This window comes from Pseudomonas sp. JUb52 (assembly GCF_004341115.1).
In the GTDB taxonomy this organism is placed as follows: domain Bacteria; phylum Pseudomonadota; class Gammaproteobacteria; order Pseudomonadales; family Pseudomonadaceae; genus Chryseomonas; species Chryseomonas oryzihabitans.
Genome location: NZ_SLYS01000001.1, coordinates 1 through 451,101, shown reverse-complemented (window position 1 = coordinate 451,101; position 451,101 = coordinate 1). Strand labels below are relative to the sequence as shown.

Sequence of the window (451,101 nt, the reverse complement as noted above, 5' to 3'; positions counted from 1 at the left end):
CCGCGCTCAAGCGCGCCGCGCCGGATGTGGTGGTCAACATCGGCATGACCCTGCCCGGCGAGATCGAGACCGGCGTGCTCGATGGCCATCTGCACCTGGGCGTGCTGCCGCTGATCAATGCCCTGGCCGGGCTGGACTACCTGCCGCTTTATGAAGAGCGCGCCTTGCTCTATTGCAGCCGCAGCCATCCGCTGTTCGCGGTGGCCGACGCGGCGCTGGACGAAGACCTCCTGGCCGCCCAGGACGCTGTCGGCCCCAACCATCTGCTCAACCAGGACGGCCATGAGCGCCATGCCGCGCTGAATTGCACGGCGCGGGCCTCGGATCGCGAAGGCGTGGCCTTTCTCATCCTCACCGGCTGCTACATCGGCTACCTGCCCGACCACGTCGCCCAGCCCTGGGTGGTGCAGGGCCAGCTACGCGCTCTGAATCCCGAGCGCTTCCATTTCGACACCACCCTGGCCGCCGTCACCCGCAAGGGTCGACGACCGAATCTGGTGCTGGAACGCTTTCTCGAAGCCCTGGCCGAAACGGTCTAGTTGGCGCTGCGGGTCGGGCGGACGACGATCTCGTTGACGTCCACGTCGTCCGGCTGCTCGATGGCGTAGCGCACCGCGCGACCAATGGCATCGGGTTGCAGGGCGATCGCGCGGTAGCTGTCCATCATCGCCTGGGCGGCCGGATCGGTGATGGTGGACGCCAGCTCGCTTTCCACCACGCCCGGATGGATGCAGGTGACCCGCAGATCGTCGCGCTCCTGGCGCAGTCCCTCGGAGATCGCCCGCACCGCGTGCTTGGTGGCGCAATAGACCGCCGCCGTGGGTACCACCGACAGGGCGCCGATGGAGCCCAGGTTGATGATGTGCCCGGCGCCGCGGGCGGTGAATTCCGGCAGCACCGCGGCGATGCCGTTGAGCACGCCCTTGATGTTGACGTCGACCATCTGCATCCACTCTTCGGTCTTGAGCGAAGCCAGGGGCGACAGCGGCATGATGCCGGCGTTGTTGACGATGACGTCCACCCGGCCCCAGCGTTCGCGCGCGGCCTGGGCGAAGGCGGCCACGTCGGCGCTGTCGGTGACGTCCAGCCGACGACAGGCGGCCTCGCCGCCCGTGGCGTTGATCTCGGCCGCCAAGGCCTCCAGCCGTTCGCTGCGGCGCGCGCCGAGCAGGAGCTTGCAGCCGGCCGCGCCCAGTTCGCGCGCGATGCCCGCGCCTATGCCACTGGAGGCGCCGGTGACGAGTACGACCTTGTCGATAGCCATGAGATGTTCCTCTTGCGGGGTTGGGGATCACTGAGCGGTATAGCCGCCGTCCACCAGCACCTCGGCGCCGGTGATGAAGCTCGCCGCGGGCGAGACGAGAAAGGCGATGACCTCGGCCACCTCCTCCGGTTGGCCGATGCGGCCGAGCGGATGCGCCGGGCCGTAGCTGCGCAGCAGCGTCCGGCCGTCGTCGGCTATGCCATCCAGGATGTCGGTGTCGATTACCCCAGGCAGTACGGCATTGGCGCGAATGCCATGACATCCCTGCTCCACCGCGACCACGCGCATGAGCTGGGCGGCAGCTGCCTTGGACGCGGCATAGGCGGCCTGGGTGGCGAAGCCGACCCGAGCCGATACCGAGGACACCGCCACCATGGCGCCCCCGCCGGCCTCGCGCATCGGGGCCAGGGCCGCGCGGGCGGCGAGAAAGACCCCCCGGGCATTGCCCTGCTGGATCCGTTCGTAGTCGGCGAGTTCGGTGGTGTCCAGGGGCTGATTGAGGGTACGGCCGGCATTGGCGACCAGGATGTCGAGGCGACCGAACCGTGCCAGGGCCGCCGACACCGACTGTTCGGCGAAGGCCTCGTCGGCAACGTCACCGGTCAGGGCCAGGACGTCGTCGTCGGCCAGTTGCAGCACCGACTCGGACAGATCGCTGGCGACGACGCAGGCGCCGCGGCTGCGCAGCAGCTCGGCGGTGGCGAGGCCGATGCCGCGGCCCGCACCGGTGACCAGCGCGACCTTGCCGGAGAGATCGTAGGACGTTGCGAAAGGACTCATGATGAACTCCTGCGGGTGGCGATAAGACTTGCCACCACCTTAGCGAGAGGCCATTGTCGTGATAACTCCCACCGCTCTGACTGCCATGGTTAGCCATACTTACCAATGCCTACCGATCTGAATCTGCTCAAGGTCTTCACCGTGGTGGCCACCGCCGAGAATTTTCGCGTGGCGGCCGATCGCCTGGGCGTCAGTCGCTCTGCGGTCAGCCAGGCCATTCGCCGTCTGGAAGACGAACTGGGCAGCTCGCTGGTGCAGCGCACCACCCGCAGCGTGCGTCTCACCGAGGCTGGCGAACGCCTGCAGCGGCAGGTCGCCGGGCCCCTGGCCGGGCTGCTGGGCGCGCTGGAAGACACCAGTCACGCCGGCCCACCGCGCGGAGTGTTGCGGGTCGCGGTCACCTCCATCGCCGAGCGCTTTCTGGACGGACCGCTGCTGGCCAGCTTCGTCGATGCCTATCCGGAGGTGACTCTGGACATCACCGTCACCGACGAGGAATTCGATATCGTCGCGCGCGGTTTCGATGCCGGCGTGCGGTTGGGCGAGGTGATCGAGCAGGACATGATCGCCATCCCGGTGACCGGGGCGCAGCGCGAGGTGGCCGTGGCGACCCCGGTCTACTTCGCCCGCCATGGCCGGCCCCGGCACCCGCGCGACCTGGCGGATCACCGCTGCATCGGCTGGCGTCCGGCTCCGGAGGTGGCGCCCTGGCGCTGGGAATTCAGCGAGGACGGTCGCGCCTTCGACGTGGCCGTTTCGCCGCGGATCACCACCAACGACATGCTGCTGATGGTGCGCACCGCCCTGGCCGGCGGCGGCATCACCTTTGGCATGGAGGACACCTTCCGGCCCTATCTGGCGCGTGGCGAACTGGAGCGGGTGCTGGAAGACTATCTGCCGCCCTTTCCTGGCTTCTACCTCTACTATCCGAACCGCCACAACCTGGCGCCGAAGCTGAGGGCGCTGGTGGAGCATGTGCGGAGTTTTCGGGAGCAGAACGAGAGGTAGCGCGGGGTTTGGGCAGCCCTCACCCCGACCCTCTTCCGGAGGGAGAGGGGGCGCTCGCCTGACCCTGCGTAGCGTGGAAAACGGCGCAGCCTTTTCCACCTGGAGCGAAGGCCACCCTTGTTGGGCTTCGGCGGTGGAGTCACCTCAACCCAACCTAGGCGTCCTGCAGGTTGGGTTGAGCGCAGCGAAGCCCAACCTCAGCAACCAGTCATCAACTCCCCAGGATCCATTGATCGATGGCCTGGGCCAGACCATCTTCCTGGTTGCTGGCCGTCACCCGGTCGGCCGCTTCGCGCACCGCTGCCCCGGCCTGGCCCATGGCGATGGCGAGGCCCGCCTGGCGGAACATGGGGACGTCGTTGCTGCCATCGCCGATGGCCGCGGTGCGCGCCACGGGTACGCCCGCGGCCTGGGCCAGCTCGATCAGGGCGTCGCCCTTGTTGGCCTTGGGGTGGGTGATGTCCAGGTAATAGAGCTGAGAGCGCAGCACCGTGGCGCCCTCCCCCAACCGCTCACCCAACTCGCCCTCCAGGGCTTCGAGGCCGGCGTGATCACCGCCGGCGGCGACGATCTTGTCGACGCGATCCAGATAGGGTTCGAAGGAATCCACCACGGTCGGTCCATAGCCCAGTGCCCGGGTCTCGCGGGGGACATAGGGCCCCTCCCCGTCGCGCGTCAGCCAGAGGTCGTCGGCGAACAGCCAGACCTCGAACGCCTCGCGGTCCAGGCGCTCCAGCACCTGGCGCGTCACCTGCTCGGCCAGGCGATGGGCGCGAATCAGGGTGCCGTCCGCTTCCACCAGATTGCCGCCATTGAAACCGGCCACCGCCTGGTGAATGCCCAGTTGGCGCACCAGCGGCAGCAGCGCCCGCGGCGGGCGGCTGCTGACCAGGGTAATGGCCTTGCCGGCCGCCTGCAGGCGCTTGACCGCGGCAATCACCGCCTCGCTCAAGCTCTTGTCGTCACGCACCAGGGTGCCGTCGATATCCGACACCAGCAGGTCGATGGGGATCAGGTCAGCGGATGCCATGAGCGGCCGTCCTTCTGCAGGAGTTCATCGGCACCGGCGGGACCGGCACTGCCCGCGGCGTAGCTTTCCACCGCGCCGCCCTGTTGCCAGGCGTCGAGGAAGGGTTGCACGGCGCGCCAGCCGTTCTCGATGTTGTCGGCGCGCTGGAACAGCGTCTGGTCACCGATCAGGGAATCGTAGATCAGGGTTTCGTAGCCGGTGGAGGGCTGCATCTCGAAGAAGTCGCTGTAGGCGAAGCCCATGCGGATGTTCTCCAGTTCCACCAGGGGTCCCGGGCGCTTGGCGTGGAAGTCGAACCACATGCCTTCGTCGGGCTGGATCTGGATGATCAGGTAGTTGGGCCGCATGCGGTCGATCTTGGTGTCGCGGAATTGGGCATAGGGCGCATGCTTGAAGCAGATGGCGATCTCGGTATCGCGCGCGGTCAGCCGCTTGCCGGTGCGCAGGTAGAAAGGCACCCCGGCCCAGCGCCAGTTGTCGACGAACAGCTTGAGCGCCACATAGGTCTCGGTCCGGCTCTCGGGATCGACCCGCTCTTCCTCGCGATAGCCTTTGACGGGCTTGCTGTTCATCGTTCCGGCGGCGTACTGGCCACGCACCGAATTGGCCAGGGCCTCTTCGGTGGTCTGGGGGCGAATGGCGCCGACCACCTTGGCCTTCTCGTCACGCACCGAGGTGGCATTGAAGGACGCCGGCGGCTCCATGGCGACCATGGCCAGCAGCTGGAACAGATGGTTGGGCACCATGTCCCTCAGGGTGCCGGTCTTCTCGTAGAAATCGCCACGCGACTCCACGCCCACGGTCTCGGCCGCGGTGATCTGCACATGGTCGATGTAGTGGTTGTTCCAGAACGACTCGAACAGGGCGTTGGAGAACCGGCTGACCAGGATGTTCTGCACCGTCTCTTTGCCCAGGTAGTGGTCGATCCGATAGATCTGCTTTTCGTCCATGTTCGCCAGCAGGCGCTGGTTGAGCGCCTGGGCGCTGGCCAGGTCGGCGCCAAAGGGCTTTTCCACCACCAGCCGGCGGTAGGCGTCTTCGCGCTCTTCCAGCAGTCCGGCCTTGCCCAGGCGCTCGGCGACGTCGCCAAAGAAACGCGCGGCGGTGGCCAGGTAGAAGACGGCGTTGTCGGTGTCGGCCTGGGCGATGCGCTCGCCCACCGCCTGGTAGGTGGCGTCTTCGAGGAAGTCGCCCTGCAGATAGCGGATGCGCCCGCGCAATTGGCCCCAGAGATCAGCATCCAGCGCCTCGTCCCGGGACTTGCCCTTGGCTTCGGCCTGGTCGCGGATGAAGGTTTCCAGCCGGTCGGCGAAGCCTTCGTCGGTGTTGGGATTGTGGTCGACGCCGATGATCTGGGTGCGGTCGTCGAGCAGACCGTCACGCAGGAGGTTATACAGCGAGGGGATCAGCAGTCGCTTGACCAGGTCGCCATTGGCGCCGAACAGAAAGAGCGTGGCCGGCGGCGCGGTGGGCGCCTTGGTGCAGGAGCGGCGCTCCTGAGCGGCGGTGCTGGGGGTGACGGCAGGAGAATCGGTCATGACAGGGCCTTATCCGCGAGGGCGGCTGATGCCGTCCCCCGGGACGCGGCCCGTGGCCGCTCCACAGGGGAACGGCCGGGGTTTTATTGCGGGATTTCGACGTGGCCGCCAAAGCCGAAGCGCATGGCCGACAGCAGCTTGTCGGCGTAGGTCGCTTGCTGGCGGGAGCGGAAACGCGCATAGAGAGCGGCGGACAGGACGTTGACCGGTACCGCTTCCTCGATAGCCGCCTCGATGGTCCAGCGACCTTCGCCGCTGTCGGCCACGGAGCCGGAGAATTTCTCCAGGGCGACGTCACCGGCCAGCGCCTGGGCGGTCAGGTCCAGCAGCCAGGAGGACACCACGCTGCCCCGGCGCCAGACCTCGGCGATGTCGGCGAGATCCAGGTCGAAACGCTCGTCTTCTGGCAGCTTGTCGCTGTTCTTCATCTTGAGGATGTCGAAGCCCTCGGCATAGGCCTGCATCAGGCCGTACTCGATGCCGTTGTGCACCATCTTGACGAAGTGACCCGAACCGGCCGGACCGGTAAAGATGAAACCGCGCTCGGCACGCTCGTCCGGGGCGTTGCGGCCACGGGTACGCTCAATGCTGCCGTAGCCGGGGGCCAGGGCTTCGAAGATCGGCTCCAGACGCTCGACGGCTTCGGACTTGCCACCGATCATCATGCAGTAGCCGCGCTCCAGGCCCCAGACGCCACCGGAGGTGCCGACGTCGACATAGTCGATGCCCTTCTCGGCCAGGGTCTTGGCGCGACGGATGTCGTCCTTGTAGTAGGTGTTGCCACCATCGATGATGACGTCGCCGGGAGCCAGGCGGTCGGCCAGCTCGGCGATGGTCTGCTCGGTCGGCTCGCCGGCCGGCAGCATGACCCAGATGGCCCGCGGCTGTGCCAGGGCGGCGATGACACCGTCCAGGCTGTCGGCGGTGACGGCGCCTTCCTTGCCGAGGCCGGCCACGGTTTCGGCACTGCGGTCATAGACCGCGACTTCATGCCCATGCTTCATCAAACGCCGTGCGATGTTGCCGCCCATGCGGCCCAGTCCGATGATTCCCAATTGCATGCTGATGACTCCTTGAGGTCAGGCGACCGCCGCCTCGACCAGTTCGACGATTTGTTGCAGGCCGGCGTCGATGTCGCCGCCCTTGATATGCACGCGCAGATAGCGCCGTCCCCGTTCGGCCAGCACCTCGAGGTCGCCCTTGGCCTGGGCGGCCTCGACGACACCAAAGCTCAGGCTCCGCCCTGGAATATCCAGGTCGTTCTGGGCATCGGCGGTAATCTGGATGAACACACCCGAGTTCGGACCGCCCTTGTAGGCCTGTCCGGTGGAGTGCAGAAAGCGGGGGCCGAAGCCGCCGACGGTCGCTACGCGCTTGCTGTCGCGAATGCTATCACGCATGGCGCTCAAGGCCTCCTCGTGCACGGCATTGCGCTCGAGATAGGCCAGCACGGCGAGATAATCACCGGGCTGCAGGCGCGCCAGGTGCGCCTTGATCGCCGCGCGGGCAGTATCCTGCCCCTGCAGGTCGGCATCGCCGAACAGAGTCAGGGTCCCCTCCTCCAGCAGCGGCTCGTCGCCGGCCAGACGTCCTTCGCGCTCGTAGCCGTCAGTGAGGGCGCGGGTCTTGATCTTGCTGGCTTCCACGTCGGGCTGATCGAAGGGATTGATGCCGATGACGGCACCGGCCACCTCGGTCGCCACCTCCCAGCGGAAGAATTCCTGACCGATCAGTTCGGCACGGGCGAGACGGATGTCCACCACCGGATGTCCCGCTGCGGCCAGGGCCTGCAGGCGACGGTCGCGCTCGGCGTCTTCTTCGCCCGCCAGCACCAGGCTGACGAACACTCGATCCGCCCCATAGACGGCTGGCTCCCCAAGTGGCTCCAGGTCCACCGGGATGATGCCCTTGCCCTGCTTGCCGGTGCTCTCGGCGAGCAGCTGCTCCAGCCAGGCGCCCAGGCTGGCGACACCTGGCGAGGCGATCAGGGTGACCTTGTCCCGTCCAGCACGCACCGCCTCGCCCAGGACCACGCCCAGGCGGATGCCAGGATTGATGGCCGGCGGCGCACTGGGGCTGCAGGCCAGCACCATGGGCTGGGTCACCTGGAAGAAATCGGCCACCGAATGCCCGAGCAGCGCCAGGGGCACCATGCCGAATACCGACAGTACCGAATAGCGGCCACCGATATGGGGATCGCCCTGGAAGATAGCGCGGTAGCCCTCGGCAGTGGCGCTGGCTTCCAGCTTGGACCCTGGGTCGGTGATGGCGACGAAACGTCGCTGGGCCTCTTCCGCACCCAGCGCCTGCTCGACGGCCTTGTGGAAGTAGGCACGCAGGATTTCCGGCTCCAGGGTCGAGCCGGATTTACTCGATACCAGGAACAGCGTCCGGTGCAGGTCCAGTTGCTCTTCCAGGGCGACGATCTGCGCCGGATCGGTGGAGTCCAGCACCTTGAGCGTAAGACCGCCCGTCGCGGTGCCCAAGGTACTGGCCAGCACTTCCGGACCCAGGCTCGAACCGCCCATGCCCAGCAGCACCACCGTATCCAGGCCTTCCTGGCGGGCAGCGTCAGCCAGGGCTGCCAAGGCCTTGGGATCAGCCTGCCGCCCCTGGGCCGCGGCTAGCCAGCCGACCCACTGGTCTTCGTCGCGACCGGTCCAGAGCGAGGCATCGCCCTGCCAGAGGCGGCGCGACCAGCCCTCGGTACGCGCCTCGTCGAGACGCTTTTCCACTGCTTCACTCAAGGCATCCGGCAGGCGATAGTCTGCGGTATTCAGGCGCTCACCCAGGAAGTCGAGACGCTTCTGGCCAACAGCGCCCAACAGCGCATCGGCGGCGTCCTCGAACTGGCGGGCACCGTCCTTGACCAGCCGCTTGGCCACGCCATCCAGGTCCAGCCCGAAACGGACGGTCGCATCCACCACGCGCTGCGCGGCTTCGATATCGGTGCTCAGCATGGGGGCCGCCGTGCCATGGTCACGGAAGGCATCCATGGTCTTGGGCGGCATGGTATTGACGGTATCCGGGCCGATCAACTGGTCGACATAGAGGGTGTCGGGATAGGCCGGATCCTTGGAGCCGGTGGAAGCCCACAGCAGACGCTGCGGGCGCGCACCCTTGGCTTCCAGGACCTTCCAGCGCGGCGACTGGATCAGCCGCAGGTAATCCTGGTAGGCCAACTTCGCGTTGGCGATGGCGACCTTGCCACGCAACTCGCCCAGCTCGGCGTCCTCGCCCTTGCGCTCGTCGATCAGCTTGTCCAGCACGCCATCGACCCGGCTGATGAAGAAGCTGGCTACGCTGGCGAGGCGGGAAATGTCCTCGCCACGATGCAACCGCGCTTCCAGACCGGCGATATAGGCCTCCGCCACCGCCATGTAGGCGTTGCGATCGAACAGCAGGGTCACGTTGACGTTGATCCCCTCCTCGATCAGTTTGCGGATGGCCACGGCACCCTCGGGCGTACCCGGCACCTTGACCATGAGGTTGGGTCGGTTCACGGCTTGCCAGAGGCGACGCGCCTCTTCCAAGGTGGCACGGGTATCCAGCGCCAGATAGGGCGAGACCTCGAGGCTCACGTAGCCATCGCGGCCTTCGAGGCGATCGTAGACTGGTCGCAGGATATCGGCGGCCTGCTGGATGTCCTCGATCGCCAGATGCTCGTAGACATCCACCGGCTCGGCATCGGCCTTTTCCAGAAAGGCCGCCAGGCTGGCGTCGTAGTCGCTGCCGTGCCCCATCGCCTTCTCGAAGATCGACGGGTTGGAGGTGACGCCGGTCAGGCCGTCACGCTCGATCAGCTTCTGCAGTTCACCCTTGGCGAGGAACTCGCGGCTGACGAAGTCGAGCCAGACCGCCTGGCCCTGCTCCGTCAGCTGTTTGAGTGGATTGCTCATTGGGCGCTCCCTTGACGTTGCGCCTGCTCCTTGGCCAGCTTGACCACGTTTTCCACGGTGTAGCCATATTTGGCCTGCAGCTTGCCGATGGGCGCCGAGGCCCCGAAGGTGCTCATGGTCACCGAGGCGCCCTTGCGACCGATATAGCGCTCCCAACCGAGGGGACCGGCCTGCTCGATGGCGACCCGGCCCAGTACCTCGTCGGGCAGCACGGACTGCTTGTAGGCTTCGTCCTGCTCTTCGAACAGTTCCCAGCAGGGCATGGACACGACCCGCGCTTTCACCCCTTCGCCCTTGAGCTGCTCATAGGCCTGCATCGCCAGGCCCAGTTCGCTACCCGTGGCCATGAGGATGACCTCAGGCTTACCGCCCTCGGCCTCGGCCACCACGTAGGCACCCTGAGCCACGCCTTCGGCACTCGCGTACTTCGAACGATCCAGGGTGGGCAGCGGCTGGCGCGACAGCACCATGCAGGAGGGTCTGTTGGTCTGCTGCAGGGCGATCTTCCAAGCCTGCACGGCCTCGTTGGCATCGCCCGGACGCAGGGTCAGCAGACCCGGCGTGGCGCGCAGTTGCGCCAGGTGCTCGATGGGTTGGTGGGTCGGGCCGTCTTCGCCGACGCCGATGGAGTCGTGGGTGAAGACGAACACCACGGGCAGCTCCATGATGGACGCCAGCCGGATCGGCGGCTTCATGTAGTCGCTGAACACCAGGAAGGTGGCGGTGAAGCTGCGCAGGTAGCAGAGCGCCATGCCGTTGGCGATGGAGCCCATGGCATGCTCGCGGATGCCGAAATGCATGTTGCGCCCCGCAGGCTCCCGCGCGGAAAAGCTGCCGGCGCCGTCGAACTTGAGGTTGGTCTTGGTGGACGGCGCCAGGTCCGCGGCCCCCCCGACCAGCCAGGGGATCTGCTCGGCGAAGGCATTGAGCGCCTTGCCGCCGGACTCGCGGGAGGCCACGCCCTTGGCGTCGGCGTCGAAGCTGGGCAGCTTGGCGTCCCAGCCCTCGGGCATCTCGCCGGCGCGCATGCGCTGGAGCTCGTCGGCACGGCGCGGATCGTCCTGGCGCAGGCGGTCGAAGGCGCGATTCCAGTCTTCGTAGAGACCACTGGCCCGTTCCAGCAGGGCATCCCGCAGGTGATGACGGGCTTCGTCGGGCACCAGGAAGTCGGCATCTTCCGGCCAACCATAGGCTTTCTTCGCCAGCTTGATCTCGTCCGCGCCCAGCGGCTCGCCGTGGGCCGCTGCGGTATTCTGCTTGTTGGGTGCGCCATAGCCGATCAGGCTGTCGACCACGATCAGGGTCGGCTTGCCGGTGTTGCCCTTGAATCTATGCAGGGCGGCGGCCAGGGCTTCGGTGTCGTTGGCATCCTTGACGTGCAGGGTGTGCCAGCCATAGCCACGGAAGCGCTCGGCCACGTCTTCGCTGAAGGCCAGCTCGGTGTGGCCTTCGATGCTGATGGTGTTGTTGTCGTAGATCCAGCAGAGGTTGTCCAGACCCAGGTGGCCGGCCATGGACGCCGCCTCGCCAGTGACCCCTTCCATCATGTCGCCGTCGCCGCAGAGGACATAGACGTCATAGTCGAACAGGGTCACGCCTGGCTGATTAAAACGCGCCGCCAGCCACTTCTGCGCCAGCGCCATGCCGACACTGTTGCCGCAGCCCTGCCCCAGCGGACCTGTGGTGGTCTCGATGCCGGTGGTCATGCGGTACTCGGGGTGACCCGGGGTCTTGGAGTCCAGCTGGCGGAATTGCTTGATGTCGTCGAGGCTGACCGCTTCCTTGCCGGTGGCGGTGCCGTGCTCGTCGATCTCCTTGACCCCAGCCAGGTGCAGCAGCGAATAGAGCAGCATGGAGGCATGGCCCACCGACAGCACGAAACGGTCGCGGTTGGGCCAGTCCGGGTGCTCGGGGTGATAACGCAGGAAGCGGCTCCACAGCGTGTGGCCGACCGGGGCCAGGGCCATCGGCGTACCAGGGTGGCCCGAGTTGGCCTTCTGTACCGCATCCATGGACAGGGTCCGGATGGTATTGATGGTCAATAGGTCGGCGTTGGAGCTGGAAGGTGCGGTGGAACCCATGGCAAGCGTCCTCGTGCTGGCAGGCGCGCCACCCGCGGCAAAAACGGCAAGCACCGTCCATGAAACCGTTTTCAGCAAAGGCAGCGCCTAGGAGAAGAAAGCAAAGCGGCCGGACAGGGTCCGGAACGGCGGGGGCGAGCTTCCTCTGCGACCCCACGCCGCAGTCGCGATCCTTTCTCTAGAACAGCGCCTTAGACGGTTGGTTCCCTCTTGGTAGATAGCCGGCTATCGACTTGTGCGCTCAGCAACCGGCGAGCAGTTCCTGCTCCACGTCCAGCCCGGCATCGCGCATCTGCGCCAGCTTGTACCTGAGGGTGCGGGCACTGATGCCCAGGCGTTCGGCGGTCTCCTTGCGCCGACCGCGTTCCGCCTTGAGGGTATCGAGAATCACCTGGAATTCCCGATCGCGCAGATCGGCGTCCAGCGGGCGCGTAGCATCGGCCACGCCCGACGTCGGCACGGGCGCTGCAGCAGGCGTCTGGAAGACACCGGTCGCCAGCCAGTGCAATCCGAAATCCTCGGCCTGGAGCTGGTAGCCCGGTTGCAGGATCAGCGCCCGCTGCATGGCGTTGTCGAGTTCGCGCACATTGCCCGGCCAGGGATGCTCGGCCAGGGCCTGGCGCGCGGCGGCGCTCAGGACCGGTACCGGACGATTCATCCGCGCGGCCTGGACCGCCAGCAGCCGTTCGGCCAGGGGCACGATGTCGGCCGGTCGTTCGCGCAGTGGCAGCCAGGCCAGCGGAAAGACCGACAGGCGATAGAAGAGGTCTTCACGAAAGCGCCCGGCAGCCACCTCCTCCGCCAGCTTGCGGTTGCTGGTGGCCAGCACGCGGATGTCCAGCGCCAGCGGTTTGCGCGCCCCGACCCGCTCCACCTCGCGCTCCTGCAGGACCCGCAGCAGCTTGGCCTGCAGCCCCAGTGGCATCTCGGAGATCTCGTCCAGGAGCAGGGTACCGCCCTGGGCCAGTTCGAACTTGCCCGGCTGGGCGGCGATGGCGCCGGTGAAGGCGCCCTTCTCGTGACCGAAGAGGATGGCCTCCAGCAGGTGATCGGGGATAGCCGCGCAATTGACCGCCACGAAAGGGCCATCCGCCCGCGCCGATTGATCGTGGATGAAGCGCGCCAGCACCTCCTTGCCGGTGCCCGATTCGCCGGTGATGAGCACCGTGGCCTCGCTCCGGGCGACCCGGCTGGCCAGTTCCAACAGTTGCCGACTCTGGGGATCGGCCGCCACCGGCTGACGTGCACCGGGCGCACGACGTGCCTGGGGGCAGCAGCGCGCCAGGGTATCCAGCAGCAAGCGCGGCTCGAAGGGCTTGACCAGGTAGTCCGCCGCCCCGCCGCGCATGGCCTCGACGGCGCGTTCGATGCTGCCGAAGGCGGTCATCAGCAGCACTGGCAACGCCGGATCGCGCAGCCGGATACTGGCCAGCAATTGATGACCGTCGATGCCCGGCATGTTGACGTCGCTGATCACCAGGGCGAAGGGCTCCTCAGCCAGCGCCAGCAACGCCGCCTCGCCGCTGTCCACGGCGCGATAGCGGTAACCGCCGAGCGCCAGGGTATCGGCCAGGGCTTCGCGCAGGGCGCGGTCGTCTTCCACCAGCAGGATGGGCAGGGTCATGCCGAGGTCTCCTCGCGCGCCAGCAGCGGCAGGATGAAGGTCACCACCGTGCCACGCCCCGACCGCGAGCGCACGGTCAGTCGGCCGCCATGGGCCTTGGCCATCGCCAGGGCGACCGGCAGGCCGAGGCCGGTACCGGTGGTCTTGGTGCTGAGAAAGGGTTCGCCCAGGCGCTGCTGGACCGCCAGCGGAATGCCGGGACCGCTGTCGCTGATCGCCAGGCGCAACTCGCCGTCACGGCGATGGAGATGCACCTTGAGTCGCGCCGAGCCAGCGCTGCCCGCCATGGCCTGCAGGGCGTTGTGGATGAGGTTCAGGGCGGCGCCCACCAGCATGTCGCGGTTGCAGGCGAGCAGCCCGCCCTGGGCATCGAGTTGCCAACGCACGGGGCAGTCGCCGAGATGAGGGATCGCTGCCTCGCGCAAGGCAGTGAACAGCGCGCTGGGGGTCAATCGATCCGCCAGGGGCAATTCGCCGCGAGCGAATACCAGCATGTCGCGAACCTGATTTTCCAGTTCGTGCAGCCGCTCCTTGAGCCGGCTGGCGAAACGCTGTTGCTGCGCCAGGGCCAGGCCACCCTCCTCCAGATGGCTGGCATAGAGCAGCGCCGCGGTCAGCGGGGTACGGATCTGATGGGCCAGCGAGGCCATGGTCCGCCCCAGCGCCGACAGCCGCTCATGCCGTGCCAGTTCGCCCTGCAGATGGCGGGTTTCGGTGAGGTCGTTGAGCAGCACCAGTTGCCCCGGCTCGCCATCCAGGGAGCGGGTTGCGATGGATATCCGTCGACCATCGTGCAGGGATACTTCATGGCCATCGTCATGGCGCGGGGCAAAGGCTCGGGCGATCACCGTACGCCACAGCTCGCCTGCCAGGGGCTCGCCGAGCAGGGCGGTGGCGACTGGATTGGCGTCGCGCACACGACCGGCGCCGTCCAGCACCACGATGCCGGCGGGCAGGACGTCGAGGAGATTCTGCAGCCGGCTGGCCAGGCGCTCCTTTTCCGCCAGCTCCTGCAGACGTTGGGCAGACACCCACTCCAGTTCGCCCTGCAGCGAATTCATCCGGGCTTCGAGCAACTGGAAGGATTCGCTCAGCTGGCGCGACATCTGCCCCAGGGCTTCACGGGCCTGCGCGGAGGCGGAAGCCTCCACGGCAGCGTCGGCAGGGACAGCGGAAGAAAGAGCTTGCGCAGGCATCGGCTGGGGCTCGCGACGGACAATTGACATTGTCCAGGCTGGAGCAAGACCCATGCCGCCCTGGCGCCAAAAGCGCCGTAGCGTGGAAAACGGCGCAGCCTTTTCCACTTGCAGCACTACAAAATAAAAGGTGGATGAGGCTGCGCCGTCATCCACCCTACTCCGATACGCTCGGCACCGCTGAAGGTGCGCTAGATCTCTTCGTCGAACTCGTCGTCGCGACGGCCCATGCCGTACTTGCGCATCTTCTCGACCAGGGTGGTCCGGCGGATCCGCAGTCGCTCCGCGGCACGCGCCACGACGCCACCGGCATCGTCCAGCGCCTGCTGGATAAAGCTCTTTTCCAGGTTGGCCAGGTAGTCCTTGAGATCCAGGCCTTCGCTGGGCAACAGCGCCGAGGACGACACCTCGACCGTTCCGATCCCGGCCATGGCCTCGCGCTCCTGCAATTCCTCGCGCAGGGACTCCACCATGGGATCGGCTTCGTCTTCCACGTAGCGGAACTTGAGCGGCAACTCGGCCACGCCGATGACGCCATAGGGATGCATGATCGCCATGCGTTCCACCAGGTTGGCCAGCTCGCGGACGTTGCCCGGCCACTCGTGGCGGCACAGCGACATGATCGCCGCCGAGTTGAAGCGGATGGAGCCACGCTTCTCGTGTTCCATTCGCGCGATCAGTTCGTTGATCAGCAGGGGGATGTCTTCACCCCGTTCGCGCAGGGGCGCCATGTCGATGGGGAAGACGTTGAGGCGGTAGTAGAGGTCTTCGCGGAAGGTGCCTGCGGCGATCATCTGCTCCAGATTCTTGTGGGTCGCCGCGATGATGCGCACGTCCACGCTCTGGGTCTTGTTGCTGCCCACCCGCTCGTAGGTCCGTTCCTGCAGCACCCGCAGCAGCTTGACCTGCATGGGCAGCGGCATGTCGCCGATCTCGTCGAGGAACAGGGTGCCGGTGTTGGCCAGTTCGAAGCGGCCGGCGCGGCTGGTGATGGCGCCGGTAAAGGCACCCTTCTCGTGGCCGAACAGCTCGCTCTCCAGCAGCTCGGCCGGAATGGCGCCGCAGTTGACCGGCACGAAAGGCGCCTCGCGACGCTTGGAGTGGAAGTGCAGGTTGCGCGCCACCACCTCCTTGCCGGTGCCGGATTCGCCGAGGATGAGCACCGTAGCCTCGGTATCGGCCACCTGCTGCATCATCTTGCGCACGCCCTGGATGGCACGACTGGTACCCACCAGGCTGCGGAACAACTCGGGCTCGCGCTGACGTCCGCGATCCCGGGCCTGGTCATACATTTCGCGATAGACCTGGGCGCGGTGCAGGGAGTCCAGCAGCTTGTTGTAGGCCAGTGGGTATTCGAGGGAGACCAGCACTCGGCGGCGGACATCGTCCGGCCACTCCGGTTGCGCCGACTCGCCCAGCAGCAGCAACGGGACCATCTCGTCCCAGGCCACCACCTGCTTGAGCAGCTCGACGCTATTGCCGCGGCTGTCGACGCGACCGACCAGCACGCAGCTGACCTGTCGACTGCTGTCGAGCGCTTCGAGGGTAGCTTGCCAATCGGAACTGGTGCAGGCGAGGTGAGCTTCGCCGAGAAAATCGAGAATGACCGATACCGCCTTGCGTCGCTCGGCTTCATCGTCGATCAGAAGGATCTTGGTTTCACGCCACATGTCCCTGCCCCAATTCGGCTTGTCGGTTCGCTACGCGCAGGTGTCGCCTGCATCCAAGTGCCAACTGGTCGGCATCTTGCGCAAGTTAAGACAAATTGTGATGCGGGGTCAATTTTATGGCGGCGAAATATCCAAACTTTGAATTACCGTCCAACAGATGACAGTCAACCGAACAATTGATAGACCTTGGCGGCCTGATTCGACTTGTTGAGCTTGGTCAGCTCCTGGGCGGTGGCGTCCCGCTCTGCCTTGCAGCTCTGCAGCAGGGAGGCATAGAGCGCCAGCAGGCGCTCGAGGCTGGCACGCAGGGCTACGGCCTCGTCACCCGTGGCATACATCGCTTCGTCGACGAACAGCCGGCAATCCAGATCCAGTTCGGCGATCCGCGTCCAGTCTCCGGCCTTGAGCGCAGCGGCCATCTGCTCATAGACGAGCTCGACGCGTTCCACCGGGGTCTTTTGCATGGCGACGTTCATCGGTCGACTCCAGATCAGGGGGCAATGGCATCCCAGCCGGATTTGATCTCGCGGATCAGGCCGGATACTTCTTCAAGGATAACAGGATCATTGTTGCGGTTGGCTTCGCTGAGCCGGCGGATCATATAGTCATACAGACGATCCAGGTTGGTGGCGATCTCGCCACCCTGCTCGAAATCCAGGACGTCCTTCAGACCGGCGATGATGGATACCGCCTTGCCGATCAGCTCACCCTTCTCCGGCAGCCAACCGCGCTCCAGAGCACCTTGCGCCTTGGCCAGACGATCCAGGGCGCCTTGCATGAGCATCTGGATCAGCTGATGGGGACTGGCTTCGAACACCTGCGCCTGCAGGCCGACCTGCTGGTATTGGCGCATAGCTGTCATTGCGTTCATGTCACAACCTCTGTGTGTTTCCGATAGCTATTTATCGGTCGTCACAGCCAGAACTTGACGCTTAACCAAGCAATTTCTCTAGCTTCAGGAGCTCTTTGTCGCGAACGGCATGGCTGCCAGTGAAGAGGCCAACTGAGACGCGGTGCTGGACAGCTGTGAATACGTCGAATCCATGGCGTTGTACTGTTTGTAAAGGCGTTCTTGAAGAGAAGTCATCCGAGCATCCAGCGCCGTTTGCTGCTGAGCGACCTTCTTTCGTACATCGCTGAGTGAGGACGTCCTCTGCTCCAGAATTCCGCCGGCTTGAGTATAGACGTCAAGCTTGCCCTTCATTCGCGCCGCAAGACCATTGTCGCCGGTAAAGAAGCTAGCCACGTCGGAGAAATTTTCACTAACCTTCTTGCTTAGCTTGGTATCATCGATTGCTAACGTTCCATCTTTTTGGGTTGTGATACCAAGGTCAGCCAAAGCCTTGATTGAACCGGTGCCCTGCATATTCACCAATTCATTACGTATCGTACTGGTCAATGTTCGGGTGGTAGCGTCGCCCACCAATGCCCCAGTGATAGGGGCACTGCTCTCGCCAACAGATGTAACTGCTGTCTGCGTCTTGATGACACCCATCAGCTTGTTGTATGCATCGACGAACTTTTTAACGTTGCCCTTCACCCCAGCATCGTCCTGACTCACTCCTACGGTCAAGGGAGAGTCTTTGTCCGTCTTTGTCTTAAGGGTAAAGCTGACACCTTCGATAGCATCACTGACGGTGTTGGTCTTGCTGGAAACCTGCAAGCCGTCGACAGTCATGAGCGCACTCTGGGCTCGAGTCAACATTCGTGCGGCAGCTGGATCGCTTGGCGTCGGCGGGTCCGCCACACTGCTATCAGTAGGCTTGGCAGGAGGCGTGAATGCCAATTTGGAAAGACTTTGGCTGCCGCTGCCGTCATCGTTTGCAACTGACACGGCAATATCGTTGCCATCACCGGATTGATTACTGCTAAGAACCAGACGCGCGCCCTGGGTATCACTGACGATTGTAGCGCTTAGACCCTGAGATTTGCCTGCCGCGTTGATGGCATCGCGGACGCCTGAAAGGGTGTTATTGGTGGAGTCAATGGTGATGCTAGGGATAGAGGTATCCCCTACTTTGATATTCAAGGAGCCTTTGCTAAAGACCCCCGTGGCGTTTACGGCCGCGAGAGCGACCTTACTGCCAGCAGCTAGTTGCTTGACCTCGACCTGATAGCTGCCAAGACCAGCGCTTTGGCTAGCTGTTGCTGTCAGCACATCTGATTTAGAGACACTGACAGAGCGTGCTAAAAAACTGGAGGGGCTATTGAGTGTAGATAGCGCGCTCTGAAACTCACTGATGGCCCCCTTGAGCGAGCCCACCGCTGTAAGTTGAGCTACGGCGGTACTTTCAGTCTTTGTTAGCTGATTCTGTTTAGGCGCTTTTTCAGCCGACACCATCGTCTTAACAATGTTATCGATGTCAAGCCCTGAGCCGCCAATGCCTGTTATACCTGCCATATCACCAATCTCCCCGTCAACGTTTCGTCGTTGCTGATCCCCAGCTACAAGATCCGTGCCAGTCAAGCCTTCGCTTCGAACATCAAACTACGGAAGTCGTCGAGCTGCTTGGACAGCCTTAATACCTCTTCAGTCGGAATCTGTCTCACAAGCTTGCCTGATTCACCATCGATCACCTTGACAACTACCTCACCGGTAGAGTCGTCGACGCTAAAATCCAGATTGCGATGATCATTCTGTAGCTTCGACTTCAATCCAGAAACGGCAGTATCCACGTCATTCTGACTAGCAGCTGCCGACGACTGCTTGGTGTTATCTTGATCGCTCGCCGCTGATTTTTCCGGCGGCAAAACAGCAGCTATCGCGTTTCCGCCCAGCTTAGCGCCGGAGGCGGGCACCGCGGCAAAACCCGATGTCTTGACGATGTCCATGTTTTGTCCTCACAACGGATGAAAGGGAGAAGAGGCGTCCCTCTTCTCCCTGCCTTAGCTAACCGATTGCCTGGCCTTACTGAAGCAGGCTGAGCACCGACTGCGGCAGCTGTTTGGCCTGTGCCAGGATCGCAGTACCAGCCTGTTGCAGAACCTGGTTCTTCGACAGGTTCGCAGTTTCAGCGGCATAGTCAGTATCTTTGATACGGCTACGAGCAGAGGTGGCGTTCTCAGCGATGTTGGTCAGGTTATCGATGGTATTGGTGAATCGGTTTTGCACAGCACCCAGATCCGCTCTCTGAGAATCAATACCTGCCAACGCGTTATCGATAACAGAGAGGGCACGCTGAGCCCCATCCTGGGTAGAAATATCCACCGAGGCAACAGATTTTTGTGCTGACTTTGTGGCACCAAAAAGCTCAGCACTCTTTCCAGTCCCATCAACCATGGCATAGGAAGTAGGAGAATTTAGCTGTACATAACCGACTACGGTAGCCTTATCAGCCAAAGCAGCAGAAGTGGTGAGATTTCCGTCGGCATCTTGAACCTGAACACTCACATTCGCTGTATCGGCACCACCAAACTGTACACTTTCGCCAGTACTGGATTGGATAGTTAGATTGTTATCTTTATCCAAGTTGGCAGTCAAACCAAGCTTAGCAGCATTGGAATTGATTTGATCAGCAAGATCCTTGTTAGAGGTAACACCAACCATGTTCACTGCATCACCACTACCAACCTTAATAGTAAAGTTGGAGGTTTTGGTGGCATCAACACTTGCAGTAAAAATAGTTCTAGCGGTAGCAGTCATTCCAGGTATAGAACCATCAAACTTTGCAGCTATGCTCTTAGCACTGTCCGTGGCTGCAATTGTGATATCCTTTTTTTGACCACCACCAACTACACTTACATCTCCCGCGGTGAATACTGCAGTTGGATCTGTAGCTACCTTAGCAGTATTAGTAGAGCCTTGCTTACTACCCAGCTGATATGAACCAATATCGGAAGCCGCAGCACTACCCAAACGAATATCAATAGTTTCGTAAGAGTTAGAGCCCACTTGGAAGCTCGAAGTACCAAAAGACCCATCAATCAACTTACGGCCACCAAAGGTGGTAGTATCTGCAATCCGAGTCAACTCGGATTGTTGAGCCGATACTTCTTTTTGCAGAGCAGCACGGTCAGCATCGCTGTTCGATCCGTTGGCAGCCTGAACAGACAAATCGCGAATTCGCTGCAGAATGTTAGTCGATTGCTGAAGGGCGCCTTCAGCAGTCTGCGCCAAGGAAATGCCATCGTTAGCGTTACGAGTCGCCTGGTTCAGGCCGTTGATCTGGTTGGTCAGACGGTTGGAGATCTGCAGACCAGCGGCGTCGTCCTTGGCACTGTTGATACGGCTACCGGTGGACAGGCGCTGCATGGAAGTCGCCAGAGAGTTGGACGACGAGGTCAGGTTGCGCTGGGTGTTCAAGGAAGCAATGTTGGTATTGACGGTAAGGGCCATGGTGGCGTCCTCCAGTAGAACCGTGTGTGCCTGAGCATGCGAATGGGACCTGCTTGCTCAGGCGCCCCTGTATTTCGCATTCGATATCTTTATCGGCGCCCCCTGCAGGATCTTTAGAGCCATTCGCAATTTTTTTTGCGACGCTATGGCGCAAGGTGCTGCAGAAGTGCTAGGCAAGTTATCGGTAACCGTGAAAAAAACTTAAGCCAGAAAAAAACGCCGGAAGATCCGGCGTTTTTTTGGCTGTCTAGGCTTGTGGAGGTGCTCTATCCGAGATAGTTGAACAAGCTCAACTGGGATACCTTCACAAAGCTCTGCTGAGTCGCCTGTAGCACAGTGTTCTGTAGCGCATAGCGCGACAAGGCCTCGGCATAATCCAGATCCTGTAGATCTGACTGCACTGCCTTGTTGACCAGACTTACGTCGGCAATGAAGTCGCTGGTGGAATCTATGGTATTGAGTCGCGCCCCTACTTTGCCGCGGATACCGTCAACTTGAGTGTATGCCGTATCCAGATTACTCAATGCCACAGCGGCGCTGTCACGCATCCGATAGACGCCCTCGGTACTGCCATCACCACTTTCCAGCGCCTTCCGCAGATCGGACACTACGTTGAGGAGGCTGCGCTTCTCATTGGCAGTGTTGCGGGTGATCTTGAATTCGTCACCTTTCGCTGGAGCACCATCGACTTGGACCTTTACGCCCCCATAATTGATAAAGTGACTGGAGGTCGTATTGCTGTCCAAACTATCAGCGACCAAACCACCAGGTAGCTGTGCCTGCAGCGGCTTGGTGGGATCGTAGGCCGCCCATTCGGCAGCGGTAGGCGCTTTGGACAGGTCGTAGATGACGTACTTCTTGTCATCGAGGAAATGGATGCCGACGCCATCGGTAGCGACCGGCGGATTGCTGGCGGGAAAGGTGGCGTCGTAGGCTTTCTTGTCATCCACCAGGCCGAGCGAGATCCGCCCGGTACCGGTGTTGCCAGGCACCGGCGTGGTCGCGACGCGATTGGCGTTGAAGTTGTTCTCGAAGGCGTCCTTGCCGCTGTCGTTGATGGGCACGAAGGTGGAGCTGGCGATCTGCACGCTGCGCTGGCCTTCGTCGCCGTTGTAGCTGTAGGTGCCGTCGGCATTGCGCACATAGGGCTGGGTGTCGCCCATGGAGCCGGAGAACAGGTACTTGCCACTGGCATCCTTGCTGTTCATCAGATTCATCAGTTCGTCTTCGCGCTGACCGACCTCCTTGGCCAGGGATGCGCGATCGGTTGGATCCAGGGCACCGTTGCCGGCCTGGACGGCGATCTCGCGGATGCGCGTCAGCACGGTTTCCACCGAGGTCAGCATGGACTCCTCGGTGTTGAGGCTGTTCTTGGCGGCGGTCATGCCGGTGTTGTACTGACCGTTGAGCGCCTCTTCCTGGCTGATCTGCAACAGCTTGACCGAGGCCACCGGATCGTCCGCTGGCGTCAGGATCTTCTTGCCCGTGCTGATCTCTTCCTGAGTACGGGTGACGCTGCCGTAGTTGTTCTGCAGGCCACTGATGCCGTTGTTGAATGCCTGGACGGTAGAGATACGCATGGGCGGTTTCCTTATCTGAAGGCGCCGAGCAGGGTATCGAACAGCGACTGGGCGATCTTGATGACCTGCGCCGAGGCACCGTAGTACTGCTGGAACTGGACGAGCTTGGCGGCTTCCTCGTCGAGGTTGACGGCCGACAGGGAGTCACGATTGTCCTGGGACTGCTTGAGCACCGTTTCGCTGGCGGCGGAATCCACCCGTACCTGGGCGGTCAGGGTACCGACCCGCTCCACCAGGCCGCCGTAGGCGTTGTTGTAGGTGGTGCCGGTATTGCCATAGCCGCCCATGGTGGGCTTGGTCTGCAAGGCCACCAGGTTCAGCGCATTGCGGTTGTCCGAGACCGCGCCCGTGTTGGTCCCCAGGGTGAAGCTGTCACCGGATTGGGGAACGCCGCTTATATTGAAATCGTAGGTGTAGCTGTTGTTGGTGGTCGGGTCGGTATACGTGAGGCGAACAGCGTTGGTCTGGCCACTGGTAAGACCGGTCGTTGAAGGCGACACGTAGCTGAGCTTCGCACCGTTTGGCAGAGTGCCATCCAACTGGTTGGTAGTGCTGTTGAAGCTCAGCTTCAGCCCATTGGCTCCGAACAGCCGCCCGACGTCGGCGGTGTTGACCGGCGAAACCGTCGTGGTCAACGCCGGCTGGGTGATGGCTCCCGTACCGCGGTTGTTGGTCGTGGCCGCGGCCTTGGCGGTGCCGGCGAAGCCCAGCTGATCAGCTTGCGCCAGATCCACCTTGAGTTGGGACGCGCCGCGACGCGTCGGCTGCAGGCTGAAGACGTCGCCGGCCTGGGCCTTGGCCAGCTCGGCGGCACTGAATTGCACCTTGAACCCCTGGTCGTTGCCATTGGCATCCGTCAGCGTCAGGGTGACCGGATCGGTACCGCTCTTGTTGACCGTGAGCGCCGCGTTGTCACTCGCGCGACGCGCCGTGAAGCCGGTGCCGTTGTAATCGAGGCGGTAGTCGCTGGGCGAGAGTTTGCTGGTATCGGTGATGCTCAGGGTCGCGCTGGCCGAGCCGGTGTTGGACGCCCGTCCCATCACCCGCAGGCCGATGCTCTGGGTGTCGTTGATATCGCCGAACAGTGCCGAGCCGGCATTGCCGGACAGGTCCAGGCCCTGTCCCAGCTGCTTGTTGACGGTATCCGCCAGGGTCAGGGACAACTGGCCCAGGCTGTTGTAGGCGTGGTCCAGCGCCGTGTCGCGATAGGACAGCAGGCCGCCCATCTCGCCGCCGCTCAACTGGCTGGTGACATTCTGCTCGGTCGAGCCGGAGGTCAGGACGATCTGGAAACGCGAGGGATCGTCGGTGCCGGGCTTGGCCGTCATGCTGGACACGGTATTGCCCACCACCAGCGGCTGGCCGGTGCCGACGAACAGGTTCAGCGCGCCGTCGTCCTGTTCCACCACCTGCAGCCCGACCATGCCGGACAGCTGCTTGATCGCCTGTTCACGGGAGTCGATCAGATCGTTGGGCGCACCACCGGCGGCCTTGGAACGGGCGATGGCGTCGTTGAGACTGCCAACGCTCTTGGCCAGGGCGTTGACCTGATTGGTCAGGGCCGACAGCTGATCGTTGATCTGGCCGTTCTGCTTGTCGATCTGGTCGTACAGGGTGTTGAACGACTTGGCCATGCCCTGGGCCTGTGCCAGCACGGCCTCCCGAGCCGGGATCGACGAAGGATCCTGGGCAGCGGTCTGCAGGGTGGCGAAGAACTTCTGCATGGCCGGGGTGATACCCGTCGTGCTGTCGGACAGCAGGCCGTCGAGCTGGGAGATCTGGCTCTTGAAGGTCTGCAGCTCGCTGTTCTGGCTGTTGGCCGAGCGCACCTGGTTGGTGAGGAAGTCGCTGGCGAGACGGCGTACATCCACCGTCTGGGAGCCGGAACCGACATAACCCGAACCGTTGAACTGGGCGATGTTGGTCTGCTGGATGGTCTCCTGCCGCGAATAGCCGGGCGTGTTGACGTTGGCGATGTTGTGGCCAGTGGTGGTCAGGGCGTTCTGCGTAGTGCGCAGGCCCGACAGACCAATGGAAAGTAGATCAGCCATGGCTCACCTCAACCGCGGGACGGACTGGTGCCCAGGGAGGCGACCGTCTGATAGGTATTCATGTTGCGGGCGATCTGGATCACCTTGCGTGCGTACTGCGGATCGGTGGCGTAGCCGGCCTGCTGCAGCCCCTGCATGAAGCGCTCGGAGTTGCCGTTGGTGGACAGCGCCTTGTCGTAGCAGTCGTTGCTCTGCAGGAAGTTCACGTAGTCGTGGAAGCTGTCAGCGAAGGAATCGTAAGTGCGGAACTTGGCGGTCTCGGTCACGGCCTTGCCGTTGACGAATTCCTGGGTCACCGCCGGGGCGCTGCCGCCGTCCCAGCCGTGGGACTTGATGCCGAACAGGTTGTTGCTGTTGCTGCCATCGGCCTGCTTGACCATGTGCTTGCCCCAGCCGGTTTCCAGCGCCGCCTGGGCGACCAGGTACTTGGGGTCCACGCCCAGGCGCTTCGCCGCGGCTTCGGCCATGGGCATCATGGTGTCGACGAACTCCTGACGGGTGCGAAAACGGGTCTTGCCGGTGGCAGCGGCGCCGTCCGCGCCGGCGACGGCGTCGGTCGCGGCGGCCGGCTTGCTGCCGGGTTGCGTGGCCTGCTGGCGCCAGGCGCTCTGGGCGGCCACGACGTCCTGGAAGCTCTGCTTGAGGGTGGCGCCCTGCTCCGCCGCGTCGGAAATATTGGCGGCGGTACGCTCGGCCAGACGCCCGGGCAGGGCCAGCCGGCGCGAATTCAGCGCGCTGGAATCGTCACGCCCGGACGCCACCGCAGTGGCCGGCTTGAGGCCGTGGCTCGCCACATCGTTGAGCTTGGCGTTGCGGCCGGCCGCCAGCTGGCCTTCGGTGGGCGCAGCCTGGCCGACCTGGGCGAAGGGATTGGGACGGCTCGACGGCTGGGCAGTCTTGCTCAGCTGACGCTCGAGCACGTTGGCCAGGCCGATACCACCGCCATCCCGGGACAGGGAGACGGCCAGCTGCTGGTCGTACATGTCCTGGTACTGCTTGGTGGTCTCGCTGGAAAAGGGGCTGTCCTTGTCCGCCAGCGCCTGGTTGGCGCTGCGCATGGACTTGAGCATCTGGCTCAGGAACAGCGACTCGAATTCGCCGGCGACCTTCTTGACGTTTTCCGAGCTGTCGCGATCCTTACCCTTCATCTGGGCCAACCGATTCAGGTCGGTGAAGGCCCCCGAATCCTTGACGTTGCCGTAGTTGCCACCCAGACGAGATTCCATCGCCCGTTCTCCTTAGATAACGATCAGATCGGCCTGCAAGGCGCCGGCCTGTTTCAACGCTTCGAGAATGGCGACCAGGTCGCTGGGCGCAGCGCCCACCTGATTCACCGCTCTCACGATCTCGTCCAACGTGGTACCCGGACCGAACTTGAACATCGGCTTGGCCTCCTGCTTGGCCTTGACGGTCGACTGGGGGGTCACCACCGTCTGCCCACCCGACAAGGGATTGGGCTGGCTCACCTGGGGGTCCTCGCTGATGGTCACGGTCAGGCTGCCCTGGGTCACCGCCGCCGGCGAGACCTTGACGTTCTGGCCGATGACGATGGTCCCGGTGCGGGAGTTGACGATGACCTTGGCCACCGCCTGCCCCGGATCCACTTCCATGTTCTCCAGGATCGAGATGTAGTCGACGCGCTGGCTGGGATCCACCGGCGCCGTGACGCGAATCGATCCGGCATCAATAGCGGATGCAACACCCGCGCCAAGTGTCTCGTTGATCTTGTCGACGATGCGCTTGGCGGTGGTGAAGTCGCTGCGATTGAGGTCCAGCGTGATGCTGTTGCCCTGGTCGAAGCCGCTCGGCACCGGTCGCTCGACGGTGGCGCCATTGGGAATGCGCCCGGACGACGGAACGTTGACGGTAATCTTCGAGCCGTCGCGGCCTTCGGCGTCAAAACCACCCACCACCAGGTTGCCCTGGGCGATGGCGTAGATCTGGCCGTCGATCCCCTTGAGCGGCGAGAGCAGCAGGCTGCCGCCTCTCAGGCTCTTGGAGTTGCCGATGGAGGACACGGTGATGTCGATGGTCTGGCCGGGCTTGGCGAAGGCCGGCAGATCGGCATGGATGGATACCGCGGCGACATTCTTCAGCTGCGCGGTGGTACCCGGCGGCACCTTGATCCCGAACTGGGCCAGCATGTTGTTGAAGGTCTGCACGGTAAAGGGCGTCTGGGTGGTCTGGTCGCCGGTCCCAGGCAGACCCACCACCAGGCCGTAGCCGATCAGCTGGTTGGTCCGCACGCCCTGGATGCTGGCGATGTCCTTCAGCCGATCCGCCTGGGCCAGGGGCATCACCAGGGCCAGGGCGGCAGCGGCGATGAGGGTCTTGAACATGGCGCTCATCCTCAGAAGGGCATCAGCGGGCTGCCGAAGAACTGGCTCAGCCAGCCCGGCTGACTGGCATCGGCGAAGGCGCCGGTGCCCGAATAGGTGATCCGCGCATCGGCCACGCGGGTGGACGACACGGTGTTATCGGTGGCGATGTCATCGGCGCGGACCATGCCCTGGATGCGCATGAGTTCGTTGCCGGTATTTAGCGTCAGCCACTTCTCGCCGCGGACCACCAGGATGCCGTTGGGCAGTACCTCGGCGATGGTCACGGTCAGCGAGCCGGACAGGCTGTTGCCTTGGGCCGCCGTGGACTTGCCAGTGTTGGAGCGGTTGCCGGAGAAGCCGGCGTCCAGGCTCAGGTCGCCGTCGGCCAGGGGATTGGGGATCTTCGGCTTGGCACCGAACAGCGAGGTCAGCCCCAGGGTCGCCTTGCTGTTCTTGGCGACGTCGGAACTGGCGTTCTTGCTGGCCTGGGTCTTCTCCTGCAGGGTGACGGTGATGATGTCGCCCACGCGGAAGGCCTTGCGGTCGGTATAGAGATTCTGCTCGAACCCCGACTGGAAGATGGCGCCGTTGTTCTGCGCCGCCGGTACCGGCGTGCGCGGCAGCACCGGGGCGTAATAGGGATCGTCCGGCTTGGCGGCCGGGGCTACGCATCCTGCGAGTACGAGCGCTCCCAGGAGCGGGGCGACGGCGAACAGAGGTTTCATGGAGCGCTTCCTCACAGGGGATTAGAGCTGTTGACTGACGAAGCCGAGCATGTCGTCGGCCGCTTTGATGACCTTGGAATTCATCTCGTAGGCGCGCTGGGTGGTGATCATGTTCACCAGCTCCTCAACAGTGCTCACGTTGGAGTTTTCCAGGGTGCTCTGCAGGACGGTGCCCAGGCCGTTGAGGCCGGGGGTGCCGACCTGGGGCGCACCGCTGGAAGCGGTCTCGCTGAACAGGTTCTGGCCCACGGCCTGGAGACCGCCCGGGTTGACGAACTGGGCGATCTGCAGGTTGCCGATGACCTGGGGCGCGGCCTGGCCGGCGGTGGTGACCGACACGGTGCCGTCTTCGCCGACGGTAAAGGTCTTGGTATCGGCCGGCAGCACGATGGCGGGCTGCAGGGCGAAGCCGTTGGCGGTCACGAGCTGGCCATCGGCATTAAGGTGGAAGGTGCCGTCACGGGTGTAGTTGATGGTCCCGTCGGGCATGGTCACCTGGAAGAAACCGTCGCCGTTGATGGCCATGTCCAGCGGCTGGTCGGTGGTCTGCAGCGAACCCTCGGTGAAGTTCTTCTGGGTGCCGACGATGCGCACACCGGTACCCAGCTGTAGGCCGGAGGGCAGCTGGTTGTCCTGGGTGGACTGGGCACCCGGCTGGCGCCGGATCTGGTACAGCAGGTCCTGGAATTCGGCGCGGTCGCGCTTGAAGCCCGTGGTGGACACGTTGGCCAGGTTGTTGGAAATGGTGGTGAGGTTCATGTCCTGGGCGGACAGACCGGTCTTGGCGACCCACAGTGACGACATCATGATGGTATTCCTCGAAGTGCCGGTTTTACGTCGGCGCTAGCCTTGATCAGGAGAATTGCAAAACCTTTGCCAGCGCCGCGTCGTTGTCTTCGGCGCTGCGCATCATCTTCACCTGCAGCTCGAACTGGCGGGACAGCGACAGGATCGAGGTCATCTCTTCCGCCGCATTGACGTTGCTCGACTCGACGAAGCCGGACACCAGGGACACGTTGGCATCCATGGGCGGCGCCGCCTGGCCCTGCTTCATGTGCAGCAGGCCGTCGAGCCCCTTCTCCATCTGCTTGGTGTCGGGATTGACCAGCTTGATCCGATCGACCTGGGCCAGGGCGTTGGCCGCCTGGCCGGAGCCGCGTACGGTGATGCTGCCGTCCTGACCGATTTCCACCTTGGAAGCGGGCGGCACGGCGATGGGTCCGCCATTGCCGAGCACCGGCAAACCGCTGCCGGTCCGCAGCATGCCGAGGGGATCGATCTGCAGACTGGAGGTACGCACATAGGCCTCCTTGCCGGAGGGATCCTGGACCGCGACGAAGCCCGGGCCCTGGATGGCCACGTCCAGGTCACGCCCGGTTTCCTGCAGCGCGCCGGGGGTGAAGTCCGTCGCCGGCCGCTCGCTCATGGAGTAGACGCGCGACGGCATGGTCTCGCCGAACACCTGCATCGAGCGCGCCTGTTCGAGATCCTTGCGGAATCCCGAGGTCGAGACGTTGGCCAGGTTGTTGGCATGGGCGCGCTGGGCCATCTCGTTCTGGCTGGCGCCGGTCATGGCGACGTACAGCAGCTTGTCCATCTGATCCTCCGACGGCGGCAGATTGCCGCCAAGCTTGCGTTCGAAGGTTCTTTAGCAAGGCCCGTTCCAGAAAAAGAAAAACCAGCTGAATCAAAGGCTTGAAAATAAAAAAGCCTCCCGAGGGAGGCTTTTCCTGACGACTGAGTGGAAAGCCGTCAGAGAAACGACATCAACGCAGGTTGATGATGGTCTGGGTGATGGCGTTCTCGGTCTCGATGGTCTTGGCGTTCGCCTGGTAGTTGCGCTGCGCCACGATCATGTCGACCAGCTCGGTGGAGATGTCCACGTTGGAGGCTTCCAGCGCTCCGGACTGCAGGGCCCCCAGGGTGCCAGAGCGCGGCGTGCCCACCACTGGCTGACCCGACTCGGAAGATTCGGTCCAGGAGGTCTTGCCCATGGGCGTCAGCCCCTGGACGTTGGCGAAGTTCGCCAGCACGACCTGGCCCTGCACCTTGGACTGACCGTTGGTGTAGCGCGCGAAGATCTGGCCGGTATCGTCGATCTCCAGGCCGGACAGCTGGCCGGTGGTGTAGCCGTCCTGGTTGACGCTGGTCACGGCGAAGGCACTGCTGTACTGGGTCGAACCGCGCATGTCCAGGGTGATGCCGGCCGGGTTGGCCACGGCGCCGTTGGAGGCCCAAGTAGCCGGAGTGCCACCGTTGGAGATGGCCGGCACCCAGTTGTCCAGCTTGAGCACGCCCTCGAAAGCGTTGGTGCTGGCGTTGTTGACCTGCTTGAGATCGGTCGAGGCCACATTGGCACCGTCGAGCGCACCGCTGCTGGTGAACGGCAGGGTCACGGTGTAGGGCGTGGCGACCTTGGTGGTCGCATCTTCCTTCGTGGGGTCGCCCGGGTTGCGGCCGTCGATCAGCACGTTCATGGTCCAGGAGTTGTTCGCGCCCTTGACGAAATACTGCGACAGGACGTGGGCGTTGCCCTGGCTGTCGTAGATGTTCACCGAGGTCGAAGAGTTGTAGCTGGTCGGATCGGACGGGTTGAACGGGGTGGTGGTCGGCGTCGTCTGGGTCGAGTTCAGGTTGACCGTCTGCTTGATCGAGCTGGAAGCCTTGGGCGCCTGGCTGGCGGTCTCGATGCGCAGGTCGCTGCGCACGCCCGGCTGCAGCAGGCCCTGGTCGTTGGTGGTATAGCCCTGCAGCTTGTAGCCGTTGTTGTCGACGATATAGCCTTGCTTGTCGGTCCCGAAGTAACCGGCGCGGGTGTACTGGATAGCACCATTGTTGCTGGTAACGAAGAAGCCGTTGCCGTTGATGCCCATGTCCAGCGCGTTCTGCGTGGAGTCGATGGTGCCCTGGTTGAACAGCTGTCCGACGTTGCCCAAGAGCACGCCGCTACCCTGGGCATTCTTGCCGGTGCCCAGTACCGAGGCGGCATAGAGATCCTGGAACTCGGCCCGCGACTGCTTGAAGCCGACGGTGCTGGCGTTGGCGATGTTGTTGCCGGTGATGTTGAGGTCACTGGACGCGGCCTTGATGCCGCTCAAACCGATATTGAAAGACATGCTGGATTCCTCTCGTGTGCCGCGCCCTACTGGCCGACCGCCTGGACTTTGGAAATGCCGATGCTGCCGACGCCGGCAAGGTTGAGTGTCATTTCGCCGCCGTTCTGCCCCAGCGTCACGCTGTCGACGTTGGCCGGCAGACTGGTCTTCATGGCCGTGGTGGTGTCGTTCACGTTCGCCTGGGCCTCGAAGCGATAGGTGCCGGCATCCAGCTTCTTGCCGCTGGCATCGGTGCCATCCCAGGTGAAGTTCACCAGGCCGCTGGACTGCTGCCCCAGGTTCAGACGATTCACCTGGCTGCCCGCGTCGTTGTAGACGTTGACCCAGACGTTCGGACTGGACGCGGTCAGGTTGAGCGCGCCCTTGAAATCCGCGCTGGTGTCCACCTTGACCTTGTCGGTATCGACGATCACCTTGCGGCCGACCAGGGTGGACGCCTGCAGCGCCTGGGAAGACTGACTGCCGGAGAGGATCGAGCTGACACTGGTGTTGAGGTTAGTGATGCCCTCGACGGTACTGAACTGCGCCAGCTGCGCGATGAATTCGCCATTGCCCTGGGGCTCCAGCGGATTCTGGTTGTTCATCTGGGCGACCATCAGCTTGAGGAACTCGTCCTTGCCGAGCTTGCCGCCCTTCTGGCCATCGCTGGCGGTAGTCTCGGCGGTAGTGCCGGTCTTGTTGACGGAGTACTTGTCGAGCACCGATTGAGCGGTGGAATTGGTCGTGCTTATGGCCATGGCGCCGGTTCCTTACTGACCGAGGGTCAGTACCTTCTGCATCATCTGTTTGGCGGTATTCATCATTTCCGCATTGGTCTGGAAGGCGCGACTGGCCGAAATCATGTCGGCCATCTCCTCCACCACGTTCACGTTGGGGTAGTAGACGTAGCCGTCCTTGTCCGCCATGGGGTGATTGGGCTCATAGCGCTTCTGCACCTCGCTCTGGTCCTCGACGATGCCCTTGACCTCCACTCCAACCCCGGCCTGACCCTGGTCGTCGAACAGCGACGCGCCGCCCTGGGCGTCGTTGAGCTGGGCGGCGAACACCGGGTGCCGCGCCTTGTAGGTCTGGTCGACGCTGGAAGACACTGAATCGGCGTTGGCCATGTTGCTGGCCACGGTATTGAGGCGAACGTTCTGGGCGCTCATCCCGCTGCCGGCGATGTTGAACAGCGAACTCAGGGACATGGCTATTCTCCGCGCAGGGCCGACATCAGCCCCTTGAACTTGCTATTGAGCAGGGTGAAGCTGGCCTGGAAATTCATCGCGTTTTCGGCGTAGTTGGCCTGCTCGACCTGCGCATCCACGGTGTTCTGGTCCACCGATGGCTGAGTGGGGATGCGATATTTCAACGCCGAGTCGCCCATGCCCATGTCGAAGCCTTCAGCGGCGATATGGCGGCTGTTGGTGGTTTCCAGCTGATAGTGGCCGGAAGCCCCCGGCGCGCTCTTGGCCGCCTGCTCTGCCATCACGGCGCTGAAATCGAGATCCCGTGCCTTGTAGCCAGGGGTGTCGGCATTGGCGATGTTGTTGCCCAACACCTCGGCGCGCTGCGAACGAAAGTTCAGCGCCTGCTCGTGCAACCCGAGTGCCTTTTCGAAACTGATGCTCATGTCGAGAGACCTTTGACGTGGCTTGCAAGCGATTTAGCAAGCCCCGTGCCAGTCTCCAGCATCCATCTAAATCAAGGGTTTAGCGCAAGGTGGCAGTCAGAACGACGGCAAGCGGCAAGGTTTTTCCGCCGTCCTTGCCGGACCCCGAGGCGGGGGCGGCAAAACTTTGGCGCAAAAGAAAGGGCAGACCTGGGTCTGCCCTTGCGGTATCCATCGACCGGCCTACTTGGCCTTGTAGATGATGCCCGGATTGCACTGCACCATCTGATAGAGATCCGGCAGACCATTGAGGGCCTCGGAGGCGCCCAGGAACAGATAACCACCCGGCTTGAGAGTGCCGTGGATGCGCGTGAGGATGTCCTTCTTCACCTCGGCGGAAAAGTAGATCAGCACGTTACGGCAGAACACCATGTCGAATTTGCCGAGGCTGGCATAGCTGTCCAGCAGATTCAGCACGCGGAATTCGATGCGGCTGCGAATCGCCGGCTTGACCGCCCAGCGCCCCGGCTGCTGCACGTCGAAGTAGCGCTGCAGGCGCTCCTGGGACAGCCCTCGACCGATCGCCAGCGAATCGTACTCGCCGGACTTGGCCGCGGTGAGAATGGCGCCGGACAGGTCGGTCGCCACGATCTGCATGCCGCCACGCCCCTGCCCTGCCGCGCTGCGCTCGAATTCGTCCATGGTCATGGACAGCGAATAGGGTTCCTGACCCGAGGAGCAGGCCGCCGACCAGACCCGCAGGCGCTGGCCGAAAGTGTTCTTGGTCAACTCCGGCAGGAGGCGATTCTTGAGCACCTCGAAGGGATAGGTGTCGCGAAACCAGAGGGTTTCGTTGGTCGTCATCGCATCGATGACCTTTTCCCGCAACCCGCCACGGGGCTGCATCTGGATGCGCTGCACCAACTCCGACAACGTCTTGATCCCCTCGGTCTCCATCAGCTTGTTGAGCCGACTGGAGACGAGGTACTGCTTGTTGTCACCGAGCAGGATCCCGCTGGATTTCTCGAGGAAATCACGAAAAAGCACAAAATCCGCGTTGACTGCTGACACTGCCGCTCCGCCTTCTGGATACCGGGATAGAGACGCCTTCACCTAGTGACTGTCGACCGCGTTGATGCGCTCGGCTACCCGGGAGGCAAGATCATCGGGACGGAACTTGGCCAGGAAGTCGTCCGCACCGACCTTCTTGACCATCGCCTGATTGAAGACGCCGGACAAGGAGGTATGTAGCAGTATATGCACTTTCTGCATCCGCGAATCATGACGGATTTCCGCCGTCAGGGTGTAGCCATCCATTTCCGGCATCTCGATGTCGGAAATGATCATCAGCAATTCCTCTTCCGGACGCTTGCCTTCAGCGACCATGGCCTGGAGGTAATTCAACGCCTGGCGACCGTCGTTGAGGGAGATGACCTCTACCCCGACGGTTTCCAGGCAACGGCTCACCTGCTTGCGGGCCACCGAGGAGTCGTCGACGATCAGGACGCGCTTGGTGACGGCCTTGGCCTGTACCACTTCGCTGATGACGCCGGCCGATACGGTCTCGACGGACGGTGCGACTTCGGACAGGATCTTTTCCACGTCGATGATCTCGACGAGCTGGTTGTCGACCCGGGTGACGGCGGTCAGGTAGTGATCACGACCGGTGCCCTTGGGCGGCGGGTTGATGCCTTCCCAGTTCATGTTGACGATCCGTTCCACCGAGCGCACCAGGAAACCCTGCACCTTGGTGTTGTACTCGGTAATGATCACGAAGCAGTTGTTGATGTCCTCCAGCCCACGGCGACCGGTGGCCATGGCCAGGTCGATGATGGGAAAGGTGCCGCCGCGAATGCTGGCCACGCCCCGGACCACCGGACTCGACTTCGGCATCACGGTGAGTTTGGGGCATTGCAGCACCTCCTTCACCTTGAAGACGTTGATGCCATAGAGCTGCGAGCCGTCCAGGCGGAACAGCAGCAGTTCCAGACGGTTCTGGCCCACCAGTTGGGTACGTTGGTTGACCGCGTCCAATACACCAGCCATTTGGCGACTCCTCTCGTTGCCACGGACCGGTTGGAAAACTCGGCACAGGGCTTGCTTAGATGTGACTCATGAAGATCGAAGCGACGTGTTTCCGACCTATGAAGACCTCTTGCCGCTGGGCCGCGAATCTCTTGTTGATCCTGACATGCCTGGGCGGAAAGGCCTATGCAGAAGGCGACTACACCTCATCTGACGAACTTATCGGCGCTGTCGAAAGTTTTCTTGAGGAGCGCGTGCAGGAATATTTGCTGGAGACCAATTCCAACGCTCGCCATGAAACCCAGATCAACTCGCTGGATTCCCGCTTGCGCCTGGCTGCCTGCGACAAACCCCTGACGCTGTCGCAACAGGGCAACCCGGCGCCGGTGGGTCGGATCAACGTCAAGGTGCGCTGCGAGGGCGGCAGTCCCTGGACGGTATTCGTGCCCGCCCAGGTCAAGCTGTATCGGCCGGTGGTGGTCACGCTGCAGCCCCTTTTGCGCGGCACCGTGCTGGACAACCAGAACGTGGGGCTGGTGGAGCGCGATGTCGGCACCCTGACCCAGGGCTACCTGACCAGTCTGGAACAGGTGATAGGTACCCAGCTGAAGCGTCAGGTGGTCAGCGAGCAGGTCCTGGCGCCTTCCTTTATCGAGCAGGCCGAACTCATTCGCAAGGGCGAGCAGGTGGTCATCAATGCCCGCAGCGCCTCCTTCAGCATCCGCATGCAGGGCGAAGCCCTCAGCGCCGGCGCCAAGGACGAAGAAATCCGGGTCCGCAACCTCAGCTCCAACCGGGTCATCCACGGTCGGGTCGTCGATCAGGGCCAGGTGGAGGTAGCCCTTTAGCGCAGGAGCCAAAAGAGGTACCTTGAACGTCTGCTTCCTGAACCTCTGCGCGTCATCCTGTCGAAGGATGTGACGGGGCGCACAGGTCTACGGCTAAAGTTTCGGTCCACCACGCCGATAAGCCGGACATGCGAACGAGACGACACGAGGATCTCCACTCATGGCTCTAGATATCAATCGCCTGAATTCGTCCTCTACTGCGGGCATAGGCAATACCAAGGCTGCGTCCACCAAGGACGTGTCCACGGCTCAGACCAGCGACGTCAAGGCCACCAAGAGCACCGCCTCCGGCGAGTCGGTCAGCTTGAGCGCTGAAGCCAAGCAACTGAGCTCCCTGACGGCAGGGCTCAAGGATCTGCCGGTGGTCGACAGTGACAAGGTCAACCGCCTGAAACAGGCCATCGCCGATGGCTCCTACAAGGTCGACAGCCAGAAAGTGGCCGACAAACTGATGGCGTTCGAGTCCTGACGTCCGGTTCGGCATGGCCTTTCTGACGATCGCCACTAACGTTCGAAAGGAAACCGTGCCATGCCCAATGCCACCTTGCTCGAGATCACCCGTCACGACATCGACCTGAGCGAGCAGCTGCTGGCCCTGATCGAGCAGGAGTTCCAGGCCTTGAGCGAGCGTCAGCTCGATCGGCTGGAAGCCCTGTTGGGCACCAAGCAGATCCTGCTCAAGCAGCTCGACCAGCATGCCCAGCAGCGCACCGCCCTGCTCCAGGCCCACGGCCTGCGCGCGGATTTGCAGGGCCTGCAAGCCTTGGCCGCCCAGCAGTCCGATGGCGAAGAATTGCTGGCCCTCTCCAGTCAGCTCGCGCAGCTCATGGAGCAATGCAAGACCCGCAATGTCCGCAATGGCCAGATCATCCAGGCCAATCGTTTCGTGGTCGGCAAATTGCTGAATGTGCTGCAGGGTACCTCGGCGCCTACGCTGTACAACCGTCGCGGTGGCCAGACCGGCGGCGGCTATCAGCGTCCCCTGAGTTCGGCTTGAGCACGGACCTTCTCACGCCAACGCGTTTTTCGCTGTACAGATGGCGTTTAGCCAGTATTCTTGCTGACCGCTGTCTACAGGAGTTTCCAGGTGCAAGGCTCTTCCGCTAGCGACAATGCCGCTCAGCCACCCCAGGTCTATCGTTCCAAGGGCGAGATCCTGGCCTGTCTGCGGCCAGCGCAACAGCAGCACATTCCACTGCGGATCACCTTCAATCGCCAGGGGCAGCAATTCCAGAGCTTTGTCGTCGAGATCGACGAGGCCAAGGGGCTGATCGCGCTGGACGAATTCATTCCACGCGAGGCCGAACGCCTGCTCGAACAGGGCCAGTCGTTTCGGGTGGACAGCTTTCACGAAGGCATCAAGGTCACCTGGCAGATCGATCGGCCGGTCGAGTTCAGCGAACTGGATGGCAATCGCTGCTACTGGATCGGCCTGCCCACCGAACTCACCTATCATCAGCGGCGCAACGCCTACCGGGTCAAGTTGCTGCTGACACAGCCGGCGACGGCCGAGTTGAGTCAAGGCAACACCCAGATCCAGCTGCGGGGCCAACTGATCGACCTGTCGGCCACGGGCTGCAAGCTGCGCTTTCCCGGCAACGTCACCCATCTGCTGCAACCCGGGCAGCGGGTCCAGAGCTTTACCGCCGAGCTACCCATAGGCGCCATCAACACGCCGGTGACCATCCGTCACGTGGCGTGCCCGGACCGCCTGGAATACAGCGACGTAGGGGTCTGCTTTGACAACCTGAGCGGCGCGGCCCAACGCCAGATCGAGCGTTTCGTCTATCAGCTGCAGCGGGAAAACCGCCGGTTCGAGTGACCGACCGGGCGCCCGCGGCTGCTGGACGCCCTCCTTCACCGCTCAGGTCGCCTTGGGTTCAGGTGGAATCTGCGGGAACTCGATCTCTTCCTGCAGAGGTGCCCCTTCCTCGGCAGGTTCTTCCTCTACCACCGGCTCGGTGTGCATCTGCTCCTGCACGACCTGGCTGTCGACCCGCGGATCCAGGGCTGCTGCCAGCGGCGAGCTGGTCGACCCTTCGGGCATCTGCACGTGACTCAGCGGCGCCTCGTCGACCAGATGCTTGCCCGTGACCGCATCCGGACGGATGCGCCAGATCAGGATCCCGCCGCAGAGCACGACGAAGGCATAGAGCATATTGGGGCCGACCAGATTCATCAGGGCGCCCACCACCAGCGGACCGATACAGGCACCGATGCCAAAGGTCACCAGCAGCATGGCACTCAGGGATACCCGCCGCTCTCCTTCGATATGGTCATTGGACAGCGCCACCGCCAGGGGATAGAGCACGAATTGCAGCAGGCTGGCGATGAGGCCGAGGGGTAGCAGCACCACCGGCGGCACATGGGGCAGCACGGCCAGTGGCAGGGCGGCGAGGGTCAGGGCGATGGCGACCACCCGGATCAGCCAGCTGCGATCATGCCGATCCGAGAGCCAGCCGATCGGCCACTGGGCGATCAGGCCGGCGAAGATGCAGCAGGCCATGAACAGGCCGATGCGCTCGGTGGGCAGGCCCTGGGCGCTGGCATATAGCGGTGCCAGGCCATAGAAGGAGCCGATCACCAGCCCCGCGACCAGGGTCGTGGTCAGGGACTGCGGAATCCGCTGGATGAAGAAGGTGGGTTCCAGTGGCGCCGGTTTGAGCGGTGCCGGGTGGATCTTGCCGGTGACCGCCACCGGCACCAGGCACAGGGCATAGCAGATGGCGACCAGCATCAGCTTGTCGACGCCGAGATCGGGCGAGAGCACCAGCACTACCTGCCCCAGCGTCAGGCCGAGGTAGGAAGCGGTCATGTAGCCGGAAAAGACCTTGCCACGCTCGCCAGGGCCGGCCTGTTCGTTGAGCCAGCTCTCCAGCACCATGTACTGGCACATCATGCCCATGCCGATCAGCACCCTGAGCGCCAGCCACACCGGCAGCCAGGGCAGCAGGCCGATGCCCAGCACCGCGGCGCCGACCACCCCGGCGCAGGTCACATAGGCGCGGATATGGCCTACCTTGGCGATCAGCCGATGCCCCAACTTGCCGCCTATCACCAGTCCCGCGTAATAGGCGGCGGTCAGGGCGCCGACCCAGAGTCCCTGCACCTGATCGGCGGCCAGTCGCAGGCCGAGATAGGTACTCAGCAGACCGGTCCCGATCAACATCAACAGCGTCGCGAAATAGAGCCCGCGAAACGCCGACAGCACACGCACCATTGCCTACTCCATCGTCTCTTGCGCATCAGGCGAGCGCGACGGGATCAGCTTCGCCGTTGCGCCGCCAGCTGGGCATCCTCGCCCAGGCGTGGGTTGTAGTGGCCTGCACAGGCCTTCATCAGTACCTGCAGCACCGACAGATTACCTCTGACGCTACTGATCTTGGTGGGTACCTCGCCCTTCGGATAGCGCCGCACGGTGGGGAGTTCCACGCAGCGATAGCCCAATTTCGGTACCCGGTAGGACAGATAGGCCAGCAGCTCGTAGGTGGTGAACTCGTCGCGGAACGGTGCCACGCGCGGATCCAGCAGCATGGCCCGACTGTAGGCGCGGAAACCCTGGGTGGTGTCGGTCCAGTGGAAACCCGAGGCCAGGCTCAGCATGGGTGCATGGATGAAGCGAATGGCGAAGTCACGGGACTTGGGGGTGTTTTCCGCCACGCCGCCGGCCAGAAAGCGCGAGGCCTGGACGAAATCGTAACCCTGCTCGATGGCTTCGATGAACCGCGGGATGGCGTCTGGATCGTCCTTGTCGTTGCCGTCTATGGTCACGATGCCGGTGTAACCCTCGTCGAGCACGAAGGCATAGGCGCAGCGCAGCTGGGCGCTGAGCTTGCCCGGCGCGGTCTTGACCAGCAGCCCGCGGACGCCCAGCTCCTGCAGCCGTTGCGGCTCCAACGAGCCATCGGTGCTGCCGCCGTCGACGATGATGACATCGGCGATATCGGCGATCTTGACCGCCGCCATGCGCCGCAGAAGGTTGAGAATGCGCTCGCCTTCGTTGATGACCGGAATCACCACGCAGTGCGGGCGGCTACGGCCGTTCCAGAAGGTCGTCGAATAGCTGGGCACCTGCCAGAGGGCGCGCTCGGTGGCGGGAATTGCAGTAGTCATAGGTCCTCCAGGTTCAACCGACACGGGCCGTGATGAGGGCGACGCCGGCGATGATCAGGACGATGCCTGCCGCCGTGGTCCAGGGAAAGGCTTCGCGAAAGATCACCACCGACAGCAGCGCGACACTGGCGATGGCCCCGGCCGTCAGTACCGGATGCGCCACGTTCAGCGGCAGCTTGGCGAGGGCGGCGGCATACAGCAGAAAGGCCAGGCCATACATGAACAGCCCCAGCCAGAACGGCCAGTTGGCCAGCGCGCCCATGGGATCGCTCAGGCTGGGAAAGCGCCGCGGGGGCAGCATGGCCAGCTTCACCAGCACGCTGGCCGAGGCGTTGGACGCGATACCCAGGATCAGGATCAGCCACTTCATGCGGCAGCCTCCGGCAGGTCTCGATAGGCCTTGACCGCGACCCGGACGCCACGCTCCAGCGCGGCTAGGTTGGAGCCCTGCTTGGCCGGCAGCATCTCGATGCTGACGACCTGTTCCGGCAGCCGCCGGGTCAGGGCGAAGGCGATGCCCTCGTGGTTGGTACCGCCCTCCCCCAGGGTCACCAGGTCCGGCTCGCTGGCATGGACGTGGCCGATCAGCTCGGCATGCTCTTCGAGCACCCGCGCGGCATCTTCCTCGTTGATGGTCAGGGCGCCGGTATCGAGTTGCATGCGGATCGCCGGATGCTCGACCGCCCGCACCACGGCGGCGGTGGAGTCGCTGTCGATCATGAAGTTGGCGCCATAGCGCGGCGGATTCGGCTCCAGGCAGATCTGCACGTCATGGGTCGCGGCCACATCGCCCAGACGGCGGAAGAAATCCCGTGCCTGAGCCAGGGCTTGGTCGTCACTCAATCCCGAGCGATCGCGATTGCGCGGCGAGCCGAACACCAGGCGCGTCGCGCCCAGCCCCTCGGCGACCCGGCAGACGCCCTCCAGCTGCGCCAGCAGCGCGCGCTGAATGTCGTCGGCGCCGAAGACATTGAGTCCGGTGGTGCCGAACAGCAGGGCCTGCATGCCGGTGATCTCGATGCCGCGGGCCTGCCACTGCTGACGCACCGCCTGGATCTCCCGGGCGGTGGCCGTCTTGGGATCGGCGAAATACTTGCCGGGCGCGATGTCGATGGCATCCACCCGGTGTTGCTGCAGGATCTCGGCGACCATGGCGTCATCGGTCGGATCCCAGGCGATATTGGAGATGGCGATGCGCATCACTGAGCCTCCGCCTTGATGACCGGAGGTTCCGACTGCGCATAGGCGCGCACGGCCAGCAAGGTATCGCGGGCGCTGTACTGGTAGCCGTCACGACCGCCGAAGACCTCGGCATGCACGCTGCGGAAATCGTAGCGCGCCGGCGTACCCTCCAGGGTGTTGCCGAAGTCGCGTCCGAAGCCCTGGCGGGCGATGTCCGCCACACTGATGGGCTCGGCGGTCAGGTGCACCAGCTCCAGCCCGGCGGCCTGGGCGGCCTGGATGTCATAGCCGAGGTTGACCATCGGATAGAACTGGAAGACACCACGGCTTTCCACCGCGTGCAGGTTGTTGTCGTTGAGCAGGTCGTAGATCACGTTCTTGCGCAGGCCAGGACCGACCAGGCCCGGCAGGCGGACGATCAGGGCATTGGCGAAATGCTCACGGACGAACTGTTCTAGTCGATAGCGATTGGCACCGTAGGCATGCAGTCCCTCTTCGTCCACCGCGGTGGTCTCATCCACCCCGAGCGGCTGCTTGAAGACGTCCACGGTGCTGATCAGCACGAAGGAATCGCACTGGATCCGCGACAGATGACCGATCAGGCCATCGATCTTCTGGCGATCTGCCTCGGGATCCCGGTTGGCGATCCACTTCTGTGCGGGGGCGCCGGCGCAGATGACCTGGCCATAGGGCTGGTCGCCGATCTGGTCGATATTCGTGGAGCGAAACAGCGCGCCGAAGGCTTTCTGCTTGAGCAGCGTCGACCCCACGAAGCCGCTGTACCCTATCAATGCGTCGGTCTTCATGTTGCTCACCCCTTGGTCTTGAATCTCAGGCAATAGTCCGGTTGGCACTCCTCGACGGGATAACGCTCGTCCAGGTAGGCCTTGAGTCGTGGAAACTTGTCGTGCATGGAAATGTTGTTCAGGTTGAAAGACCAGAAGGTCGTCGAATACACCACCGCTGGCGGATCGGCGCGCTGCAGGTCGCTGAGCAGATCGGCCTCGTAGGGCGGCGTGGCATAGACCGGATAGATGTACTTGGTACAGGCCGGCAGATCGGTCACCCCGTTGATGACTCCGTTATTGGCCAGATCGAAGACGCATTGGGCGCCGCTTTCCAGCAGGCGTCGTGACGCCCACTGCACCCCGGGCGTCGCCAGGGCCGCGTCATCCGGCAAGGCGGTCAGCTCTGGTACCCAGGCGAGTCCCTCGGCCCACACCCGTTCCACCGGTGACTTGTAGAGGTTGAAGGCGGCGAGCAGTACCAGCAGCGCCGCCAGGGCCGGCACCAGCAGCCGCCGGCTGAAGGCCAGCAGTGCCCCGGCCAGCAGCACCGCGAAGAACGGCGAAGGATTAAGTCCAACCAGCCCCAGCAGCACGGCAGCGGCAATGGCTGCGGCGGCCGCGCGCGGGTGGGCCGAGATATCCCAGCCGCCATTGCGCGCGAGGCGCTGCCGCCGGGCGGCATAGAGCAGGCTCAGCAGGGGTACCCAGAAGCCCATCTGGATGTGCTGGAAGTCCGCGCGATTGACCCCGATCTTGAAGAAGATCGCGAGCAGCGCCGCCAGAGCGCCAATCAGTGGCAGATCTTCGCTCCAGCGCCACGGCCAGGGCAGACAGCGGATCAGGGCGAAACCCGCCAGGGCCGTCGGCACCGCCAGCAGCAGGCTCAGCGCCAGCGGACGGGCACTCAGGCCGTAGCCCCACTGGGACGAAGTCTCCAGGAGGAAGGTCAGGTTCTTGACGTAATCGGTCAGGGCGAAGAAATCGGTACCAAAACCAAGCCAGCCGACGGTCGCCACGAAGCTCAGCAGCGACAGGAAATGCCGTCGTTGCAGGAGCAGCGTGAGCAGCACCGCCGAGCCGATGGCCAGCACCCCGGCGATGCCGCGGTCATAGGACCAGAACAGATTGAAGCCGGCCGCCAGGCCCAGCAGCACCTCGCAGACCAGTCGCCGCGGCGTGGTTTCCACCTTGCGATGCAGGCAGAAGAGAAACAGCGACAGCAGCAGGAAGAGATCGCGATAGCCCACCACCTGCGTCGCCACGGCCCCTACGGCGACCAGCAGGATCAGGCGCGCGCGGCCCTTCGGCACCGGGCACAGCAACACGGCCGTTCCCCAGAGCAGCAGTGCCGCACCGGTGTTGCACAGCCCATAGAGGATCTGGGTCACCAGGAAGGTGTGCTGGGCGCCGAACCAGATCTCCGCCAGCCATACCGGGATGAAATCCAGCCCACCATGGATGGTGAAGGCATGGGCGCCCGGCTGACTGTGCAGCAGCGTCGGCAGCGTGGCGAAATATTCCCCCTGGTGGAAGGGGTCGAGGATGACGCCCTTGCCGAACAGAAAGAAATTGATGATGGAAAAGACCAGAACGCTGATGAAGCCGGCGACGCCGGACACCCCCCTGGGTGTCGCTTCAGTGGAAGGGTTCGGCATCGAGGCGCTCCAGGGCATCGAAAATGTTGTCGATCTTGCCGCCCAGCATCGAATAGCAGCCGGGCAACTGGGGATGTTGTTCGAAGAGGATGGGACGGCCGTCGTCGCCTTCGTTCTTCATCAGAATGGTCTTCACCTCGAACAGCGAATCCCGGTACTCCACCCGGGCCGCAGCCGACATATAGCGGGCCACGTCCCGCACCATCCAGTCCGCCCGCGAGGCGCGGTCATAGCCGTCGAGCAGCGCATAGGGGTCGGTGCCGTTGGCGTCTTCCCAGTTCAGGTGCGGGGTGTAGCGCACATGGGACAGCGTGTGCAGACCCCGCGCAGGGAACGGCATCATGGAAAAGAACGGACCATCCATGACCGTCACGCCGAGATTGCGCAGTTCCGGCGGCATCTCCACCAGCGCCATCTCGGTGATTTCATGACGCAACCGGGTGGCGGTGCCGGGGAAATCGCCACCGTATTGGTTGAGGCCGCTGTAGGTGCAATTGAAGAGATAACGGCAATGCATCTCCTCCTGCCCTCCGGCTTCATCCACCACGTCGACACCCAGGCCTCCGGTTTCACCGCGGATCGCCGTCACCCGGCTCTTGAAGCGCAACTCGACGCCGACGGCATCGAGTTCGCGGCTCACTTCAGCGGCGAGTACGGCGGAGTTGAAGGCATATTCCTCGGTGAGATAAACCGCCTCGATCAGTCGATCGTCGAACAATCGACTTAATTCCTCGGACGCCGGCTGCAGGGAAGCCTCGATTCCCTGACAGAAGCGTTCGAACTGTTTGGCCGTTACCTTGGAGTTGTTGCGGGCAATGGCATACAACTTGGTGAAGTCCCGCACCACCACATCGGGATAGTCGCGCAGGAAGCGCGGCAAGTTGACCCGACTGCGAAAAGCCGTGACGAAACTGCGCGGATAGTGATAACCGTTATGGACACGTGCCTGATTGTGATAAGAGGCACGCTTCAACAGCCCGTCCTCCCGCTCGATCAGAGTGACTTTCGCAAAGCCTCTCACGCGCATGAGATACAGGGCCGTCATGGCCCCGTAAAATCCGCCACCTATGACGATCGCATCTCTCATGATCGTCAGGCCATGCCGGATTGAGTGGCCGGCCTTGCGGCATTACCGCCCTGCACTACTTCGACATTGAGCTTGTCACGACGCGTCATGACCGCACTCGTGAACTCTTGGGCAACATGATAGAGCGGCCCTTCGTTGACTCTGTGGGTCAACTGCAGGACATATTCGCCGAGGACCAGCAGGACCAGCGAAATCAGAAAGAACATGCCGGACTGCTGTAATGAAATCGTCACCCAACCCGGCGCGACGTCATCCTTGAACAGGCCGATGGCGATGACGTAAATCGAATAGAGCAGATTGGACAGGGCGCCGACGATGGACAGGAAACTGACCATGCGCATGGGCTTGCGGGTGGAGGACACCAGCAGCCGGGCACCGCGATCGAAACTGCCGGACAGCCGCTTGGGCTTGGTGCTGCGCGGCGGCATGCTGTATTCGAGATTGATACGCGAGAAGCCCGCCGTCGCCGGCAGATGGCGGTAGGTCAGCGCCGGCGCGGGATGGCGCAGGATGTAGTTGATGACCTTCTTGCTGAGCATCCGGTACTGAGGCGCATCCTTGGCCAGATCGACGCCGTTGAACTGCTTGTAGAGGCTGTTGAAGCCTCTGGAGCAAAGACTGTACAGCAGGGTCTGCCGAACTTTCTGCTGATTGTTGGCGAACACCACGTCGATGCCACCGGCAGCCTGTTGCAACATGTCGGGCAAGAAAGCGATGTCATCGGTTTCCGGATCTATGACGACCGCGAAGTCCCCCAGCGCATTCTCCAGTCCCACCCAGGCAGCGGTATCGGAGTCCACTTCCTTGGTCAGGGCATATACCTGCAGATTGGGCAGGCCATTGATGCTGGTGAGTTGCTTCAATCGAGCTACGCTGTCATCAGAAGAGGCGTTGTCGACAATGATAAGTTCGTAGTCACTTACCAAGGGACCGATGACAGTTGCGGCGCGCTCCAGGACGCTCTGCAACTCGGTAGCCTGATTACGCACAACGAACACGACTGAAAGTAGGACGGGATAAAAGGCCATGACGCGAACCTCCAGAGGCGCTCCAGATTCATGCAATGCAGACGGTTAGCCAACGGAGAGTACAGATAAATTCGGCAGGTTTTCGTCTGCTGCTCTATGCTGTGATCACAGCCACAAATCGCTACTGGAAGAGCTTGGAAGTCGGACAAGGTCGCCGTTTTTGCCCTATCCTCCAAACTGCTGTATCGGTTCGGCAAGGGCACTTCAAGGCGTCGAATCGTGAGGAGAGGTACTGGAAAGGAATCTGGTGTCCCAGAGTGGGGTCGAACCACCAACCTTCCCCTTAGGAGGGGGATGCTCTATCCAATTGAGCTACTGGGACAGGAAAGGGCGCTCATGGTAACGAGCAGCGGAAGGTTTGTCATGTTCCGGTTCAAGTAGCGCTGCAGTGCGCAAGGACTGGCATAGGCAGGAAGTTCTTCGGCAGCTTTGTAATTTGTTCTGTACGTCGGTAAATTGACGTCAATAAAAACAGATACCTAGGGACAGGTGGTTACAGAGTCCAAGGTGCCGTGAGTGCTAGCGGAACGAGACGAGGGCTTACGCCTTCACTGATTTTTGACTCCAGATGAAGTACCTCAATGACCCAGGCCATTAGATCCTACTCAAGCCGTACCGCTGACAAATTCGTCGTGCGTCTGCCCGAGGGCATGCGAGAGCGCATCGCGGATGTGGCCCGCAACCATCATCGCAGCATGAACTCCGAAATCATCGCGCGACTCGAGCAGAGCTTGCAGCAAGAGGGCGCCCTTGGTGACGAACCCGGGCTTCGCCTGGACAGTCCGGAGATCACCGCCAGTGAGCGGGAGTTGCTGCAGCGCTTTCGGCAACTCTCGGGTCGCCAGCAGAACGCTCTGATCTCGCTGATCGCCCACGACATCGACGCCGCATCCTGACGGCGTCCGGGCTGCCCTGCGCCTGGGTAGCCCGTTGCACCCCGCCCTGCCCTACATCAGGAACAGGGTGGCGAGCCCCAAGAAGATGAAGAAACCGCCGCTGTCGGTGACCGCGGTGATCAGGACGCTCGACCCCATGGCCGGGTCGCGACCGAAGCGCTGCAGCGTCATGGGAATCAGCACACCCATGAACGCCGCCAGCAGCAGATTCAGGGTCATGGCACCCATCATCACCAGGCCCAGTGACCAGCTGCTGTAGAGATAGAAGGCCACCAGCCCTATCACCCCACCCCAGATGACACCATTGCACAGGGCGACACCCATTTCCTTGCGCAGCAGGCGCGCGGTGCTGGTCACGCTGATCTGCCCCAGCGCCATGGCGCGCACGATCATGGTGATGGCCTGGTTGCCCGAGTTGCCACCGATGCCGGCGACGATGGGCATGAGCGCGGCCAGGGCCACCAGCTTTTCGATCGAACCTTCGAACAGGCCGATGACCCGCGAGGCGATGAAGGCCGTGATCAGGTTGGTGGCCAGCCAGGTCCAGCGGTTGCCGACCGATTTCCACACCGACGCGAAGACGTCTTCGTCTTCGCGCAGACCGGCCATGCTGAGGACTTCGCTTTCGCTTTCCTCGCGGATCAGGTCGACCATCTCGTCGATGGTGAGACGGCCGATCAGCTTGCCGTTCTTGTCCACCACCGGCGCCGAAACCAGGTCGTAGCGCTCGAACGCCTGGGCCGCGTCGTAGGCGTCGCCGTCCGGATGGAAGGCCACCGCCTCCTTGGCCATGACCTCGACCACCAGCTTTTCCGGATCGTTGACCAGCAGTCGCTTGATCGGCAGCACCCCCTTGAGGATGCTGTCGTTGTCGACCACGAACAGCTTGTCGGTGTGATCGGGCAGTTCTTTCAGCCGGCGGAGATAACGCAGCACCACTTCCAGGGCGACGTCATCACGAATGGTCACCATCTCGAAGTCCATCAGCGCGCCAACCTGGTCCTCTTCGTAGGACAGCGCGGAGCGCACCCGCTCGCGCTGCTGGGCGTCGAGGGCTTCCATCAGCTCATGGACGACGTCGCGCGGCAGGTCCGGCGCCAGATCGGCGAGTTCGTCGGCGTCCAGTTGACCGGCTACCGCGAGGATTTCCTGATCGTCCATGTCGGCGATCAGCGTCTCGCGAACGGCGTCCGAGACTTCCAGCAGGATCTCGCCATCGCGCTCGGTCTTGACCAGCCCCCAGACGGTCAGGCGGTCTTCCTGCGGCAGGGCTTCAAGGATGAAGGCGACGTCGGCCGGATGCAGTTCGTCCAGCCGGGCACGCAGCTCTTCGAGGCCTTCTTCGGGAATATCGGCGGGAGCTACGGGGACGCGGTCGTGGTCTTCACGCGCCTCGACGGCGAGGTCGTAGCGCTCCAGCAACTCGACGACCTGGGCGAGACGCTCCTGCAGCGTCTCGTGGGGCTTTCTGATTTCTGCTTCGTTCACTACGGTCATAGCGCACTCCGGCCCGCCGGCGGAGCGCACCGACGAACCCTATCTCAACAACGGGACGAAAAAGGCGATTGAGTGTTGACTGGGTAAGTCCATAAGGGGGGATGACCACTGCCCCGGCGGGGCTGACGGCGGGGATGATACACCGGACCGGTTGCAGGTGCGAATGCAAAAGGTTTTCAAAACAGCTATTTACAAGGGCTCTGGGCCGGTGTCGAAGCCGCGATTTCAACGCTCGTCCAGCGGTCGTTACTCCGCTAAGCTTGAGCGCTACGTCAAGGAGGACGTCCCATGAAGAAGCTCGTCGTGCTCGGCCTGTTGCTGGGCTGCGCCTCTGTCCAGTCGGCCACGGTCTATCGTTGCGAAGATGCCGCCGGCCACCTCACCTTTTCCGCCAGCGGCTGTGCCTCGGACAGCGACAGCCGCCTGCAACGCGCGGACAATCCCCGCCCGGGCGGCGCCAGGCCCACGCTGATGGCGAAACCGAAAGCCACTCCGCGCAAGGAGGCCCCACGCGCACCGACGGTAGTGGCTACCAGGACGGATGGGTGCGGCGATCTGCTCAGCCCCAGCGAAAGGCGGCAGGCGATCATCCGGGGGCAAGTCAAGATCGGCATGAGCCGGGCGGACGTGGAGAACGCCCTGGGACCGCCGCAGCGGATTTCCCAGCTGGATGCGCTGACTCGCTATCACTACGAGGCGCGCCAGCGCAAGGAACGCTCGCGCCTGGTGACCTTCGATGACCAGGGTTGCGTGCGTCGACGTTGACGCCCGCAACCGGCTGACACCGTGTCAGAGCACGGCGCGGGGGTAGGAACCGAGGACCTTGAGCGCCACGGCACTGGTGGACAGGCGCTCCAGCACATCGCGGATCAGCGGATCGGCCTGGTGGCCGAGGAAATCGATGAAGAAGACATAGGTCCACTTGCCGCTGCGCGAGGGCCGCGTCTCGATCCGGCTGAGGTCGATGTTGTTGGTGTGGAACGGCAGCAACAGCTCGTGCAGGGCGCCCGGCTTGTTTTGCATGGAGACGATGATGGAGGTCTTGTCGTCGCCGCTGGGCGGCACTTCCTGGTTGCCGATGATGAGGAAGCGCGTGGAGTTGTCCGGGCGATCCTCGATCTTCTGCTGCACCGGGGTCAGGCCATAGAGCGAGGCCGCCATGTCGCCGGCGATGGCCGCGCTGTTCCACTCCCCCTTTACCCGCCGCGCCGCTTCGGCATTGCTGGCCACCGCCACCCGCTCGACGCTCGGGTAGTAGGAGTCCAGCCACTTGCGGCACTGGGCCAGTGACTGGGCGTGGGAATAGATGCGGGTGATGCTGTCGGCCTTGGTGTTCTCGCCGATCAGCAGGTGGTGGTGGATGCGCAGCTCCACTTCGCCGCAGATCGACAGGTTGTGCTCGAGGAAGCTGTCCAGGGTGTGGTTGACCGCCCCTTCGGTGGAGTTTTCCACCGGAACCACGCCGAAGTTGGAGGCGCCGGCGGCGACCTCACGGAAGACCTCGTCGATGGCCGCCATGGGCCGGGTCACCACGGCCTTGCCGAAGTGCTTGAGCGCCGCGGCCTGGGAAAAGGTGCCTTCCGGGCCGAGGTAGGCCACGTGCAGCGGCTCTTCCAGGGCCAGGCAGCAGGACATGATCTCGCGGAACAGCCGCGCCATGTCTTCGTCGCGGACCGGACCGCCATTGCGCTCCATGACCCGCTTGAGCACCTGGGCCTCGCGCTCGGGCCGGTAGAACACGGGCTTTTCGCCCTCCGCCAGCGTTCCCATCTTGACCCGTGCCACGTCCTGGGCGCAGCGGGCACGTTCGCTGATCAGCTCCTGGATGCGTTCGTCCAGACTGTCGATACGCAGGCGCAGGGCCTTGAGCTCGTGTTCCGACATGATCAGCCGTGCTCCTTCTCGAATTCGGCCAGATAGGTCACCAGCGCCTGGACGGCTTCCAGGGTCACGGCGTTATAGATGGAAGCGCGCATGCCGCCTACCGAACGGTGGCCCTGCAGATACAGCAGGCCGCGCGCTTCGGCGCCCTCGAGGAAGGCCTTGTCGAGGCGCTCGTCAGCCAGGCGGAAGGGCACGTTCATCCAGGAACGATCGTTCTTGGCGATGGGGTTGCTGTAGAAGTCGCTGGCGTCGATGAAGCCGTACAGGAGCTCCTTCTTCTGGCGATTCAGGCGCTCCATGGCGGACAGACCGCCCTGCTCCTTCAGCCACTTGAACACCAGGCCCGACAGGTACCAGGAGAAGGTGGCCGGGGTGTTGTACATGGAGCCGTTGTCGGCCTCGACCTTGTAGTCGAGCAGCGTCGGGCAGGCGGCGCGGGCGCGACCCAGCAGGTCCTCGCGGACGATCACCACCACCAGGCCGCTGGGCCCGATGTTCTTCTGGGCCCCGGCGTAGATCAGCCCGAAGCGCGAGACGTCCAGCGGACGCGAGAGGATGTCGGAAGAGGCATCCGCCACCAGGGGCACGTCACCCACGTCCGGAATCCAGTCGAATTCCAGGCCGCCGATGGTCTCGTTGGGGGTGTAGTGGACGTAGGCGGCGTCCTTGGACAGCTGCCATTCATGCTGCCCCGGAATGGCGAAGTAGTCGTAGCCCTTGGAACTGGCGGCGACGTTGACGGTGCCATAGTGCCGCGCCTGCTCGATGGCCTTGCGCGACCAGATGCCGGTATCGATGTAGTCGGCCTTGCCGCCCTCGGGCATCAGGTTCATCGCCAGCTGAGCGAATTGCAGACTGGCGCCGCCCTGCAGGAACAGGACCCTGTAGTTGCTGGGGATGGCCAGCAACTCGCGCAGGTCGGCCTCGGCCTGGTTGGAGATGGCGGTGAAGTCTTCACCGCGGTGGCTCATCTCCATCACCGACAGGCCACGGCCCTGCCAATCCAGCAGATCGGCCTGGGCCTGGCGCAGCACAGCTTCAGGCAGGGCCGCCGGGCCGGCGCAGAAGTTGTAGGCACGCTTGCTCATCACTCGTCATCCTCGTTGGGCAGGTCATCGCTCGGCACGTCGCTGGCACCGGGCAGCACATCGTCCTGGTCGGGTTCGTGGCTGTCGACCGGCAGTTCCTTGTCGAGCACCTCGTCGTCCAGCTCGGCTTCGTGGTCCAGCAGCTCTTCGTCCACCGAAGGCTCCTGCACCCGCTCCAGGCCCACCAGTTTCTCGCCCTTGCCGAGCTTGATCAGGGTGACGCCCTGGGTGTTGCGGCCGGTACGGGAGATACCCTCGACCGGCGTCCGCACCAGGGTGCCCTGGTCGGAGATCAGCATGATCTCCTCGCCGTCCAGCACCTGGATGGCACCGATCAGGGGACCGTTGCGCTCGTTGATGACCATGGCGATCACGCCCTGGCCACCGCGACCACGCTGCGGGTATTCGGCCATGGCGGTGCGCTTGCCAAAGCCATTGAGGCTGGCGGTGAGGATCTCGGCGCCCGGCTCGGGGATCAGCATGGAGATCAGGCGCTGGTTCTCGGCCAGACGCATGCCGCGTACACCGCGGGCGGTACGGCCCATGGTGCGCACATGACGCTCCTTGAAGCGGATGACCTTGCCACCGTCGGAGAACAGCATGACCTCGCGGGCACCATCGGTGATGGCGGCGGCGATCAGGCTGTCGCCCTCTTCCAGCTTCAGCGCGATCAGGCCGTTGCTGCGCGGACGGCTGAACTGCACCAGCGGAGTCTTCTTCACGGTGCCGTTGCGGGTGGCCATGAAGATGTAGGCGCCGGTGGGCTCGTCCTGGTCGGCGTCGAGGATTTCGCCCTCTTCGCCTTCGCTCTCGACGTCGTCTTCCACCAGCACGGCGTCTTCGATGTCCAGGTTGTCGTCCTGCTCGCCCAGGTCTTCTTCACCGATGGGCGCCTGCTGGCGCACGGCTTCCAGATCGACCGGCAGCATGGCGGTGATGCGCTCGCCTTCGGCCAGCGGCAGCAGGTTGACCAGCGGACGGCCACGGGCGGCGCGGGAGGCCTCGGGGATCTCGTAGGTGCGCTTCCAGTAGACCTTGCCCAGACTGGAGAACAGCAGCAGGGTGGTATGGCTGTTGGCGACCAGCAGGTGTTCGATGTAGTCCTCTTCCTTGACCGCCGAGGCCGAACGGCCGCGACCGCCCCGGCGCTGGGCCTGGTAGGCGTGCAGCGGCTGGGACTTGGCGTAGCCGCCATGGGAGATGGTGACGACGCGGTCTTCCTCGGTGATGAGGTCGGCGATGGTCAGGTCCACCTGGGAGGCGATGATCTCGGTGCGACGCTTGTCGCCGAACTCGGCCTTGACCTTTTCCAGCTCCTCGCGGATGACTTCCATCAGCCGCTCGGGGTTGGTCAGGATGCGGATCAGCTCGCCGATCTGCAGCAGGATCTCCTGGTACTCGGCGATGAGCTTCTCGTGCTCCAGGCCGGTCAGGCGGTGCAGGCGCAGGTCGAGAATCGCCTGGGCCTGTTCCGGCGAGAGGTGGTACTTGCCCTCGTGCAGACCGTACTGCTCGGGCAGTTCGTCCGGACGGCAGGAATCGGCGCCGGCGCGCTCGACCATCTCGCGTACCGCACTGGACTCCCAGGGCGTGGCGATCAGGCGTTCCTTGGCTTCGGCCGGGGTCGGCGAGCTCTTGATCAGCTCGATGACCGGATCGATGTTGGACAGGGCGACCGCCTGGCCTTCGAGGATGTGGCCACGCTCGCGCGCCTTGCGCAGTTCGTAGACGGTCCGCCGGGTGACGACTTCGCGACGGTGGCGAATGAAGGCTTCCAGCAGTTCCTTGAGGTTCAGGGTGCGCGGCTGGCCGTCGAGCAGGGCCACCACGTTGATGCCGAACACCGTCTGCAGCTGGGTCTGGGCATAGAGGTTGTTGAGTACCACCTCGGGGGTCTCGCCGCGACGCAGCTCGATGACCACGCGCATGCCGTCCTTGTCGGACTCGTCGCGCAACTCGGTGATGCCTTCGATCTTCTTCTCTTTCACCAGCTCGGCGATCTTCTCGATCAGCCGTGCCTTGTTGAGCTGGTAGGGCAGCTCGGTGATGACGATCTGCTGGCGATTGGCGCTCTTGTCGATGTCCTCGACCTCGGCGCGGGCCCGCACATAGATGCGGCCACGACCGGTGCGATAGGCCTCGATGATGCCGGCGCGACCGTTGATGATGCCCGCGGTCGGGAAGTCCGGACCAGGGATGTACTGCATCAGGTCGTCGACGGTCAGCTCGCTGTTCTCGATCAGCGCCAGGCAGCCGTCGATCACCTCGCCGAGGTTGTGCGGCGGGATGTTGGTGGCCATGCCGACCGCGATGCCGCTGGAGCCGTTGACCAGCAGGTTGGGGATGCGCGTGGGCATCACCGCCGGGATCTGCTCGGTGCCGTCGTAGTTGGGCACCCAGTCGACGGTTTCCTTGTCCAGGTCGGCCAGCAGCTCGTGGGCGAGCTTGGACATCCGCACTTCGGTGTAACGCATGGCCGCGGCGTTGTCGCCGTCCACCGAACCGAAGTTGCCCTGGCCATCCACCAGCATGTAGCGCAGCGAGAACGGCTGGGCCATCCGCACGATGGTGTCGTAGACGGCGGTGTCGCCGTGGGGGTGGTACTTACCGATGACGTCACCCACCACACGGGCGGATTTCTTGTACGGCTTGTTCCAGTCGTTGCCCAGCTCGCTCATGGCGTAGAGCACGCGCCGGTGCACCGGCTTGAGGCCGTCGCGCACATCCGGCAGGGCCCGGCCGACGATGACGCTCATCGCGTAGTCGAGATACGACTGCCGCAATTCGTCTTCGATATTGACCGGGAGGATTTCTTTGGCCAGTTCACCCATGAGAAGCCTGGTTCCTTCTGATCTGAAAAGCGCTAGGGCTCGCCCGCATGTCGGCCGAGCCTGATATAGGAGAGGCGAAAGCCCGTCTGGCGGCGCCTGCCACCGGCAGCGCGAAGGCGCTCCAGCCGGTTTTCAGCACTGCATCACCGCCTACCGAGGGCTTTCGGACAAAGCCTGTGCAAAGAGCGAAATTCTAACACATTCAGGGATGTATCCGCCCCTGGCGATCACCTCAGTGCAGGCGTCGGCGATTCATCAGCTCGGCCATCTTCTTGGCGTCCGGACGCTCCACCACACCGCGCTCGGTGACGATGGCATCGATGAGATCGGCCGGGGTGACGTCGAACACCGGATTGAAGGCCTCGACCTCGGCGGCGATGCGCTGGCCACCGGCTTCCAGCAACTCGTGACCGGCGCGTTCCTCGATGGGGATGTCGTCACCGGACGCCAGATTCATGTCGATGGTGGAGCTGGGCGCCACAACCATGAAGCGCACCCCGTGGTGCATGGCGATGACCGCCAGGTTGTAGGTGCCGATCTTGTTGGCCACGTCGCCGTTGGCGGTGATGCGATCGGCGCCGACGATCACCCAGGCGACGTTGCGCGTCTTCATCAGGTGAGCGGCGGCGGCATCGGCGTTGAGGCTGACCGGGATGCCCTCCCCGGCCAGTTCCCAGGCGGTCAGGCGCGAGCCCTGCAGCCAGGGGCGGGTCTCGTCGGCATGGACGCATTCCACCAGGCCATCCAGATGCGCGGCGCGCAAGACCCCCAGGGCGGTACCGAAGCCACCGGTGGCCAGGGCGCCGGTGTTGCAGTGCGTGAGGAAGGTCTGCTTGCTGGCGTCGTGCTTGCGGATCAGCTCGACGCCCAGCTGGGCCATGGTCAGATTGGCCTCGCGATCGCTCAGGTGGATGGCCACGGCCTCGGCCTCCAGCGCCGCCAGGGCGCCCTCCCCGGCCGCTCGCGTCAGGCGCTCGCGCATCCGGTTGAGCGCCCAGAACAGATTGACCGCGGTGGGCCGCGAGGCCGCCAGCAGTTCGAAGTCGGCGCTGACGGTGGCTTGCCAGTCCTCGCCCGCCGCGGCGCGCTGACGGGCACCCAGCACCACGCCGTAGGCGGCGCTGATGCCGATGGCCGGGGCACCGCGTACCAGCATGTCGCGGATGGCCTGGGCCACCTCGGCGGCGCTGTGACAGGCGACCCAGTGTTCGCGCAGCGGCAACAGGCGCTGGTCGAGCAGGTGCAGGGCACCGTCCCGCCATTCGATCGCCTTGATCTTTTCCGCCGCCAGCAGACGCTCTCGCATGATCTCTCCTCGACCTGAATCTGTAGCCCGCCAGTATACCGGCATCGGCGTGCGGATTTAGCGGTAGCGCCGCAAGGACCGCTATACTGCCGGCTCGCCCCTCTTGGAACCGCCGCAGATGCCCACCCCCGCGCCCCTGGACCTCTTGTTGCTCCCCAGCTGGATCGTGCCGGTGGAGCCTGCCGGGGTGGTCCTGCGCGATTACGCCCTGGGCGTACGCAACGGTTGCATCGCCCTGCTCGCGCCGCGCGCCGAGGCCCTGCGCCAGCCGGCCAAGGAAACCCTGGAGCTGCCGGGCAAGGCGCTGATCCCGGGGCTGATCAATGCCCACGGCCACGCCGCCATGACGCTGTTTCGCGGCATGGCCGACGACCTGCCGCTGCAGACCTGGCTGCAGGATCACATCTGGCCAGCCGAGGGCCGCTGGGTCGACGAGGACTTCGTCCGCGACGGCACCACCCTGGCCATCGCCGAGCAGATCCGCGGCGGCATCACCTGCTTCTCGGACATGTACTTCTATCCCCAGGTGGCCTGCGAGGCGATCCATCGCACCGGGGTGCGCGCCCAGGTTTGCCTGCCGATCCTCGACTTCCCCATTCCTGGCGCCCGCACCGCGGATGACATGATCCGGCGCGGCCTGGAATTGTTCGACGACATGAAGCTGCACGAGCGCATCAGCGTGGCCTTCGGGCCCCATGCGCCCTATACCGTGGCCGACGCCAAGCTCGAAGAGATCCTGGTACTGGCCGAGCAGCTGCAGGCACCGATCCAGATGCATGTGCACGAGACCGCCTTCGAGTTGGAGCAGGCGCTGGAGCAGACCGGCGAACGGCCGCTCAGCCGGCTGCGCCGCCTGGGTCTGCTCGGGCCGCGCTTCCAGGCCGTGCACATGACCCAGGTGGACGACGAGGACCTGGAAAACCTCGTCGAGACCAACAGCCATGTCATCCACAGCCCCGAGTCCAATCTCAAGCTGGCCAGCGGCTTCTGCCCGGTGGAGCGCCTCTGGCAGGCCGGCGTCAACGTCGCCATCGGCACCGACGGCGCGGCCAGCAACAACGATCTCGACCTGCTCGGCGAGACCCGTACCGCCGCCCTGCTGGCCAAGGCCGTCGCCGGCTCGGCCACCGCCCTGGATGCCCACCGCGCGCTGCGCATGGCGACCCTGAACGGCGCCCGCGCGCTGGGCCTGGAGCGCTGCCTGGGCTCGCTGGAAGTCGGCAAGGCGGCCGACCTGACCGCCGTCGACCTCAGCGGTCTCGCCCAGCAACCGCTCTACGATCCCGTTTCGCAACTCATCTACGCCACCGGCCGCGATCGCGTCAGCGACGTCTGGGTCGGCGGCGTGCCGCTGCTGCGCCAGAGCGAACTCGTGCGCCTGGACGAGGCCGAACTCATAGCCAATGCGCAGCAGTGGGCCACCCGTATCCAGCAGGGCGCCTGACGCGCCCCGCTTTCTTGCCTCTGGAGAACACCATGTCCAACGTCGATAACGCCGAGATCGCCAAATTCGAGGCCCTCGCCTACCGCTGGTGGGATCGCGAGAGTGAATTCAAGCCGCTGCACGACATCAACCCGCTGCGCGTCAACTGGATCGACCAGCACGCCGGCCTGGCTGGGAAGAAGGTGCTGGACGTGGGTTGCGGTGGCGGCATCCTCAGCGAGGCCATGGCCCAGCGTGGTGCCCAGGTGACCGGCATCGACATGGCCGAGGCCCCCCTGGCGGTGGCCCGCCTGCACCAGCTGGAATCCGGGGTGCCGGTGGAATACATCCAGGAGACCACCGAGGACCACGCGCGCAAGCACGCCGGCACCTACGACGTGGTGACCTGCCTGGAGATGCTGGAACACGTGCCGGACCCCTCGTCGGTGATCAAGGCCTGCCACGACCTGGTCAAGCCGGGCGGCCAGGTGTTCTTCTCCACCATCAACCGCAATCCCAAGGCCTACCTGTTCGCCATCGTCGGTGCCGAGTACGTGCTGCGCCTGCTGCCGCGTGGCACCCACGATTTCCGCAAGTTCATCCGCCCCTCGGAGCTGGGTGCCTGGGCCCGTGCCGCCGGCCTCAACCTGCGCGACGTCATCGGTCTCACCTACAACCCGCTGACCAAGAGATACAAGCTGGAAGGCGACGTGACGGTGAACTACATGGTGCGCACGCAGCGCGAGGACTAGGCCATGCGTCTGCAAGCGGTCCTCTTCGACATGGACGGCACCCTGCTGGACACGGCGCCGGATTTCATCGCCATCATCCAGGCCATGCGCCAGGACAGGGGCCTGGCACCTGCCGATGAAGCTCGCCTGCGCGGCGTCATCTCCGGTGGCGCCAAGGCGATGATCCTGGCCGGCTTCGAGATCGATCCCCTGGGTGCCGAACTCGAACCCCTGCGCCTGGAGTTTCTCGAGCGCTACCAGACGCAATGCGCGGTCCACACCCGGCTGTTCGACGGCATGGACGAGATCCTGCGCGATCTCGATGCCGCCCGGTTGCGCTGGGGCGTGGTGACCAACAAGCCGGTGCGCTTCGCCGAGCCGATCATGCAGCGTCTGGGCCTGGCCGAACGCTCGGCCTGCCTGGTCTGCCCCGATCATGTCGCGCACAGCAAGCCGGATCCGGAGATGGTGGTGCTGGCCTGCCGGCAACTGGACGTGGATCCCCAAGCCGCCCTGTTCATCGGTGATGACCTGCGCGACATCGAGTCCGGTCGGGCGGCCGGCAGCAAGACGGTGGCGGCGCGCTACGGCTATATCCATCCAGACGACCGCCCCGAGCACTGGGGCGCCGACGCCATCATCGATCACCCATTGGAATTGCGCGCGCTGCTCGATCGCGCGCTGTGCGGCTGCTAGAGGTTCAGATGTTCGACTACCAGGCTCCGGCCGAGCTGCTCAAGGACCGCACCATCCTCGTCACCGGTGCCAATCGCGGCATCGGCGCCGCCCTGGCCAAGGGCTGTGCCGCCCTGGGCGCCACCGTCATCCTTCAGGGTCGCGATGCCGCGGCGCTGGATCAGGTATGCCAGGGGATCCTGGCCAGCGGTGGCCTGGCCGAGCCCCTGGTGCTGGATCTCGAGCAGGCGGATGCGGCCGCCTACACCGCCGTGGCGGAGCGCCTGCAACAACGCCACGGGCGCCTGGATGGTCTGGTACACAACGCCGGCCTGCTGGGCCCGCGGGTACTGCTCGAAAAAACGCCCGCGGGCGCCCTGGCGCAGGTGCTGCAGGTCAATGTCCAGGCCGGCTTCGCCCTGACCCAGGCCCTGCTGCCGCTGCTCAGGGCGGCCGGTGAGGCCTCGCTGATCTTCACGTCCAGCAGTGTCGGTCGCAAGGGCCGCGCCGGCTGGGGCGCCTATTCGGTGTCCAAGTTCGCCACCGAGGGCCTGATGCAGGTCTGGGCGGAGGAACTGGCGGAAGCCGGCATCCGGGTCAACAGCGTCAACCCGGGCGGTACCCGCACCGCCATGCGTGCGGCGGCCTATCCCGAGGAGGATCCGGCCCGGGTGCCCGCGGCGGAGGCCATCCTGCCGGTCTATCTCTATCTGCTCGGCCCGGCCAGCCGGGGCACCACCGGCCAGGCGCTCAACGCCCAGTAGTTGAGTCGATCAGACGTGGAAGCGCTGCACCAGACGCGAGAGTTCGTCACCCAGCTCGGCCAGCTCCCGGCTGGCTGACGCCGTGGCCGCCATCGCCTGGCTGGACTGATCGGCGCCGTCGCGAATCCGGGTGACATTGACCGCCACCTCTTCGGCCACCCCGCGCTGCTGCACCGCCGCCGCGGCGATCTGCTGGTTCTTCTGCTGGATGCTGGCCACCGCCGTGGCGATGCCGGCAAAGGCGCGCCGGGTATCGCCGGCACTGCCCAGGGTGTCGACGAGCAGGGTCTCGCTCTGCTGCATCCGTGCGACCGCTTCCCCACTGCCCTTCTGCAGCACCACGATGAGCTGTTCGATCTCGACGCTCGACTGCTGGGTACGACGCGCCAGGGCACGGACCTCGTCGGCGACCACGGCGAACCCCCGCCCCTGCTCACCGGCGCGGGCCGCTTCGATGGCCGCGTTGAGCGCCAGCAGGTTGGTCTGCTCGGCCACCGCCTTGATCACGTCCAGCACACTGCTGATCGCCTGGCTGTCGTGGGACACGCCGTCGAGCCGCTCGGCCGCGGACCGGACATCCACCCCCAGGGTCTCGATGCCGGCCAGACTGCGGCCGATCACCGCCTGGCCATCGCTGACCTGGCGCTCGGCCTGATCGCCGGCACCGGCGGCGGCTTCGGCATCCGCGGCGACCCCCTGGGCCGTGGCGGCCAGTTCGGCCATGGCCGCGGCCACCTGATCGGTTTCCTCACGCTGCCGGGTCACCCCCAGCTGCGCCTCGCGGGCCTGTTCGGCCAGGGCGGCGGCGGACTGGCCGAGCCGGCCGATACCGGCCTGCAGCTGCAGGACCATGCCGCGCAGCGCCGCCACCATGCTGGCGCTGGAGCGCTGCAACTGGCCGATTTCATCGCCCCGATCCACCGTCAACTCGACATCCAGCTGGCCCTGGGCGATGCGCTCGGCGGCGGCGATCACCTTGCGCAGCGGCCGGACGATGGCCAGGGTGATGATCAGCGCGGCCAGGGCACCAACGATCAGCGCCAGCAGGGCCACGCCACCGATGGTCAGCAGGCGCTTGGTCATCATCGCCTGCAGTTCGGTTTCCTGTTGCCCGTAGAGGGCATCGACCCGCTGCACCGCGGTTTCGGCCAGGCTGGTCATCCGCGCGCCGGCGACCTGCTCCTGGGCCAGGGCGGCGGCATAGTCGCCAAGTCGGCGGATGAATTCCTTGATATTGGTGGAGACGTCCTGGATGACCGAGGAATAGGCCGGATCGCTCAGCTGCGGCTCGACCTTGGCCAGCAATTCCAGGGCGGCACTGGCCGAGGGCAGCGGCTGGTCGTCCACCGTGCTCTTGCCGGCGCGTGCCTGGGCTTCGTCGAGACTCTTGAGCATCAGGCGATAGAGTTCGCCGACCTGCTGCGACAGGGTCAGGAGTTCCGCGCCCTGCTTGCCACCGGAATCCTTGAGCGCATAGGCGCCGTCATCCAGCAGACCGGACTGGAGGATGTCCAGGCTGTTGGCCGCGCCCTCTACCAGAAAGGCGGCCCCTTCCATGGCCAGGCGGCGCGAGGTGTTGAGCCGTTCGAAGTCGGCGAAGGCGGTGCCATAGGCCTGGGTGGCCTCGCGGGCGGCGTCGAGGTCGATGGCGTTGGCACTGCCCACCTCGGCCTCCAGCTGTCCCAGCCGCTCGAGCACTGCCGGCAGCGCCTGCCGTAGATGCTCGGCCTGGGCGGCCTCGCCACTCAGGCGAAAGCCCTGCTCCAGGGCGCGGACCTGCATCACTTGTCGATTGATCGCCGCCATGTCGCGCAGGGAGCCGAATCTATGCTCGACATCCTTGAGTGCGAGCCCGCCCTGCAGGGCCACGACCAGGGTCAGCAGCAGCACCAGCCCGAAGCCTACCGCCAGCTTGGTCGCGGTTCGCCAATTGGCCAGGCGATAGCGTGCAATCCCTTTCATACCGCACCCCGACAAAATGAGTTCTACCGACGCTTTCGTCTGCAGAAGCCGATTCTTGAGGGGGTGCGGAGCAAACCACCGCTATCCGTCGCGCGCGGTTATGTCGGCGTCGCTTTGGATGGCGGCCGTTGGCCAGGGGGCCGAGCGATCAGCGACCGGCGCGGGACTCGCGAATGTAGAAGCGCGCCTTTTCGGCGTTCTTCACGCAACCGGTGTAGGCCTCGACCTGCTGCTGCGTCTTGGCGGTGGACAGCAAGGCCAGCGCCTTGGAATAGCTCACCGTGCCGGAAAAGCCTTCGGCCTTGGCCAGGTCGAGTTCCTGCCAGGCGGAACGGGTCTGGGTGGCGCAGCTGTCACGATTGACCACCTTGCCCGAACAGCCTGCGAGCACCACGGCAGCCAGGGTAGCGGCCAGGACGGGAACCAGTTTCGCTTTCATCTCTCTTTCTCCTTGCGACCTGCAACCGGCCGGAACGGCCGGATAACCGCAGCGTAGACCGCCAACCCCGGGCGCTGTTCAGCGCCGGTTGCGCAGAAACTCGACCACCGCGGCCTGGTCGCCGCTGAAGATCACCCGGGACGCCTTGCTCTCCCGCTGATAGGCGTACATGGGATCGTAGTATTCCGCCAGCAGGCCCTCGATCCAGCCGCGATGCGCCGCGACGTCGCCCGAGCGCTCCTGCTCGGCCAGGGCGTCTTCGAGAATGGCCGACAGGCGCTGGAAGCGTTCGCCGCCCAGGCGCTTGGCGATGCCGGAAAGACTCTTGCGCAGCTGTTCTGCGAACAGCGCGAAGCCCTGCTCGGGACCGTGCAGGGCCACGAATTCCGCCGCCAGGTCGATGACATAGTCGCGCAGGATGCGCTCGATGCGGTTTTCCCGGCTGTCTTCCAGCCAGACCAGTGGGTACTGCTGCATGCTCTGGTGCAATTCCAGTGGCAGGGAGCAGCGACCGACCAGGCGTGATTCGTCTTCCAGCACGAATTGCGCCTGCCCCCCATGACGACGGCGGAGCAGGTCGATGGCCAGGCTGTTCTCGAAATCGATCTGGCCCGGCTGGGGCGTGGCCCGCTTGCCGAAGCTGGAGCCGCGGTGATTGGCATGACCTTCGAGATCGACGGCGTTGTCGAGCTGGGCCACCACCTCGGTCTTGCCGGTGCCGGTCATGCCGCCCACCACCACGAAGCCGCACTCGGCGAGCGCCTGCTGCAGCGTCTCGATGAGAAAGGTGCGCATGGCCTTGTAGCCACCCACCACCCGCGGATAGGCGATGCCGGCTTCGCTGCGCAGCCATTCCTGGCTGATCTGGGAGCGCAAGCCACCGCGGAAGCAATAGAGGTAGCCCTCCGGATGAGCCTGGGCATAGTCGGCCCAGGCCTGGATGCGCGCCTCCTTCACCGCACCGGACACCAGTTGATGACCGAGTTGCAGCGCCGCCTGCTGGCCCTGCTGCTTGTAGCGGGTACCGACGCGCTGGCGCTCCAGGTCGTTCATCAGCGGCAGGTTGGTCGCCTGGGGAAAGGCGCCCTTGGCGAACTCCACCGGGGCGCGGACATCGATCAGGGGAACATCGCTCAGGAACAGCGCCCTTAGGTCGCGGGCATCCTCACGCTGACTCATCAGGCCACCTCGACCGCATGGGCGCGCCGGTCCACCAGCCGCCCTATGGGTTGCAGGGCCAGGCCCAGCTCCGCGGCCACGGCGAGAAATTCCGCTTCGCCTGCCGGCGCCACGGCCACCAGCAGGCCGCCACTGGTCTGGGGGTCGCACAGCAGCTGGCGGCGGCCTTCGTCCAGCGGGGCGATACGGCTGCCGTAGCTGTCGAAGTTGCGCTCGGTCCCGCCAGGCACGCAGCCCTGCTGCAGATAGAAATCCACGCCTTCGAGGCGGGGAATGGCGGCGAAGTCGAGTTCGGCGGTGAGGCCACTGCCGTCGGCCATCTCCACCAGGTGGCCGAGCAGCCCGAAGCCGGTGACGTCGGTCATCGCCGTCACCCCGGCCAGGCGGCCGAAGCGGCTGCCGGGACGATTGAGCTGGCACATGGTGTCGCGCGCCAGATGGCGATCCTCAGGGCGCAGCAGGGCGCGTTTCTCGGCGGTGGTGAGGATGCCGATGCCCAGCGGCTTGGTCAGGTAGAGGCGGCTGCCCAGGGTCGCGGTGTCGTTGCGCTTGAGGTGGCGCTTTTCCACGATCCCGGTCACGGCCAGGCCGAAGATCGGTTCGGGGGCGTCGATGGAATGACCGCCGGCCAGGGGAATGCCGGCGTCGTCGCAGACCCGCCGACCGCCGGCGATGACCTCGCGTGCCACTTCCGGCGGCAGCACGTTGACCGGCCAGCCGAGGATGGCGATGGCCAGCAGGGGATCGCCGCCCATGGCATAGATGTCGCTGATGGCATTGGTGGCGGCGATGCGGCCGAAATCGAACGGATCATCGACGATGGGCATGAAGAAATCGGTGGTGGAGACCACCCCGCGTTCGTCGTCCAGACCATAGACCGCCGCATCGTCACGCGAGGCATTGCCCACCCACAGCCGCGGATCCAGGTGCTGGGCGCCGCTGCCGGCGAGGATGGTCTCCAGGGTCTTGGGGGCGATCTTGCAACCACAACCGGCGCCGTGGCTGTATTGGGTGAGGCGAATGGGATCGGTCATCGTTACTCCGGTTCAGCGGTGGCGCTGGTTCGACAGCCAGCGCGAAGGGGCGTAATAGTAGCAAATGCCCGTCAACCGGCGGGCGCCGGCCGCGCCTAACAGATCGCCAGCCAAAGCAAAAGGGCTGTTTTCTGGCGGTAATCCACAGTTGCTGTGGATAACCTCGTGGAAAACCTCCAACCGACCCCGGACAAGCGAGCGGCGGTGCGGCGATGGACGAACTGGCGATTTTTTAGCCGGTCCGCCAACTATTTTTTCCCGTTCGAGGGTAGCGGACAGAAGCGGCGTGCGTTATGGCCAGGGTGCGCTAGCATTGGCGGTTTCTCCGGTCTTAGCAGTGCTCATGTCCTCTCCAGCCATTTCCCCCGTTACGCCCTGGCAGCGCGGCCTGCTGCTCGCCAGCCTCATGCTCATCGCCCTCAACCTGCGTCCGGCCCTCTCCAGCCTGGCACCGCTCCTGCGGCAGATCGAAGGCAGCACGGGCTTGTCCAGCAGCGCCATCGGTCTGCTCACCACCCTGCCGGTGCTCTGTCTGGGCCTGTTCGCACCTCTGGCCCCGCGTTTGGCGCGCCGCTGGGGTAGCGAACGCACCCTGGGCGCCATCCTGGCTCTGCTCGCTGGCGGTATCGTCCTGCGCAGCCTGCTGCCGCCGCTGGGGCTGTTTCTCGGCAGCCTGATCGCCGGCGCCTGCATCGGCATCCTTGGCGTGCTCTTGCCGGCCCTGGTCAAGCGCGACTTTCCCGCCCAGGCCGGCCAGCTGATGGGGCTCTACACCATGATGCTGTGCATCGGCGCCGCCGTGGCTGCGGGGGCGACCGCGCCCCTCGCCGAGGCCTTCGACGGTCGCTGGCAACCTGCTCTCGCCACCTGGGCCCTGGTCGCCGTGGTGGCCCTGGTGGTCTGGCTGCCGCAACTGCGCCAGCCGCCCACGGCGCCACCGCGCCGAGGTGCTGGCGGTTCGCTGTGGCGCAATCGGCTGGCCTGGCAGATCACTCTGTACATGGGTTTGCAGTCGTCACTGGCCTATATCGTCTTCGGCTGGCTGCCGACCCTGCTGATGGATCGCGGGCTGGGCATGGTGCAGGCTGGCCTGATGCTGTCGGGCTCGGTGATGACCCAGCTGGTCAGCGCCCTCACCGCCCCCTGGCTGGCGACGCGGGGGCAGGACCAGCGCCTGGCCATCGTGGTGGTGATGGGCCTGACCCTCGCCGGTTTGCTGGGCTGCCTCTATGCCCCCCTGGGCAGTCTGTGGCTCTGGGCCGTCGTGCTCGGCCTGGGCCAGGGCGGGACCTTCAGCCTGGCGCTCGCCCTGCTGGTGCTGCGCTCGCGGGATGCGGAAACCGCCGGACGACTGTCAGGCATGGCCCAGGGCGCGGGTTACAGCCTGGCCTCGCTCGGCCCGCTGCTGGTCGGCATCATCCACGACGCCACCCATGGCTGGGCACCCATGGGTGTGCTCTTCACCCTGATCGCCGTGCTGGCCACGCTGTTCGGGCTGGGCGCGGGGCGGACCCGCTACGTCAACGACGTCTAGCGGCGATAGAGCCCGGCGGCTCGGCTACCATCGGTCTGCAGCCGCGGCGCGCGGATCCCCGCCTCGCGCAGGGCACTCTGCCAGGCCTCGGCCTGGTCGCCGCCCAGGGTCACCGCCACATCGCCATTGAGCGCCAGGGCCGCCGCCAGCCGGGCAGTCCAGCGCTGCTCCGGTGCGCGCGCCAGGACGGGCAGGAGCAGCTGGCCGTCGCGCTGCAACTCCTTGAGCAGGGTGGCGGCGCTCGGCAACAGCTCGGGCAGTGGCTGGCCGGCCTGCAGCCGCTCGGCATGCAGATAGCCGCGGCGATTGCCGCGGGTGATGCCATAGAGCGTCAGTACCGTCTGCGACTCCGCCAGCTGCAGCACCAGCAGCCCCTGCTGATCGTCCGGCCCATAGAGCATGGCCTCGCCCAGCAGGCTGTTGGCGATGACGTTGCTGGCACCGCAATCGCGCCCCTCGCACCAATAGAGGAGGGTCGCGCCCTGCTGCTGCAGGCGCTGGCGCTCGCTGTCCAGCCGCGCCAGCGGCGGATGGCCGCTGGCCAGCTCGAAGGTCTGGGTCTGGAGCTGGCCCTCCACCTGCAGCGAATCCTCCAGGCGCAGGCGACCGCCGATGCGACTGACCGGCCCCAGCGGATAGAGGCGCTCGGCGCTGGCCGGTCCGCTTTCGCGCACCAATTGGGCATGGTCCATGGGTGCGATCTCCGGCAGCACCTCCGCCTGCGTCGTACCAAGGGACAGCAGCAGGCCGATCAGCAGGAGGCGTCGCAGGGAGCGGGAGCGCGGGCAGAACGGACGGCTAGGCATGCCGCATTATTCGTCGTGCCCGGTGCCGGCGGCAAAGAAGGCATTGAAACAATCTGCGACGGCCTGGGCGCCCGCCGCATCGTCCAGATGTAGATGGTGTCCGCCTGGCAATTCGTGAAGGCTGAAGTTCGGCTGTTCTCGCGCCAGGCGCATGGCCTCGGCATGGGGCGCCACCAGGCCACCCGCGGCCACCACCAGAGCTGTGGGGCAGCGCACCGCGCGCAGACAGGCCTCGGCCTGCTCCGGGGTGAACCTCATTCGACTGGGCAGCCTCAAGTGGGGATCAGAGCGCCAGGTGTAGCCACCGGGCACCGCCATCAAGCCACGCTCGGCAAGCAGCTCGGCGGCTTCCCGACTGACCGTCAGGGCGCCCTTCAGCCGCGCCGCCACGGCGTCTTCCACCGTGGCGTAGACCGGCTTGCGCCGGTTGGGCAGCTCCAGTTCCGCCAGCAGCGCCTTGCCGAGTTTCTCGGCGATCTCCTCTGCCGGCGTCGTATAGGGCAGCAGGCCATCGATCAGCGCCAGGCGCTCGATCTGCTCCGGCAGGGCCGCGGCAGCGATGACGCCGACGATGGCACCCATGGAGTGCCCGAGCAGGCCGAAGCGGGTCCAGCCCAGTTGCCGGGCGGCAGCGAGCACATCCAGCACATAGTCCTGAATCGCATACCCGACGCCCGCAGGACGATGGGCCGACAGACCATGACCCGGCAGGTCCAGGGCGACGATGCGCAGACCGTGCAGCCGTGGCGCGAGTTGGGCGAAGGTCATGGCATTGTCCAGCCAGCCGTGCAGCGCCAGCACCGGATAGCCGTCCTCCGGGCCGAAGACTCGGGCACTCAACTCGATATGAGGCAATTCCAGCCGCAATTCTTGCACCTGGGCGGTCATGATTTCCACTCCGCGGGTGCCCGTGCGCACTTCATGCCGGGGAGGCATCCCGCTGCAAGGGCACCACGGCTACCGTCAGCCGCGATACGCAGGTCAGGCGCCCCTCCTCATCGCTCAGGCGGATATCCCAGACATGGCTGCTGCGCCCCAGGTGCAGCGGGCGAGCCACCGCTGTCACCCGCCCGGAGCGCACGCCACGCAGATGGTTGGCATTGATTTCCTGACCCACGCAATAGAAGCGCGAACGATCCACGCAGAGCATGCTGGCGATCGAGCCCACGGTTTCCGCCAGGGCCACCGAGGCGCCGCCGTGCAGCAGCCCCATTGGCTGATGAGTACGCCGATCGACCACCATGCTGGCGGTCAGGCTGCCGTCGTCCCAGGCTTCGATCCGCATGTCCAGGTGTTCGGCCAGGGTGTTCTCGAGCGCATGCCCGAGGTCCTCAGGATCAGGAAGGGTCTGCCAGATGCTCATGTACTTTCCTTGCAAGGGCGTCAGCCGTGGAAGCGACTGACCAGATCGAAACCGCCGGCCAGAGGCAGCGGCGCCTCCAGACACAACAGGGACGCGGTGCCCATGGCCACCGGCGCCTGCCGATGACCGTGCAGCAACCAGCCGGCCAGTTCACCGACGAAGGGATTGTGGGTCACCAACAGCAGCTCCTCCACCTCCAGTCGCGCCAGTTCCGCCAGGGCGCGTTCCGGCTCGCCGTCGGGCGTGGCCCAGGAAACGCTGTGCAACTCGCCCGACCAGCCCAGCTGCTGTTGCACCAGGGCCGCCGTCTGCTGCGCACGCACGTAGGGACTGGCCAGGATGAGCTGCAGCCTTGCATCCTGCAGCTGCAGGGCGCTGCGCAACACCTCGGCGCGACCGGCCGCGGTCAGCTCGCGCAGCTCGTCACTAGGGGCCCGCGCCTCGGCTTCGCCATGCCGCAGCAGCCATAACTTCATGGCGCGGTGGCGGAACGGTCGTCGGCCTGCTCGGTGGGCGGCCAGTCGGCGAAGGGCCAGGGCTTCACTTCGCTGGCGAAGGTGCCGAAGCGGACGATCTGCGCCAGATAGCTGCCCAAGGCCGCGCCAAAGGCGGTCAGACCGGGATTGGCTTCGCCCTTGATCAGGCGCACCACCAGTTGCACCAGCACCACCACCGCCAGCACGTACTGCGCGCCCAGCCAGACGAACAGGAACAGCAGCATCCAGATCAGGCGCAGGCCTAGCAGCTCGCGGGAATGTTCAGGTTGGGACATGGGAATTCCTCTTTTCAGACAGTGTAGCGGCTCAATTAAAAGGGGCGTCCGCCACATCGACATCGGTCTTGGGCTCACCGCCCATCAGGGCCTCGATCACCTGCCCCAGGCTGCGGCCCTCGAACAGGATCGCATAGAGGCCATTGACCAGGGGCATGTAGACGCCCAGCTCGTCCGCCTTTTCCTTGAGCACGCGCAGGGTGTTGACGCCCTCCGCGGTCTCGCCGATCTGGGCCACCGCCTCGTCCAGGGTCAGTCCGCGGCCCAGGGCATGGCCGACCCGGTAGTTGCGGCTCTTCTCCGACGAGCAGGTCACGATCAGGTCCCCTACCCCGGCCAGGCCCAGGTAGGTGATGGGATTGGCGCCGCGCTGCACGGCGAAGCGGGTCATCTCGGCCAGGGCCCGGGTGATCAGCATGCTGCGGGTGTTCTCGCCCATCGCCAGGGCCGCGGCCATGCCGGCGATGATGGCGTAGACGTTCTTCAGGGCGCCGGCCAGTTCCACGCCGAGGCGGTCGGCACTGGCATAGACACGGAAGGTGCGACCATGCAGCGCCGCCTGGACCCGCCGGCACACGGCCTCGTCCTCGCTGGCCACCACGGTGGCGGTGAGCTGGTGCTCGGCGATCTCGCGGGCAAGATTGGGCCCGGAGATGATGCCGATGCGCGCCCGCGGCACGATCTCCGCGAGGATCTCGCTCATCAGCATGAAGGAATGCGCCTCGATGCCCTTGGTGGTACTGACGAGGAAACGCCCCTCCAGTTGCTGGGCGATGGGTGCCAGGGCCTGACGCAGCGCGCTCGATGGCAGCGCCACCAGGATCAGCTCGCAGCCCTGGATGGCGCCCTGCAGGTCACTGGTGGCCTCGACCGCGGCGTGCACCTTGATACCCTTCAGATAGCGCGGATTCTCGCGCTCGCGGCGGATGGTCTCGGCTTGTTGCGGATCGCGCATCCACAGACGTACCGGCAGCCCGTTCTCGGCGACCAGATTGGCCAGGGCGGTACCGAAACTGCCGCCGCCCAGGACGGCGATGGGGGATTGGACTGTCATCGAAACTCTCGGCTTCACCGCAATCACGCGGCCTCGGCGCTCAGTATACGGTAGCCGCGCGCAGGCCTCAGGACCCGTTCACGATCTGTCGCGCATCGGCCGAACGGTATTGAAAACGCCCGAGGAATACTTATCTAGGGTGGGCAAACACCCCTTTCGCGGTGCTGCCCGCCGCGCTGCCCCAGGGCGCGCGCGACCCCGAGCGGGCGCCCAGGATGGAGAATTGACTGCGAAAAGTGCACAATGGTCCGTTAACGAGCAGGGCGCTGGCCTGTGACTTTCCCGATGCCCCGGCAGTCTACTGCTACACGAAGCCATACCCAGAGCGACCTTCGGAGTCGCCAGAGCCTGGACCTAGGCCAGCTACAGGAGCTTGCATGACCAAACAACACGCCTTTACCTACGAAGACTTGCTGCGCTGCAGCCGTGGCGAGCTCTTCGGTCCGGGCAATGCCCAATTGCCCGCACCGAACATGCTGATGATCGATCGGATCACGCATATCAGTGAGGTAGGCGGGAAATACGGCAAGGGCGAACTGGTGGCGGAACTCGATATCCGTCCCGACCTCTGGTTCTTCGGTTGCCATTTCGAAGGTGACCCGGTGATGCCGGGCTGCCTGGGCCTGGATGCCATGTGGCAGCTGGTCGGTTTCTACCTTGGCTGGCAGGGCAATCCGGGTCGCGGTCGCGCCCTGGGTTCTGGCGAAGTGAAGTTCTTCGGCCAGGTACTGCCGACCGCCAAGAAGGTCACCTACAATATCCATATCAAACGCACTATCAACAGGTCGCTGATTCTGGCCATCGCCGATGGCACCGTTAGCGTGGACGGCCGCGAGATCTACTCCGCCGAAGGTCTGCGCGTCGGCCTGTTCACTTCCACCGATAGCTTCTAAGGGCTTTTCGCATGCGTCGCGTCGTCATTACCGGTCTGGGTATCGTTTCGTGCCTGGGCAATGATAAAGACACCGTTTCCGCCAACCTGCGCGCGGGTCGTGCCGGCATCCGGCACAATCCGGAATATGCCGAGATGGGTCTGCGCAGCCAGGTTTCCGGTTCCATCGACCTGAACCTCGAAGAACTGATCGACCGCAAGGTCAAGCGCTTCGTCGGCGATGCCGCCGCCTACGCCTATCTGGCGATGGAGCAGGCGATCAAGGACTCCGGTCTATCCGAAGAGCAGGTCTCCAACCCCCGCACCGGCCTGATCGCCGGTTCCGGTGGCGCCTCCACCTTCAACCAGATGGAAGCCCTGGACATCCTGCGCGAGAAGGGCGTCAAGCGCGTCGGTCCTTACCGCGTGACCCGGACCATGAGCAGCACGGTCTCCGCCTGCCTGGCCACCCCCTTCAAGATCAAGGGCCTGAACTACTCCGTGGCCTCGGCCTGCGCCACCAGTGCCCACTGCATCGGCCTGGCCATGGAGCAGATCCAGCTCGGCAAGCAGGACGTGGTCTTCGCCGGTGGCGGCGAGGAAGAGCACTGGACCCAGAGCATGCTGTTCGATGCAATGGGCGCGCTCTCCAGCGACTACAACGAGACGCCGGAAAAGGCTTCCCGTGCCTACGACAGCAAGCGTGATGGCTTCGTCATCGCCGGCGGCGGCGGCATGGTGGTGGTCGAGGAACTCGAACACGCCCTGGCCCGTGGCGCCAAGATCTACGCCGAGATCGTCGGCTACGGCGCGACCTCCGACGGCTACGACATGGTCGCCCCGAGTGGCGAAGGCGCCATCCGCTGTATGCAGCAGGCGCTGTCCACCGTCGACGGCGAGATCGACTACCTGAACACCCACGGCACCTCCACCCCGGTGGGCGACGTGGCCGAGATCAAGGGCGTACGCGCCGTGTTCGGCGACAAGGCACCGGCCATCAGCTCCACCAAGAGCCTGTCGGGTCACTCCCTGGGCGCTGCCGGTGTCCACGAGGCCATCTACTGCATGCTGATGATGGAAGGCAACTTCATCGCCGGCTCGGCCAACATCGACGAACTGGATCCGGAAGTCGCCGACCTGCCGATCCTGCGCGAGACCAAGGAAAACGCCAAGCTGGATCTCATCATGAGCAACAGCTTCGGTTTCGGCGGCACCAACGCCACCCTGGTACTCAAGCGCTGGCAGGGCTGATAGCCCTCGCTCGTGTGACCCGAACGGCGCCTCTGGCGCCGTTTTTCATTTCTGCTCCCCGCCCCGCTGAACCGGTCAGGAGCCCCGCGGTCGAAGGCGCCGGCACTTCGCCTGCGAACCTCCAGGAAGAATGGATTCAGCAGCGCGAATAGCTTAATCTCGCGCCGCTTCGCTGTGTCTGCGCAGCCGCCATAGACAGCGCTGTCCGGAAACCCCGGACAGAGACAAGAAACTGTTGTACCCATGGAGCCCCAATGCACAATCAAAACCAGAGCTACCGCGGACCCTTGATCGTCCTCACCATGCTGTTCTTCATGTGGGGTCTGATCACCTCGCTGAACGACATCCTGATCCCCCATCTCAAGGCGGTCTTCACCCTCAGCTATCTGCAGGCCTCGCTGATCCAGTTCTGCTTCTTCACCGCCTACTTCATCGTCTCCTTCCCGGCCGGTCGCCTGGTGGAAAGCCTGGGCTACAAGAAGGGCATCATCGTCGGCCTGCTCACCGCCGGCGTCGGTTGCGTGCTGTTCTACCCGGCCGCCGGAGCCCACTCCTACGGCTTCTTCCTGACCGCCCTGTTCGTGCTGGCCGCCGGTATCACCGTGCTGCAGGTGGCGGCGAATCCCTACGTCACCATCCTCGGCAAGCCGGAAACCGCGGCCTCGCGCCTCAACCTGACCCAGGCCTTCAACTCCCTGGGTACCACCGTCGGCCCGCTGGTGGGCGCGGTGACCATCCTGGCGCTGGTCGGTGAAGATTCCGCCGCCCACTCGGTGCAGCTGCCCTACCTGATCCTGGCCGGCATGCTGGTCGCCCTGGCGGTGATCATCGGCCTCTTCCGCCTGCCGCAGATCAAGGACACCGAACAGGACAACGCCACCGACGAGAACGCCCTGACCGCCAACAGCGTCTGGGCCTATCGCCACCTGCTGCTCGGCGTGGTCGGCATCTTCATGTACGTGGGTGCGGAAGTGTCCATCGGCAGCTACCTGGTGAGCCTGATGGAAAGCCCGGACGTGGCCGGCCTGAACGCCGCCACCGCCGCCAAGTACCTGTCCCTGTACTGGGGTGGCGCCATGGTCGGTCGCTTCATCGGCGGCGTGATCATGACCAAGGTGCGGCCGAACCTGGTGCTGACCTTCAATGCCATCGCCATTGGCGTGCTGCTGGCCGTGGCCGTGCTGCAGGGCGGCAAGGTCGCCATGTGGGCGCTGCTGGCCATCGGCTTCTTCAACTCCATCATGTTCCCGACCATCTTCTCCCTGGCACTCAAGGGCCTGGGCAAGTTCACCTCCAAGGGTTCGGGCCTGCTGTGCATGGGTATCGTCGGTGGCGCACTGGTGCCGGCCATCCAGGGCTACTTCGCCGACACCATCGGCCTGCTGCCCTCCTTCCTGATCCCGCTGGTCTGCTACCTCTACATCCTGTTCTACGGCGTGATGGGCTATCGCCCCACCCTGCGTCGCTGATCCACCCCGAAGCGCTGGCGTCCTGCCAGCGCTTCACCCCTCCTGCTGTTACCCGCCCCCCCTATCCCTGTTCCTCGACAACCCGGCTACGACCATCCTGCCTGGTGGGCCGTACGCACCTGTCCGACGCCCGGGGGTCAGTCCCTCAGCCCCAACCAGCCCTTCGGCGAAAGAGCGCTCGCAAGACCTGCCACGGTGCCCTGCCGCCTTTCGCCATAGCCTGCCTGGCTGGCACTCAACCGCATGGTGGAGCTGCCGCCCTGACAAACTGGCCGTCAACTGAGCCCCCGCCTATAAACCGCCCGGCACTCTCAGCCAGGCGCGCCACCGACGCCCTCCCCGCACCGAATCCTGCGCAAAAGAAAACGCCCGTATCTCTCGATACGGGCGTCTCGTCGTTGCGGCAGGGACCGCTCCAGGAGCGGCCTCGCATCAGGCTCAGGCAGGCTGGCGAGCTTCCTCGACTTCGACGGCGTTCGGGCCGCGAGCGAGTTCGGTCTTCAGGGTCTGCTCGTCCAGCTGGCCGCACCACTTGGCGACCACGATGGAGGCCACGCCGTTGCCGACCAGGTTGGTCAGGGCGCGGGCTTCGGACATGAAGCGGTCGATACCCAGGATCAGCGCCAGGCCAGCAACCGGTACGTGACCGACGGCGGACAGGGTGGCGGCCAGCACGATGAAGCCGCTACCGGTGACGCCCGCAGCGCCCTTGGAGGAGATCAGCAGCACCAGCAGCAGGGTGATCTGGTGGGTGATGTCCATCTGGGTGTTGGTGGCCTGGGCGATAAACACCGCGGCCATGGTCAGGTAGATGGAGGTGCCGTCGAGGTTGAAGGAGTAGCCGGTGGGGATCACCAGGCCAACCACCGACTTCTCGGCGCCCAGCTTCTGCATCTTGGTCAGCATGCGCGGCAGGGCGGACTCGGAGGACGAGGTACCCAGCACGATCAGCAGTTCTTCACGGATGTACTTGATGAACTTGAGGATACTGAAGCCGTGCATGCGCGCCACGGCACCCAGCACCACCAGCACGAACAGCAGGCAGGTGATGTAGAAGCAGGCCATCAGGTAGCCCAGCTGCACCAGGGTGCCGACGCCGTACTTGCCGATGGTGAACGCCATGGCACCGAAGGCGCCGATGGGGGCGAGCTTCATGATGACGTTGATGATGTTGAAGAAGACGTGGGAGATGCGGTCGATGAAGTTGAACACCAGTTGACCGGTCTCGCCCAGGCGATGCAGGGCATAGCCGAACAGCACGGCGAAGAACAGGACCTGCAGGATCTCACCGGTGGCGAAGGCGTTGACGACCGTCGACGGGATGATGTTCATCAGGAAGTCGATGGTGCTCTGCTTCTCGCCAGCCGCGGCGTAGGCAGCGATGCCCTTGGTGTCCAGGGTGCTGACGTCGACGTTCATGCCGGCGCCCGGCTGGACGACGTTGACCACGATCAGGCCGATCAGCAGCGCGATGGTGGAGAAGATCTCGAAGTACAGCAGCGCCATGCCGCCGGTCTTGCCCACGGCCTTCATGTTCTGCATGCCGGCGATGCCGGTCACCACGGTGCAGAAGATGATGGGCGCGATGACCATCTTGATCAGCTTGATGAAACCGTCACCCAGGGGCTTCATGGCAGCGCCGGTCTGGGGATAGAAGTGGCCGAGCAGCACACCCAGGACGATCGCCACGATCACCTGGAAGTAGAGACTCTTGTAGAGCGGCTGCTTGACGGGACGCTTGGGCGCAGGAGCTGTAGTAGTTGTTGTGTCGACGGTTGCTGTCATGGCTCTTTCCCTTGTGGCCACTGCCTGACGTCCTGTCTGAGTGGGCACCTGACTGAAAGTGGCTCTCTCATCCTGAGAGCTTTTTGTTGTGGATCTGGCGGCCGCGCGACGGTGACACCAGCATCTGGCTGGATATAAGCAATCGCCGTTCCACTTCTTGGTGCGCAATCAAAGGGCCAGCTTTCATGCACCTTTCAATCGAAAGTCTAGTGGCTGTTGCTGGGCGGAACCCCGCCACCCGACAACAGCGGGCGGAAATCCCCCCGCCTTCGAGGCGGTTTTCCGCCAGCCCGCGCCGGCAGTCGGCTATCCTGTGCGCGCCTTTCCCTGGGAGCCTGTCGTGATCCGTCGCTGCCCTTCAAGAGTATTCGGCTGAGATGTCTTCTTTGTTATCCGCCGACCTGCCGGGGTGCTGCAGCCCGCCCGAGCGGCTGCCACCGCCCGCTGCGGAAGCCGAAACGTTGGCCCTGTTGCACTGCCGCTTCGATCCCGCCCTGGTGAGTTTCGAGCGCGACGCCCTGCGCCTGGGCGCCCTGCCCCCGGACAACATCCGCCGCGCCGTGGCCAAGCGCCAGGCCGAATACCTGGCCGGGCGTCTCTGCGCCCGCGAGGCCCTGCGACAGTTGAGCGGCACCGCCGCCGTCCCCGGCCATCGCACTACGGACCGTGGCCCCGCCTGGCCTTCCGGCTGGGTCGGTGCCATCACCCACAGTCACGGCTGGGCAGCCGCGGTGGTGGGCAGCGCCCGTGACTACCTGGGCCTTGGCCTGGACGTGGAAACCCTGCTCGAACCGGCCAAGGCCCTGCGCCTGGCCGACCAGATCCTCACCCCGGCCGAAAGCGAGCGATTGCAGTTGCTGGACGAAAGACAGCAGGCCTTTGCCATTACCCTGGCGTTTTCCGCCAAGGAGAGCCTGTTCAAGGCGCTGCACCCCCAGGTCGGGCAGATGTTCTTCTTTCAGGACGCCGAGATCCTTGGCACCGATCCCGGCGGTACCTTCGATATTCGGCTGCTGATCGAGCTCTCGCCGCGCTGGTCCGCAGGGACCTCGCTACGCGGTCACTATCGCCTGGACGAGGAACGGCGGTTGCTCACGCTGATCGCGGTTCGTCGCTGAGGCCCCTTATATAGAGGAAGGATCATCCGGTGCGCGGACGCCGACCGGGGCAGAACGTCGCAGCGGCCATCGAACGTTTTCTTATGGTGGAGAAAGTGCTCATAGCGAACCGGTATATCCCTTGACGCTTTTGTCGCGCCGGCCCTGCTGCGTTGTACGTTATTTGACCACTTGGCTCTGATCCCAGCCTTCACGCGCACTGGCTGGGCACCACCCCCAGGATACCCCCCAGTCCCGAACAGCTTATCCACGTCTTATCCACAGCCGGAAACGTGACAAACGCGACATCTAGTGGCCCTCGCATCCCCGCACCACCATATATAGCAGTTCGTCGGCATGGCCTGGGACGGCGAAACACCCCTCTGTCAAGACTGTCTTCCCTAACGAGGAGGGCTTATCCTGTCGCCCGAATTATGAATTTCCAGGGTCCCTGACCCCGAACGCCGGCTCCTGCGGGAATCGGCGCTGGTACGGCTTTTCGTTGGAATCTTCATTGGTAATGGCGCGACAGGCAGTCGTCGCGCAGGCCCCAGGCCGACACTCTTCCGGATCGCCGGCGCGCCGACGATCCCCTCTTTCCGATCAAGGGAGTTCCGCATGCACACCGACCTGACCCGCGAGCAAGCCCAGCAGGGCCGCCCGGCGCAAGATGCCAGCCAGGACCTGGGCGCCACCGCCCCCGGTCAACTGCGCGTCATCAAGCGCAACGGTACCGTCGTTCCCTACACCGACGACAAGATCACCGTGGCCATCAGCAAGGCTTTCCTCGCCGTGGAAGGCGGTACCGCCGCGGCCTCCTCGCGCATCCACACCACCGTCAAGCAGCTCACCGACCAGGTCAGCAGCACCTTCAAGCGCCGCATGCCCTCCGGTGGCACCATCCACATCGAGGAAATCCAGGACCAGGTCGAACTGGCCCTGATGCGCGCTGGCGAGCAGAAGGTCGCCCGCAGCTACGTGATCTACCGTGAAGCCCGCAGCCAGGAGCGCAAGCAAGGCGCCGCCAGCGACATCGCCGAGCCGCACCCGAGCATCCGCGTGACCAAGGCCGACGGCACCACCCAGCCGCTGGACATGGGCCGCCTGAACACCATCATCAGCGAAGCCTGCGAAGGCCTCGAAGAGGTGAACGGCGAGCTGATCCAGAAGGAAACCCTGAAGAACCTGTACGACGGCGTGGCCGAGAAGGACGTCAACACCGCCCTGGTGATGACCGCCCGCACCCTGGTCGAGCGCGAGCCCAACTACTCCTACGTCACCGCCCGCCTGCTGCTGGACAGCCTGCGCGCCGAAGGCCTGAGTTTCCTCGGCGTGGCCGAGTCCGCCACCCACCACGAGATGGCCGACCTCTACGCCAAGGCCCTGCCCGCCTACGTCGCCAAGGGCGTGGAGCTGGAGCTGCTGGACCCGAAACTGGCCACCTTCGACCTGGCCAAGCTGGGCGCCGCCATCGATCACGAGCGCGACCAGCAATTCACCTACCTGGGTCTGCAGACCCTGTACGACCGCTACTTCCTGCACAGCCACGGCACCCGCTTCGAGCTGCCGCAGCTGTTCTTCATGCGCGTGGCCATGGGTCTGGCGCACATGGAGCAGGACAAGGAAGCCCGCGCCATCGAGTTCTACAACCTGCTGGCCAGCTTCGACTACATGGCGTCGACCCCGACCCTGTTCAACGCCGGCACCCTGCGTCCGCAGCTGTCCAGCTGCTACCTGACCACCGTGCCCGACGACCTGTCCGGCATCTATGGCGCCATCCACGATAACGCCATGCTGTCGAAGTTCGCCGGCGGCCTGGGCAACGACTGGACCCCGGTGCGCGCCCTGGGCTCCTACATCAAGGGCACCAACGGCAAGAGCCAGGGCGTCGTGCCCTTCCTCAAGGTGGTCAACGACACCGCCGTGGCGGTCAACCAGGGCGGCAAGCGCAAGGGCGCGGTCTGCGCCTACCTGGAAACCTGGCACCTGGACATCGAGGAATTCCTCGAGCTGCGCAAGAACACCGGTGACGACCGTCGTCGTACCCACGACATGAACACCGCCAACTGGATCCCCGACCTGTTCATGAAGCGTGTCTTCGAGGACGGCAACTGGACCCTGTTCTCCCCCGCCGACGTGCCCGATCTACACGACCTCTACGGCAAGGCCTTCGAAGAGCGCTACGAGTACTACGAAGCCCTGACCGAGTACGGCAAGCTCAAGCTGCACAAGACCATCAAGGCCAAGGACCTCTGGCGCAAGATGCTGTCCATGCTGTTCGAGACCGGCCACCCGTGGCTGACCTTCAAGGACCCGTGCAACCTGCGCAGCCCGCAGCAGCACGTGGGTGTGGTGCACAGCTCCAACCTCTGCACCGAGATCACCCTGAACACCAACAAGGACGAGATCGCCGTGTGCAACCTGGGTTCGGTGAACCTGGTGAACCACATCGTCGACGGCAAGCTGGACACCGCCAAGGTCGCCCGCACCGTCAAGACCGCCGTGCGCATGCTCGACAACGTCATCGACATCAACTACTACTCGGTGCCCCAGGCGGAGAACTCCAACCTCAAGCACCGTCCGGTCGGCATGGGCATCATGGGCTTCCAGGATGCGCTGTACCTGCAGCACATCGCCTACGGTTCGGATGCCGCCGTGCAGTTCGCCGACACCTCCATGGAAGTGATCAGCTACTACGCCATCCAGGCCTCCTGTGACCTGGCCGAAGAGCGTGGCAGCTACTCCAGCTTCCAGGGTTCGCTGTGGTCCCAGGGCATCCTGCCGATCGACTCCGAGAAGCGCCTGATCGAAGAGCGCGGCGCCAAGTACATCGAGGTCGACCTGTCCGAGACCCTGGACTGGGCCCCGCTGCGCGAGCGTGCCAAGAAAGGCATCCGCAACTCCAACATCATGGCCATCGCGCCGACCGCGACTATCGCCAACATCACCGGCGTGTCCCAGTCGATCGAGCCGACCTACCAGAACCTCTATGTGAAGTCGAACCTCTCGGGCGAATTCACCGTCATCAACCCCTACCTGGTACGCGACCTCAAGGCGCGCGGCCTGTGGGACTCGGTGATGGTCAACGACCTCAAGTACTACGACGGCTCCGTGCAGCAGATCGAGCGCATCCCGCAGGATCTGAAGGACCTGTACGCCACCGCCTTCGAAGTGGAGACCAAGTGGATCGTCGAGGCCGCCAGCCGTCGCCAGAAGTGGATCGACCAGGCACAGTCGCTGAACCTGTACATCGCCGGTGCCTCGGGCAAGAAGCTCGACGTGACCTACCGCATGGCCTGGTTCCGCGGTCTGAAGACTACCTACTACCTCCGTGCCCTGGCCGCCACCAGCACCGAAAAGTCCACCATCAACACCGGCAAGCTGAACGCCGTGAGCGCCGATCCCATCACCGGCGTCCAGGCCAGCGCGGCCCCCGCCCCGGCGCAGAAGGTCGAAGCGGCGCCCGCCGCGGCACCGGCTCCGGTGCCCAAGGCCTGCAGCCTCGACGATCCCGAGTGCGAAGCCTGCCAGTAACACCCCAAGCCCTCTCCCAGTAGAGGGCTGCTCTTTATCCCCTCTCCCTCCGGGAGAGGGCTAGGGTGAGGGCCACGCCGCCCCGCCCCCACCACACAGCCACCCAGGAGACACCCCATGCTGAACTGGGAAGAATTCGACAAAGACGACGACACCGCCACCGCCAAGCCCGCACAGGCCGCCGGCCAGCAGGCGCCCGCTCAGACCGAGCGCCTGGATTCCGAGGGCGACGCCCTGGTCCATGACGCCCGCGCCCTGTCCGCCGACGATTCCGACGCCGTGGCTCGCGCCAAGGCCGCGCTGAACGAGCTGGACATCCAGGAAGGCCTGGACGACCTGGAAGGCTCCTCCGCGCGCGTCCACGTCGGCGACAAGCAGATGATCAACGCCCGCGCCGACCTCAACCAGCTCGTGCCCTTCAAGTACGACTGGGCCTGGCAGAAGTATCTGGATGGTTGCGCCAACCACTGGATGCCCCAGGAAGTGAACATGAACGCCGACATCGCGACCTGGAAGAGCGCGGACGGCCTCACCGAGGACGAGCGTCGCATCGTCAAGCGCAACCTCGGCTTCTTCTCCACCGCCGACTCCCTGGTCGCCAACAACCTGGTGCTGGCCGTCTACCGCCTGATCACCAACCCCGAATGCCGCCAGTACATCCTGCGCCAGGCCTTCGAAGAGGCGATCCACACCCACGCCTACCAGTACTGCATCGAGTCGCTGGGCATGGATGAAGGCGAGATCTTCAACATGTACCACGAGATCCCGAGCGTCGCGAAAAAGGCGAGCTGGGGCCTGAAGTACACCCGCTCCATCTCCGACCCCGAGTTCAAGACCGGCACCCCGGAGACCGATCGCCAGTTCCTCAAGAACCTGATCGCCTACTACTGCGTGCTGGAAGGCATCTTCTTCTATTGCGGCTTCACCCAGATCCTCTCCATGGGCCGCCGCAACAAGATGACTGGCACCGCCGAGCAGTTCCAGTACATCCTGCGTGACGAGTCCATGCACCTGAACTTCGGCATCGACATGATCAACCAGATCAAGATCGAGAACCCGCAGCTGTGGGATGCCCAGATGAAGGACGAAGCCACCCAGATGATCCTCCAGGGCACCCAGCTGGAGATCGAATATGCCCGCGACACCATGCCCCGCGGCGTGCTGGGCATGAACGCGGCGATGATGGAGGACTACCTCAAGTTCATCGCCAACCGCCGCCTGACCCAGATCGGCCTCAAGGAAGAATACCCGGGCGCCACCAACCCCTTCCCTTGGATGAGCGAGATCATGGACCTCAAGAAGGAGAAGAACTTCTTTGAGACGCGGGTGATCGAGTATCAGACGGGTGGGGCGTTGAGCTGGGATTAAAGAAGAAGCCCCGCATTGCGGGGCATTTTTTTAAATGCAGGGATAGCAACTCTAAATGCCAACAAAACAGAACCCGTTTTCCTTATACGACTTTCTCGGCTATCTAATACCAGGAGCGCTACTGCTATATTTTTTTTGCTTAATCATCCCGGAGCCACTAGAAAGTCTTTTAAGCACTCAAATAAAAAGCATAGCAATAACCTACCAAGCTGCGTTAACACTGATCGCAGCCTACATGCTGGGGCAGCTACTAGGCGTAGCATCTTCATTTACACTTGAAAAAAGCTATATAAGAAAACACGGCTATCCTTCTCGAAAGCTTTTGGGCCACAAGCCAACAGGCGAAAGCCGCCCCACCAAAAAAATTGAGTTCTTCTGGGATACTCATATATCGATAGCTGAAAAATTTTCTAAACTAATAGTGCCCGATCAATCACTCAGCGCTAACACTCTAGAAAAACCAGTAATAGATATTATAGAGAACAAAATAAAAGATTATTTCGTAAAACATCATCGCGCCAAAGATACGGACGAAATTTTAAAAATAGAGTATTTTCACCATATATATCACTATTGCGTAGAAAACTCACCCAACCATCTATCAAAAATCCAAAACTATGTTGCACTATATGGGCTAATGAGAAACACCGCTTACGTTTGCGTGATATCTGCGTGGGGAATCGTGATTAATTCAGGCTATTTTTTTGCAATAGCATTATCTCAAAGTAAAACACCCTCTTTTTCCATAGAAAAATCCATTGCTTTTTTTGCATTAATAGCGATTTTTTCAATATTCTATCTTGGATTTTCAAAATTCTACAAAAGATATTCTACAGAAGTTATTATGGCTTTCTCAGTATGCTATGAATACGAAAATCGAGAGCGAAAAATATATAAACCTAAATAGAAATTTATATCTATTTTAATGCATAAAAAATTAACAGAACTCAAAGCACATATGAAAACCAGGCCATGCAATACGATCCGAATAATAGCTAAAAACCAAAAGAGAATATTTTGAAAAATATAGAGTTGATAGAGAAGGCCAAATGGCTATTGACACTAGCAGCTGCGTTCATGTCTCTATCCTTCATATCAAAATACCTATGGATAATAGGCCATCCTGAGTTAATGCTTGACTCGATATCGAATCCGACCAACATTTTTATCTGGCTAGCCTACGTCTTAATAACACTAATGATAATGTTGCTTTCATTTGTAATGCCGTCCTTGTGTTTCACGCTAGGCATGCAACTTTTCAGCAACAAGGAAGCAGATGAAAAAGATTTAGCAAAAACACTTGCAAAATGCAGCGCCCTTTGTTTTTCAATATTTCTACTGAGTATAATTTTATTATTTATTGATCTACACCCTCCTGTTTACGTCACATGTCTAGTAAGCATTTTTAGTGCCTTTATCTATCTATTCTATGAGCTACCAAAAAGAAACATAGACCTGACAAATTATTTACTGAAGGAACTAGCCGACACAAAAAAGATAAATAGAATATCTGCCATCTACAACTTCTCTGCCTTTGCCTTCTTAGCCAACCTCACAGCAATGTGTTGTCTGTTTTTCCCGATGCAATTAGTCCTTAAGGCCTGGAGAGGTGCAGAACACGGTGTAATAGCCGCGATTTCAATAATTGCCACACTTGCCGCCATGTACATCTATCTTCTGCCGGCCATTTTCTACTACTCCTTATTCGAAGGAGGCAGAATTGAGAAAATGAAAAAGTCCGCTGTAGTCATGATTACAGCACTTATTTTAAACTTTGCATTCATGCCTAGCTTACTCGATATATGGGCATATGCTGCAGCCAATTTAATAAAAATCAGAGACAATAGAGTTTTTCTATACGCAATAGACTCAAAAGACTACCCAACCACCATGTTCCCCGAAAACGACTGGAACACCAAAGTAAAAACCGAAGGGTTTTATACCGTATTGGGATTCCGACAGTTCAAATTTGGAAACATACTTCTACTATGCCCCTCTAAGTACTCAGACATAGAACTAAAGGAGATTTACAAATACTCAAAAAAATGCGTAAGCGTAGCTAGCGAAAAAGCAAAGCCAATCATTGAAGTAGAAAAAGAAAAAGAACTTCCTCCTTATCAGAAAACATAATTTTCGAGAAATGTATTTCCCTTTGTGGCCTAAAAGGGTCTGACGGCAGATGCACAGTGATACAGTATAAAATTGTACATAACCGCTGGACCGACCAACCCGCCACCGACACGGATGCTGTCTTCGATTTCATCCTCAAGTTCTCCGGCACCTTCCTGCGGCGTCATGCGTCGCTGTTGGCCAAGGGGCTGCCGCCAACCTTGGGCTTCGGGATGTTCCTGGCCTATTTCGCCCGTAACCACTTTTATCCCAGCTTCGATCTCTTCCAGTTTTCGTCGCTACTGCTCGCCGCTGCCTGCCTCGGCTTTCTGACCATTGGCGCCTTCGTCGCCGCACTATTCGTGCCTGGGGCCTGGGTCTATTACCGCTTCATCAATACGGCGGCGATCAAGGAAGACATCACCTACGCCCTGCCCTATCGCGGCGAGGGGCGCTTTCGCAAGATCATGCTGTTGATGACGCTGGTGTTCTTCGTGCCCTATCTGCTGGCGGGGTTCAGTAATGCGGCCATTCTCTTTGTCGATCCTGAACTGTTCGTCAGCGTTGCCTTGCTTGCGCCCATCCCCATCACGCTACTGGCGGGCATGGCCGTACAGGGATTGTTCGACTTGCGTCGCTTTAGCTTCCTGAAGTTCGTCTGGGAGGCTTACCTGTCGACGATGGTCGTCGGCCTGTTCATTGTCTGGATGCTGGCCCAGGCCTATCCGTTGGTGAGCGATTGGCAGCCGCTCTTCAAGTGGGGCGCTCTGGCCATCGCCCCCTTCATCATTGCCTTCGTCACGACCATGACTTCCATGCTGTTCATCGCTGGCTGGAAGGCGGCGATGATGTTTTCGCTGTTCTTCGCCCTCTTTCTGGCCGGCTATAGCGGTGTGCTCACCACCCTCCCCGAGACCATGGTCAAGACGCTTGGCTTGGGGAATTACCAGGCCAAGGCCATCGTGCTCGATACCTCCTATTGCGCCAAGGAACAGGCCAGGGTGCTCCCCACCACCGCGCAGTGCGTGCTGCAGGACGTGCAGGTGGTCTGGTCGTTGGGTGAGGCCTTCGTGCTGCGGCTGGCGGATGGCAGTACGGCGCGGTTGCCGACCATGGCGATTCGGGCTCTGGTGAAACCCATTAACGGGCGGCCGGCCTGACCCAGCCGAAGGTCAGGTTTGAATTACGGTTATCTGCCCGTCATCATGGCGCGCAATCCTCTGCCTCAAGCCCGCGCCTGCCGTGTCGATAAGACTGCGGTGCGGCTCCGCTTTGGCGGGTGCTCGTCCCAGGCAGGGAGCGCCCTTCTCGTATCCAGACAGGTCCGATTCGCCCATGGCACTCGATGCCCCCACCATGCTGACCCTCACCATCGCCCTGGCGGCTGCCGCGGCGGGCTATCTGGCCATCGAGTGGCGGTCGGTGCGCGAGTCGGCGCTGCTGTACTGGAGCCTGGGTTTTGCGCTTATCAGCGTGGGCTGCATCCTGGCGCTGTTGCGCAGCCAGGGGCTGCTGCTGGTGGGCATCTGGTTCGCCAATGGGCTGCTGATCTTCGTGCATGGCCTCTTTCTGCTCGGCGTGGCGCGCTTCACCGGGCGGCGCCTGAGTCTGGGCTGGTGGGCCATCGCCGCCCTCTGGCTGGGGTTGTTGTTGCTGCCCAGCGAGCCCTGGTGGTCCAAGGTGATGCTGGTGGTGCAGTCGCTGCTGATCGGCATCCTGGCGATACGGGCGAGCCTGCTGCTGCGGCGGCGCAATGCCGGCGAACGGCAGCTGCGCGCGGTGCTGCTGATCCATGGCCTCTTCTACCTGACCAAGATGATCCCGCCGCTCACCCCCGGCACCCTGATCGATCTGGCGGTCTATCGCGGCGCCATCATCCAGATCTCCCTGGTGGAAGGGGTGATGGCGGTGATGCTGATCGCCCTGTCGATGACCGGCACGGTGCGCTATCGCCGCGAGCAGCATATCGAGCGCCTGGCCGGCAGCGATCCCCTGACCGGCCTGCACAACCGCCGAGCACTGGAGGCCGAGGCGCCGCAACTGTTCGGCCAGGCGACACCGGCTCGACCCGGCGCCCTGCTGCTGATCGATCTGGACAACTTCAAGCTGGTGAACGACCTCCATGGCCATGCGGCGGGTGACGGCCTGCTGATCGCCCTGAGCGACCTGCTGCGCACCACCCTGCCCCGCCAGGCGCTGGCCGCACGGCTGGGGGGTGATGAATTCGTGGTGTTGCTGGGTGAAGCGGCTGATGCGGATGTCGTGCGTTTGGCAGACACCCTGCGCCAGCGCTTCAACCAGCTGGCGGCGCAGCGCCTGCGGACGCCCGAGCCCGTCACCCTGAGCATCGGCGCCGTGCTGTTCGATCAGCCGCCGGAAAGTCTGGCGGCCTTGCTGGAACGCGGGGACGGTGCCCTCTACGCCGCCAAGCGCGGCGGGCGGGATGGATTGCGGATGAGCCTGGGATAAGGCCGCGCTGATGGCTTAGGCTTGGGCGATCGCCTGACCGGAGCCGCCATGCCCATCGCCCTCGAATCCCCCGACCAACCCGAGGTGATCGCCCTGATCGCCGAACTGGATGCCTATCAGGACGGCCTCTATCCGCCCGAGAGTCGTCATGCCCTGGATCTGACGTCGCTCATGCAGCCGAACGTGCTGTTCCTGGTCGCCCGCGATGACAGCGGCACTGCCCTGGGCTGTGGGGCCATGGTGCTGCAGGACGACTATGGCGAGATCAAGCGGATGTATGTGAGCCCCAGGGATCGTGGGCAAGGGCTGGGTGGTCGCCTGCTGGCGGAGCTGGAGCGTGAAGCGGCAGGCCGTGGGTGTGAACTGGCACGACTCGAAACGGGGCCTTATCAGCCGGAGGCCTTGAGGCTCTATGAGTCTACGGGGTATCGGCGGCGTGGTCCTTTTGGAGCGTATCGGGAGGATCCGTTGAGTGTGTTCATGGAGAAGCGGCTAGGAGCGTAGGGTGGACAACGCGCAGCTTGTCCGCGCGGGAGTTTTGGGGTCATGCGTTGGCGGCGTCAGTGGAAAAGGCTGCGCCGTTTTCCACGCACGGGTTTTGTAGGGTGGACAACGCGAAGCTTGTCCACGCGGGAGCTTTGGAGCCTTGCGTTGGTGGCGTGAGTGGAAAAGGCTGCGCCGTTTTCCACGCTACGGGTGAGCTATCGTTTCTGTTTATGTTCAAGGAAGAGCTGCCATGTCTCGATTTCGTCGTGCCCGTGTTCCGGGGGCTTCCTATTTTTTCACCGTTGTCCTGGCGGATCGACGTAGCGATCTGCTGACGCGCCATGTCGACCTGCTCCGCCAGACAGTACGGGCGACGCAGTTGCGCCATCCCTTTCATATCGATGCCTGGGTCACCCTCCCCGATCATCTGCATTGCATCTGGACCCTGCCGGAGGGCGATGCGAATTTCGCCTTGCGCTGGAAGGTCATCAAGTTCGGTTTCTCGAAGCGCCTGCCGGTAGGTGAAGCGCGTACGGCGACGCAAAGGGCCCGGGGTGAGCGTGGGATATGGCAGCGGCGGTATTGGGAGCATCTGCTAAGAGACGAGCAGGATTACCAGCGTCATGTGGAGTACATCCACTTCAATCCGGTCAAGCATGGCCACGTTGGCGCAGTGAAGGACTGGCCCTATTCGAGCTTTCATCGGGCCGTGCGGGAGGGGCTGTATCCGCACGATTGGGGTGGGGACTTTGCGGTAGAGACAGGACGCTGGGGTGAGTAACGACGTAGGGTGGACAACGCGCAGCTTGTCCACGCGGGGTCAAGCCTTGGCTGCACTAGTGGAAAAGGCTACGCCGTTTTCCACGCTACGGTAGCCCTTAGCCCACTAGCGCCTGCCGCAGCGCCGTAGGGTGGACAACGCGAAGCTTGTCCACGCGGGGTCAAGCCTTGGCTGCATTAGTGGAAAAGGCTAGCGCCGTTTTCCACGCTACGGCAGCCCTTAGCCCACTAGCGCCTCCCGCAGCGCCGTAGGGTGGACAACGCGCAGCTTGTCCACCTGGGATCAAGCCTTGGCTGTATTAGTGGAAAAGGCTACGCCGTTTTCCACGCTACGGTAGCCCTTAGCCCACTAGCGCCTGACGCAGACGAACAGCGCATTGCCCGCCTCGCCGGCCCAGGGTTCGATGCGCTGGTAGTCGTGCTCCAGCACCTGGACCTCGAAGTGCGGCTCCAGCAGGGCCAGCAATTCGGGGAAGGCCACCGCCACCATGGGGTGTTCGTCCTGCCAAGTCTGCTGCTGGCCGGCGTGGCGGCGTTCGATGCGCAGGCGCAGCTGCTGGTGCTCGCCCTCGCCCGGGTAGTGCCAGGCGGAGGCGAAGCTGAAGTGACCATCGGCCCGCACGACGCTATGGCCGACGCTGGAGGCATTGTCGATGCGGCGCTTGTCGACGGCGTTGAAGCAGAACAGGCCGCCCGGGGTCAGGGCGGCCTGGACCCGCGCCAGGCACGCTTGGAGCCGTGCGAGGCTACCGCTGTAGTGCAGGGAGTAGAGAAAGCAGGTGATCAGATCGACCGGCTGCTCCAGCTCGAAGGCGCACATGTCCTGGCAGGAGAAGTCCGCCTCCGGGCAACGCAGTGCGGCCTGGGCCAGCATCGGCGGATTGAGGTCCAGCCCGCTGCTCTGGAAGCCGGCATCGAGAAAATGCCGCACATGGGGACCGGTGCCGCAGGCGAGATCCAGGTGGCGGCTGCCGCCGTTGCCGAACAGCCGCTGCAGGCGCAGCACCGCCTGGCTCTGGGCCTGGTAGTCGATGTCGGCGCAAAGCAGGTCGTAGTAGGCCGACAGGTCGGTGTAGAGGGCGGTGGCGGACATCGCGGGGGCTCGGGGCTGGAGACGCGGGCGCGCATCTTAGTCGGTTTTCGCGATGATGGACGCCTTATACTGCCGGTTTTCCCGAGAGTCCCCTGACGTGAGCAACAAGAGATACGCCTGCATCGGCCTGAGCAACCCCAAGTCGCCGTCCAACGTCGGGTCCATCATGAGGGCGGCGGGCTGCTACGGGGTGGCCTCGGTGTTCTATACCGGCACCCGCTACGACCGTGCCAAGGACTTCGTCACCGACACCAAGAAGGTCCACCAGGACATCCCGCTAATCAACATCGACGACCTGCGCCGCATCCTGCCGCTGGGTTGCGTGCCGGTGGCGGTGGAGCTGGTGGACGGCGCCCGGCCGCTGCCCGAGTACACCCATCCCGATCGCGCCCTCTACCTGTTCGGCGCCGAGGACGGCTCCCTGAGCCAGGAGCTGCGCGACTGGTGCGAGGACGTGGTGTACATCCCCACCCAGGGCTGCATGAATCTGGCGGCCACGGTCAACGTGGTGCTCTATGACCGCCTGGCGAAGGGTAATAACACCCGCTCCGGTCCGCTCTTCTAGGCCTTGCCTGAAAACTGCCTGCGCATCGGTGATGCTGCGTTAAAAATCAGCTCGGAATGCTCATTTACCCCTCGTAAACTCGCGCGCGAGCCCGGCCCGCTTCCTCGCTGATTTGATTCGCTGGCGCTCACCCTTCGGGCCAAGCTTCGGCTGTTACTCCCGTTGGTCGTTGCGCCTTGCCTCACCTTCGCTCGGCGACTTTTCAGACAAGTCCCAACGTCTTTAACCAAACCCCTGGGTCGGCCGGCGCAAGACCGGATCGAAGGGGTTGATGCGCGCGGCGATCACCCCGGCTTCGCGGCGGAGCAGTTCGATCACCGTGGGCAGGCGCTGGGGGTTGAGGCGTTCGCTCAGGGTGCCCACGCTCAGGGCCGCCACCGCCCGGCCGTTGCGGTCGAGGATGGGTACGGCAAGGCCGGCCATGCCGGCCAGCACCCCGGTGTTGCGCGCGGCGTAGCCCTGCTGGCGGACGTTGTCGATCTCGGCGCGCAGCAGCACCTCGTCGTAATGATGGGCGTCGCGCAGGCGCGGCAGGTTGTAGCGGATCACCTCTTCGCGCTCTTCCTCGGGCAGGAAGGCCAGGATCGCCAGGGCGCCCTGGCCGCCGCCCAGAGGCACGCGACCGCCGATGTCGCCGGTGAAGGTGCGGATCGGATAGGGCCCCTCGCTGCGGTCCAGGCACATGGCGTCGAAGCCGCTGCGCGCCAGCAGGAACAGCGAATCACCCAAGGAGGCCGACAGCCGCAGCAGACTCGGCCGCGCCAGGTCGCGCAGGTTGCCGACCTGGCCGGCGCGGGCCGCCAGGGCGAAGAAGTCCAGGCTCAGGCGGTATCTCTTGCTGCGGGCGCACTGCTCGACCATGCCCTCTTCCACCAGGCCGCGCAGCAGCCGGTGGGTGGTGGGTTGCGACAGGCCCACGCGTTCGGCCAGGCGGGTGACCTTTTCCCCTTCGGGATCGCCTTCGCCCAGGGCGCGCACCACGGCGAACACCCGGCTGATGGCGCCGACGCCTACCTCGCCTGCCGCTGCCTTTCTTTCACTGGAATCTTCCAACTGCCTTGCTCCAAAATATTTCACTCAATGAATAAATCCGAAAAAAGAGTTCATTCAGTGAAAAACATGCTTGTCCTGCATCCTAGGTCGCCCTTACCTTCAGGTCCATAGGGCGATACTCACAATCACCGGACGCCGCCATTCGAGCGAGCGCCAACGTCCCAGATCCAGGCTGTCTTTCGCCCTGCCAATACCTTGCCCACCGTCCCCGTGGGCGCGACCGGAGGAGCATTGCGGCCATGGCTTTCCTGACTCTCGACAATCTCAGCAAGCGCTACGGCGACAGCTACGCGGTGGCCGGTTCGACCCTGGCCATCGAGCGCGGCGAATTCGTCTCCCTGCTCGGCCCCTCCGGCTGTGGCAAGACCACCACCCTGCAGATGATTGCCGGCTTCGTCGAGGTCAGCAGCGGACGCATCCTGCTCGACGGCCAGGACATCACCCATGCCAAGCCGGCCAGTCGCGGCCTCGGGGTGGTCTTCCAGAGCTATGCGCTGTTTCCCCACATGACGGTGCGCGACAACGTCGCCTTCGGCCTGCGCATGCGCAAGGTGGCGGGCGCCGAGCTCGCCCGCCGCGTCGAGGAGGCCCTGGGCCTGGTGCACCTGGGCCAGCACGCCGAGCGCTATCCGCGCGAACTCTCCGGTGGCCAGCGCCAGCGGGTGGCCCTGGCGCGGGCGCTGGTGATAGCCCCGCCGGTGCTGCTGTTGGACGAGCCGCTGTCCAACCTGGATGCCCACCTGCGCGAAGAGATGCAGTTCGAGATCCGCCGCATCCAGCGCGAGGTGGGCATCACCACCCTGATGGTGACCCACGACCAGTCCGAGGCGCTGTCCATCAGCGACCGGGTGGTGGTGATGGAGGCCGGGCGCATCACCCAGGTGGATGCGCCCTATCGGCTCTACGAGCATCCGCGCAACAGATTCATCTCCGATTTCGTCGGCAAGGCCAACCTGCTGCCGGGCAGCCTGGATGCCCAGGGTCGGCCGCAGATCGCCGCCGGCGGCGCCCTGGCGATCTCGCTGCGGCCGGAAAAGATCGAGCTGCGCCCCGCCGGCGAGGGTCGCCTGCAAGGGCGGGTGCTGACCCGCTTCTTCCTTGGCAGCCAGTGGCTGTACCGCCTGGAGACGGCGCTGGGCGAGGTGTCGGTGCTGCGCAGCAACGACGGGCTGCCGCCGCTGGACGAGGGCCAGCGCGTCGGGCTGCACTGGGACGACGGTCTGCTGCGCCGCCTGGAAGCCGCGGAGGCCGCCGCATGAGCACCCTGCTGCGCGGCACCGGTCGCGCCTATCTGCTCAGCGCCCCGGCCCTGGTGCTGTTCGCCGGGCTGCTGCTGGCGCCCCTGGCCCTGACCCTGGCGCTGTCCTTCAACGTCTTCGACTACGAGACCGGGATCAAGGAAGGCAGCTATACCCTGGCGCACTACCTGAGCCTGCTGGGCGATCCCTATTTCTACGAGATCTTCCTGCGCACCTTCTGGATCAGTGCCTTGGTCACCCTGCTCTGCGTGCTGATCGGGGTGCCGGAGGCCATCGTCCTCAGTCGCATGGGCGCGCCCTGGCGCTCGATCTTCCTGATCCTGGTGCTGACGCCGCTCTTGATCTCGGTGGTGGTGCGCGCCTTCGGCTGGAGTCTGCTGCTGGGCCACGATGGCCTGGTCAACCAGGCCATCGTGGCCCTGGGCGGGCGCCCGCTGAAGCTGCTCTACACCCCCTTCGCGGTAGTCGTCGGCCTGGTCCACGTGATGCTGCCCTTCATGATCATCCCGGTGTGGACCTCGCTGCAGAAACTCGACCCCGCCGCCGAACAGGCCGCGCTGTCCCTGGGCGCCAGTCACCTGACGGTGCTGCGCCGCATCGTGCTGCCCCAGGTGATGCCCGGAGTGCTGTCGGGAACGCTGATCGTCTTCGGCCTGGCCGCCAGCTCCTTCGCCATCCCCGGCCTGCTCGGCGGACGCCGCTTGAAGATGGTCGCCACCCTGATCTACGACCAGTACCTGGCCGAACTCAACTGGCCGATGGGCGCCACCCTGGCGGTGGCCCTGCTGCTGCTCAACCTGCTGGTGATGCTGGGCTGGAATCGCCTGGTGGAACGCCGCTACAAACGTGCCCTGGGAGTCTGACCTCATGACCCGCAACGGCCCGCTCGGGCTCGCCTTCCATACCCTGGTGATGGTCTTCATGCTGGCGCCGCTGGTGGTGGTCTGCCTGGTGGCCTTCACCCAGGAGAACACCCTCAGCCTGCCCACCGCCGGCTTCTCGCTGCGCTGGTTCGCCGCCGTGTTCGAGCGGGCGGACTTCCTCACCGCCTTCTACAACAGCCTGCAGCTGGCGGCGCTGTCGGCCACCCTGGCGACGCTGATCGCGGTGCCGGCGGGGCTGGCCATCACCCGCTACCGCTTTCCCGGCCAGGGCTTTCTCAACGGCCTGTTCCTCTCGCCGATCATCATCCCGCACCTGGTGCTGGGCGTGGCCATGCTGCGGCTGTTCGCCCTGCTGGGGGTGAACGGCAGCTTCAGCTGGCTAGTGCTGGCCCATGTGGTGGTGATCACCCCCTATGTGCTGCGCCTGGTGATCGCCGCCGCCATCGGCATCGACCGCAGCGCCGAGCAGGCCGCCGAGAGCCTGGGCGCCAGTCGCGCCACGCTGTTCTGCCGCATCACCCTGCCGATGATCCTGCCCGGCGTCGCCGGCGGCTGGCTGCTGGCCTTCATCAACAGTTTCGACGAGGTGACCCTGTCGATCTTCGTCACCTCCCCGGCGACCCAGACCCTGCCGGTGCGGATGTACGTCTACGCCACCGAATCCATCGACCCGATGATGGCGGCGGTGTCGGCCCTGGTGATCGCCCTCACCGCGGCCACCATGATCCTGCTCGACCGCATCTATGGCCTGGATCGCGTGCTGGTGGGCAAACAATGAATAGCCGAGACCCCTCCATGGCACTGCTCAAGCGGGTGGCCGAACGCGACCGCCCGACCCTGGCCTTCACCCTCGACGGCCAGCCGGCCGAGGGCCTGCAGGGCGATACCCTGCTCACCGCCATCCTGACCCACAGCGATCACCTGCGCGGCAGCGACTTCGGCGGCGAACCCCGCGCCGGTTTCTGCCTGATGGGCGCCTGCCAGGACTGCTGGGTGCGCCTAGCCGATGGCCGCCGGGTGCGCGCCTGCGCCACCTTTCTCGAAGCGGGCCAGCAGGTCAGCCGCGATCCGGGGCGGCCGCTGTGAGCGCCGTCGTGGTGGTGGGTGCCGGACCGGCGGGCATTCGCGCGGCCCAGACCTTGGTCGCCCATGGCCTTAAACCGGTGCTGCTGGACGAAAGCGCCCGTGGCGGCGGCCAGATCTATCGCCAGCAACCGGGCAATTTCCAGCGTCCGATCAAGGCGCTGTACGGCTTCGAAGCGGGCAAGGCCCAGGCGCTGCACGGCGCGCTGGAAGACCTGAAAGCAGCGCTGGACTATCGCCCCGACACCCTGGTGTGGAATGCCGAAGCGCGCGCCCTGGATACCCTGAGCCAGGGCCGCTATGTCGATCGCCTGGCCTTCGACCAGGTGATCGTCGCCACCGGCGCCACCGACCGCATCCTGCCGGTGCCGGGCTGGACGCTGCCCGGCGTCTACAGCCTGGGGGCCTCCCAGGTCGCGCTCAAGTTCCAGGGCTGCGCCATCGGCAGTCGCCCGGTGCTGGCCGGTACCGGCCCCTTGCTCTATCTCGTCGCCTATCAATACGCCAAGGCCGGGGCCAAGCCGCTGGCGGTGCTGGACAGCGCCCCCTTCCGCGACCAGGCCGCGGCCACCCCGGCGCTGCTGGGCCAGCCGGCCACCTTCGCCAAGGGCCTCTACTACCGCAGCTGGCTGGCGCTGCACGGCGTACCCGTGCACCAGGGCGCCGAGCTCCTGGCCGTCGAAGGCGAGCGCCGAGTGGTTGCCGTGCGCTGGCGCGCCGCCGATGGCGAGGCGCACCGGCTGGAATGCGATGCCCTGGGCTTTGGCCAGACGCTGCGCAGCGAGACCCAGCTGGCCGACCTGCTGGGCTGCGACTTCGCCTGGAGCGCTCTCAATCGTGCCTGGTTGCCGGTACGGGATCCGGGTGGGCGCAGCAGTCAGACCGGGGTCTACCTGGCCGGTGATGGCGCCGGTATCCAGGGCGCCGATGCCGCCGAACTGGCGGGCGAACTGGCGGCCCTGAGTCTGCTGGACGATCGCGGCGTAGCGGTGGACAGGACGCGCATCCAGACCCTGCAAGCACGCCTGGCGCGCTTCGAGGTGTTTCGCCAGGGCCTGGAACGGGCCTTTCCCTTCCCCGCGGACTGGGCGGCCGAGGCGCCGGACGAAGTCATGGTCTGCCGTTGCGAGCAGGTCAGCGCCGGCGAGATCCGCGCCGCCGTGGCCCAGGGCCATTGGGAGATCAACAGAGTCAAGGCCACCTGCCGGGTCGGCATGGGTCGCTGCCAGGGGCGCATCTGTGGCGCCGCGGCGGCCGAGTTGATCGCCTGCGCCAGTGGTCGCCCGCTGGACCAGATCGGCCGGTTGCGCGCCCAGGCGCCGATCAAGCCGCTGCCCTTTGGCGTGGAGCTGGCGCCATGAGTCGGCTGGACGTGGATGTCCTGATCATCGGCGGCGGCATCGTCGGCAGCAGCGCGGCGCTGTTCCTGGCCCAGGGCGGCCAGCGCGTCGCCCTGCTGGAACGCAACTTCTGCGGCGCCCAGGCCAGTGGCGTCAACTACGGCGGGGTGCGCCGCCAGGGCCGCCCGCTGGTGCAGTTGCCGCTGTCCAGTCGCGCCCATCAGCTCTGGGGCGGTCTGCGGGACCTTCTGGGTACCGATGGCGAATACCTCAGATCCGGCCACTTGAAGCTGGCTCGCAGCGACACCGACTTCGCCTCCCTGCAGGCCTATGCCCAGGCCAGCCAGGGCTTCGACCTCGATCTGCAACTGCTCGACCGGGGCGAATTGCGCCGACGCTTTCCCTGGGTCGGCGACATCGCCGTGGGCGCCTCCTTCTGCCCGGAGGACGGCCACGCCAATCCGCGCCTGGTCTCCCCGGCCTTCGCCCAGGCGGCTGCCCGCGCCGGCGCCCGCATCCTCGAACGGACCGCCGTGACCGCGGTCGAGCACGATGGCCAGCGCTTCCAGCTCCGCACCGACAGCGGCCTGACCCTGAGCGCGCCCTGGCTGCTCAATTGCGCGGGTGCCTGGGCGGCGGAGCTGGCCGCCTGCTTCGGCGAGCCGGTGCCCCTCACCGCAGCCCATCCGGCCATGCTGGTGACCGAGCCGCTACCCCTGTTCATGACCGCCAGCACCGGCGTGGAAGGCGGCGGCATCTATGCCCGCCAGGTGGCGCGGGGCAATTGCGTGCTGGGTGGCGGGCGCGGCTTCGCCCTCGACGCCGACCGCGCCCGTCCCGGCCAGTTGGCCATCCTCGACATCCTGAGAAACGCCGCCGAACTCTATCCGGCTCTCGCCGGTGCCCAGGCCATCCGCACCTGGAGCGGCGTCGAGGGCTATCTGCCGGATCACCAGCCGGTGCTCGGCCCCAGCCTCACCACCCCCGGCCTGCTGCACGGCTTCGGCTTTGCCGGCGCGGGCTTCCAGATCGGGCCGGCGGCTGGCGAAGCCCTGGCCGAGTGCATCCTGCAGGGCGCCCCCCGGCACAGCCTGCAGGCCTTTTCCATCGCCCGTTTCCCTCACCAGCCCAGGAGTTCCCAATCATGCGCCTGACCCCTGCCCTGCTCGTGGCCCTCGCCGGCCTACCCCTGGCCGCCGTGGCCGAACCGACGCTCTACCTCGGCATGAATGGCGGCACCATGGAGCGCCTCTATGCCGACAGCGTGCTGCCCGCCTTCGAGAAGGCGCACAACGTCAAGGTGGTGATCGTGCCCGGCACCTCGGCGGACATCCTCGCCAAGGTCCAGGCCAGCCCGCAGAAGCCGCCGATCCACGTGATGTTTCTCGACGACGGCATCATGTACCGCGCCATCGGCATGAATCTGTGCAGCCCGCTCAAGCCCAGCGCGGCCCTGGCACAGATCCCCGACAAGGCCAAGATCAAGGACCAGGCGGCGGCCGTCAGCCTGGGGGTGACGGGTCTGGCCTACAACAGCCGGCTGTTCAAGGAAAAGGGCTGGGCCGCGCCGACTTCCTGGGCGGACCTCGCCGATCCCAAGTACAAGGGCAAGGTGGTGTTCCAGTCGCTGTCCTCGTCCACCTTCGGGCTGCACGGTTTCCTGATGTTCAACCGCCTCAAAGGCGGCACCGAGCAGGATGTCGACCCCGGCTTCAAGGCCTGGCCCACCACCGTCGGCCCCAATGTGCTGGAGTACATCCCCAGCTCGGCCAAGCTCTCGGAGATGGTGCAGACCGACGAGGCGGCGCTGTTTCCGCTGACGCCCACCCAGGTCACCGCGCTCAAGCTCAAGGGCATCCCGGTGGAATACGCGCCGCCCAAGGAAGGCGCCGTGGTGCTCAACGTCGCCGAATGCGTGACCGCCAACAACGACCAGCCGGAACTGGCCCAGCAGTTGGCGGAATACCTGCTGACCCCCGAGGCCCAGGCGCCGGCGCTGGAACTGGGCGACCAGATCCCGTCCAATCCCAACACCCCCACCACCGACAAGACCCGCGGCCAGGTGGAGGCCATGCAGAACTACCTGAAGACCGCCGTGACCATCGACTGGGACGAGGTCAACAAGGTGCGACCGCAATGGAACGCCCGCTGGAATCGGCAGGTGGAGCGCTAGTCGGCCGGATAGCGCAAATGCGCCGATAGGTGTCGACCCTGGACAACTCAGCTTCGGGGCGACCCTTCACCCTTGGCGGCTTCCATCACCAGGAGAGCCGCCATGGCCAACCCGCCCATCACCGTTCTGCGCGACACCCAACCCCTGCCCGTGGTCGATGCCTGCAAATGGGAGCGCATCGAGGGTGAGCCCCATACCGTCAACCTCAATGCCTACACCTCCGATGACGGCAGCAAGATCATGGGCACCTGGATCTGCACCCCCGGCAAGTGGCGCGTCGACTACGTGAAGTGGGAGTACTGCCACTTCCAGGAGGGCTACTGCATCATCACCCCCGATGGCCAGGACCCCATCCACCTGAAAGCCGGCGACATCTTCGTCGTCGAACCCGGCATGAAGGGCACCTGGGAAGTGGTCGAGACGGTGCGCAAGTATTTCGTTTTCGCCTGATCCGGCCAGGCCCCGGCGCCAAGGCCGGGGCTCAGGCTTCAGCGACCGTCGAAACCGCGGAAGAAGCGCTCGGCGTTGTCGCTCAGGGTTTCCAGGTCATAACCTCCCTCCTGCACGATCACCGTGGGCAGCCCCAGCGCCCTGATCCTTTCGCCCAGCAGGCCGAACCCCGCCTGACTCACCGCCACCTTGGACTGCGGATCGTTTTCGTAGATGTCGAAGCCGAGGGATAGCACCAGCACGTCCGGCGCCCACTCGCGCAGCGCCGTCTCGGCCTCGTCCAGCCGGGCGAAGAAGTCCGCTTCCGAGGCGCCATGGGGCATCGGCAGATTGAGGTTGCAGCCCTCGCCCCACCCCCTGCCGCGCTCGTCGGCGAAACCGGCCACCACCGGATAGAAGTTGGTCGGATCGCCATGGATCGACAGATAGAAGACGTCGTCCCGGTCATAGAAGATTTCCTGGATACCCTGGCCGTGGTGCATGTCGGTATCGAGGATGGCGACCCGGGCGAAGCGCGCGCGCAGCTCCTGGGCCGCGATGGCGGCGCCGTTCAGGTAGCAGAAACCACCCGCCGCCTCGGCGCGGGCATGATGCCCCGGTGGGCGACAGAGCGCATAGGCGGCTGGCGCGCCGTCCCGCACGCAGCGCGCCGCGGCGACCGCGCTCTGGGCGGAGCCATAGACGGCGGCCCAGGTCTGGGCGCCGATCGGGCAACTGCCGTCCGCCAGGTAGCGGGCGGTCTGGCCGAGGATGCCGCGCAAGGGATTGTTTTCGCGGACATAGATGTTCGACATCACCTCGTCGCCCCAGTCCTCGGGCACCTGGTGCCAGTCGCGATAGGCATTTTCCAGGTAGGTCACATAGGCCTCGCCGTGCACGGCATGCAGCGGCGCGCGGCCGTGATCCGCCGGCTGTTCGAGGGGATAGCCCAGCCGCTCCACCGCGGCCAGCAGGGCGTCGAGGCGGGCCGGCACCTCTTGGGGCGTACGCATCTGGCCACGGGACAGGTAGCTGCGCGGATGGTGCAGGCGCTGATCGGGATGGAAGAAGGTCTTCATGTCATCTCTCCTGGTGGCCGGCGCGGGCCAGCACGGCATTGAGCAGGACGTCGGCGCCGCGGCGGACGTCATCGAAGCTGGCCGACTCGGCCTCGTTGTGGCTCAGGCCGCCGGCACAGGGGATGAAGATCATCGCCGTGGGACAGTGCTTGGCCAGGTGGATGGCGTCGTGACCGGCGCCGCTGATGATGTCGCGATGGGGATAGCCCAGCGCCTGGACCGCATCGCGCACGGCGGCTACGCAGTCGGCGGCGAAGGGGGTAGCAGGACTCAGCCAGTGCCGCTGGACGTCCAGCGACAAGCCGCGCTCGTCGGCCACGGCGGCCAGGCATTCCCGCGCGGCGGCTTCCAGCGCCGCCAGGGTCTGGTCCTGGGGATGGCGCAGGTCCAGGGTGAAGTGCACCTCACCGGCGATGGTGTTGCGCGAGGAGCGCGCCACGTCCAGTTGCCCCACGGTAACCAGCCCGTCGACGAAGCGAGAGGCGAGATCCTCCAGCGCGGCCAGCATCCGGCCGACCCCGAACAGGGCATCCCGGCGTCGAGCCATGGGCGTGGTGCCGGCGTGGGCCGCGGTGCCCCGGACGCACACGTCGAGCCAGCAGATCGCCTGGCCCCCGGTCACCACCCCCACGGCCAGGCCTTCGTCTTCGAGGACCGGACCCTGCTCGATATGGGCCTCGAAATAGGCGTCAAAGGTCCGCCCCAGCGGCTGGTCGCCGGCATAGCCGATGCGCTCCAGGCTGGTGGCCACCGAGATGCCGTCCCGGTCGCAGGTCGCCAGGGCATCGGCCAGCGGCAATTGCCCGGTGAAGACCGCGGAACCCAGCATGGCCGGCGTGAAGCGGGCACCCTCCTCGTTGGTCCAGACGGCGATTTCCAGGGGTCGGTCGGTCTGGATGTCCGCATCGTTCAGACTGCGCATCACTTCGAGGCCAGCCAGCACCCCATAGACGCCATCGAAGCGCCCGCCCTTGGGCTGGGTGTCCAGATGACTGCCCATGACCACCGGCGCGGCCTGGGCATCACGGCCCGGACGACGGGCGAACAGGTTGCCGATGGGGTCCACCATCAAGGTGAGGCTGGCGGCCGCGCACCACTGACTGAACAGCGCCCGTCCCTGGCGATCCTCTTCGCTCAGGGCCAGCCGACTGCTGCCGCCGGCCTCGCCAGGGCCGATCTCGGCCATGGCGGCGAGGCTCTGCCAGAGGCGTTCGCCATCGATTCGATACATGTGGGGTTCCTCGTGATCAGGCGGGAGAGACATGGGCGGTCGCCTCCCGACGGCGGGCCAGGGCCGCCACGCACAGCAGCGACAGCCCGGCCAGCAGGGAGTAGAAGACCGCCAGCGGCCACCACTCGCCCGTGAAGCGGTGAGCCAGCAGGGTGCCGATCATGGGCGTGAGGCCACCGGCGATGGCGCCACAGATCTGGTAGGCCATGGAGATGGCGGTGTAGCGCACCCGGGTGGCGAAGACGCCACTGACGAAGCCGGCGATCACCGCATAGAAGGACGCCATGCAGGCCGCCGCCTGGGCGATTCCCAGCACGATCAGCGGCGCCGAGCCGGTCTTGACCAGCACGAACATCGGATAGGGCGAGGCCATGGCGAGAGCCGAGATCAGAAGCAGGAAACGGGCGCTGCCCAGTCGCTCGGCGAGCAGCGCGGCCAGTGGCTGGACCAGGAACTGGATGAGGGCGACGAACAGCAGGCAATCGAGGATCAGCGAACGCGACAGCTCCAGCACCTGGGTGGTGTAGCTGAGCATGAAGGTGTTGGTGAAATAGACGCCGGCGATGCCCAGGGTATTGGCACCGATGCACAGCAGCAGCGGACGCCAGGCGCTGCGCAGCACTTCGGCCGCCGGTGCCTTGACCGTTTCCTGGCGCTCCTTCATCTCGGCGAATTCGGGGGATTCGTCCACTCCCAGGCGGATGGCCAACCCGACCACCAGCAGCAGCGCGCTGGCCAGAAACGGCAGGCGCCAGCCCCAGCTGAGCAGGTCCTCTTCCGGCAGGCTGGTGACGCTCCGAAAGGCAATGATCGACAGGATCAGACCGGCCGGACTGCCCCACTGGGCGAAGGACGCGAAAAAGGTACGGCGACCAGCCGGTGCATGCTCGCCGGCCATCAGCACGGCCCCACCCCACTCGCCACCCACGGCGATGCCCTGCACCACCCGCAGCAGGATCAGCAGGATCGGCGCCCAGACACCGGCCTGGCTATAGGTGGGCAGCACGCCGATGAGCACGGTGACCACGCCCATCATCAGCAGGGTGACGATCAGGGATTTCTTGCGGCCGATGCGGTCGCCGACATGGCCGAAGACCAGGCCACCCAATGGCCGGGCGAAGAACCCCACGGCGAAGGTCCCGAAGGCAGCCAGGGTGCTCAGCAGCCGGTCTTCGGAGGGAAAGAACAACTGGCCGAAGACCAGCGCGGCGGCCGTGGCGAAGATGTAGTAGTCGTACCACTCGATGGTGGTGCCCACGAAGGCGGCGGCGGCGGCGCGCCTGGGTTGGCGACGCGGTGAGGTGGACGGCATGCAGGGGTGCTCCTATCGACTGCCGGAAAGAGAGGCGACGCGGCGGATTGAAAGGCCGGACGCACGGAGGGCGGTGGGCTGGCGCGATCAGGGAGACATGGACGCAGCACTCCTGGGATGTCGTTCTTGTTGGGCAGGAGAGAAGGAAGGATGAAGGGCGCTCTGAGGTGCCTTGACCTCGTTATCCCTTGGCGGGCTAAGATTAGTCAATTTTCTAATTCTTATACTTATCTATAAGCATGGCTAATAATCAGGATGAACCGCTCTCCCCCGCGTCCTTGCCGGACGGTCGCCGTTTTCTCAACGATCGGCTGGACTGGAATCTGCTGCGCACCTATCTGGTGATCGTCCAGGAAGGCAGCGTGAGTCGGGCCGCCGCGCGGCTGCATCTGACCCAGCCGGCGGTGAGCCAGGCGCTCAAGCGGCTGGAGGAACAACTCGATCGCGCGCTGATCATTCGCCGGGGGCCGCGCTTCGCCCTCACCGAGGCTGGCGAAGAGGTGGCCCGGATCGCCAGCGATCTCTATGGCAACGTCTCCCGGCTCGGCGCTGCGCTGGAGCGCTCCACGGAAACCGTGGTGGGCAAGGTGCGGATGCTCACCATCAGCCGCATCCAGTCGCGCTGCTACGATGAGTTCCTCGCCGACTTCCACCGCCGCTTTCCGCGGGTGGAACTGGAGATCGACGTGATGCGCAGCTCCGACATCATCAGCTCCCTGCTGCAGAAGACCGCGACCCTGGGCCTCGCCCTCTGCCGGATTCCTCAGCCCAAGTTGGAACAGCGCGTGCTGTTGCAGCAGCGCTACGCCTTCTTCTGCGGCCGCCGCCATCCCCTGTTCGGGCGCAGTGGCCTGTCACTGGCCGATCTGCAAGGCGAAAACTTCGTCAGCTTCACCAGCGACCAGATCGGTGGCAGCCTCTCGCCGCTCACCATCTTCCGCGATCAGCAGGGCTTCACCGGACGCATCGTGGCGTCCTCACCCAGCCTCGAAGAAATCCGCCGCCTGGTCGGCGCCGGCTATGGCATCGGCTGTCTGCCCCAGCATGTGGTGGCCGACGATGTGGCTGCGGGCGAACTCTGGCGCCTGCCCCCCAGCGAGGGCGTGGCCGATGTGGACGTGCACCTGCTCTGGCACCGCGAGCAGCGCATGACCCAGGCGGAAACGGCGCTGCTGGAAGGCTTCCAGCATCTGCTGGCGACCACCGAGGTGGCCGCGCGGCTCTAGGGGGTATTCACTCTGTCGGTGGGAGGCGTCTTGCTATGCTTGTCCGCCGGATATCCCCGCTAAGGAGCTCCCATGGATCCCTACCCTCGCCCTGGCACCTGGCGAGAGCGCCTGTACATCATCATCTTCCACACCTACACCCCGGCCGGAAAACTCTTCGATACCCTGCTCCTGGCGGTCATCATGGCCAGTCTGGCCGTGGTGATGCTGGACAGCATCCAGGCCATCCACCTGCGCTACGGCGGCTGGCTCTATGGGCTGGAATGGATCTTCACCGCCCTCTTCGCCCTCGAGTACCTGCTCCGAGTGCTCTGTGCGCCCCGACCGCGGGAGTACGTCACCAGCTTCTATGGGCTGATCGATCTCCTGGCCGTGCTGCCGGCCTTCATCGCCCTGCTGATTCCCGATGCCCAGTATTTCCTGGTCATCCGGGTGCTGCGGATGATGCGGGTGTTCCGGGTGCTCAAGCTGACGCCCTACCTGAGCCAGGCGGATTTCCTCATGGTGGCGCTGAGCAGCAGCCGGCAGAAGATCACCGTCTTCCTGCTGGCCATCTGCACCCTGGTGACCATGTTCGGCACCTTCATGTACGTCATCGAAGGACCGGCCAATGGCTTCACCAGCATCCCGCGCAGCATCTACTGGGCGGTGGTGACCCTGACCACCGTGGGCTTTGGCGACATGGTGCCCAAGACGGCCCTGGGCCAGACCCTGGCGGGCATGATCATGATCACCGGTTATTCGATCATCGCCGTGCCTACCGGGATCTTTACCGCCGAGCTGGCCAACGCCATGCGCAGCGCCACCCTGCAGCGCGACTGTCCGCACTGCCAGAAGCCCACCCACGAACCCGACTCCTCCTTTTGCAATCGCTGCGGCAGCCCGCTGTTTCCCCGGTCCGGGACGAATGGGCAGAACGAGTCGGCCAACTAGACCAGGCAGCGCCTCTCAGGGCGTGGCGTCGCTGGCATAGCAGGTCCAGGCCGGGCGCGTGGCCAGGCGTTCGAGATAGGCCTCGATGGCCGGCGCCGCGATGCGCTCCATCGGGGTGCTGCGCCAGCGGTGCAGCGACAGGCCCAGGGCGATGTCGGCCAGGCTGAAGTGGTCGCCGGCCACATAGGGGCCGTGCTGCGCCAGGTGCGCTTCCAGAATGGCGATACGTCCGTTCCAGGCGGCGATGCCTTGCGTCAGGCGTTGCGGATCGGGCTCCGCTGGCTGCTGCTTCACCAGGGCCAGATAGGCGTAGCTCCAGGCCGGATTGAGTTCGCAGGCCTGCCAGTCGAGCCACTGATCGACCCGCGCCCGGGCGCGCGGTGCGGTGGGATACAGCGCCTCGCCGCCATGGGCGTTGGCCAGATAGCGCAGGATGCTGTTGGATTCCCAGAGCACGAAATCGCCGTCCAGCAGGACCGGGATCTGGCCATTGGGATTCCACTGCAGGTATTCGGCGGACTGCGCCGAGCGAAAACCGGCGCCCCAGTCCTCGCGCTCGTAGCCCAGGCCCAGTTCGTCGAGGCACCAGAGCGCCTTGCGCACGTTGATGGAAGAGACGCGACCCAAGACTTTCAGCATGCTGAAGCGACCTCCAGGGGTTGGTGGCTGAGATAGGGCTCGATATTGCCGAGCGCGCGCTGCACATAGTCCTCCTTCTCGCCCACCGGTGCCACGTAATGCAGCGCCTCGGCCGCCGCTTCGCGGCCCAGCAGCCGGGCGATGGCCCAGGCCGCCAGGTAGCTGGAAGCCAGGCAGCCACCGGCGGTGGCCAGGTTGCCGCGGGCGAAGAAGGGCTGCGCCAGCACCTCGATGCCGGCTTCCTGCACCCAGGGCTTGGTGGTGAGATCGGTGCAGCCGGGTACGCCGTCGAGCAGGCCGAGGCGCGCCAAGAGCAGCGTACCGGAGCACTGGGCACCGATCAGCTGGCGCGCGGGATCGAGCACCGCCAGCTGTTCCAGCAGGGCGGCGTCTCGCGCCAGTTCCCGGGTACGGCTGCCACTGCCCACCAGCACGGCCGTGCAGTCGACCAGCTCGTCGAAGCCGGCCTGGCGCTCCAGGCGGACACCATTCATGGAAGTCACACAGGGCGTGGGCGCCATCAGGGAGACCCGCCAGTCCGGGTGTTTGATGCGATTGAGGATGCCCAGGGCGATCAGGGAGTCCAGTTCGTTGAAGCCGTCGAAGGTGAGGATGGCGAGGTGCATGGCAGGACTCCTGCGGCTGGGAAGCCCGGATTCTGCCTCCCGCCTGCACCGCCCACCAGATACAGCGCGGCGCCCAGGTGCCCATACAGCCTGGGCGCACGCTCCCGGCCGGCGCCTGCGGCAAGGGCGTGATGCAGCCGCCGAACGGAAGCGCCGCCCGGACATGGCGCTCCGCCTGACGCCCTACTCCAGCTTTTCCACCTTCACCGCGGTGGTGCCGTCATCGACCATGTCCACCCGCCTGGCGGCGGCGCGCGAGAGATCGATGATGCGGCCGCGGATATAGGGTCCGCGATCATTGATGCGCACCACCACGGCGCGATCGTTTTCCAGGTTGGTCACCTTGACCCGGGTGCCGAGCGGCAGGGTCTTGTGGGCGGCGACCAGTTCGTTGTTGTTGAAGGTTTCGCCACTGGCGGTTTCCTTGCCGTGGAACTTGCGCGAGTAGAAGGAGGCCTTGCCGCGCTGTTCGAAGCTGGCTTCCTTCTTGACCGGCGCCGCGACGGTCTTGGCGTCCTTTTCCTGGCAGGCGGTGCAGGCAAGTACCAGGAGCAACACGAGGGATCTGGGACGGATGAACACGTTTCACCTTCCTCTTTTTCTTGGTTTTCGGGAAAGCAACGCTCGGGGAGTGGACTCAGCTAGCTCTGAACCCGGACGCCCCCGGGAGGTTCGCCCGGGATGGCCAGCGGCCAGCCTATCTGTGACGAGCCGCTCAAGACCGTGCTAGGGCACCGGCAGCACGTACCTGAGGATGGCGACGAAATGCAGGGCGCTGCCGGCCATGACGAAGCCGTGCCAGATGCCATGCCAATGGCGAAAGCGATCGTCGAAGACGAAGAAGAGGATGCCGACGGTATAGAGCACCCCGCCGGCCACCAGCCAGGCGAAGCCCTCGCCGCCCAGGCGGTCCAGCAGCGGCCCTACCGCCACCAGTACGATCCAGCCCATGGTGGCGTAGATCACCAGCGACAGGATGCGCGCCTCCGAACGTGGCTTGAGTTCCTGCGCCATGCCGATCAGCGCCAGGCCCCAGACGATGCCGAACAGCGTCCAGCCCCAGGGACCGCGCAGGGTCACCAGGCAGAACGGCGTGTAGCTACCGGCGATGAGCAGGTAGATCGACAGGTGATCGAGCTTCTGGAGCAGGCGCTTCGCCCGGCCCTTCACGCTGTGGTAGAGGGTCGAGACGCTGTAGAGGATCACCAGCGCGACCCCGTAGATGGCCACGCTGACGATGCGCCAGGGATCGCCCTGGAAGCTGGCCAGCACCACCAGGGTGATGGCGCCGGCCAGGGCCAGCAGGGCACCGACCAGATGGGTCCAGGCATTGAGACGTTCGCCGTGATACATGCGTCCTCCAGTGTAGGTCGCAAGCGGGCTCAGGGTCTCGCCGAGCCCTCGCGACGGGCAGTGAGGCGCTCGTAGCGGTCGAGCAACGGCTGGATGGAAATTCCATGGACCGCGATGCTCAAGGCCACCACCGACAGGGTCAGGTCGACGATGGTCCCGGCCCAGTCGGCCGTGACGTGATGCGTGAGCGCGTAGCACAGATAATACAGGCTACCGATGCCACGGATGCCGAACCAGCCGATCAGCGCACCCTGGTGGCGATCGATGCGGGTGAAGGGCAGCATGGTGGCCACGCCCAGCGGGCGGATCACCATGAACAGCAAGGCGCCCAGGAGCAATGCTCGGCTGTCCCAGTGAGTGATGAGCACCACGCCGAGCAGGGTTACCAGCAGGACCTCGAAGGAACGCTCCACCAGGCTGCCGAAGGCGAGCATGTCGCCCATCATCACGCCGGCCGCCATCCGGGGTTCCTCGATATCGTCCGCGTTGGCGACGGTGGCCTGCTCGGGCGCTCCGGTGAGATGACCGATCACCGGCTGCGCCAGTTGCTCGGAGGGCGTCTCCGCATTGCCCGAGGTCTGCACCTCGGCCTGGCGCAGGCCCAGACCGGCGGCAAATACCGCGAGAAAACCGTAGCCGCCGATTTCGTCGGCCAGCACATAGGACAGGGCGATCAGCGCGAGGGCGAGAAAGTCATTGGGCGAGATGGTGCTGTCGCCATGCCGGGTGCGCAGGAAGATCATCAGCCTCCCGACTCCCTTGCCCATGCTGTAGCCCAGCAACAGGCCGGCCGGCACCGCCCAGACCACGCTTTTCAGGAACCACTCCAGGGTCCAGTTCCATTGCGGTTCGCCGTGCTGCAGAAGCAGCAGGCCAAGCAGCACGAAGGGAAAGGCGGTGCCGTCGTTGAGGCCCGCCTCGCCGGAGAGACCGAAGCGCACCCGGTCGAAATCCTGGGCGTGGTTGACCTGTACCAGGCCGGCCAGCACCGGGTCGGTGGGCGCGAGGATGGCACCGATCAGCAGGGCCACGCCCCAGGGCAGGCCGAGCAGGTAGTGGGCCACCAGGCAGACCCCGGCGATGCTGAGGATCATCACCGGTCCGGCCAGCAGATAGGCGCCGTGCCAGGAGGAACGATGAAAGGACAGCCGCAGCTTGAGACCGCTGACGAACAGCGAAAAAAGCACCGCCACCTCGGTCAGGTGGCCGATCCAGGTCGCCGATTGCTGGAAGTTGACCTCGGCCAGGCCCAGGCCGATGGGACTGATCAGCATGCCGAAGGCCAGGCAGACCACCGAGGTGGTGACCGGCAGCCAGCGCAGATAGGCGGAGGTCAGGGCCAGGATCATCAACAGCGATCCCAATACCCCGACCCAGACGAGAAAAGTCATGTGGGTAGCGTGATCCAGAACAGAAGAAGGAGCGCGGGTAGCGAACGCCACCCTTGTGATGGAGACTGCGCCAACGCAGCCGCGGTGCCCCCCATCTGCCGAATGGCGCGCGCAGCAGTGACCCCGAGCCCCTGGCCGGGGTCCCATGTCCTACAGTCCCTAAGGAAAATCTCTCCTCGCATGAGCGATCACCGCCTCCGCAAGCAACGCCGCCTCGAACGCCTGCAGCGCTTCCTCGACTGGGCCGGCCGCACCCATCCGGACTTCGTCGCCAGGCAACAGCACCAGGAACTCTGGTTCAAGCCCTATTCGGGCTATCCCCTGCCGCACCTGGGCCGTATCGCCAAGGCCTTCTGGCTGGGTCTCGACGAAGCCGCCGCGGTGGCTGCGGGCAGCGCGCCCGACCCCGACAGCCTGCTGGGCCAGGCGCTGCTCAATGCCGGCAAGACGTTCGGCTATCCGGTGGATGTCTTCGGCAGCGAAAAGCTCTTTACCGGCGGGGCGGCGAGCGAATTGCTCGAACCCCACTGGGCGCTGAATCTGGCCGATAGCGCTTCCGCCGAAGCCTTCGCCGCCGCGGTCGGCGAACGCCTGGGCGATGCCGTGCGCGAGCGTCTGGGCATCCTGGCGGCGCCCTTCGCCGAGATGGCCGACGAGGATCGCCAGCGGGTGCTGGAGCGGGTGCCCCAGGCGCTGATCCGCCTGGACGACTTCCTGCCACGGGCGGTGGAGGTGCTCAACGAGACGCGACACGAGCTGAGATTCAACGTGGTGCTGACCCACGAGGACATCCGCCTGGAAATCCCCCGGCGGCTGGCGGCCAATCAAGGCCGCCTGCTCGGCGACGCCGATGTCGCCGCGCTCAGGGCCGAGGCCGAGGGGGACCTCCGCGAGCGTTTCGCCGTGCTGGTGGGCGAGGCCGATGCCCTGGACTTCGACCTGCACCAGTTGGGCACGCCGCGCCTGCAGGAGCTGATGCGCCTGGAAGCCGACAAGCTGCGCCGCGCGCTGCGCCACGCCGTGACCCAGCAGCGCGAGAAGATGGCCTTCGCCGTGCTGCTGGAAAACAATCCGCGCTTCGGCCAGTACCACCAGAATTATCCGGCTCGCCGCCTGACCCGTACCTGGACCGCCCTGCTCGGCCCCACCAACAGCGGCAAGACCCACAGGTCCATCGAGGCCATGGCGGCGGTGACCCATGCCATCTACCTCTCGCCTCTGCGGCTGATGGCCCTGGAAAACCAGGAGCGCCTGGAGTCCCTCGGCGTGCCCTGCTCGCTGGTCACCGGCGAGGAGGAGATCATCCGCCCAGGCGCCACCCACTTCTGCTGCACCGTGGAGGAATTCGCCCGCTTCCGCCGCCAGCAATGGGAGGTGGTGGTGGTCGACGAGGTGCAGATGCTGGCCGATCCGCAGCGTGGCTGGGCGTGGGTCGATGCCCTGGTCAGCGCTCATACCAAACGCCTGCTGATGACCGGCCCGGCGCTGATCGAACCCTCGCTGCGCACCCTCTGCGAGTTGTGCGAGGACCGCCTGGAGATCAAGCCCACCGAGCGCCTGTCACCGGTCACGGTAGCGCGTCACGCCACCACCCTGGAACGCCTGGAACCGGGCTCGCTGCTGGTGGCCTTCAGCCGCCGGGTGGTGCTGGAGCTCAAGGGCCTGCTGGAAATGGCCGGCCGCCGGGTATCGGTGGTCTATGGCGCCCTCTCGCCGGAGGTACGGCGGGAGCAGGCGCGGCGCTTCCGCGAAGGCGAGACCGAGATCATGGTCGCCACCGATGCCGTGGGCATGGGCCTCAACCTGCCGGCCCATACCCTGTGCTTCTACACCGACGAGAAATTCGACGGGGTGGAGAATCGGCCGCTGCGGGTACAGGAGGTCAAGCAGATCGGCGGGCGCGCCGGACGTTTCGGTCATCATGCCGAGGGGGAGATCACCGCCCTTGAGCCCCATGTGCTGCGCAACATCAAGCGGCTGTTCCACAGCCCGGACGACCCGGTGGACCTGCACCAGTTCCAGGTACGACCGAGCCTGGAACACCTGCGCGCCCTCTCCGACTTCATGGAAGAGCCCAGCCTGCTGCGCACCTGGCTGACCTTCAATCGCAACATCAACTATGGCGACGCCTTCGTCTCCGTATTGCCCGACGAGCTGGCCGAGTGGATCAAGCTGATCGACCTGCCCGGCATCGATTTCCAGCTGCGCTGGATCTTCGCCTGCACGCCGATCCGCGGCGGCCTGGAAGGCCCGGCCAGTGGCCAGGCCCAGCGCTGGCTGCGCAGCGTCGCCCGTGGCGAGCCGGTGGATCTGCCGCGCATCCCCATGGGCACCGATCTCGCCGGACTGGAAAGCGCCCTGCACGTGGTGGAGACCTATCTGCACCTGGCGCGCAGCCTGCCCGAGCTGTTTCCGGCCCTGGAACGCGGCCAGGACCATCGCGACCTGCTCAACGACGCCATCACCCGGGAGTTGTCGCGCCGCCGCCGGCCACGTGCCCAGGAAAAGGGTCACGGCAAGGGCGGCCGGCGCCAGGGTCGCGGCGAGCGGCGCGGAGGCCGCTTCGGGCGCTAGGCGGCGCGGGACTCGCCGCCTGGCGCCGGCAGCCCTGTAGCCTGGATGACGGCACAGCATCATCCACCGGTCGAGGCAACCGGCCAGTGGAAAGCCCTGCGCGGTTTTCCACGCTACGGCAATGCGGCAGGGCGGTCCAACAAGGCATCAACCCCTGCAACTCCCGTAGAAGCGGCCGCGTCGGCGGACCGCCATGGCCGCGATAAAGACAGTTGCCCCTACAGATCGTAGTGTGGAAAACGGCGCAGCCTGTTCCACGGGGAGTGCGCCGCGAGGGACTCCCTCACCCCAGCCCTCTCCCAAGGCGAGAGGGCGCGCCTTGCGCGGAGGTTCGTCTTCGGTGGCTCAGACAGTTGCTTCTACAGGGACTTCGCCAGCGGCGCCCGCGCCTTGAAGCTCCAGGTGAAGAGGAATTCCGCCACCTGCTCGCCGCTTTCGTCGGTGCCGACACTGCGCAGCTCGACCTGCTGCGGCTCACCGGTCTCCCGGGCGAGCACCAGCGCCGCGGCGATGGCCTCGCCCTGGTCGCAGCGAAAGACGATGGTGCCCACGGCCTTCTTGGTGAAGCGGGCGCTCATGGCCACCACCAGCATGGCGTAGCGTTGGCCGGAACGGCGGATGTGCCGGTCGGCGAGGATGCCGGTGGAAAATTCCGCCGCCATGCCCTCCACCGCCCAGAACATGCTCTTGAAGGGATTCTGGTTCAGCCAGCCATGGGTGACCTGCATCTGGCAGCCGACATCGTCCAGGTGGCGCAGGCGCAGGCCGGCGATCTTGGCGATGGGCACCTTGGTCCAGACGAAGACATTGAACAGCAGTCGATTCATGGCGAGCGCATCCGGCAGCCTGGCCGGAGGGCCAGGTGCCCGCAGCTTAGCGCTTCGTCCCGGGCCGCTCCACGGCTGATGGACGCGGCCCGGTAGACAGTTCGCGACCCCTGGGTCGCGCGGCCGGGCACCTCGCCGCGGAGGGCCCCGCCCGCCTTACAGCGGATTGGCGTTGAGTTGCTCGGCGTAGCGCCGGGTCATGAACACCGCGAACAGCAGACCGGCCACCGCCAGGCTGCCGCCCACCAGGCCGACGTAGGGCATGCCGACATGGGTGCCCACCACGCTGCCCAGCAGGGCGCCACCGCCGATGCCGACGTTGTAGATGCCGGAAAACAGCGCCATGGCCACGTCGGTGGCGTCCTTGGCCAGGGCCAGCACCTTGGATTGCAGCGCCAGGCCGAAACTCATGATGGCGATGCCCCAGACCACGCTCAGGCCCTCCAGCGTGAAGCTCCTCCAGGCGAAGGGCAGCAGCAACAGCAGCGACAGGGCGATGCCGGCGATGGCCGCGATCAGGAAGCCGTTGGGGAATCTCAAGCTGTAGCGGCTGAACAGCAGCGAGCCGATGACGCCGGAGCCGCCGAACAGCAGCAGCAAGGCGGTGATCTGCATGCCGCCCATGCCCGCCACCTCCACGGCGAAAGGCTCGATGTAGCTGTAGCCGGTGAAGTGGGCGGTCACCACCAGGGTGGTGAGCAGGTAGATGCACAGCAGCGCCGGACGCTTGAACAGCACCGGCAGGCTGGCCAGGGAACCGGAATTCTCGCTGGGCAGCAGCGGCAGGTTGCGCGCCAGCCAGAGCACCGTGCCCACCGCCAGCGCCGCGATGGCGACGAAGGTGTAGCGCCAGCCCAGCAGCTCGCCCAGCACCCGACCCAGCGGGATGCCCAGCACCATCGCCAGGCAGGTGCCGGTGGCCAGCAGGCCGAGCGCCTGGGTCTGCTTGCCGGCCGGGGCGATGCGCACCGCCAGCGAGGCGGTGATCGACCAGAACACCGCATGGGCGAAGGCGATGCCGATGCGGCTGGCCACCAGCACCTCGAAGCTCCAGGCCACCCCGGAGAGACCGTGGCAGGCGATGAAGACGATGAAGACGAACACCAGCAGGCGACGCCGCTCGATGGAACGGGTGGCGAGCATCATCGGCAGCGACATCAGGGCGACCACCCAGGCATAGATGGTCAGCATCAACCCGACCTGCGAGGGACGCATGTCGAAACTGCGGCCGATGTCGCTGAGCAGCGCCACCGGGACGAATTCCGTGGTGTTGAAGATGAAGGCGGCCAGGGCCAGGGCGATGACACCGGACCAGCTGGATTTCCGGGCTTCGGCGGTAGCATCCATGGGGGGTCTTCTACTCCAGAGCGAAAGGGTGGACAGCGACTTCCGGGCAAGAAGCCGACGACGAAAAACCCACGAGCAAAGGCTTGGCGCGCCTGCGACGCCTGGTCGCGAGCGAGAAGTCTGCTGTAGGTAGGGATTGGAATTGGATGTGGTAAAAATTCTACGCTGCCGCTTCGGACCATCACAACCACCCGCAGTTGCGCCAGGCTGCCGCGATCAACAGGTCATGGCACCCAACTGCCTGATCGGCTGCGCTTTTTCGCCCCGGGATCGGCTGGGTAGCCGTCGGACGCTGCGACAAAACATCGCGAAACCTTTTGCCTGGGCGAGGCTCCGAGCGAAACGCGCCGGACGATTGACCTTACCCCAGGGTCAAGCTCTAGCCTCGGCGTCACCAGCCCAGTCAGGAGCCTATGACATGCGTATCGTCCTCACCTCCACCCTGCTCGCCCTCACCTTGCTGGCGGGCGGCGTCGCCCAGGCCGCCGAAGCCCAGCACCCGGCCCACCAGGACATGCAGAAGAGCATGGAGACCATGCACCAGGGCATGGAAGAAGGCCTCAAGGCCAAGGATCCCGACCTGGCCTTCGCCAAGGGCATGCTGGCCCACCACGAGGGCGCCGTCGACATGGCGCGTTACCAGCTCCAGCACGGCAAGGATCCGGAGATGCGCAAGCTGGCCGAAGACATCATCCAGGCCCAGCAGAAGGAAATCGATCAGCTCAACCGCTGGATCAAGGCCCACGGCAAGTGATGGCGCACCGTGTCCGGGACTGGCACAGTGAGACGCCAGTCCCGTCGCGGAGACCGCCATGCTGATCGACCATCTGGATCATCTGGTCCTGACCACCACGGACCTCGCCGCCTGCGAGGATTTCTACACTCGGGTGCTGGGTATGCGCCTGGAGACGTTTGGTGCCGGGCGCAAGGCACTGCGCTATGGCAACCAGAAGATCAATCTGCACGAGCGGGGGCACGAATTCGAACCCAAGGCGCACCTGCCGGTGCCGGGTGCCCTCGACCTCTGCTTCATCGCCCGTGAACCGCTGGACCAGGTGATCGCCCATCTGCAGCGCGAGGGCTGGCCGATCATCGAAGGCCCGGTGGCACGCACCGGCGCCACCGGACCGATTCGCTCAGTCTATGTCCGCGATCCCGACCTCAACCTGATCGAGATCGCCGAGTACCCGGCCTAGCGCGGCCGGCCGAACACCTGGGTCCAATAGAGGCTGTGGGTGCTGCGCGGATTCAGGGCATAGGCCGCGCCCATTTCGGTGAATTCCGGATTCATCAGATTGGCGCAGTGGCCCGGACTCGCCAGCCAGCCCTGCATGGCCTGGGTGACCGAACCTGCGCCCGCGGCGATGTTTTCGCCGATGCGGGTCCAGCCGTAGCCCTGCTTGGCCACCCGCTCGGCCACGGTGCCGCCGCCGGGCGCGGTGTGGGAGAAGTAGTCGCGACCGGCCATGTCCTGGCTGTGGGCCAGGGCGGCATTGGCCAGCGCCGGATTCCAGCGCAGCGGCGTGGTCGCGGCAAAACGGCGGGTGCCGCAGGTGCGCGCCTGCGCCCGGGCCCGATTGACCTCGGCCAGGACCGCCTTGCCCGCAGTCTGCCAGTCGCCCAGGCCGGCGCTCACCACCGGACGCGCCAGCACCAGCTGCCAGCGCGGTCCCTGCTGGCTCACCCCGACCTGCGCATAGTCGCTGCTGGCCAGCGGCCGGCAATATTGCTGGCGCAGCCCGGCCATGGCCGCCTGGGCGGTGGGCGCGCCCGCCAGCATGATCACCTGCACCGCCGAGGCCTGATAACCCGCGGCGCGCAGATCACTCTGCAGCCGATCGCGACCGGTCAGGCGCACCGCCGCCAGGCGACTATCGGCCGCGAGCGGCGCGGCGGCGCGGGTGCCGGGGCAGCCCTGGGGCGCGGCGCGATAGGCATTGATCAGGCTGACCAGGCGCGCCTCTTCGGGCGTCGCGGCGAGGGCGGCCTGGGTCAGCAGGGTCGTGGTCAGCAGCAGGGACAAGGCAGGGAAACGGGACATGCGCGAGCGGATCCGGAAAAGACGGAAGCGCTATGTACCCGGCCTGAATCCAGGGCGCAAGCCAGACCGGTGGCCAGCCGAGGAACGGATGGCAGTTTGCTTGCAAGGGTGATTGGAGTAGGCTCGCCGGCTCATTCAACAGGAGTCTCTCCCATGGCCAAAGCCTCTGCCCGCCACATCCTGGTTTCCAGCGAAGCCAAGTGCAACGAACTCAAAGCCGCCATCGAAGGGGGCGCCGACTTCGCCCAGGTGGCCAAGGACAACTCCAGCTGCCCCTCCAGCCGCCAGGGCGGCGACCTGGGCACCTTCCGCCCGGGCCAGATGGTCAAGGAATTCGACACCGTGGTGTTCAGCGCTCCGCTGCACCAGGTTCAGGGTCCGGTAAAGACCCAGTTCGGCTATCACCTGGTGGAAGTCACCAGCCGCGAAGATTGATCGCGCCGGCGCTCCCGCTCATTGCAGGAGCGCCCTCCGCCTTCCGCATTACCGACTATCCTGCAGCTTCCCCTGCCCTTGCGAGGATAGTGCCTTGTCCACTCCCCTTTCCTGCCACGGCCAGTGCCTGTGCGGCGCCGTTCAGCTGGATTGCCGCCTCGACACCCTTGCCGTTTCGGCCTGCCACTGCCGGACCTGTCGTCGCTGGGGCGGTGGCCCGCTGCTGGCAGTGGAATGCGCCCAGCCGCCGGTGATCGGTGGCGGCGATGCCCTGGCCGTCCATGCCTCCTCCGACTGGGCCGAGCGCGGCTTCTGTCGCCACTGCGGCACCCACCTGTTCTATCGCCTCAAGGCCGAACCGCATTACGCCATTCCGGTGGGCCTGCTCGAAGGCGAAGACTGGTTGCTGGACAGTGAGATCTTCATCGAGGAAAAGCCGGCCTGGTACTGCTTCGGCCACTCGCGGCGTCAGCTGACCGGCGCCGAGGCCCTCGCCGAGCACGGCGAACAGGACTAGTCGCCCGCAGTCGCCTTTCGGCGCCAGCCATGACCACCGGTCGCCTCGCTGCGGGCGACCTCGGGATCCTGCGCACGATCGACATCACGCCGAGGCTCATCCCAGAGCTCCAGGCTCTGCCGCACCCCTGATCTACCGGGTCCGGTCGCCTGCGGCCTGGGCGCACACCCCTATCAAGCCACCGCCAAAAGCGCCGATGTCCCTGTGAGCTCCCTTCCCAGCCTGCCCACAAGAGGAACAATCATGGGGTTTCTACAACGCTTAGGCGCCCGCACGAGCAGCAGCGGCGTGTTCAGCCTGACCTGCGCCGCACGTGAACTGAGCGACCGCCTTGGCGGCGTCGCCCTCAAGCCCACCTTCATCACCGGCTTCGTCTCGCCGCACCTGGACCTGGACGCCATCGCCCGGCAACTGGTGGCGCGCTTTCCCGAAGCCTCCATCAGCCTGTGTACCACCTCCGGCGAACTCTGCGGCAGCGAACAGCGGCTGTACTGCGCCGCTGATGGCGCCTGGGATCGGCTGGTGCTGCAATTCTTCGATGCCTCGGTGATCGCCTCGGCCGAGGTCGTGCACGTCCCGCTGGACAGCGAGGACATCCGCCGGGGCGGCCCGCGGCGCAGCATGAAGGAACGCCTGGCCCGCCTGACCGAATCGCTCAAGCGCCTGCAGGTACGCACGCCCATCGATCACCGCGATACCCTGGCCTTCGTGCTGTTCGACGGCCTGTCCGCCTCGGAATCCTTCTTCATGGAGGCGCTGTACGAATCCGGCCGCTTTCCCTGCCTGTTCGTCGGCGGCTCCGCCGGCGGCAAGGGCGACTTCCGCCAGACGCTGCTGCACGATGGCCGCAAGGCCTATGAAAACCATGCCCAGCTGGTCTTCCTGAAGATGGCCAGGAACACCCGTTTCGGGGTGTTCAAGAGCCAGAATTTCAGCGCCACGCCGCTCAGTCTCAGTGTCCTCACCGCCTCCCTGGAAGAGCGCTACATCAGCCAGGTGGTCGACAGCCGCGGCCAGATCAAGAGCATGGTGGCGGCCCTCTGCGAGGCCTTGAGCTGCCGCGCCGAGCAACTGGAACAGCGCCTGGCGGACTATTCCTTCGCCATCCGCGTGGGCGAGGAGCTGTTCGTCCGCTCCATCGCCCGCATCGACTACGAGCGCGAGCGCATCCACCTGTTCTGCGACGTGGCGCCCGGCGAAGAGCTGGTGATGGTCAAGCGCACCTCGCTGGTGGACACCACCCGCGAGGATTTCGCCCGCTTCCTGCAGGGCAAGAGCGGCACCCCGCTGGTGGGCGTGCTCAACGACTGCATCCTGCGCCGCGCCAACAACGGCGCCGAGCTACCGCGCATGGGCGAGGTGTTCGGCCAGACGCCAGTGGTGGGCTTTTCCACCTTTGGCGAGATCCTCGGCCTGAATCTCAACCAGACCCTCACCGCGGTGTTCTTTTTCCGCACCCCCGAAGGTGCGCCCTTCCGCGACGACTACGTCGACAACTTCGCCGCCCACTATGGCGAATTCAAGGCCTTCTTCCTGCGGCGGCAGATCAGGAAGCTGGCCGGCCTGAGCCAGGTGGTGGTCAACCAGATCAACGAATTCAAACGGCAGAACTTCACCGGCGTGGTGGATGCCCAGGGCCTCGACGACTCCATCCAGGCGGTGTTCGGCGGCCTCGCCGACCTCGGCCAGGTGCTGCGCCAGGCCCACCAGAGTCGCCAGGAGATCGGCGAGCAGTTGCGGCACTACTCCGGCGAATTGCACAGCAGCATGGACGACCTGACGGGCAACATCCTGCAGCAGGGCGAAGTCACCCGCCAGGCCGACAGCACCGTGCAGCACCTCACCGACCAGGCCGAGGAGGTGGTGCGCAGCGCCAACGAGCTGAGCCAGTCGAGTCTGCGCATCCAGTCCATCGTCCAGGTGATCCAGCAGATCGCCGGCCAGACCAACCTGCTGGCGCTCAACGCGGCCATCGAGGCGGCGCGCGCCGGCGAGAGCGGTCGCGGCTTCGCGGTGGTGGCTGACGAGGTGCGCAACCTGGCGGCCATCACCCACAAGAACGCCGCCGAGATCGGCGCCGACATCGACCAGCTGTCCCGCGCCATCAGCGAGGTCGGCGCCCATATCGCCGGCCAGGCCCAGGACGTGGGTTCGCTGCAGGAGCTGCTGGCCGCCCTGCGCGAGTCCGGTCGCCTCACCGCCCAGACCTCACATCGCACCAAGGACATCGCGGACACCCTGACCGGCCTCACCGCCGCCACGTCGTCCTGAGCCACGGGGGACTTACCGTTCGTCGGCACTGACCGGCAAGTCCCAGCTTCCTCCCCTGCCTCCGCCCCCCACCAAAGGCAAAGACCAGCGGCCACCGGATCTCCCGCCGAGTGACCGCAGGGTCACGGCCAGCGCCGTGGCTTGCGGCCCTGTTTTGCTCCCATCAGCGACCCATGGGTCAGCAATAGACGCCCCAAACCCGCTCCCAGCCGCGTCTACGACTTTTGTAGTGCTTATACGAAAGCACTACAAAACCTGGTTGACGACACTCCGATCTCCTGCAAATCTCTAGCTGCACCGGACGCGAACCCCCTATCCATGCGGGTCGCGCCTGGGCTCCGGGTGACCCTCGGGCCGTCTTGCGTAGTGATGCTCAAGAGGCACTACAAGAGAAGACGACTGAAATGCCGCGCTGCTCGAGGCAGCGTCGCCAGAGGTGACGTCCGGATCCATGCAGGTACGTACGGCGACATGACTCGACAGCTGGGCTGACCTTTCGCCTTCGCGACCGGCATCCGGGTGGCAACCGCCATCCCGCTGCCGGACGTTGGGAAAAGACTGGTACCCAAGCCAACCTCATCGAGAAGGATCGACTCATGTCCGCTTACGAGAACGACGTTCAGGCCATCGCCGCCCTCAAGAACAGCACCGGCAATCACTGGAGCGCCATCAATCCGGAATACGCCGCCCGGATGCGCCTGCAGAATCGCTTCAAGACCGGTCTCGACATCGCCCGCCACTGCGCGGCCATCATGCGCCGGGACATGGCCGCCTACGACGCCGACAGCAGCGCCTACACCCAGTCGCTGGGCTGCTGGCACGGCTTCATCGGGCAGCAGAAGCTGATCGCCATCAAGAAGCACCTGGGCAGTACCCAGGGCCGCTACCTCTACCTGTCCGGCTGGATGATCGCCGCGCTGCGCTCGGAATTCGGCCCGCTGCCGGATCAGTCCATGCACGAGAAGACCAGCGTGCCGGCGCTGATCGAAGAGCTCTACACCTTCCTGCGCCAGGCCGACGCCCGCGAACTGGGCATGCTGTTCCGCGAGCTGGACGCCGCCCGCGCCGCCGACGAGAACGCCAAGGCCGCCGCCATCCAGGCCAAGATCGACAACCATGAAACCCACGTGGTGCCGATCATCGCCGACATCGACGCCGGCTTCGGCAACGCCGAGGCCACCTACCTGCTGGCCAAGAAGATGATCGAAGCCGGGGCCTGCTGCATCCAGCTGGAAAACCAGGTCTCCGACGAGAAGCAGTGCGGCCACCAGGACGGCAAGGTCACGGTGCCCCACGAGGACTTCCTGGCCAAGATCAACGCCGTGCGCTACGCCTTCCTCGAACTGGGCGTGGACGAGGGCGTCATCGTCGCCCGCACCGACTCCCTGGGCGCTGGCCTGACCAAGCAGATCGCCGTGAGCAAGCAGCCGGGCGACCTGGGCGACCAGTACAACGGCTTCCTCGACTGCGACGAGGTGGATGCCAGCCAGCTGGGCAACGGCGACGTGCTGATCAGCCGTGGCGGCAAGCTACTGCGGCCCAAGCGCCTGGCCAGCGGCCTGTTCCAGTTCCGCGCCGGCAGCGGCGTGGACCGAGTGGTGCTGGACTGCATCACCTCGCTGCAGAACGGCGCCGACCTGCTGTGGATCGAGACCGAGAAGCCCCACGTCGGCCAGATCAAGGCCATGGTCGACCGCATCCGCGAGGTCGTGCCCAACGCCAAGCTGGTCTACAACAACAGCCCCTCCTTCAACTGGACGCTGAGCTTCCGCCAGCAGGTGTTCGACGCCCTGCAGGCCGAGGGCAAGGACGTGTCCGCCTACGACCGCGCCAAGCTGATGAGCGTGGACTACGACGACACCGAACTGGGTCGCCTGGCCGATGCGCGGATCCAGAGCTTCCAGCGCGACGCCGCGCGTGAAGCGGGCATCTTCCACCACCTGATCACCCTGCCCACCTACCACACCGCGGCCCTGTCCACCGACAACCTGGCCAAGGGCTACTTCGCCGAGGAAGGCATGCTGGCCTACGTCAAGGGCGTGCAGCGCCAGGAGATCCGCCAGGGCATCGCCTGCGTCAAGCACCAGAACATGGCCGGCTCGGACATGGGCGACGACCACAAGGAATATTTTGCCGGCGAGGCGGCGCTCAAGGCGGCCGGCAAGGACAACACCATGAACCAGTTCCATTGATCACGGCCACCGCGGAGGACACGCTCATGAACCTGAACGACAACCCCAACCTGGACGATCTCAAGCAGCTGTTCGGCCGGCTCAAGGACAAGAACCACAACCATATCCTCTGGGTCTGCGAGAGCGGCGCGGTGCATGTCGACCGCCTGCCCGGCGGCGAAACGCCCGAGCAGTTCGAGGAGCGCCATCCCAGCCTGCGCATCCGCTTCAAGACCTACAACAAGGGTGGCGGCTACGTCGGCAAGTCGGCCGCGGCGGACGACAACTTCATCAGGAGCGTCCACGCCGCCCTGCAGGAGCACTGGCGCCTGGCCGGTCGGCAGCAACGGCCGGCCTATGTGGATCGCTACTGCTAGCCATGAAAAAGGGCGCGACAGGTAGATGATCTCCCGCCGCGCCCTGCCCCATCTTCGAGGCGACTCGTCCGGTCCTGCATGGCCCTGCAGGCTCGGTCGAGTCGCCTCTTCTGTTTACAGCACGAACAGATCCACGAAGCGATGCACCGGGGTGGCTTCCAGTCCCGCCTGATCCTTGCACAGCGCGAAGATCTGGGCGCAGCGACCAGCCGGGAAGCGCGTGGCCAGGTTGCTCTGGAATTTGCGCTCCAAGAGCGGAATGCCCTCTTCGCGGCGACGGCGATGGCCGATGGGATATTCCACGGCGATCTTCTCGGTGCTGCTGCCGTCGGTGAAGAACACCTGCAGGGCGTTGGCGATGGATCTCTTGTCGGCTTCCAGGTACTCGCGGCTGTAGCGCTCGTCCTCGACGATCTCCATCTTCTCGCGCAACTGGTCGATGCGCGGATGGGCCTGGTGGAAGGCGTCCTCGTAGTGCTCGGCGACCAGGTCGCCGAACAGCAGCGGCACGGCGATCATGTACTGCAGGCAGTGGTCGCGGTCGGCCGCGTTGGCCATGGGGCCCTGCTTGGAGATGATGCGAATGGCCGATTCGTGGGTGGTCACCACGATCTTCTCGATCTCGTCCACCCGGTCGCGCACCTGGGGATGCAGGAGCACCGCGGCCTCGGCGGCGGTCTGGGCGTGGAATTCCGCCGGGAAGCTGATCTTGAACAGCACGTGTTCCATCACGTAGCTGCCGAAGCCCTGGGGAAAGCGGAACTGGCGCTGGTCGGCCGGCTTGGTGGCCAGGTCCTTGTTGGTATGGCTGAACAGCACGTCGTAGAAGCCCCACTGGGGTGCGCTGAGCACCCCGGGGATGCCCATCTCGCCGCGCAGGGCGATGTCGGCCAGGCGCACGCCGCGGCTGGAGGCGTCACCGGCGGCCCAGGACTTGCGGCTGCCGGCATTGGGCGCATGGCGATAGGTGCGCAGCGCCTGGCCATCGACGAAGGCATGGGAAAGCGCCGCCAGCAGCTGTTCGCGGTTGGCGCCCATCAGCTTGGCGCTGACCGCGGTGGAAGCCAGCTTGACCAGGAAGACGTGGTCCAGGCCGACTCGGTTGAAGGAGTTCTCCAGGGCGAAGACGCCCTGGATCTCGTGGGCCATGACCATGGCCTCCAGCACCTGGCGCATGGTCAGGGGCGCCTCGCCCTGGGCCACGCGGCGTTGGGAAAGGTGATCGGCCACCGCCAGGATGGCACCGAGGTTGTCGGAGGGGTGGCCCCATTCGGCGGCCAGCCAGGTGTCGTTGTAGTCCAGCCAGCGAATGATGCAGCCGATGTCCCAGGCCGCCTTGACCGGGTCCAGGCGATAGCTGGTGCCCGGAACCCGCGCGCCCTGGGGCACCACGGTACCCTCCACCTGGGGGCCGAGCAGCTTGGTGCACTCGGGGAACCGGAGGGACAGCAGGCCGCAGCCAAGGGTGTCCATCAGGCAGTTGCGGGCGGTGTCCAGGGCCTCGCGGGAGGTAACCTGGTAGGTCAGCACATAGTCGGCCAGGTCCTGGATGACCTGGTCGTAATCGGGTCTGTTGTTGAGATCGACGTTGGCGCTCATGAATGTTCCTTTTTATCGCGTCTATCGCGGCCATCGGCCGCTCCTACAGGTTTGGCCTGGGCGCTCCCGTAGGAGCGGCCCATGGCCGCGATCAAAAAATCAACGATTGGCAATGGGCGTGAAGGCCCGCTGCTCGACGCCGATGTAATCCGCACTGGGGCGGATGATGCGGTTGTCGGCGCGCTGCTCGAAGACGTGGGCGCACCAGCCAGCCGTGCGCGAGCAAACGAAGATCGGGGTGAACAGCGGCGTCGGGATGCCGAGGAAGTGATAGGCGGAGGCGTGGTAGAAGTCGGCGTTGGGAAACAGCCCCTTCTCCTCCTTCATGGTGCGGTCGATGGCTTCCGAGACCGGGAACAGCACCTGATCGCCCACCTCCGCCGCCAGTTGGCGGGCGTAGTCCTTGATCACCTCGTTGCGCGGATCGCTGTCGCGGTAGATGGCGTGACCGAAGCCCATCACCTTTTCCTTGCGTTCGAGCATCTGCTTGAGGCCGGTGACCGCCTCCTCGGGCGAGGCGAAGCGCTCGATCAGCGCCATGGCCGCCTCGTTGGCGCCACCGTGCAGCGGCCCGCGCAGGGAGCCGATGGCGCCGGTGACGCAGGAATAGAGATCCGACAGCGTCGAGGCGCAGACCCGGGCGGTAAAGGTGGAGGCGTTGAATTCGTGCTCGGCATAGAGGATCAGCGAGACGTTCATCACCCGGGCGTGCAGTTCGCTGGGCGCCTTGCCGTGCAGCAGGGTGAGGAAGTGGCTGGCGATGTCCGGGGCGTCACTCGTGCAGTCGATGCGGGTGCCGCTCTGGCTGAAGTGATGCCAGTAGAGCAGGATCGCCGGAAAGGCGCCGAGCAGACGATCGGCCACCTGCTGCTGGTCGGCGAAGCTGTGCTCCGGCTCCAGGGTACCCAGCAAGGAGGCGCCGGTGCGCATCACGTCCATGGGGTGGGCGCTGGCGGGGATGCGCTCCAGGCCTTCCTTGAGCGGCTGCGGCAGGTCGCGCAGCGCGGCCAGGCGCTGGCGATAGGCGTCCAGTTGCGCCTGGGTCGGCAGCTCGCCATAGAGCAACAGGTGGGCGACCTCCTCGAAGTCGGCCCCGGCGGCCAGTTCGCGGATGTCGTAGCCCCGGTAGGTGAGGCCGGCGCCGGTCTTGCCGACGGTGCATAGCGCGGTGCGGCCGGCGACCTGGCCACGCAGGCCGGCGCCGCCGAGGGTTTTGCTGTCTGCCATCGTCTCGCTCCTCTTGGAGTTGTTGTGCGAAAAAGCGGGCGTTCAAAGCGTCTTTACGATCTCGCGAGCTAGCGACAAACAAGGCGGAAGTGGCTGAAGAAGCGGATCGGACTCGCGCTCGAGTTTACGGGTGGTAAATGAGCATTCCGACCGGGCTGGCGACCCAGGCCACTTCCAACGCAGTTTGGCCGACGCGCAGCAGATCGTTAGGATTTCTGCTGCTGGAACAGGCGATCCAGCTGGTCTTCATACCGGTGATAGTCGATGCGGTCATAGAGCTCGGCGCGGGTCTGCATGGTGTCGACCACCGCCTGCTGGCTGCCGTCGCGGCGGATCGCCGTGTAGACGTTTTCGGCGGCGCGATTGGCGGCGCGGAAGGCCGACAGTGGATAGAGCACCAGGCCGACATCGGCCCCGGCCAGTTCCTCGGTGGTGAACAGCGGCGTGGCGCCGAATTCGGTGATGTTGGCCAGGATGGGCACCCCCACCGCCTGGGCGAACTGGCGGTACATGGGCAGCTCGGTCATGGCCTCGGGAAAGATCATGTCGGCGCCGGCCTCGACGCAGGCGCAGGCGCGGTCGATGGCGGCCTGCAGGCCTTCTACCGCCAGGGCATCGGTGCGCGCCATGATGACGAAGTCCGCATCGGTGCGGGCATCCACCGCGGCCTTGATGCGATCGACCATCTCCTGCTGGCTGACGATCTCCTTGCCCGGCCGATGGCCGCAGCGCTTGGCGCCGACCTGATCCTCGATGTGCATGGCCGCCGCGCCGGCCTTGATCAGGGCGCGGGTGGTGCGCGCCACGTTGAAGGCCGAGGCGCCGAAGCCGGTGTCGACGTCCACCAGCAGCGGCAGGTCGCAGACGTCGGTGATGCGGCGGACGTCGATCAGCACGTCTTCCAGACCGCTGATGCCCAGGTCCGGCAGCCCCAGGGAGCCAGCCGCGACCCCGCCGCCGGACAGGTAGATGGCCTGGAAGCCGGCGCGCTTGGCCAGCAGCGCATGATTGGCATTGAGGGTGCCGACCACCTGCAGCGGGCGTTCGGCGGCGACGGCGGCACGGAATTTCTGGCCGGGACTGACGGCAGGCATGGCGTTACCTCGACTGATCTTGGACTAGGGGATGGTGCTGCAGATTGCGCTTGGAGGCGGCGATGTGGCGACGCATCAGCAGTTCGGCCAGTTCGCCGTCGCCCTCGGCCAGGGCATCGAGGATGCGATGGTGCTCGGCGAAGGCCTGGCGCGGCCGATTGGGGGTGGCGGAGACCTTGAGTCGGTACATGCGCACCAGGTGATAGAGCTCGCCGCAGAGCAACCGCACCAGCATGCCGTTGCCGCTGGCCTGGATGATGCGGTAGTGGAAGTCGTGGTCGCCTTCCTGCAGGTAGTAGCCGGTACCGGCCTGGAACGCCGGGTCGCGCTCGTGGGTATCCAGCAGCTGGCGCAATTCGTCGATGCCCTGAGGCGTGAGGCGTTCGGCCGCCAGGCGGCAGGCCATGCCTTCGAGGGATTCGCGGATCTCGTAGAGTTCGACCAGTTCGGCCAGGCTCAGGGCGGCGACCCGGGCGCCGGCATGGGGCACCCGCACCACCAGCCGCTGGCCTTCCAGGCGGTGGATGGCTTCGCGCAGCGGCCCGCGGCTGATGCCATAGGTACGGGCCAGCTCGGGCTCGGAAATCTTGCTGCCCGGCGCCACGTCGCCGCGGACGATGGCCTCGCGGATCCGGCGGAACACCTGCTCGGAGAGGGTCCCGCTGTCGGTCTCGGGCGCTTCGGCCTGAAGGGGGCTATCGATCATTGTCGACACCTTTTGTGTTTATGGGCTGAATAACTACGCCTGAACGTCTTTCCCGTCAATATTTGTCGACAATTCGGCTGTGACAGCCTGTGTCTCGCCCCGCCGGGAGCGGTTCGCTACACTAGCGCGCCGCCCCTCCCAGCCGACCTCGCCATGCCCCTCTGCCACCTGCATCCCCTGCCCTACCACGCCGATCCCACGGCACGCTTCGCCCTGCTGCAGGGCGAGCCCGGCGCGGTGCTGCTGGATTCGGGGCGGCCGATGGCCCAGCGCGGTCGCTACGACCTCATGGCGGCCTGGCCACTCGAGGTGCTGCAACCCGCCTCCGGCGAGAGCGGGCGCGCCTTTTTCACGCGGACGCGCGCCGCCCTGGCCAGCCTGGGTCGCGCCGACCTGCCGGAAGGCGCGGACCTGCCCTTCGCCGGTGGTCTGCTGGGCTATCTCGGCTACGATTTCGGGCGACGCCTGGAGCGCCTGCCCCAGGGCGCCCGCGCCGACCTGGCGTTGCCCGATGCGCGCCTGGGCCTCTATGCCTGGGCACTGGTCAGCGATCACCAGGCGCGGAACAGTCAGCTGGTCTGCCATCCGGCGCTGGACGAAGGGGAACGGCAGCGGCTGATCGCCCTGTTCGAAGCCGAGGAAGCGCCCGAAACCGAAGCGTTCAGCCTGACCGCTCCCTTCACCGCCGACATCGACCGCGCTACTTATCGCCAGAGCATCGAGGCCATCCAGGCCTATATCGCCGCTGGCGATTGCTACCAAGTCAACTTCGCCCAGCGCTTCCGCGCGCCCTTCCAGGGTTCGCCCTGGCGCGCCTACCAGGCCCTGCGCGCGGCCTGCCCCACGCCCTTCTCCGGCTACCTGGCACTGGACGGAGGCGCCCTGCTCAGCCACTCACCGGAGCGCTTCCTTCGGGTGAGTCGCGGCCAGGTGGAGACCCGTCCGATCAAGGGCACCCGGCCGCGGCGCGCCGAGGCCGGTGCCGATGCCGCCGAAGCCCGCGCCCTGCTGGCCAGCCCCAAGGATCGCGCCGAGAATCTGATGATCGTCGACCTGTTGCGCAATGACCTGGGTCGCAGTTGCCGCATCGGCTCGGTGCGGGTGCCCGAGTTGTTCGCCCTGGAGAGCTACCCCAACGTCCACCACCTGGTCAGCGCCGTCACCGGCGAACTGGCAACGGGCCTGGACGCCCTGGACCTGCTGGCTGGCAGCTTTCCCGGTGGTTCCATCACCGGGGCACCGAAGATCCGCGCCATGCAGATCATCGACGAGCTGGAGGAGACCCGGCGTGGTCCCTACTGCGGCTCGCTGCTCTATCTGGACGTACGCGGCGAGAGCGACAGCTCCATCCTGATCCGCAGCCTGCTGGCCGAAGACGGCACGCTCAGCTGCTGGGGCGGCGGCGGCATCGTCATGGATTCCCACTGGGCCGACGAATACGCCGAATCCCTGGCCAAGGTGCGGGTGCTGCTGGAGACGCTGGAAGCCCACAGCTGATCCGGCTTTGCTACCATGGCCTCATCTCTTCCCCGGCTGGAGCCCGCCATGTCTCTCGATCTCGCCCGCATCAACGCCGACCTCGGCCGCGACCCCGAAAAGCTCGTCGCCTGGGCCCTGGGCCTGGGCAAGAGCGCCATCGTCACCACCAACTTCCGCCCCTTCGAGGCGGTGATCCTGCACCTGGTCAGCCAGGTCAAGCCGGACATCCCGGTGGTCTGGATGGACAGTGGCTACAACACCCCCGCCACCTACCGCTGCGCCGACGAGATCGTGCGCAAGCTCAAGCTCAACTTGGTGACCTACCTGCCCAAGCGCTCCCGCGCCCACCGCGAGGCCATCGACGGGCCGGTACCGGGGCTGGACGATCCGCGCCACGCCGCCTTCACCGAAGAGGTCAAGCTAGAGCCCTTCGCCCGCGCCCTGCGCGAGACCGCCCCCGAGGTCTGGTTCACCGCCCTGCGTGCCACCGATACCGCGGTACGCGCCCAGATGGACCCGGTCAGCGTCAATCCGGACGGCCTGATCAAGGTCGCGCCGCTGCTGCACTGGACCTCCAAGGATCTCTACCAGTACCTTACCGCCCACGACCTGCCCAACGAATTCGACTACTTCGACCCCACCAAGGGTGACGAAAACCGCGAGTGCGGTCTGCACCTCGCCCACTGAGTCGATGCCCTTCGCGCGCCCGCTCCCGGGCGCGCGCCCTGCTACTGCCGAAACAACGCCCATGACCGCTTCTCGCCCTACCCACTCCCGCAAGGGCGTCTTTGCCGTGGTGCTCGGCAACGCCGTGGAGTTCTTCGACTTCGGCGTCTACGCCACCTTCGCCGTGCTGATCGGCCAGGTGTTCTTTCCTTCGCAGAATGCTTTCGCCAGCCTCATGGCCAGCGTCATCACCTTTGGCGTCGGCTTCGTCGTCCGTCCGCTGGGCGCCATCCTCATCGGCGCCTGGGCCGATCGGGTCGGGCGCAAGCCGGCGATGCTGCTGACCATGGTGCTGATGGCCCTGGGCACCGGCGGCATCGCCGTGCTGCCGGGCTACGAGCAGATCGGCATTGCCGCCCCCATCCTGCTGGTGCTCACCCGGCTGCTGCAGGGCCTGGCCTGGGGTGGCGAAGCCGGCCCGGCCACCACCTACATCCTGGAAGCGGCGCCGTTGCACAAAAGGGGTACCTACGCCTGCTGGCAGGTGGTGGCCCAGGGCCTGGCGGCAATGGCGGCCGGCCTGATCGGCTATGGCCTGACCCTCTGGCTGACGCCGGAACAGCTGCTGGCCTGGGGCTGGCGCCTGCCCTTCCTGCTGGGTCTGGCGATCCTGCCCATCGGCCTCTACATCCGCCGCGGACTGGTGGATACCCACGTCGGTGAAACCCGGGGTACCGGTGCGGTGCTGGGCGAGGTAATGGCCACCCAGCGCCGCCCGCTGCTGCTGGGCCTGCTGATCCTCTCCGGCAGCACCATCACCCAGTATTTCCTCAACTACATGACCACCTTCGCCCTGGTGGAGCTCAAGCTACCCGCCGGGATCGCCATGCTCGCCACCCTGGTGATGGGCGCGGCCATGGCGGTCTGCTCGATCCTGGGCGGCGCGCTCAGCGATCGCTATGGCCGGCGCATCGTGCTGATCCTGCCGCGGCTGCTGTTGCTGGTGCTGCTCTATCCGGCGCTGGAGCTCATCACCCAGGCGCCCGGTCCGGGCACCTTCCTGCTGACCCTGGCCGTGCTCTCCGGCCTGCACGGCATGAGCGGCGCGGCACTGATCGTGCTCCTGGTGGAAAGCTTTCCGCAGCGGGTGCGGGCCACCGGCTTCTCGCTGGTCTATGCGCTGGGGGTGGCGGCCTTCGGCGGCACCGCCCAGATCGTGGTGACCTGGCTGATCGGCGCCACCGGGGATCGCATGGCGCCGGCCGCCTATCTGCTGGCGGCCAATCTGGTCTGTCTCGGCGCCGCCTGGTTCGCCGCCGAGACCTGCCCAGGGCGTCAGCCGGCGGAACGCTCCGCGGCATAACCCTCTTCCCGACGGCTCTTGCGCTCCAGGCGGGTGTAGACGATGCCGGTGAGCAAGAGGCCGAACACCAGCACCGCGGCCAGCAGATAGAGGCCCGAGGCCAGGGTGCCGGTCGCCGCCTTGAGTGCCCCGATGCCATAGGGGCCGAGATAGCCGCCGAGGTTGCCCACCGAATTGATCAGGGCGATGCCGGCGGCGGCACTGGCTCCGGCGAAGAAGCGCCCCGGCAGGGTCCAGAACAGCGCGGTGAGGGAAAACAGACAGAAGGCCACCACCGACAGCGCAGCCAGTTGCAGCACGGCGGTGCCGAACCAGGCACTGCCGGCCATGGCCAGGGCGCCCACGGCATAGAGCACGGCCAGGTGACCGTAGCGATCGCCCAGGCGATCCGAGCTGCGCGGCACGATGAGCAGGCCGAGGATGCCGAAGGCATAGGGAATGGCGGAAATGAAGCCCGTGGTGAGATCGCTGCCGCCGAACTGGTGGATCAGCGTCGGCAGCCACAGCCCCAGGCCATAGATGCTCAGGGTCACCGGCAGATAGTAGAGCGCCAGCAACAGCACCCGGCGATCCTTGAGCGCATGCAGGGGGTTGCCATGGCGGGTCTGGTCGAAGAGGTGCAGGTCCTTTTCCAGCTCCGTGGCCAGCCAGCGCTTTTCCTCGGCGTCCAGCCAGGCGACCTGTTGCGGACCATCCGGCAGCCGGGTCAAGGTCGGCCAGGCCAGCAGCACCGCCGGGGCACCGATGCAGAGGAACAGCCACTGCCAACCGTGCAGGCCGAGCGCGCCATCCAGTTGCAGCAGCATGCCCGACAGCGGCCCCGTCACCAGCATGGCGATGGGTTGGGAGAGGATGAACAGCCCCATGATCTTGCCGCGGTGGCGCACCGGGAACCACTGGGTGAGGTAGTAGAGCACCCCGGGAAAGAAGCCGGCCTCGGCCACCCCCAGCAGAAAGCGCATGACATAGAAGCTGGTGGGGCCCTGGACGAAGGCCATGCCCATGGTGATGGCCCCCCAGGTGATCAGGATGCGGGCGAACCAGCGGCGGGCACCGAAGCGTTCCAGCAGCAGGTTGCTGGGTACCTCGAAGAGGAAGTAACCGATAAAGAACAGGCCGGCACCGAGGCCGTAGGCGGCGTCGCCGATGCCGACGTCGGCGCCCATGTGCAGCTTGGCGAAGCCCACGGCAGAGCGGTCGATGTAGGCGACCAGATAGAGCAGGACGAGGAAGGGGATCAGCTTGCGCGTGATCCGGCGGATGAGCACGGATTCGGGGTGCATGGCGTTCTCCGACTTGTTGTTGTTGTGCGGGTCGAGCGCAAATCAGGCAAAAGTCTAACGTAGTATCATTGAATCGCCAAATAGCCAAAAAACGCTTCGTTTTGCCTCCATCAGCACATTTGATACGACTAAAAAATTGTTACGAAGTCAGAAAACAGATAACTTGCTATCCGCTGATCCCTATTCCAGAGCCGTCGAGCCCGTTGCCGCCTCGGTTATCGCGCTGATGGTGTTATAGTGATGGCACGACGACTTCGGATGCCTTTCGATGAATTACAAGACACCGCTGCCGCGCAAAAGCAGACATGCTCGCATCGTCCATGAGCTCGGTACCCAGATCGTGTCTGGGCACTTCCTGCCGGAACAGCGCCTGCCTCCTGAGGCACAGCTGTGCGAAGAATACGAGGTAAGCCGACCCGTCCTCCGGGAGGCCACCCGAGTGCTGGTAGCCAAGGGCTTGGTCAAATCCAAGCCCAAGGTCGGAACCGTGGTCAAACCACGCAATGAGTGGCATCTGCTCGATCCCGACGTGCTCCACTGGCTGCTGCAGAGCGATTCGCGGCACAGCTTCTACGAGACCCTGGTCAAGGTGCGTAACATCATCGAGCCGGAGGTGGCCGCCATGGCGGCTGCCAATGCCCAGCCCGAAGACGTGAAGGCCATCGAGGATGCCTACGAGCGGATGGAGCAGGCGGCGGACCTCGCCAACATGGCCGAGCCGGACATGGCCTTTCACCTGTCCATCGCCACTGCCACTCACAACGAACTGCTGACTCACCTCTACAGCATCATGTTACTGCCGGTGCGGGACTATCTGGAACGCTCCTCGGCGCTGTTCGCCGCCGGAGACAGCCTCAACCTGCTGGTCTCCCGCCACAAGGCGATCCTCACCGCGATCCAGCACCGTGACCCCCTCACCGCTCGACACGCCGCCATCGCCCAGCTGGCCGGTGTCGATGACATGGTCGCTGAAGCCTTCCGGCCGCAGCCCTTGTCTGAAAGGGAAATTTCGTATGATCATTGAGGGCAATAATTCCTTCGCGGTATGCCCTCATGTCCAGCAGCTACCATGCCTCTACCGTAGAACAACTCGGTCAGCGTCTCGCGGCCGGGCAATTCCCGCCGGGTAGTGCGCTCAAGGTAGAGGCGGATCTCTGCCAGGAACTGGGCGTCAGCCGCACCATCCTGCGCGAGGCGATCAAGACCCTGGCCGCCAAGGGCATGCTGGAAGTCGGCCCCAAGGTCGGTACCCGAGTCCTGCCGCTCAGCCGCTGGAATCTGTTCGATACCCAGGTGGTGGGCTGGCTGGCCACGGGCGGTCTGCCCGCTCATTTTGTTAAGGACCTGCTGGATCTGCGTCACGCCATCGAGCCGGCGGCGGTGCGCTGGGCCTGCGAAAGAGCCACGCCGGAGCAGGTCCAGGCGATCCAGGTCGCCTACCAGCACCTGGAAGCCTCTCTCAACGGTGGTGACTACAATACCGCCGACCAACGTTTTCACGAGTGCGTCCTGGCCGCCAGCCACAATCAATTCATCGAGCAGATGGTGCCCGCCCTGGGCGCCCTGCTGGCGGCCTCCTTCACCCTGTCGTCGGCCGATCCCGACGAATTGCGACGTACCCTCCCCCTGCACAAGACCCTCGCCGACGGCATCGCCTCGCGCGATGCGGCGCGCGCCGTCTGGGCCTGCATGATGCTGATCGACAGCGCGGCAGTGACCCTGGCGCGCTATACGGACTGACGTTTCGGTCGGCAACCTTGGCGTCTATCCAGGTTCCCATGCCTGGATTTCTCGTACTGCCACAACAAGAGAGGTGAACGATGGATTGGCAGCCGCTGCTTCCCCAGCGCTTCAAACTGGCCGAGGGCCCCTTCTGGGACCAGGAAACCCAGGCGCTCTACTGGGTGGACATCGCCGGCTTCAAGGCCTGCCGCCTGCGTGGCGAGCACTACCAGGAATGGCAGCTGGATCGTCCCTGCTCCGCCTTCGTACCTACCGTGCGCGGCGATGCCCTGGTGACCCTGCCGGACGGCGTCTTCCGCCTGGATCTCGAATCCCCGCACGACCGCCCCGCGCTGGAGCTGTTCTGCGTCGCCGATCCGGATCCGGGCAACCGCGGCAACGAAGCCCGCTGCGATGCCCAGGGGCGACTCTGGCTGGGTACCATGCAGAACAATCTCGATGCCCAGGGTGGCGATGTGGCCATCGACCGGCACTCGGGCGGACTGTTTCGCATCGATCCGGACGGCAGCGTCAGTCGTCACGCCAGCGATCTCGGCATCGCCAACACCCTGGTGTGGAGCGCAGCCGACAATCACGTCATCAGCGCCGACACCTTGAAAGACACCCTCTATCGCTATCCGCTGGATGCCGCCGGCAACCTGGGGACCCCCACCGTCTGGGCCGGCCCCCATGAGCGCGGTTCGCCGGACGGCTCGGCCATCGACAGCGAAGGCTGCGTGTGGAACGCACGCTGGGATGGCAACTGCCTGCTGCGCTTCTCGCCGGAAGGCGACCTGCTGGAGATCGTCGAACTGCCCGTCCAGCGCCCCACCAGCTGCGTCTTCGGCGGACCGGACCTGCGCACCCTGTACGTCACCAGCGCCGCCGCCGATGGCGTCCTCGACGGCGCCTTGCTCAAGGCCACCGCGCCGGTAGCCGGCATGCCCTGCCACAGGTTCGCTGGCTGATTCATCCTACCGGTCCTGGCGCCCCTCTGCGGCGCCTTTCCGTTCCAGGGCCTATGTAACAGCTTGGTGACAGAGGTGATGAAAAATCTCGTCACCTTTTCCTTGCGCCCGCACCCGTCCAATCATAATATCAATGAAGAGCGGCGTCGTCTGACCTCCACGACGGCAGCCCGCCGCCTTGCATTGCCTGGCCACACCAATAAAAACAAGGAGTTCCAGCTATGTTCCGTGTTCCGGGAGTTCGTTCTCTGCTGCGTGCCGCCCTCGCCGCCGGTGCCGTCAGCCTGTCTCTCTCCGCTTTCGCTGCCGATCCGGTCAAGATCGGTTTCCTGGTCAAGCAACCCGAGGAACCCTGGTTCCAGACCGAGTGGGCCTTCGCCGAGAAAGCCGCCAAGGACAAGGGCTTCACCCTGCTCAAGATCGCCGTGCCAGATGGCGAGAAGACCCTCGCCGCCATCGACAGCCTGGCCGCCAATGGCGCCAAGGGCTTCGTGATCTGCCCGCCCGACGTGTCCCTCGGCCCGGCCATCGTGGCCAAGGCCAAGCTCAACGACCTCAAGGTCATGGCCGTGGACGATCGCTTCGTCGACGCCAAGGGCAAGTTCATGGAAGACGTGCCCTACCTGGGCATGGCTGCCTTCGAAGTTGGCCAGCAGCAGGGCGCCGCCATGGCCGCCGAAGCCGAGAAGCGCGGCTGGAAGTGGGATGACACCTATGCGGTGATCAACACCTACAACGAGCTGGACACCGGCAAGAAGCGCACCGACGGCTCGGTGGAAGCCCTGAAGAAGGCCGGCCTGCCCGCCGACCACATCATCTTCGCACCGCAGAAGACCCTGGACGTGCCCGGCAGCATGGACTCCACCACCTCCGCACTGGTGAAGCTGCCCTCGGGCGCCAAGCACCTGATCATCGGCGGCATGAACGACAACACCGTGCTGGGCGGCGTCCGCGCCACCGAAAGCGCCGGCTTCAAGGCCGAGCAGGTGATCGGCATCGGCATCAACGGCACCGATGCCATCGGCGAACTGAAGAAACCCAACAGTGGCTTCTTCGGTTCCATGCTGCCCAGCCCCCACGAAGAGGGCTATCAGACCGCCAGCATGATGTACGAGTGGGTCACCACCGGTAAGGAGCCGCCCAAGTACACCGCGATGGACAAGGTCACCCTCATCACCCGCGCCAATTTCCAGCAGGAGCTGGAAAAGATCGGCCTCTGGAAGTGATGACCCCGGCGGCGCCCGAGCTGGCGCCGCCCCCTTTCATATTGGAGCCTTTATTACGATTTGGCGAGCTAGCGACAAACAGGGCGAAAAGGCTTTAGGAAGCGCAGTTTACGATTAGTAAATGAGCATTCCGAAAGGCTTTTCAACACAGTTTGGCCGACGCGCAGCAGATCGTAAAAAGGTTGTGACAGGAGTGCCTCATGGCAGCCTTGGAACAAACCACCGCCCAGAGCGCCGACAGTCTCGGTTTCGTCGGTATCGGCAAGACCTTTCCCGGCGTCAAGGCGCTCGCCGACATCTCCTTCAGCGTGCGTCCCGGCTCGGTGCATGCCCTCATGGGCGAGAACGGCGCCGGCAAGTCGACCCTGCTGAAGATCCTCAGCGGCTACCACGCCCCCACCACCGGCCACCTCAACATCGACGGCCAGGAACTGGTGTTCAAGAGCACCGCCGAAGCCATCCGCGCCGGCGTCGCCGTGATCCAGCAGGAACTGCAGCTGGTGCCGGAGATGACCGTCGCCGAAAACCTCTTTCTCGGGCACCTGCCGGCGCGCTACGGGATCGTCAATCGCGGCCACCTGCGCCGCCAGGCCCTGGACCTGCTCAAGGGCCTGGCCGAAGAGATCGACCCAAACACCAAGGTCGGGCGCCTGTCGCTCGGTCAGCGCCAACTGGTGGAGATCGCCAAGGCGCTCTCCCGTGGCGCCCGCGTCATCGCCTTCGACGAGCCGACCAGCTCGCTGTCCGCCCGCGAGACCGATCGGCTGATGACCATCATCGCCCGGCTGCGCGACGAAGGCCGGGTGGTGCTCTATGTCTCCCACCGCATGGAAGAGGTCTTCCGCATCTGCGACGCGGTGACGGTGTTCAAGGACGGCCGCCACGTGCGCACCATCGAGCGCCTGGCCGACATCACCCCCGACCAGTTGATCACCCTGATGGTCGGCCGCGATCTCGCCGACATCTACGACTACCGTCCGCGCGAGATCGGCGGCGGTTGCCTCAAGGTCGAGGGGCTGCTTGGCCAGGGCCTGCAGCAACCGGTGGGCTTCGAGGTCTGCCAGGGCGAGATCCTCGGCCTGTTCGGCCTGGTCGGTGCCGGTCGCACCGAGCTGTTGCGCCTGCTGGCGGGCCTGGAAAAGCACAAGGCCGGCAACCTGAGCCTCAAGGGCGCCCCGGTCAGCCTCAGGTCGCCGCGTGACGCCATCGCCGCCGGCATCCTGCTCTGCCCGGAAGATCGCAAGAAGGAAGGCATCGTGCCCCTGGCCAGCGTGGCCGAGAACATCAACATCAGCGCCCGCGCCCATCACGCCAGCCTCGGCTGCCTGATCCAGGGTCGCTGGGAAAAGGCCAACGCCGAAAAACAGATTCGCGCGCTGAACGTGAAGACGCCCCACGCCGGGCAGAAGATCAAGAATCTCTCCGGCGGCAACCAGCAGAAGGCCATCCTCGGTCGCTGGCTGTCGATGCCCATGCAGGTGCTCCTGCTCGACGAACCCACCCGCGGCATCGACGTGGGCGCCAAGTCGGAGATCTACGCCATCATCCATGACCTCGCCGCCCGCGGCATCGCCGTGGTGGTGGTCTCCAGCGACCTGATGGAAGTCATGGGCGTGGCCGATCGCATCCTGGTGATGAGCGAAGGCGCCATCACCGGCGAGGTGGCCCGCGCCGAGTTCAACGACGAGCGCCTGCTGCAGCTCGCCCTGCCCCGTACCCGGGCCTGATGAAAACAAGAAAAGAGGTCACGTCCATGTCCGCCCAACCCCACAGCCTGACCCCGCCGCGCCGCGGTTTCGACACCCGCCGCTTCCTCGACGACTGGGCCATGATGCTGGCCGCCGTCGTCATCTTCACCCTCTGCGCGCTGTTCGTGCAGAACTTCCTCTCGCCGCTGAACATGCGCGGTCTGGGCCTGGCGATCTCCACCGTGGGCATCGCCGCCTGCACCATGCTGTTCTGCCTGGCCTCCGGCCACTTCGACCTCTCGGTGGGTTCGGTCATCGCCTGTGCCGGGGTGGTCGCCGCGGTGGTGATGCGCGACTTCGACAGTGTCTTTCTCGGCGTCGCCGCCGCCCTGGCCATGGGCCTGGTGGTGGGCCTGATCAACGGACTGGTGATCGCCAAGCTCAAGATCAACGCCCTGATCACCACGCTGGCGACCATGCAGATCGTACGCGGCCTGGGCTACATCTTCTCCGACGGCAAGGCCGTGGGCGTTTCCCAGGAGCAGTTCTTCGTGTTCGGCAACGGCCAGCTGTTCGGCCTGCCAGTGCCCATCGTCATCACCCTGCTGTGCATCCTGTTCTTTGGCTGGCTGCTCAACTACACCACCTTCGGCCGCAACACCATGGCCATCGGCGGCAACGAGGAAGCCGCGCTGCTGGCCGGCGTCCACGTCGACCGCACCAAGATCATCATCTTCGCCATGCACGGGGTGATCGGCGCCCTGGCCGGCGTGGTACTGGCCTCGCGCATGACCTCCGGCCAGCCGATGATCGGCCAGGGCTTCGAACTCACGGTGATCTCCGCCTGCGTGCTGGGCGGCGTCTCGCTGGCCGGCGGCATCGGCATGATCCGCCACGTGATCGCCGGCGTGCTGATCCTGGCGATCATCGAGAACGCCATGAACCTGAAGAACATCGACACCTTCTACCAGTACGTCATCCGCGGAACCATCCTGCTGCTGGCCGTGGTCATCGACCGCTTCAAGCAGCGCTAAACCCAGACTCTGCCCTCCCCCACGGCGCCAGGCGCGCCGTGCCGGGGACCGCTTTGCCCGTGAAATGCCCGAGGACAAGACAATGACCACGCCCAAACGCCCGCTCCGCTCCGCCCAGTGGTTTGGCAGCAACGACAAGAACGGCTTCATGTACCGCAGCTGGATGAAGAACCAGGGCATCCCGGACCATGAATTCCAGGGCAAGCCCGTCATCGGCATCTGCAACACCTGGTCCGAGCTGACCCCCTGCAACGCCCACTTCCGCAAGATCGCCGAACACGTCAAGCGCGGCATCTACGAAGCCGGCGGCTTCCCGGTGGAATTCCCGGTGTTCTCCAACGGCGAATCCAACCTCAGACCCACCGCCATGCTGACCCGCAACCTGGCCAGCATGGACGTGGAAGAAGCCATTCGCGGCAACCCGGTGGACGCCGTGGTGCTGCTCACCGGCTGCGACAAGACCACGCCGGCGCTGCTGATGGGCGCCGCCAGCTGCGACGTGCCGGCCATCGTCGTCACCGGTGGCCCCATGCTCAATGGCAAGCACCACGGCCGCGACATCGGCGCCGGCACCATCGTCTGGCAGATGCACGAGGCCTACAAGGCGGGCGCCATCGACCTCAACGAATTCCTCTCCGCCGAAGCCGGCATGTCGCGTTCGGCTGGTACCTGCAACACCATGGGCACCGCCTCCACCATGGCCTGCATGGCCGAAGCCCTGGGCACCTCGCTGCCGCACAACGCCGCCATTCCGGCGGTGGATTCGCGGCGCTACGTGCTGGCGCACCTGTCCGGCATGCGCATCGTCGAGATGGTGGAGGAAGACCTGCGACTGTCGAAGATTCTCACCAAGGAAGCCTTCGAGAACGCCATCCGCGTCAACGCCGCCATCGGCGGTTCCACCAACGCGGTGATCCACCTCAAGGCCATCGCCGGCCGCATCGGCGTGGACCTGGAGCTGGACGACTGGACCCGGGTCGGTCGTGGCACCCCCACCATCGTCGATCTGCAGCCCTCCGGGCGCTTCCTGATGGAGGAGTTCTATTATTCCGGCGGCCTGCCGGCGGTGATCCGCCGCATGGGCGAGGCCAATCTGCTGCCCCATCCCGAGGCCCTGACCGCCAACGGCAAGAGCATCTGGGCCAACTGCGCCGAGGCGCCCATCTACGGTGACGACGAGGTCATCCGCGCCCTGGACAACCCCCTGCGCGCCGACGGTGGCATCTGCGTATTGCGCGGCAACCTGGCGCCCAAGGGCGCGGTGCTCAAGCCCTCGGCCGCCACTCCGGCGCTCATGCAGCATCGCGGTCGCGCGGTGGTGTTCGAGAACCTGGAAGATTACAAGGCGCGCATCGTCGACCCGGACCTGGACATCGACGAGACCTGCGTGATGGTGCTGAAGAACTGCGGGCCCAAGGGCTATCCGGGCATGGCCGAGGTCGGCAACATGGGCCTGCCGCCCAAGCTGCTGGCCAAGGGCATCACCGACATGGTGCGCATCTCCGACGCCCGCATGAGCGGCACCGCCTATGGCACCGTGGTGCTGCACGTCGCGCCCGAGGCCTCGGCCGGCGGCCCGCTGGCGGTGGTTCGCGAAGGCGACATGATCGAACTGGACTGCGCCTCCGGCCGCCTGCACCTCGATATCCCCGACGAAGAACTGGCCGCGCGCCTGGCCGACTGGCAACCGCCGGCGGATCAGCTGCTGGCCGGCGGTTATCGCCGCCTCTACGTCAACCACGTGCTGCAGGCCGACGAAGGCTGCGACTTCGACTTCCTGGTCGGCTGCCGCGGCGCCGAGGTACCCCGCCACTCGCATTGATCCGCTTCTACCGTTGGGCTTCGCGCTGCTCAACCTACGCAGCTCCGTAGGTTGGGTTGAGCGCAGCGAAGCCCAACAAGCCGCAACCCGCTGTTCCCTGTACAACAACAAACCGAAAAGGTGGTCGAGATGAAACGCACGTTAGCCCTCACCGGACTTGGACTGTCACTCATGATCAGCACCCTTACCGCCCAGGCGGCCGGCCTCAGCAGCCAGCAGTCGAGCTTTGGCAAGCTGCCCGATGGCACCCCCATCGAGAAGTTCGTCCTGACCAACAGCCACGGCATGCAGGCCACCGTCATCACCTACGGCGGCGTGCTCCAGGCGCTCAAGGTGCCCGATCGCAAGGGCCACAGCGAAGACGTGGTACTAGGCTTCGATGACGTCCAGGGCTATCTCGACAACCCCACGGTGTTCTTTGGCGCCACCATCGGCCGCTTCGGCAACCGCATCGCCGAGGGCCGCTTCAGTCTCGACGGCAAGAGCTACCAGATCCCGCAGAACGACAAGACCAACGCCCTGCACGGTGGGCCCCAGGGCTTCAACACCAAGGTGTGGAAGGCCGAGCCGGCCAAGGGCGACGGCTGGGTCGGCGTGACCCTGAGCTATGTATCCCCCGATGGCGAGATGGGCTTTCCCGGCACCCTGACTACCCAGGTGACCTACCAGCTGGACGAGCACAACCAGCTGACCCTCAAGTACCGCGCCACCACCGACAAGCCGACGGTGCTCAACCTGACCAACCACAGCTACTTCAACCTGGCGGGCGCCGGCAGTGGCACCGTGCTCAAGCAGGTGGCGATGCTCAATGCCGACAAATACACGCCGGTGACCGCCAAGCTGATCCCCACCGGCGAATTGCCGCCCGTGGCCGGCACGCCCATGGACTTCCGCAAGCCGACCGCCATCGGCAAGCACATCGCCGACGACAACCAGCAGCTGAAGTACGCCGAACCCAAGCAGGGTGGCTATGACTTCAACTGGGTGCTCAACACCGCTGGCGATCTGCAGAAGGCCGCCGCCGTGGTGACCGATCCGGGCTCCGGTCGCACCCTGACCCTCTACACCACCGAACCGGGCGTGCAGTTCTATACCGGCAACTTCCTGGAAGGCAATATCAAGGGCAAGGCCGGCAAGACCTACGGCCATTGGGGTGCCTTCACCCTGGAAACCCAGCACTATCCGGACGCCCCCAACCAGCCGAACTTCCCCACCACCCGCCTGGATCCCGGCCAGACCTACACCCAGACGACGATCTTCAAGTTCGCCGCCAAGTAAGGTTGTTTCCGGTAGAAGCAAGGCCGCTCCCAGGAGCGGCCTTTTCTTTGGGCATTGTGCGTGCTGCTTCCCTCACCCCAGCCCTCTCCCGGAGGGCGAGGAGGTTGTTCCGGCACGCGCGCTCAACTCTTCAGTAGCGTGGAAAACGGCGCAGCCTTTTCCACTGCCCTGCCACTCCCCTTCCCACCGCCCAATAAAAAACCCGACGTCTCGCGACGCCGGGTTCTCTACCACTCAGGGCCACGCGATCAGATCGCGGCCTTGGTGTTCTCGCCGTTCACCAGGCGCTGGATGCCCAGCGGGTTGGCGTTCTGCAGGGCTTCCGGGAGGAAGGCGTCCGGGTAGTTCTGGTAGCACACCGGGCGCAGGAAGCGGTCGATGGCCAGGGTGCCGACCGAGGTGCCACGGGCATCGGAGGTCGCCGGATAGGGACCGCCGTGGACCATGGCGTCGCAGACTTCCACGCCAGTGGGATAGCCATTGAGCAGCAGGCGCCCGGCTTTCTGCTCCAGCAGGCCGATGATGGCCTCGAAGCGTTGCAGGTCCGCCGGCTCGGCCAGCAGGGTGGCGGTCAGCTGGCCGTGCAGGCCTTGCAGCGCCTGGTGCAGCTGGGCTTCGTCGGCCACCTCGACCACCACGGTAGTGGGGCCGAAGACTTCTTCCTGCAGCAGCTCGTCGTTTTCCAGCAGCAGGCTCACGTCAGCCTTGAACAGCTGCGGACGTGCCTGATTGCCTTCCTGGTTGGCGCCGGCCAGGTGTTGCACGCCGGAATGGGCCAGCAGCGCCGCGACGCCCTTTTCGTAGCTTTTCAGAGTGCCCGGATTGAGCATGGTCTGGGGCGCCTGCTCGTTCATGGCAGCGGCCAGGCCCTCGAGGAAGGTGCTGAACTCGGGCGAACGCAGGCCGATGACCAGGCCCGGATTGGTGCAGAACTGACCGCAGCCCAGGACCACGGAGGCCGCGAGTTCACCGGTGATGGCGTCGCCACGGGCCTTGAGCGCCTCGGGCAGGACCACCACCGGGTTGATGCTGGACATCTCGGCGAACACCGGGATCGGCTGCGGACGAGCCGCGGCCATGTCGCACAGGGCGCGGCCGCCGCGCAGGGAGCCGGTGAAACCCACCGCCTGGATGGCCGGGTGCTTGACCAGCTGCTCGCCCACGCCACCGCCATAGATCATGTTAAACACGCCCTTGGGCATGCCGGTCTTCTCGGCGGCGCGAATGATGGCGTCGGCCACGTATTCGGCGGTGACCATGTGGCCGCTGTGGGCCTTGAACACCACCGGGCAACCGGCGGCCAGGGCTGCGGCGGTATCGCCACCGGCGGTGGAGAAGGCCAGCGGGAAGTTGCTGGCGCCGAACACGGCCACCGGACCCAGACCGATGCGGTACTGACGCAGGTCAGGACGCGGCAACGGCTTGCGCTCGGGCAGCGCGGTGTCGATGCGCGCACCGTGGAAGTCGCCGCGGCGCAGCACCTTGGCGAACAGGCGCATCTGGCCGCTGGTACGGCCCCGCTCACCCTGGATGCGACCCGCCGGCAGCGCGGTTTCCTGGCAGACCAGCTGGACGAAGTCATCGCCCAGGGCATCCAGTTCGTCGGCGATCGCGTCGAGGAAGGTGGCGCGCTGCTCGGCGCTCAACTTGCGGTACAGGGGCGCGGCCTGCTCGGCGGCGCGTGCGGCGGCATCGACCTCGGCCGTGGACGCCTGGAAGAATTCGTAGGGCAGCTTTTCGCCGGTCGTGGCGTCGATGCTGTAGACCCGCACCTCGCCCTCGCCGCTGCGAGCGCCACCGATGTAGTTCTTGCCTTGGATCTGCATTGTTCTCGACTCCTTATACCTAGGGGTTCAGGGAAGACCGCCCGCCTGGGGCGGCCTTCGAAAGGGTGGCACGCTTAATCTCGAAGCGGCCGGGCCAGCCTGTGCGATACCCACTCTAGCATTCGCATAGTCAGCAGTCATCATACAACTATCAGAGTTGGCGGACCTGCCCGGGCTGGAAGGCTGCCGTGCCGGCCTTGACGCCATTGCTCAGCGGCTCGCCGAATTCCGGCACCGCGATCTCGAATCTGTCGCCCGGCTCGACGCGCACGCCATCGGCGAAGGACAGGGTCGCCGTGCCGAAGAAATGCACATGAACATCCCCCGGACGCAGGAACTGCGCGTACTTGAAGTGGTGATACTCGAGGTTCTCCAGGCTGTGGCACATGTTGTCCTCGCCCGAGAGAAACTCCTTCTCCCACACCACCTGCTCACCGCGACGAATTCGGCTGGTACCGGCCAGATGGCGCGGCAGCTCACCGGTGCGCAGCGCCGGACCAAAGCTGCAATAGCGTAGTTTGGAATGGGCCAGGTAGAGATAGTTCTTGCGTTCCATCACGTGATCGGAGAATTCGTTGCCTACCGCATAACCCAGGCGATAGGGCTTGCCATCGTCGCCGATCACATAGAGCCCGGTCAGCTCGGGCTCTTCACCGGCGTCCTCGGCGAATTCCGGCAGCGGGATGTCGGCACCCGGACGCACCAGAATGCCGCCGTCGCCCTTGTAGAACCATTCCGGCTGGGCACCGGCGCTACCCGCTGCGGGCCGACCGCCCTCCACGCCCCATTTGAACATGCGCATGGAGTCGGTCAACTTGGCCTCCTCCTGGCTGTTCTGCTGGTGCATCTTGTCGCGGGTGGCGGCGCTGCCGAGGTGGGTCAGACCGGTCCCGGTGACCAGGCAGTGGGCCGGATCCTCGTGGTCCAGCGGCGGCAATAGGCGACCGGCGTCGAGCAGCTCGGCATAGGCCGGTCCGGACTCAAGGCCCAGGGTCTGCACCTGAGACTCCAGCGAAACGCCGGCGCGAATGGCCTGCAGCGCCAGGGTCCGGGTGCTGGTCGCGCCGCGGACCTGCTGGACTTCACCGCGCTCGACCACGCCGACGCGGCGCTGGCCCTGTTGGTCTTCGAACTGAATCAGGTGCATGGCCTTCTCCTTGTTGGTTATCGCCTGAAGGAGACTTTACTCGGCGCCATGGGGCCTGCCTAATGAGAGCTCCCTATCCCATGATAACCAACGGTTATTCCCATGCTGCCATCCCTGGGCTCCATCGCCTCTCGTCTGCGCCTGCGGCAACTGCGCCTGCTGATCGCCCTCGACGAGGAAGGCTCGCTGCACAAGGCCGCCGAACGCATCGCCATCTCTCAGCCCGGCGCCACCAAGGCCCTGCACGAGATCGAGAGCACCCTGGGCGCCACCCTCTTCCTGCGCACCCACCAGGGCCTGCAGCCCAATGACCTGGGCCGCTGCGTGATCCGCTATGCGCGGCTGATCGAGAGCGACCTTGCCCATCTGCGCGAAGAAATGCTCGGCATTCTCCAGGGCGAAGGCGGTCGCCTGGCGGTGGGGGTGATCATGGGCGCCGTGCCCCGGCTGATCGCCGCGGTGTCGCGCCTGGGTGCGGCGCAGCCCCAGCTGGGGATCGAGATCATCGAGGACACCAGCGTGCGCCTGCTCGACCTGCTCGACGCCGGTCGCATCGAACTGGCCATCTGCCGCAGCAGCGTCAGCCGCCGGCCGGATGCCTATGATTGTCTGGAAGTGCGCGAAGAGCGGCTGGAGATCGTCTGCCATCCCCGCCATCCGCTGGCGGAGTCCGAGACGCTGAGCCTGGCCGAGCTGGTCGACAGTCGCTGGATCGTCTATCCGGCCAACCTGCCCATGCGCCTGACCCTGGAGCGAGAATTTCGCGCGGCGGAGCTGGAGTTTCCCCGCTATCCGGTGGAAACCTCCTCGACCTTCACCCTGCTCGGCCTGCTGCAGGAAGACGCCAACCAGGTGGCCATGCTGCCCAGCGACATCGCCCAGTTCGGCGAAAGACACGGCCTGCTGCGCCGCCTGCCGGTGGTCCAGCGTACCCGCAACGAGCCCTATTCGATCCTGGCGCGCCAGGGCGCGGGGTTGTCGGCGGCCGCGCAGCTGCTGCTGGAGCAGTGGCGGTTGGCGGGGGTGGGTTAAAACATCGCGGCCATGGGCCGCTCCTACAGGGCGTGATGCTTTTGTAGGAGCGGCCGCATCGGCGGACCGCCATGGCCGCGATCAACCATTGGAGAAACCCGACCTCAATACGTCGGCAGCGTCACCCCGTGGAACAGGGTCTCCAGCTCCTGCCGCGAAGGCGTCTGCATGGCCTCGGTCAACACCTCGCGGGTCAGGTGCGGCGCGAAGCGGCCGATGAAGTCGCACATGAAGCCGCGCAGGAAGGTGCCGCGGCGCAGGCCGATCTTGGTCACGCTGGCTTCGAAGAGGTGGCTGGCGTCCAGGCAGACCAGATCGGCATCGGCTTTGTGATCCACCGCCATGTCGGCGACGATGCCTACGCCCAGGCCGAGGCGCACATAGGTCTTGATCACGTCGGCGTCCGCGGCGGTCAGCACCACGTTGGGCTCGAGACCCTGGCGGGCAAAGGCCTCGTCGAGCTTGGAGCGGCCGGTGAAGCCGAAGACGTAGGTCACCAGCGGCTGTTCCGCCAGGTGTTCCAGGGTGAGGTGTTCCACCTTGGCCAGGGGGTGGCCCTGGGGCACGATGACGCAGCGGTTCCAGCGATAGCACGGCATCATCACCAGGTCGTTGAAGCGCTCCAGACCCTCGGTGGCGATAGCGAAGTCGACGGTGCCGTCGGCGGCCATCTCGGCGATCTGGGTCGGCGAACCCTGGTGCATGTGCAGGGCCACGTCCGGATACTGCTTGATGAATTCGCTGATCACGTCCGGCAGCGCATAGCGCGCCTGGGTGTGGGTGGTGGCGATGGACAGGGTGCCCTTGCGCTCGTTGGAGAATTCCTGGGCGATCTGCTTGATGCTCTCGCACTTGCGCAGGATCTCGCCGGCGGTCTGGATGATGCGTTCGCCAGCGGGCGTCACCCGGGTCAGGTGCTTGCCGCTGCGGGCGAAGACCTCGACCCCCAGCTCGTCTTCGAGCAGGCGAATCTGCTTGCTGATGCCGGGCTGCGAGGTATAGAGGCTCTGGGCGGTGGCGGAAACGTTCAGATCGTGGTGGGCGACTTCCCAGATGTAGCGCAACTGTTGCAGTTTCATGCCGGCTCCTAGGCTTGTCTGAAAAGTGCCTGCGCTCGGTCATACTGCGTTAAAAAGCCGTTCGGAATGCTCATTTACCCTTCGTAAACTCCGCTTCCTCACGGATTCTTGCCTTGTCTGACCTTCGCTCGGCGATTTTTCAGACAAGCCTTCTGACCCATGCGCAAGCATATAACAGTAAAGCAGGCCTCAAGGTTTTTCTAGACCGAAATCGAATTAAGTCGTGGAGAGGCAAGCCCTGACGCTGGCGGATCATCCCTGACGCAGCGGCACCAGATACACCGGGATGCGCGCGGTCTGCAGCAGGCGGCTGGCGGTACGCCCCAGCGGCGCGACCTGGGCATCGCCCTGGCTGCGACTGCCGATCACCAGCAGATCCGCGGCGAAGTCCTGGGCCTGCTTGAGAATGGCGGCTGGCGGATCGCCCTGCACCACCCGCACGGCCCGGACCAGGCCCACGGTGGCGGGGGTTTCCAGCAGGTCCTCGCGCAGCGACTCGAACACCTGCTGCTCGATGGTCTCGAGGACCAGCTCCAGACCGCCATTGCGCAGGCGATCCAGGGATTCTCCATCAAGATGTTGCTGCAGCAGCGTGGAGGCCAGCAGGCCGAGTGGCTCCACCACATGGACGACATACAGCCGGGCCTGATGGATACGGGCGAGATTCAAGGCATGCTGAAAGACATAGGACGAACACAGGCCCAGGTCCGTGGCATAGAGCAGCGAGCGGATCACGATTCCTCCTGGCCAGATCAGGCGACCTGACCGGTGCAACGCGGGATAGCCTCTTCCAGCGTAGCAGGGGAAAGGCGTTTGCGCTGCGAAGCGCGCGTTAGAGGCCTTTCAGGGTATTTCCTCGGGCTCGCGCGCCGCCGCGGCCAGGATCGCCGCCACCAGTGCCGGCTCGCGCAGCGGCGCCTGCACCGGGCCGAAAAAATCGCCATCCCCGATCAGGAACAGCGCCGGCAGGTGGAAGACGCCATAGCGCTGCACCAGACCGCCACTGCGCTCGGCATCCACCCAGTACAGCCGCTCGACCGGCAGCGCCGCGGCGGGCAGCACCTGGCGCGCCAGGCGGCAGGAGGCGCAGCCGGCGCTGGTGAAGATCAGCAGGGAGCGCCCCGGCGCCGCCAGCAGGACGGCATCCGCCGTCCCATCGTCCAATTCCATCGATTCCTCGTCGCGATCATCGCCAAAGCGCGCCCTCGGGCGCGCCGATAGCGTCATGGCCATTGTGAGCGGGCGGGACACGCGTTAAGGTGCCCCACCCTCTCCACCGTATTTTGCCTGCACGGGCCCTGACCTGTCGCAGCGCCGTGACCGACGAGTAGCACCATGGCCGCACAGCCCCGCCTTAACGACCTCAATATCGAAGCCAACGAGCCGCTCATCACTCCCGAGCAGCTCAAGCAGGAGATCCCGCTGAGCGATCTCGCCGCCGACACCGTCGCCCAGGGCCGCCAGGTCATCCGCGACATCCTCGACGGCAAGGACCACCGCCTGTTCGTGGTGATCGGCCCCTGCTCCATCCATGACATCAAGGCCGCTCACGAGTATGCCGAGCGCCTCAAGGCCCTGGCCGCCCAGGTCAGCGACAGTCTCTATCTGGTCATGCGCGTCTACTTCGAGAAGCCCCGCACCACCGTGGGCTGGAAGGGCCTGATCAACGACCCCTACCTGGACGACTCCTTCAAGATCCAGGACGGCCTGCACATCGGTCGCCAGTTGCTGCTGGACCTGGCGGAAAAGGGCCTGCCCACCGCCACCGAGGCGCTTGACCCCATTTCCCCCCAGTACCTGCAGGACCTGATCAGCTGGTCGGCGATCGGCGCCCGCACCACCGAATCCCAGACCCACCGGGAAATGGCTTCGGGCCTCTCTTCCGCGGTCGGCTTCAAGAACGGTACCGACGGTAGCCTGACCGTGGCCATCAATGCCCTGCAGTCGGTGTCCAGCCCGCACCGCTTCCTGGGTATCGACCAGCGCGGCCAGGTGTCGGTGGTCATGACCAAGGGCAACGCCTATGGTCACGTGGTGCTGCGCGGCGGCAACGGCAAGCCCAACTACGATTCGGTCAGCGTCACCCTGTGCGAGCAAGCGCTGGTCAAGGCCAAGGTCAAGCCGAACATCATGGTCGACTGCAGCCACGCCAACTCCAACAAGGACGCCGCCCTGCAGCCGCTGGTGATGGACAACGTCGCCAACCAGATCGTCGAGGGCAACAATTCCATCGTCGGCCTGATGGTGGAAAGCCACCTGGGCTTCGGCAACCAGCCGATTCCGGCGGATCTGTCGCAGCTGGAATACGGTGTCTCGGTAACCGACGCCTGCATCGACTGGGCCATGACCGAGAAGAGCATTCTCGACATGCACCGCAAGCTCAAGGATGTGCTGCCGCGCCGCGCGCGCAGCTGATCCAGCAGCGGATACGAAAACGCCGGGCTCAGCCCGGCGTTTTTCTTGGTACGGCCATTCAGGCCAGCGGCGTCACCTGGCCACGACGTTCCAGGTAGTGCTCCACATAGGAGCAGGAGGGAATGACGCTGTAGCCGCGGCTCTCGGCGTATTTCAGCGCGTGCTCGGTCAGCCGCGCCGCCAGGCCGCGCCCACGCAGGGCATCGGGGACGAAGGTACGATAGAAATCCATGGTCTGCTTGCCCAGATCCATGTAGGCGAGATAGGCGCGCTGGCCGTCGACAGAAAGATGGAATTGATGATTGGCCTCATCGTGTTCCACGTGCAGGGACTCGTTCATGACTACTCCTTGGCGGTTTGGCTCCGCCTTATCCATTGTTATCGATGATACCCGAAGACGAGAACGCACCCTTCCTGTGCGGGACTGAGCCACAGCGCGTCAGACCCTTCCGGAACAAGCAGGTTCTGACCAGCCGTCGCACCGAGAAATCACACTATATCAGGGCCGCCCGTGCGGGAGCAGGCGCGGCTTAGCGCTTGACAACTTCCCGTCATCCTCTAACGTTTTGAAACGTTCGCGACTTTCAGCCATCCAAGCAGTTGCTGATACCGGTGCGCAGGGATTTCGGGACGAACCCGGGGAGCGGAGAAGAATTTTCCGCAAAAAATCTTTCTTCAACGGGTTCGCTCAGTTTACTTACGACCGGTAATGAGTAGTATGTAGCCGCAATTTTCCCCCTGGAAAATTGATCTTAAAACAGGATGTCTACCTCAAGGGGTTTACGATGAACAACGCTCTGAAATTCGCCGCCCTGGCTCTGGCCGCTGCTCTGGCCACTGGTTGCAGCACCGCTAACAAGGAAAGCGAAGCTCGCCTGACCGCTACCGAAGACGCCGCTGCCCGCGCTCAGGCTCGTGCTGACGAAGCCTACCGTCACGCTGACGAGGCCCTGGCCGCCGCTCAGAAAGCTCAGCAGACCGCTGACGAAGCCAACGAGCGCGCCCTGCGTATGCTGGAAAAAGCCAGCCGCAAGTAAGCGCCTCGGCTGGAAAGGCGGGTGGCAACAGTCGCCTTTCCCGGAGCAAACAAAAAGCCCGCCATCTCAGATGGCGGGCTTTTTGTTTGTCTGACCGGCCGAGCGTGCTCGGCCGGTTGCGATCACAGGCTCTTGGCGGGCGCCTTGGCCACCGTACCCGGCGTCATCCCGGCCGGCAGGTCGGCGATTTCCACCGGCAGGCCGTCCTGACCCTGGACCACGTCACGCACCGTGTTCCAGTTCACCGCGCTGTTGGCCTGCAGCAGGTCGTCACGCTTGATCAGCGCATTGACCACCGCGGCCTGGCGGTCGATGTCGGTCGGATCGCCCTTGAGGTTGACCGGCTGGTGCGCCTCCAGATAGAGCTTGCCCTGGCTCACGCCGAACTTGTAGGGCTCGTCGATGATGCGCACCGGGGTACCTATGGGCAGCATGCCGACCAGTTCGGTCACGTTGAAGTTGTACATGCGGAAGCAGCCATGGCTGACCTGCATGCCGATGCCGAACTTCTTGTCCGAGCCGTGGATGAGATAGCCCGGCAGGGTCAGACGGATCTTGTAGGGACCGAGGGGGTTGTCCGGACCAGGCGGGACGACCTTGGGCAGCGGATCGCCTTCGGCGGCGTGCTCGGCACGGATGGATTCCGGCGGATACCAGGCCGGGTCCTTGATCTTGTCCACCACCTTGGCCACCCCAACCGGTGAGCCCCAGCCATCACGGCCGATGCCCAGGGGATAGGTGAACACCGAGTGACCACCCTTGGGGTAGTAGTACATGCGGTATTCGGCGATGTTGATGACGATGCCCTCGCGCGGCCCGGGCGGCAGGATGAAGCGCGTCGGCAACACGATCTCGGTGCCGGCACCCGGCAGCCAGGCATCGACGCCCGGATTGGCGGCTACCATCTCGGTGTAGCCCAGATCGTACTTCTGGCCGAGGTCGGCAAAGGTGTCTTCGTAGGCGGCCTTGATGACCTGAACCTCGCCGACCACGTCTTCACCGGGTGGCGGCAGCGGCAACTCCAGTGCCTGCGCCGTACCCGCGCTCAACAGACCAAACAGCGAGAGGGAACCGACCAGGGTCGAAACGCGCGCGGGCATGGGATGAATCCTTGCAAGGAGCAAAAAGGTGACGGCGCGAATTGTACACGCCTCGATCCGCGTCCGGCAGAGCCTGGAATCTGCTCAAAGGCTCGCGAGCTAGCGCCAAACTAGGCGAAAAGGCCCGGGGAAGCGGAGTTTACGAGGGGTAAATGAGCATTCCGAAGGGGTTTTCAACACCGTTTGGCCGACGCGCAGCAGACTTTGGGCAGGCTCTCAAAAGACCTGTAGTGGATTCGGCAGCCCTCGTTTGGCGCCTTGCAGCCGCTGCATGCAGGCCGGACAGAGGGTCTTGAGGCCGAGCGCCCGGCGATTCAGCGGATGCAGGCGGGGCCGTGCCGGCAACAGCGTACCGCACAAGGTCCGGTCGGTCGGCGAGCCCAGCTCCAGCTGCCGGGCGACGATATGGACTCGACCCTCGCGGCAGGCGAACAGGTCGAGCTGGGCATCGGGCTGGATCAGCTGATAGCCATGCATGGACCGGGAAAGGCGGGACATCGGGATACTCCAGAGGCGGTTCCGCCGGGCGGTCGATTGGCCGGACCGGCGGGGCGCGCAACCTTAGCGGAAAGCCCCGCCGGGGAAAAGTCCGACGTTCAGTTGCGCAACAGCGGCTGCAACTGGGGCCAGGCGTTGTCCAGCAGGCGTTGCTGGGCATTGGCCTGGGGGTGGATGCCATCCGGCTGCATATAGGCCGGATCACCCCCTACTCCTTCGAGCAGGAAGGGCACCAGGGCCACCTGCTGGGCCTTGGCCACGTCCGTGTAGACCTGGGCGAAGCCATCGGTATAGCGCGGTCCGTAATTGGGCGGCAGACGCATGCCCAGCAGCAGGACGCGTGCCCCCCTGGCCTTGGCCTGCTCCACCAGGGCGGTGAGGTTGCGCTCGAACTGGGCCAGCGGCTGGCCGCGCAGGCCGTCGTTGCCACCCAGTTCGATGGCCACCACCTCGGGTCGATGATCAGCCAGCAACCGCGGCAGTCGCGCCAGGCCGCCGGCGGTGGTGTCGCCGCTGATGGAGGCATTCACCACCTGGTAGTCGAGCTGCTGCTCCTGCAGGCGCCGCTCCAGCAGGCGTACCCAGCCCTGCCCTTCGGCGAGGCCGTAGCCGGCGGTGATGCTGTCGCCCACCACCAGCAGGGTACGCGCCATGGCCAGGGGCGCGAGGGTCAGACAGAGCAACGCCAGCAGCCAGGCAATGCCTTGGCGCAAAGGCGCACTGGACTTCGTCCGGCTTTTTGACTCTAACTCGCCACAGCCGCCCGCGTGCGGGCCCTTCGAATACGGCATCGGATACCTCATGAGCGAAGTCATACTGCTGGCACGCGACCTTAGCAAGGTCGTCACGGGCGCGGAAGGCGCGCTGCCGATCCTCCAGGCGCTGGATCTGCAACTGCGGGCCGGCGACAGTTTGGCCATCGTCGGCAGCTCGGGTTCCGGCAAATCCACCCTGCTCGGCCTGCTGGCCGGTCTCGACCTGCCCAGCGGCGGCGAGGTCCATCTCGCCGGTCAGCGCCTGGATACCCTCGACGAAGACGCCCGCGCCCGCCTGCGCGCGGAACGGGTGGGCTTCGTGTTCCAGTCCTTTCAGCTGCTCGACAGCCTCACGGCGCTGGAAAACGTCATGCTGCCGCTGGAGCTGGACGGCGTGCGCCAGGCGCGCGAACAGGCGGTGGCCCTGCTGGAACGGGTCGGCCTGGGCGAGCGGCTGCGCCATTATCCCCGGCAGCTCTCCGGCGGCGAGCAGCAGCGGGTCGCCCTGGCCCGCGCCTTCGCGCCGCGGCCCAGCATCCTCTTCGCCGATGAACCCACCGGCAATCTCGACAGCCGTACCGGCGCCCATATCAGTGACCTGCTGTTCGAACTCAATCGCGAGCGGGGCACGACGCTGGTGCTGGTGACCCATGACGAGCGCCTGGCCGCCCGTTGCGCACGCCAACTGCGCCTGGAAGGCGGCCGGCAGGTCGCGGCATGAGGCGTACCGGTCTGCCCTTCACACGGCTGTTCGGCCTGGCCTGGCGCCAGAGCCTGAGAGAACTCCGCGCTGGCGAGATCCGCATGCTCTGCCTGGCGCTGGTGGTGGCCGTCGCCGCCAGCGTCGCCATCGGCTACTTCACCGCCCGCCTGGGCGCGGGCATGGAAAATCGCGCCAGTGAATTCCTCGCCGCCGACCTGGTGCTGCTGGGCAGCGAACCGCCCCGTCCGGAACAGGTGGACGCCGGCCTGCGGCTCGGCCTCGAACACAGCCGCTCGCTCAATTTCAGCACCATGGCGGCGGGTGCCGAGACCCTGCAGCTGGCCAGCGTCAAGGCGGTCCAGGCCAACTTTCCCCTGCGCGGCGAGGTGCGCAGCGCCGCGGCGCCGGACGCGCCCGACCAGCCGGGCGGCGCTCCGGCGCCCGGGGAGGCCTGGGTCGAGCCGCGCCTGCTGCTGGCCCTGGACGCCAAGGTCGGTGATCGCCTGGACATCGGGCGCAAGGCCCTCACCATCACCCGGATACTCACCTACGAACCCGATCGGGCAGGTGACTTCTACAGCCTGACGCCGCGGGTGCTGATCAATCTCGACGACGTGGCCGCCACCGGAGTCATCCAGCCCGGCAGCCGGGTACGCTATCGCGAACTCTGGCGCGGCGAACCTCAGGTCCTGGCCGCCTACCGTCAGGCGCTCACCCCGGCCCTGGCCGCCAACCAGCGCTTCGAGGGACCGGGCGACGGCAATCGCCAACTGGGCAACGCCCTGGAGCGCGCCCAGCGCTATCTGGGGTTGGCCAGCCTGGTGGCGGTGGTGCTGGCCGGCGTGGCCGTGGCGCTATCGGCCAATCGCTTCGCCGCGCGGCGCTTCGATGCCAGCGCCCTGCTGCGCTGCCTGGGCCTGACCCGTCGCGATGCCCTGGTGCTCTATGGCCTGCAACTGGGGCTGCTGGGGCTGGCGGCGAGCCTGCTCGGCGCCCTGCTCGGCTGGCTGGCGCAGCTGGTGCTGTTCGAGCTCCTGCACGGCCTCCTGCCGGAGCGCCTGCCGGCGGTCGGGATCGGCCCGGCGCTGGCCGGCATGGGCACCGGCCTGGTCGCCCTGGTCGGCTTCGCCCTGCCACCGCTGGCCGCCCTGGGACGAGTCCCGCCGCTGCGGGTGTTGCGCAGCGATCTGCAACCCGTGCCCCTGCGCACCTGGCTGGTCTACGGCTGCGCCCTGCTCGCCCTGGGACTGATCATGTGGCGCCTGTCGCTGGATCTGCGCCTGACCCTGGCGCTGCTGGTAGGCGGCCTGGTCGCCGGCTTGCTGTTCGGCAGTCTGCTGTACCTGGCCCTGCGCGGCCTGCGCCGGGGCATGCAGGGTGCGCCCCTGGCCTGGCGGCTGGGACTGGGCCAGCTGCTCCGGCATCCCCTGGCGGCGGTGGGCCAGACCCTGGCCTTCGGCCTGATCCTGCTGGCCATGAGCTTGGTGGTGCTGCTGCGGGGCGAGCTGCTGGAACGCTGGCAGGCACAACTGCCGGCCGAGGCGCCCAACCACTTCGCCCTCAATGTCCTACCGGACGAGCGCCAGGCCTTCGCCACGGCGGTGGCCGGTCTCTCGCCCCACGCCAGTCCGCTCTATCCCATCGTGCAGGGCCGCCTGGTCAGCGTGAAGGGGCATCCGGCGCAGGAAGGCCTGGAAGACGACTCCCGCGGTGGCCGTGCCACCCGGCGCGATCTCAACCTGACCTGGTCGGCTGGGTTGCCGGACGGCAACCGCCTGGAAGCCGGTCAATGGTGGGAAGCGCTGCCCGCCAGCGATCTGCCCGGCGTTTCCCTGGAAAGCGAGCTGGCGCGCAGCCTCGGCGTCGGCCTGGGCGACACCCTGGGCTTCGTCATCGGCGATCGCCAGGTCGAGGCGCGGGTCACCAGCCTGCGGCAGGTCAGTTGGGACAATTTCCAGCCCAACTTCTTCGTCATCTTCGCTCCAGGCGCCTTGGAAGGCGTGCCGGTCACCTACCTGGGCAGCTTCTACCTGCCGCCCGGCCACGACCGCGAATTGCTGGCCCTGGCCCGGCAATTCCCGGCGGTGACCCTGCTGCCCATCGACGCCCTGCTCGACCAGCTGCGCAGCATCCTGCGCCAGGTCAGCGTAGCGGTGGAGTTCGTGCTGCTGTTCGTGCTGGCCGCCGGCATCGCCGTGCTGCTGGCGGGCCTGCAGGCGACCCTCGACGAACGCATCCGCCAGGGCGCCCTGCTGCGTGCCCTGGGTGCCCGGCGCGAGTTGCTGCAACGGGCGCGGCGCACCGAATTCATCCTGCTCGGCGGCGCCAGTGGCTTGCTCGCGGCGCTCGGTTGCGAGATCGTCAGCGCCCTGCTCTACCGGCTCGCCTTCGACCTGGACTGGCAGCCCCATCCCTGGCTGCTGCTGTTGCCGGTGCTGGGCGCCCTGCTGGTCGGCGCGGCGGGCCTGTTGGGCACGCGGCGGGCACTCACCGCCAGTCCGTTACTGATCCTGAGAGAAAGCTGATCCATGAGTCGTTACCGTCCGCCGCGCACCGCCGGCACGCCCCTGATCACCGCTGCCGGCGAAGCCCGGCTGCGCGCCGAACTCCACGAACTGTGGAACGTGCGCCGGCCCCAGGTCACCCAGGCGGTGAGCGAGGCGGCCGCCCTGGGTGATCGCTCGGAAAACGCCGAATACATCTACGGCAAGAAGATGCTGCGCGAGATCGACAGCCGGGTGCGCTTCCTGCGCAAGCGGCTGGAGAATCTCAAGGTGATCCGCGACCGCCCGGCCGATCCGAGCAAGGTCTATTTCGGCGCCTGGGTCACCCTGGAAGACGACGAGGGCGCGGAAAAGCGTTACCGCATCGTCGGCCCTGACGAACTGGATCTCCGGCAGAACCTCATCAGCATCGACTCGCCCCTGGCGCGGGCCCTGGTCGGCAAGGCGCTGGACGCGGAGGTTCGCCTGCAGACGCCAGCCGGCGAGCAGCGCTGGTATATCGTCGAGATCGAATATCTCGATAATTGATCTTCCTGCAGATTACTTCCGCTCAAAGAATGCGATTCAAGTCACAAAATTCAGGCAAAATCCATGGCGCAACTTGGCGGAGGCCCGCCACCTTCTCACGCAAGGATTCGCGGCATGAGAGCGCCGACGCTTTACGCTTTGCCCAACCAGCGCGTCCTGCGCTGGCTCGTGACCACTCGCGAACCGCTCGGTGAAGACCTGCTGCGGCAGCTCATGGCCGGCCCGTTTTCCTCCCGCGGCGCCATGTTCGTCGGCGCCCTGAACAGTCTGTTGATCAGCTGGACCTGTGCCTTCCTGCATCCCACGCCGATATTCATCGGCTGGATGATTCTCGATACCCTGATCTGGCTCACCCGCCTGGTGTTGCTGCACTGCATCCATCTGATGGACAGCCTGGCGCCGCCGTGGCTCAGCGAAGTCTCACTCTTGCTCGGACTGCTCTGGACGGCCACCCTGGGCCTGGGTACGGCCGCCTGCGTACTCAGTGGCGATGTGGTGCTGCAGGTGCTGGGCTGTACCTCGGCGGTGGCCATGAACGGGGCCGTCACCATGCGCAACCAGGGCATACCGCGCTATGCCTTTCTGCAGATCCTGCTGACCGACGTCCCGATGAAACTGGCCACCCTGCTCCAGCCCGAACCCCTGCTGCGGCTGTTCCTGCTGCAGGCACCGCTCTATCTGACGGCCAACTGGATACTGCTGCACGCTCTCAACCGCACCCTGGTGCGCGCGCTGACGGCCGAAGCCGATAGCCGCTGGCATGCCACTCATGACAACCTGACCGGACTCTACAATCGCGCTGGCATTCTCGCGCTGCTCGAGGGCGCCCTGCATCGGCCTCGCTCATGGCCGGGGAGCGTAGCGGTCTTCTATATCGATCTGGACGACTTCAAGGGCGTGAACGACTCCCGGGGCCATGCCGCGGGCGATCGTCTGCTGCGAACCTGCGGCGAGGTGCTGACCCTGAGCGTGCGGCAGAGCGACTTCGCCGGCCGCCTTGGCGGTGACGAGTTCCTGCTGGTGATGCAGGACGCTACCGAAGAAGGGGCTCGGGAGCTGGCACAGCGTATTCTCGGACGTCTGATGCCCCAGGGCACGAGCGCGAGCATCGGCATCGCCCTGCAGCGGGCCACGGAGGACAGCCCGGCCCTGCTGGCGCGGGCGGACCAGGCGCTCTACACCTCCAAGCTGGCCGGCAAGGGCGGCTTCAGACTGGCTGATACCCGCGCTAGCGACGCCGGGTGATCACCCCTTGCCGCGCCACCCGGGTCAGTTCCCGCACCAGGGGTTCGAGAGCGGCCTGGCCCGGCGACTGCACCACGGCGAAGTCGAAGCTGTCGTTGCCGAAGGCGCGCAGCTGTTCGGCCTGATCGGCGAAGCGGATCTGCAGGGTGCGGCTGTGCGGCCAGCGTTTGGGCCAGCCTTCGAGATAACGCAGCAGTGTGGGCTGGTCGGGACCGCCGAGCAGGATGGCGGGATGACTGGCGAGCTTGCCCTGGGTCAGGGGAGTAAGGCGTAGCGGGAGCGGTAGCATGGACGAAATTCCGCCTCGTAGATCCAGCTGGGCGGTAGTACGAGGCCTGTTCCGTCCAGCGCTTTAGCGGTATTTGGGAGCGCCCCGCAAGTTGCTGTTTAAATCGGCGCAGGATCATCCTAGGGAGGGCTCGGCCGCCCTGTCAAGCGGGCTTCAACCGTCCCCGCGTCCGGTCTCCCTGGCACCTGTCGCCGCCACGGCCGGCGCTTCCAGGCGGGCCCTTTCGCGACTGAAGGCCACCCGGTACTTGTTGACGCTGGCCACGTAGTTGACCACCCCGATACCCACCTCCTCGGCGGCGATGCGCTCGACCTGGAAGAACCAGCGATCGCCGTCCAGTCCCTGCTTGCGCGCCTTGGCCCTGAGCGCCTGGACGCGCTCCGGCCCCAGGTTGTAGGCCGCCAGGGTAAAGGCGCGGCGCTCGCGCTCGGCGAGCCGCGGACTGGAGAAGAACTCGCGCCGCAGGCGCGCCAGATAGCGGGTGGCCGCCTTGACGTTGTCCTCGGCGGAATGCAGGTTGCGTACCCCGACACTGCGCGCCGCCCGCGGGGTGATCTGCAGCAGCCCCGCGGCGCGTCCCGCTCCCCGCGCATGGGGATCGAGACCGGATTCCTTGTAGGCCATGGCGGCCAGGGTCAGCCAGTCGAAGTCGTAGGCCTTGGCGTAGCGCTGCAGCAGCGGCCGCACCTGGGCCAGGCGCTTGCGGTCATGGGCCTGCAGTGGATCGCGCACCTGGTAGCGGCGCGCGTAGGCTTGGCGAAAGGCCTTGTCGTCGTCGCGCGCCTGGGGTTGCCGAGCGAAGGTGCGTATCCGCTCGGCGAGCTGGTGCGCCGGGGCGCGCAGATACCAGAGCTGCGCCTGGTCATGGGCCACCACGACTCGATCGGCCACCCGCAGGCGCGGTAGCACCCGCGCCCAGCGATGGGCGAGACCGGATTCGACGACGCTGAGCGGATAGATGCCGGCCTGGGTCAGCTCCAGAACGTCCTCCACCGCCAGGGTCGGATCGGCCCACTCGACCTGCACCGGCCGCAGTCTGCGCTTCTCCAGCTGGGCGTTGAGCCGGGCCAGGGCCGGACCGGCCGCGCTGCCCTGGGGCAGCACCACCCGGCGCCCGGCCAGTTGCTCCAGATGACGCGGCAGGCGCTGGCCGCGCCCACCCACCACCACCAGGCTGGCGGGCGCCGCCACCGACGCGGCGATCAGCGCCGAATGCGCTGGCGGCAGCAGGGTTTCGCCAGGCGCCACCAGATCGCCCTCGCCTCTTTGCAGCGCCGTCAGGAGGTCGTCCTTGGCCTTGGGCACGAAGACCAGGCGCAGCGGCCGCCCCCCGGGCTGGTGCTGCAAATAGCGAGCGAAGGCCTCCAGGCGCCGATACTCGATGCCGAGGGCCTGGCCGTTCCATTCGCCGGAGCTGTGCCGACTCTGGTTGACCAGGACGCGCAATTCGCCAGCACGCTCGATGGCGGTCAGGTCGCGCGCCGCGACATGGCGCGGCGCCTCGGGAGGCAGGGCGCCGAGCCGCGCCTGGGCGGAATCGGCGAGCAGGCAGCCAAGAAGGACAAGGGTGAATCGAAACGGCATCCAGGACTCCTGACCTGGCCGGGACAGCGCCGATAGCACCCGGACTACGGATAGAATGAAAGGACAAAATCTGTAGAAGGGCCGCACCATGCAATTGATCGACATCGGCGTCAACCTCACCCACCCCAGTCTGCTCAAGGAGGTGGACGCGGTGATCGAGCGAGCCCAGGCCGCCGGTGTGATGCAACTGGTGCTGACCGGTACCACCCTCGAAGACAGCGAGAACGCCCTCAATCTCTGCCTGCGCCTGGATGCGGGCGAGGCGCTGTTCAGCACCGCGGGCGTCCACCCTCACGAAGCCTCGACCTGGAATGCGGCCGCCGCCAGGACCCTGCGCGACCTGGCCAGCCAGCCCAAGGTGCGCGCCCTGGGCGAATGCGGCCTGGACTTCAATCGCGACTTCACCCCGCGACCGCAGCAGGAGCGTTGCTTCGAAGAGCAGCTGGCCCTGGCCGCCGAATTGCGCCGCCCGGTGTTTCTGCATGAACGCGACGCCAGCGAGCGGATGCTGGCGATCCTGCGCGACTATCGCGACCACCTGCCGGCGGCGGTGGTGCACTGCTTCACCGGCGAGCGCAAGGCGCTCTACGGCTACCTGGATCTCGACCTGCATCTGGGCATCACCGGCTGGATCTGCGACGAGCGCCGCGGCCTGCACCTGCACGAGCTGGTCGGGCAGATCCCGGTCGGCCGACTGATGCTGGAAACCGATGCCCCCTACCTGCTCCCGCGCACCCTCAGACCCAAGCCGCGCCATGGCCACAACGAGCCGGCCTTCCTGCCGGAGATCCTGCGCACCGTGGCGCGCCTGCGCGGTGAGACGCCCGAGCAGACCGCCCTGCACACCACCGCCACGGCCCGCGCCTTCTTCGGGTTGCCGGAGATGGCCGTGCCAGAGCGGCTCGAAGAATTCGACTAGGCACGGGGCGCCGCTGCGCTAAAGTCGCGAAGACGTGGGCCGTTAACCTCAGGGCTTGTTCCACGGCGTCAGACGTCTTCTCGCAGGACGTTGACGCCAGTCAAGATCCGGAGCGCGCCGGCCTGCCAGGCTGTGCGGCCCCGCCGACTGGATGCCCCCTATGTTTGCCTGGCTGCGCGATATTTCCCTCAAGTACAAGTTTTGGGCGGTCAATGCCGTCGCCTTCGTCACCAGCCTCCTGCTGGTGCTGTTCGCCATGCAGCTGGAGGTCTCCGGCCGCGCCGAGCAGCTCAAGGCGGTCAAGGCCGTCGTGGGTGAGGCAGCGGCTAAGCTGAACGCCCCGACGTTTGGCGACATCTTTATCGCCCGGGCACCGGAATACGCCCTCGCCGTGGGCGTGCTGATGCTGGTGCTGCTGGTGGCCTCGCAGCTCCTGATCCGCTTCATCCTCGGCAATTTGCAACGCCTCAAGGACACCATGCTGCGGGTGGAGCGCGACGGCGACCTCACCGCCCGGGTCGAGGTGCGGGGGCGCGACGAGGTCGGACAGATGACCCAGGCCTTCAACGCCATGCAGGACAGCTACACCCGCGTGGTCGGTACCGTGGCCGCCAGCGCCTCGCGCCTGGACGAAGGCGCCGGACGCCTGGCCAGCGGCATGCAGGGCGTGCGTGGCGGCATGCAGGATCAGCAGCACGAGACCGACCAGGCGGCTACCGCGATCAACGAGATGAGCGCTACCGTGCAGCAGATCGCCGAGCACGCCGCCGGCACCCGCGACCAGTCCCAGGAAGCCGACCGCCTGGCCGGCGCCGGCCAGCAGGCCGTGGAGCGCGTCAGCCATTCCATCGCCGACCTCTCCCAGGGCGTGCAGCAGACCGCGGTGATGATCCAGGAGCTGGCCGAGAACAGCGAGCGCATCACCAGCGTGGTCAACGTCATCCACGGCATCGCCGAGCAGACCAACCTGCTGGCGCTCAACGCCGCCATCGAGGCGGCACGTGCCGGCGAGGCCGGCCGTGGCTTCGCCGTGGTCGCCGACGAGGTGCGCAACCTGGCCAAGCGGGTGCAGGGCTCCACCGACGAGATCACCCGCATGGTGGACGGCCTCCAGGCCGGCACCCGCGATGCCGTGGAATTCATGCGCGAAAGCTCGCTCAAGGCCGACGACTGCGTGGTCCAGGCCGGCGCCGCCGGGCAGGCCCTGGCCGACATCACCGCCGCCGTGACCCTGATGCGCGACAGCAACACCCAGATCGCCGTTGCCGCGGAACAGCAAGCCCAGGTGGCGGAAGAGATGAGCAGGTCGGTTGTAGGCATCCGCGATGTCACGGAAAGGACCATGCTGCTGACGCAGGAGTCGGCCTGCACCAGCACCGAACTGGCCGAACTTGCAGGAACCCTGAATCAGGCGATTCGCCAGTTGCGCCTATAGCCTCCATAGCGAGAGCGCATTCGCGCGGTTGCCCGACAGGCGGCAAGATGCCCGCACGTTTTTGGAGAACCGCCATGCGCTCGGTCACCACCCTCACTTCCGCCGTGCTGTTGTTGCTAGGCCTGGGCTGCATCGCCCAGGCACTCGGCAACCCCCATCCGCAACCACTGATCCTGGCGGCCATCGTCTGCCTGGTGGCCTTCGCCCTGCAAGAGCCTGACGCCCTCCCCGTACCTCAATCGCTGCGCGCCTGACGGCCACGCAGCTCGCGTTTCAATAGCTTCAGCGCCCTGGTCAGAGCCGCAGGATCCTGCGGCCGACCGGCATAGCGCTGCGCCTGGAATTCCTGGGAAAAGGCCAAGATGGCTGCGCGCGCCGCCGGCAGCTCGGCCATGGCGCGTCCGGCGAAGCTGCCCGCCGCCTCGCCGCTTCGGCGCCTGACGCCTTGCCGCGCCAGCAGGCGCTCGAACTGGTCGAAGCGCGCCAGCAGGGGATCCCGCGTCCGCTGCCAGGGCTTTAGCACCAGCAACGCCATCACCCCGAGCACGCCCAGCACCACCAGCGCCAACAGCAGCCCCAGGCGCTGCAGCGAACCCTCGCCCAGCAGCCGCTTGAAGAGCTCGCCCTGGGTATCCTCCTGGTAGTTGAGCACCCAGCGTTGCCAGCCGTAGTTGATACGATCCCAGCCCAGGCGCAGGTCATTGAGCCAGGCCAGGTTGCGATAGCGATTGGCGGCGAAGGGATTGTCGGCGAGGAACTCATTGGCCGCGCCCTGGGCCGCCAGGGCCTCCTGCAGACCACGCTCGATCCGCTCGGGCGCCACCTGGGCGGTGGGATCGACGCTGATCCAGCCGCGCCCCGGCAGCCAGTATTCCACCCAGGCATGGGCATCGAATTGCTGCACCAGCAGATAGCCACCCGCGGCATTGAATTCACCGCCCTGGTAGCCCGCCACCACCCGCGCCGGGATGCCCGCCACCCGCAGTGCGAAGGTCATGGCGCCGGCATAGTGGGCGCAGAAGCCCCGGTGGTTATCGAAGAGGAAGGCGTCGATGGCGTCGACGCTCGCCGTGGGCGGTTGCAGGGTGTAGACGAAGGGCTGCTGGCGAAAATAGGCCAGGATCGCCTGGGCCAGGGCCTCGGGCGTCGGCTGGCGCGCTTTGAGCTAAGCCACCCAGGCACGGGTGCGCGGCTCGCCCCCGCTGGGCAGCTGCAGCGCACGACGCTGGCTGGAGGCGGACAGCCGCTCCGGCTCGCGGGTGGCCTGCGGCCAGCTGGATACCTGGTAGAGCAGCGCCTGGTCCACCGGGCGGCGGCGCTGCAGATGGAAATCGCTGGCCAGGCGCACGTCGCGCTGATCGCTGCGCGCCACGTCCAGGCCATAGAGCCAGGGCCGACCGCTCGGCTCCATGACCACCTGATAGTCCAGCCGGGGTCCGCCCGGCGTCCAGGCCGGTTCCGGACTCCAGGCCGTGTCGGGATCCACCGACCAGCGCGCGCCATCGAAGCGCTCGTAGGTGGTGGCCCGCCAGTAGAGGTCGCGCTGCGCCGGCCGGTCACCGGCGAAGCTGACCCGGAACACCCGCTCGGCGGATTGCGAGAGCTGGGCGATCTCCCCCGGCGCCATGCTGTCGCCCAGTCCGGTGCGCGCCTGGTCGCCCGGTTGCGGCAGCGACCACAGCGGACCGATCCGGGGAAACACCAGGAACAGCAGCAGCATCAGCGGCACCGCCTGCAGCAGCAGGGTACCGGCGACCTTCAGCGTCGCCAGCGGCCGACTCGCCAGGGCGCTTTGCTGCAGACCGATCAGCGCCGCCACCAGCGCGGTCACCGGCAGCAGGCTGTAGAGCGCGGCGAGCAGGCCGTCCTCGAACAGGTAGGCGATCACCACCGCGAAGAAACCCAGGTAGATCACCACCAAGGCATCGCGGCGACTGTGCATCTCGATCAGCTTGAGGGCGAAGGTCACCAGCAGCAGCACGGCGCCAGCGTCCAGGCCGATGAAGGAGCCGCGCGACAGCCAGATGCCGCCCATGGTCAGCAGCAGCAGGCCGCCCTTCTCGATCCGCGTCGGTGCCCGCACCCGCATGCGAAACAGCAGCACCCGCCAGCCGGCGCAAAAGGCCCAGAGCAGGCCGACCCAGGGCGGCAGATGGGTGAGGTGCGGCAGGATCACCAGGGCCTGGGCCACCAGCAGCCAGATCAGGGCGATGCGCGGGATGGGTTGCGGCACGGCGTTGCTCATGTCGGCCGCCCGAACAGGGCCAGGGCCTGCAGCGCCGCGTCGCGCTGGCTCTCGCCGCTGGCCGGCGCCAGCTCTACCCCGGGCAGGCGCAGGCCGAAACGCAGCTGACGCGCCGTGCAGTCCAGCACCGCCTGGCACAACCAGGACAGCCGCGTCTCGGTGTCGCCATCGAGCACGCTGAAATCCAGCCAGAGTTCGCTGCCGGCCAGGGCGGTGAAGTCCTTGACCAGCAGGCCCTGCCCCCGGGAAAAGGCCTTCCAGTCCAGCCGCCGGCGCGAGTCGCCGGGCTGATAGGAGCGCAATCCCTGGAAGTCGTCGGCGCCCTGCCCCGCCTGGCGCTGGCCTTCCTCGCTACCGGCATCCTGGCCACTGCGCAGCGGCGTCGTGGTCGCCAGTGGCTGCGGATAGACCAGGGCGCGCACGTCCAGGTCCAGCCAGCTCCAGGCGACGAACAGGCCGAGGGGGAAACGGCTCTCCACCCGCAGTCGCCCGGGGCTGAGCCAGCCGCGGCTCGGCGCCGGGTGGAAGACCTGCAGGGCGACGCTCTCTCCTGCCGGTACGTCGCTGAGCACCAGCGGCTCGTTGCGCCAGCCCAGGGCGATGCCCTGGTGCGCACGGCGCTCGCTCTCCAGGCGCAGGCGAAAGCCGGCGGCCTCTCCGGCGAACACCGGACTGGCGCCACCGCCGGCCAGCTGCAGACCGGCCAGGTTGCGGTAGGTGTGCAGCATGGCCACCAGCGCCAGGGAAAACAGCAGGAAGGTCAGGCCATAGGCCAGGCTGTTCTGGTAGTTGATGCCGGCCAGCAGCATCAGCAGCAGGGCGATGGCGAAGGCGCCGCCCTGGCGGGTGGGCAGGATGAAGATGCGCCGCTGATCGAGGGTGATGCGATTGGCCGGCGGAATCCGCCGCGCCAGCCAGCCATCTCGATAGCGCTGCCAGGCGCCGCCGGTCACAGCGCCGGGACTTCGCGCAGCAGCCATTGCACCAGGGCGCCACCCCCATGCCCGGCGGGATCGGCGATGTCGCGCAGGCGATGCCCGGCCACCGCCGGCAGCACCGTCTGGACGTCCTCGGGCAGCACATGGTCGCGCCCCGCCAGCAGTGCCCAGGCTCGCGCCGCGGCCAGCAGCGCCAGGCTACCACGAGGCGATAGGCCCAGGGCGAAGGACGTCTGGGTGCGGGTGGCCTCCACCAGGCGCAGCACATAGTCCACCACCGCCTCGCTGGCGTGGATGCGCGGCACCTCGGCCTGGATCAGCCGCAGTTGGGCGTGATCCAGCAGGGGCTCGAGGCGTGGCAGTTGCTCGCGGCCGGAACCGCCGAGCAGCAATGCCCGCTCGGCGGCGCGTCCGGGATAGCCGAGCGACAGGCGCATCAGGAAGCGGTCGAGCTGGGATTCCGGCAGGGCGAAGGTGCCGCCTTGGGAGATGGGATTCTGGGTGGCTATGACAAAGAAGGGATCGGGCAAGGGCCGGGTGGCGCCCTCGATGGTCACCTGCCCCTCCTCCATGGCCTCGAGCAGCGCGCTCTGGCTCTTGGGGGTGGCCCGGTTGATCTCGTCGGCCAGCAGCAACTCGGCGAACACCGGCCCGGGATGGAAGACGAACTGCCCGCTGTCGCGATCGAACACCGAGGTACCGAGGATATCGCCGGGCAGGAGGTCCGAGGTGAACTGGATGCGTTGGAAGGACAGCCCCAGCACCTTGGCCAGGGCATGGCTGAGGGTGGTCTTGCCCATGCCGGGCAGGTCCTCGATCAGCAGGTGACCCCGCGCCAGCAGGCAGGCCAGCGCCAGCCTGACCTGGGTTTCCTTGCCCAACAAAACGCCGTCTACCGCCTTGAGACAGGCGTTCAACCTATTGTGCATGCCCTGAGGTCTCTCGCCTTGCGCCGACGCGAGAGGGCGTCGGCCTGCAGGACGAGAATAGCAGCACCTTTTACCGGCGACCGTCGCCCTGGAGGTTTACCGCTTATTTCAGGGTGGCGAGGATCTCTTCCACGGCGCGGGCCGGATCGGCGGCGCGGGCGATGGGCCGCCCGATCACCAGGTAGTCGGAACCGGCGTCCAGGGCCTCGCGCGGGGTGAGGATACGGCGCTGGTCATCCAGGGCGCTGCCGGCCGGACGGATGCCGGGGGTGACCAGTTGCAGCGCCGGTTGCGCGGCCTTGAGCGCCGAGGCCTCCTGGGCCGAGCAGACCAGGCCGTCCAGGCCGGCGCGAGCCGCCAGACCGGCCAGGCGCAGGACCTGCTCCTGGGGATCCACGTCCAAGCCGATGTCGGCCAGGTCCTCACGCTCCATGCTGGTCAGCACGGTGACACCGATCAGCAGCGGCTTGGGCCCCTGGAAGGCCTCCAGCGTTTCGCGACAGGCGGTCATCATGCGCAGGCCACCCGAGCAGTGGACATTGACCATCCAGACGCCCATCTCCGCCGCGGCCTTGACCGCCATGGCGGTGGTGTTGGGGATGTCGTGGAATTTCAGATCGAGAAAGACTTCGAAGCCGCGCGTGCGCAGGGCCTCCACCACCCCGGCGGCGCTGGCGGTGAACAGCTCCTTGCCGACCTTGACCCGGCAGGTGGCGGGGTCGAGGCGGTCGGCCAGCGCCAGGGCGGCGGACGACGAAGGGAAATCCAGGGCGACGATGATGGGGGACTGGCAGGCGGACATGGGAGCTCTCGGCAAAACGGCAAAGGCCGGCATTTTCGCAGAAAAGCGCCGCGCCGGCACTTGGCCGCTGCCCGCACGGGTCCTCGCCCTTCAACTTGGCTTGAGCAGGCGTTCGCGCAGCCAGTTGCCCGCCGGACCCAGCGGCCGCCGCCGCGACCAGACCACGTCCACCGCCACTCGTTGCGGCCAGCCGGGTACGGCCAGCTCCACCAGCCGTCCCTGGCCGAAGGTCGTCACCAGCCACAGCGGTAGCTCCGCCCAGCCGAAACCCTGCACCGCCATGTCCAGCAGCAGCAGGTAGTCGGGCGCCGACCAGCAGCGGCCGCGGGTGTCCGGCAGGCGGCTGACCTGGGGAGAGGCCTCGGTCACGGTGCTCAGGCGCAGCAGCCGATAGGGCGCCAGGTCGGCGGGCGTGACCCGCTCCAGCGCCGCCAGCGGATGATCGGCGGCGACATAGAGGCCGAAGGTGACCAGGCCATCCAGGGTGGCCGCCTCGATGTCCGCCGGATAGGGCGGCTGACCGGCCAGCAGGCCCAGATCCGCGCGACCCTGGACCAGGCTGAGCACATCGGCGTCCTCGGCGATCAGGCATTCGAATTCGAGATCCGGATAGCGCTGGTCCAGTTCCGTCAGCAGCGCCTCGTAACGGGTGGGCTGATAGGTATCGGAGATCACCAGGGTCAGGCGCGGCTCCACCCCGGCTGCCAGCTGAGTGGCGCGATTGGCCAGGCGGTCATGGGCCGACAGCACGGCGCGGGCCTGGTCGAGCAGTTGCTCTCCGGCAGCCGTCAGCAGTGGATAGCGGCCCTGGCGATCGAACAGCAGTACCCCCAGTTCGTCCTCCAGCCGGGCGATGCTCTCGCTGACACTCGACTGCCGCTTGCCCAGTACCCGGGCCGCCGCACTGAAGGAGCCTGTCGCGGCCGCTTCGACGAACGCCTCGAGAGCTTCGGCATTGGGATACATATCGGCTCAGCCTATGGAGTCCATTTTGATCTCCCCAGCTTAACCGATGAGACTGAAGGCCTGTCCACTATGGAGTCGTCTCATGTCCAGCCCGCTCACCCAGCGTCCCGCCAGTGCCCGCATTCTGCATGCCCTGCTGTTCGAAGGGATCGCCGTGCTGCTCGCCACCCCGATCCTGGCCTGGCTGCTGGACCGCTCCCTGGGTCACATGGGTCTGCTCACCGCCGCCTTTTCCGCCATCGCCATGCTCTGGAATCTGGTGTTCAATCTGGGCTTCGATCGACTGCAACAGCGCCTGGGCTTCACCCGCGGCCTGGGTGTCCGCCTGCTGCATGCCCTGGGCTTCGAAGGCGGGCTGATCCTGGTGCTGGTACCGCTGGCCGCCTGGTGGCTGTCCATCAGCCTGTGGCAGGCCCTGCTGCTGGACCTGGGACTGATCCTGTTCTTCCTGCCCTATACGCTGGCCTTCAACTGGCTCTACGACCTGGGTTACGCTGCCTGGATCCGGCGCACGAATGCCGGCTGCCGGGCGCACTGATAGCCTCGCCCGTGGTCGAAGCTGTACAGCCACTTGAGGAGAAGACAGATGCCCTGGTATGCCTGGTTGATCCTGCTGGTCGCCATCGGCTCGGTGGTCGGCAGCCTGCTCATGCTCAAGGACACGGCGCGCAAGGTGCCCCTGACCGACGAACAGAAAACCAAGATCCGGCAGCGCAATGCCGAGATGGATGCCAAGGAGGCCCAGGACCGCTGATCGCGCCCCGAGCCTCCAAGCAGAGCCCTGCCACCCCCTGGGTGGCAGGGCTCTGTGGCATCAGGACTCCAGCGGTGCCTTGGTGTTGACGTACTCCGGCACCTCCGCCAGTGGCAGGCTGCGCACCTGCTCACGGGTCGGCCCCTGGCGCTTGGGTAGCGGTTCCAGGCGTTGCGGCTGACCGCTTTCCAGGGCGCGCTCGATGGCCGCCAGCACACGCACGTCGCGCCAGCCCTCCTCCCCGTCCATTTCCGCCTGCCGATCCTGCAGGATGCAATCGGAGAAATAGGCCGTCTCGCCGCCGAAGTGGTCCACCACCGGCGCCTTGAACTCCTTCGTCTCCCCGTCCACGGTCAGGCGATAGCCGATAGCGACGCCCTCACCGAAACCAAAGCACGGCGAGGCCTCGATCTCGCCCTTGCGGCCCACCAGCTGGAAACGCTCGGTATTGGGGCCGCTGAAGCTGACGGTAAAGGTCGCCAACCGCTCTTCGGGAAAGCGCAGGGTCACGGTCACGGCATCCCAGGTCGTGACGTCGCGCCCGGGTGTCTGCACCCCAACGGCACTGACCTCGATGGGTTCGTTAGCGAAGAGCGCCCGCACGGCATTGAGTGGATAAGGCCCCATGTCGGTGACGGGGCCGGCCCAGAAGCCACTCTGGGCTCGGTGGTTGGCCGTATCGACCGGCTGGGTGAAGGTCGAGGTGAACAGGCGCGGATCACCGATCTCGCCGTTGCGTACCCGCTCGATCATTTCCACCGTACCCGGCTCGCAGTGCAGCCGGTAGGCGATCATCAGCTTGGCGCCGGAGCGCGCGGCCGCAGCGTTGATCGCCTGGCATTCTTCCTCGCTGATCGCCATGGGCTTTTCCAGCAGCACATGGATACCGGCCTCCAGCGCCGGCACCGCGAATTCCAGATGGCGGAAATTGGGCGTGGCCAGATAGATGGCATCGATCTCGCCCGACGCGAGCAAGTTGGGGAATTCTTCGTAGCTGTAGCTCTTGAGCCCGTATTTGGCGGCCAGATCCCGCGCCTTGATCGGATCACCGGTGACCAGGGCGGTCATCTCGGAATTGCTGGTCTGGCCTACCCCGGGCATGAAGGCGCCCTGGGAAATCCAGCCACCCGCTACCACTGCATAACGAATCTTGCCTGTTGCGCTGGGCATGGAACGCTCCCGAATCCAGGCAGACGACGTGTCCGCCACCTGAACTGTCGGCAAGCGTTGCGGCCAGGAAGTTCCGGACAGCCGTTCAACGACGGCACACCGCCCTCGTCCGGCTAGCGGCGAAAGCGCAACTCGACTTCCGCGCCTTCGAAATCGTCGCTGCGATCCCGGCTGATCACGCGACCGCCCAGTTCGAAACGACCGGGGTCGTCTTCCTTGCGAAACAGCTGCGGCAGCAGACCGGCCTCGGCGACGCTGTTGTCGGTCTTGCCCGAGCCCAGGTGGCGCGTGCTCACCGACTGGGATGCAGCCGCTTCACTGGGCACGCTGAGGTCGAGCGGATGAGTGGCCGCCGGCGCCGGCTTGGGCACGGCGGGCTTCTTGAGCTGGCTGTTCCTGGCCAGGTCCTGTTTCTTCGGTGGCGGTGCAGGCAGTACGAAGGCCTTGGTCGGGAGCGGGTCCAGGCGGTAGGCGCGTAGATCGGCGGCGCTGCCCTCGGGCTCGGCGGCCACCGGCGGCTTCGGCGCTTCTGGCGCTGGTGCGGGAGGCGTCTTGGCCGTCGCGGGCGGTGACTCGTTATCGCAGCCCGCCAACAGCAGGGTCACGGCCAGCGCCGTCGTTGCCAGGTATCCACGCATGGGCTCACCACACTCAGGGTATCGCGCCCGGAACGGTTCACCAGGGGCGACAGGGGCAGTCTCTACAACCGACTCCGCTGCCCCACGGTGGGTTCCAGGCGTGCCGCTAGGCGGCCAGGGTTTCCTGGCAGAGCTGACGGGCGAGCAGGCCCAGGGTCATCAGCGCCCGCTGGGCATCGCGTCCCCAGGGCAGCCCGCAATTGAGGCGGATGCAGTGATTGAACTGGTCGGTGTTGCTGAAGATCATCCCGGGCGCGATGCTCACCCCCTGATCCAGGGCGCGCTGGTGCAGCAGACGGGTGTCCACCCGCACCGGCAGACTGACCCAGAGGATGAAGCCACCATTGGGCCGACTCATCTGGGTGCCCTCGGGGAAATGCTCCTGGATCGCCAGCTGGAAGGCGGTCATGTTGCGCCGGTATTCCTGGCGGATGGCGCGCAGGTGACGGTCGTAACCTCCATTCTCCAGATAGGCGGAGACGCCCATCTGGGTCACGCTGCAGGCGGAATGGGTGGTGAAGGTCTGCAGGCGGCAGATGTCTTCCTGATAGGGCCCGGCTACCACCCAGCCGATGCGGACGCCGGGCGAAATGGTCTTGGAAAAGCTCGAGCAGTAGATGACCCGTCCCTGCTTGTCGAGGGCCTTGAGCGCCTTGGAGCCGCTGTCGTAGGTCAGCTCGCCATAGATGTCGTCCTCGACGATGGCGATGTTGCGCTCGGCCGCCAGCCTGAGCAGCTGCTTCTGCCGCGCCTCCGGCATGCTGCCGCCCAGGGGATTGCTCAGGCGCGCGGCCACCACCAGGGCCTTGACCGGCCACTGGCTCGCGGCCAGTTGCAGCGCCTCCACGCTGAGCCCGGTATCCGGATCGCAGGGAATCTCGATCACCTTGAGGCCCAGCACCTCGGCCAGTTGCAGCAGCCCGTAGTAGGACGGCGACTCGGTGGCGATCAGGTCGCCCGGCTTGGTCAGCACCCGCAGCGACATCTGCAGGGCATCCACGCAGCCATGGGTGATCACCACCTCTTCCGGCCCTACCACCACCCCCGCATCGCGCAGGCGAATGGCGACCTGGCGGCGCAGGGGCTCGTAGCCCGGACTGTGCAGGTAGGAAAAGGCCGCGCGGGCCTGGAAACGGGTGACCTTGGACAGCTGCTGGTGCAGGGCCCGCAGCGGCAGGTAGTCGGGCTGGGGCACCGCCATGCCCAGGGGCACCACGCCTTCACGCCGCGATTCGGCCAACACCTGGTTGATGATGCCGGCACGGGTCACCAGACTCGGCCGCTCCACCGTGGCGATGTCCGGCGTCGGCGCGGTCAGTGCCGGGGTCTGGTGCACATAGAAGCCCGATTGCGGCCGGGCGCGGATCAGCCCCTGGTCTTCCAGGGTGGCATAGGCCTGCAGGACGCTGGCATGACTGACGCCCAGTTGCTGGCTCAGCTTGCGCACCGAAGGCACCCGCTCGCCGGGCTTGTAGACCCCCGTGCGGATGTCGTTCGCCAGTTGCTGGGCGATGCGCTGATAGAGCAACAGATTGGTCATGGCGTCTTCCTGGACGAAAGCGGAACAGTAGCAGGCTACCCTGAAGGTATACCGGTACAGCTAGGCCTGACCTTAACCCTTCCCTTCCCGGGGCGGCAATGTCCAAAAACGACAAGAAATCGACTCACCCCTCTTTGCCGCGAAGGCGCTGTGCCAGGGCTTGCCGCGCCCAAGAAAAAGCCCGCCGAAGGGCGGGCTTTTGCACGCGGAAGAGCGGGCCTCAGATGGCCTTTTCCAGCTCGGGGATCAATTCGAACAGATCACCCACCAGGCCGTAGTCGGCCACCTGGAAGATCGGTGCCTCCTCGTCCTTGTTGATGGCGACGATCACCTTGGAATCCTTCATGCCGGCCAGGTGCTGGATGGCACCGGAGATGCCTACGGCGATGTACAGCTGGGGCGCGACGATCTTGCCGGTCTGGCCCACCTGCATGTCGTTGGGCACGAAGCCGGCGTCGACCGCGGCGCGCGAGGCACCCACCGCTGCGCCCAGCTTGTCGGCCAGGGCGTAGAGGATCTTGAAGTTGTCACCGTTCTGCAGACCGCGACCACCGGAGACCACCACCTTGGCGGCGCCCAGCTCGGGACGGTCGGACTTGGCCAGCTCTTCGCCAACGAAGCTGGAGATGCCGGCGTCCTTGGCCAGGCTCACGGCTTCGATGGCGGCGGAACCGCCCTCGGCGGCGACCGGATCGAAACCGGTGGCGCGCACGGTGATCACCTTGATCGGTGCCGTGGAACGTACGGTGGCGATGGCGTTGCCGGCATAGATCGGCCGCTTGAAGGTGTCGGCGGATTCGACGGCGATGATCTCGGAGATCTGGTCGACGTCCAGCAGCGCAGCGACGCGCGGCAGGAAGTTCTTGCCATTGGTGCTGGCAGCGGCCAGCACGTGGCTGTAGTTGGCGGCCAGCTCGACCACCAGCGGCGCGACGTTTTCCGGCAGCTGGTGAGCGTAAGCGGCGTTGTCGGCCAGGAGCACCTTGCTGACACCGGCGATCTTGGCGGCGGCGTCGGCGACCGGCTGGGCATTCTGGCCGGCGACCAGCACATGGATGTCGCCACCGATGGCCTGGGCCGCGGCGACGGTGTTCAGGGTAGCGCCGAAGAGGTTGGCGTTGTCGTGGTCGGCAATGACGAGAATGGCCATCAGATCACCTTCGCTTCGTTCTTGAGTTTTTCGACCAGTTCGGCCACGGACTTGACCTTGATGCCCGCCTGACGACCGGCCGGGGCTTCCACCTTGACCACCTCGTAGGAGGCTTTCACCGCCACGCCCAGGGCGTCGGGGGTCAGGGTTTCCAGCGGCTTCTTCTTGGCCTTCATGATGTTGGGCAGCGAGGCGTAGCGCGGCTCGTTGAGACGCAGGTCGGTGGTCACCACCGCCGGCAGCTTGAGCGCCACGGTCTGCAGACCGCCATCGATCTCACGGGTCACGTTGAGGCCGTCACCGGCCTGCTCCACCTTGGAGGCGAAGGTGCCCTGGGCGAAGCCGGTCAGGGCCGCCAGCATCTGGCCGGTCTGGTTGTTGTCGCTGTCGATGGCCTGCTTGCCAAGGATCACCAGCTGGGGCTGTTCCTTGTCCACCACGGCCTTGAGCAGCTTGGCGGTGGTCAGCGACGACAGCTCGGCGGTACCGGTGTCGATCAGCACGGCGCGATCGGCGCCCAGTGCCAGGGCGGTACGCAGTTGTTCCTGCGCCTGGGCGGGACCCGCGGTCACGACCACGATCTCGCTGGCGATACCCTTTTCCTTCAGGCGCACCGCTTCTTCCACGGCGATCTCGCAGAAGGGGTTCATGGACATCTTGACGTTGGCCAGGTCGACACCGGTCTGGTCGGCCTTGACGCGGACCTTGACGTTGTAGTCCACCACGCGTTTGACAGCTACGAGAACCTTCATGAATCCCTCGATTTATTCTGGTGAATAAACAGGACGCCAAGGCGGCCTTGCGTTGAAAACGACCCCTGTCGATCCAACGCTTTACGCGACTGACAAACCTACTGCGCGTCCGCCATGCGGGCGCGTGCAGTGCTCGGAATCCTCGTGTAACGCTCGTACACTGCGGTTCCTGCGCGCCGCACACACCCACCTGGCAGCCGCTCGCAACGATTTGTCAGCCGCTCTTGTTGCAAATTCTTCTTATGTTGACCTCCACGGCAGCAGGGGTCAACGCGACAGTCCGTCAGGGGCCAGTAACTCCCGAGTCTAACAGGCTTGCAGAAAATTTAAACAAACGTTTGAATGGGTGCCAGGGAGCACGCCGGATATAATGAAGTCTTTTGTTGCACCCCTACATAAATAACCAGATCGTGAGCTTTGCCTGAGGAGAGTGAGCCGTGGAACGCGAATACATGGAATTCGACGTGGTGATCGTCGGGGCCGGCCCCGCGGGCCTGTCCGCGGCCTGTCGCCTCAAGCAGCAGGCGGCCGAAAAGGGCCAGGAGATCAGCGTCTGCGTGGTCGAGAAAGGCTCCGAGGTCGGTGCCCACATTCTCTCCGGCGCGGTCTTCGAACCGCGCGCCCTGGACGAGCTCTTTCCCAACTGGAAGGAACTGGGCGCGCCCCTGAACACTCCGGTCAAGCGTGACGACATCTACCTGCTCAAGGACGAGCGCCAGGCGACCAAGGTACCGAATTTCTTCGTGCCCAAGCCCATGCACAACGAAGGCAACTACATCATCTCCCTGGGCAATCTCTGCCGCTGGCTGGGCCAGCAGGCCGAAGCCCTGGGCGTGGAGATCTATCCGGGCTTCGCCGCCCAGGAGCCGCTGATCGATGAGCAGGGCGTGGTGCGCGGCATCATCACCGGCGACCTGGGCGTGGATCGCGAAGGCCAACCCAAGGAAGGGGTCTATACCCCCGGCATGGAGCTGCGCGGCAAGTACACCCTGTTCGCCGAAGGCTGCCGTGGCCACCTGGGCAAGCAGCTGGGCCAGAGATTCAAGCTCGGCGAAGGCGCTGATCCGCAGCACTATGGCATCGGCATCAAGGAGCTGTGGGAGATCGACCCGGCCAAGCACGAGCAGGGCCTGGTGATCCACACCTCCGGCTGGCCGCTGGACAAGGAGAACCCAGGTGGTTCCTTCCTCTATCACCTGGAGGACAACCAGGTGGTGGTCGGCCTGATCGTCGACCTGGCCTACAGCAATCCACACCTCTCGCCCTATGACGAATTCCAGCGCTACAAGCACCACCCGGTGGTGGCCCAGTACCTGGAAGGCGGCAAGCGCGTCTCCTACGGCGCCCGCGCCCTGGTCAAGGGCGGCCTGAATTCCCTGCCGAAGATGGTCTTTCCCGGTGGCGCCCTGATCGGCTGCGACCTGGGCACCCTCAACCCGGCCAAGATCAAGGGCAGCCACACCGCCATGAAGTCCGGCATGCTCGCCGCCGATGCCATCGTCGCCGCCCTGGCGGCCGGGCGCGAAGGTGACGAACTCCAGGGTTACGTCGATGGCTTCAAGGGCAGCTGGCTGCAGGAAGAACTCCATGCCAGCCGCAACTTCGGCCCGGCCATGCATAAGTTCGGTCCGCTGCTCGGCCCGGCCTTCGCCTTCGTCGAACACAATCTGCTGGGTGGCGCCCTGCCCTTCACCCTGCACGACCGACGCATGGACCACACCTGCCTGAAGAAGGCCGACGAAGCGCCGCGCATCAGCTATCCCAAGCCGGATGGCAAGCTGAGCTTCGACAAGCTGTCCTCGGTGTTCCTCTCCAACACCAACCACGAGGAAGACCAGCCGGTCCACCTGAAGCTCAAGGACCCGTCGATTCCCATCGCGCAGAACCTGCCGCTGTACGACGAGCCCGCCCAGCGCTACTGTCCGGCCGGGGTCTACGAGGTGGTCCGCGATGGCGGCGAGCCGCGCTTCCAGATCAATGCCCAGAACTGCGTCCACTGCAAGACCTGCGACATCAAGGACCCGGCGCAGAACATCACCTGGGTGGCGCCGGAAGGCAGCGGCGGTCCCAACTACCCCAACATGTAAGCGCAAAGAAAGGGCCCTGAGGGGCCCTTTCTCTATTCAGTGGGCGCGACGGGAAAGAAGGTACCGCGACTCCAGAGACCGAGCCAGGACCGGCTCTCATGGGTACCCGCCTCCACCCTGTCCATCAGCCGATAGAACACCGCCCGATTGAGTCGTGCCTCCAGGCCGCCACGCACGCGGACATAGGGTGCCGGCTGGTCATCCTGTTCCGCGAAGCGCAGCGGATGCTCGGCATCGACGGCGACCCTGTCGCCCACGTTGGTGAGCAGATCCAGAACCTGCTCCCGGCCATTGCCGCGCCATTCCACATCCACCGCCAGGAAGGGCGCGTCTTCCACCTGGATGCCTACGCATTCCACCGGTGTCACCAGCACATAGCGCTCGGGATCGCGGCGCAGGATGGTGGAAAAGAGTCGCACCATGGCCGGTCGGATGATGGGCGTACCCTGGTGATACCAGGTGCCATCCCGGGCGATGCGCATGTCGATGTCGCCGCAGAAGGGCGGATGCCAGAGTTCCACGGGCGGCAGCCGGCCCTCTTCCACGGCCGGCAGTTGCGCCAGCAGGTTGCGCGTCACATCGACCTGGCTCACGTCCCTCTCCTCTAACGACTGCCCAACCCCAGCAGGCGTTGAGCGTATTGGTTGAGCGCCGGTCCGAGCAGGTCTTCCGGACGCTCGTCATAGAACGTCAGGAAGCCGCCACGACTGCGGATCCGCGCCGTGTCCACCAGGCGGAAGGTGGCGACCTCCACCAGCATCATCTGCACGACGCTGCGGTCGCGCCCTACCCGGCCGATGTCGTCCTGATCCTCCCACTCTTCCCAGGTCCCGATGCGGTCGTCCGCACCGGCGAAGCGGGTGTAGAGCACATAGTGGGCACCGAGCTGGCGGGCCTTGGCCATGGCCTCGTCGAAGCCCTCCGGCTTGTCCGCCCGGCGCACCCGGGGAAAATACTCCACGAACCCTTTGAAGGCCTCTTCCGCCACCACGTTCGGTCGCGCATAGGGATGGCCGATGGGTACGAAGGCGCCCTGGGCTATGTAGATGTAGGAGTCGGCCTGCAGCCGAAAGTTGTTCAGTCGCTGGGTCTTGCTGTAGTCGAGCAGTCCCGCGTCACGCAGGTGGTACTCGACTCCGGACGCCATGTCGCTGACGTTCATGCAGCCACCCAGACAGGCCAGCAGCACGGAAATGAACAGAAAACGCGGTTTGACCATAGAAAGCAGACCCCTGTCCGGCGCCAAGTTGCCGTCGATACAGGGGCCTTAGCAGCTTTCGCGCCAGCTTGAGGCGCAGCGGGTGAATCAGCCGCCGATGATCTTCATGACCGTCACGCCCCCCGAGAAGGCCACGTCCTGCTTGTCGCCCAGGGCCTTGACCAGCAGGCGCTGCAACGCCGGCAGCGCCAGGTGACGCGGCTTGTCCAGCAGATCGCCGACATAGTGGCGGTTGCTCGACGACAGGCAGCCGTGCAGCCAGCCCGTGGACGACAGCCGCAGTCGCGAGCAGGTCCGGCAGAAAGGCACGCTTTCATTGGCGATGACGCCGAAATGCCCGCCCGACTCGACGCGATAGCGCAGTGCCGTGGAATCCACCGGCGCATCGGCCTGCACATAGGCATGGCGCGAACCGATGATCTCCAGCAATTCGGCCAGGGGCACCAGCTGGTTGTTGAAGGTCGCGGGATTCTTGGCCAGGTGCCCCATGCGCATCAGTTCGATGAATCTGAGTTCGAAGCCGCGCTCCAGGCAATAATCCAGCAACGGCAGCACCTGATCGAGATTCTGGCCGCGCAGGGGCACCATGTTGAGCTTGATCTTGAGGCCGGCCGCCCGGGCCGCTTCGAGTCCGGCCAGCACCGTGGCCAGATCGCCCCCCCGCGCCAGGCGCGGAAAGGCCTCGGCATCGAGGGTGTCGAGCGAGACATTGAGGCGGCGGATGCCGTGGTCGATGAGGAAATCCAGCTTGCGCGGCAGCAGCTGACCGTTGGTAGTCAGGCTGATGTCCTTGAGACCGAGCTGGGAGACGCGGGCGAGAAAGGGCTCCAACCGCGGCGTGACCAGGGGTTCGCCCCCGGTGATGCGCAGCCGTTCGATACCGGCGGCATCGATGAGGTATTCCACGCCCCGCGCCATGGTTTCGGCACTGAGTTCGTCCTGCGCAGCCACGAGCCGCTTGCCGTTGGGCACGCAGTACGTACAGGCATAGTTGCAGGCCGCCGTGAGGCTGATCCGCAAGTTGCGAAACGCCCTACCCTGGCGGTCGACGATCATCTTGGGGGTACTCCACTAGGACAAGAGAAAAGGGATGGCGCGGCATCCCTCGCCTCCATCGGACCCTAGGATCGGACAGGCGTTTCGACGTCTCGCTTGCGGCGGTTGCCCATGCGAACGCCGATTTCCATTAGGAACTGGAAGAAACCTTCCTGATCCTCCAGCACGTCGCGCCAGAACGGCGAATGGTAAAGGGCCACGGCCCCATGCACCAGCGCCCAGGCGGCGCAGTAGTGGAAATAGGGCGGCACGTCCTCGAGCTTGCCTTCGTCGATGCGGCCTTCGATCAGGCTGGTCAGCCGCTGGAAGTTGGAGGTGCGGATGCTGTGCAACTGCTCGACCAGTTCGGGTACCTGACGCGTCTTGACCACCTTCTCCTCGAGGCGATCGAACAGGCGGTAGCGCTGCGGATCGCTCATGCGGAACTCGAAATAGGCGCGGGAGAGCGCTTCACGGTCGCGGGCGACGTTGTCGGACTGGAACAGCTCGGCCAGGTCCCGTTCGTAATCCAGCATCAGCCGCAGATAGATCTCGGCCTTGGAATTGAAGTGCTTGTAGATGGTGCCTTTGCCGATACCGACCGCCTCGGCGATCATCTCGACGGTGACGCTGTCTTCTCCTTCGGAGAGAAACAGCTGCAGAGCGGTATCGAGGATTTCCTGTTCGCGGCGACGGAACTCGCGGACTTTGCGGGATTCTTTCTGCATGGCAGCCCACTTGTTGTTTTGAAAAGGGATAGGGCCTTCGAATCGCCAGTCACCCCTCGGCATACCGGCACTTCGTCACACCTTGGGCGAGCTGCACCGAAAGCATCGGTGAACCGCGCGGGCGCGCCCCTTATTATGCCCCATCACACCCAGATTGTACGGATCGAGTCAATGTCTTCCTGGAAGCACGAATTCCCTCAGGCCTACGCCATGAGATACCTCAACCACGCGGCCGTGGCCCCGTGGCCCAAGCGCGCCGCGCAGGCCGTCACCGAATTCGCCGCCGAAAACTGCCAGTACGGTGCGCGCAACTATCCGACCTGGCTGGTCATGGAACAGCGCCTGCGCGATCGCCTGACCCGCCTGCTCAATGCGCCGTCCAGCAGCGACATCGCTCTGGTGAAGAACACCTCCGAAGCACTCTCCTTCGTCGCCTTCGGCCTCGACTGGCAAAGCGGCGACCAGGTGGTGATCAGCGACGAGGAGTTCCCCTCCAACCGGGTGGTCTGGGAAGCCCTGGCCCGCTTCGGCGTCGAGGTGGTGGAAGTCAGCCTGGGTGACACCCCCGAGGCCAATCTGCTGGCCGCCTGTGGTCCGCGCACCCGCCTGATGGCGATCAGCGCCGTGCAGTACGCCAGCGGTCTGCGCCTGGACCTGCCCCAGCTGGGCCAGGGCTGCGACGCCAAGGGCGTGCTGCTGTGCGTCGATGCCATCCAGCAACTGGGCGCCCTGCCCTTCGATGCCCAGGCCTGCAACTGCGCCTTCGCCATGGCCGACGGCCACAAGTGGATGCTCGGTCCGGAAGGCCTGGGGGTCTTCTATTGCCGCGCCGATCTGCGCGAGCAGCTGAAGCTGCACGAATACGGCTGGCACATGCTGGACAACGCCGGCAACTACGGCCAGCGGGAATGGCAGCCGGCCAAGACGGCGATGCGCTTCGAGTGCGGCAGCCCGAACATGCTCGGTGCGGTGGCCCTGGAGGCGAGCTTGTCGCTGCTGGAAGATGCCGGCATGGAGCAGGTGGGCAAGGACCTGCTGGCGCGGATCGAGCTGCTCGACAGCCATATCCGCCGCCTGCCCGGCGCGGTCCTGCATTCACCGATCGCTGCCGAGCGCCGCTCGGGCATCCTCACCTTCTCGCTCGAGGGCTGGGACAATCGCCAGCTGTTCGAGCGTCTCAAGACCGCCGATGTGGTCTGCGCCCAGCGAGGTCCGGGTATCCGCCTGTCGCCCCATTTCTATACCAGCGAGCACGTGCTGGAGCAGACCCTGGATCTGGTCGGGGCGCTGGCGCGCTTCTAGGGGCCTGAAAGGCCCGAGATAGCCAGTGTCGGGGCAGCGCTATTCCAAAACTGTTTAAAAAACGTCCAATCCCGACTGGACCTTTCCCCGAGCTGACCAATACTCAAGTGACTGGCCGCGTCGACCCCCGCGGCGCGGGCCAGGGAGGCGGCTCTCCGTCTGGGCGAACCGCTGGTCCGGCCCGGGTATCCCAGGATACCCGGGCCATTTTTTGCCTACAGGGTGGCGCGGGGAAACAGCCGGTGGAAGTTGGCGGTGGTCTGCTCGGCGAGGGTTTCCAGCGTCACCCCGCGCACATCGGCCAGGCACTGGGCGACCTCGACCACGAATTGCGGCAGGTTGGCCTTGCCGCGGTGAGGCACCGGCGCCAGATAGGGCGAATCGGTTTCCACCAGCAGGCGATCGGCCGGCACCTGACGGGCGACATCGCGCAAATCGGCGGCATTGCGAAAGGTCAGGATGCCGGAAAAGGAGATGTAGAAGCCCAGGTCCAGCGCCGCCTTGGCCGTTGCCCAGTCCTCGGTGAAGCAGTGCAGCACCCCAGCGCCCGGCAGGTCGGCAGCCCCCAGCATGGCCAGGGTATCGGCGCGCGCCTCGCGGGTATGGATCACCAGCGGCAGCCCCGTGCGCCGAGCCGCTTCGAGGTGCAGGCCGAAGGAGCGCTGCTGGATCTCGGCGGTGTCGGGCTGGTAGTGATAGTCGAGGCCGGTCTCGCCGATGGCGGCGACGCGCGGATGGGCCAGCCGCGCCAGCAGCCAGTCGAGATCGATGGCGCTGCCCTGGGCGGCATCCAGCGGGTGGATGCCCACGGCGCAGTGGACGTCGGCATAGCGTTCGGCCAGGGCCTGCACCGTGGGGGCATTGCCGGCATCGACGCCGATGCAGAGGAACTGGCTGACACCCCGAGCGCGCGCGGCATCCAGCGCTGCATCCAGGGAGCCGTCATGAAGGGAAAGATCGAGTCGATCCAGGTGACAGTGGGAGTCGACGAAGTGCACGAGAAATAGCCTTGAATCAGCAGCGACGCCCCGCCCCGAGCGGGACGGCGCAGCATCACATGGTATGGGTGGGACGGTCCGACTTCAGCGAGCCGGCCAGATAGGTTTCGATCTTGTTGCGCGCGGTATTGTCGCCTTCGTTGAACTGCACGCCGACCCCGGCGGCTCTGTTGCCCTGGGCGCCCTTGGGCGTGATCCAGACCACCTTGCCGGCGACCGGGATCTTGTCCGGCTCGTCCATCAGGTTGAGCAGCATGAAGACCTCGTCGCCCAGCTTGTAGGTCTTGCCGGTCGGGATGAACAGGCCACCATTGCGGATGAAGGGCATGTAGGCGGCATAGAGCACCGACTTGTCCTTGATGGTGAGGGACAGGATGCCATTACGGGGGCCCAGGTTCTGCGGCAAACTCATGAGATTCTCTCGACACAGGCAATACGGACGCGCGGATCGCTAGCGTCCGGGCACCAGACCGGCCCAGCGGATCAACAGCGATTCCAGCAACAATACGCGGTTGAGGTTGGCTTTGCCCAGCACCTTCTGCCGCTCGGCATGCAGCCATTCCTGCAGGTCAAGGACCTCGTGCGGCGCGCTCTTCTCCGCCAGGTAACCCAGCACCTTGGCCATGTCCGGTGCGGCTTCGGCATCGGCGCCACCCCACTGCTGGCGCAGCACGCCATGGGTCCATTCGCAGAACCAGTCGAGCAGCAGCGGCAGGGGTACGGCATTCCAGCTCTCGGCCAACTGACTGGGCGCCGCCTGGCGCTTGAGCAGGCGCTTCACCCCGTCCACCACCAGCGCCCGACGGGCCAGCACGTCCTCACCGTGCAGGCGCAGGGCCGCCAGCGGCGAGCCTCCAGCCAGCACCAGCAACTGGGTACGGACCTCCGCCTCGAGGTCCGGTAGACGCTCGCCCAGCCAGGCGAGACTCTCGGCCCGCGAGGGCACCGGACAGGCCTGTTGCACGCAGCGGCTGCGCACGGTGGGCAGCAGGCGACTCGGCTGGTGGCTCACCAGCAGCAGCACGGTAGCACCCGAGGGCTCTTCCAGACTCTTGAGCAGGGCGTTGGCGGCATTGAGGTTCATCGCCTCGACCGGCTCCAGCAGAATGAGCTTGCGCCCGCCCAGCTGCGCGGTCTGGGAGACGAAGTCCACCAGGCCGCGGATCTGATCGACGCGGATGGGCTTTTCGGCCTCTTCCGGCTGGATCACGCAGTAATCGGGATGAGTCCCGGCCCTGAGCAGGGCGCATGCCTTGCACTCGCCACAAGCGGTATCGCCCTGGGGCGCCTGGCACAGCAGCAGCGCCGCCAGGCGCTCGGCCAGGTCGCGCTTGCCGATGCCGCGCGGGCCATGCAGCAGATAGGCATGGGCATGCTGTCGCCGGGACGAGATCCGCGCCCAGAGCGCCTGCTGCCAGGGATAGACGTCAGCCACCTGGCGTCGGCTCCAGGGTGGCGACCAGGGCGCGCAGCTCAGCCTGCACCTCGGCGAGACTGCGCGAGGCATCGATCAGGCGATAGCGGGCCGGCACGGCCCGGGCGCGATCCAGATAGGTCTGGCGCACCGCCTCGAAGAAGGCGCGCTGCTCCTGTTCGAAACGATCCAGGGCGCCGCGCCGGGCTGCCCGTGCCAGGCCGATCTCCACCGGCAGGTCGAACACCAGGGTCAGGTCGGGTTGCAGGTCGCCCAGCACGAAGGCTTCCAGGGTGGCGATGCGTTCCACGGGCACACCGCGGCCACCGCCCTGATAGGCATAGGTCGCATCGACGAAACGATCGCAGAGCACCAGGGCACCGCGCGCCAGGGCGGGCCGGACGACCTGGGCCAGATGCTGGGCGCGGGCGGCGAACATCAGCAGCAATTCGGTATCCACGGCCATGGGCTCGGCGGCCGGCGCCAGCAGGATCTCGCGGATGCGCTCGGCCAGCGGCGTGCCACCCGGCTCGCGGGTCAGTACCACCTCGCGCCCACTGGCGCCGAGGAGCTCGGCGAGATAGTCGCGGTTGGTGCTCTTGCCCGCGCCCTCGGGGCCTTCGAGGGTGATGAACAGGCCGTTTGCCGTCATGGGGTTTCCTTGCTGTCGGGCGTCTGCGGAGCGGGACTGGAGCGGTAGTCGGAGCGCCGCTTAAGCTGGAAGTCGCGGACCGCCTGGTTGTGCGCCTCCAGGTCCTTGGAAAAGACATGGCTGCCGTCGCCACGGGCGACGAAGTACAGGCTGTCGCCATCCTTGGGATGCAGCGCCGCATGGATGGCCTCGCGCCCGGGCATGGCGATCGGCGTTGGCGGTAGTCCCGCGTTGAGATAGGTGTTGTAGGGCGAGGGCTCGCGCAGATCGGCGCGGGTGATGCGGCCGTTGTAGCGCTCGCCCATGCCGTAGATCACGGTGGGATCGGTCTGCAGCAGCATGCCGGCCGCCAGTCGCCGGACGAAGACCCCGGCGATCTCGTCGCGCTCCTCGGGCACGCCGGTTTCCTTCTCCACCAGCGAGGCCATGATCAGCGCCTGGTAGGCATCCTGGTAGGGCACCGCGGGATCGCGTGCCTGCCATTCCTGATCGAGCACGGCCTGCAGGCGCTGGTTGGCCTGACGCAACAGATCGGATTCGCGCTGGCCCTTCACATAGCGATAGGTATCGGGGAAGAAGCGTCCCTCGGGGTGCTGGCCGTCCAACCCCAGGCGTTTCATCAGGTCGGTATCGTCCAGCTCGGCGGTGTCGTGCTCGAGCTTGGGCTGCCGCGCCAGGGCAGCGCGCACCTGGCGGAAATTCCAGCCTTCCACCAGGGTGAGGCCATACTGCACCACCTCGCCCTTGCGCCAGAGGCTGAACAGCTGCTCCACCGTCATGCCCGGAGCCAGGCGGTACTCGCCACTATGCAGGGTCTGCCCAGCCAGATTGAAGCGCCAGTACAGGCGCAGCCAGAAGGCGCCGTCGAGCAGCCCCTGCTCTTCCAGGCGCAGCAGGCTGCCGCCCGGGGTCGCGCCCTTGGGGATCTCGATCAGTTGCTCGCCGTCGACCTTCAGCGGCTGAACCAGCGCCTGGTGCTGGCGCCAACCGGCCAGGACCAGCAGCAGGCCGCCAGCGGCCAGCAGCGCCGTAAGCAGAGCTCTCGCCTTGCGCATCGGCTATTCCAGAATCTCGTTTATCGAACCTTGCAGTTTACGGGTCACCGGCCCCACGGACCAGTTCGCGGCTGCGTACCGGCGCACGGGCCAGATACCGTACTGGCTGTTGCAGAGGAAAACTTCGTCGGCAGCCAGCAGATCGTCCAGCGCCAGCGGCAGGACTTCGGTCTGGATGCCTTCGCGGGCAGCGATATCGAGCAGCAGACCGCGCAGCACGCCGGCCACGCCACAGCCGTCCAGCGCGGGGGTCAGCAGCCGCCCGGCGCGGACCAGGAACAGATTGCTGAACACGCCCTCGATCGGCCTGCCGTCCTGATCCAGCATCAGGCCCTCGGCATAGCGGCTGTCATTCCACTCCCCCCGCGCCAGGACCTGCTCGAGTCGATTCAGGTGCTTGAGTCCGGCCAGCAACGGCTGCCGGGCCAGGCGTGTGGTGCAGGGATAGAGGTCGATGCCTTCGGTGGCATGGGCTACGGGATAGGCCGGGGCGGGAGAGCCCAGCAACAGGCGCCGCACCTCGGGCTCGGCTGGCGGGGCATAACCGCGCAGGCCGTCACCACGGGTGAGCAGCAGCTTGGCGACACCCTCCCCCAGCAGCGCCGCATAGGCGCGGATCTCGGCGTCCAGCTGAGCGACATCGCAGGCAATACGCAGCCGCTGGCAACCCGTGGCCAGCCGTTGCAGATGACGATCCAGCAGACGTGGCTGGCCCCGGCGTACCGCGATGGTCTCGAACAGCCCATCGCCATAGGCCAGACCCCGGTCACGTTGCAGACCGGGATCCAGCGGTTGGCCATTGAGCCAGTCCTGGATCAAGCGTCGAAGCGCCGGAACACCAGACTGCCGTTGGTGCCACCGAAGCCGAACGAATTGGACAGGGCCACTTCGATGGGCCGCTGCCGCGCCTCGTGGGGCACGAAGTCCAGATCGCAGCCGTCGCTGGGATTGTCCAGGTTGATGGTGGGCGGCGCCACCTGATCGCGCAGGGCGAGCACCGTGAAGATGGCCTCCACCGCGCCGGCGGCACCCAGCAGGTGACCGGTCATGGACTTGGTCGAACTCACGCTCAGGCGCTTGGCCTGCTCGCCGAACACCTGCTTCAGGGCCGCCACCTCGGCCAGGTCACCGGCCGGGGTGGAGGTGCCGTGGGCATTGACGTAGTCGACCGCTTCCGGCGCGATGCCGGCGTCCTTGAGGGTCGCCTTCATGCAGCGCGCGGCACCCGCGCCGTCTTCCGGCGGTGCGGTCATGTGGAAGGCGTCCGCGCTCATGCCGAAACCGATCAGCTCGGCATAGATGCGGGCGCCCCGCGCCTTGGCGTGTTCGTACTCTTCCAGCACCAGGGCGCCGGCGCCATCGGACAGCACGAAGCCGTCACGGTCGCGATCCCAGGGACGGCTGGCACGGGTCGGATCGTCGTTGCGGGTCGACAGGGCACGCGCCGCGCCGAAGCCGCCCAGACCCAGACCCGAGGTCGCCATCTCCGAACCGCCGGCGACCATGGCATCCGCCTCGCCGTAGGCGATGTTGCGCGCCGCCATGCCGATGCAGTGCGTCGCCGTGGTACAGGCGGTGGCGATGGCATAGTTGGGACCCTGCAGACCCAAGTGGATCGACAGGAAGCCGGACACCATGTTGATGATGGAGCCCGGTACGAAAAAGGGGGAAATACGGCGTGGACCCTGGGCGAGCAGCGACTGGCAATTCGCCTCGATATTGGTCAGTCCACCGATGCCGGAACCCATGGCGACACCCACGCGCTCGCGATTGCCATCGTTGATCTCGAGACCGCTGTCACGCATGGCCTGGAAGCTGGCAGCGAGACCGTATTGGATGAACAGATCCAGCTTGCGGGCTTCCTTCGCGGACAGATATTGCTCCACGTCGAATCCCTTGACCGATCCGCCGATCCGCGTGCTGAAGGCAGAGACGTCCATATGCTCGATCGGCGCGATACCGCTGCGACCGGCCAGGATGCCTTCCCAGCTGCTCGCCACATCGGCGCCAAGCGGCGATACCATGCCCATACCCGTGATCACGACACGTCTACGCGACACACCCAACTCCTCTTGTCCTTCCGGGGCGGCCACCCCTCTTAAAAAAAGCCGATTCCATCGATCTTGACCTTGGACCTAAAGAAAAGCCGCACGCCCTACAGGACGTGCGGCTTCTTGTGTCCGAAACTGGCGACTACTTATTGCTGGTGAGCAACGATGTAGTCGATAGCTTCCTGGACGGTGGTGATCTTCTCAGCCTGCTCGTCCGGGATTTCGGTCTCGAATTCCTCTTCCAGAGCCATCACCAGTTCGACGGTGTCAAGGGAGTCGGCGCCCAGATCCTCGACGAAGGAAGCGCTGTTGGTAACTTCCTCTTCCTTCACGCCGAGCTGCTCAGCGACGATCTTCTTAACGCGTTCTTCGATGGTGCTCATACCGTGTTCTCACTCCTAAAGGAAAAATCCGCACAACGGATTGCGCGTAAGTGTATAGAAAGGGATTTCCGTATTTCAAGCTGACGCGACATCAAGACGTATGCGCGGCCATTGCTGGTCCGACAGTTTACCAGCTTAGCGCAATAGCCGCGCGGGGGTAACGCCGGTCAGCTCATGTACATTCCGCCGTTGACGGGGATCGTGGCGCCGGTCACATAGGCCGCGCCCTCGCCCGCCAGGAAGCCGACCACCTTGGCGATCTCGTCGGCCTGGCCGAGGCGACCGGCCGGGATCTGGGTCAGCAGCGCGGTGCGCTGGGCTTCCGGCAGTTCACGCGTCATGTCGGTGTCGATGAAACCCGGGGCCACGGCGTTGACGGTGATGTTGCGCGAACCCACCTCGCGGGCCAGTGCCCGGGTGAAGCCCTCGAGACCGGCCTTGGCGGCGGCATAGTTGGCCTGGCCGGCGTTGCCCATGGCACCCACCACCGAGCCGATGCTGACGATGCGGCCCCAGCGACCCTTGGTCATGCCCTTGAGCACGGCCTTGGACAGGCGGAACAGGCTGTTGAGGTTAGTATCGATCACGTCGAACCACTCATCGTCCTTCATCCGCAGCATCAGATTGTCGCGGGTGATGCCGGCGTTGTTGACCAGGATCGACGGGGCGCCGAACTGGGTCTGGACCTGCTCGAGGGCGGCCGCGACGGAGGCGTTGTCGGACACATTGAGCACCAGGCCGGTGCCTTCGATGCCGTTGGCCTTGAGCGACTCGGCGATGCGCTGGGCGCCCGCCTCGCTGGTCGCGGTGCCGATCACGGTGGCGCCCAGCCGACCCAGTTCCAGGGCGATGGCTTGACCGATACCACGGGTAGCGCCCGTGACCAGGGCGACCTTACCTTGCAGACTCATCTCGTTTTCCTCGATTCAAAAAGCCGCGCGAGCGGCGGCGAAGGCGTCGGGGGTGTCCAGGGCCAGCGTTTCCACGCCCTTGACGCATCTCTTGTTCAGACCGGCCAGCACCTTGCCGGGGCCGCACTCCACCAGGTGGGTGACGCCCTGGGCCGCCAGGTACTGCACGGATTCGACCCAGCGCACCGGGCTGTACAGCTGGGCCAGCAGATCCTGCTGCAGGCTGGACAGGTCGGTGTTGACGCCGGCATTGACGTTCTGCACCACCGGAATTTCCGGCTGACTCCAGCTGCAGCCGCGCACGTCCTCGGCGAAGCGCTCGGCCGCCGGGCGCATCAGTTCGCAGTGGGAGGGCACGCTGACCGGGAGGGCCACGGCGCGCTTGGCACCCAGGGCCTTGCAGGCCTCGATGGCACGCTCCACCGCCGCGGCGGCACCGGCGATCACCACCTGACCCGGGGCATTGAAGTTGACCGCGCTCACGACCTCGCCCTGGGCGGCTTCGGCACAGGCGGCCAGCACCTGGGCGTCTTCCAGACCCAGGATGGCGGCCATGCCACCCTGCCCGGCCGGCACCGCCTGCTGCATCAGCTCACCACGCCGCGCCACCAGGCGTACCGCCTCGGCGAATGGCAGGCTGCCCGCGGCGACCAGCGCCGAGTATTCGCCCAGGCTATGACCGGCGACATAGGCCGGCTTGGCGCCGCCTTCAGCCAGCCAAAGACGCCACAGCGCGATGGAGGCAGTCAGGATGGCGGGCTGGGTACGGTCGGTCTGGTTGAGCGACTCCTGCGGGCCCTGCTGGGTCAGCGCCCAGAGGTCGTAGCCGAGGACGGCGGAGGCTTCGGCGAAGGTTTCGCCGATCAGTGCGTGGTGCGTGGCCAGCTCACCCAGCATGCCCAAGGCCTGGGAGCCCTGACCGGGAAAGACGAAAGCGAGAGAGGCAGACATAGGCAGGTCTCTTGTAGGTCCATTGCTGGCGAAACCGCGGTTCCGCCACTGACAGACTGAGATGTCGGTGTCGACCGGTCGGTCACACCGCTTTCAGAGCCGCCAAGTTTAACCGGATCCGCCCGGGGAGATCAGTCTCGACGTCGCGCAGGGCGCGCTCGATGGCCTGAACGAGACCGACTTCGCCTGCCGCGCCATGGCTTTTCACCACCACCGCATTCAGGCCGAGAAAGCTCGCGCCGTTGCGCAGCTCCGGATCCCAGTGGCGGAAACGCCGGGCCAGCCAGGGCTGCAGCAACTGGCGCTCGAGCCAGGACGCCGTGCCGCTGCGCTCGACCAGCAGGCGCAGCAGCGCCTCGCCGGACTTGAGCACGGCATTACCGGTGAAGCCATCGCAGACCACCACGTCCGCGACGGCGGCATAGAGATCACTGCCCTCGACGAAGCCGATGAAGTCGAAGGCCTGACTCTGGGCGAGGCGCCGTGCGGCCTCCTGGATCACCGGCGTGCCCTTGCCCGGTTCGCGCCCGACATTGAGCAGCGCGACCCTTGGCCGCACCAGGCCACGCGCCTGGGCCGCACCCGCCCCTAGATAGGCGAATTGCACCAACTGTTCGGCAGAGGTGTCGAGATTGGCGCCGAGATCTAGCAGCAGCGTCTGGTGCCTACCCCGTCCGGGCAGCGCCGAGATCATGGCGGGTCTATCGATGTCCGGCAGCGTTCCGAGCAGCAACCGCGCCAGTGCCATCCAGGCGCCGGTATTGCCGGCACTCAGGCAGCCCTGGGCGCGCCCTTGCTGAACAGCCTCCAAGGCGGCATGCATGGAAGTGCGAGCGCGACTACGCACCACGGCAGCGGGGCGCTCATCGGGCCCGACGAGGGCATCGACGTATTCGAACTGCAGGCGGTTGGCGAGGGAGGCAGGCGGTGACCAGGCCGACAGGGCGTCGCGCTGACCACAGAGGAGAAGGTGTAAGGCAGGAAAACGCTCGAGAGCGTCGAATGAAGCAGGAACAATGCAGCGGGGACCGAAGTCCCCGCCCATTGCATCGATCGCGATGACGATTTCGATCGAGGATTACTCGTCGGAACCCTTGTCGATCACTTTGCGACCGCGGTAGAAACCGTCGGGCGACACGTGGTGGCGCAGGTGAACTTCACCGGTGCTCTTCTCCACGGACAGAGCGTTCGCTTCGAGGGCGTCGTGCGAACGACGCATGTCGCGAGCGGAACGGGATTTTTTGTTCTGCTGAACAGCCATGATTTAACTCCTAAACGTTTGGGTCACGCTTCAACTGCGCAAGTACACTGAACGGGTTGGGTCGCTTTTCCTCGTCCGCCGGCTCTTCGGGCGCCTCGAAACCTTCCGGATGCTGGCAATCCCCTTCCGGATGCACAGGAATGATCGGCAGAGCGAGCAACAGCTCTTCTTCGATCAGGCTATGCAGATCCAGCGGATCTTCGCCAACCTCCAGGGCATCGTAACCCTGTGGCAAGGCATCGGCCGACTGCCCCTCCCAGAGCACGGCGAAATCGAATTCGCTGTGGATGGGAAGCACTGCCGGCTCCAGACAACGCTGGCAGATCATCTCGACCGCGGTATCGAGGACACCGTGGATGACGAACTGCCGCTGTTGATCACGCCCGAAGTCGAGGACGACGGCTACCGCGCCTTCGGACTTCACGAGCTGCTCGCCGACACGCCGCATGTTCGCGAGAGGCAGCTCACCCTTGAGGGTTACGCCGCGATCCGCCAATTTGCGAGGATCGACCTGAGGTGGAATTGGCCCATTCAACATAAGCGCGCCATTATAGGGACGGCCTTACGGCTGTCAAAGGAAATTAACCCCGAAGCGACTCCGACCGACCTCTGGTCGATCTCGCCCGAGAACAAACTGATGCCTCTCATTCTACTCGCTTCCAGCTCGCCTTACCGCCGCCAATTGCTGGAAAGACTCCAGCTGCCCTTCGCTCATCAATCGCCGGACATCGACGAAACGCCGCGGCCCGGCGAAAGCCCAAGGGCGCTGGTGGAGCGCCTGGCCCGGGCCAAGGCCGCCGCCCTGGCCGACCAGCCGGCGCCGACCCTGATCATCGGCTCGGATCAGGCGACCGCCATCGACGGCGAGATCCTCGGCAAGCCCCTGACGCCTGAGCGAGCCCGGCAGCAGCTGGCCCGGGCCAGCGGTCGCACCCTGGTGTTCCATACCGGACTGGCCGTGCTGGACAGCCGCACCGGGGAGTGCCGCAGCGAGGTGGTGGATTTCCAGGTACGCTTTCGCCCGCTCGACGTCGCGACGATCGACCGCTACCTGTTGGCGGAACAGCCCTACGATTGCGCCGGCAGCTTCAAAGCCGAGGGCCTGGGCATCGCCTTGTTCGAGGCCATGCGGGGGGACGACCCGACTAGCCTGATCGGCCTTCCCCTCATTCGCCTCGCCGCACTGCTGCGGGAGGCTGGCCTGCAGGTCCCTTGAGACCTGCAGGCTGTCGCCCTAGCGCAGCGCCGGACCCTGCCAGCCCATGTAGAGCGCCAGGCGCTCGGCGACACTGGCGCCCAGGCGCTTGGCGAAACGGTCGAAGGGCGAATCTTCCTGGGTGTAGTCGACCAGGCGCTCTTCCTTGACCACATCGCGCGCCACATAGCTGGCGCTGCCGAGGCCATCGATCAGCCCCAGGGACAGCGCCTGCTCGCCGGACCAGACCAGCCCGGAGAACAGCTCCGGATGACCCTCGACCTTGAGCCGGTCGCCACGCCCCTTCTTGACGCTGTCGATGAACTGCTGATGGGTGGTATCCAGCACCTGCTGCCAGAAACGGGTCTCTTCGGGCTTCTGCGGCTGGAAGGGATCGAGGAAGGCCTTGTGTTCGCCCGAGGTGTAGACCCGGCGCTCCACACCCAGCTTTTCCATGGTGCCGACGAAGCCGAAGGAGGCCGCCGTCACGCCGATGGAGCCGACCAGGCTGGCCTTGTCGGCATAGATGGCGTCGGCCGCGCTGGCCACATAGTAGGCGCCGGATGCCCCCAGGTCGGCGATCACCGCATACAGCTTGATATCCGGATGCAGACCGCGCAGGCGCTTGATCTCGTCATAGATGTAGCCGGATTGCACCGGACTGCCGCCCGGACTGTTGATGCGCAGCACCACGCCGCGGGTATTGCTGTCGTCGAAGGCCTTGCGCAGGGCCGTGACCACATTGTCGGCACTGGCCTTCTCGTCGTCGGCGATCACGCCCTTGAGTTCGATGAGCGCGGTATGGGCGCCGGACTCGGTCACCCCACCCTTCTTGCCCAGCGACAGCAAGGGCGTGAACAGCACCAGCATGACGATCAGGTAGGCGAAGGTCAGCAGCTTGAAAAAGATGCCCCAGCGCCGCGCCCGCCGCTGCTCGCGCACGCTGGCGAGCATGGTTTTCTCGATCAGGGCCCAGGTCTTGTCGTCCGCCGGACGCGTACGTCCGCTGTCTTCCTTCCACTCGTCAGCCATGCCCAACCTCACTCCTGACCACAACATTGTCACCCAGCCATAGCGCCAGGTCCGCGAAAGCTTCGATCACCAGGCGCGGCCCGAAATCCCTCAGCACCTCGGCCGGCTGGGCGCCATAGGCCACTCCGACCGCGGCGACCCCGGCACGGCGGGCCATTTCCAGGTCGAACACCGCGTCCCCGATCAGCAGGGCGCGCTCCGGCGCCACGCCGCAATGGGCGAGGATCTCCTCGACCATCTGCGGATCGGGCTTGCCAGCGGCCTCGTCGGCGCAGCGGGTGATGTCGAAGAACTCGCTCAGGCCATGCTGCTGCAGCGAGCGGGCCAGGCCGCGCCGGCTCTTTCCCGTCGCCACGGCCAGCTGGTAGCCCTGGGCGCGAAAGCGCTGCAGCCCGCTCAGCACCTCGGGAAACAAAGGCGACGCCTGCTGTTCGCGACGGACGAATTCGGCGCTGTAGGCATCGCGAAAGCCCTCGATCTGCGCCGGAGTGACCAGGTGCGGATAGAGCGTCTGGATGGCCGCGACCAGCTCCAGGCCGATGATGCCCTTGATGGCCACATCGCTGCGCGGCGGCAAGCCCAGTTGCTCGGCCGCCACGTGCATCACCTCGACGATCCGGCCGATGGAATCCGCCAGGGTGCCGTCCCAGTCGAAGATCAGCAGCTGGTAATCAGGCATCCAGACGCTCCAGCGTCTGACTCCAGGTGCTGTCGACCGGCGCCTCCAGGCGCAACTCGCCGCCTTCGGGCAGCGGAATCACCAGACTCGCCGAGTGCAGGAACAGCCGCTTGCCGCCCAGCTCGCGAATCTCCTGGGAGAAGTCTTCGTCGCCGTACTTGGGATCGCCGGCGATGGCATGCCCGGCGTGGCGGGCATGGACGCGGATCTGGTGGGTACGCCCGGTCACCGGCCGCGCCTCGACCAGGGTGGCGAATTCGCCGTAGCGCCGCAGCACGCGGAATTCGGTGAGCGCCTCCTTGCCTTCGTCATTGACCTCGACCATGCGCTCGCCGGACCTGAGGGTGTTCTTGAGCAGGGGCGCGCTGATCTTCTTCTTGGCCGCCGGCCAGTGGCCGCGCACCAGGGCGTGATAGCGCTTGTCGACGCCGTCGCCGCGCAGAGCCTCGTGCAGGAAGCGCAGCATGCTGCGCTTCTTGGCGATCATCAGCAGGCCCGAGGTATCCCGGTCTAGACGATGGACCAGCTCGATGTCGCGGGCGTCGGGACGCAACTGGCGAAAGACCTCGATGACTCCACCGGACAGGCCACTGCCGCCGTGCACGGCTATGCCAGCCGGCTTGTTGATGACGATCAGGGCCTTGTCCTCGTGGACGATGGACTCTTCCAGACGCTCGAGCAGCCCCTTGGCCAGGGGTGCCGGCTCGTCGGGCTCGGACAGACGCAGGGGGGGTACGCGGATCTGGTCGCCGGCCTGCAGGCGGTAGTCGGGCTTGATGCGCCCCTTGTTCACCCGTACTTCGCCCTTGCGCAGGATGCGATAGATGAGGGTCTTGGGCGCACCCTTGAGCTGGGTACGCAGGAAGTTGTCGATGCGCTGGCCGGCATAGTCGGCGGGCACATCGAGCAGTTGAACGCCGGTGCTGGGAGAAGGAGGCTTAGTCATCGGCAGATGATAGCAATTTTCCCTTATTTGAAGCACTTAAAGCTTGCTGCTATAGTCCGGAGGCGGTCATCAGTCCTGTCTGGATGGCACCGCTCGCGAGGCCGTAGATTCCGCCCGCGAATATAGGCTGCAAATGCAATAGTCACTGGACGTCTGGCCGTCCAGCAGAACGCCGACTCTGCCCAAGGGGGTGAGTGGCGATCTGCGATCCGCCTGGTAACCAAGGCAGCGGCACCCAGGGTGCCAGCTGTAAAACGACAACCGCTCCGGACCTTGCGGGCGGCACCTGATTCCTGAAGATTGTGTGCAGGATGGAGATGCACAACCAGCGTATCGCGTAGCCTGACAGTACGCCTGCAGCCCGCTTCGCGCCCAGCTTCGGCCAAGGTGACGATCGCAGGTGGAAGCCTCAAGGCCAACGGCCGATGCTCCAACCGAGCGACACCTGACACGAATCCCGCGACGACCCGGCTGCCCGAGCCTTTCGGCTGTCACGCCCGCACCATGCCTGGTTGATTCCTCCTCCTGTGGAGCTGCAACGGCAGTCGCTCAAGCGCCTGCAGGAGACGTAGTCGCGGCGCGCCCCAGGGCCTGCTGCTGGACACGAAGGCCGGCTTTACCCGGCTTCGATACGACCCCGTGCACCCTTCTCTTGAATCCTGTTGCCACCCTGCGGGCCGAGAGCCCGGAACGTAGTGGTATTACATGAAGAGAATGCTCATCAACGCGACCCAGCCCGAGGAATTGCGGGTTGCCCTGGTCGACGGTCAACGGCTGTTCGACCTGGACATCGAGTCCGGAGCCCGCGAACAGAAAAAGGCCAACATCTACAAAGGCCGCATCACCCGCATCGAACCCAGCCTGGAAGCCGCCTTCGTCGACTTCGGCGCCGATCGCCACGGCTTCCTCCCACTGAAGGAAATCTCCCGGGAATACTTCAAGAAGAACCCGGAAGGCCGCGTCAACATCAAGGAAGTGCTCTCCGAAGGCCAGGAAGTAGTCGTCCAGGTCGAAAAGGAAGAGCGCGGCAACAAGGGCGCCGCCCTGACCACCTTCATCAGCCTCGCCGGTCGCTACCTGGTGCTGATGCCCAACAATCCCCGTGCCGGCGGCATCTCCCGTCGCATCGAGGGTGAAGAGCGCAACGAACTGCGCGAAGCCCTGAACGGTCTGAACGCTCCGGGCGACATGGGCCTGATCGTGCGCACCGCCGGCCTGGGCCGCAGCACCGAAGAACTACAGTGGGACCTCGACTACCTGCTGCAACTCTGGTCCGCCATCACCGAAGCCTCGGGCGAGCGCAAGGGCCCCTTCCTGATCTATCAGGAAAGCAACGTCATCATTCGCGCCATCCGCGACTACCTGCGCCAGGACATCGGCGAGGTCCTGGTCGACAGCGTCGAAGCCCAGGAAGAAGCCCTGAGCTTCATCCGCCAGGTGATGCCGCAGTACGCCAGCAAGATCAAGCTCTACCAGGACAGCGTCCCGCTGTTCAATCGCTTCCAGATCGAAAGCCAGATCGAGACCGCCTTCCAGCGCGAAGTGAAGCTGCCGTCCGGCGGCTCCATCGTCATCGATCCCACCGAAGCCCTGGTGTCCATCGACATCAACTCGGCGCGCGCCACCAAGGGTGGCGACATCGAAGAAACCGCCCTGCAGACCAACCTGGAAGCGGCCGAGGAAATCGCCCGCCAGCTGCGCCTGCGCGACATCGGCGGCCTGATCGTCATCGACTTCATCGACATGACCCCGGTCAAGAACCAGCGCGCCGTGGAAGATCGCGTCCGCGAAGCCCTGGAAGCCGACCGCGCCCGCGTGCAGATCGGTCGCATCTCCCGCTTCGGCCTGCTGGAAATGTCCCGCCAGCGCCTGCGCCCTTCCCTGCGCGAAACCAGCGGCATCGTCTGCCCCCGCTGCAACGGCCAGGGCATCATCCGCGACGTGGAATCCCTGTCGCTGGCCATCCTGCGCCTGATCGAGGAAGAAGCCCTCAAGGATCGCACCGCCGAGGTGCGCGCCCACGTACCCATACAGGTGGCGTCCTTCCTGCTCAACGAGAAGCGCAACAGCATCACCAAGATCGAGCTGCGTACCCGCGTGCGCATCATCATCCTACCGGACGATCACATCGAGACCCCGCACTTCGAAGTGCAGCGTCTGCGTGACGACAATCCCGAGCTGCTGAACAGTCAGTCCAGCTACGAGATGGCCAACACCGAAGCCGAAGAGGTGCAGCCGGTCAGCTCCACCCGTACCCTGGTGCGCCAGGAAGCGGCCGTGAAGGTGGCGCCCGAGCGGGCGCCAGCGCCCACCCCGGTCGCCGCCGAAGTGGTCGCACCGGCCGCCCCTGCCGCCAAGACCACTGCCGAGCCGAACCTGTTCAAGGGTCTGGTGAAGTCCCTGGTCAGCCTGTTCGCCGGCAAGACCGAAGAGCAGCCCATGGTCGACAAGACCGCTGCCGCACCGGAAGCGCCCAAGAGCAGCGACGAGCAGCGTCGCCAGGACGAGCGCCGCAACGGTCGTCAGCAGAATCGCCGCCGCGAAGGCCGTCGCGACGACGAGCGCAAGCCGCGCGAAGACCGCCAGCCGCGCGCCGATCGTGGCGAACGCAGCGAGCGCCCGGCCCGTGAAGAGCGCAAGCCGCGCGAGGAGCGTCAGGCCCGTGAAGACCGTCCGGCTCGCGAGGAGCGTCAGCCGCGCGAAGAGCGCGCCAATCGCGAAGAGCGCCAACCGCGCGAAGAACGCCAGCCCCGCGAGGAGCGTCAGCCGCGTGAGGAGCGCGCCAATCGCGAAGAGCGCCAGCCGCGTGAAGAGCGTCAGCCCCGCGAAGAGCGTCAGCCTCGTGAGGAGCGCCAGCCCCGCGAAGAGCGCGTGAGCGCCGAAGAGCGTCCGGTTCGCGAAGAGCGTCAGCCACGCGAAGAGCGCAAGCCGCGTGAAGAGCGTCAGCCGCGTGAAGAACGCAAGGCGCGCGAAGAGCGCCAGGAAGCGGCCAGCGCCGAAGAGCTGCATGAAGAAGAGGTGCTGGAAGGCAACGACGAGCTGGAAGAAGGCGAAGAGCGTCCGCGTCGCCGCTCCCGCGGTCAGCGTCGTCGCAGCAACCGTCGCGAGCGTCAGCGTGATGCCAACGGCAACTTCATCGAAGACGAAGAGCAGAGTACTGCAGCCACCGACGCCCCGGTCGCGCCGGCCGCGGTCGCCCTGGGTACCGCCGTCGTGGTCAGCGAAAGCGTGACCGCCATTGCTACCCAGGAAGAGGCTCGTGAAGTCCGCCAGCAGAAGCCGGAAGTCGCTGCCGAGACCACCCCTGCTGCCGCCGAAGCGACCCAAGAAACCGCAATGGAGCAGCCTGCAGCAGACGCTCCTGCCCAGCCGGAGATCCTCACCCCCCAGGTGAGCCAGCTGCAGGACGAGCGCGCACCGCACCAGGAAGTGGAAATCGCCGCGCCAGCCGCCGAGCAGGTCGCTCCGGTAACGGCGACCGCGCCGATTCCTGCGGCATCGGTCGAGGCCGAAGCAACTGAATCGGCCGCCGGTCGCGCTTCCAACGATCCGCGTGAGCGCCGTCGTCGCGAGCGCCTGGCTCGCGAAGCTGAAGCCGCACGAGCCAAGCAGGCCGAGCAGGACGCGCAAGCCCCTGCCTTGGGTGCCATTGCAGAAACCGAGGAAACCTTCGCCACCGCAGCGGTTGGTACCGTCGAGCCGCAACAGACGCCCGAGGCCCAGCCGGCCCCGATCGCTGAAGAGCTGCCTGCAGCCGAAGCCGAATCGGCACCGATCGTGGTGGAAGAGCCCGTCGAAATCGTGCCCAGCCCTGCGCAGGAAGAAGCGGCTACCGTCGCCCTGACCGGCGAAGCCGACACCCCTGTAGAGGCTCCCAAGGCCGATGCGGTGAAAGAGGGCGAAGCCACCCAGGCCGAGCTCGATCGCAAGCTCAAAGAGTCGCGGGAAAATCATCCCGGCTGATCTCAGCAAGCCATGAAAAGGGGCGCCTAGGCGCCCCTTTTTTATGCCCCCGCGTCGGGTGGGCATGGAGTACCGAGGGTAATGAGCCAGCCCCATGAACCCGAACCGGCGGATCGACGCAGGCTCGCTCTTTACGTACTAGAGCCCTGCCCGCGACGAAGCCCTGCTTAGTTGAGCGTCGTCGATGGAGCTACCTCAATCCAACCTACCGACCCTGGGGATCGACACGGGCTGGCGCTGAGCGTGGAAGGCCAACACTGGGCGAGACGGCCTGACTGTTGGGCTTCGATGATGGAGCTGCTCAACCCAACCTACGGATCCAGAGAATCGACGCAGGCTGGCGCTGAGCGTGGCGAAGGCCAACACTGGGCGAGACGGCCTGACTGCTGGGCTTCGACGATTGAGCCACCCCAGCCCAACCTACTTTGCCTGGGAAGTCGACGTAGGTTGGCGCTGAGCGTTAGCGAAGCCCAACGTTCGGCAGATGCCTGACTACCGGCCTTCAGCGCCCCCCCTTCAGCCCGACGGACCCTTTGCCGAAAAATCCCAGGCATAAAAAAACCCAGCCGCTTGGCTGGGTTTTTCGAGCGTATCCCGAAGGATTAACGCTTGGAGTACTGCGGACGCTTACGCGCTTTGCGCAGACCGACTTTCTTACGCTCGACTTCACGGGCGTCACGAGTGACGTAACCGGCTTTGCGCAGGGAGCTACGGTAGCCTTCGTCGTACTCGATCAGCGCACGGGTGATGCCGTGACGGATAGCACCGGCCTGACCGCTCACACCACCGCCAGCGACGGTAACGTAGACGTCGAACTTCTCCAGGGTCTCGGTCAGCTCGAGGGGCTGACGCACGACCATGCGCGCGGTCTCGCGACCGAAGAAGGTGTCCAGAGCGCGATCGTTGATGGAGATCTTGCCAGTGCCCGGACGGAGGAAGACACGAGCGGTGGCAGTCTTACGACGGCCGGTACCGTAATTTTGAGTTGCCGACATGTTGTACTATCCCGATTAAAACTTGAGTTCTTGGGGCTGCTGAGCGGTGTGCGGATGGTTCGCACCCTTGTACACCTTGAGCTTGCGATACATGTCGCGGCCCAGCGGGTTCTTCGGCAGCATACCCTTGACGGCGGTCTCGATGACGCGCTCGGGAGCACGGGCGATCAGCTTTTCGAAGTTGATCGACTTGATGCCACCCGGGAAACCGGAGTGATGGTAGTACATCTTGTCGGTAGTCTTGGCACCGGTCACACGAACCTGCTCGGCGTTGATGACGACGATGTAGTCGCCGGTGTCAACGTGAGGGGTGTATTCGGGCTTGTGCTTGCCACGCAGGCGAGTGGCGATTTCAGTAGCCAGACGACCCAGAGTCTGGCCAGCAGCGTCGACGACGTACCAGTCGCGCTTAACGGTTTCCGGTTTTGCGGTGAAAGTTTTCATTCTCTATGGCCTCAGAGGCCGCCCTGGTAAAAAGACGGCAAATTCTACACAACAGTGCAACCCCAGACAAGTCGGGGGCAGCCGGAAACAGACGCTCTTCGGGGGCTCGGGTCGGCGTCCGCTACGGCGATCTCGGCAGGCTTAGGCATCCCCCGCCAAGAAAGCTGCGGCATGATACCCGTTCAGGCCAGAAAAGCAACCGCAAGCTAGAAAGAAAATAGCGCCTGAGTCGCTGCCGAACCCTGGCGACGCGAGGCCAGGTGATCGGCTAGCCGCGTCGGTTCCGGCAGGCGGTGACGCCTTACGCAGGCCATGACCAGCGCGGGTGCGCTGGCCAGGCTGACCCGGTGTCCAGGCGAGACGATCAGCGGCTTGACCCGATCCTTGCTGCGCAACACTGTGCCGATCACCCCACCCTCGCGATCCAGCAAGTCGACCTGGCTGCCGCGCGTCTCGGCGAGTTCGCCGTGGTGACCGGTGAGAATCTTCTTGGCCACGCCGATCGTCGGCAGACCGGTGACCACCCCCAGATGGGCGGCGATGCCCAGCCGGCGTGGATGGGCGATGCCATGGCCGTCGCAGAACACCAGCTCGGGGGTCTCCGGCAATTCCGCCAGGGCCTGGAGCAACGCCGGCAGTTCGCGAAAGGACAGCAGGCCCGGCACATAGGGCATCACGGTGGGGATGCGGGCGACGGCATGGGCCAGTGGCTGCAGCGTCTCGGCATCCAGCAGAACGGCGACCGCGCGGGTGATCTCGCCACCCTCCTCGAAGCCCACGTCGACACCGGCGTAACGCCGCGGCGCGTCGAAGTCGTCGTGCAGCAGAACCTGCGTGGCCAGTTGCTTCTGCAGAATGCGCGCCTGGGCGGGCGAGCCGTCCCACTCGGCGAAGGGATCGGAATTCACACGTACCTCCCGAAATCCTGGGTCAAAGGATTGATCCTTCAACCCGGTCAGGGTTCACGGCTTGTGTGGACGGGCCAGGTATTCGTGAGACTGCATTTCCAGCAGGCGGCTGAGGGTGCGCTGGAATTCGAACTCCAGGCGGCCACCGGAATAGAGGTCCTTGAGCTCCACTTCGGCCGACAGGATCAGCTTGACCTGGCGATCGTAGAATTCGTCGACCAGATTGATGAAGCGCCGCGCCATATCGTCCTTGAGCGCATCCATCTGCTCGACGTTGCTGACCAGCACCGTCTGGAAGATCTTGCCCAGCTCGATGTAGTCGTTCTGGCTGCGCGGGCCGTCGCAGAGGGCGCGGAAATCGAACCAGGCGACGTCTTCGCAGGTGCGACGAGCGCGGATCTCGCGATTCTCGATCATCAGCGGCACGTCTTCGCAGAGGTCGTTGCACTCGACGGTGAGCGAACGGAAGCTCTTGGCCATCGCCGCCTCGACCTCGTCGCTCAACGGATAGTGAAACAGCTGCGCCTGCTCCAGGGCGCGCAGGCGATAGTCCACGCCGCTATCGACGTTGACGATCTCGGTGTGCTCCTTGAGCAGCGCGATGGCGGGCAGGAAGCGCGCGCGCTGCAGGCCGTCCTTGTAGAGGCCGTCGGGCACGATGTTCGAGGTGGCGACCAGACTGACGCCGTTCTTGAACAGCTCTTCGAGCAGGGTCGCCAGGATCATGGCGTCGGTGATGTCGGAGACGAAGAATTCGTCGAAGCAGATCACCCGCGCCTCGTCGGCGAAACGACGGGCGATGATGGTCAGGGGATTCTTCTCGCCCTTGAGGGTGCGCAGTTCTTCGTGGACCCGCTTCATGAAGCGGTGGAAGTGGGTGCGCATCTTCTGCTTGAACGGCAGGGCGTCATAGAAGGTATCGACCAGATAGGTCTTGCCGCGCCCTACCCCACCCCAGAAATACAGACCCTTGACCGGCGTGACCGTCTTGCGCCCGAGCAGCTTGCCGAACAGGCCACCCTTGGACGCGGGCTCGGCGAGCAATTCGTCATAGAGGCGCTGCAGATGGCGGACGGCTTCTTCCTGGGCAGCATCGTAGAAAAACTCCGGGCGCTTGAGGTCGGCCTGGTAACGCTCGAGGGGGGTCATGGCGGCTTCTGGTCGGGTGGGAAAAAAGGGTGGTCACTGTAATGGCGGTCCCTGGCGTTGACAACGCCGGGGACCGCGGGTGCCCTTAGAGCTTGTTCAATGGCTCGCGAGCTAGAGACAAACAAGGCGAAAATGGCTGAGGAAGCGGAGTTTACAAGTGGTAAATGAGCATTCCGAAGCCGTTTTCAACGCGGTTTGACCGACGCGCAGCAGCCTTTGTACAGGCTCTTAGGCCTCAGCCAATTGCGCCAGGGCAGTCCGGGTGCGCTCGATCAGCGCATCGCGCGCGGCGGGGGAATCGCTGGCGACGCCCTCGGCCACCACCTGATCTGCCAGCAGCAACTGGAAGCCGTTGCCCTCTCCCGCCACGACACTGGCCGGCGTGGTGACCAGCTGCTTGCTGGTGATGCCGGCGGTCTTGGCTTCGGCGAAGGGAATCGACAAGGCCAGTTCGGTGCCGTCGGCGTCGAGCAGGCGGAAGCGGAAGCTGCCGTCGCTCTCGCGGAAGCTGACGAAACGGGCGGTCTTGCTGGCCTTCTTCTTGGTACCACCCGTGGCGACCTGGGTCTTGAGCGAGCGCAGGCCCACGGCTTCGCGCAGCTCGCCGAGGAAGGGCGTGGCATAGCGGCGGGCCTTGGCGGCGCCGGCCAGCAGGATGTCTTCCAGATCATCGGGACGGGCGATCAGCGCCGCGTAGCGCTCGCGGGCCTCGCCCAGCTCGGCGTCGAGCAGCTCGAACAGCTGGCCCTTGGCGTCGCCCCAGGCCAGGCCGTCCTGCAGGGCCGCGCGGAAGACCGCGCTCCGCTCGGGGGTGGCGAAGGCCTGGTAGAGGGTGAAGAGGTGGGCGCTGTCGGGGTCCTTGGGCTCGCCGGGCAGGCGCGAGTCGGTGACGATGCGGGCGATGGCGTCCTTGAGCTGCTTGGCGCTGCCGAACAGCGGGATGGTGTTGTCGTAGCTCTTCGACATCTTGCGCCCGTCGAGACCGGGCAAGGTGGAGACGCTTTCCTCGATGACCGCCTCGGGCAGGGCGAAGTAGTCGCGCCCGTTGCCGAACAGGTGGTTGAAGCGCTGACCGATGTCGCGGGCCATTTCCACGTGCTGGATCTGGTCGCGCCCGACCGGCACGCGCCGGGCGTTGAACATCAGGATGTCCGCGGCCATCAGCACCGGATAGCTGTAGAGCCCCATGGTGACCCCGGCATCGGGATCCTCGCCCTGCTCCAGGTTGCGGTCGACCGCAGCCTTGTAGGCATGGGCGCGGTTGAGCAGGCCCTTGCCGGCGACGCAGGTGAGCAGCCAGGTCAGTTCGGGGATCTCGGGGATGTCGGACTGGCGATAGAAGGTGACCCGCTCCGGATCCAGGCCACTGGCCAGCCAGGTGGCGGCGATCTCCAGGCGCGAACGCTGGATGCGCGTCGGGTCGTCGCACTTGATCAGGGCATGGTAGTCGGCGAGGAAGTAGAAGGAGTCGGCATCGTCGGCCAGGCTGGCACGAATGGCGGGACGGATGGCCCCGGCGTAGTTGCCCAGGTGCGGGGTACCGGTGGTGGTGATGCCAGTGAGGATGCGAGTGGTCATGGAGGCGCTGGAAATCCGAGAGACTAACGAGGGTCAGGCCTGCAGGCGTGGCAGGACCAGATCTTTGAGTTCGACGAGTTTGCCATGGAAGAAATGGCTGCACTCGGCGACGCGGAGCAATTCGTGCGGCTGTTCGAGCGCGGCGGACCAGGCGTAGACCCGCTCGGGGGTCACCACCTCGTCGGCCTCGGGCTGGATCACGGTGAGGCGCGCACGCCGTGGCAGGCGACCGTCGACCGCGAAACGCTCCACCGGCGGCGCCAGCATGAACAGCCGTTCCACCGCCACCCCCTCGCCTTCCAGGCGCCCGCCGAGACAGGCGGCGACGCAGGAGCCGAAGGAGAAGCCGCAGAGGGTCAGTGGCAGGTCGGGATGGCGTTCGCGCAACCAGGCCACGGCGGCCGCGGCATCGTCGATCTCGCCTTCGCCGCCGGCATGCACGCCGGTGCTGGCGCCGACGCCGCGAAAGTTGAATCTGAGGGTGGCCTGGCCGGCGTCCCGGGCGATGCGCTGCAGGGTGGCGACCACCTTGTTCTGCATGGCGCCGCCATGGAGCGGATGGGGATGACAGAGCAGGACCGCACCGGTGGGGGCATCCGGGCTCTGGTACAGCGCCTCCAGAGTGCCCGCGGGGCCCTCCAGCAGCAGGGGTTGTTCACGGGCTGACACGCTTGACTCCGTGATCCCGGACGAACAGTGCTCATCCAAGGAGTTGATTTTGATAGGGTCGATCCTGCGCGATGCCTGAGTGCGGGGTATGATGACGCCCAGCGAATGGCAGAAGACGCAACCCAGTGTACAGGCTCGCCGGTCTGCCGTTACCGTAAAGCAAAGCCGCTCATAGAGGAAGTTTCGTGGAACAGTCGCTCACTACCTGGTTGTTGCCCCTGGTCGCGCTGCTGATCGGGGTCGGGATAGGTTTTCTGCTGGCACGCCTGGTGCCGGGTGCCGCGCCGAGCCGGGTGCAGCGCCAGCTGGATGATCTGCAGAAGAAGTTCGACGACTACCAGCACGAGGTCACCAGTCACTTCAGCACCACCGCCGGCCTGGTGCGCAAGCTCACCCAGACCTACCAGGACATGCAGTCGCACCTGTCCGAAGGCGCCGAGCGCCTGGCCCAGGACGAACTGACCCGTCAGCACCTGCTGGCCTCACTGCACAGCGCCGAGCAGCGTTACCCCTCCAGTCGCGAACGCATCGACGGTCCGACCGAAGCGCCGCGGGACTACGCGCCCAAGGGTGACGGCACCCCCGGCACCCTCGACGAAACCTACGGCGTGAAAAGCCGCGGTTGATCGCCAAGGCCGGGGACTCCCCGGCCTTCCGCTTTCCGGCTCCCGCCTTCCTCGCCCGAGGCGCGACGCCCGGCCCTTTTCCGGCCCGTCATGGCATAATCCGCGGTTGCAGTCTTTCGCAGGAGAACGCCATGCCCGCAGCGGCCAGTGGCCTGAGCCTCTACGGCATCAAGGCCTGGAATGCGATGGTAAATCAGGCGAAACCCAGCTAGCGCAACGGTTGCAGCCCGGAAACGGCCTATTTCGATAGGTCGTTTTACTGCTCGATACTTTCCTTTGCTGACGCATAGTTACGCGCCAGTTTTGGGGAAGGATTTGCCCCCTCCTCCGGCGTTCTGCCGACCCCAATCCCCTACCGTTTTCCCTGCAGCCAACTGACCTGGCTGCGCAGCCGATCGGCGTCCATCTTCTCGTCGATGGCCATCGCCCTGGCCTTGGCCAGCTCCCGGCGCAGGTGCTCGCTCTCCTTCTGGGTGACGTTCACCACCAGCAGCAGCTCGTGATACTTCACGTCGATCTCTTCCAGCGCTCTGGCAGGAGCGCCCTCGCCGCCGCCGGCCATCCACTTCTGGACGCTGAGCTGACTGAATCCCCGGACGATACGGACCTCGGTCCACAGCTGATCGCGCTCGGCCAGTACCGTGAGCAGGTTCTGGCGCAGGCGGCCCATGATCCCGCGCATGATCGCGATCTCCTCGACGTAGAGGTCGCGCTGGTTCCTGATCATCTCCAGGCAGTCCGGGTCGAAGTCGTCACCCCCGAAGCTTCCGAACTCGTCGACTTGTTCCATAGTATAGCCCGATACTGGTTTTCCATACAGTAGTCAGGCCGGACTAGGCCAGCAAGCTTGACAGCGACGAACGGCAGTCACTGGCAGCTGGCCACTGCAGCCACCAGTTCGCGCTCGTAGCCGATCCGTTGCCGGCGCTCAGCCAGCAGCGCCCTCACCTTCACCTCCAGGCTGTCTCCCTTGCGCAGCCCGTCTGCCGACCAGGCCGGTACCGCCGGCGCCTTCACCTGGCACGGTACGGGGACCGGCACCTCTACGCGCACCACGCGTGGCTCGGGCTCGGCAACGGGCCGACTGCTGCACCCCGATAAAACTATCGCCAGAAAAACACCATAGCTAACAGCTCTCATTGGAGGACTACCCATGCCTGAATTATGGAAAACGATTGTCAATTACGAGGGGCTTTATGAAGTATCAAACCGAGGAAGAGTTAGATCTTTTGATCGACTCTGCAGGGGTCCCAGGGGATCTATTCAGATCAGGAAAGGCCGTATTCTTTCGGCCGGAAAAGACGGTGCAGGATATTTAACGGTCTCCCTGAGCAAGTCAGGCTGCAGGACTCACAAGGTCCACAGGCTAGTTGCAGGGGCCTTCATAGAAAACCCCTCTGCCATGCCGGTGGTCAACCACAAAGACGGCATAAAAACGAACAATAACTGGCGTAACTTAGAATGGACTGACCATAAGGGCAACCACAGCCACGCCATAGAGACCGGTCTATCAATCAGCATAGCTGGAAGCTCTCACCATATGGCGAAGCTAGACGAAGAAGGGACAAGGTCGGTTATTTTGAGACTATGCAACGGAGAAAGTTGTGCCAGCATCGCCAGAAGTCTTTCGTTAGATGCCACATGCATATCTCAGATAAATCGCGGAAAGAGCTGGCGGCATGTAACTGTGGAAGGATGTCATGGCTATCCCTACCGGAAAAGGAAGGTCGCCTAGTCACTCAATCCCAGCTCCTTGTCGATGATGGCCGCGGCGGCCGCCGCCGGGTCGCCGCCGGTGCGCTCCTGCTGCAGGCGGTTGGCTGCCTGGTAGTCCTCGCCGGCGGCCTTGGCGGCCTGCTGCTGGTCGGCCAGGGCCTTGGCGGTACGCTCGCCCTCGGCACGCCGGAGATCTGCCAGCGCCAGGTTCTGCTGGCCGATTTGCCCCTCCATCGTGCTGGTGGTTGTCCGGCAAGAGCCCAGCACCTGGGCTGCAACCGAAATCGCATCCTGCTGCTTGTCGACAATGGGCCGGTAGTGGCCGGCGGTGAGCCAGTAGGCGGCGCCGGCACCTGCCAGCGCGCCCAGGGCGAGCAACACGACTGCGGCGACCGCGAGCACGGCCGTCCTGTACTGCTCGAACAGAGCGCTCACGCCAGCACCGCCAGGCCGCGCGCTGTCAGCGCCTGCCGCTCATCCAGGCCCTTGGTGCCGCCGTTGATCTTCTTGGTGATCGCCAGGGTGTTGCCGGCGTCGGCCAGGGCATTTAGGCCATTCACCGACCAGAAGTGCGCAGCGGACATGCAGGCGTTCCAGGGCAGCTCCAGCAGCTCCGGGTGCTGCGCCAGATCCAGCGCCAGGGCAGCGCCTGCGGCGACGTAGTTCGCCCGGCCGGTGACCTGCAGCAGCCCGCGGCCCCGATACTTCCAGCCGTCACCGGAGGACTCGGGCCCATTCCCGTTCCGGTTGGCATAGGTGTTGTTCGCGATCGCCTCCGGGCGCCGGGCCAGCTTGGCGGCCAGCTCGTTCGGCGTCCGGGGGCTCGCTGCCGGCGCAACGGCGTAGCGGCTGGGCCAGGTGTTGGCCAGGGCCTGGGCGCTGTAGTTCAGGTTCTCCACCAGCACAGTGAGCTGGGCCGACTCATGCCCGCACTGGGCGATGAAGGCGGCCATGCGCTTCGGGTTCTGATCAATGGCGTAGCGCTGCATGGCGGCGTTCAGCGGACCGACGAATGCCGCAGCCACCGACCGGCTGCGCGGCAGAATGGCAATGAGCTGCTGCTCGGTGATGGGCATGGGTTTTCTCCAGGCGAAAAAATACCCGCGCTCGGCGGGTTGGCTGTCCTCACGAATGTGAGGAATGAGTGAGGCATCAGGTGACAGGCTGAGCGTTTCCGCTAGCTCGTGAGGATTTCAGACGCAGTAGACTCCTGGCTCGTATCGGCCTGCGGCTGCTCCGGAGTGGCTTCGAGGACCTCGAGCGGCATCTCCGGCACGATGATCTCTGGCACTGGCATCTCCAGACGGACATCGATCCAGCTATTGACCGGCACGTCCATAGGCGCGCCAGCGCTCAGATGCAGCTCTCCATCGTCATCCAGAGTCCAGCGCTGCTTGAACAGCTTGACGATCACCACCCCCTGCTCGTCCTCCTGGCTCTGGGTGATGCCCAGGGTCCGGCCACCGTCAGGCGAGCATGGGTCCTGAATGCGCCAGCCCTCCTTGGCAAGGCCCAGGCTCCCGGTGATCCGGTACACGCCCACACCCAAGCGCTCGACAAGCACGCCTCTCGCCTCGAAGTTGCAGGCGCCATACTCTCCGGCGGCCTCGAAGCTGCTTTCTAACAGGTCGCGGCGCTCGCTCTTTTCCACTTGGACAATGCGCACAATAGGGGACGCTGCCGATAGCACGCCCGAGCTGGACCTGGTGGTGTTCCCTTCGTGGTAGAACTTATAACTAACAGTCCCCATCGACCAGCCGCCGATGCAGAAGTTATTTCCGTTTCCAGAGTCGAGTCCAACCATGACTCCGTATTGGCCTTCCCGAACAAAAGCCATACAAGCGCTGGCCGCAGTGTTGCCGCCGTTACTGACTGTTAGAGAACTGGATCTAACGGTATTAGACTCGTTAACGTTCGGAAATGGCGGAACAACGGTCGAAACGAGAGATAAGCCGCTACTCGAATTAGATCCGTTTGCCGAAAGGACTCCTAGATTTGCAATTGCGCCAGCTTTGTCCGCAGCCCCTGTTCCCCCCTTAGAAATAGGTACTGCGTCAAGCACATCTGTGGCGAGACCCAAGTTCGTGCGTGCCTGCCTGGCGCTGGTAGCGCCAGTGCCGCCGTTTGCGACAGGCACCGCATCAACTGCGTCCGTGGCGAGGCCAAGATTTGTCCGCGCCTGTCTTGCTGTGGTGGATCCGGTACCACCAGCTGCCACCGGCACGGCATCGCCGGAAGGCATCTGCCTTTGCCGCCCGGAAACCCGCACCAGCGGGAGCCGGCCGGCCATCAGAGCACCACGTAGTCGTAGTCGTCGGTCACCAGCTCGGTGGCGCTACGAGCGCGACCCAGGCGCTGATCGATCTTGCCGGACTGCGCGGTATCGGTGGCGTCGAGCGGCGTAGCCAGGACGCCGCCGGCGGTGCCCAAGTAGTAGTCGGCGCCCACAGTTAGGCCAGTCAGTTGGTCGTTGGTCGAGTCGAGCGGCCAGATGGTTGCCGGCTGGCCGCTGGAAACCTGGGCTTTAACGAAGCCAGTGGCCACCCGGCCATTGCTGTTATCGGCCAACCGCGCCGATAGCGTCCCGTTGTTCGCGTACTCGTTGACGAAAGCACCAGCGGACAGAGCCTCGGTGGCAGGCGCCAGGCGAGTGGCCGCGCCGATGCCGTCCGGCATGGTGGTCGGGTCCAGCTTGCCGCTGGAGTTCAGCGCCGGGATCTTGCCGGCATCGGCGGCGCCGGCCGACTGGGTGACCGGGGTGTACTGCTGGGTCTTGCCATTCTTGCGCTGCAGAAGTTTGTCGACCATGGATCACTCCTAATCGAGCCAGACTGGCTCTTCGATATTGAGAATTACCCGGGTAGCGCTGACGGCCGCCCCGAGTCGAACGTCGAAACCCGACGACGGCGGCGTTTGAGTCAGCGCCCCGTTGGTTCCGAGCCAGATCGGCCCGGGTGTCCATGACCAGGCGGCATCGTCGACGGCGCCGATCAGTTGGATGTTGGTTGCGGTACCAGTCGCGGCGGCGGTGAGCGCCAGGCCGAGCAGCAGGTCGATGTGGTCTTCGTCAGTGGACGAGAGCAGGAAGACCTGCCCATCAAGCTCGTACACGACACGCAGGGCGCTGAGCGTTTCCCCGGCCAGTCGCTGCACTGCGGCACCGCCAGCAGGACCCGGCGCGCCAGGTGGGCCGGGTGGTCCCTGGTCGCTGACTGCCACCACTAAGATTTCGGCTTCGGGCTCTACGACGATGCAATGCTCGTCCTCAACGACGATCAGGCCAGGAGAGTCGCAGCTCATGGGCAACCCTCCAGTCCGACCTCCACCTCGCCTTGGGCAAAGCGCGTCACTGTGCCATCGGCGAAGGTGAACTCCAGATCCCAGGTGGCACGAGTCCAGCCAAGGACGGCGGTCGCAGCGGCGGTCAGGTGGATCCGCAGCAGGCCCAGGCCATCAATGACCAGCCCGCCATTCGCAGTGCTCAGCTCCAGTACTGGCGCGGCACCAATCTCAGGGCGCACCAGCAGGCGTCCGGTGACGCCAGTGAGGTCCAGCGGTGGCAGATAGATCAGGCGGCCGGCCGAGGGCTTAGCACCGCTTGCGTCGATGACGTCGACCTCGAGCGTGTCCTGGTCGATGACCTTGACCATGTGCGGGCGAGCGTTGGCCGGGTCGCGGTTCAGATTCGGCAGCCCCACCACGCCGGCGAACCAGGCTGGCCAAGTACCAACGAGGCCATGGCCGGGCGCTGTGATGCGCACCGGCGCAGTAGCGGCGATGCTGGTGATGTCGCGGTAGATCCGGCCCGGCTGCATCAGCCGCAGGACCTTGTTGAGCGTCGTTCCCTGGATGATGCGCAGGGGAATGCAGGCCGGCGTCATGGCTGGCTACTCCAGAACTGAGTGGGGTTAGCTGAAGCTGATCTTGTGGGTGCCCTCTGGGAGAGGGTTGTCCAAGACCTTCACGAAGCACGAGACCGCGCCATTCAGCTGGTTGAGATTTCCGAAGCTGGAGATGTTGTACTGCTGGGAGCCGATCTTGAAGGAGGCGAACGGCAGGTCGGCCTTGGAGGCGTAGCTGCCTCGAATGGTGATGATCAGGTTCTGGAACTGGCTGTTCCAGATGAGCCCCATCAGCTCGCCATCGGCGCCCGGCGCTGCAGCGGCGCCCGGTATGGTGGACGCACCGCTCGGGCTGATGGCGCCCGCCGGATAGGCATAGTCGTTGGGATTGATGGTGAAGCCGTAGAACTCGCCGTTCTTGAACTCCGAGGTCAGGGCAATGCCGCCCTCCAAGGCGTTCACGCGGCCTTCCAGGTCGGCGACCCTGGCCAGCAGCTTCGTCACGTTCCCAGCGGCCGCAAACAGAGTGTCGAGCAGCCCGGCTGTAATCGAGCAGTAGATGATGCTCCCCGTCTTCCACTCGCGTGCGGTCGTACCCTCCTGGGCGCGGGCCAGGGTGGCAGTACCTTCGAACACCGAGGCGCTGACGATCTCCCAGGCCGTCGGCTTGCTGGCCGAGTCCGCGAGGGTGAGCCGATAGTCCCCATCCGGGATACTGAGCGCGCACGAGGTATCGCCGGCGGCCAGCGTCACCGCCTGGCTCCAATTGTTCACGAAGTTCATGGTGTGTCCTTAGATGTAGCAGACCGGCTTGTAGGAGCGGGTAGCAGCGAAGGTGACTGGGCACCAGCTGCCATAAAGCTTGCCGCCTTCGCGGAAGAAGCTGGCGTCGGAATCAATGGCAGGCAACTGCAACAAGCCAGAAGGTGTGGCCACATCGGGATGCCAGTGGGTCTCGCCCTGATCAGTCGACCCGTAGGCCAGAGCCGCGCCGAACATCTGGTAGGAGATCCGGTGGGGGATCATGCGCACCACCACCGACTGACCATCCTTCAACCAGCTGCTGGCGTTGTTGCTGATGCAATAGGGGATATCGCCCGGAACCGCTGCGACAGCGCTGGGCGATGCGGCGACGATGCCCCCCATGGTGATGGGCCGGTTCCCAGGGTCCAGCGTGGCGGAATCGTTGATCGTCTGCGCCTCGCCGGTGGAGTAGTTCGCCTGCCCCTTACTTGAGCTCTGGTATGTGCTGGTGCTGTCGCCAGTGAACTCGGTTGTCTCTTCCAGCTGCTGGGCAGTGGAGATGCTCCAGCCAACCACCTCTGTGCCATCCAACGACACCGCAGCCCGCAGGCTATCCGAAACCGAATATTTGAGCGTCCACTTGCCCACGAGCGGCGCGCCATTCGGGAAGCTGGTTGGCCCTTCGTGCTCCAGAGCGGGGATGTTCAGCACCCGCTGATAGAGCATCGATAGCTTCCAGATTCGGCGGGTACCGTCCGGATCGTAGTAGATACCGACTACCCACCCTGAGAAGCCGCGCGATTCAGTGCCCTGGCGGATCTGGTGATCGATCAGGTACTTGTCGGCAGGCCGCTTGCCGTTGATGAGCTGGTCGTTGTCCAGATACCAGTCACTCGCCTGGCCGGCCACCAGGGTTTCGCTGGCGGCGCCCAACGTCTGGGCTCGCGTATAGATCGTCGTCAGGGCAGCCTGGCACTCAGCCCCCTTCCCTTTCAGGCTCACTTCAAGCCAGCCGACCGAGCGATAGCGCCAGGGCTGATCGGCGCCGAAATCCATCGCCAGCTCGATCGCCGCCCGGTCGCCGGTCACCGTCGCGTGATGCAGGAACTTCGCGTAGCCAGCGTCGGCGCCAGGGGGTTGGGTGACCGCCGGCGTATCCTGGCCAAGGTTGGGCTGGGCGACCGGGTAGGTGTAGGACTCTGGCTTGCCAGAAAGCACGCCGAACCTGTCGAGCTTGATGCTCCAGTCTGCGCTCACGAAATTGAACGTGACTCGCCAGCAGGCGCCGTCCGGATCGATGTAGATCCAGCCGTACAGCTGGCCGCCATGGAGCTGGCCACCGCCAATGATCGCCCTGTCCCACCACTGCCAGCCACGCTGCGCATCGTCGGCAGCTTCTTCCTCGCTCCGCTCCACTGCCTTGGCCAGCGGGTGCTTGACCAGCATGGTCGAGCCAGTGAAGGGATAGCTGTCGACGTACTTGTGCGGGTGGTTGAGCGTCTTTCCGTTGGAGAGCTTGAGCTTTCCGCCCTCCACCAGGCCGTGATAGGGGCAGCCCCACACTGGCGCTGTCATGTCGGCACCTCGGTGGCCACCGTCCCGTTCGGATCGGCGTATTGGAACTGGACTGCAGCGCCATTGGCGTCCGTCATGTTCATGGTCTTGATGGCCGGCAGGATGAAGAGTCCATCGCTGCTGGTGAGGCCGCCGGCGTAATACTCGCGGTCTGGCACTGTCTTGCCGTCGACCGACTTGGTCTTCTCAGTCAGCGGGCTTGCGATACCTCCGCCGGTGTTGGTGGCCGGCCTCGCCTTGAACTCGCCGGTACCACTGGCCGCCGGCACACCGCCGCGGGCCTGCACCTCGGGAAGCGACTTGTTCGCCCGGGGCAGCGCCACCACAGCGTTGATGTCGTCCACCGTGGTGCCTCGCCGGGAGGCCTCCATGGCCACGCCGATCCCGCGGCGATCCGCCTCATTCGATGTCCCAATGGCGCGCCGTGCGGCTTCCAGCGCCTTGCCACTGGCGCGCCGGGCGTCTCCAAGTGCCATTTCAGAGCTCCAGGGTGTCGTTCGGGATGACCACCCGGTACTCCGCGGTGGTGGTGTAGGCCTGCTCATCTCGCAGGACCGCTGGAATCTCCGGCGCCGTGACCTTCATGCGGCGGGGAAACTTCTCCAGGGTGGAGTCCTGCACGTTGCTGTACATCCCCGAGAAGCCGTCACGATCAGGGTCATAGTCGCCACTGTCGAAATGGCCGCCGAGCTGGGTATCCAGTGCATAGTTCCGACTGCCGCTGCTCGGGCTGCTGGTGGTCTCCGGCGGAGCAGTGAGCGCATCCGCGTCGGTACCGCCGCCGCGCATTACCGCGATGGTGGTGGTGATCAGGGCGCTGCCTGACTCCAGGTCGTAAGCCTCTTCGAGCCGCCGGCATTTCCCCACGGCCTTCACGCCCTGATCAGCCAGGCTCAGCGTCTGGTCGAGATCCGCGCCCAGGCACATGCTGGCTGGGAAGTCCCAGCTGACAGTGCTGTCGCGGTGGCTGCTGAGGATGGTGGTCTGGGCCTGGTGCAGCAGGACCTCAATGGCCGCGCCGCGCCGGGCAGAGTTGCCAAGGTCGGTGAAGCCATCGGTACCGCCGGTGACTTCATCGCTCTCCCAGGCATCGGCCCGATCATCCTCGATCTGAACTGCCAGGCGATCGCGGGACACCTGTTCTCCGGCCTGCGCCACGCTGGTGGGTGCGTAGACCTTGAGGGTCAGGCTCTCGGTGACCTGCTGCGTCCAGCGGCGAGCCCCGGAGAAGGTGGCCGACAGCAGCAGCCCTTCGTAGACGTTGACCCAGGGGATTCCATCGCCGCACGGGTTCGGCATGCTCAGCGGGATGGTGTAGTAGCTGCCGGACACGAGAGTCTGGCCGCTGCCGCTCACCGCCGACTCGATCATGTCGACGTCAGGCGTCTCCGAAGACTCCTTGCGCCACTGGCAGAAGCCGCCCAGGCCGCTGGCGCCTTGGGTCTCGGGATGCACCCAGGTGTAGCCGTTGCTCTGCTGCCAGAGCCGGGCATAGCGATAGCCGCCCTCGATCTCGACGACATTGGTCAGCCGGTCGAGCTGCGCGAGCTCCACGCGGATGCTCTGGTAGACGGTGGTACCGGTGCCGAACTCGAATGCCGGGGCCTGGGCGAACCAGGTCGTGACCCGCAGCGCGCCGGCGGCCGAGGCATCCAGGCTCATAGGGATGGTGCCCAGACGCTCGCCCGCATAGTCCCAGCGGCTACGGCCCTCAGTGGGCTCGAACACGTCGTCCGACCAGTAGCCGCCGACCAAGGCATCGATGTCAGCGATGGCCATGGCCTCGACCCGCTTCTGGAGCTGGTCGCTGCAGTTCAGCGTCAGCAGGCGCTGGGTAGCATCGTAGGACGGATCAGAGACCTGACCGGTGTAGCGCCGGGACTGCGTGACCACGCCGCCCTGATCGCTCACATAGTCAAGCGTCACCGGGCGGCCGATCCAGTCGGTGGGCACAACCGGCCCGGGCGGCAGGAAGATGATCACGGTGGCCAAACCAGCAGCGCCCTCCTCCCGGTCCACCGATACCGAACCGGTCAGCTGCGCGGAGTAGTCCACGCCACCGATCATCAGCACCAGGCGCCAGGTGAAGGACAGCGCCGGCGCAACCGGTACCGGAGGATTGGGGCCTGGATCATCGCCCTGGCCTGCCCCTCCAGCGTTCAGCGGCTGGGCATTCAGCGGGTAGGCGTTGAGCATCACGCCTCCTCGGCGGTCAGGGTCCAGTCGAAGGTTGCGGCGCTGGCGTCCATCGCCTCCTCGCGGTCTACGTAGACGCTGAACATGGGCATCCACTGCACCTGATAGAGCGTGGCGCCATCGACCGGGGTTACGGTAGCCACCTGGCCGGCCAAGCTGGCCGGGGTCGTTACCCATTCGGTGTCGACAAGGGCCAGCGCCCAGGGCGCTACGTCGGGCCGCGGGGTGCTGGTCAGGGTGAAGCTGGTTCCAGTGCCCCGGATCGAGCGCGGCTGAGTGCAGCGCAGTTCCAGCGGCTGGTCGAAGTTCAGGCCATCCAGGCCTGGACCCATCCACCCGCTTCCGCTGACGGTGATGGCGGTCTTGGACCAGTGGCGCATGTTCACCAGAGCACCTTGGCTCAAGCGAACCCGGGCGCGGCCTTCGGCGCCGACCTTGTACTGCTGGCTTGGCGGCCCATCATGGGCAACCAGCGGGATTCCGCCGAGCATCACGCGCGCAACGGCCATAGCGACTCCAGTCAAGAAAAAGCCCGCGCGAGGCGGGCCGGGTTATCCACGTGTCCGGGGTCGTCCGAACTTCTTCCGGGCGATCTCCAGTTCGCTGCGCTGGTTGGCTGGCACCGAGACGGTCAGGCTGTCACCGCCGGGCAGTGCCAGATCCATGGTGCCGAGGAATGCCTGGTCGTTGCCCTGCAGCAGCGCCGCAGCCACAGGGGGAATTGCCGGCACCCGACCTACAGCGCCGCCGGTGGCGAAGCGCGGCAGGCGCCGGGCGTTCAGCTGTTCCAGCAGATCCGGGCCGTAGTGCCGCACCGCAGCCGCTCGCATGACGAACTCCCCATTGGAGAGTCGCGCCAGGATGCTGTCCGAGGTTCCGGTACCAGGGCCCGAGATCTGGCCGCCAGTGGCGAAGCCAGGAACTGCTGCTGCGTCTGCGGTGCCCGCCTGACCTACTGCGACTGTCAGCGGAATCACCGCTTGCTGCTTGAGCTGTTCGATGAGCGCCTGCACCTGGGAGGTGGCAGCAGCTGCCGCCTGCTGATCCAGCGAGGGCTGGACAGGGACCTGCAGGGTCTGGAGCGCACCAGGGAAGTTGACCTGGCCGCTGCCTTCCAAGCCGCCGGCCTTCATGGCGTCCGATGGCGCGATGGGATTGACCATCAGCGTCACGGTTGCCTCGGTGCCAATCTGCTTGGCCAGCGCCTTCATCTTCTCGACGAGGTCCGCAGCCGCCGCATCATCCAGAGTCGGCGTGACCTGCAGGTTCTCCAGCTCGGAGGCCTTGCTCTTCAGATCGGCCAGCTTGGTGCTGATCGCATCCAGCTTCTTGTCGGCGTCGGTCTTCTCCAAGTCGTTGGCCGCCAGCTCGATCGCCTGCAGCTGCTTGGCGAAGCCTTCCAGGCCATAGGTGCTTTGGCCGGCCTGCTGCATGTCCAGCAGCATCTGGCGAGCCTGCTCGGCCTGCTCCATTGCGGTCTTGAAATCGCCCTGGCGCAGCGCCGACTGGGCAGAGGCCTTGAGGTCCTGCGCGGCGCCATAACTGGGCTCTGCGGTGCCGTTGCGCAGCTGGGAAACAGTCGAGGTGAACCGCTTCTGGATCTCCTTCCTGTCGGCCAGGATGTCATCGATCTTGCTCTGCTGCGCCTGCTCCAGCTTCTCCTGCTCGCTAATTGCCGCCTTGGCGTCCGATACGATCTGGTCGCGGGTGGACTTCAGCTTGTTGCGGTGCTGGGTCAGTTGGCGCTGGTAGGCCTCCTGCGAGGCGCGGGCTTCGCTGTTGGTCTGACTGTTGATCTTGCCGGACTCGACGGCAGCAGCGCGCTGGTCGCTCAGCAGAGCGTCGAGCTCTTTCTGGATCGCATCCCGGCGCGCGCGCAGCCCCTCTCGAACGCCTTCACGACTGACACTGCCATTATCCGGCGTGGTGTCGATCATGGCGTTCAGGATCTGGATCTTGCGCTGCAGCGTTGCCACCTCATCGAGCTGGCCGCGGATCTGGCTAAATCCCTGGCCCAGGGTGTTTGCAGCATTCGGTAGGTTCTTGATCGCCTCGGTGATTGCGTTGACCGCCGATACCACCTTGTCCGACGCACCGGTTATCTCATCCAGCCTTTTGACGAGCTGCTGAGCTGCGGTGCCCATGTTCTGAGTTGCACCAGAGAAGGTATTGCCGAAGCCCTCCGCCTCTTGGCGAAGAGACGGCAACTGCTTAGTCAGGGCGTCCACGATGACGTCTGCGGTCAGCAGGCCCTGCGCGGCCAGATCACGAAGGGCAGCAACAGGCACCTTCATGCCTTCAGCCAGGGCGCGCATCAGGCGCGGAGACTGTTCGGCAACGCTGTTGAACTCGTCGCCGCGCAGCACCCCAGAACCCAGGGCCTGGGAGAATTGCAGAATGGCACCGGCAGATTCCTCGGCGCTGGCACCACTGATCTTCAGCGTCAAACCGACCGCCTCGATTACGCCCAGGGCTTCGGTCTGACTTCTGCCTGCCTCCTTGAGCGCCGGTGACATCCGGGCATAGAGCGCAACGTTCGTTTCAAGCGGCGTCTGAGTTTCCTCCGCGATCCGAAGCAGTTCGGCCTGCGCACGGCTGTACTCTGCAGAGCTGCTCGTGGCGTTCTTCAACTGGGCATCCATCTGCTTGATGGGGTCAGTCGCTTTGCCAATCTCCTTGGCTGTCTTGACGGCCAACGCCCCTGCGACGCCGATTGCCAGACCAAGGACGCCGGTCGCAGCCATCACGCCCCTCATAGCCAAGAGCGCCCCAGCGCCAGCAGCGCCTCCTGAGCCGCCGGAGTCCCCCTGCTGCTGGCCGCGCATCCTGGCCATGGCCGCCTGGGTTTTTTCCAGCTGTGCTCGGTAGGTCTGCTCCGCTACAGCGCGCTCAGTGGCGGAAAGCTTTCCTTCCCGGGTGAGGCGCTGGTAGTCCGCAGTCAGCCGTGCCATCTCCTGGCGGAGAGCCTGATACTTGTCGAGGCCCAGATTGTTCCGCGAGGTCGCCAGACCGCTCGCAAGGGCACCGTTCTGCACGCGCTGAGCGTACTCACGACGCAACCTTGCCTGTTCTGCAGCCAAGTTCTGGGTATCAACCCCAGCAGCCTTCAGCTCGCTACGCATGCCGGCCAGGCGAACGATGTGAGTGGCTTCTTGGCGATCCAGCCTCTGAAGGTCAGAAACGGCGTCCCGGTAGCTCTGCTGCAGAGCCTTGCTGGGTATCGCCGCCGCGGCCATCTGATTGCCGAGATCACGCACGCGGTCGCGAGCTTCCCTGGCTCCGCGCTGGGTCTCTTCCAGAGCAGTTTCCAGATCACGGAAGGCATTCACCTGCCGCAAGGGCTTTTCCACCTCGCGCACCAGGGCGCCGTATTCCTTTCGAAAGCCAGCAATATTCCGCTGGGCATCGGTCAGGTCGGCCTGCAGCCGGAGTTCAACGTCTGCCATGGTTCAGGCCTTCAGGGATCGCAAGAAGAGGCGCCAGGGGTATTCCAACACTCGGTGGTGGCCCAAGCGAATAAGGGTACAGATGGTCGCTTCGAGAGCGGCTAGCGCTTGCCCGGGGTGCTGGCCAGACGAGCCAGCATCCCGAAAAAATCGCGGTTCAGCTCCTTGCAGGCGTCCAGCACCTGGCGCAACTGGCTCGGGCGGAGCGCCTCGATATCGGCAGGTTCCAGCGAGGTCATCAGGCAGATATCGACTAGGCGCGCCTCCTCGAACAGGCTTCCGCCCAGCATGTCGCCATCCTTGTCAGGTAGGAGCATCTGCCGCACGCTAGATACCGTCAGCTCGCGCACGATCACCTCCCGCCCATCCAGATTCAAAACACGGGAGCTGGACAGTTCGGACATTTCTTTCTCCAGAGCATAAAAAACCCGCCGAAGCGGGTTTAGTTTAGAAGTTCTCGACTGTCCCATCTGAGTAAACCAATTGCCTTGGCTTAAATGAGACCCGATTACTAGATCCTACAGACTGAAGCCCTGCGAATCCGGGGATTGTAGAGCTAATAAATATAGCGCCATCCCACCAAGCGGATCCGTATGCGGGGACGCTGACTGAGGCACTAAAGGGAACCGTACCAACGGTATTCCCCGAAACATCCAGGAAGCTCAAGCGACCCTCAACAGCTTGAATATTTTTGGCTGATGCGTTGAAGGCTGCGAGCCTCAAATGTAGGCGCCCACTACCTTCACCAGCTTTTTCGTACCATGAGCTAGCCACCTCAAAGGTCAGAACATCCTTCGAGCTTGAATCTGCACGAGAGTAGGAGGCGGAATCCCCATTGCTCTTTGGCGACGTATAACTACTATTCTTGTTTGAAAGAAAACCGGACAGAAAACTAGAAGCAAATATACCGATAAGAATTAGCAAAAAAAGTGCAGGTATAGCTGCTATAGCCCACTTGACCATGAACTTAACCATGGACCAAAAGCTCATCCTGAAATCGATAACTACGACCTGTTGAACGCCCGCAGGTCTCGCGGAGTGACTATCAGGTTCATTCACAGGAGGACGCGGTACGGCCTCATCCGGTGCAGGAGCCTGGGCCCTTTCCATGCGCTCGATATGCGCGCGAGCTTTGTCTTGATAGACCCCGCACTGCGGGCACTTGGCCGGCGAGCCGAAGGCTTCGGGGCTGTCGGTATGCTTGCAGGAAAGGCATTCCATTCGGGCGATCTCCTCAAAAGGGAACACCCTACGTCGATATGGGCCACATCAAAACCCGGCGCGAGGCCGGGCCCTGATGAAGGGTCGATTTAGTCGTACGAATGCGACCGTCAGACCTCTTTGCGGATCCGGCAGTATTTCGACAGACCTGCGCCGACCTTCGAGGAGTCCAGCAGCACCTTGGCGGTGGTCTCGGCGCCCATGAAGTCCTCGGTGTTGATCCAGTCGAAGCTGGAAGCCGGGTTCAGGCGGACGCGGAAGTAGCGAGCCTCGATGCGCTTCTGGGTGCCGGCGGCGTTCTCGCCCTCGAACAGGAATTCGAAGGTCTTGCCGCTGTTGGTCAGCGCCTGGACGACGTCCACGGTGGCCGAGGTGTAGCTGACCTTTACGCTGTAGGGCGTGGTGCCGGCAGCCTTGATGGCCGCTTCCAGAGCGCCGCCCGGCACAGGCTCGATGCCGCTGCCGGTCATGACCCAGTCGTCGTCTTCCTTGAAGGTGGTCGAGCCGGTGCCGGCCGCCACGCTGGCGATGGTCAGCGGCATCTGCGCCAGGGCGATGGTGCCGTCGACGCCCGCCAGGTGGGTCTCGTCGGTGATGGTCGTCGAGGGCACGCTGGTGGTGTCACCCCAGACCAGGGCGCCCAGCACCCAGGTGTAGAGCTCACGGAAGTTGACCGACAGGCCCACGCTGGTGACGCGCGACACCGAGTCGTACTCGCCGCCCTGCGGGGTGGTGGTGTCGGCCAGGGTGATGTCGTTGGTTTCGACGGTGTGCTGGATGGTCGAGACCAGGCCGCACTTCTGGAACGGCAGGTTGGTGCCGGCCTCGCGAGCCTTCAGCCAGCCGCCGATGACGAACGTCTCTTTCTTCTGCGCCATGTTACTTCTCCTTCGAGACGTCGGCGGTGGGGTTTTCGATCACACCGGCGTCCTTGAGCCAGGCGCGCTGCGCAGCGGTCACCTTGAGGGTGTCGCCGGGCTGCAGCTCTTCGCCTGCATGGGTGTGCGGCTTGATCAGCTTGACTTCGTAGCGGCGCTCTTCGGCTTCGGCCTTGAGTTCCTGGAGTTTGGAGTCGGTCATGGGATGCGGCCCTCGATGACGGTGTGGAGGTAGATGGGGATCAGCACGGCGGCGGCGTTCATGCCATCGCCAGGCGGGTAATGCGTCGGTGCACCGAGGGTGATGCTGGTGATGTGCGGCCGGCCCCAAGGCAGCAGCACGCCAGGAATCGGCGTCAGCGCCTGCAGCAGGTCCAACTCCAGCTCATCCAGCACCGCCTCGTAATCCTCGACCTGGGTGGAGACGGCGCCGACGATGTCGTAGCCGCGCACCAGCTTGATCGCGCCTGGCCCTGGGGTAGGCTGCTGGTCACGGCCTGGCTGGACGACGATCAGGGGGAAAGCGCTGCCCTTTTCCTTCACCAGCTCGTTGAGCCAGCCAGAGCGGACATTGGCGCCCGCCTCGGTGCGGTAGTCGTTTGCAGGCGTGATGGTGCCCAGCCGAGCCAGCAGCGCGTGCCGGATCAGCGTCAGCTTGTTCGCCATGGATCAGGTCTCGGGAGTGGTGATGGCCATGATTTCGTAGCCGTCGTCGCGGACGATGTCGTCGACCCGGTAGCGGGTGCAGCCGATGACGAAGTAGGCCCCGCGGTTCGCGGCCGGAAGATCCTTGACCAGCCAGGTGATGGCGGCCTGGCCGGTCAGAAAGATCCCGTCCGGGCCGTTCTGCTGGAGGTTGCGGTCTACCCGGAGCAGAAGGCCGCGCACCGGCGGCGCTTCGGCTTCCAGGTAGTCGCCCCGGGAGTCGGCAAGACACCGATGCCCGATGGTCTCCATCTGCTCGATGAGCTTGCCGAACATCATCACGCCACCGCGGTGACGGAGGTGCCGTCCAGACGGACGCGGCCCACGGCCGAGGGGTTGGCCGCGACCTCGGTGACCACACCGATGCGGAACAGGCCGGAGGCAGAGACGTTGGTCGCCATGCGGCTGGTGCCGTTCATGTAGACCACGTCGCCGATGGCCCAGGCCTGGGCGCTGATCTTGTCCAGCTCGAAGACGCCGGTGGTCTTGAGCACCACGTCCTTGCCTTCAGCCTCAGTGGTGGCCGCAACGCCAACCAGGCCGCCGACCTTGTACAGATCGCCGGACACGGTGCCGCCGGTGGGGGCCGGCAGGGTGATGCAGTCGCCGGCTTGAATGAAGTTCTTCATGGAGCGTTCCTCTTGGATGCGAAGGGTTCAGCAGGGGCGCCCGCAGGCGCCCTCGCCTATCAGTTGCCGGGGTTCTTGTAGGCGCCGCGGTAGTCGATCCAGGCCGCGCCGAAGACCAGGCGAGCCTTGACCTCCAGGCCGTCCACCTCGAAGCCCTCGCGGGTCTCGGTGAACACGCCCTGCTCACCTTCCAGGTAGGCGTACTCGAAGGTATCGACCAGGCCGGGGGTAGCGATCAGGAACCACTGGTTGCCGGGGATGCGGGCATCGACGATCACGGTCAGCTGGGCGTTGCGCGGGTCGTTGATGTCGCTGTTCTTGGCCGGCACGTACAGCGAGCTGGTGTACTGGTAGGCCTCGAGCTCCTTGTCGGGGCCCACCACCAGGTACTTCGGCTCGACGTTGAGGAACTGGCCGGCCTTGGACTTCTGCTTACGCAGCGCGGCGCGGGCAGCGGCCAAGGTGGTGGCGTTGATCGCGCCGCCGCTGGCCGCCACGTTGCCGTGGGAGGCGTCGAAGAACGGCTTGCCGTCGGTGAAGTTGGCGTTGCCCAGGATGAGGCTCCACACGGCATCGCTCTCTGTCTGCGCAGCAGCGGCGCCAAGCGCGGTGGGGATCCGGGTGAACACGCCCAGGTCGTCGTTGACGATGGCTTCCCAGGTGATGGCGATGATCTTGCCGTACTTGACGACGCGCAGCGGGGCGCCCTCTTCGTCCAGGGTGCCGTACTTGTACTCGCCGTGCTCCTTCACCTTCTCCAGGGCGGCGATGTCGCCCAGGGCAGCGCGGGTCACTTCGCGGAAGTCCGGCACGGTGGTCTGGCGACCCAGGACGCGCCAGGTCTGCGGGGCCAGCTCATAGCCAGCGCGCAGGGTGCGGTTGACGGTGTTGCCCAGCAGCAGCGGGAAATCGCTGGTGGTGTGCATGCCGGCTGCGCGGACCGCCTGGCGATCGCAGCCCAGGGCGGCGCGGGCGACTTCCTGAGCGGTCATCCCGCGAGCGTTACCGCCGGACAGGGTCACGAACTCGCGAGCCATGTCCACCAGGCGCATGCCGCGGAATTCGCGGGCGGCTTCCGGCAACTGGGCGCTGGCATCGCAGCGATGGATCAGCGCGGCCTGCATGGCATCACGCTTGGCATTCAGCACGCCGGTGTCGGTGGTGCTGGTCACGGTGGCCTGGCTGTTGCGGCTCTGGCCTTGCTGGGCCTGCTGACGCTCGGCGACCTTGTCGATCAGGGCAGCGCTGGCATCAGCCACCGACACGCCGCGCTCGATCAGGCCTTCGACTTCGTCATCGCCCAGGCCAACCTTGCGCGCCATCTGGCGGATGGTCAGGCAGCGCTTGCGCTCGTTATCGATCGCTTGCTGCTGCTCGGCTTGGCGTTGCTGCTCGGCCGCGCGCTTCTCTTCTTCGGTCATCACAGGTTCCTCTTGGGTAGTGGCCACGGCGGCCGGTTGCTCGGCAGGCGCTTGGGCCTCCCGGACATTGAATTGGGTTTGGAAACGGGGCCCCTTGTACTCGGCGGGGTTCTCCGCGTTGCGGGTCTTGGCCCCATCGTCGAAGCCGATCGGCACCAGCGATAGCTCCAGGGGCTCCCAGTCCATGGCGCGGTAGGTCGGCAGCTTGTCGTCTTCCGCCTCGATCACCTCGTAGCGATGCACGGCGTAGCCGACGCTGATGTTGCGGAGGATCCCGCTCTTCACGTCGCGGAAGATGGGCTCCACCTCCTCGCGCTCGCTGAAGCGGACCAGGGCCCGGCCTTCGCCGCCCTCGATCCAGGCGCGCTCCACCACGCCCAGGACATCGTCCAGGTCATAGGTGCTGTGGGTGTTGAGCAGTGGCGCGCCGTTGTTCAGCCGCTCAAGGCGGACCGAATCGGGCGACAGGTCCAGCTCCTCCATGTAGCTGCCCACGTCCCAGGCCCAGCGGCGGCCTTTGGCGCCGGTGGTCCATACCAGCTCGACGGTGCGGGCCTCGGTATCAACGGTGCCGGGGCGCACCGCGGCCCGCAGCACCCGCAGCGGGGTCTCATGCGTCTTGGGAGTCAGTGCTTCCGGCATCGGATTTACTCTCGTCGGTTTTGTCGTCGGTGGAATCGGTGCCGGCATCCGCCGGGGTGGCGGCGCCGGCGGTGGCCACGCGGCGCGGATCGCAGTCGAGGATCAGGCCGTGCTTGTCCAGCAGGGCGTTGTTCTTGGCGATCTGCTCGGCGTGGGCGTCGGGATCGGTCACCCCAAGCTCCCGCAGTCCGTCCTGCCAGGTGGTCAGGCCGTTGCGGATGCGTTCCTTAAGGTTCTCGGTCTCTTCGCTCGGGTTCACCATGTCGCGGCGCGGCGGCACCCACTCGGCGCGGGCATCCTCGAGGACGCCGCCCGGCAGCAAGGCCTGGGCCTCCATGAACCAGCGCCACACGCCCTCGCATAGCTGCGGGATCAGCATCCGCCACTGCCACACGTCCACCCGGCGGGCGAAGTGCAGCCAGCCCATGCGGCCGCTGGAGAAGTTGACGCCCTTCAGGTCGCCAGCCAGCAGCTCATAGGGGACACCCAGGCCCACGGCGATCGCGTGCAGGCTCTGCCAGCTGTAGGGCTGGTATCCGTTGAAGGTGGGCGGAGTGCCGAAGCTGACGCTCTCACCCAGGCCCAGCTCCTGCACGATGCCGGGCTCGACGTGATCAATCAGCGGGGACTTGGTATTGCTGGTCGCCTGTTCGCCCTTGGTGACGAACGCCGCGAAGCAAGCCGAGATCTTGGCCTGCTCCATCACGGCGTCTTCCATCTCGTCCAGGCTGCGCATCCGCTGCATCACCGGCGCGAGCCAGGTAAAGCCGCGGGCTTGGCCGGGACGCTTGGGCAGGTACAGGTGGATGACGTCTTCCGCCGGCACCCGCTTTGAGGTCAGGGATCCCCAGGCAGCGTTGGCGCCGGGGTGCTCGTCGAAGAGCCAGTAGGCGACCCGGCGGCCAATGACGTCGAACTCGACGCCTTGAATGACCCGGTTCGCGCCAATCGGCCCATCCTTGCTCTCGTCGAGGAAGTCAGCCTCCAGCATCTGGATCTGCAGGGGGACCGGCAGGCCGTCAGAGCTGAAGCGGCGGCGGCGGCGCAGCAGCACCTCGCCGTCACCCGCGGCGGCTTCCAGCCCCTTGTGCTGCAGGCCGTAGAAGTTCTCCAGCCCATCGGCATCGCAGACAGTGGTCTCAGCCCAGACACGCCAGAGGTCGCCCAGCTTCTTGTTGGCCCGGTCAGAACGGGCCAGGGGCCGCGGTACGATGCCGGCGCCGACCACGTTGTCAGCGATGCCGGTGATGGCCCGCTCGGCGTAGGGGTTGTTCCGGCGCAGGTCGCGCGCACGGTTGCGCAGCTTGGCCAGGGCCGGAGCGTTCTCAGCGTTTGCATCAGTGCCGGTGCTGCGCCAGCCCTCATTGCGGCGCCCACCGGCGGCGCCCTCGAAGCGCCGGGTCAGCATCTCGCGCACGGTGTCGGCGCGGGCTTTCTTCAGGCGCTGCTCAGCGCGCTTCGCGGCCAGGCCGGGAAACCAGTCGTCGATCACACCCATGTCAGTGGCCTTTCCGGAAAGAGGCGTAGCGCCGGCGGTCGTTGGGTACCTGGTTGCCGCCCAGGTCGCGCTCCATGAGCGACAGGATGCGCATCATCTCGTCGAGCGATCGGTAGGTGACGCGCCGGCCGTTGAAGTCCACGGTCAGCGCGCCATTGGCGATCGCCTCCTGCAGCGCCTGGTGCTGTTCGCGGGTGAAGGCCATGGTCATCGGTTCCAGAAGTCAGATTTCTTGCGCGCCCGCTCGCGGGGCTGTTCGGTTGCAGCGGTGTCGCCGCCGGCTTCGGGGGCGGCCACCAGGGCGTTCAGGTCCAAGCCGAAGCGCTGCTGGCTGATACGCAGCGCGGCCAGGGAGTAAACGAAGCAGTCGCCCGCTTCGTTTCGGCGCCCCTTGTTGTCCCACCGGTACTGCTGCACGCCACCGACCAGCTTCAGCACCTTGCTCTCAGCGGTCATCTGCTTGACCTCCGCCTCATCGCAGATGAGGTCGTTTGCTGGCAGGTGAACCACTTGCGGCTGAGAGATGCCGGCCTGGCTCTTCGCCACGTCCAGCGGCAGCCGGAGGCGGCTGTAGATCAGCTCTTTAGCGTTGTCGGTACCGACGGTGGTCAGGTAGACGCCGTGCTTGTTGCGCTTGGTCGGGAAGCTCGCAATCGGCTTGCCGTAGATCGGCGCGCCGATGATGGGGATCATCCAGAGCACGCCGTTCTTCTTGCTGTCGTCGCAGACCTGATCCATGTAGTGGCCGCCGGCGTCCCAGCACCAGCGCTCGACCTTCATCACCAGGCCGTCGGCCCGGGTGAACTGCCGGTGCAGCTCCAGATCTCGCTTGCGGCGCAGCTCTTCGCCGCCCGGGTCGCCCATCAGCACGAAGCGATAGACCAGCCAGCACTCCTCGTTCGGGCCCCAGGCCCAGACGCGGCCCTCGTAACGGTCGTCCTGGGTATCGCCGCCGCCGGTGAGCGCCACGGCTTGCGCCGGTATCTCGCCTTGCCAGACCTCGCGGCGCCCCAGCAGCGTGTCCCATTCCAGCCGCTCGCCCTGGTCTTCCTCCCAGGTTTCGCCCAGGGTGGTGTTGACGAAGGTCTTCAGGTCACTGCGGCTGCCCTTGGCCTGCAGGAAGTCCTGGGCAATGCGGCCCCAGGACACGAAGAAGCTGTAGGCCGTCCAGATGTGAAAGCTCAGCGACTCCGGCGTCGGGATCGGCTGGCCCTCGGCGTCGAAGAAATCGAAGCCATCACGGGTCCAGATGTCGGTCTTCTCGCACACCCAGCGCGCCAGGCGTTGCGCCTCGAGCGCCTCCGGATAGCGGATGATGCAGCCGGTCACCTCGCAGACGTACCAAGCGTCGTCGGGCTTGTCCGGGTCCCATTTGATGCCGAAAGAGCAGTCCTTGCCGCCCCACTTCAGGTACTGCTCGGCGCCACAGTGCGGGCACGGCAGGTGAAAGCGAAACAGATGAGGCGATTTCTGGACGGCACCCTCGATTTGGCAGCCACCTCGGTCGATGGGGCCGCGCAGCTTCGGTGTGCTGCCTCGAATCGACTTCGGGAACGTCGAGCCCTCAATCCGCTTGTCACCCAGGACGAGCGGCGAGCCTTCTTTGTCGATGTCGTGGTCGAAGGCCGCCAATTCGTCGTAGATGACGGTGTCAGCGGAGATCGCCCGGTAGTTTTTGCCCGCAGCGCCTCCGCGGCACCACAGCTGCTTGCCGTGGCTGAATTTCTTGATGTCGAGCGTGTTGTCCCGGTGCTTCTTGCCATGCCAGGGCGCCAGCTCTCGGACGGCGCCGACGTCGCGGATCATCGTCTCGATCTCGGACTTCATGAAGAGATCCGCACTGCCATCGTCAGGCAGAAAGAACGCGATGTGCCGCCGCTTGTGCTCGATCTGGTAGGCCGAGGCCGCCAGCAGCATCTTCGAGTACCCGACCCGGGCCGACTTGATCACGTTGACAACCCGGATCTCGTCGTTCCCCATGGCGTTGAGGATGGCCGCCTGATAGGGCAGCGTCTCCCAGCGACCTTCCTGGTAGGACGACTCGCTGGAGAGGTAGAAGTGATCGTCCGCCCAGGCCACCGGCGTCTGCGGTGCATCGCGGCGCAGAGACAGCAGGCCTGCAGACATCGCCGCCTGGCAGGCCTCAATCTGCGCTGTCGATAAACTCGTCATGCCACTCCGGTAGGCGTTCCGCCGCCTGGGCGATGGTATTGCGCGCCTTGGTCAGCTCTCGGCCAATGGAGTCGAGCTGGCCCGGGGTGAGGTCGGGATGTCGACGGCGCAGCGTCATGACCACCGTGTCGAAGATCGAGCCGGAGGCCGGGATGAATTTGGCGAACGCAAAGGTGATGAAGTCGGCCGGGATCAGCCGCTTCTTGGTCACTTCGTTCTTGAGCTCCTGGGCCTCGGACTGGGCCGCAGTGAGTCGCAGACGCTCTTGCGTCAGCCGGTACTCGATGAGCGGGTCGATGTCGCCCTGCTCGGGGTCCATTTCCGGTTTGACCTGGCTGTTTCCCAGGCCCCGAAGGTGCCGGATGTAGGCCAGCCGGCAGGCTTCGATGTCATACCCGCCTTTTCCCTTAGATCCAGGCAGGACGCCGTCTGTAAGGAGATTGCGCACCTGCCGATCACTGAGATCGAGGTGCTTCGCCACTTCGATCTGAGTTGCCATGAGATGCCCAACCGGAACCGGAAACGGAAGTCCTGGAAAAAGTCCGTGAATAGAGTGAAAACGGGGCTCGAATCACCCCCAATGGGCACTCCCCCGGGAAGGACCCAAGACCCCCACCCTGCGCCATAGTGGTGCGCCTTTATCGGCGGCGGGTGCGCAGGGCCTGGGTCATGGCTTCCTCGAAGTGGAACGCAAGCCGCTCATTGGCCACGCGCTCACCGATGCCGAAGAAGTCCAGGCGCTTGCGATAGGTCGGCTTGTCGACGAAGGCCAGGAAGATGCTCAGGTCCTCGCGCTTGCGACCAGTGCGCCGGGCTATGCCGATGGGCTTGCCCGCCTTGGTCAGCACGAAGAACGACTGAGCGTTACGCTTGGCCAGGCTGCGCTTGCTGTCGGTGGCGTTGGCGTTGTAGCCCGTCTCACCGAAGCCTCGGATGCCCGATAGTGCCTTGGTCAGCTGGCCCCGCTTGATGTTGCCGTATTGATCGAGGTCAGCCCCTGCACCTGGCACCACATACTTGCCGGCGGGCAGGATGCCTCGCGCTCGCAGCATCGCTTCGCTGCGCTTGTCCGGGCGATCACCACCGTAGACCTCAGGTGCTAGCCACTTGGTGGCGGGCGATGACTTGTCCGCCTCGTCCTTGATCCACACCCTGGCCAGTAGCCTGTCCTTGCGAGCAGGGATCAGGCGCAGGCTGTTCAGCGTCCAGTTAGTGGGGCGGTCGAACACCGTGGGCATCTCTGCCTCGATGGCGGCCTTCACGTCCTGCGCGGTGCGAGTGAGCGCGAGCGCTGTAGCGAAGGGGATCTGCCGCTGCTCAAGGTCTGTCAGCTCAGATAGCTGGTCGGTCAGGCCCTCGGCGGTGATCTTGATCATGCTGGCTCACACCTTCAGGACCGTGGCGCCTTCCACTCGGCCATGCGCTCACCGGCGCGAGCCTTGATCAGCTCGCGGGTGGCAGCGTGGCCAGCGTCGTCCAAGTTCATCTTCTCGCCACCCATGGCGCCATCACCGCCGGCAATCCAAAGGGTGACCGGGACGCCGTTGGCCTTTGCTTCATCCAGCGCGCGGACTAGCGCCACACGAGCAGAGTTAGTGGGCGGGATGCCGGTCTCGCCGACGAAGCAGCGCAGGCCCTTGGCAGCAAAGTAGTTGTAGGCAGGACGGAACACCTGGGCCACCTGCTCCACGGGGAAGGCGTTCAGGTTGCCGCTGTTGTACTTGCCGCTCGATCCGCCATCGAGGTCACCGTAGCCGTGCACCTCGGGGATCCAGTTGTTTGCCGGGTCCTTAATGCCTGCAGCGAAGGAGCCACTGACGTTAGGCCAGTTGCGAGCCGAGGCCCACTGGTTGCCGCAGACGAACACCGGCTTATTGGTGACCTTACGGATGATGGGGAACATCACGTTCAGGTCAGCGACTACCTTTGCTTCCATTGCGCTGACCGACATCCCGTCGGCATAAGGCTCATTGCCCGCGCCGTAGCCGAGGATCATCGGCTCATCGAAGGTCTTGGCCATCGAGGCGATGTGCTCGCCCAGGTCAGCAGCACCCCAACCGTTCTCATCAGCGATCAGGACTTGCTCCTGACGTCTCCAGCGGTTGCCCTGCCCTGCGGCTTCATTGGCCGGCAGGAGGAAACCGGTCTGCTTGCGTGCACCGTCGACCAGCATTGTCTGGTTGCGGTACATGCGCCAGTAGTGGTGCGGGTCGAAGATGACCAGCGCCTCGCCGTTCGAGTCCTCGCGGATCCAGGCCAGCACCGTCTTCATCTTGGCGACAAAGGTCGGGTCGAGCTGGCCACCTTTCACCGGCAGGCCGGTCGAGTCGATCAGCGTGGCGCGCTGCAGCGCATAGGGGAAACGTAGCAGCCGGACGCCCAGGTCGCGCACGTAGAGGCGGACATCAGCGCGGCTCGGCCACTTGAAGTGGGTTCCAGCCTCACCTGGCAGCACCTGGTTCGCATTCGAGTGCGCCGCCAGGTTGATGCCGAGGTAAGGGATTTTCTTGAGCACCGCCACGCCGGGCACAGTGATGGGCTCCGGCTCAGCGACCGGAGGCGTGACCACTGGCGTCTCAGGTACTGGCTCAGGCGCGGGCACTGGTGCTGGCTTGGCATAGCGGTCCCGCACAATGGCGGCCTTGCCAATGACCTTGGACGGGTCACCGATGCTCTGGTCGATCACGGCCACTAGGTCGCCGTTGTCGCGGCGGCCGGTGCTGATCACGTTCACCGCCTGGCCGGTAGCCAGCTGGATCACCACCTGGCCCGCCAGGATCAGCGAGCTGTAGGGCAGAATCAGCGTCTTTTCGTAGGCGCCGCGGATCGTCGTGTCCAGCGGCAGGCTACCGACCGGCTTGTCCGGGATCGGCGTTGGAGTCGGGTTCTCTGCAGCAACCAGTTCCGCCAGCTGCTTTTGCGCAGTCGAAAGCGTGTCGCCCAATTCCTTCAGGGTGGCAGTCATGTTGCTCTCCGGTGAGGGTTGGCACCGGAATACACAGCTCGGGCCGAGGTGATGGTTCTTACGGGTAGCCGTGGAGGGGCTCGCGTTGTCCGCCCCATTGCTCAGGCAGCGTGCAGGCCGTTACCTGCAGGCGGTATAGCTTTTCGGGCAACTGCATCGCTCCGGCGTCATAGCCAGGGGCAGCAACCCAGATGGTCTGGAGCGCGTTTCGGCATTCCCACGTCCTGCCGAGATAGCCAAGGCCATTCCCGAACACGAACACCAGAGCGGCGGTCAACAGCAGCTTCGCGGTCTGTTTGAGCCGCCTCACTGCCTGGCTTCCTGGCGCCGCTCAGCAACCCGACGGTCGCGACCGACAATCAGTGATCCGACCCGGTGGAAGATGTAGCCGGCGATGAAGACCGAATGACCCACGACCAGGGCGCTGCCGTCGCTGTTGTTGACCATCTTCCAGGGCTCGGCGTACCAGAGCTGGATGTGGCCGAGCATCAGCAGGACAGTCGAGACCATCAGGAACGCGATCTCGGCATGGTCGTCTTGGCGGAACCTGCCACCCAGGGACAGGAATACGGCGCAGCGGCCGATGACCAGGGCATATGCCACAAGGGCGATTATCGAAACGATGAACATCAGGGGCCTCCGGGGCTGAAGCGCTCCACAGCAGACTTGACCTTGACCTCCAGCACCCCGAGCACCGGGTAAGCGAAGAAGCCCAGCAGCATGATGATGCCGGCCCGGTACTGGTTGGAGACATCGATGAACTCGCCGGCCACCTTGCCCACGAAGAACGCCACCACTAGCTTGCCGACGAAGGTTTTCCAGTCGAATCGCATTGCAGTGGCGCCGGGGTAGAACAGGCTGGCAAGCCCACCCAGCATCCCGAGGAAGCCGACCAGCGCCCAGTCCAGGAGCTTTTCCACTGGCATGGTCCTCTCGGAAATGAAAAAGCCCAGCACGGTGGCTGGGCTTGTGTGCCGCTGCATCTTCATCATTCGCAGGATCGGCAAGATAGGGAAATAATCGGCCAAGTGGCCAATCCTGTCAAGCAACTTCTCGTTCGAACAATTCCTGACCCTCAAGCAGGTGAATTGCAGCAGCAATCGCCAATTCCAGGGCCTCGTTTAGCATCTCGTGGATGTAGCCCCTCCAGCGCCGCATGGTGCGCTCGGAGGTGCCCTGGTTGTTGTCCCAGCGCGCCATGTCGTAGATGTTCTCGCGCAGCACGATGGTGGAACGCTTGCCCTCGACGCCGGCGCGTTGCGGCATGGCCCAGGCCAGGACGGCGTAGGCCTTGAAGTGGTCGTGGGCTGGGGTGGCGATGATCCGGGCAAGGCGCTTGATCGCCGGGGCACGGTCGGCGGGCTCGATGGTGTAGCGCGCGATAAGTGCGTCCCAGTGGCGCTCCTTCAGGTGCTTGCGCAGGAAGGCCCGGTATTCGCAGTCCAGCTCGAAGCGCTCCTGCCGCGACAGGCCGCCGAAGCCACCTCGCCCATCCTGGTCAGCGGCCACCCAGGCGGCGGATGCGGTCTTGCCCTCGCTGCCGGCGAGGAGGATGCGGACCAGGGTGGATACCTTGCTACTGCTGAAACTCTGCATGGTCAGTCTCCGGTGTAGTGCGAGCCGTGCGGGCCGCGGCGGTTGCTCGATTCGTAGGGCTGCTTCCGCTGCAGGGTGGCCAGCTGCTGTTCCAGGTGCAGAAGGCGGTGACTCAGGGTGAAAACCAGATCCTCGGCGGGCATCGCCTGGCCAGTGGTGTAGTCGACCCAGCCGGTACCGGCACAGGTGCTGCACTCCATCTCGTAGAAGACGCCCTTGGTGACGCCGCGCCCGTGACATGTCATGCAGCGCGAAATCGGCTTCACCTTCCGGGTGAGGTCAGGCCCGTGCTGCTTGCGCATTGGCCCTCCGGTCGATCTCCTTCTGGATGTCTTCCATCTCGCCCAAGGCGCGTGACATGTCACGTTGGGCCTTTTGCTCACCTGCCTTGTTGACGCTAGAGCGGTCCTTCCAGATGCGGCCGCCGAGGCGAGAGCCAGGGCGTCGGGCAGACTGGTAGCCACGGCAGGCGTGCGCGGTGCTGGCGGCGTTCGTGTAGAGGGACTGGAGCACCATCCGGCGCCGGCGCAGATCCTCGTCGCTGGTAGTGGCCAGGCGCTGGGCAGCCAGGGCGCTCATCTCGGCTATCACTGCATCGGCGTTGTCAGGCGCTGCCAGACGGGCTTCGTCGTGGTGGCTCAGGAAGACGACCAGCGAGTGGCCGAGGATCTGCCGGGCCAGGCCGGCCAGGTCTTGTGCTGGATGGTTCATGGACGGGCCTCGGTAGCAGGCAGGCGGAGATAGGCGGTCAGGTGCTCGCGTGCGTCGTGCACACCCCGGCAGACGATGGCCAAGTATCCCTGGTCGGTCAGGCGCTGGAGGGCGGCGAGCTGGCTCGGCGATACCGCGGCGTCGTGCGGCGGGGTGGCCTTGAACTCGATGCGCATGCCGAAGTAGCCGCCCCGGGCGATATCGACGTTGATGTCCGGCATCCCGGCGCGCACGCCCTGCCCTTTCAGCTTGCCGGCCGTAGCCTTGTGGCGGTGGCCACCGTTGGGGACGTGGTAGATCGACTTCGCTTCCTTCGGGAAGGCCAGGTCCAGCCAGGTGAAAAGCTGGGTCTGCTCGATGCCTTCCCAGTCGGTGGGCTTCTTGCGGGTGCGGGTCTCGCGCGGGGCGGCCCAAGGCTTGAGGGCGGCGGTCATTGGTATGCGCTCCCAGGCTGTCCAGGCTCGTTACTCCCCGTGCATGCCAGGTCATGGTCAGCCGCGTGAGGGCAGCGCTTGTTCCCGCATATCGGGCACAGGATCATCTTTATTGCCGATAGAGGTATGAAGCCGAACGGAGGGCCTTCGCGGCCAAGGCGATGCTCTTCGATGCAACGATGGCACTCGCACCAATTCATGCGGCCCCCTTGATCGTCATCAGGCCCTGGCTGATCCATATGGCCTGGGTCTCGCCCAGGGCCCGGATGACGTCGCGCTGATCCAGCTCTCCCTGCCGCCGGCCGTCGAGCAGGTCATGGCAGCAGCTGCAGGCGAAGACGGCCATGTTGTCCGGACTCTTCAGGCCCATGCCCTTCTGTCCGCAGGCGATGTGGGCCAGCACCGTGGTCTCGGGGTTGAAGTTGCAGACGCCCGGGATGCGCAGGGTGCATTCCTGGCCGCGGGCGCTGTCTCGGAGCTTCTTGGATTGGGCGCGGCTCACTTCGCCTCCTCCTGCTGGGCGCGCTGGCGCTTGGCCAGACCTTCCAGCTCCTGCTCGCGGAAGTGGATGTAGGCCTCGGTGTGCTGGACCTTGGGGTCCATGCCAGAGCCGCGGTTGAAGCCCTGGTCATAGGCCAGGCGGCGGGCGTCGTCGAGCTCCTCCTGGGTGAACATCATTGCGTCACCCCCGGCGCCGACGGCAGCCGCCAACCGATCTGGGTGACGTAGGGGTGATCACTGGACCGCTCGACAATGCCCTGGCGCTCTAGGCGCTCCAGCATCCGGCGCACCTGGTAGGTCTTCAGGCCCGGGCGACCATCTGCCAGCCAATTCCTGACGACGTAGGTCATCATTCGGCCCTGCTTGCGCAGTAGCTCCACAACTTCAGCCGGATCAATCTGGTATTGGGACTTCATGCTACGTCGGCCTCCGGCCAGATGATGCGAGCGCAGGTCAGGGCCTCGTCGCGGTTGATTTGGGCGCCGACCATTGCGAACGGGGCGCGATTGGGGAGCAGGACCATCCAGCAGGCCTTCACGAGCGGCGGCCCAGCGCGGCGCGCATCTTGGCCAGCTCGGTGTTGACGGTCTCCGGCTTGGCCGGGGTGGACACCTCAGCGGGAAGCGCCTTCGGGATCTCGCGCAGCGTCTGGCCGGCGGCGACCATGCGGCAGGCGATCGAGTAGTTGCGCTCGAACAGCTTCCGGCCGGCGTCTTCGTTCATGCGGAACAGGTTGCTCAGCCCGGACTCGGTGGCGGCGTGGTGCACGGCCGGATGGCTCCAGCGGGCGCCCTGCCCTACGGCTGGGTGCGAATTGCGGGCGGCCTCCTGGAAGGCCTTCTCGGTAGGGGGCAGGCCCAACTGCTCGGCGGTGGGCTGGCACCACTCCACGAATTTGCCGACGCTGGGTGCGAAGTCCTGGCCGCTGGCCCGGCAGGTCATCAGGCCGAAGCGGATCTGCTCCAGCGAGTGGATGCCTGCGGCCATCAGGCCCTTGATCCAGGAGCGCTTGGCGCGCTTCAGGGCTTCGTCGTCCGGCCAGGCCTGCTTCCAGGCAGGGAAGATGGACTTCAGCTCGTTGAACAGCGAATTCACAACCTGGGCGGTGCCCTCGTCGATGCTGGCCGGCTGCTGCTGGACTGCCGGGCGAGCCTGGCTGAAGTCCACATGCTTAACGATCTCGGTGGCGTTGCGCATCACAGATCCTCGTTCAGGTTGTTGGCCCAGCTGGTGTCGTCGTCATTCGGGCCGGCGCCCGGTCCCTGCTGGCGCTTCAGGCGGTTCACCAGCCACTCGGATTTCAGGCCACGCCAGCCCGCGGCCATGGCTTCGGCCAGCGCCTGGTCGGCGGTGATGCCGTGCGGCACCAGCTTGGCCAGCTCGATCAGGGTGGTTTTCCAGATCGTGGCGTTCAGCGGGGCCTTGATGCCGCGGCGGTGGGCCAGGTAGTCCTGGGCGACGTCGGCGGCGATGGCGATGCCGGCGGTGCTGGTCAGGGCCTGCATGTCGGCCAGGCTGAAACCCTTGGCGCGGCTCCGGGGTTGATCAGGGGCGGTCTCGGGATCGTTCGAGCCAGCCTCAACGGATGCGCTCGCCGCGCCCTCGCGGCCTTGCTCTTGGTTCTGTTCTTGGTTCAGTGACGTATTGGGTGCAACGGCTGCACCCCGTTCTGTCGTGGTTTGCACCCCGTGCTGTTGTGAACTGCACCCCGTTTCTTCACCGGGTGCAGCCACTGCACCCCGTTTCAGCTGGAGGTCGTAGACGTTGGTGATGCGGTCTTTCCGGCCGATGTAGGCAGCAGCGATCGCCTGGTTGCCACGAGTGATCAGGCCCATCTCTTCCAGCAGGTCCAGCTTGTACCGAACGGTCCGCTCGGACAGGCCGGTGTCTTCAGCCAGCTGCTCGGCAGAGGGGAAAGCACCACGACCGTCCTGGCCGGCGTAGTTGGCCAGGCACAGCAGCACGTGGCGGGCGGAGGCATCACCCAGGGTGGACTTGGGCATCTGCATGGCCCAGGACATGGCTTGGACGCTCATGCGGCACCTTGAAGCTTGTAGGCAGCCCACTTCCCGGCGATCCACTCGATGCCTTTGGGGGTGAACTTGGCGGCGTTGAAGTTGTGGCCATTGCCGGCTTGACCGGTCTTCACGTGGAAGCGGCCAGCGGCGATGTGCTCGGCGTAGGGGACCCACTCACCACCGAGGCGGTACCAGACCTGGGCGTCTACCAGGAACAGGCGGAATTCGTTCTCGTTGGCGCCGAGCAGCTTGCAGACCTGGCGGAAGCCCTTCAGGCCAGTGCCCTCGACGTAGCGGTCGACGAACTCAGCTTTTGGGGCTGCGATGGCTAGGGCCTGGTTGGCGGCCTGCTGCAGCTCGAACTGTTCTGCCCAGGCGCGCGCGGCGGCAGCGGGGTTGCTGAAGTCCGGGATGACGGCCATGGCCTGGGACTGCTCGAGCTGCTGCCAACGGTCAACAAGGGCGGCAGTGAACTCAGGCGAGAGCTGGGCGACGACAACGAAGCTGTCTCGCTTGCCAATGCGGTATTCGAGCACTACCAGAGGGCCGGGACCGAGATTCGATACTTCCTCAATCTGAGGGAGTCCGATCACGTTGCGCTGCACCAGGGTATCGATGGTGCGCTTGACGTTGTCATGGCGACGATTGACCAGATCCGCTATCTCGCGGCTGCTCATGGTCAGGGTGTTGCCGGTAAGGGTCAGGTCGTTCATACTCGGATCACTCCAGATGTTGTTACTGCTGTATCGAAGCCCGGCTGCCACCGGGCTTTTTCTCGCCTGCGATTCGCGTACTGGACGGAATCACAGCTACTACGGGTGACTGCTGGCGCAATGCCATCCCGTGGATAATGGGCTCCATGGTCAGGACGCCATGGCCTGGAGCTCGGGAATGCCCGGGCACAGGTCGCGAGCCTTGATGGCGCCGCCGGTAGCTACCTCAGCCCGGAGCGCAACCAAAGCAGTGCAGCCGTGCACTCCCCTGACCCAGCCACTGACCGTGCCCTGCTTAACGCCGAGGGCTTTCGCGGTCAGCTCCTGAGAGCCGAAGAACTTAACGAGCCGAACGAAGGGCAATTCCATGGACTGGTACCAAATTAAAGGTATGCCTGTATGATCGTTCAAAGGCATACCTTTTTGCAAGAACAAAGGCAGCCCTTTATCGTTCGCGCCATGGAACTCAAGGACCGCGTAAAGAAGGCCCGTAAGCACGCCTCTCTATCCCAAGTTGAACTGGCAGAGAAGGTTGGAATTTCCCAGGCATCAGTCTCGGAAATAGAGCGAGGGCTTAGCCGAACCAGCAGCCATCTGCTGCGGATCGCGCTCGTCTGCAAGGTGAACCCGGTGTGGCTCTCTGATGGCCGCGGCGAGATGGAAATGCCCATGCAGCAGGACCATGTTGAACAGGTCGAGCTGCAGGCGCCGCAATGGAGGAACGTACCGATCGTGGGAACCGCTCAACTCGGACCCGAGGGGTACTGGCTATCCCTCGGCCCAGGCGACGGCTATGTCTTCGTCCCAACCAATGACCCAGAGGCCTATGCCATTCGCCTGCGCGGTGACTCCATGGCGCCGGCCATTCGCAGCGGCTGGGTTGCCGTGTGCGGCCCAGGCAGCGAGCCGGCCGCCGGCGAGTACGTCCACATCAGGCTCAAGAGTGAGTACGACGATGGTGAGAGCATGGTGAAGGAGTTCCTGTACTGCACCGATGACGCCGTGCACGTCTCCTCAGTCAACTCGGCCTATGGCCGGAAGGCGCTCACCTGGGAGCAGATCGAGATCATCCACGCGGTGACCATGCTGGTACCGCCAAGCCAGGTCAGGGCCTACTGATCTACAGCGTGCCAAGGAGGCTGATATGGCAACGGAACACATCGGGCGCGACCCGTACATGGCTCTTCCGATCATCGACGGGCCGGTGAAGGGCCAGACCTATGCCTGGCCACACAGCTCGTTCCAGATGGGGTCGTCGCCAGGCACTTTGGGCACTGCGCCCGTGCTAACGACGTATCACTTGCACCTAGATCCAGAGATGGGGTGGGTGTGGTCTATCGAAGAGCCTGTGCAGTAGCCAGGAGCATAGCCCAGGCCCTACCTATGAAAGACCCTGACTTCAAGCTGCTCGTCGCATTCGGGATCACCGTAGTCCTGATGACGATTGCACTGGCAGGGATGTTCGCTCTGGTGATGAGCTACCTGGGCAAATGATGGGGCAGCGACGGGCTCATGGACGAGATATCCAGAAAGGAAGCAAAGGTGCTTGGGGCTGTTGCGATCGTAGTGACGATGGGGCTGGCAGGACTGCTTTGCCCGATGCTGCTTGCGGTTGGCGCGCGGTGAAGCTACAGAAAACTTGGCGCCGGTCGATATCTGTATATCTGCACGCTCAGTGACAGCGTTCGCAGCGAAAGGCGCGGCGTAAAAGGATTTTACCAGAAGGTATTGAACCAAAGCATCCCCGCCACTATCATCTGTATATACACAACAGGGAGGTGTTAATGAGTCAGCTCGTACTGTCTGATCGAATGCGCGAAAAGCTGTCGCGACCCGATCATGATGTGACGCTCAAGGAGCTGGAGGAGTGCTTCGAGAACCGCGAAAAGGGGTTCTGCGTCGACTCGCGTGAGGACCACGCAACAAACCCTCAAACGCTGTGGTTCGTCGCAATGACGAACAAGAACAGGCGCTTGAAAATCATGTGCGTCATCGAGAGGGATGGAAGGATTTTCATCAAGTCCGCCTACCCTGCGAATGACAATGTCACACGGATTTACGAACGTTACGCACCTGAAGCATAAGTGGAGGTTGCCGTGAGCAACATCGAAAGCTGGGAAAACGGTGAGTTGGGTTGCACTGAGGAGTACGTTGCTCCTGCGCCGGTAGGAACCAGCGCCGCAGTGGACGACGCCCTTGGCCTGCAGCTTATTTCCATCCGCCTGCAGAAGCAGTTGATCAGCAATCTGAAGGCGATCGCAGAGCACCATGGCATTGGCTATCAGCCGATGATCAGGGACCTGCTCAACCGGTTTGTTGACTCGGAGATGCAGCAGATCCTGGTACAGCGCTTAGCCGAGCTGAAAGAAGAAGAAGCGACGCGCGAGCAGAGCTTTGCACCGGTCAACGATTTCCTTGAGCGTCAGCGCGCCTAAAACCGCTGGCGGTTGTCTCTGAGCCCGGCCCAGCGCCGGGCTTTCTGTTTCTGGTCACCGGGAATTCCCGCCCACCCCACCAAGGCCCGCCACCCTGCGGGCTTTTTTGTGCCTAGTCCTTTTGTGCTACCCATCTCACCTTGCGGATGCCGCCTCGCTGCACTACTGTACATTTAAACAGTATCACAGTAAGGAGGTATCCCTCGTGTCCAAAGCGAAGTCTGTCAGCTCCAAAGTCCTCGTCACCAGCTATGAGCGCCTGGCGCAGCGAGTCAATGCGCAACTGCGGGAGCCGGCCGCGCAGCTGGCCCAGCGCTGCACCGTGAGGCGACTCGATGGTGATTTTGAGGAGGACTGGGAGAAGCTGATCGACGAAGCCCAGGAGACGGGTATGGTCAAGGTCCAGCAGGATGGAGATGACGTTACCTTCAGCTGGAGCCGCCCGGCCGACGACGAGTGATACCCCAGAGCCCGCCGTTGAGCGGGCTTTTCTACGCCTGTAAAAAAATAAAGGCTTGCCTGTTGACTCATAATAAAGGCAGGCCTATATTTCAATCACAGGCAGCGCAAGCCGCCCCGGGTAGCGATCAGGAGACCCAGGGCTTAAAGCCAACCTCTTGAGATGGGACGCCTCCCCCAAGGTGTGCAGCGTAAAGCACCGAAATGGAGAGCCACCGGCATACCAGCGTGGGTGGCTGTTGGGATCTCAGATCCCCCGAACAAGTAGTCGCCCAGCCGGCGGTGGCGCGTAACACCGGCATAGCAGTTTTCCTCGCTGGCCTTGGAGACAGGGCCAGCCGGGAAGACAACCGAGGTAGACGAGATGTCCAGACAGAACGATGTCGAGCACCTGAAGGACCTGATGCAGAAAGGCGAACTGACAGCCGATCAAGCGAACGTCCAAATGGTGAGAAATGAGCGCTTCAAGCTCGTGATAAATGGCCTGCCAGCTCAAGTGCGGAAAGCACTGAACGCCGCAGTGAAGGCCGGCGAGTTGGGCCGGATGGCAAAGGATGGCCACAAGCCTGAATGCTACTTCCATCCGACGTTTCGCTACCTGGCGGTTGCAGCCAGGGCGCAGCGCGAGAATGAAATCCGACGCCTTAGCGGAGCAGCGCTGGTGTGTATGAGCGAAGTCGAAGCCGCTCGTCAATGAGCATCACTGGCTGGCCTTCCCACGAGGGCCAGACCGGATGCCAACCGAACAGGAGGCCGATATGGCCAACGATCTGACAGAGGGCCAACGCAAGGTGCTGTTGGCCGTTGAGGCCTTCATGCACGAGAACCTCTACCCGCCTACCCGGGCGGAGCTGGCCGAGGTGCTAGGCATGTCTTCCCCGAATGGGCCGCAAGAGCACCTGGTGGCCTTGGAGAAGAAAGGCTACGTGAAGCTGATCCCTGGCACTGCCCGAGGCATTCGCCTGCAGAGGACGCAAGAATGACCAACGCCGCCTGGCTGCGCACCAGAATTGAAGAGAGCCCTGACCGGCTCATCGTTCACACCCAACTACTGCCGCTCGCCGAGACCATGGCACAGCAGTGCCGGCGCGAGCTGGCCCAGGCAGAAACCCCCGCTGTCGCGAACATCTACCACCGGATGCTCCGCGACCTCGAAGAACTCCTTAACCAACACCAGTACCACGCCGCCGCGGCGTAAGGATCCTCACCGTGATCGTAGTAGGGCAATGGCAAGGACGCCTGGGCATGGGCCTGGCTCCCCGAGAACTGGAATGCGTGATGGGCCTGGCCAGCGGCCTGACTCACAAGCAGATCGCCCGCGACATGGCGATCGCCCCCATGACCGTCACCAAGCGGGTGAGCAGTGCCATGTTCAAGCTGGGCGTGACGCGCGCCCCGCAGCTGGTGGCCGAGGCGATGAAGCGCCAGATCATCAGCCCGCTCTGCATGGTGCTGGCCGCCCTGGTGGTTGCCCATGCCGCCCTCGATGAAGACCCGATGCGCCGCGACCGCCGCGCACCGGAGCGCCGCACCGCTCAGGTCCGGATGATGCGCCGCGCCGAATCCCCGGAGATCTACGCATGACCACACCGAAGACCGCAGCCGAGCGGAAGGCAGACCAGCGAAAGCGCGAGGCCGAGCGCCTGGCCGCCCTGGGCCACCAGGTGATGACGTTCGAGATGTACCAGCGCACCGCCGAGGCGCTGGACAGGATCTGCGCCGCCGGCGGCTTCGAGCAGCGGGCCGAGGTGCTGACCCTGCTGATCCACCCTGCCGATCAGATCGCCCAGCGTGACATGTCACGTTTCAACGAATTGATCACTCCACCCCGCTCCACCTGATCTAGTCCCGATCTGGCGGGCCGCCCCGGCGGATACCCAGGAGCGCCAGCCGGCGGAGCGCACATCACCGGCAGCCTGGCATTGGTCACCAGCTTCTACCTCCGCCGAGGGCCAGGCCGTATTCCCCACGTCACGGGGACTTCATCGGAGGCGGCACTGCACGGCCGGCGCGCCGTGTTCTGCGCCGAGAACCGTCCTAGCTTTTCGTCTGTGCGAGGCCAGAGCGGTAGTGCCGCCTCCGATGCAGAAGACCGGACGTCGCGCCAGCTGGCAAGCGCCAACAGGAGCTGGCACTGCATCACCGCCGGCCACGGTTCAACCCTGAAGCCGGCACCCATTCCCCCGCGCCGCTCGGCGCCATCCCGAGACCATCATCATGAACACCCTACCTATCATCGGGCGTAGCCCGGCGGCAGTGATTTCGCGTGCCCGCATGCTGGGCTTCGAGTGCTGGCCGTACCGCGCCGAGCGCCGCGCCAACGGCACCTGGGTCCACTACTACCGCAAGGCCGACCAGAAGGTGCCCGCGCGCCGCACGGCGGACAACCTTCTGCGCACTGAAGGGGAGCTCACCGCATGATCCCCGACTTCGTGCACGACATCCGGGCGCGTGAGCCGCAGCGCGCCAGCCTGGGCCAGGCCGTCGAGCAGTACCTGGCCGCTGGCGGCAGCATCGCCACCCTTCCCTACCTGGCACCGCGGGAGCTGGCCCGGGCGCCCGAGTTCAACAGCAGCGCTCCCCGGGTGCGGGGTATCGCTGCTGAGTCCCGATCCAAGAAGCGCGCCCAGGCGGCGAGCAACGCATAGAGCCGTCCACTGGCCGGCCTGAGGAGCTTCACCATGACCGTCACCTATGGATCGGTCTGTAGCGGCATCGAGGCTGCTACGGTCGCCTGGCACCCGCTGGGCATGCGTGCCGCCTGGTACGCCGAGATCGAAGCCTTCCCCAGCGCAGTCCTGGCGCACCGTTATCCGGAGACTGCCAACCTGGGCGACATGACCCGGCTCGCCGCCCTGGTGCTGGCCGGCAAGATCGAGGCGCCGGACGTCTTGGTCGGCGGCACGCCCTGCCAGGCCTTCAGCGTGGCCGGCATGCGCGAAGGCCTGGCCGATCCGCGCGGCGCCCTCACCATCAAATACGTGGAGCTCGCAGATGCAATTGACCATGTTCGAGTCCAGCGCGGACAGCCAGAGAGCGTCGCCGTCTGGGAGAACGTCCCAGGAGTCCTCAGCGACAAGGGCAACGCGTTCGGCTGCTTCCTCGGGGCCTTGGTGGGCGAATCCGAAGAACTCCAGCCGCCAGGGAAAAGGTGGGCGGACGCTGGTTGTGTGTATGGACCCCGGCGAGCAGTCGCGTGGCGGATTCTGGATGCCCAATATTTCGGCCTGGCCCAACGACGCCGCCGTGTGTTCGTTGTGGCGAGTGCTCGAGGTGACTTCGATCCCGCATCGGTACTTTTTGAGCGCGAAGGCCTGCGCCGGGATCATCCGCCGCGCCGAAGCTCGACGCCGGATGTTGCCGGAACAGTTGATGCGAGCTCTGGAGGAGCGGACGAGAATGACGCCAGAAACCAGCGGCTTGTCGTAGCACCGCTCACGACGAACCCATACGGTGACCACGAATCCCGCGAGTCGCTACTGGTGGTTCAAGGTACACAGGATCCCGACGTAAGCCAGGGACTTGCCCATGCGCTAGGCCGGAACCAGGGGCAGGAGAACGCTGTGCTGGCGTTCAGCTGCAAGGATCACGGCGCTGACGCGGGCCATATCGCTCCCACGCTGCGCGCTATGGGGCACGGCGATAGCCATGCCAACGCTGGCGGCCAGGTGGCGGTCTGCGTGACAGGCGATATTGCCCACACCCTCAAGGCCGAAGGATTTGATGCCAGCGAAGACGGCACTGGCCGGGGCCAGCCGATGGTGCCCGGCGAAAGCGGCGTCCGCCGTCTCATCCCGCGCGAATGCGAGCGCCTTCAGGGCTTCCCCGATGACCACACGCTGATCCCCTGGCGCGGCCGGCCAGCTGCCGAATGCCCAGACGGCCCTCGCTACAAGGCGATCGGTAACAGCAAGGCCGTCCCGGTCGTGCACTGGATCGGTCGCCGGCTCCTCGCCGCCCTGCCCTAACCCCTCCCCTCACGCCATCTGGCGTACCGACAGAGTATTGACCCATGAACATGAAACAGAGCTGCAAGGCGCTGATCTGCGCCATTGAGGGCGAGCTGGACGGCCGCCACTGCACGGAAGAACAGGCTGCGGCGATCCTGGATCACGCGCTGCCGAGCTTGACCGAGGCCCTGGCGCTGGCCGAGGCGGAACGGGATCGCTACAAGGCGGCCTGGATGGAGTTCATGGACAGGACCGATTGGATGCAGGAGAAGGGGCAAGTGCCGGCGAAGTACCTGGCCCAGCACCGAGCTGACGTCCTCACGGCGATGCTCAATGAAGCCCGCGCCGCCCTCGCCACCCAGCCCGCCGCTGGTGAGCAGATCTATCAGCTGCGAAATCCAAAAATCGGCCCCGAATGGCATGAGGTAGATCAGGTCGCTTACGACGAATTCTCCAGCATGCCGGCATACGAGCGTCGCACGCTGTGGACCGCCCCGCCTGCCGCCGCGCATGGGGATGAGGCGGTGCGGAAGGATGCGACGGAGTCAGCCATTCAGCGTGCATGCGGCGTACTCCCAGAAGGCTGGAGCATGCAGATAGACCTGGAGCGGGATGCTGGCTGGGTAACTCTATTCAACCCCTGGGGCAGAGCTGTGGATTTTGGCTAGGCCTTCGGGAGCATCGGTGCCCATGTTGAGGCTGCCATCGACGCCGCCATGCGCGCCCAGGGCGACGGAGGTGAGGCATGAGCCGTGTCGTTTTCTACGCTGGCAACGTCGGCACCATCGGCCACGTCGACAGCGGGCGTGCCACGCTGGCTTGCGCCCTTGCGTGCCTGGGCCACGAGGTCGTGGAGATCGACCGGGACGAAGCCACACGCACCGCTGAGCTGGCGCAGCTGACGGCCCTGGCGGACCGGGAATTCGACGTGCCTGACTGTGGCGCCCCGCTGCATGGCCGGCTCCGCGATCCTCAACGCAAGGCCGACCGGAAAGCCCGCATGCGTGACCTGCAGCGCCGGGCGTTCGAGGGGCGGCCATGAAAGGCTCCATGTCCCGCTTCTCCTTCCAGCACTCCACATCCATCTGCGACATCTGCGGCAAGCCTCGTAACCGGGGCCAGGGTCCGGCGCGGCATGACCGCTGCTCGAAGATCCGCCAGCAGATGCACGCAAAACGTCACGCCAGCTGAGGTGAACTATGCCTGGAGGAGCCCCTCCCCGCCGCCGGCTTGAAGTCCGCGGCGAGCTTCTGACCCTGCGCGAGATAGCCGAACGCTACGGCATCCCCTATCGCGCCATCCATGACCGCTACTATGCCCAGTGCCTGGAAGGTGAAGACCTCATCAAGCCGCTGCGCAAGACGACCACGGAGATCATCGACGCCTGCAAAGCCACCGGCCTGTCCGCCCCCGCTATGCGCTACCGCAAAGCGACCGGTAAGGACCTCTACGCGCCAGCACGTCCACGGCTGAGCGAGGAGGAGCTGGCGCTGCTGGACCGGATATCCCGCGAGACCGGCATTGCGCGAAATGTCCTGAACACCCGCTACTACCGCGGATGGCGAGGCGAAAAGCTCCGCCAGCCGGCCCGGCGATGCATCTGCAAGAGCATCGATCGCGACCTGGAAGACTGGCTGCCAGCTTCCCGGAATCGCAAGTCCGCCTGATCCCCTTCCTACTCCTACCCCATTGAACCTGCGCCCTGGCGCGGGATGAGGACTGTCATGTCTGAACAAATCGAGATCCGCATGGGCGCCATGGCGCCAAGCCTGGTCGAGCAGCTAGTACCCCATGGTGTGAGCCAGGAGGCCGCCGAGCGATTCGAGCGCCTGAACAAGGCCATCACCGGGCTGCGCCTGGGCGACCTGCTGCCAGACGCTCAGGCGAAGAAGTGCCGCGACAAGCTGTTCAAGCAGATCGAGAAAGAGCTGCAGCGCGCGGGAGCGTAGCCATGGAAAAGATTGCAGACGCAAAGATCCGCCGCCAGCTGGTAGAGGGCGTCGGCGTAAATGACGCCGACTACCAGGTGAAGATTGTAGGGCAGAACAGTCGCACTGCTGATGGGCGGCGCATCCAAAAGTACTTGTGGGAGTGCCCGTTCTATAGCAGATGGAAGGGGATGCTAAGGCGCTGCTACAACTCCAGATACAAGGCCACGCGGCCAACTTACGCGGGCTGCTCTGTCGTTGACTCATGGCTCGTCTTCTCCAACTTCAAGAGCTGGATGGAGAAGCAAGATTGGCAGGGCAAGGAAATCGACAAGGACCTGCTGGTGCCTGGCAATAAGCTGTACGGCCCAGACACCTGTGTGTTCATCGATAGAGCCGTCAACGTCTTCCTCACCGAGCGCAAGGGCGACAGAAGCGCTGGCCTTGTAGGCGTCTATCAAGAGCGTCGGAGGAGAGGATTTAAGGCGAACTGCCAAGACGTCGACTCTGGCCGCCAGATCTACCTCGGGCGCTTCGCTACCGCCGAGGAAGCGCACGAGGCCTGGAGAAAATTCAAGCTGAGCCAGGCACTGATACTTGCCGCTAGACAATCCGACCCTAGGGTCGCCGCGGCCCTAATCGCCCGTTACCAGGCCCAAGAAGCTCAGGAGGCTGCATGAGCACAGACCGCGAACTGCTGGAGCTGGCGGCGAAGGCTGCCGGCTACGAGATCGAGTGGGTGCGTAACTCCGGATGCCATTACCGCTGCGAGGAAGAGATCGGGCGCGAGCAATGGTGCCCACTGGACGACGACGGTGACGCGCTGCGACTGGCTGCAGCGCTGCGACTGCAGATTCTGCCCGGCAAGCATCATAGGGACGGGTGCAGTGTGAATCCGACACACCACAATACGCCCGGCGTGACTTCATTCGTCGAGAGCAAAGACATGGCCGAGCAAATGCGCCGTGCCATCACCTGGGCGGCCGCCGAGATCGGCAGGGCCATGCCATGAGCTGGAGACCTGCTATCTACCGAGACTCGCCCAGAGAAAAGCTCCAGCATCGCCGGGACATGATGGGTGATAAGCGCAGGAACGGCCGGCTGCTGATCAAAGGACGCCGCTGGGCATTCATCTATCGCCGCCTGATTCGCCTGGCGATAAGCGGGAGGCGCCAGTGAGCCGAATCGAGCACGCAATCGGCTCACCTGATGAGCCGGACACCCAAGATTAACCGGAGGCGATATGCCCAAGATGACCCTGGAGAAGTGGGGCGAGACGAACTTCGACCCCCAGCCCGCCTTGAACACCCTGCGCAAATGGGCACGCGAGGGCAGGATCTTCCCAGCGCCGGTGAAGCACGGCCGGAGCTACTATGTCGATCCGGATGCCCAGTACATCAAGCCCGGATCGCTGCGGGCCCGAGTGACGGAGAAACGCCATGGCAGCAAGGCCGCGTAAGACCGGATCGAAAGACCTCCCGCCCAACCTCTACCGCAAGCTCGACGCCCGCAACGGGGTCACCTACTACAGCTATCGCGACCCGGTGTCCGGCCGGACCTTCGGCCTGGGCACCGACAAGCAAGCTGCCATCATGGAAGCCCACACCCAGAACCTCGACCTGATGGGCCGGGCCCTGCCCAGCCTGGCGGAGCGGATTGCGTCAGCGCCGCGGCGACCGTTCGCGTCGTGGATCGAGCAGTACCAGAAGGACTATGAGAAGAAGGGGCTGGCGCCATCGTCCGTGCGCAACGTGCGGATGAGGCTGGCCAACCTGGTGAAGCGCTTCGGGGATCATGACATCGGCGAGATCTCGACCTTCGCCGTAGCCTCCTACCTAAAGGAGATGGCTGAGGCCGGGAAGGCGCAGATGGCCAGGGCGATGCGCTCGCTGCTGCGGGACGTCTTCAATGAGGCCATCGCTGCGGGCTGGCGGAAGGACAACCCTGTCGATGTGACGAAGGCGGCCCGGGTGACGATTCAGCGCCAGCGGCTCACGCTGGAGACCTGGCGGCTGATCTATGAGGAGGCCAGGCAGCCCTGGCTGAAGCGAGCCATGGAGCTGGCGGTGCTGACGGGGCAGCGGCGGGATGACCTGGCGCGCATGCAGTTCCGGGACGTGGTGGACGGCGCGCTGCAGGTGGAGCAGTCGAAGACAGGGATGCGGCTCAGGCTGAGCACAGAGATCCGACTGGAATGCCTCGGCCTGGACCTGGGCGAGGTGATTCGCTCGTGCCGTGACCGGGTGCTGGCCAAGACCCTGATCCATCACTCGAAGCGGGTCAGCGCGGCCAAGCCTGGTGATCCGCTGATGCTCGACACCCTGTCGAAGGCCTTCGCGGAAGCGCGGGACCGGGCGGCGGCCAAGGCTGGCATCACGTTCGGCGACTCTCCGCCGACCTTCCACGAGCAGCGGTCGCTGGCGGCGCGCCTGCACGAAGCCGAGGGCCGGAGTGCCCAGGCATTACTCGGCCACAAGTCGTCGAAAACCACGGCGATCTACCGGGACAGCCGGGGCGCCGAGTGGGTCAGCGTGGCATAATAGTTTTGGAGAGATTTTGGAGAGGTTTTGGAGAAGTCCTCTATGCCGCGTGAAACCTATAGTCTGAGCCTCTACGGCATCAAGGCCTGTGACACCATGAAGAAGGCCCGCCTGTGGCTCGACGAGCACGGCCAGGCCTATCACTTCCATGACTACAAGCAGAGCGGCATCGACCGCGAGCGGCTGGCGGCCTGGTGCGCGGAGCATGGCTGGGACAAGGTGCTCAATCGCGCCGGTACCACCTTCCGCAAGCTCGACGAGGCCCAGAAGGCCGACCTCGACACCGCCAAGGCCATCGACCTGATGCTGGCGCAGCCTTCGATGATCAAGCGACCCGTGCTCGATCTGGGCGACCGTACCCTGCTGGGCTTCAAGCCCGAGCTCTATGCCGCGGCCCTGAACTGATCCCGCGGCCACCGCCCCTACTACCGAACATCTCGCACCGACCGGATCGGTGCCTCTGCAAAGGAACAGTCTCATGTCGAATGCCCTCTTCAGTATCGCCTTCGGTGTCGGCACCCAGAATCGCCAGGACGCCTGGCTGGAAGTCTTCTATGCGCAGCCACTGCTGAATCCCCCGGCGGCGCTGGTGGAGGCGGTCGCGCCGCTGCTGGACTACCAGGGTGGCAACCAGGCCATCGCCTTCGCCCCGGCCCAGGCCCGCGGTCTGGCCGAAGCCCTCAAGGGCATCGATGCCGTGCAGTCGGCCCTGCTGACCCGCCTGGCCGAAAGCACCAAGCCGCTGGTGGCCACCCTGCTGGCGGAAGACGCCGCCCCCGCCTCCACCCCCGAGGCCTATCTGAAGCTGCACCTGCTGTCCCACCGTCTGGTCAAGCCCCACGGCCTGAACCTCAGCGGCATCTTCGCCCTGCTGCCCAACGTGGCCTGGACCAACCAGGGCGCCGTCGACCTGGCCGAGCTGCCGGCCGAACAGCTTGAAGCCCGCCTGCGCGGCAAGCTGCTGGAAGTCTTCTCGGTGGACAAATTTCCCAAGATGACCGACTACGTGGTGCCGGCCGGCGTGCGCATCGCCGATACCGCCCGCGTGCGCCTGGGTGCCTATGTGGGTGAAGGCACCACGGTGATGCACGAAGGCTTCGTCAACTTCAACGCCGGTACCGCCGGCCCCGGCATGATCGAAGGCCGCGTTTCCGCGGGCGTCTTCGTCGGCAAGGGCTCGGACCTGGGCGGTGGCTGCTCCACCATGGGCACCCTGTCGGGCGGCGGCAACATCATCATCAGTGTGGGCGAAGGCTGCCTGATCGGCGCCAACGCCGGCATCGGCATCCCGCTGGGCGATCGCTGCACCGTGGAATCCGGTCTCTATGTGACCGCCGGCACCAAGGTGGCGGTGCTGGACGACCAGAATCAGCTGGTGCGCGTGGTCAAGGCCCGTGAGCTGGCCGGTCAGAGCGATCTGCTGCTGCGCCGCAATTCGGAAACCGGTGCGGTCGAGTGCAAGACCAACAAGACCGCCATCGAACTCAACGAAGCGCTGCACGCGCACAACTGAGTCCACAACCGGGCAGCCCGCCTCGCGCGGGCTACCCCGGAGCTGTCGCCATGTCGCTACCCTCCCCCTGGAGAGCCGAGTTTCCGGCTTTCACCGCCTTCGCCGCCGATGGCATCACCTACCTCGACAGCGCCGCCACGGCGCAGAAGCCCCAGGTGGTGCTGGATGCCCTGCTGGCCAGCTACAGCCTGGGTGCGGCCAATGTGCACCGGGCCCAGCACTGGGCTGCCGAGCGCGCCACCGCCGCCTACGAAGGCGCCCGGGGGCGGATCGCCGCCTGGTTGGGCGCCACCGCACCGCACGAGGTGGTGCTGACCCGCGGCGCGACCGAGGCGCTCAACCTGCTGGCCTACGGGCTGGAAAACGCCTTCGCGGCCGGGGACGAAATCCTCATCAGCGCCTTGGAGCATCACGCCAACCTCTTGCCCTGGCAACAGTTGGCCCGGCGTCGCGACCTTGCACTCAGGGTCATCCCCCTGACCCCTAGCGGTCATCTGGACCTGGCAGCCGCCGAGCGGTTGCTGGGGCCACGAACGCGCGTGGTCGCGGTCAGCCAACTGTCCAATGTGCTCGGCACCTGGCAGCCGCTGGCGGAACTCGCAGCCCTGGTCCGGGCACGCTCGCCGGCCTGGCTGGTGGTGGACGGCGCCCAGGGCGCGGTCCATGGACGGCATCGCCCGGCCGACTTCGATGCCGATTTCTATGTCTTTTCCGGCCACAAGCTCTATGCCCCCGAGGCCATCGGCGTGCTCTGGGGCAAGGCCGACTGCCTGGCGCAGCTCAAGCCCTGGCAGTTCGGCGGCGAGATGGTGCAACACACCACCTTCACCGACGCCCGCTTCCAAGCCGCGCCCATGGGCTTCGAGGCGGGGACGCCGTCCATAGGCGCGGCCATCGCCCTGGGCGCGGCGGTCGACTGGCTGCAGGGCCAGGACGAGACGCTGATCCGCGGTCACGAGCAGGCCCTGAGTCTGAAGCTGCTGGCCGGGCTGGCCGCCCGCGACGGTGTGCGAGTGCTGGGCGAACCCCAGATCGCCCTGGCCAGCTTCCAGGTCGCGGGCGTCGACGTCGGCGATCTTTCCCATCTGCTGGGGGAACAGGGCATCGCGGTGCGCGCCGGTCAGCACTGCGCCATGCCGCTGTTCCAGACCCTGCAGACCCCCGGCGCACTGCGGGTCTCCCTGGGCCTGTACAACGATGCCGAGGATCTGCAGCGCTTTTTCACTGCCCTGGACAAGGCCCTGGAGCTCTTGCGATGAATCTGCTTCCCGATGCGGCGGAAGCCCGCCGCGCCTTCGTCATCGCCAAGGGCTGGGAGGCGCGCTCGCGACTGCTGCTGCAGTGGGCCGAGCGCCTGCCGGCGGTGCTCGAGGAGCGTGACGAGGACCTGGTACAGGGCTGCGAGAGCCGGGTGCGCCTGACCCATGAAGCCCAGGGCGATCGTCACTTCTTTCGTGCCAGCAGCGAATCCCGGGTGCTCAAGGGACTGCTCGCCGTGGTGCTGGTGCGCGCCAATGGCCTGAGCCGCGAAGAATTGGGCCGCCTCGACATCCACGGCTGGCTGGGCGAACTCGGCCTGGAACGGCAGCTGTCGCAATCGCGCAGCAATGGCCTGAATGCCGTGCTCACGCGGATGCGCGAACTGGCGGCCTAGCCTTCGCGGGCCGCCGGATTGCGCCGCGCGCGGAAGAACTCGGTCAGCACCTGGCCACAGGCCTCGGCCAGCACCCCGCCCTCCACCAGCACCCGGTGGTTGAGGAAGTCCTGCTCGAAGAAGCGCCCGCGACTCTGGGCCATGCCGGCGCGCGGCTCGCTGGCGCCATAGACCAGGCGCTGGATGCGACTGTGGACGATGAGGCCGGCGCACATGCTGCAGGGTTCGAGCGTCACATAGAGGGTCGCACCCGGCAGCCGGTAGTTGGCCAGGCGCGCGGCGGCGTCGCGAATCGCCTGCATCTCGGCATGGGCGCTGGGATCGTGGGCACCGATGGGCCGATTGAAGCCGCGGCCGATGATCTCGCCGTCGAGCACCACCACGGCGCCGACCGGCACCTCGCCCTGGGCGGCGCCCTGCTCCGCCAGGGCCAGGGCCTCACGTATGAAGAGGTCATCCCGGCTGCGGTCGATGATGGGCAAGGGGCGGAAGCGGGCCATGACTGAACTCTGGACAAAGCGCCATGATACCGCCGTCAGCCCGGGAGGCCAGCCGCGGGATCCGCCGTCAAAGATGAACGCCTAAGCAAAAAATGATCGCGATAATAGTTATCAGGTACCGACAATGCGAAACTCACGCGATGGCTGTCAGCAGTGCGTGAACGGCATCACATTCACAGCCATTCGGTGCTGAAGCTTTAACAGGGCCGCCTCGATGCGGTCCTATTCGAGAGTTCATCTGAGACAGTCGCATGATTGCTGCACCCTCCGGTCAGTCCCTGCAAAGCTGCGAAAGCGAGCCGATCCGCATTCCAGGCGCTATCCAGGCACACGGCTACCTCGTCGCTTTCGATGAGGCGGAGGGGCTGATCAAGCATGTCAGTCGCAATCTGCCCGAGCTGCTCGGCAAGCCCCAGGTCGAGCTGCTGGATCGACCGCTGCAACAGGTGTTGCCCTTCGAGCTGTTCGAACAGGTGCGGCAGGCCCTGACCCTGGAGCATCTGGAAGAAGCCAATCCGTTGAGCTGGACGCGCCCGGCCCGCGACATGGACGTGATCCTGCATCGCAACCATGGCCTGGTGTTCCTGGAATTCGAGCCGGACGACCATGGCGGCGTCGAGCCCGCCGGGCTGGCCCGCGCCCTGGCCCGCCTGCAGCAGGCGCGTACCCTGCCCGAGCTGTGCGAGGGTGCGGTGCGCGAGGTGCGCGCCCTGACCGGCTTCGATCGGGTGGTGGTCTATCGCTTCGATGATGGCGGCGATGGCCAGGTGGTGGCCGAAGATCGCATCGAGGACATCGACAGCTACCTGGGCATGCACTTTCCGGCAAGCGACATCCCCGCCCAGGCCCGGGCGCTCTATCACGAGAACTGGATCCGCAACATTCCCGATGCCCAGTACGAGGCGATCCCGCTGATACCGGCCTTTCTGCATGGCACCGAGCGCGACCCCATCGATCTGACCCATGCCGTCCTGCGCAGCGTATCGCCCATCCACTGCCAGTATGTCCGCAACCAGGGCCTGCGCGCCTCCATGAGCGTGTCGCTGATCAGCGACGACAAGCTCTGGGGGCTGATCAGCTGTGGCCACCGCCACCCCCTGTATCTGCCCTATCGCACGCGGATGGCCTGCCGCTCCGTCGGGGTACTGGTGTCGCTGATGATCCGCGCCTTGGAGAATCGCCAGGTGCAGCGCGAGATCGACGCCCGCGAGGCCCAATTGGCGGCGCTGATCCAGGGCATGTGCAACAGCCGTGACGAGGTGCTCAGCGGACTCTGCGAGCGGCCCACCGACCTCCTGGAGCTGGTGGATGCCGCCGGGGTCGCGGTGCTTGTGGAGGACGAGCTCTGTACCCTGGGAGAATGCCCTGGCGCGGAGGACATTCGCGTCCTCGCCGCCTGGGTCACGGCCGAGATGGACGCTTCGGGCATCTATGCGACCCGCTGCCTGGCCGACGAATTACCCGACGCCCGCCGCTACAGTGCCAGAGCGAGCGGCGTGCTGGCTCTGGCACTGCCCAAGCCGGTGCGCAACCTAGTGCTCTGGTTCCGCCCCGAAATCGTCACCACCGTGGTCTGGAGCGGCAACCCGGCCAAGCTGGAAGTCACGGCGCCCGCGCCGGGCCCAGGGCTCAATTATCCGCATCCGCGGCGCTCCTTCGATGCCTGGAAGGAACTGGTGCGGCTGCGTTCCGAACGCTGGCGCCCCGCCGATCTGTTCGCCGCCAAGGACCTGCGCCGCTCGGCCATCGAGCTGGACCTGGCGCGCCAGGTCGAGCGCGAACGGCAGGCGGTGCGGCTGCGCGACGAGATCGTCGCGGCGGTCTCCCATGACCTGCGCAGCCCCATCACCATCATCCTGATGAAGGTCGGGATGCTGCAGCGCCAGCTGGAAAAACTGGCCCCGGACGATGACCGCCTGCCCGGTTCGCTGGAGGTGATAGAGACCGCGGCCAGTCGCATGAACGCCCTGATCAACGACCTGCTGGACCTGTCGAAGATCGAATCGGATCGCCTGGCGCTGGATCTGAAGCCGGCGCGCCTGGCCGACGTCTGCGCACAACCCATCCTGCTGTCGCGCCCGCTGGCGGAGATCAAGAACATCAGCCTGGAATACGCCGCCGATCCGGATCTCCAGGTGCTGGTGGAAGCCGAGCGCATCTTCCAGGTGCTGATGAATCTGCTGGGCAATGCCATCAAGTTCACCGCCCCAGGCGGTCTGGTACAACTCAGCATGCGACAGGTCGGCGACCTGGCGGAGATCAGCGTGACGGACAATGGTCGCGGCATGGACCAGGCGCAACAGGCGCGGGTGTTCGAGCGCTTCTGGCATGTCCAGGAAGACAACCCCACCGGTCATGGCCTGGGGCTGTACATCGCCAAGGGCATCGTCGAAGCCCACGGCGGCGAGCTGAGCGTCACCAGCGCCCTGGGTCAGGGCAGCACCTTCAGCTTCACCCTGCCTATCGCGCCCTAGCGCAACCGGACGAGAGAAAGGCAAGCCCCGGTGGCCGACAGCGACGTTGAAACCACCGGGGGAGCGCTGGGCTCGCTGTAATGGACGCCAGCGAAACGCCGCGAATTCCCGCCTTTCGTCGGGCTCGCAGGGTCATTTTCTTCAATACCGCCAAGGGTCATCCTCGCTAGGTTCAGGTCTTCCCAACCGTAGAGACCTCGCGATGACCCTGATCCTGTCCATGGCCGCCTTCGCCCTGGTGGCTTCCCTCTCCCCCGGCCCGGTCAATCTGGTGGGCTTCAACACCGGTCTCACCCATGGCTGGCGGCCGGCCCTGTGGCATGTCGCCGGGGCCACCCTGGGCTTCGTCGTCCTGCTGGTCGCCGTCGGCCTCGGCCTGCACGAGATGCTGGCTGCCTGGCCGGCGCTGCTCTGGATACTGCGCGTGGCGGGCGCCTTCTTCCTGCTGTACCTGGCCTGGAAACTGGCACGGGCCTCGGGTGACCTGGGCAGCGGCGCGCTGACGGCCTGCCCGGGCTTTCGCGATGGCGCCCTGCTCCAGTGGCTCAATCCCAAGGCCTGGCTCGCCGCCGCGGCCGGGGTGGCGCTGTTCGTCGGCGAGGATCGCGGCCGCCTGGCGCTGTTCGCCGGCCTCTACCTGGTGATCTGCTTCGCCTCCCTGGCCTGCTGGGCGGTAGCCGGCCAGTGGCTGCGTGGTCGTGCCCTGACGCCAGGTCGCCTGCGTCTGCTCAATCGCGGCCTCGCCGCGCTGCTGGTGCTCTGCGCCGCGACTCTGCTATGGGAGGGCTGACGCGGCGCGATACTGACCGGGGGTGGCCGCCACCAGGCGCTTGAAGGTGCGCTGCAGGTGGGCCTGGTCGGCGAAACCGGTGGCCAGGGCGACCTCGGCCAGCCCCTCGCCCTGGCGCAGCCGTTGCCGTGCCAGGCGAATGCGCCGGTCGATCAGGTAGGCATGGGGCGTCAGACCATAGTGCTGGCGAAAGCTGCGAATCAGCTGGGTGGGCGAGAGATCGGCCACCTGGCTCAACTGCGCCAGGCTGACCCCTTCGCCGCAATGGGCATCGAGAAATTCGGCGGCACGCCTCAGCCGGCGATCCTCGCGCAGCCGTGCGGGCGCGACCGGCGTACGCCCCAGTCGCGCCAGCACGGCTGCGAAGTACAGCAGCGTCTGGCTCTGGCGCTGCAGGGTAAGGCTGTCGGGATCCACCAGGCAGGCATGCAGGGCTTCCAGGCCGGCATAGAGCTGGCCGTCCCGGGACAGCTGTGCCGCCAGGGGCTGGAAGTCGTCGTGACCTGGGCGCTGCAGCTCGGCCAGCCAGCCGGCGTCGACGTGCAGCATGCGATAGCGCCAGGCGACCTCGCCCTGGGGATTGCAGGCATGGACGTCACCGGGATTCATCAGCACCAGGGTCCCCGCCCCTACCAGCTCGCGGGTCCGGCCATTGTGATAGCGACTGCGCCCACCCAGCACGGTGCCGATGGAAAAGGTCTCGTGGGAGTGCGGGGCATAGCAGAGCGCGCGGCCGTCCTGGATGGAGCGGGCTTCGAGAAAGGGCAGCGCGGGATCGCGCCAGAACTGGGGGACGGCGCCAATAGCGGTCATGCGGCAGGGATTCCGGGACGACGGATCGGATCAGTCTAGACGTCGTCCCGGGAGGGGGAAAGCCAGGCGGTCAACGCGTGGCGGCGTCTTCGGCTTCTTCCAGCAGGACATCGGCGGTGATCAGGTAGTCGGCGTCCGGGTGCAGCTCGGCGCCCAGCGCCAGTTGCTGCGCCGCGGCGGCCAGGGTCGGCGCGCCCTGGTAGGTGGCGTTGAGTTCGGCCAGCAGGAGGCCCATGTCCTTGTGCATCAGCGCCGCCGGGAATTGCGGGGCGAAATCGCCGTCGCGCAGGGCTGCCAGCTTGCGCTGGTGATGGGGCGAGAGCACCGCCAGATCGCCGAACACCTCGAACAGCACCTCGGCATCCAGGCCGGCGCGGGTGGCATAGGCCAGGGCTTCGGCCAGGGCGGCGAGTCCGGCGCCCATCAGGCCGTTGATGGCCAGCTTGATGGCCGCGCCCTGCCCGGTCGAACCGACGTGGTGCACGGTCTTGCCCAGGACTTCCAGGATCGGCCACGCACGTTCCACCGCTTCGGGCTCGCCGCCGGCCAGGATCACCAGCTGCGCCTTTTCCGCCTCGGGCGTACTGCCGGACACCGGCGCCTCGACCACGGCGATGCCGCGGGCCCGGCCGGCCGCTTCCAGACGCAGCGACAGCGCCGGCGAGTTGGTGCTGGTGTTGATCAGCAGGCGACCGGATTCCAGGCGAGCGAGGACACCGTCTGGCCCGAGCAAGACCTGTTCGAGGATGGCATCGTTGGGCAGGGAAACGATGATTACGTCGGCCTGGGGCAACAGGGTCGCCAGGGGCTCCATGGGCGTGCCGTGGCGCTCGCCGTCCTGCTGGTGCTCGGCATAGGCGCTGACCGCATAGCCGGCCTCGCGCAGGTTGGCGCCCATGCGCTGGGCCATGGCGCCAAAGCCGATGAAACCGATCGAGGGATGAGCGGACATGAGGGGAGCTCCCGGTAGAGGATGGTGGTATCTCGACTCTGCCTCCGGGCCGGGGTTCCGCCCTGCAAGGCCCTAGATCCCGCTGAACCAGTTGTAGCCCTGGTCCTCCCAGTAGCCACCGGGATAGTCGTTGGTCACGAACAGCGCCTGGATGTGCTTGGGATTCTTGAAGCCGAGCTTGGTGGGTACCCGCAGCCGCAGCGGATAGCCGTAGTCCGGCGGCAGGGCCACCTGGCCGAAGTCCAGCGCCAGCAGGGTCTGGGGATGCAGCGCCGAGGCCATGTCGATGCTGGAGTAGTAGCGGTCGGCGCACTTGAAGCCGACGTACTTGGCCGTGGTGTCGGCGCCGATGCGTTCTAGGAAGGTGCGCAGCGGCACCCCGCCCCACTGGCCGATGGCGCTCCAGCCTTCGATGCAGATGAAGCGGGTGATGTCGGCGCGCTGCGGCAGGCGGCGCAGGTCTTCCAGGGTCCAGGCCTGCTTGTTGGCGACCAGACCGGAAACCTCCAGGCGGTAGTCACTCAGGTCCACTTCCGGGACGTTGTATTCGGGATAGAAGGCGTTGAAGGGAAAGGGGTTGGTGATCTGGCTGGCGGCATAGGTCGGCGCCAGGCGCTCGCGGCCGAACAGCCAGGCCTGCACTCGGTCGTTGAAACGCGACATCGACCAGAGCACCTTGTCGACGCTGTCGCCGTCCTGCAGGTTGCAGCCGCTGAGCATCGCCAGGGCGCCCACGGTCAGGCCCTGCTTGAGCAGCAGGCGTCGTTGCAGATTTTCCACCTGCCGCTGTTGCGCCGGCTCCAGGCGCAGGCGTTCACGCCGACTCATCGTTAACCTCCTCGTGCGCCCGGCCGGTGATCATCGGCGGCAGGGTGCGGGGGACCAGGATGACCAGGGCCAGGTGCACGACGACGAAGGCGCCGATGCCGGCCATGGCGAAGAAATGCACGTAGCGGGCGGTGTCGAAGCCGCCGAGCAGCGCGGCCAATCCCTGCAGCTGCACGGGTTTCCAGATGGCCAGCCCGGAGAGCACCACCAGCACCCCGAGCGCCAGCACGCCCCAGTAGAGCAGGCGCTGCACGGCGTTGTAGGTGCCGAGCCGATGACCCAGGCGCAAGCGCACGGCGGCGGCGAAATCGCGGCCGATGGCGCGCGGCGACAGCGGCAGGAAATCGCGCCGGAAGTGGCCGCTGAACAGGCCATAGAGCAGATAGACCAGGCCGTTCACCACCAGCAGCCAGAACACCGCCAGGTGCCAGGCGATGGCACCGCCCAGCCAGCCGCCAAGGGTCGCCCAGGCGGGAAAGGTGAAGGGGAATAGCGGCGAGGCGTTGTAGATCGCCCAGCCGCTCATGAACATGCAGGGCATCGCCAGGGCGTTGAGCCAGTGGGTGAGGCGCACCGGCCAGCGGTGCACCAGGCGCCGTCGCGAGGTGGTCATGACATGTCCCTCTCTACCGCGAGATGGGGGCGGTCGCCATCTCAACGAGGCGACCGCGGGGGCTTGGAGCCTGTTCACGATCTCGCGAGCTAGAGACAAACAAGGCCTAAGGCGGCCCCGCGAAAATGGCTGAGGGAGCGGATCGGACCCGCGCTCGGGCTTACGAGCGGTAAATGAGCATTCCGACCGGGCTGGCGACCCAGGACATTTTCAACACAGTTTGGCCGACGCGCAGCAGACCGTGAATAGGTTCTTACATGGGCGGGGTGAAACCGTCCTTGCCTACGGCCACGCCCTTGGCGTGCTTGCCGTCTTCGGCCGGGAACAGCACCACCTTGGCGCCAGGCTTGAGCAGGCTGCGGTCGCCCTTCTCGACATAGGCGATGGGCACGTCCTCCGGTACCACCAGCTGCTTCTCGCCACCCTTGTACTGCACGGTCAAGGTGCGGCCGTTGGCCTTCTTGAGTTCGCCGACGGTGCCATTGGTCATGGTGCCGGTACTGCCATCGGCGTTTTCCCAGCCGTAGTGGCCTTCGCCGGTGCCGCGCAGGCTGGCCTCGAACACCGTCACCTCCAGCGCCTTGAGGGTGCCATCGGGCTGGGGAATGGCGGCGGAGCCGATGAAGCTGTTGGCTTCGATGCGATCCAGATTGGCCTTGGACACGGCGCGATAGCTGGTCTTGTCGTCCAGCATCAGGGTCTGGTGGGCACCATTGCGGGTGGTGAAGGCCAGGGTGTCGCCCTGGACGCTGTCCACGGTGCCGCGCATGGGCTTGACGGTGGGCATGGGCGCGGCCTGGGCCAGCAGGGCGCTGCTGGCGAGCAGCAGGGCGAGAGAACCGCGGAGCAGAGTCTGGGTACGCATGAAGCCTCCTGGGATAGGGAATCGCCCCGCCACAGTGCGACGCGTGGGGGGTCAGCAAGATGACCGGCGAATGACAAAAATGTCACCCAGCGGAGCGACCGGAGGCCCTACCATTAGCTCATGCATATTCTCCTCATCGAAGACGACCAGAAGACCGGCGAGTACCTGAAGAAGGGCCTCGGCGAATCCGGCTACGCGGTCGACTGGACCCAGCACGGCGCCGATGGCCTGCACCTGGCCCTGGACGGCCGTTACGACCTGATCATCCTCGACGTCATGCTGCCCGGCATCGACGGCTGGCAGATCATGGAGGTACTGCGCAAGAAGCTCGACGTGCCGGTGCTCTTTCTCACCGCCCGCGACGGCCTGCAGGATCGTATCCGCGGCCTGGAGCTGGGCGCCGACGACTACCTGGTCAAGCCCTTCTCCTTCGTCGAATTGCTGCTGCGCATCCGCACCCTGCTGCGGCGTGGCGTGGTGCGCGAGCCCGAGCATTTCCACCTGGCCGATCTGCAACTGGACCTCCTGCGGCGGCGGGTGACCCGTGGCGACGACCTCATCGTGCTGACCAACAAGGAGTTCGCCCTGCTGCACCTGCTGCTGCGCCGCGAAGGCGAGGTGCTGTCGCGCACCCTGATCGCCGCCGAGGTCTGGGACATGAATTTCGACAGCGACACCAACGTGGTGGACGTGGCCATCAAGCGGCTGCGCGCCAAGGTCGACAACCCCTATCCAGTCAAGCTGATCCATACCGTGCGCGGCATCGGCTACGTCTGCGAGGTGCGGCCTTGAGTGCGCGCTCACCCTCGCTGATCCTGCGCGCCACCCTGGGCTTCGCCCTGGTGGCGCTGCTCGCCGTGGGCGGTGCCGGCCTGTTCCTCTACCACAGCCTGGAACGGACGGTGCTGGAGCGCGCCGACTACGCCCTGCTCGGTCGCCTGGCGCATTTTCGCAGCCTGCTCAGCGCCGATCTGTCGCTGGAGACCCTGGGCCGCAGTCCGCAGCTGTTCGCCAACATGCTGGGCAACGAGCAGGATGTCTTTCTCATCGGCGCGCCGGGCGCCAAGCCGGTAATCGCCTCCAATCCGCTGCAGATCGCCCTGCCCGAGCTGGCCGTCATTCCCCAGACCCGGCGACCGACCCGCGCCGATCTGCGCGAAGGCCAGCTGGCCGACGGCACCCGCTGGCGCGCGGCGCGGGTCGCGGTGAACACCCCCGAAGGCCCGGTGGAACTGACCGCCGCCCATGTGCTGCGCAATGAGGACACCACCCTGGCCGATTTCCGGCTGGGCCTGATCGGCGCGGTGACCCTGGCCTTCCTGTGTACCGCCGGCCTCGGCTATCTGCTGCTGCGGCGCGGTCTGGCGCCGCTGCGGCGCATCGCCCGCCATGCCGGCGGCATCACCCCGACCCGCCTGGCCGCGCCCCTGGAGCTGGCCGATGCCCCGCGCGAGTTGCAGCCGCTGGTGGAAAACTACAACGCCATGCTGGCGCGCCTGGCCGACGGCTATGGCCGGCTGGTGCAATTTTCCGCCGACCTCGCCCACGAGATCCGCACCCCGATCAATGCCCTCATGGGCCATACCGAGGTCGCCCTGCGCCAGGTGCGCAGCGCCGAGGACTACCAGGCGCTGCTGGCGTCCAACCTGGAAGAGCTGGAGCGCATCTCGCGGCTGGTGGAAAGCATCCTCTTCCTCGCCCGCGCCGACGACGCCCAGGCGGTGCTGACGCCGCAGCCACTGCAGCTGGACGAAGAGCTGGCGCGCATCGCCGACTATTTCGAAGGACCGGCCGACGAACGCGGCCTGCGCCTGGTGGTGGTCGGTGGCGGCCAGGTGGTCGCCGATCCGCTGATGCTGCGCCGCGCCCTGAGCAACCTGGTGGCCAATGCCATTCGCTACGCCGAGCCGGATGGCGAGATCCGCCTGCAGGCGGACGGCGGCCGCATCCGCGTCAGCAATGCCGGACCCGCCCTGGCGCCGGCGCAGCTGCAACGGCTGTTCGACCGCTTCTATCGCGCCGATCCCTCGCGCCATCAACCCCATGATTCCAACGGCCTGGGCCTGGCCATCGTCGCGGCGATCATGCGCCTGCACGGGGGTCGTGCCGAGGTCGAGCAGGACGCGCGGGGCATCCATTTCAGCCTGGTCTTCCCGACCCCGGCGGCCTGAGCCGGGTCGCGGATAGCGACCTATCCCTCAAACCACGCAACCGCCCGTCACCAAAGGACTTTTTCCGCTTGCCCAGGCCGGCTATGGGCTGCATCGACCCGTCCACTACTGTACATTCATCTACCTTAGGCAATAAGCAAGGGTGGTAGGCGATGAGCGTGGATGTCGAACTGGTGCTGGCCGGCAAGATCGGTTTTGCGGCGCACCAGAACGCGGTGCCCGTGCTGCGCGAATTGCGCCTCACCCACAGCGGCCAGGACCCCCTGGTCGACGTCAGCCTGACGGTAACCGCAGAGCCGGCCTTCGTGGTCCCGCGCACCTGGCACCTGGAGCGCCTGGACCCCAAGGGCATCCTCCATCTCGATGATCGCGACCTCGAATTCGACGCCGCCCTGCTCGGCAGTCTGCAGGAAAGCCTGGTCGCCCAGCTGACCTTCACGGTACGCCAGGGCGAGACGATCCTGCAGACGCGGCGCTATCCGGTCGAGCTGCTGGCCCGCAACCAGTGGGGCGGCGTGGACAGCATGCCCGAGCTGGCCGCGGCCTTCGTCATGCCCAACGACCCGGCGGTGGATCGCCTGCTGGGCGCGGCCGCCGAGGTCTTGCGCCGCGCTGGCAAGTCCACGGCGCTGGACGGGTACGAGAGCGGCTCACGGCGACGCGTCTGGGAGCTGGGTTCGGCGCTCTGGTCGGCGCTGTGCGGTTTGCAGCTGACCTACGCGGTACCGCCGGCCAGTTTCGAGCGCCAGGGCCAGAAGATCCGCACGCCGGGCGCCATCCTCGACGGCGGCCTGGCCACCTGCCTGGATCTGGCCCTGCTCGCCTGCGCGGCGCTGGAACAGGCCGGTCTCAACCCGCTCTTGGTCATCACCCGCGGCCATGCCTTCGCCGGGGTCTGGCTGCAGCCCCAGGAGTTCGCCCAGCTGCTGACCGACGACGCCGAGCCGGTGCGCAAGCGGGTGGCGCTCAAGGACCTGCTGGTCTTCGAGACCACCCAGGCCACCGCCTCGCCGCCGCCCTCGTTCAGCCAGGCCATGCAACTGGCCGAGCGGCAGCTGGACGACGAGAGTTTCGTGCTGGCGCTGGATGTCCGCCGCGCCCGCCTGCAGCGGATCCGCCCGCTGGCGGTGCCCGGCCAGCCGGCCATCAATGCCGACGGCCTGCTGCTGCCAGGCGAAGCCCTGGAAGAAGCCCCGCCGCTGCCGGCCTTCGACGTGGACGTCGAGGCGGCGCCGACCACCCCGGTCGGCCGCCTGGCGCTGTGGCAGCGCAAGCTGCTCGATCTCACCACCCGCAATCGCCTGCTGCATGTGCCGGACAACGCCCGCAGCGTGCCCCTGCTCTGCCCCGAGCCGGCGGCGCTGGAGGATCGCCTGGCCGAGGGCCGGGCATTGCGCCTGGTGCCGCTGCCGGATCTGGCGGTGAGCGGGCGCGACGCCGTGCTGCACGAGGCCCGCGAGCACGAGAATCTCGACGACGAATACGCCCGCGGCGCCCTGGCCCGCGGCGAGGTGGTCGCCCCCCTGGATGCCACCAAGCTGGACGCGGCCCTGGTGGAACTCTATCGCCGCGCCCGCAGCGATCTCGACGAGGGCGGCGCCAACACCCTCTACCTGGCGCTGGGTTTCCTGCGCTGGAAAAAGGCCGCCGACGATCCCAAGCACTACCGCGCGCCGCTGATCCTGCTGCCGGTGCGCCTGGAACGGCAGAGCGCCGCCAGCGGCATCACCCTGCACCTGTTCGAGGACGAGCCGCGCTTCAACCTGACCCTGCTGGAGCTCTTGCGCCACGACTTCGACCTGGACATTCCCGGGCTCGACGGCCCGCTGCCCGGCGATGGCAACGGCATCGACGTGGACGGGATCTGGACCAAGGTCCGCCGTGCGGTGCGCGACCTGCCCGGCTTCGAGGTCAGCAACGAATTGCTGCTCGGCCAGTTCTCCTTCGCCAAGTACCTGATGTGGAAGGACCTCACCGAGCGCAGCGACCAGCTGATGGAAAGCCCGCTGGTGCGTCACCTGCTGGAACGCACCACGGAATCCGGCGCCTACCTGAGCGGCGGCAGCTTCCCCCGTGAGCGCGAGCTGGATCGCCAGGTCACCCCGGCCGAACTCTTCACCCCATTGCCGGCGGATTCCTCGCAGCTGGCGGCGGTGCTGGCCTCGGCCGGTGGCCAGGATTTCGTCCTCGACGGCCCGCCCGGCACCGGCAAGTCCCAGACCATCGCCAACATGATCGCCCACAACCTGGCGCTCGGTCGGCGGGTGCTGTTCGTCGCCGAGAAGCGCGCGGCGCTGGACGTGGTGTATCGCCGCCTGGAAGCCCAGGGGCTTGGCGAATTCTGCCTGGAGCTGCATTCGAGCAAGGCGTCCAAGGCCGAGGTGCTCAAGCAGCTGGAGCGCGCCTGGGATACCCGGGACGGCCTCGACGACGAGGAATGGCTGGCCGAGGCCGCCGAGGTGGAACGCCTGCGCGATCGCCTCAATGCGGTGGTGGAACGCCTGCACCGGCGCTGGCCCAACGGCCTGACCCTGCAGCAGAGCATCGGCCGCGTCCTGCTCGACGCCGCCCCTGATACCCCGCGTCTGGCCTGGCCCAACGCCGACGCCCATGACGCCGAGGCCCTGGCCGAGTTGCGCAGCGCCGTGCGCCGCCTGGCGCTGCATGCCGAGACCGGCCGCAGCCTGGCAGCGGATTTCACCCTCCTGCCTGCCCATCCCTGGTCCAACGCCTGGCAGGATGCCCTGGTCGGCGCCGCCGAACGGCTGCGCGACACCCAGCAAACCCTGCAGCAGGCGCGGCAACGCCTGCGCGATGTCCTTGGCCTGCCGCTGGCGGATCAGGTCGCGCCCCGGCGCCTGCTGGAATTCGCCGAGCTGCTGCAGAACGCCGCTGGCCAGGACCTCGCCTTCGCCTTCGGGCCTGGCGCCGCCGAGCGTCAGCGCCAGCTGGGGCGCGCCCTAGAGTTGCTGCGCGACTACCAGACGCTGGAGCGCGAGCTGTCGGTGCCTTATGCCGCCGAAGCCTGTCGCCGCGTCGCCCTGACCCAGCTGGAAACCGCCTGGGACGCCGCCGGGCAGCGCTTCTGGATCTTCGCCAGCCGTGCCCAGCGGCAGGTCACCCAGGATCTCGCCCGTCAGGGCGAAACCCAGGGTCAGCCCGACGTGGCCGCTGACCTGCCGCGCCTGCGTCGCCAGCGCACCCTGCTCACCGAACTGGACGAGCTGGCGCCCACCCTGGCCAGCATCGGTGGCTGGCAGGGCGTCACCAGCGACCTGGACGCCCTGCTCGCGCGCCGCGCCCTGGCGGAAAGGCTGAGTGCGGCGCTACCGACCCTGGCGGAAACCCCCGAGCAGCTGCTGGCCCTGCGCCAGGCCGCGGCGCGCCGGTTGCAGCATCCCGAGGACCAGCCGGCGGACACCACCCTGGCTCCGGCCAGCAGCGCTTTCGCCGCCGCCCTGGAGGCCGCCGAGGCCGCGCGCCAGAGTTTTGCCGAGCAGGCAGGACTGGCGACAGACACCCCCGCCGTCGAGTTAGTACGCACCGCCGCCGCGCTGCTGCGCCAACCCGGTCGCCTCAAGGCCTGGTGCGACTGGCAGCGGGTCCGCGAGGAAGCCGACACCCTCGGCCTGGCACCGCTGATCGCTCGCGCCACGGCCGCTTCGGTCGAGGACCTGGCGGCCCTGTTCGAAACCGCCTATGCCCGCTGGTTCGCCGCTACCGCGCTAGATGCCGAGCCGCTGCTGCGCGACTTCGTCCCGGCCGAGCACGAGAGCGATATCCAGGCCTATCGCCGGCTGGACGATCGCCTGCAGACCCTCGCCGTGCGCCATATCCGCGCCCTGCTCTGCCACGGCCTGCCACCGAAGAACGACGCCGCGCGCCAGGGCGGCGGCTTCGCCGTGCTCAAGCACGAACTGCAGAAGCAACGCCGACACAAGCCGCTGCGCCAGCTGGCCCTGGAAATGGGCGACGCCCTGGCGCGGCTGGCGCCCTGCATGCTGATGAGTCCGCTGTCCATCGCCCAGTACCTGCCGCCGGATGGCGGCCTGTTCGACCTGGTGATCTTCGACGAAGCCTCGCAGATCGCCCCCTGGGACGCGGTGGGCGCCATCGCTCGCGGCGTGCAGGTGGTGATCGCCGGCGATCCCCGGCAGATGCCGCCAACGCGCTTCTTCGACCGCGCCGCCGGCGAGGACGACACCGCCGAGGACCTGGAGAGCATCCTCGACGAATGCCTGGGCGCCGGCATCTACAGCCACAGCCTCAACTGGCACTACCGCAGTCGCCACGAGAGTCTGATCGCCTTTTCCAACCATCACTACTATGACGGCAAGCTCATCACCTTTCCCGCCCCGGAGATCCGTCCGAGCGCGGTGGAATGGCGGCGGGTGGACGGCGTCTACGCCAAGGGCAAGGGACGTCACAACGCCCTGGAGGCCCAGGCCATGGTCGCCGAGGCGGTCAAGCGCCTGCTCGATCCGGCCTTCGCCGGGCTCAGCCTGGGCATCATCACCCTCAACAGCGAACAACAGCGCCTGGTCACCGACCTGCTCGACCGCGCGCGCCAGCAGCACCCGGAGATCGAGGCGCACTTCGCCGAAGACCTGGCCGAGCCGGTGGTGGTGAAGAACCTGGAAACGGTCCAGGGCGACGAGCGCGACCTGATCATGCTCGGCATCGGCTTCGGTCCCACCGAGCCGGGCGCCAATACGATGTCGATGAACTTCGGCCCCTTGAACAAGGATGGTGGCTGGCGTCGCCTCAATGTCGCCGTGACCCGGGCGCGGCGGGAGATGCTGGTGTTCTCCTCCTTCGATCCGGGGCTGATCGACCTCAATCGCACCAATGCCCGTGCGGTACGGGATCTCAAGCTGTTCCTGGAATTCGCCCAGCGCGGTCCCCAGGCCCTGGCCGCAGCGGTCAAGGGCTCCCTAGGCGGCCACGATTCGCCTTTCGAGGAAGCCGTGGCCCAGGCGCTGCAGGCCAAGGGCTGGCAGGTGGTGCCGCAGATCGGCGTGTCGCGTTTCCGCATCGACCTGGGCATCGTCCATCCGGACCGTCCGGGCGACTACCTGGTGGGCATCGAATGCGACGGCGCCACCTACCACAGCGCCGCCACCGCCCGCGACCGCGACAAGACCCGCAGCGCCATCCTTCAGGGCCTCGGCTGGACGCTGCTGCGCGTCTGGTCCACCGAGTGGTGGATCGACCGGGTTGGGGCCACCGAGCGGCTGCACGGGGAGATCGAGCGGCTGCTGGAGGAATCGCGGGCGAAGGGTTGAGGTAGGGTCTGTTGGGCTTCGCTGCGCTCAACCCGACCTACAGAGGTTCAGGTCCGTAGGTTGGGTTGAGGCGGCCTTATCGCCGAAGCCCAACGATCCGGGCTCGATCCTGGCGCCGTTGGTGGTGGGGCGACCCTCACCTCAGCCTTCTCCCCAAGGGAGAGGGGGCGATTAGGTCCGGCGCGGCGCGGGGGGGGGGTGGCTTGTCCCCTGGTGTCGCGCTGCCAGGGCGTCCGTAGCGTGGAAAACCGCGCAGCGTTTTCCACTGATCAATTGCACGTGGACGTGGATAAGGCTGCGCCGTTATCCACTCTACGCGGCCACACGGCACCCGATCACACCGAACTGCCTCCTCTCCCCTTGGGAGAGGGCTGGGGTGAGGGCATTACCGGAAATGCCGATGGCCAATGGACCGTTGGGCTTCGCGACGCTCGACCCAACCTACAAGGCCTAACCTACCGAGCGCCGCCTATTACAGGATATTCAGCGGATACTCGGTGATCAGCCGGGTTTCGGCCACGGTGCCGCCGGTGCTCTGGCTGCCGGAATGCCAGGCCTGGCGCAGGCGGAAGCTGAGGTCCTTGGCCGGGCCGTTCTGCAGCACGTACTTGGCCTCCAGATCGGTCTCGTGTTCCTTGTCGCCGTCGCCATAGAGACCGGCGTAGGCCGAGTCCGCCGCCAGGTGGGTGCCGTCGATGCCGCTGCCGCGGGTATGGCGCACCATCAGGCTCAGGCCGGGCACACCGTAGCTTTCCATGTCGAGGTCGTAGCGGGCCTGCCAGCTGCGCTCGCCCGGGCCGTTGAAGTCGGAGAACTGCATCGAGTTGCCGAGCAGGATGGAGTCACCGAAGGACCCCGGCACCGGCGCGCCGAAGACCGCGTAGTCGAAGGGCTGGTCGCCATGGATACGCTGGTGGATCAGGGTGAAGGTGTGGGCGCCGGTCTGGAAGGCGGCAGCCAGCGAGCCGGCGGTGTTGGCAATGCTGCCGGCCTTGGCGCTGCCGGCGTCCAGGGTGCGATAGAGGTTGGCGTCGAAGGTCACACTCTGCTCGGCGGCCAGCGGTACGACATAGTTGAGGTTGCCGTAGTACTGGTCCCAGACATCCTCGAAGTGCCCGGCATAGAGCGAGGCGCTGAGGTGATCGCTGAACTTGTAGACGCCCCCGGCATAGCTGGCCGAAGCCGCCTCGACCCCCGCGTAGCCGGCGAAGATGCCACCGTCCGAACCAGTGGTGCGCGGCGCCGTGGCGGCGGTGAAGTGTCCGCCTTCCAGCATCAGGTGATCGACTTCCTGGCTCACCAGGCTCCAGCCCCGGGCGGTCTGGGGAAACAGCCAGTTGCCACCCGCTGCCAGCACCGGCGCCGTGGGTTGCTGGTCGCCATACTTGAGCACGGTGTTGGAGACGCGCAGCTTGACCGCCGCCCCGCCCTTGCTGAATTCGCTGCGCTGGCTGCCGTCGCCGTCCACCGGCATGTTCGGGGTGTTGGCGTGGCCGTCGCCGCCGTCCAGTTTGAGACCCAGATAGCCATAGGCATCCACGCCCACGCCCACGGTGCCCTGGGTGAAGCCCGAGGTGTAGTTGAGTAGAAAGGCCTGGGTCCAGCTGCGCGGATCGCGACTGTTGCGTGCCGCGGCGCCATGGCCGTCGCCCTCGTTCTGGCGCAGGTAGTAGTAGTTGCGCAGCAGCAGGGTCAGGTCACCGTCTTCGACGAAGCCCTTGGCATCGGACTGCTGGCTGGCCAGGGCGGCGCCGGTGAGCAGCAGGCCGGGCACGCCGAGCAGCCAGGCGCGCTGACGGGCAAAGGGGGAAAACAGCGATAGCGTCATGGGCGGTTCACTCAGGGTTGGAATCGTTAGGTCGCGAACGAGTTTGCCAGCTAGCGCCGGTGCATACCACTTCGCTGACCGTCGTCATCGTCCGGTAACCTCCCTGTGCTGCGCTGGCGGTTCGTCCCTTTCGCCAGAGCTCCGCCATGTCCAGCCAGCCCTTTGCGGTCGATCTCGCCCATCGCCCACGCCTCGCCGATCTGCGTCCCCTGCTGCCGGCGCAACCCGCCGGCCTGAGAAGCGCCGAGCCGCGCATCACCCCCGCCGCCAGCCTGGCGGATCGCCAGGGTTACCAAGCCGACTTCCTGGGCGACTTCCAGATCCCCTGGCCCCGGCCGAGCGCGGCCCTGGCCGGCGACGTCTATCCCCTGCCCGCCTCCGGCGATCGCCTGGACTACACCCACTTCTCGGTCAGCCTCTCGCGCAGCCGGCGAATGGCACTCTGGGTCGGGGTCAATATCGCCGGCGACCAGCACCTCGAGGTGCCCCGCAGTCGCGACGCCTGGGCCTACGATGGCCGGGTACCGCTGGAGGCTCAGCTGGGCGAGGCGCTCTATGCCGACAACCTGCTCGATCGCGGCCACCTGGTGCGCCGCCAGGATCCCAACTGGGGCCCCGAGGCCACCCAGGCCAACAAGGACACCTTCCATTTCACCAACTGCGCGCCACAGATGGCCGCCTTCAACCAGCGGACCTGGCTGGAGCTGGAGGACTACATTCTCGACAACACCCAGCGCTGGCAGGCACGGGTCAGCGTTTTCAGCGGCCCGGTCCTGCGTGCGGATGACCGCGCCTATCGCGACGCCCGGATCCCCGAAGCCTTCTGGAAGGTGGTGGCCTTTCTCGGTGACGACGGCAAGCCCTCCGCCAGCGCCTACCTCATCGACCAGCGCCGCGAACTGGACGAGCTATCCATCGCCTTCGGTCGCCTGCGTACCTACCAGTGCAGCGTCCTGCACATCGAGCAGCTGACCGGCATCGACTTCGGCCCGCTGCGCGACCACGACGGCTTTTCCAATGAAGAGCGGGCCACCGGCAGCCCCGTCGAGCGGGTCATTTCCGGTCCCGCCGACATCCTGCTCTAAGGCTTGTCTGTAAAGTCGTCGAGCGAAGGTCAGGCAAGGCAAAGATCCGTGAGGAAGCGGATCGGACTCGCGCTCGAGTTTACGAGTGGTAAATGAGCATTGCGACGGGGCCGCCCAGGCCGGGCTGGCGATCCAGTGGATTTTTAACGCCGCATGACCGAGCGCAGGCACTTTTCAGACAAAGCCTATCCCGGCTGTACGCAGCGGCGCGGCAAGCTATTACGCACCCCCAGTGCCGCCAGCAGGATCACCCCGACCAGATAGAGTTCGGCGGCGCCGGTCAGGCCCAGCCGTGGCACCAAGGCGCTGACCGCCAGGGCCGGCAGGCAGAACGCCAGGTAGCTGAGCACATAGAAGGCGGCCAGCAAGCCGGCGCGCTGGGCTGGTTGCGCCAGCGGCAGCAGGCTGCGGGTAGCGCCGAGAAAGCCGCTGCCGAAGCCGACGCCGGTCACCAGGGTGCCCAGGGCGAAGAGTCCCAGCTGACCGCTGGCCACCGCCAGCCAGAGCAGCGCCGGACCCGCCACCAGGGTGCTCGCCCCCAGGCGCAGCAGGCGCGTCGCCGGCCAGAGACGCAAGCCATGCAGACAGGCCGCACCGGTGAGCGTGAGACCCGCCACGACCACCCCGCCGACCAGGATCGACGTCGTACCGGTCGCCGCCTTGACCAGCCCCGGCATCAGCGACAGATAGAAGCCGCCCACGGCCCAGACCGCCAGCTCCAGCGGCAAGACCCGCCAGAGCATGGCGCGGGCCTGGGGCGGCACCGCCAGTTGGGGGCGCAAGGCGGCGAGCAGACCCGGCCGGCGCGGACCGCTATCGGGCAGGCGCAGCAGCGCCAGGCCCTGCAGTAGAAAAAGTGCCAGGAACAACCGATAGACCAGTTGCAGCGGCGCCGGCGCGAACTCCACCAGCAGGCCGCAACCCAGCGCGCCGATCGCCATGCCGAGCAGCGGCGTCAGACTGTTCAACCAGGGACCGCGCTCGGCATCCACGTCGAGCAGCGCCGCACCCAGGGCACTGGTGGCGATCCCGGTCGCCAGGCCCTGCAGAGCGCGGGCGAGCACCAGGTCCGCCAGGTCATGGGCCTGGTGGAACAGCAGCATGGCGCCCGCCTCCAGCAGCAGCGCCGCCAGGATCACCGGCCGCCGCCCCAGGTGATCGGACAGCCGCCCACCCACCAGCAAGGCCGCCAGCAGGGCGAAGGCATAGACGGCGAACACCCAGGTCAGCCAGAAGGTGGAAAAGCCCCAGGCCTGCTGGTAGGTGGCATAGAGAGGGGTCGGCGCACTGGACGCGGCCAGGAAGGTCAGCAGCACCGCGCCCAGCAGCGTCAGGCGTGCAGAGGAAGAGCCGTTCAGGGAAGACATGCCTGCACCTTAAAGCTAAATAATTGCTTTAAAGCCTGAACCCTTCCGGCAGCAAAAGCAATGCGTTTGCGTTAAGAGCCGGGTATCCTGTCACCATGACCACCAAGCAAGCCCGTCCCGGCGGCCGCAGTGCCCGCGTTCAGCAAGCCATCCACGAGGCCGTCCTGGCGCTCCTGCAGGAGCAGCCCCGGGAAGCTCTCACCGTCCCCCTGATCGCCGCGCGCGCCGGGGTCACGCCTTCGACCCTCTATCGTCGCTGGGGTAACCTGCCCAGCCTCCTGGCCGACGTCGACTTGCAGCGCCTGCGCCCGGACCAGCCGCCGGAGGACACCGGCAGCCTCAAAGGCGATCTCGAACGCTGGCTGGAACACTATGTTGATGACCTCGCCTCCACGCCCGGTCAGGCCATGCTCAGGGATGCCCTGGCGGCCACCGATCCGGGGTGCGCGGTGCGCTGCACCGAGCCGACCCGGGAACGCCTGGAACTGCTGCTCGAACGCGCCCACCGGCGTGGCGAACCGGCGCCGACCCTGGACGCCTTGCTCGACGGCCTGGTGGCCCCGCTGATCTATCGCACCCTGTTCGGTGGCGAGCGCCCCGACCTGGCGCTGTGCCTGCAGCTGCTCGCCCGGGTACTGCGGCCAGACCGCTAGCCAGGGCGTTGCCCATAAATGACGAGGCCCGGACTGTCACCAGTCCGGGCCTCGTACTTTGTCAGCGCTTGCGCTTAGGCAGCGACCACCTTGTTGGCCGGCTGGGTACGACGACCCAGGGCACCACCGATGGCACCGACGATGCCGCCGATCACCAGGCTGATCAGCAAAACCCAGCTGGCCTGGGAGACTTTGCGGGCAGCCACGTCAGCCGCTTCGCGAGCCTTCTGCTCGGCCTGGGCCTTGAGTTCCTGATACTTGGCATAGGCTTGCTGGTAGGTCTGCTGGGCCTTGTCGACGATGGCATTGGCCTCGGCGTCGCTCTTGCCGGTGCGGGCCTTGATCAGGTTGACCAGGGCCTGACGATCAGCGGCGTTCCAGGCCTGGTCGCCACGTTGCTTGAGGCGATCCAGCAGGGCGCTCAGCTGGTCATCGGTCTGCTGCGGATTGTTGGCGCTGTTCTGGGCGGTGTTCCTGGCGTCCTGCTCGGCGCCCTGAGCCTGCTGCTTCAGATTCTCCGGCTGCAGTTCGGTCTTGCCGGTCTGGCGCAGCGCGGTTTCCAGTTCGTTCTGCAGATCACCCAGGTCGAGCTGGATGCCCTGCTGGCGCAGTTGGTCCTGAACCTGGTTGGTCAGGGCCGGTGCCGCCTGGGACAGGCCGCTGCCGATCATCGACAGACCGCTGCCCGCCACGTTCAGACCGGTACGCACCACGCCGCTCACGGCGCTGGACACCAGATAGACGCTGACCAGGGTCACGCTGGCCCACACCAGGATGCCGTGCAGGGCGCCTTCGCGCTGGGCCAGGCGACCGGCGATCCAGGCGCCGACGAAGACCGAGACCACGGCGCTGACGCCGACCCAGATACCGGTGCCCTTGCCCAGGCCGTCCAGCGGATTGGCTTCCTGTTGCGGATCGATGGAAGCCGAGCCGATGGCGGTGCCGAGCAGGCTCAGCAGCAGCGAAACGGTCAGGGCAATGACCACGCCGGCGATGATCGAACTCCAGGAAATACGCTTCAGCAGGGGCGCGGTAGCGGTGGCCGTGGTGGCCGCATAGGCTGGGGTGTGACGGGCGTCATAGGACATGGCAGGTGCTCCGGGTGGTTATGGGAAGAACTTATTGTGGTAACGGATTGATACCGTCACGCTTTCGGAAGTTCCCAAACCAGCATTCCAGAGCCACCAAAGGTCATCAGACCTCAGATGTCGGCTAACCCACCAGGGTATCGGCCAGCAGCTTCACATTGAGCACCACGATCAGCCCGGCGATCGCCCAGGCCAGCACCTGCATGACCCGCCCGATCACGAAAGAGCCCATCAGCTGGCGATCCGAGACGAAGCGCACCAGGGGGATCACCGCGAAGGGCAGTTGCATGGACAGCACCACCTGGCTCAGCACCAGCAGCTTGGCCGTGCCGCTTTCCCCATAGAGACCGGTCACCACCACCACCGGGATCACGGCGATGCCGCGGGTGATCAGCCGCCGCGCCCAGTCGGGAATGCGCAGCGACAGGAAGCCTTCCATGACGATCTGGCCGGCCAGGGTCGCGGTGACCGTGGAGTTGATGCCCGAGGCCAGCAGCGCCACCGCGAACAGCAGCGAGGCGATACCCACGCCCAGCATCGGCGACAGCAGGTGGTAGGCGTCCTGGATCTCGGCCACATCGGTGCGCCCGGCGCTGTGGAACACCGCCGCGGCGGTGATCAGGATGGCGGCGTTGACGAACAGCGCCAGCATCAGGGCCAGGGTGCTGTCGGCCACCGCCCAGCGCAGGCCCATCCGGCGACCTTCCTCGGTGCGCGGATAGGCGCGGGTCTGCACGATGGACGAATGCAGATAGAGGTTATGGGGCATCACGGTGGCGCCGATGATGCCGATGGCCAGGTAGAGCGCGGCCGGATTGGTGACGATTTCCGCCTTGGGCAGGAAGCCGTCGGCGATCGCGGCGATGGACGGCTGGGCCAGCACCATCTGTACGCCGAAGCAGACGAAGATCAGCGTCAGCAGGGCGATGACGAAGGCTTCCAGCCAGCGAAAGCCGCGATTCATCAGCAGCAGGATGAGAAAGACGTCCAGTGCCGTGAGGATGGCGCCCCACATCAGCGGGATGCCGAACAGCAGATTCAGCGCGATGGCGGTGCCGATCACCTCGGCCAGGTCGCAAGCGATGATGGCGATCTCGCAGGCGATCCACAGCAGCAGGCTCACCGGCCGGGAATAGCGCGCGCGGCAGGCCTGGGCCAGGTCCAGCCCGGTGGCGATGCCCAGCCGTGCGGCAAGGGCCTGCAAGAGGATGGCCATGAGGTTGGAGAGCAAGATCACCGACAGCAGCAGGTAGCCGAATTGCGAGCCGCCGGCCAGGTCCGTGGCCCAGTTGCCCGGATCCATGTAGCCCACCGAGACCATGTAGCCGGGGCCGAGAAAGGCCAGCAGCCGCCGTAGCCAGCTGCCGCCCTCGGGCACTGGCACGCTGGCATTCATCCGCCCCAGGCTGGGCCGGGCGGACGGCGCAGACTCCTGCCAGGCAGGCTCGACGTAGCTGGCGGATTCTTTCATGGCGGACTCGTGCGGCAAGGTAGGACTACCCTTTGGAGAATTTAGCCTAGGCTAAAATTCACACATCCAGCAATAAAAAATCTCTATCTCATCCGTCGATAACGCCCATTGGCGAAGGAAACTTTGGTATTCGCCCGCAACTCGGTCAAAATGGCGCCCGATCGCGTCCTCTCGACGCGCCTCAGGTCTTTGCGGAGAAGGTCATTCAGGTGGGCAACATGACAAAGGACGACGAACTGCTGAATCGGTTGGTCGATCCATCCATTCACATGGAAGGTTTTCAACAGGTCCGCGAGGCGCATCGTCAGGAGCTGATCGAAGACTATGTCGAGCTCATTTCCGATCTCATCCGGGACGGCGGTGAAGCCCGTCAGGTGGACATCGCCGCGCGTATCGGCGTGGCCCAGCCGACCGTGGCCAAGATGCTCAAGCGCCTGGCCGCCGCCGGCCTGATCGTGCAACGCCCCTATCGCGGCGTCTTCCTCACCCCCGAAGGCGAAGCCCTGGCCGAAGCCAGTCGCGCCCGCCACCATGTGGTGGAGACCTTCCTGCTGACCCTGGGCGTGGACGCCGATACCGCACGGCGCGATGCCGAAGGCATGGAGCACCACGTCAGCGAGGCCACCCTGGCCGTCTTCCGGCGTTTCATCGCCAGCCGGCAGGCCTGACGCTTGCGGCTTTAGTCGAAAGTCGCTGCGCTCCCCTTAAGAAAATCCCGGCACCGTCGAAGTAGTGGAAGTCATACTTTCACTCCTCTCGGTGTCCTGCCATGTTCAATCGCCCTCTCAAGACCGAACTCGCCCAACTGCGCGCCGAAGTCGCCGAATTGCGTCAGCTGCACGCCGGCTTCGAAAGCCAGGCGCTAAGCCTTACCGTGGACGAGCGCGGCAACATCGAGCGGGTAAACGAGCGCTTCTGCCGCGAGATGGGCTATCGCGCCGAGAACGTGGTGGGGCGTCCGCTGGACGCCTTCATTCCGGAATACGTCAAACAACTGCCCTGCTATCGCGACCTCAAGAGTGCGCTCAGCCAGGGCCAGCAGACCAGCGGCATGTACCGTCTGCTGCGGGCCAACGGCCAGGAAGCCTGGCTGTATGCTACCTGGCAGCCGCTGCGCGACGCCGATGGCCGGATCCACAAGACCATCTGCTACGGCAATGACTGTACCGAACAGGTGGAGACCTCCACCGAGCACTCCGGCCTGATCAATGCCCTGCTGAGATCCACCGCGGTCATCGAATTCAACCTGGCCGGCGAGGTGCTCACCGCCAACGACCGCTTCCTGCAGGGCATGGGCTATTCGCTCAAGCAGATCCAGGGCAAGCACCACCGGCAGTTCTGCACCAGCGAAGAAGCCAATTCCGCCGACTACCAGGCGTTCTGGGCGCGGCTGAATCGCGGCGAATTCATCGCCAGCCGCTTCAAGCGCCTCGACAGCCATGGCCGTACCGTGTGGCTGGAAGCCTCCTACAACCCGGTACTCAACACCCGCGGCGAGCTGTACAAGGTGGTGAAGTTCGCCACCGTGATCACCGAGCAGGTGGAACAGGAACAGGCGGTGGCCGAGGCGGCCAAGGTCGCCTTCGACATCTCCCAGCAGACCGACGAAAGCGCCCGTCAGGGTGCCGAAGTGGTGCAGAACACCGTCTCGGTGATGCGCAAGATCGCCGAGGAGCTGCAGGTGGCTTCCAACGGCATCGAGGCCCTGGGCGAGCAGTCACTGGTGATCAGCACCATCGTCAAGACCATCAGCGGCATCGCCGAGCAGACCAACCTGCTGGCGCTCAACGCCGCCATCGAAGCGGCGCGGGCCGGCGAGCAGGGCCGCGGCTTCGCCGTGGTGGCCGACGAGGTCCGCCAGCTGGCCGGCCGCACCAGCAAGGCCACCGAGGAGATCGTCGGCGTGGTGCAGCAGAACCAGCAGCTGGCGCAGACTGCCGTGGCCAACATGGCGGCGAGCAAGCACCAGGCGGAACAGGGCCTGCAATTGGCCAACGCCGCTGGCACCCGCATCACCGAGATCCAGGACGGCGCCCAGCGCGTGGTGGGTGCGGTGGGTCAGTTCGCCCGTCGCCTGAACTAGCGCGTACGCTGGCGCCCGCCTCAGGCTGGCGCCGGACGCCATCGTCCGAGCAGCCCCACCGCGGCCAGGGTCACGCCCAGGCTGACCAACAGGCACAGCCCGAGCAGACCGCGATCACCCCAACTCTCCCGCGCCAGGGCATAACACCAGGGCGCGGCCGCCGAGAGCAGAAAGCTCGGCGCCAGCAGCTTGCCGGTCAGGCGCGCATAGAGCGCCCGGTCGAACAGCTCCAGCGGCAGGCTCGCTCTCAGTACCGCCACCAGGCCGTTGAGGGCGCCATAGAGAAAGACGAAGCCGGCGGTGAGGCCCAGATGGCCTTCGCTCGCCAGCGCCAGGGCGAAACTCAGCGGCAGGCCCAGGCCCAGCAACAGATTGAGCTGGCGCGCCGAGAGTCGCTGTCCGGAGGCCAGCTCCGCCAGCCGCGCACAGACCTGGCCGATCCCCCACAACGCCGCCACCCCTACCGGCACACCCCGCTCGGCCAGCAGCGCCGGCAGGTGCGCCGATAGCCCGGCTGAAAGAAAGCCGATCAATGCCATCCCGGTGGCGAACAGCACGCCAGCTAGACGTGGCGAGTGGCCTTCCGCCGTAGGAGGCAATTCGGCATTGGGCAGGCGTCCGCGTACATTGGGCAGCGGCAGGAGCAACAGCAGGCCGGCCAGGGCGATGCCGGCATAGACCACCAGCCCCAGGCGCCAGCCCAGCCCCTCCAGCAGCCAATGCCCCAGTGGCCAGAACACCGCCGACGCCAGCCCGCCCAGCAGGGTGATGCGCACCATCACCACCCGCGACCGCTCGCCGGCCAGTCGCGCCAGGGTGGCGAAGGCGGCGTCGTACAGCGACAGGCGCATGCCCACGCCCAGGGTCACCCAGGCCAGGTAGAACAACGGCGCCGATTGCGCCGCGGCCAGGCCCAGGCAACCCAGGGCATCGAGCACCAGGCCGAGTTGCAGGGTGCGGCAGCCGCCCAGGCGTTCGATCACCGCGCCGCTGAAGGGCGAGACCAGGCCCATGGTCAGCATCGCCAGGGAAAAGCCGCCATAGACCCAGCGCGCGTCCCAGCCCAGCCCCGCGGCCATCGCCGGGCCATAGACCCCGGGCAGGTAGAAGGCCAGGCCCCAGGCCAGCAACTGCATCAGCCCCAGCTGCCAGATGGCGCGATCGCTCGGCATCGGCGTCATCAGCGCGTACCCGGGGTCCGCTCGCCCTCACCCAGGCTGCGCTGCATCAGCACCGTGTCCAGCCAGCGCCCGTGCTTGAAACCCACCGCCTCGAAGGTGCCGACGGTGCGAAATCCCAGTCGCTGGTGCAGGGCGATGGAGCCCCGGTTGGCACTGTCGCCGATCACCGCCACCAGCTGGCGAAAGCCCGCCGCCGTGCAGGCCGCGACGATCTCTTCCAGCAGCCGGTGGCCGATACCCTGGCCGCCCAGGCCGTCGCGGACGTACACCGAGTCTTCCGCGGTATGGCGATAGGCCGGTCGCGGGCGATAGAGCACCGCATAGGCGTAGCCGACCACCTCGCCATCCAGCTCGGCCACCCGATAGGGCAGCCCGGCCTGGCGCACCGCGGCCAGGCGGCGTTCCAGCTCGGCCAGGTCCGGCGGTTCCAGCTCGAAGCTGGCGCAGCCATGCAGCACGTGCGGGGCATAGATGGCCTGGATGGCCGGCAGATCGGCGGGGGTGGCATCGCGCAACTGCAGAGCGGTGTTCACGGGAGAGGTCCATTCGCGGGGTCGATGAGGCGATCATGCCGGGACGGCCAGTCAAAGATAAAGCTATGCTCGGTTATCACCGGTATAAGGGAAACCTTGGCATGGCCGACCTAAACCTCACTCAGCTGCAGACCTTCGTCCAGGTCGTCGCCACCGGCAGCTTTTCCGCCGCGGCCGATCGCCTGGGGCTGAGCCAGCCGGCGGTCAGCCTGCAGATCCGCCAGCTGGAGCGCCGCCTGGGCCTGAAGCTGCTGGAGCGCCTGGGACGTGGCCTCAAGCCCACCGCGGCGGGCCGTCTGCTGCTGGATCACGCCGAACGGATCCAGACCGCGGTGGACCAGGCCCTGCAGGCGCTGGCCAGTCATGGCGAAACGGTCAGCGGACGCGTCGCCATCGGCACCGGCGCCACCGCCTGCATCCATCTCCTGCCGCCGCTGCTGGGCCAGTTGCGCCAGCGTTTTCCGCAGCTGGATGTGCGGGTCAGCACCGGCAACACCCTGGATGTCCTGCGGGCGGTGGAAGACAACCGCCTCGACCTGGGCCTGGTCACCCTGCCCGCCAGTGGCCGCAACCTGCAGGTCGAGCCCTTGCTGGAGGATGCCTTCGTCGCCCTGCTGCCCCCCGCCAGCCCCCTGCCAGCGCGCGCCCTGGCGCCAGCAGACCTGGCCGAGGCGCCGCTGCTGGCCTTCGAGACCGGCAGCAGCACCCGGCTGCTGATCGACGACTGGTTCCGCCGCGCCGGCCAGGCCAGCCGGCCGGTGATGGAGCTGGGCAGCATCGAGGCGCTCAAGGAACTGGTGGCTGCCGGCCTCGGCTACAGCCTGGTGCCCGGCATCGCCGTGGCCACCGAGCACCATCGCCACGGGCTAAGGGTCCAGCCGCTGGCACCGCCCCTGACCCGCACCCTGGCCCTGGTGCTGCGTCGCGACAAACCCCTGGGTCGCCCGCTGCAGCAGGTGCTGGAAGCGCTGCGGCAGTTGCGCCGCTAAGCAGCGGCTCGACCAGGCGCTCGCCACGCTCTATCATTCAATAATTCACCTATCCTTGTATTATTGAACCATGAATGAAGAATTTGCCGTTTCCGCCCTCGCCGCCCTCGCCCACGCCCAGCGCCTGAGCGTCTTTCGTGCCCTGGTGGTCGCAGGCACGACCGGGCTCACGCCCAGCCAGCTGGCCGATCAGCTCGAGGTAGCCCGCAGCAACCTCTCATTCCACCTCAAGGAGCTGGCCAATGCCGGTCTGGTGTCGGTGGAACAGCAGGGCCGCAATCTCATCTATCGCGCGGCCTATGACCGGATGAATGCCCTGCTCGGCTACCTGACCGAGCACTGTTGCGCTGGCGACGACTGCGCAGTCAGCGAATCGCCGCGCTGTTCCTGCTGACCTCCGTCCCTCCACCGCCAACCACAAGACCAGGCCCGCCATGCACAGCCCCCCCGCCTGCCCACCGGTAACACCCGCCATGAACACCTTCGAGCGTTACCTCAGCCTTTGGGTCGCGCTCTGCATCCTCGCCGGCATCGCCCTCGGCCAGCTGGCACCGGGCCTGTTCCGCGCCATTGGCCGGATCGAGGTGGCCCAGGTCAATCTGCCGGTCGGCCTGCTGATCTGGGTCATGATCGTACCGATGCTGCTCAAGGTGGATTTCAGCGCCCTCGGCCAGGTGCGCCAGCACTGGCGCGGGATCGGCGTCACCCTGTTCGTCAACTGGGCGGTCAAGCCCTTCTCCATGGCGCTGCTCGCCTGGCTGTTCATTCGGCAGCTCTTCGCGCCCTGGCTGCCGACCGACCAGCTGGACAGCTACATCGCCGGCCTCATCCTGCTGGCAGCGGCGCCCTGCACGGCCATGGTCTTCGTCTGGAGTCGACTCACCCAGGGCGATCCGCTGTTCACCCTGTCCCAGGTCGCGCTGAACGATACCCTCATGGTCTTCGCCTTCGCCCCCATCGTCGGCCTGTTGCTGGGCCTGTCGTCGATCACGGTGCCCTGGGCCACGCTGCTGCTCTCGGTGGTCCTCTACCTGGTACTGCCGGTGATCCTCGCCCAGCTCTGGCGTCGGGCGCTGCTGCGCCAGGGTCAGGCCGCCTTCGAGCGCACCCTGACCCGTCTGGGACCGCTCTCGATGGGCGCCCTGCTGGCGACCCTGGTGCTGCTGTTCGCCTTCCAGGGCGAGGCCATCCTGGCGCAGCCGCTGGTGATCATCCTGCTGGCCGTGCCCATCCTGATCCAGGTGCTGTTCAATTCGGCCCTGGCCTACTGGCTGAATCGCCTGGTGGGCGAGAGCCACAGCGTGGCCTGTCCCTCGGCGCTGATCGGCGCCAGCAATTTCTTCGAACTGGCGGTGGCCGCCGCCATCAGCCTGTTCGGCTTCCACTCGGGCGCCGCCCTGGCTACCGTGGTGGGTGTCCTGATCGAGGTACCGCTGATGCTGCTGGTCGTGCGCCTGGTGAACGGCTCGCGTGGCTGGTACGAACGAGGTGCCCCTTCCCACCGTCGAGACCGTCCATGAACAGCACCATCACGATCTACCACAACCCCGCCTGCGGCACCTCGCGCAACGTGCTGGGCCTGATTCGCAACAGCGGCGTCGAGCCGACGGTCATCCACTACCTGGAGACACCGCCCGAGCGGGCGCAGCTGGAGCGACTGATCGCCGACCTGGACATGCCGGTGCGCGAGCTGCTGCGCCAGAAGGGTACGCCCTATGCCGAACTGGGCCTGGACGATCCGCAGCTGGATGACGCGGCCCTGATCGCCGCCATGCTCCAGCACCCTATCCTGATCAATCGGCCCATCGTGGTGACCGCCCTGGGTACCCGGCTCTGCCGCCCCTCGGAACGGGTGCTGGAGATCCTGCCCGCGCCGCAGCGCGGACCCTTCGTCAAGGAAGACGGCGAGGTGGTGGCTCCTTCTGCGACGCCGCGCGGCTGATCGGGCCGCCATGCGCGACATCGCCCGCGATAAGGGCAGCGCCTGGCAGGTCTTCCTGATCTTCCTGCGCCTGGGCTGCACCAGCTTTGGCGGCCCCATCGCCCACCTCGGCTACTTCCGCCAGGCCTTCGTCACGCGGCGCCAGTGGCTGGATGAAGCCGCCTATGCCGAGCTGGTCGCGCTCTGCCAGCTGCTGCCTGGTCCGACCAGCAGCCAGGTCGGCATGGCCCTGGGGCGCGCCGGTGGGTGGGGTCTGCTGGCGGCCTGGCTCGGTTTCACCCTGCCCTCCGCCCTGCTGCTGATCCTGTTCGCCCTGGGCCTCGCCCACGTTCCGGGATTGGCCGACTCGGGCGTGGTGCATGGGCTCAAGGTCTTTGCCGTGGCGGTGGTGGCCCAGGCGGTCTGGAGCATGGGCCGCACGCTGTGCCCGGATACGCCGCGTCGCCTCCTGGCGCTGGTCGCGGCCGGCCTGGCGCTCTGGCTGCCCGGTTCGGCGGGCCAACTGCTGGGGCTGGGGCTGGCCGCCCTGATCGGACGTCTCGCCCTGACGCCCGCCGCCACGCCGCCGACTCCGAGCCTGCAAACGGGACTTTCCCGGCGTCTGGGAGTGGTCGCCCTGCTGCTGTTCCTGCTGCCGCTGCTGCTCCTACCTGTCTGGGGCAATCTGGCCGCGGGTGTCTACCGCGCCGGCGCCCTGGTGTTCGGCGGTGGCCATGTGGTGCTGCCGCTGCTGCAGGCGGTGGTGGTGCCCAGCGGCCTGGTCAGCGATGGCCAGGTCATGGCCGGCTACGGTCTCGCGCAGGCGGTGCCCGGCCCGCTGTTCACCTTCGCCGCCTACCTCGGGACCCTGGTGCCCGGGGCCCTGCCCGCCTGGCTCAACGGCCTGGTCTGGACCCTGCTGATCTTTCTGCCCGGCGCCCTGATCCTGCTCGCAGCCCTGCCCTTCTGGCAGACGCTGCGCCAGCACCCCGGCTGGCAACGCCCGCTGACCGGACTCAACGCCGGGGTGGTCGGCCTGTTGCTCGCGGCGCTCTACGATCCGGTGTGGACGGGTGCGATCCGCAACCTGACGGATGTCGTCCTGGCAGCCCTGGCCCTGATGCTCCTGCATACCCGCTGGTCACCGGTGCTGATCGCGCTGTTGGTCGCCTTAATCGTCTGCCTATTGAACTTTTAGCGCACTACCGTTTAGCGGCATCCCGCTAGTGGCCCGATGAAATTGCGGCGTGGTTCGCTGTAGATCCGTGGAAAGCTAGGCACTGTCGGCGTGACGTTCAGCTGTATGAAACGTCTTGCCCCACGCGAGAACGTGTCCAGCGAGCGCTCGGCCTGACATGCATTTAAGGATGACCGCCATGACCTACAAGAATCCCCTGGACACCGCCGCTCCCCTGTTCACCGCTGCCGCCACCAAGGCGCCGCTGACCGCCGCCCCCGCCAAGCCCGCTGGCACCTCCGACGGCGTCACCTATTACGCCTTCCAGAGCCAGCCCCGGCTCACCCTCGACATCAATACCGCGCCCGAATACGTCGGCTTCGCCAAGACCTTCGACGCCAAGGGCCCGCACTATGCGGCCGCCTCCAGCCTGAGCGAGCTGACCCTGACCGGTCATTGGGAAGGCCAGTTGACGCGCCTCGACGGCCATACCCGCGGCGCCACCGCCAGCGACAGCACCCTGGATTCGAGCATCGCCAAGCTCACCGTCAGCCTCACCGACACCGCTGACAACCAGTTCCACGAAGGCGACATCATCACCCTCGACAACTTCGACGGCCTGCAGACCTTCGACGGCTCCAGGTCCACCGCCGGCTTGTCGATCGACTTCCTCAATGGCTACGAGCATGGCCTGGATCATCTCTACTCCAGCCAGAGTGCCTTCCTGAAAAGCGTGACCACCGGCAGCGGCAACGACCTGATCCAGGTCAGCACCATCGCCGCGCCGGAACTCGACAGCGTGGCCGCCCTGAGCAACTGCCGGGTCAAGACCCTTACCGTCGACAGCGGCGCCGGCAACGACCAGATCGGCGCCCATATCCAGCAGGCCGACATCGTCATCAAGGCCGGTGCCGGCAACGATTTCGTCGACCTGCTGTTCACCGAAGGGGTGGCTGCCCACAACGCCACCGTACGCGGCAACTATGGCCACGGCGCCACCGTGACCCTGGGTGAAGGCCGTGACACCCTCAGCCTGCTCACCTCCAGCCTGGTCAACTTCGACGGTTCCAGCAGCGCCGCCGCCAACCGCTCCCTGGCGGCCAATCACGTGACCGTGACCGACTACAACGCCAAGGACGACCAGATCGTCTTCGGCTCCTCGCTGTTCGTGGATTCGGCGGTCACCACCGTGGCGGATGCCGCGCTCAAGGGCGCGACCAGCCTCTATGCCGCCCTGCAGCAGGTGGTCCAGACCACCACCGGCGACGTGCACGCCGCGGTCTTCCACTATGGCAAGGACACCTACGTCTTCCATGACGGCAGCGACCGCGGCCAGATCGACGCCTCGGACTCCCTGATCCAACTGGTGGGTACGCACGACCTCACCGACGTGGCCTCTACCGTCGCCGCTGGCGAGCGCGGCATCGGTAACTGGGGCTGATCCCCTACGCTGCCCTGCCCCTTCCACGGGCGGGGCAGCGAGCGCTGGTTCCCAGCCTTGACCTCTCAGGGGCACTAGCCGGACGCATCCGGGGTCTGTCTAACCACACCCACCCCGCGTGCAAGAGGAAACCGAGATGAAGATCCTGATGGTCCTGACCTCCCATGACCAGCTCGGCGACACCGGCAAGAAAACCGGCTTCTGGCTGGAAGAATTCGCTGCCCCCTACTACGTCTTCAAGGACGCCGGTGCCGAGATCACCCTGGCGTCCCCCGCCGGCGGCCAACCGCCGCTGGACCCCAAGAGCGACGCCCCCGACGCCCAGACCGAGTCCACCGAACGCTTCAAGAAAGATCCCGAGGCGCAGCAGGCCCTGGCCAGCACCGTCAAGCTCGCCGAGGTGCAGGCCGAGGACTACGATAGCCTCTTCTATCCCGGCGGCCACGGCCCGCTCTGGGACCTCGCCGAATCGCGCGACTCCATCGCCCTGCTCGAAGCCTTCGCCCAGGTCAACAAGCCCTTCGGCCTGGTCTGCCACGCCCCCGGCGTGCTGCGCCACGTCAAGGCCGCCGACGGCACCCCGCTGGTCAAGGGCCGCACCGTCACCGGCTTCACCAACAGCGAAGAAGCCGGCGTGCAACTCACCGACGTGGTGCCCTTCCTGGTGGAAGACGAACTCAAGAAGCTCGGCGCCCGCTACGAGAAGGGCCCGGACTGGGGCGAGTTCGTGGTCGAGGACGGCAACCTGGTCACCGGCCAAAATCCGGCCAGCTCGGAAGCTGCGGCGGATGCCCTGCTAACCAAGCTAGGCTGAGCGGCCTGGACCTGAAAAAGCCCGCCTAATGGCGGGCTTTTTCATGGCGGCCTGGCACCACCCGTCGCGCAGCGCCTGCGCTAAAAAGCTGCGCCTGGGCGATGTCTCGCGCTCGGCTAACCGGAAAAGCGGCCAGAGACCAAGAACCTCATCGCTGAACGACCACTGGAGGTCCCAGTCGAGCCCTTGGTCGTCGGCAATCGTTAAGGCTGTTCACCGGCATTCGCCTCGCCTATAACTATGACGATTGGCTATTCGAACAAGATCAAAGTGCCACTAGTCGCCAAGGTTGCAGAAATCCAAGCGCCAGCCGACACCCTCCCATGAGCGCAGCCTTCAACCCTGCTCCGCCCAGGCTGGAAAGGATATCCATGCAGTTGGTTACCTGGTCGTATTTTCAGAGCATTGCCCGATGAAGAGACTCCTGCTCGGCGTGCGCGCCCTGATGTCCGTGCCCAAGGACAATTTTGGCCTGATCAAGGCGCAATACCTCGCGCTGTCGCGCCAGCTGCCGATGATGTACTTCATCCTGCTGACCAACACCCTGATGCTGGCCGGCACCCACTATGCCGTGGCGCCACGCTGGCTGACAGTGTATTGCCCGTTGATCATGACCCTGTTCGGTGTGATTCGGGCGGCGGAATGGGTCCGCACGCGCAATCGGCCGCGCAGTCCGGCGCAGATGCTCTCGGCCCTGAAGCGCACCAACCGGCTCGCGCCCATCGTGGCCTCGGCCTTCACTGCCTGGTCGCTGGCGCTGTTTCCCTATGGCGACAGCTATACCCAGGCGCATGTGGGCTTCTACATGGCGATCACCGTGATCGGCTGCATCTTCTGCATGATGCACCTGCTGCCCGCGGCCCTGGCCACCACCGCCGTGGTCAACACCGCCTTCGTGGTGTTCTTCGCCTCCACCAGCATCGTCACCTTCGTGGCCACGGCGATCGATGTCCTGCTGGTGTCCATCGCCATGCTGGTCATCCTCAAGGCACAGTACGGCGACTTCACCCGCCTGGTGAACATGCAGGCGCAAACGGCGAAACTCAGCGAGGAAAATCTCAAGCTGGCCAACCAGGACAGCCTGACCGGCCTTGCCAATCGACGGCAATTCTTCTCCCGCCTCGATACGCTGCTGGCCGATGCGCGCGCCCAGGGTACTCGCCTGGCCGTGGGCCTGATCGACCTGGACGGCTTCAAGCCGGTCAACGATCTCTATGGCCATAGCGTGGGCGACCGATTGCTCTGTCAGGTCGGCCAGCGCCTGAGCAGGCTGCAGGGCGAGGACGTCCACCTGGCCCGCCTGGGCGGCGACGAATTCAGCCTGATCATCACCCGGGTCTTGAACGATGAGCAGCTGCGGGCATTTGGCGAAAGGGTCTGCGCCAGCCTGCGCGAGCCCTTCCTGCTGGTGGACCTGCCCATCCAGATCAGTGGCTCGCTGGGCCTCGCGACCTTTCCCGACCAGGCCTTTTCCGCCACGGACGTCTATGAGCATGCCGACTACGCCCTCTACCAGAGCAAGCGCCACGGCCCCGGCACGGCCTGCCTGTTCAGCACCGCCCATCGCCAGCAACTTAATCGCGAAGGCCTGACCGAACAGGCCCTGCGCCGGGCTGACCTGGAGCGCGAGTTCTACATGGTCTTCCAGCCCATCGTGGACATCCGCAGCAAGCAGACCGTGGCCTTCGAGGCCCTCGCCCGCTGGGAAAGCCCGGAGCTGGGCAACGTCCCGCCGGGCGATTTCATCTCCACCGCCGAGCGCGTCGGCATGGTCAATAGACTCACCCTGCCCCTGCTGAACAAGGCCCTGAACGCGGCCGCGCGCTGGCCTGCAGGCATCCGCCTGGCCTTCAACCTCTCCGCCCACGACTGTGCCTCCGAGGAAGCCGCCCAGCAGATCGTCGAACTGATCAAGCGCAGCCCGTTCGACCCAGCCTGCCTCGACCTGGAAATCACCGAAACCGCCGCCATCCAGGACCTGCCCCAGACCCAGCGCGCCATCAGCCGCTTTCGCGAACTGGGCTGCGGCATCTCCCTCGACGACTTCGGCACCGGCTATTCCAGCCTGAGCCAGATCCATGCGCTACCCCTGACCAAACTCAAGGTGGACCGCACCTTCGTCACCAACCTCCACCTCGACCCGGCCAGCGTGAAGATCGTCAGATCCCTGATCGCCTTGTGCCAGGACATGCAGCTGGAATGCATCGCGGAAGGGGTGGAGACCGCGGCAGAACTGGGTGCGTTGAAGAATCTTGGGTGTACTTGGGCCCAAGGCTATCTGTTCGCCAAGCCGATGCGGGCGAGTGATATTAGGGGTTGGTTGGAAGGGGAGCATTTGGCTGAGGTGTTGGCGGGTTGATTCGTAGGAGGTATCAGGTGCGACGCAAGTGCATGTCCAAGTAGCGACCTCTGGTTCAGCCACGTCCGTTCACAACCGTAATCCCGCAACACCTTGCTTCGCCTGGGTTTACGTAGTCACTCATGCCACTTCATTCAGAATCTTCAGGGAGTTTAGGTCAGGCCATTGAGCATGGGCTTGATCCTGCAATCCTGTAGCTCGCGAAAAGCCGACAGAGACATACTTGCTTGCGCGACACGCTTCGCCCGCCGGTCCTAGAAAATGAATACCGTGATGTGATCATTCCTTGGCTGCTGGCGGCCAGAAGCTGATGTCGACAAGCGACCGCTACCGACCCATAGCTGCCCTTCGCTGAGGACGGCTAACGTCCCAGAACTAACGTCTAAAGTAGAGAAAAGAAATCTGTCCCTTTTCCCCTTTTTGGGTCAGAAAATAGCTTCAGACGATGCACAGCAGCGGCGAAGACCTTGCTCTACGATGGAGCCTCAGCGCTACTAGGCCACAGCACATATCGGGGAAGCTGCTCAGAGGATCCTCAATGCCAAACGTTCGGCAGTTTTTTGTGGTGTTGGAGCGCCTGGAAGAGCGGTGGGATGTGCCGACAAAAGAGTTTCGCGACCTGCGGCAAAGCTTTATGCCGCTATACGATCGGGATTGGGCCATACCGCGGCTGCTGCTCGAGTCTTGCTGCGATTATTTCGTGAGAACGCTAGCCGTTACATCCTCGATGAAAGCGATTGCCGCTCGCAGCTTAGGGCTCCGCCGCAGGTCTTCGTGGTAGGCCAACCAAAGGGCCATCGGCTGGAACGCAGGGGTCACTTGGATTCGCCGAAAGTCACCATCTGCCTCAGCGGCAAAGCTGGGGAGAAGGGCGCAGCCAAGGCCAGCGCGCACGCTCTCCATCAAAGAGAAAGTGCTATTGGCTCGTAGAAGGATTCTGTCTGATGGGACGACACTATCAATGTAGCGCTGAGGGGTGGTGTGGCCCGATGCGTCGTCGTAACTAAGGAACCACTGGTCCTCCAGGCTTCGTGGGTCAGTGGCCGCTGCGTACCACGCGGAAGCGACATCAGCCAGTTTGCGCGTGACTAGTCCTGGAGCGGTAGGGCGGGAGAGTCGAACAGCGACATCCGCTTCACGCTTGGAAACATCAAGTTGCCGATTGTCTCCAAGAAGCTCTATGCGCAGATGAGGATACTGGCGAGCGAGCGCAGGCAATGCTGGAGCAAGCAGCTTTCCCGCCAGAAATGGGGTAGTGGTAAGTCGCACGGTTCCCGATACGGTTTCACCTGCGGCATCTAGGCGCCTGAGTAGAGCATCGGTCTCCTGCTCCATCCGCGTGGCGCTCTCTACAACAGACCGCCCAGGAGCTGTAAGGATGAGTCCCTTAGCACCTCTTTCGAAAATCCGGATACCCAACTCTCGTTCGACGCTATCCAGCTGTCTAGAGATGGTCGAGTGCTCTACACCAAGCGCTCTCGCTGCCGCCGATAGCGTACCTCCACGGCTTATCGCAAGGACAACCTTAAGGTGATCCCAGCGTGTGACGCAGGGGTTTACATCATCTGTGCATTTTTTCGCGGCCATTGCGAAATTCTAGCTATTTTTGAGTGGCTGAGCCACGGGTAAGGTATCTCCAACCTAAATAACGGAGAGACACGATGCCTTGGGCTATGTCTGATGACTCGCAGCACATTTTCTATGAAGTACATGGCCAGGGGCCTACGCTGGTCTTCGTGCCAGGCTACATGGGCATATCCGATATCTGGCATGAGCAGGTCGAACGCTTGAGCGCGGCGTTCCGCTGCGTAGTCCTGGATGCCCGAGGCTATGGCCGCTCGGACAAGCCTTTGGACCTGAACATGTACAGTGTCGAGCAGAGCGCCAAGGACGTTGCAGTCGTGATGGATGCCGCGGGTATTGATCAACCTGCTGTCCTAGTGGGCCACTCAATGGGTGGGAATATTATCTCCAGCTTGTATCTCCAGTATCCCGAGCGGGTCGCTGGCCTAGTGTACATCGGGACGCACCTATCGGGCGCTCAACTTGTGTCACTTGGTCTCGATGTAGAAGCCTTGATGAGTGCCGTGACGAAGCCGGCTGACCGGGTGGCCTTTTACATCTCATTCGGTCTGTCGCCCTCCATAGCAATGGAGGCCGCCAAGTGGCCAGTCCATTCAATGCTCGGCAACGCGCAAGCTCTAATTAATAGCACTGTGGGAGAAAGATACAGCGACGTTCGGGCTCCTGCCCTGATTATCCACGGGGAAAAGGATGTGCCTGCGCCAATGGCCGTATGCACCCCCACGTTGCTGGAAGCACTGCCCAGCGTCACCTTAGAGGTGTTGGCGAACGTGAATCACTTTCCAGCGGTTGAGGCTCCAGGGCCCGTTTCGCTGCTCATTGGAAACTTTGCGAGAGCAAATACGTGTGCAAAGTGAGGATCTACGCATTGAATGAAGGTTTGGCTACCAACCCATCACCGGCCCCAAGCCCGCTATTACTGCGCCCTAAGAAATCGCAATAAGACAACTTCAGAATTTCTAGGTAAATAAATCCGCATTTTTCATGGCAGTGCAGATTTAAGTACACGCCAGAGTGCCAAGGTATAATTTGCTGGAAAACTTTGTGTTGCGCGTGTAGCCCGAAAACACATGTGCCCGCATCGATGGTTAGCGTTTGTGAGCGAAGGGCAGCTATGGGTCGATTCCTGCCGGTCAAGACCTACCCCGTGCGCTGGTCACATCCGAGGCAAATGGCTGGTCAAGTCAGATGCAACTTTCCACGTAAGCGTCTAGACACTCCTGTGGCGCGTTCGACGGATAATCGCCCTTTCCTTTTGGTGCTGACCGGCCGCTAGCGATCGGTCATAAATAATTGCAAGGATTCACCCTCGTCAAAAAACCAAAAGCCCGCAATTACGCGGGCTTTTGGCTTTTTCTGCTAGACGTACCGGTCTATGCCGGCCGCAGCATCACTCCCACTCAATCGTCGCCGGCGGCTTGCTCGAGACGTCGTAGGTGACGCGGGAGATGCCGTCGATTTCGTTGATGATGCGGTTGGAGACCTTTTCCAGCAGCTCGTAGGGCAGATGGGCCCAGCGGGCGGTCATGAAGTCGATGGTTTCCACCGCGCGCAGGGCGACGACCCAGGCGTAGCGGCGGCCGTCGCCGACCACGCCGACGGACTTCACCGGCTGGAAGACGACGAAGGCCTGGCTGACCTTGTGGTACCAGTCGGCCTTGCGCAGTTCGGTGATGAAGATGTCGTCGGCGCGGCGCAGCAGGTCGGCGTATTCCTTCTTCACTTCGCCGAGGATGCGCACGCCCAGGCCCGGACCCGGGAAGGGGTGGCGGTAGACCATGTCGTAGGGCAGGCCCAGTTCCAGGCCGATCTTGCGCACCTCGTCCTTGAACAGTTCGCGCAGCGGCTCGACCAGCTTGAGGTTCATCTCCTCGGGCAGGCCGCCGACGTTGTGGTGGGACTTGATGACGTGGGCCTTGCCGGTCTTGGCGCCGGCCGACTCGATGACGTCGGGGTAGATGGTGCCCTGGGCCAGGAACTTGATGTTGTCGAGCTTGCTGGCCTCGGCGTCGAAGACGTCGATGAAGGTGCGGCCGATGATCTTGCGCTTCTTCTCCGGGTCGGCTTCGCCTTCCAGGTTGGTCAGGAAGCGCTGCTCGGAATTGGAGCGGATCACCTTGACGCCCATGTTCTCGGCGAACATGGCCATCACCTGGTCACCCTCGTGCAGGCGTAGCAGGCCGTTGTCGACGAAGACGCAGGTCAGCTGGTCGCCGATGGCCTTGTGCAGCAGGGCCGCGACCACCGAGGAGTCGACGCCGCCGGAGAGGCCCAGCAGCACGTTGGCGCTGCCGACCTGGGCGCGCACCTGGGCGATGGCGTCCTCGACGATGTTGGCCGGGGTCCAGAGGGCTTCGCAGCCGCAGATGTCCTTGAGGAAGCGCGAGAGGATGCGGCCGCCCTGCTTGGTGTGGGTCACCTCGGGGTGGAACTGCACGCCGTACCAGCCGCGCTCGTCGTCACCCATGGCAGCGATAGCGCAGCTGGGGGTGCTGGCAACGATGTGGAAGCCGTCCGGCAGCTTGCCGACCTTGTCGCCATGGCTCATCCAGACGTCCAGGCCGAGCACGCCGTCGTCGTCGATGTGGTCTTCGATGCCTTCGAGCAGGCGGCTCTTGCCGACCACGTCGACCTTGGCATAGCCGAATTCACGGATGTTGGAGCCTTCGACCTTGCCGCCGAGCTGCTCGGCCATGGTCTGCATGCCGTAGCAGATGCCGAACAGGGGCACGCCCAGGTCGAACACCGCCTTGGGTGCGCGGGGGCTGCCAGCCTCATGGACCGACTCGGGACCACCGGCGAGGATGATGCCGCGCGGAGCGAAGGCACGGATGTCGGCGTCGTCCATGTCGAAGGGGTGCAGCTCGCAATAGACGCCCAGTTCGCGCACGCGGCGGGCGATGAGCTGGGTGTACTGGGAGCCGAAGTCGAGGATGAGGATGCGGTGGGCGTGGATGTCTTGGGACATGGCCAGGTCTCGATAGCGCTAGGTTCAGACGATTCGGGGCTGTCTAGACAGCCCCGAATCGCAACGTAGAAACAGGTTGGAATCAGCCCACGCGGTAGTTGGGCGCTTCCTTGGTGATCTGCACGTCGTGGACGTGGGATTCGGCCATGCCGGCGCCGGTGATGCGCACAAACTGCGGCTTGGTGCGCATCTGCTCGACGGTGGCGCAACCGGTGTAGCCCATGGAGGCACGCAGGCCGCCCATCAGCTGGTGGATGATCGCCGCCAGCGGGCCCTTGTAGGGAACGCGGCCTTCGATGCCTTCGGGGACCAGCTTCTCGGCGCCGGAGGCGGAATCCTGGAAGTAGCGGTCGCTGGAGCCCTGGGTCTGGGACATGGCGCCCAGGGAGCCCATGCCGCGGTAGGACTTGTAGGAGCGGCCCTGGAACAGCTCGACCTCGCCCGGGGCCTCTTCGGTACCGGCGAACATGGAGCCCATCATCACGCAGTAGCCACCGGCGACGATGGCCTTGGACAGGTCACCGGAGAAGCGGATGCCGCCGTCGGCGATCAGCGGGACGCCGGTGCCTTCGAGGGCGGCGGCGACGTTGGCGATGGCGGAGATCTGCGGCACGCCGACACCGGCGACGATGCGGGTGGTGCAGATGGAGCCCGGGCCGATGCCGACCTTGACCGCGTCGGCGCCGGCGTCAGCCAGGGCCTTGGCGGCTTCGGCAGTGGCGATGTTGCCGCCGATGACCTGGACCTGCGGATAGGTCTGCTTGACCCAGCGCACGCGCTCGATCACGCCCTTGGAGTGACCGTGGGCGGTGTCGACGACGATGACGTCGACGCCGGCGGCGACCAGGGCGGCCACGCGCTCGGGGGTCTCGGCGCCGGTACCGACGGCTGCGCCGACGCGCAGGCTACCGGCGTCGTCCTTGCTGGCGTTGGGGTAGGCCTTGGCCTTTTCGATGTCCTTGACGGTCATCATGCCCTTGAGGGCGAAGGCTTCGTCGACGATCAGCACCTTCTCGATGCGGTGCTTGTGCAGCAGCTCGCGGACTTCCTGCTTGTCGGCGCCTTCGCGCACGGTGACCAGGCGATCCTTGGGGGTCATGACTTCGCGCACCGGCACGTCGAGACGGGTCTCGAAGCGCACGTCGCGGGAGGTGACGATACCTACCAGGTCACGACCGGACAGCACCGGGACGCCGGAGATGTTGTGCATACGAGTCAGGTCGAACAGGTCGCGCACGCTGGCGTCGGCGTCGATGGTGATGGGGTCCTTCACCACGCCGGCCTCGAAGCGCTTGACCTTGCGGACTTCCGCGGCCTGCTGCTCGACGGTCATGTTCTTGTGGATGATGCCGATGCCGCCTTCCTGGGCCATGGCGATGGCCAGACGGGACTCGGTCACGGTGTCCATGGCGGCGGACACCAGGGGAATGTTCAGCTCGATGCCACGGGTCAGGCGGGTCTTGAGACTGACGTCTTTCGGCAGGACATCCGAATAGCCGGGGATGAGGAGAACGTCGTCGAACGTCAGGGCTTCTTGGCTGATGCGCAGCATGGCGGGCGCTCCCGGGCGGGAAAATTTAGGAGCGCGACATTATACCTGCGCTTGGGGATGGGCGGCAACGGACCTGGACACCAACGGTAAGCGGATTCGATTTACGTGAGAATGACTATCAACATAGAATCGCCGCCACTTTCCCCGCCCCTCTCGAGATCGCCCTTGAACACGCCGCCCAGAGCCCTTCGCCGTTTCGCGCCTTTCGCCTTCAGCACCCTGGCCCTGGCGACCAGTTCGGGCCTGCTTGCCGCGGAAAACGCCAGCCTCGCGCCCATGGACATTTCCGCTCCGGCTACCGAGGCCGACCAGGGCTATCGCGCGACCCGGGCCTCGACCGCGAGCAAGAGCGATGTGCCGATCAAGGAAGAGGCGCAGTCGGTGCAGACCGTGACCCCGCAACTGATCCAGGACTACGAGGTGCGGACCCTGGACGACGCCTCGAAATTCGTCAGCGGCGTGACCCAAGGCAACACCCTGGCCGGGACCAAGGACGCCTTCGTCAAACGCGGCTTCGGCAGCAACAACGACGGCTCCATCTTTCGCGACGGGGTGCGCTCGAATCTGTCGCACAACTTCGACTCCACCGTCGAGCGCGTGGAAGTCCTGAAGGGCCCCGCCTCTCTGCTCTATGGCGCCCTGGAGCCCGGCGGCCTGATCAACGTGGTCAGCAAGCAGCCGCAGTACCAACCGCTTACCGCCCTGAGCGGCTCGGCCTACAGCGAGGGCGGCGGCAATCTCGGCGTCGACACCACCGGCCCCCTGGGTGACAGCGGCTTCGCCTATCGGCTGATCGCCGAGCGGCAGAGCGAGGACTACTGGCGCAACTACGGGGTGGATCAGCACACCCTGGTGGCGCCGTCGCTGTCCTGGACCGGCGAGCGCGCCAGCCTGACGCTGGCCTATTCCTACAACGACTACAGCGGCCCGGTGGATCGCGGCACCGTGTTCGTCAACGGCCACCCAGCCAGCGTCGACTACAACAAGCGACTGGACGAGAAGTGGGCCAAGGGCGACGGCATCACCGAAACCGCCAGTGCCCGTTTCGAGTATCAGCTCAGCGACGACTGGAAGACCCGGCTGATCTATGCCTGGAACAACGATCGCTACAGCCTGGACTTCGCCCAGCCGGTCTCCCTGGCCGCCAACGGTAACCTGCTGCGGACTGCCAATGGCGCCGACTACGACTATGAAACCCAGTACACCGGCTGGGACTTCATTGGCCGCCAGGAACTGTTCGGCCAGCGTCATGAGCTGCTGGTGGGCATCGACCACGAAGAGAACAGCCAGTACCGCGGCAAGACCTACCGCAACAACACGGCCTCGCGCCGCAACATCAATATCTTCGCGCCGGTATACGGCAACCTGGCGGCGCCCAGCCTGCTCAGCGCTGCCCAGAGCGATCAGGATAGCGACCTGGATTCGACGTCCCTCTACTTCAAGGACAACTGGCACCTGAACGATCGCTGGATCCTGGTGCTCGGCGGGCGTTATCAGCAATTCGACCAGTACGCCGCTCAGGGCCTGGGCAACACCCATGTGGTCAACCTGGACAAGCGCGATCATGCCGTGGTGCCGCTGGCCGGACTGGTGTTCAAGGCGACCGAGGACCTGTCGCTGTACGGCAACTACAGCCGCTCTTTCGTTCCCAACACCACGGTGGACGACCGCGGCACCACCTTCGACCCCGAAGAAGGCCGCAGCTTCGAGGTCGGCGCCAAGTACGACCTGACGCCGGGGCTGAACCTGAACGTCGCGCTCTACGACATCGAGAAGAAGAACGTCGTCACCACCAGTAGCGTGAATGGCGTAAGCATCGGCGAAGCCGCCGGCAAGGTCGGCTCGCGTGGCGTGGAAGTGGATCTCACCGGTCGCCTGGCCGAGCGCTGGGACATGATCGCCACCTATGCCTACAACAAGACCAAGGTGCTGGATGATCCCATCAATGAGGGTAATCGCCTGACCCAGGCACCCGAGCACATGGGAAGCCTGTACCTGACCCATCACCTGCTGGTGCCTTCGAACCTGGGCAACTGGCGTCTGGGCGGCGGCGCCCGCTACGTCGGCGAGCGGGCCGGCGATGCGGCCAACAGCTTCTACATGAGCAGCTACACCGTGGCCGACGCCTTCCTGCGCTGGGACCTGCCGGTGACCGGCTACCAGACCCGCCTGCAGCTCAACGTCGACAACCTGTTCGACAAGCAGTACTACCCGTCGAGCGCCAACAGCCCGCTGCAGGTCGCGGTGGGCGAGCCGCGGACGGCGCGGTTGAGTGCCACGGTGAGCTTCTAGGCCAGCGGCCTGCCCTCACCCCAGCCCTCTCCCAGCGGGAGAGGGGGCGGATCGCAACGTGCAACACAGTGGAAAACGCTTCGCGGTTTTCCACGCTACGCCTAAGGTTGCATCACCTGTAGGAGCGGCCCATGGCCGCGATCCGCTAGCAGCCTGCGCTCACCCCAAAGGGAGAGGGAACGGCCCGGCATCCTTAGCGGATGCCAGCCCTGCGCTGATGCTCTATCCTAGCCGCCCCGCTCGGGGCCTCGGCCCGCCTGGCGGGCCTCTTTCCGTCTTCAGCCAGTCCCCGTCATGCTCGATCGCCGCTCCCTTCTGCACTTCGCCGCTGGTACCGCGCTGCTCGCCGGACTGCCAGGTCGAGTCTATGCACGCGCAGCGGCGGCGGATGGCGAGTTCCCTCGGCAGGTGGAGCATGTGGTGGGCAGTACCCTCGTCCCGCGCCAACCCCAGCGGGTCGCCGTGATCTCCACCGGCCAGTTGGACGCCGCCCTGAGCCTGGGCGTGATCCCGGCGGGCACCACCCGGGTGGACAATCGCGAACTGGCGCCGGGCTATCTGCGCACCGCCCTCGCCAATCGCGCGCCGGAGCTGGAGGCCATGGTCGATCTGGGCAGTCGTCAGGCACCGGATCTGGAAGCCCTGGCGCGCCTGGCGCCGGATCTGATCGTGCTCAATCGCACCGTGCTCAAGGCCGGCGGGCTGGAGCTGTTCTCGCGCATTGCCCCCACGGTGGTGGCGCGCGGCACCGGTGGCAACTGGCGACCGGATTTCCTGTTGCTGGCCGATGCCCTGGGCCGCCGGCAGCAGGCCGAGCGACTGCTGGCGGACTTGGATCGTGACCTGGCCGGCCTGGCACAGCGCTTCGGCGCCCAGCCGCCCTCCGCCTCCCTGCTGTTTTCCAGCGGCGCGCGACTGCGCCTGATGGGCGCGGATTCCTTTGCCGGCGGCCTGCTGCAGGCGATGGGCTTGACCCGTCCGGCGGCGCAGCGCTTCAAGGGCACCTCGCGGGATGTCAGCGCCGAGTTGCTGGACCTGGCCGACGCCGATTGGCTTTTTTATGCCGAGCAGGGCACCGCCCTGGCCAGCCTGGCGCGACAGCCACTGTGGCCTCGACTCACTGCGGTGAGCCAGTCCCGGGCCATCCGCGTGGACACCGACGCCTTCTATCTCAACGCCGGCCCCCTCGCCGCGCGCCAGGTGATCAGCACGGTCGCCGGCGCCCTGGGGGTGACATGACCGCGCCGGCCCGCCCCGCGCCGCTGACGCAACGCGCATCCGCGGCCCGCGGTGGCCTGGTGCTGGTCCTGCTGCTGATCGTCCTGGCGCTGGCGGTGGTGGCGAGTCTGGGCATAGGGGCGCGGTCGCTGTCGGCGGCGCAGATCCTGCACCTGCTCGTCGCCCCCGATGCCTCCACCGACGCCGTGGTGCTCTGGGAGTTGCGCCTGCCGCGCACCCTGCTCGGACTGCTGGTGGGCGCGGCCCTGGGTCTGGCCGGGGCCCTGATGCAGGCGCTGACGCGCAATCCACTGGCCGATCCCGGGTTGCTGGGGATCAATGCCGGGGCGGCCTTCGCCGTGGTGGCCGGGTTGTCGCTGCTGGGGCTGGACGACGCCCCGACGCGCCTGGCCTGTGCCCTGCTGGGAGCGGCCCTGGCCGCCGGCCTGGTCTATCTGCTCGGTGGCAGTGCCCCGGCGCGCGGTCAGCCGATACGCTTGATCCTGGCCGGCATCGCCCTCAGCGCCAGCCTCAACGCCTGCACCGGCATCATCACCCTGTTCGACAGCGCGGTGTTCGACAGCTACCGCTTCTGGGCGGTGGGCGCCCTGAGCGGCCAGACGCCGGGCGGCGCCCTCGGCATCCTGCCGTTGCTGCTGATCGGTCTGGCCCTGGGCCTGCCACTGGGGAGCCGTCTCAATGCCCTGGCCCTGGGCGACGACCTCGGTCGTGCCCTCGGCGCCCGCCCCGGACAACTGCGGCTGCTCGCCTTCGTCGCCATCGTGCTGCTGTGCGGCGCCGCCACCGCAGTGGCCGGGCCCATCGGCTTTCTCGGCCTGGTGGTGCCCCACGCCCTGCGCCTGCTGGTAGGCACCGACTGGCGCTGGATCCTGGCGCTGGCGCCGCTGGCCGGTGCCAATCTGCTGTTGCTGGCCGACACCCTGGGCCGCCGCGTGGCCCTGCCGGGGGAACTGGAGGCGGGCATCGTCTGCGCCCTGCTCGGTACCCCGGTGCTGCTCGCGCTGATCATCCGTTCCGCCCGCCGGGTGCGCCCTTGAGTCGTCATCGCTTCGCTCCCCGCCGCTCGGCGCGCTTCAAGGCCTGCCTGTTGCTGCTCCTGCTGGCGGCCATCGGCATCTGCGCCCTGACCCTCAGCGGTGGCGCCTTCGCCCCGACGCCGCACCGGGTAGCGGCCACCCTGCTCGGTCGGGGCGACGCCCTGGCCAACCTGATCCTGCTGGATCTGCGCCTGCCGCGACTGCTGGCGGCCTTTGGCGTCGGCGCGGCCCTGGGCGCCAGTGGTGCCATCTTTCAGCGCCTGGCGCGCAATCCCCTGGCCAGTCCGGATCTGGTGGGTTTCACCGTCGGCTCGGCCAGTGGCGCCCTGATCACCCTGCTCTGGCTGCAACTCGGTGGCGCGGCGCTGATGCTGGGCGCTCTCAGCGGTGGGCTGCTGGCCGCGGTGCTGGTAGCGGGCCTCGCGGCCCTGGCCGGTATCCGTGGCGAGCGGATGATCCTGCTGGGCATCGCCGTCAGCGCCCTGCTCGCCTCGCTCAACGAATACCTGCTGACCCGCGCCGAGCTGGACGAAGCCCAGGAGGCCCGGCTCTGGCTGTTCGGCAGCCTCGACATGCTGACCTGGAGTCGCACCCTGACCCTGCTCGCCGGCTGCCTGCTGCTGCTGCCGCTGGCCGCTTGGCTGGCGCGGCGGCTGCGCCTGCTGGAGCTGGGCGACGACCTGGCCCGGGCCCTGGGCCTGGCCGTGCTGCCCAGCCAGAATCTGCTGCTGGCGGTCGCCGTGGCCCTGGCCGCCCTGGCCATCGCCACCGCCGGCCCCATCGGCTTCGTCGCCCTGGCAGCGCCCCAACTGGCCCGGCGCCTGACCCGCAGCGCCGATCTCGGCATCCTCGCCCCTGCCCTGCTCGGCGCCTGCCTCACCGCCCTGGCCGACCTGCTGGCCCAGCGACTACTGGCGCCCTTCCAGATCCCGGTCGGCCTGCTGACCGGCGCCCTGGGCGGCCTCTATCTGATCTTTTTGCTAAGCCGCGAATGGCGGCGGACCTCATGAGCCAAGACGCCCCTTCCAGTCGCCTCGCCGCCCACCGTCTGACTGTCGGCTACGGTGGCCAGCCGATCTGCGCCAACCTCGATGTGCGGCTGCCCGATGGCTGCTTCACCGTCATCATCGGCCCCAACGGCTGCGGCAAGTCGACCCTGCTGCGCAGCCTGGCGCGGCTGATCCGTCCCAGCGCCGGCGAGGTGCGCCTGGACGGCCGGCTGATCCAGGACCTGCCGACCCGCGAGGTGGCCCGGCGCATCGGCCTGCTGCCGCAGAGCGCCGTGGCGCCGGACGACATCCTGGTCAGCGACCTGGTGGCGCGCGGGCGCCATCCCCATCGCCAGGCCTTCGCCGGCTGGACGGAGGCCGACGAGCGCGCGGTGCAGCACGCCCTGGAAGCCACCAATACCCTGGAGCTGGCCGAGCGGACGGTGGACAGCCTGTCCGGCGGCCAGCGCCAGCGCGTCTGGATCGCCCTGGCGCTGGCCCAGGAGACCCCGCTGCTGCTGCTCGACGAACCCACCACCTTTCTCGACATCGCCCACCAGGTGGAGCTGATGGAGCTGCTTTGCCGGCTCAACCGCGAAGGCGGCCGCACCCTGGTGGCGGTGCTGCACGACCTCAACCAGGCCTGTCGCTACGCCGACCACATCATCGCCCTGCGCGCCGGCCGCATCCTCGCCGAGGGCCCGCCGGCGGAGATCGTCACCCCCGAGCTGATCGAGGCGCTGTACGGCCTCAAGTGCGCGGTGATCGAGAATCCCCTGGCGGGTACGCCGCTGGTGATTCCCTATTAGAAGCAGGCCCCGGAAAACGCTGCGCGGTTTTCCAGGCTACAGCTAGGGTGGACGACGGCGCAGCCTCGTCCACCGTTGCGCCCCATCTTGTCGGACGACCCCGCAGGTGCTCCACTGGCGATCCAGAACAACAACGGAGCCCGCCATGCATATCGTCATCCCGGACGACTACCAGCACGTCGTCGAAACCCTGGATTGCTATCCCCTGCTCCAGCGCGCCGGGCATCAGGTGACGCTCTATCACGACGCCGAACGCGATCCCAGGGTGCTGGTGGAGCGCTTCCGTGACGCCGATGCCCTGGTGCTGACCCGCGAGCGCACCCGTATCGACGCCGAGCTGCTGGCGCACCTGCCGCGGCTCAAGCTGATCAGCCAGACCGGCAAGGCCACCGCCCACCTCGGCGTGGCGGCCTGCACCCGCCAGGGCGTGGCGGTGTGCGAAGGCAGTGGCTCGCCGATCTCCACCGCCGAGTTGACCTGGACGCTGATCCTCATGGCCCGCCGCAAGCTCAAGCCGGCCATCGACGCCCTCTATGCCGGGCGCTGGCAGGTCAATCTGGGCGAACGGCTGGATGGGCAGATCCTCGGCATCTGGGGCTACGGCAAGATCGGCCAGCGCCTGGCGCGCTACGGCCAGGCCTTCGGCATGCCGGTGCTGGTCTGGGGCAGCGAGGCCTCGCGCGCCCGCGCCGAGGCCGACGGCCATCGCGCGGCGACCAGCCAGGAGGCCTTTTTCGCCGAGGCCGATGTCATCAGCCTGCATCTGAGATATAGCGAGCGCAGCCGCGGCTGCGTGCGCGCCGAGGACCTGGCGCGGATGAAGAAGAGCGCCCTGCTGGTCAACACCGCCCGCGCCGGCCTGATCGAGCCCGGCGCCCTGCTCACATCGCTGGAGCTGGGCCATCCCGGCCAGGCGGCGCTGGATGTCTTCGAGCAGGAACCGGTGGCGCCGGACGATCCCCTGCTCGCCCACCCCCAGGTGCTTTGCACCCCGCACCTGGGCGACGTGGAAAAGCACAGCTACGAACTCTATTTCGGCGAGGCCTTCGCCAACCTGGTGGGCTTCTTCGCCGGCGAACCGACCGGCCTGGCCAATCCGGAGGTGTTGGGACGGTAGGCTTTGGTGCGCGTGGATCGCATGGATCGCGTGGATAAGGCTGCGCCGTTATCCACCCTACGCAGCCTCTGTAGGGTGGAAAACCGCGCAGCGTTTTCCACCGCCTTGGCGTTGCCGCCCCTGTTGGGCTTCGACGATGAAGCTGTCTCAACCCAACCTACGGCAGCCGCTCCCTTACCGCGGCGGCGAAGGCGGCGGGGGCTTCCTGAGGCAGGTTGTGCCCGCACTGGGGCAGCACCTGGTAGCGGAAGGGTCCGCGGAAGTGCTGCGCCACCTTGGCTTCACCCTGCACCGCGGTGACTCCGTCGTCGGCACCGGCCAATACCGTGGTGGGCACGCTGATGGGTGGCTGCGCGGCGAGCCAGCGCTCGGTCTCGGCATAGGCCGGATCGTCCGGTGCCAGGCCGTAGCGATGGCGATAGGAGTGGATCACGGTGTCGACGAAGTCAGGATTGTCGAAGGCCGCGGCGGTAAGCGCGTAGGTGGCGTCGCTGAAGCGCCAGGTGGGTGACCACAGCGACCAGAGCAGTCGACAGAAGTCGCGGCGATGTTCCGCCAGCCCGGCGCGCCCCCGTTCGCCGTGGAAGTAGTACTGGTACCAATAGCGCAGCTCCGCCGCCGGCGCGGCCGGCTGGGTGGCAGCGGTGGCGATGTCCTGGATCGGATAGCCGTCGCCCAGCACCAGCCCGCTCACCCGCTCCGGCCAGAGCGCGGCGACGATGCCCGCCGCGCGACCACCCCAGTCGTAACCTGCCAGGGTAGCGCGCTCCAGGCCAAGGGCATCGAGCAGCGCCAGGACGTCATGGGCCAGGGCGGCCTGCTGGCCGGAGCGTGGGGTGTCGGCGCTCAGGTAGCGGGTCGCGCCGTAACCCCGCAGAAAGGGCACATGGACGCGACAGCCATCGGCGGCCAGTTCGTCGGCCACCTCGGCGTAGGCGTGGATGTCGTAGGGAAAGCCATGCAACAAGAGGACCGGCGTGCCGCCGTCCGGTCCCTGGACCTGGTAGGCCACGTCCAGGACGCCGGCCTGGATGGAGGTGAGCATGGAGGATTCTCCGCCAAGGGTATTGTAGAGCGGAGAGGTGGGTGGGCCTGGGAGTTCCCAAGTTGGCCACTTCGCGTGGAAAACGCTACGCGGTTTTCCACCCTACCAGGCCGCGATCAACGAAACGTCAAGGTCCCGGAAGAGCGGTCGCTACGGCGCACCGGCATCGCCGCGATGCCCTTTACTACCCCGCCAGATACCGCCCGATCAGCGTCACGCCCGACACCAGCACCAGCCAGGTCACCAGGCGGGTGAAGCGTTCGCGCGACAGGCGGCGTTGCAGGTGGCGGCCGATCCAGCCGCCGAGCAGCATGGCGGGCAGCAGGCAGACCGCGAGGAGCAGCAGGCTGCCGTCGCTGTAGGCGCCGGCGATCAGCAGCAGCACGATGCGGATGGAGGCGCTGCAGCCGATGAGAAAGCTCTGGGTGCCACGGATGGCGTTCTTGTCTTCCAGACGGCCGTTGAGATAAAGGGCATAGAGAAAACCGCCGCTGCCGAACAGGGCACCGCACAGGCCCCCTACCCCACCCGCCGGGATCGACCAGGCCGGCGCCAGTTGGCGAAAGCCCTTGGGGATGAGCAGGCTGTAGGTGGAATAGGCGACCACGAACAGCCCCAGCCAGAGCATCAGCAACCGGGCATCGGTGCGCATCAGCAGATAGGTGCCCAGGGCCGCGCCGAGCAGCAGCATCGGCAGCAGCCGCCTGAGTTCGCGCCCGGCGATGGCGCGGCGATCCGGCAGCCAGTTGTGGAAGGAGGCGAGGAAATCCAGCATCACCAGCAAGGGCACGATGCGCGATAGCGGCATCCAGCTGGTGAGCAAGGGACCGGCGACCAGGGCGCTGCCGAAACCGGCGACGCCAAAGATCAGATAGGCCAGGACCACGATGGCTTCGATGAACAGCCAGTCGAGTGGGCTGAAGGCGGGAATCAGGGCAGCGAGGGTTTCGAGCATGGGGCGCATCCTGCGACGGGAAGATGCATTCTGCGCCCCACAGGCAGCCGGTGGAAACCGCCAGCCGCCCGCATTCACGGGGACCGGCGGTCCAGAGCGGCTCAGGGAATCAGGCGCTGGGCCCGCAGCCGGGTGAAGAGGTCGAGAAAGCTCGCCCGGGTGTCGCGATAGCCGAAGAAGCCCAGGTCGCGGCTCTTGGTCATGTCGTTGAGACACTCGATCTCGCGGCCCAGGTCGGCGTCGCTGTGCCACCAGGAGGCCAGCTTGTCGACGTCGGCTTCCACCAGGTCGTGCTCCTCGGCGAGCTTGCGCCACTGCGCCGGCGCCACGTCCTTCAGCCGCGCTTCCAGCGGCATGGGCTGCTCGGGATAGGGCGCCGCTTCCAGCTCGAAGAAGGCGGCGATCTCGCCCCACAGCCAGCGCCAGCGGAAGACGTCGCCGTTGACCGTGTTGAAGGCCTGGTTGCGCGCGGCCGGGGACAGGGCGGCCCATTCCAGCTGCTCTGCGAGCAGGCCGGCATCGGTGACATCGGTGATGCCGTCCCACTGGGTACGGGAACCGGGGAAGACGAAGGGCTGGCCGGTGGCCTTGCACAGGGAGGCATAGACCGCCAGGGTCAGGCCCATGTTCATGGCGTTGGTGCCCTTGGCCTGGCCGATCATGCTGTGGGAGCGGTGCACGCTCCAGCCGAAGCCATGCCGCTCGGCGGCGGCGAAGAGGATGTCTTCCAGGGTGTAGTAGAAGTTGGCGCCGGCCTGGCGCGGTTCGCTTTCACGGAAGGGCGTCTCGGCCTTGCCGCTGCCGTATTCCTCGAAGGAACCCAGGTAGTGCTTGGTACCGGTGACCAGCGCCAGGTGCTCGAGCGGTGCGCCGTTCAGGGCCTGGCAGAGGTTGTCCATCATGGCGCCATTGGCCTCGACGTTTTCCTTCTCGGTGGCACGACGGGTCCAGGTGCAGAAGAACACATGGCTGATCGGCAGGCCGGCCAGCGCCTGGCGGGTGGACTCGGCGTCGAGCAGGTCGGCGGCGACCGGAATGACGCCTTCCTGCGCCACCGGCTTGCGCGCCAGACCGTAGACGGTCCAGCCCGAGGCGACCAGGGTGTTGGCCAGGTTGTAGCCGGAAATGCCGGTCACGCCGACGATGAGAGCGGTGCCCTTGCGCATGAAACCTCCAGATAGGGGGGTGAGAGACGGCCTGCGGCGGTCGCAGGCGCTGTAGATAAGGGAGTGCCCTGTCTCAGCGTTGATTCCAGCCTATTGGAGAATTAACGGCGTATCCTGGGTATAAATTCCTTTTTAACCGGAACCAGATTCCGCAATCGGAGCCAGCCTTGTATTCCTCCGAACGCCTCAAGGGCCTCGACGTCTTCGTCACCGTGGCCGACCTCGGCAGCTTCACGGCGGCTGGCGAGCGCCTCAATCTCACCGGTTCGGCCATCGGCAAGAGCGTGGCACGCCTGGAAAGCCGACTGGGCGTGCGACTGTTCCAGCGCACCACTCGCCGCCTGACCCTGACCGAGGCCGGCGCCAGTTTCTACCGCACCTGCACCGGGGTGCTGGCCGAGCTGGAGCAGGCCGAACTGGGCCTGACCGCCCAGGACGGCGAGCCCCATGGCCGGGTGCGCATCGACCTGCCCGCCTCCTATGGTCGCCTGCATGTGCTGCCGCTGATCCTGGAGCTGCTGCATCGCTATCCGCTGCTGCAACCGGATCTGTCGCTGTCGGATCGCTTCGTCGATCCGGTTCACGAGGGCATCGACATCCTGGTGCGCATCGGCGGCTCCGATGCCTGGCCGGCCAGCCTGGGGCATCGCTTCCTCGGCACCCAGCGCCAGGTCTTTTGCGCCGCCCCGGCCTATCTCGCCCAGCACGGCCGCCCCCGGAGCCCAGCCGACCTGGTCGATCACCAGTGCGTCGGCTTTCGCCAGGCCGATGGCCTGATCAGCCCTTGGCAGTTGCGCGGCGAACAGCCGGGCGACAGCGAACGCTGGATCTTCCAGCCACGGCTGGTGGTGGGTGATGGCGAAGGTGAGGTCCTGGCCGCCCTGGCCGGGCATGGCATCGCCCAGTTGCCGACCTGGCTGATCGCCACGCACCTGGCCAGCGGCGCCCTGGTGGACGTGCTGCCGGAACACGGCGTCGAGGGCTCGCCGATCAACCTGGTGTGGCCGCGCAGTCGCGAGAGCCTGCCGCGGGTCCGGCTGCTGCTGGAGCACCTGGCCAGTCGCCTGCTGCCCACGGTGGCGCCGAAGCTTTCGCGCTAGCCACGACCGCTCGACCAGTGGCCCCGGCTGCCGCGTCGGGGCGGGAACATCCGCTCCGGCATCCCGGTCGTAAACCCTCGTACGCCCGCTCGCCCATGAGTTCCATCGATGGGCGGCATGACGATTATCGAGACGATCGATTGGCGCCGTCGGCTCTGGCTCAGCAGGATCGATGGTTTGTCACCGGGCCCGGCCAACCTGGCCGCCCTGCTCCACCACTCAGTTCCACCACCTAGATGAGGTATCTCATGAGCCAAGCCCAAGGCTACGCTGCCCAGTCCGCCGACCAGCCCCTGGCGCCCTTCTCCTTCGAGCGGCGCGAACCCGGCGCCCACGACGTGCAGATTGACATCCTCTTCTGCGGCGTCTGCCATTCCGATCTGCACACTGCCCGCAACGAGTGGAACAACACCCTGTATCCGTCCGTGCCCGGTCACGAGATCGTCGGCAAGGTGACCGCGGTCGGTGCCCACGTGAAGAACTTCAAGGTCGGCGATACCGTCGGCGTCGGCTGCATGGTCGACAGCTGCCAGCACTGCGCCCCCTGTGACGCCGGCGAAGAGTCCTACTGCGAGAACGGCTTCACCGGCACCTACAACGGCAACCTCTACGGTGGCAGCGAGAACACCCAGGGCGGCTACTCCGACCACATCGTGGTCAACGAAAAGTTCGTGCTCAAGGTTAGCCACACCGAGAACCTGGCCGCCGTGGCGCCGCTGCTGTGCGCCGGCATCACCACCTATTCGCCGCTGGCCCACTGGAAGGTCGGTCCGGGCAAGAAGGTCGGCATCGTCGGCCTGGGTGGCCTCGGCCACATGGGTGTCAAGATCGCCCATGCCATGGGTGCCCACGTGGTGCTCTTCACCACCAGCGCCAACAAGAAGGAAGACGCCCTGCGCCTGGGCGCCGACGAGGTGGTGGTGTCGAAGAACGAAGACGAGATGGCCGCCCACGCGAACAGCTTCGACTTCATCCTCAACACCGTGGCCGCACCGCACAACCTGGACGCCTTCCTCACTCTGCTGAAGTGGGACGGCACCATGACCCTGGTCGGCGTACCCGCCGAGCCGCATCCGGCGCCCAGCGTGTTCAACCTGGTGATGAAGCGCCGCCAGCTGGCCGGTTCGCTCATCGGTGGCATCCGCGAGACCCAGGAGATGCTGGACTTCTGCGCCAAGCACGGCATCGTCTCGGACATCGAGCAGATCGCCATCCAGGACATCAACGAAGCCTATGAGCGCATGCTCAAGAGCGATGTGAAGTACCGCTTCGTGATCGACATGCAGAGCCTCAAGCAGGGCCAGACCGCGGCCTGATCTCGCGCTCCGCTCCGCCGACAACGCCCGCGCCCGTCGCGGGCGTTGTCATTTCCGGTAACGCATTTTTGGCGTGGCCCGCGGTCCTAGCGATAGCTAAGATCATGAGGCGAGCGCCATGCAATGGGACAAGGGACAACGTAGCGACAACGTGCAACAGGCCAGCGGTGGACGCGGCATGAAGATCGGCGGCGGCCTCGGCCTGGGTGGCGTCGCCCTGGTGGTGGTATTCGGCCTGCTCAGCGGCCAGAGCCCCACGCAGATCCTCGGCAACCTGATCAGCCTCAGCGGCCAGAGCGCGCCGAGCCAGCAGGAGACCACCGCGCCAGCCGACAATCGCCAGGTGGACTTCGTCCGCGTGGTACTGGGCGAGACCGAAAACACCTGGACGCGCATCTTCCAGGCCCATGGCGAGCAGTATCAGCCGCCCAAGCTGGTGCTATTCAACGGCCAGGTGCAGTCCGGTTGCGGCGGCGCCACCGCGGCCAGCGGCCCCTTCTACTGCCCGGCGGACAGCAAGGTCTACCTGGACCTCACCTTCTTCCAGGAACTGCAGCAGCGCTTCGGCGCCGATGGCGACTTCGCCCGCGCCTATGTGATCGCCCACGAGGTCGGCCACCATGTGCAGAACCTCACCGGCACCACCAGCAAGATGGAAGCGGCGCGTCGCCGTGGCATTCCCACCGAGGGTGCGACCGGGCTGTCGGTGCGCCTGGAACTGCAGGCCGACTGCTATGCCGGGGTCTGGGCCAACGACGCCCAGAAGCGGCTGAACTGGCTGGAGCCGGGTGACCTGGAGAAGGCGCTGAACGCCGCCAATGCCATTGGTGACGACCGCCTGCAACGCCAGTCCCAGGGTCGCGTGGTACCTGACTCCTTTACCCACGGCAGCTCCGCGCAACGGGTCAAGTGGTTCCGTACCGGCTTCGACAGTGGCAAGGTGGAGAGCTGCGACACCTTCGCCGCCAAGGCGCTCTGACCTCTACCGGGAGCTCCCCGATGCGTCGCCTGCTCGCGCTGTGCCTGGCCCTGGCCTGGGGCTCCGCCCTGGCGGCGCCCCATGAAGGGGTCGCCCGTATCGTCAGCGACCGGCTGCCGATCGGCCAGGCGCAGGCCGCGCTGCAGCTATCCACCGACTGGGACCAGCCCCATCCGGAGATCCGCCGCGCCCTGGTGATCGTGCACGGTCGCCTGCGCAATGCCGCGACCTATTTCCGCTCTGGCCAGACGGCCACGGCAGCGGCCGGCGCCGCGGCGGACACCCTGGTGATCGCCCCGCAATTCCTCGACGAAACGGACGTCCAGCGCCATCGGCTGCCGGACGACCTGCTGCGCTGGCAGGGCAATGCCTGGATGGGCGGCGAGCCAGCCCTGGGTCCGCAACCGCTGAGCAGCTTCGCGGTGTTCGACGCCCTGCTCGCGCGCCTGGCGGAGCGCCGGTTGCTGCCCAATCTGCAGGAGATCGTCATCGCAGGGCATTCCGGCGGTGGCCAGGTGGTGCAGCGCTACGCCGTGCTCGGCCAGGGCGAGCAGGCCCTCGCCGCCAAGGGCATCCGCCTGAGATACGTCGTGGCCAACCCCTCGTCCTATGCCTATTTCGATGCCCGCCGTCCGGATGCCCAAGGCCAGCCCGTGCCCTTCGCCGAGGCGGCCAGCTGCCCGGATTTCGACACCTGGAAATACGGCATGCAGGGCCTGCCGGCCTATGCCGCCGGACGCCCGGCCGCGAGTCTGGAACAGCACTATGCGAGGCTCGACCTCACCTATCTGCTGGGCGCCGAGGACGTTGACCCCCACCATCTGGCGCTGGACCAGGGCTGCGCCGCCGAGGCCCAGGGGCCCTATCGCCTGGCCCGTGGGCTGAACTACTACCGCTATCTCAAGGGCCGCCATCCGGGGCTGCGCCAGGCGCTGATCGAGGTGCCCGGCGTGGGCCACAACGGCGACGCCATCTTTACCTCGCCTGCAGGCCGCCAGGCGCTGTTCGGCGCCGGCGACCAGGCTTCAGCGCGCCAGGGCGGCGGGCGCGTCCAGTAACTCCTGCACCTGGGCGACGAAGGCCTCCAGGGTGAAGGGCTTGCCGAGCACCGCCATGCGCTCGCCGACCAGGGGGATGGGCGGCTCGTTGCCTGCCGCATAGCCGGTAATGAAGAGGATCGGCAGGTGCGGCCTGAGGGTACGGGCCGCGCCGGCCAGCAAGCGGCCGTTCAGCCCCGGCAGGCCGACATCGGTGACCAGCAGGTCGAAGCCCTCGCCTTCTCGCAGGGCCGCCAAGGCCGATTCGGCATCCGCGGCGTCGCGATAATCCCAGCCCAGATCGACGAACACCTGCACCAGCAAATCGCGGATGACCGCATCGTCTTCCACCAGCAGCACCCGGACGCCGGGCAGGACGCGGGCGGTCGCCGCGCTGGCGACGGGCTGGGGTGCCTGGGCAGCCTTGGCCGGATGACGCGGCAGCAGCAGACTCACCCGACAGCCCTGCCCCGGGGCGCTGGTCACGCTCACCTGGCCGCGCGACTGGCGGACGAAGCCATAGATCATGGACAGTCCCAACCCCGAGCCCTGGCCCACCGGCTTGGTGGTGAAGAAGGGTTCGAAGACCCGCTCCAGCACCTCCGGCGTCATGCCCACGCCGTCGTCGCCCACCTCGATCAGCAGGTAGTCGCCCGCCGGCAGGGCCGGATCGGCGTCGGACTGCGCCCAGTTGCGCGCATGGATGGTCAGGGTGCCGCCCGCCGGCATGGCATCGCGGCTGTTGATGGCCAGATTCAGCAGGGCGTTTTCCAGCTGGTGCGGATCGGCGTCGACCGGCCAGAGTCCGGCATCCAGTTCGAGCTGGCAGCGGATCTGCGGCCCCAGGCTGTGCAGCAGCAATTCCTGGAAATCGCCGATCAGCCGGGCGACGTCGACCGCCTGGGGATTGAGCGTCTGGCGGCGGGAAAAGGCCAGCAGCCGATGGGTGAGACTGGCGCCCCGGCCCACCGACTGGGTGGCGGTGTCGAGCAGACTGCCGACCCCGGCCAGGACCTCCGGCGCCAGGCGGCGGCGCAAGAGATCCAGGCTGGCCTGGATACCGGCCAGCAGATTGTTGAAATCGTGGGCGATGCCGCCGGTGAGCTGGCCCACGGCTTCCATCTTCTGCGCCTGGCGCAGCAGCTCCTCGGCCTGGGCGCGACTGTGCATTTCCTCGCGCAGCTGGCGATTGCTCTCCTCCAGTTCGGCGGTCCGCGCCCGGACCTGGACCTCCAGGGTGGCGCGCTCGCGGCGCAGGGCCTCTTCGGCCTCGCGGCGGTCATCGATGTCTTCGCTGGTGCCGTACCAGCGGATCACCGCGCCCGCGTCATCGCGCCGCGGATAGGCACGGGTGCGCAGCCAGCAATGGCTGCCATCCGCCACCCGTACCCGGTGTTCCTGGTCGTAGGCCCGACCGGCGCTGCGCGCGGCGTCCCAGGCCTGCCGGGTCGCCTGGCGGTCGTCCGGATGCAGCAACCTCCAGAAGGTGTCGCCTTGCAGCGCCGGCTGGCCGGTCAGCTGCCGCCAGCGCGGCGAAAAGACCATCCGCCCGCCGTCGGGATCGCAGGTCCAGGTGTACTGGGGATTGAGCTCCACCAGATGCCGATAGTGGTCTTCGCTTTCGCGCAGCTGCAGATCCGCCTGGTGGCGCTCGATGGCCAGGGCGGCGGTCTCGGTGACCAGGCGGAAGGCGTCGCGCTCGGCGGCCAGGGGCCGCCGCGGCTCCAGGTAATAATTGGCGAAGGTGCCCAGCAGCCGGCCATCCAGGGCCAGCAACGGCATCGACCAGCAGGCCCGCAGGCCATAGCGCAGCGCCAGGTCACGGGCGCCGGCCCACAGCGGATCGCAGGCGATGTCCTCGACATAGACGGCTTCGCGCCGGTAGGCGGCGGTGCCACAGGAACCCGCCAGCGGGCCGATCTCCAGCCGACCGAGATCGCGGCTGTAGGCTTCCGGCAGACTGGGCGCGATGCCGTCCTGCAGATAGCGGCCATCCTCGCTGAGCAACAGGATGCAGGCATGCAGGCGAACCTGGGCCAGGGCCTCCACCCGCTGCATCAGCGCGTGCAGCACGCTGGCCAGGGGCAGCCCGGTGGCAAGGCTTTCCAGCGTCTGCCGCTCGTACTGGCGCAGATCGCTAGAGGATGGCTGATCGCTCGAAGGCGTGTGGAGGCTCATACGGCTGGCCTGACATGGATCCGAAGCCGGCATCTTAGCCAGCGGCCAGGTAAACAACAGACTATTTACGCCTAACGGACAGATTTCCAGCGTCAGAGCGCCGCCAGGATCTCCGCGCAGGTCTCGAATCGCTGGTCACGGGCGGCGGGCCAGGGATCGCCCGGCTGATTGACCTGCAGCGTGCGGCAGCCCACGGCTCGCCCGCACTCCAGGTCGTAGCGGTGATCGCCGATCATCACCAGGCTGTCAGGCGCCACCTGCCAGAGCTCGGCCAGCCGCAGCAGGCCACCCGGATCGGGCTTGGGCGCCGCCTCGTCGCGCCCCAGCACGGCAGCGGGCGCGAAGCAGTCTTCCAGGCCGATGGCCGCCAGGGTCAGCAGCGCCAGATCGCGAGCGTTGCGGGTGAGGATGCCCAGCTGGCGACCGTCCTCGTGCAGGCGCCGGATGAGGGCGACCGCGCCCGGTGCCGGGCGGGCGGCGACGGCCAGTTCGCGCTCGTGCTCGAACAGCCAGGCGTGCTTGGCCTCGCGCTCGGTGGCCGGCAGCTCGGCCAGGTGGTGGAGGATGTCGGCCTGTTCGGGGATGCCCAGGTGCCGGCGAATGGCGGCGAAGTCGTGTACCGCCAGGGTCAGGGTGCCGTCCAGGTCGAACACCCAGTGGCTGAGGTGACGCAGTGTCATGCAGGGATCCTTTGGCGAGAGGTGACCTTCGGGCACTCCGGGGGAACCCCCGTCACCCGTGCTCCGTCTGGTGGAGACAACCTTCTGCAGGAGTCTACCCATGACGACGACCGTCCGGGCGCTACTTTTCGATGTCTTCGGCACCGTGGTGGACTGGCGCGGCAGCCTGGTCGAGGGCTTGCAAGGGCTGTCGGCCAAGCATGGCGTCCAGGGCGACTGGGAGCGGCTGGCCGATGCCTGGCGCGCCGAAGCCTACGAGGCCATCCTGCCGCAGATCGAGGCCCGCACCCTGCCCTGGCTGCCCCTCGACGAGGTCCATCGGCTGGCGCTGGACGAATTGCTGCCCCGTTACGGCCTGGTCGGCCTGACCACCGCCGAGGTGGCCTGGATCAATAGACTCTGGCATCAGCTGACGCCCTGGCCCGACGCCGTGCCGGGTCTCACGCGGCTGCGCCAGGGCTATCCGGTCTGCGCCCTGTCCAATGGCAACGTCAGCCTGCTGCTGGACATGGCCCGCCATGCCGGCCTGCCCTGGGACATGCTCTTCGGCGCCGATCTCTTCCAGCGCTACAAGCCGGCCGCGGAGGTCTACCTGGGTGCCTGCGCCCTGCTCGACCTGGAACCGGAACAGGTGATGCTCTGCGCCGCCCACAATGGCGACCTGCAGGCGGCCAGGGAGTTGGGCCTGGCCACCGCCTTCATCCAGCGCCCGCGGGAAAAGGGACCGGCGGGTGGCGAGGTATCCAGCGGCGGCTGGGATCTGGAAGCGAGCGACCTGCAGGATCTCGCCGACCAGCTCGGCCTGCCGGCGATGGAGGACGAGCGGGCCGAGCCCGGCGATTGAGCGCGGCCCGGGCCCTTCGGTATCCTGCCGGATACTTTTCGCCAGGGCACCGCCATGGGTTTTCTCGACAAGCTGCGCAAGAAACGTGAACGCCAGGCCCTGGCCGCCCTGCCCCGCCTGCACCAGCGCACGGCGCGCCTGCGCCGCGAGCTGCCCGAATACGAGATCGGCGCCGGCACCTATGGCGCGCCCAGGGTGTTCGATCTCAAGGAAGGCGCCACCCTGCGTCTGGGGCGCTACACCTCCATCGCGGAAGGGGTGCGCATCCTGCTCGGCGGCCTGCACCGGCTGGACTGGGTGACCACCTATCCCTTTCCCGCCTTCGTCGACGACCTGGCCCACATCACCGACTACGGTGGCACCCGTGGCGACGTGGTGATCGGCAGCGACTGCTGGATCTGCACCGATGCGCTGATCCTCTCCGGCGTCACCATCGGCCATGGCGCCGTAGTGGCCGCCGGCGCCGTGGTCACCCGCGACGTGCCGCCCTATGCGGTGGTGGGTGGCAATCCGGCGCGCTTCATCAAGGGGCGCTTTCCGGAGGCCACCTGCCAGGCGCTGCTCGATATCGCCTGGTGGGAATGGCCCGAGGCGGAGATCCTCGCCGCGGGCGAACACCTGTGCAACGCCGATATCGACGGCTTCATTGCCTACGCCCGGGCGCGCCATCCGGCGCCCTGAATACGGCGCCCGGAACTCGGGAGGTCTCCCAAGGCTCACCTTCATTAGTAAATCTTTTGAAGGTTTTCCATGGAAGCACTCGATCTGCTGCAATGGCCGGCCATGGCCATCACCCTGCTCGCTGCCTGGCTGGTGGCCTCCCAGCGCCAGGGCCGACGCAACCTCGGCTTCTGGGTGTTCCTGCTGAGCAATGCCCTGTGGATCGCCTGGGGCCTGCAGGCCGAGGCCTATGCGCTGATCGTGCTGCAGCTGGGCCTGGCGGCGATGAATCTGCGCGGGGTGCGCCGCAACGCCAGCGCGGTGCCGACCGCGGCGGTCGCGGAGGCTTCGAGCAGGGCATAATGACCGACCCTGCGTCACACGGCCCTGCCCCATGCAGTACAGCGTCACCCCCATCGGCCACGTCCGCTCCTGCTTCAAGGAGAAATTCGCCATTCCCCGGCAGCCCGCCCTGGCCCCGGCCGCCCGTGGGGTGCTGGAACTGCTGCCGCCCTTCGACCGCGCCGAAGCGGTCGCCGGCCTGGAAGGCGTCAGCCATGTCTGGCTGCTGTTTCTCTTCCACCAGGCGCTGGAGAGCCAGCCGCGCCTGCGGGTGCGGCCGCCGCGCCTGGGCGGCAATCGCTACCTGGGAGTGTTCGCCACCCGCGCCACCCACCGACCCAACGGCATCGGCCAGTCGGTGGTGCGCCTCGACGGTCTCGAACCGGGACGGCTGCTGCTCTCGGGCATCGACCTGCTCGACGGCACCCCGGTGCTGGACATCAAGCCCTATGTGCCCTACGCCGACAGCCCGCCGGGCGCCCACAACGCCATCGCCGAGGCGCCGCCGCCGGCCCTGGCGGTAGGCTGGGCGGACGCGGCGCGTGTCCAGGCCGAGGCCCATGGCCAGCGCCTGGGCGAGCCCCTGGCCGAGCTGATCGAGCAGTGCCTGGCCCAGGATCCGCGCCCGGCCTATCAGGCACCCACGCCCGAGCGACGCTATGGCGTGCGCCTCTGGGACGTGGAGGTGCACTGGCACTATCCGACCGCGGAGCAAATCCGGGTACTGGACGTGACCGCGGCGTCCTGACGCCGCCTCGTTTGCATTCCGGCGGCCGAGGCCCCAACAATGACATTGCCGGATCGCATGAGGCGGTCCGCACCCGGCTACGGCCGCCGTTCGGCCGTATCACCGATAGGGAAGCATCTATGGCTCCAAGCAGACAGGTCATCAACGCTCAGGTCAGCCCCAAGGGCAGCCTGGAGACCCTTTCCCAGCGCGAGGTCCAGCAGCTCAGCGCCGCCGGCTCGGGCAACCTCTACCAGCTCTTTCGCCAGTGCGCCCTGGCCATCCTCAACACCGGCGCCCACAGCGACAACGCCAAGACCATCCTCGAGGCCTACCAGGACTTCGAGATCCGTATCCACCAGCAGGACCGCGGCGTGCGCCTGGAATTGATCAACGCCCCGGCCGACGCCTTCGTCGACGGCGAGATGATCGCCAGCACCCGCGAGATGCTGTTCAGCGCCCTGCGCGACATCGTCTACACCGAGAGCGAACAGAGCAGCCTGCGCATCGATCTGGAGAGCTCCGAGGGCATCACCGACTACGTCTTCCACCTGCTGCGCAACGCCCGCACCCTGCGCGCGGGCGTCGAGCCGAAGATGGTGGTGTGCTGGGGGGGCCACTCCATCAGCACCGAGGAATACAAGTACACCAAGAAGGTCGGTCACGAACTGGGTCTGCGCAGCCTGGACATCTGCACCGGCTGCGGCCCGGGCGTGATGAAGGGTCCGATGAAGGGCGCCACCATCGCCCACGCCAAGCAGCGCCTGCAGGGCGGTCGCTACCTGGGCCTCACCGAGCCGGGGATCATCGCCGCCGAGGCGCCCAATCCCATCGTCAACGAACTGGTGATCCTGCCGGACATCGAGAAACGCCTGGAGGCCTTCGTCCGCGTCGGCCACGGCATCATCATCTTCCCGGGCGGCGCCGGTACGGCGGAGGAATTCCTCTACCTGCTGGGCATCCTCATGCACCCGGACAACAGGGACATCCCCTTCCCGGTGGTGCTCACCGGGCCGCAGAGCGCCGCGCCTTACCTGGAGCAATTGCACGCCTTCATCGGCGCCACCCTCGGCGAAGCCGCCCAGCGTCACTACCAGATCGTGGTCAACGATCCGGTCGAGGTGGCCCGGCAGATGGCCCAGGGCCTCAAGGCGGTCAAGCAATTCCGCCGCGAGCGTCACGACGCCTTCCACTTCAACTGGCTGCTGCGCATCGAGGAAGGCTTCCAACGCCCCTTCGACCCTACCCACGAGAACATGGCCGCCTTGCAGCTGACCCATGCCGTGCCGCCACACGAACTGGCCGCCAATCTGCGCCGCGCCTTCTCGGGCATCGTCGCCGGCAACGTCAAGGCCAAGGGCATCCAGCTGATCGAGGAGCGTGGGCCCTACGAGATCCATGGCGATCCCGACATCATGCGACCGCTGGATCGGCTGTTGCAGGCCTTCGTCGAGCAGCACCGCATGAAGCTGCCGGGCGGCGCGGCCTACGAGCCCTGCTATCGCGTGGTCAGCTGAATCCTTTCACGTCGGTCTTTTTGCCCGATTTCTTCCCGACATGACCGTTCGTCAGCACCCTGTTCGACGAACGGTCATCATGCTAGCCAGGTGATATCACAAAGTCGCTAGCTAGCTATCCAGAGCGCTTCGCTGACCGGTGTGAGCCTGTTGGCGAAGTCACTTTTCCGCTACGAAAAAACCTCGCGCGCTAACTGCATGGCCCCAGGCTAAAGCCCCTCTTCACCACGCCGATAGGGCAAGGCAAGCTAACTTCAGAGCGCTGGTTGCCGTGGTGAAATCTACCCGGGCGGAGATCCCGCCGGGCCGTCTTCCTCCAGCCGCGCCAGACTTCCTGCCGAGGCCACGGAATGAACAATTGGCTGGGACTCGACTTCCTCGTCGCTCCTCTTGCCCAGGAGCAAGTGCACCTGCACGGCCAGCATGATGGCTGGCTGGTGGCGCTCGCCTATCTCGTCGCCGTCAGTGCCTGCTACGTCACCCTGGTGTTCGCCGAGCGCATCGGCCAGACCCGTACCCTGGCCCGGCGGCGTGCCTGGAGTCTGATGGGCGCCCTGAGCTTCGGCTTCGGCGTCTGGGGCATGCACTTCATCGCCATGCTGGCCTTCACCGTACCCACCCGGGTGCACTACGACCTCTTCATCACCCTGGCCTCGCTGCTGATCGTGGTGCTGGCTGGACTCATGGCCATGCCCGCCCTCAGCCAGCCCGACCTCACCCTGGGTCAGCGGCTCAAGGCCGGCACGGTGTTGAGCATGGGCATCGTGCTCATGCACTACACCGGCATGGCCGCGGTGCACACCGAGGCCGTGGTGCTCTATCGCCCGCTGCCCTTCCTGCTGTCGATCGGCATCGCCGTGATCGCCAGCTTCGCCGCCCTGCAACTGATCCAGATCTTTCGCCGCCACTACACCGGCATCTATCGCTGGCTGCGCATCGCCACCGCCCTGGTAATGGGCCTGGCCATCGCCGCCATGCATTTCACCGGCATGTGGTCCATGGTGCTGATCGCCCCCGCCGAGACCGAAAGCACCCTGCAGGGCGCCAGCAATTCCTGGCAGCTCGGCGTCGGCATCGCCATCATCGCCCTGCTGCTGGTGGTGGGCGGCCTGGGCGCGGCCTGGGCGGATCGCCAGCTGCAGCGCAAGGAAAACGACCTGGAGCGGGTCAATTCCCTGGTCGGCCAGCTCGACGAAGCCCGCGCCTCGCTGCAGCAGGCCGCCCACTACGACCCCCTCACCGACCTGCACAATCGCCGCGCCTTCAACCAGGCCTTCGCCGAGATCCTCGAGCGCCACGCCCAGCAGGGGCGCAGCCTGGGGGTGATGTTTCTCGACATCGATCACTTCAAGCGTATCAACGACAGCCTCGGCCACGATGCCGGCGACCAATTGCTGGTGGCCATGGCCAAGATCATTCGCGAGGCGGTGCGCGAAGGCGACCTGGTGGCTCGCTTCGGTGGTGACGAATTCTGCATCCTGGCCAGCCTCGCCGGACCCGACGAGGCCCGGCACCTGGCCCAGCGCATCCTGGAAAGGCTGCGCAATCCGGTCACCATCGGCAACCGCACCCTGGTGATGACCACCAGCATCGGCATCAGTCTCTATCCGCGTGATGGCGGCTGCTGCGAAGAGCTGCTCAAGAGCGCGGATCTCGCGCTCTATCTGTCCAAGGGCAATGGCCGCAACACCTTCAGCTTCTTCGACGAGACGCTGCGCGAAAAGATCTCGCTGCAACTGGAGCTGGAAGCCGAATTACGCGAGGCCCTGACCGAGGAACGCGGTCTGCAGCTCTACTACCAGCCGATCCTCGACGTCGCCAGCGGCCAGCTGGACAAGGCCGAGGCCCTGATCCGCTGGGATCATCCCCGCCTCGGCATGCTGGCGCCCAATGTCTTTCTCGGTGTGGCCGAAGCCAATGGCTTCATCGAGGAGCTGGATGCCTGGGTACTCAAACGCGCCTGTCAGGACCTGGTGGAGCTGACCGCCGCCGGCCTTACGGACCTGCGCATCGCGGTCAACTGCTCGGCGCTCAGTCTGAGCAACGAAGCCCTGCCCGGGCAGATCGCCTGGCGGCTGGACGACCACCGGTTGTCGCCGCGGCGGCTGGAGCTGGAGGTGACCGAGAATGCCCTGGTCAAGAACGTGCAGCCCACCGCCGAATTGCTGCAGCGCATCCGCGACCTGGGCGTGACGGTGTCCATCGACGACTTCGGCACCGGCTATTCGTCGCTGGCCTATCTCAAGCGGCTGCCGATCGATACCGTGAAGATCGACCGCTCCTTCGTCACCGGGCTGGTCGAAGGCAATGCCGATCACCAGATCGTCCAGGCCATCATCGGCATGGCCCGGCCGCTCAAGCTCAAGGTCACTGCCGAGGGCGTCGAACATCTGGAGCAGCTCCGCCTGCTGTGCGCCCTGGGCTGCGACTTCATCCAGGGCTATCACATCAGCCGACCGGTCCCCCTGGCTCAGGTGCCCGAGGTGATCGCCCGCTATGCCAGCGGGGTCTGTCCACTGCAGGCCCAGGCGGAGGCGGATGCCGACGCCCTGGCGCTGGCCAAGGCGCTCGGCTAGCCGCGGCGATAGCGCAGCCAGACGCTGCCGTCGTCCTGGGTTTCGGCTGAATCCAGCTTGAGGTAAAGCGGCTGCTGCCAGGCCTGCTCGGCGATCTCGAAGGAGGCCGGATGGGCGCCGCGGCCGTCCACCAGGGGGATGATCAGCACGCTGATCTCGTCCACCAGGCCGGCAGCGACAAAGGAGCCGCTGACGTGGGGACCGCCCTCCACCACCAGTCGTTCGATGCCCAGCTCGGCGTTGAGCAATTCCAGCACGGCGCTCAGGTCCAGTTCGTCCTTGCCGCCGAAGACATAGGAGGCACCGATGTCTTGCAGATGCGTCAGGTAGTCGTCGCTGACCCCTTCGCTGAGCACCGCCACCACATGGGAATCCAGGGCTTCGTTCTTCTTCCAGGCGACCTTGCCCTGGGGATCGATGGCGATGGCGTACTTGCTGGCATCGCGCTTGGCGAAATGGTGGGTGCGCAGGATGGGCGCCTGGGCGACGCCGGTGGGATAGCCGTCGCCGTGGGCGATCTCTTCCATGGTCACCCGGCCACAGGCCCAGGCATCGAAGGCGAAGCGCTCGGCCAGGCGCTCGTAGGTGGCATCGGCCTGTTTCTTGACGGCGCGATCCCAGCCATCGGTAAGGGCGTGGCCGTCGACCGACGACATCATATGGCAGATCACATAGGGCTTCATGGGGACTCCCGGCAGTGGCGTGTCGCCATGACACGCCTTGCAGCAACCGACCGGTCCGGCGCCGGGGGAGTTCAGCCCGCCAGGCCGCGGAAACGAAAAACCCGCCGGAGGGCGGGTTTTCGGGGAGCCGGGTCGCGTTACTTCTCGACGAAGGCGCGCTCGATCAGGTAGTCGCCCGGATCGCCCATGCGCGGCGAGATGGTCAGGCCGAATTCGTTCAGCACGGCACTGGTCTCGTCCAGCATGCTCGGGCTGCCGCAGATCATGGCGCGGTCGTCCTGCGGATTGATCGGCGGCAGGCCGATGTCCGCGAACAGCTTGCCACTGCGCATCAGGTCGGTCTGACGACCCTGGTTGCGGAATTCCTCGCGGGTGACCAGGGGGTAGTAGATCAGCTTCTCGCGGACCAGGTCGCCGATGAATTCGTGCTCCGGCAGGGTCTTGGTGATGAAGTCGGCATAGGCCAGCTCGTTCACGTAGCGCACGCCGTGGACCAGGATCACCTTCTCGAAGCGCTCGTAGGTTTCCGGATCCTGGATGGTGCTCAGGAAGGGCGCCATGCCGGTGCCGGTACTCAGCAGATAGAGGTGCTTGGCGGGCTTGAGATCGCTGAGGATCAGGGTGCCGGTGGGCTTGCGGCTGACCATCAGGTTGTCGCCTTCCTTGAGGTGCTGCAGGCGCGAGGTCAGGGGGCCGTCCGGCACCTTGATGCTGAAGAACTCCAGGTGCTCTTCATAGTTGGGGCTGGCGATGCTGTAGGCACGCATCAGCGGACGACCGCCTTCCGTCTCCAGGCCGATCATCACGAACTGACCGTTCTCGAACCGCAGGCCCGCATTGCGGGTGGTCTTGAAGCTGAACAGGGTGTCGTTCCAGTGATGAACGCTCAGGACGCGCTCGGTGTACAGGTTGCTCATCGATGACTCCAGGAAAAATCGGTACAGCCCGGGGCTGGATAGAAATTGCGCGACAGTTTATAGAGGGGGAAAATATCCGTGAAATGAATAATTCGAATATAGGTTATCCAAAAGGCAGATATGAGATTCACGTTGCGTCAACTCGAGGTCTTCGTCGCCGTGGCGCGCCAGGAAAGCGTTTCCCGGGCAGCCGAGGCGCTCAGTCTGTCGCAGTCGGCCACTAGCACCGCCCTGGGCGAACTGGAACGGCAATTCGACTGCCGGGTATTCGACCGCGCGGGCAAGCGTTTGACGCTCAACGCCCTGGGCCGGCAATTGCTGCCCAAGGCGGTGGCCCTGCTCGACCGCAGCGCCGAGGTGGAAAATCTGCTGCGCGGCAAGACCGGCTTCGGCTCCCTGGAGGTCGGCGCGACCCTCACCATCGGCAACTACCTGGCCACCCTGCTGCTGGGTGACTTCATGCTGCGTCATCCCGACTGCCGGGTGCGCCTGCACGTGCACAACACCGCCAGCGTGGTGCAGCGCATCGCCAACCATGACATCGATCTGGGCCTCATCGAGGGCGACTGTCAGCATCCGGATCTGGAGGTGCAGCCCTGGATCGAGGATGAGCTGGTGGTGTTCTGTGCGCCCGGACACGCCCTGGCGGGCAGGCAGGCCGCCCAGGCCGAACTGGAAGCCCAGGCCTGGATCCTGCGCGAACAGGGTTCCGGCACCCGCCTGACCTTCGACCAGGCCATGCGCCATCACGCCCAGCCGCTGGACGTGCGGCTGGAGCTGGAACATACCGAGGCCATCCTGCGCGCGGTGGAGTCGGGGCTGGGCATCGGCTGCCTGTCACGCCTGGCGCTCAGAGACGCCTTCGCCCGCGGCACCCTGGTGCCCATCGCGACCCCGACCCTGGATCTGCGCCGGCAATTCTGTTTCATCTGGCACAAGCAGAAGTACCAGACCGGAGCCATGGTCGAATTCCTCGACCTCTGTCGCCAGCTGACCCTGGGCCTCGCCCGCAGCGATCAGATCGACACCGCGCGGCCCCGGCCCGGGCGCTAGCTGCTGGCCCTGCTCAGGTTACTGGCCCTGGTAGATGCGACGATTCTCCAGCTCCCGCTGCTCGTGGCGGCGGTGGGCGCGGAGCGCCAGCAGGGCCAGGATGCCGATCACCAGGCGATAGCCCTGGGAATAGAGATCCAGCTCGGCGGTAGCCGACTCGCCCAGCACGCCGCTGATCAGCCGCACCACGAACAGCGTCAGCTGTACGAAGGCCACCAGCAGCAGGCCGGCCGACAGCCATTCCGCCCGGCGAAAGGCCAGCACCGCGAACAGCGCCAGGGCAAATTGCATACCGCCGTACCAGACCCGCGCCTCGGCCACCGACGCCGAATCCATCAGTACCATGCCGCGGGCATTGGCCATCTCGTAGGGATAGAACCAATGCGCCAGGGCGAGTCCAAACCAGACCAGGGCCTGCAGACCCAACACCAGACGTGCGAAGCGAAGCTCGGACATTCCCCGTTTCTCCTTGGGGCCAGAGGTGGATGACAGCCGCTCCAGTGTAGCCAGCGCCGGGAGCAATCTGCACTGCCGATGCAGACCGCCGCAGGCGGGTTAGGGTTCGCCGAAAGCACTGGGGTAAGCTGCAGGCCTCCACCCTTCCGGCTCCTGCCCGAGCCCGCCGCCCGAGAGATCGCCATGCCCGCCGCCCTGCCCGCCCAGCCGCCGCTGGTGCTGTCCATCCAGTCCCATGTCGCCTACGGCCACGTCGGCAACGCCGCTGCCACCCTGCCGCTGCAACTGCTCGGCCTGCAGCCGGTGGTGGTCAACACGGTGCAATTCTCCAATCACACCGGCTACGGCGAATTCAAGGGCCAGGTCTTTCCGCCCGAGCACATCCACGACGTGCTCGACGGCCTGCGCGCCCGCGGCGTACTGGAGCGCTGCGTGGCGGTACTCTCCGGCTACCTGGGCGACGCTGCCATCGGCGAGGTGATCCTCGGCGTGGTGCAGGAGATCCGCCGTCAGCGCGGCGACCTGCAGTATCTCTGCGATCCGGTGATGGGCGACGTCGGCCGCGGCATCTTCGTACGCCCCGGCATCCCCGACTTCCTGCGCCGCCGGGCCATCGAACAGGCCAGCCTGATCACCCCCAACCAGTACGAGTTCGAACTGCTGCACGGCCAGCCGCTGGCCGACACCGCCGACGCCGTGAGCGCCGCCCGGCTGCTGCTCGGCCGCCCCGGCCAACCGGGTCCCAAGACCATCGTCATCACCAGCCTGCGCACCCCGGACCTGCCCACCGACGTCCTCAGCACCCTGGTGGTGGAAGCCGCGGACGCCTGGCTGGTGCAGACGCCCTACCTGGATCTGCAGCCGCTGCCCAACGGCATGGGCGACGTCTTTTCCGCGGTGCTGCTGGGGCAGTTGCTCAACGGCCAGTCCACGCCCGCCGCGGCGTCCCATGCGGTCAGCGCCCTCTATGCCCTGGTCGCCCGCACCGCCCCCGGCAGCCGCGACCTGCCGCTGATCGCCGCCCGCGAGCAGATCGTGCGGCCAGGCGAGTTGTTCGAAGCGCAGCGGCTTCCATAGTTTCGGTGGAGCACAGCGAGGTCGATCCGTTGGGCTTCGCCGATCAGGCCGCTCCCCATAGATTCCGATGTAACGGCAGAAACCAAAGACTTATCGCAGCCACGGGCCGCTCCTACAGTTGCGTAGGAGCGGCCCGTGGCTGCGATAAGAAGCGCAGACAGCTGCTCCTACGCAAAGGGACGACCGATCCCGGTCTTGCCGGAGCGATGGAGATGAGCGCCTGCCTGGGTAGCCCCCTCTCTCCTCGGGAGAGGGTTGGGGTGAGGGCAACCCTTCACGCCGAAACCATTGCCCGCGTGGAAAACGCTACGCGGTTTTCCACCCTACGCCCGCTCCTGCGTCCGCCCCCTCTCCCCCCCGGGAGAGGGCTGGGGTGAGGGAGGCCTGCGCACGCGTCCCTCACGACGACTGCAGATGCCGCTCACGCTGCTCCTGGCGCTCCTTGGCCTCGACGCTCAGGGTCGCGGTGGGTCTCAGCAGTAGCCGCGCGAGGCCGATGGGCTCGCCGGTCTCCTGGCACCAGCCGTAGTCGTCGCGGGCCAGGCGCTCCAGGGCGGCGTCGATCTTGTCCAGCAGCTTCTTTTCCCGTTCCAGCTGGCGCAGTTGCCACTGGCGTTCCTGCTCGGCATTGCCGACGTCGGCCGGATCGCCATGGGTATCCAGGCCGCGCAGGTCCTCCACCTGATCGTCGATCAGGCGCTGCAGGTCGCCACGCTGGGTCAGCAACAGACGGCGAAAGAATGCGCGCTGGACCTCACTCATGTAGTCCGCGGCAGGTTGTGCCAGCAATTCCTCAGACGTCATAGATCGGCCCTCTACCAGTAAATGTTATATTATAACACTCCTCAACAGCTCTAGCCTGCACCTGACCTCCGTAGAATCCATCACAAAAATTCCGTAGTGCCTCTGCCAAAACCGCTACACAAAGGCAAAAGCCTGTGCGAAAGTAGCGCCACAACCTGTATGACAACCTTACAAGCACAAGAGCAGGTCTTTATGTTCGCCAAGGTTCCCGCCAACGTCCTGAGCGACAATGTCGCTCAGCAGCTGCTGGACAAGATCGAAGCCGGCGTCTTCGCCCCCGGCAGCAAGATCCCCAGCGAAGCCCTGCTCTCCGAAGCCTTCGGCGTCAGCCGTACCGTGGTGCGCGAGGCCATCTCGCGCCTGAAGAACGAAGGCGTACTGCAGCCCCAGCAGGGTCGCGGAATCTTCGTCACCGCTCACGCCAGCATCCGCCCGCTGCGCATAGACGCCGACGAAGCCAGCCTGCCCGGCAGCGTCTTCCACCTGCTGGACCTGCGCCGCGCCATCGAGGCCGAGATCGCCTCCGAAGCCGCCATCAACCGCAGCGAGACCGATCTGGTCGCCATCGACGAGGCCCTGGCGGCCATCGACGAAGAGGTCGCCGACGGCCATGACGGCGTACGCGCCGACGTGGCCTTCCATCGCACCATCGCCCAGGCCACCGGCAATCCCTACTTCATCAGGACCCTGGAATTCGTCAGCCAGTACCTGGAGACGGCCACGCGCATCACCCGCACCAACGAGGCGCGGCGCGAGGACTTCTCCCGTCAGGTACACGAAGAACACCAGGCCATCGTCGCCGCCATTCGCCTCGGCGATCCCCTGGCCGCCGCCAACGCCGCCCGCCAGCACATCTACAACGCCGCCCGCCGCCTGCGGCAGGCCGGCTTCGCCTGACCTTTTTACGGAGAACAACAAGATGCAAGACAACGTCGGTGTCATCGGCCTCGGGGCCATGGGTCTGGGCGTCGCCCGTTCGCTGCTGCGGGCCGGCTTCGCCGTGCATGCCTGCGACGTGCGCGCCAGCGTGCTGGAAGCCTTCGCCAGCGAAGGCGGCGTGGCCTGTACCTCGCCTGCGGCCCTGGCCGACAGCTGCGACATCCTCATCACCGTGGTGGTCAACGCCGAGCAGACCGAAGCCGTGCTGTTCGGTGAAGGCGGCGCCGCCTCTGCCCTGCGTCCGGGCAGCCTGGTGATCGCCTGCGCCACCGTGGCCCCGGCCTACGCCGTCGAGCTGGGCGAGCGCCTGGCCGCGCGCGGCATCCTGCTGCTGGACGCCCCGCTGTCCGGGGGCGCCGCCAAGGCCGCCAGTGGCGAGATGACCATGATGACCTCCGGCACCGCAGAGGCCTATGCCAAGGGCGAGGCGGTCCTGGCCGCCATGGCCGGCAAGGTCTATCGCCTGGGCGATGCGCCCGGCCAGGGCTCCAAGGTCAAGATCATCAACCAGCTCCTGGCCGGGGTGCACATCGCCGCCTCCGCCGAGGCCATGGCCCTGGGCCTGCGCGAAGGCGTCGATCCGGAGGCCCTCTACGAGGTCATCACCCACAGCGCCGGCAACTCCTGGATGTTCGAGAATCGCGTGCCGCACATCCTCAAGGCCGACTACACCCCGCTGTCCGCCGTGGACATCTTCGTCAAGGACCTGGGCCTGGTGCTGGATACCGCGCGCACTTCGAAATTCCCGCTGCCGCTGTCGGCCACCGCGCACCAGATGTTCATGCAGGCCTCCACCGCCGGCTTCGGTCGGGAAGACGACTCGGCGGTGATCAAGATCTTCCCGGGCATCGAGCTGCCCAAGGCCGCGGAGTGAGACCGATGAGCGCGACCGAGACCCGCCCGCTGCTGGGCTGCATCGCCGACGACTTCACCGGCGCCACCGATCTCGCCAACATGCTGGTGCGCGGCGGCATGCGCACCGTGCAGGTGATCGGCGTGCCCGCGGCCGATGCCGAACTGGAGGCCGCCGACGCCGTGGTAGTGGCGCTGAAATCCCGCACCACCCCGGCCGCCGAGGCGGTGAGCGAATCCCTGGCCGCCCTCGCCTGGCTGCGCCAGCGCGGCTGCCGGCAATTCTTCTTCAAGTACTGCTCGACCTTCGACTCCACCGCGGAAGGCAACATCGGCCCGGTGGCCGAGGCCCTGCAGGAGGCGCTGGACTGCGACTTCACCCTGGCCTGCCCGGCCTTCCCGGAGACCGGCCGCACCCTGTTCCGCGGCCACCTGTTCGTCCAGGACCAGCTGCTCAGCGAATCCGGCATGCAGCACCACCCGCTGACGCCCATGGGCGACGCCAACCTGGTGCGGGTGCTGCAGGCGCAGAGCCGCGGCAAGGTAGGGCTGCTGCGCTACGACCAGGTCGCCAAGGGCCCCGAAGCCGTGCGCCAGGCCATCGCCGAACTCCGGACTTCGGGTCATCGCCTGGCCATCGCCGATGCCCTGTCCGATGCCGATCTGCACACCCTGGGCGCGGCCTGTGCCGAGCTGCCCCTGGTCACCGGCGGTTCGGGCATCGCCCAGGGCCTGCCGGAGAACTTCCGCCGCGCCGGCCTGCTGCAGGCGCACGATGCCGCCGCTCTGGAGCTGCCCGCCGGTGGCGAAGCCGTGCTGGCCGGCAGCGCCTCCCAGGCCACCAATGGCCAGGTCGCCGCCTGGCTGGAAGCCGGTCGCCCGGCCCTGCGCCTCGATCCACTGGCGCTGGCTAAAGGTGACGACAGTATCGACGCCGCCCTCGCCTGGGCGCGCGAGCAGGGCCAGGCCGTGCTGATCTATGCCACCAGCCCCGCCGACGAGGTCAAGGCCATCCAGCGCGAGCTGGGCGTGGCGCGCGCCGGTGAGCTGGTGGAACGCGCCCTCGGCCTGATCGCCCGCGGCCTGTTCGACAGCGGCGTACGCCGGCTGGTGGTGGCCGGTGGCGAAACCTCCGGCGCCGTGGTCCAGGCCCTGGGCGTACAGGCCCTGCGCATCGGCGCCCAGATCGATCCGGGCGTGCCGGCCACCCTCGGCCAGGTACAGGGCGAACCCCTGGCCCTGGCGCTCAAGTCCGGCAACTTCGGCGGTCGCGACTTCTTCGCCAAGGCGCTGCGCCAGCTCGCAGGAGAACAGCCATGAGCGCCGAAGCCCGGCTACGCGAAGAGATCTGCACCGTCGGCGCCAGTCTCTATGCCCGCGGCTACACCGTGGGGAGCGCCGGCAACATCAGCGCCCGCCTGGAAGACGGCTGGCTGATCACCCCTACCGATGCCTGCCTGGGTCGCCTGGATCCGGCGGCCATCGCCAAGGTCGGCCTGAACGGTGACTGGGTCTCCGGCGACAAGCCGTCCAAGACCCTGGCCCTGCATCGCCAGGTCTATGACCGCAATCCCGGCGTGGGCGGCGTGGTGCATACCCACTCCACCCATCTGGTGGCCCTGACCCTGGCCGGCGTCTGGCGTCCCGACGACATCCTGCCGCCCATCACCCCCTACCAGGTGATGAAGGTCGGTCATATCCCGCTGATCCCCTATGCCCGCCCCGGCGCCGCCAGCGTCGCCGAGCAGGTGGCGCAATTGGCCAACCAGGTCCGCGGTGTGATGCTCGAACGCCTCGGTCCGGTGGTCTGGGAAAGCAGCGTGAGCAAGGCCAGCTTCGCTCTGGAGGAGCTGGAAGAAACCGCGCGACTGTGGCTGCTCAGCGAGCCGCGCCCGGCGCCGCTGGATGCCGCCGCCCTGGCCGAACTGGCGGAGACCTTCGGCGCCGTCTGGTGACCTGAAGCCCGCGTTACCGCAATACCCCCACGATGGCCCCTGCCGGCCGTCGCGGGATCGGCTTGCCCTGGAAAAACAACAATAGCGAGGAAAGTGCCATGTCCCACGTCGTCAGCCCTACCCGCCCGGAGTCCCGTTCATGAGTCCGTTGCTGCTGGTCCTCATCGCCGCGGCGGGCATCGCCCTGCTGCTGTTCCTGGTTCTCAAGTACAAGTTCCAGCCCTTCGTGGCGCTGATGCTGGTGAGCATCCTGGTGGCCCTGGCCGCCGGGGTCGAGCCGTCCAAGCTGGTGGCGACCATCGAAGGCGGCATGGGCAAGATCCTCGGCCACATCGCCATCATCATCGCCCTGGGCGCCATGATCGGCCGCATCATCGAACTCTCCGGTGGCGCCGAGGCCCTGGCCAAGACGCTGATCGAGCGCTTCGGCAACAGACGCACACCGCTGGCGCTGACCCTGGCCGGCTTCCTGGTCGGCATCCCGGTGTTCTTCGAGGTCGGCGTGATCGTGCTGATGCCACTGGCCTACGGCATCGCCCGCACCGCGCGCAAGCCGCTGATCGTCTTCGCCCTGCCGATGTGCGCCACCATGCTCACCGTGCACGCCATGCTGCCGCCCCACCCGGGCGCCGTGGCCGCCGCCGGCCAGCTGGGCGCCGACCTGGGCCGGGTGCTGCTGTTCGGCCTGCCGATCACCGCCGTACTGGCCCTGATCGGCTGGTGGGTGGCCGGACGCATGACCCGCCGTCACTACCCCATGACCGACGACATCCGTAGCGACGTCTACGGTCCGCAGATCACCGACACCCACCTGCAGCAGTGGGGCCGCGGCCAGGACATGGCCCCCGGCCTGCCCAGCCTCGGCGCCGCCGCGGTCAGGGTCGACGAGACCCCGGCCGGCGTCGCCGCCGGTCTGCCGCCCGCCCCGGCCCCCGGCTTCGGCCTGGTGGTGACCCTGATCCTGCTGCCCATCGTGCTGATCCTGCTGGGGACCCTGGCCACCAGCTGGCTGCCCGCCGGCAACCTGCTGCGCGACATCCTCACCGTGGTCGGCGCACCCCTGGTGGCCCTGCTGATCGACACCCTGCTGTGCGCCTATGTGCTGGGCTTCCGCCGCGGCTGGTCGCGCGAGCAGGTCTCGGAGGTCATCGGCTCGGCGCTGCCCGGCGTCGCCATGGTCATCCTCATCGCCGGTGCCGGCGGCGTCTTCGGCAAGGTGCTGGTGGACACCGGCATCGGCGCGGTGGTCTCGGAGCTGCTGCGCGCCACCGGCCTGCCGGTGCTGGCGCTGGGCTTCGTGCTGACCCTGCTGCTGCGCGCGGTCCAGGGTTCCACCACCGTGGCCCTGGTCACCACCGCCGGCATCCTCGGCCCGCTGATCGCCACCCTGGACCTCTCGGCCAACCACATGGCCCTGCTGTGCCTGGCCATGGGCGCCGGCGGTCTGGCCGTGTCGCACATCAACGACGCCGGCTACTGGATCTTCACCAAGCTGGTCGGCCTGAGCGTCGCCGACGGCTTGCGTACCTGGACCGTCCTGACCACCCTGCTGGGGTGCCTGGGCTTCGCCATCACCCTGCTGCTCTGGCCCTTCGTCTGATCTGGGAGACAAGCCATGCCCCGCTTCGCCGCCAACCTCAGCATGCTCTATCCCGAGCATGCTTTCCTCGACCGCTTCGCCGCCGCCGCGGCGGATGGCTTCCAGGCCGTGGAATACCTCTTTCCCTATGAGCACAGTGCCGCCGAGATCAAGGCCCGCCTGGACGCCGCCGGCCTGACCCAGGTGCTGTTCAATGCCCCGCCCGGTGACTGGGCCGCCGGCGAGCGCGGCCTGGCCGCCCTGCCCGGTCGCGAGACCGAGTGCCGCGCCGGCATCGACCGCGCCTTGGAGTACGCCGCCGTGCTGGGCAATCGCCTGGTGCACGTCATGGCCGGCCTGCTGCCCACCGGGGTCGACCGGGCCCGCGCCCGCGACACCTACCTGGGCAACCTGGCCCATGCCGCCGAGCAGGCGGCCAAGGCCGGGGTGACGATCCTCATCGAGCCGATCAACCCGCGCGACATGCCCGGCTACTTCCTCAATCGCCAGGACGATGCCCAGGCCATCCGCCAGGCCATCGGCGCCAGCAACCTCAAGGTGCAATTCGACTGCTACCACTGCCAGATCGTCGAGGGCGACGTCAGCAAGACCTTCGAGCGCGACTTCGCCGGCATCGGCCACGTGCAGATCGCCGGGGTGCCCGACCGCCACGAACCGGACCTGGGCGAGCTCCATTACCCCTACCTGTTCGAGCGCTTCGACGCCCTGGGCTACGACGGCTGGATCGGCTGCGAGTACCGCCCCCGCGGCGATACCTCGGCGGGGCTGGAGTGGTTGCGCAAGCTCAGGGCGTAAGCCGACATCCCGCGCTACCCAACACCGCATCCTTCCAGCTTGTAGGGTGGACAACGGCGCAGCCTTGTCCACCGCCAGGCACCTAGGCCCAGTGGAAAACACTGCGCGGTTTTCCACGCTACGGGGCTATCGCGGACCGCCATGGCTGCGCTAAAAACACCCGCCCCTACACCTCCACCACCGCCAACGGCTGCCCCAGGCGCCTCCGGAATTCTTCCAAGAACGCCGGGGCGAAGGCCCGTGCCGGCCAGTGGTTGAAGATGAAACCCAGGTCGGAAAAGGCGCAGGGCTGGGGAAAGTCGAAGCCGTTGATGTCGTCTTCGTGATCGCATTCCGGGCAGGCGAAGTTGTCGCTTTCCGCCGGCATCCAGACTTCCAGGTGCTCGAACAGCGCCTCGCCGATCTCGCGGCGGCAGGCGGGGCAACGCGCCCGGCCCTCGAAGCCGTCCAGCGGGGTGAAGATGCAGCGCTCGGTGACGATCTCCAGACCGCCGCCGGCATAGTCGCGCGGATCGTCCATGCCCGGCGCCAGGCGCAGCACCTCGGTCAGTCGCGGACCCGGCGCATGGCCCCGCCGGCCGCGACTGGGCAGGCAGGCCGAGACCTCGCCCCGGACCACGCCACTGGCGGCGAGCCAGCCAAGGATCTCCACGGCGGTGCGCTCCACCCGCGGATGGCTGGAAATGCGGGGAGCGAGGATGGTCTGGCGCAGGGTCATGGAACGCGGGTCTCGAAGGAAGGGGCGCGCAGCTTAATGTGCTGCTCGCCCCACGCCCATAGCTGCTAAGGTGAGGCCGACGAAAGCCACAGAAAGCGCCCCATGTTCAAGGATCCCTTCGCCCGCCTCGGTCTCGACCGCGAGGTGCTCAGCGTCAGCCAGCTCAACAGTCGCGCCCGGGTACTGCTGGAGGACGTCTTCGCCCAGGTCTGGGTCGAGGGCGAGATCTCCAACCTGGCCAAGCCGGCGTCCGGCCATCTCTATTTCACCCTCAAGGACGGCCAGGCCCAGGTGCGTTGCGCGCTGTTTCGCCAGCACGCCAGCCGGGTGCGTCAGGCCCTGCGCGACGGCCTGGCGGTCAAGGTGCGCGGCAAGGTCTCGCTGTTCGAAGGCCGCGGCGACTACCAGCTGATCCTCGACAGCGTCGAACCGGCCGGCGACGGCGCCCTGCGCCTGGCCTTCGAGGCGCTCAAGGAGCGGCTGGCCGCCGAGGGCCTGTTCGCCGCCGAACGCAAGCGCCCGCTGCCCGCCCATCCGCAACGCATCGGCATCGTCTCCTCGCCCACCGGTGCGGTGATCCGCGACATCGTCAGCGTCTTCAAGCGACGCGCGCCCCAGGTGGAGCTGACCCTGATCCCCACCGCGGTGCAGGGCCGCGAGGCCACCGCCCAGATCGTCCGCGCCTTGCAACTGGCCGACCGCCAGGGCTTCGATGCGCTGATCCTGGCCCGCGGTGGCGGCTCCCTGGAAGACCTCTGGTGCTTCAACGAAGAACCCGTGGCCCGCGCCCTGGCCGCCTGCCAGACCCCGGTGGTGAGCGCCGTGGGCCACGAGACCGATGTCTCCATCGCCGACTTCGTCGCCGATGTCCGCGCCCCTACCCCTTCGGCGGCCGCGGAATTGCTCGCGCCCCACAGCGCCGACCTGCGCCAGCGCCTGGACGGCCTGCATCGCCAGCTGCTCCTGCGCATGCGCGAGCGCCTGGCCCGCGAGCGGCTGCGCCTGGAGGCCTGCAGCCGTCGCCTGCGTCACCCTGGCGAGCGACTGCGCCAGCAGGCCCAACGGCTGGACGATCTCGACCTGCGCCTGCGCCGCGCCTATGTCATCGCCCAGAATCGCCGCCGCGATCGCCTGGCCCACCTGGACACCCGCCTGGCCGGCCAGCATCCCGGGCGCCAGCTGGCCCTACTGCGCCAGCGCCTGGAGCAACTGGCCGAGCGCCTGCCCCGGGTCATGCAGCGACAGCTCAGGGAGCGCCAGCAACGCCTGGCCGGCACCGTGCAGACGCTGCAGATCGTCAGCCCCCTGGCCACCCTGGGTCGCGGCTACAGCATCCTGCTCGACGAGCGTGGCCATGCCGTGCGTTCCGCCGCCGAAGTCGCCAATGGGCAGAAGCTCACCGCCCGGCTCGCCGAAGGCGAACTGGCGGTGCGGGTACTGGACAATCACCAGGAACCCACCACTCTGTCTCTGTTGGACTAATCGGTCCAACCCGGACCGATGGTGGCATGCATCTTGAACCCTCGGTCAGGATTTCCCCTACCGAGGCCCCCCATGCATTCCCTTCTGCGCGCTTCCTTGCTCCCCCTCACCACCGCCCTACTGGCCGGCGCGGCCCAGGCCGCCACCCCGCCCGCCGCGCCGCTGCAACCCAAGGTCATGCTCGTGGCGATGTTCGCCCCCGAGGCCCAGACCTGGATCGATCGCCTCAAGCTCACCCACAAGGTCGCCGTCGACGGGCTCTCCGCCGACTATCCCGATGTGCTCTGCAATGAGGCACGGGTGTGCCTGATGACCACTGGAATGGGGCATGCCAACGCCGCTGCCTCGACCCTGGCGCTGACCCTGTCGCCCAGGTTCGACCTCAAGCACACCTACTTCCTGATCGCCGGCATCGCCGGGATCAGTCCCAAGGAAGGCACCCTGGGCACCACCGCCTGGGCGCGCTATCTGGTGGACTTCGGCATCCAGTGGGAACTCGATCCCCGCGACGTACCCAAGGACTGGCCCACCGGCTACCTGGGCATCAACACCCGGGGGCCGGGCGAGAAGCCGCCGCTGGACTACAAGACCGAGGTGTTCGAACTCAATGTGCGGCTGAGAGACAAGGCCTATGCCCTGTCGCGCCAGGCCGAGCTGACCGAGAGCGCGGAATCCAAGGCCTGGCGCCAACGCTACGACTACGCGCCGGCCAACCAGCCGCCGGTGGTGACCCGCTGCGACACCCTGGCCGGCGACACCTGGTATTCCGGCACCCGCCTCTCCGAACGGGCCGAGGAGTGGACCCGCCTGCTCACCAACGGCCAGGGCCGCTACTGCACCACCCAGCAGGAAGACAACGCCACCTACGAAGCCCTGCTGCGCGCCAGCCGCCTGGGCAAGGTGGACCTGCAGCGCCTGGCGGTGGTCCGTGCCGGCTCGGACTTCGACCGTCCGGCCAAGGGCGCCTCCGAGGTCGACAACCTGCTCGACTACGCCAAGCAGGGCGGCTTCGTCCCGGCGCTGGAAAATCTCTATCGCACCGGCAATCCGCTGGTGCAGGAGATCGTCGAACACTGGGACGTCTGGCAGCAGGGCGTGCCGGCGAGCTGAGACCTTGGGACCTACTGGCGGGACTGCTCCACGGTCCGCTCGGGCGACTGGGTAGCCGGATCGCTACCCGGCGCGCTCTTTTGCACCACCTCGCTGCGCTGGGGGGGTGGCGTTTCCGGCGACTTGTGCAACCGGCGAGCAGAGCGCCGAGGGTCAGCAGTGCCAGGCTGCTGGTGATGAGACGAGGCATGGTTTTCTCCTTGGGGTTTGAAGGAGGACCCCGGGATTTCCCCGGACGTTCCCGCGCAGGCCAAGGTCCGGCCGGCTGTCGGCCCTGGCGATCTTCCTGGTGGATGGCGCAGTCGTACCTGCAGGACCGGCCTCTCCGGTCACCCATCAGGAATCCGCCATGCCCAGACCTGCCCTTTCCCGCCTCGCCCTGGCCACCCTGCTGACTGCGCTGCCCCTGGCGCCGGTCGCCTTCGCCGCCGAATCCAGCGCCAAACTGGAAAAGGTCGCCAGCTTCGATCACCAGGTCACCGGCGTGACCGTCAGCGAGAGCGGCCGGATCTTCGTCAACTTCCCCCGCTGGACCGAAGACAGTGAGGTCTCGGTGGCCGAACTCAAGCCCGACGGCAGCCTGGTGCCCTATCCGGACCCGGCCTGGAACGGCTGGCGCAATGCCAAGCGCGACGAGCTGACCCCGGGCAACCACTGGGTCTGCGTGCAATCCGTGGTGGCCGACGGGCGTGGCAGTCTCTGGGTGATCGACCCGGGCGCTCCGGCCCAGGCCCTGGTGGTGCCCGGCGCACCCAAGCTGGTCAAGATCGACCTGGCCAGCAACCAGGTGAGCAAGGTCTATGCGCTGGACGAAAGCGTGGCGCCCCAGGGCAGCTACCTCAACGACGTGAGATTCAGCCCGGACGGTCGCCACGCCTATATCACCGATTCCGGTGCCCGCGGCGCCCTGGTGGTCCTGGATCTGGAAAGCGGCAAGGCGCGTCGCGCCCTGGATGGCGACCCGAGTACCCAGGCCGAGAAGGGCGTCAAGGTCAAGGCCGATGGCGAGCCGCTGGTGCGTCCGGATGGCCGCGGCGTGGAATTCTCCGCCGACGGCATCGCCCTCTCTCCGGCCGGCGACTACCTCTACTGGCAGGCGGTCAAGGGCAATACCCTCTACCGCATCGCCACCGCGGCGCTGCAGGGCGACGACCTCGCCAGCCTGCCGGCCAAGGTGGAAAAGATCGGCGAGAACGGTCCGGCCGATGGCCTGTTGATGGACCCGCAAGGGCGCCTCTATGTCAGCGCGGTCGAAGACCATGCGGTGAAGATACGCGAGAACGGCCAGCTCACCACCCTGGTGCAGGACAAGCAGCTGATCTGGCCGGACACCTTCGGCCGCGGCCCGGATGGCACCGTCTACGTCACGGATTCGCGCATCCCCGAGATGAGCTTCTTCGATCCCAAGCAGAAGCCGGCCCTGGAAACCGTGCTCTACAAGATCGTGCCCAACTGACTTGGAGCCTGTTCAAAGTCTCGCGAGCTAGAGACAAACAAGGCGTAGGCGGCCCCGCGAAAATACCTGAGGAAGCGGATCGGACCCGCGTTCGGGTTTACGAGTAGTAAATGAGTATTGCGACGGGGCCGCCCAGGCGGGGCTGGCCTTCCAGGGCATTTTTAACGCCGTTTGGCCGACGCGCAGCAGACTTTGAATAGGTTCCAACAGGGTCCGGGTGCCTTGCCCTTTGGCCCTCGCCTGCTCCAGCATGGGCGTTTTCGCCGTTGGAAAACCCCATGTCCCGCCTGCTGCCCCTGCTCTGCTGCCTGTTCCTCGCCCTGCCCGCCCATGCCGGTACCTATCTGCAACGCCTGCTGGACAAGCCCGTGCCGGGCGGCGTCGCCGTGGTGCCGATCCCCGGCGACGCGGCGCCACGGGTGCGCTACCAGGGCAAGCCGGTGCTGGTGGTCAAGGACGGCAACGGCTGGGTGGCCATCGTCGGCATCCCCCTGGGTACCGCCGCGGGTCGCCAGCCGCTGGAGGTCGCCGGCGCGGCGCCCCAGGCCTTCACGGTCGGTAGCCGCCACTATGCCGAGCAGCGCATCACCCTGAAGAACCAGCGCCAGGTCACGCCTAATCCCGAGGACCTCAAGCGCTTCGAGCGCGAACTGGCCGAGCAGCAGGCCGCCTACCGGCTGTTCTCGCCGAACCAGCCCAGCAACCTGCTCCTCGACAAGCCGGTGGACGGCCCGCTCTCCAGTCCCTTCGGCCTGCGCCGCTTCTTCAATGGCCAGGAACGCAATCCGCATTCCGGCCTGGACTTCGCGGTGCCCGCTGGCACCCCGGTCAAGGCCCCGGCCGCCGGCAAGGTGGTGCTGGTGGGCGACTATTTCTTCAACGGCAAGACGGTATTCGTCGACCACGGCCAGGGACTGATCAGCATGTTCTGCCACCTCTCGCGCGTCGACGTCCAGGTCGGCCAGGAGGTGCCCCGCGGCGGGGTGGTCGGTCGCGTCGGCAGCACCGGGCGCGCGACCGGCCCGCACCTGCACTGGAACGTCAGCCTCAACGACGTGCGCGTCGATCCGAGCATCTTCATCGGCGCCTTCAAGCCCTGACCGAGCGCAAACAATTGGTTGCAGTCGCGGGCATTGCCAGGCGCAGGGCACTGGCTTAAAAGGAACGCCCGCCTCCACCCCGATCCGGAATGACCGCCATGAACCCAAGACCCCGCTTCGGCAGCGCCCTCGGCAGCATCCTGCTGGTCGCCGCGGCCTGCTATCTGCTGGTGGGCTTTTCCCAGGGCTTCGTGCTGTCGGCCTGGTCCTGGCGTACCTGGCTGGTGTTCGCCGTCATGGCGACGCTCTATCCGGTCGGCCTGTTCGCCGGCTGGTGGAAGAAGCGCGAGCCGGTGGAGCGCTAGGCACTAGCCCCAGCCGTGGCGGGCATAGGCCCGCTCCAGCCGTTCCTCGCGCGAACTGAACAGATCGCCGTCCGCCAGACCGCTCGCGGTCAATAGCCGGTCTTCCAGCTCGGCCTGGCTTTCCAGGCGCCCGTCCGGGTGGATATGGGTGACCGCCAGACCCCGCCGCACCAGGCAAGGCGCCACCAGCAGGCCCCGGTGACAGGTTAGAGGATCGCGCTCGGCGCACAGCAGGGCGATGCGCCAGCGTGCCTGGCCCTGCTCCAGCCGCAGCAATCCCTGCTGGAAGGGCGCGCTGGCGGCTAGGCGGTCATAGCGCAGCTGTCCATCCTCATGATGCGCCGGATCCGGACTGCGCGCCCCCAGCTCCCGGCCCAGGAACACATAGGCGATCCCCACCGCGGCCAGACCGTCGCGCAGGGCCTCGCGGCGATACTGGGGCACATGGCGGCTGTAAGGCTGGGAACGCACGTCGGCCACCGCCGTCACCCCCTGCGCCTGCAGCAGCTCGACATAGCGCGCCAGCGGATGATTGGAATGGCCGAGGGTCAGGATCATGGCGTTTCAGCGTAAGGGATCGAGGCGATACAGCCCGCCGATGGGGCACTCCAGGCGGTTGCCCCGGGCATCGGTGGAGACGAGGAAGTCACCCGGGCGCAGGCCGGCGGCACGCGAGCGATAGCCGAGGCGATTGCCGGCGGCCAGGTTGCGGCAGGGCACGGCGAAGTCCACCAGGTAGGCGCGACCGAGACCGGTTCCCAGCGCCAGGTGCCGGGCGTCCAGGTAGTGCCAACCGGAGAGGTCGAAGCCCAGGATGGTGTCCATGGCCGCGCCCTGCCGATAGCCCAGTTCGGCCAGGCGATCGTCCAGGGTGGGCGGTCCGAAGGGACGCCCGGCGCAACCGGCGAGCAGCAACACGGCGACGAGGGCGAAAAAGGCAGGGAGAACGCGCATGGAAATTTTCCTGGAAGGGCTGAACCTTGGACCGACCACGGGCGCCGAATACGGCAAGCGGGGCGCAGCTTTGCTAACGTGGCGCCCGTAGTATCCCGTCAAGAGACCCCCTATGCCCACGGCCCTGACCCGACTGATCGACGACCTCGAGAAACACCCGCAACTGCTCACCCTGGTCGCCTGCCTCGGCCTGCTGCTGGCGGCCTGGGTACTCAACTGGATCGTCAAGCGCATCCTGGTGCGCGGTTTCTATCGCCTGCTGCGCAGCACCTCCTTCGGTCAGGACCAGGAGCTCAATCACCACCGGGTCATCGGCCGGCTGGCCAACATCGTGCCGGCCCTGGTGCTTGCGGGCGGCATCGAGCTGGTACCCGGTCGGCCCGATGCCCTGGTCACCGTGGTGCAGAACGTCTGCAGCGCCTTCATCGTGCTGACCATCGCCCTGGCCCTGGGCAGCGCCCTGAACATGGTCAACGTGCTCTATTCGCGGCGGCCCTCGGCGCGGCTCAAGCCGATCAAGGGCTATGTCCAGGTCAGCAAGATCGTCATCTACGCCATCGCGGTCATCCTGATGATCGCCACCCTGATCGACCGCTCGCCGCTGATCCTGCTCTCCGGCCTCGGCGCCATGGCCGCGGTGCTGCTGCTGATCTTCCAGGACACCCTGCTCTCCCTGGTAGCCAGCGTGCAGATCTCCAGCAACGACATCATCCGTGTCGGCGACTGGATCGAGATGCCCCAGCTCAACGCCGATGGCGACGTCATCGACATCGCCCTGCACACGGTCAAGGTGCAGAACTTCGACAAGACCATCACCACCATCCCCACCAAGAGATTCATCACCGACTCCTTCCGCAATTACCGCGGCATGCAGGAAGCCGGCGGCCGACGGATCAAGCGCGCACTCAACATCGACCAGAACAGCGTGCACTTCCTCAGCGACGCCGAGCGTGAGCACCTGCACCGCTTCAACCTGCTGGACGACTACCTCACCGCCAAGGAACAGGAACTGGCGGACTGGAATCGCAAGCTGGAAAAACGTGGCCAGGAGCCGGTCAACACCCGCCGGGTCACCAACCTGGGCACCTTTCGCGCCTATGTGGAGCGCTACCTGCGCGCCCATCCCGGGGTCCACCAGGGCATGACCCTGCTGGTGCGCCAGATGCCGCTCTCCAGCGAGGGTCTGCCGGTGGAGATCTACTGCTTCACCAACACCACGGTGTGGGCGCAATATGAGGGCATCCAGGGGGACATCTTCGACCACCTGCTGTCGATCCTCCCGGAATTCGGCCTCCATGTGTTCCAGCATCCGAGCGGACGCGATTTCCGCATGCGGCTGGAGCCGACCGAGGCCATGACCTCCCTCGGCGAACCGGGCACCCCGGCGCCCTGACCCGCCCGCCCCAGGCCTAAGGAAAGACCATGATCGTCGTCCACCACCTGAACAACTCCCGCTCCCAGCGGGTGCTCTGGCTGCTCGAAGAGCTCGGTATCGAGTATCGGGTGCAACGCTACGAGCGAGCGGAGGGCGGGCTGTTCGCCCCGCCGGAGTTGCGCAAGGTGCATCCGCTGGGCAAGTCGCCGGTGATCGTCGACGGCGACCTGACCCTGGCCGAGTCCGGCGCCATCGTCGACTACCTGGCGCGGCGCTATGGCCCCCAGTTGCTGCCCGCCCAGGACAGCCCCGAGTTCGTGCGCTACACCTACTGGCTGCACTATGCCGAAGGCTCGGCCATGACGCCGCTGCTGCTCAAGCTGGTGCTCGATCGCATCGCCACCTCGCCCATGCCCTTCTTCGCCCGACCCATCGCCAAGGGCATTGCCGCCAAGGCCACGGCGAGCTTCATCCAGCCCCAACTCGACCTGCATCTGGACTACCTGGAAAGCCAGCTGGGCGCCAGCGGCTGGTTCGTCGGTGATAGTTTCACCGCCGCCGACATCCAGCTCAGCTTCCCCCTGGAAGCCGCCGCCAGCCGCGCCGGCCTGGACAATGGCAAGCGCCCCAAGCTGGTGGACTTCCTCAAGCGCATCCATGCCCGCCCGGCTTATCAGCGGGCGCTGGAGCAGGGCGGGCCCTACGTCTACGCCTGAGGGCTGGGCTCGTTGGGCTTCACTGAACGCTCGACCCAACCTACGGTGCCTGCGCACCCTCTCCTCTCGGGGAGACGGCTGGCGTGAGGGAAAACTCCAGCCCCGTAGCGTGGAAAACCGCGCCAGCGTTTTCCACTGACGGCACGGCACCTTACCCGCGCGGACAAGGCTGCGCCGTTGTCCACCCTACGCAACGTCCGGCTGCCTCGACAGCCCTCCTCTCCCCTGGGAGAGGGCTGGGGGTGAGAGAAAACTCCAGCCCCGTAGCGTGGAAAACCGCGCCAGCGTTTTCCACTAATGGCACGGCACCTTACCCGCGTGGACAAGGCTGCGCCATTGTCCACCCTACGCAACGTCCTGCTGCCTCGACAGGCTCCCTCTCCCCCTGGGCGAGGGCTGGAGTGAGGGAAAGCCCCCAAGCCTCCGTAGCGTGGAAAACCGCGCCAGCGTTTTCCATTGACGGCACGGCACCTTACCCGCGCGGACAAGGCTGCGCCGTTGTCCACCCTACGCAACGTCCGGGTGGCTTCGAAAAACTCCCTGTCCACATGGGAGAAGGCTGAGGTGAGCAAGTCCTCGTAGCGTGGAAAACCGCGCCAGCGTTTTCCACTGACGGCACGGAACCTTACCCGCGCGGACAAGGCCGTGCCGTTGTCCACCCTACGCAACGTCCGGCTGCCTCGACAGGCGCCCTCTCCCCTGGGAGAGGGCTGGGGTGAGGGAAAGCCCCCAAGCCCCCGTAGCGTGGAAAACCGCGCCAGCGTTTTCCACTGACGGCATGGCACCTTACCCGCGTGGACAAGGCTGTGCCGTTGTCCACCCTACGCAACGTCCGGGTGGCTTCGAAATACTCCCTATCCACCTGGGAGAAGGCTGGGGTGAGCAAGTCCTCGTAGCGTGGAAAACCGCGCCAGCGTTTTCCACTGACGGCACGGCACCTTACCCGCGTGGACAAAGCTGTGCCGTTGTCCACCCTACGCAACGTCCGGCTGCCTCGACAGGCTTCCTCTCCCCCTGGGAGAGCACCGGGTGGGGGCACCATGACTACCGCCGCATCGGCATCCGGTCGATGGTGCCGAACAGCGCCTTGAGCGACCAGTCCTGCTGCTCACTCACCTTGACCCCGCCGTCCTTGCCCACCAGATAGAGCGTGGCCGGCTGGCCAGCGCGAGCGTCCAGTGCCTTGAGCAGTGCCCGGGTCCGCTCCGGTCCCAGCGGCTCGTCGTTGCGGCTGCCGGCGTCACCCACCACCGTATAGAGCACCATCTCCCGTTCGACGAAGGCTTCGCGATTGGCCGGCTGCGCCAGTTCTTCGCGTAGCTTCGCGACCTGGGGATCTTTCGCCGTCGGCGCCACCAGGATCAGCGGTCGCGTCTTCCAGCGCTCCGCTTCCAAGGGGTTGTCGGCGGCCTGCGCCGCCGATGCCAAGCCAGCGATCAGGGTGGTCGCCAGGCCTACCAGCGCGAGAGTCTTCATGGACGCCTTCCTTCCGTTCGGTTGCCAGGAATGGTCCAGCATTGACCCCAGCCCGGCGCCAGGGATCGCCGTGGCGATCTCGGGTTACACAAGAACCACCAACCTGCTTATTCAGAAATCACCACTATCCATCCTTATCCCGCAATAAATCCTCACCACAACGAACGAAGCGAACATTCCTGCCAATTTCAAAAAGAACATTGCGAGAGCTGCCCTGGGCGGACTAACGTAAGCGCCATGCACAACGCCCATACCCTCATCCTCCTCCGGCAGCACCGCTGCCTGCGACTGGTCAGTCCACGACTGCAGAGCTCGACCGCGCTCGCTTCGTAAGTCCCGACCACGCCCAAGGAAAGAATCGCCATGACCATGCTCAAAGATCCCTCGCAGAAGTACCGCCCCTTCACGCCCGTCGCCCTGCCCGACCGCACCTGGCCGGACAAGGTCATCGACAAGGCGCCGATCTGGCTGTCCACCGACCTGCGCGACGGCAACCAGTCGCTGATCGAGCCGATGGATGCCGAGAAGAAGATGGCCTTCTTCAAGTGCCTGGTCGCCGTGGGCCTGAAGGAGATCGAGGTGGGCTTCCCCTCCGCCTCCCAGACCGATTTCGACTTTGTCCGCGAGCTGATCGAGGGTGGCCACATCCCCGACGACGTCACCATCCAGGTGCTGACCCAGGCCCGTGACGACCTCATCGAGCGCACCTTCGAATCGCTCAAGGGCGCCAAGCGCGCCATCGTCCACTACTACAACGCCTGCGCGCCGAGCTTTCGCCGCATCGTCTTCGGCCAGGACAAGGCCGGCGTCAAGGCCATCGCCGTGGCCGCCGGCCAGACCATCGTGCGCCTGGCCGCCGAGCGTCCGGAGACCCAGTGGGGCTTCGAGTATTCCCCCGAGGTGTTCAGCTCCACCGAGACCGACTTCGCCGTCGAGGTGTGCAACGCGGTGATCGCGGTGTTCGCGCCGACCCCGGCCAACAAGCTGATCCTCAACCTGCCGGCCACCATCGAGTGCGCCACGCCCAACAACTACGCCGACCAGATCGAGTGGTTCGGTCGTCACATCGACCGCCGCGACAGCGTGCTGATCAGCGTCCACACCCATAACGACCGCGGCACCGGCGTGGCCGCCTCCGAACTGGCGGTGATGGCCGGCGCCGATCGCGTCGAAGGCTGCCTGTTCGGCAATGGCGAGCGCACCGGCAACGTCTGCCTGGTGACCCTGGCGCTCAACCTCTACACCCAGGGTGTCGATCCCGAGCTGGACTTCTCCGACATCGACGCCGTGCGCAAGACCGTCGAGGAATGCAACCAGCTGCCGGTGCACCCGCGCCATCCCTATGTCGGCGATCTGGTCCACACCGCCTTCTCCGGCTCCCACCAGGACGCCATCCGCAAGGGCTTCGCCCAGCAGAAGCCGGATGCGCTGTGGGAGGTCCCCTACCTGCCCATCGACCCGGCCGACATCGGTCGCGACTACGAGGCGGTCATCCGTGTCAACAGCCAGTCGGGCAAGGGCGGCATCGCCTTCCTGCTGGAACAGGAATACGGCATCAGCCTGCCGCGCCGCATGCAGATCGAATTCAGCCAGGTGGTGCAGCGCGAGACCGATCGCCTGGGCCTGGAGATGACCGCGGCCCAGATCCACGCCCTGCTCGAACAGGAATACCTGCAGGCCAAGAGCCCCTACGCCCTGGTCAGCCACAGGCTGCGCGAGGAGGACGGTACCTCCACCGTCGACATCAAGGTCGCCGTCGAGGGTCGCACCGAGACCTGGCACGGCACCGCCAAGGGTCCGCTGGAAGCCCTGGTCGCCAGCCTGCCCCAGGCGGTGGAGATCATGGACTACCACGAGCACTCCATCGGCGCTGGCGCCAACGCCAAGGCCGCCTCCTACATCGAGGTCCGCCTGGAGGGCCAGCGCCCGCTGCACGGCATCGGCATCGACGAGAACATCACCACCGCCAGCTTCCGCGCCCTGCTCAGCGCCCTGAATCGCGCGGTGACCCAGGCCCAGGCCAAGGCCGCCTGACACTGACATTCGTCAACTCCAAGGGAATACCCACCGGTATTCCCTTTTTTTATGGCGAACCAGCAGAGATACTCCTCGCTTCCTCGGGATCGTCTCGCCTGCCCGGCACCGGCCGGCCGAGCAGCTTGTCTGGATAGGCAATGACCTTCACTCTGTCGCGAAACACCTCACTGCTGCGTGACGCCACCGCGCTATCACTGCTGTTCCTGATCAGTTCGGTCCTGTGCATCCTCTTCACCCGCCAGGCGTCCTCCACCGTAGCCACCCTCTGGCTGCCCAATGGACTGGCTATTGCCTGGTTACTGCGCTCGGCACCGCGCCGCTGGCCGCTGCAGCTGCTGGCGATCTGGCTGGCAGGCACCCTGGCCGAGCTGCCCTTCAGTAGGGACCCGGCCATCGGCGCGCTCTATTCCCTACCCAATCTGGTCGAGATCCTGTTCGGCGCCTGGTTGCTGCACGACCGCATCCTCCATCCCGAACGCAATGTCGCGGCCATGGGACGACTGCTGTTGTACGGGGTGCTGGTGACCCCCCTGGCCGGTGCCGCCCTGGGCACGCTGATCGCCGCCCAGCAGGGCAACCCGGAATTGCTGCGGGTCGCCCTGCACTGGTACCTCGGCGACGCCCTCGGCCTGCTGGTGGTGATGCCCCTCGCCTTCCTCCGCCGCCCGCTGCAATGGCAGCAATTCAGCCGCCGGGGGGCCCGCGAATTCATCATCCTACTGCTGATCAGCCCCTTGCTGGTGCTCGGGCTGCTGGCTTTCGTGCCCTATCCCTTCGTCTACGTCTCCACCCTGCTGCTGCTGATGACCCTGAGGCTCACCGCCCTGGGTACCGCGGTGGTGGGCGGCATGAACATCCTGATCTTCACCTACCTGGTGGCCCATGGTTATCTGCTTGGCGTCCGCGGCTCCTCCCTGATGGAGGAGGCCCTGACCTACATTCCCGTGGCCCTGATGCAGATACCACCGCTGTTGCTGGCCGCCGCCGTGCAGCAGAGCCGCCATCACAACCAGCGCCTGGCGCGCAACGAGGCGCGCTTCCACCACGCCCTGAGCGCCGCGCCCTATGGCATGGCGCTGCTGTCGGTGGAGGGCCGCCTGAGCCAGGTGAACACGGCCCTGGAGACCATGCTCGGCTATCCGCGCCACAGCCTCGACGGCCGGTTGCTCAAGGAGTTGATCGCCGATGCCGAAGAACCCCTGACGATCGAAGAAGGCGAGCAGACCCGGCGTCTGCTGCACCGCGATGGCCAGGGATTGTGGATGCAACTGGCGCTGTCGCCCGACCATGACGACGGTGACCTGCTCACCGGCTATCTGCTGCAGGTCCGCGACATCGACGCCCAGCGCCGTGCCGAGGCGACCAACGCCCGGCTGCGCGAGCGGCTGCAACTGGCCATCCGTGCCAGCAACGTGGGCATCTGGGAGTGGGATACCCGCAGTCCGGGCTTCAATGCCGATGCGCGGCTGCGCGATCTCTATGGCATCGCCCCCGATAACCTCAGTCGGGACATGGACTTCTGGCTCACCTTCATCCACCCGGACGACAAGGCGCGTTCGCTGGAGGTGTTCGACAAGGTCGCCAGCGAGTCGATGTTCTACACCTTCAACTTCCGCATCAATCGCGGCGGCCCTGGCGGCGAGGTGCGGCATATCCGCTCCGAACTGATCTCGGTGGTCGAGGCGGACGGCCATGTGCGCCTGGTCGGTAGCAACAGCGACGTCACCGAGCACCATCAACTGACCACGGCGCTCTACGAGGAAAAGGAACGGCTGCAGGTCACCCTGGCCTCGATCGCCGACGCCGTGCTGACCACCGACATGGATGGGCGCATCCTCTTTCTCAATCCGGTCGCCGAACAGCTCACCGGCTGGTCGCTGGCGGACGCCCAGGGGCGCCCCCACGAAGAGGTGTTCCTCATTCACGACAGCCAGAGCGACGAGGTGCTGCCCAGTCCGGTGACCCGCTGCCTGCGCGAGCAGACCATCACCTCCCTGGACGAGGGCGCGGTATTGCTCAGCCGCCAGGGTGAAAGGCACGAGGTGCAGGATTCGGCCGCGCCGGTGCGCACGGTGGATGGCCGCATCATCGGCGCGGTGCTGGTGTTCCAGAATGTCACCCATGCCCGCAACCTGCAGCGCGAGCTGAGCTACAACGCCTCCCACGACGCCCTCACCGGCCTCTACAACCGCCTGAAGTTCGAGCAGGAGCTGGACGCCGCCTGGCAACAGGCGCAGACCGGCACCACCCAGCACGCGCTGTGCTTCATCGACCTGGACCGCTTCAAGGTGGTCAACGATTCCGCCGGCCATGCCGCCGGCGATCTGCTGCTGCGCGAACTGGGCACCCTGCTGCGCGACTCCCTGCGCGGCTCCGACGCCGTGGCGCGTATCGGGGGTGACGAATTCGCCCTGCTACTTCGCGACTGCGATCTGGTGCAGGCCGAGGCCGTCGCCGAAAAGCTCATCGCCAGCATTGGCGCCGTGCGCTTCAACTGGCAGAGCCGGATCTACGACGTCGGTGCCAGCGCCGGCATCGTCGCCATCACCGCCGAGACCCGCAGTCCGGCGGAATTGATGAGCCAGGCGGACGTGGCCTGCTACACCGCCAAGCACGCCGGGCGCAATCGCGCGGCGCTCTATCGCGCCGGTAGCGAGGACGTGGAGCGCCAGCACCGCGAGATCCTCATGGCCAGCGGCCTGCGCGAAGCCCTGGAGCAGCACCGCTTCGAATTGCACGCCCAGACCATCGTCCCCACCCGTGCCAAGGGCAGCGCCGCCCGGCATGTCGAGTTGCTGCTGCGCCTGCGCGATGTCCAGGGCCAGCTGATCTCGCCGGCCACCTTCATCCCGGCCGCCGAACGCTTCGGTCTGATGAGCAGCATCGACCGTTGGGTGGTGCGTCAGGTGCTGGTGGAGCTGGTGCCCTGGCTGCAGGAACGACCCGAGTTGCACGTGGGCATCAACCTCTCGGGCAACAGCCTGAGCGATCCCGACTTCCTGCCCGAATTGCTGGAGCTGATCGCCGCCTCGCCGCTGGATCCGCAGCGCCTGCTCTTCGAGCTGACCGAGACCGCGGTGATCAACAAGCTCTCGGTGGCCTCAGCGCTCATCAGCCAGGTCCGCGAACGCGGCTGCCGCATCGCCCTGGACGACTTCGGCGCCGGCCTCAGCTCCTTCGCCTACCTCAAGCACTTCCGCGTCGACTACGTGAAGATCGACGGCAGCTTCATCCGTACCCTCGACCAGGACCCGCTGGATCGCGCCATCGTCGAGTCCATCAACCAGGTCGCCCATCACCTCGGCGCCGAGACCATCGCCGAATTCGTCGAATCCCAGGCCACCTTCGAATTGCTCGGCACCATCGGCGTGGACTACGCCCAGGGCTATGCCCTCGGCAAACCCCTGCCCCTGCGGGAGTGGCCGGCGCCGGCGCGCCTCGAACCTTGAGCCGCGGCCATCGGTCGTAACCTGCATGACTTCCCAACCCGATGAGGATCCCATGCAAACTCGTACCCTTGGCCATTCAGACCTCCAGGTACCGCCGCTCTGCTTTGGTGGCAACGTCTTCGGCTGGACCCTGGACGAAGCCCAGTCCTTTCGCATGCTGGACGCCCTGCTCGAAGCGGGCCTGAATTTCATCGACACCGCCGACGTCTATTCGCGCTGGGCGCCCGGCAACCGCGGCGGCGAATCCGAGACCGTGCTGGGCAAGTGGTTCGCCCGCAGCGGCAAGCGCGACCAGGTGATCCTGGCCACCAAGCTGGGCATGGACATGGGCGAGGGTCGCAAGGGCCTCAGGGCCAGCTATGTGCAGCAGGCGGTGGAGGCCTCGCTCAAGCGCCTGCAGACCGATCGCATCGACCTCTACCAGGCGCACTGCGACGACGAGGACACCCCGCTGGAGGAAACCCTGGACGCCTTCGCCCGGCTGGTGGAACAGGGCAAGGTGCGGGTGATCGGCGCCTCCAATTACGGCGGCCAGCGCCTGCGCGAAGCGGCCCAGGTCGCCGAGCGCCTGGGCGTGCCGGCCTACCAGAGCCTGCAGCCCCACTACAACCTGCACGCGCGCCAGGACTACGAGTCCGAGCTGGAACCCGTGGTCAAGGAACTCGGCCTGGGCGTGATCAGCTATTTCTCCCTGGCCAGCGGTTTCCTGACGGGCAAGTACCGCACCAAAGACGATCTGCAGGGTTCGCGCGCGGAGATGGTCAAGCGTTACCTGGACGAGCGCGGCATGGCCATCCTGGCCGGCCTCGACGAGATCGCCGAAAAGCACGACGCCACCCCGGCCCAGGTCGCCCTGGCCTGGCTGATCGCCCGCCCCAGCATCACCGCGCCCATCGCCAGCGCCACCTCCCAGACCCAGCTCGACGACCTGGTGGCCGCCACCCGGCTGCAGCTACCGGCCGATGACATCACCCTGCTGGATCAGGTCAGCGCCTACCACTAAGGCATCGCGGCCATGGGCCACTCCTACGGAACAGTCCACCTCCGCAGGAGCGGCCCATGGCCGCGATCTCGCGTCGGCGAATGCACAAGCGGAAGAAGCTGCGCCGTCATCCTCGCTACGCATCGGCTACCTCCGTAGCCGCTGGTAATCTACCTGGCCGCCGAAACCAAACGCCCACTAGGACAATCCCCTCTCCCTTTTTGGAGAGGGTTGGGATGAGGGAGATACCAGGCAACTGATATCGAGAGTCGTAAAGGCTGCGCCGTTTTCCACGCTACGGTCTTCATCAGCTCCTACCGCACATAATCCAGCGGCAAGGCGGTGCTGTACTTGATCTGCTCCATGGCGAAACTGGAGCTGACGTCCAGCAACCCCGGTACCTGGATCAGTCGTTTGTAGACGCCGTCGTAGGCGGCGATGTCGGGCACCACGATGCGCATCAGATAATCGGTATCCCCGGCCATGCGATAGAGCTCGACCACCTCCGGAATGGCCGCCACCGCCTCATGGAAGCGCTGCAGCCAGTCCATGGCGTGCTGATTGGTGCGCACCGAAACGAAGACCGTCACCCCCACGTTGAGCTCGCGGGGATCGAGCAGCGCCACCCGGGCACGGATGACGCCCTGCTCCTCCAGCTTCTGGATACGCCGCCAACAGGCCGTGGTACCCAGCCCGATACGTTCGGCGATATCGGCCACCGGTCGGGTGCTGTCCTGCTGTAAGATCTCGAGAATGGCGCGGTCGAAGCGATCCATGAAATCAATTTCTCTACAAAGGATATTCGAGCGAATTTTATTCCGCCAGAAAGTCCGATTAGCGATAAAAAAGCAAATTTCTTCACGAGCGGGAGCGTTAGCCTAGCTCCATTCAAACGCTCGAGGCCGCCATGGACGCTCAACCCCTGTATTTCGATTACGCCGCCACCACCCCTGTCGACGATGTCGTCATCGAAGCCATGCTGGCCTGCCTGGGGCGCCAGGGCGTCTTCGGCAATCCTGCCTCTCGCGGCCATGCCTTCGGCAACGACGCCCAACGCGCCGTGGATACCGCGCGCCAGCAGGTGGCCGACCTGGTTGGCGCCCGGCCCGAGCAGCTGATCTGGACCTCCGGCGCCACCGAATCCAACAACCTCGCGCTGCTCGGCGTGGCCCGGCGTCGCGGGCGCGGCCATCTGATCACCAGTTGCCTGGAACACCGGGCGGTACTGGATACCGCCGCCCAGCTGGAAACCGAGGGCTTCACCGTCACCTACCTGGCGCCGGACGCGGCAGGCCTCATCACCCCCGACGCCGTCGCGCAGGCCTGGCGAGAGGATACCTGCCTGGTCTCGCTGATGCGGGTGAACAACGAGTTGGGCACTCTGACCGACATCGACGCCATCGGCCGACTGGTCCGTGCCCGGGACGCCCTCTTCCACGTGGACGCCGCCCAGGCCACCGGCAAGGTCGCCATCGACTTGGCCAGCCTGGACGTCGATCTGATGTCCTTTTCCGCGCACAAGACCTATGGGCCCAAGGGCATCGGCGCCCTCTATGTCGGTCCGCGCGCCGAGGGCGCCCTGCAGGCGCAGATCCACGGCGGCGGCCATGAGCGCGGGCTGCGCTCGGGGACCTTGGCCACCCACCAGATCGTCGGCATGGGGACTGCCTTCGCCCTCGCCGGACAGGCCATGGCGCGGGAGCACGAGCGTCTCGGCCAGTTGCGCGAGCGGTTCCTGGCCGGGGTCCAGGGCCTGAACGGCATGCAGCTCAATGGCTGCGCCCGGCAGCGCATTCCCCATACCCTGAATCTGACCTTCGCCACGCCGCTGGCCACCACGGCGCTGCAGCGGCAGCTGGCTTTCTCGACCACCTCGGCCTGCAGTTCGGCCAAGGCGGCGCCCTCCCATGTACTCCTAGGCCTCGGCCTCACCGCCGAACAGGCGGCGCGCAGCTACAGATTCAGCCTGGGTCGCTACACCACCGCGGCGGACGTGGACCAGGCCATTGCCCTGATCCACCAGCATGCCGCCCAGCCTGCGCCCTTTTGGGCCTGATCAGTCCAGGTGGAAGGCATCGGCATCGCGCTGCGCCGGAAAGCGCTCGCGATAGGCCGTGAGCGCTGCGGCCGACAGCGTCGTGTGGAAGATGCCGGCCTTGGCGCCGGCTTCGATCAGGGGCTCGCCCTGGAAGTCCAGCACCTGGCTGTCACCGGCATAGGGATGACCGTTGCCATCGCTGCCGATGCGATTCACTGCGGCGACATAGCAGAGATTCTCGATGGCCCGCGCCGGTAGCAGGCGATTCCAGTGACCGCGCCGCGGCGCCGGCCAATTGGCCACATAGAGCAGCAGATCGGTGTCGTCCCGGGCGCGACTCCAGACCGGGAATCTCAGGTCGTAGCAGATCAGCGGGCGGATCCGCCAACCCTTGAGCGTCACCCGCTGCCGCTCCGCGCCGGGCGCATAATGCTCGTGCTCGCCCGCCATGCGAAACAGATGGCGCTTGTCGTAGTGCTGCAACTCGCCATCCGGTGTCGCCCACAGCAGGCGATTGCGGTGCTGTCCAGCCGCGTCCCGCACGATCAGGCTGCCGGTGACCACTGCGCCGAGCCGCTGCGCCTGTTCTCTCATCCAGGCCGCCGTCGGACCCTCCGCAGGCTCGGCGAGCGTCGCCGAGTCCATGGAAAAGCCAGTGGTGAACATCTCCGGCAGGATGACCAGGTCGGTCTCGCCAACCGTCATCAGCAGACGCTCGAAATGGGCGCGGTTGGCGGCCGGGTCGTGCCAGACCAATTCGCTCTGTACCAGCGCCAGGCGCAGGTCCTGGGTGGGGGTCAGATCGCGCATAGCCGCTCCGCTGCCTGACGCAGGGTGGCCTCGCGCTTGGCGAAGCAGAAGCGCACCAGCCGTAGGTCCGCAGGTGGCGTCCGGTAGAACACCGACAGCGGGATGGCGGCGACGCCATGCTCGCGGGTCAGCCATTCGGCCATGGCCACGTCGTCCAGATCGGGGCGGATGGCGGAATAATCGACCACCTGAAAATAGGTGCCGGCGGCGCGCTGGAAGCTGAAGCGCGATTGGCCCAGCAGATCGCAGAAGAGATCGCGCTTGGTCTGGTAGAAGGCCGGCAGCTCGCTGAGGTGTTCGGGATGGGCGGCCATGAAGTCGGCCAGGGCTGCCTGGATCGGCGTCACTCCGCAGAAGCTCACGTACTGGTGCACCTTGCGCAATTCCGCCGACAGCGCCGGTGGCGCCACCACATAGCCGGTCTTCCAGCCGGTGACGTGATAGGTCTTGCCAAAGGAGCTGACCACGAAGGCGCGGGCATAGAGTTCGTCGTGGGCGATGACGCTGGCATGGCGCTCGCCGTCGTAGACCAGGTGCTCATAGACCTCGTCGCTGACCAGATAGAGATCGCGCCCGCGGATCAGCGCGGCCAGGCGGTCCAGCTCGGCGGCGCTGACCAGGGCGCCACTGGGGTTGTGCGGGGTATTGAGCACGATGGCACGGGTGCGCGGACTCAGGGCCGCCTCCAGCGCCGTCCAGTCGATGCCGAAGCCCGGCAGCGCCAGGGGCACGTGCACGCAGCGCCCGCCAGCCAGTTGCACCGAGGGCTCGTAGCTGTCGTAGCAGGGATCGAAGACGATCACCTCGTCACCCGGCCGCACCAGCGTCTGGAGCGCGCAGAACAGACCCTGGGTGGCGCCGGGCACGATGGTGACCTCGGCCTCGGCATCCACCGCTCGGCCATAGAAGGCGGCGACCTTGGCCGCCACCTGCTGGCGCAGCGCCGGCAGCCCGGTCATGGGCGCGTATTGGTTATGCCCGGCCGCGACATGGCGACCGACCGCCGCGAGCAGCTCGGCCGGGCCGTCGAAATCGGGAAAGCCCTGGGACAGATTCAGCGCGCCGGTCTGGGCGGCGAGCTGGGACATGCGGGTAAAGATGGTGACGGCGAGGTCGGGAAGCTTGCTCTGGATCATCGCGCGGGCACAGGTCTGGTTGAAAAGACCAGCAGCCTGCGATCTTTTCACCGCCAGGGCAAGGGAGGGGGTTTGGAAAAGGGAGCGGTTCGGTCCACGCGCCCAGCTAGACGCTCGATCCAAGCCGATCGCGGCCATGGGCCACTCCTACAAAAGCTCGAATCCTGCAGGAGCGGCCCATGGCCGCGATCAACAGAACCTCAGCGTTCCGCAAGAGTCGGCCCGCATGGCCTTTAAGGCTGATTACGTAGCGTGGAAAACGGCGCAGCCTTTTCCACTGGAGAGGATGCTGCAAAGGAATTCTTCCCAAAGAAAAGGGGGCTCTCCTGAGCCCCCTTCCCTGCGCAACGTCCTGCCGGTCTACCGGCGCTTGTCCTTGCGCTTCTTCTCGGCCTTCTTGTGGTGGCTCATCAACCGGCGCTTCTTGTTGACCTGGCGCTCGGTGAGGGTGTTCTTCTTGCCCTCGAAGGGGTTCTCGCCACCGCGGTATTCGATGCGGATCGGCGTACCCACCAGTTTGAGCACCCGGCGATAGGTCTTTTCCAGGTAGCGGGTATAGGACTTGGGCACCGCTTCCGTCTGGTTGCCGTGGATGACGATCAGCGGCGGATTGGCGCCGCCCAGGTGGGCATAGCGCAGCTTGATGCGGCGCCCGCTGACCATCGGCGGCTGGTGCTCCTGCACCGCGTCCTCGAGGATCTGGGTCAGGCGGCTGGTGGGCCAGCGGGTAGTGGCCGAGGCGAAGGACTGCTGCACCGACTTGTACAGATGGCCCACGCCGGTGCCATGCAGCGCCGAGATGAAGTGGATGTCGGCGAAGTCGACGAACAGCAGCCGGCGTTCCAGTTCGGTCTTGACGTAATCGCGCTCGCCGGACTCCATGCCGTCCCATTTGTTGAGGGCGATCACCAGGGCGCGACCGGTCTCCAGCACGAAGCCGAGCAGGTTGAGGTCGTGCTCGACCACGCCCTCGCGAGCGTCCATGACGAAGATCACCACGTTGGCGTCCTGGATCGCCTGCAGCGTCTTGACCACCGAGAACTTCTCGACCGCCTCGAAGACCTTGCCGCGACGCCGCACGCCGGCGGTGTCGATCAGGGTGTAGCGTTCTTCGTTGCGCTCGAAGGGGATGTAGATGCTGTCGCGCGTGGTGCCGGCCTGGTCATAGACGATCACCCGCTCTTCGCCGAGCATGCGGTTGACCAGAGTCGACTTGCCAACGTTGGGTCGACCGATCACGGCGATCTTGATGCCGGTGGTCTCGTCGATGCCCTGCACGCGCCGGAAGACGTCACCGCCCTCTTCCGCGGCCGCCCGCACCTGCTCCTCGGAGAGCTCTTCGACCTCGACCTCGTCCTTGGGGAAGATGCCCAGGGCGGCTTCCAGCAGGTTGTTCACGCCGCGCCCATGGGCCGCCGCGATGGGATAGGCATCGCCGATGGCCAGCGGGCTGAATTCCGCCCGGGCGATCTCGGGATCGACGGTGTCGACCTTGTTGGCCACCAGGAAGGTGCGCTTGTTCCTCTTGCGCAGGTGCTCGGCGATCATCTGATCGGCGACGGTCATGCCATCGCGAGAGTCCACTAGGAACAGCACCGCATCGGATTCTTCGATGGCCTGCAGCGACTGCTCGGCCATCTTCAGGTCGATGCCTTCCTCGTCACCGGAGATACCGCCGGTGTCGACCACGATATAGGTGCGCCCCTGCCACTTGGCTTCGCCGTACTTGCGATCGCGGGTCAGGCCGGCGAAGTCGGCGACGATGGCGTCCCGGGTCTTGGTCAGGCGGTTGAAAAGCGTGGATTTGCCGACGTTCGGCCGCCCCACCAGGGCAATTACGGGAACCATGCGGCTCTCCCAGAGCAGAAAACACGATGGCCGCTACCGAACTTCACGGTAGCGGCCATCGGTTGAGGATAAGAGTTTCTAGCGCAGACGATAGGCGACGAGTTTACCGCCATTGCCGTAAACGTAGAGCATGTCGCCGACGACCAGTGGCCGTACCCGGACGCCGTCACCGTCGACCTTGGTGCGACCGACGAAACGTCCATCGACCTGGCTCAGCAGGTGGATGTAGCCGGCGTAGTCGCCCACCACCACGTTGCTCGACCAGACCACCGGCCCGGTGAGCTGGCGACGGGCCAGATCGGCGTTGGTCCAGAGCGCGGAGGTCGAGGATTCCTCGACGGCTTCCACGGTGCCGTTGTCCAGGCTCAGGTAGACGTTGCCGAAGCCTTCGGCCACGCCGTCGTAGCTGGAGGCGTCACGCTGCCAGAGGATCTGGCCGTTGGCCGGATTGAGCGCGACCACGCGGCCGTTGTAGCTGACCACATAGAGGGTATCGCCCGACAGCGACAGGCCGCCGTCCACGTCCACGATGCGCTCCAGCTCGGAGCGACCCTTGGGCACGGCGACCTGCTGTTCCCACAGCGGCAGGCCACGCTGCACGTCCAGGGCGACCACCTTGCCGCTGGCGAAACCGGCCATCACCACCTGGTTGGTGACCAGGGGGGCACCGGTGCCCCTCAGACTCAGCACCGGCTGGGTGTCTTCGTAGATCCAGCGACGGGTACCACTGCCCAGCTCGAAGGCCTGCAGCTTGTCGTCCTGGGACTGCACCACCACCACGTCATTGTTGACGACCGGAGCGGACAGCACCTCGCTGGAGGCCTGGGCACGCCACTTCTCGTCGCCACTGCCGGCGTCGAGGGCGATCACCTGGCCACGCAGGGTACCGACCAGCACCAGACCGGAACCGACCCCGACGCCGCCGGAGACCGGCAGGTCCAGGTCCTTCTTCCACAGCACCTGACCGGTTTCGCGATTCATCGCCATGACCCGGCCATCGGCATCGGCGGCAAAGATCGTCTGGCCGTCCACGGCCGGTACCAGGCGGTTGTATTCCTTGCCCTGGCCGTCGCCCACCGAGCGACTCCAGACTTCATCCAGCCGGACCTCGGCCTTGATGTCCTTCAGCTCGGCCGGCGGCAGTTCCTTCTTGCCGGTGCTGCTGCACCCGACGACCGCAAGGGCGAGACCCAGTACCGCGATAGGCTTCCAGCGCAACATCAGGCGTCTCCTTTGGCGAGATCATCGAGTTTCATCTGCAGCACGCCTTCGGCTGCATCGTTGGGCAGCGCGGCGCGGGCTTTTTCGTAGGCGGCGCGGGCCTCGGTCGGCTTCTTCAGCGCCACCAGCAGGTCGCCACGCAATTCTTCGCGGTTGGCGACATAGGCCTTTGGCGCCTCGCCATCCAGCAGTTTGAGGCCCTCTTCGGCCTTGCCCTCGGCCGCCAGCACCCGGGCCAGACGCTGACGCGCCAGCTCGCCGAGTTCGGCATCGTGGGGCTTTTCCACCACGGCCTTGAGTTCGGCGGCGGCGTCATCCAGGCGATTGTTCTCCACCGCCACCTTGGCGACGAAGAGACTGCCGTACTGGGCGTAGGCGGTGCCGGAATAATCCTGCTTGAGCTTGCCGTAGGTATCGGTCACCCGTGCGGTGTCGACCTTGCCACCGGGCGCCAGCGCGGCTTCCACCAGTTGCTGATAGAGCACCGAGGCGCCTTGCGCCTGGTTGTTCTGATAGCGCTGCCAGCCCTGCCAGCCGAGTACCGCCACCAGGGCGATGACGCCACCGGCCACCAGCGGCTTGCCGTTACGCTGCCACCAGGCCTTGGCGACCACCAGATTGTCGTCGTCGATGGAACTCAAATCCGTTCTCCTCAATTCCCGCGACCGGAACCGGCCGGGGGCAAAATCTCGTCCAGACGAGCGGCCAGGGCCGCGAAATCGACCTTTTCCTGGGGCGCCTCGCCACGCAGCGGCTTGAGCGCCACCTGTTGTGCGGCCAGTTCGTCCTCACCCAGGATCATCGCCCAGAGCGCGCCGCTCTTGTCGGCCTTCTTGAACTGGCTCTTGAAGCTGCCGGCGCCGGCGTTGACCAGCAGACGCAGGTCGGGACGGGCATCTCGCAGCTGCTCGGCCAGCTTGAGACCGGCCAGTTCGGCCGCCTCGCCAAAGGCGCAGAGATAGAGATCGGCGGGGCGCTGCAGGTCACCGGGCAGGCACTCCAGGGTTTCCAGCAGCAGTACCAGGCGCTCGACGCCCATGGCGAAGCCGACACCCGGGGTGGGCTTGCCGCCGAACTGGGTGATCAGGCCATCGTAGCGGCCACCGGCGCAGACGGTGCCCTGGGCGCCCAGCTTGTCGGTGACCCACTCGAATACGGTCCGGCCGTAGTAGTCCAGGCCACGCACCAGCTTGGGATTGATCTGGTAGCGAATGCCGGCGGCGTCCAGGCGGGCCTTGAGGCCATCGAAGTGGGCGCGGGATTCGTCGTCCAGGTAGTCCGCCAGGGTCGGGGCGTCCTGCAGCAGCGCCTGGGTCTGGGCGTTCTTGCTGTCGAGGATGCGCAGCGGATTGGTGGTCAGGCGGCGCTGGCTGTCTTCATCGAGTTGCTCGAAGCGTTCCTGCAGATAGGCCACCAGGGCTTCGCGATAGCGCGCGCGATCGGCGCTGGAACCCAGGCTGTTGAGCTGCAGGGTGACGGCGTCGGTCAGGCCCAGGCGCTGCCAGAGGCGCGCGGTGAGCACGATCAGTTCGGCGTCGATGTCCGGACCGGGCAGGTTGAAGACCTCCACGCCGATCTGGTGGAACTGGCGATAGCGGCCCTTCTGCGGCTTCTCGTAGCGGAACATCGGGCCGGCGTACCAGAGCTTCTGCACCTGGCCACCGCCGGTCATGCCGTGTTCGAGCACGGCCCGCACGCAACCCGCGGTGCCTTCCGGCCTCAGGGTCAGGGACTCTTCGTTGCGGTCGAGGAAGGTGTACATCTCCTTGTCCACCACGTCGGTGCCCTCGCCGATGCCGCGGGCGAAGAGTTCGGTGAACTCCATGATGGGCAGACGGATCTCGTGGTAGCCATAGCCGTCGAGCAGCGTTGCGAAGGTACGTTCCAGGTAGCGCCAGGCCGGGGTCTGCTCCGGCAGGATATCGTTCATGCCACGGATGGCTTGCAGAGACTTGCTCACGAAAGGGCCTTATTCCTTGATCTTTCAGCTGCGCGCGATGAGCGCGGCATCCGCTTCGGCCTTTTCGGCCGCCTTGCGGCGGATGAGCCCTTCCAGCTCGTCCACCAGATTGTCGTTGTTCAGCTTGGAGGCCGGCTTGCCGTCGATGTACACCAGGTTGTTGGGCGTACCCCCGGTCAGGCCGACATGGGCCTCCTTGGCTTCACCGGGGCCGTTGACCACGCAACCGATCACCGCGACGTCCAGGGGCACCAGCAGGTCCTCCAGGCGCCCTTCCAGTTCGTTCATGGTCTTGACCACATCGAAGTTCTGCCGCGAGCAGCTCGGGCAGGCGATGAAGTTGATGCCGCGGGATCTCAGGCGCAGCGACTTGAGGATGTCGAAACCGACCTTGATCTCCTCGACCGGATCGGCCGCGAGCGAAATGCGGATGGTGTCGCCGATGCCTTCGGCCAAGAGCATGCCCAGACCCACGGCGGATTTCACCGTGCCCGAGCGCAGACCGCCGGCTTCGGTGATGCCCAGGTGCAGCGGCTGCTCGATGCGGGTGGCCAGCTGGCGATAGGCGGCCACGGCCATGAAGACGTCACTGGCCTTCACGCTGACCTTGAAGTCCGGATAGTCCAGCTTCTCCAGATGATCGACGTGGCGCATGGCCGATTCCACCAGGGCTTCCGGGGTGGGCTCGCCGTATTTCTTCTGCAGGTCCTTTTCCAGCGAACCGGCGTTGACGCCGATGCGGATCGGGATGCCGCGCTCGCGGGCCGCGTCGACCACCGCCTTGACCCGGTCTTCGCGACCGATGTTGCCGGGGTTGATGCGCAGGCAATCCACGCCCAGCTCGGCCACGCGCAGGGCGATCTTGTAGTCGAAGTGGATGTCGGCCACCAGCGGCAGGCTGACGCGCTGCTTGATGCGACCGAAGGCTTCGGCGGCGTCCATGTCGGGCACCGAGACCCGCACGATGTCGGCACCGGCGTCCTGCAGGCGCTGGATCTGCGCCACGGTGGCGTCGACGTCGCAGGTTTCGGTGTTGGTCATGCTCTGCACGGCAATGGGGGCATCGCCGCCGACCGGCACCGAGCCGACCCAGATCTTGCGGGACAACCGACGTTTGATGGGCGATTCGCTATGCATGCTGGTTTCCCATGGGGTCGCCGGACGTCATTGTCCGGCCTGACCGAGTTTGATGCGGGCGGTCTCGCCCTTGGTGTAAGGCGCGAGGTCGACGACCTGGCCGTTGTAGGTGATCTGGGCACCGCGGGCGAAGCCGAGACGGATGTTCACCGGCGCCTTGATCGAGGCGTATTCGAGGCTTTCGCCACCTTTCTTCACGCCACTGAAGAGGATCTTGCCGCTACCGTCGCTGACCTGCGTCCAGCAACTGGCGGTGAAGCGGATGTTCAGGCTGTCGCTGCCGGCGACGGGAGCCGCGGCAGGCGCGGCCGGGGTCGCGGCGGCGGGTGCCGTGGGCGCTGGCGCAGTCGAACCCGTTACCGGGACCGGGGCGGGCGCGGCGGTGGGGGCGGTCATGGCGGCAACGGCATTGGCATCCGGCGTCGGCGTACCCACCGGGGACGGCAGGGTGGCGGCCGGCTGCTGGGCCGTGACCGGGGGCTGTTCTTCCGGCTCGTCGATGGGATGGATCTCGGTCTTGCCGTCGGCACCCTCGACCTCGACATGCTCCATGCTCACGGCACTGGCGCTGGAGGCCTGGCGACTGCGCTCCTGCCACCAGAACAGGCCCATGGCGATGATCAGCACCACCAGGATGAAACTCACGAATCTCAGGACATTGCGCGACAGCCGTACCGGCTCGTCGAGGCGACCCAGGCTGTGCACGGTGCTGCCCTTGGCATCGGTGCCGGTGTAGCCGTCGAAGGTCCGCACCAGTTCGACCTGGTCCAGGCCGAGCAGCTTGCCATAGGCCTTGGTATAGCCGCGGGCAAAGGTGTGCCCGGGCATCTGCTGATAGTTGCCGGACTCGAGCTGCTCGATGATGCGCTCGCTGAGGTTGAGATTCTGGGCGACCTGGGCCTGGCTCCAGCCGAGTTCCAGACGCTTCTGACGCAAGATCTCACCGGGATTGCCCCGTCCGGCGTGTACCGCTTCGGATTGCACTGCGGTCATTTCTGCTCCGACTGAAGTTGACGATATTCAGGTGAGTTCGGGTAGAGGCGCTTCAGCTGCAGGGCATAGCTCGCGGCGGTGTTGCGATCGTTGAACACCTCGGCGAGGCGGATCCCGAGCAACAGGCTGCGGGCATCCTGGGGACTGAGCTGGCTGAAGGCCTGGTAATAGCTCCGGGACGGCACGTAGTCGCGCGTCTGGTAGGCCAGTTGAGCCAATTCGAACAGGGCCCTGGGCTGATTGCGATCCAGCCGCAGGGATTTTTCCAGATTTTCCTTGCCCAAGTCGACCTGATTGAGTCGCAGGGCGGTCAGGCCGAGATTCTCGAACACCCGCGCGCGCTCGGGATACAGGGTGTCTTCGGTCGCCTGAGTGAAACGTTCGTAGGCATCCTTGTAGCGCCCCTGCTCATACAGGAAGCTGCCATAGTTGTTGAGGATGCGGGCATCGCGGGGCCGCTCGCGCAGGGCCAGGCGATATTCCTGATCGGCCAGCTGGGTCTCGCCCTGGGCCTGGAACACCAGCCCGAGGGCGGCATGGGCGTCGGCGCTGGACGAATCCAGCTCCAGGGCCTTCTTCAGCGGTACCTTGGCCTGCTCGGTGTTGCCCTGCTGGACATAGCCGAGGCCGAGCTGGATGTAGGCATCACGGGCCTGCATCCGCCCCTGGCGGGTATCCATGGGGTTGCGGTCACCCTCGGTCACGCAGCCGGCGAGACCGCCGACCACCAGGGCGAGCGCGACAGCCGCAAAGCGCGTGATCGCCATGGTCGCGCCCTCAGCCCTGGAGCGGCGTTACGGTTTCGGCACCGTCGAGCTGGCGAACGGCGATATAGCGCTGGCTGCGGCGGGTGCGGTCCATGACCTGCCCCACCAGCTGGCCGCAGGCCGCATCGATGTCGTCACCGCGGGTGGTGCGCACCGTGACGTTGAAACCGGCCTGCTGGAGCAGCTCCTGAAAACGGCGGGTGGCGTTCTTGCTCGGCCGCTCGTACCCGGAGTGCGGGAAGGGATTGAAGGGAATCAGGTTGATCTTGCAGGGCACGTTGCGCAGCAGCTCGATCATCTGCAGGGCATGCTCGGGCAGGTCGTTGACGTCCTTGAGCAGGGTGTACTCAATGGTCAGGACGCGCTTCTCGCCCAGTTGGCCGATGTATCTCTGGCAGGCGTCGAGCAGCATGGCCAGGGGATACTTGCGGTTGATCGGTACCAGCTCGTTGCGCAGCTCATCGTTGGGCGCATGCAGCGACAGCGCCAGGGAGACGTCGACGTGCTTGGCCAGCTCTTCGATCATCGGCACTACGCCCGAGGTCGACAGCGTGACCTTGCGCTTGGAGATGCCGTAGCCGAGGTCGTCCATCATGATGCGCATGGCGGAGACGACGTTGTCGAAGTTCAGCAGGGGCTCGCCCATGCCCATCATCACCACGTTGGTGATGGCACGGTCGATCTTGGCCGGCACGCTGCCAAAGGACTTGTTGGCGATCCACACCTGGCCGATCACCTCGGCGGCGGTGAGGTTGCTGTTGAAGCCCTGCTTGCCGGTGGAGCAGAAGCTGCAGTCCAGCGCGCAACCGGCCTGGGACGACACGCACAGGGTGCCGCGGCCGTTCTGCGGGATGTAGACGGTCTCGACGCAGCTGCCGGAAGCGACGCGGATCACCCACTTGCGGGTGCCGTCGCGGGAGATGTCCTCGCTGACGATCTCGGGGCCACGGATTTCCGCGGCGGCCTTGAGCTTTTCCTTGAGCGCCTTGCCCAGGTTGCTCATGGCGTCGAAATCGTCGATGCCGAAGTGATGGATCCACTTCATGACCTGGCCGGCGCGAAAGCGCTTCTCCCCGATGGACTCGAAGAACGACTCGAGTTGCGGCTGGGTCAGGCCCAGCAGATTGACCTTATCGGTGGCTGTGGTCATGGGATCACCTCGACGAAATCTGTTTGAAACCCGCGCAGGGCGCGGGCGGTGCCAGGAAGGCGGGCTGGCCGCTTCCCTGGCCGGCGCTCATCCTTAGCGGATGCGCTCACAGACTTCGGTGGCTGCGAAGAAGTAGGAGATCTCGCGAGCGGCGGACGCTTCGGAGTCCGAACCGTGGACGGCGTTTTCGTCGATGGAGACGGCGAAGTCGGCACGGATGGTACCGGCGTCGGCCTTCTTGGGATCGGTGGCGCCCATCAGCTCACGGTTCTTGGCGATGGCGTTGTCGCCTTCCAGCACCTGAACCACGACCGGACCGGAGGTCATGAAGGAGACCAGATCCTTGAAGAAGGGACGCTCCTTGTGTTCGGCGTAGAAGCCACCGGCTTCGCGCTCGGACAGCTGGACCATCTTGGCAGCGACGACGCGCAGGCCAGCCTTCTCGAAGCGGGTGACGATCTCACCGACGACATTCTTGGATACGGCATCGGGCTTGATGATCGACAGGGTACGTTGAACAGACATGTGAACTCCGAATGTGGGAATAGAGCAAAAACGAAACCCGCGGATTATACGCGGGTCCCGGTGAAAAGCGTAGCGCGGTACGGGCGATGCGTCAGGCGGACTCTTCGATCCAGGCGGCCTGGATGGCCTCCAGCACCTTCTCGCCGCCCCGCTGGGGATCGTCGTCGAATTCCGGCAGCTCCACGACCCAGTTGCGCAGCTTGAGGAAATTCACGTAGCGCGGATCCACGTCGGGATGGGCATCGTTGAGTTCGATGGCGATATCCAGCACATCGGTCCATTTCAGTGCCATGACAGCTGTCCTCAGTGGCCTTCGGAAACCTGGTTGATGGTGTAGCGCGGAATCTCCACCACCAGGTCTTCGCTGCCAACTACCGCCTGGCAGGACAGGCGCGAACGCATCTCCAGGCCCCAGGCCTTGTCCAGCATGTCGTCTTCGAGTTCATCGGAGGGCTCGAGGGAGTCGAAGCCTTCCTGGATGACCACGTGGCAGGTGGTGCAGGCACAGGACATCTCGCAGGCGTGCTCGATGTCGATGCCGTTGCGCAGGGCCGCGGCGATGATGGTTTCGCCTTCGCTGGCTTCGAAGACCGCGCCCTCGGGGCAGTGCTCGGCGTGGGGCAGCAGTTTGATCTGCGGCATGATGGAACTACTCCTCGATATCGTTGAGACGGCGACCCGCCAGGGCCGCCTTGACCGAGGCGTTCATCCGCCGGGCGGCGAAGGCATCGGTTACGTGAGAAAGACGCTTGGTCTGCTCTTCGAGCGCCTGGACGTCGGTGGCGTCCAGCAACTCGGCCAGCCGGCCGATTTCCAGCGCGATCACCTGACGCTCCTCGGCGTCCAGCAGGCGCTCGCCATCGACGGCCAGCGCGGCGGTGACCGCCTCGATCAGCCGCCGGGCCTCGACCTGCTGCTCGCGCAGCGCGCGGGCCTGCATGTCGTCTCCGGCGTGGCGGAAGGAGTCCTGCAGCATGTTGGCGATCTCGCCATCGGTCAGGCCATAGGACGGCTTGACCTGGACGCTGGCTTCCACGCCGCTGGACAGCTCGCGGGCGCTGACGCCGAGCAGGCCGTCGGCATCGACCTGGAAGGTGACGCGGATCTTGGCGGCACCGGCGACCATGGGCGGAAAGCCACGCAGCTCGAAGCGCGCCAGGGAGCGGGCGTCCTTGACCAGTTCGCGCTCGCCCTGCAGTACATGCACCAGCATGGCGGTCTGGCCGTCGCGATAGGTGGTGAAGTCCTGGCCCCGCGCCACCGGGATGGTGGTGTTGCGCGGAATGATCTTCTCCATCAACCCGCCCATGGTCTCGAGACCCAGGGACAGCGGGATGACGTCCAGCAGCAGCAATTCTTCGCCAGCGCGGTTGCCGGCCAGGGAATCGGCCTGCAGGGCGGCGCCGATGGCGACCACGCGATCCGGATCGATGTCGGTGAGCGGGGTGCAGTCGAACAACTCGCCCACGGCTTCGCGGACATAGGGCACGCGGGTGGAACCGCCGACCATGACCACGGCGCGGATATCCGCCGGCTCCACTTCCGCATCGCGCAGGGCGCGGCGACAGGCCTTGAGGCTGCGCGCGACCAGCGGCGCGATGAGTTCCTGGAAGGTGCTGCGCTCCAGCACCCCCGACCAGTCGCCATGACTGACCTCGACGCGCTCGGCGGCCGACAGGGCTTCCTTGGCGGCGCAGGCGCTCTGCAGCAGACGCCGCTGGGTGCCCGGGTCCAGATCGCTGGACAGCCCGGCCTGCTGGACGATCCAGCCGGCGATGGCGTGATCGAAATCGTCACCGCCCAGGGCGCTGTCGCCACCGGTGGCCATGACTTCGAATACGCCGCGGGTCAGGCGCAGGATGGAGATGTCGAAGGTGCCGCCACCCAAGTCATAGATGGCGACCACGCCCTCCTCGCCCCGGTCCAGGCCATAGGCCACGGCCGCCGCGGTGGGCTCGTTGAGCAGGCGCAGGACATTCAGGCCGGCGAAGCGGGCCGCGTCCTTGGTCGCCTGGCGCTGGGCATCGTCGAAGTAGGCCGGCACGGTGATGACGGCGCCGACCAGCTCGCCACCCAAGGTGGCTTCGGCGCGCTCGCGCAGTACCCGCAGGATGTCGGCGGAGACCTCTACCGGACTCTTGCGCCCGGCAGCGGTATCGATGAAGGGCATTTCCGATTCGCCGGCGACGAAGCGATAGGGCAATTGCTCGCCCAGCTGCTTGACGTCGGCGATGCCACGCCCCATGAGGCGCTTGACGGAAAGAACGGTGTTGAAGGGATCCTGGGCGGCAGCGGCCTTGGCGCCCGCCCCCACTTCCACGCCGGCGGCGGCATAGCGTACGGCGGACGGCAGGATCACCTCGCCCTGCAGATCGGGCAGGGTCTCGGCCACGCCACTGCGGACGGCGGCCACGAGGGAATTGGTGGTGCCCAGATCGATGCCCACCGCCAGCTTGCGCTGGTGCGGCTTGGGCGCCATTCCGGGTTCGGCTATCTGCAATAGAGCCATTGGCTAGTCGGCTTATGGTTGTCGGTGCCGGAGCGACACCTGTGATTAATCGTCCAGGCGCTCTTCGAGCTGGCGGATCTCGCTGGCCAGCTTGTCGAGAAACTGCATGCGACGGACCAGGCGCTCGGCAGGCTCGCGCTGGGCGGGATCCTTCCAGATCGCGGCGAAGGCCTGCTCGATGTCGCGCTGGGCATCCTTGAGGCGCTGGCGGAAGGCGGGGATGCCCGCGCTGTCGCCGGCGTCCTGCAGGTCTTCCAACTCCTCGCGCCACTGCAGTTGCTGCATGAGGAAATCGGTGTCCTGGATGGTCGCCTCGAGCGGCATCTCGTGCCCTTCGAGCTCCAGCAGGTAGCGCGCGCGGCGCGACGGAGCACGCAGCACGTGATAGGCCTCGTTGAGCTCGGCCGAGCGCTCCAGCGCCTGGCGCCGCTCGCGCTCCGGCGCATCGGCGAACCGATCCGGATGGACCGTGCGGGCCAGATCGCGATAGCGCGAGGCCAGACCCGCCTGGTCGATCTCGAAGGCGGGCTTGATCTCGAACAGGGCGAAGTGACAGGGCTTACCCATGGCGGGCCTCAGATGTTGAAGCTTTCGCCGCAGCCACACTCGCCACGCACGTTGGGATTGTTGAACTTGAAGCCCTCGTTGAGGCCTTCGCGCACGAAATCCAGCTCGGTGCCGTCCAGGTAGACCAGGCTCTTGGGGTCGATGATGACCTTGACGCCATGGCTTTCGAACACCTGGTCCTCGGCCGCGAATTCATCGACGAACTCGAGTACGTAGGCCAGTCCCGAGCAGCCCGTGGTACGAACGCCCAGGCGGATGCCCTCACCCTTGCCGCGTCCATCGAGGGAGCGCTGCACGTGGCGGGCGGCGGACTCGGTCATGCTGATCGCCATGGTTCCTCCTTAGAGCAGGCCTTTCTTCTGCTTGTAGTCGCTGACCGCCGCCTTGATGGCGTCTTCGGCGAGTACCGAGCAGTGGATCTTCACCGGCGGCAGGGCCAGTTCTTCGGCGATCATGCTGTTCTTGATCGACGCCGCTTCCTCGATGCTCTTGCCCTTCATCCACTCGGTGGCCAGGGAGCTGGAGGCGATGGCGGAGCCACAGCCGTAGGTCTTGAACTTGGCATCTTCGATGATGCCCTGCTCGTTGACCTTGATCTGCAGGCGCATCACGTCGCCGCAAGCGGGAGCGCCGACCATGCCGGTGCCGACATCCGGATCGGCAGCGTCGAACTTGCCGACGTTGCGCGGATTTTCGTAGTGGTCGATGACCTTTTCACTGTATGCCATGGTTCAATCCTTACTCATCAGGGGGTGGGTCAGTGGGCTTGCCACTCGACCTGACTCAGGTCTACGCCTTCTTTGAACATGTCCCACAGCGGGGACAATTCACGCAACTTGTTGACGGCTTCGGTGACCTTGCTCGCGGCATAGTCGACGTCTTCTTCGGTGGTGAAGCGACCGAAGGTGAAGCGGATGGAGCTGTGCGCCAGCTCGTCGTTGCGACCCAGGGCGCGCAGGACGTAGGACGGCTCCAGGGAGGCCGAGGTACAGGCCGAGCCGGACGAGACCGCCAGGTCCTTGAGCGCCATGATCAGCGACTCGCCTTCGACGTAGTTGAAGCTCAGGTTCAGGTTGTGCGGCACGCGATGGATCAGGCTGCCGTTCAGGTAGACCTCTTCCAGGCCTTCGAACTGCCGATAGAAGCGATCGCTCAGGGCCTTGATGCGGGCATTTTCCTGGACCATCTCTTCCTTGGCGATGCGGAAGGCTTCGCCCATGCCGACGATCTGGTGGGTCGCCAGGGTACCCGAACGCATGCCACGCTCATGACCGCCACCATGGGTCTGGGCCTCGATACGTACGCGCGGCTTGCGGCGGACATAGAGGGCGCCAATGCCCTTGGGACCATAGGTCTTGTGTGCCGAGAAGGACATCATGTCGACCTTGAGCTTTTCCAGATCGATCTCGACCTTGCCGGTGGACTGGGCGGCATCGACGTGGAAGAGCACGCCACGGGAGCGGGTCAGCTCGCCGATGGCGGCGATGTCGTTGACGGTACCGATCTCGTTGTTGACGTGCATGATGGACACCAGGGTGGTGTCGTCACGCAGCGCCGCCTCGACCATCTCGGGGGTGATCAGGCCGTCTTCGCCCGGCTCGAGGTAGGTGACCTCGAAGCCTTCGCGCTCGAGCTGACGGGTGGTATCCAATACCGCCTTGTGCTCGATCTTGGAGGTGATCAGGTGCTTGCCCTTGTTCTGGTAGAAGTGCGCGGCGCCCTTGATGGCCAGGTTGTCGGACTCGGTGGCACCGGAGGTCCAGACGATTTCGCGCGGGTCGGCATTGACCAGTTCGGCCACCTGACGACGGGCGTTTTCCACGGCTTCCTCGGCCTTCCAGCCGAACAGGTGGGAGCGCGATGCGGGGTTGCCAAAGTTGCCGTCCACTAGCAGGCACTCGCTCATCTTCTGAGCGACGCGCGGATCGACGGGCGTGGTGGCGGAATAGTCTAGGTAGATCGGCAATTTCATCGGTTACTCCTAATCAGACGGGCGTCTCTGCTCAGTCGATGGTGGACGCTTCGATTTTTTCGACCGCTAAAGGCGATTGCTTGCTGGCACAGACCTTGGTGTCCTGACGCTTGGCAACCTGCTGGATCTCGTTGCGGGCGACCAGGTCGGCCAGGGTGATGCCACTGAGAAAGGTGTGGATCTGATCGCTCAGGTCGCACCAGAGGTGGTGGGTCAGGCAGGTATCACCCTGGTGACAACCCCCACTGCCCTGGCAGCGGGTGGCATCCACGGATTCGTTGACGGCATCGATCACCTGGGCGACATGGATACCACCCATGTCGCGCGCCAGCTGATAGCCGCCGCCGGGACCGCGCACGCTATTGACCAGCGAGCCGCGGCGCAGCCGGGCAAACAGCTGCTCCAGATAGGACAGCGAAATGCCCTGCCGCTCGGAAATGTCGGCCAGCGACACCGGGCCCCGCTGGGCATGCAGCGCCAGGTCGAGCATGGCGGTTACGGCATAGCGGCCTTTGGTGGTCAGTCTCATGACGAACTCGAGCGGGTTGCATCGGATGACCCCGATTATCGGATTCCCGACAAAAAAGGTCAACTTTAAAACCGACCAAATCACTCAGGCATTATCTATCGGGGGGATAGTCCGCGGATGGGATTCGCCACGGGCGGCCTTCTGGGTTTCGGTGAGGATGCCGCGCAGGATGTTCATTTCCAGCTTGCTGATGCCGGCGCGGCCATAGAGGCGGCGCAGGCGACTCATCAGGTGGCGCGGCTTGGCCGGGTCGAGAAAGCCGATCTCCACCAGGGTCTGCTCCAGATGCTCGTAATAGAGCTCCAGCTCCTCCACTGTCACCGGCTGGGTGTTGAGCATGGCGGTGGCCTCGACCTTGTTCATCTTGGTCGGCTGGTTCTGCGCGGCGAGCCAGGCCATGCGCACCTCGTACACCAGTACCTGGACCGCCGCGGCGAGGTTGAGCGAACCGAAGGCCGGATCCGAGGGGATGTGTACGTGGTAGTGGCAGCGCTGCAACTCCTCGTTGGTCAGGCCGGCATACTCGCGCCCGAATACCAGGGCCACCTCGCCGCCCTGCTCCACCTGGGCCAGAGAGGTGGTCGCGCATTCGCGCGGATCCAGCAGCGGCCAGGGAATGCGACGATCGCGAGCGCTGGTGCCCAGCACCAGGCTGCAGCCGGTCAGGGCCTCTTCCAGAGTGTCGACGACGATGGCGGCGTCGAGCACGTCGTTGGCCCCGGAGGCGCGGGCATTGGCCTCACCACTGGGAAAGTCCTCGGGATCGACCAGGTAGAGGCGCGACAGGCCCATGTTCTTCATTGCCCGGGCGGCACCGCCGATGTTGCCGGGATGGCTGGTATTGACCAGAACGACGCGGATGTTGTTCAGCACATGGCTATCCTCGAGCGGACGCGGGAAATCGGCGCCGTATACTACGCCCACACGCGCCCGCTTGCCACGAATACCCCTTCCAGTGCCGCGAAGTCTGCTATCATTGCCGGCTTTCCTTATACAACCCAGGTGATTTATCCATGCAGCCCATGCTGAACATCGCACTGCGCGCGGCCCGCAGCGCCGGTGAACTGATTTTCCGTTCGATTGAGCGCCTGGACGTGATCGCCGTCGACGAAAAAGGCGCCAACGACTTCGTCTCCGAAGTCGACCGGGCCGCCGAGCAGACCATTCTCGCCACTCTGCGCAAGGCCTACCCCACCCATGGTTTCTACGGTGAGGAATCCGGCTATCTGGCGGGCGAAGGCGAAGGCGCCGACTACGTCTGGATCGTCGACCCGCTGGACGGCACCACCAACTTCATCCGTGGCGTCCCGCACTTCTCGGTGAGCATCGCCTGCAAGTACAAGGGCCGCCTGGAGCATGCCGTGGTCCTGGATCCGGTGCGCCAGGAAGAATTCACCGCCAGCCGGGGTCGCGGTGCCGCCCTGAACGGTCGCCGCATCCGCGTCACCAACCGCCGCAGCCTGGAAGGCGCCCTGCTGGGTACCGGCTTCCCCTTCCGTGCCAATGACGTCGATCACCTGGACAACTACCTGGGCATGTTCCGCAGCCTGATCGGCCAGACCGCCGGCATCCGTCGCGCCGGTTCCGCCGCCCTGGACCTGGCCTATGTCGCCGCCGGTCGTTTCGACGCCTTCTGGGAAATGGGTCTGTCCGAATGGGACATGGCCGCAGGCGCCCTGCTGGTGCAGGAAGCCGGTGGCCTGATCGGTGACTTCAACGGTGGCCACGACTTCCTCGAGAAGGGCCACATCGTCGCCGGCAACCCCAAGTGCTTCCGCGGCCTGCTGACCCAGATCCAGCCGCACCTGCCGGCTTCGCTCAAGCGCTGAGTTCGCCTGGTCGACGAAAAAGCCCCTGCCGGCAGCGCCGACAGGGGCTTTTTCTTGCCTGCCGCAAAGAGACTTCGCGGCAGGCAGGGATCACTTGACCACTTTCAGACTCGGCCGCGCCGGTGCCGGCTTGGGCGCCTCGGGCTTGCTGCCGCCAGTGTCGGGACCCTGATCATCCGGCGGGCTGGGCTCGCTGTCGAAGACCATGCCCTGGCCGTTCTCCCGGGCGTAGATGGCCAGGATGGCGCCGATCGGGACATAGAGGTTGTAGGCCACGCCGCCGAAGCGGCCGTTGAAGCTCACGGCCTCGTTGTCCATGTGCAGATCACGCACGGCACTGGGCGAGGCGTTCAGCACGATCTGGCCGTCGTTGGCATAGCCCGGTGGCACGCGCACCTCGGCGTAGTCGGCATTGACCAGCAGATGGGGCGTGCAGTCGTTGTCCACGATCCACTCATAGAGCGCGCGGACCAGGTAGGGGCGACTGGAATTCATGGGGTTCTCCTCTAGCGCATCTCACGCTCGGTGACCGAAAGACTGGATCGGAAACTGTCGCGCGCGAACATGCGATCCATGTAGTCCTGCAACGGCTTGGCGGCCCGGGGCAAGTCGACGCCCAGGCGCGGCAGGCGCCACAGGAGGGGGAGCAGGCAACAGTCCACCAGGGAAAAGTCGTCGCTCAGGAAAAAGGGTTTTTCCGCAAAGATCGGTGCCACGCCAGTCAGGCTCTCGCGCAGCTCCTTGCGCGCGGCGGCAAGGTCGGCGCCCGGCGCCGCTTGCAGGATGGCATCCACCAGGCTGCACCAGTCACGGCCGATGCGATGCATCAGCAGGCGGGACTGGCCACGGGTGACCGGGTAGGCCGGCAACAGCGGCGGATGCGGATAGCGTTCCTCGAGGTACTCCATGAGCACCTCCGTGCCATAGAGCACCAAGTCGCGATCCATCAGCGTAGGCACGGTGCCATAGGGATTGTGCTCGGCCAGCTGCCGCGGACACTTGCCCCGGCGCACGGCGATCAGTTCGCACTCGACGTTCTTTTCCGCCAGGATCAGACGGATCCGGTGGCTGTAGTGATCCTCGGGATCATGGAAACAGGTCAGGCGGGTTATGGCGCCCATGGGTCCCTCCCCCGTTGGGGGCGAAGCTGCAAAGGCGGGATTATCTCGCACCTTGCCATCCGACACCTAGGCTTTGTCTGAAAACTGCCTGCGCATCGGTGGTGCTGCGTTAAAAATCAGCTCGGAATGCTCATTTACCCTTTGTAAACTCCGCTTCCTCGCTGATTTTTGCCTTGCCTCACCTTCGCTCGGCGACTTTTCAGACAAGCCTCCGTCTCATCGCTCACTGTCGGGCAATCGCCGCCAGAATTCGCGCTTGAGCCAGAAGGCCAGCACGGCGAACAGCAGCAGATAGCCCAGCACCCAGGGCGCGAGGCGCCAGGCCAGGCTGCGCTCGGGCGCGGCGGAATAACCGAGATAGACGACCAGATCGTCGACAGTGCGCGCGAATTGCTCGGGTGTCTGGGCGCCGCTGCCAGGCTCCAGACGCAGCACGCAGCGTCCCGCGCTGCAGTCGCGCACCTGGCGTCCGCGCAGGGCGGCCAGGACGTCGGGCATGCGCGTGCCGGGTGCCCTGAGGTTGTCGACCCCGAGCGGCCGCCCGGGCGCCACGTAGAATTCCTGCAGGAAGGCGCGCAGCCAGGCCTCGCCGCGCACCGCGGCGATCAGGGTGAGATCCGGCGGCACGCTGCCAAAGGCACGCCGGGCATCCTCGGGCTTGAGCAGCCCGAGCATGGGCGCGCTGGCGGTGCGTCCGGGCGCCCAGCTGGCGAGGTCGAGGTGGAGATCGGCGGCGACCCGGTCGAAGCGCTGATACTCCTGGCCATGACAGGCCAGGCAATAGCGGCCGAAGCTGATGGCACCGGCCCGGGGATCGCCTTCGGCGCCGATGACCAGACCACTGCACAACAGCAGCAGGCCCAGCAGCAGGACGCGGCTCATGTCAGGGACTCCGCTGGCGCACGCGGACGACCCAGCCTGCTGTACCAGGGCATGCCCAGCAGGCCGATGAAATAGACCCCTGCGGCCAGGCGCGCCAGCAGCAAGCGCTGGTCGGTCAGCGCGACCACGCCCAGCACGCCCAGGGCGACAAAGGCCAGACAGGCCAGGTACAGCCCCAGTCGCGCCGGCCAGGCCTTGAGGCGGACCGAGCGGGCCGGACTGCGATCCAGCCACGGCAGCACGAACAGCAGGGCGATGGCCAGGGCCGCCAGGCCGAGCCCGCCGGCCTTGCTCGGCACCGCGCGCAGCAGCGCATAGAAGGGTGCCAGGTACCAGGGTGGCGCGATGTGCGCGGGGGTCACCAGCGGATCGGCCGGCTGCTGGTTGGCCGGTTCCAGCACCAGTCCGCCCAGGTCCGGCGCCAGCAGCACCACGGCGAGAAACACCAGCAGGAAGACTGCTAGGCCACAGAGGTCCTTGAGCGTCAGATAGGGATGGAAAGGCACCCCGGCGGCACCGCTGACCTCGCGCTCGTCACCCGCGGGATTGTTCGAGCCGGTCTGGCGCAGGGCAACGACGTGCAGGCTCACCAGCGTGAGGATCAGCAGCGGCAAGCCCACCACATGCAGGGCCTGGAAGCGCCGCAGGGTGGCATCGGACAGCACTACCCCACCGCGCAGCAGGTCGGCCAGGGTCGGGCCCACCAGGGGCAGCGCCTCGACCGCGCTCAGGGACACCTGGGCGCCCCAGTAGGAGAGCTGGCCCCAGGGCAGCAGATAGCCGAAGAAGGCCTGGGCCAGCAGGAGCACATAGAGCAGCGCGCCAAAGCTCCAGACCAGCTCCCGCGGCGCGCGATAGGAGCCATAGAGCAGGCCGCGCAGCATGTGCAGATAGAGGCAGACGAACAGCGCCGAGGCGCCCACCGCATGCAGGTAGCGGATCAGCCAGCCGAAGGGCACCTCGCGCATGAACAGCTGGACCGAGGCGAAGGCGCCCTTCACTGTCGGCTCGTAGCCGAACAGCAGCCAGAGCCCCGTCAGCACCTGCAGCGCCAGGATGAAGACCAGCAGCGAACCGAACAGATAGAAGACGTTGAGGTTGCGGGGTACCCGGTATTCGCTGATATGGCGTCGCCAGAAGGCGACGATCGGCAGCCGTCGCTCCAGCCACCCGGGCTCGTTGTCGTTCATGTCGCCCCCTCCCCATCGCTGCCGATCACCAGCAGGTTGTCGCCCCGGAAATGATAGGGCGGCACGGCGAGATTCAAGGGCGCGGGCTGGTCGCGATAGACCCGGCCAGCCAGATCGAACCGGGAGCCATGGCAGGGGCAGAGATAGCCTTGGTTCGTCGTTGCGGTGTCCAGGGAGGGAATACAGCCCAGGTGGGTGCAGATGGCGGTGACCACGAAGATGTCCGGCCGCCGCGATCTAAGCCGTGGATCCACATAGGGTGGCTGGCTGGATTCCTGGGAATCCGGGTCGGCGAGCCCGGCCTGGTCCGCCAGCAGGCGGGCCTGGTCCGTCGCGCTGCGGCGCAGCACGCAGACCGGCTGGCCGCGCCACTGCACCGTGAGTTGCTCGCCTTCGCGCAGGGCCTTCAGATCCACCTCGACCGGCGCCGCCGCCACCTCCGCCGAACGACTGGGCCGCAGCGCGCAGACGAAGGGCACGCTACCCGCCACCAGTCCGAGGCCGCCGACGGCGGAGGTGGTGGCGATCAGCAGGCGGCGGCGCTGGGCATCGGGGGCGTCGTCGGTCACGTCAGGCTTCCCGGCTCCATCTCCAATGTCACGCCGAAGCGCTCGCGCACCGAAGCGCGGATGCGCTCGGCCAGATTCAGGACGTCGCGACTGCGGGCGCCGCCGAAGTTGACCAGCACCAGCGCCTGGGCGGCATGCACCCCCACGGCACCGTCGCGATGACCGCGCCAGCCAGCCTGGTCGATCAGCCAGCCAGCGGCCAGCTTGACGCTGCCGTCGGCCTGGGGATAGGTCGGCAGACCTGGATAGCGGGCCTGCAGCGCGGCGGCTTCGGCAGCGGTCACCACCGGATTCTTGAAGAAGCTGCCGGCATTGCCCAGCACCGCCGGGTCGGGCAGCTTGCTCTGGCGGATGCCGCAGATGGCCGCGCTGACGGCCTCGGGGGTCGGCTGCGTGACGCCCGCCTCGGTCAGGGCCTGGCGTACCGGACCATAGTCGAGCACCAGCTGCGGCTGGCGACTGAGATGGAAGCGCACCCGCAGCACGATCCAGCGGCCGGCCTCGGCCTTGAAGCGGCTTTCGCGATAGGCGAAGGCGCAGTCGTCCGCGGTCAGGTCGTGAAGTTCGCCACTGTGGCGATCGAGCGCCGTCACCCCGGCGCATCTGTCCTTGAGCTCGACGCCATAGGCGCCGATGTTCTGGATCGGTGAGGCACCGACGGTGCCGGGGATCAGGCTGAGATTTTCCAGGCCGTACCAGCCGTTGGCCAGGGTGGTCATGACGAAGGGATGCCAGGGTTCACCGGCTTCGGCCTCCACCAGCAGGGCATCGCCCTCCTCCGCCAGCAGGCGGATGCCGCGCGAGGTCAGCCGCACTACCAGGCCCTCGACCCGTTCGGGCAGGACCAGGTTGCTGCCACCGCCCAGCACCCGCAGGGGCACGCCCAGCTGCCGGGCCAGCGCCAGGGCCGCGCGGACCTCGGCGTCACTGGCGGCTTCCAGATAGTGATCGGCTTCTGCCACCAGACCGAAGGTATTGAGGCCCTGCAGCGGGACCCGCTGTTGCAGCTCAGCGACCATGACGGGCAGCCACCTCGGCGACCAGGCCATCGCAGGCGCTTTCCAGCAGATCGAGGACCCGCTCGAAGCCGGCTGCACCGCCGTAATAGGGATCGGGTACTTCGTCCACCGCCAGGCCCTGGCGCGCCAGGAAGAGTTCGGGTACGGCGCCCGCACCCGGACGCAATTGCTCCAGCCAGGCGAGGTTGTCCTGGTCCATGGCCAGGATCAGGTCGAAGCGCTGGAAATCGTCCTTGGCGACCTGGCGCGCACGCAGGTCGCCGATGTCATAGCCGCGACCCGCCGCGGCCTGGATGGCGCGGGCATCCGGTGCCTTGCCGACATGCCAGTCGCCGGTGCCGGCCGAGTCCAGCTCCACCGCCTCGGCCAGGCCGGCGGTGTGCAGCTTGGCCCTGAGGATGCCTTCGGCGGTGGGCGAGCGGCAGATGTTGCCCATGCAGACGAACAGGATGCGCAGGGTCATCTAGGCTCCCAGCAGGCGACGGACGCGTTCGAGGTCTTCCAGGGTATCCACGCCGGCCTGGGGCGCTTCCAGGGCATCGGCGACGTGGATGCGCACGCCGTGCCAGAGGGCGCGCAATTGCTCCAGGGCTTCGGTTTCCTCCAGGGCGCAGGGACCCCAGCTGACGAAGTCGGCGAGGAAGCCGGCGCGATAGGCGTAGATGCCGATGTGGCGACGATAGGGAAAGCCCTGGGGCAGCTGCGCGCGATCGCTGGCGAAGGCGGTGCGCGCCCAGGGCAGCGGCGCCCGGCTGAAGGTCAGCGCCAGGCCGTTCACGTCGGTGCTCACCTTGACCACATTGGGATTGAACAGGCTGTCGACGTCACTGATCGGCTCGGCCAGGGTGGCTACCCCGGCTTCGGGATGGGCAGCGAGATTGCCGGCCACCTGATCGATCACCGCCGGCGGAATCAGCGGCTCGTCACCCTGGACGTTGACCACCAGGGCGTCGTTGGCCAGGCCGAGCAATTCGGCCACCTCGGCCAGGCGATCGGTGCCCGAGGCATGGTCGGCGCGGGTCAGCAGGACCCGCGCGCCGAAGCCTTCGCAGGCACGCAGGATGTCGTCGTGGTCGGTCGCCACCACCACCTGCTCGGCGCCGCTGCGCCGGGCCTGCTCCCAGACGTGCTGGATCATCGGCTTGCCGGCGATGTCGAGCAGCGGCTTGTTGGGCAGCCGGGTGCTGGCCAGTCGCGCCGGAATGACGACGGTGAAGGCGGTGCTCATTTATCCAGACGCTCGTCCGTGGTGATGATGCGCGCCTCGCTTTCCAGCATCACCGGGATGCCGTCGCGAATCGGGAAGGCCAGGCCGGCGGCCTTGCTGATGAGCTCGGTCTTGTCGTCGCTCAAGATCAGCGGGCTCTTGGTCAGGGGGCAGGCGAGGATGTCCAGCAGCTTGAGATCCATGGGCAGAGATTCCGTCAGTGAGAGTGTTCGGGCAGGAGGCGGTCGAGACGCCCGTCCAGCCACGCGACGAAGGCGGCCGAGGGCTGGGCGTCCACCGCCAGGTACCACCAGTCGGCGGCGGCGAAGGACCGGCACTTGACCGCGTCCTTCTCGGTCATCACCAGCGGCAGCGCGGGGGTGAAGGTCAGGTCCGCGGCGCTGTAGGTGGCGTGATCGGCGAAGGCATGGGGCAACGGCTGCCAGTGTAGTCCTTCGAGGGTGGCGAAGAAACGCCCGGGGTTGCCGATGCCGGCCAGGGCGTGCAGGCGCTGCCCCGGCGGAAAGAAATCCAGCGGTCGCGCCTCGCCGCTGCGCAGATTGACCAGGGCACTGGGCTGCAGGGTCAGGCCGAAGCCGTCGGCCGGATCGACCGCGGCGCCGTTGTGGATCACGGCGTCCACCTCGGCCAGGCGCTCCAGGGGTTCGCGCAGGGGACCGGCGGGCAGGCAGCGGCCATTGCCGAAGCCGCGCGCCGCATCGACCATCACCAGCTCCAGGTCGCGGGCCAGGCGATAGTGCTGCAGGCCGTCGTCGCTGAGGATGACATCGAGCGATTCTTCGGCGAGCAGGCGTTCGACGGCGCGACCGCGATCGGGATCCGTCACCAGCGCCACTCCGGTGCGCTGCACGATCAGCAGCGGTTCGTCACCGGCGACGGCGGCGGTGTCGCTGGCCCGCACCCGCCAGGGCAGACTCGGCGGCTGGGCGCCATAGCCGCGGCTGACCACCCCAACCCTCAGCCCACGCGCGCGCAGATGGCCGATCAGCCAGAGGATCATGGGCGTCTTGCCGGTACCGCCCACGGTGAGATTGCCCACCACGATGACCGGCACCGGCGCGCGATGGATGCTGCCCTGCCCCGCCAGGAACCGCTGGCGCTTGCGCCGGGCGACCCGGCGATAGAGGGCTTCGAGCGGCGCCAGCAGGCCCAGGGCCGGATGCCCCTGGTACCAGGCGCGGACCAGGCGCTCGCCCAGGCTCACGGCCGTTTCGCCTGGGCCTCGAGGGTGGTGATGCGCAGCTGGCTGAAACCCAGCTTGCCGGCAGCGTCCATGGCCATGACCACCGCCTGGTGGGTGGCGCGGCCATCGGCGGTGATCACCAGCGGCAGGCTGTTGTCACCGCCGGATTCGCGTTGCAGCGCGGTGGTCAGGCCGGTCAGGTCGTTGCGCGCCAGGGTCTGGCCGTTGAGCGCCATCTGCCCTTCGGCGGTGATGCTGATCTCCAGGATCTTGCCCTGGTTGGCGGCCGCGGCGGCGCTGTCGGCCTCGGGCAGTTCGATCTTCAGCTGGCTGGGCTTGCTGAAGGTCGCGGTCACCACGAAGAACAGCAGCAGGACGAAGATGACGTCGATGAAGGACGCCAGGTTGATATAGACCTCTTCGCGAGCGGCGCCCCCGGCGCGGCGACGGAATTTCACGCCGGGGCTCCTTCGCGGACGTCCACCTCGCGATCGCCGTGAAGGATGTCCACCAGCTTGACCGCTTCCTGCTCCATGCCCACCACCAGCTCATCGACCCGACGCAGCAGATAGCGATGGAAGAACACCGCGGGAATCGCCACCAGCAGGCCGGTGGCGGTGGTGACCAGGGCCTTGGAGATGCCGCCGGCGAGGATGGGCGCATTGGCCATGCCGTCGTTCATGAAGGCGCTGAAGATGTCGATCATGCCGAACACCGTACCCAGCAGGCCCATCAGGGGCGCCAGGGCGGCGATGCTGCCGAGGGTGTTGAGGTAGCGCTCGAGGTCGTGCACCACGCGGCTGCCGGCTTCCTCGATGGCTTCTTTCATGATGTCGCGGCCATGGCGGGAATTGGCCAGGCCCGCGGCGAGGATGTCACCCAGCGGCGAACCGGCGCGCAACTCGCGCAGCCGCTCGGCGTTGAGCTGCTTGTCCTGGATCCAGCGCCAGACCTCGGCGAGCAGCGTCGGCGGTGCGACCCGGCTGCGCCTGAGGGTCCACAGCCGCTCGGCGATGATGGCCGTGGCCAGGATGGAACTGAGGATGATCGGCAGCATCATCCAGCCGCCCGCTTTGACCATTTCGAACACGAGACCGTTACCCCCGCCGCAAAATGCGGCCACTCTAGCACGAACGCCTGAGCGCCGGTTCAGGGGCTCGACCCTGAACCGGCGCTCAGGGTGTCGGCGGCGCTGTCCGCCACCAGTGACGCGCTTGGCGCTGACCACGCGGCGCCTCCCAGCGCCCCAGGGTCCAGCTCAGGGCGCCCAGCTCGGCGGTGTCGTAGGGCAGCACGCCACGTTCGTGATAGCGCTGCATCACCTGCGGATGCGGATGGCCATAGCGATTGTTCAGCCCACGGGAGATCAGCACACCGCGCGGCTGGACGGCGTCGATGAAGGGGGCGCTGGAGCCGCTGCGACTGCCATGATGGGGAGCGACCAGCCATTCCGCGGCCAGAAACACGCCACTGGCCACCAGCTCGGCTTCACGGCGGGCATCGATATCGCCGGTCAGCAGCAGGCGCTCGCCCCTGGCCTCGACGCTGAGTACACAGGAGGAGGCGTTGGAATCCGCGTCAGGATGCCACCAGGTGGTGAAGTCGACCTCGTTCCATTGCCAATGGGCGCCGTCTGCACAGTCTTGGGCATGCAATTCCGGTTTCAACCTACCTGCCTCACCGCTGAGCACCCGGCCTGCTGGCAAGCCCCGGGCCACGGCCGGCGCACCGCCAGCGTGATCGGCATCGGCATGGCTGAGCAACATGATATCCAGGGCGCCGATGCCAGCAGCCTTCAGGTTGGGCAGGACGACCCGGGCGCCGCTGTCGTAGCTGCCCTGGCGCGGACCGGCATCGTAAAGCAGCGCATGCTGCCGGGTACGTACCAGCACGGCCAGGCCCTGACCGACGTCCAGCAAGGTGATCCGCGCCAGCCCCTCCGCTGGTACAGGCGCCAGAGGAAACAGCCCGGGCAACATCAGCAGTGCGCCGAAGCCGCGCAGCGGCACGCCCGCCGGCAGCAGAGCCAGCAACGCCCCGAGTCCCGCCAGCCACAGCGCCCAGGCCGGCGCGAGTACAGGCTGCCAGGCCGCGGCAAGGTGCGCCAATCCGCCCAGCAGCCAGAGCAGTCCCTGCAGCAAGCCACCGGCCAGCAGCAGCGCGGGATCGCCCAGCGGCGACCACAGCAGGGACAGCAGGGTCCCCACCAACGCCAGCGGCACGACCGCCATGTCCATCAGCGGCACGGCGACGGCGTTGGCCACGGGACCGCTCATACTCAGTGGCAGGCCCAGCGCCAGCAGCAGCGGCGCCAGGCCCAGGGCCATGCACCACTGGGCCCGCCCCAGGGTGACCCACCAGGGCAGTTGCCCCAGGCGACCCGCGAAGCTCCACAGCAGCAACATTACGGCGCCAAAGGACAACCAGAAGCCAGGCAGCAGGCTGACCAGGGGATTGGCGGCCAGGACCAGCACCAGGGCCAGCAACACGGCGTCCGCCAGCCGGACCTGCTGGCGCCCCAGTTGCCAGAGCAGCCCCAGGGTGACCATGACGCAGGCGCGCTGCACCGGCACCTCGAAACCGGCCAGCAGTCCGTAACCCAGCGCGGTGGCCACGGTCAGCACGGCGGCGGATAGCCGCCAGGGGAGTCGACTCGGCCAGTAGCCGCGGCGCGCCAGGATGACCACCCCGGCATAGACGCCGAGGGCGATCAGGCCGATGTGCTGCCCGGAGATCACCATCAGATGCACGGTGCCGGTGTCCTGGAACAGCTGCCACTGGGCATCGGTGATGCCCGAGCCGTCGCCCACCACCAGGGCGGCGAGCAGCTCGCCCTGCCCGGCTGGATCCCGCGTCTGCAGGTATTGCCGGATGCCGTCGCGCCAGGTCGCCAGGCCACTGGCCGCGACCAGACGCTGGCCATCCTTGACGCTGCCGGTGGCGCCTATGCCCTGGGCGATCAGCCAGGCTTCGCGATCCTGGCCCAGGGGATTGGCCAGGCCCGCGGGGCCGCGCAGTTCCGCGGCCAGGCGCCAGCGTTCGCCGGCCAGGGGGCGAGGACCGCCGTGCCAGTTCAGCCGGATGTGCGCGGGCAGTTTGACGTCGCGGCGACTGGTCGCGCCACTGAGCACGAAGCCCACCGAGTCGGCATCCACCGCGGGTAGCCCGCTCACCTGACCCTCGATCCACAATACCCGCTGCTCCAGCGCCGGATCCAGGCGATCCGCCAGGGCCCAATGCGCAGCGAGCAGCGCCCAGGCCAGGCCGAGCCCGCAGGCGCCGAGCACGAAGAAACGGGTGCCCAGCAGCACGATGGCGACCGTGGCGAGAGCCGCCAGCAGGGGCAGTGACGGCAGCGCAGGAAAGGCGCGCAGGAGCAGCACACCCAAGGCGAAGGCAAGCAGAGCGGCACGCATCAGGACTCCATCCGTGGAGAACCAGCAGGGCTTCAGATGCGCGGATTAGAGCAGTTGGAACACAGAAGTGCCAGGGCCAGGGCGTAAGGTCCGCCTGGCCCGACAGCGGATCAGTCGTAGCGCAGGGCTTCGGCCGGTGAGGTGCGCGAGGCGCGCCAGGCGGGATAGAGGGTCGCCAGGAAACTCATGCTCAGGGCGGCCACGGCGATCAGCACCACGTCTTCCAGCTCCAGCCGCGACGGCAGGTTGCTGATGAAGTACATGTCGCCGCCGAACAGCTTGTGGCCGACCAGGCGCTCCAGGGCGGCGATCCAGTTGCTGACGTTGAGCGCCGCGATGACGCCCAGCACGCCGCCGATCAGGGTACCGACCAGACCGATCACCGTACCCTGCACCATGAACACCGCCATGATCTGCCCGGGCGTGGCGCCCAGGGTACGCAGGATGGCGATGTCGGCCTTCTTGTCGGCCACCACCATGATCAGGGTGGCGATGATGTTGAAGGCGGCCACCGCCACGATCAGCAGCAGCAGCAGGCCGATCATGGTCTTTTCCATCTGCATGGCCTGGAACAGGCTGCCCTGGGAGATCGTCCAGTCACGCGCCTGGTAGCCGTCGCCCAGGGCCTTGGCCACCTCGCGGGAGATGCGCGGCGCCTGGAAGAGATCGTCCAGCGCCAGGCGGATGCTTTCCACCTGCCCCGGCTGCCAGCCCTTGAGCGGCGCGGCATCGGCGACATTGATCAGCGCCAGGGAGGCATCCAGCTCGGCGCCCACCTTGAAGGTGCCGACCACGGTGAAGCGCCGCAGTCGCGGGGTGATGCTGCCGGTGGCACCGACCTCGGGGATGATCACCGTGACCTGGCTGCCCAGCTCCAGCTGGAAGCGCCGCGCGGCGATCTCGCCCAGGACGATGCCGAATTCGCCGGGCTTGAGGGCGTCGAGACTGCCCTGGGTCATGCGCTCGCCGACGATGGACACGCGCTTTTCCTGGGCCGGATCGATGCCGTCCACCAGCAGCGGCTGCATGCGCCCACGTACCGAGAGCATGCCCTGCAACTGGGTATAGGGCACCGCCGCCAGCACATGGGGCTGCTGCTCGGCCTTGGCCGCCAGCGGGCGCCAGTCGTCCAGCGGCTGGGCGGCGCTGATGAAGGCATGGGGCACCATGCCGAGGATGCGGCCGCGCATTTCCTCCTGGAAGCCGTTCATCACCGACAGCACCAGGATCATGGCCAGCACGCCCAGGGCCAGGCCGAACATGGAGACCAGCGAGAAGAAGGAGATGAACGACCTGCGCCGCTTGGCGCGGGTGTATCTCAGGCCGATGAACAGCGAAAGCGGTCTGAACATGACGACCTCAGACCTGTCGGGCCGGCGTGGCGTCGACCAGATGGCCTTCGTCCAGGCGCAGCATCCGGTCCATCTGGCCAGCCAGCGCCTGGTCGTGGGTCACCACCAGGAAGGCGGTACGCAGCGAGGTGGACAGCTCCAGCATCAGGTCCTGGATGCCGTGGGCGGTGTGCTGGTCGAGGTTGCCGGTGGGTTCGTCGAGCAGCACCAGCTTGGGCTGGTTGACCAGGGCGCGGGCGATGGCCACGCGCTGGCGCTCGCCACCGGAAAGCTCGGCCGGCTTGTGGCCCAGACGATGACCGAGGCCGACCCGTTCCAGCAGCTTGGCCGCGCGGTCGCGGGCCTCGCCGATGGAGGCCTTGCCGATCAGCAGGGGCATGCAGACGTTTTCCAGGGCGCTGAATTCGGGCAGCAGGTGATGGAACTGGTAGACGAAGCCCATGGCGCGATTGCGCAGGAGGCCGCGGGCCTTCTCGTTCAGCGCCGACAGCTCTTCGCCGTCGAGCCAGACACTGCCGCTGCTGGGGGTATCCAGGCCGCCGAGCAGGTTTAGCAGGGTGGTCTTGCCCGACCCCGAACTGCCGACGATGGACACGCGCTCGCCCGGCTGCAGGGTCAGCTGGACGTTGCTCAGCACCTCGACGGTCTGGGGGCCTTCCTCGTAGCGCTTGCCCAGGTCCTGGCAACGCAAAACGGCTCGATCATTCATAACGCAGGGCCTCGGCGGGTTGGGTACGGGCGGCGCTCCAGGAGGGATAGAGCGTGGCCAGGAAGCTCAGGGCGAAGGACGCGCCGCAGACCAGCAGTACGTCGTGCAGCTGCAGCTGCGCCGGCAGGTAGTCGATGAAGTACACCTCGGCGTTGAGAAACTGGTGCCCGGTGACCCGCTGCACCCAGGCCAGCGCGGCGCTGACGTTGAGCGCGGCGAGCACGCCCAGCAGGCAGCCGATGGCGGTGCCGATGACGCCGATGAAGGTCCCCTGGACCATGAACACCGCCATGATCTGGCGGGGCGTGGCGCCCAGGGTGCGCAGGATGGCGATGTCGGATTTCTTGTCGGTCACCACCATCACCAGGGTGGAGACGATGTTGAAGGCGGCCACGGCGACGATCAGCAGCAGCAGCAGGCCGATCATGGTCTTTTCCATGCCGATGGCCTGGTAGAGATTGCCGTGGGTGCGGGTCCAGTCACGAGCGTACCAGTCGTTGCCGGGCAGTTGGCGGGCGATGTTCCAGGACACGTCCGGCGCCTGGAACAGGTCGTGCAGCTTGAGGCGCACGCCCTGGACCGCCGTGGCCGGCCAGCGCTGCAGGCGCGCGGCGTCCTCGATGTCGATCAGGCCCACCGAGCCGTCCAGCTCGCCGGCGCCGACGCTGAAGATGCCCACCACGGTGAATCTCTTCATGCGTGGAAACATGCCGGCCGGCGTCACGGCCACTTCCGGGGCGATGTAAGTGAGCTTGTCGCCGACCTTGACGTCCAGTTTCTCGGCCGCCAGGGAGCCGATGATGATGCCGAATTCACCCGGCTTGAGGTCGTCGAGCCGGCCCTCACGCATGAAGCTGGGGATGATCGAGACCTTGGGCTCTTCGGCCGGATCGATGGCGTTGAGCAATACCGTCTGCACCGCCTTGTCGTGGGCCAGCATGCCCTGCAACTGGGTGAAGGGCGCCACCGCGGCCACCTGGCTGTTCTGCAGCGCCAACTCGCGCACGCTGCGCCAGTCGTTGACCGGCTGGTAGGACTCGACCGTCGCATGGGGAATCATGCCGAGGACGCGATCGCGCATCTCGCGGTCGAAGCCGTTCATGACCGACAGCACCACGATCATCACGACCACGCCGAGGGCCAGGCCGATCATGGAGGTGAGCGAGATGAAGGAGACGAAATGGTTGCGGCGCTTGGCGCGGACGTAACGCAGGCCAAGGTAGATCGGCAGGGGTCTGAACATAGGCTCGCTTGCACGGCGGAAAGACGTAGGCGCCCTGCGGGTTGGACGGCGACACCGTGCCGGCTCGCCGGCTACACTCGGGGCCATCACCCACGGAGCGGCCCGACATGACCACCCCAGACGCGCGTGAACGGCGGGAATACTATCGCATCACCGACCGTATCGCACTGCAAATCAGCCCTGCCGACGGGGTCCCCGGCGAGACCGCGCCGCTGTTCGCACTCCTGAGCGAACTGCATCAGCTGGAATTCGAATCCCGTCACCTGCTGCGCAATCTGGACGAGCGCGACCGCGCCGTCACTGCCTGCCTGCGCCTGGTGCACAAGCGCCTGGACCTGCTCGGCCAGGCCTTTACCTGGAATCTCCTGCACGACAGCGGTGCCACCCGCGACGTGGTGCTGTCCGAAGGGGGCCTGGCCTTCGTCGATGCCGAGCCCTATGCCCTGGGCACCCGACTCGATCTGCGCATGGCGCTGCCGCCCCAGGGCCTGGGCCTGCAGGTGCTGGCCGAGGTGACCGGTTGCCAGGCCGTCAAGGGCGGGTACGAGATCGGCACCAGCTTCATCGAGCTGGAAGACGCCCAACGCCAGCTGCTGGCGCGCCACGTCCTGCGTCAGCAGGCGCGGGTGCGCCGCGCCGACCGCGGAGACGAGGCGTGAAACGCCCCTGGCTGGCGGTCCTGTTGCTCGGCGCCACCCTGCCCGGCTGGGCCGAGACCCTGCAGACCCCGCTGGGCCAGCAGGGCGATGCCGGCACCCCGCTGCCCTTGCGCGGCGACAGTCGCAGCCAGGTCCTGGAGCGCTTCGGCCTGCCCGATCAGGAGCACCCACCGGTCGGTCGGCCAGCCATCCGCCGCTGGGACTACAGAGATTTCAGCGTCTATTTCGAAAATGATCGGGTGCTGGACGCGGTCCGTGAACCGCGACGCCCGGTCCCCTCACCCTAGCGCCAAGGAGCCCTCATGACCCTTATTTACGGACACCGCGGCGCCCGCGGCGAAGCCCCGGAAAACACCCTGGCCGGTTTCGAGCTGTGCCTGGAACTGGGCGTCAGGCGCTGCGAGCTGGACCTGCACCTCTCCCGGGACGGCGAGCTGGTGGTGATCCACGACCCGACCCTGAAACGCACCACCGGGCGTGGCGGCAAGGTCAGCGAAAAGGCCGTCGCCGATCTGGTTGCCCTGGATGCGCGCCAGGGGGGGCCGGTCTGGCCGCGCCCCTGCCCCATCCCGACCCTGCGCGAGCTGTTCGAGAAGTGCTCCTTCGAACACTGGCAGCTGGAGGTGAAGAGCGCCTCGCGGGTGCGGGCGGCGCAGACCGTCAGGGCCATCGCCCAGCTGGTCGAGGAATTCGGCCTGCAGGACAGGATCACCGTGACCAGCGCCTCGCGCGAGGTCCTGCGCGCCCTGCAGCGCGACACCCCACAGCTGGCGCGTGGGCTGGTGGCGGAATACGCCTGGCTGGATCCGCTCAAGGTGGCCGCTCACTACGACTGCCACCTGCTGGCGCTGAACTGGACGCTGTGCACCCCGGAGCGGCTGCTCAAGGCTCAGCGCCAGGGCCTGCATGTCTCGGTCTGGACGGTGAACGACGCCAGCCTGATGCGCCGCCTGGCCGATTTCGGCGCGGACAGCCTGATCACGGATTTTCCGAGTCTGGCGCGACGGACGTTGGGGTAGACGCTGGTCGAAGCCCGGGACGTATTGGGCTTCGCTGCGCTCAACCCAACCTACGAAAGCCAAATCTATCGGCCATCGCGGCCATGGGCCGCTCCTACAAGCACGAACGTTACCGTAGGAGCGGCCGCATCGGCGGACCGCCATGGCCGCGATATGAGCCGACGCAGATCCGTAGCGTGGAAAACGGCGCAGCCTTTTCCACTGAGCGTTTGCTGCAGCAAGCGCCCTCACCCCAACCCTCTCCCACAGGGAGAGGGAGTTAGCAGACGGCCATGGCCGCGATGTGAGCCGACTCAGAACAACCGGTTCAAGCCATCGAAGGCCGCGACCCGGTAGGCCTCGGCCATGGTCGGGTAATTGAAGGTGGTGTTGACGAAATAGCGGATGCTGTTCGCCTCGCCTTCCTGGTTCATGATCGCCTGGCCGATGTGCAGGATCTCCGACGCCTGGTCGCCGAAGCAGTGCACGCCCAGCACCTGCAGGGTCTCGCGGTGGAAGAGGATCTTCAGCATGCCCACCGGCTCGCCGGAAATCTGCGCCCGCGCCATGCTCTTGAAGAAGGCCTTGCCGACCTCGTAGGGCACCTTTTCCTGGGTCAGCTCGCGCTCGGTCTTGCCCAGCGAACTGATCTCGGGAATGGTGTAGATGCCGGTGGGAATGTCGTTGACCACCCGCCCGTTGTTGTCGTGCAGGATGTTGTCCGAGGCCGAACGCCCCTGGTCGTAGGCGGCACTGGCCAGGCTCGGCCAGCCGATGACGTCGCCCGCCGCGTAAATGTTGGCGACCGAGGTCCGGTAATTCTCGTCGACGGTGACCTGGCCCCGGCTATTGACCGAGATACCCACGTTCTGCAGGCCCAGCTGATCGGTGTTGCCGGTCCGGCCGTTGCACCACAGCAAGGCATCGGCACGCAGCTTCTTGCCGGACTTCAGGTGCAGGATGACGCCGTTCTCCTGGCCTTCGATGCGCTCGTATTCCTCGTTGTGACGAATGAGCACATTGTTGTTCTGCAGGTGATAGCTCAGGGCGTCGGAGATCTCGTCGTCGAGGAAGCTGAGCAGCTGGTCGCGATTGTCGATCAGATCCACCAGCACACCGAGGCCGCTGAAGATGGAGGCGTATTCGCTGCCGATCACCCCGGCGCCGTAGATGATCAGCCGGCGCGGAGTATGGGTCAGCGACAGGATGGTGTCGCTGTCGTAGATGCGCGGATGGCTGAAGTCCACGTCCACCGGGCGATAGGGCCGCGAGCCGGTGGCGATGACGACCTGCTTGGCCACCAGGCGCTCCAGGTCGCCGCGCAGGTTGACGATCTCGATGGTGTTCTCGTCGGCGAAGCTGGCGGTGCCGAAGAACAGGTCGACACGATTGCGCGCGTAGTAGCCGGTACGGGACGACACCTGCCGGGCGATCACCCGCTCGGCACTGCGCAGCACGTCGGGAAAGGAGAACCAGCGCGGCTCGCCGATGGAGCGGAACATCTCGTTGGTGTTGAACTGGATGATCTGCTTGACCGAATGGCGCAGCGCCTTGGAGGGAATGGTACCCAGGTGGGTGCAGTTGCCGCCGACCACCTGGCGATTGTCCACCACCGCCACGCGACGGCCATTCTTGGCGGCGTTCATCGCCGCGCCCTCGCCTGCCGGTCCCGAACCCAGTACCACCACGTCGTAGCTATAGACCGCCATGCTTTCTCCTCAGAAGGTTAGCCGTCCGCAGGCGACGGCTGGAGCCGGACCGCCTCGCGAGAGGCCGGATCCGGCGCGAGATCGCCCCATGGGGCTGCGACCTCTTGTCACGGGTCGCTATTGTGGCGCAAAACCCGGTCAAAACGAAAACGGGAGCCACGCGGGCTCCCGTTTTTTCTTGCAAGTCAGCCTTGCCTAGGACGCAAGACTCAGGCCGGGAAGGCCGGCGGATTGACACCCGCCATCTCTTCCAGCACCCGCACGACCTGGCAGCTGTAGCCGAACTCGTTGTCGTACCAGACATAGAGGACGACGCGGTTGTCGCTGACGATGGTGGCACCGGCATCGACCACACCCGCATGACGGGAGCCGACGAAGTCGCTGGACACCACTTCCGGCGAGTTCACGAAGTCGATCTGCTTGTGCAGCGGCGAATGCAGCGCCATCTCGCGCAGGTACTCGTTGATCTCGTCCTTGCTGGTGGCGTTTTCCAGGTTCAGGTTGAGGATCGCCATGGAGACGTTGGGCGTCGGCACGCGGATGGCGTTGCCGGTCAGCTTGCCAGCCAGCTCCGGCAGTGCCTTGGCCACGGCCTTGGCGGCCCCGGTCTCGGTGATGACCATGTTCAGCGCGGCGCTGCGGCCACGGCGATCGCCCTTGTGGAAGTTGTCGATCAGGTTCTGGTCGTTGGTGTACGAGTGCACGGTCTCGACGTGACCGTTGACGATGCCGTACTTGTCGTTGACCGCCTTCAGGATCGGCACGATGGCGTTGGTGGTGCAGGAGGCCGCGGTGACGATGGTGTCTTCGGCGGTGATGGTGTCATGGTTGATGCCATGCACGATGTTCTTCAGGCTGCCCTTGCCGGGTGCGGTCAGCACCACGCGGGAAACGCCCTTGCACTTGAGGTGCTGGCCCAGGCCTTCGGCATCGCGCCACTTGCCGGTGTTGTCGACCACGATGGCATCCTGGATGCCGTACTGGGTGTAGTCGACGGTGGTGGGATCGTTGGAGTAGATGACCTTGATCAGGGTGCCGTTGGCACACAGGGTGCTATTGGCTTCGTCGACGGTGATGGTGCCGTCGAAGGAACCGTGCACGGAATCGCGACGCAGCAGGCTGGCACGCTTGACCAGATCGTTGTCGGCGCCCTTGCGCACGACGATGGCGCGCAGACGCAGGCCGTCGCCGCTACCCTGGTGCTCGATGAGGATGCGCGCCAGCAGGCGGCCGATGCGACCGAAGCCGTAGAGTACGACGTCCTTGCCCTTGCGCTGCTCGACGCCCTGCTTGCCGACCACGGCGGACAGCTCGCTGCGCAGGAAGTCCTTGAGGTCGCGACCGGCGCCTTCGGCCTTGAACTTCAGGCTCAGGCGGGCGAGGTCGATGGAGGCGGCGCCCAGTTCCAGCTCGCTCAGGGCCTTCACCAGCGGGTAGGTGTCCTGCACGGACAGCTCGACGTTGTCGATCTGGCGAGCGAACCGGTGGGCCTTGAGAATGGAGATCACCGAACGGTTGACCAAACCGCGACCGTAAATGGAGGTCACAACATTGTTGTTACGGTACAGCTGACCAATCAGGGGAATCATGGCCTCGGCGAGCGCTTCGCGATCGATCCATTCTTCAAGGCACTGCTCAGGCTTCTGACTCACGACAAATCCTTCCCTATGTAGGAGCTGAAAAAAGGAACTACATTATGACCGCGCTGCCTGTCCCAGGCAATCTACGCGCGTCGCTGCACTGACAGCGCGAAAGCCCGGTCGTTACAATCCCAACCCTCCCGAAATCCACCGGAGTTCCGCCCGCGTGTCAGTTTTGCGTACCCCGTCAATTCCTGAAACCGCCGGCCGCCAGCAGTGGGGCAACCTGCCCGGCGCCGCGCTAGCCCTCGCCATCGCTGAAGCCGCCAAGGCCGCGACACGCCGCTTCACCCTGCTGATTACCCAGGACAGCCAGACCGCCGATCGCCTGGAGCAGGAACTGCGCTTCTTCGCCCCCGAATTGCCGGTGCTGAATTTTCCCGATTGGGAGACGTTGCCCTACGATGTCTTCTCGCCGCACCAGGACATCATCTCCCAGCGCGTCGCCACCCTTTATCGGCTGCCGGAGCTCTCCCACGGCATTTTGGTAGTCCCTCTGGCGACCGCCCTACACCGCCTGGCGCCCACCCGTTTCCTGCTCGGCAGCAGCCTGGTGCTGGACGTCGGCCAGCGGCTGGACGTGGAAGCCACCCGTGCGCGCCTGGAAGCGGCCGGCTACCGATATGTGGATACGGTGTACGAACACGGCGAGTTCGCCGTGCGCGGCGCCCTGATCGACCTCTTTCCCATGGGCAGCAACCTGCCCTACCGGATCGACCTGTTCGACGACGAGATCGAGACGCTGCGCACCTTCGATCCGGAGACGCAGAGATCCATCGACAAGGTCGACAGCATCCGCCTCTTGCCGGCGCGGGAATTCCCGCTGCATAAAGAGGCAGTGACCGGCTTTCGTGCGCGGTTTCGCGAAAGATTCGACGTGGACTATCGCCGCTGCCCCATCTATAAGGATCTGGCCAGCGGCATCACCCCGGCAGGCATCGAGTACTACCTGCCGCTGTTCTTCGACGAGACCTCGACCCTCTTCGACTATCTGCCGGCCAACACCCAGGTGTTTTCGCTACCCGGTATCGAACAGGCCGCCGAGCAATTCTGGACCGATGTCCGTAATCGCTATGAAGACCGCCGGGTCGATCCGGAACGACCCTTGCTACCGCCGGCCGATGTCTTCCTGCCGGTGGAAGACTGCTTCGCCCGGCTGAAGGCCTGGCCACGGGTGGTCATCGGTGCGGACGATCTGGAGTCCGGCGTGGGCCGCGAGCGCTTCGCCGCACGCGCCTTGCCGGACCTGGCCATCGACGCCAAGGCCAGCCAGCCGCTGGCGGCCCTGGAGCACTTCATCACCGATTTTCCTGGTCGCGTGCTGTTCACCGCGGAAAGCGCCGGTCGCCGCGAGGTGCTGCTGGAGCTGCTGGCCCGCCTGAACCTGCGCCCTGGCCAGGTCGAAGGCTGGGCAGCCTTCCAGGCCAGCGCCGAGCGCATCGCCATCGCCCTGGCGCCGCTGGACGAAGGCCTGGTGCTGGATGACGCCGGCGTCGCCCTGATTCCGGAAAATCCGCTGTTCGGCCAGCGCATCATGCAGCGCCGCCGTCGCGAGAAGGGCCGCGACGCCGGCGAGAACGTCATCAAGAACCTCACCGAGCTGCGCGAAGGCGCGCCGGTGGTGCACATCGATCATGGCGTGGGCCGCTACATGGGCCTGATCACCCTGGAGCTGGACGACCAGCCCCAGGAATTCCTGCTGCTCGAATACGCCGACGACGCCAAGCTCTATGTGCCGGTGGCCAACCTGCACCTGATCGCCCGCTATTCGGGCACCGACGATGCCCTGGCGCCGCTGCACAAGCTGGGTTCCGAGACCTGGCAGAAGGCCAAGCGCAAGGCCGCCGAACAGGTCCGCGACGTGGCTGCCGAGCTGCTCGACATCTATGCCCGCCGCGCCGCGCGCAAGGGCTATGCCTTCAAGGATCCGGCGGCGGACTACGCCACCTTCTCCGCCGGCTTCCCCTTCGAGGAGACGCCGGACCAGCAGGCCGCCATCGAGGCGGTGCACCGGGACATGCTGGCGGGCACGCCCATGGATCGCCTGGTCTGCGGCGACGTGGGCTTCGGCAAGACCGAGGTGGCCATGCGCGCGGCCTTCATCGCCGTGCACGGTGGACGCCAGGTGGCGGTGCTGGTCCCCACCACCCTGCTCGCCCAGCAGCACTACAACAGCTTCCGCGATCGCTTCGCCGACTGGCCGGTACGCGTCGAGGTGATGAGCCGCTTCAAGTCGGCCCAGGAAGTCGCCGCCGCCGCGCGCGAGCTGGCCGACGGCAAGATCGACATCATCATCGGCACCCACAAGCTGCTGCAGGGCGATGTGAAGTTCAAGGACCTGGGCCTGGCCATCATCGACGAGGAACACCGCTTCGGGGTGCGCCAGAAGGAACAGCTCAAGTCGCTGCGCAGCGAGGTGGACATCCTGACCCTCACCGCCACGCCGATTCCACGCACCCTGAACATGGCAGTGGCCGGCATGCGCGACCTGTCCATCATCGCCACGCCGCCCGCGCGGCGCCTCTCGGTGCGTACCTTCGTCATGGAGGAGCAGAACGCGGTGATCAAGGAAGCCCTGCTGCGCGAATTGCTGCGCGGCGGCCAGGTGTATTTCCTGCACAACGAGGTCAAGACCATCGAGAAGCGCGCCCGCGAACTGGCCGAACTGGTGCCCGAGGCCCGCGTCGGCATCGGCCACGGGCAGATGCGCGAACGCGATCTCGAACAGGTGATGAGCGACTTCTACCACAAGAGATTCAACGTTCTGGTGGCCTCGACCATCATCGAGACCGGCATCGACGTGCCCAGCGCTAATACCATCATCATCGAGCGCGCCGACAAGTTCGGCCTGGCCCAGCTGCACCAGCTGCGTGGCCGCGTCGGCCGCAGTCACCACCAGGCCTATGCCTATCTGCTCACGCCGCCGCGCAAGGGCATGACCCCGGACGCCGAAAAGCGCCTGGAAGCCATCGCCGGCGCCCAGGACCTGGGGGCCGGTTTCATCCTGGCGACCCACGACCTGGAGATCCGCGGCGCTGGCGAACTGCTCGGCGAAGGCCAGAGCGGCCAGATCCAGGCGGTTGGCTTCACCCTCTACATGGAAATGCTGGAGCGGGCGGTCAAGGCCATTCGCAAGGGCGAGCAACCTAACCTGGAGCAACCCCTGGGCGGCGGCCCGGACATCAACATGCGCGTGCCCGCGCTGATCCCGGAAGACTACCTGCCCGATGTCCATGCGCGGCTGATCCTCTACAAGCGCATCGCCTCGGCGGCGGACGAAGACGCCCTCAAGGAATTGCAGGTAGAGATGATCGATCGCTTCGGACTCCTGCCGGAACCGACCAAGAATCTGGTGCGCCTGACGCTGCTCAAGCTGCGTGCGGAAGGCCTGGGCATCGTCAAGGTGGATGCCGGGCCCCAGGGCGGACGGTTGGAATTCGCCGTCGATACCCAGGTGGATCCGCTGGTGCTGGTGAAGATGATCCAGGCGCAGCCGAAGAAATATCGGCTGGAGGGCGCGACCCTGTTCAAGTTCCAGGTACCGATGGAGCGGGCGGAAGAGCGCTTCAACGTCCTGGAAGCCCTGTTCGATCGCCTGACGCCCGCCGCCAGCTGATCGAAGAGCCGCGCCCGGGTAACCCCGGGAGCGGCTCGGGTGCTGTCAGCCCGCCAGCACCTCGGCCAGCACCTGGCGCACCTCGTCGATGCCGCTGGCCAGGACGGCTTCGATCTCGGCCATGGTGATTTCCCGCTGCACCTTGCCGGCCGCCGGATTCACCACCAGCGCCAGGCAGGCATAGGGCAGGCCCAGTTCGCGGGCCAGCGCCGCTTCCGGCATCCCGGTCATGCCTACGATGTCGCAGCCGTCGCGCTCCAGCCGAACGATCTCCCCCGCCGTCTCCAGGCGCGGTCCCTGGGTCGCGGCATAGACGCCATGGTCGCTGTGCGGCAGCTGCAGTTTGCGCAGTGCGCCGAGCAGACGCTGCCGCAGGGTCTCATCGTAGGGAAAGCTGAAGTCGATGTGGGTGACGTGCGCAAGGTCGGCCCCTTCGAAGAAGGTATGGCCGCGCCCCCAGGTGTAATCCACCAGTTGATGAGGCACGCACAGATGGCCACTGCCCATGGCGGCATGGATACCGCCCACGGCGTTCACTGCGACGACGGCCTCGGCACCGGCCTCCCTGAGCGCCCAGAGGTTGGCGCGGTAGTTGACCTGATGCGGCGGGATGCGATGGGGATGGCCGTGGCGCGCCAGGAACAGCACCTCGCGCCCGGCATAGTGGCCGCGCTGCACGGGCGCCGAAGGCGCACCCCAGGGGGTTTCGAAGGTCCGGGCCTGGTCCAGCTCGAGGCCGGCGAGCGCGGTGAGGCCGGTACCGCCGATGATGGCGTAGGTGGTCATGAGAATGTCCTTAGAGCCTGTTCAAAGGCTCGCGAGCTAGAGACGAACAAGGCGAAAATGCCTGAGGAAGCGGATCGGACTCGCGCTCGACCGGGCTCGCGTGCGAGTTTACGTGTGGTAAATGAGCATTGCGACGGGGCCGCCCAGGCGCGGCTGGCGATCCAGGGCGTTTTTAACGCGGTTTGGCCGACGCGCAGCAGGCTTTGAATAGACTCTTAGATGAGTTCAGCCTGGCGCAGCCGCCGCAGGGCGAGACTCCACTGCGGTTGCTGCCGGTAATCGAGATCGACGTGGCGGCGGGCCCTCATGCTGGCCAGGCGTGGCGCGGGCGAAATGCCCAGCCGTTGCACCCGGGTCAGGGCCAGCTCGGCCGCTGCGCGGTCGTTGCATACCAGTCCCATGTCGCAGCCGGCGCCGAGCGCGGCCTCGACGCGCTGGCCGGCATCGCCCGCGACGTGGGCGCCAGCCATCGACAGGTCGTCACTGAAGATCACGCCCTGATAATCCAGCTCGCCACGCAGGATGTCCTGCAGCCAGCGCCGGGAAAAGCCGGCTGGCTGGGGATCCACCGCGGGATAGATGACGTGAGCGGGCATCACGGCGCCCAACGCTGGCAACAGGGCCTGGAACGGACGCAGGTCGGTCCGCAGCAGAGTGTCCAGATCGCGCTCGTCGGTGGGAATGGCATAGTGGGAATCGGCTTCGGCCCAGCCATGCCCGGGGAAGTGCTTGCCGGTGGCGGCCATACCGGCGTCGCCCATGCCGGCGATGAAGGCGCCACCCAGTTCGATCACCTGCTCGGCATCGCCGAAGGAGCGTGCGCCTATGACCTGGCTGCGCCCATGATCGACGTCCAGCACCGGGGCGAAGCTGAAGTCCAGCCCTACCGCCAGGATCTCGGTCGCCATCAGCCAGCCGCAGAGTCGGGCCAATTCCGCGCTGTCCGCGCGACCGCCCAGCTGCCCCATGGCCGGCAGCCGCACCACGTCGCGGCGCAGGCGCTGAACGCGTCCCCCTTCCTGGTCCACGGCCAGCAGCAGTTCCGGCCGCAGCGCGCGGATGGCACGGCACAGCTCGCGAACCTGGCCCGGGGTTTCGATGTTGCGGGCGAACAGGATCAGTCCGCCCACCTCCGGCTGGCGCAGCAGCTGGCGATCCTCGGCGGTGAGCCAGGTGCCAGCGATATCGACCATCAGGGAGCCTTGCATGGATACCTCGTCCGAATGCTCCGGCGCACGGCGCCGTGAAAGGGACGCAAGCTTACCCCAGCCACCCTCGATGCCGCAGCCTAGTAGGTCTCGGCCGTCTCCACGGCGACCGGCCGCCGCGGCCGGTACTGGGCCTGGGCCAGCTCCGGTGCGTGCATCGCCGTGGGCGCCCGCATGCCGGTGGCGAGAAAGGGCACCATCAGCCGCAGCACCTGGTCGGTGTGGGTATCGACACCGAAATCGTTCTCGCCAATGGCCCGCAGCGCCTTGATGCCGGACATGCTGAACACGGCTGCGCCGAGCATGAAGTGGGCGCGCCAGAACAGTTCCAGGGGAGGAATCTCGGGAACGGCCCGGTTCACCAGCAGCAGGAAGCGGCGGAAGGCGCGGCCATAGGTCTGCTCCAGGTATTTGCGCAGGTGGCCCTGGCTCTGGCTGAACGCCAGGCCCAACAGCCGCATGAACACCGAGAGGTCGTTGCCATGCCGTGGCTTGATGGCCAGGGAGTGATCCACCAGCAGATTCAGCAGCGCCTCCAGGCTCACCTCCTCGCCATTCCTGGGCTGCCACTGATCCAGATCCCGCTCCAGGTTGAAGCAGAAGGGATCGAGAAAGCGCGAGAACACCGCCTGGATCAGGGCCTTCTTGGAACCGAAGTGATAATTGACCGCCGCCAGGTTGACTCCCGCTCTGGTGGTGATGAGTCGCAGCGAGGTCTCGGCAAAGCCGCGCTCGGCGAACAGTTGCTCGGCCGCATCCAGAATGCGCTCCACGGTATCCGACTGCGCCATGACCTTCCTCGATAGATGAGTTCCGTTTGAAACATATGTTTCAAACGCTATCGAAGTCAATCGCGGCTCCGCCACAAGCCTCCAGCCAATGGCCTGGAAGCCCAGTGATTCCGCCATCTGCGGGCTTTTGGTCCCGATTCCGGCCTGTCGTCCGAAGTCGAGGTCGGTGGCCTTGCCTACCACCTGGAGTTACTGTATATAATCACAGCATCATTAGACGACGCGACGTGCATCATGCTGAAACTGACACCGCGACAAGCCGAGATCCTGGCCTTCATCAAGCGTTGCCTCGAAGCCAATGGCTTTCCGCCTACCCGCGCGGAGATCGCGCAGGAGCTTGGTTTCAAATCGCCGAATGCGGCCGAGGAGCACCTCAAGGCCCTGGCCCGCAAGGGTGCCATCGAGATGACGCCGGGCGCCTCCCGGGGCATCCGCATCCCGGGTCTGGATACCTCGCGCAAGGCCGACGAGAGCCTGCCGGTCATCGGTCGGGTCGCCGCGGGCGCCCCCATCCTGGCCGAACAGAACGTCGAGGAAAACTGCGCCATCAACCCGGCCTTCTTCCAGCCGCGTGCCGACTACCTGCTCAAGGTCAAGGGCATGAGCATGAGAGACGTCGGCATCCTCGATGGCGACCTGCTGGCCGTCCATGTGACCCGTGAAGTGCACAACGGCCAGATCGTCGTGGCCCGGGTGGGCGACGAGGTCACCGTGAAGAGATTCAAGCGCTCGGGCAACCAGGTCACCCTGCTGGCGGAAAATCCCGAGTTCTCCCCTATCGAAGTCGATCTTTCCACCCAGGAATTCGCCATCGAAGGGTTAAGCGTTGGCGTCATCCGCCGCTAACGTCTAAGGCTGGCCCCCGGGCCAGCCGTTATCACGCCTTATGCCTTACGCCGAAGTCTTGATCGGGGGTATCTGTTCGCGCTCCGGAAAGCGCTCAAGACCAGGCTGAGCACAGTGACGTCATGTATCCGTGGTACATGATCTCGAGTGGATTTGATCGAGTCGCCTCCAGGAGGTCGCCATGCAATTTCCCCTGATGTTCGATGCGCCGCGCTCGTCGGTTCAAGAGCTGGATCTGGCACCGGAGTTCCTGCTGCAGGAGCTGACCGCCTTTCTGCCCAAGCCCGGCAAGCCGGCCCGGGAACTGCCCGCCGCTCCGCTGCCGGACACCTTCAGCGAGATGTCCCTGCACGGTAGCCAGGAACAGTGCCTGCAGTTGCTGGCGCCCATCCTGCGCCAGTTGAGCGACAAGGACGATGCCCGCTGGCTGACCCTGGTCACCCCGCCCTCGCTGCTTAGCAACGCCTGGTTGCGCAGCACCCACCTGAATCCGGAGCGCGTGCTCCTGCTGCAGACGCCGAGCGCTGCCAAGACGCTGCAACTGGCCTGCGAGGTGCTGCGCAAGGGGCAGAGCCATACGGTGATCAGCTGGCTGCACGACCTGAGCGATGCGGGCAAGCAGCAGCTGGCACGTGCCGCGGCCCAGGGCAACAGCCAGAGTCTGAACGTCAGATTCGCTTAGGAAGCAGGCGGCAGGACGGGGTGTGGCGGCGGCATTCCAGGGCGGAATGCCGGATCAGGCGGAAAATCAGTGCAGGACGCGCGGTTGATCGTCGCGCTGGAGGCTGTCGCCTTCGGCCAAGCGCCCGGCCATCTGCACACCCAGGTTGAACATGGCCTTGGCCACTTCTATCTGCTGTCCATGCAGGAAATCCTTGGCATCGCTGGAAAACTCCAGGGTAACGAGGGCTTCCTCGTCGTCCGCACGGCGCAACACGATGCGACCATCGGAGAGTTCAACGATTTCCAGGTAGGCAGTAGTCATTCAGTATCTCCACAGCTAAGCGGACAGTGTAACAGCGTGGGGTCTGAGAGGCTGACTTGCCCGAGCCTTTTTCGACGGTCTGCAAGGCCAGCATCCTGACAGCCTTGGATAGGTTGCTAGTGTAACGGGCCTACCACTCGGTCATGGCACCACGGAATCTGAGCGCGGTCTGCTTGAGGTTTTCACGCCAGGCTTCCACCTCTTCGAGACCCAACTCCGGCTCGGCCGGCTCCAGGCTGACCGCCTCGATCAGCGGCAGGGTCGGGTCCTGCTTGGGTCGCCGTGGTGCCTGGGGCGGTTGCAGCAGTCGCTGGTATTCGGCGATCAGTCGCGCCAGCCAGGTTTCGGGGTTACCAGCCAACTCGATCAACTCGCCCATTTCCGGACTGGGCGCTTCATTGAGCGCCTCGGGGGCGAGCAGAACCGCGAGAGAAGTGGCCTCCATGGTGGGATGGCGGTAAAAGCCCGCCACTTCCTGACAGAGTCCCAGCAAGGCGCCGTGCAGGTGAAACAGGCAGGCTTCCCGCTCGGCCATGATCCGGCCCTGGCTTTGCGCGGCGGGCGCAGCCTGAGCCAGGCGCCAGCTTTCCTGGGCCAGACCGGCGAAGTACAGCTTCTGGTTGGTGCGGGTATAACGCTCGTTGGCCATGCCCCTCTCCTTGAGCCGGCTCACGCCGGCCTCCTGTCTGCCGATAGCGCCAGAGGTCCTAGCGCTTTTCTTCCACCTGCCACTTCTTGCCATCGTAGAAGGCTTTCCAGCCGGTGGGCTTGCCCTCGACCTCGGTCTGCACGTACTGCTCCTTGGTCTTGCGGCTGAAGCGGATCACCGCCGGGCGGCCTTCGGAATCCTTCACCGGGGCACTGAGCAGATAATGGTACTTGGGATCGATCTCGTCGCGATGGGGCAGCAATTCGCTGACCAACGGCGCGCGAGTCTCGCGATTCTTCGGGAAGCCGCTGGCGGCCAGGAACAGGCCCGAAGCGCCATCGCGCAGCACATAGGTGTCGTCGACCTTCTCGCAACGCAGCTCGGGCATGGGCACGGCGTCCATCTTCGGCGGGGCCGGCTCGCCATTCTTGAGCAGCTTGCGGGTGTTCTTGCAGGCCGGATTGGTGCAGCCGAAGAACTTGCCGAAGCGCCCGGTCTTGAGCTGCATCTCGCTGCCGCACTTGTCGCATTCCAGCGACGGGCCCTCGTAGCCCTTGATGCGATAGCTGCCCTCTTCGATCTCGTAGCCCGGGCAGTCCGGGTTGTTGCCGCAGACGTGCAGCTTGCGGTGCTCGTCGATCAGATAGGCATCCATCGCGGTGCTGCAGATGGGGCAACGGTGCTTGCCGCGCAGGACCAGGGACTCGGATTCCCCCTCGTCGTCTTCGGCGATCTCGTCGCCCGGCACCAGGTTGATGGTGGCCTTGCAGCGTTCCTTGGGCGGCAGGGCATAGCCCGAGCAGCCGAGGAAGACCCCGGTGGACGCGGTGCGGATCATCATCGGCCGGCCGCAGACCTGGCAGGGAATGTCGGTCAGGGTGGGCTGGTTGGCCCTCATGCCCTTCTCGCCGGCCTCGGCGGTTTCCAGCTTCTGCTTGAAGTCGCCATAGAATTCGTCGAGCAGGTTCTTCCAGTCCCGCTCGCCCTGGGCAACGTTGTCCAGGTTGCCTTCCATGTTGGCGGTGAAGCTGAAGTCCATCAGGTTGGCAAAGCTTTCGTTGAGGCGATCGGTGACGATGTCGCCCATCTTCTCGGCATAGAAACGGCGGTTGTGCACCGTCACGTAGCCACGATCCTGGATGGTGGAAATGATGGCCGCGTAGGTGGAGGGTCGGCCGATGCCGCGCTTCTCCAGCTCCTTGACCAGGCTGGCTTCCGAGAAGCGGGCCGGCGGCTTGGTGAAGTGCTGGCTCGGGTCGAGCTTGACCAGGCCGAGGTCCTCGCCCTGCTTCATCTCGGGCAGGACGTCGTCGTCGCCCGGCTTGCTCTGTTGCGGCAGGACGCGGGTGTAGCCATCGAACTTGAGGATGCGACCGCGGGCACGCAGCTCGAAGTCACCCGCCGCGGCGGTCACCGTGGTGGACAGGTACTCGGCCGGCGGCATCTGGCAGGCCAGGAACTGGCGCCAGATCAGTTCGTACAGGCGCTCGGCATCACGCTCCATGGCCGACAGGCTGTTGGGCTTGACGTTGACATCGGACGGGCGGATGGCCTCGTGCGCTTCCTGGGCGCCTTCGCGGCTGCCGTAGACATTGGCCTTTTCCGGCAGGTACTGCTTGCCGAATTCGCTCTCGATGTAGCCGCGGGCCATGGCGATGGCATCGCCCGACAGGTTGGTCGAGTCGGTACGCATGTAGGTGATGTAGCCGGCCTCATAGAGACGCTGGGCCATCATCATGGTCTTCTTCACCCCGAAGCCCAGGCGATTGCTCGCCGCCTGCTGCAGGGTGGAGGTGATGAAGGGTGCCGAGGGCCGGCTGCTGGTCGGCTTGTCTTCGCGCTTGGCGATGCGATAGGCGGCCTTTTCCAGCTTGGTCAGGGCAGCCTTGGCCTGGGCTTCGTTCAGCGGCTTGAAGGCTTCGCCCTTCTCGCGCACCACTTCGAAACGCACCTGGGCCTTTTTCGGCGTGGCGAGGTCAGCGTGGATCTCCCAGTATTCCTCGGGGACGAAGGCGCGGATCTCGCGTTCGCGTTCCACCACCAGCTTGACCGCGACGGACTGCACCCGACCGGCGGACAGGCCACGGGCGATCTTCGACCATAGCAGCGGCGAGACCATGTAGCCGACCACGCGGTCGAGGAAGCGACGCGCCTGCTGGGCGTTGACGCGATTGATGTCCAGCTCGCCGGGCTGGGAGAAGGCTTCCTGGATGGCCTTCTTGGTGATCTCGTTGAAGACCACGCGCTTGTAGCGCGAGTCATCGCCACCGATGGCTTCCCGCAGGTGCCAGGCGATGGCCTCCCCTTCGCGGTCCAAGTCGGTTGCGAGATAGACGGTGTCGGCGTCCTTGGCCAGGCGGCGCAGCTCTTCGATCACCTTTTCCTTGCCGGGCAGGATCTCGTAGTGCGCCTTCCAGCCGTGCTCCGGATCGACGCCCATGCGGGCGAACAACTGGCGCCGGGCCTTTTCCTTGGGTGACAGCGCGGGCGCCTCGGCGGCGGTCTTGCGTGTCTTGGCGGCGGGCTCCTTGGCGGTGCCGGCGCCGCTGGTGGGAAGGTCGCGGATGTGGCCGATGCTCGACTTCACCACGTACTGGTTGCCCAGATACTTGTTGATGGTCTTGGCCTTGGCCGGGGATTCCACGATGACCAGCGATTTACCCATGGGAGAGTCAGATTCCTGCTTGAAAGCGATGAGCGAGCGAAAGGCGAGCGCCGGAACGGCGGATGGAGGACCAGAACGTCTTCAGTCTGGTGCGCCGGGGGCGGTCGGCCAACGCGGCACCGCTATATATAGTGGCGATATCGGCGAGGTCAAGGCTGCGGCGTGGCATCCAGACCCAAGGGATCGGCTTCGACGCTGATCAGCGCGAAGCGCGGCACCTGCTCGCCATCGACCTGGACGCTCTCGCGAAACATGCTCAGAGGCCGGGCCCAGAGTCCGTATTCGCCGTACAGCGCCTGATAGATGACCAGCTCTTCCTCGGTCTCCGAATGCCGGGCCACGCCCAGTACCCGATACTGCTGCCCCTTGTAGTGCCGGTAGAGTCCCGTCTGCAATGCCATGTTCCACCTCGAAAAAAGAAAACCGGGGCAGCCCTGGGGGCGCCCCGGTCGGATGACGCACGCTGCGGCGGATCAGCGCAGGCGTTCGAACACCGTGGTGATGCCCTGGCCGAGACCCACGCACATGGTGGCCAGGCCGAAGGTGCCGTCATTCTGTTTCATGACATTTAACAGCGTGCCTGAAATTCTGGCGCCAGAGCAACCGAAGGGGTGACCCAGGGCGATGGCACCGCCATGCAGGTTGACCTTTTCCTCCATCTTGTCGAGTACCTTGAGGTCCTTGAGCACTGGCAGGGCCTGGGCCGCGAAGGCTTCGTTGAGCTCGATGAAATCGATGTCGGCCATGGTCAGACCGGCGCGCTTGAGCGCCTTCTGCGAGGCCGGGACCGGACCGTAGCCCATGATCGCCGGATCGACGCCGGCCACGGCCATGGCGCGGATCCGGGCCAGCGGCTGCAGGCCGAGGTCCTGGGCGCGCTGGGCCGACATGACCAGCATGCAGGAGGCGCCGTCGGTGATCTGCGAGGAAGTGCCGGCGGTCACGGTACCGCCCTTGGGGTTGAAGGCCGGCTTCAGCGCCGCCAGCCCTTCGAGGGTGGTTTCCGGACGGATGGTCTCGTCATGGCTGAAGACCTTGAGGAAGCCGTTCTCGTCGTGACCTTCCAGGGGAATGATCTCGTCCTTGAACTTGCCTTTCTGGGTAGCCTTCCAGGCCAGCTGGTGGGAACGGTAGCCGAACTGGTCCTGAGCCTCGCGGGTGATGCCGTGCATCTTGCCCAGCATCTCGGCGGTCAGGCCCATCATGCCGGAGGCCTTGGCGGCATGCAGCGACAGCTGGGGATTCGGGTCGACGCCGTGCATCATGCCGACGTGGCCCATGTGCTCCACCCCGCCGACGACGAAGACGTCGCCGTTACCGGTCTGGATCGCCTGGGCGGCGGTGTGCAGGGCGCTCATGGAGGAGCCGCACAGGCGACTCACCGTCTGGGCGCCGCTGGTGTGCGGGATGCGGGTCAGCAGCGACGCCATGCGGGCGATGTTCCAGCCCTGCTCCAGGGTCTGGTTGACGCAGCCCCAGATCACGTCTTCCACCTCGGCCGGATTGACCTGGGGATTGCGGTCGAGGACCGCGTCGATCAGCCGCGCGGACAGGGTCTCGGCGCGGGTGTTGCGGTGCATGCCGCCCTTGGAACGCCCCATGGGCGTGCGGGCGAAGTCGACGATGACGACGTCTCTCGGATTCAGACTCATTTCTTTACTCCAGGCTCAACCGAAGAAGCGTTGGCCAGCGGCGGCCATTTCGCGGAGTTTGGGGGTCGGGTGGTACAGCGGCCCGAGGTCGGCGTACTTGTCGGCCATGGCGACGAATTCGGCCACGCCCAGGCTGTCGATGTAGCGCAGCGCGCCCCCACGGAAGGGTGGGAAGCCGATGCCGTAGATCAGGCCCATGTCGGCCTCGGCGGCGCTCTCGACGATGCCGTCTTCCAGGCAGCGCACGGCTTCCAGGCACAGCGGCACCATCATTCGCTCGACGATCTCCTCGTCGGTGAATTCACGCTGCTCGTAGGTGACCGGTGCCAGCACCTCGGCCACGGCCGGATCGGCGACCTTCTTCGGCTTACCCTTCTTGTCGGTCTCGTAGACATAGAAGCCCTTGCCGTTCTTCTGGCCCAAGCGCTGGGCTTCGTAGAGGGCGTCCACCGCGGTCTTGCGGCTTTCCTTCATGCGCTCGGGGAAGCCCTCGGCCATGACGTCGCGGGCGTGGTGTGCGGTATCCATGCCAACCACATCCATCAGGTAGGCCGGGCCCATGGGCCAGCCGAACTTCTCCATCAGCCGGTCGACGCGCTGGAAATCGGCGCCCTGGGCCAGCAGCGCGGCGAAGCCGCCGAAGTACGGGAAGAGGATGCGGTTGACCAGGAAGCCGGGGCAGTCATTGACCACGATGGGGTTCTTGCCCATCTGGCGGGCATAGGCCACGGTGGTGGCGATGGCCTTTTCGCTGGTCTTCTCGCCGCGGATCACCTCGACCAGGGGCATCATGTGCACCGGGTTGAAGAAGTGCATGCCGCAGAAGTTTTCCGGACGCTTGAGCGCCTGGGCCAGCAGGCTGATGGAGATGGTGGAGGTGTTGGAAGTGAGGATGGCGTCCTCGCGCACCTGACCTTCCACTTCCGCCAGCACGGCCTGCTTGACCCTGGGATTCTCGACCACGGCCTCGACCACCAGGTCGACGCTCTTGAAGTCGCCATAGGACAGCGTCGGACGGATGCGATTGAGCGCCTCGGCCATCTTCACCGGCTCCAGGCGGCCCTTCTCGACGCGCTTGTTGAGCAGCTTGCTGGCTTCGCTCAGACCCAGTTCCAGGGCTTCGTCGCGAATGTCCTTCATCAGGATCGGCGTGCCCTTGAGCGCGGACTGGTAAGCGATGCCGCCGCCCATGATGCCGGCGCCCAGCACGCTGGTCAGCTTGACCGGCGCGGCCTGCTTTTCCAGCACCTTGGCCTTGCGCTTGAGCGCCTGGTCATTGAGGAACAGGCCGACCAGGCTGGCGGAGACCGAGGTCTGGGCCATCTTGGCGAAACCGGCGCCTTCCACTTCCAGCGCCTTGTCGCGGCCGTAGTTGGCGGACTTCTGGATGGCCTTGATGGCCTCCAGCGGTGCCGGATAGTGCGGACCGGCCTGGCTGGCGACGAAGCCCTTGGCCGACTCGAAGGCCATCATGGCTTCGATGGCATTGAGCTGCAGCTTTTCCAGCTTGGGCTTGCGCTTGGCGCGGTAGTCCAGCTCGCCGGCGGCGGCGCGGCGGACCAGGTCCAGGGCGGCGTCGAACAGGTGCTCGGGGGCGACCACGGCATCGGCCACGCCAACCTTGAGGGCGGTGGCGGCGTCGTTTTCCTTGCCGGACGCGATCCACTCGATGGCGTTGTCGCTGCCGATCAGACGCGGCAGGCGGACGGTGCCACCCCAGCCCGGATAGATGCCCAGCTTGACTTCCGGCAGGCCGATGCGCGCCGCGGTGCTCAGCACCCGGTAGTCGGCGGCCAGGGTCATCTCGCAACCGCCACCCAGGGCGATGCCGCCCACGGCGGCCACGGTGGGCACCGGCAGGTCTTCGAAATCGTTGAAGATACGGTTGATCTCGGCGATACCGGCCTGCAGCTCTTCGATCGGCCGGCCGAACATCTCGACGAATTCGGTGATGTCGGCGCCGACGATGAAGACGTCCTTGCCGCTGGTGACGATGACGCCGCGCAGGCCGGCGTGGGCTTTCAGGGCATCCACGGCCTGGCGGAATTCGCGCAGGGTGATGGCGCTGAACTTGTTGACCGATTCGCCTTGGAGGTCGAAGCGAAGTTCGGCGATGCCGTCCTCCACGTCGCGCACCGAAAGGGCTTTGCCTTCGAAAATCATCAGCGGGTCTCCCTTGAGTCCTGGTCGCGAAGCGGGCGGCGGCTTGGGTGGAAGCCGAGAATCGCCAGCCTCGATATTGTTCTGTGGAGGGCACCGGCCGGGCCGGGGCGAAAATTCATACAACCGTTTGAACGGCTCGCACAACCTTCTGGCAAAAGCGGGCGCTTGTCAATTGGGACGCACGGGGAAAGCGCGACCGGGGGTTCGCGTGGCGGGCGCTTGAGCTTGGCGCGCTTCTGTGCAAGATAGCCGTGGAGCTATCCCCGACTCCTGGAGTCGAAACTACAAGTGGGCCGGGGCTTGGCTGAAAAGTCGCCGAACGAAGGTCGGACAAGGCGAAAATCGGCGAGGAAGCGGAGTTTACGAAGGGTAAATGAGCATTCCGAGCTGATTTTCAGCGCCGCATGACCGAGTGCAGGCACTTTTCCGCCATTGCCCAGAGCCTGCGAATCGAGCGTCAGCCACGGTACGGTCTGGCGCCCCATCATGAAGGAGAGATGTGTATGGCCTACCAACACATATTGGTTGCCGTCGACCTGACCGAAGATTGCCAGCCGGTGATCCGTCGCGCCGTGGCCCTGGGTCAGTGCTGTGGCAGCAAGGTGTCGCTGGTGCACGTGGTCGAGCCCATGGCCATGGCCTTTGGCGGTGACGTGCCCATGGATCTGTCGTCGCTGCAGCAGCAGCAGATCGAGCAGGCCCGCGAGCGACTGGATGGCTTCACCACCCAGTACGCCGAGCTGGCCGGCAATTGCGTGCTGGCCTATGGGCAGCCGCGCCAGGAGATCCACCGCATGGCCAAGGAGCAGGGCTGCGACCTGATCGTCGTCGGCAGCCATGGTCGTCACGGCCTGGCGCTGCTGCTGGGCTCGACGTCCAACGACCTGCTGCACGGCGCACCCTGCGATACCCTGGCGGTGGCCCTGAAGAAAGACAAGGCCTGATGCCGCGGCCGTGCTGGATTACTCCAGTTCGGCCCAGCGCTCGATGAGGCGATCCAGCTCGGCCTGCAGCGCGTCCATGCGGGCGAGCTTGGCCTGGGTGACCTCGTTCGGCAGCTGGTAGAAGCCCGGATCGGCAATGGCGGTCTGCAGGGCCTCCAGCTCGATCTCCGCGGTTTCGATGGCGCCCGGCAGGGCGTCCAGCTCGCGCTGCTCCTTGTAGCTGAGCTTGCGCTTGGCCGGTGCGGCTGCGGCGACCACCGGGGCCGCCGCGGGTGCGGGCTCGGCCTTGGCAGCTGCTGGCGCCGGCTTGCTGTCCTCGCGGGTCTGCACGCCCAACAGGCGCGGCGAGCCGCCCTGGCGCAGCCAGTCCTGGTAGCCACCGACGTATTCCCGGACCCGCCCTTCCCCTTCGAACACCAGGGTGCTGGTCACCACGTTGTCGAGGAAGGCCCGGTCGTGGCTGACCATCAGTACGGTGCCCTCGAAACTCAGCAGCACCTCTTCCAGCAGCTCCAGGGTCTCGACGTCGAGGTCGTTGGTGGGTTCGTCCAGCACCAGCAGGTTTGCCGGCTTGCTGAACAGCTTGGCCAGCAGCAGGCGCGCGCGCTCGCCGCCCGACAGCGCCTTGACCGGCGTGCGGGCACGCTGGGGGCTGAACAGGAAGTCGCCCAGGTAGCTCAGCACATGGCGATCCTGGCCGTTGATGGTGATGAATTCACGACCCTCGGCGAGGTTGTCGATGACGGTCTTTTCCGGTTCCAGTTGCAGGCGCAGCTGGTCGAAGTAGGCGATTTCCAGCTTGGTGCCGTACTGGATCTTGCCGGCGGTGGGCTGCAGGTCACCCAGCAGCAGCTTGAGCAGGGTGGTCTTACCGGAGCCATTGGGGCCGAGCAGGCCGATGCGATCGCCGCGCTGGATCAGCAGGGTCAGGTCGCGGATCAGCGGCTCGCCGCCGGGATGGGCATAGCTCATGTGCTCGGCGAGGATGACCTGCTTGCCGGACTTGTCGGCCGTTTCAAGCAGCAGATTGGCCTTGCCCTGGCGTTCGCGGCGCTCGCTGCGTTCGTTGCGCATGGCCTTGAGCGCGCGGACCCGACCTTCGTTGCGGGTACGGCGGGCCTTGATGCCCTGGCGGATCCAGACCTCTTCCTGGGCCAGGCGCTTGTCGAACAGGGCGTTGGCGGTCTCTTCGGCCGCCAGCTGCTGCTCCTTGTGCACCAGGAAGCTGGCGTAGTCGCCCTGCCAGTCGATCAGGTTGCCGCGATCCAGTTCGAGGATGCGGGTCGCCAGGGCCTGGAGGAAGGCACGGTCGTGGGTGATGAACAGCACGGCGCCGGGATAGCCGCGCAGGGCGTCTTCCAGCCAGGCGATGGCGCCGATGTCCAGGTGGTTGGTGGGTTCGTCGAGCAGCAGCAGATCCGGCTCGGCCACCAGCGCCTGGGCCAGCAGCACGCGCCGCCGCCAGCCACCGGACAGTTCGGCGAGAGTCTTCTCGGCCGGCAGCTGCAGCCGGCTCAGGGTGCTTTCCACCAATTGCTGCAGGCGCCAGCCGTCGCGGGCTTCCAGCTCCTGCTGGACGTGCATGAGCCGCTCCATGTCCAGTTCGCCGCTGGTGTCCTGGGTCAGGTGGTGGTACTCGGCGAGCAACTCGCCGACGCCGGCCAGGCCCGCGGCCACCACGTCGAACACCGAGCGGTCGTCGGCGCGCGGCAATTCCTGCGGCAGTTCGCCGATCTTCAGCGCCGGGGCGCGCCAGACCTCGCCGTCGTCGGCCTGCTGCTCGCCCTTGACGATGCGCAGCAGGCTGGATTTACCGGTGCCGTTGCGGCCGATGATGCATACCCGCTCGCCCCGTTCGATCTGCCAGGACACCCCGTCCAGCAAGGGGGTGACGCCAAAGGCCAGGGATACGTTGGTGAACTTGAGCAGCGCCATGGGTTTCTCCGCGAAAAAGGCCAGCCAGTCTAGCAGAGACGCCTACCCCGGCGCCGGTCGGTGCGAGCCGGCGAAACGCCCGGACCGCCCGACGGCAGGCCATGGCCGATGCTTTCGCCGCCTGGCGCCGGCACGTAAGCTAGACTGCCCCGTGACGGTCGGCCGCTTGCCTTGCGCAGCGCGCGCCGCCCCCTCCGCATCCAGCTTTTACGGAATTCCCATGCGCGGTCGCCTGTTCGTCATCCTGCCCCTGCTCCTCGCTCCCCTGATCGGCTCCACCACCTCGCAAGCCGCTCCCCTGGAGCAGCAGCGGCAACTCTACGACCAGGCCAAGGCGGCGCTGGACCGCGGCGACGCCAGCGTCTACCTGGCCAATCGTGGTGACTTGCGCACCTATCCGCTGGAGCCCTACCTGGCCTATGACGAGCTGATCAAGCGCGTCCCCGGCGCCAGCGATGCCGAGATCGAGGCCTTTCTCGCCGAGCACGGCGATCTGCCGCAATCCAACTGGCTGCGCCTGCGCTGGCTGCGCAGCCTGGCCGATCGCGGCGACTGGAATCGCTTCGAGAAATACTATTCGCCGGACTTCAACTTCACCGAACTGGACTGCCTGCACGGCCAGTACCTGATCGCCCAGGGCAATGCCAGCGAGGGCTTCAAGCTGGCGGAGAAATACTGGCTGGTGGGCAAGGCTCAGCCGACTACCTGCGATGGCCTGTTCCAGGCCTGGGCAGCGCGCGGCCAGCTCACCGAGGAGCGGGTCTGGGAACGGGCCAAACTGGCCGCCGACAAGGGCGAATACGGCCTGGTGCGCACCCTGTCCGCCCAGCTGCCGACGCTGTCCGGCCAGGCCCAGCGGCTGATCGACGTGGCCCAGAAGCCGCAGCAGATCGCCAATGTCCAGGCCTTCGCGCCGGCCAGCGAGAGTCTCGCCGACGTGGTCGGCCTGGGCCTGCGCAAGTTGGCCCGCCAGGACCCGGAACAGGCCATGAGCCTGCTCGACGTCTATAGCCAGCGCATGCCCTTCACCCGCGATGAAAAGGTCGCCATCGCCCGCCAGATCGGCCTGACCCTGGCCAAGAACTTCGATCCGCGCGCCCTGCCGCTGATGGAGCGCTATGACCCCGAGCTGCGGGACGACGACGTCAGCGAATGGCGCGCCCGTCTGCTCTTGCGCCTGGGTCGCTGGAGCGATGCCCATGCGCTGATCGAGCGCTTTCCACCGAGCCTGGCCAAGGCCAATCGCTGGGAATACTGGCGCGCCCGCACCCTGGAGCTGATGCAGCCGCAGAGTCCGGCGGTGCAGCGCGAATACGCCGAGGTCAGTCGCGAGCGCGACTACTACGGCTTTCTCGCCGCCGACCGCAGCAAGGCGCCCTATCAGCTCAACAACAAGCCGCTGATGCTCAGCGACGCCCTCAAGCGCAAGGTGCGCAACACCCCCGGCGTGCAGCGGGCCCTGGAATTCATCGCTCGCGGCGAGCCGATCAATGCCCGTCGCGAGTGGTTCTATGTCAGCCGTCACTTCAACCGTGACGAACTGGTGGCCCAGGCGCGCATGGCCTACGACATGCAGTGGTACTTCCCAGCGATTCGTACCATCAGCCTGGCCAAGTACTGGGACGACCTGGACATCCGCTTCCCCATCGCCTATCGCGAGAGCTTCGTGCGCGAGGCCCAGACCCGCGGCCTGCACAGCAGCTGGGTGTTCGCCATCACCCGCCAGGAAAGCGGCTTCATGGCCGATGCGCGCTCCGGAGTGGGCGCCATGGGGCTGATGCAGCTGATGCCGGCCACCGCCAGCCATACCGCCAGCAAGTTCGCCATTCCCCTGGCCTCGCCGCAGCAGGCGCTGACCCCGGAAAAGAACATCCAGCTGGGGACCGCCTATTTGTCCATGGTCCATGCCCAGTTCAATGGCAACCGGGTGCTGGCCTCGGCCGCCTACAATGCCGGCCCGGGTCGGGTGAAGCGCTGGCTGACGGGCGCCCGCCACCTGGCCTTCGATGTCTGGGTGGAGACCATTCCCTTCGACGAGACGCGCCAGTACGTGCAGAACGTGCTGGCCTACGCGGTGATCTACGGGCAGAAGCTCAATTCTCCGCAACCGCTGGTGGACTGGAACGAGCGCTTCTTCGACGAGACCTGAGCGCTCGCCGGCCAGCCCTGATGCCACCGCAGCGGACTCGAACGCCTGTTTGGGTCCGCCCTACCGCCACCTAGAGCCTTTCCACCGCCCCGCCGCAGCCTCCGCAAGGCCTGCGGCGCCGTGGCGGCTGCGCAAAAGCGCGCCACCCCCTATACTGCAGCCCCTTTTTTTCCGCTATTGAACCGGAGAAACCCATGCTCAAGCGCTCGCTGGCCCTGGCAGCAGGCCTGGCCCTGTCCCTGACTTCCCTGCTCTCCCACGCCGCCGACGAACTGCGCGTCTCGGCCATTCCCGACGAGGCGCCCACCGAGCTGATCCGCAAGTTCAAGCCGCTGGGTGAATACCTGGAGCAGCGCCTGGGCATGCCGGTGAAATTCGTCCCGGTGTCCGACTATGCCGGCGTGGTGGAAGCCATGGCCTCGGATCGCCTGGACCTGGCCTGGTTCGGCGGCTTCACCTTCGTCCAGGCGCAGCGCAAGGCGCCGATGACGCCCCTGGTACAGCGCGCAGAAGATCAGCAGTTCACCAGCAAATTCATCACCGCCGACCCGGCCGTGAAGACCTTGCAGGACCTCAAGGGCAAGACCTTCGCCTTCGGTTCGGTCTCTTCCACCTCGGGCAGCCTGATGCCGCGCTACTTCATGCAGCAGGACGGCATCGTCCCCGAGCAATTCTTCTCGCGGGTGGCCTATTCCGGCGCCCATGACGCCACCGTCGCCTGGGTCGCCGCGGGCAAGGCCGATGCGGGCGTGCTCAACGCCTCGGTGTGGAAAAAGCTGGTCGACGCCGGCAAGGTCGATACCAGCAAGGTCCGGGTCATCGCAACCACCCCGGCCTACTACGACTACAACTGGACAGTGCGCGGCAATCTGGATCCGCAGCTGGCGGCCAAGATCAAGCAGGCCTTCCTCGACCTGGATCCGGCCAAGCCGGCCGACAAGGCGATCCTCGACCTGCAGGCGGCCAGCCGCTTCGTGCCGACCTCGCCGGACAACTACAAGAGCATCGAGGCTTCCGCCCTGGCGGCCGGCCTGCTCAAGTGAGTCTCGCCCTCAGGGGCGTGACGCTGGTACACGCCGACGGCTCGCCCGCCCTCGCCGATCTCGACCTCAGCCTGCAACAGGGTGAGCAGGTCGCCCTGATCGGTCCGTCCGGGGCGGGCAAGACCAGCCTGTTGCGCCTGCTGGCCACCGGGCTGCGGCCGGTCGCGGGTCAGCTGGAGCTGCTCGGCCAGGAGCCCTGGACCCTGGGCAACCGGGCGCGGCGCCTGTTGCGCGCCCGTATCGGCCTGATCCACCAGGCGCCGCCCTTGCCAGCGCGCCAGCGCGTCATCACCGCGGTGCTCGGCGGCCGTCTCGGCCAGTGGTCGCTGGCGCGCAGCCTGGTCAGCCTGGTGCATCCGCTGGATCGCGCCGGCGCCGTGGCGGCCCTGGCGCCGCTGGATCTCGCCGACCGTCTCTATGCCTCCTGCGATCAGCTGTCCGGTGGCCAGTTGCAGCGCATCGGCATCGCCCGGGCGCTCTATCAGCAACCCCAGCTGCTACTCGCCGACGAACCCGTGTCGGCCATGGACCCGGTGCTGGCCGCCCATACCCTGGAGGTGCTGAGCGACGCCGCGGCGCGTCAGGGCACCACCCTGGTCACCAGCCTGCACAACGTCGAATTGGCGTTGCAGCGCTTTCCGCGCATCCTCGGCCTGCGTGCCGGTCGGCTGCTGTGGGACAAGCCCGCCAGCGCGGTCACCCCGGCCGATCTCGCCGCGCTCTATGCCAACGAGGGCTTGAGTACCACCCTGTCGCCCGTCGCACCGGCCCCGGCCGAGACACCGCTCGACCTGCCACGATGCTGACCTCGCCCCACCAGGACCCGGCCACCCGGCCCCGTCTGCTGCTCACCCTGCTGGCCCTGCTGCTGGCCTGGCCGACGCTGCGCCTGGCGGAACTCGACCTGCTGGGCCTCTTCACCGGCGACAACGCCCGCACCATGGGCAACTTTCTCGCCGGCTTCTGGCCACCGGCCCATGACGTCGACTTTCTCGCCGTGCTCGGTCGCGCCACTCTGGAAACCCTGGCCATCGCCACCCTGGGGATGGCCCTGGCCGCGCTGATCGCCCTGCCCGCCGCCCTGCTCGCCACCCGCGTGCTGTCGATCTCCGCCCTGCCCCGCGGCGGGCGTCCCGGTCGCCTGCCGCGCCTGCTCCGCGGACTGGTGCGCGGGGTGCTGATCGTCCTGCGCAGCGTGCCGGAGATCGTCTGGGCGCTGCTGTTCGTCCGCGCCGTGGGCCTGGGCCCCACTGCCGGGGTGCTGGCCATCGCCATCACCTACGGCGGCATGCTGGGCAAGGTCTATGCGGAAATCTTCGAGTCGGTCGATCCGCGCCCGGCGCGGGCCCTGCTGCTGCAGGGCGCCGGTCGCCTGCAGGCCTTCGTCTATGGCGTGCTGCCCAATGCTGCGGGCGAGATGATTTCCTACAGCGTCTACCGCTGGGAGTGCGCCATCCGCGCCTCGGTGGTGATGGGCTTCGTCGGCGCGGGTGGACTCGGTCAGCAGGTCGATCTGTCGCTGCGCATGTTCGCCGGTGGCGAGGTGGCCAGCCTGCTGCTGACCTTCCTGGTGCTGGTGCTCCTGGCCGATGTGCTCAGTCGCCTGCTGCGCCAGGTGGAGCGTGGTCAGGGCCGGGGCCGTGGCGCTCTGACCGTGCTGGCCATGGGCGCTGCCCTGGCGGCGTCCGCCAGCTACCTGGGCACCGCCTTCGGCGAATTGCTGAGCGCTCGCGCCCTGGCGCAGATGGGCAACTTCCTCGCCGATTTTCTCAAGCCGGATTTCTCCCTCGCCCAGCTATCGGCCGTGGCCCACGGCGCGGTGGAAACCCTGGCCATGTCGGCCCTGGGTACCCTGCTCGCCGGACTGCTCGGCATCCTGCTGGCGCTGCCGGCGGCCGGTCGCCTTGGCCTGGGCGCCCTGGCCCTGGCGCGGCTGCTGCTCAACGCCCTGCGCGCCGTGCCCGAACTGGTCTGGGCGGCGCTGATGGTGCTGGCCGCCGGATTGGGACCCAACGCCGGCACCCTGGCCCTGGCCCTGCACACCGCCGGGGTACTCGGCCGGCTGTTCGCCGAAGCCCTGGAAAACACCCCCAAGGCGCCCGCCGAGGCCATTCGCCTGGCCGGCGGCGGCACGCTGGCGGCCTTTCTCTACGGCACCCTGCCGACGGTCTGGCCGCAGTTGCTGGCCTACCTGCTCTATCGCTGGGAAAACAACATCCGCATGGCCAGCATCCTTGGCTTCGTCGGTGCCGGCGGCCTGGGGCAGCAACTGTACTTCAGCCTGAGCCTGTTTCAGCAGGCCCAGGCCGCCACCGTGATCCTCGGCATGCTGGTGCTGGTACTGGGCGTGGATCTGCTGAGCAACTGGGCTCGGCAGCGCTGGGTCGTTCGTTAGAGCCTGTTCAAAGGCTGCTGCGCGTCGGCCAAACGGCGTTGAAAAGACCCTGGGTCGCCAGCCCCCCTAGGCGGCCCCGTCGCAATGCTCATTTACCACTCGTAAACTCGCACGCGAGCCCGGTCGAGCACGAGTCCGATCCGCTTCCTCAGGTCTTTTCGCGGGGCCGCCGAGGCCTAGTTTGGCTCTAGCTCGCGAGCCTTTGAACAGGCTCTTAGCGAATTTCCGGCAGCAGCAGCGCTGGCAATTGCGCGAGAAAGGCGGCTTCGTCGTCGAGCTGGCGCAGGTCCAGCCAGAGCGCATCGGCGTCGATACGCCCCACCACCGGGATGGGTAGCTGGCGCAGGCCTTCTTCCAATTGCCGCAAGGCACGCCCACGCAGGCGCTTGCTGACCTGGGGGCGACAGCACAGCGCCGCGCCGGGCAGGCGTGCCACCGGCTGGGCGCCACTGCCGATCATGCCCAGCGCCGGCTCCACGCTGACCGCGTAGGTCGCGCCCAGCACGGCGGCGAAGGCCGGCAGCAACCGCTCGGCCTGGGTGGTGATGGCCGCGGCCGGGCGCGACAGCAGCCTGAGGCTGGGCAACCGTTCGGCCAGTCGATCCGGATCGCGATAGAGCGCCAGGGTCGCCTCCAGGGCGGCCAGGGTCAGCTTGTCGACCCGCAGCGCTCGCTTGAGCGGATTCTTCTTGATGCGCTCGATGAGGTCGCGGCGACCGACGATGAGGCCGCATTGGGGACCGCCGAGCAACTTGTCGCCACTGAAGGTCACCAGGTCGGCGCCATCGCGCAGGGCCTGCTGCACCGTGGGTTCGGCGGGCAGCCCCCAGCGGGTCAGGTCCACCAGGGTACCGCTGCCCAGGTCTTCCAGCAGAGGGACGTTATGGGCGCGGGCGATGGCGGCCAGCTCCGCCGTGGCCACGCTGGCGGTAAAGCCCTGGACGCTGTAGTTGCTGGTGTGCACCCGCATCAGTAGCGCGGTGCGCGGGCCGATGGCGGCTTCGTAGTCGCGGGCATGGGTGCGGTTGGTGGTGCCCACCTCCACCAGCTTGACCCCGGCGCGGGCCATGATGTCGGGGATGCGAAAGGCGCCACCGATCTCGATCAGCTCGCCGCGGGACAGCACGCCCTCCTTGCGCGCACCTAGGGCATGCAGGGCCAGCAGGACCGCCGCGGCGTTGTTGTTGACCACGGTCACCGCCTCGGCGCCGGTGAGTTCGCGTACCAGATCGGCGACCAGGTCGTCGCGATCGCCGCGCTTGCCGGTGGTCAGGTCGAATTCCAAATTCATCGGCCGACGCGCGGCCTCGGCTACCGCGGCGATCGCCTCTTCCGCCAGCAGCGCCCGCCCCAGGTTGGTGTGCAGAACCGTGCCGGTGAGGTTGAACACCCGCCGCACCCGCGGCTGGCTGTGCAACGCCAGGCGCTCGCCCAGGCGACCGGCCAGCACGCCCTCCTCCACCTCCACGGCGGTCAGGGTGCCGGCCCTCAGGGCCTCGCGCAGATCGTCCAGCAGCGAGCGATAGCCGCCGAGGACCTGCTCGCGACCATGGCGCTCCTCCAGCGGACGCGAAGCGGGATGGCGCAGCAGGCGGTCGATGGACGGCAGGCGGATGGCGGTCATGGGAGCCTCTTGGGTCGAGTCGACCCCCAGTGTAGCCCGAACCCGCGGCGGGTCGACCAAGGAAGCCGGACTGCCGCAGGCTCGTCCCGCTCTGGGAGGAAGCGGCCCCAACCCGGACCCGGGGCGTCCGGAAATGACCCCCGGGTTCCCGGTTTGCCGCGTGCCAGAGCCCGTCCTAGGATGGTTTCGCGGGCTCTTTCCAGGCACCTGCCACGGTTCTGGCGTGGAGAGCCCTGGCCACCACGTCCACCTCACGACAATAACAAAGGTGCCGTCATGTCCAAGAAATCCTCCCTCTGGGCCGGCGATGGCCTGCTCGACAACAGCGACATCGTCAGCCTCGGCAACTTCACCTACCTGCACACGCTGAAAGGCGCCGCGGCCACGCCGCTGGCGCAGACCCACTCGGCCAGCACCCCCACCGTCAGCGAATTCCTCAACGGCGCCATCAGCGAGTACGTGCTGGGTGGCACGCCCGACGGCATGCGGCCGTTCCTGGTCGATGGCCAGCAGCTGACGCTGCACAACTCGCTCAACGGCGCCACGGCCCATACCTGGATCACCGCCGAGAACCAGGTGCTCATTACCTATGCCGGCACCACCAGAGGCGAGAATCTGCTGATCGATCCCCTGTCCACCGCGGGTGGCCTGCTGAGCGATCTGCAGATCCTCGGCCAGCAGGTCTCCAGCGCCCAGCGGCAGTCGCTGGACTTCGCCCACCAGGTGATCGAGGCGGCGGCCAAGCAGGGCTATGGCACCCAGGACATCTTTGTCACCGGCCACTCCCTGGGTGGCATCTCGGCGGCCTACGTCGCCCAGCAGACCGGTCTCGGCGGCATCAGCTTCGAGGCTTCGGGCATTCCCCGCGATGCTCAGGCGGTCGGTCACGGGGGCAATTTCGTCAATGTGGTTACCCTGGGCGATCCGGTGGCCAACTACAGCTCCGACATCCGCGGCGAGCAGCCCTTCGCGCCCAGCTTCGTCAGCCAGGCCGAGGGTGGCGGCAGCCTGCCGCACTATGGCTCGCTGTTTTTGATCGGTGCCCAGGCCGACCAGCACGACCTGAGCCAGGCGGCGGCCAAGGTCGGCCACCTGTTCAACGGCGACAACGGCGGCCAGGTCAATTCACTGGGAGCGGCCCTGCATCCGCTTAGCGTCGCCGCCGGAATCGCCGAAGCGGCGCGCCTGATCGCCGAATTCCATCTGCCGGCCGCCGAGTACACCAACCTCGGCGTGACCCCTACCGGCGGCTTTCTGGACACCCTGCCGACGCAGATCGGCACGGCCCATGGTCCGGTGCTGATGGTCGGCAACTACAGCGTGGCGGAATTGCAGGCCTACGCCGAGACCCACGCGACCTTCGGCTGAGAGCCGCTTATAAAACTACTGCGCGTCCGCCATACAGGCACGTGCGGTGCTCGGAATCCTCATGTACTACTCGTACACTCCGATTCCTGCGCGCCGCACACACCTGTCTGACAACCGCTCGCGACGTTTTATAACCGACTCACGCTTTTGCGGCGGCCTTGTTTCGCCGCCGCAGGAGAACTCCCTCCTGCCGTTCGGGTCTGCCCTCCTATCGTCCGGGACCCCGAGGGTCCCGCCCGCCTTTAGCCCAGGAGAACCCCATGACCGCAGACGGTCCTCAGCGCATGACCGATGAAGAAGCCCAGGAATTCGCCACCGAGGTGTTCAACCTCGCGCGCACCGGCAATGCCGAGGTGCTGGCCCTGGTACTGGAAAAGGGGCTGACGCCCAATCTGCGCAATCACAAGGGCGACAGCCTGCTGATGCTGGCCAGCTACCACGGTCACCTGGAGGCCAGTCGCGTGCTCCTGGAGCACCAGGCCGACCCGAACCTCGCCAACGACATGGGCCAGTCGCCCCTGGCCGGCGCAGCCTTCAAGAACAACCTGCCGATGGCCGAACTGCTGCTGGAGCACGGCGCCGCCGTGGAAGGCGCCATGCCCGACGGCAAGACCGCGCTGATGATGGCGGCCATGTTCAATCACGTGCAGATGGTGGAATTGCTGGTCGCCCGCGGCGCCGACCCCAAGGCCCGGGACGCCGCCGGCAACACGGCGCTGAGCGTGGCCCGCGCCATGGGCGCCCAGGACACCCCCGCCGTGCTGGAGCGACTGGGCGGCGTCTGATCAGCGCTTCTGGTAGCGATAGAACAGGTTAGGTTCGCTGACCACATAGAGGTTGCCGGCCGTATCCAGGGTGACGCCTTCGGGCTGGCGGATCCGCCGTGACAGGCCGCCGAAGGGCGCCACCAGTGAACGGGTATCCAGGGTATGGCCCTGGTCGTCGAGCTCGATCAGCACCCGCGATTCGTCGCTGAGCAGCAGCAGGTGGCCGGTGCGGCGATCGACATGGACCGCGGACAGGTCGCCGGTGCGGGGTGCCTGGTCCAGCCAGGCCTGGCGATCGATGATGCGCAGGGCGAAGTCGCCGTCGAAGCTCCTGAGCAGGCCACGGATTTCATAGAGCTTGCGCGGCGAGTGTTCCTTGACCACGAACAGGCGATCGCGGGCGGCGTCGTAGTCCAGGCCTTCGAAGCCCTGGTTGGCGCGGGGGAAGAGATCAAGGGTCAGGCTGCGGTAGTCCTTGCGCCGGAGCACGTCGTCGCCCTCGGGGATGCCCACCAGGGTCAGGGCGTTGGCGCCCTCTTCCGCCAGCAGCAGGCGGTCGTTACCCAGATAGGTCACGCCTTCGACGTCGTCGACGCCTTCCAGCCGATGGCGTTGCAGCAACTCGCCGTCCCGGCTCAGGGCCAGCAACTCCGGCGGATTGTTGACCACCGCCCAGAGGCGATCCCGCTCCGGGTCATAGCTGAGGTCGGACAGGTTCTCGGTGACGCCGGCCACCGGCTTGGCCTCCACCGCCACCCGGTAGCGACCGAGTTCCAGGGACGTATGGGGTTCGCTCTGCCACTGCTGGCCGAGCCAGAACAGCAGCTGGCTGTCCAGGTGGCTGCTGCGCAGGCCCTGGGTCATCCCCAGTGCCAGCAACAGGGCCAGGCCCAGCAGCCAGCCGGTCCGTCCGATCCTGATCCGTCGTACCCACGCCGTCATCGCCCTACCCCGTCATTGTTGTACGGGGCGGAGTATCCAGGGCTGTCTTTATGGTTGTGTGACAGTCCTAGCGCCGGGGCTGAACGGGGTTGCCCTCCCAGCGCGAGCGATCCGGCAGGGTTTCGCCCTTCATCACCAGCGACAGCGGGCCCAGTTCCACGTCGTCGCCGACGCGGGCGCCATAGAGCACCACGCTGCGCGGCCCCAGGTTGACGCCCTTGCCCAGCTCCACCTCGCCGACCTTCATCACCCGGTCTTCGAACAGGTGGGTCTGGGGCCCGGCCAGGGCGTTGAGTTCGCCGTGGTCACCGAGGCGCACGCAGTCGAATTCGGTGAGGTCGGTGGTATCCAGGTAGGTGCCGCGACCTAGGCGTGCGCCGAGCAGGCGCAGCGCCAGCGGCAGCCAGGGCGTGCCGCGCAGGGTGCCGAGCAGATTGGGCACCGCCAGGGTTTCGTAGAGGCTGGTGATGGCTTCGCTGCGCCAGACGAAAAAGGTCCACATGGGCGCCGAACGCGGGCGATAACGGCCTACCACCAGCCACTTGAGCCCCAGCACCACCAGGAAGCTGGCCAGGGCGAAGGCGCTGCCGGCCAGCAGCGTCTCGCCGAGCAGCTGCAGCCAGGCGCCCTGCTGCCACAGCGGCACCAGGGCCTCGGCGATGGCGCAGCCGGCGGCCACGGTGAAGCCGGTGGGCAGCACGATGCGCAGGGCCTCGATCAGGCCACGCGCCACTCGGCGCCAGGGGGCCGGGCGGAAGGTCAGGCTTTCCGGGTAGCCGGTCAGGGTTTCCCGCGCCGGCAGCCGGACCGCCGGCGAGCCGAGCCAGGTTTCGCCCTGGCGCAGGGGCACGCCTTCGTCGAGTCGACCCAGGACACCGATCAGGGCGTCTTCGGGGATGTGGCAGCCGTCGGCGACATAGGCGCCATTGCCGACGAAACTGCGCCGGGCGATGGAGGTGCGTCTGAGGGTCATCCAGCCCTGGGCGACCTGTTCGTCACCGAGCATCACGGCATCGGCGATAAAGGTCTCGGCGCCCAGCTCAAGCAGCGAGGAGACCGGGCCCTGGGCGGTGGAAATCTCCGCATCGCGACCGACCCGGGCACCCAGCAGGCGATACCAGAGCGCCGAATAGACCGTGGCATAGAGGCCCTGCAGACTCTGCAGCGCCGACTCCTGGATCAGGTTGGCCAGCCACTTGCGCCAGTAGAAGAGGCTGTCGACCGACCACTGGCCTTCTTCCAGCCGCGGCAGGATCAGCCGCCGCGCCAGGGCGCAACCAAGCAGGGTCAGGGCGACGCTGACCACGCCCAGCGGCAGGGCCAGTACCCCGTATTGCAGGGCATCGAGCAGCAGCGAAGAGGTGTGCCACCAGGGCAGTCCACCGAAGCTTTCCAGTTCGTCGATCAGCAGCGCCAGGGGAAACAGCGGCATGAAGAACAGCACCGAGACCACCAGACCGCTGAGGGCATAGAGCCCTTTGAGCAGGGCACGCTGGGCACCGGACACCGGGACCGGCGGCAGGACGCGGGCACCGGCGGCGCCCTGGTCATGGGCCGGTGCGCCGCCCCAGTGGCGGCCGGCGGGGATGCGCTGACCGCTGCGCAGGGCGGACTGGGCCTGCAGGCGCGCGCCGTCACCGACGGCGGTGTCGCCTTCGAGGATGGCATAGGAGCCGACCTGGGCTTCGCGACCCAGGGTCACGGCGCCGAGCAGCAATTCGCCGCGCAGCACCCGGGCATTTTCGAAGTTGACGCCATTGCCCAGGCTGGCGCCCTGCCCCAGGGTCAGCAACTCGGGGACGCGCAGGGTCAGGGTACCGACGAAGGCCTCGGCGCCGACCTGAGCCCCGAGCAGGCGCAGCCAGCCCCGTGCCAGCGGCGAGCCGCTGAGCAGGTAGGCCGGCGCCAGGGCGAGAAAGCGCTCACCCAGCCACCAGCGGTAGTAGGTCAGGCCCCAGAGCGGATAGCGACCTGGCTGCAGGCGCCCGGTGAGGCGTTTGCCCACCACGGCCACGGCGAATTCCAGGCCGATGGCCAGGACGAACAGACTGAGAGCGGTCAGCATCGCCAGGGGCAGCGCGGTACCGGAATGGATCAGCAGCGGGAAGGCCAGGAAGGGCGCCAGCCAGCGACCCAGACGCAGGGTCAGCAGCGGGGGCAGCGCCACCGCCTGGGCCAGGCCACAGCGCCAGCGCCGCCAGCGGCTGGGCGGCGCCCAGGCCTCGGTGGCCGTCGTCGCGCCCGCTTCGGCGGCGTCGGCCTCCAGGGCCTCGGCGATGGCGCCCAGGGTGCGGCCGGCATAGACCGCCTTGACCGTGGCACTGGCATAGCGCGGATCCTGGCGCAGGCGCGAGACCAGGCGGGCGGCGAACAGCGAGTGCCCGCCCAGGTCGTCGAAGAAATCCATCTCGGCGTGCAGCGGCTGACCGGGGAAGAGTTCGGCGGTGGCCACCAGCAGCGCACCCAGGGCGCCACTGGCCGGGGCGACCGGCGCCACGGCAGCGATGGCCAGGGGGCGGGCCCGCAGCTGCTTGCGATCGATCTTGCCGGAATTCAGCCGTGGCATCTCGCCGAGCCATTCGAAGCGACTGGGCACCATGTACAGCGGCAGGCAACCGGCCAGCTCGGTGCGCAGCAGGTCGCTGCGCGGCAGCGGGCCGCCATCGCCGACCAGGAAGGCCACCAGCTGCTCCACGCCGCCCTCTTCGCGCAGCACCACGGCCACGGTCCCGACGCCGGGTTGCCGGGCCAGGGTGGCTTCGATCTCGCCCAGTTCGACGCGATAGCCGCGGATCTTGACCTGGTCGTCGACGCGGCCCAGGCAATGCACCTGGCCGTGTTCGTCGACCCGTGCCAGGTCGCCGGTGCGATAGAGCTTGAGGTCGTGGCTGCCGGTGCTCCAGGGATTGGGCAGGAATTTCTCGGCGGTCAGCTCCGGGCGGCCCAGGTAGCCATCGGCCACGCCGGGACCGGTGATGCAGAGTTCGCCCACCTGATCGCGCGGCAGCAGCGCCAGCGGCTGGCTGGCATCGGCAGGCACCACCAGCAGGCTGTAGTTGGGCAGCGGGCGGCCGATGGTCACCGGCTCGCCCGGTTGCAGCTGCGCCAGACTCGCCGAGACGGTGGCCTCGCTCGGGCCATAGGTGTTGAACAACTGCCGCTGCGGTCGGCTCCAGCGCGCCACCAACGGTTCGGGGCACATCTCGCCGCCGAGGTTGATCAGGCGCAGGCTGGGGACGTCTTCCGGCAGCAGCGCCAGCAGGGTCGGCACCACGTGCAGCACGCTGATGCGGTTGGCGGTCAGGGCGCGGGCCAGTGCCTCGGGATCGGCGGTGATCTCCCGCGGGGCCAGCCAGAGGGTGGCGCCCACCAGGTAGCTGATCCAGATCTCTTCGAAGGACATGTCGAAGGCCACCGAGAACCCCTGGTAGACCCGATCGCCGGCCTCGATACCGAGCAGGGAATTCTCGCTGCGCAGGAAGTGGCAGATGCTATCCTGGCGGATGCCGATGCCCTTGGGCTTGCCGGTGGAGCCGGAGGTGTAGATCAGGTAGGCCAGGTTGTCCGGAGAGACCAGGCCGCGCCGACGCAAGGTTTCACCCTGGGCCAGGGCGGCGCCCAGCGCGTCCGGGGTCCAGCACTGCAACCCGGGACGCGCCAGCAGATCGGCGAAGGGCGCCCCGGTGATCACCCCCACCGCCTGGGCGTCTTCCAGGCACAGGGCCACGCGGTCGGCCGGGGTTTCTGCATCGCAGGGCAGCCAGGCGGCGCCGGTCTTGGCGATGGCCAGTTGCATCACCAGCAACTCGATGCCGCGCGGCAGCCAGAGGCCGACCACGCGGCCGGGCCCGGCGCCGGCGGCCAGCAGCCGCGAGGCGGCGCGGTCGGCCCAGGCGTTCAGTTCGCCGTAGCTCAGGCTGCGCTCGCCTTCGAGCAGGGCGGGCCGCTCCGGCGCCCGCGCCGCGGTGGCCTCGAACAGATCGGCGAGGACTTCATCGCGGCACAGATCGGGGCGAATGGGGCCTTCGACCAGACTGAGGGAGAGTTCGGCAAGCGCTTCCATGGGGGACAGCCTCTGGGTGTTTAGCGCAGTTTGTATCTCCCGGGTTACGCGCTCCTTAAGGCGCGCTTAGGGTTTGCTTAAGGCTGGCGGACCCTCGCCTCGCGGGTGCCGGAATGGCTCCACGCTGCGCCTTCCACTCGATTCGCCATCGATCGGCGATGGACGGTGGTTCGCTGGCGAGGCCAAAAAAAACGCCTCCCGAAGGAGGCGTTTTCAGTCATCGCATGGCGATCAGCGCAGATCGAACCGATCCAGTTCCATCACCTTGGTCCAAACCTTGACGAAGTCCTTGACGAACTTCTCCTGGGCGTCGGCACTGCCGTAGACCTCGCTCAGAGCGCGCAGCTGGGCGTGGGAGCCGAACACCAGGTCGACCCGGGTACCGGTCCACTTCACGGCACCGGTCTTGCGGTCGCGGCCTTCGAAGGTGGTCTTGTCCGGACCGGTGGCCTTCCACTCGGTGCCCATGTCCAGCAGGTTGACGAAGAAGTCGTTGGTCAGGGTCTGCGGCCGCTGGGTGAAGACGCCATGCTTGGCGCCGCCGACGTTGATGTCCAGCACGCGCAGGCCGCCCAGCAGCACCGTCAGTTCCGGCGCGGTCAGATTGAGCAGGTGCGCCTTGTCCACCAGCAGGAACTCGGACTTCACCTTGAACTGACCGCCGACGTAGTTGCGGAAGCCATCGGCCCAGGGCTCCAGATGCCCGAAGGACTCGACATCGGTCTGCTCCTGGGAGGCGTCCACGCGGCCCGGGGTGAAGGGTACGGTGATCGAGTGACCGGCTGCCTGAGCGGCCTTTTCCACCCCGACGCTACCGGCCAGCACGATCAGGTCGGCGATGGAGACCTGCTTGCCCTGCCCCTTGAAGTCACTCTGGATGCCTTCCAGCACGCCTAGCACCTTGGCCAGTTGCGCCGGCTGGTTGACGGCCCAGTCCTTTTGCGGCGCCAGGCGCAGCCGGCCGCCGTTGGCCCCGCCGCGCTTGTCGGAACCGCGGAAGCTGGAAGCCGCCGCCCAGGCGGTACCGACCAGTTCGGACACGCTCAGACCGGAGGCGGCCAGCTTGTCCTTGAGTGCCTTGACCTCGGCTTCGCCCAGCGGCGCGCCTTCGGCCTTCGGCAGCGGGTCCTGCCACAGCAGTTCCTCGGCCGGGGTTTCCGGGCCCAGGTAGCGGGCCAACGGACCCATGTCCCTGTGGGTCAGCTTGAACCAGGCGCGGGCGAAGGCATCGGCCAGCTGGTCCGGGTTCTCCAGGAAGCGCCGGGAGATCTTCTCGTAGGCCGGATCGAAGCGCAGCGCCAGGTCCGAGGTCAGCATGGTCGGCTGGTGACGCTTGCTGGGATCGTGGGCATCGGGCACGGCACCGGCGCCAGCGCCATTCTTCGGCCGCCACTGGTGGGCACCGGCCGGGCTCTTGAACAGCTCCCACTCGAACTTGAACATGTTCTCGAAGTATTCGTTGCTCCAGCGGGTGGGCGTGGAGGTCCAGGTCACTTCGAGGCCGCTGGTGATGGTGTCGGCGCCCTTGCCGGTGCCGTAGCTGTTGTGCCAGCCAAAGCCCTGCTGCTCCAGGTCGGCCGCTTCCGGCTCGGCGCCGACGCTGGTGGCCGGGCCCGCACCGTGGGTCTTGCCGAAGGCGTGGCCGCCGGCGATCAGGGCGACGGTTTCCTCGTCGTTCATGGCCATGCGGCCAAAGGTCTCGCGGATGTCGTGGGCCGAGGCCACCGGATCGGGATTACCGTTGGGACCTTCGGGGTTCACGTAGATCAGACCCATCTGCACGGCAGCCAGCGGGTTCTCCAGCATGCGGCTGGAACCCAGGTTGCGGCTCTGCTCGACCGGATGCTGCTCGGGCTGCGCGGTCAGCACGCCGTCACCGGGCTGCTCCATCTGCTTGTGCTCGCCGTAGCGGACATCACCGCCCAGCCAGACGGTTTCCGAACCCCAGAACACCGCGTCGTCCGGTTCCCAGACGTCCTGGCGCCCGCCGGAGAAGCCGAAGGTCTTGAAGCCCATGGATTCCAGGGCGACGTTGCCGGTGAGGACGATGAGGTCGGCCCAGGAGATCTTGCGGCCATACTTCTGCTTGACCGGCCAGATCAGCCGGCGCGCCTTGTCCAGGCTGACGTTGTCCGGCCAGCTGTTGAGCGGCGCGAAGCGCTGCTGACCCTGACCGGCGCCGCCACGGCCGTCACCGACGCGATAGGTGCCGGCGCTGTGCCAGGCCATGCGCACGAACAGCGGGCCGTAGTGGCCGAAGTCGGCGGGCCACCAGTCCTGGGAATCGGTCATCACGGCGCGCAGGTCGGCCTTCACGGCTTCCAGGTCGAGGCTCTTGAATTCGGTGGCGTAGTCGAACTCCTCGCCCATGGGATCGGAAAGCGAGGAATGCTGGTGCAGGAAGTTGAGATTGAGCTGGTTCGGCCACCAATCCTTGTTGGTGGTACCGCCGCCGGCGGCGTGATTGAACGGGCACTTGGATTCGGTCGACATCTTCTTGGCTACCTCAGGGTCTTGTTCATCCGGTTGTCAGCCGCGACAGCAGCACGGCCTGCAGAAGGCGAGTTCCGGTCGCGTCGGCCTAGGGGCTCGACAGGCACCGAGGCCGGCGTCTAGCCGGCTCCGGGGGAAGCCCCACCATGGGCGAAGCGGACGTTGCGGTCATTGTTATCCCCTCATCAGATGGGCACACCGACGAAGCGGCGCAATATCCATACTAGACGGGTTGGCCGTCCGGTGTGATAGAAGGTTTTGTGCCCTTCGATAGACTGGCTCTGCAAGATGACCCCGCGGTGACAGAACACCATCGGCCGACTCTTGGCGCGATAAGCAGCGTTGGTGGCCGCTTCGCCGAGGTTCGCGCGGCTTGGCTCCACGAAGCGCAAACGGAGGTGTGTGCGCCTCCAGTGACCGGGCCAGGCAGCCCGCCATATGCGGATACAGAAGAAGCGGCGACCGCCGTGCCCTGGGCGGTCGCCGTACCCGGTCTAGCCCGGGGCGAACAGCAGGTTGGGCGCGTGGCGCTCGTAGCCCTCTTCCGCCAGGCGTACGTCCAGCGCCAGGCTGGCGAGGTCGGCGGACAGGGGCTCGCTGCGGGCGTCGTGGTCGCGATAGAGGTGCTTGAGGTAGGTCTTGCAGTGGGCGCAGGTCTCGGCGCGCAGCGGGGCCTTCTGGGCATTGGCGTCGTCGGTGCTCAGGGAGTAGTAGCCCAGGCCCTTGCCGGTCTCGCAGTGGCTGCACTTGACCCGCACGAAGTGCCATTCGCAGGCGCACAGCGAACAGGTGAGGTACCTCAGGCCATTGGCCTTGCCCAGGTGATGGATGACCCCGGCCATGGGTGGCGCGCCGCAGCAGGGGCAGGCCGTCTGGCTGCCCTGTTCGCGCAGGGCGCTGAAGTCGCTGCGCTGCAGCCAGTGGGTCCAGGCCACCTGCAAAGCTGCGCCAAGGAAGGGCACCACGCCGGCCGGCACCAGCTCGTAGCTGCCCGCCAGCAGGGCGATGGCCCAGGCCTTGCGCTGGCCGGCATCGGCCTGGCGCAATTCGTCCAGGGCGGCCTGCACCGGCGCCTGCGCGAGCGTGAGGCTGTCCAGCAGGGCATCCAGCGCGGGCAGCCAGTCGCCGTCGCGGACCAGGGTGTCGTAGCCCAGGGGCGGCAGGCCGTGCTGCAGACTCCGGGCGCTGCGCGCCTCGTCCAGCGGCAGGGGCGCGAGATGGTCGAAGACCCCTTGCTGGGCCTCGCACACCTCGGCCATCAGCAGGAGGTAGTCGCCCAGGGCATTGCAGGCGGCCAGCAGGCGCAGGCGGTCGGCGCGATAGCCGAACAACTCGCCACCGGGCAGTAGGATGAAATCGGGATTGACGGCCGCGGCTTCGATTTCGCCGGGCTCGAGGATCTGGCCCGCCATGGCAGGGCTCCTTAACAGAACGATGGAAGAGAAAGGATTCAGGATAGCGGGCGGGTTGAGATGTTGGGCCCCTGCCCCTCACCCCAACCCTCTCCCGGCGGGAGAGGGTTGAATGGGTCTAGGTGGAAAGTGCAGCGAAGCCCAACGGAAAGACTCACTTCTTCTCGCGGGTGACCTTCTCGTACCACAGCGAGTGGTGCTTCTTGGCCCAGGCCCGGCTCACCCAGCCGGTCATCATCGCGGTCACCGAGCCCTTGATCCAGATCCCGGCATAGATGTGCACGATGATCGACAGCACCAGCACGAAGGCGGCGACGGCATGGGCCAGGGCGCCCAGGCGGATCACCGGGATGGGGAACAGGTGGGCGAAGTACTGCCGCCAGATGACCACGCCGCTGACCAAGAGGACCAGCATGCAGGCCAGCAGCACCCAGAACAGGATCTTCTGCCCGGGGTTGTACTTGTCGATCGGCGGCAGCTTCTCCTCGCGGTTGTTCAGGACATCGTTGATCTGCTTGAGCCACTGGGCGTCTTCGCGACCGATCTTGTTGTGCCGCCAGAAGCGGATCACCAGGAAGGCGAAGAACACGAACATCGCCACGCCCATGAAGGGATGCAGGATGCGCGTCCAGGTGCCACCGCCGAACAGGTTCGACAGCGGGAACAGCGCGGGATGGAACAGCGCCAGCCCCGACAGCCCGGCCATGAAGAACAGGATCGCCACGATCCAGTGGTTGGTCCGCTCGTTGGCGTTGTAACGCTGGATTTCAGGTTTCATCTCGATCTCCCAGGACGCCCCCGGCCAAACCGGGGGCGTACCCCTGCTAGGGCTGCTTGTCGTGCGGATCGAAGATCTGCACGGACGGACTCAGCTGCTTGACCTCACCCCTGGGCGAATCGCCCTCGGGACGGGGCGGCGCCTCGACCACCTCATCATCGTCATCGGTCCGGTTGGGGCCGACGCGCACGTAGTGGAAGAAGCCGGCCAGCACCGCTGCGCCCATGGCGAACAGCGCCAGGGGTTTGGTGAAGCCCTTCCACAGGCCCACGGTGGGGCTGATGGTCGGGTCCTTGGGCAGGTGGTTGTACAGCTGCGGCTGGTCGGCATGGTGCAGCACGTACATGACGTGGGTGCCCCCTACCCCAGCCGGGTCGTACAGACCGGCGTTCTCGTAGCCGCGGCTCTTGAGATCGACGATGCGCTCGGCGGCGTGCTCCTTCATGGCGTCCTTGGTGCCGAAGACGATGGCGCCGGTCGGGCAGGTCTTCACGCAGGCCGGTTCCAGGCCGACCCCGACCCGGTCCGAACACAGCGAGCACTTGTAGGCCTTGTTGTCCTTCTTCGAGATCCGCGGGATATCGAAGGGGCAACCGGCGATGCAGTAGCCGCACCCGATGCAGTGGTCCTGGTTGAAGTCGACGATGCCGTTGGCGTACTTGACGATGGCCCCCGGACTCGGACAGGCCTTGAGGCAACCCGGCTCGGCGCAGTGCATGCAGCCATCCTTGCGAATCAGCCACTCCAGCTTGCCGGCCTCGTCCTCGTGTTCGGTGAACCTCATCAGCGTCCAGGAGTCCGCGGTGAGGTCCGCCGGGTTGTCGTAGGTGCCGTGGGTATGGCCCACCTCGTCACGCAGCTCGTTCCATTCCGAGCAGGCGACCTGGCAGGCCTTGCAGCCGATGCACTTGGACACATCGATCAGCTTGGCCACTTCCGCCTGGGTGCGCACCGAGGTGTAGGCCGTGGTGGTCGCGGAGCGGGCATAGATATCCTGGCTTGCCATCACGCTTTCTCCACGTTGACGAGGAACGACTTGAACTCGGGCGTCTGGGTGTTCCCGTCACCCACGAAGGGGGTCAGGGTATTGGCCAGGTAACCCATCCGCGCCACACCGGAGAAACCCCAGTGGATGGGGATGCCGACGTGGTGCACCGTCTCGCCATTGACCTGCAACGGGCGAATCCGCTTGGTCACCACCGCCTTGCAGACGATGTGGCCGCGCTTGGAGGTGACGCGCACCAGATCACCGGCGGCGATGCCCTTCTGCCTGGCCAGCACCTCGCCGATCTCGACGAACTGCTCCGGCTGGATGATGGCGTTGAGGCGGCAGTGCTTGCTCCAGTAGTGGAAGTGCTCGGTCAGGCGGTAGGTGGTGGCCGCATAGGGGAAATCCTTGCGATCGCCGAAATCCGCCCAGTCGTCCTTGAGCACCCGCGCCGCCGGGCTGTTGAGGGCCTTGCGGTTGTTGGGGTGCAGCGGGTTGACGCCGATGGGAGTCTCGAACGGCTCGTAGTGCTCCGGGAAGGGCCCTTCGGCCATCTTGTCCAGGGCGAAGAAGCGCGCCACCCCTTCCGGGTTCATGATGAAGGGACTCATGCCATCGGCCGGCTTGGCGTCGATCTTGTAGTCCGGCACGTCGGTGCCGCCCCACTTCTGCGCCTTGTCGTTCCACCACACCAGCTTCTTGCTCGGGTCCCAGGGCTTGCCCTGGAGATCCGAGGAGGCGCGGTTGTAGAGGATGCGTCTGTTGTTCGGCCACGACCAGGCCCAGCCCAGGGTCTGCCCCATGTGGAAGGGATCGCTGTTGTCGCGCCGCGCCATCTGGTTGCCCTGCTCGGTCCAGGCGCCGCAGAAGATCCAGCAACCCGAAGCCGTGCTGCCATCGTCCATCAGCTGGCCGAAGCCGGCGAGCTGCTGACCGGCCTTCGCCGAGACCGCGCCCTTGGCATCCAGCACATCGGTGACGGCGTAGCCGTTGAACTCCTTGGCCAGTTCTTCCGGCGCCGGCTCCTCGGGCTTGGCGTAGGGCCAGGACAGCCCTAGGATCGGATCGGGGAAGGCCCCGCCCTCCCTGGCATAGGCCTCGCGCAGCTTGAGGAACAACTCGGACATGATGGCGATGTCGCTGCGCCCTTCGCCGGGTGCCTCGGCGCCCTTGTAGTGCCACTGCAGCCAGCGGCTGGAGTTGACCAGGGAGCCGTCTTCCTCGGCGAAGCAGGTGGTGGGCAGGCGGAACACCTCGGTCTGGATCTCGGCGGTGTTCACATCGTTGTGATCGCCGTGGTTGCGCCAGAACTCCGAGGTCTCGGTAGCCAGGGGATCCATGATCACCAGCCACTTGAGCTTGGACAGCCCGCGCATCACCTTGGCCTTGTTGGGGAAGGCGGCGATGGGGTTGAAGCCCTGGCAGACATAGCCGTTGACCTGGCCCTTGCCCATCATGTCGAAATAGCGCAGCACGTCATAGCCGGCGCCGGTGACATCGACCTTGGGTAGCCAGTTGTAGCACCAGTCGTTGTCCTTGGTGGCCTTGTCGCCGTACCAGGCCTTCATCAGGCTGACGTGGAACTTGCCGTAGTTCTGCCAGTAGCTCATCTGCCCCGGACGCAGCGGTTTGCTGGCGCGCCGGGTGATGAAGGCGTTGTAGTCCTGCTCGCCGTCGCCGGCAAGGGTCAGGTAGCCAGGCAGCTGGATCGACAGCAGACCCAGGTCGGTGAGGCCCTGGATGTTGGAGTGACCACGCAGGGCGTTCATGCCGCCACCGGGCAGACCGATGTTGCCCAGGAGCAGCTGCACCATGGCGCCGCAGCGGATGATCTGCGCACCGATGGAGTGCTGGGTCCAGCCCAGGGCATAGAGGATGGTCATGACGCGACCGGGCGCCGAGGTCTCGGCGATTTCGGCCCAGACCTTCTGAATCGCCTCGGGCGGCGTGCCGCAGGTCTGGCTGGCCACTTCCAGGGTGTAGCGGCTGTAGTGCTGCTTCATCAACTGGAAGACGCAGCGCGGATCCTGCAGCGTCGGATCGATCTTGACGAAGCCGTCGTCGCCGATCTGATAGCCCCAGTTCACCTTGTCGGTATAGGTGCGCTTCTCGGCGTCGTAGCCGTTGTACAGGCCGTCCTCGAAGGTGAAGCCTTCCTTCACCAGGAACCCGGCGTCGGTGTAGTTGCGGACGTACTCCTGCTGGATCTTGTCGTTCGTGATCAGGTAATTGATCAGCCCGCCCAGGAAGGCGATGTCGCTGCCGGTGCGAATCGGCGCGTAGTAATCCGCCACCGAGGCGGAACGGGTGAAACGCGGATCGACCACGATCAGCCGGGCGTTGTTGTGCGCCTTGGCTTCGGTGACCCATTTGAAGCCGCACGGATGGGCTTCAGCGGCATTGCCGCCCATGATGAGGACGAGATTGGCGTTCTTGATGTCGCTCCAATGATTCGTCATCGCACCACGGCCAAACGTCGGGGCAAGACCTGCCACCGTCGGGCCGTGTCAGACGCGCGCCTGGTTGTCGAAGGCCAGCAGGCCCAGACTCCGTGCGATCTTGTGCGTCAGATAACCGGTTTCATTGGAGGACGCCGAGGCGGCCAGAAAGCCCGTGGTCAGCCAGCGATTGACCGTCTGGCCCTTGTCGTTGGTTGCGATGAAGTTGGCGTCGCGGTCTTCCTTCATCAGGGTGGCGATGCGCCCGAGCGCCTCGTCCCAGCTGATGCGGGTCCACTCGTTGCTGCCGGGCTTGCGCACCTCGGGATACTTGAGGCGGTTGGGGCTGTGGATGAAATCCAGCAGGCCGGCGCCTTTCGGGCAGAGGGTGCCGCGATTGACCGGGTGGTCGGCGTCGCCCTCGATGTGAATGATGTTCTGGGCCACGTTCTTGGCCCGGTCGCCCATGCTGTACATGATCAGGCCGCAGCCGACCGAGCAGTAGGGACAGGTGTTACGGGTTTCCACGGTGTGCGCCAGTTTGAAATGGCGCACCTGGTCGGCAAAGGCGGCTGTGGGAGCCATGCCTAACGCCGCCAGGCTGGATCCCGCAAGGCCGACTCCAGCGACCTTGAAGAATTGCCGACGGTTCATATCCACGGTTCTTATCCTCGTTCAGGCTGGGTCCGGTGCGTAGCCGAACCCTGCACAAAGAGTAACCCAACCGTCTGGCTTATCGAGCGCTTCGCTGTTGTCGCCGATCAATGGAAGGCGCCCTTCCGTCTCCTGATACGCCGCGGCCTGACGAACGGACTGGGTATTCCGCGTGGATGTACGCCCTCCGTGGGCAGCGGATCGGCGCTGGCCAGCCGCCACTCACCGAGCGGGTGCCCAAGGGCCGGGCATGGCGAAAGGCGTCCGGTAGAGCATCCCGCCTATCCTGTCGATTCGGCAGCGCCGGAAAGTCATGCTAAGCTCGCTAACTTTCCTCGCGATGCTTTCGGACCCCTTCACCATGTCCAAGCGCCTGCCGACGCCGCCATAGCACCATCCTCCTCCGGTAACCGCCCCTGCGGCGCGTGCCTGTGTCTTGCTGCCCCGTCGTCTCTCCGCGATCGCGCCTCGCCGTGCCATCGCCCGTTCTGGATACGCCATGAAAAGTGTCTCTCCCCGCGCCGACATCCTGGCCGGTCTCACCACGTCCTTCGCCCTGGTGCCCGAGTGCATCGCCTTCGCCCTGGTCGCCCATCTCAATCCACTGATGGGGCTCTATGGCGCCTTCTTCATCTGCACCCTCACCGCCCTCTTCGGTGGCCGCCCCGGCATGGTCTCCGGCGCCGCCGGCTCCATGGCGGTGGTCATCATCGCCCTGGTGGTCCAGCACGGCGTGCAGTACCTGCTGGCCACGGTGGTGCTGGGCGGGCTGCTGATGATCGCCTTCGGCCTCTTACGCCTGGGCAAGCTGATCCGCATGGTGCCGCACCCGGTCATGCTGGGGTTCGTCAACGGCCTGGCCATCGTCATCGCCCTGGCCCAGCTGGAACACTTCAAGCAGGGTGAGACCTGGCTCAGCGGCGCCCCGCTGTACCTGATGATGGGGCTGACCGCAGCGACCATGGCCATCATCTGGCTCCTGCCGCGCCTGACCCGCGCCGTACCGCCGGCCCTGGCCGCCATCCTCGGCGTCGGCCTGGCGGTGTATTTCCTCGACCTGCCGACCCGTACCCTGGGCGACATGGCGCACATCGCCGGCGGCCTGCCACAGCTGGCGCTGCCCGACATACCCTGGAATCTGGAAACGCTGCAGATCATCCTGCCCTATGCAGTGCTGATGGCCCTGGTCGGCCTGCTGGAGACCCTGCTGACGCTGAATCTCACCGACGAGATCACCGAGAGCCGCGGCCGGCCCAATCGTGAGTGCGTGGCCCTCGGCGCGGCCAACATGGCATCCGGTCTGTTCGGCGGCATGGGCGGCTGCGCCATGATCGGCCAGACCATGATCAACCTGAGTTCGGGTGGCCGTGGCCGGCTGTCGGGAGTGGTCGCCGGCGTGCTGATGCTGCTCTTCGTGCTGTTTCTCTCGCCGCTGATCGAACGCATTCCGCTGGCGGCGCTGGTCGGCACCATGTTCGTGGTCGCCCAGCAGACCTTTGCCTGGGCTTCGCTAAGGGTGCTGCACCGGGTGCCACGCAGCGACATGCTGATGATCGTGGCGGTCACCATCATCACGGTGTTCGCCGACCTCGCCACCGCGGTGCTTTGCGGCATCGTCCTGGCCGCGCTCAACTTCGCCTGGCAGCACGCCCGGCGGCTCTATGCCGACAGCCACCTGGAAGCCGATGGCAGCAAGAGGTACCAGGTGCACGGCACCCTGTTCTTCGCCTCCACCGCCACCTTCCTCAACCAGTTCGATCCGGCTGGCGATCCCGCCAGGGTCGTGGTGGACTGCCGCCACCTGAGTTTCGTCGACTATTCCGCCGTGGCGGCGCTGCACACCCTGCACGAACGCTATGCCAAGGCCGGCAAGCGGGTGCGGGTGCTGCACCTGTCGCAACGCTGCAAGCAGCTGCTGCGCCGAGGCGGTGTGACGGACGACCTCGCCCTCGGCGATTGAACCCCAAACGGCGCCGCCGGGTCTCTCCCAGCAATGTCCTGCTCCCGGAGATCCGCGGCCATGTCCAAGATCCTTGCCTGCCTCGACGGCTCGGCCGTCAGCGCCGCCGTCTGCGACTTCGCCGCCTGGGCCGGTCTCGCCCTGGATGTCCCGCTCACCCTGCTGCATGTACTGGATCAACGGCGCTTCCCGCGGCCCGGACAGGCCACGCCGCAGCTGCTGGTCAACCGCGAGCACCTGCTCACCGAGCTGGCCGCCCTGGACGCCCAGCGCGGCAATCTCGCCGAAGACCAGGGGCGGTTGCTGCTCGATGCCGCCCAGCTGCGGGTAGAGGAGCAGCAGGCCCGCTGCGCCGGCGCCGTGCTGCAACATGGCGATCTGATAGGTTCGCTGGAGAGTCTGCAGGAGGACTTCGATCTCATCGTGCTGGGCCGCCAGGGCGAGGACAGCCCGCCCAAGCGGTTGATCGGTCGCCATCTGGAGAGCGCCATCCGCCTCCTGCATCGCCCGCTGCTGGTGGCCGGCCACCTGTTCGTCAAACCCAACGGCGTGCTGCTGGCCTATGACGACAGCGGCAGCGCGCGCAAGGCGGTGACCTGGGTGGCCAACTGCCGACTGTTCGACGGCCTCGCCTGCCACCTGGTGACCGTCGGCCGCGACCGCGAAGAACGCCGCGCCGCCCTCGCCCGCGCCGCCGACGAACTCAGGGCCCAGGGCCGCACCGTCACCACCGCCATCACCGATGGCGACGTGGAACTGGGCCTGGAGCGCTATCGCAAGCAGCACGGCCTGGAGCTCGTGGTGATGGGCGCCTTCGGCCATTCCCGCCTGCGCCACTTCTTCATGGGCAGCAACACCCGCAACATGCTGGAAGCGGCCGGCAGTGCGCTGATCGTGGTGCGTTAGATCAGGCTACGCGCCGCCTAGAAATCCACCCGCCCGCGGCTGGCCTTGAGGCCGCTGCGGCGCGACTTGCCTTCCAGGCGACGCTGCTTGGAGCCGTAGGTGGGCTTGGTGGGTCGGCGCGGCTTTTCCTGGACGTTGGCGGCGGCGATCAGCGCGGCCAGGCGCTCCAGGGCGTCGGCGCGATTCTGCTCCTGGGTGCGGTATTGCTGCGCCTTGATCACCACCACGCCGTCACGGCTGATGCGCCCGTCGCGCAGGGCCAGCAGGCGCTCCTTGAGCGCTTCCGGCAGCGACGAGGCCTGGATGTCGAATCTCAGATGGACGGCGCTGGAGACCTTGTTGACGTTCTGGCCCCCCGCCCCCTGGGCGCGAACCGCGGTGAGCTGGATTTCCTGCTCGGGCAGCCTTAGGCGCTCGTCGATGACCAGACTCACGCCGGCTGCGCGCCGCGGCTGAGCCAGGCGTCCAGCAGCGGCTCCAGTTCGTCCAGCGGCTGGTAGCCATTGGTGATCAGCGCCAATTGGCCGTCCCGTTCGGCCAGCAGGGTGGGGAAACCGGCGATGCCCAGGTTGAGCGCCCAGTCGAAATCGGCCTGGGTGGCCTGATGCGCTGCTTCGCCATCGAACAGCGGGGCGAATTCGATGCGCGGCAGGCCACAGGCCTCGGCCAGTTCCACCAGCAACGCCGGCTGGGTGACGTCACGGGCTTCGACATAGAAGGCCCGCTGGATGCGCTTGGCCAGCGGCCAGACGGCCTCTTCGTCGAGCTGCCGGGCGGCGACCAGGGCGCGGCAGGCCGGCTCGGTGTCGTACACCAGCCCTTCCGGCGGTCCCTGGTCGAGGGCGAAGGGCTGGCCGGTAGTCTCCTGCACCGCCTGCCAGTAGGCCAGGGTGCGCACCCGGCTGGCGGTGTCCTGGGCCACCCGCTCACGGCGCAGGCCACCAACCACCAGGTGCAGGGGAATGTCCTGGGCAGCCGCCCGCTCGGCCAGGCGCTCGACCACCGGGGCGAAACCCCAGCACCAGGAGCACATGGGGTCCATCACATAGAGGAGGCGACCGGTCATCCTAGACCTCCTCGAGGCTGGGCGTGGCGTTCAGCCGCGGATCGCGACCTATGGGGTGGGGCTCGTTGCGCAGGCGCGCCAGTTCGATCTGCTTCTGCCGCTCGCGGGCGCCGGCGCGGGTCTTTTCCGACAGCGAATCCCAGCAGTGCGGGCAGCTGATGCCGGGGCTGTAGTGCGGCGACTGCATGTCTTCCGGCGAGACCGGCGTGCGGCAGGCATGGCACTGGTCGTAGACCCCCTCGGCGAGGTCATGGGTCACGGTCACGCGGTTGTCGAAGACGAAGCACTCGCCCTCCCAGCGCGACTCGGCCGCGGGCACCTCTTCGAGGTACTTGAGGATGCCGCCCTTGAGGTGGAAGACCTCGGGAAAGCCCTCCTGCAGCATGAAGCTCGACGCCTTCTCGCAGCGGATGCCGCCGGTGCAGAACATAGCGACCTTCCTGTGCCGGGCCGGATCGAAGTGTTCACGGATATAGGCCGGGAAATCGCGAAAGCTCTTGGTCTTGGGATCGATGGCGCCCTTGAAGCTGCCGATGCCCACCTCGTAGTCGTTGCGGGTATCGATCACCAGCACCTCGGGATCGTCCACCAGGGCGTTCCAGTCCCGGGGTTCGACATAGGTACCCACGCGCTGGTTGGGATCGACGCCGGGCACGCCCAGGGTGACGATCTCCTTCTTCAGCTTGACCTTGGTGCGATAGAAGGGCTGCTCGGCGCAGTAGGATTCCTTGTGGTCGATATCGACCAGGCGCGGATCGGCGCGCAGCCAGGCGAGCACGGCGTCGATGCCTTCGCGGCTGCCGGAGACGGTGCCGTTGATGCCTTCCTCGGCCAGCAGCAGGGTGCCCTTGACGTCGTTCGCCAGGAGGATCTGCAGCAGGGGTTCACGCAATTGGACGTAGTCGTCCAGGGTGACGAACTTGTACAAGGCCGCCACGACAATCTTGTCGGTCATCTTCGGGTTCCCAGGGGTCGCCCTCGCAAAGGGCGGACCGGTTAGACGAAAACGCCGGCAAGGATGCCGGCGCCGATCAAATTTTAACCAATACAAACTACCGCTGAACAGGGCTCGCGGGACTCAACCCGCCAGGTCGTGCTTGCTGCCGCCGCGGCAGGTGGGCGAATCCGGTGCCTGGCCCTGGGCCGCCCACTCTTCCGGGGTGTAGGTGTGCAGCGCCAGGGCATGGAATTGGCCCATGAGTTCGCCCAGGGTGCCGTAGACCTTCTGGTGGCGCTTCACCGCATTGAGACCGGCGAAGTGCTGGCTGACCACCACCGCCTTGTAGTGGGTCTCCTGGCCGCGGCTGTGCATGTGGCTTTCGTCCAGCACCTCCAGGTGCTCGGATTGCAACAGGCCCAGGCTGGACTGGATACGTTCGCGCATGCTCATGGGGATACCTCGACTGTGAGAACCCCTAGTCTAACGGGGTCGCGGCCCGCCCGGAATCGCTTCGGTCGGCCCATAAACGACGACGCCCGGAACGGGTCCGGGCGTCGTGGCAAAGGCTGGAATCAGCGCTTGGCGGGCGGCGGCGCGTTCTCGGCACCGGCCGGCGGCTTCACGCCCAGCTCCTTGTCCATCTCGGCGAGGATGCCGTTGACCTTGGGCACCGCCTGCTCCAGCTTGGCCTGGGTCAGCTGGGCGGACTGCGCCGACAGGCGCGGCAGGGTCGCGATCATCTTCTTGCCCAGATCGGACTGGTAGAACTTGATCAGGCCTTCCAACTCGTCTTCGGTGAAGTTGTCGGTGTACAGCTTGACCATCTCGGGCTTGATCTTTTCCCAGCCGATGGTGCTGTCCAGTGCCTGGTTGGCGCGGGCGGTGTAGCTTTCCAGCACGGCTTTCTTGGCCGGCGCCTTGGCCTGCTCGAAGTGCTGGGCGAAGAGTTGCTGGACCTGGGCATAGACCGGCGTGGTCAGCTTGTCGGCGTTGGCCAGCTTGAGAAAGCGCTCCGCGTCGGCCGCGTGGCTCTTGGCATCGGCCAGGGCGAAGCTGCTGGCGCTGGCGAGCACAACGACGGCGCCAAGCGTACGGAGGGTCTTCTTCATGGGCATCCTTCAGGAGGCTGAAAATGGACCGCGAGTGTGCCACAGAGCGGCTGAACCTGGCCTGAACTTGTCGAGGATCCGCAGCCATTTGAGAACCCCTCCCATTTGGGAACCCTGGTGCTAACCTGCTGCCCAAGTTAGCTGGACCCTACCTCTTCAACGGAGACCGCCATGAGCCGCACCGAAACCGATAGCATCGGCCCCATCGAAGTAGCCGACGACGTCTACTGGGGCGCCCAGACCCAGAGGTCGCTGGAAAACTTCGCCATCGGCAACCAGCAGATGCCGCTGGCGGTGGTGCATGCCCTGGCGACGGTGAAGAAGGCGGCCGCGCGAGTCAACCTGCGCCTCGGCGAGTTGCCGGAAGACGTCGCCACCCTGATCGAAAAAGCCAGCAGCGAGATCCTCGATGGTTTCCACGATGACCAGTTTCCCCTGGTGGTCTGGCAGACCGGCAGCGGCACCCAGAGCAACATGAACGTCAACGAGGTCATCGCCGGGCGCAGCAACGAGCTGGCCGGCAACGGCATGGGCGGCAAGCAGCCGGTCCATCCCAATGACCACGTCAATCGCGGCCAGAGCTCCAACGACTGCTTCCCCACCGCCATGCACATCGCCACCGCCCTCGCGGTGCAGAACGACCTGCTGCCGGCCATCGCCGAGCTGTCCGGCGGCCTGGCGCTGCAATCGGCGCGCTACCAGAACCTGGTCAAGACCGGCCGCACCCACATGATGGACGCCACTCCGGTCACCTTCGGCCAGGAGCTGTCGGCCTTCGTCGCCCAGCTGGATCTGGCCGAGCGGGCCATCCGTAACGCCCTGCCGGCGGTCCTTGAGCTGGCCCAGGGAGGCACCGCCGTGGGCACCGGCCTCAACGCGCCCAAGGGCTTCGACGAAGCCATCGCCAAGGAAATCGCCGAACTCACCGGCCTGCCCTTCGTCACCGCGCCAAACAAGTTCGCCGCCCTCGCCGGCCATGAGCCGCTGGTGGCCCTGCACGGCGGCCTCAAAACCCTGGCCGTGGCCCTGATGAAGATCGCCAACGACCTGCGCCTGCTGGGTTCCGGTCCGCGCGCCGGTTTCGCCGAGGTGAAGCTGCCGGCCAACGAACCGGGCAGCTCCATCATGCCCGGCAAGGTCAATCCCACCCAATGCGAGGCCCTGTCCATGCTGGCCTGCCAGGTGATCGGCAATGACGTCACCGTGGGTTTCGCCGCCAGCCAGGGTCATCTGCAGCTCAACGTCTACAAGCCGGTGATCGCCCACAACGTGCTGGAATCCATTCGCCTGCTGGCCGATGGTTGCCGCAACTTCAACACCCATTGCGTCACTGGCATGGAGCCGGACGAGCACAAGATGGCCGAGCACCTGGAACAGGGGCTGATGCTGGTGACGGCGCTCAATCCGCACATCGGCTACGACAAGGCCGCCGAGATCGCCAAGAAGGCCTATGCGGAGAACAAGACCCTGCGCGCTGCCGCGCTGGAGCTCGGCTATCTGACCGATGCGCAGTTCGACGAGTGGGTACGTCCGGAAACCATGCTGGAAGCCGGTGGCCGTGGCTGAGGCGCGCGGCGCCACGCCGCTGGAAGGGGATGGCCGGCGCCTGCTGGTCATCCAGGGCAATCCCAAGCGCACCAGTTTCTGCCAGTCGCTGGCCGACGCCTATGTCCAGGGTGCCCAGGCCAGCGGCCAGGTGGTGCGCCAGCTCAAGCTGGCCGACGCCCAGTTCGATCCGGTGCTGCGCGAGGGCTATGACCTCTCGCAGACGCTGGAGCCGGATCTGCTGGAAGCCCAGCGGCAGATCCACTGGGCGGAGCACCTGGTGTTCATCTACCCGGTGTGGTGGAACGGCCTGCCGGCGGTGCTGGCGGGCTTTCTCGAACGGGTGCTGCAACCGGGCTTCGCCTTCGCCCAGCGCGACCAGACCTGGGGCGGCGAGCCGCTGCTGACCGGCCGCAGCGCCGAGTTGCTGGTCACCTCCGACACCCCGCCCTCCCCCTGGCAGCGCCTGCGCAACCAGGCGCCCCATCGCCAGGGTATCCAGGAAGGCCTCGAGGCCTGCGGCATCCAGGTGTTGCAGGTCCACGAGTACTCGCCGGTACGGGCCGCCGACGAGGAACAGCGGCTGCGCTGGCTGCAGGAAGTGGAACGACTGGGGCGGAACGAGTAGTCGCACGTTTTTCTATCCGGCCATGGCGGTTCGCCGACGCGGCCGCTCCTACGGATCATCCAAGGTGTAGGAGCGGCCCATGGCCGCGATCAGCAAAACGCCGAGGTTCGGTAGCATTGGCGGACCATACTGGGCCGCGATTTCGTCGCTGCCAACCAAAGCCGGGCATAACCAAAGCGCCTTTTATTCTTTCTCCTGCGGATCAACCGGCGGCACTATCGACGCTCTTTCCCTCGCGGAGCACCGCCATGACCCGCTATCTCATCCTGCCCGGCTGGCAAGGCTCCGGCCCCGAGCATTGGCAAACGCACTGGCAACGCCTGCTGCCTGACGCCCGTCGGGTCGAGCAGGACGACTGGCAGCGTCCCGATCCGCAACTCTGGATCGCCGCCCTCGACGCGGCCATCGCCCAAGCCAATGCCCCGGTGGTGCTGATCGCCCATAGCCTGGGTTGCGTGACCGTCGCGCGCTGGGCCGCCAGCGCCACAGTGGCCCGACGGCAGCGTGTACTCGCCGCCTTGCTGGTCGCTCCGGCCGATGTAGAGCGGCCCGGCTGCCCGGTGGAGTTGGTAGGGTTCGCGCCGCTGCCGCGTCAACCGCTGCCCTTCCCGTCGCGGATAGTGACCTCGGACAACGACCACGCCATCAGCCTCACCCGGGCAGAGGCCCTGGCACGCGACTGGGGCAGCGAACTGGATATCCTGCCCGGTGCCGGCCATATCAACACCCGCTCCGGGCATCGGCAGTGGGAAGAAGGTCTGCTGCAATTGGCCAAGTTGAGGGCGGCCCAGGGCCTGCGCGTCGCCTGATCCCTGCCCTTCCGAATCTCTCACAACGCCCCGGCCCCAGGCGCGTCCCTGGCTCAGCCGGGGCATTGGCGTTTTTTGCCTCGGGCAGCGGCGCTCTGGACATTTGCCCTCTCGAACCTGGAACACCCTGGGCTTCGCTGCGCTCAACCCAACCTGCGCCCTCGCGCTACTCCGTAGATTGGGTTGAGCGCCAGCGAAGCCCAACACCACCAGGCCAAGACAAAAAACCCGCCACCAGGGCGGGTTTCCTCACCAGCAGGGCCGCCTCACAGCTTGGCGATGGACACCTCGGTGGATTTGACGAAGGCGATCACCTCGCTGCCCACCTGGAGTTCCAGCTCCTTGACCGAGCGGGTGGTGATGACGGAGGTGACGATGCCGGCGGCGGTCTGGACGTCGATCTCGGAAAGCACCGAGCCCTCAATGATTTCCTTGATGGTGCCCTTGAACTGGTTGCGAACGTTGATGGCCTTGATGGTCATGGCAGAACTCCTCGGATGAACGATCAGTAGGCCCAGCGCAGTTGCGTGGGCAGGGGTTGCACGATTTCGGGTAGATCGGGGTTGAGCGGCTGCTGCAGCACCCGGGCCAGCACCTCGGCTTCCAGGCGGGCCAGCTGGCCATCGCCGGCGGCCCGGGGGCGCACCAGGTTGACGTCGAGATCCAAGCCGACATGGCCGTCTTCGATGAGCACAACGCGGTCGGCCAGGGCCACCGCCTCGCCCACGTCGTGGGTCACCAGCAGCACGGTGAAGCCATGGCGCTGCCACAGGTCTTCGATGAGTTGCTGCATCTCGATGCGGGTCAGGGCATCCAGGGCGCCCAGCGGCTCGTCCAGCAAGAGCAGGCGCGGCTGGTGGATCAGGGCGCGGGCCAGGGCCACGCGCTGCTTCTGGCCGCCGGAGAGCGCCGAGGGCCATTCCTGGGCGCGATCGGCAAGGCCGACCGCCGCCAGGGCTTCCAGGGCGCGCGGCTTCCAGTCGCCCTTGAGGCCCAGGCCGACGTTGTCGATGATGCGTTTCCACGGCAGCAGGCGCGCGTCCTGGAACATCAGCCGGGTGTCTTCGCGGTGCTCCGCCAGGGGTTCGTCCTGCCCCAGCAGGGTGCCGCCACTGGCGCGGTCGAGACCGGCCACCAGGCGCAGCAGGGTGCTCTTGCCGCAGCCACTGCGGCCCACCACGGCGACGAACTGGCCGGCCGGGATCTCCAGATCGATCCCGTGGAGCACGGTGCGCTCGCCAAAGGTCTTCACCACCTGTTGCAGCTTCAGGGCGATGCCCCGCGCCAGCGGCGGAACGGCTTGCAGACTGGTCATGCGTGGGCTCCCTTCTGATAGGCCGGGTGCCAGCGCAGCCAGGCACGTTCCAGGCCGCGGGCGGCGAGATCCGCCAGCTTGCCGAGTACGGCGTAGAGCAGGATGGCCAGCACCACAATGTCGGTTTGCAGGAATTCCCGGGCGTTCATCGCCAGGTAGCCGATGCCGGAGCTGGCGGAAATGGTCTCGGCGACGATCAGCGTCAGCCACATCAGGCCGAGGGCGAAGCGCACCCCCACCAGGATGGCCGGCAGAGCGCCCGGCAGCACCACGTGCCAGAACAGCCGCGCCCCGGAGAGGCCGTAGCTGCGGGCCATCTCCACCAGCGCCGGATCGACGTTGCGGATGCCGTGGTAGGTGTTGAGGTAGATGGGAAAGAACACCCCCAGGGCCACCAGGAACAGCTTGGCCGACTCGTCGATGCCGAACCAGAGGATCACCAGCGGGATCAGCGCCAGGTGCGGCACGTTGCGCACCATCTGCAGGGTGCTGTCGAGCAGGCGCTCGCCCCATTTCGACAGCCCGGTGATGAAGCCCAGCGCCAGGCCGATGCTGCCGCCGATGGCGAAGCCGATGCCGGCGCGCCAGCCGCTGATGGCCAGGTGTTGCCAGAGCTCACCGCTCTTGACCAGGCTCCAGCCCGCTTCCAGTACCGCCGCCGGTGACGGCAGGATGCGGCTGGACAGCAGGCCGCTGCCTACCGCCAGCTGCCAGGCGACGATCAGGGCCACCGGCACCACCCAGGGCGCCAGGCGCTGCAGTTGACGTTCGGTCGTGCTGTTCATGCCCGCCCCCTCAGCTCTGCGCCGCTTTCTGCGGCAGGATGTCGTTGGCCACCATCTCGCCGAAGGGACTCACGTAGTTGGCGCCCTCCACCCGGGTCGGCCGCTTGACCGGCAGGTGCGGGAACAGCAGTTCGGCCACGCGGTAGGATTCTTCCAGGTGCGGATAGCCGGAAAAGATGAAGGTATCGATGCCTAGGGCGGCGTATTCCCTGACCCGCGCGGCCACGGTGGGACCGTCGCCGACCAGGGCGGTACCGGCACCGCCACGCACCAGGCCCACGCCGGCCCAGAGATTGGGGGCGATCTCCAGGTTGTCGCGGCGGCCCCCGTGCAGGGCGGCCATGCGTTGCTGGCCGACCGAGTCGAAGCGGGCAAAGGCGGCCTGGGCCTTTTTGATGGTGGCATCGTCCAGGTTGGCGATGAGCCGGTCGGCGGCCTTCCAGGCCTCTTCGTTGGTCTCGCGGACAATCACATGCAGGCGGATGCCGAAGCGCACCGTGCGGCCCTGGGCGGCGGCCTTGGCCTTGACCGCCTCGATCTTCTCGCGCACCGCGTCCAGGGGTTCGCCCCAGGTCAGGTACAGCTCCACCTGCTCGGCGGCCAGGTCCTGGGCGGCATCGGAGGAGCCGCCGAAGTACAGCGGCGGGCGCGGTTGCTGCAGCGGCGGATAGAGCAGCTTGGCGCCCTTCACCTGGAGGTGCTTGCCGTTGTAGTCCACCGTCTCGCCTTCCAGCACGCGACGCCAGATACGGGTGAATTCCACCGAGGCTTCGTATCTTTCGCCGTGGGACAGGTGCAGACCGTCACCGGCCAGTTCGTCCGGATCGCCGCCGGTGACCAGGTTGAACAGCGCTCGGCCGCCGGAGAGGCGATCCAGGGTAGCCGCCTGCCGCGCCGCCACGGTGGGCGAGATGATCCCGGGGCGCAGGGCCACCAGGAACTTGAGTTTCTGGGTGACCGGGATCAGCGAGGCGGCCACCAGCCAGGAATCCTCGCAACTGCGACCGGTGGGGATCAGCACCCCGCCGAAGCCCAGGCGATCGGCGGCCTGGGCGACCTGGGTCAGGTAGCCATGGTCGACGGCGCGGGCGCCTTCGGCGGTACCCAGGTAGTGGCCATCGCCGTGGGTCGGCAGGAACCAGAAGATATCGAGACTCATGGGGGCTTTCTCCAGCAGGCGAAATCAGGGTTTGGCGGCAGCGGTCTGCAGACTGGCGGGCGGGGTCCACACCACGTCGCGGATGACCAGCGGCTTGGGAATCAACTTGAGGGCAGTGAAGGCGTCGGCGATCTTCTGCTGCTGCGCGGCCACCTCGGGACTGATGAAGCGGGCGCCATAGCCCTGGCGCCTGACCACCCGCTCGGCGGTGTCCAACGGCAGGTTCAGCAGCGGCGCTACCTGGGCGGCGACCTGGTCGGGGTGGGCCTTGGCCCACTCGCCTACCGAACGCACCTCGTCGACGATGGCGCCAACCTGTTCGGGATGGGCCTTGGCGAAGCTGCGGGTGGCCAGATAGAACTGGTGATTGTCGGCGAGGCCCGTGGCATCGGTCAGGGTGCGCGCCTGCAACTGGGTCTCGGCGGCGGCCTGGTAGGGATCCCAGATCACCCAGGCGTCCACCGCGCCGCGTTCGAAGGCGGCGCGGGCATCGGCAGGCGGCAGGTAGACCGGCTGGATGTCCTTGTAGGAGATGCCGGCCTTGGCCAGCGCCTGGACCAACAGGTAGTGGACGTTGGAACCCTTGTTCAGGGCGATCTTCTTGCCCTTGAGATCGGTCAGCGACCGGATGGCCGAATCCCTGGGCACCAGGATGGCTTCGCTGGTGGGCGCCGGCGGCTCGTGGGCCACATAGACCAGATCGGCGCCAGCGGCCTGGGCGAACACCGGCGGGGTCTCCCCGGTCACGCCGAAGTCGATGCTGCCGACGTTTAGGCCTTCCAGCAGCTGCGGGCCGCCGGGGAATTCGGTCCACTGCACCTTGACGCCGTCCTTGGCCAGGCGCTGCTCCAGGGTGCCGCGGGCCTTGAGGGTGATCAGGGTGCCGTACTTCTGGTAGCCGATGCGCACCGTCTCTTCCGCCTGGGCCAGGCCGGCGGCCAGGGTCAGCAGGGAAACGGCGAGTAGCGAACGGGAGAAGGAGAACTGCATGACTAACGCTCCGGATCAGATGCCCCAGCGCGCCTGGCCGATGCGATCGGCCAGCAGCTCGGGGGTCAGGGGTTGGGGACGCCGCACCAGGGCCGCATGGAATTGTTCGAGGGACTCGTGCAGGCGCTGCTCCAGCGCCGGGGTCAGGGCGACGCCGGTCTCGGTGTAGCTGACCTGGCTGTCGTCGGCGAAGACGCCGTTGAGGATTTCCTGGGCCTTGAGTGCCGAGAGCACCGGCTTCAGGGCGTAGTCGATGGCCAGCAGGTGACCGCTGGAACCCGCGGTGGCCAGGGGCAGCACCACTTTGTGGGTCAGGGCGCGTTCGGGCAGCAGGTCCAGCAGGGTCTTGAGAGCGCCGGCCAGAGAGGCCTTGTACACCGGGGTGGCGATTACCAGGCCATCGGCGGCCTGCAACTGGGCGATCAGTTCCACCACCGGCGGACTGTCGAAACGGGCGCCGATGAGGTCGGCAGCGGGAAAGTCCTGGATACGCCAGCGCGACAATTCCACGCCGCGCGCCTGCAGCCAGTTCGCTGCCAGATCCAGCACGCCGGTAGAGCGCGACCGCGCTCCCGGACTGCCCGCCAAAGTCACCACCTGCATCGCCGCCTCCAGGATAAAAAGGAGCGGTGTCGCGCCGCTCGAAAAGGAATGAGCGGACCTTAGCAAGGGGTGCTTATTCCCTAAAAATATCCTTTAGGCACTTGGTTATAACCAGAAAACAAAAAACCCCGGCGGTGCCGGGGTTTTCTTGTCACCTGAGGTGTCAGCGATTGGGCTGCGGGGTCAGGCGCAGATAGGGCTTCACCGCGGTGTAGCCCTTGGGGAAACGGCGCTTGAGCTCTTCTTCGTCCTTGAGCGACGGCACGATGACCACGTCATCGCCATCCTTCCAGTTGCCCGGGGTCGCCACCTTGTGATTGTCGGTGAGCTGCAGGGAATCGATCACCCGCAGGATCTCGTCGAAGTTGCGTCCGGTGCTGGCCGGATAGGTGATCGACAGCCGCACCTTCTTTTGCGGGTCGATGATGAACAGCGAGCGCACCGTGAGGGTGTCGTTGGCATTGGGGTGGATCATGTCGTAGAGGGTCGAGACACTGCGATCGGCGTCGGCCAGGATCGGAAAGCCCACGGCGGTGGCCTGGGTTTCCTCGATGTCCTTGATCCAGCTCTGGTGCGATTCCAGGCCGTCCACCGAGAGGGCGATCACCTTGACGTCGCGCTTGGCGAATTCGTCCTTGAGCTTGGCGGTGAGGCCCAGTTCGGTGGTGCAGACCGGGGTGAAGTCGGCCGGATGGGAGAAGAGCACGCCCCAGCTGTCGCCCAGCCACTCGTGGAAGCGGATGCGACCCAGGCTGGAATCCTGTTCGAAATCGGGGGCGATGTCGCCCAGACGGATGGTCATTGGCAGTTCTCCTGATGCAGGTAGGGATAGCGGCACTATGCCGCCCACCCGAGCGGGCGGGAAAGATCGGATCACGCTGTGGTTATAACGCGAAAGACGCCCCGTCCAGGGCCATCGTCCGGCGGCTACGCCCTGTGCCGCGTGATCACCCTCACAATTTCGTCGCGCTTTTTCCACCCAGGCGCAGCGGCCGCTAGGGTGCTACACCTAAGGAAGATCGACGGACCGCCATTTGGCCGAGCGGGGCAACCCGCAGCGCTCGGCATGGTCTGTTGGCAAGACGAGGAGGAGATTCTCATGTTCGGCAAACGCAATGACGACCCCGGTGCCAGCACCCATTTCCGTAGCGAGCGCGTCAGCGTGGTCAACGGTCAGTTCTTCTTCACCACCCGCGAAGGCACCCTGGAAGGCCCCTTCTTCAGCCGCGAAGAAGCCCTCAACCAGATCGATCGCTATGTCGAGCGGCTGCAGACCTCGCAGGGCCTGATGCGCCAATCCGTCAGCAACGTCTGACCGTCTGCGCTCGATCCTTTAGACTGCGCGCCCTGAATTCCAGGCCGCGCCGCTCATGACCGATTTCCAGCACGCCCAGCTTGACTGGGATGCCTCCGGGCAACCCCTCTCCCGCACCTATGGCGACGTCTACTTTTCCCGCGCCAGCGGTCTGGAAGAGACGCGCTATGTCTTCCTGCAGCAGAATCGCCTGGCCGAACGCTTCGCCGCGCTGGCACCGGGCGAGGTCTTCACCATCGGCGAGACGGGCTTTGGCACCGGCCTCAACTTCCTCTGCGCCTGGCAACTCTTCGACGCCCTGGCACCAAAGGATGCGCGCCTGCATTTCGTCAGCGTCGAGCGCTTTCCGCTGACCGCCGCCGATCTCGTCCAGGCGCTGAACCTCTGGCCGGAACTGGCCGCCTACAGCGCGGCGCTGCAGCGGCAGTACCAGGCGATCCATCCAGGCTTCCAGCGGCTGATCCTGGGCAACGGGCGCATCACCCTGACCCTGTTGGTCGGCGATGTGCTGGAGCGCTTGCCCGAACTGGATGCCCGGTGCGATGCCTGGTTCCTGGACGGCTTCGCCCCGGCCAAGAATCCCGAGATGTGGACGCCCGCGTTGTTCGCCGAACTGGCGCGGCTGTCCCACCCCGGCACCACCCTGGCGACCTTTACCTGCGCCGGCTTCGTCCGCCGCGGCCTCAACGAGGCCGGCTTCGCCATGGCCAAGGTGCCCGGCTTCGGCCACAAGCGGGAAATGCTGGCCGGCAAGCTGGAACGCCCCGTCGCCCCAGACCCCGTGCCCTGGTATGCCCGCCCACCGCGCCCCCAGGGCCCGCGCACCGCGCTGGTCATAGGCGCCGGCCTGGCCGGTTGCGCTACCGCCGCCAGCCTGGCCCGCCGCGGCTGGCAGGTCCGGGTCGTCGAGCGCCACGGAGCGCCCGCCCAGGAAGCCTCCGGCAATCCCCAGGGCGTGCTCTATCTCAAGCTCTCGGCCCATGACACCCCGCTCAGTCGGCTGATCCTCGATGGCTTCGGCCTGACGCTGCGCGAATTGCAGGCCCTGCCACCGGGCGCAGCCTGGTCACCCTGCGGAGTGCTGCAACTGGCGTTGACGGACAAGGACGCCCAGCGGCAGGCGCAATTGGCGGCGCACTTCCCCGCCGATCTGCTGCAACCGTTGGATAGGGACGCCGCCAGCGACAGGGCCGGAATCAGTCTGACGGCGGGCGGCCTGTTCTTTCCGGAAGGGGGCTGGGTGCATCCGCCCGCCCTGTGCGCGCACTGGCTGACCCATCCGAATATCGAGCTGGTCACCCATACCGAGGTGACCGCCCTGCAGCAAACCGAGCACGGCTGGCAGGCCCGCACCCTGGGTGCGCCGCTGGCGGCGACGGTTGTCGTGGTGGCCAGCGCCGCCCAGGCCAGGACGCTTCTGCCTGGACTGCCACTCAAGGCGATCCGCGGGCAATTGTCCGCGTTGCCGGAAACCCCGGACAGCCAGGCGCTGGCAACCGTGGTCTGCGGCGAAGGCTATCTTGCGCCGGCCCGTGACGGGCGGCATTGCCTGGGCGCCAGCTTCGTCTTCGACCGAGACGACACCGAACCCAGCCAGACGGAACACCAGAGCAACCTGCAGCTGCTCGCCGAGCTGTCGCCCGGGCTGGCCGCCAGCTACCAGGCCGAGGCACTGGACGGCCGCGTGGCCTTTCGCTGCACCTCGCCGGACTATCTGCCCCTGGTCGGCCCGGTGGTGGACGAAGACCTCTTCGCCCAGCGCTACCAGGCACTGGCCTACGACGCCCGCCAGGTGCCCGAGCAGGCGGCACCCTGGCGTACGGGACTCTATGTGAATCTGGCCCACGGCTCCCGTGGCTTGGTCACTACCCCCGCAGCTGCCGAACTGCTGGCGGCCTGGCTGGAAGACGAACCCCTACCGGTAGCGCGGCGGGTGGCCGAAGCCTGCCACCCCAGTCGTTTCCCCCTGCGCCGGCTGATCCGCGGCGGCTAGATGATCGCCAGCGGCATCTTGCTTTGCGGCGGCGGAAAGGCACCGTCGAGCAGAGAGAAGTCTTCATCGCTCAAGCGCAGATCCAAGGCCCGCGCATTCTCTTCGAGATGTCCGGCATCGCCCGCCTTGGGAATGGCGATCACGCCCGGCTGACGCAGCACCCAGGCCAGGGCGATCTGCGCCGGGGTGGCCTGATGCCGTTCGGCCAGGGTAGCCAAGGTCGGGTGGCGCAACAGATCCCCGCCCTGCCCCAGCGGACAATAGGCCATCAACGGCATCTGCTGACGCTGGCACCAGGGTAGCAGGTCGTGCTCGATGCCGCGCTGTTCCAGGTTGTAGAGCACCTGATTGGCACTGCAGCGATCATCGTTCAATTCCAGCATGTCGCTGGTGTCGAGGTTGGACACGCCCCAGTGGCGAATCTTGCCTTCGTCACGCAGCTTCTCCAGCGCCATGACCGTCTCGATCAGTGGCACCTGGCCGCGCCAATGCAGCAGATAGAGATCGATGACATCGGTGCCCAGACGCTTGAGGCTGCGTTCACAGGCCAGGGGCACCCCGGCCTCGGTGGCATTCTTCGGATAGAACTTGCTCACCAGGAAGACCTCGCCCCGCCGCCCGGCGATGGCTTCGCCGACCAGCTCCTCGGCGCGCCCATCACCATACATCTCGGCGGTATCGATCAGCGTGAGCCCCAGGTCCAGTCCCTGGCGCAGGGCACTGACCTCCTGACGATGCAGATCGGCGTTTTCGCCCATGCGCCAGGTACCCTGTCCCAGCGCCGGAACGGTAGTGCCATCGGGCAAACGAACGGTTTGAGCGGTATTCATGGGCGCATCCTTCTCGTGGGTGTAGCCGTTAGAACGCCAGCGCCATGCCGATTCTCCCGGTCATCCGCCAAACGGCAGCCAACGCCTTCCCACAGGCCCTGCGACCGGACGTCGCACTGGTAAAGTACGCTCCAAAAAGGACTACAGGAAAAATCATCAGGAGCTGTCATGAAGTCGTCGATCCTGGGCCTTTGTGCCCTGCTCTCCGCTATCCTGCCCATGACGGCCTCCCAGGCCGATGTCATCACCCTGAGGTTTTCCCATGTGGTGGCGCCGGACACTCCCAAGGGCAAGGGAGCCCAGCTGTTCCAGGGGCTGGTGGCGCAGCGCCTCGCCGGTCAGGTTCAGCTGGAGGTGATGCCCAGCGGCACGGCCTTCACCGATGCCAACGAGTTGCAGGCCCTGCAGGACGGTAAGGTGGATATTCTGGCGCCGGCGATCAGCAAGCTCACCGACCTCAGTCCCAAGCTCAAGTTGTTCGACCTGCCCTTTCTCTTCGAGAGTCGCGCCGCCCTCGATCACTTCCAGGCGCGTCCGAGCGGTCGCCAGCTGCTGCAGAGTCTGGAACCGGCGGGCATCATCGGCCTGGCCTACTGGCCCAACGGCCTCAAGCAGCTGTCGGCGCGCAAGCCCCTGCGTGAGCCCGGCGATGCCAAGGGTCTGGTGTTCCGCATCCAGAATTCCGATGTCCTGCAGAGCCAGTTCGAGGCCCTCGGCGCCACGGCGGTCAAGCTGCCCTTCAACCAGACCCTGCAGGCGCTCACCTCGGGCACCGTCAATGCCACCGAGAATACCTGGTCCAACTACTGGAGCCAGCGCCTCGATGGGCAGCAGCGCTACTTCACCGAGAGCAATCATGGCGCCCTGGACTACATGCTGATCGTCAAGGCGGATCGCTGGCGCACCCTGCCCTTCGCCGTACGCAGCACCCTGGAAGAGATCATCGATCAGGTGACCTTCGAGGTGAAGAAGCAATCCGAGGCGGAAAATCAGCGTGATCGCGCGCGCATCGCCGCCGCGGGCGGCAGCGAGATCATCACCCTCACCCCCGAGCAACGGGCACGCTGGCGGGAGGCCATGCGCCCGGTGTGGCAGCGCTACGAAGGCGAAATCGGCGCCTCCCTGCTCAAGGCCGCCGAGACCTCGAACTAGAAGCGCTGTTGCGGCGGTACGGCCCAGCGGCGCAGGGGCAGGCTGCCCGCCTCGCGGCAGTGCAGATCGCGGAAGGGCCCCGCCACCCGGTCCCAGCCCGGCCCTGGCGACGTCTGGGTGCAGAATTCCTGACCATTCGCGCTGCTACGCCAGCGCCAGTAGGCGGCTGGCTCGGCGACGGCCTGGCTAGCCAACAGCCCCAGCAGGGCGACCGCCAGACACCTGCCGGCGATCCGCCGGAACCTCTCGCGCGATAAGCATGTCGGTTTGTAGGTAAGCCCGTCGAATTCGCACAGGATTTCCGCCATGCCGCTGTCCGTCTTGCGTAGCAAACCCACCCTCCTCGCCCTCGCTCTGGTTGGCGCCGGCCTCGCCCTGACCGGCTGCGCCCGCGATCCGGAAAAACGTTCTCTGGGTGCCGAGACGATCAGCAATGCCAAGAGCATGGCGCGCACCGATGCCGACATGCAGAAGGTGCTGAATAAGTACGCCAGTTTCGATCCCAAGGCCGTGGAAAAACTGACCGCCCAGGAAGCCCGCAAACAGCCTACCATCGTCGATGCGGTCAAGGGTGTCCTGCAGGACGAAGGTCGTCCCACCCAGCCCGAGGCACTGGTACCTGGCGTGACCAGCGTCGACCGCGCCGTGGACGGTGCCGCCGGCGTGCTGCCTGCCCGGATCTACACCCCCGAGGGCCAGGGTCCCTTCCCGGTCATCCTCTACTTCCACGGCGGTGGCTGGGTGTTCGCCGATCGCAACGTCTACGACGCCGGTGCCCGTGGCCTGGCCAAGCAGGCCAATGCCATCGTGGTCTCGGTGGATTATCGCCAGGCGCCCGAATACAGGTTTCCCGCTGCCCACGACGACGCCCTGGCGGCCTATCGCTGGGTGACCACCCACGCCGGTTCGCTCAATGGCGATCCCCAGCGCCTGGCCCTGGCCGGCGAAAGCGCCGGGGGCAACCTGGCCGTGGCGACCGCCGTCGCCGCGCGCAAGGCCGGTCTCACCGCGCCCAAGCACGTGCTGTCGGTCTATCCGGTGGTCCAAACCAACACCCACACTCCGTCCTACGAGCAGTACGACGATGCCAAGCCGCTCAATCGCCCCATGATGCTGTGGTTTGTCGAGCAGGTGACTCGTTCCCCCGCCGACCTCAAGGATCCGCGTCTGGATCTGACCAGGGCCGATCTCGCCGGCCTGCCGCCGGTGACCATCGTCAATGCCGAGATCGATCCCCTGCGTGACGACGGTGGCTTCCTGGAGACCGCCCTGCGCCAGGCCGGCGTCCAGGTGGAGCGCAAGGTCTATCCGGGCGTCACCCATGAGTTCTTTGGCACCCCTGCCGTGGTGCAAAAGGCCAAGGACGCCCAGGCCTATGCCGGCAGCCGACTCAAGGCCGACCTGGGCAAGTAACAGCCACTCACCCTCTCTGCCCACCGCCGGCCCTGTGCCGGCGGTTCACGTCTAATCGGGAAACAGCAGCGGGCCCGCTTCGCGCATGAAGATCTCGCAGGTCTTGGGGCCCACTCCCTTCAACATTTGCAGACGCCGCTCGAAATCCGCGCGATCTGCGCTGGCGTCACGTAGTCGGACGAAACTCCCGCCATAGTCCTTCTGCAGATGGCGACAGACCTCCAGCAGGCGCGTTGCCGTACTCTCGTCATAACGCCGGTAGTGCCCTTCGCCGAGATAGTTGACCAGTTGCTGCCAGCTCAGATTGAGCAGCTTGCGCGGCGTGTCGCGGCCGTAGGTGCGGTAGAGCACCGTCCAGGCCTGAGCGGCGATGGTCTGGGAGATGCGTTTGCCGAACAGGTAGCTCGCCAGGAACCAGCCGAACAGCGCCGGTTCGTCGTCCACTGCCAGCGTCAGGCCGAGATCGGCCGCCGAAGTCGTCTTGCTCAAGCATCATCCCTCTCGTAGGCGTCTTGCCTAGGGAGGATCTGGCGCGGATGAGGTTCGATAACAGCGACAGCCGGCAGGCTACTGGCGGATCACCTGGCCGCGTTGCGAGGCCAGACGCGCCAGCAAGACATTCTGCGCCCGCTCCGGGATGCCCTCGCGCCGCATGGCCAGTTGCAGGTCTTCCACCAGGGCATTGAAGTCGGCGGGTTGCAGATTCAGACCGCGATGACTTTCCGCCATGCTCGCCCCTGCATAACGACAGGGGCCGCCTGCATCGGCACAGAATTTCTGGATGAGCAGACCGCGCAGCCGCGCGATGTCGACATTGGCGAAGTAGTGCCGGATCCGCCCGTCACGCGCCACGTTGAGCAGCATGCCCTCGACGATCCGGGTGATGCCGGGATGGCCACCCAGCTCCTGATAAAGTCGGTCCCCCGCTGGCGGCTGGGGCGCGCAGCCCAGCATCAGCAGCAGCGCCACCAGCACCAGCGGCTTCGCCTGCATCAGTAGCTCCCCTGCAGCGACAGGTAGAGGCCCTGCTGATCGTCCAGGGTGGCGATCTCGCCCAGCCAGGCATAGGCCAGCACCAGTGACAGGTGCTTGTTGGGGAAATAGCCCACGAAGGTATCCACCCAGTCACTCTCCCGGGTAAAGGACAGATTCTGCGGCTTCTCGCGATATTCCATGCCCACCGCCCACCGGGGATTGAAGAACACCGCCGCCGACCCCTCCTTGAGCCACTGACGACTGTCGTTGCGCTCGCCACCAAAGCCCAGCAGCCCCATCTCGTTGGCGCGGCTGTACCTGAGACCGACGTTGATCAAGAGGTTGTAGCCGAAGGCGCCGCCCAGAAACAGTCGGCTGGCGCCCAGGTAACCCTCGACATCGCTATCGCGCCGCGCACCCACGGCAGCGGGAATGCCGAAGTCGCGCTGATGCTTGTACTGCACGCCCAGGGCGATCTGCGGCAGCCGGTCGTAGATCAGGTCTCCCGCCAGGCGCACCTTGGCCCCGACGATGTCCTGGCTGAGGGTCTCTTCCTCGAGCTTCATCAACCGCCGCAGGGTCGGCATGTCCAGGCGCTGACGGGCATAGGAGACTTCCACCCGATTGTCGTAGGCCACCGCCACGCCGGCGGCATCGAGCCGGTAGTCACCGGTCCATACCCGGGTGGCGAAGGCGGTGGCGCCCGGCTGACCGCTTTCGCCATAGCCGCCGATCACCGCCCAGGGCGTGATGCCGCCGCCCGCCGCGCCTTCCAGACTGCTGGCGCCGCCGGTGGCCAGCAGCTTGCCGCCGTCGGCCTGGACCCCGGTCGCCAGCAACAATCCCGCCAGCAGCCAACCACGATTCATGACAGCGCCTCCAGCACCGGCTGGCTCTGCCGTTCCATCCAGGCTTCGAATTCCGCTGCCGGAACCGGACGGCTGATGTAGTAACCCTGGATCACATCGCAGCCCCAGCTGCGCAACAGGGCCAGAGCCCGCGCTTCCTCGACCCCTTCGGCGACCACCTCCAGGCCCAGGTTGTGACCCATCTCGATGGTCGAGCGGACGATGACGGCGTCATCGTTGCCCGGTGCCAGCTCCTTCACGAAGGACTGGTCGATCTTCAATTCGTCCACCGGCAACCGTTTCAGGTGCGCCAGGGAAGCCTGACCGGTGCCGTAGTCATCCACCGACAACCGGATGCCCAGTACGGACAATCGCGTCAGCAGCGCGATCGCCGCCTCGGGATCGGCCATGATGGCGCTCTCCGTGATCTCGAAGGTCAGCTGCCGCGCCGAGACGCCCGCGTCGTCGAGCCAGCCCATGACCCGCTCGGGCAGTCGGGCATCGGCCAGGTCGACCGCCGAGACGTTCAGCGACACCTTCACTTCGCGGCCCTGGGTATGCCAGAGCGCCAGTTGCCGGATCGCCGCCTGGATCACCCAGCGGGTGAGTCCGGCCATGCTGCCACTGCGCTCGGCCAGGGGAATGAATTCACCCGGCGAGACCATGCCCAGTTCGGCGTGGCGCCAGCGCAGCAGCACCTCGGCCTGGTGCGACCCATTGCCCTGCAGGGCCACCTTGGGCTGGAACACCAGCATCAATTCACCCCGCTCGCCCGCCAGTGGCAGATCGTGCACCAGTTGCAGACGCCGCTGCTGGGCCGCATCCCGTCCTTCATCATAGACCCGCAGGCGATCCGGCAACTGTCCGGCGTCGAGCATGGCGCTGCGCGCACGCTCGATCAGCAGGGTCGGATCGTCGCCATGGCGCGGATACTCGACGACACCGATGCGGCAACTGAGACGAAAAAGCTGACCTTCCCACTCGATGGGTTCGGCCAGCGACAGACGCAGTTGCTCGGCAAGTCCCACCGCGCCCTCTAGACCAACGCGGCAGAACTGGACGAGAAACTCATCACCCACCGGTCGCGACACGCAGCCACGCCCGGCCAGCAACACCTGCGCCCGCTCGGCCACCATCCTGAGGATGCGATCGCCTCCGGCGACCCCGGCGCTTTCGTTGATCGCCTGGAAGCCATCCAGCCCCAGGTACAGCAGCGACACCTGGGGCTGGCTGGCGATGAACACCCGCAGCCGTTCCTCGGCCAGGACGCGATTGGGCAGGCCGGTCAGGGCGTCGTGCAGGGCATTGTGGTTGAGCCGCTGCTCGCGCTCGGCGATCCCCTGACGCATCTCTTCGAGCACCTGCGCCAAGCGGCCGAATTCGTCACGGCGCTGGACCTCCACCTTGACCCCGTAGTCCCCCTGGCCGATCCGCCAGGACATCACCGACAACTGCCGCAGCGGCTGGGCCAGGTTGCGTGCCAGCCACAGCGCGCCCAGCAAGGCCGCCAGCAGGGCGCCGCCAGCGATCAGCGCCAGTTGCCTGAGCAGGGGTTCGAACTCCGTCAGGGCCACATCGAGCGAGCGCAGCAGATAGACCTGTACCGGATGGTCGGCGGTCCCGAGGGTCAGCCGCTTGACCTGATAGAGGCGATCACCCAGGGGCAGTTGCCAGATATCGCTGCCCTGGGGCGCGTTCGCCAGCGCTTGCATCAGCGACCGCCCGTGCGCTTCCGGCAAGGTACTGGCCATCAGCGCGGCTTCGCCGAGAAACACCACGTCCAGATTGATCAGCGAGCGAAATTCTTCGGCCATGGCCTGATCCATGACGAAACTCATCACCACCTGGGCGATGGGCACAGGGGCACGGACCGGCACCGTGACGCGCAATTGCGGCAGGCCGGTACCCGCCAGCACGCAGCTGCCGTCATTGCCCGACGCCACCGCGACGGGCAGACGCTCGCCTTCGCTGTGCGCCGCCACGGTGCTGGCGATCAGCCGGCCGTCCAGGTCCAGCAGATAGGTATCGCCCGCGCCCACCCGGGCGCCATGGTTGGCCAGCACCGACCTCAGCGTCGGCACGTCGCCACTGGCCACGGCATCGCGAAAGCCGAAATCGGCGGCGAGCACCCGCACGGCATCGTTCAGCCGACGGCAGCGCCCGTCCAGCACCTGGCGAAAGACCCGCGCCCCGGTGTCGAGCTGGTCATAGGACTGGCGCACCGCACTGGCCTCGGTGGCGGCCTTGACCGTCAGATAGACCAGGGTGATGACCACCAGCATCAGCAGGAAGAGACTGCCGGCGATGCGGGTCTGGAAACTATGGATGAGCTTCATCGTGCGTGGCCTTGTGGAAGGCATCCTCGAAAGCCGAGCTCGCCGGCGCCGCGGGCTGCGGCTTCGGCTGAACCGCCAGCTGGAGTTTCAGGGTCACCGGCTTGCCCGCCACGTCCAGCGCAGGCTGGGCGACCTCCTGCTGGTCGCTGAGGTCGGGATGCCAAAGTGCCAGCTGATAATGACCGTCCGGCGCCTCCAGGCGGGCCTGACCCTGACTGTCGGTCACCGCGGAGCGCCCGGCGGTGGTCACGTAGACGTAACCCACCATCCAGTCGTGGATATTGCAGCCCACCACCACCACCCCCGGTCGGTCGAACACCACCGGCGTGCTGGGAAGCCCGTGGTAGAGCGGCAGCTCGAAGCGCTTGGGACTGGAAAAGGAATAGACCTGATGGCGGATGTCGTCGGTATTGGGAAAGCTCACCGCCGTCCCGGTGGCCACCGCCAGGACGTGGGGGACGAAGCGCCGATTCTGCTGGTCGATGGCCGCAGGCCGCCGCTCGGGCACCAGGCCCGGCGCCGACATCATCACCACCGCATCGGCCAGGGGTGCCCCCTGGCCGTCGACGACCTGCACGGCGACCGGCGCCGCCTGCGCGGTGCCCAGGCCCAAGACCAGCAATCCCGTTACTAGATATCGCTTGTTCACCCGCTGTTCTCCACCGCGCGCCCTTGGAAACTCTCGCCGGCTTCGCGGCGTGACTTCAGCTTTAGCGGCAGTCCCGGGGGAATCTTTATCGTCGCGACGGCCAGTCGTTGCCCCGGTCGTCGCACTTCAAGCGGTGCCCGGCGGTCAAGAAGGACAGGTCTTTGCCTGCGTTGAAAAAGCAGCGCCCTCGCCCCATGTTGGCCCTACATCCAAGCCCAAGGTACGCCAATGAGCGATCAGGACAATCAAGCGGACATTCTCAGCGAAGAAGCCGGCCAGACCGGTCTGGTGCTACCCGGCCAGAATCTTCCCGACAAGCTGTACATCATCCCCATTCACAACCGCCCCTTCTTCCCGGCGCAGGTACTGCCCGTCATCGTCAACGAAGAGCCCTGGGCGGAAACCCTGGAGCTGGTGGCCAAGACCGACCACCACTGCCTGGCGCTGTTCTACATGGAGCAGCAACCCGGCGATGCCGACGGCTTCGATCCCGACCAGGTGCCGCAGCACGGCACCCTGGTCCGCATCCACCATGCCACCCGCCAGGACGGCAAGCTGCAGTTCGTGGCCCAGGGGCTGTCGCGGGTACGGATCCGCGGCTGGCTGCGCCGGCAGCGTCCGCCCTATCTGGTGGAAGTCGAGCACCTGCGCCCCAGTCCCGATCCCAGCGACGAGGTGAAGGCCTACGGCATGGCGCTGATCAACGCCATCAAGGAGCTCTTGCCGCTCAACCCGCTGTACAGCGAAGAGCTGAAGAATTATCTCAATCGCTTCAGCCCCAACGACCCCTCGCCGCTCACCGACTTCGCCGCCGCCCTCACCACCGCGCCGGGCGATGAACTGCAACAGGTGCTCGATACCGTGCCCATGCTGCAGCGCATGGAAAAGGTCCTGCCGCTGCTGCGCAAGGAGGTCGAGGTCGCGCGCCTGCAGAAGGAGCTGTCCGCCGAGGTCAATCGCAAGATCAACGAGCGCCAGCGCGAATTCTTCCTCAAGGAGCAGCTCAAGCTGATCCAGCAGGAACTGGGCATCACCAAGGACGATCGCAGCAGCGACATCGAAGGTTTTCGCCAGCGCCTGGAGGGCAAGATCCTGCCCGAAGCGGCGCAGAAGCGCATCGACGACGAGCTGAACAAGCTGTCCATCCTCGAGACGGGCTCGCCGGAATACGGCGTCACCCGCAACTACCTGGACTGGGCCACCGACCTGCCCTGGGGTATCCACGGTCAGGACAAGCTCGATCTCAAGCACGCGCGCAAGGTGCTCGACCGGCACCACGCCGGGCTCGACGACATCAAGAATCGCATCCTCGAATTCCTCGCGGTGGGCGCCTTCAAAGGCGAGGTCGCCGGCTCCATCGTGCTGCTAGTGGGACCGCCCGGGGTGGGCAAGACCAGCATCGGCAAGTCCATCGCCGAATCCCTCGGCCGCCCCTTCTATCGCTTCAGCGTCGGCGGCATGAGGGACGAAGCCGAGATCAAGGGCCACCGCCGTACCTACATCGGCGCCATGCCCGGCAAGCTCGTCCAGGCCTTGCGCGACGTCAAGGTGATGAATCCGGTCATCATGCTCGACGAGATCGACAAGATGGGCCAGAGCTACCAGGGCGACCCGGCCTCGGCGCTGCTGGAGACCCTGGATCCGGAACAGAACGTCGACTTCCTCGACCACTACCTGGATCTGCGGCTCGACCTGTCCAAGGTGTTGTTCGTCTGCACCGCCAACACCCTGGACTCCATTCCCGGGCCCCTGCTGGACCGCATGGAGGTCATCCGCCTCTCCGGCTACATCGCCGAGGAAAAGCAGGCCATCGCCAAGCGCCACCTCTGGCCCAAGCAGCTGGACAAGGCCGGGGTGCCCAAGGATCGCCTGACGCTCACCGACAGTGCCCTCAAGGCCCTGGTGGAAGGCTATGCCCGCGAAGCCGGCGTGCGCCAGCTGGAGAAGCAGCTGGGCAAGCTGGTGCGCAAGGCGGTGGTCCGGCTCATCGAGGATCCCAAGCTCAAGGTCAAGATCGGTGCCTCGGATCTCGAGGACTATCTGGGCATGCCACCCTTCCGCAAGGAACAGGTGCTGTCCGGGGTCGGCATCATCACCGGGCTGGCCTGGACCAGCATGGGCGGCGCCACCCTGCCGATCGAGGCGACGCGCATCCATACCCTGAATCGCGGCTTCAAGCTCACCGGCAAGCTGGGTGACGTCATGAAGGAATCCGCCGAGATCGCCTACAGCTACGTCACCGCGCATCTCAAGGACTTCAAGGGCGATCCGAATTTCTTCGACCAGGCCTTCGTCCACCTGCACGTCCCTGAAGGCGCCACGCCCAAGGATGGCCCCAGCGCCGGCATCACCATGGCTTCCGCCCTGCTGTCGCTGGCGCGCAATCAGGCGCCGAAGAAGAACGTGGCCATGACCGGCGAGTTGACCCTGACCGGCCAGGTGCTGCCCATTGGCGGGGTACGGGAAAAGGTCATTGCGGCGCGGCGGCAGAAGATCAGCGAGCTGATCCTGCCGGAGCCCAATCGCGGCGACTTCGAAGAGCTGCCCGCCTATCTCAAGGAGGGGCTGACCGTTCACTTCGCCAGGCGCTTCGCCGACGTGGCCAAGGTGCTCTTCTAGTCTGACCGTCCGACCTCTTGGGGTATGCTCTGCGTTTTGCCGTCATACCCCGGAGGTTTCCATGTCCAACCGTCTTCTGTTCTGCGGCTGTCTGCTCCTGGCCGGCTGCAGCAGCACCCAGCCGAGCGGCAACCTCATCCTGGGTGACGACAGCGACTGCACCCCGCTGGCCATGCACACCGGCCAGGAACTGACCCTGACCCTGCCCAGCGATCCCACCAGCGGCTATCGCTGGACCATCCTGCAGCGCAGCGACAACCTCAGGCAACTCGGCCCGGAAGTCTTTCGCGAACAGCGCCAGGACCAGGGCGGCATCGGCAGCGCCGGTCAGTCCCTCTGGCGCTTCCGCGCCCAGAGCGCCGGCAGCGCCCATCTCGAGCTCCAGGCCCGTCAGCCCTGGGATGCCGAAGCCGAGCCCCAGGCCCGCTTCGACTGCCGTATCGAAATCCGCTGAGCCCACATCCAGCGGTGCCTGCCGGGGGTACAATGCCCCCTTTCGATTTCCAGGTACCGCCCATGAGCGAAGCCGACCGCCTGTTCGCGTCGCCGCAGCCTCCCGCCGACTTCACCTTCAACGAAGACGTGGTGCGCGTCTTTCCCGACATGATCAAGAGATCCGTGCCGGGCTATCCCACCATCGTCGAGAATCTCGGCGTCATCGCCGCGCGCTTCGCCCAGCCCCATAGCCACCTCTACGATCTCGGCTGCTCCCTAGGCGCCGTGACCCAGGCGCTGCGCCGTCATGTCCGCGCCGAGGGTACCCGGGTGATGGCCATCGATAACTCCACCGCCATGGTCACCCGTTGCCGCGAATACCTCAGCGCCCAGGACTCCATGCACGAGGAGTTGCTCCCGGTAGAGGTGGTGGAAGCCGATATCCTCCAGGTCCCGCTCGAACCGGCTTCGGTGATCGCCCTCAACTTCACCTTGCAATTCATCGCCCCGGAACAGCGCCTGGGCCTGCTCAGCCGTTTGCGCGCCAGCCTGCTGCCCGGCGGTGCCCTGCTGCTGTCGGAAAAGATCCGTTTCCCGGAGGCCGAGACCCAGGCACTGCTCAACGGTCTGCACCTGGACTTCAAGAGAGCCAATGGCTACAGCGAACTGGAAATCGCCCAGAAGCGCACCGCCCTGGAAAACGTCATGCTCACCGACACCCTGGACGAACACCGCGCGCGCCTGCAGGCCGCCGGTTTCACCACCGTAGTGCCCTGGTTCCAATGCCTCAACTTCACCTCCCTGATCGCCCTGCCATGACCCAGCCGTCCTACCTCGCAACCCTGCAACGGGTACTGGCGGATACCCCGCTGGCCACCTGGTCCCAGTCCCTCGAAGCCGTCCTGGCCGCCAAGTACGCCCGCGGCCACGGCGATCTGCAGCGCTGGCAAGCGGGTGTCGATGCCTTCCCCGAAATCGCTGTAGCGGCTGTCGAACTGCGTGAGGCCGTACGCCTCGTCGGCGCTCCTACCGTGGAGCAGCGCCAGGCCCTGCGCGAGGCACTGCTGCAACTGCGCCCGTGGCGCAAGGGCCCCTTCCAACTGTTCGATCTCCACCTGGATACCGAATGGCGCTCCGACTGGAAGTGGGACAGGGTCTCCCCTCACCTGGATCTGCAGGGCAAGCGCGTCCTGGATGTCGGCTGCGGTAACGGCTACTACCAGTGGCGCATGCTTGGCGCCGGAGCCAGTCTGGTGCTGGGTGTCGATCCCAACTGGCTGTTCCATTGCCAATTCCAGGCCCTGCGCCGCTATCTGCCCGACCTGCCCGCCTGGCACCTGCCACTCACACTGGAAGAACTGCCCGTACTGGACGGCGGTTTCGATACCGTCTTTTCCATGGGCGTGCTCTACCATCGTCGTTCGCCCATCGACCACCTGCTGGATCTAAAGAACTGCCTCGACAGCGGCGGTGAGCTGGTCTTGGAAACCCTGGTCGTCGAAGGTGATGCCACCACCGTTCTGGTACCCGAAGACCGCTACGCGCAGATGCGCAACGTCTGGTTCCTGCCCTCGGCGGCCGCCCTGCAACTCTGGCTGCAACGCGCCGGCTACCGCGACATCCGCCTGGTGGATCTCACCCCCACGACGGTAGACGAACAGCGCTCCACCGAATGGATGGGCTTCCAGTCGCTGCCGGACTTCCTGAATCCGGAAAATCCAAGCCTGACCGTCGAAGGCCTCCCCGCCCCCCTGCGCGCCACCCTGATAGCCCGCAAACCCTGAACGCAAAAAGCCCGGCATCTGCCGGGCTTTTTCTTGCTCGCGTAACGCTGCGGTAGGTTGGTTGAGCGCAGCGAAACCCAACATCCAGCTGATCGCAGCCATGGCGGTCCGCCGACGCGGCCGCTCCTACGGTATGACTCCTTGTAGAAGCGGCCGCATCGGCAGACCGCCATGGCCACAACAGCCCGGCGCAGCCGGGCTGTTGTGGCTCTTAGGCTTTTACGAGCTTCAGGCAGCACCCATCTGCAGGCCTGCGCCAAACTCCCCGCCACTCCGCTCCGGGTCCCCTCTCCCGTCGGGAGAGGGCTAGGGTGAGGGCCACCTCAGCTACGTAGCTTCAGGCTTCCGCTGGCCGTCTATCTGCCCCCAGCGCCTAAGCGCTCTGCCTCCGGCCAAACTTTTCCCGCCCTAAAGACAACACCCCCGCCAGAGTGATCTGAGCGGGGGTGCTGGGTGTTAGGCGCTTGACGATGACCTACTCTCACATGGGGAAGCCCCACACTACCATCGGCGATGCATCGTTTCACTTCTGAGTTCGGGAAGGGATCAGGTGGTTCCAATGCTCTATGTTCGTCAAGCAATTCGGTTGGCTAGCCAGGCGTAGAGCGTGCCTGGCTGGCCCAATTGGGTCTGTGATCGAAGTAGACGTGTCGTCTTTGGGGTCTTGCGAACCCACGCGCCCGTTTTCGGCGTCGTCTTCCTC

437 protein-coding genes, 1 tRNA gene, 1 rRNA gene, 2 other RNA genes and 5 pseudogenes (1 of these 446 only partly in view) are annotated in these 451,101 nt (G+C 65.9%); 180 read left to right on the top strand and 266 right to left on the bottom strand.

The features are described from left to right. Positions 1-539: the 3' portion of a LysR family transcriptional regulator gene (locus EC839_RS02230; protein WP_132832033.1), read on the top strand. Its footprint begins 382 nt before the window's first position; the window shows 539 of its 921 coding nt (coding positions 383-921); the start codon falls outside the window, past its left edge; its stop codon occupies positions 537-539. Here EC839_RS02230 and EC839_RS02225 read toward each other — a convergent pair. Then, entirely contained in the window at positions 536-1,264 is a 729-nt protein-coding gene (locus tag EC839_RS02225; protein WP_132832032.1) for an SDR family oxidoreductase, read from the bottom strand. The two genes, EC839_RS02230 and EC839_RS02225, sit on opposite strands and share 4 nt — an antisense overlap. Positions 1,265-1,291: 27 nt before the next feature. After that, positions 1,292-2,044 carry an SDR family NAD(P)-dependent oxidoreductase gene (locus EC839_RS02220; RefSeq protein WP_132832031.1) on the bottom strand — a complete coding sequence of 251 codons (753 nt, stop codon included), beginning with the start codon at positions 2,042-2,044 and terminating at the stop codon, positions 1,292-1,294. Positions 2,045-2,149: 105 nt separating this feature from the next. On the opposite strand from EC839_RS02220, the gene EC839_RS02215 reads away from it, so the two are divergent. Continuing rightward, positions 2,150-3,052 carry a LysR family transcriptional regulator gene (locus EC839_RS02215; protein ID WP_132832030.1) on the top strand — a complete coding sequence of 301 codons (903 nt, stop codon included), beginning with the start codon at positions 2,150-2,152 and terminating at the stop codon, positions 3,050-3,052. Positions 3,053-3,263: 211 nt separating this feature from the next. On the opposite strand, the gene EC839_RS02210 is transcribed toward EC839_RS02215, so the two are convergent. The 27 genes and pseudogenes from EC839_RS02210 to EC839_RS02085 all read right to left on the bottom strand — a co-directional run bounded on the left by EC839_RS02210 (position 3,264) and on the right by EC839_RS02085 (position 33,856). Continuing rightward, the gene (locus EC839_RS02210; protein WP_132832029.1) at positions 3,264-4,082 is read right to left on the bottom strand and encodes an HAD family hydrolase; all 819 of its coding nucleotides are present in this window, start codon (positions 4,080-4,082) and stop codon (positions 3,264-3,266) included. Next, on the bottom strand, positions 4,064-5,620 hold the full coding sequence (gene zwf / locus EC839_RS02205) for a glucose-6-phosphate dehydrogenase (RefSeq protein ID WP_132832028.1): 1,557 nt from the start codon (positions 5,618-5,620) through the stop codon (positions 4,064-4,066). Before zwf ends, EC839_RS02210 begins: the two co-directional genes overlap by 19 nt. A gap of 83 nt (positions 5,621-5,703) precedes the next feature. Then, positions 5,704-6,681 carry a phosphogluconate dehydrogenase (NAD(+)-dependent, decarboxylating) gene (gnd, locus tag EC839_RS02200; protein WP_007160419.1) on the bottom strand — a complete coding sequence of 326 codons (978 nt, stop codon included), beginning with the start codon at positions 6,679-6,681 and terminating at the stop codon, positions 5,704-5,706. A gap of 18 nt (positions 6,682-6,699) precedes the next feature. Further along, positions 6,700-9,519 (bottom strand): bifunctional transaldolase/phosoglucose isomerase, encoded by a 2,820-nt coding sequence (locus tag EC839_RS02195; protein ID WP_132832027.1) that lies wholly within the window; start codon positions 9,517-9,519, stop codon positions 6,700-6,702. Then, entirely contained in the window at positions 9,516-11,600 is a 2,085-nt protein-coding gene (gene tkt / locus EC839_RS02190; protein ID WP_132832026.1) for a transketolase, read from the bottom strand. Before tkt ends, EC839_RS02195 begins: the two co-directional genes overlap by 4 nt. Before the next feature lie 241 nt (positions 11,601-11,841). Next, a pseudogene (locus tag EC839_RS02185) lies at positions 11,842-12,831 on the bottom strand (sigma-54 interaction domain-containing protein); the annotation flags it as partial. A gap of 111 nt (positions 12,832-12,942) precedes the next feature. After that, positions 12,943-13,224: pseudogene (locus EC839_RS24825) on the bottom strand (response regulator); the annotation flags it as partial. Continuing rightward, positions 13,221-14,420 carry a PAS domain-containing sensor histidine kinase gene (locus tag EC839_RS02180; protein ID WP_132832024.1) on the bottom strand — a complete coding sequence of 400 codons (1,200 nt, stop codon included), beginning with the start codon at positions 14,418-14,420 and terminating at the stop codon, positions 13,221-13,223. The gene EC839_RS02180 and the pseudogene EC839_RS24825, both read right to left, overlap by 4 nt. A 191-nt stretch (positions 14,421-14,611) precedes the next feature. Beyond that, complete coding sequence (locus tag EC839_RS02175; protein WP_132832023.1) at positions 14,612-16,090, bottom strand: sigma-54 dependent transcriptional regulator; 1,479 nt, start codon at positions 16,088-16,090, stop codon at positions 14,612-14,614. Between the two features lie 164 nt (positions 16,091-16,254). Next, the gene (locus EC839_RS02170; protein WP_027598011.1) at positions 16,255-16,566 is read right to left on the bottom strand and encodes a flagellar protein FliT; all 312 of its coding nucleotides are present in this window, start codon (positions 16,564-16,566) and stop codon (positions 16,255-16,257) included. A gap of 14 nt (positions 16,567-16,580) precedes the next feature. Next, complete coding sequence (gene fliS, locus EC839_RS02165) at positions 16,581-16,961, bottom strand: flagellar export chaperone FliS (protein ID WP_058791679.1); 381 nt, start codon at positions 16,959-16,961, stop codon at positions 16,581-16,583. A gap of 84 nt (positions 16,962-17,045) precedes the next feature. Then, positions 17,046-18,491, bottom strand: a complete 1,446-nt coding sequence (gene fliD, locus EC839_RS02160; protein WP_132832182.1) for a flagellar filament capping protein FliD — start codon at positions 18,489-18,491, stop codon at positions 17,046-17,048. Between the two features lie 62 nt (positions 18,492-18,553). Further along, positions 18,554-18,922, bottom strand: a complete 369-nt coding sequence (locus EC839_RS02155) for a flagellar protein FlaG (protein WP_132832022.1) — start codon at positions 18,920-18,922, stop codon at positions 18,554-18,556. Between the two features lie 76 nt (positions 18,923-18,998). Next, complete coding sequence (locus tag EC839_RS02150; RefSeq protein ID WP_132832021.1) at positions 18,999-20,426, bottom strand: flagellin; 1,428 nt, start codon at positions 20,424-20,426, stop codon at positions 18,999-19,001. A 266-nt stretch (positions 20,427-20,692) separates the two neighbouring features. Further along, on the bottom strand, positions 20,693-22,006 hold the full coding sequence (flgL, locus tag EC839_RS02145; protein ID WP_132832020.1) for a flagellar hook-associated protein FlgL: 1,314 nt from the start codon (positions 22,004-22,006) through the stop codon (positions 20,693-20,695). Positions 22,007-22,017: 11 nt separating this feature from the next. Beyond that, a complete protein-coding gene (gene flgK, locus EC839_RS02140) occupies positions 22,018-24,057 on the bottom strand; it encodes a flagellar hook-associated protein FlgK (protein WP_132832019.1) in 2,040 nt (679 codons plus the stop codon). Between the two features lie 8 nt (positions 24,058-24,065). Next, a complete protein-coding gene (gene flgJ, locus EC839_RS02135; RefSeq protein WP_132832018.1) occupies positions 24,066-25,283 on the bottom strand; it encodes a flagellar assembly peptidoglycan hydrolase FlgJ in 1,218 nt (405 codons plus the stop codon). 12 nt (positions 25,284-25,295) lie between these two features. Next, on the bottom strand, positions 25,296-26,396 hold the full coding sequence (locus EC839_RS02130) for a flagellar basal body P-ring protein FlgI (protein WP_132832017.1): 1,101 nt from the start codon (positions 26,394-26,396) through the stop codon (positions 25,296-25,298). A gap of 11 nt (positions 26,397-26,407) precedes the next feature. Then, complete coding sequence (gene flgH, locus EC839_RS02125) at positions 26,408-27,103, bottom strand: flagellar basal body L-ring protein FlgH (protein WP_027601645.1); 696 nt, start codon at positions 27,101-27,103, stop codon at positions 26,408-26,410. 21 nt (positions 27,104-27,124) lie between these two features. Continuing rightward, the gene (gene flgG, locus EC839_RS02120; protein ID WP_027598031.1) at positions 27,125-27,910 is read right to left on the bottom strand and encodes a flagellar basal-body rod protein FlgG; all 786 of its coding nucleotides are present in this window, start codon (positions 27,908-27,910) and stop codon (positions 27,125-27,127) included. Between the two features lie 46 nt (positions 27,911-27,956). Then, positions 27,957-28,700 (bottom strand): flagellar basal body rod protein FlgF, encoded by a 744-nt coding sequence (locus tag EC839_RS02115; RefSeq protein WP_007160441.1) that lies wholly within the window; start codon positions 28,698-28,700, stop codon positions 27,957-27,959. 169 nt (positions 28,701-28,869) lie between these two features. Continuing rightward, positions 28,870-30,219 carry a flagellar hook protein FlgE gene (flgE, locus tag EC839_RS02110; RefSeq protein ID WP_132832016.1) on the bottom strand — a complete coding sequence of 450 codons (1,350 nt, stop codon included), beginning with the start codon at positions 30,217-30,219 and terminating at the stop codon, positions 28,870-28,872. 26 nt (positions 30,220-30,245) lie between these two features. Continuing rightward, a complete protein-coding gene (locus EC839_RS02105) occupies positions 30,246-30,956 on the bottom strand; it encodes a flagellar hook assembly protein FlgD (protein WP_132832015.1) in 711 nt (236 codons plus the stop codon). A gap of 12 nt (positions 30,957-30,968) precedes the next feature. Continuing rightward, a complete protein-coding gene (gene flgC, locus EC839_RS02100) occupies positions 30,969-31,406 on the bottom strand; it encodes a flagellar basal body rod protein FlgC (RefSeq protein ID WP_027601641.1) in 438 nt (145 codons plus the stop codon). 2 nt (positions 31,407-31,408) lie between these two features. Further along, positions 31,409-31,831 carry a flagellar basal body rod protein FlgB gene (flgB, locus tag EC839_RS02095; RefSeq protein ID WP_132832014.1) on the bottom strand — a complete coding sequence of 141 codons (423 nt, stop codon included), beginning with the start codon at positions 31,829-31,831 and terminating at the stop codon, positions 31,409-31,411. A 222-nt stretch (positions 31,832-32,053) separates the two neighbouring features. Continuing rightward, positions 32,054-32,881 carry a protein-glutamate O-methyltransferase CheR gene (gene cheR / locus EC839_RS02090; protein WP_132832013.1) on the bottom strand — a complete coding sequence of 276 codons (828 nt, stop codon included), beginning with the start codon at positions 32,879-32,881 and terminating at the stop codon, positions 32,054-32,056. A gap of 42 nt (positions 32,882-32,923) precedes the next feature. Beyond that, positions 32,924-33,856 carry a chemotaxis protein CheV gene (locus EC839_RS02085; RefSeq protein ID WP_007160449.1) on the bottom strand — a complete coding sequence of 311 codons (933 nt, stop codon included), beginning with the start codon at positions 33,854-33,856 and terminating at the stop codon, positions 32,924-32,926. A gap of 98 nt (positions 33,857-33,954) precedes the next feature. Between EC839_RS02085 and flgA the strand changes: the two genes are divergently transcribed. From flgA to EC839_RS02065, 4 genes are all read left to right on the top strand, one after another. Further along, entirely contained in the window at positions 33,955-34,683 is a 729-nt protein-coding gene (gene flgA, locus EC839_RS02080; RefSeq protein WP_132832012.1) for a flagellar basal body P-ring formation chaperone FlgA, read from the top strand. Positions 34,684-34,843: 160 nt separating this feature from the next. Further along, positions 34,844-35,152, top strand: coding sequence for a flagellar biosynthesis anti-sigma factor FlgM (flgM, locus tag EC839_RS02075; protein WP_132832011.1), 309 nt, complete (start codon positions 34,844-34,846; stop codon positions 35,150-35,152). 60 nt (positions 35,153-35,212) lie between these two features. Continuing rightward, positions 35,213-35,680: a flagella synthesis protein FlgN gene (locus EC839_RS02070; RefSeq protein ID WP_132832010.1), complete on the top strand. Its 468-nt coding sequence runs from the start codon at positions 35,213-35,215 to the stop codon at positions 35,678-35,680. A gap of 90 nt (positions 35,681-35,770) precedes the next feature. Then, entirely contained in the window at positions 35,771-36,505 is a 735-nt protein-coding gene (locus EC839_RS02065) for a flagellar brake protein (protein WP_132832009.1), read from the top strand. 42 nt (positions 36,506-36,547) lie between these two features. Here EC839_RS02065 and EC839_RS02060 read toward each other — a convergent pair whose 3' ends face one another. The 9 genes from EC839_RS02060 to EC839_RS02020 all read right to left on the bottom strand — a co-directional run bounded on the left by EC839_RS02060 (position 36,548) and on the right by EC839_RS02020 (position 44,858). After that, on the bottom strand, positions 36,548-37,903 hold the full coding sequence (locus tag EC839_RS02060) for an MFS transporter (RefSeq protein ID WP_132832008.1): 1,356 nt from the start codon (positions 37,901-37,903) through the stop codon (positions 36,548-36,550). 44 nt (positions 37,904-37,947) lie between these two features. Beyond that, complete coding sequence (locus tag EC839_RS02055; RefSeq protein ID WP_132832007.1) at positions 37,948-38,796, bottom strand: glycosyltransferase family 2 protein; 849 nt, start codon at positions 38,794-38,796, stop codon at positions 37,948-37,950. 13 nt (positions 38,797-38,809) lie between these two features. Beyond that, positions 38,810-39,166, bottom strand: coding sequence for an SMR family transporter (locus EC839_RS02050; RefSeq protein ID WP_007160456.1), 357 nt, complete (start codon positions 39,164-39,166; stop codon positions 38,810-38,812). Then, positions 39,163-39,996: a sugar phosphate isomerase/epimerase gene (locus EC839_RS02045; RefSeq protein WP_132832006.1), complete on the bottom strand. Its 834-nt coding sequence runs from the start codon at positions 39,994-39,996 to the stop codon at positions 39,163-39,165. Before EC839_RS02045 ends, EC839_RS02050 begins: the two co-directional genes overlap by 4 nt. Further along, positions 39,996-40,784 carry an NAD(P)-dependent oxidoreductase gene (locus EC839_RS02040; protein ID WP_132832005.1) on the bottom strand — a complete coding sequence of 263 codons (789 nt, stop codon included), beginning with the start codon at positions 40,782-40,784 and terminating at the stop codon, positions 39,996-39,998. The genes EC839_RS02045 and EC839_RS02040 overlap by 1 nt, the downstream gene beginning before the upstream one ends. A 5-nt stretch (positions 40,785-40,789) precedes the next feature. Beyond that, entirely contained in the window at positions 40,790-42,421 is a 1,632-nt protein-coding gene (locus EC839_RS02035; protein ID WP_256680902.1) for a hypothetical protein, read from the bottom strand. Further along, the gene (locus EC839_RS02030) at positions 42,402-43,466 is read right to left on the bottom strand and encodes an FAD-dependent oxidoreductase (RefSeq protein ID WP_372237625.1); all 1,065 of its coding nucleotides are present in this window, start codon (positions 43,464-43,466) and stop codon (positions 42,402-42,404) included. The genes EC839_RS02035 and EC839_RS02030 overlap by 20 nt, the downstream gene beginning before the upstream one ends. A gap of 47 nt (positions 43,467-43,513) precedes the next feature. Next, positions 43,514-44,536: a glycosyltransferase gene (locus tag EC839_RS02025; protein WP_132832003.1), complete on the bottom strand. Its 1,023-nt coding sequence runs from the start codon at positions 44,534-44,536 to the stop codon at positions 43,514-43,516. A gap of 245 nt (positions 44,537-44,781) precedes the next feature. Continuing rightward, positions 44,782-44,858 (bottom strand) — tRNA-Arg (locus tag EC839_RS02020). A gap of 259 nt (positions 44,859-45,117) precedes the next feature. On the opposite strand from EC839_RS02020, the gene EC839_RS02015 reads away from it, so the two are divergent. After that, positions 45,118-45,432, top strand: a complete 315-nt coding sequence (locus tag EC839_RS02015) for an Arc family DNA-binding protein (protein ID WP_007160462.1) — start codon at positions 45,118-45,120, stop codon at positions 45,430-45,432. 51 nt (positions 45,433-45,483) lie between these two features. Here EC839_RS02015 and mgtE read toward each other — a convergent pair whose 3' ends face one another. Next, on the bottom strand, positions 45,484-46,929 hold the full coding sequence (gene mgtE / locus EC839_RS02010; protein ID WP_372237624.1) for a magnesium transporter: 1,446 nt from the start codon (positions 46,927-46,929) through the stop codon (positions 45,484-45,486). Positions 46,930-47,217: 288 nt separating this feature from the next. Here mgtE and EC839_RS02005 point away from each other — a divergent pair, with 288 nt between their 5' ends. Continuing rightward, positions 47,218-47,694, top strand: coding sequence for a DUF4124 domain-containing protein (locus tag EC839_RS02005; protein WP_132832002.1), 477 nt, complete (start codon positions 47,218-47,220; stop codon positions 47,692-47,694). A gap of 24 nt (positions 47,695-47,718) precedes the next feature. On the opposite strand, the gene pheA is transcribed toward EC839_RS02005, so the two are convergent. From pheA to mtnA, 4 genes are all read right to left on the bottom strand, one after another. Beyond that, positions 47,719-48,813 carry a prephenate dehydratase gene (gene pheA / locus EC839_RS02000; protein WP_027598051.1) on the bottom strand — a complete coding sequence of 365 codons (1,095 nt, stop codon included), beginning with the start codon at positions 48,811-48,813 and terminating at the stop codon, positions 47,719-47,721. 2 nt (positions 48,814-48,815) lie between these two features. Then, positions 48,816-49,901 carry a 3-phosphoserine/phosphohydroxythreonine transaminase gene (serC, locus tag EC839_RS01995; RefSeq protein WP_132832001.1) on the bottom strand — a complete coding sequence of 362 codons (1,086 nt, stop codon included), beginning with the start codon at positions 49,899-49,901 and terminating at the stop codon, positions 48,816-48,818. Further along, entirely contained in the window at positions 49,901-52,732 is a 2,832-nt protein-coding gene (gene gyrA / locus EC839_RS01990; protein ID WP_132832000.1) for a DNA gyrase subunit A, read from the bottom strand. Before gyrA ends, serC begins: the two co-directional genes overlap by 1 nt. Before the next feature lie 232 nt (positions 52,733-52,964). Next, entirely contained in the window at positions 52,965-54,038 is a 1,074-nt protein-coding gene (mtnA, locus tag EC839_RS01985; protein ID WP_132831999.1) for an S-methyl-5-thioribose-1-phosphate isomerase, read from the bottom strand. A gap of 118 nt (positions 54,039-54,156) precedes the next feature. On the opposite strand from mtnA, the gene EC839_RS01980 reads away from it, so the two are divergent. The 4 genes from EC839_RS01980 to EC839_RS01965 are packed head-to-tail and all read left to right on the top strand — an operon-like array spanning position 54,157 to position 57,631. After that, on the top strand, positions 54,157-55,482 hold the full coding sequence (locus tag EC839_RS01980) for a TRZ/ATZ family hydrolase (protein WP_132831998.1): 1,326 nt from the start codon (positions 54,157-54,159) through the stop codon (positions 55,480-55,482). Positions 55,483-55,514: 32 nt separating this feature from the next. Continuing rightward, on the top strand, positions 55,515-56,213 hold the full coding sequence (ubiG, locus tag EC839_RS01975) for a bifunctional 2-polyprenyl-6-hydroxyphenol methylase/3-demethylubiquinol 3-O-methyltransferase UbiG (RefSeq protein ID WP_007160470.1): 699 nt from the start codon (positions 55,515-55,517) through the stop codon (positions 56,211-56,213). Between the two features lie 3 nt (positions 56,214-56,216). Then, positions 56,217-56,888, top strand: a complete 672-nt coding sequence (gene mupP, locus EC839_RS01970) for an N-acetylmuramic acid 6-phosphate phosphatase MupP (RefSeq protein ID WP_132831997.1) — start codon at positions 56,217-56,219, stop codon at positions 56,886-56,888. 8 nt (positions 56,889-56,896) lie between these two features. Next, entirely contained in the window at positions 56,897-57,631 is a 735-nt protein-coding gene (locus EC839_RS01965; protein WP_132831996.1) for a YciK family oxidoreductase, read from the top strand. Positions 57,632-57,640: 9 nt separating this feature from the next. On the opposite strand, the gene EC839_RS24820 is transcribed toward EC839_RS01965, so the two are convergent. The 5 genes and pseudogenes from EC839_RS24820 to selD all read right to left on the bottom strand — a co-directional run bounded on the left by EC839_RS24820 (position 57,641) and on the right by selD (position 62,245). Further along, the gene (locus EC839_RS24820; protein WP_372237631.1) at positions 57,641-58,483 is read right to left on the bottom strand and encodes a methyl-accepting chemotaxis protein; all 843 of its coding nucleotides are present in this window, start codon (positions 58,481-58,483) and stop codon (positions 57,641-57,643) included. Between the two features lie 42 nt (positions 58,484-58,525). Then, positions 58,526-58,714, bottom strand: a pseudogene (locus EC839_RS24815) (HAMP domain-containing protein); the annotation flags it as partial. 1,027 nt (positions 58,715-59,741) lie between these two features. Beyond that, entirely contained in the window at positions 59,742-60,032 is a 291-nt protein-coding gene (locus tag EC839_RS01955; RefSeq protein ID WP_132831994.1) for a hypothetical protein, read from the bottom strand. A gap of 78 nt (positions 60,033-60,110) precedes the next feature. Then, positions 60,111-61,211 (bottom strand): tRNA 2-selenouridine(34) synthase MnmH, encoded by a 1,101-nt coding sequence (gene mnmH / locus EC839_RS01950; protein WP_132831993.1) that lies wholly within the window; start codon positions 61,209-61,211, stop codon positions 60,111-60,113. Further along, a complete protein-coding gene (selD, locus tag EC839_RS01945; protein WP_132831992.1) occupies positions 61,211-62,245 on the bottom strand; it encodes a selenide, water dikinase SelD in 1,035 nt (344 codons plus the stop codon). Before selD ends, mnmH begins: the two co-directional genes overlap by 1 nt. Positions 62,246-62,588: 343 nt before the next feature. Between selD and EC839_RS01940 the strand changes: the two genes are divergently transcribed. Beyond that, positions 62,589-63,779, top strand: a complete 1,191-nt coding sequence (locus EC839_RS01940) for an MFS transporter (protein ID WP_256680899.1) — start codon at positions 62,589-62,591, stop codon at positions 63,777-63,779. Here EC839_RS01940 and EC839_RS01935 read toward each other — a convergent pair. The 6 genes from EC839_RS01935 to EC839_RS01910 are packed head-to-tail and all read right to left on the bottom strand — an operon-like array spanning position 63,776 to position 67,774. After that, positions 63,776-64,585, bottom strand: coding sequence for a DUF4892 domain-containing protein (locus tag EC839_RS01935; RefSeq protein ID WP_132831991.1), 810 nt, complete (start codon positions 64,583-64,585; stop codon positions 63,776-63,778). The two genes, EC839_RS01940 and EC839_RS01935, sit on opposite strands and share 4 nt — an antisense overlap. 6 nt (positions 64,586-64,591) lie before the next feature. After that, positions 64,592-65,473, bottom strand: a complete 882-nt coding sequence (locus EC839_RS01930; RefSeq protein WP_132831990.1) for an alpha/beta fold hydrolase — start codon at positions 65,471-65,473, stop codon at positions 64,592-64,594. A 31-nt stretch (positions 65,474-65,504) separates the two neighbouring features. Further along, the gene (locus EC839_RS01925; protein ID WP_132831989.1) at positions 65,505-65,948 is read right to left on the bottom strand and encodes a hotdog fold thioesterase; all 444 of its coding nucleotides are present in this window, start codon (positions 65,946-65,948) and stop codon (positions 65,505-65,507) included. 20 nt (positions 65,949-65,968) lie between these two features. After that, entirely contained in the window at positions 65,969-66,424 is a 456-nt protein-coding gene (gene sixA / locus EC839_RS01920; RefSeq protein WP_132831988.1) for a phosphohistidine phosphatase SixA, read from the bottom strand. After that, positions 66,421-66,720 (bottom strand): DUF4389 domain-containing protein, encoded by a 300-nt coding sequence (locus EC839_RS01915; protein ID WP_132831987.1) that lies wholly within the window; start codon positions 66,718-66,720, stop codon positions 66,421-66,423. Before EC839_RS01915 ends, sixA begins: the two co-directional genes overlap by 4 nt. Before the next feature lie 31 nt (positions 66,721-66,751). Further along, entirely contained in the window at positions 66,752-67,774 is a 1,023-nt protein-coding gene (locus EC839_RS01910; protein WP_027598062.1) for an NAD(P)H-dependent glycerol-3-phosphate dehydrogenase, read from the bottom strand. A gap of 377 nt (positions 67,775-68,151) precedes the next feature. Between EC839_RS01910 and fabA the strand changes: the two genes are divergently transcribed. The 3 genes from fabA to EC839_RS01895 all read left to right on the top strand — a co-directional run bounded on the left by fabA (position 68,152) and on the right by EC839_RS01895 (position 71,365). Next, on the top strand, positions 68,152-68,667 hold the full coding sequence (gene fabA, locus EC839_RS01905; RefSeq protein WP_007160484.1) for a 3-hydroxyacyl-[acyl-carrier-protein] dehydratase FabA: 516 nt from the start codon (positions 68,152-68,154) through the stop codon (positions 68,665-68,667). A gap of 11 nt (positions 68,668-68,678) precedes the next feature. After that, the gene (fabB, locus tag EC839_RS01900; RefSeq protein WP_027598063.1) at positions 68,679-69,896 is read left to right on the top strand and encodes a beta-ketoacyl-ACP synthase I; all 1,218 of its coding nucleotides are present in this window, start codon (positions 68,679-68,681) and stop codon (positions 69,894-69,896) included. Between the two features lie 254 nt (positions 69,897-70,150). After that, complete coding sequence (locus tag EC839_RS01895; RefSeq protein WP_027601621.1) at positions 70,151-71,365, top strand: sugar MFS transporter; 1,215 nt, start codon at positions 70,151-70,153, stop codon at positions 71,363-71,365. Positions 71,366-71,803: 438 nt separating this feature from the next. Here the strand turns inward: EC839_RS01895 and EC839_RS01890 are convergent, their stop codons facing one another. Next, entirely contained in the window at positions 71,804-73,150 is a 1,347-nt protein-coding gene (locus tag EC839_RS01890; protein WP_132831986.1) for a dicarboxylate/amino acid:cation symporter, read from the bottom strand. A 377-nt stretch (positions 73,151-73,527) separates the two neighbouring features. On the opposite strand from EC839_RS01890, the gene EC839_RS01885 reads away from it, so the two are divergent. The 9 genes from EC839_RS01885 (at position 73,528) to EC839_RS01845 (ending at position 84,994) form a co-directional block, all read left to right on the top strand. After that, entirely contained in the window at positions 73,528-74,268 is a 741-nt protein-coding gene (locus EC839_RS01885; RefSeq protein WP_132831985.1) for a 4'-phosphopantetheinyl transferase, read from the top strand. A 597-nt stretch (positions 74,269-74,865) separates the two neighbouring features. Then, complete coding sequence (locus tag EC839_RS01880) at positions 74,866-77,781, top strand: ribonucleoside-diphosphate reductase subunit alpha (protein WP_027598066.1); 2,916 nt, start codon at positions 74,866-74,868, stop codon at positions 77,779-77,781. Between the two features lie 117 nt (positions 77,782-77,898). After that, on the top strand, positions 77,899-79,149 hold the full coding sequence (locus tag EC839_RS01875) for a ribonucleotide-diphosphate reductase subunit beta (protein WP_027598067.1): 1,251 nt from the start codon (positions 77,899-77,901) through the stop codon (positions 79,147-79,149). 55 nt (positions 79,150-79,204) lie between these two features. Then, complete coding sequence (locus tag EC839_RS01870) at positions 79,205-80,056, top strand: hypothetical protein (RefSeq protein ID WP_132831984.1); 852 nt, start codon at positions 79,205-79,207, stop codon at positions 80,054-80,056. Positions 80,057-80,166: 110 nt separating this feature from the next. Further along, the gene (locus EC839_RS01865; protein WP_132831983.1) at positions 80,167-81,279 is read left to right on the top strand and encodes a hypothetical protein; all 1,113 of its coding nucleotides are present in this window, start codon (positions 80,167-80,169) and stop codon (positions 81,277-81,279) included. Positions 81,280-81,335: 56 nt separating this feature from the next. Next, positions 81,336-82,418, top strand: coding sequence for a hypothetical protein (locus tag EC839_RS01860; RefSeq protein WP_132831982.1), 1,083 nt, complete (start codon positions 81,336-81,338; stop codon positions 82,416-82,418). A 175-nt stretch (positions 82,419-82,593) separates the two neighbouring features. Continuing rightward, positions 82,594-83,727: a GGDEF domain-containing protein gene (locus EC839_RS01855; RefSeq protein ID WP_132831981.1), complete on the top strand. Its 1,134-nt coding sequence runs from the start codon at positions 82,594-82,596 to the stop codon at positions 83,725-83,727. Between the two features lie 48 nt (positions 83,728-83,775). Beyond that, complete coding sequence (locus EC839_RS01850; protein WP_132831980.1) at positions 83,776-84,231, top strand: GNAT family N-acetyltransferase; 456 nt, start codon at positions 83,776-83,778, stop codon at positions 84,229-84,231. A gap of 232 nt (positions 84,232-84,463) precedes the next feature. Beyond that, the gene (locus EC839_RS01845; RefSeq protein ID WP_132831979.1) at positions 84,464-84,994 is read left to right on the top strand and encodes a transposase; all 531 of its coding nucleotides are present in this window, start codon (positions 84,464-84,466) and stop codon (positions 84,992-84,994) included. A gap of 348 nt (positions 84,995-85,342) precedes the next feature. Here EC839_RS01845 and EC839_RS01840 read toward each other — a convergent pair whose 3' ends face one another. Next, entirely contained in the window at positions 85,343-86,086 is a 744-nt protein-coding gene (locus EC839_RS01840) for a class I SAM-dependent methyltransferase (protein WP_132831978.1), read from the bottom strand. 97 nt (positions 86,087-86,183) lie between these two features. Between EC839_RS01840 and EC839_RS01835 the strand changes: the two genes are divergently transcribed. After that, positions 86,184-86,651, top strand: coding sequence for an RNA methyltransferase (locus tag EC839_RS01835; RefSeq protein ID WP_007160503.1), 468 nt, complete (start codon positions 86,184-86,186; stop codon positions 86,649-86,651). A gap of 222 nt (positions 86,652-86,873) precedes the next feature. Here the strand turns inward: EC839_RS01835 and EC839_RS01830 are convergent, their stop codons facing one another. After that, positions 86,874-87,704 (bottom strand): IclR family transcriptional regulator, encoded by an 831-nt coding sequence (locus EC839_RS01830; protein ID WP_132831977.1) that lies wholly within the window; start codon positions 87,702-87,704, stop codon positions 86,874-86,876. Between the two features lie 239 nt (positions 87,705-87,943). On the opposite strand from EC839_RS01830, the gene EC839_RS01825 reads away from it, so the two are divergent. The 8 genes from EC839_RS01825 to EC839_RS01790 all read left to right on the top strand — a co-directional run bounded on the left by EC839_RS01825 (position 87,944) and on the right by EC839_RS01790 (position 94,893). Then, on the top strand, positions 87,944-88,963 hold the full coding sequence (locus EC839_RS01825; RefSeq protein ID WP_027601612.1) for an ABC transporter ATP-binding protein: 1,020 nt from the start codon (positions 87,944-87,946) through the stop codon (positions 88,961-88,963). After that, positions 88,960-89,826 carry an ABC transporter permease gene (locus tag EC839_RS01820; RefSeq protein WP_132831976.1) on the top strand — a complete coding sequence of 289 codons (867 nt, stop codon included), beginning with the start codon at positions 88,960-88,962 and terminating at the stop codon, positions 89,824-89,826. The genes EC839_RS01825 and EC839_RS01820 overlap by 4 nt, the downstream gene beginning before the upstream one ends. A gap of 4 nt (positions 89,827-89,830) precedes the next feature. Beyond that, positions 89,831-90,625: an ABC transporter permease gene (locus EC839_RS01815; protein ID WP_132831975.1), complete on the top strand. Its 795-nt coding sequence runs from the start codon at positions 89,831-89,833 to the stop codon at positions 90,623-90,625. 17 nt (positions 90,626-90,642) lie between these two features. Next, a complete protein-coding gene (locus EC839_RS01810; RefSeq protein ID WP_132831974.1) occupies positions 90,643-90,933 on the top strand; it encodes a (2Fe-2S)-binding protein in 291 nt (96 codons plus the stop codon). Further along, positions 90,930-92,291 (top strand): NAD(P)/FAD-dependent oxidoreductase, encoded by a 1,362-nt coding sequence (locus tag EC839_RS01805; protein ID WP_132831973.1) that lies wholly within the window; start codon positions 90,930-90,932, stop codon positions 92,289-92,291. The genes EC839_RS01810 and EC839_RS01805 overlap by 4 nt, the downstream gene beginning before the upstream one ends. Beyond that, entirely contained in the window at positions 92,288-93,424 is a 1,137-nt protein-coding gene (locus EC839_RS01800; RefSeq protein WP_132831972.1) for an FAD-binding oxidoreductase, read from the top strand. Before EC839_RS01805 ends, EC839_RS01800 begins: the two co-directional genes overlap by 4 nt. Next, entirely contained in the window at positions 93,415-94,443 is a 1,029-nt protein-coding gene (locus EC839_RS01795) for an ABC transporter substrate-binding protein (RefSeq protein ID WP_058779014.1), read from the top strand. The genes EC839_RS01800 and EC839_RS01795 overlap by 10 nt, the downstream gene beginning before the upstream one ends. 102 nt (positions 94,444-94,545) lie before the next feature. Then, a complete protein-coding gene (locus EC839_RS01790; RefSeq protein WP_132831971.1) occupies positions 94,546-94,893 on the top strand; it encodes a cupin domain-containing protein in 348 nt (115 codons plus the stop codon). Positions 94,894-94,931: 38 nt separating this feature from the next. On the opposite strand, the gene EC839_RS01785 is transcribed toward EC839_RS01790, so the two are convergent. From EC839_RS01785 to EC839_RS01775, 3 genes are read right to left on the bottom strand one after another with little or no spacing between them, the layout of a single operon-like run. After that, on the bottom strand, positions 94,932-95,951 hold the full coding sequence (locus EC839_RS01785) for a histone deacetylase family protein (RefSeq protein ID WP_132831970.1): 1,020 nt from the start codon (positions 95,949-95,951) through the stop codon (positions 94,932-94,934). A gap of 1 nt (position 95,952) precedes the next feature. After that, entirely contained in the window at positions 95,953-97,182 is a 1,230-nt protein-coding gene (locus tag EC839_RS01780; RefSeq protein WP_132831969.1) for a Zn-dependent hydrolase, read from the bottom strand. A 16-nt stretch (positions 97,183-97,198) separates the two neighbouring features. Continuing rightward, positions 97,199-98,494, bottom strand: a complete 1,296-nt coding sequence (locus EC839_RS01775; RefSeq protein WP_132831968.1) for an MFS transporter — start codon at positions 98,492-98,494, stop codon at positions 97,199-97,201. A 239-nt stretch (positions 98,495-98,733) separates the two neighbouring features. Between EC839_RS01775 and EC839_RS01770 the strand changes: the two genes are divergently transcribed. Then, positions 98,734-99,720, top strand: coding sequence for a LysR family transcriptional regulator (locus tag EC839_RS01770; protein ID WP_132831967.1), 987 nt, complete (start codon positions 98,734-98,736; stop codon positions 99,718-99,720). A 72-nt stretch (positions 99,721-99,792) separates the two neighbouring features. Further along, positions 99,793-100,653, top strand: coding sequence for an ion transporter (locus EC839_RS01765; RefSeq protein ID WP_132831966.1), 861 nt, complete (start codon positions 99,793-99,795; stop codon positions 100,651-100,653). Between the two features lie 15 nt (positions 100,654-100,668). Here the strand turns inward: EC839_RS01765 and EC839_RS01760 are convergent, their stop codons facing one another. From EC839_RS01760 to EC839_RS01740, 5 genes are all read right to left on the bottom strand, one after another. Next, positions 100,669-101,292 (bottom strand): glutathione S-transferase family protein, encoded by a 624-nt coding sequence (locus tag EC839_RS01760; RefSeq protein ID WP_132831965.1) that lies wholly within the window; start codon positions 101,290-101,292, stop codon positions 100,669-100,671. Next, a complete protein-coding gene (locus tag EC839_RS01755; RefSeq protein WP_132831964.1) occupies positions 101,286-101,918 on the bottom strand; it encodes a DJ-1/PfpI family protein in 633 nt (210 codons plus the stop codon). The genes EC839_RS01760 and EC839_RS01755 overlap by 7 nt, the downstream gene beginning before the upstream one ends. A gap of 183 nt (positions 101,919-102,101) precedes the next feature. Beyond that, positions 102,102-102,500, bottom strand: coding sequence for a septal ring lytic transglycosylase RlpA family protein (locus EC839_RS01750; protein ID WP_132831963.1), 399 nt, complete (start codon positions 102,498-102,500; stop codon positions 102,102-102,104). Between the two features lie 144 nt (positions 102,501-102,644). After that, the gene (locus EC839_RS01745) at positions 102,645-103,271 is read right to left on the bottom strand and encodes a hemolysin III family protein (protein WP_132831962.1); all 627 of its coding nucleotides are present in this window, start codon (positions 103,269-103,271) and stop codon (positions 102,645-102,647) included. A 29-nt stretch (positions 103,272-103,300) separates the two neighbouring features. Continuing rightward, entirely contained in the window at positions 103,301-104,662 is a 1,362-nt protein-coding gene (locus EC839_RS01740; RefSeq protein WP_177416649.1) for a sodium:proton antiporter, read from the bottom strand. Positions 104,663-104,842: 180 nt separating this feature from the next. Here EC839_RS01740 and EC839_RS01735 point away from each other — a divergent pair, with 180 nt between their 5' ends. Further along, positions 104,843-107,236: a DEAD/DEAH box helicase gene (locus EC839_RS01735; protein ID WP_132831961.1), complete on the top strand. Its 2,394-nt coding sequence runs from the start codon at positions 104,843-104,845 to the stop codon at positions 107,234-107,236. Positions 107,237-107,595: 359 nt separating this feature from the next. Here EC839_RS01735 and EC839_RS01730 read toward each other — a convergent pair whose 3' ends face one another. Next, a complete protein-coding gene (locus EC839_RS01730) occupies positions 107,596-108,063 on the bottom strand; it encodes a DUF4442 domain-containing protein (protein ID WP_132831960.1) in 468 nt (155 codons plus the stop codon). 156 nt (positions 108,064-108,219) lie between these two features. After that, a complete protein-coding gene (locus EC839_RS01725; protein WP_132831959.1) occupies positions 108,220-109,410 on the bottom strand; it encodes a sugar transporter in 1,191 nt (396 codons plus the stop codon). A gap of 418 nt (positions 109,411-109,828) precedes the next feature. Between EC839_RS01725 and EC839_RS01720 the strand changes: the two genes are divergently transcribed. Both EC839_RS01720 and EC839_RS01715 read left to right on the top strand, forming a co-directional pair. Then, positions 109,829-110,164: a DUF305 domain-containing protein gene (locus EC839_RS01720; RefSeq protein ID WP_132831958.1), complete on the top strand. Its 336-nt coding sequence runs from the start codon at positions 109,829-109,831 to the stop codon at positions 110,162-110,164. 61 nt (positions 110,165-110,225) lie between these two features. Then, complete coding sequence (locus tag EC839_RS01715) at positions 110,226-110,606, top strand: VOC family protein (RefSeq protein ID WP_177416665.1); 381 nt, start codon at positions 110,226-110,228, stop codon at positions 110,604-110,606. On the opposite strand, the gene EC839_RS01710 is transcribed toward EC839_RS01715, so the two are convergent. Continuing rightward, positions 110,603-111,451: a CAP domain-containing protein gene (locus EC839_RS01710; RefSeq protein WP_132831956.1), complete on the bottom strand. Its 849-nt coding sequence runs from the start codon at positions 111,449-111,451 to the stop codon at positions 110,603-110,605. The genes EC839_RS01715 and EC839_RS01710 overlap by 4 nt on opposite strands. 153 nt (positions 111,452-111,604) lie before the next feature. Here EC839_RS01710 and EC839_RS01705 point away from each other — a divergent pair, with 153 nt between their 5' ends. The 5 genes from EC839_RS01705 to EC839_RS01685 all read left to right on the top strand — a co-directional run bounded on the left by EC839_RS01705 (position 111,605) and on the right by EC839_RS01685 (position 117,222). After that, on the top strand, positions 111,605-111,886 hold the full coding sequence (locus tag EC839_RS01705) for a peptidylprolyl isomerase (RefSeq protein ID WP_007160531.1): 282 nt from the start codon (positions 111,605-111,607) through the stop codon (positions 111,884-111,886). A gap of 94 nt (positions 111,887-111,980) precedes the next feature. Continuing rightward, positions 111,981-112,403 carry a GFA family protein gene (locus EC839_RS01700; protein WP_132831955.1) on the top strand — a complete coding sequence of 141 codons (423 nt, stop codon included), beginning with the start codon at positions 111,981-111,983 and terminating at the stop codon, positions 112,401-112,403. A 243-nt stretch (positions 112,404-112,646) separates the two neighbouring features. Next, on the top strand, positions 112,647-114,674 hold the full coding sequence (locus EC839_RS01695) for a methyl-accepting chemotaxis protein (RefSeq protein WP_132831954.1): 2,028 nt from the start codon (positions 112,647-112,649) through the stop codon (positions 114,672-114,674). A 596-nt stretch (positions 114,675-115,270) separates the two neighbouring features. Continuing rightward, positions 115,271-116,866: an isocitrate lyase gene (locus EC839_RS01690; protein WP_058773601.1), complete on the top strand. Its 1,596-nt coding sequence runs from the start codon at positions 115,271-115,273 to the stop codon at positions 116,864-116,866. 26 nt (positions 116,867-116,892) lie between these two features. After that, positions 116,893-117,222: a hypothetical protein gene (locus EC839_RS01685; protein WP_132831953.1), complete on the top strand. Its 330-nt coding sequence runs from the start codon at positions 116,893-116,895 to the stop codon at positions 117,220-117,222. Positions 117,223-117,336: 114 nt separating this feature from the next. Here the strand turns inward: EC839_RS01685 and prpD are convergent, their stop codons facing one another. The 4 genes from prpD to EC839_RS01665 all read right to left on the bottom strand — a co-directional run bounded on the left by prpD (position 117,337) and on the right by EC839_RS01665 (position 121,848). Beyond that, positions 117,337-118,821, bottom strand: a complete 1,485-nt coding sequence (prpD, locus tag EC839_RS01680) for a 2-methylcitrate dehydratase (RefSeq protein ID WP_132831952.1) — start codon at positions 118,819-118,821, stop codon at positions 117,337-117,339. 99 nt (positions 118,822-118,920) lie between these two features. Continuing rightward, positions 118,921-120,048 carry a 2-methylcitrate synthase gene (gene prpC, locus EC839_RS01675; protein ID WP_132831951.1) on the bottom strand — a complete coding sequence of 376 codons (1,128 nt, stop codon included), beginning with the start codon at positions 120,046-120,048 and terminating at the stop codon, positions 118,921-118,923. Positions 120,049-120,254: 206 nt separating this feature from the next. Beyond that, on the bottom strand, positions 120,255-121,142 hold the full coding sequence (prpB, locus tag EC839_RS01670; protein WP_132831950.1) for a methylisocitrate lyase: 888 nt from the start codon (positions 121,140-121,142) through the stop codon (positions 120,255-120,257). 4 nt (positions 121,143-121,146) lie between these two features. Further along, positions 121,147-121,848 (bottom strand): GntR family transcriptional regulator, encoded by a 702-nt coding sequence (locus EC839_RS01665; protein WP_132831949.1) that lies wholly within the window; start codon positions 121,846-121,848, stop codon positions 121,147-121,149. Positions 121,849-122,001: 153 nt separating this feature from the next. Here EC839_RS01665 and pabB point away from each other — a divergent pair, with 153 nt between their 5' ends. The 3 genes from pabB to EC839_RS01650 all read left to right on the top strand — a co-directional run bounded on the left by pabB (position 122,002) and on the right by EC839_RS01650 (position 125,356). Next, a complete protein-coding gene (pabB, locus tag EC839_RS01660; RefSeq protein ID WP_132831948.1) occupies positions 122,002-123,345 on the top strand; it encodes an aminodeoxychorismate synthase component I in 1,344 nt (447 codons plus the stop codon). A gap of 48 nt (positions 123,346-123,393) precedes the next feature. Next, complete coding sequence (locus tag EC839_RS01655; protein WP_132831947.1) at positions 123,394-124,014, top strand: phosphoadenosine phosphosulfate reductase family protein; 621 nt, start codon at positions 123,394-123,396, stop codon at positions 124,012-124,014. 61 nt (positions 124,015-124,075) lie between these two features. Next, a complete protein-coding gene (locus tag EC839_RS01650) occupies positions 124,076-125,356 on the top strand; it encodes an MFS transporter (protein WP_132831946.1) in 1,281 nt (426 codons plus the stop codon). On the opposite strand, the gene EC839_RS01645 is transcribed toward EC839_RS01650, so the two are convergent. Next, positions 125,329-126,639 carry an MFS transporter gene (locus EC839_RS01645; RefSeq protein ID WP_132831945.1) on the bottom strand — a complete coding sequence of 437 codons (1,311 nt, stop codon included), beginning with the start codon at positions 126,637-126,639 and terminating at the stop codon, positions 125,329-125,331. The genes EC839_RS01650 and EC839_RS01645 overlap by 28 nt on opposite strands. Positions 126,640-126,907: 268 nt before the next feature. On the opposite strand from EC839_RS01645, the gene EC839_RS01640 reads away from it, so the two are divergent. The 8 genes from EC839_RS01640 to EC839_RS01605 all read left to right on the top strand — a co-directional run bounded on the left by EC839_RS01640 (position 126,908) and on the right by EC839_RS01605 (position 136,377). Continuing rightward, positions 126,908-127,663: a FadR/GntR family transcriptional regulator gene (locus EC839_RS01640; RefSeq protein ID WP_132831944.1), complete on the top strand. Its 756-nt coding sequence runs from the start codon at positions 126,908-126,910 to the stop codon at positions 127,661-127,663. Between the two features lie 29 nt (positions 127,664-127,692). Further along, positions 127,693-128,379 (top strand): FadR/GntR family transcriptional regulator, encoded by a 687-nt coding sequence (locus EC839_RS01635; RefSeq protein WP_132831943.1) that lies wholly within the window; start codon positions 127,693-127,695, stop codon positions 128,377-128,379. An 80-nt stretch (positions 128,380-128,459) separates the two neighbouring features. Continuing rightward, on the top strand, positions 128,460-129,329 hold the full coding sequence (locus EC839_RS01630) for an SMP-30/gluconolactonase/LRE family protein (protein ID WP_132831942.1): 870 nt from the start codon (positions 128,460-128,462) through the stop codon (positions 129,327-129,329). A gap of 221 nt (positions 129,330-129,550) precedes the next feature. Next, positions 129,551-130,555 (top strand): substrate-binding domain-containing protein, encoded by a 1,005-nt coding sequence (locus tag EC839_RS01625; protein ID WP_007160547.1) that lies wholly within the window; start codon positions 129,551-129,553, stop codon positions 130,553-130,555. 200 nt (positions 130,556-130,755) lie between these two features. Further along, entirely contained in the window at positions 130,756-132,282 is a 1,527-nt protein-coding gene (araG, locus tag EC839_RS01620) for an L-arabinose ABC transporter ATP-binding protein AraG (RefSeq protein WP_132831941.1), read from the top strand. A 26-nt stretch (positions 132,283-132,308) separates the two neighbouring features. Then, positions 132,309-133,277, top strand: a complete 969-nt coding sequence (araH, locus tag EC839_RS01615; RefSeq protein ID WP_140217471.1) for an L-arabinose ABC transporter permease AraH — start codon at positions 132,309-132,311, stop codon at positions 133,275-133,277. Positions 133,278-133,359: 82 nt separating this feature from the next. After that, positions 133,360-135,099 carry an IlvD/Edd family dehydratase gene (locus tag EC839_RS01610; protein ID WP_132831939.1) on the top strand — a complete coding sequence of 580 codons (1,740 nt, stop codon included), beginning with the start codon at positions 133,360-133,362 and terminating at the stop codon, positions 135,097-135,099. A gap of 129 nt (positions 135,100-135,228) precedes the next feature. Continuing rightward, on the top strand, positions 135,229-136,377 hold the full coding sequence (locus EC839_RS01605) for an aldose epimerase family protein (protein ID WP_132831938.1): 1,149 nt from the start codon (positions 135,229-135,231) through the stop codon (positions 136,375-136,377). Positions 136,378-136,625: 248 nt separating this feature from the next. Here EC839_RS01605 and EC839_RS01600 read toward each other — a convergent pair whose 3' ends face one another. Beyond that, a complete protein-coding gene (locus EC839_RS01600; RefSeq protein ID WP_132831937.1) occupies positions 136,626-138,203 on the bottom strand; it encodes an aldehyde dehydrogenase (NADP(+)) in 1,578 nt (525 codons plus the stop codon). A gap of 151 nt (positions 138,204-138,354) precedes the next feature. Next, positions 138,355-139,350, bottom strand: coding sequence for an AraD1 family protein (gene araD1, locus EC839_RS01595; protein ID WP_132831936.1), 996 nt, complete (start codon positions 139,348-139,350; stop codon positions 138,355-138,357). Between the two features lie 102 nt (positions 139,351-139,452). Between araD1 and EC839_RS01590 the strand changes: the two genes are divergently transcribed. Further along, positions 139,453-140,382, top strand: a complete 930-nt coding sequence (locus EC839_RS01590; protein ID WP_132831935.1) for a LysR family transcriptional regulator — start codon at positions 139,453-139,455, stop codon at positions 140,380-140,382. A 104-nt stretch (positions 140,383-140,486) separates the two neighbouring features. Here EC839_RS01590 and cysB read toward each other — a convergent pair whose 3' ends face one another. From cysB to EC839_RS01575, 3 genes are all read right to left on the bottom strand, one after another. Beyond that, positions 140,487-141,461, bottom strand: a complete 975-nt coding sequence (cysB, locus tag EC839_RS01585) for an HTH-type transcriptional regulator CysB (protein ID WP_132831934.1) — start codon at positions 141,459-141,461, stop codon at positions 140,487-140,489. A gap of 252 nt (positions 141,462-141,713) precedes the next feature. Continuing rightward, positions 141,714-142,196, bottom strand: coding sequence for a universal stress protein (locus EC839_RS01580; protein ID WP_132831933.1), 483 nt, complete (start codon positions 142,194-142,196; stop codon positions 141,714-141,716). 108 nt (positions 142,197-142,304) lie between these two features. Then, complete coding sequence (locus EC839_RS01575) at positions 142,305-142,631, bottom strand: co-chaperone YbbN (protein ID WP_132831932.1); 327 nt, start codon at positions 142,629-142,631, stop codon at positions 142,305-142,307. Between the two features lie 165 nt (positions 142,632-142,796). On the opposite strand from EC839_RS01575, the gene EC839_RS01570 reads away from it, so the two are divergent. Further along, positions 142,797-143,876: a 3-deoxy-7-phosphoheptulonate synthase gene (locus tag EC839_RS01570; protein ID WP_058790538.1), complete on the top strand. Its 1,080-nt coding sequence runs from the start codon at positions 142,797-142,799 to the stop codon at positions 143,874-143,876. Between the two features lie 58 nt (positions 143,877-143,934). Here the strand turns inward: EC839_RS01570 and EC839_RS01565 are convergent, their stop codons facing one another. Further along, on the bottom strand, positions 143,935-144,216 hold the full coding sequence (locus EC839_RS01565) for a GNAT family N-acetyltransferase (protein ID WP_132831931.1): 282 nt from the start codon (positions 144,214-144,216) through the stop codon (positions 143,935-143,937). Positions 144,217-144,661: 445 nt separating this feature from the next. Between EC839_RS01565 and EC839_RS01560 the strand changes: the two genes are divergently transcribed. After that, the gene (locus EC839_RS01560; protein ID WP_007160560.1) at positions 144,662-144,913 is read left to right on the top strand and encodes an Lpp/OprI family alanine-zipper lipoprotein; all 252 of its coding nucleotides are present in this window, start codon (positions 144,662-144,664) and stop codon (positions 144,911-144,913) included. A gap of 122 nt (positions 144,914-145,035) precedes the next feature. Here EC839_RS01560 and EC839_RS01555 read toward each other — a convergent pair whose 3' ends face one another. The 3 genes from EC839_RS01555 to EC839_RS01545 all read right to left on the bottom strand — a co-directional run bounded on the left by EC839_RS01555 (position 145,036) and on the right by EC839_RS01545 (position 147,164). After that, positions 145,036-146,013, bottom strand: a complete 978-nt coding sequence (locus tag EC839_RS01555; protein ID WP_132831930.1) for a L,D-transpeptidase family protein — start codon at positions 146,011-146,013, stop codon at positions 145,036-145,038. Between the two features lie 216 nt (positions 146,014-146,229). Beyond that, positions 146,230-146,511 carry a hypothetical protein gene (locus EC839_RS01550; protein WP_007160562.1) on the bottom strand — a complete coding sequence of 94 codons (282 nt, stop codon included), beginning with the start codon at positions 146,509-146,511 and terminating at the stop codon, positions 146,230-146,232. Positions 146,512-146,609: 98 nt separating this feature from the next. Next, positions 146,610-147,164 carry an arylesterase gene (locus EC839_RS01545; protein WP_256680912.1) on the bottom strand — a complete coding sequence of 185 codons (555 nt, stop codon included), beginning with the start codon at positions 147,162-147,164 and terminating at the stop codon, positions 146,610-146,612. Positions 147,165-147,312: 148 nt separating this feature from the next. Between EC839_RS01545 and EC839_RS01540 the strand changes: the two genes are divergently transcribed. From EC839_RS01540 to EC839_RS01525, 4 genes are all read left to right on the top strand, one after another. After that, a complete protein-coding gene (locus EC839_RS01540; protein WP_132831928.1) occupies positions 147,313-147,987 on the top strand; it encodes an ABC transporter ATP-binding protein in 675 nt (224 codons plus the stop codon). Further along, positions 147,984-150,494 carry an ABC transporter permease gene (locus tag EC839_RS01535; RefSeq protein WP_132831927.1) on the top strand — a complete coding sequence of 837 codons (2,511 nt, stop codon included), beginning with the start codon at positions 147,984-147,986 and terminating at the stop codon, positions 150,492-150,494. Before EC839_RS01540 ends, EC839_RS01535 begins: the two co-directional genes overlap by 4 nt. A 3-nt stretch (positions 150,495-150,497) precedes the next feature. Continuing rightward, positions 150,498-151,001: a transcription elongation factor GreB gene (gene greB, locus EC839_RS01530; RefSeq protein ID WP_132831926.1), complete on the top strand. Its 504-nt coding sequence runs from the start codon at positions 150,498-150,500 to the stop codon at positions 150,999-151,001. Between the two features lie 114 nt (positions 151,002-151,115). Next, a complete protein-coding gene (locus EC839_RS01525) occupies positions 151,116-152,246 on the top strand; it encodes a diguanylate cyclase (RefSeq protein ID WP_165904645.1) in 1,131 nt (376 codons plus the stop codon). Here EC839_RS01525 and EC839_RS01520 read toward each other — a convergent pair. Both EC839_RS01520 and EC839_RS01515 read right to left on the bottom strand, forming a co-directional pair. Next, complete coding sequence (locus tag EC839_RS01520) at positions 152,230-152,535, bottom strand: hypothetical protein (protein WP_132831924.1); 306 nt, start codon at positions 152,533-152,535, stop codon at positions 152,230-152,232. The genes EC839_RS01525 and EC839_RS01520 overlap by 17 nt on opposite strands. Positions 152,536-152,688: 153 nt before the next feature. Then, positions 152,689-154,119, bottom strand: a complete 1,431-nt coding sequence (locus EC839_RS01515; protein ID WP_132831923.1) for a transglycosylase SLT domain-containing protein — start codon at positions 154,117-154,119, stop codon at positions 152,689-152,691. An 88-nt stretch (positions 154,120-154,207) separates the two neighbouring features. Here EC839_RS01515 and EC839_RS01510 point away from each other — a divergent pair, with 88 nt between their 5' ends. The 3 genes from EC839_RS01510 to EC839_RS01500 all read left to right on the top strand — a co-directional run bounded on the left by EC839_RS01510 (position 154,208) and on the right by EC839_RS01500 (position 156,727). Next, positions 154,208-155,038 carry a TatD family hydrolase gene (locus EC839_RS01510; RefSeq protein WP_132831922.1) on the top strand — a complete coding sequence of 277 codons (831 nt, stop codon included), beginning with the start codon at positions 154,208-154,210 and terminating at the stop codon, positions 155,036-155,038. A 160-nt stretch (positions 155,039-155,198) separates the two neighbouring features. Beyond that, on the top strand, positions 155,199-156,473 hold the full coding sequence (locus EC839_RS01505) for a methyl-accepting chemotaxis protein (protein WP_132831921.1): 1,275 nt from the start codon (positions 155,199-155,201) through the stop codon (positions 156,471-156,473). A 74-nt stretch (positions 156,474-156,547) separates the two neighbouring features. Then, positions 156,548-156,727 carry a hypothetical protein gene (locus EC839_RS01500; RefSeq protein ID WP_115946476.1) on the top strand — a complete coding sequence of 60 codons (180 nt, stop codon included), beginning with the start codon at positions 156,548-156,550 and terminating at the stop codon, positions 156,725-156,727. Here EC839_RS01500 and EC839_RS01495 read toward each other — a convergent pair. From EC839_RS01495 to EC839_RS01475, 5 genes and pseudogenes are all read right to left on the bottom strand, one after another. Continuing rightward, positions 156,709-158,718: pseudogene (locus EC839_RS01495) on the bottom strand (DUF3488 and DUF4129 domain-containing transglutaminase family protein). The gene EC839_RS01500 and the pseudogene EC839_RS01495 overlap by 19 nt on opposite strands. Then, positions 158,715-159,698, bottom strand: a complete 984-nt coding sequence (locus EC839_RS01490) for a DUF58 domain-containing protein (RefSeq protein WP_256680896.1) — start codon at positions 159,696-159,698, stop codon at positions 158,715-158,717. Before EC839_RS01490 ends, EC839_RS01495 begins: the two are co-directional and overlap by 4 nt. Next, positions 159,668-160,585 carry a MoxR family ATPase gene (locus EC839_RS01485; protein ID WP_132831920.1) on the bottom strand — a complete coding sequence of 306 codons (918 nt, stop codon included), beginning with the start codon at positions 160,583-160,585 and terminating at the stop codon, positions 159,668-159,670. Before EC839_RS01485 ends, EC839_RS01490 begins: the two co-directional genes overlap by 31 nt. A 103-nt stretch (positions 160,586-160,688) precedes the next feature. Further along, positions 160,689-161,387: an orotidine-5'-phosphate decarboxylase gene (gene pyrF / locus EC839_RS01480; RefSeq protein ID WP_027599014.1), complete on the bottom strand. Its 699-nt coding sequence runs from the start codon at positions 161,385-161,387 to the stop codon at positions 160,689-160,691. A gap of 90 nt (positions 161,388-161,477) precedes the next feature. Beyond that, positions 161,478-162,353: a LysR family transcriptional regulator gene (locus EC839_RS01475; RefSeq protein ID WP_132831919.1), complete on the bottom strand. Its 876-nt coding sequence runs from the start codon at positions 162,351-162,353 to the stop codon at positions 161,478-161,480. An 82-nt stretch (positions 162,354-162,435) separates the two neighbouring features. Here EC839_RS01475 and EC839_RS01470 point away from each other — a divergent pair, with 82 nt between their 5' ends. Continuing rightward, entirely contained in the window at positions 162,436-162,891 is a 456-nt protein-coding gene (locus EC839_RS01470; RefSeq protein WP_132831918.1) for a multidrug/biocide efflux PACE transporter, read from the top strand. A gap of 48 nt (positions 162,892-162,939) precedes the next feature. Then, entirely contained in the window at positions 162,940-163,107 is a 168-nt protein-coding gene (locus EC839_RS01465; RefSeq protein WP_007160578.1) for a DUF2897 family protein, read from the top strand. Between the two features lie 60 nt (positions 163,108-163,167). Here EC839_RS01465 and EC839_RS01460 read toward each other — a convergent pair whose 3' ends face one another. The 5 genes from EC839_RS01460 to EC839_RS01440 all read right to left on the bottom strand — a co-directional run bounded on the left by EC839_RS01460 (position 163,168) and on the right by EC839_RS01440 (position 168,357). Further along, positions 163,168-164,277 (bottom strand): Gfo/Idh/MocA family protein, encoded by a 1,110-nt coding sequence (locus tag EC839_RS01460; protein WP_132831917.1) that lies wholly within the window; start codon positions 164,275-164,277, stop codon positions 163,168-163,170. A gap of 113 nt (positions 164,278-164,390) precedes the next feature. Next, positions 164,391-164,915, bottom strand: coding sequence for a hypothetical protein (locus EC839_RS01455; protein ID WP_256680895.1), 525 nt, complete (start codon positions 164,913-164,915; stop codon positions 164,391-164,393). Between the two features lie 106 nt (positions 164,916-165,021). Beyond that, positions 165,022-166,455, bottom strand: coding sequence for a PLP-dependent aminotransferase family protein (locus EC839_RS01450; protein ID WP_027601567.1), 1,434 nt, complete (start codon positions 166,453-166,455; stop codon positions 165,022-165,024). A gap of 220 nt (positions 166,456-166,675) precedes the next feature. Next, positions 166,676-167,605 carry an electron transfer flavoprotein subunit alpha/FixB family protein gene (locus EC839_RS01445; protein WP_132831916.1) on the bottom strand — a complete coding sequence of 310 codons (930 nt, stop codon included), beginning with the start codon at positions 167,603-167,605 and terminating at the stop codon, positions 166,676-166,678. Next, positions 167,605-168,357, bottom strand: a complete 753-nt coding sequence (locus EC839_RS01440; protein WP_027599021.1) for an electron transfer flavoprotein subunit beta/FixA family protein — start codon at positions 168,355-168,357, stop codon at positions 167,605-167,607. The genes EC839_RS01445 and EC839_RS01440 overlap by 1 nt, the downstream gene beginning before the upstream one ends. A 144-nt stretch (positions 168,358-168,501) precedes the next feature. Here EC839_RS01440 and EC839_RS01435 point away from each other — a divergent pair. Then, positions 168,502-168,577, top strand: a non-coding RNA gene (locus EC839_RS01435) — sX9 sRNA. 217 nt (positions 168,578-168,794) lie between these two features. Further along, positions 168,795-170,444, top strand: coding sequence for an electron transfer flavoprotein-ubiquinone oxidoreductase (locus EC839_RS01430; RefSeq protein WP_132831915.1), 1,650 nt, complete (start codon positions 168,795-168,797; stop codon positions 170,442-170,444). Positions 170,445-170,476: 32 nt separating this feature from the next. Here EC839_RS01430 and EC839_RS01425 read toward each other — a convergent pair whose 3' ends face one another. The 4 genes from EC839_RS01425 to EC839_RS01410 form a co-directional block, all read right to left on the bottom strand. Continuing rightward, entirely contained in the window at positions 170,477-171,037 is a 561-nt protein-coding gene (locus EC839_RS01425) for a DUF1285 domain-containing protein (RefSeq protein ID WP_132831914.1), read from the bottom strand. An 11-nt stretch (positions 171,038-171,048) separates the two neighbouring features. Next, positions 171,049-171,663 (bottom strand): DUF4823 domain-containing protein, encoded by a 615-nt coding sequence (locus EC839_RS01420; protein WP_132831913.1) that lies wholly within the window; start codon positions 171,661-171,663, stop codon positions 171,049-171,051. A gap of 87 nt (positions 171,664-171,750) precedes the next feature. Further along, positions 171,751-172,719 carry a GTP 3',8-cyclase MoaA gene (locus EC839_RS01415; RefSeq protein ID WP_064307437.1) on the bottom strand — a complete coding sequence of 323 codons (969 nt, stop codon included), beginning with the start codon at positions 172,717-172,719 and terminating at the stop codon, positions 171,751-171,753. Positions 172,720-172,784: 65 nt separating this feature from the next. Beyond that, positions 172,785-173,426, bottom strand: coding sequence for a TetR/AcrR family transcriptional regulator (locus EC839_RS01410; protein ID WP_007160588.1), 642 nt, complete (start codon positions 173,424-173,426; stop codon positions 172,785-172,787). Positions 173,427-173,597: 171 nt separating this feature from the next. On the opposite strand from EC839_RS01410, the gene EC839_RS01405 reads away from it, so the two are divergent. After that, complete coding sequence (locus EC839_RS01405) at positions 173,598-174,728, top strand: aminotransferase class V-fold PLP-dependent enzyme (RefSeq protein WP_132831912.1); 1,131 nt, start codon at positions 173,598-173,600, stop codon at positions 174,726-174,728. A 215-nt stretch (positions 174,729-174,943) separates the two neighbouring features. Here the strand turns inward: EC839_RS01405 and EC839_RS01400 are convergent, their stop codons facing one another. The 13 genes from EC839_RS01400 to EC839_RS01340 form a co-directional block, all read right to left on the bottom strand. After that, entirely contained in the window at positions 174,944-175,726 is a 783-nt protein-coding gene (locus EC839_RS01400) for a TatD family hydrolase (RefSeq protein WP_132831911.1), read from the bottom strand. A 55-nt stretch (positions 175,727-175,781) separates the two neighbouring features. After that, positions 175,782-176,138 carry a PilZ domain-containing protein gene (locus EC839_RS01395; RefSeq protein WP_017641886.1) on the bottom strand — a complete coding sequence of 119 codons (357 nt, stop codon included), beginning with the start codon at positions 176,136-176,138 and terminating at the stop codon, positions 175,782-175,784. Positions 176,139-176,177: 39 nt separating this feature from the next. Further along, positions 176,178-177,161: a DNA polymerase III subunit delta' gene (locus EC839_RS01390; protein WP_132831910.1), complete on the bottom strand. Its 984-nt coding sequence runs from the start codon at positions 177,159-177,161 to the stop codon at positions 176,178-176,180. Then, the gene (gene tmk / locus EC839_RS01385; RefSeq protein ID WP_132831909.1) at positions 177,154-177,792 is read right to left on the bottom strand and encodes a dTMP kinase; all 639 of its coding nucleotides are present in this window, start codon (positions 177,790-177,792) and stop codon (positions 177,154-177,156) included. Before tmk ends, EC839_RS01390 begins: the two co-directional genes overlap by 8 nt. After that, a complete protein-coding gene (gene mltG / locus EC839_RS01380; RefSeq protein WP_132831908.1) occupies positions 177,789-178,847 on the bottom strand; it encodes an endolytic transglycosylase MltG in 1,059 nt (352 codons plus the stop codon). Before mltG ends, tmk begins: the two co-directional genes overlap by 4 nt. Positions 178,848-178,850: 3 nt before the next feature. Then, positions 178,851-179,663, bottom strand: a complete 813-nt coding sequence (gene pabC, locus EC839_RS01375; RefSeq protein ID WP_177416663.1) for an aminodeoxychorismate lyase — start codon at positions 179,661-179,663, stop codon at positions 178,851-178,853. Then, entirely contained in the window at positions 179,663-180,907 is a 1,245-nt protein-coding gene (gene fabF, locus EC839_RS01370) for a beta-ketoacyl-ACP synthase II (protein ID WP_007160596.1), read from the bottom strand. The genes pabC and fabF overlap by 1 nt, the downstream gene beginning before the upstream one ends. 137 nt (positions 180,908-181,044) lie before the next feature. Next, complete coding sequence (acpP, locus tag EC839_RS01365; protein ID WP_007160597.1) at positions 181,045-181,281, bottom strand: acyl carrier protein; 237 nt, start codon at positions 181,279-181,281, stop codon at positions 181,045-181,047. 167 nt (positions 181,282-181,448) lie between these two features. Continuing rightward, the gene (gene fabG, locus EC839_RS01360; RefSeq protein WP_007160598.1) at positions 181,449-182,192 is read right to left on the bottom strand and encodes a 3-oxoacyl-ACP reductase FabG; all 744 of its coding nucleotides are present in this window, start codon (positions 182,190-182,192) and stop codon (positions 181,449-181,451) included. A 15-nt stretch (positions 182,193-182,207) separates the two neighbouring features. Beyond that, positions 182,208-183,143 carry an ACP S-malonyltransferase gene (gene fabD, locus EC839_RS01355; protein WP_132831906.1) on the bottom strand — a complete coding sequence of 312 codons (936 nt, stop codon included), beginning with the start codon at positions 183,141-183,143 and terminating at the stop codon, positions 182,208-182,210. An 82-nt stretch (positions 183,144-183,225) separates the two neighbouring features. Then, the gene (plsX, locus tag EC839_RS01350; protein WP_372237630.1) at positions 183,226-184,215 is read right to left on the bottom strand and encodes a phosphate acyltransferase PlsX; all 990 of its coding nucleotides are present in this window, start codon (positions 184,213-184,215) and stop codon (positions 183,226-183,228) included. A gap of 6 nt (positions 184,216-184,221) precedes the next feature. Then, the gene (gene rpmF, locus EC839_RS01345) at positions 184,222-184,404 is read right to left on the bottom strand and encodes a 50S ribosomal protein L32 (RefSeq protein ID WP_007160601.1); all 183 of its coding nucleotides are present in this window, start codon (positions 184,402-184,404) and stop codon (positions 184,222-184,224) included. Positions 184,405-184,414: 10 nt separating this feature from the next. Next, positions 184,415-184,942: a YceD family protein gene (locus tag EC839_RS01340; protein WP_027599034.1), complete on the bottom strand. Its 528-nt coding sequence runs from the start codon at positions 184,940-184,942 to the stop codon at positions 184,415-184,417. Between the two features lie 99 nt (positions 184,943-185,041). On the opposite strand from EC839_RS01340, the gene EC839_RS01335 reads away from it, so the two are divergent. Then, complete coding sequence (locus EC839_RS01335) at positions 185,042-185,620, top strand: nucleoside triphosphate pyrophosphatase (protein ID WP_132831904.1); 579 nt, start codon at positions 185,042-185,044, stop codon at positions 185,618-185,620. Between the two features lie 18 nt (positions 185,621-185,638). Here the strand turns inward: EC839_RS01335 and sppA are convergent, their stop codons facing one another. From sppA to rluC, 3 genes are read right to left on the bottom strand one after another with little or no spacing between them, the layout of a single operon-like run. After that, positions 185,639-186,631: a signal peptide peptidase SppA gene (sppA, locus tag EC839_RS01330; RefSeq protein WP_132831903.1), complete on the bottom strand. Its 993-nt coding sequence runs from the start codon at positions 186,629-186,631 to the stop codon at positions 185,639-185,641. After that, positions 186,624-187,310: an HAD-IIIA family hydrolase gene (locus tag EC839_RS01325; RefSeq protein ID WP_132831902.1), complete on the bottom strand. Its 687-nt coding sequence runs from the start codon at positions 187,308-187,310 to the stop codon at positions 186,624-186,626. Before EC839_RS01325 ends, sppA begins: the two co-directional genes overlap by 8 nt. Then, a complete protein-coding gene (gene rluC, locus EC839_RS01320; RefSeq protein ID WP_132831901.1) occupies positions 187,303-188,256 on the bottom strand; it encodes a 23S rRNA pseudouridine(955/2504/2580) synthase RluC in 954 nt (317 codons plus the stop codon). Before rluC ends, EC839_RS01325 begins: the two co-directional genes overlap by 8 nt. A 705-nt stretch (positions 188,257-188,961) precedes the next feature. Between rluC and rne the strand changes: the two genes are divergently transcribed. Beyond that, a complete protein-coding gene (gene rne, locus EC839_RS01315; RefSeq protein WP_256680894.1) occupies positions 188,962-192,219 on the top strand; it encodes a ribonuclease E in 3,258 nt (1,085 codons plus the stop codon). A gap of 602 nt (positions 192,220-192,821) precedes the next feature. Here rne and rpsI read toward each other — a convergent pair. The 6 genes from rpsI to EC839_RS01285 form a co-directional block, all read right to left on the bottom strand. Beyond that, positions 192,822-193,214: a 30S ribosomal protein S9 gene (gene rpsI, locus EC839_RS01310; protein ID WP_007160608.1), complete on the bottom strand. Its 393-nt coding sequence runs from the start codon at positions 193,212-193,214 to the stop codon at positions 192,822-192,824. Between the two features lie 15 nt (positions 193,215-193,229). Continuing rightward, a complete protein-coding gene (rplM, locus tag EC839_RS01305) occupies positions 193,230-193,658 on the bottom strand; it encodes a 50S ribosomal protein L13 (protein WP_007160609.1) in 429 nt (142 codons plus the stop codon). A 206-nt stretch (positions 193,659-193,864) separates the two neighbouring features. Then, positions 193,865-194,566 (bottom strand): deoxyribonuclease V, encoded by a 702-nt coding sequence (nfi, locus tag EC839_RS01300; RefSeq protein ID WP_132831900.1) that lies wholly within the window; start codon positions 194,564-194,566, stop codon positions 193,865-193,867. A 54-nt stretch (positions 194,567-194,620) separates the two neighbouring features. Next, entirely contained in the window at positions 194,621-195,715 is a 1,095-nt protein-coding gene (gene zapE, locus EC839_RS01295) for a cell division protein ZapE (RefSeq protein ID WP_007160611.1), read from the bottom strand. Between the two features lie 228 nt (positions 195,716-195,943). Next, positions 195,944-197,293 carry a tryptophan--tRNA ligase gene (locus EC839_RS01290; protein ID WP_132831899.1) on the bottom strand — a complete coding sequence of 450 codons (1,350 nt, stop codon included), beginning with the start codon at positions 197,291-197,293 and terminating at the stop codon, positions 195,944-195,946. A gap of 33 nt (positions 197,294-197,326) precedes the next feature. Continuing rightward, positions 197,327-197,962, bottom strand: coding sequence for an alpha/beta hydrolase (locus EC839_RS01285; protein WP_132831898.1), 636 nt, complete (start codon positions 197,960-197,962; stop codon positions 197,327-197,329). Between the two features lie 185 nt (positions 197,963-198,147). On the opposite strand from EC839_RS01285, the gene EC839_RS01280 reads away from it, so the two are divergent. Then, positions 198,148-198,588, top strand: coding sequence for a YhcB family protein (locus EC839_RS01280; RefSeq protein WP_007160614.1), 441 nt, complete (start codon positions 198,148-198,150; stop codon positions 198,586-198,588). Between the two features lie 352 nt (positions 198,589-198,940). Here the strand turns inward: EC839_RS01280 and EC839_RS01275 are convergent, their stop codons facing one another. Both EC839_RS01275 and EC839_RS01270 read right to left on the bottom strand, forming a co-directional pair. Next, on the bottom strand, positions 198,941-199,378 hold the full coding sequence (locus EC839_RS01275) for a hypothetical protein (protein ID WP_132831897.1): 438 nt from the start codon (positions 199,376-199,378) through the stop codon (positions 198,941-198,943). Positions 199,379-199,455: 77 nt separating this feature from the next. Further along, positions 199,456-199,728 (bottom strand): hypothetical protein, encoded by a 273-nt coding sequence (locus tag EC839_RS01270; protein ID WP_132831896.1) that lies wholly within the window; start codon positions 199,726-199,728, stop codon positions 199,456-199,458. Positions 199,729-199,741: 13 nt separating this feature from the next. Here EC839_RS01270 and EC839_RS01265 point away from each other — a divergent pair, with 13 nt between their 5' ends. Next, positions 199,742-200,323 carry an NUMOD4 domain-containing protein gene (locus EC839_RS01265; protein WP_132831895.1) on the top strand — a complete coding sequence of 194 codons (582 nt, stop codon included), beginning with the start codon at positions 199,742-199,744 and terminating at the stop codon, positions 200,321-200,323. Here EC839_RS01265 and EC839_RS01260 read toward each other — a convergent pair. The 39 genes from EC839_RS01260 to EC839_RS01060 form a co-directional block, all read right to left on the bottom strand. After that, on the bottom strand, positions 200,320-200,739 hold the full coding sequence (locus tag EC839_RS01260) for a hypothetical protein (RefSeq protein ID WP_256680893.1): 420 nt from the start codon (positions 200,737-200,739) through the stop codon (positions 200,320-200,322). The two genes, EC839_RS01265 and EC839_RS01260, sit on opposite strands and share 4 nt — an antisense overlap. After that, the gene (locus EC839_RS01255) at positions 200,736-201,380 is read right to left on the bottom strand and encodes a glycoside hydrolase family 19 protein (protein WP_132831894.1); all 645 of its coding nucleotides are present in this window, start codon (positions 201,378-201,380) and stop codon (positions 200,736-200,738) included. Before EC839_RS01255 ends, EC839_RS01260 begins: the two co-directional genes overlap by 4 nt. Before the next feature lie 101 nt (positions 201,381-201,481). Next, positions 201,482-202,108, bottom strand: coding sequence for a hypothetical protein (locus EC839_RS01250; protein ID WP_132831893.1), 627 nt, complete (start codon positions 202,106-202,108; stop codon positions 201,482-201,484). Between the two features lie 485 nt (positions 202,109-202,593). Further along, positions 202,594-203,112, bottom strand: coding sequence for a hypothetical protein (locus tag EC839_RS01245; RefSeq protein ID WP_132831892.1), 519 nt, complete (start codon positions 203,110-203,112; stop codon positions 202,594-202,596). A 9-nt stretch (positions 203,113-203,121) separates the two neighbouring features. Continuing rightward, on the bottom strand, positions 203,122-203,604 hold the full coding sequence (locus EC839_RS01240) for a hypothetical protein (protein ID WP_132831891.1): 483 nt from the start codon (positions 203,602-203,604) through the stop codon (positions 203,122-203,124). Continuing rightward, positions 203,601-204,185, bottom strand: a complete 585-nt coding sequence (locus EC839_RS01235; protein WP_177416647.1) for a hypothetical protein — start codon at positions 204,183-204,185, stop codon at positions 203,601-203,603. Before EC839_RS01235 ends, EC839_RS01240 begins: the two co-directional genes overlap by 4 nt. Before the next feature lie 27 nt (positions 204,186-204,212). Further along, positions 204,213-204,929, bottom strand: coding sequence for a hypothetical protein (locus EC839_RS01230; RefSeq protein ID WP_132831890.1), 717 nt, complete (start codon positions 204,927-204,929; stop codon positions 204,213-204,215). Positions 204,930-204,938: 9 nt separating this feature from the next. Continuing rightward, positions 204,939-206,465, bottom strand: a complete 1,527-nt coding sequence (locus tag EC839_RS01225) for a hypothetical protein (RefSeq protein ID WP_132831889.1) — start codon at positions 206,463-206,465, stop codon at positions 204,939-204,941. Beyond that, entirely contained in the window at positions 206,462-206,941 is a 480-nt protein-coding gene (locus tag EC839_RS01220; RefSeq protein WP_132831888.1) for a hypothetical protein, read from the bottom strand. Before EC839_RS01220 ends, EC839_RS01225 begins: the two co-directional genes overlap by 4 nt. A gap of 1 nt (position 206,942) precedes the next feature. After that, positions 206,943-208,661 carry a hypothetical protein gene (locus tag EC839_RS01215; protein WP_132831887.1) on the bottom strand — a complete coding sequence of 573 codons (1,719 nt, stop codon included), beginning with the start codon at positions 208,659-208,661 and terminating at the stop codon, positions 206,943-206,945. Next, positions 208,661-209,170, bottom strand: coding sequence for a hypothetical protein (locus tag EC839_RS01210; protein WP_132831886.1), 510 nt, complete (start codon positions 209,168-209,170; stop codon positions 208,661-208,663). Before EC839_RS01210 ends, EC839_RS01215 begins: the two co-directional genes overlap by 1 nt. Before the next feature lie 42 nt (positions 209,171-209,212). Further along, entirely contained in the window at positions 209,213-212,107 is a 2,895-nt protein-coding gene (locus EC839_RS01205; RefSeq protein ID WP_132831885.1) for a tape measure protein, read from the bottom strand. 101 nt (positions 212,108-212,208) lie between these two features. Then, positions 212,209-212,511: a hypothetical protein gene (locus tag EC839_RS01200; RefSeq protein WP_132831884.1), complete on the bottom strand. Its 303-nt coding sequence runs from the start codon at positions 212,509-212,511 to the stop codon at positions 212,209-212,211. Positions 212,512-213,438: 927 nt separating this feature from the next. Then, the gene (locus EC839_RS01190) at positions 213,439-214,206 is read right to left on the bottom strand and encodes a hypothetical protein (RefSeq protein ID WP_132831882.1); all 768 of its coding nucleotides are present in this window, start codon (positions 214,204-214,206) and stop codon (positions 213,439-213,441) included. A 1-nt stretch (position 214,207) separates the two neighbouring features. Further along, positions 214,208-214,408, bottom strand: coding sequence for a hypothetical protein (locus EC839_RS01185; protein WP_132831881.1), 201 nt, complete (start codon positions 214,406-214,408; stop codon positions 214,208-214,210). Continuing rightward, positions 214,405-214,872 (bottom strand): hypothetical protein, encoded by a 468-nt coding sequence (locus EC839_RS01180; protein ID WP_132831880.1) that lies wholly within the window; start codon positions 214,870-214,872, stop codon positions 214,405-214,407. Before EC839_RS01180 ends, EC839_RS01185 begins: the two co-directional genes overlap by 4 nt. Before the next feature lie 3 nt (positions 214,873-214,875). Beyond that, on the bottom strand, positions 214,876-215,187 hold the full coding sequence (locus tag EC839_RS01175; RefSeq protein WP_132831879.1) for a hypothetical protein: 312 nt from the start codon (positions 215,185-215,187) through the stop codon (positions 214,876-214,878). 2 nt (positions 215,188-215,189) lie between these two features. After that, entirely contained in the window at positions 215,190-215,540 is a 351-nt protein-coding gene (locus EC839_RS01170) for a DUF2190 family protein (RefSeq protein WP_132831878.1), read from the bottom strand. A gap of 59 nt (positions 215,541-215,599) precedes the next feature. Continuing rightward, positions 215,600-217,603 carry a prohead protease/major capsid protein fusion protein gene (locus EC839_RS01165; protein ID WP_256680892.1) on the bottom strand — a complete coding sequence of 668 codons (2,004 nt, stop codon included), beginning with the start codon at positions 217,601-217,603 and terminating at the stop codon, positions 215,600-215,602. Further along, positions 217,572-219,101, bottom strand: coding sequence for a phage portal protein (locus tag EC839_RS01160; protein ID WP_132831877.1), 1,530 nt, complete (start codon positions 219,099-219,101; stop codon positions 217,572-217,574). The genes EC839_RS01165 and EC839_RS01160 overlap by 32 nt, the downstream gene beginning before the upstream one ends. 1 nt (position 219,102) lies before the next feature. Beyond that, a complete protein-coding gene (locus tag EC839_RS01155; protein ID WP_132831876.1) occupies positions 219,103-219,306 on the bottom strand; it encodes a phage head-tail joining protein in 204 nt (67 codons plus the stop codon). Positions 219,307-219,308: 2 nt separating this feature from the next. Then, positions 219,309-221,273, bottom strand: coding sequence for a phage terminase large subunit family protein (locus EC839_RS01150; protein WP_256680891.1), 1,965 nt, complete (start codon positions 221,271-221,273; stop codon positions 219,309-219,311). Next, positions 221,245-221,772 (bottom strand): terminase small subunit, encoded by a 528-nt coding sequence (locus EC839_RS01145; RefSeq protein WP_132831875.1) that lies wholly within the window; start codon positions 221,770-221,772, stop codon positions 221,245-221,247. Before EC839_RS01145 ends, EC839_RS01150 begins: the two co-directional genes overlap by 29 nt. 139 nt (positions 221,773-221,911) lie before the next feature. Further along, positions 221,912-222,649 (bottom strand): hypothetical protein, encoded by a 738-nt coding sequence (locus tag EC839_RS01140; RefSeq protein ID WP_132831874.1) that lies wholly within the window; start codon positions 222,647-222,649, stop codon positions 221,912-221,914. Between the two features lie 14 nt (positions 222,650-222,663). Next, positions 222,664-224,238: a cellulase family glycosylhydrolase gene (locus EC839_RS01135; RefSeq protein WP_132831873.1), complete on the bottom strand. Its 1,575-nt coding sequence runs from the start codon at positions 224,236-224,238 to the stop codon at positions 222,664-222,666. A gap of 58 nt (positions 224,239-224,296) precedes the next feature. Next, entirely contained in the window at positions 224,297-224,548 is a 252-nt protein-coding gene (locus EC839_RS01130; RefSeq protein WP_132831872.1) for a hypothetical protein, read from the bottom strand. Further along, positions 224,545-224,868, bottom strand: a complete 324-nt coding sequence (locus tag EC839_RS01125; RefSeq protein WP_007159422.1) for a hypothetical protein — start codon at positions 224,866-224,868, stop codon at positions 224,545-224,547. The genes EC839_RS01130 and EC839_RS01125 overlap by 4 nt, the downstream gene beginning before the upstream one ends. Continuing rightward, entirely contained in the window at positions 224,868-225,266 is a 399-nt protein-coding gene (locus tag EC839_RS01120) for a hypothetical protein (protein WP_132831871.1), read from the bottom strand. The genes EC839_RS01125 and EC839_RS01120 overlap by 1 nt, the downstream gene beginning before the upstream one ends. Positions 225,267-225,279: 13 nt before the next feature. Then, entirely contained in the window at positions 225,280-225,834 is a 555-nt protein-coding gene (locus EC839_RS01115; protein WP_132831870.1) for a hypothetical protein, read from the bottom strand. Between the two features lie 2 nt (positions 225,835-225,836). Beyond that, positions 225,837-226,136, bottom strand: a complete 300-nt coding sequence (locus EC839_RS01110) for a hypothetical protein (protein ID WP_132831869.1) — start codon at positions 226,134-226,136, stop codon at positions 225,837-225,839. After that, positions 226,114-226,545: a hypothetical protein gene (locus EC839_RS01105; RefSeq protein ID WP_132831868.1), complete on the bottom strand. Its 432-nt coding sequence runs from the start codon at positions 226,543-226,545 to the stop codon at positions 226,114-226,116. The genes EC839_RS01110 and EC839_RS01105 overlap by 23 nt, the downstream gene beginning before the upstream one ends. Then, positions 226,542-226,979: a VRR-NUC domain-containing protein gene (locus EC839_RS01100; protein ID WP_132831867.1), complete on the bottom strand. Its 438-nt coding sequence runs from the start codon at positions 226,977-226,979 to the stop codon at positions 226,542-226,544. Before EC839_RS01100 ends, EC839_RS01105 begins: the two co-directional genes overlap by 4 nt. Positions 226,980-227,175: 196 nt before the next feature. Beyond that, positions 227,176-227,481: a nuclease domain-containing protein gene (locus tag EC839_RS01090; RefSeq protein WP_132831865.1), complete on the bottom strand. Its 306-nt coding sequence runs from the start codon at positions 227,479-227,481 to the stop codon at positions 227,176-227,178. After that, complete coding sequence (locus EC839_RS01085) at positions 227,478-227,657, bottom strand: hypothetical protein (RefSeq protein WP_132831864.1); 180 nt, start codon at positions 227,655-227,657, stop codon at positions 227,478-227,480. The genes EC839_RS01090 and EC839_RS01085 overlap by 4 nt, the downstream gene beginning before the upstream one ends. Beyond that, the gene (locus EC839_RS01080; RefSeq protein ID WP_132831863.1) at positions 227,654-227,896 is read right to left on the bottom strand and encodes a hypothetical protein; all 243 of its coding nucleotides are present in this window, start codon (positions 227,894-227,896) and stop codon (positions 227,654-227,656) included. The genes EC839_RS01085 and EC839_RS01080 overlap by 4 nt, the downstream gene beginning before the upstream one ends. 118 nt (positions 227,897-228,014) lie before the next feature. Next, positions 228,015-228,677 (bottom strand): replication protein P, encoded by a 663-nt coding sequence (locus tag EC839_RS01075; RefSeq protein ID WP_132831862.1) that lies wholly within the window; start codon positions 228,675-228,677, stop codon positions 228,015-228,017. Next, complete coding sequence (locus tag EC839_RS01070) at positions 228,677-229,516, bottom strand: helix-turn-helix domain-containing protein (RefSeq protein ID WP_372237623.1); 840 nt, start codon at positions 229,514-229,516, stop codon at positions 228,677-228,679. The genes EC839_RS01075 and EC839_RS01070 overlap by 1 nt, the downstream gene beginning before the upstream one ends. Continuing rightward, positions 229,513-230,211: a phage antirepressor KilAC domain-containing protein gene (locus EC839_RS01065; RefSeq protein ID WP_132831861.1), complete on the bottom strand. Its 699-nt coding sequence runs from the start codon at positions 230,209-230,211 to the stop codon at positions 229,513-229,515. The genes EC839_RS01070 and EC839_RS01065 overlap by 4 nt, the downstream gene beginning before the upstream one ends. 150 nt (positions 230,212-230,361) lie before the next feature. After that, positions 230,362-230,580, bottom strand: a complete 219-nt coding sequence (locus EC839_RS01060; protein ID WP_132831860.1) for a Cro/CI family transcriptional regulator — start codon at positions 230,578-230,580, stop codon at positions 230,362-230,364. Between the two features lie 30 nt (positions 230,581-230,610). Here EC839_RS01060 and EC839_RS24750 point away from each other — a divergent pair, with 30 nt between their 5' ends. From EC839_RS24750 to EC839_RS00940, 24 genes are all read left to right on the top strand, one after another. Then, on the top strand, positions 230,611-231,330 hold the full coding sequence (locus tag EC839_RS24750; RefSeq protein WP_132831859.1) for a S24 family peptidase: 720 nt from the start codon (positions 230,611-230,613) through the stop codon (positions 231,328-231,330). A gap of 665 nt (positions 231,331-231,995) precedes the next feature. After that, positions 231,996-232,295 carry an ADP-ribosyl-(dinitrogen reductase) hydrolase gene (locus EC839_RS01050; RefSeq protein WP_132831858.1) on the top strand — a complete coding sequence of 100 codons (300 nt, stop codon included), beginning with the start codon at positions 231,996-231,998 and terminating at the stop codon, positions 232,293-232,295. A 12-nt stretch (positions 232,296-232,307) separates the two neighbouring features. After that, on the top strand, positions 232,308-232,646 hold the full coding sequence (locus EC839_RS01045; protein ID WP_132831857.1) for a hypothetical protein: 339 nt from the start codon (positions 232,308-232,310) through the stop codon (positions 232,644-232,646). A 205-nt stretch (positions 232,647-232,851) separates the two neighbouring features. Then, positions 232,852-233,106: a DUF1654 domain-containing protein gene (locus EC839_RS01040; protein WP_165904644.1), complete on the top strand. Its 255-nt coding sequence runs from the start codon at positions 232,852-232,854 to the stop codon at positions 233,104-233,106. A 363-nt stretch (positions 233,107-233,469) separates the two neighbouring features. Beyond that, positions 233,470-233,802, top strand: coding sequence for a hypothetical protein (locus EC839_RS01035; protein WP_132831855.1), 333 nt, complete (start codon positions 233,470-233,472; stop codon positions 233,800-233,802). A gap of 61 nt (positions 233,803-233,863) precedes the next feature. Next, positions 233,864-234,088 (top strand): hypothetical protein, encoded by a 225-nt coding sequence (locus tag EC839_RS01030; protein ID WP_132831854.1) that lies wholly within the window; start codon positions 233,864-233,866, stop codon positions 234,086-234,088. Then, complete coding sequence (locus tag EC839_RS01025) at positions 234,085-234,303, top strand: hypothetical protein (protein ID WP_132831853.1); 219 nt, start codon at positions 234,085-234,087, stop codon at positions 234,301-234,303. Before EC839_RS01030 ends, EC839_RS01025 begins: the two co-directional genes overlap by 4 nt. Positions 234,304-234,350: 47 nt before the next feature. Then, complete coding sequence (locus tag EC839_RS01020) at positions 234,351-234,689, top strand: response regulator transcription factor (protein ID WP_177416661.1); 339 nt, start codon at positions 234,351-234,353, stop codon at positions 234,687-234,689. After that, positions 234,686-234,946, top strand: coding sequence for a hypothetical protein (locus EC839_RS01015; protein ID WP_132831851.1), 261 nt, complete (start codon positions 234,686-234,688; stop codon positions 234,944-234,946). The genes EC839_RS01020 and EC839_RS01015 overlap by 4 nt, the downstream gene beginning before the upstream one ends. 376 nt (positions 234,947-235,322) lie before the next feature. Continuing rightward, positions 235,323-235,526: a hypothetical protein gene (locus EC839_RS01010; protein ID WP_132831850.1), complete on the top strand. Its 204-nt coding sequence runs from the start codon at positions 235,323-235,325 to the stop codon at positions 235,524-235,526. Continuing rightward, positions 235,523-235,753, top strand: a complete 231-nt coding sequence (locus EC839_RS01005; RefSeq protein ID WP_132831849.1) for a hypothetical protein — start codon at positions 235,523-235,525, stop codon at positions 235,751-235,753. The genes EC839_RS01010 and EC839_RS01005 overlap by 4 nt, the downstream gene beginning before the upstream one ends. Before the next feature lie 33 nt (positions 235,754-235,786). Further along, positions 235,787-237,073 (top strand): DNA cytosine methyltransferase, encoded by a 1,287-nt coding sequence (locus EC839_RS01000; protein WP_132831848.1) that lies wholly within the window; start codon positions 235,787-235,789, stop codon positions 237,071-237,073. Between the two features lie 44 nt (positions 237,074-237,117). Beyond that, entirely contained in the window at positions 237,118-237,723 is a 606-nt protein-coding gene (locus EC839_RS00995; RefSeq protein ID WP_132831847.1) for a hypothetical protein, read from the top strand. Between the two features lie 77 nt (positions 237,724-237,800). Next, complete coding sequence (locus tag EC839_RS00990) at positions 237,801-238,097, top strand: hypothetical protein (protein WP_132831846.1); 297 nt, start codon at positions 237,801-237,803, stop codon at positions 238,095-238,097. A 157-nt stretch (positions 238,098-238,254) separates the two neighbouring features. Next, on the top strand, positions 238,255-238,722 hold the full coding sequence (locus EC839_RS00985) for a hypothetical protein (RefSeq protein WP_132831845.1): 468 nt from the start codon (positions 238,255-238,257) through the stop codon (positions 238,720-238,722). Between the two features lie 57 nt (positions 238,723-238,779). After that, positions 238,780-239,004: a hypothetical protein gene (locus tag EC839_RS00980; RefSeq protein ID WP_132831844.1), complete on the top strand. Its 225-nt coding sequence runs from the start codon at positions 238,780-238,782 to the stop codon at positions 239,002-239,004. 2 nt (positions 239,005-239,006) lie between these two features. Next, positions 239,007-239,663 (top strand): hypothetical protein, encoded by a 657-nt coding sequence (locus EC839_RS00975; protein ID WP_132831843.1) that lies wholly within the window; start codon positions 239,007-239,009, stop codon positions 239,661-239,663. Continuing rightward, complete coding sequence (locus EC839_RS00970; RefSeq protein ID WP_132831842.1) at positions 239,660-239,995, top strand: hypothetical protein; 336 nt, start codon at positions 239,660-239,662, stop codon at positions 239,993-239,995. Before EC839_RS00975 ends, EC839_RS00970 begins: the two co-directional genes overlap by 4 nt. Before the next feature lie 231 nt (positions 239,996-240,226). Next, positions 240,227-240,442 (top strand): excisionase, encoded by a 216-nt coding sequence (locus EC839_RS00965; RefSeq protein WP_058790612.1) that lies wholly within the window; start codon positions 240,227-240,229, stop codon positions 240,440-240,442. Next, entirely contained in the window at positions 240,423-241,523 is a 1,101-nt protein-coding gene (locus tag EC839_RS00960) for a phage integrase Arm DNA-binding domain-containing protein (RefSeq protein ID WP_132831841.1), read from the top strand. Before EC839_RS00965 ends, EC839_RS00960 begins: the two co-directional genes overlap by 20 nt. Positions 241,524-241,565: 42 nt before the next feature. After that, entirely contained in the window at positions 241,566-241,928 is a 363-nt protein-coding gene (locus EC839_RS00955; RefSeq protein WP_132831840.1) for an ArsC family reductase, read from the top strand. 73 nt (positions 241,929-242,001) lie between these two features. Further along, positions 242,002-243,036, top strand: a complete 1,035-nt coding sequence (dapD, locus tag EC839_RS00950) for a 2,3,4,5-tetrahydropyridine-2,6-dicarboxylate N-succinyltransferase (RefSeq protein ID WP_042137936.1) — start codon at positions 242,002-242,004, stop codon at positions 243,034-243,036. A gap of 50 nt (positions 243,037-243,086) precedes the next feature. Further along, on the top strand, positions 243,087-244,295 hold the full coding sequence (locus EC839_RS00945; RefSeq protein WP_132831839.1) for an aminotransferase class V-fold PLP-dependent enzyme: 1,209 nt from the start codon (positions 243,087-243,089) through the stop codon (positions 244,293-244,295). Beyond that, positions 244,292-244,690, top strand: a complete 399-nt coding sequence (locus EC839_RS00940; RefSeq protein ID WP_132831838.1) for a SufE family protein — start codon at positions 244,292-244,294, stop codon at positions 244,688-244,690. Before EC839_RS00945 ends, EC839_RS00940 begins: the two co-directional genes overlap by 4 nt. Here the strand turns inward: EC839_RS00940 and tadA are convergent. After that, entirely contained in the window at positions 244,687-245,190 is a 504-nt protein-coding gene (tadA, locus tag EC839_RS00935; RefSeq protein ID WP_132831837.1) for a tRNA adenosine(34) deaminase TadA, read from the bottom strand. The two genes, EC839_RS00940 and tadA, sit on opposite strands and share 4 nt — an antisense overlap. A 251-nt stretch (positions 245,191-245,441) precedes the next feature. On the opposite strand from tadA, the gene EC839_RS00930 reads away from it, so the two are divergent. Next, positions 245,442-247,664, top strand: coding sequence for an ATP-binding protein (locus tag EC839_RS00930; RefSeq protein ID WP_132831836.1), 2,223 nt, complete (start codon positions 245,442-245,444; stop codon positions 247,662-247,664). 202 nt (positions 247,665-247,866) lie between these two features. Then, entirely contained in the window at positions 247,867-248,454 is a 588-nt protein-coding gene (locus tag EC839_RS00925; RefSeq protein ID WP_132831835.1) for a LysE family translocator, read from the top strand. Here EC839_RS00925 and EC839_RS00920 read toward each other — a convergent pair. From EC839_RS00920 to EC839_RS00900, 5 genes are all read right to left on the bottom strand, one after another. Next, positions 248,440-249,267 (bottom strand): AraC family transcriptional regulator, encoded by an 828-nt coding sequence (locus tag EC839_RS00920; RefSeq protein WP_132831834.1) that lies wholly within the window; start codon positions 249,265-249,267, stop codon positions 248,440-248,442. The genes EC839_RS00925 and EC839_RS00920 overlap by 15 nt on opposite strands. Before the next feature lie 70 nt (positions 249,268-249,337). Beyond that, positions 249,338-250,219 carry an NAD(P)-dependent oxidoreductase gene (locus tag EC839_RS00915; protein WP_132831833.1) on the bottom strand — a complete coding sequence of 294 codons (882 nt, stop codon included), beginning with the start codon at positions 250,217-250,219 and terminating at the stop codon, positions 249,338-249,340. A gap of 72 nt (positions 250,220-250,291) precedes the next feature. Beyond that, entirely contained in the window at positions 250,292-251,047 is a 756-nt protein-coding gene (locus EC839_RS00910; RefSeq protein WP_093254536.1) for a molybdopterin-dependent oxidoreductase, read from the bottom strand. Next, the gene (locus EC839_RS00905) at positions 251,034-251,660 is read right to left on the bottom strand and encodes a cytochrome b/b6 domain-containing protein (protein WP_132831832.1); all 627 of its coding nucleotides are present in this window, start codon (positions 251,658-251,660) and stop codon (positions 251,034-251,036) included. Before EC839_RS00905 ends, EC839_RS00910 begins: the two co-directional genes overlap by 14 nt. A 253-nt stretch (positions 251,661-251,913) precedes the next feature. Further along, a complete protein-coding gene (locus EC839_RS00900) occupies positions 251,914-252,525 on the bottom strand; it encodes a hypothetical protein (RefSeq protein ID WP_132831831.1) in 612 nt (203 codons plus the stop codon). 120 nt (positions 252,526-252,645) lie between these two features. Between EC839_RS00900 and EC839_RS00895 the strand changes: the two genes are divergently transcribed. The 3 genes from EC839_RS00895 to EC839_RS00885 all read left to right on the top strand — a co-directional run bounded on the left by EC839_RS00895 (position 252,646) and on the right by EC839_RS00885 (position 259,981). After that, the gene (locus EC839_RS00895; RefSeq protein ID WP_027598269.1) at positions 252,646-253,317 is read left to right on the top strand and encodes a heavy metal response regulator transcription factor; all 672 of its coding nucleotides are present in this window, start codon (positions 252,646-252,648) and stop codon (positions 253,315-253,317) included. After that, entirely contained in the window at positions 253,314-254,696 is a 1,383-nt protein-coding gene (locus EC839_RS00890; RefSeq protein WP_132831830.1) for a heavy metal sensor histidine kinase, read from the top strand. Before EC839_RS00895 ends, EC839_RS00890 begins: the two co-directional genes overlap by 4 nt. Positions 254,697-254,848: 152 nt before the next feature. After that, a complete protein-coding gene (locus tag EC839_RS00885) occupies positions 254,849-259,981 on the top strand; it encodes a DUF4011 domain-containing protein (RefSeq protein WP_132831829.1) in 5,133 nt (1,710 codons plus the stop codon). Positions 259,982-260,453: 472 nt separating this feature from the next. On the opposite strand, the gene EC839_RS00880 is transcribed toward EC839_RS00885, so the two are convergent. Then, positions 260,454-261,809, bottom strand: a complete 1,356-nt coding sequence (locus EC839_RS00880; protein ID WP_132831828.1) for an OprD family porin — start codon at positions 261,807-261,809, stop codon at positions 260,454-260,456. 146 nt (positions 261,810-261,955) lie between these two features. Here EC839_RS00880 and EC839_RS00875 point away from each other — a divergent pair, with 146 nt between their 5' ends. Further along, positions 261,956-262,894 carry a DNA/RNA non-specific endonuclease gene (locus EC839_RS00875; protein WP_132831827.1) on the top strand — a complete coding sequence of 313 codons (939 nt, stop codon included), beginning with the start codon at positions 261,956-261,958 and terminating at the stop codon, positions 262,892-262,894. A gap of 185 nt (positions 262,895-263,079) precedes the next feature. Here EC839_RS00875 and EC839_RS00870 read toward each other — a convergent pair whose 3' ends face one another. Next, a complete protein-coding gene (locus EC839_RS00870) occupies positions 263,080-264,261 on the bottom strand; it encodes an MFS transporter (RefSeq protein WP_132831826.1) in 1,182 nt (393 codons plus the stop codon). Between the two features lie 95 nt (positions 264,262-264,356). Between EC839_RS00870 and EC839_RS00865 the strand changes: the two genes are divergently transcribed. Continuing rightward, the gene (locus tag EC839_RS00865) at positions 264,357-264,914 is read left to right on the top strand and encodes a TetR/AcrR family transcriptional regulator (RefSeq protein WP_132831825.1); all 558 of its coding nucleotides are present in this window, start codon (positions 264,357-264,359) and stop codon (positions 264,912-264,914) included. Positions 264,915-264,988: 74 nt separating this feature from the next. Here EC839_RS00865 and EC839_RS00860 read toward each other — a convergent pair whose 3' ends face one another. Together EC839_RS00860 and EC839_RS00855 are read right to left on the bottom strand one after the other, a co-directional pair. After that, positions 264,989-266,002, bottom strand: a complete 1,014-nt coding sequence (locus tag EC839_RS00860) for a YrzE family protein (RefSeq protein WP_132831824.1) — start codon at positions 266,000-266,002, stop codon at positions 264,989-264,991. A 124-nt stretch (positions 266,003-266,126) separates the two neighbouring features. Continuing rightward, the gene (locus EC839_RS00855; protein WP_132831823.1) at positions 266,127-267,473 is read right to left on the bottom strand and encodes an Nramp family divalent metal transporter; all 1,347 of its coding nucleotides are present in this window, start codon (positions 267,471-267,473) and stop codon (positions 266,127-266,129) included. A 218-nt stretch (positions 267,474-267,691) separates the two neighbouring features. On the opposite strand from EC839_RS00855, the gene mntR reads away from it, so the two are divergent. Together mntR and EC839_RS00845 are read left to right on the top strand one after the other, a co-directional pair. Continuing rightward, the gene (mntR, locus tag EC839_RS00850) at positions 267,692-268,141 is read left to right on the top strand and encodes a manganese-binding transcriptional regulator MntR (RefSeq protein WP_017640022.1); all 450 of its coding nucleotides are present in this window, start codon (positions 267,692-267,694) and stop codon (positions 268,139-268,141) included. 101 nt (positions 268,142-268,242) lie between these two features. Further along, a complete protein-coding gene (locus tag EC839_RS00845) occupies positions 268,243-269,556 on the top strand; it encodes a PAS domain-containing methyl-accepting chemotaxis protein (RefSeq protein WP_132831822.1) in 1,314 nt (437 codons plus the stop codon). A gap of 20 nt (positions 269,557-269,576) precedes the next feature. Here the strand turns inward: EC839_RS00845 and EC839_RS00840 are convergent, their stop codons facing one another. Both EC839_RS00840 and EC839_RS00835 read right to left on the bottom strand, forming a co-directional pair. Next, positions 269,577-270,737 carry an MFS transporter gene (locus EC839_RS00840; RefSeq protein ID WP_132831821.1) on the bottom strand — a complete coding sequence of 387 codons (1,161 nt, stop codon included), beginning with the start codon at positions 270,735-270,737 and terminating at the stop codon, positions 269,577-269,579. Continuing rightward, positions 270,737-271,270: a GNAT family N-acetyltransferase gene (locus tag EC839_RS00835; protein WP_132831820.1), complete on the bottom strand. Its 534-nt coding sequence runs from the start codon at positions 271,268-271,270 to the stop codon at positions 270,737-270,739. Before EC839_RS00835 ends, EC839_RS00840 begins: the two co-directional genes overlap by 1 nt. Positions 271,271-271,335: 65 nt before the next feature. Here EC839_RS00835 and EC839_RS00830 point away from each other — a divergent pair, with 65 nt between their 5' ends. The 8 genes from EC839_RS00830 (at position 271,336) to EC839_RS00795 (ending at position 279,971) form a co-directional block, all read left to right on the top strand. Continuing rightward, positions 271,336-272,259: a LysR family transcriptional regulator gene (locus EC839_RS00830; protein WP_132831819.1), complete on the top strand. Its 924-nt coding sequence runs from the start codon at positions 271,336-271,338 to the stop codon at positions 272,257-272,259. Between the two features lie 70 nt (positions 272,260-272,329). Beyond that, positions 272,330-272,653, top strand: a complete 324-nt coding sequence (locus EC839_RS00825) for a helix-turn-helix transcriptional regulator (RefSeq protein WP_132831818.1) — start codon at positions 272,330-272,332, stop codon at positions 272,651-272,653. A 79-nt stretch (positions 272,654-272,732) separates the two neighbouring features. Continuing rightward, positions 272,733-273,779 (top strand): ACR3 family arsenite efflux transporter, encoded by a 1,047-nt coding sequence (arsB, locus tag EC839_RS00820; RefSeq protein ID WP_132832170.1) that lies wholly within the window; start codon positions 272,733-272,735, stop codon positions 273,777-273,779. Further along, positions 273,776-274,201 carry an arsenate reductase (glutaredoxin) gene (arsC, locus tag EC839_RS00815; protein WP_132831817.1) on the top strand — a complete coding sequence of 142 codons (426 nt, stop codon included), beginning with the start codon at positions 273,776-273,778 and terminating at the stop codon, positions 274,199-274,201. Before arsB ends, arsC begins: the two co-directional genes overlap by 4 nt. 10 nt (positions 274,202-274,211) lie before the next feature. Next, positions 274,212-275,378 carry a chromate efflux transporter gene (gene chrA / locus EC839_RS00810; RefSeq protein ID WP_132831816.1) on the top strand — a complete coding sequence of 389 codons (1,167 nt, stop codon included), beginning with the start codon at positions 274,212-274,214 and terminating at the stop codon, positions 275,376-275,378. Positions 275,379-275,556: 178 nt separating this feature from the next. Further along, positions 275,557-276,798, top strand: coding sequence for a hypothetical protein (locus EC839_RS00805; RefSeq protein WP_132831815.1), 1,242 nt, complete (start codon positions 275,557-275,559; stop codon positions 276,796-276,798). Between the two features lie 136 nt (positions 276,799-276,934). After that, on the top strand, positions 276,935-277,612 hold the full coding sequence (locus EC839_RS00800) for a type 1 glutamine amidotransferase domain-containing protein (protein ID WP_132831814.1): 678 nt from the start codon (positions 276,935-276,937) through the stop codon (positions 277,610-277,612). A 412-nt stretch (positions 277,613-278,024) separates the two neighbouring features. After that, entirely contained in the window at positions 278,025-279,971 is a 1,947-nt protein-coding gene (locus EC839_RS00795; RefSeq protein ID WP_132831813.1) for a bifunctional diguanylate cyclase/phosphodiesterase, read from the top strand. Between the two features lie 693 nt (positions 279,972-280,664). Here EC839_RS00795 and EC839_RS24810 read toward each other — a convergent pair. Continuing rightward, positions 280,665-281,558 (bottom strand): LysR family transcriptional regulator, encoded by an 894-nt coding sequence (locus tag EC839_RS24810; protein WP_132831812.1) that lies wholly within the window; start codon positions 281,556-281,558, stop codon positions 280,665-280,667. A gap of 86 nt (positions 281,559-281,644) precedes the next feature. Here EC839_RS24810 and EC839_RS00785 point away from each other — a divergent pair, with 86 nt between their 5' ends. Continuing rightward, positions 281,645-282,412 (top strand): alpha/beta fold hydrolase, encoded by a 768-nt coding sequence (locus EC839_RS00785; RefSeq protein ID WP_165904643.1) that lies wholly within the window; start codon positions 281,645-281,647, stop codon positions 282,410-282,412. A 533-nt stretch (positions 282,413-282,945) separates the two neighbouring features. Here EC839_RS00785 and guaA read toward each other — a convergent pair. Together guaA and guaB are read right to left on the bottom strand one after the other, a co-directional pair. Beyond that, complete coding sequence (gene guaA, locus EC839_RS00780) at positions 282,946-284,523, bottom strand: glutamine-hydrolyzing GMP synthase (protein WP_027598294.1); 1,578 nt, start codon at positions 284,521-284,523, stop codon at positions 282,946-282,948. 82 nt (positions 284,524-284,605) lie between these two features. After that, positions 284,606-286,075, bottom strand: a complete 1,470-nt coding sequence (guaB, locus tag EC839_RS00775; RefSeq protein WP_132831810.1) for an IMP dehydrogenase — start codon at positions 286,073-286,075, stop codon at positions 284,606-284,608. Between the two features lie 165 nt (positions 286,076-286,240). Between guaB and EC839_RS00770 the strand changes: the two genes are divergently transcribed. The 6 genes from EC839_RS00770 (at position 286,241) to EC839_RS00745 (ending at position 293,558) form a co-directional block, all read left to right on the top strand. Next, complete coding sequence (locus tag EC839_RS00770) at positions 286,241-288,367, top strand: TonB-dependent siderophore receptor (RefSeq protein ID WP_132831809.1); 2,127 nt, start codon at positions 286,241-286,243, stop codon at positions 288,365-288,367. A gap of 294 nt (positions 288,368-288,661) precedes the next feature. Then, positions 288,662-289,606, top strand: a complete 945-nt coding sequence (locus EC839_RS00765; RefSeq protein ID WP_132831808.1) for an iron-siderophore ABC transporter substrate-binding protein — start codon at positions 288,662-288,664, stop codon at positions 289,604-289,606. A 59-nt stretch (positions 289,607-289,665) separates the two neighbouring features. Further along, on the top strand, positions 289,666-290,643 hold the full coding sequence (locus tag EC839_RS00760) for an iron chelate uptake ABC transporter family permease subunit (RefSeq protein ID WP_132832169.1): 978 nt from the start codon (positions 289,666-289,668) through the stop codon (positions 290,641-290,643). Next, positions 290,640-291,653, top strand: coding sequence for an iron chelate uptake ABC transporter family permease subunit (locus EC839_RS00755; RefSeq protein WP_132831807.1), 1,014 nt, complete (start codon positions 290,640-290,642; stop codon positions 291,651-291,653). Before EC839_RS00760 ends, EC839_RS00755 begins: the two co-directional genes overlap by 4 nt. After that, positions 291,635-292,441 (top strand): ABC transporter ATP-binding protein, encoded by an 807-nt coding sequence (locus EC839_RS00750; protein WP_132831806.1) that lies wholly within the window; start codon positions 291,635-291,637, stop codon positions 292,439-292,441. The genes EC839_RS00755 and EC839_RS00750 overlap by 19 nt, the downstream gene beginning before the upstream one ends. 145 nt (positions 292,442-292,586) lie before the next feature. Then, the gene (locus tag EC839_RS00745; RefSeq protein ID WP_132831805.1) at positions 292,587-293,558 is read left to right on the top strand and encodes a D-2-hydroxyacid dehydrogenase family protein; all 972 of its coding nucleotides are present in this window, start codon (positions 292,587-292,589) and stop codon (positions 293,556-293,558) included. A gap of 157 nt (positions 293,559-293,715) precedes the next feature. Here the strand turns inward: EC839_RS00745 and EC839_RS00740 are convergent, their stop codons facing one another. From EC839_RS00740 to EC839_RS00730, 3 genes are all read right to left on the bottom strand, one after another. Further along, the gene (locus tag EC839_RS00740; RefSeq protein WP_132831804.1) at positions 293,716-294,603 is read right to left on the bottom strand and encodes an alpha/beta fold hydrolase; all 888 of its coding nucleotides are present in this window, start codon (positions 294,601-294,603) and stop codon (positions 293,716-293,718) included. A 184-nt stretch (positions 294,604-294,787) separates the two neighbouring features. Beyond that, positions 294,788-295,558 carry a sulfite exporter TauE/SafE family protein gene (locus EC839_RS00735; RefSeq protein WP_132831803.1) on the bottom strand — a complete coding sequence of 257 codons (771 nt, stop codon included), beginning with the start codon at positions 295,556-295,558 and terminating at the stop codon, positions 294,788-294,790. A 101-nt stretch (positions 295,559-295,659) separates the two neighbouring features. After that, positions 295,660-296,724 (bottom strand): SDR family oxidoreductase, encoded by a 1,065-nt coding sequence (locus EC839_RS00730; RefSeq protein WP_132831802.1) that lies wholly within the window; start codon positions 296,722-296,724, stop codon positions 295,660-295,662. Positions 296,725-296,891: 167 nt separating this feature from the next. Here EC839_RS00730 and EC839_RS00725 point away from each other — a divergent pair, with 167 nt between their 5' ends. From EC839_RS00725 to EC839_RS00710, 4 genes are all read left to right on the top strand, one after another. After that, entirely contained in the window at positions 296,892-297,824 is a 933-nt protein-coding gene (locus EC839_RS00725) for a LysR family transcriptional regulator (protein WP_132831801.1), read from the top strand. 248 nt (positions 297,825-298,072) lie between these two features. Continuing rightward, a complete protein-coding gene (locus tag EC839_RS00720) occupies positions 298,073-299,140 on the top strand; it encodes an NAD(P)-dependent alcohol dehydrogenase (RefSeq protein ID WP_132831800.1) in 1,068 nt (355 codons plus the stop codon). 118 nt (positions 299,141-299,258) lie between these two features. Next, entirely contained in the window at positions 299,259-300,119 is an 861-nt protein-coding gene (locus EC839_RS00715; protein ID WP_132831799.1) for a neutral zinc metallopeptidase, read from the top strand. A gap of 20 nt (positions 300,120-300,139) precedes the next feature. Next, positions 300,140-301,177, top strand: coding sequence for an alpha/beta hydrolase (locus EC839_RS00710; protein WP_132831798.1), 1,038 nt, complete (start codon positions 300,140-300,142; stop codon positions 301,175-301,177). On the opposite strand, the gene EC839_RS00705 is transcribed toward EC839_RS00710, so the two are convergent. Further along, a complete protein-coding gene (locus EC839_RS00705) occupies positions 301,145-303,334 on the bottom strand; it encodes an ATP-binding protein (RefSeq protein WP_132831797.1) in 2,190 nt (729 codons plus the stop codon). The two genes, EC839_RS00710 and EC839_RS00705, sit on opposite strands and share 33 nt — an antisense overlap. 92 nt (positions 303,335-303,426) lie before the next feature. Continuing rightward, on the bottom strand, positions 303,427-304,014 hold the full coding sequence (locus EC839_RS00700; RefSeq protein ID WP_132831796.1) for an HAD family hydrolase: 588 nt from the start codon (positions 304,012-304,014) through the stop codon (positions 303,427-303,429). 100 nt (positions 304,015-304,114) lie between these two features. Between EC839_RS00700 and EC839_RS00695 the strand changes: the two genes are divergently transcribed. The 6 genes from EC839_RS00695 (at position 304,115) to EC839_RS00670 (ending at position 310,680) form a co-directional block, all read left to right on the top strand. Further along, a complete protein-coding gene (locus EC839_RS00695) occupies positions 304,115-304,858 on the top strand; it encodes a haloacid dehalogenase type II (protein ID WP_132831795.1) in 744 nt (247 codons plus the stop codon). A 54-nt stretch (positions 304,859-304,912) separates the two neighbouring features. Continuing rightward, entirely contained in the window at positions 304,913-305,539 is a 627-nt protein-coding gene (locus tag EC839_RS00690; RefSeq protein ID WP_132831794.1) for a CatB-related O-acetyltransferase, read from the top strand. A 69-nt stretch (positions 305,540-305,608) separates the two neighbouring features. Next, on the top strand, positions 305,609-305,881 hold the full coding sequence (locus tag EC839_RS00685) for a hypothetical protein (protein WP_132831793.1): 273 nt from the start codon (positions 305,609-305,611) through the stop codon (positions 305,879-305,881). Positions 305,882-305,912: 31 nt separating this feature from the next. Then, a complete protein-coding gene (tsaA, locus tag EC839_RS00680) occupies positions 305,913-306,608 on the top strand; it encodes a tRNA (N6-threonylcarbamoyladenosine(37)-N6)-methyltransferase TrmO (protein ID WP_132831792.1) in 696 nt (231 codons plus the stop codon). A gap of 119 nt (positions 306,609-306,727) precedes the next feature. Continuing rightward, positions 306,728-308,104 carry a nucleotide 5'-monophosphate nucleosidase PpnN gene (gene ppnN / locus EC839_RS00675; RefSeq protein ID WP_132831791.1) on the top strand — a complete coding sequence of 459 codons (1,377 nt, stop codon included), beginning with the start codon at positions 306,728-306,730 and terminating at the stop codon, positions 308,102-308,104. A 350-nt stretch (positions 308,105-308,454) separates the two neighbouring features. Continuing rightward, the gene (locus EC839_RS00670) at positions 308,455-310,680 is read left to right on the top strand and encodes a bifunctional diguanylate cyclase/phosphodiesterase (protein ID WP_132831790.1); all 2,226 of its coding nucleotides are present in this window, start codon (positions 308,455-308,457) and stop codon (positions 310,678-310,680) included. Here EC839_RS00670 and EC839_RS00665 read toward each other — a convergent pair. Together EC839_RS00665 and fpr are read right to left on the bottom strand one after the other, a co-directional pair. Further along, positions 310,677-311,363 carry a RibD family protein gene (locus EC839_RS00665; RefSeq protein WP_132831789.1) on the bottom strand — a complete coding sequence of 229 codons (687 nt, stop codon included), beginning with the start codon at positions 311,361-311,363 and terminating at the stop codon, positions 310,677-310,679. The two genes, EC839_RS00670 and EC839_RS00665, sit on opposite strands and share 4 nt — an antisense overlap. 137 nt (positions 311,364-311,500) lie before the next feature. After that, positions 311,501-312,280, bottom strand: coding sequence for a ferredoxin-NADP reductase (gene fpr / locus EC839_RS00660; RefSeq protein WP_007160677.1), 780 nt, complete (start codon positions 312,278-312,280; stop codon positions 311,501-311,503). Positions 312,281-312,400: 120 nt separating this feature from the next. On the opposite strand from fpr, the gene EC839_RS00655 reads away from it, so the two are divergent. Then, a complete protein-coding gene (locus EC839_RS00655; protein WP_132831788.1) occupies positions 312,401-313,333 on the top strand; it encodes a LysR family transcriptional regulator in 933 nt (310 codons plus the stop codon). 18 nt (positions 313,334-313,351) lie between these two features. On the opposite strand, the gene EC839_RS00650 is transcribed toward EC839_RS00655, so the two are convergent. Beyond that, complete coding sequence (locus EC839_RS00650) at positions 313,352-313,789, bottom strand: DUF4345 family protein (RefSeq protein WP_132831787.1); 438 nt, start codon at positions 313,787-313,789, stop codon at positions 313,352-313,354. Between the two features lie 183 nt (positions 313,790-313,972). On the opposite strand from EC839_RS00650, the gene pdxY reads away from it, so the two are divergent. Then, positions 313,973-314,866 (top strand): pyridoxal kinase PdxY, encoded by an 894-nt coding sequence (pdxY, locus tag EC839_RS00645; RefSeq protein WP_132831786.1) that lies wholly within the window; start codon positions 313,973-313,975, stop codon positions 314,864-314,866. 399 nt (positions 314,867-315,265) lie between these two features. Here the strand turns inward: pdxY and dksA are convergent, their stop codons facing one another. Next, entirely contained in the window at positions 315,266-315,670 is a 405-nt protein-coding gene (dksA, locus tag EC839_RS00640) for an RNA polymerase-binding protein DksA (RefSeq protein WP_132831785.1), read from the bottom strand. A gap of 192 nt (positions 315,671-315,862) precedes the next feature. On the opposite strand from dksA, the gene EC839_RS00635 reads away from it, so the two are divergent. The 6 genes from EC839_RS00635 to otnI all read left to right on the top strand — a co-directional run bounded on the left by EC839_RS00635 (position 315,863) and on the right by otnI (position 321,811). Next, positions 315,863-316,567 carry a FadR/GntR family transcriptional regulator gene (locus EC839_RS00635; RefSeq protein ID WP_007163085.1) on the top strand — a complete coding sequence of 235 codons (705 nt, stop codon included), beginning with the start codon at positions 315,863-315,865 and terminating at the stop codon, positions 316,565-316,567. Between the two features lie 22 nt (positions 316,568-316,589). Then, positions 316,590-317,483, top strand: a complete 894-nt coding sequence (ltnD, locus tag EC839_RS00630; RefSeq protein ID WP_132831784.1) for an L-threonate dehydrogenase — start codon at positions 316,590-316,592, stop codon at positions 317,481-317,483. 5 nt (positions 317,484-317,488) lie between these two features. Next, positions 317,489-318,781 carry a 3-oxo-tetronate kinase gene (gene otnK, locus EC839_RS00625; RefSeq protein ID WP_132831783.1) on the top strand — a complete coding sequence of 431 codons (1,293 nt, stop codon included), beginning with the start codon at positions 317,489-317,491 and terminating at the stop codon, positions 318,779-318,781. Continuing rightward, the gene (locus tag EC839_RS00620) at positions 318,778-319,416 is read left to right on the top strand and encodes an aldolase (protein ID WP_132831782.1); all 639 of its coding nucleotides are present in this window, start codon (positions 318,778-318,780) and stop codon (positions 319,414-319,416) included. Before otnK ends, EC839_RS00620 begins: the two co-directional genes overlap by 4 nt. 139 nt (positions 319,417-319,555) lie before the next feature. After that, positions 319,556-321,016, top strand: coding sequence for an SLC13 family permease (locus EC839_RS00615; protein WP_132831781.1), 1,461 nt, complete (start codon positions 319,556-319,558; stop codon positions 321,014-321,016). A gap of 15 nt (positions 321,017-321,031) precedes the next feature. Next, positions 321,032-321,811 (top strand): 2-oxo-tetronate isomerase, encoded by a 780-nt coding sequence (gene otnI / locus EC839_RS00610; protein WP_132831780.1) that lies wholly within the window; start codon positions 321,032-321,034, stop codon positions 321,809-321,811. 166 nt (positions 321,812-321,977) lie between these two features. Here the strand turns inward: otnI and EC839_RS00605 are convergent, their stop codons facing one another. Further along, positions 321,978-322,529, bottom strand: coding sequence for a sugar ABC transporter ATPase (locus EC839_RS00605; protein ID WP_132831779.1), 552 nt, complete (start codon positions 322,527-322,529; stop codon positions 321,978-321,980). Between the two features lie 102 nt (positions 322,530-322,631). On the opposite strand from EC839_RS00605, the gene xseA reads away from it, so the two are divergent. From xseA to EC839_RS00580, 5 genes are all read left to right on the top strand, one after another. After that, on the top strand, positions 322,632-324,011 hold the full coding sequence (gene xseA / locus EC839_RS00600; RefSeq protein WP_132831778.1) for an exodeoxyribonuclease VII large subunit: 1,380 nt from the start codon (positions 322,632-322,634) through the stop codon (positions 324,009-324,011). 72 nt (positions 324,012-324,083) lie between these two features. Next, positions 324,084-325,121 carry a purine nucleoside permease gene (locus EC839_RS00595; protein WP_132831777.1) on the top strand — a complete coding sequence of 346 codons (1,038 nt, stop codon included), beginning with the start codon at positions 324,084-324,086 and terminating at the stop codon, positions 325,119-325,121. 349 nt (positions 325,122-325,470) lie between these two features. After that, positions 325,471-326,577: an L-dopachrome tautomerase-related protein gene (locus EC839_RS00590; RefSeq protein ID WP_132831776.1), complete on the top strand. Its 1,107-nt coding sequence runs from the start codon at positions 325,471-325,473 to the stop codon at positions 326,575-326,577. 278 nt (positions 326,578-326,855) lie between these two features. Beyond that, positions 326,856-327,677: a peptidoglycan DD-metalloendopeptidase family protein gene (locus EC839_RS00585; RefSeq protein ID WP_132831775.1), complete on the top strand. Its 822-nt coding sequence runs from the start codon at positions 326,856-326,858 to the stop codon at positions 327,675-327,677. Between the two features lie 98 nt (positions 327,678-327,775). Beyond that, a complete protein-coding gene (locus EC839_RS00580) occupies positions 327,776-327,982 on the top strand; it encodes a hypothetical protein (protein WP_132831774.1) in 207 nt (68 codons plus the stop codon). A 3-nt stretch (positions 327,983-327,985) separates the two neighbouring features. Here EC839_RS00580 and EC839_RS00575 read toward each other — a convergent pair whose 3' ends face one another. Both EC839_RS00575 and EC839_RS00570 read right to left on the bottom strand, forming a co-directional pair. Further along, on the bottom strand, positions 327,986-328,540 hold the full coding sequence (locus EC839_RS00575) for a DUF488 family protein (RefSeq protein ID WP_132831773.1): 555 nt from the start codon (positions 328,538-328,540) through the stop codon (positions 327,986-327,988). A gap of 6 nt (positions 328,541-328,546) precedes the next feature. Then, positions 328,547-328,936 carry a DUF6491 family protein gene (locus tag EC839_RS00570; protein WP_132831772.1) on the bottom strand — a complete coding sequence of 130 codons (390 nt, stop codon included), beginning with the start codon at positions 328,934-328,936 and terminating at the stop codon, positions 328,547-328,549. A 112-nt stretch (positions 328,937-329,048) separates the two neighbouring features. Here EC839_RS00570 and EC839_RS00565 point away from each other — a divergent pair, with 112 nt between their 5' ends. Continuing rightward, entirely contained in the window at positions 329,049-330,329 is a 1,281-nt protein-coding gene (locus EC839_RS00565; RefSeq protein WP_132831771.1) for a mechanosensitive ion channel family protein, read from the top strand. 29 nt (positions 330,330-330,358) lie between these two features. Then, positions 330,359-331,027, top strand: coding sequence for a glutathione S-transferase family protein (locus EC839_RS00560; protein ID WP_132831770.1), 669 nt, complete (start codon positions 330,359-330,361; stop codon positions 331,025-331,027). Positions 331,028-332,071: 1,044 nt separating this feature from the next. Here the strand turns inward: EC839_RS00560 and EC839_RS00555 are convergent. After that, entirely contained in the window at positions 332,072-332,503 is a 432-nt protein-coding gene (locus tag EC839_RS00555; protein WP_132831769.1) for a DUF4174 domain-containing protein, read from the bottom strand. 363 nt (positions 332,504-332,866) lie between these two features. Between EC839_RS00555 and leuA the strand changes: the two genes are divergently transcribed. The 3 genes from leuA (at position 332,867) to EC839_RS00540 (ending at position 338,992) form a co-directional block, all read left to right on the top strand. Continuing rightward, on the top strand, positions 332,867-334,537 hold the full coding sequence (leuA, locus tag EC839_RS00550) for a 2-isopropylmalate synthase (RefSeq protein WP_132831768.1): 1,671 nt from the start codon (positions 332,867-332,869) through the stop codon (positions 334,535-334,537). A gap of 140 nt (positions 334,538-334,677) precedes the next feature. Continuing rightward, positions 334,678-337,989: an EAL domain-containing protein gene (locus EC839_RS00545; RefSeq protein ID WP_132831767.1), complete on the top strand. Its 3,312-nt coding sequence runs from the start codon at positions 334,678-334,680 to the stop codon at positions 337,987-337,989. Between the two features lie 52 nt (positions 337,990-338,041). Further along, positions 338,042-338,992 (top strand): aldo/keto reductase, encoded by a 951-nt coding sequence (locus tag EC839_RS00540; protein WP_132831766.1) that lies wholly within the window; start codon positions 338,042-338,044, stop codon positions 338,990-338,992. 293 nt (positions 338,993-339,285) lie between these two features. On the opposite strand, the gene EC839_RS00535 is transcribed toward EC839_RS00540, so the two are convergent. Further along, positions 339,286-339,747: an Lrp/AsnC family transcriptional regulator gene (locus EC839_RS00535; protein ID WP_007162437.1), complete on the bottom strand. Its 462-nt coding sequence runs from the start codon at positions 339,745-339,747 to the stop codon at positions 339,286-339,288. A 131-nt stretch (positions 339,748-339,878) separates the two neighbouring features. Between EC839_RS00535 and EC839_RS00530 the strand changes: the two genes are divergently transcribed. After that, the gene (locus EC839_RS00530; RefSeq protein ID WP_132831765.1) at positions 339,879-341,027 is read left to right on the top strand and encodes an aminotransferase class V-fold PLP-dependent enzyme; all 1,149 of its coding nucleotides are present in this window, start codon (positions 339,879-339,881) and stop codon (positions 341,025-341,027) included. Here EC839_RS00530 and EC839_RS00525 read toward each other — a convergent pair whose 3' ends face one another. From EC839_RS00525 to trmJ, 20 genes are all read right to left on the bottom strand, one after another. Next, positions 341,028-341,819: an amidohydrolase gene (locus EC839_RS00525; RefSeq protein WP_132831764.1), complete on the bottom strand. Its 792-nt coding sequence runs from the start codon at positions 341,817-341,819 to the stop codon at positions 341,028-341,030. It abuts the gene before it with no gap. Further along, positions 341,807-342,955: a pyridoxal phosphate-dependent aminotransferase gene (locus tag EC839_RS00520; protein WP_132831763.1), complete on the bottom strand. Its 1,149-nt coding sequence runs from the start codon at positions 342,953-342,955 to the stop codon at positions 341,807-341,809. The genes EC839_RS00525 and EC839_RS00520 overlap by 13 nt, the downstream gene beginning before the upstream one ends. Positions 342,956-343,315: 360 nt before the next feature. Beyond that, entirely contained in the window at positions 343,316-344,803 is a 1,488-nt protein-coding gene (der, locus tag EC839_RS00515; RefSeq protein WP_132831762.1) for a ribosome biogenesis GTPase Der, read from the bottom strand. A 78-nt stretch (positions 344,804-344,881) separates the two neighbouring features. Continuing rightward, entirely contained in the window at positions 344,882-346,024 is a 1,143-nt protein-coding gene (bamB, locus tag EC839_RS00510) for an outer membrane protein assembly factor BamB (protein WP_132831761.1), read from the bottom strand. Next, the gene (locus EC839_RS00505; RefSeq protein WP_132831760.1) at positions 346,024-346,665 is read right to left on the bottom strand and encodes a tetratricopeptide repeat protein; all 642 of its coding nucleotides are present in this window, start codon (positions 346,663-346,665) and stop codon (positions 346,024-346,026) included. The genes bamB and EC839_RS00505 overlap by 1 nt, the downstream gene beginning before the upstream one ends. A gap of 11 nt (positions 346,666-346,676) precedes the next feature. Then, positions 346,677-347,984: a histidine--tRNA ligase gene (hisS, locus tag EC839_RS00500; RefSeq protein WP_007162430.1), complete on the bottom strand. Its 1,308-nt coding sequence runs from the start codon at positions 347,982-347,984 to the stop codon at positions 346,677-346,679. 24 nt (positions 347,985-348,008) lie between these two features. Beyond that, positions 348,009-349,121 (bottom strand): flavodoxin-dependent (E)-4-hydroxy-3-methylbut-2-enyl-diphosphate synthase, encoded by a 1,113-nt coding sequence (gene ispG / locus EC839_RS00495; RefSeq protein ID WP_058759998.1) that lies wholly within the window; start codon positions 349,119-349,121, stop codon positions 348,009-348,011. Positions 349,122-349,148: 27 nt separating this feature from the next. Then, positions 349,149-350,114, bottom strand: coding sequence for a helix-turn-helix domain-containing protein (locus EC839_RS00490; protein ID WP_132831759.1), 966 nt, complete (start codon positions 350,112-350,114; stop codon positions 349,149-349,151). Next, positions 350,111-350,881: a type IV pilus biogenesis/stability protein PilW gene (gene pilW / locus EC839_RS00485; RefSeq protein WP_132831758.1), complete on the bottom strand. Its 771-nt coding sequence runs from the start codon at positions 350,879-350,881 to the stop codon at positions 350,111-350,113. Before pilW ends, EC839_RS00490 begins: the two co-directional genes overlap by 4 nt. 10 nt (positions 350,882-350,891) lie before the next feature. Beyond that, positions 350,892-352,031: a 23S rRNA (adenine(2503)-C(2))-methyltransferase RlmN gene (gene rlmN, locus EC839_RS00480; RefSeq protein WP_132831757.1), complete on the bottom strand. Its 1,140-nt coding sequence runs from the start codon at positions 352,029-352,031 to the stop codon at positions 350,892-350,894. A gap of 93 nt (positions 352,032-352,124) precedes the next feature. After that, positions 352,125-352,556 carry a nucleoside-diphosphate kinase gene (gene ndk / locus EC839_RS00475; RefSeq protein ID WP_007162425.1) on the bottom strand — a complete coding sequence of 144 codons (432 nt, stop codon included), beginning with the start codon at positions 352,554-352,556 and terminating at the stop codon, positions 352,125-352,127. 91 nt (positions 352,557-352,647) lie between these two features. Next, positions 352,648-352,848 (bottom strand): Fe-S cluster assembly protein IscX, encoded by a 201-nt coding sequence (gene iscX, locus EC839_RS00470; RefSeq protein ID WP_007162424.1) that lies wholly within the window; start codon positions 352,846-352,848, stop codon positions 352,648-352,650. A gap of 11 nt (positions 352,849-352,859) precedes the next feature. Then, positions 352,860-353,198: an ISC system 2Fe-2S type ferredoxin gene (fdx, locus tag EC839_RS00465; protein ID WP_132831756.1), complete on the bottom strand. Its 339-nt coding sequence runs from the start codon at positions 353,196-353,198 to the stop codon at positions 352,860-352,862. Between the two features lie 7 nt (positions 353,199-353,205). Beyond that, complete coding sequence (hscA, locus tag EC839_RS00460; protein WP_132831755.1) at positions 353,206-355,065, bottom strand: Fe-S protein assembly chaperone HscA; 1,860 nt, start codon at positions 355,063-355,065, stop codon at positions 353,206-353,208. 45 nt (positions 355,066-355,110) lie between these two features. Next, positions 355,111-355,632 carry a co-chaperone HscB gene (gene hscB, locus EC839_RS00455; protein ID WP_132831754.1) on the bottom strand — a complete coding sequence of 174 codons (522 nt, stop codon included), beginning with the start codon at positions 355,630-355,632 and terminating at the stop codon, positions 355,111-355,113. Positions 355,633-355,640: 8 nt separating this feature from the next. After that, a complete protein-coding gene (gene iscA, locus EC839_RS00450; RefSeq protein ID WP_007162420.1) occupies positions 355,641-355,964 on the bottom strand; it encodes an iron-sulfur cluster assembly protein IscA in 324 nt (107 codons plus the stop codon). A 9-nt stretch (positions 355,965-355,973) separates the two neighbouring features. Next, on the bottom strand, positions 355,974-356,360 hold the full coding sequence (iscU, locus tag EC839_RS00445; protein WP_007162419.1) for a Fe-S cluster assembly scaffold IscU: 387 nt from the start codon (positions 356,358-356,360) through the stop codon (positions 355,974-355,976). A 29-nt stretch (positions 356,361-356,389) separates the two neighbouring features. After that, on the bottom strand, positions 356,390-357,604 hold the full coding sequence (locus EC839_RS00440) for an IscS subfamily cysteine desulfurase (protein WP_007162418.1): 1,215 nt from the start codon (positions 357,602-357,604) through the stop codon (positions 356,390-356,392). 31 nt (positions 357,605-357,635) lie between these two features. Next, entirely contained in the window at positions 357,636-358,133 is a 498-nt protein-coding gene (iscR, locus tag EC839_RS00435; protein WP_027598345.1) for a Fe-S cluster assembly transcriptional regulator IscR, read from the bottom strand. Between the two features lie 84 nt (positions 358,134-358,217). Further along, positions 358,218-359,006: a tRNA (cytosine(32)/uridine(32)-2'-O)-methyltransferase TrmJ gene (gene trmJ, locus EC839_RS00430; protein ID WP_027598346.1), complete on the bottom strand. Its 789-nt coding sequence runs from the start codon at positions 359,004-359,006 to the stop codon at positions 358,218-358,220. Positions 359,007-359,146: 140 nt separating this feature from the next. Between trmJ and suhB the strand changes: the two genes are divergently transcribed. Beyond that, positions 359,147-359,962, top strand: coding sequence for an inositol-phosphate phosphatase (gene suhB / locus EC839_RS00425; RefSeq protein ID WP_007162415.1), 816 nt, complete (start codon positions 359,147-359,149; stop codon positions 359,960-359,962). Between the two features lie 90 nt (positions 359,963-360,052). Here suhB and EC839_RS00420 read toward each other — a convergent pair whose 3' ends face one another. From EC839_RS00420 to EC839_RS00345, 16 genes are all read right to left on the bottom strand, one after another. After that, positions 360,053-360,457, bottom strand: a complete 405-nt coding sequence (locus EC839_RS00420) for a ClpXP protease specificity-enhancing factor (protein ID WP_007162414.1) — start codon at positions 360,455-360,457, stop codon at positions 360,053-360,055. Between the two features lie 11 nt (positions 360,458-360,468). Further along, positions 360,469-361,083 (bottom strand): glutathione S-transferase N-terminal domain-containing protein, encoded by a 615-nt coding sequence (locus EC839_RS00415; protein ID WP_132831753.1) that lies wholly within the window; start codon positions 361,081-361,083, stop codon positions 360,469-360,471. 216 nt (positions 361,084-361,299) lie between these two features. After that, entirely contained in the window at positions 361,300-361,965 is a 666-nt protein-coding gene (locus tag EC839_RS00410; RefSeq protein ID WP_132831752.1) for a cytochrome c1, read from the bottom strand. Further along, the gene (locus tag EC839_RS00405) at positions 361,962-363,155 is read right to left on the bottom strand and encodes a cytochrome bc complex cytochrome b subunit (RefSeq protein ID WP_256680889.1); all 1,194 of its coding nucleotides are present in this window, start codon (positions 363,153-363,155) and stop codon (positions 361,962-361,964) included. The genes EC839_RS00410 and EC839_RS00405 overlap by 4 nt, the downstream gene beginning before the upstream one ends. Next, on the bottom strand, positions 363,152-363,724 hold the full coding sequence (gene petA / locus EC839_RS00400; RefSeq protein WP_132831751.1) for a ubiquinol-cytochrome c reductase iron-sulfur subunit: 573 nt from the start codon (positions 363,722-363,724) through the stop codon (positions 363,152-363,154). The genes EC839_RS00405 and petA overlap by 4 nt, the downstream gene beginning before the upstream one ends. Further along, positions 363,721-364,743, bottom strand: coding sequence for a UDP-N-acetylmuramate dehydrogenase (gene murB / locus EC839_RS00395; protein ID WP_132831750.1), 1,023 nt, complete (start codon positions 364,741-364,743; stop codon positions 363,721-363,723). Before murB ends, petA begins: the two co-directional genes overlap by 4 nt. Next, positions 364,733-365,206, bottom strand: coding sequence for a low molecular weight protein-tyrosine-phosphatase (locus EC839_RS00390; RefSeq protein ID WP_132831749.1), 474 nt, complete (start codon positions 365,204-365,206; stop codon positions 364,733-364,735). Before EC839_RS00390 ends, murB begins: the two co-directional genes overlap by 11 nt. Beyond that, positions 365,207-365,971: a 3-deoxy-manno-octulosonate cytidylyltransferase gene (gene kdsB, locus EC839_RS00385; RefSeq protein WP_132831748.1), complete on the bottom strand. Its 765-nt coding sequence runs from the start codon at positions 365,969-365,971 to the stop codon at positions 365,207-365,209. It abuts the gene before it with no gap. Continuing rightward, complete coding sequence (locus EC839_RS00380; protein ID WP_007162406.1) at positions 365,968-366,153, bottom strand: Trm112 family protein; 186 nt, start codon at positions 366,151-366,153, stop codon at positions 365,968-365,970. The genes kdsB and EC839_RS00380 overlap by 4 nt, the downstream gene beginning before the upstream one ends. A gap of 14 nt (positions 366,154-366,167) precedes the next feature. Next, entirely contained in the window at positions 366,168-367,175 is a 1,008-nt protein-coding gene (lpxK, locus tag EC839_RS00375) for a tetraacyldisaccharide 4'-kinase (protein ID WP_132831747.1), read from the bottom strand. Beyond that, positions 367,172-367,612 (bottom strand): biopolymer transporter ExbD, encoded by a 441-nt coding sequence (locus EC839_RS00370; protein WP_007162404.1) that lies wholly within the window; start codon positions 367,610-367,612, stop codon positions 367,172-367,174. Before EC839_RS00370 ends, lpxK begins: the two co-directional genes overlap by 4 nt. Next, a complete protein-coding gene (locus tag EC839_RS00365; protein ID WP_132831746.1) occupies positions 367,609-368,244 on the bottom strand; it encodes a MotA/TolQ/ExbB proton channel family protein in 636 nt (211 codons plus the stop codon). The genes EC839_RS00370 and EC839_RS00365 overlap by 4 nt, the downstream gene beginning before the upstream one ends. A gap of 85 nt (positions 368,245-368,329) precedes the next feature. After that, positions 368,330-370,570: a DNA internalization-related competence protein ComEC/Rec2 gene (locus EC839_RS00360; protein WP_132831745.1), complete on the bottom strand. Its 2,241-nt coding sequence runs from the start codon at positions 370,568-370,570 to the stop codon at positions 368,330-368,332. Positions 370,571-370,680: 110 nt separating this feature from the next. Beyond that, positions 370,681-371,922, bottom strand: a complete 1,242-nt coding sequence (locus EC839_RS00355; protein ID WP_132831744.1) for a lipoprotein-releasing ABC transporter permease subunit — start codon at positions 371,920-371,922, stop codon at positions 370,681-370,683. 7 nt (positions 371,923-371,929) lie between these two features. Continuing rightward, positions 371,930-372,631: a lipoprotein-releasing ABC transporter ATP-binding protein LolD gene (gene lolD, locus EC839_RS00350; protein ID WP_132831743.1), complete on the bottom strand. Its 702-nt coding sequence runs from the start codon at positions 372,629-372,631 to the stop codon at positions 371,930-371,932. Beyond that, positions 372,624-373,874, bottom strand: a complete 1,251-nt coding sequence (locus EC839_RS00345) for a lipoprotein-releasing ABC transporter permease subunit (protein ID WP_132831742.1) — start codon at positions 373,872-373,874, stop codon at positions 372,624-372,626. The genes lolD and EC839_RS00345 overlap by 8 nt, the downstream gene beginning before the upstream one ends. Positions 373,875-373,981: 107 nt before the next feature. Here EC839_RS00345 and EC839_RS00340 point away from each other — a divergent pair, with 107 nt between their 5' ends. Genes EC839_RS00340 through EC839_RS00330 form a run of 3 tightly spaced genes read left to right on the top strand, consistent with a single transcriptional unit; the run spans position 373,982 to position 375,552 of the window. After that, on the top strand, positions 373,982-374,533 hold the full coding sequence (locus EC839_RS00340) for a PilZ domain-containing protein (protein ID WP_132831741.1): 552 nt from the start codon (positions 373,982-373,984) through the stop codon (positions 374,531-374,533). Next, a complete protein-coding gene (locus EC839_RS00335) occupies positions 374,530-374,820 on the top strand; it encodes a phosphodiesterase (RefSeq protein WP_132831740.1) in 291 nt (96 codons plus the stop codon). Before EC839_RS00340 ends, EC839_RS00335 begins: the two co-directional genes overlap by 4 nt. Positions 374,821-374,835: 15 nt before the next feature. Then, positions 374,836-375,552, top strand: coding sequence for a glycerophosphodiester phosphodiesterase (locus tag EC839_RS00330; RefSeq protein ID WP_132831739.1), 717 nt, complete (start codon positions 374,836-374,838; stop codon positions 375,550-375,552). Positions 375,553-375,845: 293 nt separating this feature from the next. Here EC839_RS00330 and sthA read toward each other — a convergent pair whose 3' ends face one another. Together sthA and EC839_RS00320 are read right to left on the bottom strand one after the other, a co-directional pair. Next, entirely contained in the window at positions 375,846-377,240 is a 1,395-nt protein-coding gene (sthA, locus tag EC839_RS00325; protein ID WP_132831738.1) for a Si-specific NAD(P)(+) transhydrogenase, read from the bottom strand. Positions 377,241-377,449: 209 nt separating this feature from the next. After that, entirely contained in the window at positions 377,450-378,892 is a 1,443-nt protein-coding gene (locus EC839_RS00320) for a glyceraldehyde-3-phosphate dehydrogenase (RefSeq protein ID WP_007162394.1), read from the bottom strand. Between the two features lie 154 nt (positions 378,893-379,046). Here EC839_RS00320 and mfd point away from each other — a divergent pair, with 154 nt between their 5' ends. Beyond that, complete coding sequence (mfd, locus tag EC839_RS00315; RefSeq protein WP_132831737.1) at positions 379,047-382,496, top strand: transcription-repair coupling factor; 3,450 nt, start codon at positions 379,047-379,049, stop codon at positions 382,494-382,496. A 45-nt stretch (positions 382,497-382,541) separates the two neighbouring features. Here mfd and EC839_RS00310 read toward each other — a convergent pair whose 3' ends face one another. The 3 genes from EC839_RS00310 to EC839_RS00300 all read right to left on the bottom strand — a co-directional run bounded on the left by EC839_RS00310 (position 382,542) and on the right by EC839_RS00300 (position 385,281). Further along, positions 382,542-383,282 (bottom strand): S-methyl-5'-thioinosine phosphorylase, encoded by a 741-nt coding sequence (locus EC839_RS00310; protein ID WP_132831736.1) that lies wholly within the window; start codon positions 383,280-383,282, stop codon positions 382,542-382,544. 215 nt (positions 383,283-383,497) lie between these two features. Beyond that, entirely contained in the window at positions 383,498-384,490 is a 993-nt protein-coding gene (gene nagZ, locus EC839_RS00305; RefSeq protein ID WP_132831735.1) for a beta-N-acetylhexosaminidase, read from the bottom strand. Positions 384,491-384,570: 80 nt separating this feature from the next. After that, positions 384,571-385,281: a TetR/AcrR family transcriptional regulator gene (locus EC839_RS00300; RefSeq protein WP_007162390.1), complete on the bottom strand. Its 711-nt coding sequence runs from the start codon at positions 385,279-385,281 to the stop codon at positions 384,571-384,573. A 234-nt stretch (positions 385,282-385,515) separates the two neighbouring features. On the opposite strand from EC839_RS00300, the gene lexA reads away from it, so the two are divergent. Further along, positions 385,516-386,127 carry a transcriptional repressor LexA gene (lexA, locus tag EC839_RS00295; protein WP_007162389.1) on the top strand — a complete coding sequence of 204 codons (612 nt, stop codon included), beginning with the start codon at positions 385,516-385,518 and terminating at the stop codon, positions 386,125-386,127. 181 nt (positions 386,128-386,308) lie between these two features. Next, on the top strand, positions 386,309-386,809 hold the full coding sequence (sulA, locus tag EC839_RS00290) for an SOS-induced cell division inhibitor SulA (RefSeq protein ID WP_007162388.1): 501 nt from the start codon (positions 386,309-386,311) through the stop codon (positions 386,807-386,809). A gap of 66 nt (positions 386,810-386,875) precedes the next feature. Here the strand turns inward: sulA and EC839_RS00285 are convergent, their stop codons facing one another. The 6 genes from EC839_RS00285 to fadB all read right to left on the bottom strand — a co-directional run bounded on the left by EC839_RS00285 (position 386,876) and on the right by fadB (position 394,241). Further along, a complete protein-coding gene (locus EC839_RS00285; protein WP_007162387.1) occupies positions 386,876-387,112 on the bottom strand; it encodes a hypothetical protein in 237 nt (78 codons plus the stop codon). A gap of 130 nt (positions 387,113-387,242) precedes the next feature. Further along, positions 387,243-387,761, bottom strand: coding sequence for a DUF6586 family protein (locus EC839_RS00280; RefSeq protein ID WP_132831734.1), 519 nt, complete (start codon positions 387,759-387,761; stop codon positions 387,243-387,245). Positions 387,762-387,819: 58 nt separating this feature from the next. Continuing rightward, positions 387,820-390,426 carry a type I DNA topoisomerase gene (topA, locus tag EC839_RS00275; RefSeq protein WP_132831733.1) on the bottom strand — a complete coding sequence of 869 codons (2,607 nt, stop codon included), beginning with the start codon at positions 390,424-390,426 and terminating at the stop codon, positions 387,820-387,822. A 149-nt stretch (positions 390,427-390,575) separates the two neighbouring features. Next, the gene (locus EC839_RS00270; protein WP_027598370.1) at positions 390,576-390,827 is read right to left on the bottom strand and encodes a DUF1653 domain-containing protein; all 252 of its coding nucleotides are present in this window, start codon (positions 390,825-390,827) and stop codon (positions 390,576-390,578) included. 72 nt (positions 390,828-390,899) lie between these two features. Then, the gene (fadA, locus tag EC839_RS00265; RefSeq protein WP_132831732.1) at positions 390,900-392,078 is read right to left on the bottom strand and encodes an acetyl-CoA C-acyltransferase FadA; all 1,179 of its coding nucleotides are present in this window, start codon (positions 392,076-392,078) and stop codon (positions 390,900-390,902) included. 15 nt (positions 392,079-392,093) lie between these two features. Continuing rightward, a complete protein-coding gene (gene fadB, locus EC839_RS00260) occupies positions 392,094-394,241 on the bottom strand; it encodes a fatty acid oxidation complex subunit alpha FadB (protein ID WP_132831731.1) in 2,148 nt (715 codons plus the stop codon). A 503-nt stretch (positions 394,242-394,744) separates the two neighbouring features. Between fadB and EC839_RS00255 the strand changes: the two genes are divergently transcribed. Continuing rightward, a complete protein-coding gene (locus tag EC839_RS00255; protein WP_007162381.1) occupies positions 394,745-395,185 on the top strand; it encodes a universal stress protein in 441 nt (146 codons plus the stop codon). 18 nt (positions 395,186-395,203) lie between these two features. Here the strand turns inward: EC839_RS00255 and EC839_RS00250 are convergent, their stop codons facing one another. After that, positions 395,204-397,120: an ATP-binding cassette domain-containing protein gene (locus tag EC839_RS00250; protein WP_132831730.1), complete on the bottom strand. Its 1,917-nt coding sequence runs from the start codon at positions 397,118-397,120 to the stop codon at positions 395,204-395,206. 220 nt (positions 397,121-397,340) lie between these two features. Between EC839_RS00250 and EC839_RS00245 the strand changes: the two genes are divergently transcribed. The 5 genes and pseudogenes from EC839_RS00245 to phnE all read left to right on the top strand — a co-directional run bounded on the left by EC839_RS00245 (position 397,341) and on the right by phnE (position 402,707). Next, positions 397,341-399,269, top strand: coding sequence for a transglycosylase SLT domain-containing protein (locus EC839_RS00245; protein ID WP_132831729.1), 1,929 nt, complete (start codon positions 397,341-397,343; stop codon positions 399,267-399,269). 194 nt (positions 399,270-399,463) lie between these two features. Continuing rightward, positions 399,464-400,312, top strand: a complete 849-nt coding sequence (locus tag EC839_RS00240) for a putative selenate ABC transporter substrate-binding protein (protein WP_132831728.1) — start codon at positions 399,464-399,466, stop codon at positions 400,310-400,312. Continuing rightward, positions 400,309-401,118 (top strand): phosphonate ABC transporter ATP-binding protein, encoded by an 810-nt coding sequence (locus tag EC839_RS00235; RefSeq protein ID WP_132831727.1) that lies wholly within the window; start codon positions 400,309-400,311, stop codon positions 401,116-401,118. The genes EC839_RS00240 and EC839_RS00235 overlap by 4 nt, the downstream gene beginning before the upstream one ends. After that, positions 401,112-401,924: pseudogene (locus EC839_RS24445) on the top strand (PhnE/PtxC family ABC transporter permease); the annotation flags it as partial. The gene EC839_RS00235 and the pseudogene EC839_RS24445, both read left to right, overlap by 7 nt. Positions 401,925-401,975: 51 nt before the next feature. Then, positions 401,976-402,707, top strand: coding sequence for a phosphonate ABC transporter, permease protein PhnE (gene phnE, locus EC839_RS24440; RefSeq protein ID WP_256680910.1), 732 nt, complete (start codon positions 401,976-401,978; stop codon positions 402,705-402,707). 214 nt (positions 402,708-402,921) lie between these two features. Here the strand turns inward: phnE and selA are convergent, their stop codons facing one another. Continuing rightward, entirely contained in the window at positions 402,922-404,331 is a 1,410-nt protein-coding gene (gene selA, locus EC839_RS00225; RefSeq protein WP_132831725.1) for an L-seryl-tRNA(Sec) selenium transferase, read from the bottom strand. Between the two features lie 276 nt (positions 404,332-404,607). On the opposite strand from selA, the gene EC839_RS00220 reads away from it, so the two are divergent. The 3 genes from EC839_RS00220 (at position 404,608) to EC839_RS00210 (ending at position 406,484) form a co-directional block, all read left to right on the top strand. Next, positions 404,608-405,699 carry a hypothetical protein gene (locus tag EC839_RS00220; protein ID WP_132831724.1) on the top strand — a complete coding sequence of 364 codons (1,092 nt, stop codon included), beginning with the start codon at positions 404,608-404,610 and terminating at the stop codon, positions 405,697-405,699. A 61-nt stretch (positions 405,700-405,760) separates the two neighbouring features. Then, positions 405,761-405,835: non-coding RNA, sX9 sRNA (locus EC839_RS00215), on the top strand. Positions 405,836-405,959: 124 nt separating this feature from the next. Further along, complete coding sequence (locus tag EC839_RS00210) at positions 405,960-406,484, top strand: ankyrin repeat domain-containing protein (protein WP_132831723.1); 525 nt, start codon at positions 405,960-405,962, stop codon at positions 406,482-406,484. On the opposite strand, the gene EC839_RS00205 is transcribed toward EC839_RS00210, so the two are convergent. The 7 genes from EC839_RS00205 to fdnG form a co-directional block, all read right to left on the bottom strand. Beyond that, entirely contained in the window at positions 406,485-407,408 is a 924-nt protein-coding gene (locus EC839_RS00205) for an SdiA-regulated domain-containing protein (RefSeq protein ID WP_132831722.1), read from the bottom strand. A gap of 67 nt (positions 407,409-407,475) precedes the next feature. Further along, a complete protein-coding gene (locus tag EC839_RS00200; protein WP_132831721.1) occupies positions 407,476-411,471 on the bottom strand; it encodes a Pls/PosA family non-ribosomal peptide synthetase in 3,996 nt (1,331 codons plus the stop codon). A gap of 231 nt (positions 411,472-411,702) precedes the next feature. Beyond that, the gene (gene katG / locus EC839_RS00195; protein ID WP_132831720.1) at positions 411,703-413,964 is read right to left on the bottom strand and encodes a catalase/peroxidase HPI; all 2,262 of its coding nucleotides are present in this window, start codon (positions 413,962-413,964) and stop codon (positions 411,703-411,705) included. A gap of 494 nt (positions 413,965-414,458) precedes the next feature. After that, on the bottom strand, positions 414,459-415,376 hold the full coding sequence (fdhE, locus tag EC839_RS00190) for a formate dehydrogenase accessory protein FdhE (protein WP_132831719.1): 918 nt from the start codon (positions 415,374-415,376) through the stop codon (positions 414,459-414,461). A gap of 154 nt (positions 415,377-415,530) precedes the next feature. Beyond that, positions 415,531-416,154 carry a formate dehydrogenase subunit gamma gene (locus tag EC839_RS00185; protein WP_132831718.1) on the bottom strand — a complete coding sequence of 208 codons (624 nt, stop codon included), beginning with the start codon at positions 416,152-416,154 and terminating at the stop codon, positions 415,531-415,533. Positions 416,155-416,200: 46 nt separating this feature from the next. Continuing rightward, the gene (gene fdxH / locus EC839_RS00180) at positions 416,201-417,160 is read right to left on the bottom strand and encodes a formate dehydrogenase subunit beta (protein WP_132831717.1); all 960 of its coding nucleotides are present in this window, start codon (positions 417,158-417,160) and stop codon (positions 416,201-416,203) included. Continuing rightward, positions 417,160-420,240: a formate dehydrogenase-N subunit alpha gene (fdnG, locus tag EC839_RS00175; RefSeq protein WP_165904641.1), complete on the bottom strand. Its 3,081-nt coding sequence runs from the start codon at positions 420,238-420,240 to the stop codon at positions 417,160-417,162. The genes fdxH and fdnG overlap by 1 nt, the downstream gene beginning before the upstream one ends. Positions 420,241-420,733: 493 nt before the next feature. Between fdnG and EC839_RS00165 the strand changes: the two genes are divergently transcribed. Both EC839_RS00165 and EC839_RS00160 read left to right on the top strand, forming a co-directional pair. Then, positions 420,734-422,194, top strand: a complete 1,461-nt coding sequence (locus EC839_RS00165) for a SulP family inorganic anion transporter (protein ID WP_132831715.1) — start codon at positions 420,734-420,736, stop codon at positions 422,192-422,194. Positions 422,195-422,254: 60 nt separating this feature from the next. Further along, a complete protein-coding gene (locus EC839_RS00160) occupies positions 422,255-423,100 on the top strand; it encodes a universal stress protein (RefSeq protein WP_132831714.1) in 846 nt (281 codons plus the stop codon). A 17-nt stretch (positions 423,101-423,117) separates the two neighbouring features. Here EC839_RS00160 and arfB read toward each other — a convergent pair whose 3' ends face one another. The 5 genes from arfB to EC839_RS00135 form a co-directional block, all read right to left on the bottom strand. Then, positions 423,118-423,528, bottom strand: coding sequence for an alternative ribosome rescue aminoacyl-tRNA hydrolase ArfB (gene arfB / locus EC839_RS00155; protein ID WP_132832167.1), 411 nt, complete (start codon positions 423,526-423,528; stop codon positions 423,118-423,120). Between the two features lie 2 nt (positions 423,529-423,530). After that, the gene (locus tag EC839_RS00150) at positions 423,531-424,166 is read right to left on the bottom strand and encodes a DsbA family protein (protein WP_132831713.1); all 636 of its coding nucleotides are present in this window, start codon (positions 424,164-424,166) and stop codon (positions 423,531-423,533) included. 1 nt (position 424,167) lies between these two features. Continuing rightward, positions 424,168-425,121, bottom strand: coding sequence for a rhodanese-related sulfurtransferase (locus tag EC839_RS00145; protein ID WP_132831712.1), 954 nt, complete (start codon positions 425,119-425,121; stop codon positions 424,168-424,170). A gap of 123 nt (positions 425,122-425,244) precedes the next feature. Then, positions 425,245-425,556: a BolA family transcriptional regulator gene (locus tag EC839_RS00140; protein ID WP_132831711.1), complete on the bottom strand. Its 312-nt coding sequence runs from the start codon at positions 425,554-425,556 to the stop codon at positions 425,245-425,247. 122 nt (positions 425,557-425,678) lie between these two features. Further along, positions 425,679-426,215 (bottom strand): DUF2059 domain-containing protein, encoded by a 537-nt coding sequence (locus tag EC839_RS00135; RefSeq protein WP_037006907.1) that lies wholly within the window; start codon positions 426,213-426,215, stop codon positions 425,679-425,681. A 171-nt stretch (positions 426,216-426,386) separates the two neighbouring features. Between EC839_RS00135 and EC839_RS00130 the strand changes: the two genes are divergently transcribed. From EC839_RS00130 to EC839_RS00120, 3 genes are all read left to right on the top strand, one after another. Then, the gene (locus EC839_RS00130) at positions 426,387-427,781 is read left to right on the top strand and encodes a class II fumarate hydratase (protein WP_132831710.1); all 1,395 of its coding nucleotides are present in this window, start codon (positions 426,387-426,389) and stop codon (positions 427,779-427,781) included. Beyond that, positions 427,768-428,388 carry an NAD(P)H-dependent oxidoreductase gene (locus EC839_RS00125; RefSeq protein WP_007162355.1) on the top strand — a complete coding sequence of 207 codons (621 nt, stop codon included), beginning with the start codon at positions 427,768-427,770 and terminating at the stop codon, positions 428,386-428,388. The genes EC839_RS00130 and EC839_RS00125 overlap by 14 nt, the downstream gene beginning before the upstream one ends. A 248-nt stretch (positions 428,389-428,636) precedes the next feature. Continuing rightward, positions 428,637-429,197, top strand: a complete 561-nt coding sequence (locus tag EC839_RS00120; RefSeq protein ID WP_132831709.1) for an alpha/beta hydrolase — start codon at positions 428,637-428,639, stop codon at positions 429,195-429,197. Positions 429,198-429,463: 266 nt separating this feature from the next. On the opposite strand, the gene EC839_RS00115 is transcribed toward EC839_RS00120, so the two are convergent. The 7 genes from EC839_RS00115 to EC839_RS00085 form a co-directional block, all read right to left on the bottom strand. Next, positions 429,464-429,679 (bottom strand): molybdopterin-binding protein, encoded by a 216-nt coding sequence (locus EC839_RS00115; RefSeq protein ID WP_007163030.1) that lies wholly within the window; start codon positions 429,677-429,679, stop codon positions 429,464-429,466. Positions 429,680-429,702: 23 nt separating this feature from the next. Beyond that, positions 429,703-430,512 carry an aliphatic sulfonates ABC transporter ATP-binding protein gene (gene ssuB, locus EC839_RS00110; RefSeq protein ID WP_132831708.1) on the bottom strand — a complete coding sequence of 270 codons (810 nt, stop codon included), beginning with the start codon at positions 430,510-430,512 and terminating at the stop codon, positions 429,703-429,705. Then, positions 430,509-431,297: an aliphatic sulfonate ABC transporter permease SsuC gene (gene ssuC, locus EC839_RS00105; RefSeq protein WP_132831707.1), complete on the bottom strand. Its 789-nt coding sequence runs from the start codon at positions 431,295-431,297 to the stop codon at positions 430,509-430,511. The genes ssuB and ssuC overlap by 4 nt, the downstream gene beginning before the upstream one ends. 10 nt (positions 431,298-431,307) lie before the next feature. Beyond that, the gene (ssuD, locus tag EC839_RS00100) at positions 431,308-432,456 is read right to left on the bottom strand and encodes an FMNH2-dependent alkanesulfonate monooxygenase (RefSeq protein ID WP_132831706.1); all 1,149 of its coding nucleotides are present in this window, start codon (positions 432,454-432,456) and stop codon (positions 431,308-431,310) included. Between the two features lie 24 nt (positions 432,457-432,480). Continuing rightward, positions 432,481-433,446, bottom strand: coding sequence for a sulfonate ABC transporter substrate-binding protein (locus tag EC839_RS00095; protein ID WP_132831705.1), 966 nt, complete (start codon positions 433,444-433,446; stop codon positions 432,481-432,483). A gap of 15 nt (positions 433,447-433,461) precedes the next feature. Continuing rightward, positions 433,462-434,049 (bottom strand): NADPH-dependent FMN reductase, encoded by a 588-nt coding sequence (ssuE, locus tag EC839_RS00090; RefSeq protein WP_027598408.1) that lies wholly within the window; start codon positions 434,047-434,049, stop codon positions 433,462-433,464. 163 nt (positions 434,050-434,212) lie between these two features. Further along, positions 434,213-434,851: a peroxiredoxin gene (locus EC839_RS00085; RefSeq protein ID WP_132831704.1), complete on the bottom strand. Its 639-nt coding sequence runs from the start codon at positions 434,849-434,851 to the stop codon at positions 434,213-434,215. Between the two features lie 297 nt (positions 434,852-435,148). On the opposite strand from EC839_RS00085, the gene EC839_RS00080 reads away from it, so the two are divergent. Both EC839_RS00080 and mnmC read left to right on the top strand, forming a co-directional pair. Continuing rightward, entirely contained in the window at positions 435,149-435,364 is a 216-nt protein-coding gene (locus EC839_RS00080; RefSeq protein WP_132831703.1) for a DUF6316 family protein, read from the top strand. A gap of 55 nt (positions 435,365-435,419) precedes the next feature. Beyond that, a complete protein-coding gene (gene mnmC, locus EC839_RS00075; RefSeq protein WP_132831702.1) occupies positions 435,420-437,357 on the top strand; it encodes a bifunctional tRNA (5-methylaminomethyl-2-thiouridine)(34)-methyltransferase MnmD/FAD-dependent 5-carboxymethylaminomethyl-2-thiouridine(34) oxidoreductase MnmC in 1,938 nt (645 codons plus the stop codon). Here the strand turns inward: mnmC and EC839_RS00070 are convergent. Continuing rightward, positions 437,354-438,187 carry an aldo/keto reductase gene (locus EC839_RS00070; protein WP_132831701.1) on the bottom strand — a complete coding sequence of 278 codons (834 nt, stop codon included), beginning with the start codon at positions 438,185-438,187 and terminating at the stop codon, positions 437,354-437,356. The two genes, mnmC and EC839_RS00070, sit on opposite strands and share 4 nt — an antisense overlap. Positions 438,188-438,355: 168 nt before the next feature. Between EC839_RS00070 and EC839_RS00065 the strand changes: the two genes are divergently transcribed. After that, on the top strand, positions 438,356-439,339 hold the full coding sequence (locus EC839_RS00065) for a DctP family TRAP transporter solute-binding subunit (protein ID WP_132831700.1): 984 nt from the start codon (positions 438,356-438,358) through the stop codon (positions 439,337-439,339). On the opposite strand, the gene EC839_RS00060 is transcribed toward EC839_RS00065, so the two are convergent. Next, a complete protein-coding gene (locus EC839_RS00060; protein WP_256680888.1) occupies positions 439,336-439,647 on the bottom strand; it encodes a hypothetical protein in 312 nt (103 codons plus the stop codon). The two genes, EC839_RS00065 and EC839_RS00060, sit on opposite strands and share 4 nt — an antisense overlap. Here EC839_RS00060 and EC839_RS00055 point away from each other — a divergent pair. Next, on the top strand, positions 439,646-440,752 hold the full coding sequence (locus EC839_RS00055) for an alpha/beta hydrolase (RefSeq protein ID WP_132831699.1): 1,107 nt from the start codon (positions 439,646-439,648) through the stop codon (positions 440,750-440,752). The genes EC839_RS00060 and EC839_RS00055 overlap by 2 nt on opposite strands. A gap of 51 nt (positions 440,753-440,803) precedes the next feature. On the opposite strand, the gene EC839_RS00050 is transcribed toward EC839_RS00055, so the two are convergent. The 5 genes from EC839_RS00050 to EC839_RS00030 all read right to left on the bottom strand — a co-directional run bounded on the left by EC839_RS00050 (position 440,804) and on the right by EC839_RS00030 (position 445,560). Continuing rightward, positions 440,804-441,241 (bottom strand): DNA methylase, encoded by a 438-nt coding sequence (locus EC839_RS00050; protein WP_132831698.1) that lies wholly within the window; start codon positions 441,239-441,241, stop codon positions 440,804-440,806. A gap of 78 nt (positions 441,242-441,319) precedes the next feature. Beyond that, a complete protein-coding gene (locus tag EC839_RS00045) occupies positions 441,320-441,745 on the bottom strand; it encodes a group 1 truncated hemoglobin (protein ID WP_132831697.1) in 426 nt (141 codons plus the stop codon). Next, on the bottom strand, positions 441,745-442,596 hold the full coding sequence (locus tag EC839_RS00040; protein WP_132831696.1) for a DUF3034 family protein: 852 nt from the start codon (positions 442,594-442,596) through the stop codon (positions 441,745-441,747). The genes EC839_RS00045 and EC839_RS00040 overlap by 1 nt, the downstream gene beginning before the upstream one ends. Continuing rightward, a complete protein-coding gene (locus EC839_RS00035; protein ID WP_132831695.1) occupies positions 442,593-444,911 on the bottom strand; it encodes a bifunctional diguanylate cyclase/phosphodiesterase in 2,319 nt (772 codons plus the stop codon). Before EC839_RS00035 ends, EC839_RS00040 begins: the two co-directional genes overlap by 4 nt. After that, positions 444,895-445,560 carry a methylamine utilization protein gene (locus tag EC839_RS00030; protein ID WP_256680887.1) on the bottom strand — a complete coding sequence of 222 codons (666 nt, stop codon included), beginning with the start codon at positions 445,558-445,560 and terminating at the stop codon, positions 444,895-444,897. Before EC839_RS00030 ends, EC839_RS00035 begins: the two co-directional genes overlap by 17 nt. 228 nt (positions 445,561-445,788) lie before the next feature. On the opposite strand from EC839_RS00030, the gene lon reads away from it, so the two are divergent. The 4 genes from lon (at position 445,789) to cmoB (ending at position 450,398) form a co-directional block, all read left to right on the top strand. Next, positions 445,789-448,179: an endopeptidase La gene (lon, locus tag EC839_RS00025; protein ID WP_132831694.1), complete on the top strand. Its 2,391-nt coding sequence runs from the start codon at positions 445,789-445,791 to the stop codon at positions 448,177-448,179. Positions 448,180-448,240: 61 nt separating this feature from the next. Continuing rightward, positions 448,241-448,633 (top strand): protease inhibitor I42 family protein, encoded by a 393-nt coding sequence (locus EC839_RS00020; protein ID WP_132831693.1) that lies wholly within the window; start codon positions 448,241-448,243, stop codon positions 448,631-448,633. Between the two features lie 62 nt (positions 448,634-448,695). After that, positions 448,696-449,433, top strand: coding sequence for a carboxy-S-adenosyl-L-methionine synthase CmoA (gene cmoA, locus EC839_RS00015; RefSeq protein ID WP_132831692.1), 738 nt, complete (start codon positions 448,696-448,698; stop codon positions 449,431-449,433). Then, on the top strand, positions 449,430-450,398 hold the full coding sequence (cmoB, locus tag EC839_RS00010) for a tRNA 5-methoxyuridine(34)/uridine 5-oxyacetic acid(34) synthase CmoB (RefSeq protein ID WP_132831691.1): 969 nt from the start codon (positions 449,430-449,432) through the stop codon (positions 450,396-450,398). The genes cmoA and cmoB overlap by 4 nt, the downstream gene beginning before the upstream one ends. Before the next feature lie 462 nt (positions 450,399-450,860). Here the strand turns inward: cmoB and rrf are convergent. Then, positions 450,861-450,976, bottom strand: a 5S ribosomal RNA gene (gene rrf, locus EC839_RS00005). Positions 450,977-451,101 lie beyond the last annotated feature (125 nt).

Coding starts and splice junctions, on each gene's coding strand:
- EC839_RS02225 (WP_132832032.1), bottom strand. CDS start 1,264: ATGGCTATCGACAAGGTCGTACTCGTCACCGGCGCCTCCAGTGGCATA.
- EC839_RS02220 (WP_132832031.1), bottom strand. CDS start 2,044: ATGAGTCCTTTCGCAACGTCCTACGATCTCTCCGGCAAGGTCGCGCTG.
- EC839_RS02215 (WP_132832030.1), top strand. CDS start 2,150: ATGCCTACCGATCTGAATCTGCTCAAGGTCTTCACCGTGGTGGCCACC.
- EC839_RS02210 (WP_132832029.1), bottom strand. CDS start 4,082: ATGGCATCCGCTGACCTGATCCCCATCGACCTGCTGGTGTCGGATATC.
- zwf (WP_132832028.1), bottom strand. CDS start 5,620: ATGACCGATTCTCCTGCCGTCACCCCCAGCACCGCCGCTCAGGAGCGC.
- gnd (WP_007160419.1), bottom strand. CDS start 6,681: ATGCAATTGGGAATCATCGGACTGGGCCGCATGGGCGGCAACATCGCA.
- EC839_RS02195 (WP_132832027.1), bottom strand. CDS start 9,519: ATGAGCAATCCACTCAAACAGCTGACGGAGCAGGGCCAGGCGGTCTGG.
- tkt (WP_132832026.1), bottom strand. CDS start 11,600: ATGGGTTCCACCGCACCTTCCAGCTCCAACGCCGACCTATTGACCATC.
- EC839_RS02180 (WP_132832024.1), bottom strand. CDS start 14,420: ATGCCTGCGCAAGCTCTTTCTTCCGCTGTCCCTGCCGACGCTGCCGTG.
- EC839_RS02175 (WP_132832023.1), bottom strand. CDS start 16,090: ATGTGGCGTGAAACCAAGATCCTTCTGATCGACGATGAAGCCGAGCGA.
- EC839_RS02170 (WP_027598011.1), bottom strand. CDS start 16,566: ATGAACGTCGCCATGCAAAAGACCCCGGTGGAACGCGTCGAGCTCGTC.
- fliS (WP_058791679.1), bottom strand. CDS start 16,961: ATGAACGCAATGACAGCTATGCGCCAATACCAGCAGGTCGGCCTGCAG.
- fliD (WP_132832182.1), bottom strand. CDS start 18,491: ATGGCAGGTATAACAGGCATTGGCGGCTCAGGGCTTGACATCGATAAC.
- EC839_RS02155 (WP_132832022.1), bottom strand. CDS start 18,922: ATGGACATCGTCAAGACATCGGGTTTTGCCGCGGTGCCCGCCTCCGGC.
- EC839_RS02150 (WP_132832021.1), bottom strand. CDS start 20,426: ATGGCCCTTACCGTCAATACCAACATTGCTTCCTTGAACACCCAGCGC.
- flgL (WP_132832020.1), bottom strand. CDS start 22,006: ATGCGTATCTCTACCGTCCAGGCATTCAACAACGGCATCAGTGGCCTG.
- flgK (WP_132832019.1), bottom strand. CDS start 24,057: ATGGCTGATCTACTTTCCATTGGTCTGTCGGGCCTGCGCACTACGCAG.
- flgJ (WP_132832018.1), bottom strand. CDS start 25,283: ATGGAATCTCGTCTGGGTGGCAACTACGGCAACGTCAAGGATTCGGGG.
- EC839_RS02130 (WP_132832017.1), bottom strand. CDS start 26,396: ATGTTCAAGACCCTCATCGCCGCTGCCGCCCTGGCCCTGGTGATGCCC.
- flgH (WP_027601645.1), bottom strand. CDS start 27,103: ATGAAACCTCTGTTCGCCGTCGCCCCGCTCCTGGGAGCGCTCGTACTC.
- flgG (WP_027598031.1), bottom strand. CDS start 27,910: ATGATGTCGTCACTGTGGGTCGCCAAGACCGGTCTGTCCGCCCAGGAC.
- EC839_RS02115 (WP_007160441.1), bottom strand. CDS start 28,700: ATGGACAAGCTGCTGTACGTCGCCATGACCGGCGCCAGCCAGAACGAG.
- flgE (WP_132832016.1), bottom strand. CDS start 30,219: ATGTCTTTCAATATCGGTTTGAGCGGCATCAAGGCCGCGTCCAGTGAC.
- EC839_RS02105 (WP_132832015.1), bottom strand. CDS start 30,956: ATGGCCATAAGCACGACCAATTCCACCGCTCAATCGGTGCTCGACAAG.
- flgC (WP_027601641.1), bottom strand. CDS start 31,406: ATGTCCCTGAGTTCGCTGTTCAACATCGCCGGCAGCGGGATGAGCGCC.
- flgB (WP_132832014.1), bottom strand. CDS start 31,831: ATGAGCATCAGTTTCGAAAAGGCACTCGGGTTGCACGAGCAGGCGCTG.
- EC839_RS02085 (WP_007160449.1), bottom strand. CDS start 33,856: ATGGCTGGTGTATTGGACGCGGTCAACCAACGTACCCAACTGGTGGGC.
- flgA (WP_132832012.1), top strand. CDS start 33,955: ATGAAGACCTCTTGCCGCTGGGCCGCGAATCTCTTGTTGATCCTGACA.
- flgM (WP_132832011.1), top strand. CDS start 34,844: ATGGCTCTAGATATCAATCGCCTGAATTCGTCCTCTACTGCGGGCATA.
- EC839_RS02070 (WP_132832010.1), top strand. CDS start 35,213: ATGCCCAATGCCACCTTGCTCGAGATCACCCGTCACGACATCGACCTG.
- EC839_RS02060 (WP_132832008.1), bottom strand. CDS start 37,903: ATGGTGCGTGTGCTGTCGGCGTTTCGCGGGCTCTATTTCGCGACGCTG.
- EC839_RS02055 (WP_132832007.1), bottom strand. CDS start 38,796: ATGACTACTGCAATTCCCGCCACCGAGCGCGCCCTCTGGCAGGTGCCC.
- EC839_RS02050 (WP_007160456.1), bottom strand. CDS start 39,166: ATGAAGTGGCTGATCCTGATCCTGGGTATCGCGTCCAACGCCTCGGCC.
- EC839_RS02045 (WP_132832006.1), bottom strand. CDS start 39,996: ATGCGCATCGCCATCTCCAATATCGCCTGGGATCCGACCGATGACGCC.
- EC839_RS02040 (WP_132832005.1), bottom strand. CDS start 40,784: ATGAAGACCGACGCATTGATAGGGTACAGCGGCTTCGTGGGGTCGACG.
- EC839_RS02035 (WP_256680902.1), bottom strand. CDS start 42,421: ATGCCGAACCCTTCCACTGAAGCGACACCCAGGGGGGTGTCCGGCGTC.
- EC839_RS02030 (WP_372237625.1), bottom strand. CDS start 43,466: ATGACGGCCCTGTATCTCATGCGCGTGAGAGGCTTTGCGAAAGTCACT.
- EC839_RS02025 (WP_132832003.1), bottom strand. CDS start 44,536: ATGGCCTTTTATCCCGTCCTACTTTCAGTCGTGTTCGTTGTGCGTAAT.
- EC839_RS02015 (WP_007160462.1), top strand. CDS start 45,118: ATGACCCAGGCCATTAGATCCTACTCAAGCCGTACCGCTGACAAATTC.
- mgtE (WP_372237624.1), bottom strand. CDS start 46,929: ATGACCGTAGTGAACGAAGCAGAAATCAGAAAGCCCCACGAGACGCTG.
- EC839_RS02005 (WP_132832002.1), top strand. CDS start 47,218: ATGAAGAAGCTCGTCGTGCTCGGCCTGTTGCTGGGCTGCGCCTCTGTC.
- pheA (WP_027598051.1), bottom strand. CDS start 48,813: ATGTCGGAACACGAGCTCAAGGCCCTGCGCCTGCGTATCGACAGTCTG.
- serC (WP_132832001.1), bottom strand. CDS start 49,901: ATGAGCAAGCGTGCCTACAACTTCTGCGCCGGCCCGGCGGCCCTGCCT.
- gyrA (WP_132832000.1), bottom strand. CDS start 52,732: ATGGGTGAACTGGCCAAAGAAATCCTCCCGGTCAATATCGAAGACGAA.
- mtnA (WP_132831999.1), bottom strand. CDS start 54,038: ATGCGAGAGCGTCTGCTGGCGGCGGAAAAGATCAAGGCGATCGAATGG.
- EC839_RS01980 (WP_132831998.1), top strand. CDS start 54,157: ATGCCCACCCCCGCGCCCCTGGACCTCTTGTTGCTCCCCAGCTGGATC.
- ubiG (WP_007160470.1), top strand. CDS start 55,515: ATGTCCAACGTCGATAACGCCGAGATCGCCAAATTCGAGGCCCTCGCC.
- mupP (WP_132831997.1), top strand. CDS start 56,217: ATGCGTCTGCAAGCGGTCCTCTTCGACATGGACGGCACCCTGCTGGAC.
- EC839_RS01965 (WP_132831996.1), top strand. CDS start 56,897: ATGTTCGACTACCAGGCTCCGGCCGAGCTGCTCAAGGACCGCACCATC.
- EC839_RS24820 (WP_372237631.1), bottom strand. CDS start 58,483: ATGGTCCTGCAGCTGCAGGCCGGTATCGGCCGGCTCGGCCAGTCCGCC.
- EC839_RS01955 (WP_132831994.1), bottom strand. CDS start 60,032: ATGAAAGCGAAACTGGTTCCCGTCCTGGCCGCTACCCTGGCTGCCGTG.
- mnmH (WP_132831993.1), bottom strand. CDS start 61,211: ATGAGTCAGCGTGAGGATGCCCGCGACCTAAGGGCGCTGTTCCTGAGC.
- selD (WP_132831992.1), bottom strand. CDS start 62,245: ATGACCGATCCCATTCGCCTCACCCAATACAGCCACGGCGCCGGTTGT.
- EC839_RS01940 (WP_256680899.1), top strand. CDS start 62,589: ATGTCCTCTCCAGCCATTTCCCCCGTTACGCCCTGGCAGCGCGGCCTG.
- EC839_RS01935 (WP_132831991.1), bottom strand. CDS start 64,585: ATGCCTAGCCGTCCGTTCTGCCCGCGCTCCCGCTCCCTGCGACGCCTC.
- EC839_RS01930 (WP_132831990.1), bottom strand. CDS start 65,473: ATGACCGCCCAGGTGCAAGAATTGCGGCTGGAATTGCCTCATATCGAG.
- EC839_RS01925 (WP_132831989.1), bottom strand. CDS start 65,948: ATGAGCATCTGGCAGACCCTTCCTGATCCTGAGGACCTCGGGCATGCG.
- sixA (WP_132831988.1), bottom strand. CDS start 66,424: ATGAAGTTATGGCTGCTGCGGCATGGCGAAGCCGAGGCGCGGGCCCCT.
- EC839_RS01915 (WP_132831987.1), bottom strand. CDS start 66,720: ATGTCCCAACCTGAACATTCCCGCGAGCTGCTAGGCCTGCGCCTGATC.
- EC839_RS01910 (WP_027598062.1), bottom strand. CDS start 67,774: ATGACAGTCCAATCCCCCATCGCCGTCCTGGGCGGCGGCAGTTTCGGT.
- fabA (WP_007160484.1), top strand. CDS start 68,152: ATGACCAAACAACACGCCTTTACCTACGAAGACTTGCTGCGCTGCAGC.
- fabB (WP_027598063.1), top strand. CDS start 68,679: ATGCGTCGCGTCGTCATTACCGGTCTGGGTATCGTTTCGTGCCTGGGC.
- EC839_RS01895 (WP_027601621.1), top strand. CDS start 70,151: ATGCACAATCAAAACCAGAGCTACCGCGGACCCTTGATCGTCCTCACC.
- EC839_RS01890 (WP_132831986.1), bottom strand. CDS start 73,150: ATGACAGCAACCGTCGACACAACAACTACTACAGCTCCTGCGCCCAAG.
- EC839_RS01885 (WP_132831985.1), top strand. CDS start 73,528: ATGTCTTCTTTGTTATCCGCCGACCTGCCGGGGTGCTGCAGCCCGCCC.
- EC839_RS01880 (WP_027598066.1), top strand. CDS start 74,866: ATGCACACCGACCTGACCCGCGAGCAAGCCCAGCAGGGCCGCCCGGCG.
- EC839_RS01875 (WP_027598067.1), top strand. CDS start 77,899: ATGCTGAACTGGGAAGAATTCGACAAAGACGACGACACCGCCACCGCC.
- EC839_RS01870 (WP_132831984.1), top strand. CDS start 79,205: ATGCCAACAAAACAGAACCCGTTTTCCTTATACGACTTTCTCGGCTAT.
- EC839_RS01855 (WP_132831981.1), top strand. CDS start 82,594: ATGGCACTCGATGCCCCCACCATGCTGACCCTCACCATCGCCCTGGCG.
- EC839_RS01850 (WP_132831980.1), top strand. CDS start 83,776: ATGCCCATCGCCCTCGAATCCCCCGACCAACCCGAGGTGATCGCCCTG.
- EC839_RS01845 (WP_132831979.1), top strand. CDS start 84,464: ATGTCTCGATTTCGTCGTGCCCGTGTTCCGGGGGCTTCCTATTTTTTC.
- EC839_RS01840 (WP_132831978.1), bottom strand. CDS start 86,086: ATGTCCGCCACCGCCCTCTACACCGACCTGTCGGCCTACTACGACCTG.
- EC839_RS01825 (WP_027601612.1), top strand. CDS start 87,944: ATGGCTTTCCTGACTCTCGACAATCTCAGCAAGCGCTACGGCGACAGC.
- EC839_RS01820 (WP_132831976.1), top strand. CDS start 88,960: ATGAGCACCCTGCTGCGCGGCACCGGTCGCGCCTATCTGCTCAGCGCC.
- EC839_RS01815 (WP_132831975.1), top strand. CDS start 89,831: ATGACCCGCAACGGCCCGCTCGGGCTCGCCTTCCATACCCTGGTGATG.
- EC839_RS01810 (WP_132831974.1), top strand. CDS start 90,643: ATGGCACTGCTCAAGCGGGTGGCCGAACGCGACCGCCCGACCCTGGCC.
- EC839_RS01800 (WP_132831972.1), top strand. CDS start 92,288: ATGAGTCGGCTGGACGTGGATGTCCTGATCATCGGCGGCGGCATCGTC.
- EC839_RS01795 (WP_058779014.1), top strand. CDS start 93,415: ATGCGCCTGACCCCTGCCCTGCTCGTGGCCCTCGCCGGCCTACCCCTG.
- EC839_RS01790 (WP_132831971.1), top strand. CDS start 94,546: ATGGCCAACCCGCCCATCACCGTTCTGCGCGACACCCAACCCCTGCCC.
- EC839_RS01785 (WP_132831970.1), bottom strand. CDS start 95,951: ATGAAGACCTTCTTCCATCCCGATCAGCGCCTGCACCATCCGCGCAGC.
- EC839_RS01780 (WP_132831969.1), bottom strand. CDS start 97,182: ATGTATCGAATCGATGGCGAACGCCTCTGGCAGAGCCTCGCCGCCATG.
- EC839_RS01775 (WP_132831968.1), bottom strand. CDS start 98,494: ATGCCGTCCACCTCACCGCGTCGCCAACCCAGGCGCGCCGCCGCCGCC.
- EC839_RS01770 (WP_132831967.1), top strand. CDS start 98,734: ATGGCTAATAATCAGGATGAACCGCTCTCCCCCGCGTCCTTGCCGGAC.
- EC839_RS01765 (WP_132831966.1), top strand. CDS start 99,793: ATGGATCCCTACCCTCGCCCTGGCACCTGGCGAGAGCGCCTGTACATC.
- EC839_RS01760 (WP_132831965.1), bottom strand. CDS start 101,292: ATGCTGAAAGTCTTGGGTCGCGTCTCTTCCATCAACGTGCGCAAGGCG.
- EC839_RS01755 (WP_132831964.1), bottom strand. CDS start 101,918: ATGCACCTCGCCATCCTCACCTTCGACGGCTTCAACGAACTGGACTCC.
- EC839_RS01745 (WP_132831962.1), bottom strand. CDS start 103,271: ATGTATCACGGCGAACGTCTCAATGCCTGGACCCATCTGGTCGGTGCC.
- EC839_RS01740 (WP_177416649.1), bottom strand. CDS start 104,662: ATGACTTTTCTCGTCTGGGTCGGGGTATTGGGATCGCTGTTGATGATC.
- EC839_RS01735 (WP_132831961.1), top strand. CDS start 104,843: ATGAGCGATCACCGCCTCCGCAAGCAACGCCGCCTCGAACGCCTGCAG.
- EC839_RS01730 (WP_132831960.1), bottom strand. CDS start 108,063: ATGAATCGACTGCTGTTCAATGTCTTCGTCTGGACCAAGGTGCCCATC.
- EC839_RS01725 (WP_132831959.1), bottom strand. CDS start 109,410: ATGGATGCTACCGCCGAAGCCCGGAAATCCAGCTGGTCCGGTGTCATC.
- EC839_RS01720 (WP_132831958.1), top strand. CDS start 109,829: ATGCGTATCGTCCTCACCTCCACCCTGCTCGCCCTCACCTTGCTGGCG.
- EC839_RS01710 (WP_132831956.1), bottom strand. CDS start 111,451: ATGTCCCGTTTCCCTGCCTTGTCCCTGCTGCTGACCACGACCCTGCTG.
- EC839_RS01705 (WP_007160531.1), top strand. CDS start 111,605: ATGGCCAAAGCCTCTGCCCGCCACATCCTGGTTTCCAGCGAAGCCAAG.
- EC839_RS01695 (WP_132831954.1), top strand. CDS start 112,647: ATGGGGTTTCTACAACGCTTAGGCGCCCGCACGAGCAGCAGCGGCGTG.
- EC839_RS01690 (WP_058773601.1), top strand. CDS start 115,271: ATGTCCGCTTACGAGAACGACGTTCAGGCCATCGCCGCCCTCAAGAAC.
- EC839_RS01685 (WP_132831953.1), top strand. CDS start 116,893: ATGAACCTGAACGACAACCCCAACCTGGACGATCTCAAGCAGCTGTTC.
- prpD (WP_132831952.1), bottom strand. CDS start 118,821: ATGAGCGCCAACGTCGATCTCAACAACAGACCCGATTACGACCAGGTC.
- prpC (WP_132831951.1), bottom strand. CDS start 120,048: ATGGCAGACAGCAAAACCCTCGGCGGCGCCGGCCTGCGTGGCCAGGTC.
- prpB (WP_132831950.1), bottom strand. CDS start 121,142: ATGCCTGCCGTCAGTCCCGGCCAGAAATTCCGTGCCGCCGTCGCCGCC.
- EC839_RS01665 (WP_132831949.1), bottom strand. CDS start 121,848: ATGATCGATAGCCCCCTTCAGGCCGAAGCGCCCGAGACCGACAGCGGG.
- pabB (WP_132831948.1), top strand. CDS start 122,002: ATGCCCCTCTGCCACCTGCATCCCCTGCCCTACCACGCCGATCCCACG.
- EC839_RS01655 (WP_132831947.1), top strand. CDS start 123,394: ATGTCTCTCGATCTCGCCCGCATCAACGCCGACCTCGGCCGCGACCCC.
- EC839_RS01650 (WP_132831946.1), top strand. CDS start 124,076: ATGACCGCTTCTCGCCCTACCCACTCCCGCAAGGGCGTCTTTGCCGTG.
- EC839_RS01645 (WP_132831945.1), bottom strand. CDS start 126,639: ATGCACCCCGAATCCGTGCTCATCCGCCGGATCACGCGCAAGCTGATC.
- EC839_RS01640 (WP_132831944.1), top strand. CDS start 126,908: ATGAATTACAAGACACCGCTGCCGCGCAAAAGCAGACATGCTCGCATC.
- EC839_RS01635 (WP_132831943.1), top strand. CDS start 127,693: ATGTCCAGCAGCTACCATGCCTCTACCGTAGAACAACTCGGTCAGCGT.
- EC839_RS01630 (WP_132831942.1), top strand. CDS start 128,460: ATGGATTGGCAGCCGCTGCTTCCCCAGCGCTTCAAACTGGCCGAGGGC.
- EC839_RS01625 (WP_007160547.1), top strand. CDS start 129,551: ATGTTCCGTGTTCCGGGAGTTCGTTCTCTGCTGCGTGCCGCCCTCGCC.
- araG (WP_132831941.1), top strand. CDS start 130,756: ATGGCAGCCTTGGAACAAACCACCGCCCAGAGCGCCGACAGTCTCGGT.
- araH (WP_140217471.1), top strand. CDS start 132,309: ATGTCCGCCCAACCCCACAGCCTGACCCCGCCGCGCCGCGGTTTCGAC.
- EC839_RS01610 (WP_132831939.1), top strand. CDS start 133,360: ATGACCACGCCCAAACGCCCGCTCCGCTCCGCCCAGTGGTTTGGCAGC.
- EC839_RS01605 (WP_132831938.1), top strand. CDS start 135,229: ATGAAACGCACGTTAGCCCTCACCGGACTTGGACTGTCACTCATGATC.
- EC839_RS01600 (WP_132831937.1), bottom strand. CDS start 138,203: ATGCAGATCCAAGGCAAGAACTACATCGGTGGCGCTCGCAGCGGCGAG.
- araD1 (WP_132831936.1), bottom strand. CDS start 139,350: ATGCACCTGATTCAGTTCGAAGACCAACAGGGCCAGCGCCGCGTCGGC.
- EC839_RS01590 (WP_132831935.1), top strand. CDS start 139,453: ATGCTGCCATCCCTGGGCTCCATCGCCTCTCGTCTGCGCCTGCGGCAA.
- cysB (WP_132831934.1), bottom strand. CDS start 141,461: ATGAAACTGCAACAGTTGCGCTACATCTGGGAAGTCGCCCACCACGAT.
- EC839_RS01575 (WP_132831932.1), bottom strand. CDS start 142,631: ATGGAATTGGACGATGGGACGGCGGATGCCGTCCTGCTGGCGGCGCCG.
- EC839_RS01570 (WP_058790538.1), top strand. CDS start 142,797: ATGGCCGCACAGCCCCGCCTTAACGACCTCAATATCGAAGCCAACGAG.
- EC839_RS01565 (WP_132831931.1), bottom strand. CDS start 144,216: ATGAACGAGTCCCTGCACGTGGAACACGATGAGGCCAATCATCAATTC.
- EC839_RS01560 (WP_007160560.1), top strand. CDS start 144,662: ATGAACAACGCTCTGAAATTCGCCGCCCTGGCTCTGGCCGCTGCTCTG.
- EC839_RS01555 (WP_132831930.1), bottom strand. CDS start 146,013: ATGCCCGCGCGCGTTTCGACCCTGGTCGGTTCCCTCTCGCTGTTTGGT.
- EC839_RS01550 (WP_007160562.1), bottom strand. CDS start 146,511: ATGTCCCGCCTTTCCCGGTCCATGCATGGCTATCAGCTGATCCAGCCC.
- EC839_RS01545 (WP_256680912.1), bottom strand. CDS start 147,164: ATGGCGCGTACCCTGCTGGTGGTGGGCGACAGCATCACCGCCGGCTAC.
- EC839_RS01540 (WP_132831928.1), top strand. CDS start 147,313: ATGAGCGAAGTCATACTGCTGGCACGCGACCTTAGCAAGGTCGTCACG.
- EC839_RS01535 (WP_132831927.1), top strand. CDS start 147,984: ATGAGGCGTACCGGTCTGCCCTTCACACGGCTGTTCGGCCTGGCCTGG.
- greB (WP_132831926.1), top strand. CDS start 150,498: ATGAGTCGTTACCGTCCGCCGCGCACCGCCGGCACGCCCCTGATCACC.
- EC839_RS01525 (WP_165904645.1), top strand. CDS start 151,116: ATGAGAGCGCCGACGCTTTACGCTTTGCCCAACCAGCGCGTCCTGCGC.
- EC839_RS01520 (WP_132831924.1), bottom strand. CDS start 152,535: ATGCTACCGCTCCCGCTACGCCTTACTCCCCTGACCCAGGGCAAGCTC.
- EC839_RS01515 (WP_132831923.1), bottom strand. CDS start 154,119: ATGCCGTTTCGATTCACCCTTGTCCTTCTTGGCTGCCTGCTCGCCGAT.
- EC839_RS01510 (WP_132831922.1), top strand. CDS start 154,208: ATGCAATTGATCGACATCGGCGTCAACCTCACCCACCCCAGTCTGCTC.
- EC839_RS01505 (WP_132831921.1), top strand. CDS start 155,199: ATGTTTGCCTGGCTGCGCGATATTTCCCTCAAGTACAAGTTTTGGGCG.
- EC839_RS01500 (WP_115946476.1), top strand. CDS start 156,548: ATGCGCTCGGTCACCACCCTCACTTCCGCCGTGCTGTTGTTGCTAGGC.
- EC839_RS01490 (WP_256680896.1), bottom strand. CDS start 159,698: ATGGCTGCTGCGCGAAGTCCCGGCGCTGTGACCGGCGGCGCCTGGCAG.
- EC839_RS01485 (WP_132831920.1), bottom strand. CDS start 160,585: ATGCACAATAGGTTGAACGCCTGTCTCAAGGCGGTAGACGGCGTTTTG.
- pyrF (WP_027599014.1), bottom strand. CDS start 161,387: ATGTCCGCCTGCCAGTCCCCCATCATCGTCGCCCTGGATTTCCCTTCG.
- EC839_RS01475 (WP_132831919.1), bottom strand. CDS start 162,353: ATGTATCCCAATGCCGAAGCTCTCGAGGCGTTCGTCGAAGCGGCCGCG.
- EC839_RS01470 (WP_132831918.1), top strand. CDS start 162,436: ATGTCCAGCCCGCTCACCCAGCGTCCCGCCAGTGCCCGCATTCTGCAT.
- EC839_RS01465 (WP_007160578.1), top strand. CDS start 162,940: ATGCCCTGGTATGCCTGGTTGATCCTGCTGGTCGCCATCGGCTCGGTG.
- EC839_RS01460 (WP_132831917.1), bottom strand. CDS start 164,277: ATGCCCAGCGCAACAGGCAAGATTCGTTATGCAGTGGTAGCGGGTGGC.
- EC839_RS01455 (WP_256680895.1), bottom strand. CDS start 164,915: ATGCGTGGATACCTGGCAACGACGGCGCTGGCCGTGACCCTGCTGTTG.
- EC839_RS01450 (WP_027601567.1), bottom strand. CDS start 166,455: ATGACCAATCTGTTGCTCTATCAGCGCATCGCCCAGCAACTGGCGAAC.
- EC839_RS01445 (WP_132831916.1), bottom strand. CDS start 167,605: ATGGCCATTCTCGTCATTGCCGACCACGACAACGCCAACCTCTTCGGC.
- EC839_RS01440 (WP_027599021.1), bottom strand. CDS start 168,357: ATGAAGGTTCTCGTAGCTGTCAAACGCGTGGTGGACTACAACGTCAAG.
- EC839_RS01420 (WP_132831913.1), bottom strand. CDS start 171,663: ATGGTCAAACCGCGTTTTCTGTTCATTTCCGTGCTGCTGGCCTGTCTG.
- EC839_RS01415 (WP_064307437.1), bottom strand. CDS start 172,719: ATGATCGTCGACCGCCAGGGTAGGGCGTTTCGCAACTTGCGGATCAGC.
- EC839_RS01410 (WP_007160588.1), bottom strand. CDS start 173,426: ATGCAGAAAGAATCCCGCAAAGTCCGCGAGTTCCGTCGCCGCGAACAG.
- EC839_RS01405 (WP_132831912.1), top strand. CDS start 173,598: ATGTCTTCCTGGAAGCACGAATTCCCTCAGGCCTACGCCATGAGATAC.
- EC839_RS01395 (WP_017641886.1), bottom strand. CDS start 176,138: ATGAGTTTGCCGCAGAACCTGGGCCCCCGTAATGGCATCCTGTCCCTC.
- tmk (WP_132831909.1), bottom strand. CDS start 177,792: ATGACGGCAAACGGCCTGTTCATCACCCTCGAAGGCCCCGAGGGCGCG.
- mltG (WP_132831908.1), bottom strand. CDS start 178,847: ATGCGCAAGGCGAGAGCTCTGCTTACGGCGCTGCTGGCCGCTGGCGGC.
- acpP (WP_007160597.1), bottom strand. CDS start 181,281: ATGAGCACCATCGAAGAACGCGTTAAGAAGATCGTCGCTGAGCAGCTC.
- fabG (WP_007160598.1), bottom strand. CDS start 182,192: ATGAGTCTGCAAGGTAAGGTCGCCCTGGTCACGGGCGCTACCCGTGGT.
- fabD (WP_132831906.1), bottom strand. CDS start 183,143: ATGTCTGCCTCTCTCGCTTTCGTCTTTCCCGGTCAGGGCTCCCAGGCC.
- rpmF (WP_007160601.1), bottom strand. CDS start 184,404: ATGGCTGTTCAGCAGAACAAAAAATCCCGTTCCGCTCGCGACATGCGT.
- EC839_RS01340 (WP_027599034.1), bottom strand. CDS start 184,942: ATGTTGAATGGGCCAATTCCACCTCAGGTCGATCCTCGCAAATTGGCG.
- EC839_RS01335 (WP_132831904.1), top strand. CDS start 185,042: ATGCCTCTCATTCTACTCGCTTCCAGCTCGCCTTACCGCCGCCAATTG.
- sppA (WP_132831903.1), bottom strand. CDS start 186,631: ATGGCTGACGAGTGGAAGGAAGACAGCGGACGTACGCGTCCGGCGGAC.
- EC839_RS01325 (WP_132831902.1), bottom strand. CDS start 187,310: ATGCCTGATTACCAGCTGCTGATCTTCGACTGGGACGGCACCCTGGCG.
- rluC (WP_132831901.1), bottom strand. CDS start 188,256: ATGACTAAGCCTCCTTCTCCCAGCACCGGCGTTCAACTGCTCGATGTG.
- rne (WP_256680894.1), top strand. CDS start 188,962: ATGAAGAGAATGCTCATCAACGCGACCCAGCCCGAGGAATTGCGGGTT.
- rpsI (WP_007160608.1), bottom strand. CDS start 193,214: ATGTCGGCAACTCAAAATTACGGTACCGGCCGTCGTAAGACTGCCACC.
- rplM (WP_007160609.1), bottom strand. CDS start 193,658: ATGAAAACTTTCACCGCAAAACCGGAAACCGTTAAGCGCGACTGGTAC.
- zapE (WP_007160611.1), bottom strand. CDS start 195,715: ATGACCCCCCTCGAGCGTTACCAGGCCGACCTCAAGCGCCCGGAGTTT.
- EC839_RS01290 (WP_132831899.1), bottom strand. CDS start 197,293: ATGACCACTCGCATCCTCACTGGCATCACCACCACCGGTACCCCGCAC.
- EC839_RS01275 (WP_132831897.1), bottom strand. CDS start 199,378: ATGGAACAAGTCGACGAGTTCGGAAGCTTCGGGGGTGACGACTTCGAC.
- EC839_RS01270 (WP_132831896.1), bottom strand. CDS start 199,728: ATGAGAGCTGTTAGCTATGGTGTTTTTCTGGCGATAGTTTTATCGGGG.
- EC839_RS01265 (WP_132831895.1), top strand. CDS start 199,742: ATGCCTGAATTATGGAAAACGATTGTCAATTACGAGGGGCTTTATGAA.
- EC839_RS01255 (WP_132831894.1), bottom strand. CDS start 201,380: ATGCCCATCACCGAGCAGCAGCTCATTGCCATTCTGCCGCGCAGCCGG.
- EC839_RS01250 (WP_132831893.1), bottom strand. CDS start 202,108: ATGGTTGGACTCGACTCTGGAAACGGAAATAACTTCTGCATCGGCGGC.
- EC839_RS01245 (WP_132831892.1), bottom strand. CDS start 203,112: ATGGTCGACAAACTTCTGCAGCGCAAGAATGGCAAGACCCAGCAGTAC.
- EC839_RS01240 (WP_132831891.1), bottom strand. CDS start 203,604: ATGAGCTGCGACTCTCCTGGCCTGATCGTCGTTGAGGACGAGCATTGC.
- EC839_RS01235 (WP_177416647.1), bottom strand. CDS start 204,185: ATGACGCCGGCCTGCATTCCCCTGCGCATCATCCAGGGAACGACGCTC.
- EC839_RS01230 (WP_132831890.1), bottom strand. CDS start 204,929: ATGAACTTCGTGAACAATTGGAGCCAGGCGGTGACGCTGGCCGCCGGC.
- EC839_RS01225 (WP_132831889.1), bottom strand. CDS start 206,465: ATGACAGCGCCAGTGTGGGGCTGCCCCTATCACGGCCTGGTGGAGGGC.
- EC839_RS01220 (WP_132831888.1), bottom strand. CDS start 206,941: ATGGCACTTGGAGACGCCCGGCGCGCCAGTGGCAAGGCGCTGGAAGCC.
- EC839_RS01215 (WP_132831887.1), bottom strand. CDS start 208,661: ATGCTCAACGCCTACCCGCTGAATGCCCAGCCGCTGAACGCTGGAGGG.
- EC839_RS01210 (WP_132831886.1), bottom strand. CDS start 209,170: ATGGCCGTTGCGCGCGTGATGCTCGGCGGAATCCCGCTGGTTGCCCAT.
- EC839_RS01205 (WP_132831885.1), bottom strand. CDS start 212,107: ATGGCAGACGTTGAACTCCGGCTGCAGGCCGACCTGACCGATGCCCAG.
- EC839_RS01200 (WP_132831884.1), bottom strand. CDS start 212,511: ATGTCCGAACTGTCCAGCTCCCGTGTTTTGAATCTGGATGGGCGGGAG.
- EC839_RS01190 (WP_132831882.1), bottom strand. CDS start 214,206: ATGGCGCAGAAGAAAGAGACGTTCGTCATCGGCGGCTGGCTGAAGGCT.
- EC839_RS01185 (WP_132831881.1), bottom strand. CDS start 214,408: ATGACCGACTCCAAACTCCAGGAACTCAAGGCCGAAGCCGAAGAGCGC.
- EC839_RS01180 (WP_132831880.1), bottom strand. CDS start 214,872: ATGGCGAACAAGCTGACGCTGATCCGGCACGCGCTGCTGGCTCGGCTG.
- EC839_RS01175 (WP_132831879.1), bottom strand. CDS start 215,187: ATGTTCGGCAAGCTCATCGAGCAGATGGAGACCATCGGGCATCGGTGT.
- EC839_RS01170 (WP_132831878.1), bottom strand. CDS start 215,540: ATGAAGAACTTCATTCAAGCCGGCGACTGCATCACCCTGCCGGCCCCC.
- EC839_RS01165 (WP_256680892.1), bottom strand. CDS start 217,603: ATGCCGGAAGCACTGACTCCCAAGACGCATGAGACCCCGCTGCGGGTG.
- EC839_RS01160 (WP_132831877.1), bottom strand. CDS start 219,101: ATGGGTGTGATCGACGACTGGTTTCCCGGCCTGGCCGCGAAGCGCGCT.
- EC839_RS01155 (WP_132831876.1), bottom strand. CDS start 219,306: ATGGCCTTCACCCGCGAACAGCACCAGGCGCTGCAGGAGGCGATCGCC.
- EC839_RS01150 (WP_256680891.1), bottom strand. CDS start 221,273: ATGACGAGTTTATCGACAGCGCAGATTGAGGCCTGCCAGGCGGCGATG.
- EC839_RS01145 (WP_132831875.1), bottom strand. CDS start 221,772: ATGGCAACTCAGATCGAAGTGGCGAAGCACCTCGATCTCAGTGATCGG.
- EC839_RS01140 (WP_132831874.1), bottom strand. CDS start 222,649: ATGATCAAGATCACCGCCGAGGGCCTGACCGACCAGCTATCTGAGCTG.
- EC839_RS01135 (WP_132831873.1), bottom strand. CDS start 224,238: ATGACTGCCACCCTGAAGGAATTGGGCGACACGCTTTCGACTGCGCAA.
- EC839_RS01125 (WP_007159422.1), bottom strand. CDS start 224,868: ATGTTCATCGTTTCGATAATCGCCCTTGTGGCATATGCCCTGGTCATC.
- EC839_RS01115 (WP_132831870.1), bottom strand. CDS start 225,834: ATGCAGAGTTTCAGCAGTAGCAAGGTATCCACCCTGGTCCGCATCCTC.
- EC839_RS01110 (WP_132831869.1), bottom strand. CDS start 226,136: ATGCGCAAGCAGCACGGGCCTGACCTCACCCGGAAGGTGAAGCCGATT.
- EC839_RS01105 (WP_132831868.1), bottom strand. CDS start 226,545: ATGAACCATCCAGCACAAGACCTGGCCGGCCTGGCCCGGCAGATCCTC.
- EC839_RS01100 (WP_132831867.1), bottom strand. CDS start 226,979: ATGACCGCCGCCCTCAAGCCTTGGGCCGCCCCGCGCGAGACCCGCACC.
- EC839_RS01085 (WP_132831864.1), bottom strand. CDS start 227,657: ATGATGTTCACCCAGGAGGAGCTCGACGACGCCCGCCGCCTGGCCTAT.
- EC839_RS01080 (WP_132831863.1), bottom strand. CDS start 227,896: ATGAAGTCCCAATACCAGATTGATCCGGCTGAAGTTGTGGAGCTACTG.
- EC839_RS01075 (WP_132831862.1), bottom strand. CDS start 228,677: ATGCGCAACGCCACCGAGATCGTTAAGCATGTGGACTTCAGCCAGGCT.
- EC839_RS01070 (WP_372237623.1), bottom strand. CDS start 229,516: ATGAGCGTCCAAGCCATGTCCTGGGCCATGCAGATGCCCAAGTCCACC.
- EC839_RS01065 (WP_132831861.1), bottom strand. CDS start 230,211: ATGAACGACCTGACCCTTACCGGCAACACCCTGACCATGAGCAGCCGC.
- EC839_RS01060 (WP_132831860.1), bottom strand. CDS start 230,580: ATGGAATTGCCCTTCGTTCGGCTCGTTAAGTTCTTCGGCTCTCAGGAG.
- EC839_RS24750 (WP_132831859.1), top strand. CDS start 230,611: ATGATCGTTCAAAGGCATACCTTTTTGCAAGAACAAAGGCAGCCCTTT.
- EC839_RS01050 (WP_132831858.1), top strand. CDS start 231,996: ATGAGTCAGCTCGTACTGTCTGATCGAATGCGCGAAAAGCTGTCGCGA.
- EC839_RS01035 (WP_132831855.1), top strand. CDS start 233,470: ATGTCCAGACAGAACGATGTCGAGCACCTGAAGGACCTGATGCAGAAA.
- EC839_RS01030 (WP_132831854.1), top strand. CDS start 233,864: ATGGCCAACGATCTGACAGAGGGCCAACGCAAGGTGCTGTTGGCCGTT.
- EC839_RS01025 (WP_132831853.1), top strand. CDS start 234,085: ATGACCAACGCCGCCTGGCTGCGCACCAGAATTGAAGAGAGCCCTGAC.
- EC839_RS01020 (WP_177416661.1), top strand. CDS start 234,351: ATGGGCCTGGCTCCCCGAGAACTGGAATGCGTGATGGGCCTGGCCAGC.
- EC839_RS01015 (WP_132831851.1), top strand. CDS start 234,686: ATGACCACACCGAAGACCGCAGCCGAGCGGAAGGCAGACCAGCGAAAG.
- EC839_RS01010 (WP_132831850.1), top strand. CDS start 235,323: ATGAACACCCTACCTATCATCGGGCGTAGCCCGGCGGCAGTGATTTCG.
- EC839_RS01005 (WP_132831849.1), top strand. CDS start 235,523: ATGATCCCCGACTTCGTGCACGACATCCGGGCGCGTGAGCCGCAGCGC.
- EC839_RS01000 (WP_132831848.1), top strand. CDS start 235,787: ATGACCGTCACCTATGGATCGGTCTGTAGCGGCATCGAGGCTGCTACG.
- EC839_RS00995 (WP_132831847.1), top strand. CDS start 237,118: ATGAACATGAAACAGAGCTGCAAGGCGCTGATCTGCGCCATTGAGGGC.
- EC839_RS00990 (WP_132831846.1), top strand. CDS start 237,801: ATGAGCCGTGTCGTTTTCTACGCTGGCAACGTCGGCACCATCGGCCAC.
- EC839_RS00985 (WP_132831845.1), top strand. CDS start 238,255: ATGCCTGGAGGAGCCCCTCCCCGCCGCCGGCTTGAAGTCCGCGGCGAG.
- EC839_RS00980 (WP_132831844.1), top strand. CDS start 238,780: ATGTCTGAACAAATCGAGATCCGCATGGGCGCCATGGCGCCAAGCCTG.
- EC839_RS00975 (WP_132831843.1), top strand. CDS start 239,007: ATGGAAAAGATTGCAGACGCAAAGATCCGCCGCCAGCTGGTAGAGGGC.
- EC839_RS00970 (WP_132831842.1), top strand. CDS start 239,660: ATGAGCACAGACCGCGAACTGCTGGAGCTGGCGGCGAAGGCTGCCGGC.
- EC839_RS00965 (WP_058790612.1), top strand. CDS start 240,227: ATGCCCAAGATGACCCTGGAGAAGTGGGGCGAGACGAACTTCGACCCC.
- EC839_RS00960 (WP_132831841.1), top strand. CDS start 240,423: ATGGCAGCAAGGCCGCGTAAGACCGGATCGAAAGACCTCCCGCCCAAC.
- EC839_RS00955 (WP_132831840.1), top strand. CDS start 241,566: ATGCCGCGTGAAACCTATAGTCTGAGCCTCTACGGCATCAAGGCCTGT.
- dapD (WP_042137936.1), top strand. CDS start 242,002: ATGTCGAATGCCCTCTTCAGTATCGCCTTCGGTGTCGGCACCCAGAAT.
- EC839_RS00945 (WP_132831839.1), top strand. CDS start 243,087: ATGTCGCTACCCTCCCCCTGGAGAGCCGAGTTTCCGGCTTTCACCGCC.
- EC839_RS00940 (WP_132831838.1), top strand. CDS start 244,292: ATGAATCTGCTTCCCGATGCGGCGGAAGCCCGCCGCGCCTTCGTCATC.
- tadA (WP_132831837.1), bottom strand. CDS start 245,190: ATGGCCCGCTTCCGCCCCTTGCCCATCATCGACCGCAGCCGGGATGAC.
- EC839_RS00930 (WP_132831836.1), top strand. CDS start 245,442: ATGATTGCTGCACCCTCCGGTCAGTCCCTGCAAAGCTGCGAAAGCGAG.
- EC839_RS00925 (WP_132831835.1), top strand. CDS start 247,867: ATGACCCTGATCCTGTCCATGGCCGCCTTCGCCCTGGTGGCTTCCCTC.
- EC839_RS00920 (WP_132831834.1), bottom strand. CDS start 249,267: ATGACCGCTATTGGCGCCGTCCCCCAGTTCTGGCGCGATCCCGCGCTG.
- EC839_RS00915 (WP_132831833.1), bottom strand. CDS start 250,219: ATGTCCGCTCATCCCTCGATCGGTTTCATCGGCTTTGGCGCCATGGCC.
- EC839_RS00910 (WP_093254536.1), bottom strand. CDS start 251,047: ATGAGTCGGCGTGAACGCCTGCGCCTGGAGCCGGCGCAACAGCGGCAG.
- EC839_RS00905 (WP_132831832.1), bottom strand. CDS start 251,660: ATGACCACCTCGCGACGGCGCCTGGTGCACCGCTGGCCGGTGCGCCTC.
- EC839_RS00900 (WP_132831831.1), bottom strand. CDS start 252,525: ATGCGTACCCAGACTCTGCTCCGCGGTTCTCTCGCCCTGCTGCTCGCC.
- EC839_RS00895 (WP_027598269.1), top strand. CDS start 252,646: ATGCATATTCTCCTCATCGAAGACGACCAGAAGACCGGCGAGTACCTG.
- EC839_RS00885 (WP_132831829.1), top strand. CDS start 254,849: ATGAGCGTGGATGTCGAACTGGTGCTGGCCGGCAAGATCGGTTTTGCG.
- EC839_RS00880 (WP_132831828.1), bottom strand. CDS start 261,809: ATGACGCTATCGCTGTTTTCCCCCTTTGCCCGTCAGCGCGCCTGGCTG.
- EC839_RS00875 (WP_132831827.1), top strand. CDS start 261,956: ATGTCCAGCCAGCCCTTTGCGGTCGATCTCGCCCATCGCCCACGCCTC.
- EC839_RS00870 (WP_132831826.1), bottom strand. CDS start 264,261: ATGTCTTCCCTGAACGGCTCTTCCTCTGCACGCCTGACGCTGCTGGGC.
- EC839_RS00865 (WP_132831825.1), top strand. CDS start 264,357: ATGACCACCAAGCAAGCCCGTCCCGGCGGCCGCAGTGCCCGCGTTCAG.
- EC839_RS00860 (WP_132831824.1), bottom strand. CDS start 266,002: ATGTCCTATGACGCCCGTCACACCCCAGCCTATGCGGCCACCACGGCC.
- EC839_RS00855 (WP_132831823.1), bottom strand. CDS start 267,473: ATGAAAGAATCCGCCAGCTACGTCGAGCCTGCCTGGCAGGAGTCTGCG.
- mntR (WP_017640022.1), top strand. CDS start 267,692: ATGACAAAGGACGACGAACTGCTGAATCGGTTGGTCGATCCATCCATT.
- EC839_RS00845 (WP_132831822.1), top strand. CDS start 268,243: ATGTTCAATCGCCCTCTCAAGACCGAACTCGCCCAACTGCGCGCCGAA.
- EC839_RS00840 (WP_132831821.1), bottom strand. CDS start 270,737: ATGACGCCGATGCCGAGCGATCGCGCCATCTGGCAGCTGGGGCTGATG.
- EC839_RS00830 (WP_132831819.1), top strand. CDS start 271,336: ATGCTCGGTTATCACCGGTATAAGGGAAACCTTGGCATGGCCGACCTA.
- EC839_RS00825 (WP_132831818.1), top strand. CDS start 272,330: ATGAATGAAGAATTTGCCGTTTCCGCCCTCGCCGCCCTCGCCCACGCC.
- arsB (WP_132832170.1), top strand. CDS start 272,733: ATGAACACCTTCGAGCGTTACCTCAGCCTTTGGGTCGCGCTCTGCATC.
- arsC (WP_132831817.1), top strand. CDS start 273,776: ATGAACAGCACCATCACGATCTACCACAACCCCGCCTGCGGCACCTCG.
- chrA (WP_132831816.1), top strand. CDS start 274,212: ATGCGCGACATCGCCCGCGATAAGGGCAGCGCCTGGCAGGTCTTCCTG.
- EC839_RS00805 (WP_132831815.1), top strand. CDS start 275,557: ATGACCTACAAGAATCCCCTGGACACCGCCGCTCCCCTGTTCACCGCT.
- EC839_RS00800 (WP_132831814.1), top strand. CDS start 276,935: ATGAAGATCCTGATGGTCCTGACCTCCCATGACCAGCTCGGCGACACC.
- EC839_RS00795 (WP_132831813.1), top strand. CDS start 278,025: ATGAAGAGACTCCTGCTCGGCGTGCGCGCCCTGATGTCCGTGCCCAAG.
- EC839_RS24810 (WP_132831812.1), bottom strand. CDS start 281,558: ATGGCCGCGAAAAAATGCACAGATGATGTAAACCCCTGCGTCACACGC.
- EC839_RS00785 (WP_165904643.1), top strand. CDS start 281,645: ATGTCTGATGACTCGCAGCACATTTTCTATGAAGTACATGGCCAGGGG.
- guaA (WP_027598294.1), bottom strand. CDS start 284,523: ATGTCCCAAGACATCCACGCCCACCGCATCCTCATCCTCGACTTCGGC.
- guaB (WP_132831810.1), bottom strand. CDS start 286,075: ATGCTGCGCATCAGCCAAGAAGCCCTGACGTTCGACGACGTTCTCCTC.
- EC839_RS00765 (WP_132831808.1), top strand. CDS start 288,662: ATGCTCGATCGCCGCTCCCTTCTGCACTTCGCCGCTGGTACCGCGCTG.
- EC839_RS00750 (WP_132831806.1), top strand. CDS start 291,635: ATGGCGGCGGACCTCATGAGCCAAGACGCCCCTTCCAGTCGCCTCGCC.
- EC839_RS00745 (WP_132831805.1), top strand. CDS start 292,587: ATGCATATCGTCATCCCGGACGACTACCAGCACGTCGTCGAAACCCTG.
- EC839_RS00740 (WP_132831804.1), bottom strand. CDS start 294,603: ATGCTCACCTCCATCCAGGCCGGCGTCCTGGACGTGGCCTACCAGGTC.
- EC839_RS00735 (WP_132831803.1), bottom strand. CDS start 295,558: ATGCTCGAAACCCTCGCTGCCCTGATTCCCGCCTTCAGCCCACTCGAC.
- EC839_RS00730 (WP_132831802.1), bottom strand. CDS start 296,724: ATGCGCAAGGGCACCGCTCTCATCGTCGGCGTGACCGGCATTTCCGGC.
- EC839_RS00720 (WP_132831800.1), top strand. CDS start 298,073: ATGAGCCAAGCCCAAGGCTACGCTGCCCAGTCCGCCGACCAGCCCCTG.
- EC839_RS00715 (WP_132831799.1), top strand. CDS start 299,259: ATGCAATGGGACAAGGGACAACGTAGCGACAACGTGCAACAGGCCAGC.
- EC839_RS00710 (WP_132831798.1), top strand. CDS start 300,140: ATGCGTCGCCTGCTCGCGCTGTGCCTGGCCCTGGCCTGGGGCTCCGCC.
- EC839_RS00705 (WP_132831797.1), bottom strand. CDS start 303,334: ATGAGCCTCCACACGCCTTCGAGCGATCAGCCATCCTCTAGCGATCTG.
- EC839_RS00700 (WP_132831796.1), bottom strand. CDS start 304,014: ATGACACTGCGTCACCTCAGCCACTGGGTGTTCGACCTGGACGGCACC.
- EC839_RS00695 (WP_132831795.1), top strand. CDS start 304,115: ATGACGACGACCGTCCGGGCGCTACTTTTCGATGTCTTCGGCACCGTG.
- EC839_RS00690 (WP_132831794.1), top strand. CDS start 304,913: ATGGGTTTTCTCGACAAGCTGCGCAAGAAACGTGAACGCCAGGCCCTG.
- EC839_RS00685 (WP_132831793.1), top strand. CDS start 305,609: ATGGAAGCACTCGATCTGCTGCAATGGCCGGCCATGGCCATCACCCTG.
- tsaA (WP_132831792.1), top strand. CDS start 305,913: ATGCAGTACAGCGTCACCCCCATCGGCCACGTCCGCTCCTGCTTCAAG.
- ppnN (WP_132831791.1), top strand. CDS start 306,728: ATGGCTCCAAGCAGACAGGTCATCAACGCTCAGGTCAGCCCCAAGGGC.
- EC839_RS00670 (WP_132831790.1), top strand. CDS start 308,455: ATGAACAATTGGCTGGGACTCGACTTCCTCGTCGCTCCTCTTGCCCAG.
- EC839_RS00665 (WP_132831789.1), bottom strand. CDS start 311,363: ATGAAGCCCTATGTGATCTGCCATATGATGTCGTCGGTCGACGGCCAC.
- fpr (WP_007160677.1), bottom strand. CDS start 312,280: ATGAGCAACCTGTACACCGAGCGCGTCCTGAGCGTTCATCACTGGAAC.
- EC839_RS00655 (WP_132831788.1), top strand. CDS start 312,401: ATGAGATTCACGTTGCGTCAACTCGAGGTCTTCGTCGCCGTGGCGCGC.
- EC839_RS00650 (WP_132831787.1), bottom strand. CDS start 313,789: ATGTCCGAGCTTCGCTTCGCACGTCTGGTGTTGGGTCTGCAGGCCCTG.
- pdxY (WP_132831786.1), top strand. CDS start 313,973: ATGCCCGCCGCCCTGCCCGCCCAGCCGCCGCTGGTGCTGTCCATCCAG.
- dksA (WP_132831785.1), bottom strand. CDS start 315,670: ATGACGTCTGAGGAATTGCTGGCACAACCTGCCGCGGACTACATGAGT.
- EC839_RS00635 (WP_007163085.1), top strand. CDS start 315,863: ATGTTCGCCAAGGTTCCCGCCAACGTCCTGAGCGACAATGTCGCTCAG.
- ltnD (WP_132831784.1), top strand. CDS start 316,590: ATGCAAGACAACGTCGGTGTCATCGGCCTCGGGGCCATGGGTCTGGGC.
- otnK (WP_132831783.1), top strand. CDS start 317,489: ATGAGCGCGACCGAGACCCGCCCGCTGCTGGGCTGCATCGCCGACGAC.
- EC839_RS00620 (WP_132831782.1), top strand. CDS start 318,778: ATGAGCGCCGAAGCCCGGCTACGCGAAGAGATCTGCACCGTCGGCGCC.
- EC839_RS00615 (WP_132831781.1), top strand. CDS start 319,556: ATGAGTCCGTTGCTGCTGGTCCTCATCGCCGCGGCGGGCATCGCCCTG.
- otnI (WP_132831780.1), top strand. CDS start 321,032: ATGCCCCGCTTCGCCGCCAACCTCAGCATGCTCTATCCCGAGCATGCT.
- EC839_RS00605 (WP_132831779.1), bottom strand. CDS start 322,529: ATGACCCTGCGCCAGACCATCCTCGCTCCCCGCATTTCCAGCCATCCG.
- xseA (WP_132831778.1), top strand. CDS start 322,632: ATGTTCAAGGATCCCTTCGCCCGCCTCGGTCTCGACCGCGAGGTGCTC.
- EC839_RS00595 (WP_132831777.1), top strand. CDS start 324,084: ATGCATTCCCTTCTGCGCGCTTCCTTGCTCCCCCTCACCACCGCCCTA.
- EC839_RS00590 (WP_132831776.1), top strand. CDS start 325,471: ATGCCCAGACCTGCCCTTTCCCGCCTCGCCCTGGCCACCCTGCTGACT.
- EC839_RS00585 (WP_132831775.1), top strand. CDS start 326,856: ATGTCCCGCCTGCTGCCCCTGCTCTGCTGCCTGTTCCTCGCCCTGCCC.
- EC839_RS00580 (WP_132831774.1), top strand. CDS start 327,776: ATGAACCCAAGACCCCGCTTCGGCAGCGCCCTCGGCAGCATCCTGCTG.
- EC839_RS00575 (WP_132831773.1), bottom strand. CDS start 328,540: ATGATCCTGACCCTCGGCCATTCCAATCATCCGCTGGCGCGCTATGTC.
- EC839_RS00570 (WP_132831772.1), bottom strand. CDS start 328,936: ATGCGCGTTCTCCCTGCCTTTTTCGCCCTCGTCGCCGTGTTGCTGCTC.
- EC839_RS00565 (WP_132831771.1), top strand. CDS start 329,049: ATGCCCACGGCCCTGACCCGACTGATCGACGACCTCGAGAAACACCCG.
- EC839_RS00560 (WP_132831770.1), top strand. CDS start 330,359: ATGATCGTCGTCCACCACCTGAACAACTCCCGCTCCCAGCGGGTGCTC.
- EC839_RS00555 (WP_132831769.1), bottom strand. CDS start 332,503: ATGAAGACTCTCGCGCTGGTAGGCCTGGCGACCACCCTGATCGCTGGC.
- leuA (WP_132831768.1), top strand. CDS start 332,867: ATGACCATGCTCAAAGATCCCTCGCAGAAGTACCGCCCCTTCACGCCC.
- EC839_RS00545 (WP_132831767.1), top strand. CDS start 334,678: ATGACCTTCACTCTGTCGCGAAACACCTCACTGCTGCGTGACGCCACC.
- EC839_RS00540 (WP_132831766.1), top strand. CDS start 338,042: ATGCAAACTCGTACCCTTGGCCATTCAGACCTCCAGGTACCGCCGCTC.
- EC839_RS00535 (WP_007162437.1), bottom strand. CDS start 339,747: ATGGATCGCTTCGACCGCGCCATTCTCGAGATCTTACAGCAGGACAGC.
- EC839_RS00530 (WP_132831765.1), top strand. CDS start 339,879: ATGGACGCTCAACCCCTGTATTTCGATTACGCCGCCACCACCCCTGTC.
- EC839_RS00525 (WP_132831764.1), bottom strand. CDS start 341,819: ATGCGCGATCTGACCCCCACCCAGGACCTGCGCCTGGCGCTGGTACAG.
- EC839_RS00520 (WP_132831763.1), bottom strand. CDS start 342,955: ATGATCCAGAGCAAGCTTCCCGACCTCGCCGTCACCATCTTTACCCGC.
- der (WP_132831762.1), bottom strand. CDS start 344,803: ATGGTTCCCGTAATTGCCCTGGTGGGGCGGCCGAACGTCGGCAAATCC.
- bamB (WP_132831761.1), bottom strand. CDS start 346,024: ATGTTGCGCTGGAAGCCTATCGCGGTACTGGGTCTCGCCCTTGCGGTC.
- ispG (WP_058759998.1), bottom strand. CDS start 349,121: ATGCATAGCGAATCGCCCATCAAACGTCGGTTGTCCCGCAAGATCTGG.
- EC839_RS00490 (WP_132831759.1), bottom strand. CDS start 350,114: ATGACCGCAGTGCAATCCGAAGCGGTACACGCCGGACGGGGCAATCCC.
- pilW (WP_132831758.1), bottom strand. CDS start 350,881: ATGGCGATCACGCGCTTTGCGGCTGTCGCGCTCGCCCTGGTGGTCGGC.
- rlmN (WP_132831757.1), bottom strand. CDS start 352,031: ATGACCACAGCCACCGATAAGGTCAATCTGCTGGGCCTGACCCAGCCG.
- ndk (WP_007162425.1), bottom strand. CDS start 352,556: ATGTCTGTTCAACGTACCCTGTCGATCATCAAGCCCGATGCCGTATCC.
- iscX (WP_007162424.1), bottom strand. CDS start 352,848: ATGGCACTGAAATGGACCGATGTGCTGGATATCGCCATCGAACTCAAC.
- fdx (WP_132831756.1), bottom strand. CDS start 353,198: ATGCCGCAGATCAAACTGCTGCCCCACGCCGAGCACTGCCCCGAGGGC.
- hscA (WP_132831755.1), bottom strand. CDS start 355,065: ATGGCTCTATTGCAGATAGCCGAACCCGGAATGGCGCCCAAGCCGCAC.
- hscB (WP_132831754.1), bottom strand. CDS start 355,632: ATGGGTAAGCCCTGTCACTTCGCCCTGTTCGAGATCAAGCCCGCCTTC.
- iscA (WP_007162420.1), bottom strand. CDS start 355,964: ATGGCGATCAGCATGACCGAGTCCGCCGCCCGCCACGTGCAGCGCTCC.
- iscU (WP_007162419.1), bottom strand. CDS start 356,360: ATGGCATACAGTGAAAAGGTCATCGACCACTACGAAAATCCGCGCAAC.
- EC839_RS00440 (WP_007162418.1), bottom strand. CDS start 357,604: ATGAAATTGCCGATCTACCTAGACTATTCCGCCACCACGCCCGTCGAT.
- iscR (WP_027598345.1), bottom strand. CDS start 358,133: ATGAGACTGACCACCAAAGGCCGCTATGCCGTAACCGCCATGCTCGAC.
- suhB (WP_007162415.1), top strand. CDS start 359,147: ATGCAGCCCATGCTGAACATCGCACTGCGCGCGGCCCGCAGCGCCGGT.
- EC839_RS00420 (WP_007162414.1), bottom strand. CDS start 360,457: ATGAATTCCAGTCGCCCCTACCTGGTCCGCGCGCTCTATGAGTGGATC.
- EC839_RS00415 (WP_132831753.1), bottom strand. CDS start 361,083: ATGGGCGCCATAACCCGCCTGACCTGTTTCCATGATCCCGAGGATCAC.
- EC839_RS00410 (WP_132831752.1), bottom strand. CDS start 361,965: ATGAGCCGCGTCCTGCTGCTGGGCCTGCTGCTGTTGTGCAGTGGTCTG.
- EC839_RS00405 (WP_256680889.1), bottom strand. CDS start 363,155: ATGAACGACAACGAGCCCGGGTGGCTGGAGCGACGGCTGCCGATCGTC.
- murB (WP_132831750.1), bottom strand. CDS start 364,743: ATGGTCGCTGAGCTGCAACAGCGGGTCCCGCTGCAGGGCCTCAATACC.
- EC839_RS00390 (WP_132831749.1), bottom strand. CDS start 365,206: ATGACCCTGCGCATCCTGTTCGTCTGCATGGGCAACATCTGCCGCTCG.
- kdsB (WP_132831748.1), bottom strand. CDS start 365,971: ATGAGCACCGCCTTCACCGTCGTCATTCCGGCGCGACTGGCCAGCACC.
- EC839_RS00380 (WP_007162406.1), bottom strand. CDS start 366,153: ATGGATCTCAAGCTGCTGGACATCCTCGCCTGCCCCCTGACCAAGAGC.
- EC839_RS00360 (WP_132831745.1), bottom strand. CDS start 370,570: ATGCGTGCCGCTCTGCTTGCCTTCGCCTTGGGTGTGCTGCTCCTGCGC.
- EC839_RS00355 (WP_132831744.1), bottom strand. CDS start 371,922: ATGTTCAGACCGCTTTCGCTGTTCATCGGCCTGAGATACACCCGCGCC.
- lolD (WP_132831743.1), bottom strand. CDS start 372,631: ATGAATGATCGAGCCGTTTTGCGTTGCCAGGACCTGGGCAAGCGCTAC.
- EC839_RS00345 (WP_132831742.1), bottom strand. CDS start 373,874: ATGTTCAGACCCCTGCCGATCTACCTTGGCCTGCGTTACGTCCGCGCC.
- EC839_RS00340 (WP_132831741.1), top strand. CDS start 373,982: ATGACCACCCCAGACGCGCGTGAACGGCGGGAATACTATCGCATCACC.
- EC839_RS00330 (WP_132831739.1), top strand. CDS start 374,836: ATGACCCTTATTTACGGACACCGCGGCGCCCGCGGCGAAGCCCCGGAA.
- sthA (WP_132831738.1), bottom strand. CDS start 377,240: ATGGCGGTCTATAGCTACGACGTGGTGGTACTGGGTTCGGGACCGGCA.
- EC839_RS00310 (WP_132831736.1), bottom strand. CDS start 383,282: ATGACCACCTACGCCATCATCGGCGGTACCGGCCTCACCGCGCTCGCC.
- nagZ (WP_132831735.1), bottom strand. CDS start 384,490: ATGCAAGGCTCCCTGATGGTCGATATCGCTGGCACCTGGCTCACCGCC.
- EC839_RS00300 (WP_007162390.1), bottom strand. CDS start 385,281: ATGGCGCAGTCGGATACCGTGGAGCGCATTCTGGATGCGGCCGAGCAA.
- lexA (WP_007162389.1), top strand. CDS start 385,516: ATGCTGAAACTGACACCGCGACAAGCCGAGATCCTGGCCTTCATCAAG.
- sulA (WP_007162388.1), top strand. CDS start 386,309: ATGCAATTTCCCCTGATGTTCGATGCGCCGCGCTCGTCGGTTCAAGAG.
- EC839_RS00285 (WP_007162387.1), bottom strand. CDS start 387,112: ATGACTACTGCCTACCTGGAAATCGTTGAACTCTCCGATGGTCGCATC.
- EC839_RS00280 (WP_132831734.1), bottom strand. CDS start 387,761: ATGGCCAACGAGCGTTATACCCGCACCAACCAGAAGCTGTACTTCGCC.
- topA (WP_132831733.1), bottom strand. CDS start 390,426: ATGGGTAAATCGCTGGTCATCGTGGAATCCCCGGCCAAGGCCAAGACC.
- EC839_RS00270 (WP_027598370.1), bottom strand. CDS start 390,827: ATGGCATTGCAGACGGGACTCTACCGGCACTACAAGGGGCAGCAGTAT.
- fadA (WP_132831732.1), bottom strand. CDS start 392,078: ATGAGTCTGAATCCGAGAGACGTCGTCATCGTCGACTTCGCCCGCACG.
- fadB (WP_132831731.1), bottom strand. CDS start 394,241: ATGATTTTCGAAGGCAAAGCCCTTTCGGTGCGCGACGTGGAGGACGGC.
- EC839_RS00255 (WP_007162381.1), top strand. CDS start 394,745: ATGGCCTACCAACACATATTGGTTGCCGTCGACCTGACCGAAGATTGC.
- EC839_RS00250 (WP_132831730.1), bottom strand. CDS start 397,120: ATGGCGCTGCTCAAGTTCACCAACGTATCCCTGGCCTTTGGCGTCACC.
- EC839_RS00245 (WP_132831729.1), top strand. CDS start 397,341: ATGCGCGGTCGCCTGTTCGTCATCCTGCCCCTGCTCCTCGCTCCCCTG.
- EC839_RS00240 (WP_132831728.1), top strand. CDS start 399,464: ATGCTCAAGCGCTCGCTGGCCCTGGCAGCAGGCCTGGCCCTGTCCCTG.
- phnE (WP_256680910.1), top strand. CDS start 401,976: ATGGGCGCTGCCCTGGCGGCGTCCGCCAGCTACCTGGGCACCGCCTTC.
- selA (WP_132831725.1), bottom strand. CDS start 404,331: ATGACCGCCATCCGCCTGCCGTCCATCGACCGCCTGCTGCGCCATCCC.
- EC839_RS00220 (WP_132831724.1), top strand. CDS start 404,608: ATGTCCAAGAAATCCTCCCTCTGGGCCGGCGATGGCCTGCTCGACAAC.
- EC839_RS00210 (WP_132831723.1), top strand. CDS start 405,960: ATGACCGCAGACGGTCCTCAGCGCATGACCGATGAAGAAGCCCAGGAA.
- EC839_RS00205 (WP_132831722.1), bottom strand. CDS start 407,408: ATGACGGCGTGGGTACGACGGATCAGGATCGGACGGACCGGCTGGCTG.
- EC839_RS00200 (WP_132831721.1), bottom strand. CDS start 411,471: ATGGAAGCGCTTGCCGAACTCTCCCTCAGTCTGGTCGAAGGCCCCATT.
- katG (WP_132831720.1), bottom strand. CDS start 413,964: ATGTCGACCGAATCCAAGTGCCCGTTCAATCACGCCGCCGGCGGCGGT.
- fdhE (WP_132831719.1), bottom strand. CDS start 415,376: ATGGCGGGCCAGATCCTCGAGCCCGGCGAAATCGAAGCCGCGGCCGTC.
- EC839_RS00185 (WP_132831718.1), bottom strand. CDS start 416,154: ATGAAACCTGAAATCCAGCGTTACAACGCCAACGAGCGGACCAACCAC.
- fdxH (WP_132831717.1), bottom strand. CDS start 417,160: ATGGCAAGCCAGGATATCTATGCCCGCTCCGCGACCACCACGGCCTAC.
- EC839_RS00165 (WP_132831715.1), top strand. CDS start 420,734: ATGAAAAGTGTCTCTCCCCGCGCCGACATCCTGGCCGGTCTCACCACG.
- EC839_RS00160 (WP_132831714.1), top strand. CDS start 422,255: ATGTCCAAGATCCTTGCCTGCCTCGACGGCTCGGCCGTCAGCGCCGCC.
- EC839_RS00150 (WP_132831713.1), bottom strand. CDS start 424,166: ATGACCGGTCGCCTCCTCTATGTGATGGACCCCATGTGCTCCTGGTGC.
- EC839_RS00145 (WP_132831712.1), bottom strand. CDS start 425,121: ATGACCGACAAGATTGTCGTGGCGGCCTTGTACAAGTTCGTCACCCTG.
- EC839_RS00140 (WP_132831711.1), bottom strand. CDS start 425,556: ATGAGCATGCGCGAACGTATCCAGTCCAGCCTGGGCCTGTTGCAATCC.
- EC839_RS00135 (WP_037006907.1), bottom strand. CDS start 426,215: ATGAAGAAGACCCTCCGTACGCTTGGCGCCGTCGTTGTGCTCGCCAGC.
- EC839_RS00130 (WP_132831710.1), top strand. CDS start 426,387: ATGAGCCGCACCGAAACCGATAGCATCGGCCCCATCGAAGTAGCCGAC.
- EC839_RS00120 (WP_132831709.1), top strand. CDS start 428,637: ATGACCCGCTATCTCATCCTGCCCGGCTGGCAAGGCTCCGGCCCCGAG.
- EC839_RS00115 (WP_007163030.1), bottom strand. CDS start 429,679: ATGACCATCAAGGCCATCAACGTTCGCAACCAGTTCAAGGGCACCATC.
- ssuB (WP_132831708.1), bottom strand. CDS start 430,512: ATGACCAGTCTGCAAGCCGTTCCGCCGCTGGCGCGGGGCATCGCCCTG.
- ssuC (WP_132831707.1), bottom strand. CDS start 431,297: ATGAACAGCACGACCGAACGTCAACTGCAGCGCCTGGCGCCCTGGGTG.
- ssuD (WP_132831706.1), bottom strand. CDS start 432,456: ATGAGTCTCGATATCTTCTGGTTCCTGCCGACCCACGGCGATGGCCAC.
- EC839_RS00095 (WP_132831705.1), bottom strand. CDS start 433,446: ATGCAGTTCTCCTTCTCCCGTTCGCTACTCGCCGTTTCCCTGCTGACC.
- ssuE (WP_027598408.1), bottom strand. CDS start 434,049: ATGCAGGTGGTGACTTTGGCGGGCAGTCCGGGAGCGCGGTCGCGCTCT.
- EC839_RS00085 (WP_132831704.1), bottom strand. CDS start 434,851: ATGACCATCCGTCTGGGCGACATCGCCCCCGATTTCGAACAGGATTCC.
- EC839_RS00080 (WP_132831703.1), top strand. CDS start 435,149: ATGTTCGGCAAACGCAATGACGACCCCGGTGCCAGCACCCATTTCCGT.
- mnmC (WP_132831702.1), top strand. CDS start 435,420: ATGACCGATTTCCAGCACGCCCAGCTTGACTGGGATGCCTCCGGGCAA.
- EC839_RS00070 (WP_132831701.1), bottom strand. CDS start 438,187: ATGAATACCGCTCAAACCGTTCGTTTGCCCGATGGCACTACCGTTCCG.
- EC839_RS00065 (WP_132831700.1), top strand. CDS start 438,356: ATGAAGTCGTCGATCCTGGGCCTTTGTGCCCTGCTCTCCGCTATCCTG.
- EC839_RS00055 (WP_132831699.1), top strand. CDS start 439,646: ATGCCGCTGTCCGTCTTGCGTAGCAAACCCACCCTCCTCGCCCTCGCT.
- EC839_RS00060 (WP_256680888.1), bottom strand. CDS start 439,647: ATGGCGGAAATCCTGTGCGAATTCGACGGGCTTACCTACAAACCGACA.
- EC839_RS00045 (WP_132831697.1), bottom strand. CDS start 441,745: ATGCAGGCGAAGCCGCTGGTGCTGGTGGCGCTGCTGCTGATGCTGGGC.
- EC839_RS00040 (WP_132831696.1), bottom strand. CDS start 442,596: ATGAATCGTGGTTGGCTGCTGGCGGGATTGTTGCTGGCGACCGGGGTC.
- EC839_RS00035 (WP_132831695.1), bottom strand. CDS start 444,911: ATGAAGCTCATCCATAGTTTCCAGACCCGCATCGCCGGCAGTCTCTTC.
- lon (WP_132831694.1), top strand. CDS start 445,789: ATGAGCGATCAGGACAATCAAGCGGACATTCTCAGCGAAGAAGCCGGC.
- EC839_RS00020 (WP_132831693.1), top strand. CDS start 448,241: ATGTCCAACCGTCTTCTGTTCTGCGGCTGTCTGCTCCTGGCCGGCTGC.
- cmoA (WP_132831692.1), top strand. CDS start 448,696: ATGAGCGAAGCCGACCGCCTGTTCGCGTCGCCGCAGCCTCCCGCCGAC.
- cmoB (WP_132831691.1), top strand. CDS start 449,430: ATGACCCAGCCGTCCTACCTCGCAACCCTGCAACGGGTACTGGCGGAT.